This is a genomic window from Arthrobacter sp. K5 (assembly GCF_040448525.1).
GTDB lineage: Bacteria > Actinomycetota > Actinomycetes > Actinomycetales > Micrococcaceae > Arthrobacter > Arthrobacter globiformis.
Genome location: NZ_CP159279.1, coordinates 3,143,410 through 3,599,223, shown reverse-complemented (window position 1 = coordinate 3,599,223; position 455,814 = coordinate 3,143,410). Strand labels below are relative to the sequence as shown.

At 65.6% G+C, this 455,814-nt stretch carries 412 protein-coding genes, 8 pseudogenes and 3 riboswitches (2 of these 423 cut by a window edge); of the genes and pseudogenes, 171 read left to right on the top strand and 249 right to left on the bottom strand.

The features are described from left to right. The 5 genes from ABRP34_RS16340 to radA all read left to right on the top strand — a co-directional run. On the top strand, nt 1-649 hold the 3' end of the coding sequence (locus ABRP34_RS16340; protein ID WP_353711002.1) for an NAD-dependent succinate-semialdehyde dehydrogenase. It extends 872 nt beyond the left edge of the window; 649 of the gene's 1,521 nt are visible here — the last part of the coding sequence; the start codon falls outside the window, past its left edge; it ends in the stop codon at nt 647-649. A 65-nt stretch (nt 650-714) separates the two neighbouring features. Further along, nucleotides 715-2,118 (top strand): MFS transporter, encoded by a 1,404-nt coding sequence (locus ABRP34_RS16335; RefSeq protein WP_003799453.1) that lies wholly within the window; start codon nt 715-717, stop codon nt 2,116-2,118. Nucleotides 2,119-2,252: 134 nt separating this feature from the next. After that, nucleotides 2,253-3,662 (top strand): aldehyde dehydrogenase family protein, encoded by a 1,410-nt coding sequence (locus ABRP34_RS16330; RefSeq protein ID WP_353711001.1) that lies wholly within the window; start codon nt 2,253-2,255, stop codon nt 3,660-3,662. A gap of 193 nt (nt 3,663-3,855) precedes the next feature. After that, nucleotides 3,856-4,980, top strand: a complete 1,125-nt coding sequence (locus ABRP34_RS16325) for an FUSC family protein (protein WP_353711000.1) — start codon at nt 3,856-3,858, stop codon at nt 4,978-4,980. A 36-nt stretch (nt 4,981-5,016) separates the two neighbouring features. Continuing rightward, a complete protein-coding gene (radA, locus tag ABRP34_RS16320) occupies nt 5,017-6,396 on the top strand; it encodes a DNA repair protein RadA (RefSeq protein WP_353710999.1) in 1,380 nt (459 codons plus the stop codon). Between the two features lie 18 nt (nt 6,397-6,414). On the opposite strand, the gene ABRP34_RS16315 is transcribed toward radA, so the two are convergent. Both ABRP34_RS16315 and ABRP34_RS16310 read right to left on the bottom strand, forming a co-directional pair. After that, nucleotides 6,415-7,203, bottom strand: a complete 789-nt coding sequence (locus ABRP34_RS16315; RefSeq protein ID WP_353710998.1) for a YcnI family protein — start codon at nt 7,201-7,203, stop codon at nt 6,415-6,417. Between the two features lie 145 nt (nt 7,204-7,348). Beyond that, nucleotides 7,349-7,978: a hypothetical protein gene (locus ABRP34_RS16310; protein ID WP_353710997.1), complete on the bottom strand. Its 630-nt coding sequence runs from the start codon at nt 7,976-7,978 to the stop codon at nt 7,349-7,351. A gap of 217 nt (nt 7,979-8,195) precedes the next feature. On the opposite strand from ABRP34_RS16310, the gene ABRP34_RS16305 reads away from it, so the two are divergent. Beyond that, nucleotides 8,196-8,975 (top strand): YcnI family protein, encoded by a 780-nt coding sequence (locus ABRP34_RS16305; protein ID WP_353710996.1) that lies wholly within the window; start codon nt 8,196-8,198, stop codon nt 8,973-8,975. A 3-nt stretch (nt 8,976-8,978) separates the two neighbouring features. Here the strand turns inward: ABRP34_RS16305 and ABRP34_RS16300 are convergent, their stop codons facing one another. Together ABRP34_RS16300 and ABRP34_RS16295 are read right to left on the bottom strand one after the other, a co-directional pair. Further along, nucleotides 8,979-10,154: a beta-ketoacyl-[acyl-carrier-protein] synthase family protein gene (locus ABRP34_RS16300; RefSeq protein WP_353710995.1), complete on the bottom strand. Its 1,176-nt coding sequence runs from the start codon at nt 10,152-10,154 to the stop codon at nt 8,979-8,981. Nucleotides 10,155-10,290: 136 nt separating this feature from the next. Then, the gene (locus tag ABRP34_RS16295; protein ID WP_003799780.1) at nt 10,291-11,904 is read right to left on the bottom strand and encodes a peptide chain release factor 3; all 1,614 of its coding nucleotides are present in this window, start codon (nt 11,902-11,904) and stop codon (nt 10,291-10,293) included. A 328-nt stretch (nt 11,905-12,232) separates the two neighbouring features. On the opposite strand from ABRP34_RS16295, the gene disA reads away from it, so the two are divergent. Then, on the top strand, nt 12,233-13,309 hold the full coding sequence (gene disA, locus ABRP34_RS16290; RefSeq protein ID WP_003799779.1) for a DNA integrity scanning diadenylate cyclase DisA: 1,077 nt from the start codon (nt 12,233-12,235) through the stop codon (nt 13,307-13,309). A gap of 93 nt (nt 13,310-13,402) precedes the next feature. On the opposite strand, the gene ABRP34_RS16285 is transcribed toward disA, so the two are convergent. Then, entirely contained in the window at nt 13,403-14,149 is a 747-nt protein-coding gene (locus tag ABRP34_RS16285; protein ID WP_353710994.1) for a hypothetical protein, read from the bottom strand. 161 nt (nt 14,150-14,310) lie between these two features. Here ABRP34_RS16285 and ABRP34_RS16280 point away from each other — a divergent pair, with 161 nt between their 5' ends. The 3 genes from ABRP34_RS16280 to ABRP34_RS16270 all read left to right on the top strand — a co-directional run bounded on the left by ABRP34_RS16280 (nt 14,311) and on the right by ABRP34_RS16270 (nt 16,416). After that, nucleotides 14,311-14,757: a hypothetical protein gene (locus tag ABRP34_RS16280; protein WP_003799777.1), complete on the top strand. Its 447-nt coding sequence runs from the start codon at nt 14,311-14,313 to the stop codon at nt 14,755-14,757. Between the two features lie 165 nt (nt 14,758-14,922). Beyond that, nucleotides 14,923-15,759 carry an A/G-specific adenine glycosylase gene (locus tag ABRP34_RS16275; RefSeq protein ID WP_353713384.1) on the top strand — a complete coding sequence of 279 codons (837 nt, stop codon included), beginning with the start codon at nt 14,923-14,925 and terminating at the stop codon, nt 15,757-15,759. A gap of 180 nt (nt 15,760-15,939) precedes the next feature. Beyond that, complete coding sequence (locus ABRP34_RS16270; protein WP_306302335.1) at nt 15,940-16,416, top strand: hypothetical protein; 477 nt, start codon at nt 15,940-15,942, stop codon at nt 16,414-16,416. A gap of 16 nt (nt 16,417-16,432) precedes the next feature. On the opposite strand, the gene dhaM is transcribed toward ABRP34_RS16270, so the two are convergent. Genes dhaM through dhaK form a run of 3 tightly spaced genes read right to left on the bottom strand, consistent with a single transcriptional unit; the run spans nt 16,433 to nt 18,785 of the window. After that, entirely contained in the window at nt 16,433-17,158 is a 726-nt protein-coding gene (gene dhaM, locus ABRP34_RS16265) for a dihydroxyacetone kinase phosphoryl donor subunit DhaM (RefSeq protein WP_353710993.1), read from the bottom strand. Beyond that, on the bottom strand, nt 17,155-17,781 hold the full coding sequence (dhaL, locus tag ABRP34_RS16260; protein WP_003799771.1) for a dihydroxyacetone kinase subunit DhaL: 627 nt from the start codon (nt 17,779-17,781) through the stop codon (nt 17,155-17,157). Before dhaL ends, dhaM begins: the two co-directional genes overlap by 4 nt. 2 nt (nt 17,782-17,783) lie before the next feature. Next, entirely contained in the window at nt 17,784-18,785 is a 1,002-nt protein-coding gene (gene dhaK, locus ABRP34_RS16255) for a dihydroxyacetone kinase subunit DhaK (protein ID WP_003799768.1), read from the bottom strand. 328 nt (nt 18,786-19,113) lie between these two features. On the opposite strand from dhaK, the gene ABRP34_RS16250 reads away from it, so the two are divergent. Beyond that, nucleotides 19,114-20,490 (top strand): glycosyltransferase, encoded by a 1,377-nt coding sequence (locus ABRP34_RS16250; protein ID WP_353710992.1) that lies wholly within the window; start codon nt 19,114-19,116, stop codon nt 20,488-20,490. 2 nt (nt 20,491-20,492) lie between these two features. Continuing rightward, a complete protein-coding gene (locus ABRP34_RS16245) occupies nt 20,493-20,768 on the top strand; it encodes a hypothetical protein (RefSeq protein ID WP_353710991.1) in 276 nt (91 codons plus the stop codon). Here ABRP34_RS16245 and ABRP34_RS16240 read toward each other — a convergent pair. The 6 genes from ABRP34_RS16240 to lysS all read right to left on the bottom strand — a co-directional run bounded on the left by ABRP34_RS16240 (nt 20,755) and on the right by lysS (nt 28,706). After that, nucleotides 20,755-21,264, bottom strand: a complete 510-nt coding sequence (locus ABRP34_RS16240) for an amino-acid N-acetyltransferase (RefSeq protein WP_003799763.1) — start codon at nt 21,262-21,264, stop codon at nt 20,755-20,757. The two genes, ABRP34_RS16245 and ABRP34_RS16240, sit on opposite strands and share 14 nt — an antisense overlap. A 46-nt stretch (nt 21,265-21,310) precedes the next feature. Next, entirely contained in the window at nt 21,311-23,431 is a 2,121-nt protein-coding gene (locus ABRP34_RS16235) for a prolyl oligopeptidase family serine peptidase (protein WP_353710990.1), read from the bottom strand. A gap of 159 nt (nt 23,432-23,590) precedes the next feature. Beyond that, a complete protein-coding gene (locus tag ABRP34_RS16230) occupies nt 23,591-26,083 on the bottom strand; it encodes an ATP-dependent Clp protease ATP-binding subunit (RefSeq protein WP_003799759.1) in 2,493 nt (830 codons plus the stop codon). A gap of 431 nt (nt 26,084-26,514) precedes the next feature. After that, nucleotides 26,515-26,841, bottom strand: coding sequence for an Lsr2 family protein (locus ABRP34_RS16225; protein ID WP_003799757.1), 327 nt, complete (start codon nt 26,839-26,841; stop codon nt 26,515-26,517). 138 nt (nt 26,842-26,979) lie between these two features. Continuing rightward, entirely contained in the window at nt 26,980-27,165 is a 186-nt protein-coding gene (locus ABRP34_RS16220) for a hypothetical protein (protein WP_043418082.1), read from the bottom strand. Between the two features lie 2 nt (nt 27,166-27,167). After that, complete coding sequence (gene lysS / locus ABRP34_RS16215; protein ID WP_353710989.1) at nt 27,168-28,706, bottom strand: lysine--tRNA ligase; 1,539 nt, start codon at nt 28,704-28,706, stop codon at nt 27,168-27,170. 139 nt (nt 28,707-28,845) lie between these two features. Between lysS and ABRP34_RS16210 the strand changes: the two genes are divergently transcribed. Beyond that, nucleotides 28,846-29,799 (top strand): alpha/beta hydrolase, encoded by a 954-nt coding sequence (locus ABRP34_RS16210; RefSeq protein WP_353710988.1) that lies wholly within the window; start codon nt 28,846-28,848, stop codon nt 29,797-29,799. A 43-nt stretch (nt 29,800-29,842) separates the two neighbouring features. Next, a complete protein-coding gene (locus tag ABRP34_RS16205) occupies nt 29,843-30,679 on the top strand; it encodes an alpha/beta hydrolase (protein ID WP_307099107.1) in 837 nt (278 codons plus the stop codon). A gap of 127 nt (nt 30,680-30,806) precedes the next feature. Here the strand turns inward: ABRP34_RS16205 and ABRP34_RS16200 are convergent, their stop codons facing one another. From ABRP34_RS16200 to ftsH, 11 genes are all read right to left on the bottom strand, one after another. Then, nucleotides 30,807-32,321: an MDR family MFS transporter gene (locus tag ABRP34_RS16200; RefSeq protein WP_353710987.1), complete on the bottom strand. Its 1,515-nt coding sequence runs from the start codon at nt 32,319-32,321 to the stop codon at nt 30,807-30,809. A 134-nt stretch (nt 32,322-32,455) separates the two neighbouring features. Continuing rightward, nucleotides 32,456-33,385, bottom strand: coding sequence for a pantoate--beta-alanine ligase (locus ABRP34_RS16195; protein ID WP_353710986.1), 930 nt, complete (start codon nt 33,383-33,385; stop codon nt 32,456-32,458). 53 nt (nt 33,386-33,438) lie between these two features. Further along, on the bottom strand, nt 33,439-34,344 hold the full coding sequence (locus ABRP34_RS16190; protein WP_003799743.1) for a DUF2520 domain-containing protein: 906 nt from the start codon (nt 34,342-34,344) through the stop codon (nt 33,439-33,441). Next, a complete protein-coding gene (locus ABRP34_RS16185; protein WP_353710985.1) occupies nt 34,337-35,947 on the bottom strand; it encodes a PH domain-containing protein in 1,611 nt (536 codons plus the stop codon). Before ABRP34_RS16185 ends, ABRP34_RS16190 begins: the two co-directional genes overlap by 8 nt. After that, the gene (locus tag ABRP34_RS16180; RefSeq protein ID WP_353710984.1) at nt 35,944-36,456 is read right to left on the bottom strand and encodes a PH domain-containing protein; all 513 of its coding nucleotides are present in this window, start codon (nt 36,454-36,456) and stop codon (nt 35,944-35,946) included. The genes ABRP34_RS16185 and ABRP34_RS16180 overlap by 4 nt, the downstream gene beginning before the upstream one ends. After that, nucleotides 36,437-36,964, bottom strand: coding sequence for a DUF3180 domain-containing protein (locus ABRP34_RS16175; protein WP_353710983.1), 528 nt, complete (start codon nt 36,962-36,964; stop codon nt 36,437-36,439). Before ABRP34_RS16175 ends, ABRP34_RS16180 begins: the two co-directional genes overlap by 20 nt. Then, a complete protein-coding gene (gene folK / locus ABRP34_RS16170) occupies nt 36,961-37,557 on the bottom strand; it encodes a 2-amino-4-hydroxy-6-hydroxymethyldihydropteridine diphosphokinase (RefSeq protein WP_353710982.1) in 597 nt (198 codons plus the stop codon). Before folK ends, ABRP34_RS16175 begins: the two co-directional genes overlap by 4 nt. After that, nucleotides 37,554-37,913: a dihydroneopterin aldolase gene (gene folB, locus ABRP34_RS16165; RefSeq protein WP_003799734.1), complete on the bottom strand. Its 360-nt coding sequence runs from the start codon at nt 37,911-37,913 to the stop codon at nt 37,554-37,556. The genes folK and folB overlap by 4 nt, the downstream gene beginning before the upstream one ends. Nucleotides 37,914-37,937: 24 nt before the next feature. Continuing rightward, nucleotides 37,938-38,858, bottom strand: a complete 921-nt coding sequence (gene folP / locus ABRP34_RS16160) for a dihydropteroate synthase (RefSeq protein ID WP_353710981.1) — start codon at nt 38,856-38,858, stop codon at nt 37,938-37,940. 10 nt (nt 38,859-38,868) lie between these two features. Beyond that, nucleotides 38,869-39,507 (bottom strand): GTP cyclohydrolase I FolE, encoded by a 639-nt coding sequence (folE, locus tag ABRP34_RS16155; RefSeq protein ID WP_003799730.1) that lies wholly within the window; start codon nt 39,505-39,507, stop codon nt 38,869-38,871. A 10-nt stretch (nt 39,508-39,517) separates the two neighbouring features. After that, the gene (gene ftsH / locus ABRP34_RS16150; RefSeq protein ID WP_003799728.1) at nt 39,518-41,584 is read right to left on the bottom strand and encodes an ATP-dependent zinc metalloprotease FtsH; all 2,067 of its coding nucleotides are present in this window, start codon (nt 41,582-41,584) and stop codon (nt 39,518-39,520) included. A gap of 181 nt (nt 41,585-41,765) precedes the next feature. On the opposite strand from ftsH, the gene ABRP34_RS16145 reads away from it, so the two are divergent. Then, nucleotides 41,766-42,176 carry a hypothetical protein gene (locus ABRP34_RS16145; protein WP_353710980.1) on the top strand — a complete coding sequence of 137 codons (411 nt, stop codon included), beginning with the start codon at nt 41,766-41,768 and terminating at the stop codon, nt 42,174-42,176. Nucleotides 42,177-42,276: 100 nt separating this feature from the next. Here the strand turns inward: ABRP34_RS16145 and hpt are convergent, their stop codons facing one another. The 4 genes from hpt to dacB all read right to left on the bottom strand — a co-directional run bounded on the left by hpt (nt 42,277) and on the right by dacB (nt 46,723). Continuing rightward, entirely contained in the window at nt 42,277-42,828 is a 552-nt protein-coding gene (hpt, locus tag ABRP34_RS16140; RefSeq protein ID WP_353710979.1) for a hypoxanthine phosphoribosyltransferase, read from the bottom strand. Nucleotides 42,829-42,857: 29 nt separating this feature from the next. Continuing rightward, nucleotides 42,858-43,907 carry a tRNA lysidine(34) synthetase TilS gene (gene tilS / locus ABRP34_RS16135; RefSeq protein ID WP_353710978.1) on the bottom strand — a complete coding sequence of 350 codons (1,050 nt, stop codon included), beginning with the start codon at nt 43,905-43,907 and terminating at the stop codon, nt 42,858-42,860. Between the two features lie 144 nt (nt 43,908-44,051). Beyond that, the gene (locus ABRP34_RS16130) at nt 44,052-45,170 is read right to left on the bottom strand and encodes a zinc-dependent metalloprotease (RefSeq protein ID WP_003799718.1); all 1,119 of its coding nucleotides are present in this window, start codon (nt 45,168-45,170) and stop codon (nt 44,052-44,054) included. A gap of 92 nt (nt 45,171-45,262) precedes the next feature. Further along, entirely contained in the window at nt 45,263-46,723 is a 1,461-nt protein-coding gene (gene dacB, locus ABRP34_RS16125) for a D-alanyl-D-alanine carboxypeptidase/D-alanyl-D-alanine-endopeptidase (RefSeq protein ID WP_353713383.1), read from the bottom strand. Nucleotides 46,724-46,925: 202 nt separating this feature from the next. Here dacB and ABRP34_RS16120 point away from each other — a divergent pair, with 202 nt between their 5' ends. Further along, the gene (locus tag ABRP34_RS16120; RefSeq protein WP_003799714.1) at nt 46,926-47,414 is read left to right on the top strand and encodes an inorganic diphosphatase; all 489 of its coding nucleotides are present in this window, start codon (nt 46,926-46,928) and stop codon (nt 47,412-47,414) included. Nucleotides 47,415-47,610: 196 nt separating this feature from the next. Next, complete coding sequence (locus tag ABRP34_RS16115; protein WP_003799712.1) at nt 47,611-48,210, top strand: hypothetical protein; 600 nt, start codon at nt 47,611-47,613, stop codon at nt 48,208-48,210. A gap of 53 nt (nt 48,211-48,263) precedes the next feature. On the opposite strand, the gene ABRP34_RS16110 is transcribed toward ABRP34_RS16115, so the two are convergent. Both ABRP34_RS16110 and serS read right to left on the bottom strand, forming a co-directional pair. Continuing rightward, nucleotides 48,264-49,109: an HAD family hydrolase gene (locus ABRP34_RS16110; RefSeq protein WP_003799709.1), complete on the bottom strand. Its 846-nt coding sequence runs from the start codon at nt 49,107-49,109 to the stop codon at nt 48,264-48,266. Between the two features lie 124 nt (nt 49,110-49,233). Next, entirely contained in the window at nt 49,234-50,514 is a 1,281-nt protein-coding gene (gene serS, locus ABRP34_RS16105) for a serine--tRNA ligase (protein WP_353710977.1), read from the bottom strand. A 55-nt stretch (nt 50,515-50,569) separates the two neighbouring features. On the opposite strand from serS, the pseudogene ABRP34_RS16100 reads away from it, so the two are divergent. Continuing rightward, nucleotides 50,570-51,613 (top strand): annotated as a pseudogene (locus ABRP34_RS16100) (diacylglycerol kinase family protein); the annotation flags it as partial. A 22-nt stretch (nt 51,614-51,635) separates the two neighbouring features. Here ABRP34_RS16100 and ABRP34_RS16095 read toward each other — a convergent pair. The 3 genes from ABRP34_RS16095 to ABRP34_RS16085 form a co-directional block, all read right to left on the bottom strand. Further along, on the bottom strand, nt 51,636-51,851 hold the full coding sequence (locus tag ABRP34_RS16095; RefSeq protein ID WP_353710976.1) for a hypothetical protein: 216 nt from the start codon (nt 51,849-51,851) through the stop codon (nt 51,636-51,638). 92 nt (nt 51,852-51,943) lie between these two features. Beyond that, a complete protein-coding gene (pheA, locus tag ABRP34_RS16090) occupies nt 51,944-52,924 on the bottom strand; it encodes a prephenate dehydratase (RefSeq protein WP_353710975.1) in 981 nt (326 codons plus the stop codon). 47 nt (nt 52,925-52,971) lie between these two features. Beyond that, nucleotides 52,972-53,298 carry a rhodanese-like domain-containing protein gene (locus tag ABRP34_RS16085; protein ID WP_353710974.1) on the bottom strand — a complete coding sequence of 109 codons (327 nt, stop codon included), beginning with the start codon at nt 53,296-53,298 and terminating at the stop codon, nt 52,972-52,974. Nucleotides 53,299-53,437: 139 nt separating this feature from the next. On the opposite strand from ABRP34_RS16085, the gene ABRP34_RS16080 reads away from it, so the two are divergent. Beyond that, nucleotides 53,438-54,868 (top strand): amidase, encoded by a 1,431-nt coding sequence (locus ABRP34_RS16080; protein ID WP_353713382.1) that lies wholly within the window; start codon nt 53,438-53,440, stop codon nt 54,866-54,868. A 16-nt stretch (nt 54,869-54,884) separates the two neighbouring features. On the opposite strand, the gene ABRP34_RS16075 is transcribed toward ABRP34_RS16080, so the two are convergent. Together ABRP34_RS16075 and ABRP34_RS16070 are read right to left on the bottom strand one after the other, a co-directional pair. Continuing rightward, a complete protein-coding gene (locus tag ABRP34_RS16075) occupies nt 54,885-55,430 on the bottom strand; it encodes a DUF4190 domain-containing protein (protein ID WP_353710973.1) in 546 nt (181 codons plus the stop codon). Between the two features lie 104 nt (nt 55,431-55,534). Further along, nucleotides 55,535-56,350: an NERD domain-containing protein gene (locus tag ABRP34_RS16070; RefSeq protein ID WP_353710972.1), complete on the bottom strand. Its 816-nt coding sequence runs from the start codon at nt 56,348-56,350 to the stop codon at nt 55,535-55,537. Between the two features lie 404 nt (nt 56,351-56,754). Here ABRP34_RS16070 and pgm point away from each other — a divergent pair, with 404 nt between their 5' ends. Next, nucleotides 56,755-58,416: a phosphoglucomutase (alpha-D-glucose-1,6-bisphosphate-dependent) gene (pgm, locus tag ABRP34_RS16065; RefSeq protein WP_003799692.1), complete on the top strand. Its 1,662-nt coding sequence runs from the start codon at nt 56,755-56,757 to the stop codon at nt 58,414-58,416. A 263-nt stretch (nt 58,417-58,679) separates the two neighbouring features. On the opposite strand, the gene ABRP34_RS16060 is transcribed toward pgm, so the two are convergent. Beyond that, nucleotides 58,680-59,285, bottom strand: coding sequence for a malonic semialdehyde reductase (locus ABRP34_RS16060; RefSeq protein WP_353710971.1), 606 nt, complete (start codon nt 59,283-59,285; stop codon nt 58,680-58,682). A gap of 276 nt (nt 59,286-59,561) precedes the next feature. Here ABRP34_RS16060 and ABRP34_RS16055 point away from each other — a divergent pair, with 276 nt between their 5' ends. Beyond that, entirely contained in the window at nt 59,562-60,914 is a 1,353-nt protein-coding gene (locus tag ABRP34_RS16055) for a solute carrier family 23 protein (protein WP_353710970.1), read from the top strand. 106 nt (nt 60,915-61,020) lie between these two features. Here ABRP34_RS16055 and ABRP34_RS16050 read toward each other — a convergent pair whose 3' ends face one another. Together ABRP34_RS16050 and ABRP34_RS16045 are read right to left on the bottom strand one after the other, a co-directional pair. Beyond that, nucleotides 61,021-61,569 carry a hypothetical protein gene (locus tag ABRP34_RS16050; protein ID WP_353710969.1) on the bottom strand — a complete coding sequence of 183 codons (549 nt, stop codon included), beginning with the start codon at nt 61,567-61,569 and terminating at the stop codon, nt 61,021-61,023. A gap of 60 nt (nt 61,570-61,629) precedes the next feature. Continuing rightward, on the bottom strand, nt 61,630-62,529 hold the full coding sequence (locus ABRP34_RS16045) for an SDR family oxidoreductase (RefSeq protein WP_353710968.1): 900 nt from the start codon (nt 62,527-62,529) through the stop codon (nt 61,630-61,632). Nucleotides 62,530-62,707: 178 nt separating this feature from the next. Here ABRP34_RS16045 and ABRP34_RS16040 point away from each other — a divergent pair, with 178 nt between their 5' ends. Further along, a complete protein-coding gene (locus ABRP34_RS16040) occupies nt 62,708-63,205 on the top strand; it encodes a DUF6328 family protein (RefSeq protein ID WP_353710967.1) in 498 nt (165 codons plus the stop codon). Nucleotides 63,206-63,207: 2 nt separating this feature from the next. On the opposite strand, the gene ABRP34_RS16035 is transcribed toward ABRP34_RS16040, so the two are convergent. Both ABRP34_RS16035 and ABRP34_RS16030 read right to left on the bottom strand, forming a co-directional pair. After that, the gene (locus ABRP34_RS16035; protein ID WP_353710966.1) at nt 63,208-64,332 is read right to left on the bottom strand and encodes a glycerate kinase; all 1,125 of its coding nucleotides are present in this window, start codon (nt 64,330-64,332) and stop codon (nt 63,208-63,210) included. Nucleotides 64,333-64,436: 104 nt separating this feature from the next. Continuing rightward, the gene (locus ABRP34_RS16030) at nt 64,437-64,664 is read right to left on the bottom strand and encodes a DUF6480 family protein (RefSeq protein ID WP_003799677.1); all 228 of its coding nucleotides are present in this window, start codon (nt 64,662-64,664) and stop codon (nt 64,437-64,439) included. Nucleotides 64,665-64,836: 172 nt separating this feature from the next. On the opposite strand from ABRP34_RS16030, the gene ABRP34_RS16025 reads away from it, so the two are divergent. Then, complete coding sequence (locus tag ABRP34_RS16025) at nt 64,837-65,286, top strand: hypothetical protein (RefSeq protein ID WP_353710965.1); 450 nt, start codon at nt 64,837-64,839, stop codon at nt 65,284-65,286. Nucleotides 65,287-65,311: 25 nt separating this feature from the next. Here the strand turns inward: ABRP34_RS16025 and ABRP34_RS16020 are convergent, their stop codons facing one another. The 5 genes from ABRP34_RS16020 to ABRP34_RS16000 all read right to left on the bottom strand — a co-directional run bounded on the left by ABRP34_RS16020 (nt 65,312) and on the right by ABRP34_RS16000 (nt 70,263). Next, nucleotides 65,312-66,109 (bottom strand): glycerophosphodiester phosphodiesterase, encoded by a 798-nt coding sequence (locus ABRP34_RS16020; protein ID WP_353710964.1) that lies wholly within the window; start codon nt 66,107-66,109, stop codon nt 65,312-65,314. A gap of 23 nt (nt 66,110-66,132) precedes the next feature. Then, the gene (locus tag ABRP34_RS16015) at nt 66,133-66,375 is read right to left on the bottom strand and encodes a hypothetical protein (protein ID WP_353710963.1); all 243 of its coding nucleotides are present in this window, start codon (nt 66,373-66,375) and stop codon (nt 66,133-66,135) included. A gap of 107 nt (nt 66,376-66,482) precedes the next feature. After that, entirely contained in the window at nt 66,483-67,301 is an 819-nt protein-coding gene (locus ABRP34_RS16010; protein WP_353710962.1) for an HAD family hydrolase, read from the bottom strand. A 53-nt stretch (nt 67,302-67,354) separates the two neighbouring features. Beyond that, nucleotides 67,355-69,079 carry a HAMP domain-containing sensor histidine kinase gene (locus tag ABRP34_RS16005; protein WP_353710961.1) on the bottom strand — a complete coding sequence of 575 codons (1,725 nt, stop codon included), beginning with the start codon at nt 69,077-69,079 and terminating at the stop codon, nt 67,355-67,357. 95 nt (nt 69,080-69,174) lie between these two features. Continuing rightward, nucleotides 69,175-70,263, bottom strand: coding sequence for a LacI family DNA-binding transcriptional regulator (locus ABRP34_RS16000; protein ID WP_353710960.1), 1,089 nt, complete (start codon nt 70,261-70,263; stop codon nt 69,175-69,177). A gap of 309 nt (nt 70,264-70,572) precedes the next feature. Here ABRP34_RS16000 and ABRP34_RS15995 point away from each other — a divergent pair, with 309 nt between their 5' ends. From ABRP34_RS15995 to ABRP34_RS15965, 7 genes are read left to right on the top strand one after another with little or no spacing between them, the layout of a single operon-like run. After that, nucleotides 70,573-71,865 (top strand): extracellular solute-binding protein, encoded by a 1,293-nt coding sequence (locus ABRP34_RS15995; protein ID WP_353710959.1) that lies wholly within the window; start codon nt 70,573-70,575, stop codon nt 71,863-71,865. Nucleotides 71,866-71,869: 4 nt separating this feature from the next. Then, nucleotides 71,870-72,772 carry a sugar ABC transporter permease gene (locus tag ABRP34_RS15990; RefSeq protein WP_353710958.1) on the top strand — a complete coding sequence of 301 codons (903 nt, stop codon included), beginning with the start codon at nt 71,870-71,872 and terminating at the stop codon, nt 72,770-72,772. Continuing rightward, the gene (locus ABRP34_RS15985) at nt 72,772-73,674 is read left to right on the top strand and encodes a carbohydrate ABC transporter permease (RefSeq protein ID WP_353710957.1); all 903 of its coding nucleotides are present in this window, start codon (nt 72,772-72,774) and stop codon (nt 73,672-73,674) included. The genes ABRP34_RS15990 and ABRP34_RS15985 overlap by 1 nt, the downstream gene beginning before the upstream one ends. Before the next feature lie 30 nt (nt 73,675-73,704). Further along, nucleotides 73,705-74,913, top strand: a complete 1,209-nt coding sequence (locus tag ABRP34_RS15980) for a Gfo/Idh/MocA family oxidoreductase (protein ID WP_353710956.1) — start codon at nt 73,705-73,707, stop codon at nt 74,911-74,913. 28 nt (nt 74,914-74,941) lie between these two features. Next, nucleotides 74,942-75,946 (top strand): sugar phosphate isomerase/epimerase, encoded by a 1,005-nt coding sequence (locus tag ABRP34_RS15975; protein WP_353710955.1) that lies wholly within the window; start codon nt 74,942-74,944, stop codon nt 75,944-75,946. 34 nt (nt 75,947-75,980) lie between these two features. Then, a complete protein-coding gene (locus ABRP34_RS15970) occupies nt 75,981-76,679 on the top strand; it encodes a ThuA domain-containing protein (RefSeq protein ID WP_353710954.1) in 699 nt (232 codons plus the stop codon). After that, on the top strand, nt 76,664-77,776 hold the full coding sequence (locus tag ABRP34_RS15965; RefSeq protein WP_353710953.1) for a Gfo/Idh/MocA family oxidoreductase: 1,113 nt from the start codon (nt 76,664-76,666) through the stop codon (nt 77,774-77,776). Before ABRP34_RS15970 ends, ABRP34_RS15965 begins: the two co-directional genes overlap by 16 nt. Here ABRP34_RS15965 and ABRP34_RS15960 read toward each other — a convergent pair. The 3 genes from ABRP34_RS15960 to xylA form a co-directional block, all read right to left on the bottom strand. Then, on the bottom strand, nt 77,766-79,502 hold the full coding sequence (locus ABRP34_RS15960; RefSeq protein WP_353710952.1) for a DUF222 domain-containing protein: 1,737 nt from the start codon (nt 79,500-79,502) through the stop codon (nt 77,766-77,768). The genes ABRP34_RS15965 and ABRP34_RS15960 overlap by 11 nt on opposite strands. Nucleotides 79,503-79,886: 384 nt before the next feature. Then, the gene (gene xylB / locus ABRP34_RS15955) at nt 79,887-81,383 is read right to left on the bottom strand and encodes a xylulokinase (RefSeq protein WP_353710951.1); all 1,497 of its coding nucleotides are present in this window, start codon (nt 81,381-81,383) and stop codon (nt 79,887-79,889) included. A gap of 19 nt (nt 81,384-81,402) precedes the next feature. After that, the gene (gene xylA, locus ABRP34_RS15950; RefSeq protein WP_043418468.1) at nt 81,403-82,593 is read right to left on the bottom strand and encodes a xylose isomerase; all 1,191 of its coding nucleotides are present in this window, start codon (nt 82,591-82,593) and stop codon (nt 81,403-81,405) included. Between the two features lie 198 nt (nt 82,594-82,791). Here xylA and ABRP34_RS15945 point away from each other — a divergent pair, with 198 nt between their 5' ends. Then, nucleotides 82,792-84,078, top strand: a complete 1,287-nt coding sequence (locus tag ABRP34_RS15945; RefSeq protein ID WP_353710950.1) for an FAD-binding protein — start codon at nt 82,792-82,794, stop codon at nt 84,076-84,078. A gap of 10 nt (nt 84,079-84,088) precedes the next feature. Then, a complete protein-coding gene (locus ABRP34_RS15940) occupies nt 84,089-85,315 on the top strand; it encodes an ROK family protein (RefSeq protein WP_353710949.1) in 1,227 nt (408 codons plus the stop codon). 17 nt (nt 85,316-85,332) lie between these two features. Here ABRP34_RS15940 and ABRP34_RS15935 read toward each other — a convergent pair whose 3' ends face one another. The 5 genes from ABRP34_RS15935 to ABRP34_RS15915 form a co-directional block, all read right to left on the bottom strand. Continuing rightward, nucleotides 85,333-88,518, bottom strand: a complete 3,186-nt coding sequence (locus tag ABRP34_RS15935) for an Ig-like domain-containing protein (protein WP_353710948.1) — start codon at nt 88,516-88,518, stop codon at nt 85,333-85,335. Between the two features lie 46 nt (nt 88,519-88,564). Continuing rightward, a complete protein-coding gene (locus tag ABRP34_RS15930) occupies nt 88,565-90,604 on the bottom strand; it encodes a beta-galactosidase (protein ID WP_353710947.1) in 2,040 nt (679 codons plus the stop codon). Nucleotides 90,605-90,695: 91 nt separating this feature from the next. Continuing rightward, nucleotides 90,696-92,039 (bottom strand): sugar ABC transporter substrate-binding protein, encoded by a 1,344-nt coding sequence (locus tag ABRP34_RS15925; protein ID WP_353710946.1) that lies wholly within the window; start codon nt 92,037-92,039, stop codon nt 90,696-90,698. 38 nt (nt 92,040-92,077) lie between these two features. Beyond that, entirely contained in the window at nt 92,078-93,028 is a 951-nt protein-coding gene (locus tag ABRP34_RS15920) for a carbohydrate ABC transporter permease (RefSeq protein WP_353710945.1), read from the bottom strand. Between the two features lie 2 nt (nt 93,029-93,030). Next, a complete protein-coding gene (locus ABRP34_RS15915; protein ID WP_043418465.1) occupies nt 93,031-93,963 on the bottom strand; it encodes a sugar ABC transporter permease in 933 nt (310 codons plus the stop codon). Nucleotides 93,964-94,085: 122 nt separating this feature from the next. Here ABRP34_RS15915 and ABRP34_RS15910 point away from each other — a divergent pair, with 122 nt between their 5' ends. From ABRP34_RS15910 to ABRP34_RS15900, 3 genes are all read left to right on the top strand, one after another. Further along, complete coding sequence (locus ABRP34_RS15910) at nt 94,086-95,168, top strand: LacI family DNA-binding transcriptional regulator (protein WP_353710944.1); 1,083 nt, start codon at nt 94,086-94,088, stop codon at nt 95,166-95,168. Nucleotides 95,169-95,269: 101 nt separating this feature from the next. Continuing rightward, on the top strand, nt 95,270-95,731 hold the full coding sequence (locus ABRP34_RS15905) for a MarR family transcriptional regulator (RefSeq protein ID WP_003801067.1): 462 nt from the start codon (nt 95,270-95,272) through the stop codon (nt 95,729-95,731). Beyond that, on the top strand, nt 95,728-97,032 hold the full coding sequence (locus tag ABRP34_RS15900) for an MFS transporter (protein WP_353710943.1): 1,305 nt from the start codon (nt 95,728-95,730) through the stop codon (nt 97,030-97,032). Before ABRP34_RS15905 ends, ABRP34_RS15900 begins: the two co-directional genes overlap by 4 nt. On the opposite strand, the gene ABRP34_RS15895 is transcribed toward ABRP34_RS15900, so the two are convergent. Both ABRP34_RS15895 and ABRP34_RS15890 read right to left on the bottom strand, forming a co-directional pair. Next, nucleotides 96,998-97,534 (bottom strand): GNAT family N-acetyltransferase, encoded by a 537-nt coding sequence (locus tag ABRP34_RS15895; protein WP_353710942.1) that lies wholly within the window; start codon nt 97,532-97,534, stop codon nt 96,998-97,000. The two genes, ABRP34_RS15900 and ABRP34_RS15895, sit on opposite strands and share 35 nt — an antisense overlap. A 73-nt stretch (nt 97,535-97,607) precedes the next feature. Then, nucleotides 97,608-97,805: a hypothetical protein gene (locus tag ABRP34_RS15890; RefSeq protein WP_353710941.1), complete on the bottom strand. Its 198-nt coding sequence runs from the start codon at nt 97,803-97,805 to the stop codon at nt 97,608-97,610. Between the two features lie 157 nt (nt 97,806-97,962). Between ABRP34_RS15890 and ABRP34_RS15885 the strand changes: the two genes are divergently transcribed. Continuing rightward, on the top strand, nt 97,963-98,178 hold the full coding sequence (locus ABRP34_RS15885) for an AsnC family protein (protein WP_353710940.1): 216 nt from the start codon (nt 97,963-97,965) through the stop codon (nt 98,176-98,178). A gap of 61 nt (nt 98,179-98,239) precedes the next feature. On the opposite strand, the gene ABRP34_RS15880 is transcribed toward ABRP34_RS15885, so the two are convergent. From ABRP34_RS15880 to ABRP34_RS15870, 3 genes are all read right to left on the bottom strand, one after another. Then, nucleotides 98,240-100,495 carry an immunoglobulin-like domain-containing protein gene (locus ABRP34_RS15880; protein WP_353710939.1) on the bottom strand — a complete coding sequence of 752 codons (2,256 nt, stop codon included), beginning with the start codon at nt 100,493-100,495 and terminating at the stop codon, nt 98,240-98,242. Between the two features lie 52 nt (nt 100,496-100,547). Continuing rightward, entirely contained in the window at nt 100,548-103,625 is a 3,078-nt protein-coding gene (locus ABRP34_RS15875) for a beta-L-arabinofuranosidase domain-containing protein (RefSeq protein WP_353710938.1), read from the bottom strand. A 96-nt stretch (nt 103,626-103,721) separates the two neighbouring features. Continuing rightward, nucleotides 103,722-106,259: an alpha-L-arabinofuranosidase C-terminal domain-containing protein gene (locus ABRP34_RS15870; protein WP_353710937.1), complete on the bottom strand. Its 2,538-nt coding sequence runs from the start codon at nt 106,257-106,259 to the stop codon at nt 103,722-103,724. A gap of 281 nt (nt 106,260-106,540) precedes the next feature. Here ABRP34_RS15870 and ABRP34_RS15865 point away from each other — a divergent pair, with 281 nt between their 5' ends. From ABRP34_RS15865 to ABRP34_RS15840, 6 genes are all read left to right on the top strand, one after another. Beyond that, nucleotides 106,541-107,524, top strand: coding sequence for an ABC transporter substrate-binding protein (locus ABRP34_RS15865; RefSeq protein ID WP_003801082.1), 984 nt, complete (start codon nt 106,541-106,543; stop codon nt 107,522-107,524). A gap of 79 nt (nt 107,525-107,603) precedes the next feature. Further along, nucleotides 107,604-109,130 carry a sugar ABC transporter ATP-binding protein gene (locus ABRP34_RS15860; RefSeq protein WP_353710936.1) on the top strand — a complete coding sequence of 509 codons (1,527 nt, stop codon included), beginning with the start codon at nt 107,604-107,606 and terminating at the stop codon, nt 109,128-109,130. After that, nucleotides 109,127-110,170 (top strand): ABC transporter permease, encoded by a 1,044-nt coding sequence (locus tag ABRP34_RS15855; protein ID WP_003801085.1) that lies wholly within the window; start codon nt 109,127-109,129, stop codon nt 110,168-110,170. The genes ABRP34_RS15860 and ABRP34_RS15855 overlap by 4 nt, the downstream gene beginning before the upstream one ends. Further along, complete coding sequence (yjfF, locus tag ABRP34_RS15850; RefSeq protein ID WP_353710935.1) at nt 110,170-111,186, top strand: galactofuranose ABC transporter, permease protein YjfF; 1,017 nt, start codon at nt 110,170-110,172, stop codon at nt 111,184-111,186. The genes ABRP34_RS15855 and yjfF overlap by 1 nt, the downstream gene beginning before the upstream one ends. A 64-nt stretch (nt 111,187-111,250) precedes the next feature. Continuing rightward, nucleotides 111,251-112,705: a family 43 glycosylhydrolase gene (locus tag ABRP34_RS15845; RefSeq protein WP_353710934.1), complete on the top strand. Its 1,455-nt coding sequence runs from the start codon at nt 111,251-111,253 to the stop codon at nt 112,703-112,705. 254 nt (nt 112,706-112,959) lie between these two features. Beyond that, nucleotides 112,960-113,154, top strand: a complete 195-nt coding sequence (locus ABRP34_RS15840; protein WP_003801091.1) for a hypothetical protein — start codon at nt 112,960-112,962, stop codon at nt 113,152-113,154. A gap of 147 nt (nt 113,155-113,301) precedes the next feature. Here ABRP34_RS15840 and ABRP34_RS15835 read toward each other — a convergent pair whose 3' ends face one another. Both ABRP34_RS15835 and ABRP34_RS15830 read right to left on the bottom strand, forming a co-directional pair. Next, the gene (locus ABRP34_RS15835) at nt 113,302-114,237 is read right to left on the bottom strand and encodes a DMT family transporter (protein WP_353710933.1); all 936 of its coding nucleotides are present in this window, start codon (nt 114,235-114,237) and stop codon (nt 113,302-113,304) included. Beyond that, on the bottom strand, nt 114,234-114,827 hold the full coding sequence (locus tag ABRP34_RS15830) for a TetR/AcrR family transcriptional regulator (RefSeq protein WP_353710932.1): 594 nt from the start codon (nt 114,825-114,827) through the stop codon (nt 114,234-114,236). Before ABRP34_RS15830 ends, ABRP34_RS15835 begins: the two co-directional genes overlap by 4 nt. Before the next feature lie 363 nt (nt 114,828-115,190). Between ABRP34_RS15830 and chvE the strand changes: the two genes are divergently transcribed. The 4 genes from chvE (at nt 115,191) to ABRP34_RS15810 (ending at nt 119,497) form a co-directional block, all read left to right on the top strand. Continuing rightward, nucleotides 115,191-116,315, top strand: a complete 1,125-nt coding sequence (gene chvE, locus ABRP34_RS15825; RefSeq protein WP_003801098.1) for a multiple monosaccharide ABC transporter substrate-binding protein — start codon at nt 115,191-115,193, stop codon at nt 116,313-116,315. Nucleotides 116,316-116,400: 85 nt separating this feature from the next. Then, a complete protein-coding gene (mmsA, locus tag ABRP34_RS15820; RefSeq protein ID WP_353710931.1) occupies nt 116,401-117,930 on the top strand; it encodes a multiple monosaccharide ABC transporter ATP-binding protein in 1,530 nt (509 codons plus the stop codon). 6 nt (nt 117,931-117,936) lie between these two features. Next, nucleotides 117,937-119,253 carry a multiple monosaccharide ABC transporter permease gene (gene mmsB, locus ABRP34_RS15815; protein WP_353710930.1) on the top strand — a complete coding sequence of 439 codons (1,317 nt, stop codon included), beginning with the start codon at nt 117,937-117,939 and terminating at the stop codon, nt 119,251-119,253. Between the two features lie 34 nt (nt 119,254-119,287). Next, nucleotides 119,288-119,497, top strand: coding sequence for a hypothetical protein (locus ABRP34_RS15810; RefSeq protein ID WP_003805753.1), 210 nt, complete (start codon nt 119,288-119,290; stop codon nt 119,495-119,497). Between the two features lie 89 nt (nt 119,498-119,586). On the opposite strand, the gene ABRP34_RS15805 is transcribed toward ABRP34_RS15810, so the two are convergent. The 6 genes from ABRP34_RS15805 to ABRP34_RS15780 form a co-directional block, all read right to left on the bottom strand. After that, entirely contained in the window at nt 119,587-120,603 is a 1,017-nt protein-coding gene (locus ABRP34_RS15805) for a LacI family DNA-binding transcriptional regulator (RefSeq protein WP_353710929.1), read from the bottom strand. A 13-nt stretch (nt 120,604-120,616) separates the two neighbouring features. Continuing rightward, the gene (locus ABRP34_RS15800) at nt 120,617-121,531 is read right to left on the bottom strand and encodes an aldose 1-epimerase family protein (RefSeq protein ID WP_353710928.1); all 915 of its coding nucleotides are present in this window, start codon (nt 121,529-121,531) and stop codon (nt 120,617-120,619) included. After that, complete coding sequence (gene araA, locus ABRP34_RS15795) at nt 121,528-123,048, bottom strand: L-arabinose isomerase (protein WP_353710927.1); 1,521 nt, start codon at nt 123,046-123,048, stop codon at nt 121,528-121,530. Before araA ends, ABRP34_RS15800 begins: the two co-directional genes overlap by 4 nt. A 57-nt stretch (nt 123,049-123,105) precedes the next feature. Further along, complete coding sequence (locus tag ABRP34_RS15790; protein WP_353710926.1) at nt 123,106-123,816, bottom strand: L-ribulose-5-phosphate 4-epimerase; 711 nt, start codon at nt 123,814-123,816, stop codon at nt 123,106-123,108. Further along, nucleotides 123,813-125,567 carry a ribulokinase gene (araB, locus tag ABRP34_RS15785; RefSeq protein WP_353710925.1) on the bottom strand — a complete coding sequence of 585 codons (1,755 nt, stop codon included), beginning with the start codon at nt 125,565-125,567 and terminating at the stop codon, nt 123,813-123,815. Before araB ends, ABRP34_RS15790 begins: the two co-directional genes overlap by 4 nt. 106 nt (nt 125,568-125,673) lie before the next feature. Then, entirely contained in the window at nt 125,674-126,684 is a 1,011-nt protein-coding gene (locus tag ABRP34_RS15780; protein ID WP_003805767.1) for a LacI family DNA-binding transcriptional regulator, read from the bottom strand. A gap of 108 nt (nt 126,685-126,792) precedes the next feature. Here ABRP34_RS15780 and ABRP34_RS15775 point away from each other — a divergent pair, with 108 nt between their 5' ends. From ABRP34_RS15775 to ABRP34_RS15760, 4 genes are all read left to right on the top strand, one after another. After that, entirely contained in the window at nt 126,793-128,406 is a 1,614-nt protein-coding gene (locus ABRP34_RS15775; protein ID WP_353710924.1) for an FG-GAP-like repeat-containing protein, read from the top strand. Nucleotides 128,407-128,709: 303 nt separating this feature from the next. After that, nucleotides 128,710-130,932, top strand: coding sequence for a multicopper oxidase domain-containing protein (locus ABRP34_RS15770; protein WP_353710923.1), 2,223 nt, complete (start codon nt 128,710-128,712; stop codon nt 130,930-130,932). Next, nucleotides 130,929-132,116 (top strand): hypothetical protein, encoded by a 1,188-nt coding sequence (locus ABRP34_RS15765; RefSeq protein ID WP_353710922.1) that lies wholly within the window; start codon nt 130,929-130,931, stop codon nt 132,114-132,116. Before ABRP34_RS15770 ends, ABRP34_RS15765 begins: the two co-directional genes overlap by 4 nt. Nucleotides 132,117-132,317: 201 nt before the next feature. After that, complete coding sequence (locus ABRP34_RS15760; protein WP_353710921.1) at nt 132,318-133,607, top strand: ammonium transporter; 1,290 nt, start codon at nt 132,318-132,320, stop codon at nt 133,605-133,607. Here ABRP34_RS15760 and ABRP34_RS15755 read toward each other — a convergent pair. Both ABRP34_RS15755 and ABRP34_RS15750 read right to left on the bottom strand, forming a co-directional pair. Then, on the bottom strand, nt 133,556-134,080 hold the full coding sequence (locus tag ABRP34_RS15755; protein ID WP_175305030.1) for a GNAT family N-acetyltransferase: 525 nt from the start codon (nt 134,078-134,080) through the stop codon (nt 133,556-133,558). The two genes, ABRP34_RS15760 and ABRP34_RS15755, sit on opposite strands and share 52 nt — an antisense overlap. Nucleotides 134,081-134,110: 30 nt before the next feature. Continuing rightward, nucleotides 134,111-136,024: pseudogene (locus ABRP34_RS15750) on the bottom strand (FAD/NAD(P)-binding protein); the annotation flags it as partial. 258 nt (nt 136,025-136,282) lie between these two features. Here ABRP34_RS15750 and ABRP34_RS15745 point away from each other — a divergent pair. The 7 genes from ABRP34_RS15745 to ABRP34_RS15715 are packed head-to-tail and all read left to right on the top strand — an operon-like array spanning nt 136,283 to nt 143,792. Then, entirely contained in the window at nt 136,283-137,338 is a 1,056-nt protein-coding gene (locus ABRP34_RS15745; protein WP_353710920.1) for an amino acid ABC transporter permease, read from the top strand. 5 nt (nt 137,339-137,343) lie between these two features. After that, a complete protein-coding gene (locus ABRP34_RS15740; RefSeq protein ID WP_353710919.1) occupies nt 137,344-138,168 on the top strand; it encodes an amino acid ABC transporter ATP-binding protein in 825 nt (274 codons plus the stop codon). Between the two features lie 11 nt (nt 138,169-138,179). Continuing rightward, complete coding sequence (locus ABRP34_RS15735; protein WP_353710918.1) at nt 138,180-139,202, top strand: ABC transporter substrate-binding protein; 1,023 nt, start codon at nt 138,180-138,182, stop codon at nt 139,200-139,202. After that, nucleotides 139,199-140,365 carry an LLM class flavin-dependent oxidoreductase gene (locus ABRP34_RS15730; protein WP_353710917.1) on the top strand — a complete coding sequence of 389 codons (1,167 nt, stop codon included), beginning with the start codon at nt 139,199-139,201 and terminating at the stop codon, nt 140,363-140,365. Before ABRP34_RS15735 ends, ABRP34_RS15730 begins: the two co-directional genes overlap by 4 nt. After that, entirely contained in the window at nt 140,343-141,209 is an 867-nt protein-coding gene (locus ABRP34_RS15725; protein WP_353710916.1) for a DUF1684 domain-containing protein, read from the top strand. Before ABRP34_RS15730 ends, ABRP34_RS15725 begins: the two co-directional genes overlap by 23 nt. Next, nucleotides 141,206-142,357: an LLM class flavin-dependent oxidoreductase gene (locus tag ABRP34_RS15720; RefSeq protein WP_353710915.1), complete on the top strand. Its 1,152-nt coding sequence runs from the start codon at nt 141,206-141,208 to the stop codon at nt 142,355-142,357. Before ABRP34_RS15725 ends, ABRP34_RS15720 begins: the two co-directional genes overlap by 4 nt. Nucleotides 142,358-142,367: 10 nt before the next feature. Further along, nucleotides 142,368-143,792: an NtaA/DmoA family FMN-dependent monooxygenase gene (locus ABRP34_RS15715; protein ID WP_353710914.1), complete on the top strand. Its 1,425-nt coding sequence runs from the start codon at nt 142,368-142,370 to the stop codon at nt 143,790-143,792. Nucleotides 143,793-143,874: 82 nt separating this feature from the next. Here ABRP34_RS15715 and ABRP34_RS15710 read toward each other — a convergent pair whose 3' ends face one another. Beyond that, a complete protein-coding gene (locus ABRP34_RS15710) occupies nt 143,875-144,774 on the bottom strand; it encodes a LysR substrate-binding domain-containing protein (RefSeq protein WP_003805781.1) in 900 nt (299 codons plus the stop codon). 79 nt (nt 144,775-144,853) lie between these two features. On the opposite strand from ABRP34_RS15710, the gene ABRP34_RS15705 reads away from it, so the two are divergent. From ABRP34_RS15705 to ABRP34_RS15680, 6 genes are read left to right on the top strand one after another with little or no spacing between them, the layout of a single operon-like run. Continuing rightward, complete coding sequence (locus ABRP34_RS15705; RefSeq protein WP_353710913.1) at nt 144,854-145,522, top strand: RraA family protein; 669 nt, start codon at nt 144,854-144,856, stop codon at nt 145,520-145,522. Then, complete coding sequence (locus ABRP34_RS15700; protein ID WP_353710912.1) at nt 145,522-146,184, top strand: RraA family protein; 663 nt, start codon at nt 145,522-145,524, stop codon at nt 146,182-146,184. Before ABRP34_RS15705 ends, ABRP34_RS15700 begins: the two co-directional genes overlap by 1 nt. Further along, a complete protein-coding gene (locus tag ABRP34_RS15695; protein WP_353710911.1) occupies nt 146,181-146,789 on the top strand; it encodes an RraA family protein in 609 nt (202 codons plus the stop codon). The genes ABRP34_RS15700 and ABRP34_RS15695 overlap by 4 nt, the downstream gene beginning before the upstream one ends. After that, nucleotides 146,789-147,766: a pyridoxal phosphate-dependent aminotransferase gene (locus ABRP34_RS15690; protein ID WP_353710910.1), complete on the top strand. Its 978-nt coding sequence runs from the start codon at nt 146,789-146,791 to the stop codon at nt 147,764-147,766. The genes ABRP34_RS15695 and ABRP34_RS15690 overlap by 1 nt, the downstream gene beginning before the upstream one ends. Further along, nucleotides 147,669-147,950: an aminotransferase class I/II-fold pyridoxal phosphate-dependent enzyme gene (locus ABRP34_RS15685; RefSeq protein ID WP_353710909.1), complete on the top strand. Its 282-nt coding sequence runs from the start codon at nt 147,669-147,671 to the stop codon at nt 147,948-147,950. The genes ABRP34_RS15690 and ABRP34_RS15685 overlap by 98 nt, the downstream gene beginning before the upstream one ends. 10 nt (nt 147,951-147,960) lie before the next feature. Next, nucleotides 147,961-148,782, top strand: coding sequence for an alpha/beta hydrolase (locus tag ABRP34_RS15680; RefSeq protein ID WP_353710908.1), 822 nt, complete (start codon nt 147,961-147,963; stop codon nt 148,780-148,782). 1 nt (nt 148,783) lies between these two features. On the opposite strand, the gene ABRP34_RS15675 is transcribed toward ABRP34_RS15680, so the two are convergent. Continuing rightward, nucleotides 148,784-149,578 carry an alpha/beta hydrolase gene (locus tag ABRP34_RS15675; protein ID WP_353710907.1) on the bottom strand — a complete coding sequence of 265 codons (795 nt, stop codon included), beginning with the start codon at nt 149,576-149,578 and terminating at the stop codon, nt 148,784-148,786. Between the two features lie 109 nt (nt 149,579-149,687). On the opposite strand from ABRP34_RS15675, the gene ABRP34_RS15670 reads away from it, so the two are divergent. Then, entirely contained in the window at nt 149,688-150,479 is a 792-nt protein-coding gene (locus ABRP34_RS15670; protein ID WP_003805797.1) for an IclR family transcriptional regulator, read from the top strand. A gap of 77 nt (nt 150,480-150,556) precedes the next feature. Here the strand turns inward: ABRP34_RS15670 and ABRP34_RS15665 are convergent, their stop codons facing one another. The 8 genes from ABRP34_RS15665 to cycA form a co-directional block, all read right to left on the bottom strand. After that, entirely contained in the window at nt 150,557-151,543 is a 987-nt protein-coding gene (locus ABRP34_RS15665; protein ID WP_353710906.1) for a glycerate kinase, read from the bottom strand. Beyond that, nucleotides 151,540-152,529 (bottom strand): D-glycerate dehydrogenase, encoded by a 990-nt coding sequence (locus ABRP34_RS15660; RefSeq protein WP_353710905.1) that lies wholly within the window; start codon nt 152,527-152,529, stop codon nt 151,540-151,542. Before ABRP34_RS15660 ends, ABRP34_RS15665 begins: the two co-directional genes overlap by 4 nt. A 2-nt stretch (nt 152,530-152,531) precedes the next feature. Next, nucleotides 152,532-153,524, bottom strand: coding sequence for a hydroxymethylglutaryl-CoA lyase (locus ABRP34_RS15655; RefSeq protein WP_353710904.1), 993 nt, complete (start codon nt 153,522-153,524; stop codon nt 152,532-152,534). Beyond that, nucleotides 153,521-154,771, bottom strand: coding sequence for a CaiB/BaiF CoA-transferase family protein (locus tag ABRP34_RS15650; RefSeq protein WP_353710903.1), 1,251 nt, complete (start codon nt 154,769-154,771; stop codon nt 153,521-153,523). The genes ABRP34_RS15655 and ABRP34_RS15650 overlap by 4 nt, the downstream gene beginning before the upstream one ends. 55 nt (nt 154,772-154,826) lie before the next feature. After that, nucleotides 154,827-156,275: an SLC13 family permease gene (locus ABRP34_RS15645; RefSeq protein WP_353710902.1), complete on the bottom strand. Its 1,449-nt coding sequence runs from the start codon at nt 156,273-156,275 to the stop codon at nt 154,827-154,829. Between the two features lie 216 nt (nt 156,276-156,491). After that, a complete protein-coding gene (locus ABRP34_RS15640; protein ID WP_353710901.1) occupies nt 156,492-157,301 on the bottom strand; it encodes a methylenetetrahydrofolate reductase in 810 nt (269 codons plus the stop codon). Between the two features lie 31 nt (nt 157,302-157,332). Continuing rightward, on the bottom strand, nt 157,333-158,235 hold the full coding sequence (purU, locus tag ABRP34_RS15635) for a formyltetrahydrofolate deformylase (RefSeq protein ID WP_353710900.1): 903 nt from the start codon (nt 158,233-158,235) through the stop codon (nt 157,333-157,335). After that, nucleotides 158,232-159,722: a D-serine/D-alanine/glycine transporter gene (gene cycA / locus ABRP34_RS15630; protein WP_353710899.1), complete on the bottom strand. Its 1,491-nt coding sequence runs from the start codon at nt 159,720-159,722 to the stop codon at nt 158,232-158,234. The genes purU and cycA overlap by 4 nt, the downstream gene beginning before the upstream one ends. A gap of 148 nt (nt 159,723-159,870) precedes the next feature. Continuing rightward, nucleotides 159,871-159,968, bottom strand: a riboswitch (glycine riboswitch). A 260-nt stretch (nt 159,969-160,228) separates the two neighbouring features. After that, nucleotides 160,229-160,329: riboswitch (glycine riboswitch) on the top strand. Nucleotides 160,330-160,478: 149 nt separating this feature from the next. Here cycA and gcvP point away from each other — a divergent pair. The 6 genes from gcvP (at nt 160,479) to ABRP34_RS15600 (ending at nt 168,029) form a co-directional block, all read left to right on the top strand. Beyond that, nucleotides 160,479-163,322, top strand: coding sequence for an aminomethyl-transferring glycine dehydrogenase (gene gcvP / locus ABRP34_RS15625; protein WP_353710898.1), 2,844 nt, complete (start codon nt 160,479-160,481; stop codon nt 163,320-163,322). Nucleotides 163,323-163,331: 9 nt separating this feature from the next. Further along, complete coding sequence (gene gcvT, locus ABRP34_RS15620) at nt 163,332-164,465, top strand: glycine cleavage system aminomethyltransferase GcvT (RefSeq protein ID WP_353710897.1); 1,134 nt, start codon at nt 163,332-163,334, stop codon at nt 164,463-164,465. 43 nt (nt 164,466-164,508) lie between these two features. Continuing rightward, entirely contained in the window at nt 164,509-164,892 is a 384-nt protein-coding gene (gene gcvH, locus ABRP34_RS15615; RefSeq protein ID WP_003804323.1) for a glycine cleavage system protein GcvH, read from the top strand. Nucleotides 164,893-164,956: 64 nt separating this feature from the next. After that, complete coding sequence (locus tag ABRP34_RS15610; RefSeq protein ID WP_353710896.1) at nt 164,957-166,369, top strand: L-serine ammonia-lyase; 1,413 nt, start codon at nt 164,957-164,959, stop codon at nt 166,367-166,369. Nucleotides 166,370-166,409: 40 nt separating this feature from the next. Next, nucleotides 166,410-167,417 carry a lipoyl synthase gene (gene lipA, locus ABRP34_RS15605; RefSeq protein WP_353710895.1) on the top strand — a complete coding sequence of 336 codons (1,008 nt, stop codon included), beginning with the start codon at nt 166,410-166,412 and terminating at the stop codon, nt 167,415-167,417. A gap of 39 nt (nt 167,418-167,456) precedes the next feature. Then, nucleotides 167,457-168,029 carry an MOSC domain-containing protein gene (locus tag ABRP34_RS15600; protein WP_353710894.1) on the top strand — a complete coding sequence of 191 codons (573 nt, stop codon included), beginning with the start codon at nt 167,457-167,459 and terminating at the stop codon, nt 168,027-168,029. Nucleotides 168,030-168,063: 34 nt separating this feature from the next. On the opposite strand, the gene ABRP34_RS15595 is transcribed toward ABRP34_RS15600, so the two are convergent. From ABRP34_RS15595 to hisD, 3 genes are read right to left on the bottom strand one after another with little or no spacing between them, the layout of a single operon-like run. Continuing rightward, complete coding sequence (locus tag ABRP34_RS15595; RefSeq protein ID WP_353710893.1) at nt 168,064-169,029, bottom strand: 3-hydroxyacyl-CoA dehydrogenase family protein; 966 nt, start codon at nt 169,027-169,029, stop codon at nt 168,064-168,066. 32 nt (nt 169,030-169,061) lie between these two features. Next, on the bottom strand, nt 169,062-169,808 hold the full coding sequence (locus ABRP34_RS15590) for a glucose 1-dehydrogenase (RefSeq protein WP_353710892.1): 747 nt from the start codon (nt 169,806-169,808) through the stop codon (nt 169,062-169,064). A gap of 11 nt (nt 169,809-169,819) precedes the next feature. Then, nucleotides 169,820-171,166, bottom strand: a complete 1,347-nt coding sequence (gene hisD / locus ABRP34_RS15585; RefSeq protein ID WP_353710891.1) for a histidinol dehydrogenase — start codon at nt 171,164-171,166, stop codon at nt 169,820-169,822. Nucleotides 171,167-171,369: 203 nt separating this feature from the next. Between hisD and ABRP34_RS15580 the strand changes: the two genes are divergently transcribed. Further along, nucleotides 171,370-172,722: an MFS transporter gene (locus ABRP34_RS15580; RefSeq protein WP_353710890.1), complete on the top strand. Its 1,353-nt coding sequence runs from the start codon at nt 171,370-171,372 to the stop codon at nt 172,720-172,722. Between the two features lie 54 nt (nt 172,723-172,776). Then, the gene (locus ABRP34_RS15575) at nt 172,777-173,781 is read left to right on the top strand and encodes a LacI family DNA-binding transcriptional regulator (protein WP_353710889.1); all 1,005 of its coding nucleotides are present in this window, start codon (nt 172,777-172,779) and stop codon (nt 173,779-173,781) included. 197 nt (nt 173,782-173,978) lie between these two features. Here the strand turns inward: ABRP34_RS15575 and ABRP34_RS15570 are convergent. From ABRP34_RS15570 to ABRP34_RS15555, 4 genes and pseudogenes are all read right to left on the bottom strand, one after another. Next, a pseudogene (locus ABRP34_RS15570) lies at nt 173,979-174,113 on the bottom strand (N-acetyltransferase); the annotation flags it as partial. A 119-nt stretch (nt 174,114-174,232) separates the two neighbouring features. Further along, nucleotides 174,233-175,246, bottom strand: a complete 1,014-nt coding sequence (locus tag ABRP34_RS15565) for a pirin family protein (RefSeq protein WP_353710888.1) — start codon at nt 175,244-175,246, stop codon at nt 174,233-174,235. 4 nt (nt 175,247-175,250) lie between these two features. Beyond that, on the bottom strand, nt 175,251-175,481 hold the full coding sequence (locus ABRP34_RS15560; protein ID WP_353710887.1) for a hypothetical protein: 231 nt from the start codon (nt 175,479-175,481) through the stop codon (nt 175,251-175,253). 225 nt (nt 175,482-175,706) lie between these two features. Beyond that, nucleotides 175,707-176,723, bottom strand: coding sequence for an ABC transporter substrate-binding protein (locus ABRP34_RS15555; RefSeq protein WP_353710886.1), 1,017 nt, complete (start codon nt 176,721-176,723; stop codon nt 175,707-175,709). Between the two features lie 188 nt (nt 176,724-176,911). Between ABRP34_RS15555 and ABRP34_RS15550 the strand changes: the two genes are divergently transcribed. After that, nucleotides 176,912-177,532, top strand: coding sequence for a hypothetical protein (locus ABRP34_RS15550; RefSeq protein ID WP_353710885.1), 621 nt, complete (start codon nt 176,912-176,914; stop codon nt 177,530-177,532). A gap of 171 nt (nt 177,533-177,703) precedes the next feature. Further along, entirely contained in the window at nt 177,704-178,867 is a 1,164-nt protein-coding gene (locus ABRP34_RS15545) for an ABC transporter substrate-binding protein (RefSeq protein ID WP_353710884.1), read from the top strand. A gap of 66 nt (nt 178,868-178,933) precedes the next feature. Here ABRP34_RS15545 and ABRP34_RS15540 read toward each other — a convergent pair whose 3' ends face one another. After that, nucleotides 178,934-179,401, bottom strand: a complete 468-nt coding sequence (locus ABRP34_RS15540) for a hypothetical protein (protein WP_353710883.1) — start codon at nt 179,399-179,401, stop codon at nt 178,934-178,936. A 225-nt stretch (nt 179,402-179,626) separates the two neighbouring features. Continuing rightward, entirely contained in the window at nt 179,627-180,343 is a 717-nt protein-coding gene (locus ABRP34_RS15535; RefSeq protein ID WP_353710882.1) for a GntR family transcriptional regulator, read from the bottom strand. Nucleotides 180,344-180,471: 128 nt separating this feature from the next. Here ABRP34_RS15535 and ABRP34_RS15530 point away from each other — a divergent pair, with 128 nt between their 5' ends. Genes ABRP34_RS15530 through nagA form a run of 4 tightly spaced genes read left to right on the top strand, consistent with a single transcriptional unit; the run spans nt 180,472 to nt 185,106 of the window. Then, complete coding sequence (locus ABRP34_RS15530; protein WP_043419893.1) at nt 180,472-181,890, top strand: sugar porter family MFS transporter; 1,419 nt, start codon at nt 180,472-180,474, stop codon at nt 181,888-181,890. Then, the gene (locus ABRP34_RS15525) at nt 181,890-182,852 is read left to right on the top strand and encodes a BadF/BadG/BcrA/BcrD ATPase family protein (protein WP_353713381.1); all 963 of its coding nucleotides are present in this window, start codon (nt 181,890-181,892) and stop codon (nt 182,850-182,852) included. Before ABRP34_RS15530 ends, ABRP34_RS15525 begins: the two co-directional genes overlap by 1 nt. A gap of 47 nt (nt 182,853-182,899) precedes the next feature. Beyond that, nucleotides 182,900-183,970: an SIS domain-containing protein gene (locus ABRP34_RS15520; RefSeq protein ID WP_353710881.1), complete on the top strand. Its 1,071-nt coding sequence runs from the start codon at nt 182,900-182,902 to the stop codon at nt 183,968-183,970. Continuing rightward, nucleotides 183,967-185,106 (top strand): N-acetylglucosamine-6-phosphate deacetylase, encoded by a 1,140-nt coding sequence (gene nagA, locus ABRP34_RS15515; protein ID WP_353710880.1) that lies wholly within the window; start codon nt 183,967-183,969, stop codon nt 185,104-185,106. Before ABRP34_RS15520 ends, nagA begins: the two co-directional genes overlap by 4 nt. On the opposite strand, the gene ABRP34_RS15510 is transcribed toward nagA, so the two are convergent. The 4 genes from ABRP34_RS15510 to ABRP34_RS15495 all read right to left on the bottom strand — a co-directional run bounded on the left by ABRP34_RS15510 (nt 185,103) and on the right by ABRP34_RS15495 (nt 190,758). Continuing rightward, nucleotides 185,103-186,092 (bottom strand): NAD-dependent epimerase/dehydratase family protein, encoded by a 990-nt coding sequence (locus ABRP34_RS15510; RefSeq protein ID WP_353710879.1) that lies wholly within the window; start codon nt 186,090-186,092, stop codon nt 185,103-185,105. The two genes, nagA and ABRP34_RS15510, sit on opposite strands and share 4 nt — an antisense overlap. Then, nucleotides 186,089-188,785 carry an alpha/beta fold hydrolase gene (locus ABRP34_RS15505; RefSeq protein WP_353710878.1) on the bottom strand — a complete coding sequence of 899 codons (2,697 nt, stop codon included), beginning with the start codon at nt 188,783-188,785 and terminating at the stop codon, nt 186,089-186,091. Before ABRP34_RS15505 ends, ABRP34_RS15510 begins: the two co-directional genes overlap by 4 nt. After that, nucleotides 188,779-189,801 carry a 3-oxoacyl-ACP synthase III gene (locus ABRP34_RS15500; RefSeq protein WP_353710877.1) on the bottom strand — a complete coding sequence of 341 codons (1,023 nt, stop codon included), beginning with the start codon at nt 189,799-189,801 and terminating at the stop codon, nt 188,779-188,781. The genes ABRP34_RS15505 and ABRP34_RS15500 overlap by 7 nt, the downstream gene beginning before the upstream one ends. 273 nt (nt 189,802-190,074) lie before the next feature. Next, nucleotides 190,075-190,758: a TetR/AcrR family transcriptional regulator C-terminal domain-containing protein gene (locus ABRP34_RS15495; protein WP_353710876.1), complete on the bottom strand. Its 684-nt coding sequence runs from the start codon at nt 190,756-190,758 to the stop codon at nt 190,075-190,077. Between the two features lie 408 nt (nt 190,759-191,166). Between ABRP34_RS15495 and ABRP34_RS15490 the strand changes: the two genes are divergently transcribed. Together ABRP34_RS15490 and ABRP34_RS15485 are read left to right on the top strand one after the other, a co-directional pair. Then, on the top strand, nt 191,167-191,424 hold the full coding sequence (locus ABRP34_RS15490; protein ID WP_353710875.1) for a hypothetical protein: 258 nt from the start codon (nt 191,167-191,169) through the stop codon (nt 191,422-191,424). A 5-nt stretch (nt 191,425-191,429) separates the two neighbouring features. Further along, entirely contained in the window at nt 191,430-191,810 is a 381-nt protein-coding gene (locus tag ABRP34_RS15485; protein WP_003802947.1) for a hypothetical protein, read from the top strand. A 60-nt stretch (nt 191,811-191,870) separates the two neighbouring features. Here ABRP34_RS15485 and ABRP34_RS15480 read toward each other — a convergent pair whose 3' ends face one another. Together ABRP34_RS15480 and ABRP34_RS15475 are read right to left on the bottom strand one after the other, a co-directional pair. Next, on the bottom strand, nt 191,871-192,197 hold the full coding sequence (locus ABRP34_RS15480) for a hypothetical protein (protein WP_353710874.1): 327 nt from the start codon (nt 192,195-192,197) through the stop codon (nt 191,871-191,873). Nucleotides 192,198-192,263: 66 nt separating this feature from the next. Beyond that, complete coding sequence (locus ABRP34_RS15475) at nt 192,264-193,130, bottom strand: LysR family transcriptional regulator (protein WP_353710873.1); 867 nt, start codon at nt 193,128-193,130, stop codon at nt 192,264-192,266. Nucleotides 193,131-193,200: 70 nt separating this feature from the next. Between ABRP34_RS15475 and ABRP34_RS15470 the strand changes: the two genes are divergently transcribed. From ABRP34_RS15470 to ABRP34_RS15460, 3 genes are read left to right on the top strand one after another with little or no spacing between them, the layout of a single operon-like run. After that, nucleotides 193,201-194,124 (top strand): EamA family transporter, encoded by a 924-nt coding sequence (locus ABRP34_RS15470; protein ID WP_353710872.1) that lies wholly within the window; start codon nt 193,201-193,203, stop codon nt 194,122-194,124. Nucleotides 194,125-194,144: 20 nt separating this feature from the next. Beyond that, nucleotides 194,145-194,624 carry an NUDIX domain-containing protein gene (locus tag ABRP34_RS15465; RefSeq protein WP_353710871.1) on the top strand — a complete coding sequence of 160 codons (480 nt, stop codon included), beginning with the start codon at nt 194,145-194,147 and terminating at the stop codon, nt 194,622-194,624. A 37-nt stretch (nt 194,625-194,661) separates the two neighbouring features. Then, nucleotides 194,662-194,994, top strand: a complete 333-nt coding sequence (locus ABRP34_RS15460) for a hypothetical protein (protein ID WP_353710870.1) — start codon at nt 194,662-194,664, stop codon at nt 194,992-194,994. A 24-nt stretch (nt 194,995-195,018) separates the two neighbouring features. Here the strand turns inward: ABRP34_RS15460 and ABRP34_RS15455 are convergent, their stop codons facing one another. The 4 genes from ABRP34_RS15455 to ABRP34_RS15440 all read right to left on the bottom strand — a co-directional run bounded on the left by ABRP34_RS15455 (nt 195,019) and on the right by ABRP34_RS15440 (nt 200,438). Continuing rightward, nucleotides 195,019-195,918: an NAD(P)-dependent oxidoreductase gene (locus ABRP34_RS15455; protein WP_353710869.1), complete on the bottom strand. Its 900-nt coding sequence runs from the start codon at nt 195,916-195,918 to the stop codon at nt 195,019-195,021. A 37-nt stretch (nt 195,919-195,955) separates the two neighbouring features. Next, nucleotides 195,956-197,875, bottom strand: a complete 1,920-nt coding sequence (locus ABRP34_RS15450) for a TRAP transporter large permease subunit (RefSeq protein WP_353710868.1) — start codon at nt 197,873-197,875, stop codon at nt 195,956-195,958. 97 nt (nt 197,876-197,972) lie between these two features. Then, entirely contained in the window at nt 197,973-198,995 is a 1,023-nt protein-coding gene (locus ABRP34_RS15445) for a DctP family TRAP transporter solute-binding subunit (RefSeq protein WP_003802928.1), read from the bottom strand. A gap of 90 nt (nt 198,996-199,085) precedes the next feature. Further along, nucleotides 199,086-200,438: a Gfo/Idh/MocA family oxidoreductase gene (locus ABRP34_RS15440; RefSeq protein ID WP_353710867.1), complete on the bottom strand. Its 1,353-nt coding sequence runs from the start codon at nt 200,436-200,438 to the stop codon at nt 199,086-199,088. Between the two features lie 251 nt (nt 200,439-200,689). Here ABRP34_RS15440 and ABRP34_RS15435 point away from each other — a divergent pair, with 251 nt between their 5' ends. Both ABRP34_RS15435 and ABRP34_RS15430 read left to right on the top strand, forming a co-directional pair. After that, entirely contained in the window at nt 200,690-201,739 is a 1,050-nt protein-coding gene (locus ABRP34_RS15435) for a LacI family DNA-binding transcriptional regulator (RefSeq protein WP_353710866.1), read from the top strand. Between the two features lie 15 nt (nt 201,740-201,754). Continuing rightward, a complete protein-coding gene (locus ABRP34_RS15430; protein WP_353710865.1) occupies nt 201,755-202,066 on the top strand; it encodes a putative quinol monooxygenase in 312 nt (103 codons plus the stop codon). A 35-nt stretch (nt 202,067-202,101) separates the two neighbouring features. Here the strand turns inward: ABRP34_RS15430 and ABRP34_RS15425 are convergent, their stop codons facing one another. Then, a complete protein-coding gene (locus ABRP34_RS15425; protein ID WP_353710864.1) occupies nt 202,102-203,106 on the bottom strand; it encodes a LacI family DNA-binding transcriptional regulator in 1,005 nt (334 codons plus the stop codon). A gap of 142 nt (nt 203,107-203,248) precedes the next feature. Here ABRP34_RS15425 and ABRP34_RS15420 point away from each other — a divergent pair, with 142 nt between their 5' ends. The 3 genes from ABRP34_RS15420 to ABRP34_RS15410 all read left to right on the top strand — a co-directional run bounded on the left by ABRP34_RS15420 (nt 203,249) and on the right by ABRP34_RS15410 (nt 207,182). Further along, entirely contained in the window at nt 203,249-204,427 is a 1,179-nt protein-coding gene (locus ABRP34_RS15420; protein WP_353710863.1) for a Gfo/Idh/MocA family oxidoreductase, read from the top strand. Continuing rightward, entirely contained in the window at nt 204,424-205,440 is a 1,017-nt protein-coding gene (locus tag ABRP34_RS15415) for a sugar phosphate isomerase/epimerase (protein WP_353710862.1), read from the top strand. The genes ABRP34_RS15420 and ABRP34_RS15415 overlap by 4 nt, the downstream gene beginning before the upstream one ends. A gap of 122 nt (nt 205,441-205,562) precedes the next feature. Next, on the top strand, nt 205,563-207,182 hold the full coding sequence (locus ABRP34_RS15410) for an MFS transporter (protein WP_353710861.1): 1,620 nt from the start codon (nt 205,563-205,565) through the stop codon (nt 207,180-207,182). A gap of 198 nt (nt 207,183-207,380) precedes the next feature. Here ABRP34_RS15410 and ABRP34_RS15405 read toward each other — a convergent pair whose 3' ends face one another. The 6 genes from ABRP34_RS15405 to ABRP34_RS15380 all read right to left on the bottom strand — a co-directional run bounded on the left by ABRP34_RS15405 (nt 207,381) and on the right by ABRP34_RS15380 (nt 213,595). Then, nucleotides 207,381-208,376 carry a substrate-binding domain-containing protein gene (locus ABRP34_RS15405; RefSeq protein WP_003802902.1) on the bottom strand — a complete coding sequence of 332 codons (996 nt, stop codon included), beginning with the start codon at nt 208,374-208,376 and terminating at the stop codon, nt 207,381-207,383. A gap of 169 nt (nt 208,377-208,545) precedes the next feature. Next, nucleotides 208,546-209,076 carry a YbhB/YbcL family Raf kinase inhibitor-like protein gene (locus ABRP34_RS15400; protein ID WP_353710860.1) on the bottom strand — a complete coding sequence of 177 codons (531 nt, stop codon included), beginning with the start codon at nt 209,074-209,076 and terminating at the stop codon, nt 208,546-208,548. Nucleotides 209,077-209,085: 9 nt separating this feature from the next. Beyond that, nucleotides 209,086-210,063, bottom strand: a complete 978-nt coding sequence (locus ABRP34_RS15395) for a carbohydrate kinase (protein ID WP_353710859.1) — start codon at nt 210,061-210,063, stop codon at nt 209,086-209,088. A gap of 52 nt (nt 210,064-210,115) precedes the next feature. After that, nucleotides 210,116-211,297: an acyl-CoA desaturase gene (locus ABRP34_RS15390; protein WP_003802894.1), complete on the bottom strand. Its 1,182-nt coding sequence runs from the start codon at nt 211,295-211,297 to the stop codon at nt 210,116-210,118. A 14-nt stretch (nt 211,298-211,311) separates the two neighbouring features. Then, nucleotides 211,312-212,430: a ferredoxin reductase gene (locus tag ABRP34_RS15385; RefSeq protein ID WP_353710858.1), complete on the bottom strand. Its 1,119-nt coding sequence runs from the start codon at nt 212,428-212,430 to the stop codon at nt 211,312-211,314. A 343-nt stretch (nt 212,431-212,773) separates the two neighbouring features. Further along, entirely contained in the window at nt 212,774-213,595 is an 822-nt protein-coding gene (locus ABRP34_RS15380) for an alpha/beta hydrolase (RefSeq protein WP_003802890.1), read from the bottom strand. Nucleotides 213,596-213,800: 205 nt separating this feature from the next. Between ABRP34_RS15380 and ABRP34_RS15375 the strand changes: the two genes are divergently transcribed. The 3 genes from ABRP34_RS15375 (at nt 213,801) to ABRP34_RS15365 (ending at nt 217,548) form a co-directional block, all read left to right on the top strand. Next, on the top strand, nt 213,801-214,907 hold the full coding sequence (locus ABRP34_RS15375; protein WP_353710857.1) for a RelA/SpoT domain-containing protein: 1,107 nt from the start codon (nt 213,801-213,803) through the stop codon (nt 214,905-214,907). Nucleotides 214,908-214,913: 6 nt separating this feature from the next. Then, on the top strand, nt 214,914-216,416 hold the full coding sequence (locus ABRP34_RS15370) for a SulP family inorganic anion transporter (RefSeq protein ID WP_353710856.1): 1,503 nt from the start codon (nt 214,914-214,916) through the stop codon (nt 216,414-216,416). Between the two features lie 144 nt (nt 216,417-216,560). Next, a riboswitch (cyclic di-AMP (ydaO/yuaA leader) is annotated at nt 216,561-216,762 on the top strand. A gap of 3 nt (nt 216,763-216,765) precedes the next feature. Beyond that, a complete protein-coding gene (locus tag ABRP34_RS15365) occupies nt 216,766-217,548 on the top strand; it encodes an NlpC/P60 family protein (RefSeq protein ID WP_353710855.1) in 783 nt (260 codons plus the stop codon). Nucleotides 217,549-217,780: 232 nt separating this feature from the next. Here ABRP34_RS15365 and ABRP34_RS15360 read toward each other — a convergent pair whose 3' ends face one another. Next, the gene (locus ABRP34_RS15360; RefSeq protein WP_353710854.1) at nt 217,781-218,920 is read right to left on the bottom strand and encodes a GGDEF domain-containing protein; all 1,140 of its coding nucleotides are present in this window, start codon (nt 218,918-218,920) and stop codon (nt 217,781-217,783) included. A gap of 156 nt (nt 218,921-219,076) precedes the next feature. On the opposite strand from ABRP34_RS15360, the gene ABRP34_RS15355 reads away from it, so the two are divergent. Beyond that, nucleotides 219,077-220,096 (top strand): bile acid:sodium symporter family protein, encoded by a 1,020-nt coding sequence (locus ABRP34_RS15355; protein WP_353710853.1) that lies wholly within the window; start codon nt 219,077-219,079, stop codon nt 220,094-220,096. Here ABRP34_RS15355 and ABRP34_RS15350 read toward each other — a convergent pair. The 6 genes from ABRP34_RS15350 to ABRP34_RS15325 form a co-directional block, all read right to left on the bottom strand. Further along, the gene (locus tag ABRP34_RS15350) at nt 220,093-221,490 is read right to left on the bottom strand and encodes an LLM class flavin-dependent oxidoreductase (RefSeq protein WP_353710852.1); all 1,398 of its coding nucleotides are present in this window, start codon (nt 221,488-221,490) and stop codon (nt 220,093-220,095) included. The genes ABRP34_RS15355 and ABRP34_RS15350 overlap by 4 nt on opposite strands. 33 nt (nt 221,491-221,523) lie before the next feature. Continuing rightward, nucleotides 221,524-222,441 (bottom strand): ABC transporter permease, encoded by a 918-nt coding sequence (locus ABRP34_RS15345; protein WP_353710851.1) that lies wholly within the window; start codon nt 222,439-222,441, stop codon nt 221,524-221,526. Then, nucleotides 222,441-223,349: an ABC transporter ATP-binding protein gene (locus ABRP34_RS15340; RefSeq protein ID WP_353710850.1), complete on the bottom strand. Its 909-nt coding sequence runs from the start codon at nt 223,347-223,349 to the stop codon at nt 222,441-222,443. The genes ABRP34_RS15345 and ABRP34_RS15340 overlap by 1 nt, the downstream gene beginning before the upstream one ends. 360 nt (nt 223,350-223,709) lie before the next feature. After that, nucleotides 223,710-224,348, bottom strand: a complete 639-nt coding sequence (locus ABRP34_RS15335; protein ID WP_050934353.1) for a LacI family DNA-binding transcriptional regulator — start codon at nt 224,346-224,348, stop codon at nt 223,710-223,712. A gap of 58 nt (nt 224,349-224,406) precedes the next feature. Beyond that, the gene (locus ABRP34_RS15330; RefSeq protein WP_353710849.1) at nt 224,407-225,240 is read right to left on the bottom strand and encodes a hypothetical protein; all 834 of its coding nucleotides are present in this window, start codon (nt 225,238-225,240) and stop codon (nt 224,407-224,409) included. Between the two features lies 1 nt (nt 225,241). Beyond that, nucleotides 225,242-227,038 carry a multicopper oxidase domain-containing protein gene (locus tag ABRP34_RS15325; protein WP_353710848.1) on the bottom strand — a complete coding sequence of 599 codons (1,797 nt, stop codon included), beginning with the start codon at nt 227,036-227,038 and terminating at the stop codon, nt 225,242-225,244. 251 nt (nt 227,039-227,289) lie between these two features. Between ABRP34_RS15325 and ABRP34_RS15320 the strand changes: the two genes are divergently transcribed. After that, nucleotides 227,290-227,496 (top strand): hypothetical protein, encoded by a 207-nt coding sequence (locus ABRP34_RS15320; RefSeq protein WP_353710847.1) that lies wholly within the window; start codon nt 227,290-227,292, stop codon nt 227,494-227,496. Between the two features lie 57 nt (nt 227,497-227,553). Here the strand turns inward: ABRP34_RS15320 and ABRP34_RS15315 are convergent, their stop codons facing one another. Both ABRP34_RS15315 and ABRP34_RS15310 read right to left on the bottom strand, forming a co-directional pair. Beyond that, complete coding sequence (locus tag ABRP34_RS15315) at nt 227,554-229,005, bottom strand: APC family permease (RefSeq protein ID WP_353710846.1); 1,452 nt, start codon at nt 229,003-229,005, stop codon at nt 227,554-227,556. A 122-nt stretch (nt 229,006-229,127) separates the two neighbouring features. Beyond that, nucleotides 229,128-229,874, bottom strand: coding sequence for a LysR family transcriptional regulator substrate-binding protein (locus ABRP34_RS15310; RefSeq protein ID WP_353710845.1), 747 nt, complete (start codon nt 229,872-229,874; stop codon nt 229,128-229,130). A 90-nt stretch (nt 229,875-229,964) separates the two neighbouring features. On the opposite strand from ABRP34_RS15310, the gene ABRP34_RS15305 reads away from it, so the two are divergent. Both ABRP34_RS15305 and ABRP34_RS15300 read left to right on the top strand, forming a co-directional pair. Next, nucleotides 229,965-230,363: a DUF5997 family protein gene (locus tag ABRP34_RS15305; protein WP_003802859.1), complete on the top strand. Its 399-nt coding sequence runs from the start codon at nt 229,965-229,967 to the stop codon at nt 230,361-230,363. Nucleotides 230,364-230,677: 314 nt separating this feature from the next. After that, a complete protein-coding gene (locus ABRP34_RS15300; protein ID WP_353710844.1) occupies nt 230,678-232,966 on the top strand; it encodes a fibronectin type III domain-containing protein in 2,289 nt (762 codons plus the stop codon). A 96-nt stretch (nt 232,967-233,062) separates the two neighbouring features. On the opposite strand, the gene ABRP34_RS15295 is transcribed toward ABRP34_RS15300, so the two are convergent. Then, entirely contained in the window at nt 233,063-234,103 is a 1,041-nt protein-coding gene (locus ABRP34_RS15295; RefSeq protein ID WP_003802855.1) for a hemolysin family protein, read from the bottom strand. Continuing rightward, on the bottom strand, nt 234,096-235,457 hold the full coding sequence (locus ABRP34_RS15290) for a hemolysin family protein (protein WP_353710843.1): 1,362 nt from the start codon (nt 235,455-235,457) through the stop codon (nt 234,096-234,098). Before ABRP34_RS15290 ends, ABRP34_RS15295 begins: the two co-directional genes overlap by 8 nt. 252 nt (nt 235,458-235,709) lie before the next feature. On the opposite strand from ABRP34_RS15290, the gene ABRP34_RS15285 reads away from it, so the two are divergent. Next, nucleotides 235,710-236,381: a DNA alkylation repair protein gene (locus tag ABRP34_RS15285; protein WP_353710842.1), complete on the top strand. Its 672-nt coding sequence runs from the start codon at nt 235,710-235,712 to the stop codon at nt 236,379-236,381. Between the two features lie 297 nt (nt 236,382-236,678). After that, nucleotides 236,679-238,067 carry an APC family permease gene (locus ABRP34_RS15280; RefSeq protein ID WP_353710841.1) on the top strand — a complete coding sequence of 463 codons (1,389 nt, stop codon included), beginning with the start codon at nt 236,679-236,681 and terminating at the stop codon, nt 238,065-238,067. A 41-nt stretch (nt 238,068-238,108) separates the two neighbouring features. On the opposite strand, the gene ABRP34_RS15275 is transcribed toward ABRP34_RS15280, so the two are convergent. The 6 genes from ABRP34_RS15275 to glnT form a co-directional block, all read right to left on the bottom strand. After that, nucleotides 238,109-238,729, bottom strand: coding sequence for an XRE family transcriptional regulator (locus ABRP34_RS15275; RefSeq protein WP_003802847.1), 621 nt, complete (start codon nt 238,727-238,729; stop codon nt 238,109-238,111). Continuing rightward, complete coding sequence (locus tag ABRP34_RS15270) at nt 238,729-239,988, bottom strand: allantoate amidohydrolase (RefSeq protein WP_353713380.1); 1,260 nt, start codon at nt 239,986-239,988, stop codon at nt 238,729-238,731. The genes ABRP34_RS15275 and ABRP34_RS15270 overlap by 1 nt, the downstream gene beginning before the upstream one ends. Before the next feature lie 59 nt (nt 239,989-240,047). After that, nucleotides 240,048-241,412: an FMN-binding glutamate synthase family protein gene (locus tag ABRP34_RS15265; protein WP_353710840.1), complete on the bottom strand. Its 1,365-nt coding sequence runs from the start codon at nt 241,410-241,412 to the stop codon at nt 240,048-240,050. 12 nt (nt 241,413-241,424) lie between these two features. Then, nucleotides 241,425-242,156 carry a protein glxC gene (locus ABRP34_RS15260; RefSeq protein ID WP_353710839.1) on the bottom strand — a complete coding sequence of 244 codons (732 nt, stop codon included), beginning with the start codon at nt 242,154-242,156 and terminating at the stop codon, nt 241,425-241,427. Continuing rightward, nucleotides 242,144-243,052, bottom strand: coding sequence for a glutamine amidotransferase (locus tag ABRP34_RS15255; protein ID WP_353710838.1), 909 nt, complete (start codon nt 243,050-243,052; stop codon nt 242,144-242,146). The genes ABRP34_RS15260 and ABRP34_RS15255 overlap by 13 nt, the downstream gene beginning before the upstream one ends. A 64-nt stretch (nt 243,053-243,116) precedes the next feature. Continuing rightward, nucleotides 243,117-244,490, bottom strand: coding sequence for a type III glutamate--ammonia ligase (gene glnT, locus ABRP34_RS15250; protein WP_353710837.1), 1,374 nt, complete (start codon nt 244,488-244,490; stop codon nt 243,117-243,119). Nucleotides 244,491-244,767: 277 nt separating this feature from the next. Between glnT and ABRP34_RS15245 the strand changes: the two genes are divergently transcribed. Continuing rightward, complete coding sequence (locus ABRP34_RS15245) at nt 244,768-246,057, top strand: ammonium transporter (RefSeq protein ID WP_353710836.1); 1,290 nt, start codon at nt 244,768-244,770, stop codon at nt 246,055-246,057. 79 nt (nt 246,058-246,136) lie between these two features. Here the strand turns inward: ABRP34_RS15245 and ABRP34_RS15240 are convergent, their stop codons facing one another. Further along, nucleotides 246,137-246,919, bottom strand: a complete 783-nt coding sequence (locus ABRP34_RS15240; RefSeq protein WP_353710835.1) for a lytic transglycosylase domain-containing protein — start codon at nt 246,917-246,919, stop codon at nt 246,137-246,139. Nucleotides 246,920-247,083: 164 nt separating this feature from the next. Here ABRP34_RS15240 and ABRP34_RS15235 point away from each other — a divergent pair, with 164 nt between their 5' ends. The 11 genes from ABRP34_RS15235 to ABRP34_RS15185 all read left to right on the top strand — a co-directional run bounded on the left by ABRP34_RS15235 (nt 247,084) and on the right by ABRP34_RS15185 (nt 257,043). After that, nucleotides 247,084-248,319 (top strand): CaiB/BaiF CoA-transferase family protein, encoded by a 1,236-nt coding sequence (locus tag ABRP34_RS15235; RefSeq protein WP_353710834.1) that lies wholly within the window; start codon nt 247,084-247,086, stop codon nt 248,317-248,319. A 1-nt stretch (nt 248,320) separates the two neighbouring features. Next, nucleotides 248,321-249,196 (top strand): hydroxymethylglutaryl-CoA lyase, encoded by an 876-nt coding sequence (locus tag ABRP34_RS15230; protein ID WP_353710833.1) that lies wholly within the window; start codon nt 248,321-248,323, stop codon nt 249,194-249,196. Nucleotides 249,197-249,324: 128 nt separating this feature from the next. Next, complete coding sequence (locus ABRP34_RS15225; protein WP_353710832.1) at nt 249,325-250,704, top strand: 2-hydroxycarboxylate transporter family protein; 1,380 nt, start codon at nt 249,325-249,327, stop codon at nt 250,702-250,704. Nucleotides 250,705-250,813: 109 nt separating this feature from the next. Further along, nucleotides 250,814-251,350, top strand: coding sequence for a gamma carbonic anhydrase family protein (locus tag ABRP34_RS15220; protein WP_353710831.1), 537 nt, complete (start codon nt 250,814-250,816; stop codon nt 251,348-251,350). Nucleotides 251,351-251,383: 33 nt separating this feature from the next. Continuing rightward, on the top strand, nt 251,384-253,087 hold the full coding sequence (locus ABRP34_RS15215; protein WP_353710830.1) for a thiamine pyrophosphate-binding protein: 1,704 nt from the start codon (nt 251,384-251,386) through the stop codon (nt 253,085-253,087). Nucleotides 253,088-253,109: 22 nt separating this feature from the next. Beyond that, nucleotides 253,110-253,763, top strand: coding sequence for an IclR family transcriptional regulator (locus ABRP34_RS15210; protein WP_003802823.1), 654 nt, complete (start codon nt 253,110-253,112; stop codon nt 253,761-253,763). Between the two features lie 299 nt (nt 253,764-254,062). Beyond that, nucleotides 254,063-254,272: a hypothetical protein gene (locus tag ABRP34_RS15205; protein ID WP_353710829.1), complete on the top strand. Its 210-nt coding sequence runs from the start codon at nt 254,063-254,065 to the stop codon at nt 254,270-254,272. A gap of 109 nt (nt 254,273-254,381) precedes the next feature. Continuing rightward, nucleotides 254,382-254,684, top strand: a complete 303-nt coding sequence (locus tag ABRP34_RS15200) for a DUF4193 domain-containing protein (protein ID WP_003802821.1) — start codon at nt 254,382-254,384, stop codon at nt 254,682-254,684. Nucleotides 254,685-254,730: 46 nt separating this feature from the next. Next, nucleotides 254,731-255,819, top strand: a complete 1,089-nt coding sequence (locus ABRP34_RS15195) for an ionic transporter y4hA (RefSeq protein WP_353710828.1) — start codon at nt 254,731-254,733, stop codon at nt 255,817-255,819. A gap of 63 nt (nt 255,820-255,882) precedes the next feature. Continuing rightward, on the top strand, nt 255,883-256,377 hold the full coding sequence (locus ABRP34_RS15190; RefSeq protein ID WP_353710827.1) for a MarR family transcriptional regulator: 495 nt from the start codon (nt 255,883-255,885) through the stop codon (nt 256,375-256,377). Between the two features lie 75 nt (nt 256,378-256,452). Beyond that, a complete protein-coding gene (locus ABRP34_RS15185; RefSeq protein WP_353710826.1) occupies nt 256,453-257,043 on the top strand; it encodes a TetR/AcrR family transcriptional regulator in 591 nt (196 codons plus the stop codon). A gap of 227 nt (nt 257,044-257,270) precedes the next feature. Here ABRP34_RS15185 and ABRP34_RS15180 read toward each other — a convergent pair whose 3' ends face one another. The 6 genes from ABRP34_RS15180 to tkt form a co-directional block, all read right to left on the bottom strand. Further along, nucleotides 257,271-257,843, bottom strand: coding sequence for a ribose-5-phosphate isomerase (locus ABRP34_RS15180; protein WP_353710825.1), 573 nt, complete (start codon nt 257,841-257,843; stop codon nt 257,271-257,273). 34 nt (nt 257,844-257,877) lie between these two features. Continuing rightward, nucleotides 257,878-258,897: a class II fructose-bisphosphate aldolase gene (gene fbaA / locus ABRP34_RS15175; RefSeq protein ID WP_353710824.1), complete on the bottom strand. Its 1,020-nt coding sequence runs from the start codon at nt 258,895-258,897 to the stop codon at nt 257,878-257,880. Between the two features lie 39 nt (nt 258,898-258,936). Continuing rightward, nucleotides 258,937-259,410, bottom strand: a complete 474-nt coding sequence (locus tag ABRP34_RS15170) for a ribose-5-phosphate isomerase (RefSeq protein WP_353710823.1) — start codon at nt 259,408-259,410, stop codon at nt 258,937-258,939. A 10-nt stretch (nt 259,411-259,420) separates the two neighbouring features. Further along, nucleotides 259,421-260,140, bottom strand: a complete 720-nt coding sequence (gene rpe / locus ABRP34_RS15165; protein WP_353710822.1) for a ribulose-phosphate 3-epimerase — start codon at nt 260,138-260,140, stop codon at nt 259,421-259,423. Between the two features lie 91 nt (nt 260,141-260,231). After that, a complete protein-coding gene (gene tal, locus ABRP34_RS15160) occupies nt 260,232-261,353 on the bottom strand; it encodes a transaldolase (RefSeq protein ID WP_353710821.1) in 1,122 nt (373 codons plus the stop codon). A gap of 95 nt (nt 261,354-261,448) precedes the next feature. Continuing rightward, nucleotides 261,449-263,572: a transketolase gene (gene tkt, locus ABRP34_RS15155; RefSeq protein ID WP_353713379.1), complete on the bottom strand. Its 2,124-nt coding sequence runs from the start codon at nt 263,570-263,572 to the stop codon at nt 261,449-261,451. Between the two features lie 181 nt (nt 263,573-263,753). Between tkt and ABRP34_RS15150 the strand changes: the two genes are divergently transcribed. Continuing rightward, nucleotides 263,754-265,061 (top strand): LuxR C-terminal-related transcriptional regulator, encoded by a 1,308-nt coding sequence (locus tag ABRP34_RS15150; protein ID WP_353710820.1) that lies wholly within the window; start codon nt 263,754-263,756, stop codon nt 265,059-265,061. An 87-nt stretch (nt 265,062-265,148) separates the two neighbouring features. Here ABRP34_RS15150 and ABRP34_RS15145 read toward each other — a convergent pair whose 3' ends face one another. The 9 genes from ABRP34_RS15145 to ABRP34_RS15105 all read right to left on the bottom strand — a co-directional run bounded on the left by ABRP34_RS15145 (nt 265,149) and on the right by ABRP34_RS15105 (nt 275,235). After that, the gene (locus ABRP34_RS15145) at nt 265,149-265,811 is read right to left on the bottom strand and encodes a DUF5134 domain-containing protein (RefSeq protein WP_353710819.1); all 663 of its coding nucleotides are present in this window, start codon (nt 265,809-265,811) and stop codon (nt 265,149-265,151) included. 241 nt (nt 265,812-266,052) lie between these two features. After that, nucleotides 266,053-267,993, bottom strand: coding sequence for a primary-amine oxidase (locus tag ABRP34_RS15140; protein ID WP_353710806.1), 1,941 nt, complete (start codon nt 267,991-267,993; stop codon nt 266,053-266,055). A gap of 316 nt (nt 267,994-268,309) precedes the next feature. Further along, entirely contained in the window at nt 268,310-269,308 is a 999-nt protein-coding gene (locus ABRP34_RS15135) for a DUF3445 domain-containing protein (protein ID WP_353710818.1), read from the bottom strand. After that, nucleotides 269,305-270,282: a PDR/VanB family oxidoreductase gene (locus ABRP34_RS15130; RefSeq protein ID WP_353710817.1), complete on the bottom strand. Its 978-nt coding sequence runs from the start codon at nt 270,280-270,282 to the stop codon at nt 269,305-269,307. Before ABRP34_RS15130 ends, ABRP34_RS15135 begins: the two co-directional genes overlap by 4 nt. After that, the gene (locus ABRP34_RS15125) at nt 270,279-270,749 is read right to left on the bottom strand and encodes a dimethylamine monooxygenase subunit DmmA family protein (protein WP_353713378.1); all 471 of its coding nucleotides are present in this window, start codon (nt 270,747-270,749) and stop codon (nt 270,279-270,281) included. The genes ABRP34_RS15130 and ABRP34_RS15125 overlap by 4 nt, the downstream gene beginning before the upstream one ends. Before the next feature lie 25 nt (nt 270,750-270,774). Further along, nucleotides 270,775-271,155, bottom strand: a complete 381-nt coding sequence (locus tag ABRP34_RS15120; RefSeq protein ID WP_353710816.1) for a cupin domain-containing protein — start codon at nt 271,153-271,155, stop codon at nt 270,775-270,777. A gap of 585 nt (nt 271,156-271,740) precedes the next feature. Continuing rightward, nucleotides 271,741-273,225, bottom strand: a complete 1,485-nt coding sequence (locus tag ABRP34_RS15115; RefSeq protein ID WP_353710815.1) for an APC family permease — start codon at nt 273,223-273,225, stop codon at nt 271,741-271,743. Nucleotides 273,226-273,797: 572 nt separating this feature from the next. Then, on the bottom strand, nt 273,798-274,520 hold the full coding sequence (locus ABRP34_RS15110) for a cache domain-containing protein (protein ID WP_353710814.1): 723 nt from the start codon (nt 274,518-274,520) through the stop codon (nt 273,798-273,800). Further along, a complete protein-coding gene (locus ABRP34_RS15105; protein WP_245531530.1) occupies nt 274,504-275,235 on the bottom strand; it encodes a GntR family transcriptional regulator in 732 nt (243 codons plus the stop codon). Before ABRP34_RS15105 ends, ABRP34_RS15110 begins: the two co-directional genes overlap by 17 nt. Before the next feature lie 303 nt (nt 275,236-275,538). Here ABRP34_RS15105 and hxlB point away from each other — a divergent pair, with 303 nt between their 5' ends. From hxlB to ABRP34_RS15080, 5 genes are all read left to right on the top strand, one after another. After that, nucleotides 275,539-276,138: a 6-phospho-3-hexuloisomerase gene (hxlB, locus tag ABRP34_RS15100; protein WP_353710813.1), complete on the top strand. Its 600-nt coding sequence runs from the start codon at nt 275,539-275,541 to the stop codon at nt 276,136-276,138. A 104-nt stretch (nt 276,139-276,242) separates the two neighbouring features. Further along, on the top strand, nt 276,243-276,866 hold the full coding sequence (hxlA, locus tag ABRP34_RS15095) for a 3-hexulose-6-phosphate synthase (protein ID WP_003802977.1): 624 nt from the start codon (nt 276,243-276,245) through the stop codon (nt 276,864-276,866). 134 nt (nt 276,867-277,000) lie between these two features. Next, nucleotides 277,001-277,210, top strand: coding sequence for a hypothetical protein (locus ABRP34_RS15090; protein ID WP_003802974.1), 210 nt, complete (start codon nt 277,001-277,003; stop codon nt 277,208-277,210). 44 nt (nt 277,211-277,254) lie between these two features. Continuing rightward, on the top strand, nt 277,255-278,826 hold the full coding sequence (zwf, locus tag ABRP34_RS15085) for a glucose-6-phosphate dehydrogenase (protein WP_353710812.1): 1,572 nt from the start codon (nt 277,255-277,257) through the stop codon (nt 278,824-278,826). After that, nucleotides 278,823-279,797, top strand: coding sequence for a glucose-6-phosphate dehydrogenase assembly protein OpcA (locus ABRP34_RS15080; protein ID WP_353710811.1), 975 nt, complete (start codon nt 278,823-278,825; stop codon nt 279,795-279,797). Before zwf ends, ABRP34_RS15080 begins: the two co-directional genes overlap by 4 nt. A gap of 180 nt (nt 279,798-279,977) precedes the next feature. On the opposite strand, the gene ABRP34_RS15075 is transcribed toward ABRP34_RS15080, so the two are convergent. Together ABRP34_RS15075 and ABRP34_RS15070 are read right to left on the bottom strand one after the other, a co-directional pair. Then, complete coding sequence (locus tag ABRP34_RS15075) at nt 279,978-280,721, bottom strand: IclR family transcriptional regulator C-terminal domain-containing protein (protein WP_353710810.1); 744 nt, start codon at nt 280,719-280,721, stop codon at nt 279,978-279,980. Continuing rightward, entirely contained in the window at nt 280,718-282,085 is a 1,368-nt protein-coding gene (locus ABRP34_RS15070) for an APC family permease (protein WP_353710809.1), read from the bottom strand. Before ABRP34_RS15070 ends, ABRP34_RS15075 begins: the two co-directional genes overlap by 4 nt. 658 nt (nt 282,086-282,743) lie before the next feature. On the opposite strand from ABRP34_RS15070, the gene ABRP34_RS15065 reads away from it, so the two are divergent. The 9 genes from ABRP34_RS15065 (at nt 282,744) to ABRP34_RS15025 (ending at nt 295,471) form a co-directional block, all read left to right on the top strand. Continuing rightward, nucleotides 282,744-284,684, top strand: a complete 1,941-nt coding sequence (locus tag ABRP34_RS15065; RefSeq protein WP_353710808.1) for a primary-amine oxidase — start codon at nt 282,744-282,746, stop codon at nt 284,682-284,684. 201 nt (nt 284,685-284,885) lie between these two features. After that, a complete protein-coding gene (locus ABRP34_RS15060) occupies nt 284,886-286,373 on the top strand; it encodes an APC family permease (protein ID WP_353710807.1) in 1,488 nt (495 codons plus the stop codon). Between the two features lie 296 nt (nt 286,374-286,669). After that, nucleotides 286,670-287,851, top strand: a complete 1,182-nt coding sequence (locus tag ABRP34_RS15055; protein WP_003806084.1) for a cation:proton antiporter — start codon at nt 286,670-286,672, stop codon at nt 287,849-287,851. Nucleotides 287,852-288,300: 449 nt separating this feature from the next. Continuing rightward, entirely contained in the window at nt 288,301-290,241 is a 1,941-nt protein-coding gene (locus tag ABRP34_RS15050) for a primary-amine oxidase (protein WP_353710806.1), read from the top strand. A gap of 135 nt (nt 290,242-290,376) precedes the next feature. Then, a complete protein-coding gene (locus tag ABRP34_RS15045; protein ID WP_353710805.1) occupies nt 290,377-291,039 on the top strand; it encodes a DUF5134 domain-containing protein in 663 nt (220 codons plus the stop codon). A gap of 190 nt (nt 291,040-291,229) precedes the next feature. Continuing rightward, complete coding sequence (locus tag ABRP34_RS15040; protein ID WP_353713377.1) at nt 291,230-292,699, top strand: glyceraldehyde-3-phosphate dehydrogenase; 1,470 nt, start codon at nt 291,230-291,232, stop codon at nt 292,697-292,699. A gap of 7 nt (nt 292,700-292,706) precedes the next feature. Further along, entirely contained in the window at nt 292,707-293,732 is a 1,026-nt protein-coding gene (locus ABRP34_RS15035) for a 6-phosphofructokinase (protein WP_353710804.1), read from the top strand. A 310-nt stretch (nt 293,733-294,042) separates the two neighbouring features. Further along, nucleotides 294,043-294,636: a histidine phosphatase family protein gene (locus ABRP34_RS15030; protein WP_353713376.1), complete on the top strand. Its 594-nt coding sequence runs from the start codon at nt 294,043-294,045 to the stop codon at nt 294,634-294,636. Between the two features lie 124 nt (nt 294,637-294,760). Next, on the top strand, nt 294,761-295,471 hold the full coding sequence (locus ABRP34_RS15025) for a hypothetical protein (RefSeq protein ID WP_353710803.1): 711 nt from the start codon (nt 294,761-294,763) through the stop codon (nt 295,469-295,471). 97 nt (nt 295,472-295,568) lie between these two features. On the opposite strand, the gene ABRP34_RS15020 is transcribed toward ABRP34_RS15025, so the two are convergent. After that, on the bottom strand, nt 295,569-296,399 hold the full coding sequence (locus ABRP34_RS15020) for a PRC and DUF2382 domain-containing protein (RefSeq protein WP_353710802.1): 831 nt from the start codon (nt 296,397-296,399) through the stop codon (nt 295,569-295,571). A gap of 198 nt (nt 296,400-296,597) precedes the next feature. Here ABRP34_RS15020 and ABRP34_RS15015 point away from each other — a divergent pair, with 198 nt between their 5' ends. Then, a complete protein-coding gene (locus tag ABRP34_RS15015; RefSeq protein WP_353710801.1) occupies nt 296,598-298,757 on the top strand; it encodes a transglycosylase domain-containing protein in 2,160 nt (719 codons plus the stop codon). An 18-nt stretch (nt 298,758-298,775) separates the two neighbouring features. On the opposite strand, the gene ABRP34_RS15010 is transcribed toward ABRP34_RS15015, so the two are convergent. From ABRP34_RS15010 to ABRP34_RS14960, 11 genes are all read right to left on the bottom strand, one after another. Further along, nucleotides 298,776-299,507 (bottom strand): GAF and ANTAR domain-containing protein, encoded by a 732-nt coding sequence (locus ABRP34_RS15010; RefSeq protein ID WP_003800557.1) that lies wholly within the window; start codon nt 299,505-299,507, stop codon nt 298,776-298,778. A 32-nt stretch (nt 299,508-299,539) separates the two neighbouring features. After that, a complete protein-coding gene (locus ABRP34_RS15005; protein ID WP_353710800.1) occupies nt 299,540-300,331 on the bottom strand; it encodes a DeoR/GlpR family DNA-binding transcription regulator in 792 nt (263 codons plus the stop codon). A 66-nt stretch (nt 300,332-300,397) separates the two neighbouring features. Further along, nucleotides 300,398-301,078, bottom strand: a complete 681-nt coding sequence (locus tag ABRP34_RS15000) for an SDR family oxidoreductase (protein ID WP_353710799.1) — start codon at nt 301,076-301,078, stop codon at nt 300,398-300,400. Further along, nucleotides 301,075-302,322 carry an exo-alpha-sialidase gene (locus tag ABRP34_RS14995; protein WP_353710798.1) on the bottom strand — a complete coding sequence of 416 codons (1,248 nt, stop codon included), beginning with the start codon at nt 302,320-302,322 and terminating at the stop codon, nt 301,075-301,077. Before ABRP34_RS14995 ends, ABRP34_RS15000 begins: the two co-directional genes overlap by 4 nt. A gap of 3 nt (nt 302,323-302,325) precedes the next feature. After that, complete coding sequence (locus ABRP34_RS14990) at nt 302,326-303,102, bottom strand: aldolase/citrate lyase family protein (RefSeq protein WP_353710797.1); 777 nt, start codon at nt 303,100-303,102, stop codon at nt 302,326-302,328. Nucleotides 303,103-303,142: 40 nt separating this feature from the next. Then, nucleotides 303,143-304,132 (bottom strand): aldo/keto reductase, encoded by a 990-nt coding sequence (locus ABRP34_RS14985; protein WP_353710796.1) that lies wholly within the window; start codon nt 304,130-304,132, stop codon nt 303,143-303,145. A 72-nt stretch (nt 304,133-304,204) separates the two neighbouring features. Next, nucleotides 304,205-305,032 (bottom strand): ATP-binding cassette domain-containing protein, encoded by an 828-nt coding sequence (locus ABRP34_RS14980; protein ID WP_003800545.1) that lies wholly within the window; start codon nt 305,030-305,032, stop codon nt 304,205-304,207. Then, complete coding sequence (locus ABRP34_RS14975; protein ID WP_353710795.1) at nt 305,025-305,936, bottom strand: ABC transporter ATP-binding protein; 912 nt, start codon at nt 305,934-305,936, stop codon at nt 305,025-305,027. The genes ABRP34_RS14980 and ABRP34_RS14975 overlap by 8 nt, the downstream gene beginning before the upstream one ends. A 1-nt stretch (nt 305,937) precedes the next feature. After that, entirely contained in the window at nt 305,938-306,870 is a 933-nt protein-coding gene (locus ABRP34_RS14970) for an ABC transporter permease (protein ID WP_003800540.1), read from the bottom strand. Continuing rightward, nucleotides 306,867-307,802 carry an ABC transporter permease gene (locus ABRP34_RS14965; RefSeq protein WP_003800539.1) on the bottom strand — a complete coding sequence of 312 codons (936 nt, stop codon included), beginning with the start codon at nt 307,800-307,802 and terminating at the stop codon, nt 306,867-306,869. The genes ABRP34_RS14970 and ABRP34_RS14965 overlap by 4 nt, the downstream gene beginning before the upstream one ends. Before the next feature lie 3 nt (nt 307,803-307,805). Further along, nucleotides 307,806-309,380, bottom strand: coding sequence for an ABC transporter substrate-binding protein (locus ABRP34_RS14960; protein WP_353710794.1), 1,575 nt, complete (start codon nt 309,378-309,380; stop codon nt 307,806-307,808). Between the two features lie 162 nt (nt 309,381-309,542). Here ABRP34_RS14960 and pdxA point away from each other — a divergent pair, with 162 nt between their 5' ends. After that, complete coding sequence (gene pdxA, locus ABRP34_RS14955; protein ID WP_353710793.1) at nt 309,543-311,927, top strand: 4-hydroxythreonine-4-phosphate dehydrogenase PdxA; 2,385 nt, start codon at nt 309,543-309,545, stop codon at nt 311,925-311,927. A gap of 29 nt (nt 311,928-311,956) precedes the next feature. On the opposite strand, the gene ABRP34_RS14950 is transcribed toward pdxA, so the two are convergent. The 4 genes from ABRP34_RS14950 to ABRP34_RS14935 form a co-directional block, all read right to left on the bottom strand. After that, nucleotides 311,957-312,733, bottom strand: coding sequence for an SDR family NAD(P)-dependent oxidoreductase (locus ABRP34_RS14950; RefSeq protein ID WP_353710792.1), 777 nt, complete (start codon nt 312,731-312,733; stop codon nt 311,957-311,959). A 47-nt stretch (nt 312,734-312,780) separates the two neighbouring features. Continuing rightward, the gene (locus ABRP34_RS14945; protein WP_353710791.1) at nt 312,781-314,163 is read right to left on the bottom strand and encodes an MFS transporter; all 1,383 of its coding nucleotides are present in this window, start codon (nt 314,161-314,163) and stop codon (nt 312,781-312,783) included. 120 nt (nt 314,164-314,283) lie between these two features. Beyond that, on the bottom strand, nt 314,284-315,306 hold the full coding sequence (locus tag ABRP34_RS14940; protein WP_353710790.1) for a PHP domain-containing protein: 1,023 nt from the start codon (nt 315,304-315,306) through the stop codon (nt 314,284-314,286). A gap of 6 nt (nt 315,307-315,312) precedes the next feature. Further along, nucleotides 315,313-315,690 carry a VOC family protein gene (locus tag ABRP34_RS14935; protein WP_003800526.1) on the bottom strand — a complete coding sequence of 126 codons (378 nt, stop codon included), beginning with the start codon at nt 315,688-315,690 and terminating at the stop codon, nt 315,313-315,315. A 134-nt stretch (nt 315,691-315,824) separates the two neighbouring features. On the opposite strand from ABRP34_RS14935, the gene ABRP34_RS14930 reads away from it, so the two are divergent. The 7 genes from ABRP34_RS14930 (at nt 315,825) to ABRP34_RS14900 (ending at nt 321,226) form a co-directional block, all read left to right on the top strand. Further along, nucleotides 315,825-316,433, top strand: coding sequence for a hypothetical protein (locus ABRP34_RS14930; protein ID WP_353710789.1), 609 nt, complete (start codon nt 315,825-315,827; stop codon nt 316,431-316,433). 54 nt (nt 316,434-316,487) lie between these two features. Continuing rightward, nucleotides 316,488-316,955 (top strand): SRPBCC family protein, encoded by a 468-nt coding sequence (locus ABRP34_RS14925; RefSeq protein ID WP_353710788.1) that lies wholly within the window; start codon nt 316,488-316,490, stop codon nt 316,953-316,955. Between the two features lie 108 nt (nt 316,956-317,063). Next, nucleotides 317,064-317,270, top strand: a complete 207-nt coding sequence (locus tag ABRP34_RS14920) for a hypothetical protein (RefSeq protein WP_353710787.1) — start codon at nt 317,064-317,066, stop codon at nt 317,268-317,270. A 132-nt stretch (nt 317,271-317,402) separates the two neighbouring features. After that, the gene (locus ABRP34_RS14915; protein WP_353710786.1) at nt 317,403-318,017 is read left to right on the top strand and encodes a TetR/AcrR family transcriptional regulator; all 615 of its coding nucleotides are present in this window, start codon (nt 317,403-317,405) and stop codon (nt 318,015-318,017) included. A 125-nt stretch (nt 318,018-318,142) separates the two neighbouring features. Then, on the top strand, nt 318,143-319,066 hold the full coding sequence (locus ABRP34_RS14910; protein WP_353710785.1) for an AEC family transporter: 924 nt from the start codon (nt 318,143-318,145) through the stop codon (nt 319,064-319,066). Between the two features lie 129 nt (nt 319,067-319,195). Further along, nucleotides 319,196-320,362: a cytochrome P450 gene (locus ABRP34_RS14905; protein ID WP_353710784.1), complete on the top strand. Its 1,167-nt coding sequence runs from the start codon at nt 319,196-319,198 to the stop codon at nt 320,360-320,362. Between the two features lie 132 nt (nt 320,363-320,494). Continuing rightward, nucleotides 320,495-321,226 (top strand): hypothetical protein, encoded by a 732-nt coding sequence (locus ABRP34_RS14900; RefSeq protein WP_353710783.1) that lies wholly within the window; start codon nt 320,495-320,497, stop codon nt 321,224-321,226. Here ABRP34_RS14900 and ABRP34_RS14895 read toward each other — a convergent pair. The 4 genes from ABRP34_RS14895 to ABRP34_RS14880 form a co-directional block, all read right to left on the bottom strand. Further along, complete coding sequence (locus ABRP34_RS14895) at nt 321,211-322,437, bottom strand: fumarylacetoacetate hydrolase family protein (RefSeq protein WP_353710782.1); 1,227 nt, start codon at nt 322,435-322,437, stop codon at nt 321,211-321,213. The two genes, ABRP34_RS14900 and ABRP34_RS14895, sit on opposite strands and share 16 nt — an antisense overlap. Beyond that, nucleotides 322,434-323,966, bottom strand: coding sequence for an aldehyde dehydrogenase (NADP(+)) (locus ABRP34_RS14890; RefSeq protein WP_353710781.1), 1,533 nt, complete (start codon nt 323,964-323,966; stop codon nt 322,434-322,436). Before ABRP34_RS14890 ends, ABRP34_RS14895 begins: the two co-directional genes overlap by 4 nt. Continuing rightward, on the bottom strand, nt 323,963-325,309 hold the full coding sequence (locus tag ABRP34_RS14885) for an L-fuconate dehydratase (protein WP_353710780.1): 1,347 nt from the start codon (nt 325,307-325,309) through the stop codon (nt 323,963-323,965). Before ABRP34_RS14885 ends, ABRP34_RS14890 begins: the two co-directional genes overlap by 4 nt. A 182-nt stretch (nt 325,310-325,491) precedes the next feature. Further along, entirely contained in the window at nt 325,492-326,214 is a 723-nt protein-coding gene (locus tag ABRP34_RS14880; RefSeq protein WP_353710779.1) for a GntR family transcriptional regulator, read from the bottom strand. Between the two features lie 225 nt (nt 326,215-326,439). Between ABRP34_RS14880 and ABRP34_RS14875 the strand changes: the two genes are divergently transcribed. Beyond that, nucleotides 326,440-327,768, top strand: a complete 1,329-nt coding sequence (locus tag ABRP34_RS14875) for an MFS transporter (RefSeq protein ID WP_353710778.1) — start codon at nt 326,440-326,442, stop codon at nt 327,766-327,768. Nucleotides 327,769-327,827: 59 nt separating this feature from the next. On the opposite strand, the gene ABRP34_RS14870 is transcribed toward ABRP34_RS14875, so the two are convergent. Continuing rightward, entirely contained in the window at nt 327,828-328,310 is a 483-nt protein-coding gene (locus ABRP34_RS14870) for a pyridoxamine 5'-phosphate oxidase family protein (RefSeq protein WP_003800504.1), read from the bottom strand. 112 nt (nt 328,311-328,422) lie between these two features. Beyond that, complete coding sequence (locus ABRP34_RS14865) at nt 328,423-329,838, bottom strand: NAD(P)/FAD-dependent oxidoreductase (protein WP_353710777.1); 1,416 nt, start codon at nt 329,836-329,838, stop codon at nt 328,423-328,425. 145 nt (nt 329,839-329,983) lie between these two features. Between ABRP34_RS14865 and ABRP34_RS14860 the strand changes: the two genes are divergently transcribed. From ABRP34_RS14860 to ABRP34_RS14850, 3 genes are all read left to right on the top strand, one after another. Next, nucleotides 329,984-330,676 carry a TetR/AcrR family transcriptional regulator C-terminal domain-containing protein gene (locus tag ABRP34_RS14860; protein WP_043418223.1) on the top strand — a complete coding sequence of 231 codons (693 nt, stop codon included), beginning with the start codon at nt 329,984-329,986 and terminating at the stop codon, nt 330,674-330,676. Between the two features lie 71 nt (nt 330,677-330,747). Continuing rightward, on the top strand, nt 330,748-331,332 hold the full coding sequence (locus tag ABRP34_RS14855; protein WP_353710776.1) for a hypothetical protein: 585 nt from the start codon (nt 330,748-330,750) through the stop codon (nt 331,330-331,332). 89 nt (nt 331,333-331,421) lie between these two features. Next, the gene (locus ABRP34_RS14850) at nt 331,422-333,176 is read left to right on the top strand and encodes a hypothetical protein (RefSeq protein WP_353710775.1); all 1,755 of its coding nucleotides are present in this window, start codon (nt 331,422-331,424) and stop codon (nt 333,174-333,176) included. A gap of 5 nt (nt 333,177-333,181) precedes the next feature. On the opposite strand, the gene ABRP34_RS14845 is transcribed toward ABRP34_RS14850, so the two are convergent. The 6 genes from ABRP34_RS14845 to ABRP34_RS14820 form a co-directional block, all read right to left on the bottom strand. Then, a complete protein-coding gene (locus tag ABRP34_RS14845; RefSeq protein ID WP_003800499.1) occupies nt 333,182-335,389 on the bottom strand; it encodes an EAL domain-containing protein in 2,208 nt (735 codons plus the stop codon). A 306-nt stretch (nt 335,390-335,695) separates the two neighbouring features. Then, nucleotides 335,696-336,814 (bottom strand): FAD-binding oxidoreductase, encoded by a 1,119-nt coding sequence (locus ABRP34_RS14840; RefSeq protein WP_353710774.1) that lies wholly within the window; start codon nt 336,812-336,814, stop codon nt 335,696-335,698. A gap of 110 nt (nt 336,815-336,924) precedes the next feature. Further along, the gene (locus ABRP34_RS14835) at nt 336,925-337,968 is read right to left on the bottom strand and encodes a Gfo/Idh/MocA family oxidoreductase (protein ID WP_353710773.1); all 1,044 of its coding nucleotides are present in this window, start codon (nt 337,966-337,968) and stop codon (nt 336,925-336,927) included. Further along, nucleotides 337,968-338,774 (bottom strand): amino acid ABC transporter ATP-binding protein, encoded by an 807-nt coding sequence (locus tag ABRP34_RS14830; protein WP_353710772.1) that lies wholly within the window; start codon nt 338,772-338,774, stop codon nt 337,968-337,970. The genes ABRP34_RS14835 and ABRP34_RS14830 overlap by 1 nt, the downstream gene beginning before the upstream one ends. Continuing rightward, nucleotides 338,771-339,559: an amino acid ABC transporter permease gene (locus tag ABRP34_RS14825; RefSeq protein ID WP_003800495.1), complete on the bottom strand. Its 789-nt coding sequence runs from the start codon at nt 339,557-339,559 to the stop codon at nt 338,771-338,773. The genes ABRP34_RS14830 and ABRP34_RS14825 overlap by 4 nt, the downstream gene beginning before the upstream one ends. A gap of 116 nt (nt 339,560-339,675) precedes the next feature. Beyond that, nucleotides 339,676-340,542 (bottom strand): ABC transporter substrate-binding protein, encoded by an 867-nt coding sequence (locus ABRP34_RS14820; RefSeq protein ID WP_353710771.1) that lies wholly within the window; start codon nt 340,540-340,542, stop codon nt 339,676-339,678. A 177-nt stretch (nt 340,543-340,719) separates the two neighbouring features. Between ABRP34_RS14820 and ABRP34_RS14815 the strand changes: the two genes are divergently transcribed. Beyond that, the gene (locus tag ABRP34_RS14815; RefSeq protein ID WP_353710770.1) at nt 340,720-341,802 is read left to right on the top strand and encodes a LacI family DNA-binding transcriptional regulator; all 1,083 of its coding nucleotides are present in this window, start codon (nt 340,720-340,722) and stop codon (nt 341,800-341,802) included. 13 nt (nt 341,803-341,815) lie between these two features. Here ABRP34_RS14815 and treS read toward each other — a convergent pair whose 3' ends face one another. The 9 genes from treS to ABRP34_RS14770 all read right to left on the bottom strand — a co-directional run bounded on the left by treS (nt 341,816) and on the right by ABRP34_RS14770 (nt 352,769). Further along, nucleotides 341,816-344,059 carry a maltose alpha-D-glucosyltransferase gene (gene treS, locus ABRP34_RS14810; RefSeq protein WP_353713375.1) on the bottom strand — a complete coding sequence of 748 codons (2,244 nt, stop codon included), beginning with the start codon at nt 344,057-344,059 and terminating at the stop codon, nt 341,816-341,818. A 368-nt stretch (nt 344,060-344,427) separates the two neighbouring features. Beyond that, on the bottom strand, nt 344,428-344,751 hold the full coding sequence (locus ABRP34_RS14805; RefSeq protein WP_353710769.1) for a hypothetical protein: 324 nt from the start codon (nt 344,749-344,751) through the stop codon (nt 344,428-344,430). Nucleotides 344,752-344,787: 36 nt separating this feature from the next. Next, a complete protein-coding gene (locus ABRP34_RS14800; RefSeq protein ID WP_353710768.1) occupies nt 344,788-345,894 on the bottom strand; it encodes a LacI family DNA-binding transcriptional regulator in 1,107 nt (368 codons plus the stop codon). A gap of 8 nt (nt 345,895-345,902) precedes the next feature. Beyond that, nucleotides 345,903-347,381, bottom strand: a complete 1,479-nt coding sequence (locus ABRP34_RS14795; protein WP_353713374.1) for a mannitol dehydrogenase family protein — start codon at nt 347,379-347,381, stop codon at nt 345,903-345,905. A gap of 2 nt (nt 347,382-347,383) precedes the next feature. Further along, nucleotides 347,384-348,337, bottom strand: coding sequence for a carbohydrate kinase (locus ABRP34_RS14790; RefSeq protein ID WP_353710767.1), 954 nt, complete (start codon nt 348,335-348,337; stop codon nt 347,384-347,386). Between the two features lie 2 nt (nt 348,338-348,339). Then, nucleotides 348,340-349,344 carry an NAD(P)-dependent alcohol dehydrogenase gene (locus ABRP34_RS14785; protein ID WP_353713373.1) on the bottom strand — a complete coding sequence of 335 codons (1,005 nt, stop codon included), beginning with the start codon at nt 349,342-349,344 and terminating at the stop codon, nt 348,340-348,342. A 109-nt stretch (nt 349,345-349,453) separates the two neighbouring features. After that, a complete protein-coding gene (locus ABRP34_RS14780; RefSeq protein ID WP_353710766.1) occupies nt 349,454-350,389 on the bottom strand; it encodes a carbohydrate ABC transporter permease in 936 nt (311 codons plus the stop codon). Then, the gene (locus tag ABRP34_RS14775; RefSeq protein WP_353710765.1) at nt 350,386-351,354 is read right to left on the bottom strand and encodes a sugar ABC transporter permease; all 969 of its coding nucleotides are present in this window, start codon (nt 351,352-351,354) and stop codon (nt 350,386-350,388) included. Before ABRP34_RS14775 ends, ABRP34_RS14780 begins: the two co-directional genes overlap by 4 nt. Nucleotides 351,355-351,419: 65 nt before the next feature. Beyond that, nucleotides 351,420-352,769, bottom strand: a complete 1,350-nt coding sequence (locus tag ABRP34_RS14770) for a sugar ABC transporter substrate-binding protein (protein WP_353710764.1) — start codon at nt 352,767-352,769, stop codon at nt 351,420-351,422. 277 nt (nt 352,770-353,046) lie between these two features. Between ABRP34_RS14770 and ABRP34_RS14765 the strand changes: the two genes are divergently transcribed. Next, entirely contained in the window at nt 353,047-353,964 is a 918-nt protein-coding gene (locus tag ABRP34_RS14765) for an AraC family transcriptional regulator (protein ID WP_353710763.1), read from the top strand. A 69-nt stretch (nt 353,965-354,033) separates the two neighbouring features. On the opposite strand, the gene ABRP34_RS14760 is transcribed toward ABRP34_RS14765, so the two are convergent. From ABRP34_RS14760 to ABRP34_RS14740, 5 genes are all read right to left on the bottom strand, one after another. Next, the gene (locus ABRP34_RS14760; protein WP_353710762.1) at nt 354,034-354,309 is read right to left on the bottom strand and encodes a hypothetical protein; all 276 of its coding nucleotides are present in this window, start codon (nt 354,307-354,309) and stop codon (nt 354,034-354,036) included. A 291-nt stretch (nt 354,310-354,600) separates the two neighbouring features. Next, nucleotides 354,601-355,005: a universal stress protein gene (locus tag ABRP34_RS14755; protein WP_003800481.1), complete on the bottom strand. Its 405-nt coding sequence runs from the start codon at nt 355,003-355,005 to the stop codon at nt 354,601-354,603. Continuing rightward, nucleotides 355,002-356,534: a tripartite tricarboxylate transporter permease gene (locus tag ABRP34_RS14750; RefSeq protein ID WP_003800480.1), complete on the bottom strand. Its 1,533-nt coding sequence runs from the start codon at nt 356,532-356,534 to the stop codon at nt 355,002-355,004. The genes ABRP34_RS14755 and ABRP34_RS14750 overlap by 4 nt, the downstream gene beginning before the upstream one ends. 9 nt (nt 356,535-356,543) lie before the next feature. After that, entirely contained in the window at nt 356,544-357,131 is a 588-nt protein-coding gene (locus ABRP34_RS14745; protein ID WP_353710761.1) for a tripartite tricarboxylate transporter TctB family protein, read from the bottom strand. Between the two features lie 5 nt (nt 357,132-357,136). Continuing rightward, on the bottom strand, nt 357,137-358,138 hold the full coding sequence (locus ABRP34_RS14740; protein WP_003800478.1) for a tripartite tricarboxylate transporter substrate binding protein: 1,002 nt from the start codon (nt 358,136-358,138) through the stop codon (nt 357,137-357,139). A 146-nt stretch (nt 358,139-358,284) separates the two neighbouring features. On the opposite strand from ABRP34_RS14740, the gene ABRP34_RS14735 reads away from it, so the two are divergent. The 5 genes from ABRP34_RS14735 (at nt 358,285) to ABRP34_RS14715 (ending at nt 364,233) form a co-directional block, all read left to right on the top strand. Continuing rightward, nucleotides 358,285-359,169, top strand: a complete 885-nt coding sequence (locus tag ABRP34_RS14735; protein ID WP_003800477.1) for a LysR family transcriptional regulator — start codon at nt 358,285-358,287, stop codon at nt 359,167-359,169. Nucleotides 359,170-359,318: 149 nt separating this feature from the next. Next, complete coding sequence (kdgD, locus tag ABRP34_RS14730; protein ID WP_003800476.1) at nt 359,319-360,233, top strand: 5-dehydro-4-deoxyglucarate dehydratase; 915 nt, start codon at nt 359,319-359,321, stop codon at nt 360,231-360,233. Between the two features lie 45 nt (nt 360,234-360,278). Then, the gene (locus tag ABRP34_RS14725; protein ID WP_353710760.1) at nt 360,279-361,889 is read left to right on the top strand and encodes an aldehyde dehydrogenase (NADP(+)); all 1,611 of its coding nucleotides are present in this window, start codon (nt 360,279-360,281) and stop codon (nt 361,887-361,889) included. Then, nucleotides 361,886-363,214 (top strand): enolase C-terminal domain-like protein, encoded by a 1,329-nt coding sequence (locus ABRP34_RS14720; RefSeq protein ID WP_353710759.1) that lies wholly within the window; start codon nt 361,886-361,888, stop codon nt 363,212-363,214. The genes ABRP34_RS14725 and ABRP34_RS14720 overlap by 4 nt, the downstream gene beginning before the upstream one ends. Nucleotides 363,215-363,312: 98 nt before the next feature. Next, nucleotides 363,313-364,233 (top strand): AEC family transporter, encoded by a 921-nt coding sequence (locus tag ABRP34_RS14715; RefSeq protein WP_353710758.1) that lies wholly within the window; start codon nt 363,313-363,315, stop codon nt 364,231-364,233. Between the two features lie 40 nt (nt 364,234-364,273). Here the strand turns inward: ABRP34_RS14715 and ABRP34_RS14710 are convergent, their stop codons facing one another. Further along, nucleotides 364,274-364,945 (bottom strand): TetR/AcrR family transcriptional regulator, encoded by a 672-nt coding sequence (locus ABRP34_RS14710; protein WP_353710757.1) that lies wholly within the window; start codon nt 364,943-364,945, stop codon nt 364,274-364,276. 93 nt (nt 364,946-365,038) lie between these two features. On the opposite strand from ABRP34_RS14710, the gene ABRP34_RS14705 reads away from it, so the two are divergent. Further along, on the top strand, nt 365,039-366,052 hold the full coding sequence (locus ABRP34_RS14705; RefSeq protein ID WP_353710756.1) for an NAD(P)-dependent alcohol dehydrogenase: 1,014 nt from the start codon (nt 365,039-365,041) through the stop codon (nt 366,050-366,052). Between the two features lie 87 nt (nt 366,053-366,139). On the opposite strand, the pseudogene ABRP34_RS14700 reads toward ABRP34_RS14705, so the two are convergent. From ABRP34_RS14700 to ABRP34_RS14670, 7 genes and pseudogenes are all read right to left on the bottom strand, one after another. Beyond that, a pseudogene (locus ABRP34_RS14700) lies at nt 366,140-366,429 on the bottom strand (IS30 family transposase); the annotation flags it as partial. Nucleotides 366,430-366,486: 57 nt separating this feature from the next. Further along, a pseudogene (locus ABRP34_RS14695) lies at nt 366,487-366,564 on the bottom strand (hypothetical protein); the annotation flags it as partial. A gap of 249 nt (nt 366,565-366,813) precedes the next feature. Further along, on the bottom strand, nt 366,814-367,527 hold the full coding sequence (locus ABRP34_RS14690; RefSeq protein WP_353710755.1) for a YoaK family protein: 714 nt from the start codon (nt 367,525-367,527) through the stop codon (nt 366,814-366,816). A gap of 166 nt (nt 367,528-367,693) precedes the next feature. After that, on the bottom strand, nt 367,694-367,822 hold the full coding sequence (locus ABRP34_RS14685) for a hypothetical protein (protein WP_353710754.1): 129 nt from the start codon (nt 367,820-367,822) through the stop codon (nt 367,694-367,696). A gap of 89 nt (nt 367,823-367,911) precedes the next feature. Next, a complete protein-coding gene (locus ABRP34_RS14680) occupies nt 367,912-368,484 on the bottom strand; it encodes a flavin reductase family protein (protein WP_353710753.1) in 573 nt (190 codons plus the stop codon). 2 nt (nt 368,485-368,486) lie between these two features. Next, nucleotides 368,487-369,533: a methionine synthase gene (locus ABRP34_RS14675; RefSeq protein WP_353710752.1), complete on the bottom strand. Its 1,047-nt coding sequence runs from the start codon at nt 369,531-369,533 to the stop codon at nt 368,487-368,489. A 20-nt stretch (nt 369,534-369,553) separates the two neighbouring features. Next, the gene (locus ABRP34_RS14670) at nt 369,554-370,546 is read right to left on the bottom strand and encodes a DUF1852 domain-containing protein (RefSeq protein WP_353710751.1); all 993 of its coding nucleotides are present in this window, start codon (nt 370,544-370,546) and stop codon (nt 369,554-369,556) included. A 122-nt stretch (nt 370,547-370,668) separates the two neighbouring features. On the opposite strand from ABRP34_RS14670, the gene ABRP34_RS14665 reads away from it, so the two are divergent. Further along, nucleotides 370,669-371,610 (top strand): LysR family transcriptional regulator, encoded by a 942-nt coding sequence (locus ABRP34_RS14665; protein WP_353710750.1) that lies wholly within the window; start codon nt 370,669-370,671, stop codon nt 371,608-371,610. Between the two features lie 462 nt (nt 371,611-372,072). On the opposite strand, the gene ABRP34_RS14660 is transcribed toward ABRP34_RS14665, so the two are convergent. The 10 genes from ABRP34_RS14660 to ABRP34_RS14615 all read right to left on the bottom strand — a co-directional run bounded on the left by ABRP34_RS14660 (nt 372,073) and on the right by ABRP34_RS14615 (nt 380,171). After that, a complete protein-coding gene (locus tag ABRP34_RS14660) occupies nt 372,073-372,219 on the bottom strand; it encodes a hypothetical protein (RefSeq protein WP_353710749.1) in 147 nt (48 codons plus the stop codon). A gap of 269 nt (nt 372,220-372,488) precedes the next feature. Further along, entirely contained in the window at nt 372,489-373,667 is a 1,179-nt protein-coding gene (locus tag ABRP34_RS14655) for a Fis family transcriptional regulator (protein WP_353710748.1), read from the bottom strand. A gap of 290 nt (nt 373,668-373,957) precedes the next feature. Then, a complete protein-coding gene (locus ABRP34_RS14650; RefSeq protein WP_353710747.1) occupies nt 373,958-374,308 on the bottom strand; it encodes a helix-turn-helix transcriptional regulator in 351 nt (116 codons plus the stop codon). Beyond that, nucleotides 374,301-375,425: a tyrosine-type recombinase/integrase gene (locus ABRP34_RS14645; protein ID WP_353710746.1), complete on the bottom strand. Its 1,125-nt coding sequence runs from the start codon at nt 375,423-375,425 to the stop codon at nt 374,301-374,303. The genes ABRP34_RS14650 and ABRP34_RS14645 overlap by 8 nt, the downstream gene beginning before the upstream one ends. A gap of 750 nt (nt 375,426-376,175) precedes the next feature. Then, on the bottom strand, nt 376,176-376,550 hold the full coding sequence (locus tag ABRP34_RS14640) for a hypothetical protein (protein ID WP_353710745.1): 375 nt from the start codon (nt 376,548-376,550) through the stop codon (nt 376,176-376,178). A 32-nt stretch (nt 376,551-376,582) separates the two neighbouring features. Further along, entirely contained in the window at nt 376,583-376,900 is a 318-nt protein-coding gene (locus ABRP34_RS14635) for a hypothetical protein (protein WP_353710744.1), read from the bottom strand. Between the two features lie 66 nt (nt 376,901-376,966). Next, entirely contained in the window at nt 376,967-377,377 is a 411-nt protein-coding gene (locus ABRP34_RS14630; protein ID WP_353710743.1) for a hypothetical protein, read from the bottom strand. Next, a complete protein-coding gene (locus ABRP34_RS14625; protein WP_353710742.1) occupies nt 377,374-378,000 on the bottom strand; it encodes a DUF433 domain-containing protein in 627 nt (208 codons plus the stop codon). Before ABRP34_RS14625 ends, ABRP34_RS14630 begins: the two co-directional genes overlap by 4 nt. Nucleotides 378,001-378,481: 481 nt before the next feature. Further along, nucleotides 378,482-379,429 (bottom strand): hypothetical protein, encoded by a 948-nt coding sequence (locus tag ABRP34_RS14620; protein ID WP_353710741.1) that lies wholly within the window; start codon nt 379,427-379,429, stop codon nt 378,482-378,484. Nucleotides 379,430-379,610: 181 nt separating this feature from the next. Beyond that, a complete protein-coding gene (locus tag ABRP34_RS14615; protein WP_353710740.1) occupies nt 379,611-380,171 on the bottom strand; it encodes a GAF domain-containing protein in 561 nt (186 codons plus the stop codon). 220 nt (nt 380,172-380,391) lie between these two features. Between ABRP34_RS14615 and ABRP34_RS14610 the strand changes: the two genes are divergently transcribed. From ABRP34_RS14610 to ABRP34_RS14595, 4 genes and pseudogenes are all read left to right on the top strand, one after another. Further along, complete coding sequence (locus tag ABRP34_RS14610) at nt 380,392-381,234, top strand: GAF domain-containing protein (RefSeq protein WP_353710739.1); 843 nt, start codon at nt 380,392-380,394, stop codon at nt 381,232-381,234. Between the two features lie 92 nt (nt 381,235-381,326). Further along, nucleotides 381,327-381,698: pseudogene (locus ABRP34_RS14605) on the top strand (recombinase family protein); the annotation flags it as partial. Between the two features lie 372 nt (nt 381,699-382,070). Then, on the top strand, nt 382,071-382,640 hold the full coding sequence (locus tag ABRP34_RS14600) for a hypothetical protein (RefSeq protein ID WP_353710738.1): 570 nt from the start codon (nt 382,071-382,073) through the stop codon (nt 382,638-382,640). 207 nt (nt 382,641-382,847) lie between these two features. Next, nucleotides 382,848-383,606 carry a hypothetical protein gene (locus ABRP34_RS14595; RefSeq protein ID WP_353710737.1) on the top strand — a complete coding sequence of 253 codons (759 nt, stop codon included), beginning with the start codon at nt 382,848-382,850 and terminating at the stop codon, nt 383,604-383,606. A gap of 536 nt (nt 383,607-384,142) precedes the next feature. Here ABRP34_RS14595 and ABRP34_RS14590 read toward each other — a convergent pair. Both ABRP34_RS14590 and istA read right to left on the bottom strand, forming a co-directional pair. Next, entirely contained in the window at nt 384,143-384,889 is a 747-nt protein-coding gene (locus ABRP34_RS14590) for an ATP-binding protein (RefSeq protein ID WP_353710736.1), read from the bottom strand. Beyond that, a complete protein-coding gene (gene istA, locus ABRP34_RS14585) occupies nt 384,886-386,448 on the bottom strand; it encodes an IS21 family transposase (protein ID WP_353710735.1) in 1,563 nt (520 codons plus the stop codon). The genes ABRP34_RS14590 and istA overlap by 4 nt, the downstream gene beginning before the upstream one ends. Before the next feature lie 210 nt (nt 386,449-386,658). On the opposite strand from istA, the gene ABRP34_RS14580 reads away from it, so the two are divergent. Then, nucleotides 386,659-387,102 carry a GNAT family N-acetyltransferase gene (locus ABRP34_RS14580; protein ID WP_353710734.1) on the top strand — a complete coding sequence of 148 codons (444 nt, stop codon included), beginning with the start codon at nt 386,659-386,661 and terminating at the stop codon, nt 387,100-387,102. 506 nt (nt 387,103-387,608) lie between these two features. Here the strand turns inward: ABRP34_RS14580 and ABRP34_RS14575 are convergent. Beyond that, nucleotides 387,609-388,163: a TetR/AcrR family transcriptional regulator gene (locus tag ABRP34_RS14575; protein ID WP_353710733.1), complete on the bottom strand. Its 555-nt coding sequence runs from the start codon at nt 388,161-388,163 to the stop codon at nt 387,609-387,611. Between the two features lie 259 nt (nt 388,164-388,422). On the opposite strand from ABRP34_RS14575, the gene trxA reads away from it, so the two are divergent. From trxA to trxB, 6 genes are all read left to right on the top strand, one after another. After that, on the top strand, nt 388,423-388,761 hold the full coding sequence (trxA, locus tag ABRP34_RS14570) for a thioredoxin (protein ID WP_353710732.1): 339 nt from the start codon (nt 388,423-388,425) through the stop codon (nt 388,759-388,761). A gap of 78 nt (nt 388,762-388,839) precedes the next feature. Further along, the gene (locus tag ABRP34_RS14565) at nt 388,840-389,217 is read left to right on the top strand and encodes a carboxymuconolactone decarboxylase family protein (RefSeq protein WP_353710731.1); all 378 of its coding nucleotides are present in this window, start codon (nt 388,840-388,842) and stop codon (nt 389,215-389,217) included. 123 nt (nt 389,218-389,340) lie between these two features. Continuing rightward, on the top strand, nt 389,341-390,429 hold the full coding sequence (locus ABRP34_RS14560) for an alkene reductase (protein ID WP_353710730.1): 1,089 nt from the start codon (nt 389,341-389,343) through the stop codon (nt 390,427-390,429). Nucleotides 390,430-390,522: 93 nt separating this feature from the next. Continuing rightward, nucleotides 390,523-391,092, top strand: coding sequence for an OsmC family protein (locus ABRP34_RS14555; RefSeq protein ID WP_353710729.1), 570 nt, complete (start codon nt 390,523-390,525; stop codon nt 391,090-391,092). 49 nt (nt 391,093-391,141) lie between these two features. Beyond that, on the top strand, nt 391,142-391,510 hold the full coding sequence (locus tag ABRP34_RS14550; protein WP_353710728.1) for a thioredoxin family protein: 369 nt from the start codon (nt 391,142-391,144) through the stop codon (nt 391,508-391,510). 302 nt (nt 391,511-391,812) lie between these two features. Continuing rightward, the gene (gene trxB, locus ABRP34_RS14545; protein WP_353710727.1) at nt 391,813-392,796 is read left to right on the top strand and encodes a thioredoxin-disulfide reductase; all 984 of its coding nucleotides are present in this window, start codon (nt 391,813-391,815) and stop codon (nt 392,794-392,796) included. A gap of 350 nt (nt 392,797-393,146) precedes the next feature. Here trxB and ABRP34_RS14540 read toward each other — a convergent pair whose 3' ends face one another. The 21 genes and pseudogenes from ABRP34_RS14540 to ABRP34_RS14440 form a co-directional block, all read right to left on the bottom strand. Continuing rightward, nucleotides 393,147-393,749: an adenylate kinase gene (locus tag ABRP34_RS14540; protein ID WP_353710726.1), complete on the bottom strand. Its 603-nt coding sequence runs from the start codon at nt 393,747-393,749 to the stop codon at nt 393,147-393,149. A gap of 358 nt (nt 393,750-394,107) precedes the next feature. Then, the gene (aceB, locus tag ABRP34_RS14535) at nt 394,108-395,760 is read right to left on the bottom strand and encodes a malate synthase A (protein WP_353710725.1); all 1,653 of its coding nucleotides are present in this window, start codon (nt 395,758-395,760) and stop codon (nt 394,108-394,110) included. A 94-nt stretch (nt 395,761-395,854) separates the two neighbouring features. Beyond that, nucleotides 395,855-397,170 (bottom strand): annotated as a pseudogene (gene aceA / locus ABRP34_RS14530) (isocitrate lyase). Nucleotides 397,171-397,572: 402 nt separating this feature from the next. Continuing rightward, entirely contained in the window at nt 397,573-398,214 is a 642-nt protein-coding gene (locus ABRP34_RS14525) for a TSUP family transporter (RefSeq protein WP_353713372.1), read from the bottom strand. 109 nt (nt 398,215-398,323) lie between these two features. Further along, nucleotides 398,324-399,478, bottom strand: coding sequence for a thiolase family protein (locus ABRP34_RS14520; protein ID WP_353710724.1), 1,155 nt, complete (start codon nt 399,476-399,478; stop codon nt 398,324-398,326). Then, nucleotides 399,475-399,918, bottom strand: a complete 444-nt coding sequence (locus tag ABRP34_RS14515) for a MaoC family dehydratase (RefSeq protein WP_353710723.1) — start codon at nt 399,916-399,918, stop codon at nt 399,475-399,477. Before ABRP34_RS14515 ends, ABRP34_RS14520 begins: the two co-directional genes overlap by 4 nt. Then, nucleotides 399,848-401,119: an MFS transporter gene (locus tag ABRP34_RS14510; RefSeq protein ID WP_353710722.1), complete on the bottom strand. Its 1,272-nt coding sequence runs from the start codon at nt 401,117-401,119 to the stop codon at nt 399,848-399,850. Before ABRP34_RS14510 ends, ABRP34_RS14515 begins: the two co-directional genes overlap by 71 nt. A gap of 2 nt (nt 401,120-401,121) precedes the next feature. Then, nucleotides 401,122-402,495: an MFS transporter gene (locus ABRP34_RS14505; protein ID WP_353710721.1), complete on the bottom strand. Its 1,374-nt coding sequence runs from the start codon at nt 402,493-402,495 to the stop codon at nt 401,122-401,124. Between the two features lie 23 nt (nt 402,496-402,518). Continuing rightward, a complete protein-coding gene (locus tag ABRP34_RS14500) occupies nt 402,519-402,950 on the bottom strand; it encodes a Zn-ribbon domain-containing OB-fold protein (protein WP_353710720.1) in 432 nt (143 codons plus the stop codon). Continuing rightward, nucleotides 402,947-404,005 carry a thiolase family protein gene (locus ABRP34_RS14495; protein WP_353710719.1) on the bottom strand — a complete coding sequence of 353 codons (1,059 nt, stop codon included), beginning with the start codon at nt 404,003-404,005 and terminating at the stop codon, nt 402,947-402,949. Before ABRP34_RS14495 ends, ABRP34_RS14500 begins: the two co-directional genes overlap by 4 nt. 101 nt (nt 404,006-404,106) lie before the next feature. Then, nucleotides 404,107-404,280 carry a hypothetical protein gene (locus tag ABRP34_RS14490; RefSeq protein WP_353713371.1) on the bottom strand — a complete coding sequence of 58 codons (174 nt, stop codon included), beginning with the start codon at nt 404,278-404,280 and terminating at the stop codon, nt 404,107-404,109. Continuing rightward, a complete protein-coding gene (locus tag ABRP34_RS14485; protein WP_353710718.1) occupies nt 404,241-406,064 on the bottom strand; it encodes an AMP-binding protein in 1,824 nt (607 codons plus the stop codon). The genes ABRP34_RS14490 and ABRP34_RS14485 overlap by 40 nt, the downstream gene beginning before the upstream one ends. A 163-nt stretch (nt 406,065-406,227) precedes the next feature. Beyond that, nucleotides 406,228-407,472, bottom strand: a complete 1,245-nt coding sequence (locus tag ABRP34_RS14480) for a helix-turn-helix domain-containing protein (protein WP_353710717.1) — start codon at nt 407,470-407,472, stop codon at nt 406,228-406,230. Between the two features lie 61 nt (nt 407,473-407,533). Further along, nucleotides 407,534-407,791, bottom strand: a complete 258-nt coding sequence (locus ABRP34_RS14475) for a hypothetical protein (protein ID WP_353710716.1) — start codon at nt 407,789-407,791, stop codon at nt 407,534-407,536. A 134-nt stretch (nt 407,792-407,925) separates the two neighbouring features. Next, nucleotides 407,926-408,939 carry a D-cysteine desulfhydrase family protein gene (locus ABRP34_RS14470; RefSeq protein ID WP_353710715.1) on the bottom strand — a complete coding sequence of 338 codons (1,014 nt, stop codon included), beginning with the start codon at nt 408,937-408,939 and terminating at the stop codon, nt 407,926-407,928. Nucleotides 408,940-409,243: 304 nt separating this feature from the next. Continuing rightward, nucleotides 409,244-410,014 (bottom strand): IclR family transcriptional regulator, encoded by a 771-nt coding sequence (locus tag ABRP34_RS14465; RefSeq protein WP_353710714.1) that lies wholly within the window; start codon nt 410,012-410,014, stop codon nt 409,244-409,246. A gap of 128 nt (nt 410,015-410,142) precedes the next feature. Beyond that, nucleotides 410,143-411,360, bottom strand: coding sequence for a mandelate racemase/muconate lactonizing enzyme family protein (locus ABRP34_RS14460; protein WP_353710713.1), 1,218 nt, complete (start codon nt 411,358-411,360; stop codon nt 410,143-410,145). After that, entirely contained in the window at nt 411,347-412,348 is a 1,002-nt protein-coding gene (locus tag ABRP34_RS14455) for a C-terminal binding protein (protein WP_353713370.1), read from the bottom strand. The genes ABRP34_RS14460 and ABRP34_RS14455 overlap by 14 nt, the downstream gene beginning before the upstream one ends. A gap of 43 nt (nt 412,349-412,391) precedes the next feature. Beyond that, nucleotides 412,392-412,970, bottom strand: a complete 579-nt coding sequence (locus ABRP34_RS14450; RefSeq protein ID WP_353710712.1) for an OsmC family protein — start codon at nt 412,968-412,970, stop codon at nt 412,392-412,394. Nucleotides 412,971-413,046: 76 nt separating this feature from the next. Further along, nucleotides 413,047-414,393 (bottom strand): MFS transporter, encoded by a 1,347-nt coding sequence (locus ABRP34_RS14445; RefSeq protein ID WP_353710711.1) that lies wholly within the window; start codon nt 414,391-414,393, stop codon nt 413,047-413,049. An 870-nt stretch (nt 414,394-415,263) separates the two neighbouring features. Next, a complete protein-coding gene (locus tag ABRP34_RS14440) occupies nt 415,264-416,091 on the bottom strand; it encodes a DMT family transporter (RefSeq protein WP_353713369.1) in 828 nt (275 codons plus the stop codon). A gap of 162 nt (nt 416,092-416,253) precedes the next feature. On the opposite strand from ABRP34_RS14440, the gene ABRP34_RS14435 reads away from it, so the two are divergent. Then, nucleotides 416,254-416,808: an XRE family transcriptional regulator gene (locus ABRP34_RS14435; protein WP_353710710.1), complete on the top strand. Its 555-nt coding sequence runs from the start codon at nt 416,254-416,256 to the stop codon at nt 416,806-416,808. A gap of 415 nt (nt 416,809-417,223) precedes the next feature. After that, entirely contained in the window at nt 417,224-417,925 is a 702-nt protein-coding gene (locus ABRP34_RS14430) for a PAS domain-containing protein (RefSeq protein WP_353710709.1), read from the top strand. 45 nt (nt 417,926-417,970) lie between these two features. Here ABRP34_RS14430 and ABRP34_RS14425 read toward each other — a convergent pair whose 3' ends face one another. Together ABRP34_RS14425 and ABRP34_RS14420 are read right to left on the bottom strand one after the other, a co-directional pair. After that, nucleotides 417,971-419,212, bottom strand: coding sequence for a MalY/PatB family protein (locus ABRP34_RS14425; protein ID WP_353710708.1), 1,242 nt, complete (start codon nt 419,210-419,212; stop codon nt 417,971-417,973). Next, the gene (locus tag ABRP34_RS14420; protein WP_353710707.1) at nt 419,206-419,622 is read right to left on the bottom strand and encodes a RidA family protein; all 417 of its coding nucleotides are present in this window, start codon (nt 419,620-419,622) and stop codon (nt 419,206-419,208) included. Before ABRP34_RS14420 ends, ABRP34_RS14425 begins: the two co-directional genes overlap by 7 nt. Before the next feature lie 435 nt (nt 419,623-420,057). Here ABRP34_RS14420 and ABRP34_RS14415 point away from each other — a divergent pair, with 435 nt between their 5' ends. Both ABRP34_RS14415 and ABRP34_RS14410 read left to right on the top strand, forming a co-directional pair. Next, entirely contained in the window at nt 420,058-421,563 is a 1,506-nt protein-coding gene (locus ABRP34_RS14415; RefSeq protein ID WP_353710706.1) for an amino acid permease, read from the top strand. Nucleotides 421,564-421,891: 328 nt separating this feature from the next. After that, nucleotides 421,892-422,185 carry a hypothetical protein gene (locus tag ABRP34_RS14410; protein WP_353710705.1) on the top strand — a complete coding sequence of 98 codons (294 nt, stop codon included), beginning with the start codon at nt 421,892-421,894 and terminating at the stop codon, nt 422,183-422,185. A 293-nt stretch (nt 422,186-422,478) separates the two neighbouring features. On the opposite strand, the gene ABRP34_RS14405 is transcribed toward ABRP34_RS14410, so the two are convergent. From ABRP34_RS14405 to ABRP34_RS14385, 5 genes are all read right to left on the bottom strand, one after another. Further along, complete coding sequence (locus ABRP34_RS14405; RefSeq protein ID WP_353710704.1) at nt 422,479-422,811, bottom strand: carboxymuconolactone decarboxylase family protein; 333 nt, start codon at nt 422,809-422,811, stop codon at nt 422,479-422,481. A gap of 208 nt (nt 422,812-423,019) precedes the next feature. Continuing rightward, nucleotides 423,020-424,465: an MFS transporter gene (locus ABRP34_RS14400; RefSeq protein WP_353710703.1), complete on the bottom strand. Its 1,446-nt coding sequence runs from the start codon at nt 424,463-424,465 to the stop codon at nt 423,020-423,022. Between the two features lie 156 nt (nt 424,466-424,621). Continuing rightward, nucleotides 424,622-426,043: a mercury(II) reductase gene (merA, locus tag ABRP34_RS14395; RefSeq protein WP_353710702.1), complete on the bottom strand. Its 1,422-nt coding sequence runs from the start codon at nt 426,041-426,043 to the stop codon at nt 424,622-424,624. A gap of 32 nt (nt 426,044-426,075) precedes the next feature. After that, the gene (locus ABRP34_RS14390; RefSeq protein WP_353710701.1) at nt 426,076-426,504 is read right to left on the bottom strand and encodes a DUF6069 family protein; all 429 of its coding nucleotides are present in this window, start codon (nt 426,502-426,504) and stop codon (nt 426,076-426,078) included. Between the two features lie 3 nt (nt 426,505-426,507). Further along, nucleotides 426,508-427,380, bottom strand: a complete 873-nt coding sequence (locus ABRP34_RS14385) for an alpha/beta hydrolase (protein ID WP_353710700.1) — start codon at nt 427,378-427,380, stop codon at nt 426,508-426,510. 88 nt (nt 427,381-427,468) lie between these two features. On the opposite strand from ABRP34_RS14385, the gene ABRP34_RS14380 reads away from it, so the two are divergent. Beyond that, nucleotides 427,469-428,026 (top strand): ABATE domain-containing protein, encoded by a 558-nt coding sequence (locus tag ABRP34_RS14380; protein ID WP_353710699.1) that lies wholly within the window; start codon nt 427,469-427,471, stop codon nt 428,024-428,026. Between the two features lie 206 nt (nt 428,027-428,232). Here ABRP34_RS14380 and ABRP34_RS14375 read toward each other — a convergent pair whose 3' ends face one another. From ABRP34_RS14375 to ABRP34_RS14360, 4 genes are all read right to left on the bottom strand, one after another. After that, nucleotides 428,233-428,445, bottom strand: coding sequence for a YHS domain-containing protein (locus ABRP34_RS14375; protein ID WP_353713368.1), 213 nt, complete (start codon nt 428,443-428,445; stop codon nt 428,233-428,235). Between the two features lie 84 nt (nt 428,446-428,529). Further along, the gene (locus ABRP34_RS14370; RefSeq protein ID WP_353710698.1) at nt 428,530-430,842 is read right to left on the bottom strand and encodes a heavy metal translocating P-type ATPase; all 2,313 of its coding nucleotides are present in this window, start codon (nt 430,840-430,842) and stop codon (nt 428,530-428,532) included. Between the two features lie 65 nt (nt 430,843-430,907). Further along, complete coding sequence (locus ABRP34_RS14365; protein ID WP_353710697.1) at nt 430,908-431,891, bottom strand: heavy-metal-associated domain-containing protein; 984 nt, start codon at nt 431,889-431,891, stop codon at nt 430,908-430,910. Continuing rightward, nucleotides 431,888-432,100 (bottom strand): heavy metal-associated domain-containing protein, encoded by a 213-nt coding sequence (locus tag ABRP34_RS14360; RefSeq protein WP_353710696.1) that lies wholly within the window; start codon nt 432,098-432,100, stop codon nt 431,888-431,890. Before ABRP34_RS14360 ends, ABRP34_RS14365 begins: the two co-directional genes overlap by 4 nt. A 275-nt stretch (nt 432,101-432,375) precedes the next feature. Here ABRP34_RS14360 and ABRP34_RS14355 point away from each other — a divergent pair, with 275 nt between their 5' ends. From ABRP34_RS14355 to ABRP34_RS14340, 4 genes and pseudogenes are all read left to right on the top strand, one after another. Further along, nucleotides 432,376-432,912 carry a DUF4396 domain-containing protein gene (locus ABRP34_RS14355; RefSeq protein WP_353710695.1) on the top strand — a complete coding sequence of 179 codons (537 nt, stop codon included), beginning with the start codon at nt 432,376-432,378 and terminating at the stop codon, nt 432,910-432,912. A gap of 31 nt (nt 432,913-432,943) precedes the next feature. Beyond that, a complete protein-coding gene (locus tag ABRP34_RS14350; protein WP_353710694.1) occupies nt 432,944-433,123 on the top strand; it encodes a hypothetical protein in 180 nt (59 codons plus the stop codon). Nucleotides 433,124-433,260: 137 nt separating this feature from the next. Continuing rightward, a complete protein-coding gene (locus ABRP34_RS14345) occupies nt 433,261-433,602 on the top strand; it encodes a metal-sensitive transcriptional regulator (RefSeq protein WP_353710693.1) in 342 nt (113 codons plus the stop codon). 329 nt (nt 433,603-433,931) lie between these two features. Next, nucleotides 433,932-434,500, top strand: a pseudogene (locus tag ABRP34_RS14340) (recombinase family protein). A 213-nt stretch (nt 434,501-434,713) separates the two neighbouring features. Here ABRP34_RS14340 and aceB (ABRP34_RS14335) read toward each other — a convergent pair. The 4 genes from aceB (ABRP34_RS14335) to ABRP34_RS14320 form a co-directional block, all read right to left on the bottom strand. Next, nucleotides 434,714-436,354 (bottom strand): malate synthase A, encoded by a 1,641-nt coding sequence (gene aceB, locus ABRP34_RS14335; RefSeq protein ID WP_353710692.1) that lies wholly within the window; start codon nt 436,352-436,354, stop codon nt 434,714-434,716. Between the two features lie 92 nt (nt 436,355-436,446). After that, the gene (aceA, locus tag ABRP34_RS14330) at nt 436,447-437,763 is read right to left on the bottom strand and encodes an isocitrate lyase (protein WP_353710691.1); all 1,317 of its coding nucleotides are present in this window, start codon (nt 437,761-437,763) and stop codon (nt 436,447-436,449) included. 292 nt (nt 437,764-438,055) lie between these two features. Next, entirely contained in the window at nt 438,056-438,301 is a 246-nt protein-coding gene (locus tag ABRP34_RS14325; protein WP_353710690.1) for a hypothetical protein, read from the bottom strand. A 171-nt stretch (nt 438,302-438,472) separates the two neighbouring features. Continuing rightward, the gene (locus ABRP34_RS14320) at nt 438,473-439,660 is read right to left on the bottom strand and encodes an acetyl-CoA C-acetyltransferase (RefSeq protein WP_353710689.1); all 1,188 of its coding nucleotides are present in this window, start codon (nt 439,658-439,660) and stop codon (nt 438,473-438,475) included. A 257-nt stretch (nt 439,661-439,917) separates the two neighbouring features. On the opposite strand from ABRP34_RS14320, the gene ABRP34_RS14315 reads away from it, so the two are divergent. After that, nucleotides 439,918-440,217, top strand: coding sequence for a hypothetical protein (locus ABRP34_RS14315; protein ID WP_353710688.1), 300 nt, complete (start codon nt 439,918-439,920; stop codon nt 440,215-440,217). A 16-nt stretch (nt 440,218-440,233) separates the two neighbouring features. On the opposite strand, the gene ABRP34_RS14310 is transcribed toward ABRP34_RS14315, so the two are convergent. From ABRP34_RS14310 to ABRP34_RS14265, 10 genes are all read right to left on the bottom strand, one after another. Beyond that, a complete protein-coding gene (locus ABRP34_RS14310; RefSeq protein WP_353713367.1) occupies nt 440,234-440,329 on the bottom strand; it encodes a hypothetical protein in 96 nt (31 codons plus the stop codon). A gap of 164 nt (nt 440,330-440,493) precedes the next feature. Beyond that, the gene (locus tag ABRP34_RS14305; RefSeq protein ID WP_353710687.1) at nt 440,494-442,032 is read right to left on the bottom strand and encodes an APC family permease; all 1,539 of its coding nucleotides are present in this window, start codon (nt 442,030-442,032) and stop codon (nt 440,494-440,496) included. A 65-nt stretch (nt 442,033-442,097) separates the two neighbouring features. Beyond that, nucleotides 442,098-444,215, bottom strand: a complete 2,118-nt coding sequence (locus tag ABRP34_RS14300; RefSeq protein WP_353710686.1) for a 3-hydroxyacyl-CoA dehydrogenase NAD-binding domain-containing protein — start codon at nt 444,213-444,215, stop codon at nt 442,098-442,100. A 76-nt stretch (nt 444,216-444,291) separates the two neighbouring features. Continuing rightward, entirely contained in the window at nt 444,292-445,953 is a 1,662-nt protein-coding gene (locus tag ABRP34_RS14295; RefSeq protein WP_353710685.1) for an AMP-binding protein, read from the bottom strand. 240 nt (nt 445,954-446,193) lie between these two features. Continuing rightward, nucleotides 446,194-446,718, bottom strand: coding sequence for a hypothetical protein (locus tag ABRP34_RS14290; protein ID WP_353710684.1), 525 nt, complete (start codon nt 446,716-446,718; stop codon nt 446,194-446,196). A 2-nt stretch (nt 446,719-446,720) separates the two neighbouring features. After that, complete coding sequence (locus ABRP34_RS14285) at nt 446,721-448,715, bottom strand: primary-amine oxidase (protein WP_353710683.1); 1,995 nt, start codon at nt 448,713-448,715, stop codon at nt 446,721-446,723. 198 nt (nt 448,716-448,913) lie between these two features. Then, nucleotides 448,914-449,696: an enoyl-CoA hydratase/isomerase family protein gene (locus ABRP34_RS14280; protein WP_353710682.1), complete on the bottom strand. Its 783-nt coding sequence runs from the start codon at nt 449,694-449,696 to the stop codon at nt 448,914-448,916. Then, the gene (locus tag ABRP34_RS14275) at nt 449,686-449,862 is read right to left on the bottom strand and encodes a hypothetical protein (protein WP_353710681.1); all 177 of its coding nucleotides are present in this window, start codon (nt 449,860-449,862) and stop codon (nt 449,686-449,688) included. The genes ABRP34_RS14280 and ABRP34_RS14275 overlap by 11 nt, the downstream gene beginning before the upstream one ends. Before the next feature lie 78 nt (nt 449,863-449,940). Next, nucleotides 449,941-450,366, bottom strand: a complete 426-nt coding sequence (locus ABRP34_RS14270) for a DUF779 domain-containing protein (RefSeq protein ID WP_353710680.1) — start codon at nt 450,364-450,366, stop codon at nt 449,941-449,943. Nucleotides 450,367-450,500: 134 nt separating this feature from the next. Beyond that, a complete protein-coding gene (locus ABRP34_RS14265) occupies nt 450,501-452,024 on the bottom strand; it encodes an aldehyde dehydrogenase family protein (protein WP_353710679.1) in 1,524 nt (507 codons plus the stop codon). A gap of 578 nt (nt 452,025-452,602) precedes the next feature. Between ABRP34_RS14265 and ABRP34_RS14260 the strand changes: the two genes are divergently transcribed. From ABRP34_RS14260 to ABRP34_RS14245, 4 genes are all read left to right on the top strand, one after another. Further along, a complete protein-coding gene (locus ABRP34_RS14260) occupies nt 452,603-453,949 on the top strand; it encodes an APC family permease (protein ID WP_353710678.1) in 1,347 nt (448 codons plus the stop codon). After that, complete coding sequence (locus ABRP34_RS14255) at nt 453,946-454,695, top strand: IclR family transcriptional regulator C-terminal domain-containing protein (protein WP_353710677.1); 750 nt, start codon at nt 453,946-453,948, stop codon at nt 454,693-454,695. The genes ABRP34_RS14260 and ABRP34_RS14255 overlap by 4 nt, the downstream gene beginning before the upstream one ends. A 55-nt stretch (nt 454,696-454,750) precedes the next feature. Further along, nucleotides 454,751-454,834, top strand: a complete 84-nt coding sequence (locus ABRP34_RS14250) for a hypothetical protein (protein ID WP_353713366.1) — start codon at nt 454,751-454,753, stop codon at nt 454,832-454,834. Nucleotides 454,835-455,189: 355 nt separating this feature from the next. After that, nucleotides 455,190-455,814, top strand: partial view of an MFS transporter gene (locus tag ABRP34_RS14245; RefSeq protein ID WP_353710676.1) — the start only. Its footprint extends 656 nt past the window's final position; the window shows 625 of its 1,281 coding nt (coding positions 1-625); its start codon is at nt 455,190-455,192; its stop codon lies beyond the right edge, outside the window.

The following is a 455,814-nucleotide window of genomic DNA, read 5'->3' as shown; positions in this document are numbered from 1 at the left end:
CAAGGCCGTCGAAGGGGCCATGGCCGCCAAGATGCGGAACATGGGCGAGGCCTGCACCGCCGCCAACCGCTTCCTCGTCCACGAATCCGTCGCCCAGGAATTCACCGCCAAGTTCGCCGCCGCCATGGGCGCCCTGGCCACCGGACGCGGCACGGAACCCGGCACCCAGGTCGGCCCCCTGATCGACGCCGGCGCCCGCGACGACGTCCACACCCTGGTGCGTGCCGCCGTCGACGCCGGAGCCACCGCCGTCACCGGCGGAGCGCCGGTTGACGGTCCGGGGTACTTCTACCAGCCCACCGTCCTCGCCGACGTGCCCAACGACGCGGCGATCCTGGGCCAGGAAATCTTCGGACCCGTCGCCCCGGTCACCACCTTCAGCACCGAAGAAGACGCCATCCGGCTGGCCAACGCCTCCGAGTACGGCCTCGCGTCCTACCTCTACAGCCGCGACTTCAACCGCCTCCTGCGCGTGGCCGAACAGATCGAATTCGGCATGGTGGGCTTCAACGCCGGCGTCATCTCCAACGCCGCAGCACCCTTCGGCGGCGTCAAACAGTCCGGACTCGGCCGCGAAGGCGGCTCCGAAGGCATCGCCGAATACACCACCACCCAGTACATCGGCATCGCCGACCCCTACGCCAACTGACGCACTGACATATCCGCACAGCGCCGTCTCCACACAATGACGTGTCCACACAGCAAGGAAAAACATTGAGTACTGTCCAGCACGGGCAGCGCAGCTCGGCGAGGGATAACCGCCGGGTAGCGTTCGCCACCATCATCGGAACCACCATCGAGTGGTACGACTTCTTCATCTACGCCAATGCGGCAGGCCTTGTCTTCGCGAAGCTGTTCTTCGAACCCGCCGGGGCCGATATCGGGATCCTGATCTCCTTCGCCTCGGTGGGACTCAGCTTCCTGTTCCGTCCGCTGGGAGCCTTCCTGGCCGGACACTTCGGGGACCGGCTGGGCCGCCGGGCCATGCTCGTCATCACGCTGATCATGATGGGGGCGGCCACCACCCTCATCGGCGTGCTGCCGACCTTCGAGACCGCCGGTGTCGTGGCGCCCGTCCTGCTGCTGCTCCTGCGCATCCTGCAGGGCATTTCGGCCGGCGGCGAATGGGGCGGCGCCGTCCTCATGGCGGTGGAACATGCGCCCCGCGGCAAGCGCGGCCTGTTCGGGGCCTTCCCCCAGCTCGGCGTTCCGCTCGGCATGCTGCTGGCCTCCGGCGTCCTGGCACTGATGTCCGGCGTGGTCTCGCCGGGTGCAGCCTTTGTGCAGTGGGGCTGGCGCATTCCGTTTCTGCTCAGCTTCGTTCTGATCGTCGTCGGCTTCATGGTCCGACGCAGCGTGGAGGAAAGCCCGGTATTCGAGGAGATCGCCCAAAAGAAGCAGCAGACCCGCACCCCGGTTGTCGAACTGTTCAGGAAGCACTGGCTGCTGGTCATCATCGCGGCCCTGGTCTTCGCCGGCAACAACGCCGCAGGCTACATGACCACCGGCGGCTACATCCTCAGCTACGCCGCAAACCCCGCCGGACTGGCCATGGACCGCACGGAAGTGCTCCTCGCAGTCACCGGCTCCGCTGCCCTGTGGTTCATCTTCACGCTGGTCTCCGGCTACCTCGCAGACAGCATTGGCCGCAAGAAGACCTACCTCATCGGCTACGGCTGCCTCATCGTCACGGTGTTCCCGCTGTTCTGGCTGGTCAACACCGGAAACATCTGGGCGCTGTTCCTTGGCCTCGCACTGTTCACCGTTGGCCTCGGCCTGACCTACGGGCCGCAGGCAGCCCTCTACAGCGAACTGTTCCCCGCCTCCATCAGGTTCTCCGGCGTCGCGATCTCCTACGCGCTCGGCGCCATCATCGGCGGAGCTTTCGCCCCCATGATCGCCACCGCCCTGGTCCAGGCCACCGGCACAACAGCCTCCGTGTCCCTCTACCTGCTCATTGTGGCTCTCGTCTCAACGGCCGCCGTCCTGGTGATCCGGGAACGCAGGGGGATCGACCTGGGCATCAACAACCAGGCCGAGCAGGAGGTGGGTGCCACGATCTTCGACCGGCGCCGGGCGGATGCGGCTGACTCAGCCGCCGAGCCCGCCAACGTCTAACCGCCAGTCAGTTCGCCCCAAGTCAAGGGGTCTGCACCCAAAGACAAGCCAGCGGCCCGGCGGGCGGGCAACACTTAGGTATGCCCGCCCGCCGCCCGGCTGAGCGCACTTTCCTACTCGAAGTGGAGTACCCCTTGGAAACCTACGATGCCCTCCTCGCGTCCATCACCCCCGGCTCCGGCGAGACCCGGACTATCTTCGATCCGGCCACCGGCGGGGCGGTCGGCGAGGCGCCGGTCCACACCGTTGAAGACCTCGAGGCCGCGGTAACCGCCGCGGTCGCTGCCCAGCCGGCATGGGCCGCCCTGGGCCACGACGGCCGGTCCGCGGCGCTGCTCAAAGCCGCCGACGCCGTCGAACGCTCCGCCGAAGAACTCGCCCAACTCCTCTCCCGCGAGCAGGGCAAACCCCTCAACGGCCCCAACGCCCGCTTCGAAGTCGGCGCCTGCGCCGCCTGGCTCCGCGCCACCGCCACCACCGAACTCACCCCCGAAGTCGTCGTCGACGACGGCGAAACCTACGCCGAACTCCACTACAAGCCCATCGGCGTCGTCGGCGCCATCGGCCCCTGGAACTGGCCCATGATGATCACCATCTGGCAGATCGCCCCCGCCCTGCGCATGGGCAACACCGCCGTCGTCAAACCCTCCAAAATGACCCCCCTCTCCGTCCTGGCCCTGATCAAGGTCCTCAACGACGAACTCCCCGACGGCGTCCTGACCGCCATCGCCGGCGACCGCGAAGTCGGCGCCCGCCTCGCCGAACACCCCGCCATCGGCAAAATCATGTTCACCGGCTCCACCGCCGCCGGCCGCGCCATCATCAAATCCTCCGCCGACACCATCAAACGCCTCACCCTGGAACTGGGCGGCAACGACGCCGGCATCGTCCTGCCCGACGCCGACCCCGCCGCGATCGCCGAAGGCCTGTTCTGGGGCGCGTTCCTCAACACCGGCCAAACCTGCGCCGCCCTCAAACGCCTCTACGTCCACACCGACATCTACGACGCCGTCTGCGACGAACTCACCAAGGTCGCCGCCGCCATGCCCATGGGCAACGGCCTCGACGAAAACAACGTCCTCGGCCCCCTGCAAAACAAAGCCCAATACGACATCGTCGCCAACCTCGTCGAAGAAGCCCGCGCATCCGGCGCCCGGATCCTGCTCGGCGGCAACCCCGACACCGGCCAACCCGGCTACTTCTACCCCACCACCCTCGTCGCCGACATCGACAACACCAACCCCCTCGTCACCGAAGAACAGTTCGGCCCCGCCCTGCCCATCATCCGCTACAGCACCATCGACCAGGCCATCGAATACGCCAACGGACTCGACGTCGGACTCGGCGCCTCCGTCTGGTCCCCCAACCTCCCCGCAGCCCGCGAAGTCGCCAACCGCATCCAGGCCGGCACCGTCTGGATCAACAAACACGGCAACGTCGACCCCCGCATCCCCTTCGGCGGAGCCAAACAATCCGGCTACGGCCTCGAATTCGGCGTCGAAGGCCTCAAAGCCCTCGGCGTCCCCCAGATCATCAACGACTAACCCCACCCACCACAACAGCAAGGGCCGCCGCCACCCGCGACGGCGGCCCTTTCTCTTGGGATCATCGGGTCTGTTGGGATCGGGTCTCTTGGGATCGGGTCTCTTCGGATCATCGGGGCACCGGCTCCCGGGAGGCTTGTCACCGGGACGTTGGGTTCCCGGTTCGCGACGGCTCCGGCAATAGACTGAAGCCATGCCCCAGACCGGACTCTCCGCCAGCAGACGCTTCCTCCGCGGCCGGATCAGGACAGGGATGGTCCGGAGCCGGAATTCACTGGTCCCCGCGATCCAAATGACGTTCGGCGCCGTGGGAGCCTATGCCTTCGCCGAGTTCATCCTGGGCCATACCGGTCCGCTGTTCGCCGCCACGTCCGCCCTGATCGCCCTCGGTTTCTCCCGCGACCTGCGCATGCGGAGGGTGATGGAGGTGGGCCTGGGCTGCACCATCGGCATTGCCGTGGGCGACATGCTGCTCCACTGGCTCGGGGCCGGGATCTGGCAGGCCGCCGTCGTGCTTTTGGTCTCCATCCTGCTGGCCCGCTTCCTGGACAGCGGCAACATCTTCACCACGCAACTGGCACTGCAGTCGCTGCTGGTGGTGCTGCTGCCGGCGCCTGCCGGGGGCCCCTTCACCCGCAGCATCGATGCCGTGGTCGGCGGCGTGGTGGCACTGCTGGTCACCATTCTGGCGCCCAAGGATCCCCGCCGGGAACCGCGCAGGGACGTCCAGAAACTGCTCCATGAACTGGCCGAAGTGCTGCGGGAATGCGCCGCAGCACTGGTCGACAGCGATTCCACCCGGGCCTGGCATGCCCTGGTCCGGGGCAGGAACAGCCAGCCGCTGGTGGATGCCATGCGGCACACGCTGCGGGCATCCGGGGAGGTAGCCACGCTGGCGCCCGCCTACCGGCGGCACCGGAACGAACTGGACCGGCTGGAGCAGTCGCTCGAGTACATCGACCTTGCCCTGCGCAACAGCCGCGTCTTCGCACGCCGGCTCACCAGTTCCATCAACCACGCCGCGCTGTCCGACGAAGCCACCGAAAACATCGCCGAGGTGCTGCAGGAAACCGCGGCGGCCGTGGATGAGCTCTCGCTGGGCCTCGCTGAAGTGCAGGAGGGTGCCCGTGATGCCCACCTGCGCAGCGCCCGGCAGAACCTGAGCGATATCGCAGGGCGGCTGCACCCCAGGATGCTGAAAGTCCAGAAGCTCGAGGGCGAGACCGTGGTGATGCTGTTCCGGCCGCTCATGGTGGACCTGCTGGAAGCCACCGGCATCGATTCCCGCGAGGCACGCGACGTCCTGCCCCCGCTGTAGAACTTCATTGTCACAGGCCCCGGTTAGTGTGGAGCAATGGCTACAAAGACTTCCCGGGTTTCCAAGGCTCCGGGCTATAAGTGCGCGGAATGCGGCTGGACCACGGTCAAGTGGGTGGGCAGGTGCGGTGAGTGCCAGGCGTGGGGCACCGTTGAGGAAACCGGCGCCGCGGTGGCACGTACGACGGCGGCCACCACAGTTCTGGAGCCAGCCCGCCCCATTGCCGAGGTAGACGCCACGACCGCCGCCTACCTGCCCACCGGCGTGGATGAACTCGACCGCGTGCTCGGCGGCGGCGTCGTGCCCGGCGCCGTCATCCTGCTTGCAGGCGAGCCGGGCGTGGGAAAGTCCACGCTCCTGCTGGATGTCGCCGCCAAGTTTGCCAGGACCGGGCAAAGTGTCCTGTATGTGACCGGCGAGGAATCAGCGGCCCAGGTGAAACTGCGGGCGGAGCGCATCAGCGCGATCGCTGACACCCTGTACTTGTCCGCCGAGACCGACCTTGGCCAGGCGCTTGGCCAGGTGGAGAAGGTGGAGCCGAAGCTGCTGGTGGTGGACTCCGTGCAGACGCTCAGCAGCGCCGATGTGGAGGGCAGTTCCGGCGGCGTCTCCCAGGTCCGCGAGGTGGCTGCCTCGATCATTTCGGCGGCCAAGCGCCGGAACATGACCACGCTGCTGGTGGGGCATGTGACCAAGGACGGCTCCATCGCAGGGCCCCGACTGCTGGAGCACCTGGTGGACGTGGTGTGCCAGTTCGAGGGCGAGCGCCACTCCCGTCTCCGCCTGCTGCGGGCAGTCAAGAACCGCTACGGGCCCACCGACGACGTCGGCTGCTTCGACCTCACCGAGGACGGCATCCTTGGCCTTGCCGATCCCAGCGGGCTGTTCGTGACGCGCACCAAGGAGCCGGTATCCGGCACCTGCATCACCGTCACCATGGAGGGCCGCAGGCCGCTGCTGGCCGAGGTCCAGTCCCTGCTCGCCGACACCCAGAACTCACAGCCCCGCCGGGCAACCAGCGGCCTGGACAGTTCCCGGGTGGCCATGCTCCTGGCAGTGCTGCAGCAGCGTGCCGGGTGCCAGCTGCAGAAGGACGACTCCTACGTGGCCACGGTGGGCGGCGTGAAGCTCAGCGAGCCGGCCACCGACCTCGCGGTGGCGCTGGCAGTGGCGTCCGCGAAGCACAGGAAACCGCTGCCGCAGCGACTGATCGCCTTCGGCGAAGTGGGCCTGGCCGGCGAGGTGCGCCCCGTCCCGGGAATCAACCAGCGCATCCATGAGGCCCACCGGCTGGGCTTCACGCACGCAGTTGTTCCCTCCAGCCCCACAGGTCCCGGCCCGGTCCCGGCAGGCTTTTCCGTGAGGGAAGTGGGCCACCTGACGGAGGTCCTGGAACTGCTCATCACCAAGCCCTGAGCAGCTCCAGGACTTTGGCTACTTCTTGACAGCCCGCGTGCGGGCCAGTGCCGTGGCGCCCGCGGCAAGGCCCAGGAGACCCGCTACCAGCCCGATCCAGCCGGCGGCCTGGCTGCCGTTGGAAGCGGCGGCCTGCGTTGCCGGACCAGCCGGTGCGGCATCCGGCGCCGCCGTTGCGGACCCTTCAGCGGTCTCCGCTGCAGTGACGACGAATGAGGGTGCCGGGCGGTGCTCCTCTGCCTCGGCCGGTGCGGATGAAGCCGCGGCAGAGGAGTTCGCGGAGGACGTTGCGGACGCGTGCCCGTGATCCGCCTCGGCGGCGTCCGCCCAGTTGACGGTGGTTCCGTCGGTGTAGCCCTGCGCTGCGGGCAGCATCAGGGTGGTGCCCGCAGCCGGAAGCCGGCCGACGGACAGCGTGAACGTCTGGAATTCGTTCTGCCCGATCTGGTGGGCGGCATCCGCGGTCCAGATCACGCTGGTCGGCGCCTTAGTCACGGTTGCGCCCGCAACCTCCACGGGCTTGGGCAGGGTGGTGGCGACCACCTGCGCCTTCCAGCCGTCCATCGGCTTCACGGAGACCGAGGTGAGCGGGGTGTCGGTGGGGAGCTTCACCTCGAGCCGGTTGGTCTTGGCCGTCTCGGATTCGTTCGGAACGCTGAACGTCAGCTTGGTAAAGCCGCCCTCGGCGGTGGCGGAGGGATCCACCGTGACGTGCGCGGACGCAGCGGCGGCACCGGCGGCGAGGAGTCCGGCCGTGAGGGAGGCGGCTGCTGCGGTCTTGAGGGTACGGCGAACGGAGGTGTTCATGAGGGTAATGCCTTTCACGAAAAAAATCAGTCAGGGACCCATGCACCCTCAGGGCTGCACGGGCAGGTAGCTGCACGCCGCGTCGGACCCTGCCTGAAAAGCGGAGCCGTCCATCACGGAACGGCCCGTTCTGCCAGGAACCCGTCTAGGCGGCCGATGGCAGCGGCGGCCCGCGCCGGGTTGGCAGGCGCACGCCGGCGCGAGTCCGCGAAAGGACGGCCGGAACCGGGAAAGGCGCCGGGACGCGGGCGGGAAGAACAACTGCGGGCTCGTGCCGGCGGAAAAGGGGCTGCAGCCACGAGGCAAGTGTTGCCAGCACCCGTTCCCCGCGGGCCAGCAGGACTGCGGTGCACAGGGTGGCAACGGCGTGCGCAACGAACATGACGCCGTCGGACGCAGCGGAATGGGCGCTTTCGGCCACCGCGGGGCTCGGGAAGGCCGAATCCAAGGCTCCCCCTGCATGTCCGGCATGGCCGCCATGGCCTGGCAGCAGGGCAGCGGACTCCGGTTCGGCTGCACCCGCTCCGCCCAGCGCATCTAAGGCCCAGTGCAGCCAGAACTGGCCGGCACCCAGGAGGGCCACCAGGGCAGGGAAGGAGAGCCGGAACCGCGTCAGCGCGGCGACGGGAACCAGCGTCACGGCGAACAGTGCCGCCAGGATGGCCGCTGAGGGAAGCTGGCCGCCACCTGCAAGGTGCCCGCCGGTGGCGAACCCGATGACGAGGGAGCCGATCAGCCCGGTGCGGAAAAGCCGGAACGAGGCACGGGGCATCATCTGCGGTCCTTTCCGGAAGATCGACGGGCACAGCGGGGCGTCACGGTAATTCTACGGGCAGCCTCTGTGGTGCAACCCCGTGCCCAGCTTTCCGGCCCACCATTCCGGGCCGCCCAGCGGTACAACAGGCCGGGCCAGCGCCCAAGGTTTTCCCACGCTGCCGTGTTTACGGTCGGGATCTTAGAGCAGCAGTTCCGGGCCTGGGAGGGAGGCACCGATGGATCCTCGAGGTCCCCTGCGCCTCTTCCGCGCAGCCCTGGTCACTTCACTGGCGGTCTCCCTGGCCGTGGCCGGCCACGTGCTGGGTGGCGGCCAGCTCCCGGACACCGTGACACTTGCCGTGACGGCAGCGCTCCTGTTGGCTCCGGCCGCCTGGCTGGCACGGCGGCAGCTGTCGTTCGCTGCCCTGTTCGGCGTGCTCGGCGCCGGCCAGGTCACGCTGCCCACGGCGACGCCGTTCACCTCCGTTTCGGTCAAGCCCATCGACGGCTGGACGGCGAAGATCACCGAGGCAGCCCTGCCCGCTCCCGTCACCGTGGAAGGGGCCAAGGTCACCAGGGCCGCCGCCACGGTCACCTGGACCGCCGATACGGCCCACCAGCTCGGGCAGCACGAATACCAGACCTTCTCCATCTCGGTCGGCCGGCTTCCGGAGGCCGGGACCACCGTGGCGATGCCTGCTGCACAGACCTACTCCGACGGAACGGTGGTGAACTGGAACCAGCCCGAAACCGGCGGCCAGGCCGAGCCCGAGCTCCCGGTCCCCTCCTTCGTCACCACCGCGGCGGCCGACGAGCACTCCCATGCGGCACCGGCTGCATCGGCGGCCCCCGCAGCGGATACGGCAACTGGGGACACGGCCGCGGACACCGCGTCGGCGTCGTCGACCGCCCCGGTCGCGGCTCCTGACAACACCTTCGGCATCGTCGGCCTGGGCGCAGGTCTGCTCGGCCTGGCCGCCGGTTCGGCGGCGCTGGTGCGGACCAGGAAGGGGTAAGAGTTAGGCGCGGGTGACCACGAGCGCCGCGCTGTGCCCGCCGAACCCGAAGGCATTGACGAGTCCCGCCGTCGCGGTGCTGCCGCTGACGGTGCCGGTGATGACGTTGAGGTCCACCTCGGGGTCAAGGGCAGCCACGTTGTAGGTGCCGGGCAGGTCGCCGGTCCGGAGGGCCTGCAGCGTGGCGATGGCGGCCAGCGCACCCGCTCCGCCGAGCAGGTGTCCGGTGAGGGACTTCGTGGAGGTCACCGGGACCTGGCTACCGGCAATGGCCTTGATGGCCTGCGCCTCCAGCCGGTCTCCCACGGGCGTCGAGGTGGCGTGCGCATGCACGAACCCGATGTCAGTTCCATGGAGGCCTGCGGAGGCAAGGGCTTTCTCCATGACCCGCACCTGCATGTCCGGATCGGCGGCCACGATGTCGTTCGCGTCCGAGGTCACGGCAGCCCCGGCAATGCCGCCCAGCACTTCCGCGCCCCGGGCACGGGCGTGGTCCTCGCTTTCGAGCACCACGATCCCCGCTCCCTCGGACAGGACGAACCCGTCGCGGTCCCGGTCGAACGGCCGCGATGCCCGCTCCGGATCGCCGTTGCGGGTGGAGAGCGCCCGGATCTGGGAAAAACCGCTGATGATCAGGTCGTTGACGCAGGCATCAACGCCGCCGGCGATGACGACGTCGGCCGCCCCGGACCTGATCATTTCGGCACCCTGGGCAATCGCCTCGGCCCCGGACGCACACGCGCTGACGGGAGTGCGTGCCCCGCCCTTGGCACCGAGATCGATGGAAACCCATGCGGACGGCCCGTTCACCATGAGCCGGGTCAGGGTGTGCGGGGAAACCTTGCGCGGGCCGCCGTTATCCAGCTCCCTGACCTGCGCGAGCACGGTGTCCATGCCGCCGTAGGCCGAGCCGATCACGACGGCGAAGCGCTCCGGTTCGACGCTCGGCCTCCCGGCCTGCTCCCAGGCTTCGCGGGAGGCAACGAGCGCCAGCTGCCCGCAGCGGTCCATCCGCTTCAGCTCGCGGGTGCCCAGGAAAGCGCCAAGGTCGGCGGTGACCCGGCCGGCGATGCGCACCGGGAGGGCCTCAGCCCAGCCGTCCTCCAGTGCCGCGATGCCTGAGCGCCCGGCCAGCATCGCCTCCCAGGTCTCGGCCACGGTGGCCCCGAGCGGGTTCATGGAGCCCATTCCGGTCACGACGACACTGGATGATCCTGTTACAGGTGCCGCTGCAGACGGCTGGTTTGTGGACACGGCGATACCTTGCTTCGTTGGTTGGGAGACCGTTCGCGAGCCGGAGCCCCTCGTTGGCGCGCTATTTTGCGGGGTTGTGCGTCCCGATAGGAACCAGCGTGAGGTCGGGATGGTTCTTCTCGATGCGGCGCAGGGCCCAGACATCGTTGAAGAGGGCCAGGTATTCGCCGTCGGACCGCAGCAGCACCTCGGCACCGGGCACGTTGGCCAGCGCCGGCATGGCGTCCGCCGTCGAAATCCTGGCCATGGAATACGGTAGGCGTTCCAGGCGCATGGGCGCGCTGAAGTCGTGCGCCATGCGGTCCTCCACCACTTCGAACTGCATGGGTCCGACGGCGGCAAGCACCGGCGCCTGGTCACCGCGGACGTCGGAGCGCAGCACCTGGATGACGCCCTCGTGCTCGAGCTGCTCGATGCCGCGGCGGAACTGCTTGAAGCGGCTGGGGTCCTTGGAGCGGGCAACCTGGAAGTGCTCGGGAGCGAACAGCGGAATGGCCGGGAACTCCACGGCTTCCTCAAGGAACAGGCTGTCGCCCACGCGCAGCGAGGACGCGTTGACCAGGCCTACGACGTCTCCCGGGTAGGCCTCGTCGATGACCTCGCGTTCGCGGCCGAAGACCTGCTGCGCGTATTTGGTGGCGAACGACTTCCCGGTCCTGGTCTGGGTGACCACCATGCCGCGCTCGAACACGCCGGAGCAGACGCGGATAAAGGCCACGTGGTCGCGGTGGGCCTTGTTCATGCCTGCCTGGACCTTGAAGACGAAGCCGGAGAACGGGGACTCGACAGGACGCGGGGTGCCTTCGATGTCCGGCCGGGGCGCGGCCGGCGGGGCGAAGTCCACCAGGGCGTCCAGAAGTTCTTTGACACCGAAGTTCAGCGCCGCGGAGCTGAACAGGATGGGGGTGGCCTTGCCCGCGTGGAAGCTCTCGACGTCGAAGGCGAGGTTGGACTCGATGACCAGCCCCGCCTCGTCCACGGCGTCCGTCCAGTTGCTGCCCTGGCTTTCGGCCGCCTCTTCGGGGGTGAAGTATTCGGTGAGGGCGATGCTGGCGCCGGCGTTGTTCCGCTGGAAGCGCGCGAACCTGTCGTTGCGCAGGTCCCAGACGCCGCGGAAATCACCGGAGATGCCCACGGCCCAGGTCAGGGGCATGGGCTGCAGCCCGGTGCGTTCGGTGATCTCATCCATGAGGGCCAGTGCGTCCAGGCCGGGGCGGTCCCACTTGTTGATGACTGTGATGATGGGGAGGTTCCGCTGCTTGCAGACCTCGAAAAGCTTCATGGTCTGCGTCTCAAGGCCCTTGGCCGCGTCCACGAGCATCACGGCGCAGTCGACGGCGGCCAGCACCCGGTAGGTGTCCTCGGAGAAGTCTGCGTGGCCGGGGGTGTCCAGCAGGTTGATCACGGTGTCCCGGTAGGAGAACTGCAGGGCGGCCGAGCTGATGGAAATGCCGCGGTCCTTCTCCATCTGCATCCAGTCCGAGACCGTCTCCTTGCGGTTGGCCTTGCCGCTGGAAGCACCCGCGGTGCCGATCACCTTGGCGTGCAGGGCCAGGGCTTCGGTGAGGGTGGACTTGCCGGCGTCGGGGTGCGAGATAACGGCGAACGTCCGGCGCCGGGAGGCCTGCTTGTGGATCTCGTGCACTCGGGCGGGGCTCTGCACTTCTTGGGACACGGTGCTACTTTCACTGCGATCGCGGGGGATCAATGTTGGAAAAGGTGGCGGCGGAACCTGCCAGCCAAGGCTTCAAGTTTATCGCAGCGGCGGAATCCGCACCGAAGGCGGCCCCAAAGCGCCCCTCAACCAACCGCCGTCGGACGCACTCCGGATGCCTGTTCCGCAGTCCTCCGACGGGGCACTTTAAGGCTTGCCTGTGCGGTTGCTGGGGTAATGTACCTCTAGGATGGTGCATGCGGGAAACCGAGTACTTTTGATCCTGCCGGCGGACTAGGGAAAACCGGCAAACCTGCAGGCCCCGCCTGCACCTTTGAAGGGAATATCTATGGCTCGCAGCCCTGAAGAATCGCTCAAAGCGACTTTGGGGAGGGTGGCCCCGGGGACCGCGCTGCGGGACGGCCTGGAACGCATTCTCCGCGGACGAACCGGCGCGCTGATCGTGCTGGGCTCGGACCGGACCATCGACTCGATCTGTTCGGGCGGCTTCGACATCGGCATCGACTTCTCACCGACCCGGCTCCGCGAACTGGCCAAGATGGACGGCGCCATCATCTGCGACAGGGACGCCGGCAACATCCTCCGGGCGGCCGTCCAGCTCGTGCCGGACCCCAGCATCGAAACCCAGGAATCGGGCACCCGGCACCGGACCGCCGAACGCGTCGCCATCCAGACCGGCGTCCCGGTGATCTCGGTGAGCCAGTCCATGCAGATCATCGCCCTGTACGTCAACGGGCTTCGGCACGTGCTGGAGGGCTCCGAAAAGGTCCTGGCGCGCGCCAACCAGGCCCTGGCCACGCTTGAACGCTACCGTTCCCGCCTGGACCAGGTGACCAGCTCGCTCTCCGCCCTGGAGATCGAGGCCATGGTGACCGTGCGCGATGTCGCCGTGACCCTGCAGCGCCAGGAAATGGTGCGCCGGATTTCCGAGGAGATCTCGCAGTATGTCCTGGAGCTGGGCGAGGACGGCAGGCTCCTGTCACTCCAGCTTGACGAGCTCACCGTGGGCCGCGGCCCGGGCAGCGACATCATCATCCGCGACTATGCCGGGCCGAACGCCTCTCCCGAGGACATCGACGGTGCGGTCAGCGCGCTCCTCAACCTCGGCCCCACCGAACTCATCGACCTCAGCAAGATCGCGGGGATCATCGGCTTCGCCGGCGGCGTCGACACCCTGGACGCTGTGGTGCAGCCGCGGGGCTACCGGCTTCTTTCCGGGCTCAAGGCCGTGCCGAAAGCGGTTGCCGACAGGCTGGTGGACCACTTCGGCGGGCTGCAGTACCTCATGGCTGCCACCATCGACGACCTGATGACCGTGGACGGCATCGGCGACCAGCGCGCCCGCACGGTCCGGGAGGGCCTCAGCCGGATGGCCGAAGCCAGCCTGCTGGACCGCTTCCTCTAATCCCGGGCTTCCTTCTAACCCCCATCGGCTGCTCCACAAGTGCCCTTTTCGGCGAATAGGGCCGTTACGGAGCAACCGATGGGTCAGGCGGCGTCAGCTGAGCTGGAAGACCGTCGGCGGGCTGACCTTGGCGCCAAGCTTCGCGATGAACACGTAGTAGCCGCTGCCGGCAACCGTGCCGTCCGGGACATTCTCGCAGCCCTGCACGGAACGGTTGCGCGGCCACGGGAAGTTCGCGGTTTCGCTCTTGCCGGGCGCGATGGTCTTGACCAGGTCAGTGCTGGCAGCCTGGCAGTCGGCGGAGGAGAAGACACGGTCCGAGCCGCTGGTGACCAGGAAGTCCATCTGCGACGTTCCAATGTTCACCTTGCACGGCAGCTTTCCGCCGTTGGTGACCGTGAGGCTCAGCACTGGCTTTTCGTCCGCAGCGTAGGACGTCTTGTTCGTAGTTGCCTTGACCGTCACCAGCTTCTGGTCGCAGGTGGGCGAGGCGGACGGGGTTGCTGACGGGCTGGCCGACGCCGTGGACGCGGACTGGGCGGTGCCGTCGCCTTCCGTCGAAGGATCCGGTGTGGAGTCCTGGGCGGAGGAGGCCTGCTGGGCGCCGCCGAGGAGACTGGTGAGTGTGGCAACCCCGCCGGCGATCAGGCCCAGGACCAGCAGCAGCGCCACACCGGCAAAGAGCCGGCGGCGGCGGTACACGGCGGGGCTCGGCTTGCGCCCTGCGCGGGGTGCCGTGCTGTTCCGTGCCGTGCTGTTGCGTGCCGCGGATTTCTGCGCCGCCGATTTCGGCGGCCGGTTCCGGCCCGCGCCGGAGTTCGGAGTGTCTTGCCTGCCCATCCCTCTAGGCTAAGGAACGGCCGGCTTTCTGCGGCCCCACCACGCCGCCCCTGCCGCACCATGTCCAATTCGTGACTCAAATTCGGGTGACAACTGTCAGCACACTTACTAAAATTGAATCCCGGTTACCACTTACCGGGCCGAGTTGGAGAGGACCACTGATGGTAGATCACGTTTCTGGCGGTCACCTCGAGCGCGTCCTGCTGCCGCTGACGTTTGGCAAACATCAGAGCCAGGGGATTGAGTTCACGGTGCTTGCGGTTGAGATCTGGGACACCGGGATAGTGGTGAACCTGCATCTCGCATCAGTCAATGAAGACGAGCCGCAAACCCCCGCAATCGTTGTCCATGACCACTTTGGCACAGAGTACAGGCTGGATGAGGTGGCCACCGTCGGCTCCCGCCAGCTGCAGTTCTTTGCGCCCTCAATACCGGAAGGAACGCGCAGCCTGACCATCCGTTCCGGGGACCCGAACAGTGCCAGCTTCGTAGTGGCCCTTGCTGTTCCGGCACCCAACGGTCGCGGCGGCGAAACCCTGCACGGCCATGTGCGGCGGCTGCCGGCGCGGCGGGAGGGACTGCCTCCCGAGGAACAGGAGGCCAGCTGACGGCACGGGCCGGGAACCGCCGTCGGGGTTTTCAACTAGAGTGTTGGCATCAAAACCACAACCGATTACCCCGAATTAATTGACGTCCACTCCACGCTGGAGGACTGGTTCGAGGCCGAGGCCCGTGACTTGCCGTGGCGCGCGGCCGGCTGCCCGCCCTGGGGTGTGCTGGTCAGTGAGATCATGCTGCAGCAGACCCCCGTGGTGCGTGTGCTGCCGGTCTGGGAGGAATGGCTGCGTCGGTGGCCCGAGCCTGCTGCGCTCGCCCGGGAACCCGCGGGTGAGGCCGTTCGCGCGTGGGGCCGGCTGGGCTATCCGCGCCGCGCGCTCAGGCTGCACGGTGCCGCAGTCGCCATCGAACGCGACCACGGCGGCACTGTCCCGTCGGACTACGCGGAACTGCTCGGCCTGCCGGGTGTGGGCAGCTACACGGCGGCCGCCGTCGCCGCCTTTGCCTTTGGGCGCCGCGAGACAGTGGTGGATACGAACATCCGGCGCGTCCACGCGCGGCTCTTTTCGGGAGCGGCCCTGCCCGCCCCCGCCCTGACGGCGGCGGAGATGCGGCTTGCCGCGAAGCTGCTGCCCTCCGATGCCGCCAGCTCCGTCCGCTGGAACGCCTCGGTCATGGAGCTGGGGGCGCTGGTGTGCACGGCGCGGGCACCCAAGTGCCCTGCGTGCCCGGTGCGCGACCGGTGCGCGTGGCTCGCCGCCGGCGAGCCGCCGCCGGCGTACACGCCCAAGGGCCAGGCGTGGCACGGCACCGACCGTCAGGTCCGAGGCGGCGTGATGGCCGTCCTCCGGCTGGCAGGCGCGCCGGTCCCGGCTGAGATGTTCCAGCAGGCCCCGGCCGACCTCGGGTTCGAAGCCGCCGGCATCGGCGTGCCGCTGGCCGCCCTGCACCGGCTGAACTGCGCGCCGGAGCAGCTGGAACGGGCGTTGGCGGGCCTGCTGGAGGACGGCCTGGCCGAGCTGCATCAGGGCGGATACCGGTTGCCGGCCTGACAGGAACAGGCACGGCGTAGCCCCAACTCCGCGCCGGGGACTTTGGTCTCAAGGGATTTTGGTCTCAATTAGGCACCCAGCACCGGGAACGGAATAACAATGCGGGCGCCAGTTTCGCCCCGCCGGCTCCTCCGCCGACGGGCGGATCTACCCTGAACTATGGGCAAGGCAGGGGTACTTTTGGCCACAATCACGACCACGGCGCTCATCTCGGGCTGCCATGCTTTCGAGTCGGCATGCCCGGCCGTCGGCCAGGTGTCCGGGGTCGCCGTCACTGTGGCGGCCGGCTACTCCCAAGAAGTGAAAACGCTCCACCTCAAGGCCTGCCAGGACGGCAAGTGCAAAGAGGACACCGTTGACCTTGTGCCGGGCTCCGTCCCGGTGGATCTGGGCTGCGCCGATGATTCAAGGCCCGACGGCGCGTGTTCGGCAACGTCCAAGCCCGACGGCACCCAACGCGGGCTGCTTGAACTGGATACCCTGGGCGACTCCCCCATCGACGTCACCGCAAGCGGGTCTTACGCCAACGGCAAGCCGCTGCCCCCGCGCACGCTGCACTTCGAACCCAAGGCCAGCTATCCGTTTGGCGAACAGTGCGGACGGTTTGTCTCCGCTTCCGTGGTGCTGGATGCGGCGGGCCTCAGGCAGGACAGGTAACCCGGGCTGATCCGCATCAGGGTTCCCCGAATCCGTTCCTGACCAGCCCCGCCACGTACGCGACGGCACGCTCGGCGTCGGGTCCGGACGCTTCCACATGAAGCACCGAGCCCTTGCCGGCGGCGAGTGTCATCAGCCCCGTCATGGAGGCGCCATCCACTCCGTTCACCGTCACCTCCGCGTCCAGCGCCGACAGGCCGCCGGCTATCTTAGCGGCTGGCCGGGCGTGCATGCCTGCGAGGTTGACGAGCTCGAAGTCGCCGCTGGCATCCGGGGCGGCCGGTGCTGCGGGCTCTCCCGCCGCCGGGCCGTAGGCCGCCGGGCCGCCCGCGGCCACATGGTCCTCGGCTTTGGGACGGGACGCAGGATAGCCGTGCGTGGCCTCGGCGGCACGCCGGACAGCATGGACGCTGGCGCCGCCCTGGGCTGCCACCGCGGCCGCCACGAGGCCCTCCACAATGGGGGCGTCTGCGAGTAGCACCGGGGCGCCGCCCTCGGCGAACTCCATGGCGGACTCCGCCGTCATCACTGCTGACCCCAGATCGGCCAGCACCACAACGCCGTCGCCTCCGGCCGCGGTTTCCAGTGCTGCCATCACCTTGTCCATGCTGGTGCCGATCCGGCCGTCAGACGTTCCGCCGGCCGGAACCATCATCACGTCCGGTGCCATCTGGGCAGCGAGTTCCACGGCCCCGTCTGCAATCTTGTCACTGTGCGAAACCACCACGATCCGCACCGTCATGCGGCGGCTCCGGCTGCGGCGCGGAGAATGAGGGCACTCGAGGCCGCCCCGGGGTCACGGTGCCCCGCACTGCGCTCCCCGAGGTAGCTGGCCCGGCCCTTGCGCGCCACCAGGGGGTCCGTGGCCACGGCACCGGCCTCGGCAGCTTCCGCCGCGGCGATGAGGACTGCCAGGGTGTCGCCGTCTGCCGCGGCTGCCGCCGCCGCATCAGCGGCCGGCGTCCAGGCATCCACCATCGTCTTGTCGCCCGACTCCGCCTTGCCCCGGGCCACGATGCCGTCCCTCGCCGCCGCGAGTGCTGCCGCGAGCGCCGGGGCGTCGACATACGCGGCATCCCCAAGAGTGGTCGCGGCCCGCAGGAAGGCCGTGCCGTAGAGCGGGCCGGCAGCACCGCCGACCTTCGACATCAGCGCCATGGCCGTCAGCTTGAGCGCCGCACCGGGGGTCTCAGGAGGGCTTTCGGCCAGCTTGTCGAGGACCGCCTGGAAGCCGCGGTCCATGTTCTCGCCGTGGTCCGAATCCCCGATCGCCCTGTCCAGCTCGATGAGTTCCACCCTGTGTTCCGCCATTGCCTGGGCGGACAGCGTCAGCCATTTGACGGCCCAGGTCACGTCCAGCCCCACTGCTACACTCCCCAGCGCAGGGCAGGCGTGTGCACAGGTGCGTCCCAGAGGGCCGTCATCTCGTCGTCAAGCCGCAGCACGGAGACGGAGCAGCCCTGCATCTCAAGGGACGTGATGTAGTTCCCCACAAGGGAACGCTCCACCGCGATGCCGCGCTCCGCCAGGATCTGGGCGGCCCGGCGGTAGACAATGTACAGCTCACTCAGCGGCGTTCCGCCCATGCCGTTGACGAACAGGAGCACCTTCTCCCCCGACGCCGTTCCGAGGTCGCTGAGAATCGGTTCCAGCAGGCGGTTGGTGATGCCGTCGGCGTTTTCCATGGCGATCTTGTGCCGGCCCGGCTCGCCGTGGATACCGATGCCAATTTCAATTTCGTTGTCCTCAAGGTCAAAGCTCGGGGATCCGGCGTGTGGCACCGTGCAGGCCGAGAGCGCAACGCCCATGGTCCGCACGTTCTGGTTCACGCGGTCGCCGATGGCCGCCACCGCGTCGAGGTCGTCACCGCGCTCTGCTGCGGCACCGGCGATCTTCTCCACCAGCACCGTGCCGCCCACCCCCCTGCGCCCGGCCGTGTACAGCGAATCCTCCACTGCGACGTCGTCGTTGACGAGCACGGTACGGACTTCCACACCCTCCGCCTGGGCCATCTCCGCCGCAGTCTCAAAATTCAGCACGTCGCCGGTGTAGTTCTTGACGATGTGGACCACGCCGGCACCGGAGTTCACGGCGAGCGTGGCCGGAATGATCTGGTCGGGGGTCGGTGAGGTAAAGACGGCGCCGGGCACGGCGGCGTCGAGCATGCCACGCCCCACAAAGCCGGCGTGCAGCGGTTCATGCCCGCTGCCACCCCCGGATACCAGGCCCACTTTGCCTGCAACGGGGGCATCCTTGCGGGTGACGTACTTCGGGTCGGCGCTGACGGTCACGAGGTCGGCATGGGCAAGGCCGAATCCCTCCACGGATTCATCGACTACAGCGCGGGGGTCATTGATGAGCTTTTTCACGGCCGGCTCCTGGGCTCTCGGTGCTTCATTGACATCGGTCAGGATGTGCTTTGACCCTACTACCGGCACCGGCTGCGGGGAAGTTCGGAAATGGCGGAAGGGGCAGCCCCCAATGCTGCCCCTTCCGGTTCCCCGATAGTTTATCCAGCAAATTTATAAAATGAAAGGGGTAGCACGCAGCAATTTTGATCCGATCTTGATCGGTTCCCGCGGGAAACCCGAGACGGTCCTGCAACGATCGCTTCGGTCAGATCGACGACCACGTCAGCCCGCACACCGGATGGAGTGAACCATAAAACCGCCACGCACGCTGCAGAAGACCGCCGGTATGATGATCGCCCTGGCGGCTGCCGGCACAGCCGCGCTGCTGTGGCTGGCGGTGACGGCCACCCTGCCGCCGGCGGTGTCCGCCCCGAGCAAGGGCATGCTGCTGGGGATCTGGGGCGTGCTCTACGTCGCCGAAGCCCCGGCGCCGTGGCTGCTGACGACGTCGGTCGCCGTCGCCTTCCTGCTCATTGCCGGGATCGCGCTGGCCGACCGCCACATCTCCCTGAAGGCGCGCCGGTCAGCAAGCCCTGGACAGCCACTGGCGCCCCGGATCGTGATGGCGAAGACCAGGGGCGTTTACACCGGCCCGGTCACCCTCACCGTCCTCATCCCGGCGCACAATGAAGCAGCGTCGCTGCCTTCGACACTTGCGTCGCTTCTCGCCCAATCCCACCCGCCGCAGCGGATCATCGTCGTCGCGGACAACTGCACCGACGCGACAGTCGACGTCGCCCGTGCGGCCGGCGTCGAAGTATTGGAGACGGTATACAACAGCCAAAAGAAGGCCGGTGCCCTGAACCAGGCGCTGAAGCGGCTGCTCCCCGGGCAGGGCGACAACGATCTGGTCATGGTGATGGACGCCGATACCCTGCTCGACGACGGCTTCCTGGCCTGCGCCGTCGAATACTTCACCCGCGACAGGGCCCTCATGGCCGTCGGCGGGCTCTTCTACGGCGAACAGGGCCACGGGCTGCTTGGCCAGTTCCAGCGCAACGAATACATCAGGTACGCGCGGGACATGAAGCGCCGGCGGGGCCGGGTCTTCGTGCTCACGGGAACCGCCTCCGTATTCCGTCCGGCCGCGCTGCGGGCCGTGGCCGCGAACCGCGGCACTGCGCTGCCCGGCGTGGCAGGGGACGTCTACGACACCTGGGCACTCACCGAAGACAACGAGCTGACCATCGCCCTGAAGTCGCTTGGCGGCCTCATGGTCTCACCGTCTGAGTGCGCGGTGGTCACCGAACTCATGCCCACGTGGCGGACGCTCTGGGCCCAGCGCCTGCGGTGGCAGCGCGGTGCCCTGGAAAACCTCGGAGCATATGGCCTGACCCCGCCCACCGCACGGTACTGGGCCCAGCAGTTCGGCCTCGGTTACGGCGTCATCGCCTTGACTTCCTACCTGATGCTGATCCTCCTGACGGTGCTCGCGCTGGACACCTGGATCTGGTTCCCCTTCTGGCTGGGACTGGGGCTGCTCTTCTCCTTTGAGCGCGTGGTCACCGTCTGGCGCGGAGGCTGGCGGGCGCGACTCCTGGCGATGACCGTAGTCCCGGAGCTGATGTTCGACATGTTCCTCAACGTGGTCTACGTGAAGGGCATCATCGACATGTCAGTGGGCCGGGAGGCCAGCTGGAAGCACCTGGCAAAGGCGGGCTGAGCATGATCGCAGCAGCAGTACCAGCAGGCATCCTCGTGCCCGAGGCGCTGCTCTTCACCGACTGGTTCCGCTTCATGGCCGCCTTCGTGGCGGTGAACACGGTGATGTACGCGGCACTGGCCCTCGCCAAGGTCCTCCCGAAGCTGCAGTCGCCGGACTGGCGGCGCGGGCAACGGTCCGAACCCCGCGGCATCTACCCGGACGGGCAGGGCGAGCCGGGGCGGGCGGACGCGGAGTACAGCCGCGAGGAGGTCGGTGCAGGCTCTAGAGAGCCTTGATCATCCGGGTGTTGCCGAGCGTGTTGGGCTTCACGCGCGCGAGGTCCAGGAACTCCGCCACGCCTTCGTCGTGCGAGCGCAGCAGCTCGGAGTACACCTGTGGGTCCACTGCCGACTGGTCGGCCATCACCTCGAAGCCGTGCCGCTTGAAGAAGTCCACCTCGAAGGTCAGGCAAAACACCCGCGCGACGCCCAGCGCCTCTGCCTGTTTCAGGAGGCTCTCGACCAGGACGTGCCCCACGCCCTTGCCACGCCACGCATCCGAGGCCGCCAGCGTGCGGACTTCCGCGAGGTCCTCCCACATGACGTGCAGGGCGCCGCAGCCGATGACCTCACCGGCCGCCGACTCGGCGATAAGGAACTCCTGCAGACTCTCGTAATAGGCCACCGTCTCCTTGGCCATCAGTATTCGCTCTTCCGCCAGCGGCGCCACCAGCTTCTTGATGGCAGCGACATCGCTGGTCCGGGCAGGGCGAACGGTGAAGGAGTCAGTCACAGCCCCCATCTTACGGCGACAGCCACGGTCCTCTTCGGCCCGGAGGTCACAGGCCCAGGTCGGCCGGGAGTTCGATGTCCCTGCCGAGGACATTCCTGGCCAGGAAGTGTTCCACCACGCCGTACCAGACCTTGGCGTGCTGCGGCTGCAGGATCCAGTGGTTCTCGTCGGGGTAGAAAAGGAACCGGTGGCTCGTCTGTCCGTTGTCGTCGGAGGGGAGCTGGGACTTGGACAGCAGCTCGTACCAGAGCCGCAGGCCTTCCCCGATGGGCACGCGGTAGTCCTTGTCGCCATGGATGACCAGCATGGGCGTCCGGATCTTCTCGACGTGCAGGTGCGGGGAGTTCTCCAGCGCCATTTCCGCCGTCATCTCCTTGAGCCAGTACTGCGACGCGTCGGTGGTGGGCCCGAACTGGTCCAGCGCCCACAGGCTGGCATGGGTGACGATCGCCTTGAAGCGGTCGGTCTGCCCGGCTACCCAGTTGGCCATGTAGCCGCCGAAGGAGCCGCCCATCGCGGCCGTGCGGCTGCCGTCGATGTCCGGCCGCTGCACCACCGAATCAGTGATGGCCATGAGGTCCGTGTACGGCGCCTTGCCCCAGCCGCCCCAGCCCCGCTGGATGTATCCCTGCCCGTAGCCCGTGGACAACGCGGGATCCGGCAGCAGCACAGCGTAGCCCCGGGCCGTGAGCAGCCACGGGTTCCAGCGCCAGGTCCAGGCGTTCCAGGATCCCAGCGGACCACCGTGGATCCACAGCAGCAGCGGTGCGGGGCTCTCGGCGGAGGCCCCGGCCGGCAGGGCCAGGTAGGCAGGAACACGGGTGCCGTCGGCCGCCGTCGTCTCCACGCGCTCCAGCGACCCCTCCGTTTGCGGCCGTTCGGCCGGGGACGGCAGCCGCGTGACATCCCCGGCGGCGAGGTCGATCCGGACAGGCTCGGCGGGGAACTCATACGAGCTCCGCAGCGCGTAGGCGCTGCGTCCGTCGGGTGAAACGACGACGTCGGTGTAGGCGGCGGCGTCCGGCGTCACCCGGGTGACGCTCCCCCGGGCGGCACCTGCCGCAACGGTGATGGCGAAAACCGGCGACGCGCCGTCGTCGTCCGCGGTGACCAGGAGGGCGGAGCCGTCGGGTAGCCACGCCTCCGGGTGGGCCCACCTGTCCCATCCGTGCGCCAGGGGCTGCAGGTCCTCCCGGCCGGCTTCCCCGGACACGTCGAGCAGGTGAAGTTTGACCTGCGGGGCCTGCTGGGGCGTTGTGTCGCTTTCACTGACCACCGCCAGTGTGCTGCCGTCGGGGCTGACAGGTCCCGGGAAGTAGTTCATGCCCTCCTCGTCGAGGAGGACTCTGAGGGTGCCCGTGGCGACGTCCACGGCGGCAAGGACCGAGCGCAGGTCCGCCTTCGGCAATGGTTTCACCAGGCTCGTGTAGATGGTCTTGCCGTCCGGGCTGACCACAGAGATGGCCTCGCGGAGGCGGGACCCTGCCTGCGGGGTGAGGTTGCGCAGCGTGAGGGGCGCGGCGCTGTCCACGATGGCGGGCTTGCCGGGTTCCTGCTCGGGCCCCGGCTCCACGGCGAAGAGCCTCGGCTGGGCAGGACCGAGGTCCGCGTCCCAGTAGCGCACCGGATATTCGCTGTGCAGGATGGCCGCCACCTTGTTGTCCTTGCGGCTCTTGCGGCGTTCGGCGTCGTCCTCCTCGTCGCTGGATCCGGCAAGGACGGACGCGGTGACGAATGCCGCGTTCGCGTCCCTGGCCGCCATGACCTTGTCCACGCCGCCTGGCCTGGAAAGGACCATGCGGGCCTCCCCGCCGTCTGCGGGGAGCACCCAGAGCGCACTGACGGGATCACCGTCGGCCTCCTTGTCCGGATCCGGCCGGGCGGAGGTGAAGTAGACGTCGCCGTTGGCCGCGAACGCGGCGCCGGCTTCGCCCTTGGCACTGCGGGTGATCCTGCGGGCCTGCTTCTCGCCCGCCGGGTCCAGCTCCCACAGCGCCGTGCCGTATTCGGTCCCCTTGCTGTTGAGTGTGGCCACCGTGGTCACCAGCCGGCCGCCGTCGGGGCTGAGCGCCAGGCCACTGACGCGCGGGATCGCCAGGTAGTGGTCGAGGTCGTGGAAGGGCGTCGCCGGTTGCTCACGCAGGATCGCTGCATCTTCAGTTGACATGTGCTGATTCAACACCTCCTATGCCCTGGATCACAGCAGGGTTCACTATTAGTGAAACAGTGCTTTCAGAACTGCGCCGCCACGGACCGACGCAAGAGGCCCCGCCTGCCCCCTTTCGGGGACTGGCGGGGCCTCTTGGCGCTGGAGTGCGGCCGGCAGCTAGGCGCTCGGGGCGATTTCCGGGATGCGCGGCTTGGCGTTGCCGGCGAAGGTGAACTTCGCGTCGTCGCCTTCGCCGTCCACATCCACCACCACGATGTCGCCGGGGTGCAGCTCGCCGAAGAGGATCTTCTCGGAGAGCTGGTCCTCGATCTCGCGCTGGATGGTGCGGCGCAGCGGCCGGGCACCCATGGCGGGATCGTAGCCGCGGGTGGCCAGGAGAACCTTGGCTGCCTTGGTCAGCTCGATGCCCATGTCCTTGTCCTTGAGGCGCTTCTCCAGGCGCGTCACGAACAGGTCCACGATCTCGATGATCTCGTCCTGCGTCAGCTGCGGGAACACCACGACGTCGTCAACACGGTTGAGGAACTCGGGGCGGAAGTGCTGCTTGAGCTCCTCCGTGACCCGGGCGCGCATCCGGTTGTAGCCGGTCTGGGTGTCCGTGCCGGACTGGAAACCGGTGGCAACGCTCTTGGAGATGTCCCGGGTTCCGAGGTTCGTGGTCATGATGATCACGGTGTTCTTGAAGTCCACCACGCGGCCCTGGGAGTCGGTCAGGCGGCCGTCTTCCAGGATCTGCAGCAGCGAGTTGAAGAGGTCCGCGTGGGCCTTCTCCACTTCGTCGAACAGGACCACGGAGAACGGACGGCGGCGGACCTTCTCGGTCAGCTGCCCGCCCTCTTCGTAGCCGACGTAGCCCGGAGGGGCACCGAAGAGCCGGGACACCGTGTGCTTCTCGGAGTACTCGGACATGTCCAGCGTGATGAGGGCATCCTCTTCACCGAACAGGAACTCCGCGAGGGCCTTGGCGAGCTCGGTCTTGCCGACGCCGGTGGGGCCGGCGAAGATGAACGAGCCGCCCGGACGCTTCGGGTCCTTCAGGCCGGCACGGGTGCGGCGGATGGCCTGGGACAGGGCCTTGATGGCTTCGTCCTGGCCGACGACGCGCTTGTGCAGTTCGTCTTCCATCTTCAGCAGGCGCGAGGATTCTTCCTCGGTCAGCTTGAAGACCGGGATGCCCGTGGAGTTGGCGAGGACTTCGGCGATCAGGTCCTCGTCCACCTCGGAGATGTCGTCCATGCCGCCGGTCTTCCAGTGGCGTTCCTTCTCGGAGCGCTCCGTGATGAGCTTCTGCTCCTTGTCGCGCAGCGCGGCAGCACCCTCGAAGTCCTGCGCGTCAATCGCGGACTCCTTCTCCATCTTCAGCTCGGAGATTCGCTCATCCATCTCCTTGAGCTCCGGCGGAGCAGTCATGCGGCGGATCCGGAGCCGGGCACCGGCTTCGTCGATGAGGTCGATCGCCTTGTCCGGCAGGAACCGGTCCGAAATGTAGCGTTCGGAGAGGTTCGCGGCCGAGGCGAGGGCGCCGTCGGTAATGGTGACGCGGTGGTGCGCCTCGTAGCGGTCACGCAGGCCCTTGAGGATCTCGATCGCGTGCGCAACCGAGGGCTCCTTGACCTGGATGGGCTGGAAGCGGCGCTCAAGCGCGGCGTCCTTCTCGATGTGCTTGCGGTACTCGTCCAAAGTGGTGGCACCAATGGTCTGCAGCTCGCCCCGGGCCAGCATCGGCTTCAGGATCGAGGCCGCGTCGATGGCACCTTCGGCGGCACCGGCGCCCACGAGGGTGTGGATCTCGTCGATGAAGAGGATGATGTCGCCGCGGGTGCGGATTTCCTTGAGGACCTTCTTCAGCCGCTCTTCGAAGTCACCGCGGTAGCGGGAGCCGGCCACGAGGGAGCCAAGGTCCAGCGTGTACAGCTGCTTGTCCTTGATGGTCTCCGGCACGTCGCCGCGCACGATCGCCTGGGCCAGTCCCTCGACGACGGCGGTCTTGCCGACGCCGGGCTCACCGATCAGCACGGGGTTGTTCTTGGTGCGGCGGGAAAGGACCTGCATGACGCGTTCCATTTCCTGCTCGCGGCCGATCACAGGGTCCAGCTTGTTCTCACGGGCGGCCTGTGTCAGGTTCCGGCCGAACTGGTCCAGCACCACAGAGCCGGCGGGGGTACCCTCTGCCTGGCTCTGGCCGACGCCGGCGCCAGTGCTTTCTTTGCCCTGGTAGCCGGAGAGCAGCTGGATCACCTGCTGGCGGACCCGGTTGAGGTCGGCACCGAGCTTCACCAGCACCTGCGCCGCCACACCCTCACCCTCGCGGATGAGTCCCAGCAGGATGTGCTCCGTGCCGATGTAGTTGTGGCCGAGCTGCAGGGCTTCGCGCAGCGAAAGCTCCAGCACCTTCTTTGCACGCGGCGTGAAGGGGATGTGGCCGGAAGGCGCCTGCTGGCCCTGGCCGATGATCTCCTGCACCTGCTCGCGGACGCCGTCGAGCGAAATGCTCAAGGACTCAAGAGCTTTGGCGGCAACGCCCTCACCCTCGTGGATCAGACCCAAGAGGATGTGTTCGGTACCAATGTAATTGTGGTTCAGCATGCGTGCCTCTTCTTGGGCAAGCACAACTACGCGACGGGCACGGTCCGTAAATCGCTCAAACATTTCGCCACACTCCTAGCTACGACGTACTTTGATGCTACGTGGGGGAACCCTGACTTGGGGAGCTTGTTCGCCACAGGGGAAACCGGGGGTCTTGCACGGGTCCGCGCAGCCGGCCTAACGGCCCTGCCGGCGCGATGCCGGAGAAGGCCTGAATAGCATCCGGCTGGCACGCGGCGTGAATTTACCGTTTCGCTTGGCGGGGTGCCGGAAATCACCCGGCGCGGAATGTGCCAGCGGCAGCAGATTAGCTTGCACACCGTCGGATTCCCGTGCTCATCGGAATCGATTACCGCCTGGCTGCGGTTCTGATTAACGCCGGTTCTGATTAATGCGGACGGCAGCGGCCGGTTAAAGCGCAGCGCCCCCGTCAACCGGGGGCGCCGCACATTTGCTTCGAACTTTTTGCCCTGGCTGATTGTCAGGGCTCCAGGCTAGGAATTGGCCTTTTGGTAGGCTTCCTGGATTTCTGCCTGAATACGGCCGCGCGCGTTTACGGTGTAACCGTGGTCCCGCGCCCACTGGCGTATCTGGGCAGAGTCCTGACTGCGTCCTCCCGTTGCCTTGGCACGGGTCGGACGGCCGCCGGACGTTTTGCGGCCGGCTGAAACAAAGCGTTCCAGTGATGACCGCAGTTCTGAAGCGTTGGCCGAGGACAGGTCAATTTCATAACCGACGCCATCCAGGCCGAAGCGAACGGTTTCGTCCGCAGATCCCCCATCCAGATCGTCCACGAGGACGATATTGACTTTCTGTGCCATCAAAAATCTCTCTTTTGGAAAGGACGTGTAATCAGAAAAGCAGGATGTTTCCACCTGAAGTATCTCCCCCAATAAGGCAACGCGTCAAAACACGCAATGGTTCCTTGGGGAAAACCGCGGGGCGAAAAAAGTCACCTGCTATTTGTCTGATTTACTCGGCGGTTCTGCGGAATCGTCTCCGGCTGCCGCCTGCGCGTCGGCTTCGGCCTGCGCGCGTGCTTCGGCCTGGCGTTCTGCCTTGTCCGCGTTAAAGATCGACTTCATTGCAAACCAAAAGAGCAAGCCAACTACCAGCGAGGGCAGCAGTACGGCGACGTAGTCCATCATCAGTGGCCTTCGGGCTTGAGCAGGGGGAAGAGAATGGTTTCGCGGATGCCAGCGCCGGTGAAGAGCATGACCAGCCGGTCGATGCCCAGGCCGATGCCGCCCATGGGAGGCGCACCGTACTCCAGGGCGCGGAGGAAGTCCTCGTCCAGCTGCATTGCCTCGACGTCGCCGGCTGCCGCGTGCATGGACTGTTCGGTGAGGCGTTCGCGCTGGATGACCGGGTCAATGAGCTCGGAGAAGGCGGTGCCGCGCTCCATGCCGCCGATAATCAGGTCCCAGGCCTCGATCAGGCGGCCGTCCTCGCGGTGCGGGCGGGCCAGCGGCTGTGCGGACGGCGGGTAGTCGTAGACAAACGTGGGGTTCAGCAGGGTGGGTTCCACGATTTCGCCGAAGAGTTCCACCGCCAGCTTCTCGGCATCCCACTTGGGGTCCACCTTGACGTCGTGCTTCCCGGCCACGGCTCGCAGTTCCTCGAGTGTGGTGTCCGGGGTGATCTCCTGGCCCACTGCTTCGGAAAGCCCCGGGTATACGGCCACCCAGGCCCAGTCGCCGTCGAGGTTGATCTCCCCCGCCTCGGTCTGCAGCGTGCGTCCGGCCCCCACGGCGTCCGCGGCGTCCAGGATGATCTCCTTGATGCGCTCGGCCATGACGAACTGGTCCGCCCACGCCTCGTAGCACTCGAGCGTGGTGAACTCCGGGCTGTGGGTCGAGTCCACACCCTCGTTGCGGAACACGCGGCCCATGTCGTAGACGCGGTCGATGCCGCCCACCACGGCGCGCTTGAGGTACAGCTCGGTGGCGATGCGCAGCGTCATCTTCTGGTCGAACGCGTTCATGTGCGTTTCGAACGGACGGGCGAGGGCGCCGCCGTGGACCAGCTGGAGGATGGGCGTCTCCACCTCGACGTAGGCGTGGCGGAACAGGGTCTCGCGGATGGAGCGGGTGATGGCGGCGCGGGTGTAGACCATTTCGCGGGCCTCGTCGCGGACCATCAGGTCCACGTAGCGCTGGCGGACGCGGGTTTCCTCGTTGAGTTCGGCGTGCAGCACCGGCAGCGGGCGCAGCGCCTTGGAGGCCATGGACCAGGACTCGGCCATGACGGAGAGCTCACCGCGGCGGGACGAGATGACTTCGCCCTTGATGAAGACGTGGTCGCCCAGGTCAACCAGGGCCTTCCAGTCCGCGAGCGCCTCTTCGCCCACGTTCGCCAGGCTGAGCATGGCCTGCAGCCGGGTGCCCTTGCCGTCGGTGCCGCCTTCCTGCAATGTGGCGAAGCACAGCTTGCCCGTGTTCCGGACGAACACCACGCGGCCGGTGACGCCCACGACGTCGCCGGTGGTCTCGTCGGCCTGCAGGTGGGCGTACTTTTCGCGGATCTCGCTGAGCGAGTGCGTGCGCTCAACACCCACCGGGTACGCCTCCGACCCGCGTTCGATCAGCTTGGCGCGCTTGTCCATGCGGATGCGCATCTGTTCGCTGGCGTCGAGCGGTTCTGGGGCGTTCTTGGGGGCGGGGGTGTTTTGGGAAGTCACAGTCATCAAGTTTACCGGGACTTCCCGGATCGGAGTTCGGCCCCCCGCACCTTGGAGTTTTTGTCCAGATATTCGGACTTCCAAGGCCATTTGGGCGCGATATCAGTACAAAAACTCCGGAGGGGGTGGGGCATAGACTCGGGCTGTGGAGACCTGGACAGTTGAGACGGACGACGACGGCAGCCGGCTTGAGGTGCACTCCTTCAGGCCCGCCACACTCACCCGCGCCCACGGCGGCAGCATGGCCGGCACTTCTGCCGGCAGTGCCTCCGCGAAAGGTGACCCGGCCCCGGTGACGGCGCCCGGCGTCGTCGTTATCCACGGAACACTGGTGACCGACGCACTGTACCGGCCGTTCGCGCGCAACCTGAGCCTCCTGCTGAGCCGGCCGGTGCACTGTTACAACCGCCGCGGCCGCGCCGGTTCCGCGCCGCAGCCGGACGACTATTCCGTCACCACCGAGATCGGGGACCTCGCCGCCGTGATGAAGGCGACGGGGTCGGAGGATGTGGTGGCGCACAGCTTCGGCGGCTTCGTGGCCCTTCAGGCGGCGCGCAACATGCCGTTGCGCCGGCTCGTCACGTACGACGCCGCGGTGTCCCTTTCCGGCAACCTGGACCACCGCTGGCGGCCGGAACTGGAGCAGGCCGTGACGGAGGGGCAGCTTAACCATGCCTGGGCGCATTTGGTGCAGGGCCTGGCCACGGCCGGGCCGTTGTCGTACCTGCCCCTCGGCGCGCTGCGGATGCTGAGCATCATGTCGGCCCGGACCAACGTCGGAGCCGAAATGCGGGAGTTGCTGCCGACGGCCGTCAAGGAGATGCGGGCGGTGCTCGACGCCGACGCTGAGCTCGCGGATTACATGGAACTGACCACCCCCACGCTGATGCTCAGCGGCGGCTGGAGCCCGGGATACTTTGCCGACACCGGCCGGCAGCTGGCGTCGGCGGTGCCGGCCATCGACTTCGCGGTGGTTCCCGGCCAGCTGCACGAGGGGCCGATCCGGCCGGGCAAGCGCCTGGCCATCCGGATGGCGCGCTTCCTGAACGGCACTGACGGAACCGTCCGGCCACTGAGCAGGAAGCGCCGGCGCAGGTAGCCGCTGGCTGTCAGCAGGGGCCCGCCTCCGATAGGCTCGGAGCATGACTCGCGAGATCATCAGCACACCCGACGGCGGCAAGCTCGAGCTGTTCAGCACGGGCGCTGAGTTGGCCACGGCCGGTTCCGGCGTGGTTGTGGTTACGGCCTCCATGGTGACGGCGGCGGACTACACCCGCTTCGCGCAGAAACTCAGCGCCTCCCTCGGCCGGCCGGTGCACACATTCAACCGCCGCGGCCGGGGCGCCTCCTCCGAACAGGCCGGGGATTACACCCTGGACGTCGACATCCGCGACCTCGACACCGTCATGAAGCACACGGCCAGCACCGACGTCTTCGGCCACAGCTTCGGCGGCGCCGTGGCTATCCACGCGGCGCGGACCCTCCCGGTGGAACGGCTCGCCGTCTACGATCCCGCAGTCTCCGTCAACCACAGCGTCACGGCCGACTGGACCACCGAATACGAACGGGCGACGGCGGCCGGGGACGACGACCGTGCCCTCGCGGTCCTGCTCCGCGGGCTCGAGGCCGAGAGCGCCTTCTCCTCCCGCATGCCGCTGTCCATGATGACCCTCGCCAACAAGCTCACGGCGGGAACGTCGGTGGGCAAGCAGATGCGCGAAATGATGCGCACCGGCGTCCGGGAGATCAAGGCGATCATCGCGGCGGACATGCCGGCCGAACCGTTCCTGGCGCTGCCGCTCGAGACGCTCATCATCGTGGGCGAGAAGAGCCCGGCCTACTTCGGCGTGGCCTGCGGCCAGATCCACGACGTCCTCTCCGGTTCCAGCTACACCATCCTGCCGGGCTTCGGGCACGACGGCGCCAACCGCGCCCCGGACAAGCTCATCACCGAACTCAGCGAGTTCTTCGCCGGCTGAGCCCCCGCTGGTTGGGCCTGTCGAAACCACAGCGCGAACGAACACTTGAGCCCCACTTTCCGGGACTTTCCGGGGCTTAAGTGTACGTTCGCGCTTCGGTGGCGGGGCTTAAGTGTTCGTTCGCGCCCTAGTGGGCGGCGGGTGTGCCTTCGGCTCCTGCCGTCTTCCGCATCATGGTGGAAAGTACGACGGCGGCAACGGCTATGACGGTTGCCGTCAGGAATGCGGCATTCATGCCCGCAACGAGGCCGGAGCCCGCGGAAACGAAGGCGAAGATGGACACGAGCAGTGCCGTGCCCGCCGCGCCGGCCACCTGCTGCAGGGTGCTCATGATGGCCGAGCCGTGCGAGTACAGGTGCGGCGGCAACGGGTTCAGGCCGGTGGTGAAGGCCGGCGTGAAGAGCAGCGCGAGCCCGAAACTGAGCCCGACGTGCAAGGTGACGATCCACCAGACCGGAGTGCCGGCGTCGAGCATTGCGAACTGCCAGAGTGTCAGGACCATGAGCGAGGATCCGGTGACCGTCAGCGGCAGGGGGCCGACCTTGTCGAACAGGCGGCCGATCACCGGGCCGAGCAGGCCCATGGCGAGGCCCCCGGGCAGCAGGGCCAGGCCGGTCTCAAGCGACTGCAGCCCGCGGATCTCCTGCAGGTACAGCGGCAACAGGATCACGGCGCCGAACAGGGCCACCATGGACACCACCATCAGCAGCACGGACACCGTGAACATCCGGAAATTGAAGGCCCGCAGGTCCAGCAGCGGAGCCTCGGACCTCTGCAGCCGGAGCTGGCGGAACGTGAACGCGGAAAGGCCGGCCACACCAACAACCAGCGCCACCACGGCCAGCATGCTCGGGCCGCTGCTGCCGCCGTGGCCGCCGCCGATCTGGCTGAGGCCGTAGACGAGGCCGCCGAAGGCGGGGACGGTCAGGACCACGGAGAGGAAGTCGAGCCTGGACTTTTCGGTCTCGCCGACGTTGGTGAGGAACCTGGCACCAATTGCCAGGGCCGCCAGGGCAATGGGCAGGACAAAGATGAACATGAAGCGCCAGGAGAAGTGCTGCAGGATGAAACCGGAAACCGTGGGTCCCATGGCCGGTGCGACGGAAATGGCAATGCTGACATTGCCCATCACGGCGCCGCGGCGGGCCAGCGGGACCAGCGTGAGGATGGTGGTCATCAGCAGGGGAAGCATGATGGCGGTACCGCCGGCCTGGATGATCCGCGCCAGCAGGAGGATTTCATAGCCGGGCGCCGCGGCGGCGAGCGCCGTGCCGCCGGCGAACAGACCCATCGCCAGGAGGAAGACGGACCGGGTCGACAGCCGCTGGAGGATGAAGCCGGTGGTCGGAATCACCACGGCCATGGTCAGCATGAACCCGGTGGAGAGCCACTGGACGGTCGGGGCATCCACGCGCAGGTCCACCATGAGCCGCTGCAGGGCAACGTTCATGATGGTTTCGTTCAGGATCACCACGAAGGTGGCCACCAGCAGCGTGACGATCACCGTCACGGACTCGCGGGACATCTTGTCCGACGGCGGTGCTGCGGCCGGGGATGCCGGCGCACCGGCCGGCGTTACAACGGGAGCGGCCGGCTCCCGGGCAGGTTCGCCAGACGAGTTGGACGTGACGTTGGTAGACATGGCGAGGCCCTCAGGGAGTTGGAGTGGTGGCTGGCGGTCAGCGCCGCTGCAGACTCCAACAGTGTAGTGGCACCGCTCATTCCCCGCACAGGGCCCAAGCCACCCGGGATGCGGGTCACCCGGCGAGTTACTCGTTAGGAACTGAGCGGGACGTTGTCGATCAGCCGCACGGCGCCTACCTTCGCGGCTACCAGTGCCAGTCCTTCACCGCGGAAGGGTGTCTCGTGGCAGTTCTCGGCGAGCGGCTCCAGGGTGACGGGATCCACGACGTCGAGGTAGTCGAGCCGGACCAGTGGCTGGGACTCGATCAGTGCCCTGGCCGAGCCCACATCGAGGGGCTCGTTGGTGTTCGCCCGCTCCTCAATGAGGTGCAGCGCGCGGGACAGGACCAGCGCTGCCTCCCGTTCCTCGTCCGAGAGGAAGCGGTTCCGGCTGGACAGTGCCAGCCCGTCGGCGGCGCGGGCGGTTGGCACCGCCACGATCTCCACGGGAAAGTTCAGGTCCGCCACCATCCGGCGCACCAGGACCAGCTGCTGCGCATCCTTCTGGCCAAAATAGGCGCGGTAAGCCGGCAATCCGCCGCCGGCGCCGGCAACGAAGGCGCTGCCACCGGGGAGGCCCGTGCTGGGGATGCCCAGGTGCAGCAGCTTGGCCACCACGGTGAGCGCGCCGTCGAAGTGCCCGGGCCGGGAGGCGCCCTCCCACTTCTCCCCCAGCGGGCCGGAGGTGACCCGGACCATCGGCTGGCCGCCCGGGTACATCTCCTCGACCGATGGCGCGAAGACCAGGTCCACGCCCTGCTCCTCCAGCAGCGCCATGTCCGCCTCGAGGGTCCGTGGATACCGGTCCAGGTCCTGCGCCTCGCCGAACTGCAGCGGGTTCACAAAGATGGAGGCCACCACAACATCGTTCTGTTCGACGGCGGCCCGCGCCAGCCGCCCGTGGCCAGCGTGCAGGGCGCCCATGGTGGGCACGAGGCCCAACGACGAGCCGTTCTTTTGGGTCAGCAGCAGCCGGCTTTGTGCACGGAGGGAGTCCGCCGTCGTTACGAGTCGGATTGCCATGTCAGTGTCCTCCCTTGGCCCTGTGGCCGTTTTCACGCACGGCCGTCACGGCCCTATGCCGGGCCGTCGTCATCGGTGCCCTCGAGTGCGATACGAATATTGTCCGCCTGATCCGGCTTCAGCAAACCCCGCCCTTCAGCGCGCGTGGCGGTGGCCCGCGCCATGGCGAGGTACGCGGCGAGGACGTCCCCGCCTGTCCCGCCGTCGTGCTCGCGCAGCGCACGGGCGTGCGCCTCCACCGTGCCGGCGTCCCCCCGCGCCACCGGGCCGGTCAGCGCCGTCTCGCCGGAGGCAAGCGCGTTCTCCAGGGTTGCCCGAAGCAGCGGCCCGAGCATGCGGTCCGGGGCCTCGACGCCCACCTCGGCGAGCAGCTGCGACGCCTGCGCCACGAGCGTGACCAGGTGGTTCGAACCGTGGGCCAGGGCCGCGTGGTAGATCGTGCGGTCGCCCTCGGCGATGACCACCGGTTCGGCCCCCATTTCGACGACGAGGGCCTGGGCGATGGGGAGCATGGCGGCGTCCGCTGTGACACCGAACGTGCAGTCCAGCAGGCGGGTCAGGTCCAGGCTCATGCCGGTGAAGGTCATGGCCGGGTGCAGCGCCAGCGGCACGGCACCCGCTGCCCGGACGGGATGCAGCACGCCGACGCCGAACCTGCCTGACGTGTGCGCCACGAGCTGGCCGGGCTGCCAGGCGCCGAGCTTGGCGAGCCCTTCCACGAGTCCGCCGAGGGCATCATCGGGGACGGCCAGGAGCACCAGTTCCGCGCGTTCCACGATGTCCTGGATCTCCAGGACGGGAACGCCGGGCAGCAGGGTTTCGGCCCGCTCCCGGCTCGCGTCGGAGACGGCCGAAACCCCGACGACGGCGTGCTCGGCTGCGCGGAGCGCCGCACCGAGGACGGCGCCCACTTTGCCGGCACCGATGATTCCGACGCCGAGGCGTCCTGGCTTAGCCACGTTGCTGGCCTTCCTGTTGGGGTGCTGTCGGGGGTCGTTGATCGAGCTTGGGGCCACGCCAGCCGGGTTCCCTAGGAGAGCTTGCGAGCCTAGGGGGCTGCTGGGGAGTGAGATCAGGGGTTTCGGCGGGCTCAACCAGCGGAGTCGGGGCGGGCTCGGTCAGTGCGGGGGCCACCTGCGCCAGCCACTGTTCGCTTGTCTGGCGCCAGCGGGCGGCGCGGGCGCGGGCTGCCTGGGCGTCGAAGAGCGCCTGCGCCTCCCGGATGTCGGCCTGGATCACCCGGGACACCACCGGACCCGCGGTGGTGTGCAGCACGAGATCGGCCAGGCCAAACCGGCGGGCGAGGGGCCCCTGCTGCAGCGCAATCGACTGCGTCCTCTGGTGCGGCACCACCACAAGCTGCCGCCACCAGCGGCCCGACCGCATGAGCAGTGCGGTGTCCGTGGCCGCGAAGGCGTTGCGCCGCCAGCCCAGCGGCGCCAGCAGCCGCGCACGGCGCGGCGTGGTGACAAAACCGGCGTCGGAATCCAGCCCGTTCACCCCCTGGTGGAACACGCGCAGCGGATCGGCAGTTCCCGGATCGGGCAGCACCAGGGCCAGCATGTTCAGGACGTCGTCCATCTTTCCCACCGGCAGCAGCGTGGTGCGGGAGCCGCCCTCGCCGTTGTTCGCTCCGGCCCCGTACCCGGCGGCGTTGACCTGCATCCGGTACCAGCCGAAGAGGCGCCACAGCGGCGGCTGGGCCACCCTGAGCGCCTGGACCCGGCCCGGCGGCAGGGTCTGCGCCTGCGTGTCGAGCAGCCCGTACCGGAGCCGGATGCCGTCCGGGGAGATGGCCGCCGTGAAGTTGTAGCCCTTGCTGAACGAGTTCCAGTACGCGGCAATGAGGCCGAGGGCCGCGGGAATCAGGTACAGGAAAAAGGCCCTGTTTTCGGTGAGCGCGGACAGCATCACGGATGCCGCGGCGCCCAGGACCACAAAGACGCTCTGCTCGCTGAGCAGGAGCGAACCGACAAGACGCGGCGGCGGGACCTGCAGTACCAGCTGCTCCGGGGCCTCGGGGGCGGCTGCTTCGGGGTGCTCGGGATCCAGCCGGATTCCCGACGCGCGGGCAAGGATGGTGGCGCGCAGCTGCCGGGCGTCGTCGATGCGCAGGAATGCCAGCCGGACGGCGGATTCGCCGGCGTCGGCAACTTCGAACTTGAGTTCCGCGAGGCCGAAGATCCTGGCGAGCAGCGGCTGGACGATGTCGATGGCCTGGACGCGGTCCAGCCGTGCCTGCCGCTGCTGCTTGAACAGGAAGCCCGTGTTGACCCGGACGTAGCCCTCCGCCACCTGGTACCGGGTGAAGTACCAGGACAGGATGAAGCCCAGCACAGCCAGCACCAGCATCAATGCCCCGCCGCCCAGGAGCCACGGGGCGCGGCCGGCGATGCGGTCATCGATCAGCGGCTGGCCCTGGAGCATCCGTTCAAAGCTGTCACGCCCGAAGAAGTAGCCGATGGCCGCCAGCGCAACCCAGCCACGAACGAACGGTGTGGCCGGGTGCACTCGCAGCCACTCGCCGTCGGGCTTTCCGGAAGCGAGGCCGCCGGCGCTCACAGCCCGGCCAGCCTGGCTTCGCCGCGCGCTGAGAGCTGTTCCCTGAGCCGGGCGCCTTCCTCGGCGGGAAGCCCGGGAATGCCGGCGTTGGTTCCGGCGGACGCCGTGTGCAGCTTCAGGGTGCACAGCCCCAGCCCGCGTTCCACCGGGCCGGCGCTGATGTCCACGTACTGCATGCGGCCGTACGGCACCACCATGACGCGCTGGAAGAAGATGCCGCCGCGGATGAGGAGGTCATCGTCGCGCTCGGCATAGCCAATGGCGCGCACCTGCCGCGGGATCAGGACCAGGCGCCACAGTGCCAGCAGCAGCATGAAAGCCGGAATGCCGATGGCCAGCCACAGCGGCGGCCACCGCCACCAGCCGAGCCGGACGAACACCAGCGGAAGGCTCAGCACGGCCAGCATGACCAGGTTGCCGAGGGCCCACTCCACGAGCCGGACCGTGACGTACTTCGGGGACACGCGCAGCCAGGTGATCCCGGGAGGATCAATCGCCGCGGTAGGCATACTCGCCTTCTCCCTTGGCCTTGCCCCGGCCATGGCCCGGCAGGCCTTTGCTGGCGTCCGTCTCGCCGTCCTCCGGCGGAATCTTGCAGAAGCGTTCGACGACGAGCCCCACCACGATCATGGCCAGCCCGCCGCCGGCCATCCCGAGGGCGAGCCAGGTGACGTCCAGCCCGCTGCGGATGCTCCAGAACCGCAGCTGGTCCAGGAAGATGCCGGCGTGCCAGCCCAGCAGCATCGCGCCGGTGTAGGCGCAGGCCTGGGCGAGGACCAGCGTCCACGCCGCCAGGATGGGGTTCAGCATTTTCTTCTTCTTGCCGTTCCGCCAGCGGAGCACGCGGATGCCCAGCACCAGGGTCAGGGCCACAATCACGCCCATGGTGACCAGCGCCGTGGCCGGCAGGACCGGCGTGGCCATGCCGTAACGGACGGTCAGGACGGCAGCGGACCAGCCGGCGATGGCCAGGGCAATGCCCACGACTGCGAGCAGCAGAGGACTCACGGGCTTCACGGCTGTTCCACCGCCCCGCCATCGGGCACGCCGTCGAAGTCCCCGAAACCGTCGAACGGCTTCAGGTCCGGGAAGTCGGCAGCCCTGACGGCAAGCTCCCCCACCGGCTGCCCGTTAAGGGTGGCGGAGGGGTCCATCTGGGCCCAGGGGAAAAGCACGAAGGCCCGCACTGCCGCAAAGGGATGGGGCAGGGTGAGTACGGGATCGTCACTCTCTAGTTCACCGAAAACGATCACGTCGACGTCGAGCGTCCGCGGACCCCAGCGGACCTCACGCACGCGGTGGTGCTTGTTTTCCACCGACTGGCAGTGCCTGAGAAGCTCGAGCGGCTCCAGCGAGGTTTCAACCGAAATCACCATGTTGAGGAAGTCCGGCTGCCCGGCCGGGCCGCCGACGGCTTTGGTCTGCACTATCGGCGAGACGGCCAGGAGCCGCACCTCCGGGCGGTCCACAAGGTCCGCAACCGCCTCGGACAGCGTCTCGTTCCGCGCCCCAAGGTTGCTGCCCAGCGCCAGCACCGCCCGGGTGTAGGCGGTCCTGGCCGGTGCCGGCTGCTCCACCGGTTTCTCATGCAGTGCGGGGGCCGGAGTCATGTCCGCTCCCGGTAGACGCTGACGGCGACGTCGCCGAAGGGGACCTCGATGGGCGCCTTCGGCTTGTGCACCGTGATCTCCACGGCCTGGATCCTGAATTCCTTGAGCAGGCCCTCGGCCATGCGCACAGCCAATCCCTCAATCAGGTTCAGGGGCTCGCCGGTGATCCAGTCGGTGATCCGTCCGGCCACCTCGCCGTAGTGGGCGGTGTCGCGGACGTCGTCCGACTCCGCTGCCTGGCTGAAATCCAGGTGCAGCACGGCGTCCACAACAAACGGCTGGCCTTCGCGGCGCTCAAAATCGAACACCCCGTGGTAGCCGGTGGCGGTGACACCGGTCAGCGAGATCCTGTCCATGGCTGTTCTGCTAGGCCTTCCTGGTCAGCGGCCGTGGTCCGGGGCCGCCATGCGGGCGGCCACTTTGACGGCGTCAAGGCTGGGTCCGACGTCGTGCACGCGCACGGCCCAGGCGCCGCGGGCGGCGCTGATGGCGGTGATGGCGGCCGTGGCGGCGTCGCGCTCTTCCGGGAGCGCTGCCTTGCCGGCGACCGTCAGGAGCGTGCCAAGGAAGCGTTTGCGGGACGCGCCCACCAGAACTTTGTGGCCCATGGCATCGAGCCGGTCCAGGTTCCGCAGCAGTTCCCAGTTCTGCACGTCAGTCTTCGAGAACCCGATGCCCGGGTCCACGATGATCTGCTCGGGCAGGACGCCGGCCGCGTACAGCTTGTCGCGGACGCCGTTCAGTTCGGAGACGACGTCGTTCGCGACGTCGTCGTACTCCGTCAGGGAGGTCATGGTCTTGGCATCGCCGCGGCGGTGGGTCAGCACGTACGGCACCTTGGTCTTCGCCACGAGCTCGGCCATGCCGGGTTCGATGGTGAGGCCGGAGATGTCGTTGATGATCGCTGCGCCGGCATTTAGCGCGGCTTCGGCGGTGGAGACATGGGTGGTGTCGATGCTGACCAGCGCGCCGGCCTTCACGAGGGCTTCGATGACAGGCAACACCCGCCGCTGCTCTTCCTCCGGGCTGACCTCCTCGGCGCCGGGGCGGGTGGATTCGCCGCCGACGTCGATGATGTCGGCACCCGCGTAGAACATCCTCAGGCCGGCGGCGATGGCGGTGTCGGCCGTCGCGTGCTTGCCGCCATCGCTGAACGAATCGGGGGTGACGTTGAGGATGCCCATGACGAGCGTGCGGTCGGTGGGCAGGTCGTCGAACTTGGCTGCCGGCCGCGGTTTGCGCAGGATGGGCAGGGGTGATGTTGCGGGGCCGGTTCCAGGTGCTGCAGCTAGGGAATCCATAGTCTGTTTTTTACCTTCCGAGGATGAGGCTCATGGCTTCGGCGCGGGTGGCCGGGTCATGAAGTTGCCCGCGAACCGCGCTTGTGACGGTTTTGGCTCCGGGCTTGCGGATGCCGCGCATGGACATGCACATGTGTTCGCATTCCACCACCACGATGGCTCCGCGCGGCTTGAGGAAAGTGACCAGTGCTTCAACGATCTGCGTGGTGAGGCGCTCCTGCACCTGCGGGCGGCGGGCGTAGATGTCCACCAGGCGTGCCAGCTTGCTCAGGCCGGTCACCCTGCCGTCGTGCGAGGGGATGTACCCCACATGCGCGACACCGTGGAACGGCACCAGGTGGTGCTCGCAGGTGGAGTAGAACGGGATGTCCTTCACCAGCACGAGTTCCTCGTGGTCGAGGTCGAAGGTGGTGCCAAGCACGCTGCCCGGATCCTGGTGCAGGCCGGCAAACACCTCGGCATAGGCTTTGGCCACACGCTTGGGTGTGTCCTGCAGCCCGCCGCGGTCCGGGTCCTCGCCTATGGCCAGCAGGATTTCCCGCACAGCTGCTTCAATTCGGGGCCTGTCCACCTTGTGGTGGTGGCCCGATCCGCCCACCGCCGAATGGTCGGCGGTGGCGGTGAGGTCGTCGTCGTCGAAGTGAGTCACACCAAAGAGCTTAGCCGTGGTGGCCGTCTGGTCCGGCTTCCGTTACTCCGCCCTGGAAGGAGGCGTCCTCCGGAACACCCTGGGGATGCGGCGGAATTGCGTCCAGCGGTTCCTCGAGGCGGGCTTCCTTGGCTTCTTCCTGGGCTTCGCGTTCTGCACGCTCCTGCCGCGACTCCACCGGACCGGCCATCTGGACGGGACGGGTCTCCTTGGACAGCCAGATCTCGCGGAAATCCCGCTTGCGGATGTCGCGGAAGACGTCGGCTATTTCGGCCTGGTTCAGGGTTTCCCGTTCCAGCAGTTCCAGGGCCAGGCGGTCCAGGACGTCCCGGTTCTCGGTGAGGATGGCGTAGGCCTCGTCATGGGCCTGGTCGATCAGGCGGCGGACCTCCTCATCAACGATGTAGGCGATCTGGTCGGAGTAGTTCCGCTCATGGCTGGCGTCGCGGCCGAGGAACGGCTCGCCGCCGCCCTGGCCAAGGCGCACGGCGCCCACGCGTTCGCTCATGCCGTACTGGGTGACCATCTGGCGGGCCGTGGACGTGGCCTTTTCAATGTCGTTCGAGGCGCCGGTGGACGGATCGTGGAAGACGATTTCCTCGGCCACGCGGCCGCCCATGGCGTAGGCCATCTGGTCCAACAGTTCGTTACGGGTGACGGAGTACTTGTCGTTCTCCGGGACCACCATGGTGTAGCCCAGGGCGCGGCCGCGGGGCAGGATGGTGATTTTGGTGACCGGCGCGGAGTTCCGCAGCGCCGCGGCTACCAGGGCGTGGCCGCCCTCGTGGTACGCGGTGATCTTGCGCTCGTGCTCCTTCATGACGCGGCTGCGCTTCTGCGGGCCGGCCATGACACGGTCGATGGCCTCGTCCAGTGCGCGGTCATCGATGAGGTTGGCGTTGGAGCGGGCGGTCAGCAATGCGGCCTCGTTGAGCACGTTGGCCAGGTCTGCACCCGTGTAGCCGGGGGTCTTCTTGGCGACGGCCTTGAGGTCCACTCCCTGCGCGATCGGCTTGCCCTTGGCGTGGACCTGGAGGATCTGGTCGCGCCCGACGAGGTCCGGGGCTTCCACAGAGACCTGCCGGTCGAAGCGGCCGGGACGCAGCAGCGCCGGGTCCAGCACATCGGGCCGGTTGGTGGCGGCGATCAGGATGACGTTGGTCTTGACATCGAAGCCGTCCATTTCCACCAGGAGCTGGTTGAGGGTCTGCTCGCGCTCGTCGTTGCCGCCGCCGATGCCGGCACCGCGGTGGCGTCCGACGGCGTCGATCTCGTCAACGAAGATGATGGCGGGTGCGTTGGACTTGGCCTGCTCGAAGAGGTCACGGACGCGGGAGGCGCCGACGCCGACGAACATTTCCACGAAGTCCGAGCCCGAGATGGAGAAGAACGGCACGCCGGCCTCGCCTGCGACGGCGCGGGCCAGGAGGGTCTTGCCGGTGCCCGGAGGGCCGTAGAGCAGGACACCCTTGGGGATCTTGGCCCCGACGGCCTGGAACTTGGCAGGCTCTGCAAGGAATTCCTTGATTTCCTGCAGTTCCTCGACGGCCTCATCTGCGCCGGCGACGTCCGCGAAGGTCACCTGGGGCATGTCCTTGCTGACCATCTTGGCCTTGGACTTGCCGAACTGCATGACCTTGGAGCCGCCGCCCTGCATACGGGACAGGAGGAACCAGAACAGGACACCGAGCAGCAGCACCGGCACCAGCAGCGAGAAGAGTCCCGAGAGCCAGTTGCTCTCCACCGGCTGGTCCGTGTAGCCCTTGGAGGGGTTCGCAGCAGTCACGGCCTTGACGACGTCCGGGCCGCGGTCATTGACAAAGAAGAACTGGACGTTCTTGCCCTTGTCCTGGCCGTCGATGACGAGGTTGTCTTTCAGCACCAGGTCGACGCGGTTTTCGCCGTCGAAGATCTTGGCCTGTTCCACCTTGCCGCTCTGGGCGAGAAGCTCGAGGCCCGGCTGCGTGTCGATGCGCGTCGAGCCGCCCGGAGCCAACGTTGCAAAGGCCAGCAGAAGCATGCCGACCACAACAATGATCCAAATGCCCGGGCCCTTGAAGAAACTCTTAGCTTTCATCTGTTCGGGGGCTGGCCCCGTCCCTCCTGGTAGTGCTGCACGGCGCGAGGACTGCGCGCGTGTGGTGCTGCGTCGTTTCTAGCTATACACCGTCAGGACTAATTCACGCACGGTGTAATACAAAAGTTCCCTCAGGGCGTAGTGGCTGGTGGGAGCGCGAACGGGTCCCCGTTGGGCCCCCGTGCTCCCGCTGAAGGATGTCCTCATCCACGCGCTCCAATGCCTGCCCGAGCTGGAGTCCTTGGTGATGGTGGAATGTGCCTACAACCGCGGCGAGATCGACCTCGATTTCCTGCGTCGGCTGCTGCCCGGAGCCCGCAACGGCCGGGCGCGTGCGGTGCTCGACCTCGTGGAACGCGGGTCGGATTCACTGCTGGAAACGGTGGCCCGGGTACTGTTCCGGCGGCACGGTTTCGATGTGCGCACCCAGGTCTACCTGGCGGGAATCGGCTATGTGGATTTTCTGCTCAACGGATGCCTGATTGTGGAAATCGATGGCGTTGGCTTCCATCTGAACAAGCCCCAGTTCAAGAAGGACATCCGGCGGAACAACGTGGGGGCGCCGCCGTCGGGCTTTTCTGTACCTCTTTGAACGGCAATGCGCCGCCGTCGGGCCCGTGTTTCCAGGGTCCGACGGCGGCGCAGTCACCGAAAGCGGTGCAGAAATGCGGGGGCAGCTCCGGCAGGGGCGCCTACTCGTAGACGTGCGGGGCCAGGGTGCCCACGAAGTCCAGGTTGCGGTACTTCTCGGCGTAGTCCAGGCCGTAGCCCACCACGAACTCGTTCGGGATGTCATAGCCGACGTACTTGACGTCGATCTCCACCTTGGCGGCGGTCGGCTTGCGGAAGGCAGTGCAGATTTCCACCGAGGCGGTGCCGCGGGATTCGAGGTTGGTCTTGAGCCAGGACAGGGTGAGGCCGGAGTCGATGATGTCCTCGACGATGAGCACGTCCTTGCCCATCAGGTCTGTGTCGAGGTCCTTGAGGATTCGCACCACGCCCGAGGACTGCGTGCCGGAGCCATAGGAGGAGACTGCCATCCAGTCCATGGAGATGTGGCTGTGCAGTGCACGCGCAAGGTCAGCCATGACCATGACCGCACCCTTGAGCACGCCTACGATGAGGATTTCACGGCCTTCGTAGTCGTTGTCGATCTGCGCCGCGAGCTCGGTGATGCGCTGCTGGATCTGTTCCTTGGTGTAGAGAACGTGCTTGAGGTCTGCCTGGACGTCGGATGAATCCACCAATTGCTCCTGTGTAGATGCGGGTGCGACTATTTGCGGGACGGTTTATGAAGCCGGAATACAAGCTTCCCACAGCGGGCGGCCTCGCGGGGAACGCCTTCCGTCCCGCTCGGCCCCTGGGTACGCTCCCGGCCCTGCAGCTCGGCGAGCGAGAGGCGGTACACGCTTACCCCGCCGGGCAGTTCCACCGGACCGGCCGAGCCCTTCCGCCGCAGCAGTGTTTCCGCCGCCAAAAGGCGCTGGTAGCTGGGCTGTTGACCGCCGACGCCGGCAGCCGCCATAGCGATCACCCGGAACCTGATGGCCGGGGCAAGGTCAGTGAGGGCAGCCTCCGGGAGGCTGATGTCCGGGCCGTCGTGCTCTGCGAGCGACGCGTAAGTGCTGTTGGCCACGTCCGCCAGGTAATCGGCATCCAGCTGCAGGATGGCGGCGGTGCGAGCGAGGGACTCGGCAACGCCCGGGCCGAGTTTTTCCTCCAGCACCGGCATGACCTCCACCCTGGTCCGCGAACGTGCGAAGGCAGGATCAGAATTGCTGGGGTCGTGCCAGGGATCGAGGTCCTCTGCACGGCAGATCTCCAGGGTGTCCGCCCTGCGCAGGCCAAGGAATGGCCGGAGCAGCTTGCCCCGGGCAGGGCGCATCCCGGCCAGGGAACGCGTGCCTGAGCCGCGGGCCAGGCCGAGCAGCACCTGCTCCGCCTGGTCATCGAGTGTGTGCCCCAGGAGGATGGCGCCGGCTTCCCACTCCCCTGCCGCCGCCTCGAGTGCGGCATGGCGCGCATCGCGGGCTGCAGCTTCCGGACCGAAACCGGTGGAAGCGACATCGACAGTGCGGATCTGTACCGGGTCCAGTCCCAGGTCCCGGAGGGTCTCAGCGGTTCTCGCCGCAACATCAGCGGATCCGGGCTGCAGCTGGTGGTCCACAACCACCGCGCCTACGGTGACGGGACGGCCGTCCACGTGGCCGCGGCGCGCAAAGTAGGCGGCCACGGCTGCCAGGGCCAGGGAATCGGGGCCGCCGCTGCAGGCCACCAGGACGCGCCGGGGAAAGCCGGCTTCGGCCAGCGCATCCTGCAGCATTTTCCGTGCTGTGCCGAGGACCGGCGCCAAACGGCCAGGCCGCCGCCTTCCGCTGGGAACGGGCCCACTGGGAACGGGGCCGCCGGCAGCAGGCCCGCCGCGGACAGAGCCGCCTGGAGTGTTGGGGAGGTGCTGCACGAAAACCTAGAAACCCATCCTGTCGAGCCAGATCCTGGCGTTGTGGATTTCCTCTTCGGTGGGCAGGTTCGCCGGAGCCTCCCAGACGCGGTTGAAGCCGTCCATCCCGGCCACGTCCACCACGGCGCGGACAAACTTGGCGCCGTCGCTGTACTGCTTCATCTTGGCGTCCAGGCCCAGCAGGCTGCGGATGAACTTCTCAATGACACCCCTGTCCTTGCCGCGGGCGTTGAACCGCTGCCGGATGGTCTTCACTGAAGGGACGATGCTGGCGTCCACGGCGTCCATCACCACGTTGGCGTGGCCTTCGAGCAGGCTCATGACCGCGGTCAGGTGGGACAGTGAGGCCTTCTCCTCGGGATCCTGCAGGAGATCGAGGATGGCGCCGCGGCCGGGAGTGGAACCGGAGGCGGCGCGGTCCTTGAGCGAGCGCGCGGCCGCCGAGGCACGTTCCATCAGGGAGTCCACGTTGCCCAGAAGGTGCCCGCTGAGGTTGTCGATCTCGTTCAGCATGTGGTGCCGGAGCCACGGTGCCGCAGCGAACTGCACGCGGTGCGTCTGCTCGTGCAGGCACACCCAAAGCCGGAAATCCGTGGGGTCCACATTCAGCTCGCGTTCGACGGCGATGATGTTGGGCGCGACGAGCAGCAGGCGGCCGCCCGACGGCGCCTGCGATCCTTCAGCCAGCGCGGCAAAGGGATCATACTGGCCCAGGACCTTGCTGGAGAGGAACGCGAGCACGGCGCCGAGCTGGCTGCCGGTGATGGCGCCGCTGACCGTGGCGGCTCCAGGGCTGACGGTGCCGCGGCGGTTCTCCAGCATCTTTTCGATGGCGGGCTTGAGCATCACCGCGAAGCTCTGCGTGTTGGCCTTCGCCCACGAGGCACGGTCCACGACGAGGACGGAGGAGTCACGGAGATCCCGAGCAGCTTCCAGCCCGGTGATCTGGTGGACGTACGAAACGGAGGCATCTGCCAGCTCCCGCAGCTGGGAGACGGCGTCCCCGATCTCGGCGGCAGTCAGCGTCGGACCGGGCGGAGCCAGCCGTGCTGCTGCGGACGCGGCAAGGTCCCAGTTGATGAGGGCCTGGGCAGGGGCGGATGACTGGCTTGCAGTGGACTCCATACGCTCCATCAGAACATACGTGCCTTGCAGCGCGCCTTAAGTTCGCTGACCGGCGAACGGCAAGGGCACCGCACCGGAGCCATAAGACACGCCTAGCTGCAGCCGCAGCCGGCCAGCGCCGTGGCCGCTGTGTCCAGGGCCGGCTTGTTGCCCGCGGCTCCCGGCGTCAGGCCGTTGCCGATGAAGGAGAACACCAGGAGCCTGCCGTCGGCGTCCACCACGTACCCGCTCAGCGCGATGACCGTGTTCAGGGTTCCCGTTTTAGCCCGCACCAGGCCAGCGCCCTCGGCCGTGGACTCGTCGATGTACCTGTCGCCGAGCGTGCCCGTCAGCCCCGCCACGGGGAACCCCGCCAGTGCAGCCCTGAGCCGGGTGTCCTTGCCGTTGGTGATGGCGCGGACCACCTCGGAGAACTGGCGGGCGGAAACCTGGTTGGCCGGGGCCAGTCCGGACACATCCGCGGCGAACATTCCGTCCGTGGGGATTGCCAGCCCGGAGAGCTGCTCAAGAACGGCCGCCCTGGCCGACTCGTTCGTCCCCGGCTGGCCGCCCGCCACAGCTGTCATGCGGCCAAGGGTTTCGGCGAGGTAGTTGTCCGAGGTCTGGAGCATGAGGTCGACCTGCTGGCTGACCGTCGCAGACCGCACCTCGGCGAGGACCTTGGCGTCCGCCGCCGGCTTTCCGTCAAGACGTACGACGGCGGGTGCCACCGTGAGGCCAGCGGCGGCACCCGCCGCCTTGAGCCCGGCAGCGAACGCCTCGCCGGAGGCCATGGCGGAGTCCTGGGGCCGGGGAGCCGTGGTGTCTGCGGGATCAAACCGCGCCGAGTTCAGTGCCAGCGGAAACAGCGGGGCCATCTCGCCGGCCGCAACGTCGTCCGGGCTCCAGGCCGGGTTCAGTGCCGGACCGGTGAAAAGGGAATCATCCACAAGCACCTGGAGCTGCCCCTTGAAGCCGCCTTTCCGCAGTGACTCCACAGTCTGCTTGGCCAGCGTGGCAAGCCCGGCATGGCCAAGGACCTTGGACTCGGCGGAGTCACCGGCGCCGAGCAGGACGTCGCCGCCGCCCACCAGCACGACGGACCTGGTTGCAGCTCCCGGAGTTGCTCCCGGTGTTTCGGCCGCCGGCCCGGCGAGGACCCTGGTGCTGAACCGTTCCTCGGGGCCGATCCCCCGCAGCGCGGCCACGGCGGTGAGGAGCTTCATGTTGGAGGCCGGAATCCTGCTGGCGGCACCTTCGCGGTCATAGAGAACCTTGCCGGTGGCGGCGTCCTGGACCACGGCAGTGAAGGAGCCGCCGCCGTCGGTCTTGAGGACGGGGTCGAGCCGGGCCGCCACGTTGGCGGGAACCGGCACCGGTGCGGCGTTGCTGAGCGGATCGATGCCCTGCGGGACGGACAGGCGTTCCGGGACCAGTTGCCAGGAGGGGGTCTGGGCGGGTTCGGCCGTGGACCGGGCCGGGCCTGTCAGCGCAGGGGCAATGAGCATCCCGGCGGGAAGGGTCAGCGCCAGGAGAAGCACTGTGAGCAGGACCATGGGCCAGCTCCGGACCATGGTGGTAAGCCTGCCGCGGCCGCTCGCCGTACTCCTGGTGCCGCTCATGCTGCTGGTCCTCAAAGTCCTGAAATTACCCCATTAGTTCCTGAAACCTGGGCCTCTCGCTATATCCTCAATAGTAGTCGGCGGCACCGACAGTCCATTTTTGGTTGATCATCGCGTGTGCCGCGAACACCAAGCAATCGTCGAGGAGCATTCCATGAAGCATGACGTGACCATCGAGATCCCCAAGGGATCGCGCGTCAAGTACGAAGTCGACCATGAGACCGGCCGAGTCCGCCTGGACCGTGTCCTCTTCACTTCCATGCAGTACCCCACCCACTACGGCTTCTTCGAGAACACCCTCGGCGAAGACGGTGACCCGCTGGACGCCCTGGTGCTCCTGCAGGACTTCGATCTGCACCCGGGCGTCATCGTCGAAGCCCGCCCGATCGGTGTCTTCAACATGACCGACGACGGTGGCGGGGACGCCAAGGTCCTCTGCGTTCCGGCCGACCCGCGCTTCGACCACATCCAGGAAGTCAGCGACGTCAACGAATTCCTGATCAAGGAAATCGAGCACTTCTTCACCCGTTACAAGGACCTGGAGCCCGGCAAGTGGGTCAAGGCCGAAGGCTGGGCCGACCGCGCTGCCGCCGAAGCCGAACTTGAGGCTTCGATCAAGCGTTACGTGCCCGCAGCGCACTAATCCCCACCCACCGCCTCCCTGACAAGAGGCCCGACGGCGGCCGGTGCGGTTCCCCGTGAACCGCACCCGCCGCCGTCGTTCTTTAACGTGCGAATTGGCGGGCCGAAGTGTCCGTTCGCGCTCAGCGTGAGATCCGTAACGTGCCATCGGCTCCCAGCTTGCCTCAACGTGGGCACCGGGTAGTCTGATTTCCACAATGTTCACGCTGACTATCAATCAAACAGACAGCCGGCGCGACGGCGACCGGGTCCCGCACCTCCTCAAGGACCTACGGCATATCCCGGCGCGTCTGGACTTTGACCGCTCCGTTGAGGACGAGGTGCAGGGAATCGTGGATTGCCCGCACCAGGCGGTGGATGCCGCCCTGGTCGCGCTCCGCTGCGGGAGCTGGTATGTGGGGATCGGCGTGGGTCCGGTGAATGAGCCGCTGCCGAACCAGATCAAGGACGCCAGCGGGCACGGCCTCATCTACGCCCGCCGGGCCGTGGACCGCCTGCGCAACAGCAAGGAACGCATCCCGGTGGCCGTGGAGGGTCCCCTGCCGGACGTCGCGGCCGAGTCAGAGTCTGTGCTCCGTCTGCTGGGCCACATAGTCCGGGACAGGAGCGAGGCCGAGTGGCGCGTGCTTGACCTGATGACCCCCGGGGTGCGCGGCCAGCAAAAGATGGTGGCCGCCGAACTCGGCATTACTTCCCAGGCTGTCAGCAAGGCCGTGGCGAGGTCGCAGTGGAACGAGGAGCACGCAGCCCGGCCGGCGGCGGCCAGGCTGCTCGCACTGATTCTCGACGTGCGCTAGACCGCCCGTCACGGCGGGCCGGCAGCTAGGGGGCCGGCCGCTAACGGATGCGGCTACAGGAGGCCGCGCAGCACGTGGGCGGCGCCGTCGTCGTATACCGATTTGGTGACCTCGTCCGCGGCGGCGACCACCTCCTCCGGAGCCTGCCCCATGGCTACCCCGCGGCCCGCCCAGGCGAGCATCTCGATGTCGTTGCGGCCGTCGCCGATGGCAACCGTGGCGGCGGGATCAACGCCGAGGCGGCTGCGGAGGTTCTCCAGCGCACTGGCCTTGGTGACGCCGGCAGCGGCGATGTCCAGCCACGCGGTCCAGCCGACCGAATAGGTAACACCGGCAAGGCCGATGTGCTGGATGGCTTCGTTGAACTCCTCCGGTGTGTTCTCCGCGCTGAAGACCACGACGCGGACCGCTGTGGCCTCGAGCATGGTCTGGAAGTCCACGCCGATGGCCTCGACGCCGAAGCTCGCGTCCTGGAAGCGCTCGGTGGAGAGGAAGTTCCCGTCCGCGTCCTCCAGCGCGTACTTTGCTGCCGGCAGGCGCTTTCGGAGGGCGCGGAGCGCCGGACCCGGATCGAAGGTGGCCTTGTGGATGATGTCGTAGCCGTTGGGCAGTCCGGGGTCCAGGCGGAGGGTCACGCCGCCGTTGCAGCAGACGGCGTAACCGCGTTCCAGGCCGATCTGTTCGATGATGGGCAGCGTGGCGTTGAGCGAGCGGCCGGTGGCGATCATGACCTCATGCCCGGCCGCGACCACAGCCTGCGCGGCATCGCGGACCGGAGCGGACATGTGGCCGTCGTGGTCCACGAGGGTGCCGTCCACGTCCAGGGCGATCATGAGGTTCTGTTGTGCTTCTCGCCGGTCTTCGATGCCGGCGGCTGAGGATTCAGTCAGTGTAGTCATGCTTCCTAGTACAGCAGACGCCCCTGACACCAGCTAGGACGCAGAGCACAGCAGCGCGTTAACAGCGGGTAAATATTCACACGTTGTCCCCGGTGTGAGTATTTACCCGCTGGACGGAACCGGCTTAGAGAACCGGGAGAACCTGGAGGCCGCCGAGGTACTTCTGCAGGGCCGCAGGCACGTTGACCGAGCCGTCGGCGTTCTGGTGGTGCTCCAGCAGCGCCACGATCCAGCGCGTGGTTGCCAGCGTGCCGTTGAGCGTGGCCACAGCACGGGTGCCCTTGGGGCTGCCGTCCTCGGTGAACACGCGCTCACGGATGTTGAGGCGGCGCGCCTGGAACGTGGTGCAGTTGGACGTGGAGGTCAGCTCGCGGTAGGCGCCCTGTGTGGGGACCCACGCTTCGCAGTCGAACTTCCGGGCCGCGGACATGCCGAGGTCGCCGGCGGCGGTGTCGATCACGCGGTACGGAAGCTCGCACTTGGCCAGCATCTGCTCTTCCCAGGCCAGCAGGCGCTCATGCTCGGCTGCAGCCTCTTCCACCGTGGTGTAGATGAACATTTCCACCTTGTTGAACTGGTGGACGCGGATGATCCCGCGGGTGTCCTTGCCGTGCGAGCCGGCCTCGCGGCGGTAGCAGGAGCTCTGGCCCGCGAAACGGATCGGGCCTGCGGAGAGGTCCAGGATCTCGTCGGCGTGGTACCCGGCGAGCGGCACTTCAGAGGTGCCCACAAGGTAAAGGTCGTCTTCGGCGAGACGGTAGATCTCGGCGTCGTGCTTGACATCGAATCCGGTGCCCTGCATGGTCTCGGGGCGCACCAGGGTGGGGGTGATCATGGGAATGAAGCCGGCCTCGATGGCCTGCTCCATGGCCATCTGCAGCAGGGCCATTTCCAGCCGGGCGCCCACGCCGCGCAGGAAGTAGAAGCGGGCACCGGAGACCTTGGCGCCGCGCTCCATGTCGATCGCGCCGATCAGTTCGCCGATCTCAAGGTGGTCGCGGGGTTCGAAGTCAGGGAATTCGCGCGGCGTGCCGACGGTCTTGACAACAACGTAGTCGTCCTCGCCGCCGGCCGGAACGCCGTCTTCAATGAGGTTGGGGATGGTGCGCAGCAGTTCTTCCTGCTTGGCCTGGGCAGCGTCGGCCTCAGCCGAGGCTGCCTTCACCGCACCCGCCAGCTCGCGGACCTCGGCGAGCAGTGCCTGCTTTTCCTCGCCCTTGGCCTGCGCCACCTTCTTGCCGAACGCGTTCTGTTCGGCCCGGAGGTTTTCGAAGCTGATCAGTGCCGTGCGGCGCGCGGCGTCGGCGTCGATGATCGCGTCCACCAGGGTTTCGTCCGCACCGCGGGCGCGCTGGCTGGCGCGGAACTTGTCCGGATTTTCGCTGAGGTCTTTTACGTCGATCACCAGACAAGGGTATCGAATCTGCGGGACACTCCGGGCGGGATAGTGTTGGAGCACCATGAGCGACCTGCTTCTTTACGTCCTGATCGCTGTAGCCCTGGCCTTCGCCGTCTCCAGCTGGTGGGGCGTGCGCAGGCTGAAGGCCCTGCACGTCCGCAGCGCCGTGCGGGAAGTGGCCCATGAACACGGCCTGGAACGCCAGCGGGTCGCCGTCGTCCTCAACCCCATCAAGGCCAAGGCCGATGAAGCCCGCGCAACCATCCAGCGCGCCTGCCTGGCCGCCGGCTGGGAGGAGCCCCGCTTCTTCGAAACAACGCCGGAGGACCCCGGCCACTCGCAGGTCCGGTCGGCGCTGGAGTACGGGGCCGACGTCGTTCTTGTGGGTGGCGGTGACGGTACCGTGCGGGTGGCCGCCGAGGCCCTGGCCCACACCGGCGTGGCGATGGGCCTGATCCCGCTCGGCACCGGCAACCTGCTGGCCCGCAACGTGGACCTGGATGTTTACGACCTGCACGGAAGCATCCAGACCGCGCTCTTCGGCCACCAGCGGTTCATCGACACGGCGCGGATGAAAATCGAAAACTCCCGCACCGGCCACTCCTCAAGCCACTCGTTCCTCGTCATCGCCGGCATCGGCATGGACGCCGAGGTGGTGGGCGACACGAACGATGGCCTGAAGCGCGCTGTCGGCTGGCTTGCCTACACCGAGGCCGGCGTCCGCCACCTCCGCGGGCGCAGGAAGAAAGTCGCCATCTCGCTGGATGACCAGCCGGACCAGTCCAGGAAGATCCGCAGCATCCTGTTCGCCAACTGCGGCCTGGTTCCGGGCGGCATCGACTTCATCCCGCAGGCAATGATCGACGACGGGATGCTGGACGTGGTGGTCATGAGCCCCCGCAGCGCCGTGGGATGGCTGGCGATGTACGCCAAGATCCTGTTCAAGCACAAGCGGCACCTGCCCGTCATGAGCGTCTACCGCTCCGGGAAGGTGGTCATCAAGTGCCCCGAACCCATGCCCACCCAGCTCGACGGCGACACGTCGGGTGATGCCACAAAGGTGACTGTGCAGGTGGAGCCGAGATCGTTGCTGGTGCGGGTCAGGGAAACCCTGGGATGACTGCGCCCTAGGCTGACTGCGGTGTGCCGGCGTGCTTGGCAGACTCGGCAGCGGCCTTGGCGGCAGCCCGGGCTTCGGACTGTTCGCGGATCATGGCCTGCTCCTCTTCGAAGCGAAGGCGGTCCGCACGGTCGGCGTCGTCCCCGTCCCAGTCCTGGTTCTCCGCTGTGGGCTTGGGGTTGACGATCATTCCCTGGCCGTCGTTGTCATTCTTGTCCGACATGACCCGCTCCTTTCGTTGGGGTCATCCCTTTGTTGATCATGCAAGCATACGCACAGCAACAGGGGCAGGGAAGTGCCCGGCGGGGCATTTATCTACGCTGACGGCGAAGCTTCCACCGGTGTCTCCGGGCCCAGGGAGTCTCCGGCGAGTATCCCATTGACCCATGCATGCGCTGCCTGGAATGCCTCATCGGACGTGTGCTCCGGCACCACGGGAGCCTGCGCATCGGCACGGCCGTACGAACCAAGGAACCGCGTGGCGGGGCTGATGCGGTGCAGGCCGGCGAGGGCGTCGGCCACCCGTGCGTCGCCGACGTGGCCGTCGGCGTCGATGCTGAAGAAGTAGTGCCCCAGGTACTGCCCGGTGGGCCGGGACTCGATGCGGCTCAGATTCACGCCGCGGGTGGCGAACTGGTCCAGGATTTCCATCAGCGCGCCCGGCCGGTCCTCGGGAAGGGGCACCACGACCGTTGTCTTGTCCGCGCCGGTCCGGGCCGGCAGGATGCCTGGACGACTGACCAGTATGAACCGGGTCACGGCGCCGGGATTGTCACCGATGTTCTCGGCCAGCACATGCAGAGCCGGCTGCTCAGCGGCGACTATCGGCGCGCAGATCGCGGCGTCGTAGTGCACGTCGTCCTCCAGCAGGCCCATCGCAGCAGCAGCCGTGGAGGACCCCGGAATGTATTCTGCGCCGGGAATATGCTCGTCGACCCACAACCTGCACTGCGCCCAGGCGTGCCCGTGCGTGGAGATCCGGCGGATCTGGGAAAGCTCGACGCCCGCCCGTGCCACCAGCACGAAGCTGATGGGCACGAGAGCCTCGCGGATGATCCTCAGTTCCTGTCCCGTGGCAATGGAATCCAGGGTGGCCGTAACACCGCCCTCCACCGAGTTTTCGATGGGCACCATCGCCGCGTCGGCTGATCCGTCCCGCACCCTGTCCAGAGCGGCGTTGACGTTGGAGGAGGGGATGCGCAGGGATTCGGCCGCGTCCGGAACCTGCAGGAGCGCCGCCTCCGTAAACGTGCCCTCGGGGCCGAGGAAGGTGTAGGTGCGGCGGGCGGAGGGCATGGATATTCCTTTGCGTGTGTGGGAAGGGCAGGCAGGAGTTGCTGCTGCTACAGGACCACGGGCTTGCGGCCGTTGTCGGACACCAGCGGTTTGCCGGACTCGAGCCACTGGTCCATGCCGCCGGCTACGTTCACTGCGGAGTAGCCCTGGCCCACCAGCCACTGGGCTGCCCGGAAGGAACGCCCGCCGGTCCGGCAGATGACATACAGGTCCTCGTCCGGGTCCAGATCATCCAGGCGACCAGGCAACTGGTCCATGGGGATGTGCAGGGCACCTTCGGCGTGACCTGCCGCCCATTCGTAGTCCTCCCGCACGTCCAGGATGGTGGCGTCCGCGGGGACGTCCTTAACGGTGACGGTATCGAAGTCGCTCATGGGAGTCCTCTCCTTGGCCTCAAGCTCTCCGTTCCAGCGTATCGCCAGCGCAGCCCCCGCACCCTTCGGCCGGCACAGGTTACGCTGGTCCGAAGCCCGCGAGCCGCCGCAAAGGAGCACAGTGTCCGCCCCACCCCGCCTGGCCGACATCCACCGCCTGCCGGCCGTGCAGCTGAGGGCAGCGCTGCGTTCCGGGGAGGTCTCAGCCCGCGAAGTCACGGCGCATTTCCTCGCGCGGATCGAGGAATCGAACCCGAGGCTGGGTGCCTTTATCACCGTCACCGGGCCGAGGGCGATGGCCGAGGCCGCCGCAGCAGACGCCCTGTTCGCCCGGCGTCGTCCGGACCAGCCGCTGCCGCCGCTGCACGGGATGCCAGTGGCATTCAAGGACCTCACCGATGTTGCCGGCGTGGTAACCACCCACGGCAGCGCAGCACTGGACCGGCGGCCCGCACCGGCCGACGGCGCCCTCGCGGCAGCCGTCAGGGGCGCTGGTGCCATCTCCCTCGGCAAGACGCAGGTACCCGAATTCGGGCTGACGGCCTACAGCGAAAACCGCATCGCACCGCCGTCGCGTAATCCGTACGCCCTGAGCAGGAGTTCGGGCGGTTCCTCCGGCGGCAGCGCCGCTGCCGTGGCGGCAGGGCTGGTGCCGTTCGCGCCCGGGACCGACGGCGGCGGGTCGATCCGGATACCGGCGGCAGCGTGCGGCCTGCTGGGCCTGAAGCCCGGCAGGGGCGTGGTCCCGGCGGGTGAAAGCAGCGGGGATCCGGCCGGCCTGGTGGTGGCCGGACCGCTGGCGCGCTCCGCGGCCGACGCCGCGCTGCTGCTCGATGTCTTGGCCCCCACCGGCCCCGGAACGCCGGACGGAGCGGGCTACCTGGAAGCCGTCAGCCGCGCGCCTGCCTCGCTGCGGATCGGCGTCAGCCTGGACAGCCCGTGGGGCGGGATCTTCCCATTCACCCCGGATCCGGAGGCCCTGGACGCGCTGGACGCCGGCGTCCGGCTGCTCACCGGGGCGGGGCACCACGTCGCCGAGGCTGAGATCCGGTACGACAACCGATACCCCGACGCGTTCACCACCGCCTGGACAGCAGGCGTGGGCGCTGCCCGGATCGCGCCGCACCGCGAGGTCCTGCTGACGCCGCTGACGCGCACCTTCCGGCGGCGGGCGCAGCAGCGGAGCGCCGCCAAACTCAATGAATGCCTCGCGTTCCTGCGGCAATTTGAGCGCGACACGCTGGCACAGTATTCGGCCTGGGACCTGGTCCTGACGCCGGCGCTGGCCCAGACGCCGCGTCCGGTGGGCTGGTTCACCGGGTCGGGGCACGGGGACGGCAGGTGGCCGTCCCCGGAATGGGCAGGCGACGCCGACGGCGATTACCGGAGGCAGTGCGAGTTCGCACCATGGTCGTCCATGGTCAATGTGTGCGGCCTGCCGGCCATCAGCATTCCCGTGCACTGGACCGGCGGCAGCCCCGGGGCGGGGCTGCCGATGGGCATCCAGCTGATTGGGCGGCCCGGCTCAGAAGCACTGCTCCTGCAGGTGGCAGCCCAGCTGGGGTTCTAGGTTGGGGACCGGCCGCTCAGATGGTGCTGGACGTGCTGGCAACGCTCGCCAGGATGGTGAGTCCCACGATCGCGAGGACGGTCAGGACCAGGCCAAGGTACCCCATCACCAGGCCGGCGATGGCGAAGCCGCGGCCTGACGGTTCACGCCGCAGCGCCAGATGGCCCAGGATCACCGCGGCCAGCTGCGGCAGGATGAAGAATCCGAAGCCCAGGTAGACGGCAATGCCGCAGCAAAGGCTGGCAATGCTCAGGCCCTTCGGCTGGGGTGCTGCGCCGTAGTAGGAGGGCTGGCCGTACGGGCTGGAATAGGCCTGATTGTATTCCTGGCCGTACTGGTAGCCGTACTGCTGGCCATAGGGGCTGGCCGGCTGGCCGTACTGCTGGCTGGCGTCGCCGTACTGCCCGCCATACTGCTGGCCCGGGGTGTACTGCGGCGGGGTGTATTGCGGCGGATCGTACAGTGGCGGGGCCGGGATGTCCGGGCCCTGTTTGCCGTACGACGACTGGTGGTGGGTGTCCGGCGTCGGCTCGTCGCCGGATCCGGGACGCTGCTCTGTCATGGAAATCCCCTCATATGGTCCTCAACAGAACATTACCGCCGCCGCCACGGCAACGGATCGTGCACCGCAATGGATCGTGCACCGCAATGGCTCGGGAAGCCGGCTCACTTGGGGAGCAGCTCCCACAACAGCCACAGGGGCGGCGCCAGCAACGCCGCGAAGACGAGGCCCGCGACGAGCGACCTTCCCACAACGCGCAGCACGGGGCCCGGACGTTGGTCCCGGCCGTAAAGGTAGTTCGGTGGAAGGGGACGGCTGTGCACGGTGTACCTGTGGACCGGGCGCCGGAGCGCAGCCGGGGACGTTTCCGGCCGGGGGGTGTCCGCGCGTCGTGTATCGGGGCGGTGCTGGTTCCCGACGGTGCCGGCCTCCGGCACCTGCGGACGGGTGAGGAGCTGCCCAAGCTGCGCGTAGAGCAACAGCACCGAAGGGGCATCCAGCACGTCGGGCAGGTCGGTCACGGCGGCCGCGATGCAATCCATCCCCCGCACCTCGATGCCCGATCCGGTGGTGCCCTGCACTTCGGGCTGGGCCGTCAGGCAGATCAGCGAGCGGACCAGCCTCCGCCGCGGCGCCGGCAGGACAGCAGCCACCGCGGCTGCCTGCGCCAGCGCCGTCTCCACTGCCGGGAACCGGTCATGACCGTTCTGCCGCAGGGTGCCATCAACTACGTCGACATCGCCGGACCAGTTCTTGGCACTGACCACCACCACCCCGCCGGGTCCCACCAGGACATGCTCCAGCCGGGCCAGCGGGCGGCCGGGCCAATGCACATCGTGCAGGAGGAACCAGCCGTAAGGCCCCAGTTGGGCTAGCCTTTCGGCCACGAGATGGCTGCTTTGCTCCGCGCTGACGGAGCCAGCAGCAATCCGTTCAGAGGCGAGCCTCGTCCGTTCGAATGCTGCATCTCCAGACCCCATTGTTCACCTCTGCATTACTCGCGCGTCGTCCAAATGACCTGCCCAATTCAGCCGAACCAAATCACCCGGACGTAAATGGCCCTGCCCGAAAAGCCGGCCAAATTGCCGTCCGAAACCGGCCGAATTATCCGCCCCCGTGGGCACGGCTGGAATTCAGCCACAGGCTTCCTGGACGTTTCCGCTGGTCCGGACGCCCGGCGTCGTACTTCATACCGGACTGATTCCTGCCGTTTGAACGTAACAGCCCCCTCAGGGGTGGGTATATAAGTACTTTTCCGGCACTACTCAGTTTCTTATCCCGGATAAATGCAAGTAGCCCGGAAAATTGATGACATTCTGCGTCACAGGGGCCGGATTCCGGACACTCCGTGTTGCCCTCCGCCGTCGTCTGGCATGCTGGTGCCATGGCTAGCCGAGCGGGCACAGTTGCCCAACCCCAAGACCTTGTCGACCTGACCGCACTGCTCGACGCGTACTACGACGTCAAGCCTGACTTGGGGGATCCCGGCCAGCGCGTGGCTTTCGGAACTTCCGGGCACCGCGGATCAAGCCTGAAAGCGTCCTTCAATGAAGGGCATATCGTGGCGATCACGCAGGCGATCGTGGAATACCGCGCCGGACAGGGCATCACCGGCCCGCTGTTCCTGGCCAAGGACACCCACGGACTGAGCGAACCGGCGCAGAACTCCGCCCTTGAGGTGCTGGCGGCAAACGGCGTGAACGTCCTCATCGACGCGCGGCACGGCTACACCCCCACCCCGGCGCTGAGCCACGCCATCCTCACGTACAACAACAACGCCCCGGCCGGAGCCCCGCAGGCTGACGGCATTGTTGTCACCCCCAGCCACAACCCGCCGGCTGACGGCGGCTTCAAGTACAACCCTCCGCACGGCGGCCCTGCAGACACCGACGCGACGGGCTGGATCGCCAACCGCGCCAACGAACTGCTGGAGAACGGGCTCCGCGGCGTGAAGCGTATTCCGCTGGCCCAGGCCCTCGAGGCCGAAACCACCGGAAAGTTCGACTTCCTGAGCAGCTACGTGGACGATCTGCCCTCTGTCCTGAACCTGGACGCCATCCGGGACGCCGGGGTCCGGATCGGCGCCGACCCCATGGGCGGCGCGTCCGTCGACTACTGGGGCGAGATTGGCGAACGCCACCAGCTGAACCTAACGGTGGTCAACCCCACGGTGGACCCGCAGTGGGCCTTCATGACCCTGGACTGGGACGAGAAGATCCGGATGGACTGCTCTTCCCCGTCAGCCATGGCCTCGCTTATCAACCGGATGGCTGTTGGTGCGGACGGGTCCGCCGCCTACGACGTCGCCACCGGTAACGACGCCGACGCCGACCGGCACGGCATCGTTACCCCTGACGGTGGCCTGATGAACCCCAACCATTACCTTGCGGTTGCCATCGATTACCTGTACCGCAACCGCAGCGGCTGGAACCCGAACTCCGTCGTGGGCAAGACCCTCGTATCCTCCTCGATCATCGACCGCGTGGCGGGCGGCCTGGGCCGCAAGCTCGTGGAGGTGCCCGTGGGCTTCAAGTGGTTTGTCCCCGGCCTGCTCTCCGGCGAAGGCGCGTTCGGCGGAGAGGAATCAGCCGGCGCTTCCTTCAACAAGCGCGACGGCAGCGTCTGGACCACGGACAAGGATGGCATCCTGCTGGCACTGCTGGCTTCGGAGATCACTGCTGTCACCGGCAAGTCGCCGTCTCAACTCTACAAGGGCCTCACCGACCAGTTCGGCGCGCCTGTCTATGCACGCATCGACGCCGCCGCCACCCGGGACCAGAAGGCGGCGCTGGGCAAGCTGTCCCCGGAGGACGTCACTGCCACTGAACTGGCCGGCGAGACGATCACCGCGAAGCTGACCAAGGCGCCGGGCAACGGCGCCTCCATCGGCGGCCTGAAGGTGGTTACCGAGAACGCGTGGTTCGCGGCCCGCCCCTCCGGCACCGAGGACGTCTACAAGATCTACGCGGAGTCCTTCAAGGGCGCCGACCACCTCAAGCAGGTCCAGGCCGAAGCCAAGGCGCTGGTGGACGGGGTCATTTCGTAGGGCTCCACCGGCCCCGCAAGGAACCGGAAAGCGCCGGATGGCGTTGGCCATCCGGCGCTTTTCTGCTGCGGCCGCAGGCGCATAGTTGGGGCAGAACGGACCGGCCCAAGAAGTCCAAACAGGACTAACATTGGAATTGGCCCGGAGCATGCCTTGCAGTTCTGAACTGCAAAAATACTGTCCCGAATGCCTCCGGAATGTCCCCCATATTGCCGGAGGCATTCCGTGTCCGGGGCCAGGCAGTGGCGCAGTACGCGAAACGCTCAGACCGTGCGGACGACGTCCTCGTAAGCGAACTTGGGCTTCGCCTCACCCCAGGCCTCGGGACCCGGCTGGCCGATGTTCACCACCAGGAAGCTCTTCTGGTCGCCTGCCGGGAAGAACTCAGCGTCGATGGCAGCGAAGTCCGCACCGGTCATCGGGCCGGCGGCGAAGCCGAGCGAGCGGACGGCCAGGATGAAGTAGCCGGCCTGCAGGTGGGCGTTGTTGTTGCCCGTGGAGGTGGCCAGGTCCGGGGATGCGTCGTACATGGCTTTGGGGGCGTTGTAGCCGGGGAGGAAGTTGTCCCACTGCTCCTGCCAGGCGGTGTCGTAGCTGAGGATCGCCACCAGGGGTGCGGAGGCCGTCTTGGCCCGGTTGCCCGAGGACAGGGCGGCCACGAGCTTGCCGCGGGCCTCCTCCGAGCGCACATAGGTGACGCGCAGGGGCTGGGAGTTGAAGGCTGTGGGGCCGAACTTGGTCAGTTCGTAGATGGCGCGGGCCTGCTGCTCGCTGACTTCACCGGTAAACGCGTTGGCGGTGCGGGCCTCGGCAAAGATGGCATCCACGGCGGCGGAATCGATTACTGCTTCTTCGTGGGCGATGGTCATTCGCGCCCCTTTCACTAGGCCGACATCCCAGCGGGCGTCGGGCAGTCCTGTTGCTTGCGGTGGTTCAGTTGCTTTCCCCGGGTTCAACCGGATGCAGCGGCAGGCTCTTCCCGGAACAGCCAAATGGGCGGCGTGACGTTTGACACACCCAGGCGCCTGCTTGCTGGACACACTGCCGGCAGGATGCCCTCTCGTGCCCGCGTCCGGCGGGGTATTCTTGCTCCTGAAGATCCAGCCCGGCGAGCGGGCAAACTCCCTCTCCGAAAGGCCCCGCCAATGAGCATGCTCGGAACCAAATGGAAGCTGCACGGCAACGGCAAGGCAGTGCGTCCGGGCGAAGTTGTGGCTCCCGGCGAACGGCTCACGTGGCCGCTGACCATCGGCGTGGGAATGCAGCACGTCGTGGCCATGTTCGGCGCCACCTTCCTGGTGCCGATCATCACCGGCATGCCGCCGGCCACCACCCTCCTTTTCTCCGGCATCGGCACGCTCCTGTTCCTCGTGATCACCCAGGGCCGGGTTCCCAGCTACCTCGGGTCAAGCTTTGCGTTCATCGCCCCCATCACGGCGTCCCAGCAGCAGTTCGGCGTGCCCGGCGCGCTGGGCGGCGTGGTGCTGGCCGGAGCCGGCCTCGCCGTGATCGGCGCGATCGTGCAGAAGTTCGGCGCCGGCTGGATCAACCGGCTGATGCCGCCGATTGTCACCGGCGCCATCGTGGCCCTGATAGGGCTCAACCTGGCTCCGGCCGCGAAGAACAACTTCGATGCCGCCCCCGTGACAGCACTGATCACGCTGGTGACCATCATCGTGGTGAGCGTCCTGTTCCGCGGGATCTTTGGCCGCCTCAGCATCCTGGTGGGTGTGGTGGTGGGCTACCTTGTGGCCATGCTCCGGGGCGAGGTGGACTACTCCAAGATGGACGCCGCCCCGTGGGTGGGCCTCCCCCACTTCCAGACCCCGGAGTTCCACCTCGGCGTGGTGGGCCTGTTCGTTCCTGTGGTCCTGGTCCTGGTGGCGGAGAACATCGGCCATGTTAAGTCCGTGTCCGCCATGACCGGCCAGAACCTGGACGGGGTCTCCGGCCGTGCCCTGATGGCCGACGGCGCCGCCACGGTGCTCGCCGGCTTCGGCGGCGGCTCAGGCACCACCACCTATGCGGAAAACATCGGCGTCATGGCTGCCACCAAGGTCTACTCCACGGCTGCTTACTGGGTGGCCGGCATCTTCGCCATCCTGCTGAGCTTCTCACCGAAGTTCGGCGAACTGATCGCCACCGTTCCGCCGGGCGTGCTGGGCGGCGCGGCAACCATGCTGTACGGCATGATCGGCGTCCTCGGTGTGAAGATCTGGGTCCAGAACAAGGTCAACTTTTCGAACCCGGTCAACCTGACCACCGCCGCGGTCTCCCTCATCATCGGCATCGCGGACTACACCTGGACCGTCGGGGAACTGAAGTTCACGGGCATCGCGCTCGGGTCCGCTGCAGCCCTGGTGATCTACCACGGCATGAAGGCCATCGCGCGGGCGCGCGGCACCGCTGCCGAGCCCGAGACCGAGCAGCAGGGCCTGCCGCCCGCAGCCAAGGCGGCCATCAACGCCGCAGCGAAGAGGCAGCCCAAAAAGCGCTAGCATTTCTGCACCACTTTGTGGCTCCGGCCCAAACGGCAAGGCCGCGGCGCCCCTGTTCGAACGGGGTGCCGCGGCCTTGCCGGTTTCTCAAGCGGTGCAAAAATGCTTACCCGGCGTCGAACGTTTCGTCGTCGTCGTTGGGTGACTTCTCCTTCGGCAGGTCGTCCCCGCTACCGTCCGGAATGCCCGAGGCGTCCTGCCCGGGTTCCGAGGAGAACTGCCCGGCGCCGGATTCGTCAGCGTTGCCTTCGTCGATTTCGGCGTCCGCAGAGGGTACGGCCGTGTCCGCGTCTTCGGCGCCCGCCCCGGGTGAGGCGTCCGGATCGCGCGGCAGCGGTGATTCGCCGGGGGCCGGGTCAAAGCCCGCCACGCTGCTTTCGTTCTCGGCGTGCAGCTGCTCATCGGTTCCGCCGAAGCGCCCTGCGCCGGGTTCGCCGGAGCTGTCCTGGTCTTCCTCGGCGAAGTGGCTGAGGTTCGGCGTGCCGGTCTGGAAGGTCTCACCCTCGGGGCTGTTCTGGTTCAGGCCCGCGGCATCGAAGTCCTCCTCTTCCCGGGGCTGGGCAAACTGCTGGCCGCCGGCTTCCTGTTCCGCGGTGGGTGTGCCGTAGCCTCCCACTTCCTCTTCAGGGGCGGCGTGCTGGTTGTCCTGGCTCATCTGTTCCTCCTGCTTGGTGGGGAATTGCTTGGCTGGGAATTGTTGGGTATTCGGGAAAACTCACAGGCCTTTTCCGCCGGTCACGGGAACCACCGCCCCGGACATGTACGAACCGGCGTCGGAAGCCAGCAGAACGTAGGCGGGGGCGAGCTCGGCAGGCTGGCCGGCGCGCTGCAGCGGGGTGTCCTGACCGAACTTGGGCAGCTTGTCCGGCCATTCGGTGGCGGGGATGAGCGGCGTCCAGATGGGCCCGGGCGCCACGGCGTTCACGCGGATCCCCTTGGGTCCCAGTTCCTGGGCGAGGGCTTTGGTGAAGGCCACCTGGGCCGCTTTGGTCATGGCGTAGTCAATGAGCCCGGGAGAGGGATTGAATGCCTGGATGGAGGCCGTGGTGATGATCGAGGCACCGGCTTTCAGGTGCGGCACCGCTGCCCGGGCAGTCCACAGCAGGGAGTACAGGTTGGTCTTGAAGACGCGGTCGAACTCCTCCGTGGGCAGCGTTTCAAGGCTGTCGCGGTTCTTCTGGTAGGCGGCGTTGAGCACCACCACATCGAGCCGGCCGAACTCAGCAACAGCGTCCTGGACTATCGCCGTGCTGAAGTCCTCGTTCCTGCCGTCACCGGCGAGGAGCAGTGCCCGCCGGCCGGTCTTGCGGATCCATTCGGCGGTGTCCTGCGCGTCGGCCTCCTCTTCGGGAAGGTAGGAAATGGCGACGTCGGCCCCCTCGCGTGCGAAGGCGATGGCCACCGCCTTGCCGATGCCGGAGTCGCCGCCCGTGATGAGCGCCGCCTTGCCCTCCAGCGCCTCGCTTCCTTCGTAGCTCAGCTCGCCGTGGTCCGGTTGCGGGTCCATGGGTGCGGTCAGGCCCGGCTGCTTCTGTTCCTGCCTTGGAAAGGGCCCTGAATGGTACGTCCCCCGGGGATCACCGGGTTGGTCAGACTGCTTGGCTGGGTCGCTCATTTGTCCACCTGCTCACATTGTCGGGCTGCCGGTTGTTCGAACCTAACGCAGGTTTGCGGAGCAAGTCCACCACCTGGCGCAAAGCTAGTCAGTAAACTTAGCATTTGTTGAATTAGGGCAGACTTGAGCCTAGGTTTGAGGCAAACTCGCACGCCACGGGCACGACAGAGGAGGGCTAATGACCGATCCGGATGCCCCGGCCGGCAGCGGCCGGAACGAGACCCGCGAGGAGCAGCTGGACCGGAACTGGATGGAACTGATCCAAGAGCTGCGGGTCCTGCAGACCGGCGTCCAGATCCTTGCCGGTTTCCTGCTGACGTTGCCGTTCCAGCAGCGCTTTGAAACCCTCGATGACTACCAGGTCAATCTCTACCTCGTGAACGTGGCCCTTGCCGCGCTGACCACGGCGTTCATCCTCCTGCCGGTCAGCGTCCACCGCCGGCTGTTCCGGAAGCGGCTCAAGGCAACCCTCGTAGCCAGCGCGGACAACATCACCAAAATCGCCCTCGGCGGCGTGGCGGCCCTGAGTGTGGGAACCGCCGCGCTGGTGTTCGACGTTACGGCCGGCCGCAGGGTGGGCCTCATCGCCGGCGGCGTGCTGCTGGCCGTGCTGGCCATCCTCCTGGCCTATGTCCCCGTGCACCTGCACAGGAAGGCCAGGAAGGAAGAGCAGTAGCGTCAGGCCCCTTCCAGCACCTGGCGCGTGGCCCAGGCGAGGTATTTGCCGGCGTCGGAGATGGCGTCCTGCGGACTGGGTGCAACATCCAGCAGCTGCGCCGCAGCCACCACGCCATGTTCGGCCAGTTCCTCCGGCGTGACCAGGATGCGTCCCGCCACCGCGACCACGGGGATGCCCCGCTCCCGGGCGGCCTCCGCAAGCGCGATCGGGGCCTTGCCGGTGAGCGACTGCGAGTCCATGGAGCCCTCGCCGGTGATCACCAGGTCGGCGTCGGCAAGCTTCCCGGCCAGCCCGGTCAGCGCGGCAACCAGCGCGAATCCGCCTTCCAGGGTGGCCTGGGTGAAGGCCAGGAACGACGCCGGGAAGCCGCCGGCGGCGCCGGCGCCGGGGACGTTGATGTCCCGCCCCGTCGCCTCCCGGAGGAGGGATGCCCAGTTGCGCAGGCCGGCGTCGAGTTTTTCAATGGCGTCGTCGTCGGCGCCCTTCTGGCGGCCGAAGACATGCGCGGCGCCGGTGGTGCCGTAGAGCGGGCTCTGGACGTCGCAGGCAATCCGGAACTGGACCGCGGACAGCCGCGGGTCCAGGCCGGAGACATCGAGGGAAACGACGTCGGCCAGCGAGCCGCCGCCCAGCGGCACCACGTTCCCCGCGGCGTCGAGCGGCTTGAGGCCCAGCGCGCGGAGGGCACCGCTGCCGGCGTCGGTCATGGCCGAGCCGCCGACGCCCAGCACGATTTCCGTGGCCCCGGCGTCGAGGGCAGCGGCAATGAGCTGGCCGCAGCCGTAACTGTGCGCCCGCAGGGAGTTCTCCGGTGTGGGCTCCATGTGGGCCAGGCCGGAAGCCTGCGCGGTCTCGATGACTGCAGTGGTGGCGCCGGACTTGTCCTTCCGGAGGGCCCAAGCGGCGCCAATGGGGGCCAGGATGGGACCAACAACGGCGTTGATCCTTTCCTCGTAGCCGGCGGCGACGGCGGCTTCCAGGGTTCCCTCGCCGCCGTCGGCAATCGGAAACTGGGTGGTCACGGCGTCCGGGTAGACACGGAGTGCACCCTCGGCGATGGCGGCGGCGGCTTCGACGGCGGTGAGTGATCCCTTGAATTTGTCAGGGGCGATGAGGATACGCATGCCCCTATCCTGCCATCAGCGCCGGGGAATGGGCTTGCCCGGTCCGTCATGCGGTCAGCTTCAGGCTCCTGAGGCTGGTGGTGATGCCGGCGTCCAGCTGCTGCTTATTCGTCGTGCCCCTGGTCGCCGCTCATCTGGTCTTCGGCGGGCGGCGTCTCGCCGGGCGGCACTCCCCCGCCGGGCTCAAGTCCGGTGATGTTGCCGTCCAGGGGGTCGGGGTTGGGCGTGGCGGCCGGGTCCCCGCCTGCAGGTCCCTCTGCCTTGGCTTCGTCTGTCCTGGCGGCGTCCCGGTCCGGATTGGCCGGGTCATTTTCGGGATGGTAGGTGCTCATGGTCCTGCGGTCCTCCTTGGAACAAGCCGCCGGCGTGGCGACGGACTTCGGTGACGGACTCATGCTGCCGGGTCCGGCAGCACTGGACTAATTGTAAGCATGCTGATAATTCTGGAACAGTCAGATGCCACGCAGTCCGGCCCCCGCCGGAACGTATCGAAGGAGCAAACTGATGGGAATCGGCGACAGCATTGGCAAAGCAGCGGAAAACGCAATGGAGGACCTGGCGCAGACGTCCGATCCCACGGATGACGCTCACGTTCCTGAGCCCGGAGCATCCGACGAGGACATCCAAGTCCACTCCTCCATCAGCGAAGGTTCCAACGCCGGGGATGACGACCTCGGCCCGCAGCAAAGCGGCCGCACCACCTACACGCCGCAGGGCCCGGGCACCGAGGCGAGCGGTGGCCAGGGCACGGCGGACACGTCCGGCGACGAATCCGACAGGTCAACCGGAGTGCCGGCGTCCGGCGGCATCGGCGCGGCAAGCGCCACGGACGCCACGGAAGCAGCGCGCGGCGTGCCCGGCCCGGCAGGTCTTCCCGATCCGGATCCGGAGGAAATGCGGGCAGATCCTTCCGAAGGGGACCAGGACCCGGGCACCGGCCTGGGACGCGGTTAGGTCCTGAGCGCGCCTGGCCGGATACCTAGCCCCACTGCCCGCGTGACTGCAGGACTTCCTTCAGCAGGTCGGCGCGGTCGGAGACGATCCCGTCCACGCCGAGGTCGAGCAGCCGGTGCATCTCGGCGGGGTCGTTGATGGTCCAGGCGTGCACGTACAGCCCGAGCTCATGCGCCCGGCGCACAAATCCCGGGGTGATGACGGGGATGGCCCGGTAGCGGACGGGGACCTGCAGGGCATCGACGTCGCGCAGCGCCCGGCCCAGCACGGCGCGTACCGGTGACCTGAGCGCGCGAACGGACAGCAGCGGCCCCAGCACCAGGACGAGGGCGCTGGCCTGCGTCCCCGCCGACGACGCGGTCCTGCGGCTGAGCTGCTTCAGGACCGCGCGGCGCCGGCGGTCGGAGAAACTGGCTATCAGCACCCGGTCATGGACCTGGTGCCGCTCTATCGCGGCCACCACGCTGGGGACGGAGTGCCAGTCCTTGACCTCGAGATTGAAGCGCGTATTCGGAAATGCCGCCACAAGTTCGTCAAACGTGGGCACAGGCTCGGTCCCGCCGATCCGCACGCGCCGCACCTCGGCTGCCGTGAGACCACGGATCCGGCCGTGACCGTCTGTGACCCGGTCCAGGGTCAGATCGTGGAAGAGGAGCAGCTCGCCGTCGGACGTGGTGTGGAGATCCGTTTCGAGGTGGGAATAGCCAAGCTCGACGGCGGCGCGGAACGCCGCCAGCGAGTTTTCCAGGCCGCTACGCGAAAATCCGCGGTGGGCTAAGGCCACAGGCCCGGCAGTGGAGAAGTAAGGCAGGGTTCCCGTCATCCCCGAAGCTTAACGGAGCACCCTCAGGCGGGCAGGATCTCCACGCCGTCGCTGCAGTGCAGGAGCGTGCGGCCGCGGCCCCCGTCGAGATCCACCCACACCACGGTGCGGTCCGGAGTGACAGCCGAAACTAGGCCGCCGGTTTCAATCCCCGGTGCCAGCCGGACACTGACCCGGTCCCCCTCGCGCAGGGCCGACCAGTGCGGGGCGGGCTCCACGGGACGCAGCGGAGCCTCGGCCGCATTTTTGCTCTTTTTCCTGGCCACGATGTCCCCTATCGGTCACTCACCCAACAGGCCACACCCTACGGTCCGCACATGAACGCAGGTTGACCGCCAGCCGGGAGTTCGGTGACAGGCGGGCGACGGCCGGCTTACGGGAGCTGAAGCCCCAGCGCGGCGAGCTTTTCCTCAAGAATCTGGGCCACGCCGTCGTCGTCAAAATGCGGCGCCTGCTGGCCTGCCGCCCGGATCGCCTCCGGATGCCCGCTGGCCATGGCGTAGCCGTGGCCAGCCCAGCGGAGCATCTCAATGTCGTTGGGCATGTCGCCGAACGCCACAACGTCCGCGGCATCTATCCCCAGCGAGGCGGCGTATTCGGCCAGCGTGACGGCCTTGTTGATCCCGGGTACGGCGAGTTCCAGCATGGCGACGGTGGGCGCCGAGTGCGTCACCGACGCGAGGCTCCCGACGGCGGGACTTACCTCCGCGAGGAACTCGTCGGCCGTGCCTTCGCGGACGATGGCCAGGAACTTGACGACGGCGTCCTCCGCGGTGAGTGTCGAGTCCAGCGGGGCAGGGGTGAATTCGGACAGCAGTTCGCTTGAGCCGTTTTCGATGAAGCCCGGCTCGAGGTGGAAGCCGGTGAGGGTTTCGGCGGCGAAGAGGGCGGTGGGGCGCACCTTCTTGATGATCCGCCGGATTTCGAAGATGTCGTCGATGGCCATGGTCTGCGCCGAGACAACCTTGTCCGCTTCGAGGTCCCAGACCACGGCGCCGTTCGAACAAATCACGGTGCCGGTGTGGCCCAGCTGCTCCTCGAGCGGGTGCAGCCAGCGCGGCGGGCGGCCGGTGACGAAGACAAGTTCGACGCCGGCCCTCCGGCAGGCGTGGAAGGCACGGACGGTGCGGTCACTGATTTTTCCGTCGTGTCCAAGGATCGTTCCGTCTATGTCACTCGCTACCAACCGCATGCTGCCAGTTTACGTGGGCGGAGTGCATGGTCTCCGCGGCAGCCGACTCCGGCTCAGGAGACGGGCAAGTTCACCGTCACGGTAGTCCCCTTGCCGGGCTCGCTCCGCAGGCTGATGGAACCGCCGTGGCCCTCGACGATGGTCTTGCTGATCGGCAGTCCCAGTCCGGCGCCCGGAATGGCAGTCTCTCGTGAGCGGGCGGACCGGAAGAACTTGGTGAACGCCTGCTCCTGTTCCTGCCGGTCCATGCCGATGCCGGTGTCCGCGATGGAGCACACAACGTGGCTGTCCGCCCGGTGGGCACGCGCGATAACCCGTCCCCCGTCCGGCGAGAACTTGATCGCGTTGGACACCAGATTGCCGAACACCTGGCGGATCCGCCCCGGATCGACGCGGGCTGTCAGGGGCTCCTCGACCTCGAGGACCAGTTCCACAGCACTGCCAGTGGCATGGGCGCGCGCGGAAGCCACGGCGCCTGCCAGCAGGCCGGCAACGTCGGTTTCCTGCAGGTTCAGTTCCACGCGTTCCGAAGCGACGGCGATCAGATCGTTCACAAGGCCGAGCAGGTGAGTGGCATTGCGCTGCACGATCTTCAGCTCGTCTTCGATGTCTTCGTGACCGGGCTCGTCCAGGACCAGTTCGAGGTATCCCAGGATGGAGGTCAGCGGGGTGCGGAGCTCGTGCGACACTGTGGCGACGAAGTTGTCCTTGGCCGACAGGGCACGGATCAGCGCCGTGACCTCGGCGAAAGTGATCACGGCACCGGCATGATCGCCGTTCCCGGAACTCATGGTGCGGGCCGTGACCGAATAGGCGCGCATATCCTCGCCCTCGCCGGCAATGCTTTCACTGGCCTTGCTTTCACTGGCCTTGGTTTCACCGGCCCAGTACAGCGCGTCGGTGAACGTCTCGCCAGCGGCGGCGCGCGCTGTCGGAAAGCGCTCCGGTGCCACCGGAGTGATCCGGTCAGCTTCGAACAGCCGCGGCTGGCTTGCTGACGGGGCCAGTCCGGACAGCGCCGCGTCCGCCTGCAGGGCTTTGTTGGTCAGCACGTCCCGTCCGTTCTGGTCAACGACCCACACGCCAACATGGACAGTGGAAAGCACTGCGTCAAGGAGTTGCTGCCGGCGGATGCTCTCGGCGGCCGTGTCCGCGAGCGCTTCGTCCTTCCTGACCAGTGTCTCGCGCTGGCGGTAAAGCGTGCCCGCCACCACGTGGGCCGTCACTGCGATGGCGGCCATGACAAGCGGCAGGAAGATCGTCCGGATCATCGACCCCTGCGTGGGCGGGGTGCCCATGGCCGCCGCGGGCAGCACAGTGCTGAGGACGGTTGCGGCCACGGCGAGGACGACGCCGGCCCTGTTGCGGTCGACGGACAGCCAGACCACCGGAAAGACCAGCAGAAGGCTCAAGACGCTGAAGCTGGGACCGCCCGCCTCCCGCGTGAAACCGATGGCCACACAGTCCAGCGCCGGAATCAGCACCCATGTGCTGGCCGGAAGCCTGCCCCAGGGAGCGGCCACGCTCAGGACAAAAAGCGCGGTATGCGCCAGCAACGCGAGCCGGAAGCGTGGGTCGGCCAATGTCTCCGGGTGAAAGACTGGGGCCGCGGCAACCACCAGCAGCACCGTGACGGAAAGGGGCAACTGCCGGACTATGACGCGGCCGCGATCGCCAAGGCTGCCAAAGAGTGCGTCGACCTTATCCGCCACATCGGAGCGGGAGCCGCCGCCGGGCAGTTGTTCCGACTGGGCACGCGTTTCACTTACCTGGCTCATCAGTCTCTTCCCCCCGGAGCAGAATGAAGTACGTTCCTCCAGCTGCTTGAAGGCACTGGTCACAGCCTAACCGGCAGGAGGCGGCCGAGCCGAGGCTAGCCCGAGATAATCCCATCTTTACGAAGCCGGTTTTTCCGCGCCGCCCCCTCTTCCCGCGGCGGCGCCGTGGACTCCCTGACCACCAGTTGGGTGGCGAGTTCCACCCTTCGCGAATCCAGCACCTCGCCCCGCATCTGGCGCAGGACGAACCGCAGGGCAGTGGCACCCATCTCCTGCAGCGGCTGCGAAACCGACGTCAGCGGCGGCACCGACTCCTCAGCCTGGTAGGTGCCGTCGAAGCCGACCAGGCTCATGTCCTCAGGCACCCGGATCCCCTGCCGGCGCGCTTCGGCGAGCACACCCAAGGCAATGCTGTCGCTGCCGGCGAAGATGGCCGTGGGAGGCTGGTCCAGTCCAAGCAGGTGCTTCATGCCCTTGGCGCCGTGTTCCGACCGGAAATGACCCGACAGGACATACTCGTCCTCGACGCCCACGCCGGCGGACCGCATGGCCGCCATATAGCCGTGCAGACGCGCCTGGTTGCATTCGGCCGTATCCGGGCCGCCGAGGAAGGCAATCCGGCGGTGGCCAAGCTCCAGCAAGTGGGAGGTCGCGGCCTTTCCTCCCGCCCAGTTGCTTGCACCGACGCTGACCACGTCCCCCGGCGGCGGATTCAGGGGGTCAATGACCACCACGGGGATCTTCCGCCGGTGAAAGGCATCCAGCTGGGCATCCCCGAAGGCTGATGTCACGACGATCATGCCGCAGCGGCCCTCATCCACGATCCGCTGGGCGCGCTGCTCCGGGGTCAGGGTTGATGCGCCCTGCTTGCCGGTGACGTTCAGCAGGACTTCGATGTCCGAGACGGCTGCGGACTCCAGCACGCCGTTGAGCACCTCTACGGCATAGCCGGATTCCAGATTGTCGATGACCACCTCGACCATTTGACGGCCCGAGACGTTCCGGCGGTTCTGCAGGGGGGACTTGTAACCGGTCCGCGCCAGCGCGGTCAGCACTTTGGCACGTGTGTCCGCAGAGACGTCGTCCCTGCCGTTGATCACCTTGGAGACAGTGGGAGTGGAGACACCCGCCTCCCGCGCCACGGCCGCCAACGTCAGCTTGCCTTGAGATTCGATCCTGGACATCCGTTCCCTTTTCGAAAGATTTCGAGACCTCAGTCTGCAGGGTTCCTATGCTTTCGTCAACGCCCCATCACGCTTTGGTCGCAAAAGAAAGCCTTGACGCATCCCCGCACCGTCGTTATGTTTTATCTCACACCGCAAATTTTATCGAAATATTTCGAAGCAGCGGTGAACGTCTCAGCAAACAGTTCATGGGCAGTGCCGCCTGATTCCAGGCGGTCTCCCGTATAAGCAAAGCCGGGCTATCAGCGTCGAGCCCGATGGATGAATGGAAATGTTCAGATGACAACTCGAAAGTTGCGCTCGGTCGCGATGGCAATCTCAGCAGCCGCCCTCTCTGTGAGCCTGGCTGCCTGCGGCTCCAGCGGCCCGGCCGGATCCACCGCGGCAGGTGACGGTTCGGCCTCCATGTGGGGCCTGACGGGCGGAAACCAGCCTGTACTGCAGAAATCCGTCGAGGCCTGGAACAGCGCACACTCCGACCAGTCCATCAAACTGGATTTCTTCGCCAACGATGCCTACAAGACCAAGGTCCGCACCGCCGTCGGCGCCGGCGAAGGCCCCACCTTTATCTACGGCTGGGGCGGCGGTGTCCTGAAGTCCTATGTTGATGCGGGCCAGGTGGAGGACCTCTCCGCCTTCGTCAAGGAGAACCCCGAGGTGAAGGAGCGCTATCTTCCTTCCGTCCTGAAGAACGGCGAGATCGACGGCAAGACCTACGCCCTGCCGAACAACAATGTCCAGCCCGTGGTTCTGTACTACAACAAGGAAGTCTTCGACAAGGTCGGCGCCCAGCCACCCAAGACCTGGGACGAGCTGATGGCGCTCGTGCCGAAGTTCAAGGAGGCCGGCGTCGCCCCGTTCTCCCTGGGCGGCCAGTCCAAGTGGCCGGACCTGATGTGGCTGGAGTACCTCGTTGAGCGCATCGGCGGTCCCGAGGTCTTCGCGAACATCGCTGCAGACAAGCCCAACGCGTGGTCGGACCCCGCTGTGACCGAGGCGCTGACCAAGATCCAGCAGCTGGTGGACGCCGGCGGCTTCGTGAACGGCTTTTCCTCCATCGCCGCGGACAGCAACGCCGACCAGGCCCTGCTCTACACGGGCAAGGCGGCCATGGTCCTGCAGGGCGGCTGGATCTACCAGGGCATGAAGAAGGACGCAGGCAGCTTCGTCACCGGCGGCAAGCTCGGCTTCACCACCTTCCCCACCGTCGAAGGCGGCAAGGGCGACCCCGCCAACGTGGTGGGCAATCCTTCCAACTTCTGGTCAATCTCCGCCAAGGCCACCGACGAGCAGAAGAAGGCCGCCCTCAATTACGTCAAGCATGGCATGTTTACTGACGCCGACACCGATGCCCTCATTGCCTCCGGCGCCGTCCCGGTAGTCAACGGCATCGACAGCAAGCTCGAGGCTTCACCCGACAAGGACTTCCTCACCTTCGTCTACGGCCTGGCCAAGAGGGCACCCAGCTTCACACTCTCCTGGGACCAGGCGCTGAGCCCCGCGCAGGGCGACGCGATGCTGTCCAACCTTGACCAGATCTTCCTCAAGAAGATCACCCCGGAGCAGTTCGTCGCCACGATGAACGCCACGATCGGGAAGTAACAGCGTGACCATCACGAGTTCCGACCGCCGGCGGGTCCGCGACACGGGCCCGTCGGGGTGGCTGGCAGCGCCGGCCCTTGTCTTCTTCCTGGTGTTCGCCGTCGTCCCGCTGGCCGGCGTCGTTTTCCTCAGTTTCACCAGCTGGGACGGCCTGCGCGAGATCCGGTTTGAGGGTCTGGCCAGCTGGACCACGGTACTCACCGACGCCGTCACCGGCAACGCCCTGCTGGTGACCGCCAAGATCATGTTCTTCTCGTTCATCGTCCAGGCTCCGATCAGCCTGCTGCTCGGCGTCTTCACTGCAGGAAGCCAGAAGTACCGGGCAGCGCTCGCCGTCCTGTACTTCCTCCCGCTCCTGCTCTCCTCAGCCGCCGTCGCCATTGCCTTTAAGGCGCTGCTGGACCCGAACTTCGGCCTGGGTCCGGGCCTTCAGGTGCCGTTCCTGATCCAGGACTGGCTGGGTAACTCCGACCTCGTCCTGTTCGTGGTGGTCTTCGTCATCGCGTGGCAGTTCGTCCCGTTCCACACCCTCATCTACCAAGGCGGCGTGCGGCAGATCCCCACTTCGCTGTATGAGGCCGCGGAGATCGACGGCGCGGGGCGGGTCCGGCAGTTCCTGAACATCACCCTGCCCCAGCTGAAGTACACCGTCATCACCTCCTCCACGCTCATGGTGGTGGGCAGCCTGGCGTACTTTGACCTGATTTTCGTTCTCACCGGCGGCGGCCCGGGTTACAGCACCCGGCTGTTGCCGCTGCACATGTACCTGACCGGTTTCAAGGCCAACGACATGGGTGCGGCGAGCGCCCTGGGCGTGATCCTGGTCGTCATCGGACTGGGCCTGGCCCTGCTGCTGCAGCGCCTCGGCGGCAAGAACCGGAACGACAGCCAATTGGAAGGAGCCTGATGGCTTCCACAACGCAGCTCCCCGCGGCTCCGGAGGCACCTGTCCTTACCCACGCCGCACCGCGCCAGAACTCCAGGCGCGCCGGCCGCCGTCGGCCAAACCTGCCCGGCGGCTTCGGCGGCTGGCTCTGGCTCGCGGTGATCGTCCTGCCCATCTACTACGTGGTGATCACCAGCCTGAAGAACCAGGCCGGATTCTTTGCCACCAACCCCATGCTTCCGCCGGCCGAACCGACACTGGACAACTACAAGCTGGTGCTGGAAAACGACTTTGCCCGGTACTTCCTGAACAGCGTCGTGGTCACGCTGGGCACGGTCATTCCGGCGCTGTTCGTCTCGTTCATGGCTGCATACGCGATCGTCCGGGGCAAAGGCCGGTTCGTGAACTGGACCAACAACCTGTTCCTCCTGGGCCTGGCCATTCCGCTTCACGCCACCATCATCCCGATCTACTGGATGATCACCCGGGCCCACCTGTACGACACACTGCTGGCCCTGATCCTGCCGTCCATCGCCTTCGCCATTCCGGTGTCCGTCCTCATCCTGTCGAACTTCATGCGGGACGTACCCAACGAGCTGTTCGAGTCGATGCGGCTGGACGGCTGCTCGGACTGGGCCATGCTGTGGCGGCTGGCCCTGCCGATGACCAAGCCCGCGGTGATCACCGTGGGTATCTACAACGCCCTGCACGTCTGGAACGGCTTCCTGTTCCCGCTGATCCTCACCCAGAGCCCCGCCACGCGGGTGCTGCCGCTCTCGCTGTGGACGTTCCAGGGCGAATTCAGCGTCAACATCCCCGCGGTGCTCGCCTCGGTAGTGCTGGCCACGCTGCCACTGCTGGTGCTGTACATCGTGGCCCGACGCCAGCTGATCAGCGGCCTGACTGCCGGTTTCAGCAAGTAACTACACGGATTTCCCACGAAAGGACATTGGATGACAACCGCAAAGCCGCTGCGGGTCGGCATGGTGGGCTACGCCTTCATGGGGGCCGCCCATTCGCAGGCCTGGCGTACAGCGCCCCGGTTCTTCGACCTGCCCCTGCAGCCGCAACTCACCGCCGTCGCGGGCCGAAATGCCAGCGGCGTCAGGGCCGCCGCGGACAAGCTCGGCTGGGAGTCGGCCGAAACGGACTGGCGCCGGCTGATCGAACGCGACGACATCGATCTGATCGATATCTGCACGCCCGGCAACACCCACGCCGAGATCGCGGCCGCCGCCCTCGAGGCCGGCAAGCACGTGCTGTGCGAAAAACCGCTGGCCAACTCCGTTGAGGAGGCGGAGCGGATGACCCTTGTGGCAGAGGCGGCTGCGAAACGGGGTGTCTTTGCGATGTGCGGATTCAGCTACCGCCGCACGCCGGCGCTGGCACTTGCCAAGCGCATGGTGGACGAAGGCCGGCTGGGGACCATCCGCCATGTCCGCGCGCAGTACCTTCAGGACTGGCTGTCCGATGAGAACGCACCCATGACGTGGCGGCTGGACAAGAGCAAGTCCGGATCCGGATCTCTGGGGGACATCGGAGCGCACAGCATCGATGCGGCCCAGTGGATCACCGGGCAGAAGATCACCGGCGTTTCCGCGCTTCTGGAGACGTTCGTTCCCGAGCGGCCCCTGGCCGGGGACCTGGTGGGCCTCGGCGGTCACGGCGACGTCGGCCAGGACGCGCCCCGCGGGGCCGTCACCGTTGATGACGCCGCGATCTTCAGCGCCCGCTTTGAAGACACAAGGTTCGACGGCGGCGCTACCGCAGGGGGCGCCGTCGGCGTCTTCGAGGCGACCCGCTACGCACTGGGGCGGAAGAACGCGATGCGGCTGGAACTGAACGGCACCAAAGCTTCCCTCGCCTTCGACTTCGAGGACATGAATGCCCTCTCCTTCTACGATGCGGCCGAATCACCCGACGCTGGCTTCCGCCGGATCTTCGTCACCGAACCTGAGCATCCGTACGTCGGCAACTGGTGGCCCACCGGGCACGGCCTCGGGTACGAGCACGGCTTCACCCACCAGGTGGTGGACCTCGTTCACGCGCTTGCACAGGGCACGCAGCCGGAACCGTCCTTCGCGGACGCCCTGCAGGTCCAGCGCGTACTGGCCGCTGTGGAGGCCAGCGCAGCCAACTCCAGCCAATGGCAGAAAGTCTGAGACCCATGACTGCAGAACAGGAAACCCGATGACACGACCCATAACACTCTTCACCGGCCAGTGGGCCGACCTGCCTTTCGAGGAGGTAGCCCGCCTCGCCGGAGAGTGGGGCTTTGACGGCCTGGAGATCGCCTGCTGGGGCGACCACCTTGATCCGCGGCGCGCCGCAGAGGACGATTCCTATCTCCAGGGCCGGCTGGACATCCTGGAGAAGAACAACCTGCAAGTCTTCGCCATCGCCAACCACCTCACCGGGCAGGCTGTTTGCGATGACCCGATCGACGAGCGCCACCAGGGCATCCTGACGCCTGCAGTCTGGGGCGACGGCGATCCGGAGGGCGTCCGCACCAGGGCGGCGCAGTTCATGATGGACACCGCCCGGGCCGCGGCCAGGCTTGGCGTGAAGACCGTGACCGGGTTTACCGGCTCCTCCATCTGGAAGGCCGTGGCGATGTTTCCGCCCGCTTCGCAGGCCATGATCGACGCCGGGTACCGGGACTTCGCTGACCGGTGGAACCCTATCCTCGACGTGTTCGAGGAGGTCGGGGTCCGCTTTGCCCTTGAGGTGCATCCCTCCGAGATCGCCTACGACTACTGGACCACCAAGCGCACCCTGGAAGCCATCGGGCACCGGGCCGCCTTCGGGCTGAATTTCGACCCGTCCCACTTCATCTGGCAGGACCTGGACCCCGTGATGTTCCTGCAGGACTTCGCCGAGCACATCCTGCACGTGCATGTGAAGGAGTGCGTGCGCCAGCTTGACGGGCGCAACGGCCGGCTCGGCTCGCACCTGGCCTGGGCGGATCCGCACCGTGGTTGGGACTTCGTCACGGCGGGGCACGGGGATGTGCAGTGGAACAGGATCTTCCGCACCCTGAACGCCATCGGCTACGCCGGCCCCACCAGCATCGAATGGGAGGATGCCGGCATGGACCGGCTGACCGGTGCGCCGCAGGCACTCGCACTGGTCAAGAACCTCGCGGCCATTGCCCCGCCCGCCACGGCATTCGACGCCGCCTTCGCCACCCGCTGAACCACCGATACCTCTTAACCAAAGGAGCTTTGTCATGACCGGAAACAAGTCCGCCCTGGTGGTGCGCGGCGGCTGGGACGGCCACCAGCCCTTCGAAGCCACCGAGCTTTTCATCCCGTACCTGAAAAGCAACGGGTACGACGTACGGGTCGAGGAATCGCCCAAGGTCTACGCCGACGCCGCCTACATGGCGGGCGTGGACCTGATCATGCAGTGCATGACCATGACCACGATTGAAAGGGACGAGTTCGAGGGACTGCGGGCCGCCGTCGAGAACGGCACGGGCCTGGCCGGCTGGCACGGCGGGATCGCGGATTCCTACCGCAACAACTCCGACTACCTGCACCTGATCGGCGGCCAGTTCGCGTGCCACCCCGGAAAGCATCCGGACGAGCGCATCGGGGAGCAGTCCGACAACTACGTGCCGTACACGGTGAACATGCTCCCGGCCGCCGCCCACCACCCGATCACCGAAGGCATCTCCGACTTCGAACTTGTCACCGAGCAGTACTGGGTCCTGGCCGACGACTACATCGACGTCCTGGCCACCACCACCCAGAAGGTCCGCGAGTGGGACCCCTGGCACCGCGAGGTGACCTCACCGGCCGTCTGGACCCGCCAATGGGGCAAGGGCCGGATCTTCGTCACTACCCCCGGCCATCACGTCGACGTCCTCCAGGACAGCAACGTCCGCACCATCATCGAAAGGGGCCTGCTGTGGGCAAGCCGTTGAAAGTAGGAATTATTGGCTGCGGCGCCATCATCGCCCAGTACCTCACGAATTTCCGCCGGCTGGACCAGATCGAACTGGTGGCCGTGGCCGACCTGGACCCCGCACGCGCCCAGGCTGTTGCGGACGACTACGACGGCGTCCGCGCACTTTCCGTGGACAGCCTCCTCGCCGCGGACGACGTCGACCTCGTCCTGAACCTGACCATCCCCGCGGCCCACGCCCACGTTGCACTCAAGGCCATTGCCGCCGGAAAGGGCGTGTACGGGGAGAAGCCGCTCGCGGCGACCACCGCCGAGGCGCGGCAGGTGCTGGAGGCGGCACGCGAGGCGGGCGTCGTCGTCGGCTGCGCCCCCGACACGGTGCTCGGCACCGGGATCCAGACCGCCCGCAAGGCGATCGACGACGGCCAGATCGGCGCGCCGATCAGTGCCACAGCCACCATGGTGACGCCCGGTCACGAACGCTGGCATCCCAACCCGGACTTCTACTACCAGCCCGGCGGCGGACCGCTGCTGGACATGGGTCCGTACTATGTGAGCGCGCTGGTCACGCTGCTGGGCCCGGTGGTCTCCGTCGTCGGTGCCGCAAGCCACACCCGCAACGAGCGGACCATCGGCTCCGGGCCGCGCGCTGGTGAGGCGGTGCCGGTGGCGGTCGACTCGCATGTCACTGGGGTGCTGGTGCACGCTTCCGGTGCACTGTCCACGCTGCTCATGAGCTTCGACGCCGTAAAGTCCAAGTCGCCCAACATCGAAATCCACGGTGAACGCGGCTCCTTGGCGGTGCCCGACCCGAACCATTTCGACGGCGACGTCCAGGTCTTCCCGCTTGGCGCGGACGACTGGCAGACCCTGCCAGTCTCGGCGGGCTACGTCGACTCCGGACGCGGTTTCGGGATCGCCGACCTCGCCGCAACACCACAGGGCTCAGAGCCGCGCGCCGGCGGGCAGCTGGCCTACCACGTCCTCGACGTGATGGAGTCCATGCTGGCTTCGGCCCGGACGGGTTCCGCAGTTCAGATCAAGAGTACGGCGGCCCGTCCGGAGCCGGTGGAACTGACGGCGCTGGCCGCGCAGGTCGCCGAGGTCAGCTCGTAGGACCTGATTCCTCTCTTGGCCAGGTTCGGCGGCGGCGGTATTTCCGCCGCCGCTTCACCGTTTGTCGGATCAATGCTGACCGTACCGTGCGGGTTATTTCGGGCAGCCCGGTTCCGATTTGTCCGGATCCGGGCAGTGGCGTTCCCGGCAGTGGTGGTGCGGTGGAGTAGTAGGTGTGGCCGGTGGGGGTGGTGAGTTCGAGGGTGTGCAGTGGGCCGGGTCTGGGTTGGGCTTTCCAGCCGGGCAGTTCCTTGGTGTGGTTGCATGCTTCGCACAATCCCGCGCCGTTACTCAACGAGGTGGGGCCGTCGTTGTGCCAGGGGATGATGTGGTCGTGGTGGCGGATGGGGGCGTCGCAGTAGGGGGTGCGGCAGGTGTCGTCCCGGATTTGGATGAAGCGGCGCAGCGGTGCAGGGAACAGCCGCCGCGGCGAGTCCATGGCGACGAGGTCACCGGTCCCGGGGGCGGTGTAGAGCCGTCGGATCCAGGTTTTGAGCTCCTCGCTTTCTTCTCCCTGTTCCTGCGTTATCAGGTCCCGGGCCCAGGCGGCTGGGACAACGCCGTAGCCGGCGAGGCGGGCGGGTTCGCTGTCGGCTTGGAGGAGCGTGCGGTCGGTCATGATGAGGCTGATGTCGATGCCGGTGATGCCGCCTCGGGTGCCGGTGGTGCGCTCGACGAGGGTGTCGGCCATGGCCTGGTTCCGGGAGCGCGAGTCACCGGCGGACTTGAGGGTGTCCGCTTGCCGTGCCAGGGCCGCGTAGACCGCGATTCCCTCATGGGCGGGGAGCAGGGCTGTCAGGTAGGTCATGCAGTCCGGGGCCGGGCGCAGGCTCACGGACCGCTCTGACGCGGCGTGGCTGGCACGCTGGGTGACCGAGCGGGAGTCCCGCCGGATAGCGGCGGCCTTCACAGCGGCGATGACGGCCCGGGTCCCGGCGCCGGTGAAAGTCCCCGTATCCGCAGCCAGCTCCTCATCGACCGCTGACCGGTCTTCGACACTCAGGCAGGCTGTTTCTTTCACGAGGTGCGTGGCGCGTTCTTCGTTGAGCTGGCCGGTGTCCAGTGCGGCCAGCGTGTGGGGCATCTCGGTGACCAGCGCCTTGGCCATGCCAAGCAGCCGGCCGCCGCGGTGCGGGGACTCGCCGCGAGCCAGGGCGATCTGTTCGGCCGCGCCCAGGCTGTGTTCCTTGGGGCGTTTCTTGCCGAAGCCTTCGGCAGCGAGCGTCTTAGGGCCGTCCTGCGCAAGGCCTGCCCGCGTCCCGGGTTCGGCATGTTCCTGACGGTGCCGGATCTCGAAGGTCACGGCAAGCCTCGCCTGCTGCCCGGCAAGCATATTCTTGACGTTCTCGAAGGCGTGCGTCTGGTCGATCAGCCCGGCACTGCCGGCGTTCAAATCAGCCCGCAGAAGGGCGGTTGCCGCGGCGACCCTATCCGCCAAAGCCGGCCGCAGCGTACCGGGCCCGCGCCCATCAGTGCCGGTACCGGCGCTAGGAGCGGCGCCATCGGCGAACAGAACGTCGGCAAACAGGTCCTCGGGAAACGGGTCCTCCGGGAACTCATCGTCCGCAAGCAGGGCCTCGGGCAAAGGGTCCTCCGGAGGAACGCCGTCGGAGTCCACGAAGTTGGGGTCATCGTCATACGGAAACCCGTCAGGAACCGCGGCAGCCTGCAAAACGCCGCCGTGCGGCGCTCCTTCTGTCAGTGCCGAATTCCCGAAGCTTTCCATGAATACAGTCTGCCAAGGTGGTACGACAATAAAGGGCCGATCGGACGCAGGCTGAGGGCGTGATCCAAAAAACTTCTTGAACCCACCGGACAACGAAACTGGGTAGCACCTTAGGGCGTTCCCAGCGCTGAGAAGGCCCTGAAGTGCTACCCAGTTGGGTGCCGCCGACAGGCAGAGGCTCCCCCGGTTGAGCCTGTTGGTTTCGACAGGCTCAACCAGCGGCTCAGGTTTCGACAGGCTCAACCAGCGGCTCAGGTTTCGACAGGCTCAACCAGCGGCTCAGGTTTCGACAGGCTCAACCAGCGGCTCAGGTTTCGACAGGCTCAACCAGCGGCTCAGGTTTCGACAGGCTCAACCAGCGACGGACTCAACCAGCGGAGGACTTCAACTGGCGCCCTGCTCCGCTTTGCGCTGCTCCGCCCTGTATTGTTCCGCGATGGCAGGCCGGAAGTCCGGCTCGGGGTGGCCGTCCAGCGCCACGTTCCACGCCGGCCGCTCCCCCGTCAGTGCCCAGGCCGCCTGCACGGCAGCTCCCCGGGCCACGTATTCGCCAGGGCTCGGAACCAGCACGGGCAGGTCGAAAACCTGGGCCGCAATCCGCTGGACCGCAGGGTTCTGCACCGCGCCGCCGATCAGCAGAAGCCGCTCGGCCGGGTGGCCCAGGGCTCGGAGGGCATCCAGTCCTCCCGCCAGCCCGCACAGCATCCCTTCGACGGCGGCCCGTGCAAAGTTACTGCGCGTGGTCGAGGCGATGGTCAGCCCGGAGAAGCTGGCCGTCGCGTGCGGCAGGTTGGGCGTCCGCTCCCCCTCGAAATACGGGACCAGCACCACGCCGCCCGCACCCGGTTCAGCCTCCAGCGCCAGCCGGGACAGCTCGTCGTAGTCCACCCCCAGCAGCCCGGCCACCGACGTCAGCACCCGCGCTGCATTGAGGGTCACGGCAATCGGCAGGAACAGGCCACTCGCATCCGCGAAACCCGCCACCGTCCCGCTCGGATCACCGACCGGCTCATCGGAGATGGCGAAAACCGTCCCGCTGGTGCCCACGGACACGACGACGTCGCCCGGCCGGGCGTCCAGGCCCAGTGCCGCCGCGGCGTTGTCCCCGGCGCCCGCGCCTAGCAGCACGGAGTGCCCTGGCGGCAACGCCTCCCCGGCGACGGCAGGATGGACCTGGCCAGGCGACTCGCCCGGTGCCAGGACGCGTGGCAGGATGACCGCACCGGACCGTTCAGTGTGTGATTCGGTTCCGGCTTCGACGGCGCCGCGGCCGAAGGCCAGGCTGAACAACTCCAGGTCGTAGGTGCCGCTTGCCGGGTTCCAGTAGCCCGTGCCGCTGGCGTCGGAACGGTCCGTGGTGAGCTGCCCCAGGTCGGGCCCCAGCGGGCTGGCGCCTGCGGGGCCGTAGCCCCGCAGGCGCCAGGTCAGCCAGTCGTGCGGCAGGGCGACGGCGGCAACCCGGCCGGCGATTTCCGGCTCATGGTCCCGGACCCAGCGGACCTTAGTGACCGTGAAGGAGGCCACGGGCACCAGGCCTGTCCGTTGCGCAAAGTCCTCCGCGCCGACTTCTTCGGTGAGGGCCGCGGCGGCGCCTGCCGAGCGGGTGTCGTTCCAGAGCAGGGCCGGCCGCAGCACCGCACCGGCGGCATCCAGCAGCACCATGCCGTGCTGCTGGCCACCCACCGAAAGTGATTTGACCCCGGCGAGTCCCCCGGAGTCGTCGAACGCTTTGGACAGAGCCCACCACCAGTGGTCCGGGTGGACCTCGGTGCCGTCCGGGTGGCTGGCCCGGCCCTCCCGGACCAGAGCGCCCGTCTCAGCATCCAGCACCACGACCTTGCAGCTTTGGGTCGAGGAATCGACGCCGGCAACCAGTGACATAAGAGCAGCCGTCACAGTATCAGCGGGCGCCGAGCAGGTGCTCGATGAAGAGCTGCTGGAGCTTCACGAAGCCGAAGCCCTTGCCGCCGAAGTAGGCGTCGGCGTCGAAATCCTCGTAGGACGAGCGGTCGGCGAGGAGCTGTTCGTATCCTTCGCCCGGGTTCAGGGTGGGGACGTTGATCTCGGAAACCCGCGACGCCTCCAGGGCAGCCTGCACCTCGGGGTCCGAGCGGAAGGCCTTGGCGCGCTCCTTCAGGAGCAGGTATGTCTGCATGTTGGCGGCCGCCGAGTCCCAGACGCCGTTGATGTCCTCGGTGCGGCTGGGCTTGTAGTCGAAGTGGCGCGGCCCCTCGTAGGCCGGGCCGCCCTGGGGACCGCCGTTCTCCAGCAGGTCAACCAGGGAGAAAGCGTTCTGCAGGTCGCCGTGGCCGAACACCAGGTCCTGGTCGAACTTGATGCTGCGCTGGCCGTTGAGGTCGATGTGGAACAGCTTGCCCTGGTACAGCGCCTGGGCAATGCCGTGGGTGAAGTTCAGCCCGGCCATCTGCTCGTGGCCCGTTTCGGGGTTGATGCCCACAAGCTCCGGGCGTTCGAGGGTCTCAATGAACGCCAGGGCGTGGCCAAGCGTGGGCAGCAGGATGTCGCCGCGCGGTTCGTTGGGCTTGGGCTCGATCGCGAAGCGGATGTTGTAGCCCTTGTCCGTCACGTAGTCGCCCAGCAGGTTCACGGCCTCGCGGTAGCGCTCGAGGGCACCACGGATGTCCTTGGCGGCGTCGTACTCGCTGCCTTCGCGCCCGCCCCACATCACGAAGGTTTCGGCGCCCAGCTCGGCGGCGAGGTCGATGTTTTCCAGGACCTTGCGCAGGGCGAAGCGGCGAACACCCCGGTCGTTACTGGTGAAGCCGCCGTCCTTGAAGACCGGGTGGCTGAACAGGTTGGTGGTGACCATGGGCACCACCATGCCGGTGGCCTTCAGTGCACCGGTCAGGCGGTCGATCTCCCGCTGCCGGTCAGCCGCGGAGCAGCCGAACGGGAACAGGTCGTTGTCGTGGAAGGTGATGCCGTAGGCGCCCAGGTCACTGAGCCGGTTGATGGCCTCCACGGTGTCCAGCGGCGGGCGGGTTGCGGAGCCGAACTGGTCCTGCGCCTCCCAGCCGACGGTCCACAGGCCGAAGGAAAACTTGTCATCACGCGTGGGCTGAATCGCCATTGAGTGCTCCCGTTTGGTTTGGAGGGACCTGTCCCGCAGGCAGATCCGGAAAATGTTCCACAAACAAACATATTCGCTTTTGGCGGTCTGTCAACCATTTTTACAGAGCGAAATCCGGCGACATCAATGCCGTGGAGCCCTATCCTTCCCGCCTCAAGGGGTGTTATGTTCTCTAGGACACCAAACGAAGGGCAGGCAATGGTCAGCGAAGCAGGAACTGAGCTGCACACCGAGGAGTACAACTGGGCGGGCAACCTCAGGTACGCCGCGGCCGAGGTGCGGGAACCGCGGACCATGGCGGAGCTTCAGGACCTGGTGGCCGGCGCTTCCCGGCTTCGGGCGCTCGGCTCGCGGCACTCCTTCAACCGCATCGCCGACACCGCCGGAGCCCTGGTCTCGCTCGAACACCTCGCGCCCGCCATCGAGGTGGACTCAGAGAGCATGACAGTGACCGTGAGCGGCGGCACCCGGTACGGGACCCTGGCGGCCGAGCTGCAGCGGCAGGGCTATGCGCTGCACAACCTTGCTTCCCTCCCCCACATCTCGGTGGCCGGGGCCGTCGCCACCGCCACCCACGGATCAGGCGACCGAAACGGCAACCTGGCCACCGCCGTCGCCGGCCTTGAACTGGTCACCGCCGACGGCGGGATCCTCACCGCCCGCCGCGGCGAAACCCCGGACTTCAACGGGATGGTGGTGGGCCTTGGCGCCCTGGGCGTGGTCAGCAGCCTGACCCTGGACATCGAACCTGCCTTCCCGGTGGTGCAGACGGTCTTTGAGAACCTCTCGTGGGACCAGGTGCTGGAGAATTTCGACGACGTCACCTCCTCGGCGTACAGCGTCAGCCTGTTCACCGACTGGAGCGGGGACCGGATCGGCCAGGCCTGGCTCAAGGCCAGGACAGAGGAAGCAGGAGGAGCGGAGCGTCACAGTTTCTACGGCGGCAGCCCGGCCGCCGAAGCAAGGCATCCCATCGCCGGGGTTTCCGGGAGCACCTGCACGCAGCAGTTGGGAGTGCCCGGCCCCTGGTCGGACAGGCTGGCCCACTTCCGGATGGAATTCACTCCGAGCAAGGGCGACGAGCTGCAAAGCGAATACCTGGTCCCCCGCGAGCACGCCGCGGACGCCATCCAGACCATGCGCCGGCTGTCCCACCTGGTGACTCCGCTGCTGCTGGTCTCCGAAATCCGCACCATGGCCGCCGACAGCCTCTGGCTGAGCCCGAACTACGGAACCGACAGCATCGGCCTGCACCTCACCTGGCGGCAGGACCAGCCCGCCGTCGAGGCCGTGCTCCCGGCGGTCGAGGCCGCGCTGGCGCCGTTCGGCGCCCGTCCGCACTGGGGCAAGCTGTTCGACGCCGATGCCTCCCGCCTCGCGCCGCTTTACCCGCGCTTCGCCGACTTTAAGGCCCTCGCGGGGCGCCTCGATCCGGAGGGGAAGTTCCGCAACGGCTTCCTCGACACCAAGGTCTTCGGCAGCTGATATCGTTCCGATGATGTCTTCCCCTCGCCAACGGGCCGCCCCGGCCGCCCCTCCCAGCGAGCTGGACCCCTCCCGGCGGAACAACCTGGCGCTGATCACGTCGCTGGTCCACCATCACCGTGTCCTCAGCCGGGCCCAGCTGACGAAAAGGACCGGGCTCAACAGGTCAACGGTCGGCACCCTGATCGGCCAGCTGGCCGCGCTCGGGCTGGTCTATGAGACGGCGCCAACGGGCGAGGCCCAGGTGGGCCGTCCGAGCCCCGAGGTGCGTCCGAGCCCTTCCATTGCGGCGCTTGCTGTCTACCCGGAGATCGATGCGGTCACCATCGGGCTGGTCAACCTGGGCGGCATCGTGCAGAAGAAGATCCGATTCGCCACCGAACGGATTCCCAGCGCACGGGAGGCGGTCAACATCGCCGCTGCCGTCATCGAGGGAATGCGGACGGAGCTGGACCACTCGTACCGGATCACCGGCATCGGTGTGGCGGTGCCCGGCCTGGTAAACCCCGACGACGGGACGGTCCGCCATGCGCCGCACCTGGGTTGGCGGGACGAGCCTGTTGCCCGGATGCTGAGCGAGGCCACCGGCTACGCCTGCCAGGCCGCCAACGATGCCTCACTCGCGGCGGAGGCTGAACTGATCTTCGGGGCCGGCGCCGGGCGGGACAACCTCGTGTACCTCAACGGCGGGGCCAGCGGCATCGGCGGCGGGATCATTTCCAACGGCATGCTGCTCCGCGGCGCCTCCGGTTACGCCGGGGAACTGGGCCATACGTTCGTCCGGACCTCCGGCGAACAGTGCCACTGCGGCGCCACCGGCTGCCTGGAAACAGAGGTGTCCCAGGGACGGCTCTTCGAACTGCTCGGCGTCAGCGGCGGCGACACTTCCCAGCTGGAACAGGCCCTCCGGGCGTCAGGCAGCCCCGCCGTCGCAGAGGAAATATCCCGGCAGCTGGGATTCCTGGCCATCGCCCTGCGGAACGCCGTCAACACCTTCAACCCGGAAGTGATCATCCTCGACGGTTTCCTCGGGGTCCTCTACGCGCTTGCGCCGTCCGCCCTCGATGACCTGCTGCTGTCCCAGGCGTTGGACGGGCCGGCCGCCCAGGCCAAGGTGCACCCCGCGGCACTCGGCTCCAACCTCATGATGATCGGCGCAGCGGAACTTGGGTTCGCCCGGTTCCTGGCGGACCCCACAGGATTTGTGACAACCGGGCTGGGTTCCGCCGCGGAATAGCGGCGGAACCCAGCTTCCTACCGGCCGAAAGCGACCTCGTACGTCCGGGTCTGGCTTCCGTCTTCGCTTCGGACCGTGACGACGGCGGTTCCGGACTCCGACTGCGTAACGGTGACCACCGCGTACGGGTCAGCAGCCGTGGCCGTGACTTCCTGCCGCGCTCCCTGGACGTCGGTCCGGTAGGAGGTGACGTCCGGGTCGAAGCCGGCCAGCGGCTGGCCGTTGACGGAAATGCCGGCCGCGGCGGCGTCGGAGGACTGGCCCGGAGCCAGCGCCAGGACCTGCACTTCGCTGACCGTCATGTGGGTGTTCGGCCGTGCGGTGAGGACCACGCGGACGTCCTTGGTGTCCACGCTGGCTACCGGAACTGTGACCACCGGGGCGGGGCTGCCGCCGGGGACCTGGACCGGGGCGCCAGCGTTCTGCCACGCGCCGTCGGCAGCCTTTGTCTGCACCTGGAGGCTTTGGGCGTAGCTGTCGGTGGATCCGTCGCGGTAGAAGTGGACCTTCACGCCGGTCACCGTCTTCTGGCTGGCCAGCGCCACGGAGAGGGTGTCGGTGGTGTTCTTGGTGCCCGACTTCCAGTTGGACCAGGCCTTGTCCGTCAGGTTGCCGTTACCCAGCCCTGCGGTGCTGTAGCCCGGCTCGGTGAAGGTGGCGCTGAACGTGGCACCGGGGTCATCGGCCACGTTGTCGGCCGTTCCCGCCGTGACCTGGACGCGCACGGCGGCGGGCAGTGTCCGCCCGTCGGCGGCGTCGGCTGTGCCGGCAACCGTGGCAACGCCCGTTTCGGTGAACGGCCCGGCGGCATCCCAGACCACCGGCCGCTCCACTTTGCTTCCGCCGGCGGTCACCGCTGTCACGGTGGCAGGCATCGCAGGCGTGCCTCCGGCGTAGGTCTTGGCCCGCGCCGGAAGTGTAGCCACCAACGTGTCGACGGTGACCTTGGCCGTCACCGGATGCGCAGCGCCCAGCACGTCCGTCGCCGTCCCGCGCACGTCAACGGTTCCGGGCTTGCTCCACCGGCTCTCCGTCGGCAACGCCCAGGTCACCGGCAGTTCGCCGCGGGCACCGTCACGGTAGACGGGGACCACGGTGGCGGGCAGCTGCGGAGCGGTCCCTGGCACCGTAAAGGCCGCGACGTTCCGGAATCCCTGGACAGTTTCGTCGATGACCCGCCAGCGCTGGTTCTCGCCGGAGTTGGCGGTCCACAGGGTCACCGGGGATCCGTCCGCGGTGGCGTGCCCGCCCACCTCGAGGAGCCGTCCGGTGGCCGCGTTGACGAACGTGTAGGTGCCGTCGCCCGTGGTTGACATGGTCCACTGGGAGGCGTCAGCCGGGGCTGCCTCCGCCGGTACCAGCTGCGGGGCTCCGTCGACGACCGTGAGCTGCCGCCCGCCGTCGGGCGTTTCAAGGGCATAGCGGGCACGGCTGCTGTTCTCGCCGCTGAGGCGGCGGATTCTCCACTGCTGGTCGGCACCCGCACCGGAACGGATGACGGCGGCGCTGCCGGTTCCCTGGCTAAGGGACTTGCCGCTTTCCACGCCCTGGAGCCGGTAGACGTGGTCCGCCTGAACCAGGGCGGCCTCCTTGGCCACGCCGTGCACGCCGTTGACGAGGAACGTCGTGACGGATTCGGCCGGTACCGTGAGGACCGCCGTGCGGTCCTTTCCGACGGCGACCGGCTCGCCCTTAACCAGTGCGCCGGACGCGTCGCTGGTCACCGGCGTCACGGTGGCATTGCCCTGGACGGCTTCGAAGCCGGAAAGATCCAGGGCAACCTGGCGCTGCTGCTTGCCGTCGTTCACGTGCACCACGGTGGCTCCGGAGTCGGAGACGGCGGCCGCGCTGTTGGTGTCGTCCACCTTGACCAGGCGGTCGCCGGGCTTGATGTAGTGCGTGAAGTTCCGCGCGGTGTTGAACTTGGTGTTCGTGTAGATCGGGCAGCTTTCGAGGTTGTCCCCGGCCTCACAGTCGAAGGGCAGCTGGATCTCGCCCCAGTTGGAGCCGATGGCGCTTTCGCCGCCGGGCTTCATGTTGTTGTAGTCCTCGACGGGCTGCCAGAACACCCAGGCCTCGGGCTCGAGCTCGCGGAGGTCGTTGACCATGTGCTGGGCCAGGCCAAGGCCGGGCTGCATGCTTGTGAAGTTCTGCCCGTCCAACCAGGAACCGCCGGTTTCACTCATCCACAGGGGCTTGTCCTCTCCCTTGGCGATGTCCCGGACGGCTGTCCGCTGCCCGGTCCCGTAGGTGTGGACGTTGAGCTGCGCGACGTTTTCCTTGGCGTCGGCGGAATAGCTGTTCCAGTTGCTGGCGAACGTCGAGGGGTTGGTCTCGTCCATGGCGCTGATGACAGCGCCGGTGTCGGCACTGGCCAGTGCCTTGGCCAGGGACTGGACCACCTTCTGCTGCAGTTCGGGGCCCATGTGGGCGCCTTCCTGCCGGCCCCCGACGGGCTGGCCCGCCGAATTCAGGCTGGTTCCCCAGTACGGGGTGTTCGGTTCGTTCATGGGATCGATCGTGTCGATCTTGATGCCGTGCGCCTTTTCCAGCTCCTTGACGACGCCGACCAGGTAGGAGGAGAAGTCATCAACGCTCTCGGTCCGCAGCTGGTCCTGCGAGGAGTTGAAGCCGCCCGAAACGTAGCCGCTGACCGTCTGGAACCAGGGCGGGGAGTTGCTGAAGGCTTCCCAGTGCGTGATGTCGTTCTTGATCCGGTCCACCCACCAGCGCTGCGTCTGGTCGGCGTCGAGGTTCCAGTGGTCCGGATTTTCCGGATCCCACCAGTCTTTGTCCTGCCGGGTGGTGCCCTCGGGGGCCTTCCACCAGCCTTCAACGGCGCCGCCGGCGCGCAGGTAGTCCTTCACGTCGGGCGCGTTGCCGCCGCCGACGTTGTACCGGGCGATGTTGAGGTTCAGCCCTTCGTCGCCGAAGACCATGTCGGCAAGCTTGTTGCGGATTTCATCCGGATAGTCGCCGGTGGCGTTGGCGAACCACACCAGGCTGGTGCCCCATCCTTCGAAGGCATCGCCCTGGTAGGAGGGGTCCGGCCGCACGGTGACGGCGCCGGCCGGCACGGGTTCGTCGGCTGCCTTCGCCGGTGCCTGCGCGGCGGACGCGGGTCCGGCCACGAGCCCTGCGGAGAAGACCGCCGCGCTGACGGCGGCGGTCACGGCCCAGGGCCGTCTGGATCTGTTCGTCATTGAATTCCCTTCGGTGCGGTGATGCTGCTGTTCTCTGGGGACTGCTTTATTTGGGGCTTTTGAGGACGGCCACGCCGCGGGCGGCGAGCTTAGCGGTACCGTCGCCCGGCCCGGGGACCGCGAGCACGGCCCCGGGGACCGCCGAGATGTCCACGGCCTGGTCCGTTCGGTTGATCAGGAAAAGGAAGCGCCCGTCCTCCCCGGTGCGGACGGCGAGTTCGACGGCGCCACACAGCTCCGCGGGCAGTTCAGACTCGACGCCGGCCAGGCCGGCGAATTCCCGCAGGACAGGGACCAGGCCGGCTGATCCGAGCCGCGTCGCCACGTAGCCGGCGGATCCGCTGCCCACGCTGCGCCGGGTTACAGCCGGTTCGCCGGCGTGGTCACCGGAGGCGAACCGTCGCAGGATCTTGGTCTCGGCGGAGGTGGTGGCAACGGAGTCCGCCCACAGCGTGCCGGTTGAACCGTCGTCGAGCCTGGCTTCTTCCCCTGGTGCCAGCGGCCCGAACTCTTCCACCCGGATCCCCAGCAGATCGCTGAGGGCGCCGGGATATCCGCCCAGCCACACGTGGTCGTTCTGGTCCACGATGCCCGAGAAGTACGTGGTCACGAGGTGCCCGCCGGACTCGACGAAAGCGGTCAGTCGCGAGCGCAGTTCGGCCGGCACAACGTGCAGGACCGGTGCGATGACCAGCTGGTAGCCGTCAAGGGAGGCTGCCGCGGGGAGGACATCGGCGCGGATGCCGGTGGCCAGGAACGCCGAGTACCAGTCGAGTGCCTCCTGCCGGTAGCGGAGGCGGTCGCTCGGATGGGAGTCCAGTTCGCTGGCCCACCAGGAGTCCCAGTCGAAGAGGATCGCGGCCCGTGCCGGCTCGCGGCGGCTGCCGGTGACCGGCGAGAGTTCGCCCAGCGTGCGTCCCAGCGCGGTGACGTCGCGGAAGAGCCGGCTGTCGCTGCCGGCGTGCGACACCATCGCGGAGTGGTATTTCTCTGCCCCGGCGCGCGACTGCCGCCACTGGAAGAAGCAGACCGCGTCTGCGCCGTGGGCCACGTGGGTGAGCGAGTCCCGGGCGAGGGCACCGGGCTTCTTGGGCGTGTTCACGGGCTGCCAGTTCACGGCGCTGGTGGAGTGCTCCATGAGGAACCAGGGGTTGCCGCCGGCGATGTTGCCGGTCAGGTTCGCGGAGAAGGACAGTTCGTCGTGGTCCTGCGGTCCCGGGACCACGTAGTGGTCGTTGGAAACGAAGTCGACGTCGGCCGCCCAGGCGGAATAGTCCATTCCCTTCGTCTCCCCCATCACCATGAAGTTGGTGGTCACGGGGATGTCCGGGGTGATGCTGCTCAGGATCCGGCGCTCCGCGCGGAGATAGTCCCGCAGCGAGTCCGAGGAGAAGCGCTTGAAGTCCAGCTGCTGCGTGGGATTCGGGTAGGACGCTGCCTTGCGCGGCGGGAGGATGTGGTTCCAGTCCGCGTAGCGCTGGGACCAGAAGTCGGTCCCCCAGGCAGTGTTCAGCTCCTCAAGGGTGCCGTAGCGGTCCTGCAGCCAGCTGCGGAAAGCAGCCGCGGCGTCGTCGGAATAGTCGTAGATGTTGTGACAGCCGAGTTCGTTGGAAACGTGCCAGGCGCAGACGGCGGGGTGGTCCTTGTAGCGCTCCGCCATGGTGCGCACGAGCGTCAGTGCATGCTCGCGGAACACCGGCGACGTGGGCCGCCAGTGCTGCCGGCCGCCCGGCCAGAGGGTTTCGCCGTTCTGGGTGACCGGCAGGATTTCCGGGTGTTCGGCCGCGAGCCACGGCGGCGGGGAGGCGGTGGCGGTGGCGAGGTCCACGGCAATGCCGTTGGCGTGGAGCAGGCCGATGATGTCGTCGAGCCAGGAAAAGTCCCAGCTGTCCCGCGCGGGCTGGATGCGTGCCCACGAGAAGATGGCGAGGGAGACGATGTTGACCCCGGCCTCCCTCATGAGCCGCACATCCTCTGTCCAGACCTCGCGGGGCCACTGCTCGGGGTTGTAGTCGGCACCGAAGGCCAGCCTCTTGGTGTCCGGGGACGGCCAGCGCAGCCAGCGGTGGTGGGTGGTGTGGGTCATGAGTTCCTCTTTTTGGGCGCGTTTGGGTGGCCGCGGACGCGCCGGGCTGGCTGGCGCGTCCGCGGAGATGGTTTGGGTTGCCTGCGGGCTCTTATTCCTTGACGTTGAAGCCCTGCTCGGTGCCGTACTTGGCCGAGGCTTTCTGCCACGCGGCCAGGCCGTCCTTGAGCTTGGTGCCGGAGACATAGGCCTGGCCGGCGGTGTCGTTGAAGATGCTGTTGGCGTAGACCTGGAAGGGCAGGTAGGACCAGCCGGCGGGAACATTCTTCGCTGATTCGGCGAAGATCTCGTTTGCCTTCTGGCCGCCGAAGTACTTGAACTCGGTGTTCTGGAATTTCTCGGACGCGAGATCCTTTGACGTGGCGGGGAACGCGCCGCCGTCGATCCTGGCCTGGACGCCTTCTTCAACATTGGAGTACTTCAGGAAGCCGTACGCCAAGGCTGCCTGGCTGCTGGCGGCGGGGATGGCCAGCGAGCTGCCGCCGTTTTCCGCGCTGCTGCTGGCGCCCTTCTCCCACTGCGGCAAGGGGGCGACCCGCCATTTGCCGGCCCCGTCGGCTACGCCGGACACCAGGTTCCCGGGCATCCAGGCGCCGGTGGACAGGGTGGCGATGGTGCCGTTGCCGAGGCCCTTGTACCACTCGTCGCTCCAGGAACTGATGGGGGCAAGGAGGTCCTCGTCGATGAGCTTCTGCCAGGTCTCGGCGAACTTGGTGGACCCTTCGTCGGAGAAGTTCACGCCGACGTTGGTGCCGTCCACTTCGTAGGGCTTGCCGCCGGCCTGCCAGATCATGCTGGTGGTGAACCCGGCGTCACCGGTGTCGTTGGCGATGTAGGCCTTGGGGTCGGCCTTCTTCAGCGCACGGCCGGCCTCGAGGAACTCATCCCAGGTGGTGGGCACTGCGATGCCGTGCTTGTCGAAGAGTTGCTTGTTGTAGAAGAGGGCCATGGGGCCGGAGTCCATGGGGAGTCCGTAGACGCCGCCCTGCGCCTGCACCGAGGACCACGGACCGGCCGTGAAGGTGCCGTCGAGGCTGGCGGCGCCGAACTGGCCGAGGTCAGCCAGCGACTTGCTGAGCGCAAACTGCGGAAGTGCGTAGTACTCGATCTGCGCCACGTCGGGGACGCCTGAGCCGGCTGAGATCGCGTTCTGCAGTGCGGTGTACTGGTCGTTGCCGGTGCCTGAGTTGACCAGGTTGACGTCCACGTTGGGGTACTTGGCCTCGAAGCCCTCGGCGACCTTCTTCAGGGACTGGTCCCAGGCCCACACCGTCAGCTTGCCGCCTTTTTGGAGCGCGGCTTCGACGGCGTCGCTGTTGACCGTTTGCTGCGGCGCCGCGTTGCCGCCGCCTCCGCAGGCGGTGAGCCCCAGGGCGAGTGCGGCGGCGACGGCGGAAGTCTGCAGCAGGCCGCGGCGGGTCAGGGTCTTGATCATGTCTTCCTTCTAACTGCGTTGTTGGAGCGGGACGGGCGTTATTCTTTGACGCTTCCGGCGGAAAGGCCGGACTGCCAATAGCGCTGGAGCAGCAGGAACGCTGCGATCAGCGGCAGGATGGTGAGCAGGGAACCGGTGATGACCAGGTTGAAGATGGCTTCCCCGCCGGCGGTGCCGGCCTGCGCGTTCCACGCGTTCAGGCCCAGGGTAAGGGGGTACCAGTCGGGGTTCTTCAGCATGATCAGCGGCAGGAAGTAGTTGTTCCAGGTGGCCACCATGGTGAAAAGCAGCACGGTGACAATGCCCGGTGTCAGCAGCGGCAGGCAGACCTGGAAGAAGGTGCGTGCCTCGCTGGCGCCGTCGATCCGGGCGGACTCCATGATCTCGGTGGGGATGGCCTCGGCGGCGAACGTCCACATGAGGTACAGGCCGAAGGGCGAGATGAGCGAAGGGATGATCACGGCCCAGGGGGTGTTGGTGAGGCCCATCTGGCTGAACATCAGGAACGTGGGGACCGCGAGTGCCGTGCCCGGGATGGCCACCGCTCCGATGACGACGGCGAACACAGCCTTCCGGCCGGGGAAATCGAACTTGGCCAGCGCGTAGCCGCCGAGGACGGCGAGGAAAGTGGCACCGCCAGCGCCGAGCACGACGTACAGGACTGTGTTGGCGAACCAACGAAGGAAGATCCCGCCGTCGTAGGTTGCTGTCCGGGCGATGTTGTCCCAGAGGGCAAAATCACCGGCGAACCACAGGCCGAAGGAGTTGAGCAGGCCGTCCTGCGTTTTGGTGGCGTTGACCAGGAGCCAGAACAGCGGGGCCAGGCTGTAGAGCAGGACAAGGCCCATCAGGAGATTCAGTGCCAGGCTGCGGCGCGAGCGCCGGGAGCCGGCTGCGCGCGGGGTCCGCAGGCGCGGGGTGCGGAGTTTCAGCGGCGCCGACGTTCCTGCGCCGGCACTGCCGGGGCGGGCGGCTGTCTGAACGCTCATGGTCAGCGCTCCTTTCGCATGCCGCGGACCTGGACGGCGTAGGCAATGGCCATGGTGATCAGCCCCATGATGATCGCCACCGTGGCGGAGTAGTTGTACTGCTGCCCCGAGAACGACAGGGAGAAGGCGTACAGGTTGGGCGTGAAGTAGGTCGAGATGGTGTTGGGTGAGAGGCTCTTGAGGATGCTGGGCTCGTTGAAGAGCTGGAAACTGCCGATCACCGAGAAGATGGTGGCCACTACGATGGCGCCGCGGATGGCCGGCAGCTTGATCGCGGCGATGACCCTCAGCTGGCCGGCGCCGTCGATCTCGGCGGCCTCATACAGGGATTTGGGGATAACGGTCAGCGCCGAGTAGAAGATCAGCATGTTGTAGCCGATGAACTCCCACGTGACGATGTTTCCGATGGAGGCCAGCACCAGTTCGGAGGACAGCGGGCTGGGCAGGTTCAGACCGAAGGCCTGGTTGATGTTTCCCACCAGCCCGAAGCGGGTGCCGTACATGAAGCCCCACATGAGCGTTGCGACGACGGCGGGCACGGCATAGGGCAGGAAGATCGAGATCCGGAAGAACGACTTCCCGTAGAGCCTGCCGCTGTCCAGGGCGAGGGCCACAACCAGGGCGATCACCAGCATGACCGGCACCTGGACCGCCAGGAACAGCGAAACCCGTCCCAGTGCGGACCAGAACTGCGGGTCCCCCAACGCCCGGGCGTAGTTGTCCAGGCCCACGAACGCGGTGCCGCCGATGAGCTGGTTGCGGAAGACGCTCAGGTAGATGGAATACGCGATCGGGGCGAGGAAAACCAGGGCGAAAACGGCCATGAACGGGCCGATAAACCACCAGCCGGCCCACGAACGGCGGCTGGCGCGGCGGCTCGTGCGGCCTGCCGGCTCAGCCGCGCCGGCTGGCGGAGCGACTTGCGGGGACGTCATTGTCATGAAGGGTCCTCTGTAGGGCTTCGTCACCTGGCGGGTGACCGAGTATTTCTGTTTACGTAAACATTTTTGTGAGCTTTTGTGAATGTTTGCGCAAACATGATTGGTACGATGGTGACATGGAGCACGAATCCGGTCAACCCCCGGCCCGCAATTCGTCCCCTCTAAAGGAGGTGGCCGGCCCTGCGCCGCTGCGCAAACAGCAGGTCTCCATGGCCGACGTCGCCAAGCTCGCCGGAGTCTCCTCCCAAACGGTTTCCCGCGTGTCCAACGGGAGCCCGGACGTCATCGAAAGCACGCGGCGCCAAGTCATTGCGGCAATGAACGAGCTGGGGTACCGGCCCAACAGTGCCGCCAGGGCACTCAAACGGGGCAGCTTCCGGACCATCGGGGTGATCACGTTCTCGCTGTCCTCGCTGGGGAACATGCGCACACTGGAGGCCATCGCACTGCATGCAGCCCGGCAGGACTTCGCCATCACGCTGATCCCGGTCACGGCCCCCACCCAGGCCGGAATCCAGGGCGCATTCTCCCGGATGGGCGAACTCGCCGTTGACGCCGTGATCGCCATCATGGAAGTCCACCTCCTCGATGCAGCCACAGTGACGCTGCCCCCGGGAGTCAAGGTCGTCGTCGTCGATTCCGACGCCGGCGAGCAGTACAGCGTGGTGGACACCGACCAGGCCGACGGCGCCCAAAAAGCCGTCCAACACCTCCTGGACCTCGGCCACGACACCGTCTGGCACGTCGCCGGCCCCGAAGAGTCCTACGCCAGCGAACGCCGCGCCGCCGCCTGGCGCACCACCCTCACCGCCGCCGGCAAGCCCGTCCCGCCCGTGCTCCGCGGCGACTGGTCAGCCGACTCCGGCTACGCCGCCGGACTCCGCCTCGCCGACGAACCCGGCTGCACCGCCGTCTTCGCCGCCAACGACCACATGGCCCTCGGCCTGCTCCGCGCCTTCCGCGAAAAAGGCCTGTCCGTCCCCGGGGACATCAGCCTGGTCGGCTTCGACGACGTCCCCGAAGCCTCCTCCTACGCTCCCCCGCTCACCACCGTCCACCAGAACTTCGCCGACGTCGGCAACCGGTGCGTCGACAACGTCCTGCAGCAGATCCGCACCAACACCACCCAACCCGGCGTCACCCTCGTCCCCACCGACCTCGTGATCCGCCAAAGCACCGCGGCCCCGAAGGCAAGATAGCTCACATTCACCCCGCATTGGTTGCCGCCCGGAGGTGCTCGGTGGATAATGGTTAGACCAGCTAATTAGCGTTGCTAACTATCAGGAGGCGCACTTCCTCAATGCCTGCACCCGGAGCGGCACACCAAGAGACCCCCCAGTCAATCAGGCCGGACATCCTGGCGATCGACCTTCGGACGGCCGTGATGCGGACCTCCCGCCGGCTTCGCGTTGAGGCCACCGGCGACGTCATTACGCCGGGCCAGTACACGGTGCTGGCCCAGCTCCACAGCGACGGCCCGCGCACCCCCCGCGAACTTGCGGAGCGTGAACATGTGCAGGCACCGTCCATGACCCGGATTGTGAACGCCCTCGCAGAGCTGGGATTTGTGTCCCGGTCAGCGCACCCGGAGGACGGCCGCCAGATCCAGGTGGGCATCACGCCTGCCGGCGTGGACGTCCTGGAAGAGGCGCGGGGCCAGCGGACCGCCTGGCTGGCGCAACGGGTCGCCGGGCTGAGCCCGGCGGACAGGCTGACCCTGAGCCGGGCCGCGCACATCATGCAGGAGATGAGCGCCCGATGAGCGCCACCTTCCGGGCATTGCAGAACCCCAACTACCGACTGTGGGCCAGCGGGGCGCTTGTGTCCAACATCGGCACCTGGATGCAGAGGGTGGCCCAGGACTGGCTGGTGCTGACCGTCCTCACGGACCATTCCGGCACCGCCGTCGGCATCACCACGGCCCTGCAGTTCCTTCCCATGCTTCTGCTTGGCCCCTATGCAGGAGTCCTCGCAGACCGGCACCGGAAGCGCGTGATCCTGTTGTGGACGCAGTCGGCCATAGGCCTGTGCGGGCTGGTCGTTGGGCTCCTGGTGGTTACCGGCGCGGCGCAGCTGTGGCAGGTGTACGCAGCCGCCCTCTGCCTTGGGCTGGCCAGCGCCATTGACGGGCCCGCACGCCAGGCCTTCGTCTCCGAACTCGTAGGACAGGACGATATCGCCAACGCGGTGTCCCTCAACTCCGCCTCCTTCAACACTGCCCGCCTGACGGGGCCTGCGATCGCTGGAGTACTCATCGCCTGGGCCGGCACCGGACCCGTTTTCCTGCTCAACGCCGCCAGCTTCGCCGCCGTCCTGATCTCGCTGGCCCGGATCCGCACGGCGGGACTCGCCCCGGCCCCGCCGGCAGTCCGCAGCAAACACCAGGTCGCCGAGGGGCTGGGCTACGTGCGCCGGCGTCCGGACCTGGTGCTGATCCTCGTCCTGGTGGGCATCCTGGGGGCATTCGGCATGAATTTCCCCATCACCAACGCGCTGATGTCCACGGCGGAATTCGGAATGGGGCCCGGCGAATTCGGGCTCCTGGGCTCCATCATGGCGGTCGGGACACTGGCCGGAGCCCTGCTGGCCGCCCGCAGATCCGGCCCCCGGCTGCGCTTCCTGCTCGGCGGAGCCCTGGGCCTTGGTTTCTTCACGCTGGTAGGCAGCGTCTCGCCGTCGTTCTGGCTGTACGCCGCCGTTCTGGTTCCGGTGGGGCTCGCCTCAATGACGTTCCTGAACAGCTGCAATACGAGCATCCAGCTCTCCGTGGAGCCACAGTTCCGGGGCCGGGTACTTGCTCTTTACCTGGCAACCCTGCAGGGCGGAACTGCCCTGGGGGCCCCGCTCATGGGCTGGCTCGGCAGCACGTTCGGCGCCCGCTGGTCGGTGGCCGCCGGCGGTGCCGTCGTGCTGCTGACCGGATTGCTCGCAGTGATTGTGGTGGTCCGCAGCAGCCGGCTCACCATGCGGCAGCAGCTTCTGGCTTCCTTCCCGCGGAGGCGGGCGGTACATGGGGGCAGCGGTGTGGTTAGCCCTTCGCCGGGAGAGTCATCTCCAGGATGAAGTCGCTCTCCACCGAGTCGCCCAGGGTAAACGACTTCGTCCCCACATTGGTGAAACCCGACTTCTCGTAAAAGCGGATGGCTTTGGCGTTCTGGCTGTTGACCCCCAGCCAGACGCTTGCCGCACCCTGGCCCGCAGCCCAGTCCAAGGACGCCCGCATGAGCGCGGAGGCTGCGCCCCGTCCGTGGTGGTCCGGGCGCACATAGCATTTGCTCAGCTCGACGGACCGGCGTCCGTCAAGGGCGCGGAGCACGTCGGGGTCCGTTGACTGCCGGTCGACGAGCAGGGTATACCCGTCAAGCCGGCCGCCGCCCTGTTCAAGCACCAGGATGGCGATTTTGCTGTCCGCGAGGTACTCCGCGAATTTGTCCTCGCTGAGCGTCCGCTTGAGGTGGAGCCGGATGTCCTCGGTCGAGGAGCCGGGCGGGCAAGCGAGCGGGAACGTCGCCGCCGCCAAGTCAGCAAGGGCGGCAGCGTCTCCGGCAACAGCCTTCCGGATCATTGGAACTCCAAGGTGTGGGAGCGGGCAGAAATAACTAAAGGATTGTAGACCCGCCCCGCCGTTTGGCCGCAGGTCAGCGGCTGCCGGGCACCTTGGGCTCAACAGCCCATGCCAGGCGGTGAAGGGCACTGGCGGTCCTGCCCCTGAACGTGTGCCAGGCACCTGACCGGGGCGCCGACTCCTCGACGACAGTCGGGGCTTGCGGCAGGGCGCTGGTGGCCAGGTTGTCAGAGCCAGCCAGGAACAGGGCCATCATGCCGGTGCTTTCCATATTTTCTCCAGAACGGTTTCGCAAAAGGGGAACGGCGGCAATCGAATTATTCCCTATCGGTCAACCGGTTGACGAATCGACAGTGGCCCGCAACCGGCACGATGGGTGACGTCAACTTTCGTTGACCCCCTTCTGCCCGTCAACTAAAGTTGACGCCATGGAGGTAGGGCGTTTGAAAACTTTGGTGGGATCCATGGACGGCGACAATCCGGTGAATGGCCTGCAGGCCGTGGCCGAACTGCATCGGGAGATCGGACGGGCGGAAGCGGCCCTGGTGCGGCGGGCCAGGCTGGCGGGTTTGCCATGGGAGGCGATTGCGCAGGCCCTCGGCGTCAGTAAACAGGCTGTCCATAAGAAGTACGGCAGGAGATAAAACGTAAAGGACAGGGGGCTCCGCAGGCGGAACCCCCTGTCCTCTTGCGATCAGAGCAGAATCACAGCTGGCTGTGCAGGCGCTCCAGCTCCGTCTTGGTGACAGGCAGAACCGTGCCGTGGCGCGGTGCGCGGGGCAGCTCGTAGTTGGTGGAGAGCTTCCAGTTGGGGTTTTCCAGGCTGGTGCTTTCCAGCGGGATGTAGCCGCGGCCGCCGAATTCGTCGACGAACAGGTAGTACTTCTCCTCCGTGTTCGACTTGAAGACGGTGGGCCCTTCCACTCCGCCCGTTCCGGCGTTCTTGCCGATGCAGTTGCCCATCAGCGACCAGTTGCGGGGGTTCGTGGCGGGCAGGTCAACGGCCAGCAGGTCCTTGGACTTTTCCTGCATGATGTCCAGGCATCCGGAAACCTGTCCCTCGTCCTTGGTGAACCGGTAGAACGTGTCGCCCTCCTTGATGACGGTGGAGTCAATGACCGAGTTGCCCGGGTCATTCCACACCTTGGCCTCGGTGAAGGTCCGGAAGTCCCGGGTGGTGGAGTACATCATCTTGTTGTACGTGCCGCCGGCGTGGCTGGGATCGTTGTCTGCGTAGAGCTTGGAGGCCCAGTACACGACGTAGGCGCCGATCTTTTCGTCGTAGTGGGCTTCCGGAGCCCAGGTGTTCCCCGCGGTGTCCGGCGAGACTTTCACGTGCCGCTGCCCGGACCAGCTGACCAGGTCGGTCGACTCCCAGACCTCGATGTACTGGCTGCCCTGGCGCTGGGAGGAGTCCCAGCTGGTGCCGCTGCCGATGGAGAGGTCCGTGGCGATCATGTAGAACTTGTCGCCTTCCGGCGAACGGATGATGAACGGGTCGCGCAGCCCCTTGGTGCCGAGCCCGGACGTGAGGACCGGCTTTCCGCCGTTCAGCTCGTCCCACTTGAGCGCGTCGTTGCCGCGGCTTGCGGCCATGTAGATGTTCTCGCCGGCGAGGTCGTTGCCGGTGAAGTACGCGAAGGCGTAGCCTTCCTTGGCCTCGGCCTTGGGCAGCGGCAGCACAGTGACGCGGAACTTCTTCCTGGCCTTGGTCTTGCCAAGGGAAACCGTGGCGTGCAGGTTAAGCCTGGCCTGCTCGCTGCCGTAGGCCGGCCGCGTCACCTCGCCGGTGGCAGTGACCACGGACTCGTCGCTCGACGTCCACTCCACTTTCGTTCCGTACAGCCCCGCGGTAGGAAGGGTGATGTTCCCCCGGATCGCCTTGGCATCCCACACGTTCAGGGCCGCCGCGGCCTCGGTGACCTTCTGGTCGTCGCTGATATCTTCCCGCACCGTGACCGTGAACGTTTTCGACGCCGACGCCTCTCCTGAGGTGGCCGTGGCGGTCAGCGTCACGGTCCTGTCTCCGGTTCCGTTAGGCGGGCGGGTGACCGCGCCCTGAGCTGAGACCGTGGCCGGATCCGAGGAGGACCAGGTGTAAGCCGAGCCGTTCGGGCCGGTGGTGGGCAGCTTCAGGTTGGAGGTCACTGCGGAAGTATCCCCCAACGACAGGTCCTGCAGATCGAGGGCCACCCGCTGTTCCGGGGAAACGTATCCGAGTTCGCGGACCTCGGCTGCCGAGAGGGCGCGGTTGTAGATGCGGAAATCCCGGACCTGCCCCTTGAGGTACTTGTCACCGCTGTAGACCGACCGCCCAAGGTAGTTCGCCGTCGTCGTTCCTCCCCCAATGCTTCCCGGCGTGATGGTGACGCCGGTCTTGCGGGCAACCTCGGTGCCGTCCTCGTAGAGGACGGCGGTTCCGCCGCTGAGGGTGTAGGTGATGGTCTTCCAGGCGCTGCGCGCCAGGTCCCGGTTGGCACTGAGGGTCTGCTCGGTGGACCAGTTGCCGCTCGCGATGGAGGTCCGGTACGCGTTGCCGGTGGTGAACAGGTAGCCGCTGCCGGTGCCGTTGGTGGTGTTGCCCATTCCCCAGATGAAGTAGGGGGCGCCCTGGTCGGCCGCGATCTTCACGTCGGTGGAGACGGTGATGGAGTTGAGCCCGCGCATGACGTCGTTCGGGAGCCGGACATGGCCGTTTGTACCGCCGAGCTGCAGCCCTTCGCCGCCCAGCGCGGTGGCGTCACCGCTAATCACGCCGTTGCGTCCGTTGCCGGAGCTGTCCTCCGCAACGGTCCCGGCGGCTTCCGTCAGGTTGTATTTGAGGACCAGGCCGTCGTCGACGGCGGAGTGGGCCGGCGCCGCGGCGACCAGCCCGCCGAGCGCCAGGGCAGCCGAAGCGGCCAGCGCGGCCGCCGTTGTCATGGCCGGGCCCGTGCGGGCCCGTGAGTGGGTAGGGAGCATTGAGACACTTTCGTTCGTGCGGCCCGGAGGCCGCGATGGTTGGGTGGGTAAGTCAGGTCAGCCTGGCCACCAGCGCCTGGGCGCCGCTGACCAGCAGGTCCCGCAGGGATTGGTCGGCAATGTCCCGGGTGGTGCCGTCGATGTACTGCCCGAGGTAGTGCACGGCCTTGGCCGGGGTTTTCTGGGCGAGTGCTTTGCTGGCCGCTTTCAGCCTGGCACCGAGCATGTCGCCGGTTTCCGCCGTGATCCGGCCGGCCGCGAGCGCCGCCGCCGCAATCTGCTGCAGGTCGTCGATCTCGCTTTCGGGGCTGCCGAACGCGGCCCGCTGGGCTGCACCGTAGATCCGGTCGGCGTCCGCGCGGCTGAGCGAGCCTTCCGAGACCCACGCCGCCGTCACCTGGGCCACGCGCCGAAGCAGCTCCGGCTTGTTGGCGAAGGGGGCTGACTGCCAGACGTCGTCGAGGAGCGTGGTCTTGGTGGCCCGCGCCGGGTTGGCCACGCCGGAGTCCACGCCGCCGAACACGACTGAGGCCTCGGTGCGCCGGAAGTACGAGTGGCAGGCATCCTCGGTTCCCTCGAGGAAGGGTGCCAGTTCGACGCCGGCAACGGTGAAGTGCAGGGGCTTGCCTGCGATCGGCTGAAGAGCCGCGGCAAGGTCGCCGTTGAGTTTGGCCGTCCCGTAAAGGCTGAACGGTAGAAGATCCGTGCGGGCGTCGCATGCCACGAGGTGCACCGGCCCGTACATGAGGGTCTGCACGGAAGGGTCATCCAGGGCCCGCTCGGCGCGGAGGGTGAACGGCATCTCGACGTCCACAGTGTCCCCGTCCTTCCAGGCCCTGGCGATGCTGAGGTAGGTGCCCGGCGTCGCTGCCGCCTCCGTTACTGCACCATTGACCCGGACGGTGAAGCCGGCGGTGGCCCACGCCGGGACCCGCAGCCGGAGCTCGAACTGCCCGGAGCCCGAAACCTGCAGGGTGGTGCGCTGTTCGAAGGGGTAGGAGGTCTGCTGGGTGACCGTGACGTTCTTCGCAGCCCACCGGAGCGTAGACGGCATGTAGAGGTTGACGTAGAGCGCGCTTCCGTCACCGGCGGTGAAGTAGACCGAATCCTGGTACTTCGTGGCCGACTCGAGGCCGGTGCCCTCGCAGCACGTGGTGCCCTGCTTGGGCGTGAAGTCGCGGACGGCGCCCGGCTGCAGGCCGATGAAGTAGGTGGCCAGCGGCAGCTCCGCACTTTCCTTGTCCTGCTTGGACCCGAGGACCTGGTTGAAAAGTGCCCGCTCGTAATAGTCCATGTACGCGGGGTTCTGCTCCCTGAAGAACAGCTCGCGGGACAGCTTGAGCATGTTGTAGGCGCAGCAGGATTCGGCGTCGGTCGCGTTCAGGGTGGCCGCGATCCGGTCCCGCTCCTTCCAGAACTCGCCCTGGCTGGTGCCGCCGATGCTGAACATGCGGGTGGGCACCACCATGGTCCAGAAGTTGCGGGCCGCGGCCAGGTAGCGCTCCTCGCCCGTGGCGTTGTACATCAGCACCAGCCCGGTGAAGATCGGGATGTGCTGGTTGGCATGGAGCCCGGCGAGGATGTCCCTGTTCTGGGCGCACGCATCAATGAGGGAGTCGAGGTCGAAGTACTTGGCGAGCTCCAGGTGCTCCGGCTTGCCCGAGTGCCCGTAGGTCTCCAGGATGGCTTCCACGACGCCGCCGTATTCGCCGCTGGAGAAGATTCCCCACATGCGCTGGCGTACGGCCGGCGTGAGTTTGCTCAACCGCGAGTGCATCCAGTCGCAGAGTCCGGTAGCCAGGTCCAGCGCCTTTGGTTCCGCGGTAGCGGTGTAGGCGTCGAGGAGACCCTTCAGGATCTTGTGCGCGGTGTAATAGGGAGCCCAGACACGGAAGTAGTCCGGCGTGGTCCTGCTCTCCAGCTCGATGAACTGGGTCTCCGGGTACGCGGCCAGGAATCCGGGGTGGCTGGGCACGCCCCAGGTGCGCCGGAGCGCTGCATGCCGGCCCTTACCGGAGGCATCGGCCAGCACGTTTCCGCCGGTTTCGCTGCAGGCGAGGGAGACGACGTTGCCGTTCCCCGCCGAAGTGCCCGACGCGCGGGCTGCCGCCAGCTCGCCGATCTGCCCTGCGGTCAGTGCGGAGGACCAGATGTTCACGTCCTGGTAGGCGCCGGCGAAGTTGGGATCATTGTACTGCGACCGGCCGAGCCACACCTTGGCGAGGCTTCCCAGGAGGGCCGGGGTCAGAGTCAGGGCAGCATTCCTGCCGGCCTGCTTTCCGTTGACGTACAGCGTTCCGGCCTGGCCGTCCAAGGTGACCGCAACGTGGCTCCACTCGTTGACCGGCAGCGGGGCAGCGCCCACGATCGTCTGTTCACCCCCGGCAAAGTTCCGGGTGATGGCGAACCGCGGCAGCCCGGCGCCGTCGCGCTGGGCGAGGAAGGCGTACGTTTTGGTGTCGTTGCCGAAGTCGAAGATGCGTGCCCAGTTCGCCGCCGCCGTCGGGCGCACCCACGCGGCGAAGGTCATGGCCGCCAGCCCGTCAAGGGAGCCCGCGGGGAGCTGGCCGTACATGTAGGAACCGCGGGCAATATCGACGGCGGTCCCGGGCAGGCGTCCGGCAACGGTCTGGATGGCGGGCTCCTGGGCGAGCGCCTGCCGGCATTCGTGCAGGGACGCCACCAGGTTCCGCAGCTTGGTTCCGAAGACCTCCTCCCCCGTGCCCGCATACGCCTGGGCAAGCATGGACATGTGGTGCCCAGTGAAGTGGCCGCGCAGGTTGCCGTTCGCCTCGCCGTCGAGCCCTTCCCAGCCTCCCGCCGGCAGCGGAACCACGCCGTCGAGCGGCCGGAGGCCGGCATTGGCGCGGAAGACGTTGACGTAGCGCCGCTCGTCGTACCCGCGGGCGAAGTTCAGGATCAGCTCACGTTTCCGTGCGAACACCCCTGGCCCCAGGCTGACGTCGGACAGTTTGAAGGGACGGACAGCCGCCGCCGCGGCGGCGAGTGCATTGGTCATCGGGCCCTCCGCGGCCGTCGCGGCTGCGGAGGCAAGCGATGGCAGCCAGGGCAGGGCGGCCGCGGCCGCCCCCAGCCGAAGGATGTTTCGTCTGGACACGTGATTCGTCATTGGATCTCCTGGGTGAATGTTCCGGGTAAAGGGGAAGGCCCGGCTGTGCGATCCAGCCGGGCCTTCCCGGTCAAAGCCGTGGCTTTGGTGTGCTGCCTACCTGCGGGCTGCGGCGAGCCGGATGAAGGTCACCGACTTGGGCTCGAACTCATAGGTGAACGCCGCCCCGGCTCCGTTGAAGGTGCTCGACGCCGGGGCCAGGTTTTGCCCGTCAGCGGTCTGGGTCAGGGTGGTTACAGCGGCCGTGGTGCTGATGTTGGCTGCCCCCGTCACCTTGATGTCCACCGGCGTCTTGTCGGCCTTCGTGTTGACCACCTTCACGATGGTGTCCCCGGACTTGGTGTCCTTGGTGACGACGGAGTAGACGGGATCGGCCTGCGTGTCGTCCACCGTTCCCCACAGGACTCCGTCCAGGTAGAGCTTGGCCGTGCGCCCGGTAACCTCGATCCGGATGTCGTATTCATGTCCGGTCTGGATCACGGTGTTCTTTTCGATGACGTTCGTCTTGCCGCCGTTGACGGCCTTTTCGACGACGGACTTGGAGTTGTTCCAGCCGCCCAGGTTCCACCAGAAGTAGTTTCCGGTGTCCTTGACGCCGAAGGAGACGAGGAAGCCTTCGGAACCGGCCAGCTTGGTTGCCTTGGTGCTGAGCGTGTAGTTGCTCCAGTCGGCGCTGCCGGCGGTCACCATCGTGTTCTGGGCGGTGGTGCTGGACTGGACGTAGCCGCCGTCCTGGATGGACCAGGATCCGGTACCGTTGCCGGTCCAGGCCGCGGCGGTTCCGGAGAAGTCGTCGCTGAACAGGGTTGCGCCGTCCTGGCCGGTGACCTTCACGTCGTCGTAGCGGGCGGAAGTGGCCCACGTGGACAGGCCGACCTTGCCGGAAATCGGCACCACGGTAGAGGCCGGGTTGTCCTGCGTGCTCGGCACCACCTGGTTGCCGACGTTGTTCATGAACAGCTTCTGCACCTCGTAGTTGGGGGTGGTGCGCACGGAAGTTCCGTTGAAGAACATCATGTCCGGGCTCCACTGCGTGTTCGCTTCGTTCGCGATCAGCGGCGCATAGGACGCCATCTTCACCACGTCCGCATTCCGCTCGAGGCCGGTCATGTAGGAGGCTTCGGCCAATGCGTTCTCAGGCTTGTTTCCGCGGGAGGCGTACTCGCCGAGGAAGACCTTGTAGCTGTTGCGGTCGTAGGAGTCGTAGCGGTGGTTGTTGTTCAGGAACCAGGAGGGGTCGTTGTAGTAGTGCTCGTCCACGAGGTCCACGCCGGTGTCGGCATTGAATTTGGCGAGGTCGTCGAATTCGGGACCCTGGCTGAACGGGCCGGTGTTTCCGATGATCTTGATCTCGGGGTGGGCCTTGCGGACGGCGTTGTAGAACTGGGTGAAGTACTGCTTGAACTCCGGCTTGTACTCCTCGTTGCCCAGGGAAATGCGGTCGAGGTTGTACGGTGCCGGGTGGCCGTAGGCGATGCGCTTGGCGCCCCACTCGGTGCTGGCGTCGCCGTTGGCGAACTCGATCAGGTCCAGGGTGTCCTGGATGTAGCGGTTAAGCGTGGCCTGGTCCGGGGCCTGGTTGTTGTCGCCGCAGCCGGTCACGCCCACCGGCACCACAGGCACGGGGGCGGCGCCCATGTCCTCGGCCCACTGGAAGTACTCCATGTAGCCCAGGCCGTAGGTCTGGTTGTAGCCCCAGAAGTTCCGGTTCGCCGGACGCTGTTCCACCGGGCCGATGGTGTCTTTCCACTGGTAGGTGCGGGCCCGTGTGTAGTTGGGGGCCGAGTAGGTGTCATAGCTTCCGGTGTTGACGATGCAGCCGCCGGGGAAGCGCAGGAATCCCGGGTGCAGGTCGTTGATCTTCTCGGCAAGGTCCTTGCGGAGTCCGTTTTCCCTGCCGTTCCAGGTGTCCTTGGGGAACAGCGAAACCATGTCGATCCGGACGGTGCCAGTTCCCTGGACAAGGGTGGCGAGCCGGCCGGCGTCCGTGGAGGACTTGGGCGACAGCGTCACCTCGTATTTGGCCCAGCTGTCACCCTTGATCTTGACCGTGGCGATGTCCAGCCGGGTACCTTCCGGGGTTTCCAGCGTGACGGCGACGGTGGACCCCGCAGGGTTGGACGTGCGCGCCCACACCGAGTAGTTGTACTTTTTGTGCGCCTCGAGCTTTTGCCCGGCGTTCCAGCCGCTGTTGCGCACGCCCACTCCGGCGCCGGTTCCCGCGCCCGCGCTGGTGGCTTCGATCTGCAGGTAGTTCCGGTTGTTTTCGTTCAGCCGGTTGTTGTCATTGACGACAGTGACTGTTCCGGCACTGCCCCGTTTCAGGGTTTCCCAGGCGGTCAGCGGGCTGTAGGTGCGGTTGTCGGCGGAGTTGAACTCAAACGACCGGTTCTGGACGAGCTCCGCGTAGATGCCGCCGTCGGCGCCCTGGTTGATGTCCTCGTAGAAGGCTCCATACATGGTGGAATCGATCGACGGCCCGGAACCGGCGGCGTCGATGCTGATGGTCCGGTTCTGGGCGGACTCCGCATTGGCGCCGATGGCCGGCGTCAGTGACAGCAGAGCGGCCGTCAGGGACCCGGCAAGCACCAGGGTGCACGTCCGTTTGGCGGGACTTGGTGGTTTGGATGGCATGGAAGGGAAGGCCTTTCTCCATTGAACGGTTCGCCGGCAACCAGTGTTAACGCTAACAAAACGCCGACCGGAGTTGAGTATTCGACATCTTTCGCATCTTGTAAAGAGGATTCACAAAAATCAGCAGCCTCTGCATACGGGTGCGGAATTGTGACCCGAACTACTTGACGGCCCTGATTGTTAGCGTTCACAATGATCCACGAGCGCATCAGCTCACTTGCAGCAACGGCGGTGTTTGAAGTCTCCCGCCTGCAATGTAACTACGCTTCCGGGAGGATGTTGTGTTTAAGAAATCCCTGCTTGCGGTGGCCGCCGCATCAATGCTTACCCTCACTGCGTGCGGCGGGACCGCTGGTGCCGGCAGTGCTGCCGGCACCTCCGGCGGTGACAAGATCACCATGGGCTTCGCCCAAGTTGGCGCCGAGAGCGGCTGGCGGACGGCCAACACCAAGTCAGTCCAGGATTCGGCGAAGAAGGCCGGAGTCGACCTGAAGTTCTCCGACGCCCAGCAGAAGCAGGAGAACCAGATCAAGGCCATCCGCTCCTACATCCAGCAGAAGGTCGATGTCATCGCGTTCTCTCCCGTGGTGGAGTCCGGCTGGGACACGGTGCTGAAGGAAGCCAAGAACGCCAAGATTCCGGTGATCCTGACGGACCGCGCGGTGGACTCCTCGGACAAGACGCTCTACAAGACCTTCCTCGGCTCCGACTTTGTGGAGGAAGGCAAGAAGGCCGGGGACTGGCTCGTCAAGGAGTCCAAGTCATCAACCGACACCGTCAACATCGTCGAAATCCAGGGCACCACCGGATCCGCACCTGCGAACGACCGGAAGGAAGGCTTCGCGGAAGCCATCAAGGCTGACCCGAAGCTGAAGATCGTCGCCTCGCAGAGCGGCGACTTCACCCGCAGCGGCGGCAAGCAGGTCATGGAGGCCTTCCTCAAGAACAACGCTGACATCGACGTCGTGTTCGCCCACAACGACGACGAGGGCCTCGGCGCCATCGAAGCAATCGAAGCCGCCGGCAAGGTTCCCGGCAAGGACATCAAGATCATCACCATCGACGCCGTGAAGGACGGCATGACGGCGCTGAGCAACGGCAAGATCAACTACATCGTCGAGTGCAGCCCCATGCTCGGCGACCAGCTCATGGATCTCGCGAAGAAGGTCATTGCCGGTGAGACCGTGCCCGAGCGCGTCGTCACCGAGGAGACGACCTTCACGCAGGAGCAGGCCAAGCAGGTTCTTGCCAGCCGCCCGTACTGAGCCGCGGCGCCCCTGAACGTCCGTGCGGCGGCGGATCACCGCCGCCGCACGGCACACCAAACACAGGAAAGACACGAGGATGAACGAAATCGTTCCGGTCGTCGAGATGACCGACATAGCTATTGGATTCCCAGGGGTTAAGGCGCTCGACGGCGTCGATTTCCGCCTCTTCCAGGGTGAGGTCCACGCCCTGATGGGCGAGAACGGAGCCGGGAAGTCCACGCTGATCAAGGCCCTGACCGGCGTGTACACCATTGATTCCGGTGCCATCACGGTCCTCGGCGAACCGCAGCGGTTTTCGACACCGGGCGAATCCCAGGCCGCGGGCATCAGCACCGTCTACCAGGAAGTCAACCTCTGCCCCAACCTCACCGTTGAGGAAAACGTCCTGCTGGGCCGCGAGCCCCGCCGTCGGGGTTCCATCGACTGGAAGGGCGTGCGGTCCCGGACCCGGGAGGTCCTGGCCGAACTGCAGCTGGACCACATCGATCCCGGATCCCTGCTATCCACCCATTCCATCGCCGTCCAGCAGCTGATCGCCATCGCCCGTTCGGTGGAGATCAACGCCAAGGTCCTGATCCTGGACGAGCCGACGTCGAGCCTGGACGCCGACGAGGTCAACCAGTTGTTCCGCGTCATCAGGGACCTCCGCGACCGCGGCGTCGCCATCCTCTTCGTTTCTCATTTCCTGGAGCAGGTCTACGAGATCTCCGACCGCATGACCGTCCTGCGCAACGGAAAACTCGTGGGTGAGTACCTGACCCGTGACCTCTCCCGCATGAGCCTCATCTCCAAGATGATCGGCAAGGACATGGAGGCCCTCGCCGAACTGGACCAGGCCCCTGCCCGGACCCGCGCCGGCAGCGGCGCCGGCGCCACGCCCTTCATCGAAGCCCAGGGCCTCGGCCGGAAGGGGTCCGTATCCAACGTGGACCTGGCCATTTATCCGGGTGAAGTGGTGGGCCTGGCCGGCCTGCTCGGTGCCGGCCGGACCGAGATCGCCCGGCTCTTTTTCGGAGCGGACAAGGCCGACGAAGGCTCCATCAAGGTCAAGGGCGCGAGCCAGAAGATCCGTTCGCCGCGGGCGGCCATCGACAAGCGCATCGGATTCTGCTCCGAGGACCGTAAGGAGGAAGGCCTCATCGGGGACCTCACCGTGCGCGACAACCTGGTGCTGGCCATGCAGGCCAGCAAGGGCTGGGCGCGCCGCATCCCCCGCCGCGTCCAGGACGAGCTGGTGGCCGAGTACATCGAAGCCCTCGACATCCGGCCGGCCAACCCCGACGCGCTTATCCGCAACCTCAGCGGCGGAAACCAGCAGAAGGTGCTCCTGGCCCGCTGGCTGGTGACCCACCCCGAACTCCTGATCCTCGACGAGCCCACCCGCGGCATCGACATCGGAGCCAAGACCCAGATCCAGAAACTCGTCAACAAACTCGCCGCCGACGGGATGTCCATCCTCTTCATCTCCTCCGAACTTGAGGAGGTGCTGCGCGTGAGCGACCGCGTCGCGGTCATCAAGGACAGGGCAATGGTCGCCGAAATCAACAACGACGGCGTCTCCGTGGAAGACGTCATGACGGTCATCGCCGGAGGTGCCCAGTGAAATCACTCCTCAAACACCGCCTTGCCTGGCCGGTGATAGCCCTGGCAGCGCTGCTGCTGCTGAACCAGATCTTCCGCCCCGACTTCCTGGGCCTTCGGATGCAGGACGGGCACCTCTACGGCAGCCTGATCGACATCATGCGCAACGGCGCACCCACTATCCTCATCGCCCTCGGCATGACCCTGGTCATCGCCACCCGCGGCATCGACCTCTCAGTCGGCGCAGTGGTGGCGATCGCCGGCGCCGCCTCGTGCGCCTACATCGCCGCCTCCCCCGACCCCGGGTCCCCGGTGACGGCCGCCACGGCGGTCCTCATCGCCGTCGTCGCCGGCCTCGCCCTCGGCGTCTGGAACGGCTTCCTGGTCTCCACCATCGGCGTGCAGCCGATCATCGCCACCCTGGTCCTCATGACAGCCGGCCGCGGAGTCGCCCAGCTCATCACCGGCGGCCAGATCATCTCCGTGTCCAACGACCACTACAAATCGATCGGTGCCGGGTACCTGTTCACCCTGCCGATCTCCATCCTCATTACCGCGGCCGTCTTCGCCCTGGCTGCCGTCCTCACCCGGCGCACCGCACTGGGAACCCTGATCGAGGCCGTCGGCATCAACCCCGTCGCCAGCCGCCTGGCCGGACTCCGGGCACGGAACATCATCTGGATCGTCTACATCTTCAGCGCAGTCTGCGCCGCGATTGCCGGCCTGATGATTAGCTCCAACGTCACGGCGGCCGACGCCAACAATGCCGGGCTCTACATCGAAATGGACGCTATCCTGGCCGTCGTCATCGGCGGCACCTCACTGGCAGGCGGGCGCTACACCCTGGTGGGAACCGTCGTCGGGGCCTTCATCATCCAGACACTGACCACCACCGTCTACACGCTCGGGATCCCGCCGGAGGTGACCCTGGTGTTCAAGGCGCTCGTGGTCATCACCGTTTGCCTCCTGCAGGCGCCCAAGGCGCGGAACCTGCTCAACAGGCTCAAGGCAGCACCGAAGCCCGCCGCCAAGGAAGCCGCAAAGGAAAAGGTCGCCATCTAATGTCCCCGCTGTCCACGCTCACGCCCCTGACCCTCAAGAAGCCGTCGCCGGCGCGCAGCCGCCTGCGCGGTGGTGCCCGCTACGCGCCGGCCCTGGCCACGGTGGGCCTGTTCCTCGCCATGTTCGCCGTGGGGGCGGGGATGTACCCCAGCTTCCTCTCCGGCCAGGTCTTCCTGAACCTCTTCATCGACAACACCTTCCTCATCGTGCTGGCCGTCGGCATGACCTTCGTGATCCTGACCGGCGGCATCGACCTTTCCGTCGGGGCCGTCGTCGCGCTGTCCATGATGGTGAGCGCCACGCTCCTGCAGCAGGGCTGGAACGCAGGGGCCGTCATCGTCCTTGTGCTCCTCATCGGCGGCGGGCTCGGGCTCCTGATGGGGCTGATCATCCAGTACTTCGACATCCAGCCGTTCATCGTGACCCTGGCCGGCATGTTCCTCGCCCGCGGCCTCTGCTACGTCATCAGCCTGGACTCCATTCCGGTCACCGAAGGATTCTTCACCGGCATGGCGCAGGCACAGATCCCGCTGTCCGGGGACCTCTTCGTCTCACCCGGCGTCCTCCTGGCCCTCGGAATCGTGGCCATCGCCTTCTTCGTCCTGCACCACACCCGCTTCGGCCGAACCGTCTACGCCATCGGCGGCAACGAACACTCGGCCATGCTGATGGGCCTGCCCGTGAAGAGCACCAAGATCCTGGTCTACGCCCTCAGCGGCCTCTGCTCAGCCGTTGCCGGCATCCTGTTCTCGTTCTACAGCCTCTCCGGCTACAGCCTGGCGGCCCAGGGCATGGAGCTCGACGCCATCGCGGCGGTGGTCATCGGAGGCACCCTGCTGACCGGCGGCACCGGCTACGTGCTCGGATCCGTCGTCGGGGTTCTGGTGCTGGGGATCGTCCAGACCTTCATCGCGTACGACGGCACCCTCAGCTCCTGGTGGACCAAGATCGTCATCGGCGGCCTGCTCCTCGTCTTCATCCTGCTGCAGCGGCTCTTCGCCCGGAAGGCCGGCTGACTTTTTACCTGTCCCGCTTTGCCCGTTCCTCCCTCCTTCCCGCACGTCGAAAGGACTTTTCAGCATGAATGATTCCGTCAACCGCCAGTTCTCCCGCCGGTCCTTCCTGGGCACCGGATCCGCGGCCGCAGCAGCCTTCGCCGTCGCGGGCGCCGGCGGCGGGGCCCTGGTGGCGGCGCCCGCCGCTGCCGCCGCCGTTGATCCGACTCAGGTGATCAACCCGGTGGTGCCGCAGCGGGCGGACCCGTGGCTCATGAAGCACACGGACGGCAAGTACTACTTCACCGGTTCCGTGCCCGAGTACAACCGCATCATCGTCCGCTCCTCCCACACCATCGCGGGGCTTGGCACCGCTGCGGAAGCGGTGGTGTGGACACGGCCCGCCTCCGGAACCATGGGCGGCCACATCTGGGCTCCGGAGCTGCACCACTTCGACGGCCAGTGGCACATCTACTTCGCCGCCGGGGACAGCAGCGATGTCTTCCGGGTGCGAATCTACGTGATTTCCACAAGCGACGCCGATCCGACCACTGCCGTATGGGGACCGCCGGTTCGCGTGTACACGCATGCCGACACCTTCTCCCTGGATGCCACCACGTTCGAGCACGAGGGCACGCGCTACCTGCTGTGGGCACAAAGCGACACCGGCGTGAACTCCAGCCTGTACATCGCGTCCATGTCGTCGCCGTCAACGCTCTCCAGCACCCCCGTGCGCATCGCTGTTCCGACGCTGGACTGGGAGACCCGGGGCTACAAGGTCAATGAAGGCGCCGCGGTCATCAAGAGGAACGGCCGCATCTTTGTCACCTTCTCCGCCAGCGCCACGGACGCCAACTACTGCATGGGCCTGCTGACGGCGGATGCCGGCGCCGACCTGCTCAACGCATCCTCATGGACGAAGACCCCCGTCCCCGTCTTCGTCACCACCGAGGGCGCCAAACAGTACGGTCCCGGGCACAACTCGTTCACTGTGGACGAGGCCGGAAACGACGTGCTGGTGTACCACGCCCGGTCCTACCGCGCTATCGTCGGCGACCCGCTGTACGACCCCAACCGGCACGCCCGGGTGCAGCGGCTGTACTGGAACGCGGACGGCACGCCGAACTTCGGCGTACCGGTGGGTGACGGCGAACTGCCCGTCCGGCTCGAGCCCGCCTCGGGTCCGGGCACATTCCTGGCGCACGACGGCGCCACCGTCACGGCCGCTTCATCCCCTGCACTGGGGTCATCCCAGTTCCGCATCGCGCCCGGCTACGCCAAGAAGAACTCTGTGGTCATCGAGCCCGTGCTGACGAAGGGCCGCTATCTCCGGGTGCAGGGAACATCGGTGAGCATCGCGACCACGGAGGGATCGTCGTCGGCCTTCCTTCGGCGGGGCGGTCTGTCGGATGCCGCCGGCGCCTCCTTCGAGTCCGTCGACATCCCGGGCGCCTACCTTGTCCTCCGGCAGGGTGCCCTGGCGCTGGCGAAGGTGGGCAAAGACGAGCGGCCGGCGGCCACGTTCTACCTGCGCTCCTAGTCCTTTCCGAATCCTGAGACTCCCGCGCGCCGGGCGCGTGGGTGACTGCGAATCACTGGTGATGTGGTGGTTGTGCATATGGCAGGGCCAGCGGTCTCACCGCCGGCCCTGCTGTTTTTAACAGGCCCCACCCGAAAGGGTAGTCAGAACCGTCAGAAAACGGCGTTACCCCTGCCCGTTCGTTTCGGAATCATGGATTTCAGGCAGAAGCCATCAGCATCAGCTGGTGCAGCTACTAATCGAAAGGAAAGATCATGACGCGGGAAGAAGCTTACGCAAGGTGCCCCCCGGACTCCTATGTCGAGTTCTACGGCGGCCGGTGGCTCATCGTTCCGTTCGCGCCGGTAGAGCAGCCGCAGTTCTTCGTTTGCTCGCCGGAGAGTGTGGGCGTCTTTAGCGCCAGGCGCGGGTTCGAAATAGCCGGCTTCGATCGCCAAAGGGCAGCCTGAAATTCCCAAAGGGTAGCAGCACGCATCGAAAGGTATTCCTGCATTCACCGGAATGCCTTTTCATCCCTAAGTACAACCCTGTCGAATAACTTTCGTAGAACTCGACGTACGAGTCCGAGGTGCACTCGCAAACGTGTTCGTAGAATGCTACGCCTTCGGCGGCGTCCGGGCGGGCTGGCGTGGAGTCAGGACAAACAGGCTCGCCAGCACCATGACGACGCCGAGCCATCCCAGCGAAGGTAGCCGCTCCCCCACCACCACAACCGCCAGCACGGCGGCGACAACGGTCTCCATGAGGGAAAGGCCCGTTGCGGTGCTCGCGCGGACGCGCGCCAGTCCCCAGCCGAACAAGACGTAGCCGGCGAACATCGGCACAAGCGCCATGTAGGCGCCCACGGTGAAATTGCCCCAGGACTCAAGGAGCGGCCCGCCGGTCACGGCGAGCACTGGCATCAGGAGCACTCCGCCCAGCCCGAACACAGCACCCATGGCGGCGCGGGATGACACTCCCCCGCTGATCAGGCGGTGGGCAGCCCACGAGTACAAAGCGTAGGTGACGCCCGCTACGAGCCCCAGAACGATTCCTGCCGGCGCGGCCCAGGGTTCAGCAACGGCGCCCGGGCGTTCCGCACCGCCACCGGCAAAGCACAGCAGTCCGGCGCCCGCCACCCCGATCAGCGCGCCGAGCATCCAGCGGCGGGTCAGCACTTTCCGCTCCGCAAAACGCTCGATGATGGCCGATGCCAGAGGGGCTGAGCCGATCGAGACCACCGTTCCGAGCGCCACGCCGGCCAGGTGCATGGAGCTGTAGAAGGCAAGAGGGTACACGGCCACCGCCGCGGCACCCAGGGAAACCAACAGCCACCGGCCGCGGAGGCTGCCCCAGTGACTGGCAATCGGCTGCACCGCGTATAGCGCCTGCAGCAATCCGCCCACACCCATTGCCACGGCGCCGATAGCCAGCGGACTCACCGACGGTGCGAACGTGGCGACGGTACCGGTGGTGCCCCAAAGCACCGACGCGCCCACAACAAAAACCGCACCCAGGAGGGGCCCGCTGAATCGGCCACGCACCGCTTTCATAGCTCCGCCAGCATCCGGGCCGCGATTATCCGGGCCTCGTGCAGGCAGCGGTCTCCGCCTTCAAGGCCGGCCCTCGCCATTGAACCCTCGAGCAGGAACGCCAGGTGCCGGGCAACCCTGCCTGCCGCTTCATCCTGATGCGGCAGCAGCTCCGCCAGGTGCCTGAGCAGGAGGCCCTCGACCTCTTCCTTGTGCTGCCGTACGGCCTGCCGCCCCGGAGCCCCCGCAGGAAGTTCCGCGGCAGCGTTGAGCAGGCCGCACCCCCTGAAACCGTGTTCGTAGGCAAAGTTCGCGTGGTCGATGTAGGCGTCGAACACCGCCAGGACACGCTCCTGGGCGCCGGCCGCCGACGCTACCCGATCCCGGTACAGGGCGAGCCATTCCTCATGCCGGTCGGCGAGGTAGGCCGCCACCAGGTCCGCCTTGGACGCGAAGTTGTTGTAGAGGCTTTTCTTGGCCACCCCGGCCGCCGTCGTGATGGCGTCGATGCCCGTGGCCGCAACGCCGTCGGCATAGAAGAGCCGCGCCGCAGCCTCCAGGAGCGATGCGCGGGCAGGCCGCTTTACTCCTCGGCCTTCAGGTGCAGTCACTGTTAAAACCTCCTGCAGCAGATAGTGAGTAGGTAGGCCAGTCTACCTACTCTCTGCATGCGGGTAAAACCTCCGCAACCCCGGGAGACGCACGTCGAAACAGCGCCAGGCACTGCCGTCATTGTCATCAATCTGTGTCTTGCTTCACAGCCGCGGCGGGGATAATATAGTCCTTGATTGTTAGCGCTAACAGTAATGTTGGGGCAGCCGGAGTCTCCGCTCCGGTGATAACAGCCTCCGTTGCCGGTCCTGCGGAACGGCCTCGGTACGCCGGACACAAGTGGCCGGCTCTGGCGGAAAGTACATACGCTTTCCGCTCAAGCACCGATTCGTGGCCCGACCAGGCCACGGAAGGAGAATAACGTGAGAATCAAGAAACTCCTGGGCGCCGTCGCCGTCGTCCTGGCTGTTACGGTGGGGGCCACCGGCTGCGGCAGCCGTCCCGGCGCCGCCACCAACTCCAGCAGCGCCGACGCTGCCGGTGCCCTGGTGGGAATCTCCATGCCGACACAGACGTCGGAACGCTGGATCGCGGACGGCAAGAACGTCTCCGAATCCCTGACCAAGCTCGGCTACAAAACGGACCTGCAGTACGCCAACGACGACATTCCCACCCAGGTCTCGCAGATCGAGAACATGCTGACCAAGGGCGCCAAGTCCCTGATCATCGCCGCCATCGACGGCACTACGCTGACAGATGTCCTGGCCAAGGCCAAGGAACAGAACGTCAAGGTCATCGCCTACGACCGGCTGATCAACGGCACCCCGAACGTGGACTACTACACCACCTTCGACAACTATGAGGTGGGCGTCCAGCAGGCCACCTCGCTGCTGACCGGGCTGGGCCTGGTGGACGCCTCCGGCAAGAAGGTCGAGGGCAAGGGCCCGTTCAACGTGGAACTCTTCGCGGGCAGCCCCGACGACAACAACGCCAACTTCTTCTGGACCGGTGCCATGGACACCCTGAAGCCGTACCTGGACGCCGGCACCCTCAAGGTGCCCAGCGGCCAGACCAAGTTCGAGCAGGCCGCCATCCTGCGCTGGCAGGCGGCCACCGCCCAGAAGCGGATGGAAGACATCCTCACCGCCGCTTACGGTTCAGGCAAGAAGCTCGACGGCGTGCTGTCGCCCTATGACGGCCTCTCCATCGGCATCATCTCGGCCCTGACCAGCACCGGCGGCTACTCCAAGGGCGCCCTGCCGGTCGTGACCGGCCAGGACGCAGAAAAGGGCTCGGTGAAGTCCATCGTTGCCGGCGAGCAGTACTCCACGATCTTCAAGGACACCCGCAAGCTCGGCGAGCAGGCCGTGAAGATGGTGGACGCCGTCCTGAAGGGCCAGCAGCCCGAGACCAATGACACCGAGACCTACAACAACAAGGTCAAGGTGGTCCCGGCCTTCCTGCTGAAGTCCGTGATCGTCACCAAGGACAATTACAAGCAGGAACTCATCGACTCCGGTTACTACACCGACGCCGACATCAAGTAGCAGCATTGCGGGGGTGCCTGCAGGCGCGGGCACCCCCTCCCCCTCAACAGATCAGCTCATCGAACAGATCAGCGGGAAATAACCAATGAACGTACCCATTCTTCAGATGCGCGGGATCACCAAGACCTTCCCCGGCGTCAAGGCACTCCAGGATGTCACGCTGGATGTGAACCGCGGCGAGGTCCACGCGATCTGCGGCGAAAACGGGGCAGGCAAGTCCACCCTGATGAAGGTGCTCTCCGGCGTCTACGCCCACAACACCTTCGAGGGGGACATCCTCTTCGAGAACGAACGCTGCGACTTCGCGTCCATCGGCGACAGCGAGAAGCGCGGCATCGTGATCATCCACCAGGAGCTGGCCCTGAGCCCGTACCTGTCCATCGCGGAAAACATCTTCCTGGGCAACGAAATGGCTTCCCGCGGCTGGGTCGACTGGCGCAAGACGAACCTGGAAGCGGCCAAGCTGCTGGCCCGGGTTGGCCTGGACGAAAACCCGGTCACTCCCATCCAGCACATCAGCGTGGGCAAGCAGCAGCTCGTCGAAATCGCCAAGGCGCTGTCCAAGGAGGTGAAGCTGCTGATCCTGGACGAGCCCACCGCGGCCCTGAACGACGAGGACTCGGACCACCTGCTGGACCTGATCCTGCACCTGAAAGGCCAAGGCGTCACCAGCATCATCATCAGCCACAAACTCAACGAAATCCGCAAGGTCGCGGACGCCGTCACCATCATCCGCGACGGCAAGTCCATCGAAACCCTGCGCGTGGACCAGGGCCAGATCACCCAGGAACGCATCATCCGCGGCATGGTGGGCCGTGACCTGGACAGCCTCTACCCCGAGCGGGAACCGCAGATCGGCGAAGAAGTCCTGCGCATCGAGGACTGGACGGTACAGCACCCGCAGGACCACAGCCGCACCGTGGTGCACAACGCCAGCCTGAACGTCCGCAAGGGCGAAGTAGTGGGGCTCGCGGGCCTCATGGGAGCCGGCCGCACGGAACTGGCCATGAGTGTCTTCGGCCGCACCTACGGCCGCACCATCTCCGGAAAGGTGTTCAAGTACGGCAAGGAAATCAACACTTCCACCGTCCCTGAGGCCATCCGCCACGGCATCGCCTACGCCACCGAGGACCGCAAGCACTACGGTCTGAACCTCATCGAGGACATCAAGCGGAACATCTCCATGGCCGCCCTGCCCAAGATCGCCAAGCGCGGCTGGGTGGACAAGAACAAGGAAACCACGGTGGCCAACAGCTACCGGAAGAGCATGAACATCAAGGCCCCGTCCGTCGCCGCCATCACCGGGAAGCTCTCCGGCGGCAACCAGCAAAAGGTGGTCCTCAGCAAATGGATGTTCTCCGACCCCGACGTGCTGATCCTGGACGAGCCCACCCGGGGCATCGACGTCGGCGCCAAGTTCGAGATCTACACGATCATCGCCGAGCTTGCCGCCCAGGGTAAGGCCGTCATCGTGATCTCCTCCGAGCTCCCCGAGCTCCTGGGCATCTGCGACCGAATCTACACCCTTTCCGCCGGCCACGTCACGGGTGAAGTCCCGATCGCCGAGGCCTCCCAGGAAACCCTTATGCACTACATGACCCAAGAGAAGGAATAACGAGCCATGTCCGCCCTACGAGAATCCCTCGGCTTCCTGGCAAGCCGCCTCCGCCAGGTAGGCATCTTCGTCGCCCTGATCCTGATCGTCCTGCTGTTCCAGGTCCTCACCGACGGGATCCTGCTCGAGCCGCAGAACGTCACCAACCTCGTCGTCCAGAACAGCTACATCCTCATTCTGGCCATCGGCATGGTCATGGTCATCATCGCCGGCCACATCGACCTCTCCGTCGGTTCCATCGCCGGCTTCATCGGAGCCGTCGCCGGCGTCATGATCGTGCACTGGGGCTGGGCCTGGTGGGCAGCGATCCCGGCCTGCCTCCTCGTCGGTGCTCTGGTCGGCGCGTGGCAAGGGTACTGGATCGCCTACGTCGGCATCCCGGCCTTCATCGTCACCCTGGCCGGCATGCTCATCTTCCGCGGCCTGACCCTGATCACCCTCAAGAACCAGCAGATCACCCCGTTCCCGGACGAGCTCCGTGCCCTCGGCGGCGGCTTCCTGCCGGACATCTCGGGCGGCACCTCCGTGCTCGAATGGCTCACCGTAATCCTCGGCGTCGGCGGCACTGCGGCCCTGCTGTTCCAGTCCATCAAGGAACGCCGTGTCCGCCGCAGGTTCAACCTGGAAAACGAGCCCATGGCCTGGTTCGCCGTGAAGACCGCGTTCATCGCCCTGCTGATGCTCATCATCACGTTCCTGCTCGCCAGCTACCGCGGCACCCCGATCGTGCTGCTCGTCCTCGCGGCCCTGGTTATCGCCTACTCCGCGCTGATGAACAACAGCATCTTCGGCCGGCACACCTACGCCATCGGCGGGAACCTGCACGCCGCCGAACTCTCCGGCATCAAGACCAAGGCCGTAACCTTCCGGCTCTTCGTGAACATGGGCGTCCTCGCGGCACTGGCCGGCCTCATCTTCACGGCCCGGCTGAACTCCGCCCAGCCCGCAGGCGGCACCGGCTTCGAACTGGATTCCATCGCCGCCGCCTTCATTGGCGGAGCAGCGGTCCAGGGCGGCATCGGAACCGTGGCCGGAGCCATGATCGGCGGCCTGATCATGGGCGTGCTCAACAACGGAATGTCGATCCTCGGCCTCGGCACCGACTACCAGCAGCTGATCAAGGGCCTGGTGCTCCTGCTCGCCGTCGGCTTCGACATCTTCAACAAGAACCGTGCCGGCGGCGGATCCTCCATCGCCAAGCGCTTCAAGCTCAGGACCACCCCACCCGCCACCGAAAGCAAGGCACCGGCCGTGGCACCCAAGTCAGCCAAGGCCCCGGCCGAGCCGGTGGCAGCCGGCAGCCGCGACTCCGGCGACGCATAAGCACCGGGCCCGCAGCCAGCAGAAAGGACACGCCATGACAGCCCTCCTCGATTCCATCGACATCCACGTCACGAGCCGGCACGCCCTGGACGAGCACCTCGAAGCAGCAGTCAGAGACCTGCAGGAACTGGCGATGCTCACGGGCACTCACGGCATCCTGGTCACGCGCCACAGGCCGGGAAACTACACGGCCGCGCTTTCCGATCAGGTCCCGTTCGGCATGACGCGCGAAGTGATTCACTGACGCGCTTCGCGCCGACCAAGCAACACAGCAAAGCCCCCCGCGGTTTATAACCGCGGGGGGCTTTGCTGGTTAAGAGAGCGAGTGGTGCTCTATTGGGCCGGCGGTGCCGTGGAGCCCCGCACCACGAGCTTGGGGTTGAGGACCGAGGCCGCCGCCGAAGGGCCGTTGGCCATGTCGGACAGGAGCATCCGGATGCACCGCGCACCGAGCTCCTTGAAACCCTGGTTCACCGTGGTCAGCGGCGGGACGAAATAGCCGGCCTCCGGCTGGTCGTCGAAGCCCACCACGCTGATGTCCTCCGGCACGCGCAGGCCGGCCTCGCTGAACGCCCGCAGTGCCCCCAGGGCCATCTGGTCGTTCGCCGCGAACAGGGCGGTGACGTTGCCGGCAGCCGCCAGTTCGAGTCCCGCGCGGTAGCCGCTTTCGGCGCTCCAGTCGCCCTGGACCAGCACGCCTTCCGGCAGCCCGGCCTGTTCAAGGGAGCGCCGCCAGCCCTCGGTCCGGGCCGCGGCGTCAATCCAGTCCTGCGGGCCCGAAACGTGGGCAATTGACGTGTGGCCGAGGTTCACCAGGTGCTGCACGGCGAGGGCCGCGCCAACGCGCTGGTTCACGGCAGCGACCGTCAGGTGTTCATCCGCGCCGAAGCCCACGGCAACCAGCGGGACGGACAGTGCGATGGCGTGCAGCGATGTCAGCATCGTCTCGTGCGGGACGATCACCACGATCCCGTCGACGGACTGCAGCAGGAAGTGTTCGAGGGCATCGTGGATTCCGGAGGGCGTCACCTCGCTGAGGCTGGCCATGCTCACGGCATAGCCCTCGTTCCGGGCCGCCTGCTGGACGCCCAGCAGCGTGTTGGCAGGGCCGTAGTGTGCCGTGCCGGCGCCCAGGACCCCGATGGCCTGCGAACGCCGGGTGACCAGGCTGCGGGCTGCGGTGTTGCGGCGGTATCCCAGCTCGGCGATCGCGCGTTCCACGCGCTTGCGGGTCCGGGCGCTGACGTTCGGGTGCGTGTTCAGCACGCGCGAGACGGTCTGGTGGGACACGCCCGCGAGGCGCGCCACGTCCTCCATGACGGGAGGACGTGGCGTGGTGTTTGCGCTCACTGCGTCGAATTGGTCATCTGGCGAAGATGCTCCAGGAGGCCTCGTGGGTGGCGCCCGGCTCGAGCCGGATCAGGTCCACGCCGCTGTTGAAGGCATCGGGCGGGCAGGTCATGGGTTCCACGGCGAGGCCCAGCCGGTTTGGGGCCGGGGGCTGCTTGTCGGCGGTGTGGATCTGGAGCCACTGGCAGGTGCGGTCCCAGGCCATTCCGACGCCGGTTCCGCCCGGATCCCGGACCAGCACGCGGGCCTGCCCGCCGCCGTCGAACGCTATGTCCGTGAAGGCGTGGTCGATCTCCGTGGCGCCGATGACGCGCGGCGCGCGGAAGTCGAACTCATGGCCTTCCACGCTGCGCGTTTCCTTCGGCAGCAGCCTGTCCGGGGTGACCTCGAGGAATTCCCCGGCGGGGATTTCGAGGGTCCATTCATCGAGGGGCGACGGACCGGCGACCAGGTAGGGGTGGGGGCAGACCCCGTAGGGCGCGGCGGTACCGCCGACGTTCACCGCCGTGACCTGGCTGGACAGGCCCTCCCCGGACAGCCGGTATTCGACGACGATCCGCACAGTGTGCGGGTAGCCCGGCGTCGGGCCGGCGGTGCAGGAAAGCGTCACTGAGGACCCGTTCTGCGATTCAAGGTCCCAGTCCAGGGGGAACACCAGTCCATGCAGGGCGCAGCCGCGGTCGGGTTCGTTGACCGGCACCTCGAACTCGGCGCCGTCAAACGTGTACCTGCCGTCGGCGATCCGGTTGGGCCAGGGCGCCGCGACGATGCCGCGGTAGTCGGGGATGGGCCCGCCCGCCGGGAACGGAACGATGAGGTCCCGTCCCCGGTGGCGCAGCTCGCGCAGGGCACCCGCCCGTGCCGTGATGACGGCGGTGTACTCCCCCGCCCGGATGTTGAATTCGGCCCCAGCCCCGTATTCGGTCACAGCCTGCCGGCCAGCCTGTAGTAGGCGGCGTTCCACGCCAGTTCCTTCTTGAACTGCTTGAGGGTGGTGCCTTCGTCGATGGTGAGCAGCTCGGTCTGGGCGATTTCGGCGAAGTCCTCGAACACGTCCACGCCCACCTGGGTGGAAAGAACCGTGTGGTGCGCGGCCCCGGCGGTGAGCCAGGCGGCCGCGGACGTGGCGAAGTCGGGCTTCGGTTCCCACAGGGCGCGTGCGACCGGCAGGTTGGGCAGCGGCTCGTCGAGGTCGACGACGTCGACGGCGTTCGCCACGAGGCGGAAGCGGTCGCGCATGTCGGACAGGGCGACCACGACGCCGGGGCCGGCGTCGGTGTCGAAGACCATGCGGACCGGGTCCTCCTTGCCGCCGATGCCCAGCGGGTGGATTTCGACGCGCGGCTTGGTGGCAGTCAGGGAGGGGCAGACCTCCAGCATGTGGGCGCCGAGGATCCTCTCCTGGCCGGGCACCAGGTGGTAGGTGTAGTCCTCCATGAGGGAGGCGCCACCGGGCAGTCCGGCGCCCATCACTTTGGCCGCACGGATCAGGATGGCCGTCTTCCAGTCACCCTCGGCGCCGAAACCGTAACCGTCGGCCATGAGCCGCTGGACGGCCATGCCCGGCAGCTGCCGCAGCTCGCCGAGGTCCTCGAAGGAGGTGGTGAAGGCGGCGGAGCCGTTGGCTTCGAGGAAACTGCGCAGCCCGAGCTCGATGCGGGCGCTGTAGCGGAGGGACTCATGGCGGGCTCCGCCGGAGCGCAGCTCCGGCGCCACGTCGTAAAGCCGCTCGTACTCGGCCACCAGGGTGTCGACGTCGGACTCCGCGGCGCCGTGCACGGCGTCGGCGAGTTCGTTGACGGACCAGGTGTTGACCGAGACACCGAAGCGCAGCTCCGCCTCGGTCTTGTCGCCTTCGGTGACGGCGACGTTGCGCATGTTGTCCCCGAACCGGGTCAGCTTCAGGTTCCGGACGGCGGCCCAGCCGGCGGAGGCGCGCTGCCAGACACCCACCTGGCGGGCCACCTCCGGGTTGGACACGTGGCCCACGACGGTCTTGCGCGGAACGCCCAGACGGGACTGGATGTAGCCGAACTCGCGGTCGCCGTGCGCGGCCTGGTTCAGGTTCATGAAGTCAAAGTCGATGTCCGCCCAGGGCAGTTCCACGTTGGCCTGGGTGTGCAGGTGCAGCAGGGGCTTGCGGAGCAGGTCCAGGCCCTGGATCCACATTTTGGCCGGGGAGAACGTGTGCATCCACGCCGTCACGCCGATCACCGAATCGTCCGAGTTGGCTTCCAGCGCGGTGCGGCGGATCGCATCCGAGTCCGTCAGCACGGGCTTCCAGACGAGCTTGACCGGAACCTCCGAGGACTCATTCAGGGCGGCGGCGATCTCCTGCGACTGGGCCGCCACCTGCTTCAGCACGTCCTCGCCGTACAGGTGCTGGCTGCCGGTGAGGAACCAGACCTCGTAGTGCTCGAGCGAGGTGTTGTTGGCGCTGGACATTGGTGTCTCCTTTGAAAGTCTTGGGTGTGCGGGGCCGCGGCGGCGGCGGGGGCGGACCTAGCGTCCGTATACGTTCTGGTAGCGGTCGTAGAGCGACTCGATCTGCCCCTGGTCGATGGGCAGCGGTTCGCCGAGCTGGCGGGAGACGTGGACCGTGCGGGCCACTTCCTCGCACATCACGGCGGCCTTGACCGCCGAGCGGGCGTCTTTGCCGATGGTGAACGGGCCGTGGTTCTGCATCAGCACCGCCGGGGAGTTGGAGTTCTTGAGCGTCTCCACGATGCCTTGGCCGATCGAATCGTCGCCGATCAGGGCGAACGGACCCACCGGGATGGGCCCGCCGAATTCATCGCCCATCATGGTCAGCACACACGGGATCTCCTCGCCCCGCGCGGCCCAGGCCGTGGCGTAGGTGGAGTGGGTGTGGACCACGCCGCCGACGTCGGGCATGTTCCGGTAGACGTAGGCGTGCGCGGCCGTATCCGACGACGGGGTGAGGGCCGGGTTGCCCCACTCAAGAATCGTGCCGTCCCCGCCGGTGGAGGTACCGCTGACCGGGGTGCCGTAAAGGTCGGTGACCACCATCAGTTCGGGGGTCAGGTCGTCATAGGAGACGCCTGAGGGCTTGATGACCATGAGGTCGTAGCCGGGGATCCGGCCGGACACGTTGCCGGCGGTCCAGACCACCAGGCCGTACCGGGTCAGCTCGGCGTGCAGGTCGCAGACCTCGCGGCGGATGCGGGCAATGGTTTCCAGCAGGGCGCTCATGCCGAAACCTCCTCGGCGTTGAAGGACTCGGTAAGCAGGGACTGGACGTTAGCCGGCTGGGCAGCGCTGCGCTGGATGGCCTTGAGCCGGTGCATGACGTCGTTGGTTCCCCTGCCGAAGTAGTCGTGCAGGGTCCGGTACTCGCGGAACAGTTCGTTGTACGCTGCGACGTTTTCCGGGATGGGGGTGTAGACGGCCCCGGGTGCGGCGCCCATCGCTTCGGATGCGGCACGGACATCGGCGTACTTGCCGGCGGCAACGGCCGCGTGGATGGCCGAACCCAGGGCCGGTCCCTGCGTGGAGCCGATGGTGGAGAGCTGCAGGCCAGTCACGTCCGAGTAGATCTGCATCAGGAGCCGGTTTTTCAGCAGGCCCCCGGCCACGATGAATTCCTTCACCGGCACGCCGGAATCCCGGAAGGCCTCCACGATGGTGCGGGTACCGAAGGCCGTGGCCTCCAGCAGCGCCCGGTAGATGTCCTCCGGCCGGGTGGCCAGGGTCTGGCCGACCACCACGCCGGAGAGCTCGTGGTCCACCAGCACGGAGCGGTTGCCCGAATGCCAGTCCAGGGCAATCAGGCCGTGCTGGCCGATCGCCTGCCCGGCGGCGAGGCCCGTCAGGTATTCATGGATGCCCTGCCCTGCCGCAGCCGCGGCCTGGTGGTATTCCGGAGGGACCCCGTACTTGGTGAACCAGCCGAAGATGTCACCCACGCCGGACTGGCCGGCCTCGTAGCCCCAGAGCCCGTCGACAATGCCGCCGTCCACCACGCCGCACATGCCGGGTACCTCATGGAGTTCGGCACCGTTCATGACGTGGCAGGTGGATGTGCCCATGATGGCCACGAGCTGGCCGGGTTCCACGGCCTTCGCTGCGGGGGCGGTGACGTGGGCGTCCACGTTGCCGACGGCGACGGCGATGCCCTCCGGGAGCCCGGTCCAGGCGGCGGCCTCGGCGGTCAGGTAGCCGGCGGCGTCGCCCAGGCGGCCGATGGTGTGGTCCAGTTTGGCGCTGACGAAGTCCTTGAACTGCGGGTTCAGGGCGGCGAGGAAGTCATCGGACGGGTAGTGGCCATCCTGGTAAATGCCCTTGTAGCCGGCAGTGCAGGCGTTGCGGACGTAGTTGCCGCAGAGCTGCCAGACGATCCAGTCGGCGGCTTCCACCCAGTGGTCCATTTCGGCGTAGGCTTCAGGGTCCTCCTCCAGCAGCTGCAGCCCCTTGGCGAATTCCCATTCGGACGAGATCAGTCCGCCGTACCGCGGCAGCCAGGATTCTCCCAGCTCGGCGGCGAGAGCGTTGATGCGGTCCGCCTGGCCCTGCGCGGCATGGTGGCGCCACAGCTTCACATAGGCGTGCGGACGGTTCGCGTAGCCGGGCAGTTCGTTCAGCGGGGTGCCGTCCGCTTTGACAGGCACCATCGTGCAGGCCGTGAAGTCCGTGGCAATTCCGACGACGGCAGCCGGGTCGATCCCGGCGTCCGCGATCGCGGCGGGAACAGCGTGCCGGAGCACGTCCCGGTAATCGTTGGGCACCTGCAGCGCCCATTCACCGGGAAGCCGGGCGGCTGTTCCATCAGCCGCGCCTGCCACATCCGCCGGAAGCGCTTCCGTGACTACCGCATGGGGGTAGTCGAACACGCCACTGCCGAGTTCCTTGCCGTCCCGGACCCGCACAACCACGGCCCGGCCGGACAGGGTGCCATAGTCCACCCCGATGACATAGTTTTCGCTGCCGTCTGCTGTGACGTCCATGAATCCTCCAGATAAAGGCCCGCTGCTTGTCGGGCTGAAACTATTGTGAGCGCTAACAACTTACTGCGTCAAGTGCCGTGGATCACCGGTTCCAGGATCTAGGCCCTCAGGCCGGGGCGGACGTGCTCCGGCGGACGACCAGCTCGGGCGCCACCACGGTGGTGCTCACGGTGTCGCCGTTCGCGATGGCGCTCAGCATCAGGTCCATGCAGCGCCTGCCCAGCTCCTCGAAGTCCTGGCGCACGGTGGTGAGCGGCGGCGTGAAGTAGCCCGACTCCGGCTGGTCGTCGAAGCCCACCACGGAGACATCCTCGGGGACCCGGACGCCGGCTTCGTTGAAGGCGCGGAGCAGGCCCAGGGACATCTGGTCGTTACCTACGAACAGCGCGGTGGCAGTCCGTTCGGCGGCCAGCTTCCGGCCGATCTCGTAGCCGCTGCCCGCGCTCCAGTCCCCCTCGACCACCAGGCTGTCATCCAGCCCGGCCGAGCGCAGTGCCGCGCTCCAGCCCGCGGCGCGTTCCGCCGCATCAATCCAGTCCTGCGGACCGGCAACGTGGCCAATCCGGCGGTGGCCCTGCTCGATCAAATGCCCGACGGCGAGCTCAGCCCCCCGCTTCTGGTCAACCATGGCGCCGCTCACTCCCTCACTGCCGAGGGAGCCCACGGCCACCACCGGCACGCCGGGCTTCAGCTCGGCCAGGGCAAGCAGCGTCTCCGAATGCGGCACGATCACCACGATGCCGTCCACGGACTGGTCCAGGAAGTGCCTGATGGCATCGAAAATCGCCTCCCGGCTCACCGACCTCAGCGCCGCGATGCTCACGAAATAGCCGGCGTCGCGCGCGGCCTGCTCCACGCCCAGCAGCGTGTTCGCGGGGCCGTACTGGGACAGCTCGCTGCCCAACACACCGATGGTCTGCGACTTCCGCGTGACCAGGCTCCGCGCCGCGGTGTTGCGCCGGTAGCCCAGCTCGGCAATGGCGGCCTCGACGCGCTCGCGCGTGGCCTTGCTGACGTTGGGATGGTTGTTGATCACCCGGGACACAGTCTGGTGTGAGACTCCCGCGCGCTCCGCCACATCCTCAAGCCGGGGTAGCCGGGCATTGCTTTTTGCCATGGGGTAATTGTGCGTGACCCATAGCCTTCAGCACGAATAGGCGCGGCGCCCCCGGCACGAATGGCCGCGGCCGGACGTAAACTGATGGCAACAAAAGGAGCGCTGGCGATGGACGGAAAAGTTCATCATTCTGGGGCCGGACCTTCCGCACGGCACATGCTGACGGGCTTGCTGCTCCTGTTCGCCCTCCTCCTTGGCTACCTGCCCGGCGCCACCACCGCTCGCGCCGTATCGCTCAACGGCCACGACATCTCCTGGCCCCAATGCCCGACGGCGGTGGGCGGCTTTGGCCTGCCGCTTCCGCCGGCGTCGTCCCAGTTCGTGGTCATCGGTCTGACGAAGGGGCTGCCCTTCACCGAGAACCCGTGCCTGGCCAGCCAGGTCGCCTGGGCGTCCGGCAACCGCAAGCCGGCGCAGGCCTACACCATGGCGGCCTTCCCCACGGCCGCCCAGCTCACCACCTACCGGTCCCAGGGACCGTGGTCCGCCGCCACCCGGGCGGGACAGCTCTCCAACGTCGGCTATGCGGAAGCACGTTTTGCGGTTGCCAGCCTGGCGCGGGTCGGGTTTGCGCCACGCGTGGTGTGGATTGACGTCGAGCCCCGCCCCGCCCAGCCGTGGCCCACCGCGGGCGCCGCGCAGCAGCGTGAAAACCGGTACATCGTCGAGGGCCTCATGCGCGGGCTGCGCGATGCCGGCTATTCCTACGGCCTGTACTCGTTTGCTTCGGGCTGGGCCAGCATCACCGGTTCCTGGCGGCTGTCCGGCGTTCCTGTGTGGGCCACCGCCGGCCGGCTGGATTTCCCCGGCGAAGCCCTCAATCTCTGCCGTTCCCCCAGCTTCTCCGGTGGCCGCGTGTACCTTTCCCAGTGGTACGACGACGTCCGGGATTACGATCTGACCTGCGACCCCTACGCCTTCACTCCCCTGCCTGTTCCGGCGTCCACGCTGTCCCGGTCCACTGCTGACTTCAACGGTGACTGGAACACGGACATCCTGGCCCGGGTGACGGCGACGGCCGAGCTGCGGCTGTACCCGGGGAACGGCCGCGGGGGCCGGCTGCCCGGCGTGCGCATCGGCACCGGCTGGAACGGGTTCAGCGCCCTTGAAACACCAGGAGACTTCAACGGTGACGGCCCGCAGGACGTCTTTGCCAGGGAAGCCGCCACCGGGTACCTGTGGATGTACCGCGGCAACGGCACCGGCGGGTTCCTGCCCCGGATCCGGCTGGGCACTGGCTGGAACAGCTTCAGCGCGATCATCGGCCCGGGTGATTTCAACGGCGACCAGCGTGTGGACATCCTCGCCCGCGAGACTTCCACCGGCTTCCTCTGGCTGTACCGCGGCAACGGCGCCGGCGCGTTCCTGCCGCGGATCCGCGTGGGCTCCGGCTGGAACAGCTTCAATGCCCTGGTGGGTCCGGGCGTCATGAACGGCGACGGCGCCGCCGACATCCTCGCGCGGGAAACAGCCACCGGTGTCCTGTGGCTCTACCGCGGCAGCGGCACCGGCGGCTGGCTCCCCCGCGTCCGGGTGGGCGCCGGCTGGAACTCCATGACCGCCGTCGTAAGCCCCGGCGACTTCAATGGCGACCGCAACCCGGACCTGCTGGCACGCGATGCGGCCGGGGTCCTCTGGCTCTATCCCGGGCTGGGCACGGGGCAGTTCGCCTCCCGCATCCGTATCAGCGCGGGCTGGAACGGGCTCGCGCCGCTGTTCTAAGCATCACGGTTCCAGCAGGACGGTTCCAAGCAGCACGGCTCCGGCCAGCGCGGCTTCAGCGCGTGCTCTCCGCCCTATGACGGCCACCCCCTTATACCCATCTCATTGAGGGGTATGCACCGCACCCGCCCAATGTTTTCCCAAGCCCCGGCCCGCACTGTAGTTGCGCGGGGCAACGACAAGCGCAGCCAGCTTCCGCAAGGCCAGGATTCGCGGTGCAGAAACCGCGGGGGAAGACCCTGGGAAAGCTCGAACACGGGGCCAGCAGGCCATACTTTTTTGCCCCGAAGGAGGCGCGTACCCATGTCAGATGAAACTGCAACCACAAACGAAGTGCCGACAAACACAGTGTCCCGCCGCAATATCTTGCGGCTCAGCGCGGCCGGGGGCGCCGGCGCCGCCCTCGTCGCCGCCCAGGGCTGGGCTGGACCGCTGCTCGCGCAGAAAGGACTCCTTTCGCCCGACGGGGCGTTCGCCGCTTCGTCCACCGCCCTCGGTGATCTGCTGTTCTACATCGAAAAATTTCCCACCAGCCCGCTGATCCTGACGCCGTTCAAGGACCAGCTGCCCGTCCCCAAGCCCCTTGCCCCTACGCCGGCCGTGGGCGACGAATTCATCAAGGGCTATACCGAGTGGAACGATCCGCCCGGCCCTGGCGAGGGCCAGCAGAGTTCCTTCAAGAATGAACGGCACCAGATCTGGCCAAACCAGATCGGTTCGTCCGACCCGCTGGTGTACAAGATCGATCTGCTGCTTCGGCAGCACGCGTTCACGACTTCCCAGGTGCTGCCCATCGACGCCAACGGCCGCCCCACGATCTCCTTTGACGAAAAGCGCAAGACGTACCCTGCCGGCACCAAGCGGACCCTTCCCCTCAGCACGATCTACGGTTTCAACGGGACCTTCCCCGGTCCAATGATCAACGCCGAGTACGGCAAGCCCGTGCTGGTCCGGTTCGAGAACCATCTGGATGAGAACCCGCTGAACCTGGACCGCCAGGACTTCGGCTCGCCCGACTGGTCCTTCCTGACCCACTTGCACAACGGCCACACCGCTCCGGAGAGCGACGGCAACCCGCACTACACCATGGTGAGCGGACCTAAATACGAGGGGTATTTGCCGCAGACCTTCTGCGACAACCTGTACCTGAACTGGCCGGCCGGCAATGACGACCGGGAAAAGCAGAGCTTCTTCTGGTTCCACGACCACCGGATGGACCACACGGGGTCCAACGTTTACAAGGGCATGGTGGGCCTGTACCCCATCTATGACCCGAAGAACGGCATGGACATGGGCGATGAGCGCCAGGGCCTGCGGCTCCCGGGTGTCCGCAAGGACAACCCGGACGGGTCCTTCGACGTCGACTACGATATCCCGCTGGCCTTCTACGACTGCCGCCTAGATGACGGTGTCACGACGCACCAGGACATCCACGACATACAGAAGGAGTTCCCGGACTCCAAAAACCCCGCCAAGCACCCCGAATGGTGGGGCAAGACGTTCTACAAGCATTTCCCCAACCACGGGTTCGTGGGCGACATCTTCACCGTGAACGGCACCGCCAACCCGGTGTTGGAGGTGAAGCGGCGCAAGTACCGCTTCCGCTTCCTGGACGCGTCCATTGCCAGGATCTACGAGTTCAAGCTGATGAGTTCGACAAAAGGTCCCAAGACAGCCGTGTCCCTGGGCTACACGGGCGACGAGCTGGAGGGCCAGTACCGCATCCCGGACGCCCAGCAGTGCATGCAGTTCACCCAGATCGCGTCCGACGGCGGGCTGCTGCCATTCCCGATCAAGCGCGATTCCTTCGAGCTGTGGCCGGCCAAGCGCCGCGAGGTGGTTGTCGACTTCAGCCGGTACCAGGACGGCACGCCCACCACCAAGGGCGACGTCATCTACCTGACCAACGTGATGAAGATGCCCAACGGCCGGATGTGGACCAACTCGTCCCGGTTCTCGCCCGACCCCGCCTACAAAGTCCCGGTACTGAAGTTCGTCATCGGCGACGACGCTCCCGACGACAGCCAGATCCCCGTGAAAATGCGCGACCTTCCGCCGTTGCCCGCCAACTGGCAGACCATGCTGGACAACCGGCTGATCTTCGAGGTGGAGCGCGGTTCCGGCGGGGGCGAAACCGAATGGCTCATCAACGGCAAGCCCTTCATCCCTAATACGGTGGCCACCAGCCTCAAGAACCGCGCAGGACGGTCACCGCTCGCCCAGCAGAAGAAGGGCAGCTACAACCTTTGGGAAATCCGCAACGGCGGCGGCGGCTGGGTCCACCCCTTCCACCTGCACATGGAGGAACACCGGACGGTCATGCGCAACTGCCGGGACGTGACGCGCGGCGGCGACAAGGGCCATCCCGACGATGTGTCACGTGAGGATCTGGTGGCCCTGGATCCCGGCGAGTCGGTGATCATCTACCGCGGGTTCCGGGACTTCGTGGGACCGTATGTGGCGCACTGCCACAACCTGGCGCACGAGGACCACGCCATGATGTTCGGCTGGGAAATCACGCCATGACTGCGGTACCCGCGGGCACCGCCAGCTGGAGCGGCAGCGGGACCGGCGCCCTGGCGCCGGCCCGCCCCGCGGTCCCGTGGCTCACGGTCATCCCGCTGGCGGCGATGATGGCCTACGCCGACGGCTTCTGGATGGTGTCGCTCAGGGGCGCCGTGGGTGCCATCGAGCGCACCCAGGAGCCCTTTGCGAGCTGGCTCCGGGAGTCAACCGTGCTGCTCCCGGTGTTTGTCGTGGCTGTGATCGCGGCCGTGACCCTGGCGCTGCGGTGGTTCGGCCCGGTGCTGGCGGGCAGGAAGGCCTTCCTCGCGACAGCCCTGCTGGTTGCAGCGGCCGGAACCCTGGCCGGGACGGTCACGCTGGCCGTCAGTGAAGCCTGGGACTATGCCCTGCAGCACGACCTCATGGGCACCCTGCACCATGCGTCTTCCATCCAGTCGGCGGAGCAGCTCGACCAGGCGTCGCTGGGGTTGCAGCTAGCCGCCTTTGGCTATGGCGTCTGCCTGCTCGTGGTCACCAACCTCGTGGTAACCGGGTGGACGGTGGCCATCCGGGGCGGGCGACTGGACGTCAGCCGGCAGCAGAAGGCGACGCCCGGGCGCACCATGCGCCGGGTGCGGGCACGCCGTGCCCGGACAGGCGCCACGGACCTCAGCGCCATGGACCTCAGACAGATGCTGGCGGCGGTGGCACTGTTCGGCTGCGCCGCCATCCACCTCGCAGTCATACCGGACCACATGGATCATTGGCCGGTCGCCAGCGCTTTCTTCCTTGCACTGGCGATGGCGGAGATAGCCTGCGGTGTCCTGCTGCTGGGACGGGCGGGGCTTAGCGTCGTTGTTGCCGTCGCGGCCGCCGCCGTGGTTCCGCTGGCACTCTGGGTCTGGTCTCGCACGTCCGGACTGCCGTTCGGCCCCAACTCCAACGTGCCCGAGCCTGTGGGCCTGGCCGATGTGGCCGCGGGCCTCCTCGAGCTGGGCACCCTGGTGATCGCCGTCGTCCTGCTCCGCGCCAGGCGCGGGGGTACCGTCCGGCGGGCAGGTCGGACGGCGACGTCGGCCCACCTCCGCGCACTGGCCGTGGTGGGGGCAATCGCCGTTGGCTTCCTGGGCGTGGCCGGAGCGGTACCCGGCTGGTTGGGTGAACTGCCGAGCTCAGGGGACATCACCCACAGCAGCACGCATTAGGAGCACTCTTCAACTCAATTCCCGACGACGGCGGTCCCCGGTGTGGGGCCGCCGTCGCTGTTGCGGCAAACAGTCCCGGTAACAAGAAATTTACATTCCTGAAACCCACCGCAGCTGGCGGTGCCCTATGTTTTGGGGACAAACGGCATTCGTCCGGGTCTCAGCAAAATGCCACCACCGATTTCTTGAGTGGAGTTCGAAATGAACGCTGGAGATGTTGCCTGGATCCTCGCAAGTTCTGCACTGGTATGCATGATGATTCCCGCCCTAGCCCTCTTCTACGGAGGCATGGTGGGGTCGCGCCGGATCCTGAACATGATGATGATGTGCTTCGGCGGGGCCAGCCTCGTAGCCGTGCTGTGGGCACTCTTTGGATACTCGATGGCCTTTGGCAACTCAGTGAACGGCCTGGGCCTGATCGGGAACATCACGCAGTATGCAGGCCTCGAGCCGATGCTGACAGACAACCCCGATGCCTCCCTGCCCGCGGCGCTGTTCACGGCCTTCCAGCTGTTCTTCGCCTGCGTCACCACCGCGCTCGTTGCCGGCGCGGCCGCCGGGCGGATGAAGTTTGGCGCCTGGATGGTGTTCGCCGGGATATGGGCCACGCTGGTCTACTTCCCCATCGCGCACTGGGTGTTCGCGTTCAATTCGGCGGACGGCTCGGTGACCGGCGGGTGGATTGCCAACGGCATCAAGGCCATCGACTTCGCCGGCGGAACAGCCGTGCATATGAACGCCGGTGCCGCCGCGCTCGCCCTGGCGCTGGTCCTGGGCCGCAGCTCCGGCTGGCCCAAGATGGAGCATTCCAAGCCCCACAGCCGTCCCCTGGTGCTGGTGGGCGCCGGCCTGCTGTGGGTCGGCTGGTTCGGCTTCAACGCCGGCTCCGCGCTGACCGCCGGCCATTCGGCGTCGGTGGTGTTCCTCAACACAGCCGTGGCGGCCGCCGCTGGCCTGCTCGCCTGGGCTCTCGTGGAACGGATCCGGCACGGCGCCACCACCAGCCTGGGCGCAGCCTCGGGGCTGGTTTCCGCGCTCGTGGCCATCACCCCGGCCTGCGGTGCGGTCAGCCCGCTCGGTGCCGTGGCCATCGGCGCCATCGCCGGTGCTGTCTGCTCGCTGGCGATCGAATGGAAGTTCCGCCTCGGCTTCGATGACTCACTCGACGTGGTGGGCGTGCACCTCGTGGGCGGCATCATCGGCACGCTCCTGATTGGCATCTTCGCCACGGACAGCGCGCCCAACGGCGTCAGCGGCCTGCTGTACGGCGGCGGTCTGACGCAGTTGGGCATCCAGTCGCTCGCCACCGTTGCCGTGCTGGTCTACTCCTTCGGCCTGACCTGGGTGATCGCCAAGGTGGTGGACATGGCCATGGGCCTGCGCATCCACGAAGAGGACGAACTGCGCGGCATCGACATCGCCGCCCACTCCGAGTTCGCCTACCTGACGGACGAAGATCCCGTGAACCTGGGCTCCGCGCCCCGGTCCTGAGCCGGTCCCCCGGCAAGGACAGCCAGGTCCTTCGTGAACGCCAGCGGACCTATGGTTTCGGGGTCGGCGGCGAGGTCGAACTGCGCCGTGTACCCGGTGTTCAGGTACAGGTGCTTGGCCTCCGGCTGGCGCGGGCCCGTGGTGAGGTACACGCTGCGGTACCCGCGCTCCGCGGCCAGCCGCTCCAGTTCCGCCAGCACCCGCCGCGCCAGGCCCCGCCGCCGGTGCGCCGAGTGCGTCCAGATCCGCTTGAACTCGGCGGTTTCCGCGTCGTAGCGGCGGTAAGCCCCGCCGGCCACGGACTCGCCGTTCTCCTGGATGATCAGCAGGGCGCCACCCGGTGCTTCGAATTCCTCGGCCGGATACCTGTTCAGTTCTTCCGCCGCCGCGCCCCGGCCGAACAGGTCGCCGTAGCGGGTGTCATACTCGACGGCGAGCTCGTCCAGGAGCGGGCGGACCCGGGGATCGTGCATGGGCAGTTCGAGGACGGTAAGAGCTGGAATAGACACGGCAGTAAGGATCCTTCTGGCCAGGGCGTCGTTCTCCCGGAACGGCGCCGCGTTGGTGCCGGGACGGGCAAACGCGCCCGCTCCCCAGCCGGAGGTCCCCGGGCCGATGCCGAACAGGCGGCTCCGGGTGTCACCGCTGCGGCCCACGATCCGGTGGCCCGAGGTGACGAGGAGGCGTCCGGTGGAGTGGGCGCCGTCCGACGTGAGCAGGTGCTGCTCCGCTCCCAGGCCCGCGCCGTGCAGCGAACGGAGCAGCGGGTTGGCGGAACGGGCCACGGCGGGACCGGGCAGCCGCGCCTCGATGAAGGCCTTCGCCCGCACGCTCACTGGTGACTGCGCCGACGTCGCCACGAACTCGCCGGTGGCGTCGTCGGCGGCCACCGACAGTCCCGGTCCCAGGAAGTGCAGCAGCCCGGCGCGGTGGGCGGCCAGCATCTCACGCAGCCGGCGGGGCGGCGGACCGGAATCCACGAAGCTGAAGAACCCGTGCCACCAGCCGTGCACTTCCTCCTGCGAGCGCGCGTTCAGCCGTTCGGGCGGGACAATCCTGCCCAGTTCCATGTACACCCTCAGCAGTGCCATGAACAGTGCCAACGTTTCCGGGTGGTCCGGTCCCGTCCGCAGTTCGAGGTCACGCTCGATGTAGGCGGCCACCGCCTCCTGTACGTCATCGTGGCCGGAAAAGATCTGCCCGCCGAACGGCCGGTCCAGCCGTTCGAGGTCCAGGTGCAGCCCGGCGTCCGGCACTGCCGCGGCAACGAGCTCATGCCGCGCGCTGCTGTACCAGTCCAGGGCGGCAAACCGCACGGCAAACTCGTCCCAGCCGAGCGCAACGCGTTCCGGGCTGCCGGTGAACAGCTCCCGGTAGTAGCCGTAGCCGGCGTCCTTCGCGATCAGGGGCCAGAGGTGGGCGCGGAAATCCAGTTCAGCGTGCTCCGCCAGGAGCGCGCCGACGGCGTCGGCGGTGAAGAAGCGGGGCGCGCCCGCCGGCTCGCCGCGCAGTGCCACGGAGATTTTGGAGTGGAACGGCACACCGCGGCGCGACCCGGCCCAGAGCCTGGGTTCGGCCCCGGACGGAAGGTAGCGCAGCCCGCCGTCGGACGTCTCTTCAAAGCGCCCGCCGCGGCCTTCGGTGAGCAGCACCAGCAGGTCCACGAAGGCCAGTCCCATGCCGGAGACGATGACGTCCTGTCCGGGGGCGATGGGGGAATAGTCGACGTCGGTGGTGTAGCTGGGTGCTGCATGGAACCCGCCGTGCCGGGCCGCGAAATCGGTCCAGGCGGCGGAGCGGGGGTCCGGCTCCGCGTCGGTGTGCCCCAGGGCGGTAACCACGACGTCGGCGTGCAGCGTGCCGCCGCCGGCCAGCCGCACGCTGTACCCCCCGTCGTCGGACTTCCGGTCCACGTAATTGCCACCGTCGCGCGGTTCGACGCTGAGCGCGGTGTCGCGGTGGACGGTGACGCGGACGTCGCTGCCCAGGGCCCGGACGGCGCGGCGGAAGAACCACTCAAGGTACTTGCCCTGCAACTGCCGCGTGGCAAAGGAGCTGTCTGTCAGCGAGCGCAGCTGTTCCTGCAGGTGCGGCGGCATGGCGGGCACGTCGGTGATGGAACCGTCCCGGACTCCGGCAGCCCACGCGGCCAGTCCTGGCCCGTCGATGGGGGGCCCGTCGCACAGCACCGAGGAGTCGGTGAACATCGTGACGTCCGCCGCGGTGGAATTCATCATGAGGCCGGGCTCCTGGTCGAAGCGCCAGATCCTGCCGGAACCGGGTTCGTGCGGCTCCACGATGTGGATCTGCACCGGGCCGTCCGTGAGCCCGGGCCTGTTGGCCGCGAGCCGTTCGAGGATGCCGGCCGTGCGCGGGCCACCGCCGATGAAGACTACGGATGGGTGCTGCGCTGGCATCGGAACTCCTAGTGAGAAAGGGCCGCTTAGAAAGGGGTTGGGCCCTCAATCTAGGGTCTGGACAAACCCCCGGTCGAGGGCCCTGTCACGCCCGTTCACCCCGCGTAACGGCGGGTAAATCAGCGCAAGAATTCGTCTCATGACGCCCCGCTAAGCCGCGTGAACGATTGCAACGGAGCGCTTTGCCGGACCTCCCGGGCGCACCTAGATTTGCAGCCAACTACCCCGAATGACCGACCGGAAGAAGCGAGATGGCGCATGAGTTCAGCAGCAACCAGGACGTCACAATCCACACCTGAGGCACAGTCCACACGCGACGCACCGGCCGCCGCCGACGCACCGGCTGCCGGGACACCGTCTCCAGCGGAGCCGGTCCGTCCCGCAGGGCTGCGTGCCGCCGTCGACTACGCCGACTACCGGCTGGTCCCCGCCCGCCGCCCGTGGCGCTGGGTGGGCACCGTGCTGGTGGCACTCGGGGTGGCTGCCGTGGCGTGGTCCCTGGCAACGAACCCGCGTTGGGAATGGGGCGTGGTGGCCCAGTGGTTCACCGCCAAGTCCGTGGTGAACGGCCTGGTGGAGACCCTCAAGCTCACGGCAATCTCCGGGGTCCTCGGCTTCATCCTGGGCTTCATCCTCGCCCTAATGCGGCTGTCCGCCTCGCCGCTGCTGGTTTCCGTGTCCTGGACGTTCTCGTGGATCTTCCGGTCCACGCCGCTGCTGGTCCAGATGCTCCTCTGGTACAACCTGGGCTACCTCTACGAGAAGATCAGCCTCGGCATCCCGTTCACGGACATCCGGTTCTTCGAGGCGCAGACCACCACCTTGATCAGCCAGTTCGCGGCCGCCGTGCTCGGCCTGACGCTGAACCAGGCCGCCTACTCTGCCGAGATCATCCGCGGCGGCATTCTGTCCGTGGACCAGGGCCAGCTCGAGGCGGCAGCCGCCCTGGGCATCCCCGCCTGGCGCAGGTCCACCCGGATCGTGCTGCCGCAGGCCATGCGCGCCATCCTGCCCACGGCCTTCAACGAGATCATCGGACTGGTCAAGGGCACCTCGATCGTCTACGTCCTGGCCTACTCGGAGCTCTTCTACACCGTCCAGGTCATCTACAACCGCACCCAGCAGGTCCTGCCGCTGCTGCTCGTGGCCACGCTCTGGTACGTGGTGATCACCTCCGTGCTCAGCGTGTTCCAGTACTACATCGAACGCCACTACTCCAAGGGCGCCGTGCGCACCCTGCCCCTCACGCCGCTGCAGAAGGCCCGGAAGTTCTTGGCCACCCACGCCCCGGTCAACACCGCCGGAAGGAAATGATACGGATGAGCACAACACTTGAAGCCCCCGCCGCCACGCGCGGGCTAGTGGAAATCACCAAGGTCCGGAAGACCTTTGGCCCCACCGAAGTCCTGAAGGGCATTTCCCTGACGGTGGAGCCCGGCGGGGTGGCCGTCATCGTCGGCCCCTCGGGTTCCGGGAAGTCCACCCTGCTGCGGACCATCAACCACCTGGAAAAGGTGGATGCCGGGTTCATCGCCATCGACGGCGAGCTGGTGGGCTACCGGGTCAAAGGGAACAAGCTGCACGAGCTTCCCGAGAGGGACATCCTGAAGCAGCGCACCGAAATCGGCATGGTGTTCCAGAACTTCAACCTGTTCCCGCACCTCACGGCGCTGGAGAATGTGACCGAGGCACCCGTCGTCGCCCCGCGCCCCGGAAAACCCCGACGGTCCCGGGCCGAGGCCCGCGAGCGCGGCCTGGAACTCCTGGACCGGGTCGGCCTGCGGGACCGCGCCGATGCTTACCCCCGCCAGCTCTCCGGCGGCCAGCAGCAGCGCGTCGCCATTGCCCGGGCCCTGGCACTGGACCCGAAGATCCTGCTCTTCGACGAGCCCACCTCCGCCCTTGACCCCGAGCTGGTCAACGAGGTGCTGGACGTGATCCGCGAGCTGGCCAAATCGGGCACCACCCTGATCATCGTCACCCACGAGATGGGCTTTGCCCGCGACGTGGCCGACACCGTGGTGTTCATGGACCAGGGCCAGATCGTTGAACAGGGCAAACCCCAGGACATTTTCACCAACCCGCAGGAAGAACGCACCAGGAGCTTCTTCTCCAAGGTGATCGAGCCTGCCTTCAATATCTAAGGAGAAACCGCATGTCTCGCTTCTCCCGGCGGCAACTGCCCGCCGTCGTTCTTCTCGGTACGCTGCTGAGCACCGGGGCCCTGTCCGCCTGCTCCGATCCCGGCGCCGCCGCCTCCGGCGGTTCAGCCCGCGCCGCATCGGGTGCGGCGACGACGGCGGCCCGCAACGGCGTCGTCTACAACACGTCACCGGACCAGCAGCGGATCCGCGCCGAAAAGGACGCCGCGCTGGCCGCGAAGGTACCGGCGCTGATCGGCAAGGACGGCAAGCTCACGGTGGCCACCACTGCCGCCTCCATCCCGCTGTCCTTCCATGCCACGGACGACAAGACGCCCATCGGCTCCGAGCTGGACATCGCCCAGCTGGTGGCAGACAAGCTGGGCCTGGAGCTCGACGTCCAGGTCACCTCCTGGGAGAACTGGCCGCTGAAAACCCAGTCCGGCGACTTCGAGGCCGTGTTTTCCAACGTGGGCATCAACAAGGACCGGGTGAAGCTGTTCGACTTCGCCAGCTACCGGGCGGCGTACATGGGCTTCGAGGCGAAGAAGTCCTCGTCCTACAACATCGAGGGCGCCGACGACATCTCCGGCCTGAAGGTTTCCGTGGGCTCGGGCACCAACCAGGAGAAGATCCTGCTGGCCTGGAACAAGGAGCTTGAGGCCAAGGGCAAGGAGCCCGCCAGCCTGCAGTACTACTCCTCCGACGCCGACACCATCCTGGCGCTGTCCTCCGGCCGGACCGACCTGAACATCGCGCCCTACCCCTCGACGGTCTACCGGGAAAACACCCGCGACGACCTCAAGATCGTCGGCAAGGTCAACGCCGGCTGGCCGTCCGAGACCCTGGTGGCCGCCACCACGCTTAAAGGCAACGGCCTGGCACCGGTGATCACCGAGGCACTGAACTCCGCCATCAAGGACGGCTCCTACGCCGGGGTGCTGGACCGCTGGGGGCTGTCCGAGGAGGCCCTGCCGGAATCCAAGACCGTGACCGAGGCCAACTTCGCGGGCACACAGGCGGGTGCTGCGAAATGAAGTTCCAGGTCCTGGACATCATTCCGCACCTGAAGAACCCGGTCACCGGGGAGATCGTCTCCACCGCCGACCGGCTGAACCAGGTGGTGCAGACCGCACGGCGCGCCGAGGAGCTCGGCTATGACAGCTTCTCCGTCGGTGAGCGGCACGCCGGGGAGTTCATCTCGTCCTCCCCCACCACGGTGCTTGCCGCCATCGCCGCCGTCACCTCCCGGATCCGGCTGCAGAGCGGGGTCACCGTCCTGTCCGTCCTGGATCCGGTGCGCGTGGCCGAGGACTACGCCACGATCGACCAGCTCAGCCGCCGACGGCTGGAACTGGTGATCGGCAAGGGCAACGAGGTGCTGCAGTACCCGCTCTTCGGCCTGGACCTGGCGGACCAGTGGGGCCTGCTGGAGGAGAAGTACGCCCTGCTGCGCCGGCTCTGGCGCGAGGAGGACGTCACGTGGTCCGGCCGCTTCCGTCCGGCGCTGCCCGACAAAACCACCACCACGCCCCGCCCCTACGCCGGTTCTCCGCGGATTTGGCACGGGTCTGCTACAACGCTGACGTCGGCGGCGCTGGCCGCGCGCTGGGGCGACCCGCTGTTCACCGCGAACGCCATCCAGCCGCGGGAAAACTACAAGGTGCTCATCGACCACTACGTGGCGGAGTACGAGCGGCACGGCCACGATCCGCGGCACCGCTACGTGGGTTCAGGCAGCGGGGCCGGCGGTGTCTTCATTGCCGACACCACGCAGGAGGCAAAGCGCCAGTACGGTCCGGTGTACGAGGGCCTCGCGGCTGCACGCAATGTTCCCGGCAACAACTCGCCGTTCCGGGACATCGACCACGCGGTGGCGGAGGGCCCGGCACTCGTCGGAGGCCCGGAACAGGTGATCGACAAGATCCTCAGCTACCACGAGCTGTACGGGCACAGCCTGCAGTCCATCTCGCCGCCCACCACCCTGCCTTTCGAGCAGCAGCTGGACATCCTGGAGCGGTTCGCGCTCGAGGTGGTCCCGGCCGTGCGCGCATCAGCCCCCACCACCCTCTGGGAGTCCGCGGATCCCTTTGGCGGCCGTCCCGGTTTTGCGGGAGCCACCCAACCGGACGCCGCCTCCGCCGTCACCACCGACCACGACAACCACAGGAGCGACATTGCCTACGTCTACGCACACTGAACCGGATCTCGACAGGCCCGATCAACAGGATGCGGCCGCCTTCGCCGCCGCATGGGAGCAGTGGCACGCCGCGCACGAGCGCCGCCGCGCTGACCCCCACGGCTTCCTCGCCGTCACCCACCTGCACTGGCTGGGTGCGGAACCCTCCCGGCTCGAGGGCGTTCCGGGCATCTGGAGCGTGCAGGACGACGCCGTCACCGTAGTTTTGGAGGCCGGCGAAAGCTTGCTGCGGGACGGCCGGGAGCTGACAGCCGACGGCGTCACCGCCGTCGTCTTCGATCCCATCGCCGAGCGTGAGGGCATCATCCTCACTGCGGGTCCCGCCGTCGTCGAACTCGCCAAGCGCGGCGGGGAATACATCGTCCGGCCGCGGCACCCGGAAAACCCGCTGCTCAACGAGTACCGCGGCACGCCGGCCTACGCGCCGGACCAGCGCTTCGCCGTCGAGGGCGTGTACGTGCCGTTCGAGTCGCCCCGGCCCACCACAGTAGGGGCCGCGGTCGAGGGCATCGTGCACGTGTACGAGGCACCCGGCCAGATCCGGTTCGAGCTGGACGGCCGGAACCTCACCCTCACGGCTTTCAACGGCCACGCGCCGGGCACCCTGTCCGTGCTGTTCACGGACGCGACGTCCGGCAAGACCACGTACGCGGCGAACCGCTCGCTCACGGTGGGCGCACCGGACGCGGACGGCCGCGTGACCCTGGACTTCAACCGCGCCGTGAACCTTCCGTGCGCGTACACCGACCTCGCCACCTGCCCGCTGCCGCCGGCCGAAAACCGCCTGCCGGTGGCCATCGAAGCGGGCGAACAGATCCCCCACGAAAGGCAGGCCGGACAGTGAGCACTGCAGCCACCCCCTCTACTGGTTTCCTCGCGCTCGAACTGGACGGCGACGGCGGGCACCCCGCCGCCTGGCGCAAGGCCCGGCACACCCCCGCCGAGCTGCTGGACGGAACGCGGGTCCGCGCCACCGTGCTGGCCGCCGAATCGGCCGGGTTCCACGTGGCCACGTTCGCGGACGGACCGCTGACGCCTGCGGCCGATTCGGCGGACGGCCGCGATATCCCTGGCCGGCTGAACGCCCTCCAGCGCGCGGCATTTGCCGGCCCGGTCACCGCTTCCATCGTGCTGGTCCCCGAGGTGGACACCGTCTACACGGAGCCGTTCCACATCTCAACGCAGCTGGCCAGCCTGGACTACGTGTCCGGCGGCCGCGCCGGCTGGCTGGTGGCTGCCTCGGACCAGGCGGCTGACGCTGCCGCCGTCGGACGTTCTTTAGTCCCTGCTGACGGGCTGGGCCGGGAGGCCGCCGATTCGATCGAGGTCGGCCGCCGGCTCTGGGATTCCTGGGAGGACGACGCCGTGATCCGCGACGTCGCCACCGGCCGGTACATCGACGCCGACAAGCTGCACTACGTCGATTTTGAAAGCGGCGCCGGCTACTCGGTCAAAGGGCCGTCCATCATCCCCCGTCCCCTGCAGGGCCAGCTGCCGGTCCTCGCACCGGCCGGCCTGCTGGGCGCCGACCGGCTGTCCGCCGGGGCGGCGGACGCCGTGCTCGTCTCAGCGCCCACGTCCGGGCTGCTTGCCGGCGAGATCGCCGAGGCCCGCGCTGCCGCTCCCGCCGCGGCCGTCATCGCCGAGCTCGACGTCGTCCTTGACGCACGCGGGCAAAGCGCCGCCGGGCGCCTCGCCGAGCTGGATGCGCATACTCCCTGGCAGAGCAGCCGCGCCCGTTTCATTGGCACCGCAGCGGAGCTCACTGAACTGCTGGCCTCTGTTTTGGAGACTGCCGACGGCGTGCGCCTCCACCCCGCGGTCCTGGACGTGGACCTGGAGGAGCTGGCCCAGCTGGTGCTTCCTGCACTCCGGCGCCGCGGCGTGCTGGCACCGCAGCAGCCCGGTGCCACCTTCCGGGACCTGCTGGGCCTGCCGCGGCCCACCAGCCGGTATGCCGCCGTATCCGCGCCCGCCGCGGCCGAGAACTAGGGAGAAACCCATGACAGACACACACATCGGCAACGGCTTCGTGCCCTCCGGCAAGCTCCAGCTCGGCATCTTCTTCCAGGGCGTGAACTCGGGTACGGTCTGGAAGTCGCCGGAATCCGGATCACAGACCGACTTCGAGTCCTTCCGCCGCATCGCCCAGACCGCCGAGCGGGGCCTGTTCGCCGCGTTCTTCCTCGGTGAGGGGCTGCGGCTCCGCGAGCACCTCGGCCGCCCGCACGCGCTGGATGTCGTGGGCCGGCCTGACGCGCAGACCATGCTGGCCGCCCTGGCTGCCGTGACCACCCGCATCGGCCTGGTGGCCACGCAGAACACCACGTACAACGACCCCGCTGATCTGGCACACCGGCTGTCCAGCCTGGACCTGCTCTCCGGCGGCCGTGCGGCCTGGAACGTGGTCACCACGGACAACGCCTGGACCGGCGCGAACTTCCGCCGGGGCGGCTACCTGGACCACGCCGACCGGTACGTCCACGCCGAAGCGTTCGTCACCACGGCCAAGCGGATCTGGGACTCTTGGGAGGACGGCGCCATCGCCGAAACGCCCGCCGCCCCCGCCTGGGCCGCACCCGGTTCATCCCGGCCGGTGCACCACCAGGGCAAGCACTACACGGTGGACTATGTGCCCCGGCTGCCGCGCAGCGCCCAGTACCGGCCGGTGCTGTTCCAGGCGGGCGACTCGCCGGAGGGACGCGACTTCGCTGCCCGGCAGGCCGACGTCATCTTCTCCGCCCACCCGAGGCTCGACGATGCCCTCGACTTCCGCCGCGACATCGTCGAGCGCACGGTCAGGGCCGGCCGCGGCGCGAACGACGTCAAGATCATGCCCGCGAGCGAATTCATCCTCGCCGCCACCCCGCAGGAAGCACTCGAGAAGAAGGACTGGGTGCGGAGCCTGCAGATCGGCCCCGAGCAGGCCATCGCGTATCTCGAACAGTTCTGGGGCCGCGAGCTTCAGGGCTTCGATCCCGACGGGCCGCTGCCGGACATCGACCCCGTGGTGGAGGAGACCTCCGAGACCCGCGGCAGCGGTTTCCACGGCGCCAAGGCCAAGCAGCTGGCGGACCAGTGGCGCGCCGAAGCAAAGGACAAGGGCCTCAGCATCCGGCAGTTCGTCTCCGCCCGGACCAGCCGCGGGGACTCCAGCTTCACGGGTTCCTACACCGAGGTGGCGGACCGCCTGGCGGAGTATGCCCGCACCGGCGCCGTGGACGGCTTCAACATCTCGCCGTGGCTGATCCCCACCGGCCTGGACGACATCGTCAACCACCTCGTCCCGGCGCTGCAGGAACGTGGCGTCTATCCGACGGAGTACGCCGGAGCCACGCTGCGGGAGAACCTCGGCCTGGCGACGCCAGTCCGGCAGGACACCGACACGGTCCGGCTCCAGCTGACCGTCGGGGAGCAGCTCCTTTAACCCGGTCGGTTGCTCCGTAGGTGCCCTTTTCACCCTCCGAAAGGGCACCGACGGAGCAACCGATGAGAGTTTTGTGATTGCGTCAGCCCTCCGGACGGAAGCACTCGATGAAGTGTTCCACCAGTTGCTCACCCCCGCCGGCGCGGCTGACCACGGACAGCTCAACAAGATCCACCCGTCTGCGCAGTTCCCGCCAGACAATGCTGCTGCCCGGATGCTGCCTGGCTGAGCTCTCCGGCACCAGGGTCACGCCCAGCCCGCACTCGACCATCGCGAGCTGAGAATGGATGGAGTTGGCATAGTGGTGAGCCTCGGGGCTGAACCCTGCCTGGCGGCACGCCGCCACGAGCTCGTCGTGATAGTCGGGCGAGATGTGCCGCGGCAGCCACACCCACGGGTCGTCCCGGAAGTCAGCCAGGCTGACGGGTTCCGGGCCGGATTTCCCGCCACCGGCCAGCCGGTGGTCCTTCGGCATGGCCACCACGAAGTGATCCCGGCGGAGCGGCAGCGATTTCAGCTGCCGCCCGGTGACCGACTGCCGGATCACCGCCACATCCAATTCGCGGCGCATCAACGCATCCCGGCCGTGGTGGGAGTCGATCTCCGAAACCTGCAGGTCCACCTGCGGCCGTGACTCCCGGAACCGGCGCAGAACATCAGGCAGCAATTCGCTGAACGCCGAGGTGACGGCACCCAGCCGGAGCGTCCCGGACCTGCCGGAGCTCGCCAGCTCAGCAACTTCCCGGGCACGCTCAGAGGCGCCCACCAGGATCCGGCACTGCTCGAGGAACACATGACCGGCTTCCGTGAGCAGCACGCTGCGGCTGGAGCGGTTGAGCAGTGTGGCGCCCAGCTGGCGCTCCAGCTGGAGTATGGCCTGGCTCAATGGCGGCTGCGACATCTTAAGCCGGTCCGCGGCACGGCCGAAGTGGAGCTCCTCGGCCACGGCAATGAAGTACCGGGCCTGGCGTACCTCCACCATCAGATCAAGTCGCCCTTCGTCTCACAGCGAGTCAAAACTAGACCTTCACTATATCAACGGGATGGCCTGTACTGGATGCATGACTTCCCAAAACACCCAGCTCCTCAGCGGTTACGCGGAGCTTGATTCCGCCGCCGTCTCCGACGCGCTCGATGCCCTCGGCCTGCCGACCGGGCAGACCGGCTTTCTGCCGGTCTGGGGCCATCCCAAGATCGTCGGCTTCGCTGTGACCGTCCAGCTCGAGCCGTATGTGCCCGGCCCTTCCGGCGCCCACATCGGCTCCGCCGCGGTCGCCGCCGCGTCCGATGAGAACGTCATCGTGGTGAACAACGAAGGGCGCACCGACGTCTCCTGCTGGGGCGGGCTCCTGAGCCTGGGCGCATCCCTGAACGGCGTCCGCGGCGTAGTAGCCGACGGCGCCTGCCGCGATGTCAACGAAGCCCGCGAAATGAGCTTTCCTGTCTTCGCCAAGGGACGCATCCCGGCCACCGCCCGGGGCCGGCTGCAGCAGCGCTCCACCGGCGAACCGGTCCAGCTCGGCAGCGTCACCGTTACCCCCGGCGATGTCGTGTTCGCCGACGAGACCGGCGTCGTCGTCGTGCCCCGCGCCTACGCCGAAGAAGTGCTGGAAAAGGCCCAGGCCGTGGCCGAGCGGGAGCGCGGCATCGCCGCGGACCTGCGCGCCGGCGTCGCACTCCATGAAGCCATGCGTGACGCGCGCCTGGCCGGAACCACCGAAGGACACTGATGAACACCACCACCTCAGACATCGCCGCACGCCTCAAGGCGATCCCCACCGCGTCCATTTCAGATGCCATGGATTCCCTCGGCATCCACGGCACCCTGCACGGCCTCGCTCCGCTGACCTACGACTTCCGCATCGGCGGGCCGGCCTTCACCGTCCAGTACGAACCCGCAGGCTCCGAACGCGGCAGCGTCGGCGACTTCCTGGACGACGTCCCGCCGGGCGCCGTCGTGCTCATCGACAACCACGCCCGCACCGACGTCACCGTCTGGGGCGGCATCATGACCGAAATCGCGGCCGCCCGCGGCCTCGGCGGCACTGTCATCAACGGCGTCTGCCGCGACCTGAACGCTGCCCTCCGGCAGAACTATCCGCTGTTCAGCCGCGGCCGGTTCATGCGCACCAGCAAGGACCGCGTGCGGCTCGTCGCCGTCAACGCCCCGGTGACCATCAACGACGTCGAAATCTCCCCGCTGGACATCATCTGCGGAGATGCCGACGGCGCCCTGGCGGTTCCGGCGTCACGTGCCGAAGAGATCGCTGAGATCGCCGTACGCATCGAAGGCGTCGAGGCCAGGATCGTCGAGGCCGTCAAGGCAGGATCCACCCTGGTCCAGGCCCGCGCAGACCTCGGCTACCACGACCTCCAGTGGAGGAAAGCATGAGCGCCGCAGCCGGCGGACACTCCGCGGCCACACTGTACGAAGCCGCCAAGCTGCCCTGCGCCTGCGATCCGGGCCTCCGCGCCGCCTGGGCCGGGGCAAAAGTCGCCGGGCCCGCGTTCACCGTCCGGGGCATCGGCGGCGATAACCTTGCTCTCCACAACGCCGTCCTGGCCGCACCGGCCGGCAGCGTGCTGGTCGTGGACCTGCAGGGCGCGGCCTACGGCCACTGGGGTGAAGTGCTCGCAGTCGCCGCGCAGCACCGTGGAATTCTTGGGCTGGTAGTCGACGGCGGCGTCCGCGACTCCGAGGAAATGGCCGCCATGAACTTTCCCGTCTTCTCCCGGCACGTCACCGTCGTCGGGACCGTCAAGGACTACCCGGGCGACATGCGCTCCCCCGTCCGCGTGGGCGGCGTCGTGGTCCACACCGGCGACCTGGTCGTCGGTGACGCGGACGGAGTCGTCGTCCTGCCCCAGGACTCCGCAGCCGTCATCATCAGCCGCGCCGACCAGCGCGTCGCCGACGAGCAACGGATCATCGCCGACATCAGGGCCGGCAAAACCACGCTCGAACTGTACGGCCTGAAGACTGAGGGGAGCTGGTGATGTCCGCCAGCCATGCCGTGGAACGCATCATCAGCAGCAGCCGTCGGCCCAAGACCCTCGGTGCCGGCAAACCCGGCGCCATTTCCCTGGCCATGGGCGAACCGGACGCCGGCACCCCTACAGCCATCGTCGAAGCAGCCGTGAACGCCTTGACCTCGGGCCGGACCCGGTACGCACCGATGGCCGGCTCCCCCGAACTGCAGCACGCCCTCGCCAGGTACACAACCGCCAAATACGGCCGGCCCACAATGTCCGAGGAGATCGTGCTCACCCATGGCGGCAGCGCCGGGCTCGCAGCAACCATGCTTGCCCTGGTCAACCCGGGGGACAGGATCCTGATCCCCGAACCGACCTACTCCCTCTATGCCGACCATGCAGCCATGATCGGCGCAGAGGTCATCTGGGTACCGAACCTCGCCGGCGGCTCCCTGGACCTGGACACCCTCCAGCACCAGGCGGCGGACGCCCGGATGATTATCCTCTGCAATCCCGGAAACCCCACCGGCCGGGTCTACCCCGACAGTGACCTGCACCGGCTCGAGCAGCTCCTCCAGGACAACCCCGAACTGCTGCTGCTGGCCGATGAAGCCTATGCGGACATCACCTTTGACGGCGGTGCCTTCACCTCAGCCATGACGCTGGCAAACGTCCGGGACCAGGTGATCTGCTGCAGCACGTTCTCCAAGACCTACGCCATGACCGGCTGGCGGCTGGGGCATGTGGTGGCCCCCGCGGAACTGGCCAGCCGGATCAACACCATTCACCGCACCCTCAACGGTCCGCTGAGCACGTTCATCCAGGACGCGGCATTCACTGCCCCAGATTCCCGACGCCGACCTTCAGGCCGCTGCGCTGTCCTACCAACAGCGGCGGGACATCGTGGTCGAGTTCCTTACCGGGCTGCCCGGCGTCGAAATGCTCACGCCCCAGGGCGCGTTCTACGCCTTCCCCAGGATCACCTCATCCCTGACCTCTGACGAGATGGCCGAGCGTTTTGCCGAGGCCGGCGTCCTGGTCCGGTCCGGCAGCGAGTTCGGGCCCTCCGGCGAGGGCCACATCCGCATCTCCTTCGCCACCGACGTCGACAGCCTCAAAGAAGGGCTCGTGCGTTTCGCGTCGACAGTCCGGGACATGACGCGCGCGGACGCGCGAACCAACTGAAAGGAATACCTTGACCATCCACGCAGGCCTGACCCGGCACTGGCTGCCGCTGAGCATCGACGGGACCGGGGTGCGCCTGTCCTGCATCAGCCGCGAAGGCACCGGGCTCCCGATCGTGTTCCTGCACGGCTTCGGCTCCACCAAGGAGGATTACGCCGACGTTGCACTGCAGCCTGCCTTCGCCGGCCGGCCCGTCTTCGCCTATGACGCGCCGGGCTGCGGTGAGTCAGAATGCGCCGACCTGGACAGGATCTCCATCCCCTTCCTGGTCAAAACGGCCCTGGCGGCACTCGCCGAGCAGGGCATCGACCGGTTCGACCTGGTGGGTCACTCGATGGGCGGACTGACCTCCCTGATGCTCGCCCATCAACACCCGGAACGCGTGGCAAGCTTCACCGACATCGAGGGAAACGTCGCACCGGAGGACTGCTTCCTGAGCCGCCAGATTTTCCTGCACCCGCATGAGGACCCGGAGCAGTTCCTGGAAGACTTCATCGCCCGGAACTGGGCTGCGCCGTTCTACTCGAGCCCGCTGTATGCCACGAGTGTCCGCTACAAGGTACGCGCCCGGGCCGTCCGGGGAATCTTTGAATCCATGGTGGACCTCTCAGACAACGCAGACCTGATGGAGAAGTTCCTCTCCCTGCCGTTCCCGCGGATGTTCATGTACGGCGAGCAGAACAACACTCTGAGTTACCTGCCGCACCTGGCCGCCAACGGCGTGGAGCTGGCCGAAATCCCCAACAGCGGACACTTCCCCATGTACTCCAACGCCCCGGAAATGTGGCGCAGGATTGCCGCCTTCCAGGCACGGGCGGAACACTCCGCCTAGCTCAGTGCGCGGCTCCCGCGGGGACCGCCAGTGACAGGAAGTCCTCGATCCACGTCTGGACCCGGGCCTCGTCCAGATGAAGTCCGTGCCGGCCGCTGTCGACCTGGATCAGCTGCGAGTTTGGACTCCGCTCCGCCATCATGACGGCGTTGGCAACAGGCGCGAGGGCATCTTCGCTGCCGTGGATGATCAGGGTCGGGGCCTGGATTGAGGCAAGAACATCCCAGGCGTCGTGCAGCCGGCTTGCCCTGAAGTGCCGGCTTTTCACGGCGGCCGATGCCTGGACCCGGAAAAACGCGGCAACGGCCGCCGGGTTTGCGCGGGTCCAGTCAGGACTGAAAAACAAGGGTGCCATCTGCGCGGGGTCTCCGCTGATGAGGGCGGCGGTCGCGGAAGGGTCGCGTCCTACTCCCCCGGCGTCGCCAGCGCTCGTCGCCGCCAGGACGAGCGAAACCACCCGGGAAGGGAAGTCCACGGCCAACCACTGGGCGACCCGGCCGCCCATCGAGTGCCCGTAGACGTGCGCCTTGCCGACGCCGGCCGCGTCGAGAACCGCAACCGCGTCCGCAGCAAAGGCCCGCGTGCCGTAGTTTTGCGCACAGCCTTCGGTGCTGGTGCCGATGCCGCGGTGGTCGAAGCGGATGGCCCGGAACGACCGGGCCAGGCCGGGCACCACCGGATTCCAGCCGGCCATTCCTGTGGCCTGGCCCGCCACCAGCAGCAGCGGTTCGCCCTGGCCTTCCTCAGCCCAGGCAAGCTCGGCCCCGTCGGGAGCGACGGCCCTTTTCAACGTCACCCGTTCAATTTACCTGCAGAGGGCCGGACTGCAGACTGGGCGAAGAATGGGCTGTGGGGTTGGCCAGCGAAATTGGACCGTGGTGAAGCCACGGTCTAGCGTGAGTCCTATGTCGGCAGCCGATGCTTCAGCCAAATCCAGCAGCAACCCCCTGCTCGTCCTGGGGAAGATCACGTCGATCCTGGATGCCTTCTCGCTCTCCCGGCCGGTGCTCTCGCTGAGCGACATTCGGGAGTACACCGGGATGCCCACTTCCACCGTCCAGCGGCTGGTCACCAACCTCACCTCCCAGGGCTTCCTGGACCGGGAGGAGGATGCCTACCGCATCGGCATGCGGATGGCATACTGGGCGGCTCCGGCCACGCGGGGCATGGAAGTCATCGACGTTCTCAGCCCCCTGTTGAAGACCCTGCGGGACACCACTGGCGAGACGGCCTGCTTCTTCAAGGCCGAGCAGCATTACCGGGTGTGTGTCGCCATGGCTGAGACCCGCCACGCACTGCGCCGGGAGATGCATCTTGGCAAGGTGCTTCCGCTCTACGCCGGCTCCGCGGGCCGGGTCCTGCTGGCGTGGGATCCCGAGCTCATGGACGCCGTCCTCAAGGATCCGCTGGAGCCGATCACCGAGTCCACGATTACCAGTTCCGAAGACCTGGAAAGCGTGGTGAAGCAGACCCGGACGGACGGCTTTGCGATCACGGTGGCTGAGCGCGAACACGGGGCTTCGGGGCTTTCCGCACCGGTTTTCGACTCCGCGGCCGGACTGGTGGGCGCGGTGACCATCAGCGGACCTACCCTGCGCATGCCCCTGGAGACCTGTGAGGCCTGGGTGGAGCCGCTGCTTGCGACCGCCGAGCACATGACCAGGCTGATCGGCGGTCGGTTTCCGGGCGAGGCGTAGGGCTGCGGCTCGCGCCCCGCGGAAAACCGCGCCCGGAAACCCCGCCGGGAGACCCCGCTGCCAGGCAAACCGCAGCGCTACAGGCGCGCCGCCGAGTACCAGGCCAGCGACTTCCCCGCCGCGTACATCGCCGCGGCGTCGGAGGCCACGAGTATCTCGCTGAAGTTCCGGGCGTACCCGCCGAGGTCCGCCGCGACGGACCCCACCACGGCCACCACGGGGATGGTCCGCCCCGATCTGCGAACCCTTTCCAGGATGGCCGAGATGATCTTGCCTTCCCCGGTCTGCGAATCGAGCCGCCCCTCACCCACCACGATGGCGTCCGCGGCAGCCAGGTGCCCGTCGAACTGCGCGGCATCCAGGACGGCGTCGGCCCCTGACACCAGCTCGGCGCCGAAGTGGGCCCACAATCCGCCGGACAGGCCGCCCGCCGCGCCGGTGCGCGGCACGCCAACGGGGTTGCGGGGATACGACTCCGCGAGTTGCCTGAGCCGCTGTTCCAGCAGTCCGATCTCGGCAGGGCCGGCGCCCTTCTGCGGCCCGAAAATCCGCGGCGCCTCCAGGAAAGTCGACGTGACATCGGAGAGCACAGTGAGCCGGGCACCCCGGAGGCCGCCGCCGTCATTGATCGCCTGGACGGCACCGGCACCCCCGTCGGTGGTGGCGGAGCCGCCCGCTGCCACCATGACGTGCGTGGCGCCGGCGTCCACCGCGGCGGAAACCATCATGCCCGTGCCGTAGGTGCTGGCCGACACCGCATCACGCGGTCCGCTGCTCGGCACCGTCAGGCCGCTGGCCTGCGCAAGCTCGACGACGGCGGTTCCGTCCGCTGCCAGCCCGATGGCCGCCGCGAGCGGCTCACCCCAGGGGTTCTGCGCGACGACGGAAACAGCCGACGCCTGCAGGCTGCTGCACAGCGCGTCGAACGTTCCCTCCCCGCCGTCGGCGACGGGCAGTTCCGTCGCCGTCCCGCCTGCGTCACGGATGCCGGCGGCGATGGCCGCGGCCACGTCCGCTGCCGCGTACGTCCCCTTGAAGCTGTCCGGGGCAACCAGGACGGTCATGTGCCGGTGAGGGTGTTGACGGCGTGCGGCGGGGTGCGTCCCTCGGCGATCGCGACGGCGTTCAGCGCGCTGAGGCGGGCCATCTCGCTGCGGACCGGGACGGTGGCACTGCCCACGTGCGGCAGCAGCACGGTGTTGGGCAGCTCGGCGAGTCCGGGTGCGAGCCGCGGCTCGTCCTCGAACACGTCCAACCCGGCACCGGCGATGACCCGGTCCCGGAGCGCCTCGACCAGGGCGGCTTCGTCCACCACCGGGCCGCGGGCGGTGTTGATCAGAATGGCATCGGGCTTCATCCGCTCGAGCACCGCCCGGTCCACCAGGTGCCTGGTCTGCTCATTGAGCGGGACGTGCAGGGACAAGAAGTCGCTGCGTTCCACCAGCTCATCCCAGGAAACCTGCCGCACCTTCCCCGCGAATTCGCCCAGCTCCTCGTCACTGACCGGCCGGTGCCCGGGAGGCCGCGGCGCGAAGAGGATTTCCATCCCGAAGCCCAGGGCGCGGCGGGCGGTGGCGCGGGCGATCCGTCCGAACCCGGCCAGGCCCAGCACCGCGCCCGAAACGTCCCGGCCCAGCAGCAGCTCGGGTTCCCAGCCGTGGAATTCTCCATCGCGGACCAGCCGGTCCGCTTCCACCACGCGGCGGGCGGTGCCGAGGATGAGCAGCATGGCGATGTCCGCCGTCGCATCCGTCAGCACCCCGGGGGTGTTGCCCACCAGGATGCCGTGGCGGGTGGCGGCGTCCACGTCGATGTTGTTGTAGCCGACCGCGAAGTTGGACACACCCTTCACCCGCGCGCTGCCCAACAACGGGGCGTCGACGACGTCGCGCAGCTGGGTGAGGACGACGTCGTACTCTCCCGAGGCGCACAGCGCCGCCAGCGTTTCATAGTCGGGAGGCGACGGCAGCACGGTGACCGTCCCGGCATCGGAAAGTAGCTGCAGCCCGGGGTCCGGGATGGCGGTGGTGACCAGGAAGCTGCTGCCCACGCCTACTCACCTCCCGTCGCGCAGGATGTCGCGGAAGCGGGACTGTCCGACGGGATCACCCAGCCGAACGCCGGGGCTTTGGACCGGGCACCCTGTGCCGCCTTGGAGCGGTTGGGTTCGCCCAGTTCGGCGAGCAGCTTCTCGGACAGGACAACGAGGTCCGCGAAAGTTCCCGGAGTCACCCAGCCGGGCCGGGTGGCGAACAGGATGTCTTCACTGGAGGTGTTGCCGCTGGCCCCCGGAGCGAAGGGGCAGCCGCCAAGTCCGCCAAGCGCGCCGTCCACCATGGCGGCTCCTGCCTGGATCGCGGCGAGGGTGTTGGCCACGCCCAGGCCCCAGGTGTCGTGCCCGTGGTAGACGATCCGGCGCGCCGGGGATTCCGCCCGGACCCGCTGGATGAGACCCGACACCTGGGCGGGGATGGCCTGGCCCAGCGTGTCGCAGAGGACGATGTCCGTGGTTCCCTCAGCACGGGGGTCGTTGGCGATCGCCAGGACCCGCTCCTCAGGCACGGTTCCCTCGAACGGGCAGGTGAAGGACGTGGCGATGCAGAGCTGGATCTGCCCGTTGACCGCCTGCGCGTACTCCACGGCCTGGGGCAGGGCAGCGAGGCTTTCGTCAGTGGTGCGGCCGATGTTCGCCTTGTTGTGCGAGTCCGACGCCGAGAGGCAGTACTGGAAGTTGCGGGCACCGGCGGCCGCGGCCTTGGCTACGTGGCCGGGGGTGGCCACCCAGATCCAGCATCGCTCCAGCTCTTCGGGCGTGAGGTTCTGGACCACCTCCAGCGTGTTGGCCATGGTGGGGACCAGGTCCGGACGAGCCATGGAGCCCAGCTCGATGGCCGGGACGCCGAGGCGGAGCAATTCCCGGACCGTCTCCAGCTTCCGTTCGGTGGACAGGACTTTCCCGGTGAGCTGCAGCCCGTCCCGCAGCGTGACATCGCGCAGGATGGCGCCGGACAGGGTCGAGGCGAGGGTGTTTCCGTGCTGGTTCATGCCTGGAGTGCCTCCTCGCGGCCCGATGCCGCGCTGATCTCTGCCGGGTCCATGCCGAGGAGCCCGGCGAGGATTTCTGCCGTGTTTTCGCCCAGGTCCGGGCCGAGGTTCCGGATGGGGAGCGATTCGCCGCCGATCACCGGAACAATGCCCGGGAATCCGACGCCGGGCAGGATCTCCTCGCCGGTGGAGACGTCGAATTTCTGGACCATGTTGCGGGCAGCGTACTGGCTGTCGGTGCTGATGTCCGCCGCTGTGTAGATGGGGCCCGCCGGGACGCCGGCAGCGTCCAGGGCTGTCAGGGCGTCGGCGGCATCCAGTTCCGCGGTCCAGGCACCGATGGCGTGGTCCAGTTCCTCGCGCCGGGACCACCGGCCGGCGTTGCTCTGCAGCGCAGGGTCCTCTGCCAGGTCGGGGCGGCCGATGGTCTGCATGTACCGCTGGTAGATGGAGTCCCCGTTGCCGGCGACCACGATGCTGGCGCCGTCCCTGCAGATGTAGGCATTTGAAGGCGCAATCCCCTCCATTCGGCCACCCACACGCTGCCGGTCAACTCCGTACGCCTGGTAGTCGGGGATCAGGGATTCCATCATGGAGAACATGGCCTCGTTGAGCGCCACGTCGATGATCCGCTCGGTGAGCGGCACAGCGCCGGCCGTGTCCCGCCGTCGTGCTTCCCTTTGGTACAGGCTCATCATGGACCCGAAGGCGGCATAGAGTCCGGCGATCGAGTCCCCGATCGAAACGCCCACCCGGACAGGTGCGCGGTCCGGGTCGCCGACTAGGTTCCGGAACCCCCCGTACGCTTCGGCGACGGCGGCGAAGCCCGGACGCTGGGACAGCGGGCCTGTCTGCCCGAAGGCTGAGATCCGCGTGATGATGAGGTCCGGGTTGGCCTGATTGAGGACCTCCGGCCCGAGGCCCCACTTCTCCAGCGTGCCCGGACGGAAGTTTTCCAGCAGGATGTCCGACTTGGCGGCGAGCTTCAGCACCGCCTGCTTTCCGGCCTCGGTCCGCAGGTCCAGCACCACGGACTTCTTGTTGCGGTTGATGGTCCGGTACAGCATGGAGGTGTCGCCCTTGTGCAGGCGCCAGTTGCGCAGCTCGTCACCGGTTCCCGGCCGCTCCACCTTGATGACCTCGGCGCCGAAGTCTGCAAGGAGCCTTCCAGCCGTCGGTGCGGCGATGTAGTTTCCGAGTTCCAGGACGCGGATGCCTTCCAGGGGCGCGATGCGTGGTGGTGTCATGGTGTCTTCTTCTTTCGTTGGCGTAGACCGGGAACGCACAGGGTCTCGGGTTCGATTAGAACAGCAGGCTCATGGGCAGGATCAGCAGGATGGCGACGACGGAGGCCACCGAAACCCCGACGGTCACCGATTTCAGTGCACCCCGCACGCTTTGGCCGAGGAGAGACTGCAGGAGCCAGAAGGTGTTGCTGGTGACGTGGACCATGAACAGTGATCCGGCGCCGGCCGACAGCGCCAGCAGCACGGGGTCCAGTCCGATGACGGGTGCGATCGGGGCCAGCAGGCCTGCGGCGGTGATGGCGGAGAGCGTGACGGAGCCGACGGCGATGTGCAGCACGGCGGCGATGGCCCAGACCACCAAGAGCGGGGCAACGGTGCTTGCGGAGAAGAAGCCGCCGAGGATGTGGCCGAGGCCTGCTGCTGCGACGGTTGCGGCGAGTGAGCCGCCCACGCCGGTCAGGATCAGGATCTGGCCGCTTTCCTTGAAGCCGACGGCGATGGCCTCCTCGACGCGCTTCTGCCCGATGGCGGAGCGGGTGACGAGGCAGGTGCCGATCAGGCCGATCAGCAGGGCGATGACCGGTTCGCCCAGGAGCTGCAGCCAGGGCAGGTCGATCTTCAGGATCTGCAGGATGGCTCCCGCGCCGATGAGGAGCAGCGAGGTCAGGAGGGGTGCAAACAGGACGATCAGCGGGAACTGCTTGGGTTCGCGTTCGGCGACGGCGACGCTACCGGTGACCTGGGCGGCGGTTCCGTTGGTTCCGGGCCCGCTGGCGGCGGTGCCGGCGGCAACGGGGCGGCCAGCACCGCCGTCGTACTCTTCCTCTTCACCCTCACGGTCCTCCTCGGCGACGAAGGTGTGGTCCTCATCCTTGGCTTCGTTCCAGAAGCCGCGGCGGAAGAGGAACGTCATGATGGCGATGGCGATGATGATGGTGGGGATGACCAGCAGCAGGCCGAAGAGCAGCATTTTGCCGAGCGGCACGTTCAGGAGGCCTGCCAGGGCAAGGGACGCGACGCCGGGAACCGTGAAGACGATGCCGCATTCAAGGGCGATGGCCATGGCGGTGGCCATGCGTGCCGTGCCGAGTTTGCCGATTTTGGGTGCCAGCTTGCGGGCGAGCGGGGCGGAGATGACGAGCAGGACGTCCAGGAAGATGGACTGAAGCACCGTTCCGATGGCCAGGCCCATGGTGTACGGCAGGCGCTTGGGCCCGAACGTGTTCAGCAGATGCTCCACGAGGCGCCGGATGGCCCCGCTCTGGTTGAGGATGGAGCCCATGAGGACGCCGAAGGCGATGAGCAGGCCGACGTCCACCATGATGTCGCCGAATCCGGCGGTGATGGTTTTGACGGTCTTTTCGACGCCGAGGCCGACGGCGAGGCCGAGGTACACAGAGCTGACCACCAGGGCGATAACCGGGTTGACTCTGAAACGGACAATCAGCAGCACGGCGGCGAGAACCGCGACGGCTGTGTTGATCAGGACAGCGATGTCTTGCATGTGGGGGAATCCGATCGTTGGGCCTTCCGCACTGAAGGCTTGGGAGCAGGGGCCGGTCGTGAGGAGCGACACATTCGCTGTTCCCATATTATGGGTTTCAGCTCACAATGCAAGATGTGTCGGGCAAGGAAAAAGCGCGAACGTACAGTTGTGGCCCCATTTCCCGGCGGAAAAGGGGCCGCAACTGTACGTTCGCGCTATGGGTACGGATTTAGCTCAGGAAGCCTTCGCGCCTTCCCCTGCCGTCCAGTTGGTGGCCGGCTGGGTTTCCACGTTGTTGAACGTGTAGAGGTGGATGCCCGCAAGAGCAGGTTCCATGGCGGCCAGTTCGGAAACCAGGGACCGGGATGAATAGCTGCCGGCGTTCAGGAGCCTGCGGGCGAGGGGCCCCTTGCGGCTCAGGAACTTCAGCGAGGGCCCTACCCCGATCTTGGCTGCCAGCGAAACGAGCTTGGCCCGCGGTACGGCCCCGGCCACGCCCGCCCAGACGGGAAGGTCAACACCTTCGCGGCGCAGCAGTTCGGCGTACCAGCCGATCCTGGGTGCCGAGAAGCACATCTGCGTCACCACGTTCGAGGCCAGATGCTGTTTCTCCAGCAGTGCGTCGAGCATCGTCAGCTCGTTGTGTTTCGGGTGGCCTTCCGGGTAGCCGGCGACGCCGATGGCCATGGCCCCGCCGGTCAGGTCGGCAATGTCCTCCATGAGCCGGCTGCTGGTGCCGTAGGGACCGGCGGCCTCCGGAGCGTCGCCCCCGATCGCGAAAACTTCAGTGATCCCCGCAGCCTCGCAGTCGCGGAGCATGCCCGCCAGCTGGACCCGGCTTTCGATGCTTCGTGCGGCGAGATGGGGAATCACCTTGTAGCCAAGCTGGGCAAGCTGAACCGAGGCCCGCACCGTGGCCCCAACCCCATGGTGCGGCAGGCACGTCACGGTCAGCGTTGATCCGGCCGGAACGTGGGCCTGGACTTTGGGAATGATGCTGTCCGTCGGGATGATCTCCAGGCGCAAGGGCATTTGGTTCGTCATGAGCAACTCCAGGTCTGGTTGGATGGGCTTGTCAGCGGAGGATGACCGTGCGGTTTCCCGACAGGATGATTCTTCCTTCGGCATGCCAGCGCACGGCATTCGTCAGGGCCTTGCATTCCGCATCCTTGCCCACGGACACCAGGTCCGCGGGGGTGTACGTGTGGTCGACCTCAATCACCTGCTGCGCAATGATCGGCCCCTCGTCAAGCTCTGAGTTCACGTAATGGGCCGTGGCGCCGACTGTCTTCACTCCGCGCTCATGCGCCTGGTGGTACGGTTTCGCGCCCTTGAAGCTGGGCAGGAACGAATGGTGGATGTTGATGGCCTTGCCGGTGAGCCGGGCGGTGGCGGAGTCGCTGAGGACCTGCATGTAACGGGCCAGAACCACCAGCTCAACCTCATACGCGTCCACCAGTTCCAGGAGCCCGGCCTCCGCTTCTGCCTTGGACTCCGGGGTTACGGGGACGTGGTGGAACGGGACCCCGTGCCAGGCCGCGAGCCCTTCGAGGTCCGGGTGGTTGGACACCACCGCCGCTATCTCGACCGGCAGTTCGCCGCTGCGGGCGCGGACCAGCAGGTCGTTGAGGCAGTGACCATACTTGGACACCATCACCAGGATCCGCTGCTTGCGGTCATGGCGCTCGAGGCGCCAGTCCATGGTCCATTGTCCGGCCAGCGGCGCGAAGCGGTCCCGGAGCTGTTCGACGGCGGCGGCGTCACCCGTCGAGGCGAAGTGGACCCTCATGAAGAAGTGCCCCGCGTTCCGGTCGCCGAACTGTTTGAGGTCAACGATGTAGCACTCCTGCTTGAGCAGGAAGTCCGCCACCGACTGGACGATTCCCAGGGAATCGGGGCAATGGAAGGTCAGCACAAACTCCCCGCCGGCTCCGGGCGCCTGATCCGCCAATGAGGGCTTTTCCTCTGTCCTGATCATCCCTTGACGCTTTCCTTCTCCTCGAGACGCCGGCCCGCATGGTCGCGGGCGGCGGTCTCCTCGGACTGCAGTTCATCCTGGAAGGCTGCATAGCGGGCCAGGTGCGCGGGCCGGCGGCGCAGAACCAGCCAGGCCGCACCGAGCAGGACGAACCAGACGGGTGTGACCAGCAGCGCGGTCAGGGTGTCGGGCTGGGTGGTCAGGGTCCACAGCACGAAGGCGAAGAAGGCGAAGACCACCCACACCATGGGGATGCCGCCGGGCATCTTGAACCTGGAGGCGGTGTGCAGGTGCGGGCGACGGCGTCGGAAGGCGATGTAGCTGGCGAGGATGATCGACCAGACGAAGACGAAGCAGACAGCCGAAACGGTGGTGACCATGTCGAACGCCTTGCCGATGTCCTGGCCCGCGTACATGAGCACCACTCCGGAGAGCAGCAGCACACAGGACAGGAACAGGGCGTTATTGGGTACCTTGCGGCGGGACAGGCTGCCGAAGACGGCCGGCGCGTCGCCTTCCTGCGCCAGGCCGTAGACCATGCGGGAGGTGGAGTAGATGCCGGAGTTGGCCGAGGACATGGCCGAGGTCAGCACCACGAGGTTAACCACCGTGGCGGCGGCCCCGAGTCCGGCCAGCGAGAACATCGCAATGAACGGGCTGTGGCCGGCGGCGAACTGGGTCCACGGCGTGACGGACATCAGGATGATGAGGGCGCCCACGTAGAAAAGCAGCACGCGCACCGGGATGGAGTTGATGGCTTTGGGAAGGTTCTTTTCCGGGTTCTTGGCCTCCGCAGCCGTGGTGCCCACCAGTTCAATGCCCACAAAGGCGAACACGGCGATCTGGAAACCGGCCACAAATCCCATGAACTCGTTGGGGAAGAAGCCGCCATGGCTCCACAGGTTCGTAAAGGTGGCGGGCCCGGCGTCGGACTGGAAACCGGTGAAGATCATGAACAGGCCCACGACGATCAGCGCGGCGATGGCGATGATCTTGATCAGCGCGAACCAGAATTCGGTTTCACCGAATGCCTTGACTGTGGTGAGGTTCAGCAGCAGCAGGATGGCAACGGTGGCCAGGCCCGGGATCCAGAGGGGCAGTCCCGGCCAGAGTTCCTTCGAGTAGCCGGCGATGGCGATGACGTCCGCGATTCCGGTAATCACCCAGCAGAACCAGTAGGTCCATCCCGTGAAGAACCCCGCCCACGGGCCCAGCAGGTCGGCGGCGAAATCGCTGAAGGACTTGTAGTTCAGGTTGCTCAGCAGCAGCTCGCCCATGGCCCGCATGACGAAAAACAGCATGAAGCCGATGATCATGTATACGAAGATCACGGACGGCCCGGCCGCGGAAATGGTCTTGCCGGAGCCCATGAACAGGCCCGTGCCAATGGCGCCGCCGATGGCGATGAGCTGGATGTGCCGGTTGCTCAGCTGCCGCTCCAGGCGGGGAGCCTCACCGGCCGTGGAGGCAGGAGGATGAATCGTCATTAGGAACTCCATCGTTCAAGTGGCCCTGAATGGCCACACTGATTCGGTTCCTCCCCGCTCTGTATGGGACCTGAGAGATTCCGCGGACATGGTCTTCCGCTTGCACCGTCGGTGAGACAGGACGCGCCTGCCTACTTTCCAGAGTTGCCTCGCCGCGGCGGTACGTGGGCCTGAGAGTTTCCTGGGGAGGGTTTGCTCCTACGGCGCCTGCTGAACGTACCGGCAGGGCTCTCCCGCCGCAGATCGTAAGCATTTTCAATTATGTCGAGAAAAAATGTATGCATACCGGCAGCGGCCGCCTTGCCGGCACGTGCCGGTCAGCGCAGCCCGCCGGCCACCGGTTCAGTGTGGTCTCGGTCACGAAGAATTGTCAAACGGCGGTTGGCCCGGCCGCCTTGCCGGGCCGCAGAGGGAAACGTGGGGACACCCACGGATGGCTCCGATTTGGTCTGGGCCGGATTGTCCGGTATCTTATGATCCGAATCACCCACATCTTCATAGCCTTTCGAACCGTGGCGGGAGAGTCCTCCCAGTCATTCACCGGGCAGGCGCCGTAGGAGCAAATCCTCCCCAGGAATCTCTCAGGCCCCCGTACCGCCGCGGCTAGGCAACTCTGGAAAGCAGCCAAACCTTGTTTGGCTCACCGACGGTGCAAGCGGAGAACCACGTCCGCGGAATCTCTCAGGTCCAATACAGAGCGGGGAGGAACCCAAACCATGCCGTGCCACACGTGGCAGGCCAAACCTGGAGTTCCTCATGACGATTCAATCGCTTCCATCAACCTTTGCCGACCGGCATATCGGCGCCCGCCGCCAGGCCGATATCGACACCATGCTCAAGAACATCGGCTATGACTCGGTCGATGGCCTCGTTGATACCGCCGTCCCGGCGTCCATCCGCCAAGAGAACCCCCTGCTGCTCACCGCTGCGCTGAGCGAAGTTGAGGTCTTGGCCGAGCTTCGCCGCCTGGCCGCCAAAAACAAGACCGCCGTCCAGATGATCGGCCAGGGCTACTACGACACCGTGACGCCCCCGGTGATCCGCCGCAACGTCCTCGAAGCCCCCGCCTGGTACACCGCATACACCCCGTACCAGCCGGAGATCTCGCAGGGCCGGCTGGAAGCGCTGCTGAACTTCCAGACCATGGTGCAGGACCTGACTGCGCTGCCGGTCGCCAACGCTTCCCTGCTGGATGAGGCCACCGCCGTGGCGGAGGCCGTGCTGCTGATGCGCCGGGCCAACAAGAAGAACGACGGCAAGACCGTTCTGGATGCCGACTGCCTTCCCCAGACCATCGCCATCGTGCAGGGCCGGGCCGAAGCACTCGGCTTCGAGATTGAAATTGCGGACCTGTCCCAGGGACTTCCCGACGGCGACATCAACGGCGTCGTCCTCCAGCAGCCCGGCGTTTCGGGCCGCGTGTGGGACCAGTCCGGCGTTATCGCCGCCGCCAAGGAGCGCGGCGCGCTGGTCACGGTGGCCGCTGACCTGCTTGCCCTGACACTCATCACGCCTCCGGGCGAGCAGGGTGCGGACATCGCCGTCGGAACCGCCCAGCGCTTCGGGGTGCCGCTGTTCTTCGGCGGCCCCCACGCTGCCTACATGGCGGTGCGCACCGGCATGGAGCGCACGCTTCCGGGCCGCATCGTTGGCGTCTCCAAGGACAACGCCGGCGCCTCCGCCTACCGCCTGGCGCTGCAGACCCGCGAGCAGCACATCCGCCGCGAGAAGGCCACGTCCAACATCTGCACGGCGCAGGCGCTGCTGGCCATCGTGTCGTCCTTCTACGCCGTCTACCACGGCCCCGACGGCCTGAAGGCAATCGCCGAGACCGTTCACAACAACGCCCGCGTCCTCGCCACCGCGCTCAGGGCGGCAGGCCGCGAACTCGTCAGCGATTCCTTCTTCGATACCCTCACCGTCCGCGTGCCGGGCAAAGCCACCAAGGTCATCACGGCGGCAGAGGCCCGCGGCATCAACCTGCGCCTCATCGACGCGGACACCGTGGGCGTCTCCATTGATGAAACGACGACGGCGGCAACACTTTCCGCTGTAGCCGTCGCCTTCGGCGCCGGACCGGTAGGGGACGCAGCGGGCTTTGAACTTCCCGAGGCAGTGCTGCGCACCTCCGACTACCTGCAGCACCCGGTGTTCAACACGCACCGCTCGGAAACCCAGCTGCTGCGCTACATCCGCAAGCTCTCCGACCGCGACCTGGCGCTGGACCGCACCATGATCCCGCTGGGCTCCTGCACCATGAAGCTCAACGCCACCACCGAGATGGAAGCCATCTCCTGGCCGGAGTTCGCCTCGATCCACCCGTTCGCCCCGGATTCCCAGACCGCAGGCTGGCGGGAACTGATTGATGGCCTGGAGGCGGACCTCGCCGAGATCACCGGCTACGACCAGGTCTCCATCCAGCCGAACGCCGGCTCGCAGGGCGAGCTCGCCGGGCTGCTGGCCATCCGCGGCTACCACCTGTCCCGCGGCGACGACCAGCGCAACGTCTGCCTGATCCCTGCCTCGGCACACGGCACCAACGCCGCCTCGGCTGTGCTGGCCGGCATGAAAGTCGTCGTGGTGGCCACCGCCGCCGACGGCACGATCGACCACGCCGACCTGTACGCCAAGATCGAGCAGCACCGGGATGTTCTCTCCTGCATCATGATCACCTACCCGTCCACGCATGGCGTGTACGACGCCGACGTCCGCGAGGTCTGCGACGCCATCCATGCGGCCGGCGGCCAGGTCTACGTGGACGGGGCCAACCTGAACGCGCTCGTCGGGCTCGCGCAGCCGGGCAAGTTCGGCGGCGACGTCTCGCACCTGAACCTGCACAAAACCTTCTGCATCCCGCACGGCGGCGGCGGACCCGGCGTCGGCCCGGTCGCGGCCAAGGCGCACCTGGCACCGTTCATGCCGGGCGATGCGAACAAGGCCGCCCATGAAGCGGGACACGGCGTCGCCATTTCAGCGTCGCGGTTCGGTTCGGCGGGTGTGCTGCCCATTTCCTGGGCCTACGTGAAGCTGATGGGCGGGGCCGGCCTGACCGAGGCCACCAAGTCTGCGCTGCTCGCGGCGAACTATGTCGCGTCCCGGCTGAACGAGTTCTTCCCGGTCCTCTACACAGGAGAGAGCGGGCTGGTGGCGCACGAGTGCATCCTGGACCTCCGCGAGCTCACGGCCCGGACCGGCGTCACCGCCGAGGACGTGGCCAAGCGCCTGATGGACTTTGGCTTCCATGCGCCCACCCTGGCGTTCCCGGTGGCGGGCACGCTGATGGTGGAACCCACCGAGTCGGAGGACCTGGCCGAGATCGACCGGTTCATCGACGCGATGATCACCATCCACGCCGAAATCGAGCAGGTTGCCAGCGGCGACTTCACCGTGGAGAACTCCCCGCTGCGCAACGCGCCCCACACGGCAGCCGCCGTCGTCAGTTCCTCCTGGGACCGTTCCTACCCGCGTGAGCAGGCCGCGTTCCCTGTGCCCTCGCTCAGGCAGGACAAGTACTTCCCGCCGGTGGGCCGCATCGACGGCGCGGCCGGCGACCGCAACCTGGTCTGCTCCTGCCCGCCTCTCGAAGACTTCGAAAACTAAGGACTGACAATGACCGAGAATTACACGGCGCTCTACGACCAGCACAAGAAGGCCGGCGCATCCTTCACCGACTTCGGCGGCTGGCAGATGCCCCTCAAGTACACCTCCGAGCTCGCCGAGCACCACGCCGTGCGCAACGCGGCCGGCCTGTTCGACCTCTCCCACATGGGCGAAGTCTGGGTCACCGGCCCGGACGCCGGCGCCTTCCTGGACTACGCCCTGGCCGGCAAGCTGTCCGCGATCGCCGTTGGCAAGGCCAAGTACTCGCTGATTTGCGACGCCGACGGCGGCATCATCGACGACCTGATCTCCTACCGCCGCGATGATCACAAGTACCTGGTGGTCCCCAACGCCGGCAACGCCACGGTGGTAGCCGCGGCTCTGGCCGAACGTGCCGCCAACTTCGACGTCGTAGTGGAGGACGCCTCCGCCGAGACCTCGCTCATCGCCGTCCAGGGTCCCGCCGCGGAGGCGATCCTGCTGGCCCTGGTCCCCGCCGAGCAGCACACGCTGGTCACGGAACTGAAGTACTACGCCGCCGTCGAGGTAGGGCTCACCGTCAACGGCACTGTACAGACCCTGCTGCTGGCCCGCACCGGCTACACCGGCGAGGACGGCTTCGAGATCTACGTCCCGAACGCGGATGCCGCCGGACTGTGGGAGGCGCTGCTGGATGCGGGTGCCGCCCATGGGCTCATTCCGGCAGGTTTGGCCTGCCGCGACTCGCTGCGCCTGGAAGCCGGGATGCCGCTCTACGGCAACGAGCTCTCGCGCCACGTCAATGCCTACGCCGCGGGACTGGGCCCGGTGGTGTCACTGGCCAAGGAAAGCGACTTCGTGGGCAAGGAGGCGCTGGCCGCAATCAAGGCAGCCGGCGTCGGTTCCACCATCGGCCAAAAGCTCGTGGGCCTCAAAGGCCTGGGCCGCCGCGCCGCCCGCGGCCACTATCCGGTGCTCAAGGACGGCATGCTGATCGGCGAGGTCACCTCCGGCCAACCCTCCCCCACCCTCGGCTACCCGGTGGCGATGGCGTACGTCGACGTCGAGCATTCCGAGGTAGGCACGGTCCTGGACGTCGACCTGCGCGGCAAGGCAGAGCGGTTCGAAGTGGTGGCACTGCCGTTCTACAAGCGCGCGCACTAGGCCCGGCAGCACCAACAGACTTTCAAACGTAAAGGAAAATCACATGAGCAAAGTTGTTTCTGAACTGAAGTACTCCGCCGAGCACGAGTGGGTTGCTGCTGACGGGGGCGGGCCGGTGGGGATCGGGATCTCTGCCGTCGCGGCCGACGCCCTGGGCGACATCGTCTACGTGGACCTCCCCGAGGTCGGTTCCACCGTCACGGCAGGCGAAACCTGCGGCGAGGTGGAGTCCACCAAGTCCGTCTCCGACCTGTACGCGCCGGTCACGGGTGAAGTGACCGAGATCAACGACGGTGTCGTCGCCGACCCGGCCCTGATCAACAGCGACCCCTACGGCGCCGGTTGGCTGTTCAAGGTGGCCGTCACCGAGGAGGGCCCCCTGATGTCGGCTGAGGAATACGCCACAGCAAACGGCGGCGAACTGTAACTTCCCCCAGCAAGTCCACCTCCCCAGCCCGAACCGACCACAACTATCCAGTTAGGAACCGACCATGGCTGTTGGCGTCTTCGACCTGTTTTCCATTGGGATTGGCCCTTCGTCCTCGCACACCGTTGGACCCATGCGGGCCGCGGCGGTGTTTGCCGAGGAGCTGAAGGCGTCCGGCAAGCTGGCGGACGTGGCGTCGCTGCGCGTGGACCTGTACGGGTCGCTCGCGGCGACGGGGCACGGCCATGGAACCATGACGGCGATCCTGCTGGGGCTGGAGGGCTTCCATCCGGAGCTGATCCTGCCCGATGAGGTCGAGGAACGGCTGGCGTCGATCGCCGAGACCGGGACCCTGCAGCTGGCCGGGTCCGTCGCCCTGCCCTACGGCGTGGCGGACATGGTCCTGCGGCCGCTGACCGTGCTGCCGCGGCACACCAACGGCATGACCTTCACGGTCTCGGACGCCGCCGGGAACGTGCTCCACGCGGCGACGTTCTTCTCCGTGGGCGGCGGGTTCATTGTCCGCGAGGGCGAGGAGGACGCGGCCCAGCAGGAGCTCGATGAGTCCAAGAAGGAGCTGCCGCTGCCGTTCCGGACCGCCGCCGAACTGCTGGAGCACTGCGGCGCCCAGGGCCTGTCCATCGGCGAGGTCATGCTGGTCAACGAGCGCGCCTCCCGGTCCGAGGAGGACATCCGGGACGGCCTGCTGCACATCTACTCGGTGATGGAGGGCTGCGTGGCGACCAGCCTCAAGCGTGAGGGGCTGCTGCCCGGCGGGCTGAAGGTCCGCCGTCGTGCCCCGGACTGGCACGAGCGGCTCCTGAAGGAAAGCCGGGACCACGATCCCGGCTACCGGGACCCGAAGTACTGGCAGGAGTGGGTGAACCTGATCGCCCTGGCGGTCAACGAGGAGAACGCCTCGGGCGGGCGGGTGGTGACTGCCCCGACGAACGGCGCCGCGGGCATCATCCCGGCGGTGCTCTACTACGCGCTGCATTTCGCGCCGGGCATGGATCAGGCGACCCGGGAGGACCGCGACGACGTGGTGGTGAAGTTCCTGCTCGCCGCCGGCGCAGTGGGGGTGCTGTACAAGGAGCAGGCGTCCATTTCCGGGGCGGAGGTGGGCTGCCAGGGCGAGGTGGGATCGGCGTCGTCGATGGCGGCCGCCGGCCTGGCAGAGGTCATGGGCGGCACACCCGCGCAGGTGGAAAACGCCGCGGAGATCGCGATGGAACACAACCTGGGCCTGACCTGCGACCCGATCGGCGGGCTGGTCCAGGTGCCCTGCATCGAACGCAACGCCATCGCCGCAGCCAAGGCGATCAACGCGGCGAAGATGGCGTTGTGGGGCGATGGCTCGCACCGGGTCTCGCTGGATGAGGTCATCGTGACCATGCGCGAGACCGGCAAGGACATGAGCTCCAAATACAAGGAAACCGCGATGGGCGGCCTGGCGGTCAACGTCGTGGCCTGCTGACTTAGCACTCCTACTGATTTAGCAACAGGGAAAGAGAACAATGACACTGGCACCAGAAGGCCGGAAAATGCTGCGGATCGAGCAGCGCAATGCGGCCACCCCGGTGGAACGCAAACCGGACTGGATCAAGGCCAAGGTCCAGATGGGCCCGGAGTTCGTCGGCCTGAAGAACCTGGTGAAGAAGGAAGGCCTGCACACCGTCTGCGAAGAGGCCGGCTGCCCCAACATCTTCGAATGCTGGGAAGACAAGGAAGCCACCTTCCTGATCGGCGGCTCCGAATGCACCCGCCGCTGCGACTTCTGCCAGATCGACACCGGCAAACCCTCCCCCGTGGACCGGTTCGAACCCACCAAGGTCGCCCGGTCCGTGCAGTCGATGCAGCTGCGCTACGCCACCGTCACCGGCGTCGCCCGCGACGACCTCGAAGACGAAGGCGTCTGGCTCTACGCCGAAACGGTCCGCAAGATCCACGAACTAAACCCCGGCACCGGCGTCGAACTCCTCATCCCGGACTTCTCCGGCAAACCCGAACACATCGCCGCGATCTGCGACTCCAAACCCGAGGTCTTCGCCCACAACGTCGAAACCGTGCCACGGATCTTCAAACGCATCCGGCCCGCGTTCCGCTACGAACGCTCCCTGGACGTCATCACCCAGGGCCGGAACCTGGGCATGGTCACCAAGTCCAACCTCATCCTGGGCATGGGCGAAACCCGCGACGAGATCTCCGAAGCCCTGAAGGACCTGCACCAGGCCGGCTGCGACCTGATCACCATCACCCAGTACCTGCGCCCCTCCGAACGCCACCTCCCGGTGGACCGCTGGGTCAAGCCGCAGGAATTCGTCGACCTCGCCACCGAGGCCGAAGAGATCGGCTTCCTCGGCGTCATGTCCGGCCCCCTGGTCCGTTCCTCCTACCGGGCCGGCCGGCTCTGGGCCACCGCGATGCGCAAAAAGGGCTGGGAAATCCCCGCCGAACTCGCCCACATCGAATCCTCCGGATCCACCCGCCAGGAAGCCAGCTCCCTGCTCGCAGCACACCAGTAACACACCCAACCGGCCTGGTCACGGGTATAGCGTTATTGCATGACCGAAACGTACCGGTACGACGTGGACGTGCTGCATCTGCTCGTTTCGCCGGCGCACGCCTACTTCGGCCGCGCGCGGGACGGCGCCGCCGACGTGCCCACAGCGGATGCCGACCGGGTGGAGATCGTGGCCGGCAAAGGCATCGTCGGGGACCGGTTCTTCGGCAAGGCTGCGCACATGGACGCGGCGGTCACCCTGTTCGCCGTCGAGGCCCTCGAAGCCATGGCTGCTGAACTCGGCGCCGGTCCCTTCGACCCGCTGCTGACCCGGCGCAACGTGATCGTCAGGGGCGCGCACCTGGCGCCGCTCCTCGGCCAGGAGTTCACGCTGGAATCCCGAGGGGACGCAGTGCGGTTCAAAGGCGGACGGCCCGCCCACCCGTGCGCATGGATGGACCGGATGCTCGCGTCCGGAGCGCACGCCGCCATGCGGGGGCGCGGGGGCATGCGCTGCCGGGTGCTTTCCGACGGCGTGCTGCACCGCGGGCCTGCCGTGCTGGTCAGCCCGGTGCCGCTTGAGCCCGGACAGGCCGGCGTTCCGAGTGTGCTGCGGCCGGGCCGGCTGCCGTAAGGTCAGCCTGCCGCGGCTACAGCCCTGCCGTGGGCTACAGTCCCGGGGCCTGTCCGAGCTCGGCCCGGAGCTGCGAGAGCCGGGCATAGGCAGTGTCGCGGTAGGCGACAAGGCTCTCCCTGCCGGCTGGGTCGATGTCCAGGAACCCGCGGCCGGTTTTCAGCCCGAGGTTGCCTTCCTCCACCGTGGCAGTCAGCGCCGTGGGCGGGGTAAACCGTTCGCCGTAGGCCTTTTCGAGGGTCCGGTAGGAGGATTCGTACACGTCCAGCCCGGCCATGTCGCCGATGGCAAAAGGCCCGAAGAGGGCGAGCCGGAACCCGAACGTGTTGCTGACCACCGCATCAATCTGGGACGGGGCCGCCACGCCTTCTTCAACGATCCGGGCCGCTTCCTTGTACAGCGCGAACTGCAGCCTGTTGGCAACGAATCCCGGAGTGTCCGCCACCCGCGCCGGCGTCTTGCCCAGGGCCAGGATGAGTTCTTCAGCGAGATTCATGACCTGGGGCGAGGTCTGCGGTCCCGGAATGAGTTCGATGCCGGGAATGAAGGGAGCCGGATTCATCCAGTGCACACCGAGGAAACGCCCGGGACCGGTGACGGACGCTGCCAGTTCCCCGATAGGAATGGCCGAGGTGTTAGAGGCGATGACCGCCCCTGCCGGCGCGGCAGAGGAGATGCGGCGGAGGATGTCCGCCTTGATGACCGGGTCCTCCGGGACTGCCTCGGCGACGTAGTCCGCCGTCGAAACAGCATCCTCGATGCTCCCGGCAGCGGCAAGGTTGGCTGCAATGGTTTCGGCTGCGCCGGCAGCCAGCAGCCCCCTGGCCTCGAAGTCCCGGGCCTGGTCCACGAGGCGGACGCGGGCGCGCTCGGCGATTTCGCCGTCGACGTCACCCAGGGCCACTTTGTACCCGTGCAAGGCCAGGACCTGCGCTATGCCGCCGCCCATGTAGCCCACACCAACCACTGCCGTGGCCGCGATGGTCTGCGTGATTTCCATGTTGCTGCTCCTAAGTAGAGGCCAGGTGTGGGTCAGCGGATCGTGTAGCCGCCGTCGACAGCCAGTGTGTGGCCGGTGATGAGCGACGCCGCGTCGCTGAGCAGGAACGCCACCCCGCCCGCGATGTCTTCGGGTTCCCCGAAGCGGCCAGCCGGGATCCGGGACAGCAGTTCTTCCGCCCAGTCCGGCCTGCTGAGGGTGGACGCGGTCAGCTCCGTCCTGACGAACGTCGGGGCGATAGCGTTTACCCGGATTCCCGCGGCGGCCCACTCCAGGGCCAGGATCTTGGTGAGGTGGATCATCCCCGCCTTGCTGGTGCCGTACGCCGCCCGCTCCTCGATTCCCACGATCCCCGCCTGGGACGCGATGTTGACGATGGCGCCGGCAGATCCGGAGTCGATCCAGCGCCGCGCCACCGCGGTGGTCAGGAAGAAGGCGCCCTTGAGGTTGGTGTCGAAGACACTGTCCCAGTCTTCCCCGGTGAGCTCCACGGCAGGCTTGGGCACATTGACGCCGGCATTGTTGACCAGCAGGTCAATGCCGCCACTGGCCTGCTGGAGGGATTCGACGAACCCTGCGATGGCTGCGGTGTCGGTGACGTCCACCACCAGGGGCGGGGTTCCGTACCGCTCGCTGATCTGCTTGGCGCTTTCGGCGTCGCGGCTGGTGCCGTAGACGGTGGCGCCGCACTCGGCGAGGCCATCAGCGATGGCCTTGCCGAGCCCCCGGCCCGCCCCGGTCACCAGTGCTTTCTTGCCGTCCAGGCGGAAATTCAGCACGTATGGCCCTCTTAGCTGTCGAAGGTGTGGTCCGACCAGGGCAGGGACGTGCCGCGGTACTTCGCCGCGCGCACGTCTCCGGACCGGGCGTGGCCCTCAAACCGCTCTACCCTGGACGCCCGGCCGCAGAGCTCGCCGAAGAAGGCGCTGGATTCGGTGTTGGTCACTTCCTGGTACGTGACGGTGCGAAGGTACTTTCCGACCCAGAGGCCGCCGGTGTACCGGGCCGCGCCCCGGGTGGGCAGCACGTGGTTGGTGCCGATCACCTTGTCGCCGTAGGAGACGCAGGTGCCCTCCCCGAGGAACAGGGCGCCGTAGTCGTGCATCTTGTCGAGTGCTTCGCGGGGGTTCTGAGTCAGGATCTGGACGTGCTCGTAGGCGTATTCATCGGCCAGGGCGTAGGCGTCGTCCAGGGTTTCCACCACGTGCACGGCACCCCAGTCGCGCCAGGCTGCCGCGGCATAGTCGCGCGTGGGCATGTCCACGAGGATGGTGTCGATGTGCTCGATGACCTTGCGGCCCAGGTCCTCGCTGGTGGTGATCAGGACGGCCGGAGAGTCTGGTCCGTGCTCGGCCTGGGAGAGAAGGTCGACGGCGACAATGAACGGGTCGGCGTGCTCGTCGGCCACGACCAGGACTTCGGTCGGTCCGGCGAAGAGGTCGATGCCGACCTCGCCGAAGAGCTGGCGCTTGGCCTCGGCAACGAAGGCGTTGCCCGGCCCGGCCAGCATATTCACCGGCTTGATGGTCTCGGTGCCGATGGCCAGCGCGGCCACGGCCTGGATGCCGCCCAGCAGGTAGATCTCATCGGCGCCGGCCAGGTGCATTGCAGCCACGGTAGCGTCCGGAACCTCGCCCTGGATGAGGGGGGTGCATGCCGCCACGCGCTCGACGCCGGCCACCTTGGCGGTGACGATGGTCATGTGCGCGCTGGCGAGGAGCGGGTACTTCCCGCCGGGGATGTACGCTCCGGCAGCCTGGATGGGAACGTTCTTCTGCCCCAGGAAAACGCCGGGGAGGGTCTCGATCTCAAAGTCGGACAGCGACTCAAGCTGCTTCTGCGCCATCACGCGGACCTGCTTCTGGACGAATTTGATGTCCTCGATGACCTGCTCCGGAACCCGGGCCATGATCTCGTCGAGCTGTTCCTGGCTCAGCAGGAAGGATTCGGGGGCGTGCTTGTCGAACTTGGCGGAGTACTCGCGGACGGCTTCATCGCCGCGCTCACGGATGGCCGCAATGACGGATTCCACGGTGGCACGGACCTCCGGGGTGCTCCCCCGGGCCACGCTGTTGCGGGCCGGCTCCTTCAGCAAGGTGGAGTCCACACCGGTGGTAAGTGCTGTTGTAACGGTCATCAGGGTACCTTTCCATCTTCATTGATGGGCGACCTTTGGAGCGCCCGGGCCAGACCCGCAGGACTGGATGATTGACGAGTGTATACGTATACATTTTAGGTCGCAAGGGCTTGATTCCTATTTTTGAATACGTATACACTCTGGTCACGAGGCAGCCGGTGTGGCTGCGCTCACTGTCCGGACGAAGACAAAGGAGTCTCTGAATGAGCACCCCCGTGACAACAGCAGCACCGCCGGCCATAGATCCGAAGATGCGCCGCAAGGCCCTGGTTTCCTCGGTGCTTGGCAGCTGTATCGAGTGGTATGACTTTTACGTCTACGGCGTTGCTGCCGCCATTATCCTCAACACCCAGTTCTTCCCGCAGGTCAGCCCGTTCGCCGGCATCCTGCTCTCGTTCAGCACCTATGCCATCGGCTTTGCCGCCCGCCCCTTGGGCGGAGTGATCTTTGCCCACTTCGGCGACCGCATCGGCCGCAAGAAGATGCTCATGATGACCCTTGGCCTGATGGGCGCCGGCACCTTCCTTATCGGCTGCCTGCCGAACTTCGCCACCATCGGAATCGCGGCGCCCATCCTCCTGGTCCTGCTCCGGATCATCCAGGGCATCGGCGTCGGCGGCGAGTGGGGCGGGGCTGCCCTCATGGCCACCGAATACGCCCCGGCCAAGCGCCGCGGATTCTTCGGCTCCTGGCCGCAGATCGGCGTTCCGGCCGGCACGCTGCTGGCCAACGGGGCGTTCTTCATCATGGGCGGTCTGATCTCCCCGCAGGACTTCATGGCGTGGGGCTGGCGCATCCCGTTCCTGGTTTCCATCCTGCTGGTGGTGCTGTCCTTCTACATCCGCCGCAACGTGGACGAGTCCCCCGCCTTCGAGGAAATCAAGCGCAAGGGCGAGATCGAGAAGCTACCGGTGGTCAAGGTCATCAAGACCCGCCCGCTGACCATCCTCAAGGTCATCATGATGCGGTTCGCGGAGAACGCCAACTACTACATCTACACCACGTTCCTGCTTGCCTACGGCCCGGCAATCCTGCTGGAAAAGAACAGCATTCTGCTGGCCACCATGATCATGGCCGGGCTGGGCATCTTCTCGATTCCCTTCTGGGGCTGGGTTTCGGACCGCTGGGGCCGCCGTTACACCGTGATCGCCGGCGCAGGAACCATGCTCCTGATGGCCTTCCCGTTCTTCTGGGCCGTGCAGACGGGTGACTTCCTCATGGTGCTGCTGGTCCTCATCCTGACCTGCAACGTCGGGCGCGACCTCTGCTACTCGGTGGAACCGGCCTACTTCACCGAACTCTTCGAGCCCAGGCTCCGCTACTCCGGAGCGTCGGTTGGCCCGCAGGTCGCCGCGGTCTTCGCCGGCGGCTTCGCACCGCTGATCGCCACGGCGCTGATCGGCCCGGACTTCGACCGGTACTGGCTGGTTGCCCTGTACATGATCGTCACCTCGGTTATCACCATCGTCGGCGCGCTCTGGTCCCCTGAGACTGCTCCCCGGGTGCGCCTGCGGCGCGGCCTGAGCGCCGAGCACGACCCCACAACCGGCCGGTAGGCTGGCATCAACACGCCGGCGTGAGCCGCGCCAGGAAACAAGGAGAACGCACCGATGGTCACAAGCCGTGATGTGGCAGAGCTCGCCGGCGTCTCGCAGGCCACGGTCTCCCGGGTAATGTCTTCCTCCGCGAAACTGTCTCCTGCAACCCGTGCGCGGGTACAGGCGGCCATGGAGACACTGGGGTATGTGCCGCATGCCGGTGCACAGGCCATGAAGACCAGGCGGACCAACACCATCGGCGTCGTGGTCGCCGACCTGACCAATCCGTTCTATCCGGAGGTTCTCGATGAACTCAGCCGGGAACTGGACACGGCGGGCTTTCGGGTGGTCATTTGGAACGCGGGAGGCGGTAGCCACCACGACGCGCTGAAGGCCATCCGGGAACACGCCGTCGACGGGGTCATCTTCACGACGGCGACGGAGGATTCCGTCGAGCTGCAGGCGGCCATTGAGAAGAAAAGCCCCATCGTGCTGATCAACCGCGTGGTGGAGGGCCTCGACTGCGACCAGGTCTCCAGCAGCAACACCGAAGGGGGCGCCGCCGTCGCCGATTACCTCCTGGATAACGGCAGGACCCGGGTGGCCTTCATCGGCGGTGCTGAAAACGCGAGCACGTCACGTGAGCGCGCCCAGGGCTTCCTAGGCAGGATGGCCGAGCTGGGGCACGCCGTGCCGGAGCATTTCCGTTTCCAGGGCGGGTTCTCCCACGACGTCAGCGCGCAGGTCATGAACCGGCTGCTCGCCCGCGCCGACCGGCCCCAGGCCGTCTTCTGCGCCAACGACCTGATGGCCTTCGGCGCCCTCGATGCCCTGCGCGCCAACCGGGTCCCGGGGCAGGAGTGCTGGGTGATCGGTTACGACGACGTCGACATGGCGGCCTGGGATTCATTCAGCCTCACCACGGTGCGCCAGCCCAGCCGGGAGATGGCCCGCGTGGGAGCCCGGATGCTGCTGGACCGCATCCACACGCCCGGGCAGCCGCCGCGGAGGGTGGACTTTCCCTGCGACCTGATCGTCCGCGGCAGCACCGGACTTGCCGAAGCGGCAGCGCGGTGAAGGCCGGGGGTCCGTAGCTGCGCCCTCGGCCGGGCCGGCTACCGTAGCGGCTGCCACAACGCAGCGAACGCTGCTGTCCGTTACCGCTGCGCGTTCTCGAGGGCGGCGAGGTGCTCGGGGTGCACAGGTGTCGCGCGCTGCTGGTAGTCCGGGTGCTTGCGCAGCCAGAGCTTGACGTACGGGCAGACGGGCACGACGGCGATGCCGGCGTCCAGCGTATCGTCCAGGGCATCCTGGACCAGGCGAGCGGCCAGACCCTGCCCGGCGTAGTCCTCGCTGACGGTCGTGTGGTAAAAAATCCGCTCCGGCCCCTGTCCCCCGTCATACGGCAGGTAATGCGCCTTGCCGATGACGGTGTCGCCGTCGGAGCTCGTAGCGGCGGCGCTGCGGTGCGTTCTGGACGGTCAGGGTTGTTTGCTGTTCCAAGAGTCCTCCTGGGTCGGATGGTCGGTTAACCGCGGGGCCGAAGCCGGGCGTTGGGCAAAGCTGGGGCGGGAAGCGGCGCCGGATACCCTTCCGGGAACGGCCCGAAGCGGGGGAACGGGGCACCGTCCGGGTAGGTATTGCCGGCGGGAGCGTCGGCCGGCTCGGCGCCGATCTCCGCCTGCCAGGCTGCGCGGTAGGCGACCACTTCCTCGTGGGTGCGCCCCACAAAGTTCCACCACATCACTATCTGTTCTCCAAGAGGCTCTCCGCCGAGGATCAGCACCCGGGCCGGCGTCTGCCCGGCCTCCAGCGCGACCCTGCTCCGCCCGGGGCGCAGATAGTGCAGGTGGTCCACCGCCATAGGCGTGCCATCGATGGAAACCTCGCCGGTGTCGAGCAGGATTCCATGCTCAAAGGACGGGTCCAGGTCCAGCTCGAGCCGTCCGCCGGCATGCAGGACGGCCTCGGCGCCGAGCAGCGGCGGCGTGTAGGTGGTGACGGGCGAGGACGACCCCGCCAGGGAACCGAGGAAGACACGCAGCTCGCTGCCTTCTCCCTGCACGGGTTCCGGGGCATAGTGCTGGAAGGTCGGGGCCATGTTCCTGGTTTCCTCCGGCATCGCGTACCAGAGCTGGGCGCCGTGAAGGACGCCTGTGTCCGGGGTGGAGAACTCCTGGTGCGAGATCCCGCGCCCGGCAACCATGAGGTTGACCTCTCCGGGGCGGACGATTGCCTCGTACCCGGCCGAATCGCGGTGGGCGACGCTGCCGGTGAACAGCCAGCTCACCGTCGCCAGGCCCGTGTGGGGATGACGCGGGACCTTCATACCCCCGGATTCCGGGACGAGGTCAGGGCCGTAGTGGTCCAGGAAACACCAGGCGCCGATGAGGCTGCGCTGCTTCTGGGGAAGGGTCCGCCGCACCGGCATGGCGCGGGGCCCGCCCAGAGGAACCATCCGGGGTGCCAGGATTTCCACCGCTTCCGCGTGGTCCCCCTCGGTGCACACGATCTCCTCGGGGAAGGTCTCCAGGTTGCTCATGCCATCACCCCGCAGACGCGCTGTGGACAGGGACCCGGTCCTCGGGGACGTTCCCCGCAGCCGGCCGCGGCCGGACGGGGTGGCCACTGAGGATGGAGACCCGGACATTGAGCAGATCCACAACAGTCCTGCCCAGCCCGGCTGCTTCCGCGGAGCCGGCAACCTTCAGGGCCACCCCGTTCAGGGCCTTCCAGCTGCCGGGATCGGACTTGTCCAGGAAAAACGGGTTGAGCATGGCACTCCTTAGTACGGCGTCGCACCGACGGCCGGCGCAGCATCACGGCTCCGCCGTCCACAGACTCGGAGCCGGCGGAACCAGGATCATCCTTTCAACAATGCAGCTTCCAGAGCAACGGCGCTGCCAGTTGCGGACCGGAACCGGCCTGAAAACTGATCGGCTGCTCCGTAACTGCCGTTTTCGGGGATCAAAAGGGCAGTTACGGAGCAACCGGCGTCGAAACTAGCTCTTCGGGAGCCCTGCCGGGTTGAGTTCTGACTTGGCCACAGCCTCGGATGACAGGCCCCAGCGGTCCAGGATCTTGCCATAGGTGCCGTCCTCGATCAGGTGGTTCAGCCCTGCCTGCGCAACTGCGGCGAAGCCGTTGCCCTTCTTGGTGGTGGCGGCAATGCTCGCCTTCAACGGCCACCCTCCGTCCACCAGGCCCACCAGCTTGGTCTTCTGGTCGGTCGCGGCCTTGTAGGCGGCGGTGGCGTTCGGCCCGAAGGTCAGGTCCGCGCGACCGGACTGCAGGGCCAGGTTCGAAGCGGAGTCGTCGTCGTAGTACTGGAACTCGACCGGCTTCAGTCCCTTGGCCTTGTTCTCCTCGTCCCAGCGCAGCAGGATGGATTCCTGGTTGGTGCCCGAGCCAACAATGACGCGCTTGCCCGCAACGTCCGCGGCGGATTCGACCTTGGTGATGCCGCTGTCGCTCTTGGCATAGAAGCCGAGCTTGTCGTCCCGGTAGCTGGCGAAGTCGAACTTGAGCTTGCGCTCCTCCGTCACGGTGACGTTGGAGAGGACAGCCTCGTACTTGCCCGATTCGACGCCGAGGGGCCAGTCCGCCCAGGCGGTGGGAACGATCTCGGCCTCCAGTCCCAGCGTCTGGGCGAGTGCGACGGCGATGTCCACTTCGTTGCCCACCGGCGTTTTGTTGTCCGTGGCGTAAACCGCCAGCGGCGGTGCGAACGGGCTGACGGCAACCGTCAGCTTCCCGTCCTTCTTGATGGCTTCCGGAACCTGCGCCGCAGCGGCCTCGTCCACGGTGACGGTAAAGCGGTCCTGCTCGGGCGTCAGGTTGAACGTCTTGGCCGCCGACGTGACGGCGGTGGCGGGCGCCTTCGAGGACGCCGCACCGCCGGCAGCCGCAGCCCCGGGGTCGGAGCAGGCGGAGAGCGCCAGCAGGCTGATGGCGGCGAGGGCCAGGCCCACCCCCGGCTTGAGTGCGCCCGCGCGGGATTTGAGAGACTGACGGACCATGATTGCCCCCTGGAAGTAGCGGAATGGAAAAGTGAACGCGAAGGTTGTGGCAGCAACTATCCGGTAGCCCAAAACGGCGGTCAAAGCGCGGAGAAACCGGAAGATACGCGGCGTAACCGCGATTAATACGGCGTTCGACGGCGTCATTGGGCCTGCCGCTCACCCCGGAACCGCGCCTAGCATCGAGTATGAGCGATCAATTCACCACCGAACGTGACGGCTACGGCAGGCTTCTGGCAGACCGTGAAGTGTGGCGGCAGGCAAGTACACTCGCTGCAGCCGGAGAGCTGACCGCGCGGTGGCTTGAGGGCACCAGCGAGTACCAGCCCGGAACCCTCGCCCCGCGCTTCGACGACGAGACCCTGCCCATCGCCGGCCAGCTGGCTGAGCTCAACCGCAGCGGACTGTTCACCAAGGAATCCCAGCCCGGCCTCGGCCCCGACGCCGGCCACGCCCAGCGTGAATACGTCACCGGCTTCTGCTCCGCCGAGTCGGCGGCCCTCCTGCTGCGGCTGTCCGCCGGGACGGAACTCATTGCCATCGCCCACGCCCCGGGGGAGGTCAGCCAGGCGTCCGTTCCGGTCACACTGCACGACGGCGAAGTGGTGACCGTCCTGGGAAGTAGCGAAAATCCGGTCGAATCAGAGCAGATCCAGGACTGGGCGCGCGAAAGCAACGAATCGCTCGCCCTGCTGCTGGCCGACTCCTGGTACGTCGAACTGCTCGACCCGGTCTGGGGCCGGCAACAGCACCTCCTGCCTGCCGTGCTGGAAACCTTGACGTCCGCCCAGGACGGGCTACACGCCTGATTTTTGACGTTCCGCGACTCCCGGTGAAGCCATAAGACCGCCAGGATGAACCATTGCGACGCCGGGTGAACGCCTGCGTCGGCTGCCATTGTGGCCGCCCGAGGGGCCTCCGTAATCTCAATCCAACGCTCAGCGCTATCCCCTCCGCTCCATCATCCAGAAGGAAACATCATGACTTCTCCGAACGATTTCCCGGGCTCCACCCGGATCGCCGCAGGCCAGCCTGCCGGCCGGAAACGCCCCAGCGGGCTCAAGATCGGCATTGCCGCCGGCATCCTTGCCGTTCTGGGAGCAGGCGTCGCCGTCGCCACCACGGCCGCCAACAACGCCGCCCCGGAGTCCGCCAACGCGGCCGCCGCCACCAGCCCCGCCACCGAGCTGAAGCTGGGCTACTTCGGGAACATCACCCACGCCACCGCGCTGGTTGGCGTCCAGAAGGGCTTCATCGCCAAGGAGCTGGGCGACACCAAGCTGAGCACACAGGTGTTCAACGCCGGCCCGGCGGCGATCGAGGCGCTGAACGCCGGCGCGATCGACGCCACGTACATCGGCCCGAACCCGGCCATCAACTCGTTCGTCAAGAGCAAGGGCGAGTCCATCAGCATCATCGCCGGGGCGGCCTCCGGCGGGGCGCAGCTGGTGGTCAAGCCGGAGATCAAGACCGCGGCCGACCTCAAGGGCAAGACCCTGGCCTCCCCGCAGCTGGGCGGCACTCAGGACGTGGCACTGCGCGCCTGGCTGGGCAAGCAGGGCTACAAGACCAACACCGACGGCGGCGGGGACGTTGCGATCAACCCCACCGAGAACGCCCAGACCCTGAAGCTGTTCCAGAATGGCAAGCTCGACGGCGCGTGGTTGCCTGAGCCGTGGGCCTCCCGTCTGGTGCTCCAGGCCGGAGCGAAGGTCCTGGTGGATGAGAAGGACCTGTGGGACGGGTCGCTGACGGGCAAGCCCGGCGAGTTCCCCACCACCATCCTGATCGTGAACAAGAAGTTCGCCGCGGAGCACCCGCAGACGGTGGAGGCCCTGCTCAAGGGCCACGTCGAGGCCGTGAAGTGGCTCAACGACACTCCGGCCGCCGAGAAGGCCGCCGTCGTCAACGCCGCCCTCAAACAGGACGCCGGCAAGGCACTGGCCCAAAATGTCATTGACCGTTCGCTGAAGAACATCGTGTTTACGGTGGACCCGCTGGCCGGGGCGTTCAAGAAGCTGCTGCAGGACGGCGTGGACGCCGGCACCACCAAGCAGGCCGACATCAACGGCATCTTCGACCTGGCGAAGCTGAATGAAGTCACCGGTGAAAAGACCTCTGCCGCAGGGCTGGGCAAGGAATAACGGCGAAGATATACAAAAAGGATCCGCAGGAACATTCCCGCCGGATCCTTTTGGTTTGGGCCGCGTTTACGGGACCGCGGAATAGTCCGAAGAGTACTCCGGCACTGCGGAATACTCAGGCACTGCGTACGGGTCCTCTGCGTTTTTCAGGGCGTAGTGAAAGGTCTTGCCGTCCGGGCCCTCCTGGCTTCCGACATATTCGGCGGCAACCCATTCGCCGCCGGCCACGGCTCCGGCCCAGGCGTGGGCCTCCTCCCAGTGGACGGCGGAGGCCATCCGGCCGGGCTGCAGGCTCATGGACACGGCGACGCGCACCGAGGGGGCGCCGTCGGAGGAACGGGGGCAGGTGAAGCCGACGATGTCAACGGACACTCCCGGGGTGGCAAGGCACGGCCGGCGGGCCATGGTGGTGGCCGCCGCATCCAGGCCTCCGGAACCGATGTCCTGCCGCGCCAGTGCGTGCACCTGGCTGCGGAAGGTGTTCAGTTCCGCCCCGCATTGCGTCCGGATTCTGTGAACCAAAGCTGTGATCATGTCCCCCTCGATTCAGGGAGGGCGTTATGCCGCCCCGTCGTGATTATGGACTTACACAACCACCCGGTAACTTGCTTCACAATGCCCGGCGACACCCGCCGTCGCGCAACGAAACAGTGCTTCATCTTCCGCAGTTGGGCGTAACAAACGGGTGTGCCGACGGCACGGTTCCGGGTGTGCCGGCAGCACGTTTGCGGGCGTTCCGCCCAAGGGCCAGCACCGTCCCTAAACGTGCATCCGCGCCACGAAGCGGAACCGGTCGCCCCGGAACACCGATTCGGTCCACTCCACGGGCCGCCCGTCGGGGGTGAAGCCGAGCCGGTGGACCAGCAGCATGGGGGCGCCCATTTCGACGTCGAGGAGCTGCACCTCCGCCGGTCCGGCCAGCTTGGTCTCCACGGTGTCCTCCACCTCGACGATCCGGATTCCGTAGTCCTCGCGCAGCGCAGCATACAAGGAGCCGCGCTCGGCCACGGTCCGCGCCAGGTCCGGGAGCGGCCCGGCAAGGAACGCAATCTCGTGCGCAAGAGGCTCGCCGTCCACCAGCCTGATCCGCTCCACCCGGTGGATGTCCGTCCCCGGCTCCACCGCCAGGCGCCGCGCCGTGGCCGGATCCGCGGGAAGCACGCTTACATCCACGATCCGGGCCGCAGCAGTGAGGCCCTGGCTCGCGGCGTCGTCGGAAAAGGACGTCAGCTGGCGGACGTGCGTCACCTTGGGCGGCGCCACAAAAGTCCCGCGCCCCTGCGTCCGGTCGAGGCGGCCCTCGGCCACCAGCTCACCGATCGCCTGCCGGACGGTGGTACGGGAGGTTCCGTACTGCTCCGCGAGCGCGCGTTCGGTGGGGATCAGGGTTCCGGGCACCGCGTCCTCGATGAGGGTGAGGATCTGCTCCTTGAGTACGTAGTACTTGGGCAGGACAGCGGCCGCGGAGGTTTCCATAAATCTGATGGTACCTATTGACACGAAAATTGGTCTAGGCCAAAATAATGGAAATTGGTTTACACCAATTCCGGTTCGTACCGGTTCCCGGACCCCCAATCCCCCATCCCACTTCCAAGGACCCAAAGATGTCGTTCCTGCAAGACCTGCGCCAGACGCCCCGCCTCGGCCTTCTGGTCGGCGGCACCGCCGCCACCATTGGCATAATCTACGGCTACGATCTGTCGAATATCGCCGGCGCCCTGCTGTTCATCACCAAGGAGTTCCAGCTCTCCACCAGCCAACAGGAGCTGGTGACCACCGCCGTCGTCATCGGTGAAGTCCTGGGCGCCGTCCTCGGCGGCTGGCTCGCCAATAAACTGGGCCGCAAGGCCTGCATGGTGGGCGTCGCCGGAGCGTATGCCGCCTTTGCGGTGCTCAGCGCCCTCGCGGCTGACGTGCCCATGCTGCTCGTGGCCCGCCTGCTCCTGGGCCTGACCATCGGCATCTCCGTGGTGGTGGTGCCCGTCTTCGTGGCCGAGTCAGCGCCACCCAAGGTACGCGGCGCCCTGCTCGTGGCGTACCAGGTGGCCACGGTCATCGGCATCATCATCGGCTACCTGGCCGCTTACGTACTGTCGGCCTCCGAAAACTGGCGGCTGATGCTGGGCCTCGCCGCCGTTCCGGCCCTCGCGGTCCTCGCCGTCACCCTCCGCCTGCCCGACACCGCCCGCTGGTACATGATGCGCGGACGCACCGAAGACGCCCGCCGCACGCTCAGCTCGATCGAGCCGGATGCCGACGTCGACGCCGAGCTGGCGGACATGCGCCGCGCCATCAGCGAAGAGCGGGGCGGGGGCCTGCGCGAGATGCTCCGCTCGCCGTACCTGAAGGCGACTGTGTTCGTCGTCGGGCTCGGCTTCTTTATCCAGATCACCGGCATCAACGCCGTGGTCTACTACAGCCCGCGGATCTTCGAGGCGATGGGCTTCACCGGCAACGCCGCTCTGCTCCTGCTGCCCGCACTGGTCCAGGCGGCTGCCCTGGTTGCCGTCTTCGTGTCGCTGTCCCTCGTGGACCGGGTGGGCCGGCGTCCGATCCTGCTCGGCGGCATCGGCATGATGATTGTCGCCAACATCATCCTCGTCGCCGTCTTCATGGTGGGCCGCGACTTCGGTGGAATCCTGACCGTGGTCGGCTTCCTCGGGGTCCTGCTGTTCACTGTGGGCTTCACGTTCGGTTTCGGCGCGCTGGTCTGGGTCTACGCCGGGGAGTCGTTCCCCGCCCGGCTGCGTTCCCTGGGCGCCAGCGCCATGCTGACCTCGGACCTCGTGGCCAACGTAATCGTCGCGGCGTTCTTCCTGACCATGCTCCAGCGGCTCGGCGGTGCCGGCACGTTCGCAGTGTTCGGGGCGCTGGCCGTCGCCGGCTTCGTCTTCGTCCACCGCCTCGCCCCCGAGACCAAGGGCCGGAACCTCGAGGAAATCCGCCACTACTGGGAAAACGGTGCCCGCTGGCCCGAGGCCACCGGCACCACCGGCAGCAGCACCAAGCCGGCGGCCAAGTGATGCGGCCCCTCCCCGGCCCGGACCGTGTCCTCGGTTTAGACATTGGCGGCTCCAAGACCCACGCCATCCTGGCGGACGTTGAGCGGTCCGCTGAGTGCGGACGGTTCACTGAATGTACGGTGGGCAGCGCGAACATCGCCTCCGTCGGTCCGGACGAAGCCGCCGCGGCGGTGGATGACCTCGCTGCCCGGCTGGGCGTCGCCGATCCTGCAGGCCACGGAATCGGTGCCGTGTTTGCCGGTGCTGCGGGGGCGGACACCCCGGCAGCCCGGGAACAGCTGGCCGGCCTGCTCTCCCGTCGGTTCCCCGGTTCCCGGATCCACGTGGACCACGACACCCGCATCATCCTTGCGGCCGGCGGCCTCACGGCAGGCACCGTCCTCATCTCCGGCACCGGTTCCGCCGCGTGGGCGAAGGCCGTCGACGGCCGCGAAGCCCGGGCCGGCGGCTGGGGCTATCTGCTCGGCGACGAGGGCAGCGGCTACGCCGTGGCCCGCAGCGGGGTCCGCAACGCCCTGCGGGAATCCGACGACGGACTGGCCGCCGGGCCGTTGACCGTCCACCTCCTGGCGCAGACCGGACTCACAGAACCCGGCGACCTGCTGGACCTGTTCTACCGCCGGCCGGAGCGCCGGTACTGGGCCGGGCTGGCCGGCACCGTGTTCGACCTCGCCGCCTCGGACGCCGCGAGCGCAGCCATCGCCGAGGACGCCGCGCAGCACCTCGCAGTCCTGGCCCTGACGGTGAACCGGCGGCTGGGCACCATTCCTGAAGGAGCACCGGTCCTGCTGGCGGGCGGAATGCTGGTCAACCAGCCGTCGCTGGCCGGCAGGGTGCGTGAGCTGCTGGCAGTCAGCGGCCTCACCGACGTCCGCGTGCTGGACCGCGCACCCGCTTGGGGCGCCGTGGAGCTGGCCGGCCAGCTTGCGGGCGCACCGCCAGCCGCCAAGATCCCCGCCTGATCCGTCCCCTTTTATCCCTGCCCACTGATCCCAACCCAAGGAGACCCATGACCTCGCAAAACACGCTCGCCCCTGCCGCCGCAACCCCGCTTCCCGGTTCCCTGATGGCCGCTGAAATCCTGGAACAGCCGGAGGCACTCGCCCGCCAGCTTGAACAGGGGCGTCCCGCCATCACCCGTCTGGCCGCCACCCTCCGGGACGCGGACATCAGGTACGTCCTGCTGGCCGCGCGCGGCACCAGCGACCATGCGGCCCTGTACGCGAAGTACCTCATCGAGACGGTGCTGGGACTGCCGGCCGGGCTGGCGTCGCCGTCGAGCCTTACCGTCTATGGCGCGGAACCGAAGATGGACGGCGTGCTGTGGCTGGCGGTCAGCCAGTCCGGCGGCTCCCCGGACCTGGTGGACTCCACCGCCGCTGCTGCCCGGGGCGGCGCCCTCACCGTAGCCGTCACGAACGCGCCCTCATCTCCGCTGGCCGCTGCCGCCCGGCACCACCTGGACATTCTGGCCGGGCCGGAGCGTGCCGTGGCCGCAACCAAGAGCTACACGTCGCAGCTGCTGGCGCTGTGGCAGCTGATCGACGCCTGGGCCGGAGGAAACGGGGCGGAAGCCGCGGGCCTGCCGCGTCTCGCCGCCGATGTGCTGGCCCGGCCGGAGATACTGGAGGTTGCAGACCGCTACCGCTTCGTAAACCACATCATCACCACGGGACGCGGCTTTTCCTACCCCACCGCACGGGAGGCGGCGCTGAAACTGATGGAAACGTCCTACCTGGCCGCGCACGCCTTCTCCGGCGCCGACCTGCTGCACGGGCCCTTCGCCATGATCGACGCCGACCGGCCAGTCATCGCCGTCGCCTCGCCCGGCGCCGGCGGCCGTGCCCTGCACCCCGTGCTGGACCGCCTCGCCGAACGGGGAGCAGATGTCTGCCTGGTGGGTGATGCCGGGGCCGCCCGCCCGCTGAACCACGTGGTGCCGCTGCCGGCCGTCCACGAACAGCTCTCGCCGATCCTGGAGATCATGCCCCTGCAGCGGCTGGCCCACGCGATGGCGGCCGCGCGCCACCGGGACCCGGACGCTCCCCGCGGCCTTCGCAAGATCACGGAAACCTGGTGAGTCCCACGCTCATTTCCGCGTCACGGGTCATCCTGCCTGATGCCGTGCTGGAGCCCGGCTGGGTGGAGACCGACGGCGGCCGGATCACCGCGGCGGGTCCCGGGCTGCCCGCCCGGGAGCCCGACGCGCACTTTCCGGACGCCATCCTCGCGCCGGGCTTCGTGGACGCCCACATCCACGGCGGCGGCGGCTTCAGCTTCAACGACTCCGATCCCGCTGCCGCCGGGGTCCGGATCGCCGGCGTGCACCGCTCGCACGGCACCACCACGCTGATGGCCAGCCTGGTCACCGCCCCGCTCACGCAGCTCGAGAAGGCGGTGGCCGCGCTGGCGGCCCTGGTGGAGCGGGGGGTGCTGGCCGGCATTCATCTCGAGGGCCCGTGGCTCAGCCCCGACCACCGGGGCGCCCACGCGGCGGAACTTCTGCTCGCGCCGGAAGCGTCGGCCATCGACCGGCTGATGCTGGCCGGGCGGGGCACCGTGCGGATGGTCACGATCGCGCCTGAACTGGAAGGCGGGCTGGCCGCCATCCGGCAGATCACGGGCTACGGCGCTGTCGCGGCCATCGGCCACACCGGGGCTGGATACGACGTGGCCCGCGAGGCGATTGCCGCAGGAGCCACCGCCGGGACGCACGTGTTCAACGCGATGCGGCCGCTGCACCACCGGGAACCCGGGCCGGCTTTGGCGTTGCTGGAGGACCCCGCCGTTTTCGCGGAGGTCATTGCCGACGGCGTCCACCTCCACCCGTCGCTGGTCCGCTTCATTGCCGCCAGCCCGGCCCGCGCTGTCTTCGTCACCGACGCCATGGCCGCGGCCTGCGCGCAGGAAGGCACATACCAGCTCGGCGGGCTGGACGTCCGGGTGTCCGACGGCGAGGCGCGCCTCGTCAGCGACGGCACCATCGCCGGCAGCATCCTCACGCTGGACGCCGCGGTACGGCACGCAGTCCACGACGCCGGCATCCCGCTCGCTGACGCCGTCCGGGCGGCCAGCCAGAACCCGGCGGACATGCTGGGGCTCTCCGACGTCGGCCGGATTGAGGCCGGACGCAAGGCGGACCTGGTGGTGCTCAGCCCCGAACTCGAGGTGGCCGCCGTGATGAAGGCAGGCCGCTGGTTGACCGCGTCGACTTAGTGTCGTGGCGCCGCTGACCCGCAACTGTAGTGCTCAGCCAGCCTTGCCAGTCCCTCGTCAAGCGAGACAGCGGGCGTCCAGTTGAGGAGTTCACGGGTCTGGCGCTGATCGAACCAGTGGGCGGTGGAGAGCTGCTCAGCCAGGAACCTGGTCATCGGCGGCTCCTCTTTCCGTCCTGCCCAGGTCCAGAGCTTTTCCACCACCGCTCCCGCCGCCCGCGCCACCCCACCTGGCACAGTCCACGACGGCGCAGGCACGCCCCCTGCAGCACATATGCCCGCCAGCAGCTCACCGACCGGGCGGGGCTCGCCGTTGCTGACGACCACGGCGCGGCCATGGACGTGTTCCATGCGGTGCAGCGCGGCAACCATGGCCGAGGCGGCATTGTCCACGTAGGTGGTGTCGATCAGGGCCGCACCCGCGTCGAGCAGCGGCAGACGGCTGCGGCTGGCGCGTGCCAGGACCCGTTCCACCAGTTGGGTGTCGCCGGGGCCCCAGACGATGTGGGGCCGCACCGCTGCGACGCGGCATTCCGGAGCATCCGCCGCCAGTGCCAGCAGCTCCGCCTCGGCCTTGGTGCGGGAGTAGTCGCCGTGCGCATGCTGCGGGTCAGCCGGTTCCGCGCCCGCCCCAACGATGGCGGCGCCGGAGTTGGCGACGGACGGGGAGGAGACGAACACCACGTCCCGCACCCCGGCCGCACGGGCGGAATGGAGCAGACGGCGGGTTCCTTCGACGTTCACCTCGTCGAACTCCACGGCACGGCCCGTAAAAGAGACTTTGGCGGCCAGGTGGATGATTCCGTCAGACCCTTCGACTGCTCGCCTGAGCGCTGCATCGTCCGTCAGGGACCCGCAGAAGTCTGCTGCGCCGTCGATTCCTGAGGGACGGCGCTGGAACGTGGCCACGGCATGGCCCTGGCGGACCAGCAGCCGGGCCACTTCCCGCCCGAGCAGCCCGCTTGCGCCGGTGACGAGGACCCTCATGGCTCTCCCGGACGGCCGCCGGCCAGCACCCGTGAAGCCCAGCGGGACAGGCGGGTCCTGTCGATCTTGGCGTTGTGCCGGATGTCGGTGGGCAGAGCGGGGACTGCGAGCACGGCGGAGACATTCACGCCAGCCTCACGGGCCGCCCTGCGGACGCGCCCGGAGAGTTCCGGCGCAGCAGGGCCGGCTTTCCGGGCGGGAGGTACGGTCTCGATGACGGCGACGACGGCCTGCGTCCCCGCCGGCCCAACCCCGGCGATGGCGGCCAGCCGGACGCAGTCCAGGCGTTCGATGGCCTGTTCGGCGCCCACGGGCGTCACCGCGGCCCCGGGCGCCGTCACGACATGGTCGAGACGTCCTTCCACCCAGAGCCGGCCGGCGGCGTCGAAGTGCCCCACATCGCCGGTACGGTGCCATCCGGGCAGACTGGTGCTTGCCCGCTGGGTCAGCCAGAGCCGGTCATAAGCTTCCTTGACGTGCGCGGCGCTGACCAGAATCTCGCCCGTCACGCCAGCCTCCGTCACGAGGTGGGACCCGGGTGCAGTGCCATCGGCAGCCAGTGGGACAACGGCCACGCGGGCGCCGTGCACAGGCCTCCCCACGCACACGCCGTTGCCTGCTCCCGCCACGGTGCCGGCAACCGTTTCGGCATCGGCGGCCTGGATTTGTTCGAGGCTGATGTCGGTGACCGGCAGCGCCTCAGTCATCCCGTACGGGGTATGCAGCGAGGCCCGGGGCATCAGCCGCTGCACCTCCGCCAGGAGCGGTTCCGGGACAGGTGCGCCGGCAGAAAGAAGCAACTCGATGCTTTCCAGGGCTTTATGCCCTGCGCCACCCACGGCATCCCGGGTGGCAAGGACGTTGCGCAACGCCGCCGGCGAGGCGAAGACCACGGTTGCCTCTATGGCCGCGGCGGCGTCCGCCAGCGCGCGGGCCGTCAAGGTGCGGGGCGCAGTAACGTCCATGGCCGGCGTCACCGAAACCGTTCCGAGCGCCGGCCCCAGCAAGGCGAACGGGGCAAAGCCCGCCACGAGCCGGGCACCGGGACGGATCCCGAAAGTTTCGGCCACTGTATCCCGCATCGCGGCAAGCTGCCGGTGCGTATAGAGCACACCTTTGGCAGGGCCGGTGGAGCCGGATGTGAAGAGTACGGCGGCTGGGGCGGCTGGGTCCACGGTGTGCGTTGGCCGCCGTGCACCGCGTCCGGCACCGCGCCCGGCCAAGGCGGCGAGGGAGGTTTCGACACCCACGATGCGGCGGCGGGCGGCCGGAAGGTCCTGCACGCTGATTCGCCGTCCCGGCCAGCCGAGCACCGAGGCCGCCGCCAGCGCCTTGTCGATTCCGATGAGGAAATCGGCGGTGGCACCCTTCACGGCGCGGCTCAGGCCGCTGGTACCCAGTCCGGCGTCGGCCACAACCACCACGGCGCCCAGCCTCAGGCAGGCGTAGAGGGCTACGGTCAGGTCCACACCGGGCGGAACCATCAGGCTCACCCGGCTGCCGCTCCGCACTCCGGCTTCCCGCAGCCCCGCGGCGAGGTCCAGGATGTTTCCGTCCAGCTGCTGCCAGCTGAGCGAGCGGCTGACTCTGCCGTCCGGCCCCATTTCCGCAACGGCGGTAGCTCCCTTCGCAGGCCCGGCCGCCAGTTCGCCGAGCAGCTCCCAAAGGGGCCGGAATCCCGCGCGCCCCCGTTCCTCCGCACCCTTCAGCCCCTGGCCACGGGTCGCTGCGGCTTCGGCTGCCGGGGAACCGGCTCCACTGGTACCGCGGTGCCCGGCAAGCCATTGGAAGACAGGCGCGGCAATGTTTCGGTCTTCAGCCACGAGATGTCCGGCACCTTCGAAGCGGTGAACGTCCGCGTGCGGAAGCCGGCTGATGAGGTCCTTGAGGTACCGGTCGGAAAAGATGGGATCCCGGGGACCCCAGAGCATCAGGGCCGGAACCTTGAGCCCGCGAAGCCCTTCCGCGACGCGGCTAAGCGCCGGGAAGCTGGGATGGGAAGCGTCTGCGGGAATGTCCGCAACAAAATTCCCCACCCCGGCCCGGCGGCGGGCTCCGCGGTAGGGGACCATGTAGGCCTTTCGGATGTCGGCGGGCAGCGGCGGGTTGGCCAGCGAGTGTGTCACCCGCAGAAAGGTGTCCGACGTCGTCGTGCCCCACCGGTGCACGGCGGGGTGCAGGGCAAGCCGGAGGGCCGGCGGGATTGCCGCACCGGAGGGCTGGTGGACGGCTGTGTTGGTCAGAACCACCCCGGAGACGTGCTGCGGGTGCGCCAAGGCCCAGCCGAGGCTGATCACGCCGCCCCAGTCGTGACCGACCGTGACGACCGGCCCGTCCAGGCCCAGCGCGTCGGTAAGGTCGCCGAGGTCGTTGATTCGGTCCGCCAGGCGCCGGAACCTGCCGGTGCGCTCGGAGAAGCCCATATCCAGCTGGTCCACCGCCACCACGCGCCACGGATGTGCGGGATCGGACCCGGCGGCCAGCAAGGTCCGCCACAGGTAGGACCACGTCGGGTTGCCGTGGACGCACAGCAGGGTGCCGGCGGGAGCCAGGCCACGGCGGGAGAGCTCGGCGCCGTTGTCGAGCAGGTGCCAGCGGCGCACGGTTCCGGGCTCATCCGCGGCAGAGGTGGACGCCACCGCGATTTCGCGCGACCATGCGGGGTCGACGCCGTGCCAGCCGGCGGTTACCAAACGATTTCCACCATGGCGGTGTTGAGACCGGAACCGACGCCCATGCACAGCACGCGGTCCCCGGTTCCGAGGGTCTGGGCTTCAGCAGCGAGGGTCATGGGGAGGGAGGCCGGGCCCACATTGCCCCAGTGCGGGAACGTGATCGGCACCCTGTCCGGGTCCAGGTCGATGGCGCCGATGATGGCCTGGGTATAAGCAGTGCTCACCTGGTGCGTGATGTAACGGTCCATCGACGCCCAGTCCCATTCCGGCTGGGCCTCATTCCAGGCGTCGACCACGAGCCGCAGGCCGCCGTCGAGCAGGCCCTTGGTGTCGGTGGCCATCCCGTCGATGCCGCCCACGCACAGTTCATGGTGCTCCGTGCCGGCGCGCATCACGCCGCCGAGGATCCGGTGCGCTCCTGGGTGCTGGTCTGCCGGGCCAAGGACGGCCGCAGCGGCTCCGGAGCCGAGGGTAAGGGTGGCAAATTCGCGGTTGAAGTCCTCGCGGGTGGTCTCGGGCCGCTGCAACCGGGCCAGGGTCGCCTCCTGCGTTGCCTGGGCATCCTCACCGTTGACGATCATCGCGTACCTGATCTGGCCGGAGTCGATCATGTTGGCCGCCAGCGTCATGCCGTTGACGAATCCGAGGCAGGCGTTGGCCAGATCGAAGTTCATGGCCGACGACGGCAGGCTCAGTCCGTGGTGGATCTTCACCGCCACGGACGGTTCGAGGTTGCGCCGCGTGACCGAAGTATTGATCAGCAGGCCGATGTCGGACGCTTCGACGCCGGCCTCCGCCAGGGCCTTGGCGCCCGCTTCAACCGCGGCATCATCGAACGAGGTCCCCGCGGCCCACCAGCGGCGGTGCGTGATGCCGGCGACGCGCTCAAGCAGCCGCGGCGGGAACTTCAGCCGCTGCAGGGTCGAAGCCAACCTGCGGTCGAAATCCGTGGAACTCACGATCCTCGGAGCCTCGACACTGCTCACCGAAAGCAGCGCGGTGTTGCTGTGCCTGAAGGTTGCATTTCCTGCCAAGTCAAGCCCCTGTTCGTTCCCGTCCTGCATTCATGCGGTGACTGTACCCATAAATGCAAGCCCAAAAGCTTAACTATGCCGATACGGGTCCGGACCCCTTCATATTTCTCGCCCGTGGCTGCGCAGTAAATCCTCGCCGCGGCTGCGATGCATCCACGAATGGGGAACGCGGAGACATTGCAACCCAAAATATCGTCAGTAGGCTTAGTTTTCAAATCATCCCGCCGCCGTGACTACACATGCCGCCCGGGGATTGCCCCGGATTTGTTCACCTCAGGGGTTGTTGCGCGGAGTCAGCCTGGCTGCGAGGCCGGAGAGCAGAATGTCCAGGCCCTGGTCCAGTTCGGCCGCCCCGTCGTAGTCAGCCAGAACCGGAGCCAACGCGCGGAGCCGGGGAAACTCCCGAGCGGGAAGACGGTGCAGTCCAAGACGGAGCAACGCCTCATTCTCTTCCGGATCGACGATGAATTCCTGCAACTCATTGAGGATGTGCCCGTACAGGAACCCGTAATAGGCCCTGTACACATGGAGCGCATCGCCGGGCCCGAATCCGGCGTCGATCAGCAGGGACAGGATCTGCTCCAGAGGGCGCAGCGTGCCCAGCGGACGCAGGCCCAGGGGAGTGGAGAGTGGGCGCGTCACCAGCAGCGGCACAACATTGGGGTGCCGGAGCGCCAGGAGCCGCAGGTCATGGGCTATCCGCCGCAACTGCGTCTGCCAGTCCCGATCGTCACCGATGATCGCCAGTTCGTTCAGGACCAGCTCGGTCACGCCGTCCAGCAGCGCGGCCCGGTTGGCAGCATACCGGTACAGGCTCATTGGATCCCGGCCGAGCTCCTGCCCCAGCCGGCGCATTGTCAGGGCGTCCAGCCCTTCGGCGTCCAGCAGCTTCAACGCCGCAGTGAGCACAAGGTCACGGCTGAGGCGGCTCTTCGTGCCCGCAGTCGTGGCGGTCAACGGCTTATCCACGGGCGACACGGCTCCTTTGGGCGGTCCAGGGGACCCACCTCCTCTGTGGTCAGCGCGGTTGCTTATTAGGTAGTCTACGCGTAAAGTCTACAGCGTAGAGAAGTTGTTATCGCCGGTTTCAGAAGCGGGACCCTGGTGGCATGACCGTTCCGGTCGCTCACACCACCCAGGAGTACCCATGTCAGCTCACACGCAGTCCAGCCAAGCAGGTAACCGGAGCCACGCTCACTCCTAAACCGAGCTATGGGGCCGTGTAAAGCGGCCTCCCCCCGCCCGGCGCTCCTCGAGAGCGCCGGCCGCCGGACCCCCGCTTCGCCGCTCCCGTGCAGGGCCCCGAGGCGTAACCCGCTGCAGCCCGACGGCGGCACCCAGGCACCCAGCGGAAAAGAGCCATCCATGGCACATTCGCAATATGACCAGTTCCTCCAAGAAGCCACCACCGCCGATGACCACTCGGACTCACCGCTGGGCCGGGACCGCCTCTACGGCCTTTACACCAGTTGGTGTTTCCTCCGCCAAGAGGCGCCGCGGCCCGAAAGCACCTTCTGGGCGGCCATGAAGAAAAAACACATCCACCCCGGGCGGAACGGCCTGCGCATGAAGGGCCCAGCCGCCGCGGACTACATCCTGGCCAGCTGCCCGGGCCTGGTTTAGTCGACGTGGACACGTCCGTCAGCACATACCTTCCCGGGGATGCGCACCAGCCCCGGGGCAACCGGCCCTGGTGCGCAGGATGCGACACCGACCACCACCTCGTCGTCGACTCCATTGCCGTCATGGACCCCCAGAGGGAAACGCTTGCCGCCGCCTTCAGCTGCGCCAAATGCGGCGGCTCCCGCGTTCTGGCCACCACCGAACGCTTCGTCCTGCCATTCAGATTCCCGAGAAAAGAACCTATGATGACTACCCCCTGCAGCCTCTCCCCCGCCATTCCCGAGCGCCAAAGCATCCACGAATTCGACCTATCACCGGCGGGACTCGCAGACGCACCGGCAAACGAACAGGACTCCGACAGTCTCGTCCACCCCGGTAACAGCTGACCGACGCAGCGGTGACCAGCTCGACCAGTGGTGGCTAGACCGATCGGCAGCGCGCGCCCGTCAGTCGTCCGGACTCTGGCTCAGGACCTGGAAGTTGGCGCCGATATTCACTTCCACCTCGGACCCGTCGCTCTTCCGGATCTCCACCTCATACGAAGAACCCGCGCTGTCGCCCCGCTCGACTTCGGTCACCTGCCCTGACCCGACTTTGGCCATTGCGGCGTCGATTGCTTTGTCTCGGTCGGTCTGGTTCAGCTGCTGTTCCGTGCCGCCATTTGTCCTCGAGTCATCGTCGAAGGGGTTCACGGAAGCCGCTGCAACCGAGGCGCCTCCCAGAGCCGCCGCGGCGACGGCTGCTCCAATAAGCCACGCTGTTTTCTTGCCCACGACAGACTCCTTCCGCATCCTTTTTCCAGTGTCCTCCTGCTCAGGGGGCGGGACAAGGCGCCTCAGTCAGCCGGCGCCGCCGTCGTCATAGGCCTGCCGCGCGAGGCGGGCAAAGTCGGAGATGAGCACGGACGGATCGTCTTTCCAGTACGCGAGGAACACGGAAATGGGCGGGGCGTCCCGGACAACCTTGTAGGCCACGCCGGGCCTCGGGTACTGCGCCGTAGTTGCCTCCGAGGACATCCCCATCGCCTGCCCGGTGGAGATCAGTGTCAGCCAGTCGTCCACTCCCTGGACGGGGCGGAGGGATGCCGGCTGCGCTTCCGGGCTCCACAGGTCCACCGTGGTTGTTCCGGTCCGGCTGTCGACGGCGATCGTCCGCCCGGCAAAGTCAGCCAGGCGCAGGAAACGCCGCCGGGCCAGCGGATCCGTGGCGGCCACCGCGGCGTAGCGCCTTTCCGTTCCAATCAGCACCTCGGCGAAGCGGGGGTCGTTGAGCTGTTTGCGGACGACGGCGACATCAACAGTACCGTTGGCCAGTCCGGCGGCCGGCGACCCGGATTGCACCCAGACCAGCGGGACAGCGGGGTTCGATTCCTCCCAGCGCCGCTGCACGGCCAGTGTCCGGCTGCCCACCGCGGACCAGGCGTATCCCACCCTGAGTTCCCCGGCGCCACCCCGCGCTGCCTCTTCCAGCAGGCGGGCTTCGTCCAGGACCCGCCGGGCGTGCTCGATGATGCGGTGGCCGGTCGCCGTGGGCGTGACCCTGCGCGTCGTCCGCTGGAAAACCCGCACGCCGAGGGCCCGCTCCAGCGCCGCGACCGATCGCGAGACGCTGGCCTGCGACGTGCCCAGGGCGATGGCCGCGTCGGTGAACGTCTGCGCCTCGGCAACGGCCACGAGGGCCCGCAGATGGCGCAGTTCCAGATTCATACGGCAATCGTATAGAACCGGCAGCCGGAACATTTATAGGTTCGCCGCTCTGCGCCCACACTTGCTGTCTATGGAGACTTTCGCAGAGCCCGGCACCGGCCGCGTCCGCAGTCAGTCAGCACCAGCCCAGGGACGGATCCTGGGCGGCGTCCTGACCATGACCGGCAGTGGAATCAGCAACCAAATCGGCGCCGGCATCGGCGCACACGCATTTTCGGCAGTCGGCCCCGCCGGCGTGGTGGCCGTGCGGCAACTCGTCGCTGCCGCCGTACTCCTGCCTGTGGCCCGGCCTCCCCTGCACCGGTTCACCTGGCGCCAGTGGTGGCCGACGATCCTCCTGGGCGCTGCCATCGCCCTGATGAACATTTGCCTGTACGTCGCCATCCAGCGGATCGGCCTGGGCCTGGCCGTGACGCTGGAGTTCCTCGGCCCGCTGGCCATTGCCCTGATGCGCTCGAGGACCTGGCTGGACATCCTGTGTGCGGCCTGCGCCGGCTGCGGCGTCTATGTCCTGGTGCTGCCCGGTCCCAGCAGCGACTTCGCCGGCATCGGCATCGCCATGGCCGCGGCCGCATGCTGGGCCGCCTACATTGTCCTGAACAGGGTTGCCGGGCAGCGGCTGCCGGGCCTTCAGGCCCCGGCGGCCGCCACGGCTGTTTCCCTTGTCTTCTACCTGCCGGTGGCCACCTATCTGGTGGCCCAGGGCTCCCTGTCCGGTCCGGCGCTGGGCTACTCGGTCGTCGCCGGCGTGCTGTGCTCGGTCATCCCCTACGCCGCGGACCTCATCGCGCTGCGGCACATCCAGCCCGGCTTCTTCGGCGTATACATGAGCATCAACCCGCTGCTGGCCGCCCTCTCGGGGACCATCGTGCTGGGCCAGTTCCTCGTCCTGCACGAGTGGCTGGGCATGGCCGTCATCGTTGCCACCAACGTGGCGGCCGTTCTGCTGGCCGGACGCTGCCGGCGCCGGTCCGTCCCGGCATCCCCGGGGTAGCCTTGGGGCAGGAGGGCAACATGGCTGTCAGGAGTGCAGGCCTTCTGCTGCATCGGCAGAACAGCGCGGCGGAAGTGGAAGTGTGGATCGCCCACATGGGCGGCCCCTTCTGGGAGCGCAAGGATGAGCGGGCCTGGTCGATACCCAAGGGCGAGTACCTTGAGGATGAGGATCCGCTCGCGGCGGCGCAGCGTGAGTTCGCCGAGGAAATGGGCGTCCCGGCCCCGTCCGCGGACTACGTGCTGCTCGGCACGTTCCGGCAGCCCTCGGGAAAGCTCATCACGGCATTCACGGCCGAGTCCGCCTTCAAGCCCGAGAAAATCCTGAGCAACACGTTTCCGCTGGAGTGGCCCAAGGGCTCAGGGACGGTCCAGCACTTCCCCGAGATCGACCGGGCCGAGTGGATCGGCGAATCCGAGGCCCGCATCAAACTGGTCAAGGGCCAACTGCCAATCCTCGACGCGCTTATCCAGCATCTCCGGGGCACCGAGGTTGAATGACACGATGCGTGCGGCGTTCATACACGAGGCCACTGTAATGATGGAAGCCGACGGCGACCTGCGCGCCTTGGGTGCCGCGGTCACCCTTGAGCTGTGCGGAAGCTGGGACCACCCGCCGTGCTGCCCGCTGGCGCCGCACCACACCCGGCCGGACAGGGACGGGGACGGGAACACGGTCGCGCTGCGGATCATCTTCGCCACGGAACCGGCGAACGAGGCCCTGGTCCGCAGCCGCATCGACAGCGCCCTCCGCCAGGAAACCCTGACCGGCCCGGATGGCCGCACCAGCCACTGGAAATTCCTTGGCGCCGGCCCCGGCGAGCTCGACCCCGCCGAGGCCGAGCACGCCCGGCGGCTCACCGGCTCCTGACGTGGCGCCGGGCGGCCCCCGCACCTAGCTGGTTTGCCCCAGGACCGTCCGGTAGATCCCGGTGTGGTCGAGGTCGCCGTCGCCGGCCTCCACCATCACCTCGAAGGCAGCGCGGACGCTGGCAGAGAGAGGCAGCTTCAACCCGGTGTCCTTGGCGATCTCGGCGATGAAGTTCAGGTCCTTCAGCTGGTTTTTCGCAGAACCGCCACCTTCGAACTCCCCGTCGATCCAGCGCTGGCCCTTCTGCCTGAGCACCTCCGAATTCGCCAGTCCCCCGGCAAGGATCGACTGCACCTTTCCGGGGTCGAGCCCTGTGGCCGTGGCCACGGCCATGGCCTCAGCCAGGGCCGTGACGGTGGCAGAGACGACGATCTGGTTGCAGGCCTTGACCGTGGACCCGGCCCCCGCTTCCCCGAACCAGACGACGGTGGAACTGTAGAGCTCAAAGAGCGGCACGAGGCTCCGCACAGTGTCGCGCGGTCCTCCGGCCATGGTGCTCAGCCGGCCTTCCTCCGCCCCGATGGTCCCTCCGCTCAGGGGCGCGTCCACTACCGTCACCCCGTACCGGTTCCGGCTGTCCTCGGCAAACCGGGCCACGGCCACCGGAGACACTGTTCCGTGAATGACCAGGACCGGTTCCCCGATGCCGGCCGCCTTCCACCCGGCCAGGAGTCCGTCCTCGCCGGGCAGCAGGTCGGCGACCTGCGGCAGGTCCGGCAGGACGGTGAGGACCACGCCGGCCGCAGCCTCCGCCGGCGTCGCGGCCACCCGGCCCCCGCCGATGGCCCTGGCCTTTTCCGCGGTGCGGTTCCAGAGTGTGAGGGGGACCCCGGCGGCCAGGATGTTCCTGGCGATGGGCGCACCCATCGGGCCGGTGCCCAGCAGAGCCACCGACGCTGGAACCCCGGACTTCTGATCCTGCATGCCTGTCACTGCTTTGTCTGTCACTGTGCTCACGCTGCTAGAAGGGAATCAGGCCGGCCATGGCCGGCAGGAAGGTGCTGAACCAGGGAACGGCGGCAAGCACCAGCAGCCCGATGAACACTGCGATGAGGTACGGCCAGAAATGCTTGAGGCTCTTTTCCACGGTTTCGTGTCCCGTCGCACAGGCCACATAGAAGCCGACGCCGGCCGGCGGCGCGAACGAACCGATGCCCATGGCGATGATCAGGACCATGGCGTACTGCACCGGGTTGACGCCGAAATCAGTGGCGATCGGCAGGAGCAGGGGCGCGAAGATCAGCACGGCCGGCAGGCCCTCCAGCAGCTGACCCATGATGATCAGCAGCACGATGGTGAAGAGCATGAAGAGCACGGGCGAGTCGCCCAGGCCCGACATGAGGTCGTGGATCTGCTGGGACACACCGGCGAGCGCGAGGGTCTGGGCGAGCGGTGAGGCTGCCGCGATGATGAACAGGACCATGCCCGCTGTCGTGGTTGTTTCCCGCAGGGTATCGCCCAGCAGCCGCCTGCTGCCGCGCCGGTAGGCGGCGGCCAGCACGAAGGCGTAGGCGACGGCGACCGAGGACACCTCGGTGGGGGTGGCGAAGCCGCTCAGGATGCCCACCACCATGCCCACCGGGAGCAGCAGTGTGGGGATGGCGAAGAAGGTGGCGGAGCCGCGGGCGCGCCAGGTGGCCTTCGGGCTGGACACGCCGCCCTGCTTGCGGGCTCGGAAGAAGACGAGCCCCATGACCACGAGGGCCAGGAACGCGGCGGGAACGAAGCCAGCAAGGAACAGCGTGGTGGTGGAGATGGTGGTGATGGAGCCGAGGATGAGCAGGACGATGCTCGGCGGGATGGTTTCACCCATGATGGCGGAGGCAGACAGCACCGCGACCACCTCGCCGCGGGGGTACTTGCGTTCCTCGAGCATGCCGCGCATCGTGGTGCCCACGGCCGCGACGTCCGCAACCTTGGAGCCGGAGATGCCGGAGAAGATGTACATGGTCACAACGACCACCTGGAGCAGGCCGCCCCGCAGGTGCCCGATGAGCGCGTCCACGAGCTTGGCGAGCGGCAGCGTCAGGCCGGCGGAGTTCATGACGGTTCCGGCGAGGATGAAGAACGGGATGGCCAGCAGCACGAAGCCCTTCGCACCAGATGCCATGCCGATCGGGATGGCACTGACCTCCGAGATGCCGCCCAGGTAGAGGTAGATGCCCGAGGCGAGTGCGAGCACGAACGCGATGGGCAGGCCGAGGAACAGCAGGGCGAACAGGCCAACGAGAACCACGCCGAGCACGACGTTCGGCGAGGCGTAGTAGAAGAGCGGCTGGGCGAAGAGGACGGCCGCGGCCAGAACCGCCGTGATGCCGGTAGCCGCCAGGACCGCGCGGCGCGGCTGCCGCCAAAGCTTCAGGACCGCGAACCAGGCGATGAGCACCATGCCCAGCGCGAACGGCAGCGAGACCCAGAAAACCGGCAGCTGGAGGATCGGCGTCTTTTCCTCAAGCTGCTGGACCAGGGTGGGAATGAACAGCGCGAGCGAGCCGGCGCTCATGACGAAGACAAGGCAGTCCACGAGGGCCGCCAGGTACGGCTTCCAGCTCACCGGCAGGCGCATCACCAGTGCCTGGACTGACATGTGGGCACCCTTGGGGTAGGCGATGGCACCACCGATGAAGGCGATGGTGAGCAGTGCAATCTCGGAGACTTCCTGCGTCCACAGCACGGAATCCCCGGTGACAACCCGGACCATGATGTTCAGCAGGATAACCACGAGCTCGGCAAGGATGGCCGCGCCGACGGTCCATTCCAGGGCCTTGTCCAGCCAGACGGCTCCGCTCCAGCGCGGTGCGACGTGCCCGTGGTGGAGGATCTCTTCCGCATCGGACGGAAGGACCTCTTCGAGTTCCTTCGGGGCGAGTGTATGTTCCATGTTTTTCCAGACTGTCATCGTTGAGAGCGGGATGGTGAGTGCGGGATGTGGGCGGAGGGCCGGGGCGGCGGACTGCGCTCCGGCCCTCGAAAGGGGATTACTGGGCTGCGGCGATCGCCTGGTCGAAGAATTCCTTGCCGATCAGCTTCGAGAAGTCCGGGTACAGGCTCTTGGAGACGGCTTTGAACTGTTCGAGTCCGGCGGCGGTGGGCTCGTTGGCCTTCATGCCCTTGGCGGTGAGTTCGGCCAGCTGCTTCTCCGACTGCTCGGCGTCGTATTCGGTCTTGAACGTGGCGGTCTCAGCCGAGGCATCCGTCAGGATCTTCTTCTGGTCCTCGTTCAGCGAGTCCCACTTCTTCGAGGACAGGGCCAGGACCCAGGCATCGTTGATGTGGTGCGTCAGTGAGACGTACTTCTGGACTTCCGAGAACTTGTTGGTCCACGGCACCTCAATCGGGTTTTCCTGGCCGTCAATCGTTCCGGTCTGCAGGCCGGTGAAGACCTCGGAGAAGGCCATGGTGGTGGGGCTCGCGCCCAGCTTGCCGAAGAAGTCCGTCCACAGCGGGTTGCCGGGGACCCGGATCTTCAGGCCCTTCAGGTCCGACGGCTGCTCGATGGGACGTTCGGAGTTGGTAATCTGCCGTCCGGTCCGGGTGAGGAAGGACAGCGCGACGGTGTTCTTCTCCTTGAGCTTTTCCTTCAGGACGTCCCCGGGTTTGCCGGCCAGGAACGCGGCTTCTTCCTTGGTGTCGTCGAAGAGGTAGGGGATGCTGATGGCGTTCATTTCGGGCACCACAGACGCATATACCGACGTCGACAGGATCAGTGCGTCCAGCGAGCCGCCCTGCAGCCTCGTGACAGCGGCGTTCTGGTCCCCGCTGAAGCTCGTTCCGTTCGGTACCACCGTGACAACCACGGACCCGTTGGACGTCTTCTTCACCTGGTCGGCGAAGTGCTGGGCGGAGACGCCCACCGAGGAGGTCAGCGGGTCCGGGATGGACAGCTGGATCTTGGCAACGGGCGAGCCGCCGCCGGGCGCCCCTGGTGCGCAGCCGGCGAGGACGGAGGCGGCGACGGTGCATGCCAGCACTCCGGTGAGGGCGCGGGTCTTCGATTTCATGTGATGCCTTTCTTCATTGGAAGGAGTCTTGTTCCCGGGCACGGGAAGCTTGGGGTTCGCAGCGCGCCCGGGAAACGGGATTCGTGTGAATTAAGTGGTCAGCGCGGCTTCGGTGACGAGCGCCTCGGTTTCGCGGCGCAGCTCGAGGGCCTGGGAAAGCGACTCGTCCATGATGACGTCTTCCCAGCGGACGGTGGCACCCTTGGCGATGTCGGTGCGCAGCTCGACGTGGTGCGCCAGGGCTACCGGCAGGGCGCCGATTTCCACGGAGTGCTTGGCCGAGACGAGCTTGCCCCAGACGGTGAAGCCGCCCTCGCCGTCGAGGAATTCGCCGGCCTTCAGGTCCTTCTTGGCGGTGGCAACGACGTCGCCGAAGAAGCCGACGGGCGAGCCGGTGGCGATGCCGCGGAGGGCTGCGTTGGCGATGGACATGTTCAGTTCGAGGCCCACGTAGTGGTACGGGCGGTACAGGGCCGCGTACTGGCCGGTGGGGTCCGGGTGCCAGGGGTATTCGTTGAAGCAGCCGGAGACGTAGCCGTTCGTTGCCTTGACCACAACGAAGACGCCCTCCTGGGTGTTGTGGCTGATCCAACTGCCGTCACGGTTGACGCTGGACATGACGTCCACACTTCCCTCGTGCGCCAGGGCACCCCCGACGTCGGCCGGGCGGCAGATGGTGGCGATCTCTTCCACGTCACCCGGGGTGAAGGTCAGTCCGGAGTCCGACGGCGTGAGGCCTGCGCCGTTGGCGACGGCGGCCATCTCGATGGATGCCTTGGTGCCGTCCCGGAAGGAGGTGTGCATGTAGGGGTTCAACTGGCCGGAGTCGGTGAGCTCCTTGGAGAACTCCCAGTTTTCCCACACGTTGTCCGGGTTCATCTCGTGGTAGTGCTCAAGGTACTTGGCGCCCTTGCCCGCGCAGACCACGTCGAAGCCGCTGGTCCGGGCCCAATCCACAAGTTCCATAATGAGGGCGGGCTGGTCACCGTACGCCATGGAATAGACGACGCCGGCCTCCTCCGCGCGCTTGGCCAGCGCCGGCCCGGCCAGTGCGTCCGCCTCGACCGTGACCATGATGATGTGCTTCTTGGTTTCGATCGCCCGCAGCGCGTGCTTCACACCGACGATCGGATTGCCGGTGGCCTCAACGATGACGTCGATGTCGACATCGAACAGCTCGTCAGCGTTTGCCACGATGGTGGTGGAGCGGTTCTCCAGCGCGGTGGCGATGTCCGGGGCGATCTGGTGCTGGGGCCAGCCGACCAGCTCGAACGCGCCTTCCGCCCGCTTCACATTGATGTCAGCGATGGCTACAACATGGATGCCCGGGATGTTGTTCGCCTGGGCGAGGTACATGGTGCCATAGCGGCCGGCGCCGATGAGACCGACGCGGATCGGGCGGCCCTGGTTCTCGCGGTCGCTAAGAAGCTTGTGAAGGTTCATGGGGATCTCTCTGTTTGATGTCTGACCGAAGAGAGATGGCCGTCCACCTTGGTGGTGGAGCAACCTCTTCGTCGCATTGTTTGTGATCTGGGTTAGCAGACGTTGTGATCTGGGTTAGCAGATGTTGTGATCTGGGTTAGCAGATGTTGTGATCTGGGTTACCGAAGTGGAACCGGTTCCACTTTTGTACCAGTCAGTGTTAAGCTGTGTCAACAGATGTCGGTGAACCCCACCGGCCGCAAGGAGGAGCATTGAAGAAGGCGCCCACTATCCGCGATGTGGCGGCAGCGGCGGGGGTCTCGGTGTCCGTGGTGTCGCGGGTACTGAATCCGGACTCCGGCCCCGTGGCGCCGGCCAAGCGCGAACAGGTGCTCAGCGTCATCAGCGACCTCGGATACCGTCCCCGCGCTGCGGCTCGGGAACTCAGTGCCGGCCACGCACTTACCGTCGGCCTGGTGGTCACGGACCTTGCCAACCCGTTCTTCGCCCAGCTGGCGGACCGCGTGGTCTGGGAGGCCCGCAGCCACGGCGTGCAGGTGGTCGTCATGACCACCCAGGAGGACCCGCACCTTGAGGCGGAATCCCTCGATACGCTCCTGGACCGTTCTGTGGGCGGCGTCATTGCCACACCAACAGGCGGAAACATCGAGAAATGGGACCGCCTGCGGGACCTCGGAGTCAACGTGGTTTTTGTTGACCGCGCCATTGCGGAGCTTGGCGACGTCGATGTCGTCAGCATCGAAAACTCCGATTCGGCCCGGCGCGCTACCGACCACCTCATCGCGCTCGGCCACGAGCGGATCGGCCTGGTCACCGGACCCGCCAGCACTTCCACCGGGCGTTCGCGGATCGGCGGCTACCGGGCCGCCCTCGAAAGCGCTTCAATAAACATCGATCCCATACTGGTCCGGGACGTTCCCTTCCGCGGAGACGGCGGGGGCGACGCCGTCGGATCGCTTCTGGCACTCCCGGAGCCCCCCACGGGACTGATCGTCGCCAACACCGCGCAGGTGCAAAGCTCAGTCCGGCGCCTCGTCCAGATGGGCGTCCGGATCCCCGACGACCTCTCGGTGATCGTCTTTGACGACAATCCATGGACGGAACTGACCAGTCCGCCGCTCAGCGTGATCCGGCAGCCGATCGGCATGCTGGCCGTGCATTCCCTCGAGCTCGTCCTCGGACGGATGCAGGGCCGGCTCCCTGCGGGCGCCAGGACCATCGAGGTCAAGGCCGACTTCGTGCCGCGTAGCAGCTGCGCGGCCCCTGCCCGCTCCGCCACCAGCAAGTCCGCAACCAGATAAGGAAAAGGAAAACCCATGACCGTAGTTGTCACCGCCGTGTTCACGCCCAAGGAAGGTGCCTTCGATGACGTCGTCTCCGCGCTCTCCCCCGCCATCGCGGAGGTGCACGAGGAGCCGGGCTGCATTCTGTACGCCATCCACGAAGCCCCGAACGGCCAGGTCGTCATGATCGAAAAGTGGGAAAGCGCCGAACTCCTCGATGCCCACGGTGCCGGCGACGCCGTCAAGCGCCTGAACGCCTCGCTCGAGGGGCTCCTGGCGGAACCGGTGGAGGTTACCCGGCTGGCCGCCATCCCGGCGGGCACCAGCGCGCAGGGCGCGCTCTAACCACACGAACGACGGCGGTCCCTCGCCTGGGCATTTCAGGCAGGGGGCGCCGTCGAGCCCCGGACCACCAGCTCCGGGTCCACGAGCTTCGTCTGGACGGGCAGGTCCGGATCCTTCATGCGCTCCAGCAGGGCCTTTGCAGCTCCTGCACCCACCTCGCCGTTGCGGCCGTCGATGGTGGTCAGGCGCAGCAGGTTCGCCGAGGCGAGCGGTGAATTGTCGTAGCCGATCAGGGACAGATCCTCCGGAACCCGCCGTCCCCGGTCCCGCGCCGCCGCGGCCACCCCCATCGCCATCACGTCATTGGCGGCAAAAATCGCGGTAAGCGCCGGGTTGCGGTCCAGCAGCTTCAGGGCGCCCTCGTAGCCGTCCGGCTCCATCGTCAGGCCGTGGCCCTGCGCGACGTCCGGAGAAAGCCCGTGTTCGCGCATCACGGCCTCAAACCCCTGCGCCCGAAGACGGGCGGCGCCGCCCCCGCCGGTCACATGCCCGATCTTCCTGTGCCCCAGGCCAATCAGGTGCTCGGTGGCCAGGCGGCCGCCCGCCTCGTCATCATTGGCCACAATGTCCGCCCCCGGGACAACGAGGTCACGGTTGCCCGCCACCACCGCGGGAACGTCAACTGCGGCGAACATCTCCTCCGTGGGCTCAGTGGCGATCACAATGCCGTCCACCCGCAAAGACATGAGACCGTCCACCGGCGTCCGGTCCAGGTGGGCATTGAAGGACGGGTCGGCGACGGCAACCCGGAAGCCGAGAGGGGCGAGTTCATCGTGCAGCCCGCCCAGCAGGCCGACGAACCAGAGGTTCCGGTAGTCATCCAGTACGACGCCGATGGTCCGGGACCGGTTTCCGGCAAGGGTCGCCGCCGCCCGGCTGGGGCGGTAGTTCAGCCGTACGATGGCTTCCTCAACGGCGGCGCGTCGCGCAGCTGACACGCCGGGCGCACCGCGCAGGACCAACGAGACCAGGGATTTCGATACCCCGGCCGCGGAGGCAACGTCATAAATGTTGGGGCGCTTGCCGGTCTCCTGGGTCACTCTGCAATTGTCACCCATCGGTGGACCATTGGGATATTGACAGGACAAAGTCACAGCCCTATCGTATTTATGGAGCGCTCCATTTTGCGTCACACGTCACAGCGGCTGAGTCCCGCAAAGCCCGTTTCAAAGGAGAAAACCAATGCCCAAAGATCTCGGCGTAGCCGTCATCGGGGCGGGCATGGCCGGCAAGGCTCACGCTGCCGCCTTCCGCACCGCGTCCGCCCTCTACAACCCCGTCCTGCCACCCATCCGGCTGGTCTCCATCGGAGATGTGAACCCGGAGTTCGGCTCCCTCGCCGCCCGGCGCTTCGGTTACGAGCGCAACGACACCTCTTGGCAGGCCATCGCTGAAGCCGATGACATCGACGTCGTCAGTGTTGTCATCGCCAACTCACTCCACCGGGAAGTGGTGGAGGGCCTCCTCGCCGCCGGCAAGCACGTGCTGTGCGAGAAGCCGCTGAGCGACACCCTGGAAGACGCGCGGGCCATGGCCGACGCAGCCCGCAACGCTTCCTCGATCGCCCGCATCGGGTTCACCTTCCGCCGCACCCCGGGCATCGCCTACATCCGCGACCTCATCCGGAACGGAACGCTGGGCAAGGTGCTGCACTTCAGCGGCCGCTACTGGACTGACTACGGCTTCAGCCCGGAGGCCCCCATGAGCTGGCGCTACAAGGGCGGCCCCGGCTCAGGTGCGCTGGCCGACGTCGGAAGCCACCTGGCCTATGTCTCCGAATTCCTCTGCGGCGACATCAAATCCATCAGCGGCGGCCGCCTCAGCACGGCCATTGACAAGCGGCCCCTGCCGCTGGGCGCCGTCATGGGGCACGACCACGCCGCCGTCAGCGACACCTTCGAGGCCGTGGAGAACGACGACTATGCAGCCTTCTCCGCCGAGTTCGAAAACGGCTCGGGCAGCTTCGAGGTGTCCCGCGTTGCCGCCGGGCACGCGAACAGCCTCAACTTCGAGGTCTTCTGCGAGAACGGCTCGGCCAAATTCGACCAGCGCCGCCCGGCGGAGATCCAACTGTTCCTCAACGACGGCTCCGGCCACGAAAACGGCTACCGCCAGGTCATCCTTGGCCCGGGCCACCCGTACATCGCCGGCGGCCTGGCCATGGACGCCCCCGAGGTCGGCTTCGGCCAGAACGACGCTTTCGCCTACCAGTCCCGCGCGTTCCTCGAAGAGGTCGCCGGCCTCAGCGAAGCGGAATCCCTGCCGCGCTGCGCCACCTTCGACGAAGGGGTCCGCAACATGGAACTGCTCGCCGCGGTCACCGAATCAGCCCTGAACGACGGAAAGAAGATCACGCTATGAAGCTCGGCGTCTACAACGCGATCCTGCATGACCGCCCGCTGCCCGAAGCGCTGAAGGTCGTCGCCGACCTGGGCCTGACTGGCATCGAAATCAACTCCGGCGGGTTCCTCCCGGCGGTGCACGTCCCCACCTTCGACGAGATCCTCGAGAGTGACGCCGCCCGCGATGACTACCTGGCGGTCTTCGAAGGCACCGGGGTCTCCATCGCGGGACTGAACTGCAACGGCAACCCGCTGCACCCCAACCCCGCGATCGGTGACAAGCACGCCGAGGACGTCCGCCGCTCCGTCCGACTGGCCCACCGGCTCGGACAAAACCGTGTGGTCACCATGTCCGGCCTGCCCGGCGGGGAACCCGGTGCCACAGTGCCGAACTGGATCGTCAACGCCTGGAACTCCGCCGCACTGGACGTCCTGGACTACCAGTGGGGCGTCGCCGCCAAGTTCTGGAAGGAAACCGACAGGCTCGCCGCCGACCTCGACGTCAAGGTCGCCCTGGAACTGCACCCGCAGAACCTCGTCTTCAACCCCGCCGACGTGTACAGGCTCGTCGAACTGACCGGCGCCACCCACGTCGGCGTGGAACTCGACGCCTCCCACCTGTTCTGGCAGCAGATGGACCCGGTCGCAGTCGTCCGCGAACTCGGCCCGCTGGTGTTCCACGCAGCGGCCAAGGATGTGCGAGTCAACAAGGACACCGCTGCGGTCTACGGCGTCCTGGACAACCGCTTCCGCCGCCTGTCCCCGGAAGAGAACCGGACCAACCTCGGCGGCGACGAGTGGGCCAACGAATGGCCCAAGCCCGCCGCCTGGGACTTCGTCGCCCTCGGCAAGGGCCACGACACCGCGTACTGGACCGAGTTCCTGCGCGCCCTCCACGACGTGGACCCCGACATGCTCGTCAACATCGAACACGAAGACGTCGAACTGGGCCGCATCGAGGGCCTGGAAGTGGCTTCGAAGGTTCTCAAGGAAGCAGACGCAGCCCTGGCCGCCTCGCTGGTCAGCCCCTAGCCGCAAGACCCGCGATACGGGCACACACAGGAAGCCTGCCGGCAGTCAGCCGGCAGGCTTCCTGTGATGCAGGTACAACGCGCCGGACGCTCCGTGGGCGGGGAGAAAAGCGCCGCGGGCAGATGCTTGGCGTCCTTCAGGTTGGCTGGTTCATCGGTGCAGCCCTGGCATCCCTCGTCGGCTTCGTCATCTTCGAAGCATTCGGTGCCGGCTCCTGGCGCTGGATCCTGCTCACCGCCGCCGTACTGGGCACCGTCGTCATGCTCATGCGACTGGGGACACCGGAGTCCCCGCGCTGGCTGCTGCACAACGGACGCAAGGCCGACGCCAAGCTGGCACTTCGTGCCGCCCTCTCGGACCAGCTGAACGTCGACCACGTGGTCTTTGAAACGGCTGATGACGCTGCAGTGGGCAAGAAGAAGGTGGATCTCCGAGTGCTGCTGCGCCGGCCCTACCTCAAGCGCATCATCTTCTGCAGCTCCTTCTACGCCCTGCAGGTTGGTCCCCTGTTCGCCATCTTCACCTTTGGCCCCACGATCCTGTCGGCGTTCGGCATGGGTGAGGGCAACCTCTCCAACCTCGGTTCCGTGATTATCGATATGGTCTTCCTGGCCGGCTGCATCCCGGCACTTAAACTGATCGAGTCCTGGGGCCGCCGGCCGCTCATCATCTGGTGCTTCGTCCTGATGGCCCTCCCCCTCTTCGTCCTGGGTCTCTTCCCGTCGGCTCCCGCTGCCATCATTGTGGGCTGCTTCGTGGCCTACGCACTGTTCTCCGGCGGGCCCAGCATCCTTGAGTGGGCGTACCCCAGCGAGATTTTCCCGACCCACGTCCGTGCCAGCGCCGTGGGCATCACCACCGCCGTGAGCCGCATCGGCGCGGCCCTCGGAACGTTCGCGCTGCCGTTCGGCCTCGCCTACTGGGGCATCGGTCCCACCATGCTTGTCGCGGCAGTCCTGACCGCCGTCGGATTCTTCGTCTGCCTGTTCATGGCCGAGGAAACCAAAGGCATGACAGCACAGGTCCGGACCCATGGCCAGGACGTCTCCGGCCGCGCCGAGCAGGTGGCCCTGCAGTTCGAGAGCGCCATCGGCATGGGGCTGCTCAACCCGGGCGAGCGGCTTCCGCCGGAATCGGTGATGGCCGAGCACCTCGGCGTCTCGCCCCTCACCCCGCCAGTCGCTGGCGGCACTGCGAAGCAAGGGACTTCTAGGCACCCGCCGCGGGCGGCGGCGGCGGAAGCTACGTGGCGGGGGTGCTCCCGGTGCGGGAGGCGGAGATCGCCCAGCGGGTGCGCCGGCACAAGAGCGACGACCTGCGCGACCTCATCGACCTCGCCGCCGCGACGGCGGGCTCGGCAGCCCGCCTGGCGTCCAAACGCTCCGACGAGCAGGACGTACGGCGCCCCCGGAAGCTCGCCCAGCGCCTTTCTGCAAGCACGGAGCCGCACAGGCTTCGCCAGGCGGATGCCGGACCAAGCTGGAGTCCCTCCGGCCGGTCGTCGAGGACATCGTCACGGGGCAGGCGGGCCTGGTGGACAGCGCCGGGGTGTCCGTCACCCCGGGCTTGTTCGCCGACGCCGGCGCGTGGCACCAGTGGTGGAGCCTGGTGGGCGGGAAGCTGGTGTTCATCCCGCACCATCTGAATCCCGCGTCGATCGATTACTACGACTACACGGAGATGACCTGGTACGAGCGGCCCCTCGCGTCCGGCCAGCCCGAACTCATTGGCCCGTACATTGACTTCGGCGGTGCCGACATGAAGATCGTCACGGCGTCGCGGCCGGCGCTGCAGGACACGCGCGCCGTGGCCGTGGCCGGTGGCGGACCTCACCTCTCCCCCGTGGCACCTCGTCGCGGACCGCTGATTGGCCGACGCCGCTGGCTGAGGTTTCGACAAGCTCAACCAGCGGCGGTTTCGACCAGCTCAACCAGCGGCGGCTAGCGGATGCCCTGGTCGGCGAACTTCACGACGTCTGCCGCGTTGGACTTGTCGACGATGGTGGGCCCGGTGAGCACGGGCTGCCCGCCGCCGAGCTTGAAGCCGCCCCGCTTGACCTGCCACAGGGCGTCCACGGACCCGTAGCCCTGGAGCCAGGGCTGCTGGTCGACAGTAAACAGCACGGTGCCGTCGGCGATCTTCTGGGCGAGGTCCTTGTTCAGGTCAAAGGATGCGACCTTTGCCGAGCTGCCCGCGGTGGCCACGGACTTCAGGAGGGTCAGCGTGATCGGGGCACCCAGTCCAACGATGACGTCTGCGTCCTTGGCTGCCTGCAGCTTGGCGGTTGCCGTAGATTCGACGGACGTCATGTCGGCGCCGTTCACGTACAGGATCTCGGTTCCCGGAACCTTGGACTTCACGCCGGCGCAGCGGGCTTCCAGCCCCACGTGCCCCTGCGCCTGGATCACGCAGATGGGGTGCTTGAAGTTCTCGGCCGCCAGTTTCTCGCCCACCGCCTGGCCGGCGAGTTGCTCGTTGGAACCGAAGTGCGTAAACGCCCCGAGCTGCTTGGAGACGTCCTCACCGGCATTCAGGCTCACGATGGGGATGCCGGCGTCAGAGGCTTTCTTGAGGGAATCCTTCAGCGCGCCGGGCGTGGCCAGCGTGACGGCGATTCCGTCCACCTTCTGGTCAACGGCCTGCTGGATCAGCTGCGCCTGCCGGCCGGCTTCGGGGTCGTTCGTGTAGAGGAGCTCCACGTTGTCCTTGGCCGCGGCCTCCTCGGCGCCCTTCCGGACGGTGTCCCAGAAGGTGTCCCCGGCCGGAGCGTGAGTAATCAGCGCAATCTTCATGCGCGGAGTGGAGACGGCCTGGCCCCCGCCACCTCCGCTGTTGGCTTCCGGCGCTCTTCCGCCCTGGCTCGAACATGCCGTCAAAGCCAGCATCGGGATTGCAACCGCGGCGACCGCTGCGCGGCGCCAAAAAAACTTCTTCACTGGTGATCTCCTTCGATCGCGTCCAGATGATTAGGGGAACACACCGCTGCATCTTTCCGGCCGGATAAGAGGGATGTGACCGAGCGCTTGGAGCGCTCCATAAATTGAGGATAGGAGCACGAGTTTGTCCTGTCAATAGTTCTATTCGGCGGAGCCCGCCGCGGGCGCCCTAACGCTGGTAAACACCCGTGAGGGTGGCCGTGCCCAGCAGGTGACGGGCAAGTTCGGAACCCAGCCCCGCAGGCTTCGCCCCTGCGCCGCCCGGCAGCTCCTCGACGTCCAGTGCGTAGACGGTGACGACGTAACGGTGCTGGCCGTGCCCCGGCGGCGGGGCCGCCCCCACGTAACCGCGGAAGCCGGCGTCGTTCTTCAGCTGCGTCGCGCCGGGCGGGAGCTGCGGGCCGCCCTCGGCCCCGGCGCCCTCCGCCAGGGAGGTGGTGTCTGCGGGGATGTTGAGGACCGCCCAATGCCAGAACCCGCCGGCGCCCGGCGCGTCCGGATCGAACACGGTCACGGTGTAGCTCCTGGTCCCGTCCGGAGCCCCGCTCCAGCTCAGCTGCGGGGACTCGTCCGCGCCGCCGGCATGCATCCTGCCGCTGCGCTGCGGCGGCGGCAGGATCCCGCCATCCTCGAAGGACCGGCTGGTGAGCCCGAACACGGGAACATCCGGCAGGTGTGAAAACGGACCCGGCGCTGTCATGGCTGCTCCTCAGGTGGTGGGAACTTCGGATTCTTCGGCTGCTGCTTCGGCGCCTGCTTCGACCCGGTTCAGCTCCGCCCGGGTGGGCGGATTCGCACCGGCACGGGAGACTGTCACGGCCGCGGCGCGGGTGGCGTGGGCCAGGAGCGCCGTGAGCCCCCCGACCGGGAGTGCCCGCAGGTCCGCCCGGTTCTGGGCGCCGTTCAGGCCCCGGTCCACCACGCCGGACAGCAGCGCGGCCATGAAGGAATCCCCTGCGCCCACGGTGTCCGCCACCTCCACGCGGGGCGCGGCAAACTCGGCCTCGCCCGCGGCGGTAATCCCCCAGGGCCCGGCCGCGCCGCGCGTCACCACCACCATGGCCGGCCCTTCCGCCCCGCCAAGCGTCAGCCAGCGGCGCGCGGACTCCAGCGGGTCCACTCCGGGATACAGCCAGGCGAGGTCCTCGTCGGAGGCCTTGACGATGTCGGAGAGGGTCACGAACTTTTCCGCCTGCCGGCGGGCGTAATCGGCGTCCGTGATGATGCTGGGGCGGCAGTTGGGGTCAAAACTGATGGTCGACGCCGGGTGGGCATATTCGACGGCGGCCAGCACCTCCGCGGCGCCGGGCGCCAGCATGGTGGCAATGGAGCCTGTGTGCAGCAGCGTGTTGGCCTGCAGCATGAAGGGCAGCCGTTCCCGCAGTCCGGGGAGCTCCCAGGCGAGGTCGAACGTGTAGGTGGCGGCGCCGTCGTCGTCCACCAGCGCGGTGGCCACACTGGTGGGCAGCCCGTCCGGGCCCTGCGGGAGCATGACGGAACTCGCCCTCAGGTGGGCGGCCACCGACTCCCCGTACGCGTCCCGGCCGTACCGGCCGACGAACTGCACGGGGTGCCCCAGGCGGGCCAGCCCGACGGCGACGTTGAGCGGGCTGCCGCCCACATGGGCTTCGATTCCGGAGCTGCGCTGGACCACGTCAACGAGGCCCTCGCCGATAACAGTGAGCATGGTCATACTCTGCCAGAGAACGCCGCCCGGCGCTCGGGGTTCCTGCAGTCTGCTAGGCCTTCTTCCCCGGCAGCGCGAGCTTGAAGACCTTCGCCCACGAGGATCCCACCTGCTTCAGCAGCGGCCCGGTGGTGTACGGCAGGCCGTAGCGCCGGCAGATTTCCTGCACCTTCGGCGCCACCTCCCCGTACCTGTTGGACGGCAGGTCCGGGAACAGGTGGTGCTCGATCTGGTGGGACAGGTTTCCGGTCATGATGTGCATGAACTTGGAGCCGGAAATGTTGGCTGAGCCGATCATCTGCCGGACGTACCAGTCGCCGCGGGTCTCGCCCTCCACCATTTCCTCCGTGAACGTGTCCGTCCCCTCGGGGAAGTGGCCACAGAAGATCACAGCGTGGGCCCAGACGTTTCGCACGGCGTTGGCGGTGAGCGTGCCGTAGAGGGCCTGCTTTCCCGAGCCGGTCAGCATGGCCACGGCCGGGGTGGCAGCGTAGTCCTTGGTGAACTGCTTGAGAGCCTTGACGCCGAGGGCCTTGAGGTCCCGGACCATGGCCTCCTTGCTCTTCTTGCCCTCCTTGTAGTCGACGATTTCCAGGTCGTAGACCGCGATGCCCCATTCGAAAATGGGGGCGAGGATGGCGTTGTACAGCGGGTTGCCCAGGGCGCGCGGGGTCCAGGGCTGGTCCTCGTCCATGCGCAGCAGGTTGTATCCGACGTCGTTGTCCTTGCCCACCACGTTTGTCCAGCGGTGGTGCAGGTCGTTATGGGTGTGCTGCCAGGACCGCGCCGGGGTGACGAAGTCCCATTCCCACGTGGTGGAGTGGATGTCCGGATCGCGCATCCAGTCCCACTGGCCGTGGAGGATGTTGTGGCCGATCTCCATGTTTTCCAGGATCTTGGCGAGGCTGAGCAGGCTGGTGCCGGTGACCCAAGCGGCCTTGTTGCGGCCCATCAGCAGCGCCGCCCTGCCGGCGATCTCCAGCCCGCGCTGGATCTTGATCACCCGGCGGATGTAGGCAGCGTCGGAGGCGCCGCGCTTGGCCAGGATCTCGTCCTTGATGGCGTCCAGTTCCCGGCCGAGCTCTGCCACCTGCTCGTCGGACAGGTGCGCTGCGGCGGGCGGGCGCACGGCCGGCCGGCCGGAGGCGGCCAGGGCCCCCGGCCGCGGTTTCGTGACCGGCTTGTCGGTGGCGGTCTTCGTGGTCGCGTCTGTGCGATCGGATATTGCAGTCATGCTTGTGTTGCTCCTCAGATGTCGAGGTTAACGGGCCCGGCAGCTGCCGAAACGCACGTCTGGATTAGTTGGCCCGGTTCACCGTGGACTTCACCGGTGCGCAGGTCCCGGACCTGCCCTGCACGCAGGGGCAGCAGGCAGCTGTGGCAGATGCCCATGCGGCAGCCGCTGGGCATGAGGACGCCGGCGTCTTCGCCGACGTCGAGAAGGGGGGTGTCGCCGTCGGCCTCCACCTCCCGGTCGGAGGCCTCAAAGGTGACCAGGCCGCCGTCGTGCCCAACACCGCCCAGCAGGCTGGTGTTGAAGCGTTCGATGATGAGGTTGACGGGGTCGGCCGCGAACGGGCCGGTGGCCCCGTCCGCACGGGTCGATTTGGGGTCCTTGGGATAGGCGGCCGCTTCGGCGGCCCACAGTGCTTCGGCGTCGTCGAGGAACCCCTCCGGGCCGCAGGCGTACGCAGCACGGCGGCGCCAGTCCGGGCACAGCGCATCCAGTCCGGCGGCCGTGCCGAAGTCCATCCGGCCGCGCTCCCCCGTATACCAGTGCGTGACCCGGAAGTTGGGAAACTGGTCGGCGAGCTCGGAAAGTTCTTCGCGGAAAATGCTGTCCTCCGGCCGCCGGGCGGAGTGGATCAGCACCACATCGGCGTCGGGGCGGTGCGGCACGAGCGTGCGGACCATGGACATCACGGGGGTGATGCCGCTGCCGGCGGTGAGCATCAGGAGCGGCCGCGGATGTTCGGGGAGGACGAAGTCGCCCTGCGGGGGCGCCAGGAACAGGACGTCCCCGGGCCGGGTGTTGCGGACCAGGACGCCGGACACGGCACCCATGTCACTCACGGTAATGGCCGGATCCTCGCCTGCCGGGGCGCTCAGCGAGTAGGAGCGCCAGTGCCGGACGCCGTCGAGCTCCACGCCAATCCGGGCCCACTGGCCGGCCTTGTGGGCCTTCCAGCCGCGGCCGGGCCGGAAGTGGATGGTGGCCGAATCAGCCGTTTCAGGAACGACTTTGGTGACCACGCCGCGCAGCTGCCGGGCGGAAAACACCGGGTCAAAGAGCGCGAGAATATCCTCCGGGGCCAGGGGAGTTGTCAGCACGGACGCGGCGCGCGCCAGCTTTCGAAGCCGGATCACGCCGACCACCGCATGATGGGTTCACCCATGTGTATCTCCTAGTGAAACCCGGGACCGTAATATACAAAAGTACCTCAATCCCCACCTACTAGATTCCTCCAAGCCGGCGCCGGTAGCAACCGGCGTCCACTTTCGCGCTCTACCCGCCGGCCCGGCCTTACTCATCGGCAGGGCATGGGGCGGCCGAAGCTGGCGGGTGGCGCGCTGTTCCTGACAAGGCAATGTCCCTCCGTTGTGGCGTCTGCGGCATTCGTGGTTGATGACAAGCATACTTACTGTCGGCGCGCATATGCCGGCTCAGCCCATATCAATGCAACGAACGGACGTCGGAGGAGTTCCCGCGCTAGAGCTGCAGCAGCTCCTGCACCAGGTCGCGGCACTTCCGGTAGGACGGTGCCTTCGGGTCGATCAGCGAGAAGTGGTCGCCGGGGACCTTGACCACCTGGACCGGGGCGCCGGCCGCGCGGGCCGCAGTGGCGTAGGCCTCGGACTGGCTCACCGGCACGGTGTCATCGTCGAGCCCGTGGACGGCGTAGACCGGGATGCTCAGCGGCACGGCACTCATCGGGTCGGCGTACTTATGGCGCTTGGGGTACCGTTCGGCGGAGCCGCCCAGGAGGTTGCTGACGGCGCCGTTGCTGAGGTCGGCCCACTCGGCCTGCGCGAGGTTCAGCAACCCGGACTGGCTGACCACTCCGGTCAGGTGGACGGCCTCACCGTTGAGGTTCCGGGCGACCTGCCGGTCGGCGTCGGCCGCACCGAGTTCGGCAAGCCGGTCCCGCCCTGCCGCCCAGACGGCCAGGTGCCCGCCGGCCGAGTGCCCCAGCGCCACCACCCGGTTCAGGTCGAGGCCGTGCTCGCCGGCCACCTCGCGGAGTTTGTCGATCCCGGCGAGGACGTCCTCGAACGTCCGCGGCCAGCCGCCGCCGTTGCCCGCCCGCCGGTACTCCAGGTTCCAGGCCACGATGCCGTGCGCTGCGAGGTCCTTCGCCAGCGGCTCGCCCAGCTCCGCGCCGTATTGCGAGCGCCAGTAGCCGCCGTGGATCACCACAACGATGCCGCGCGGGGATGGCGGCTTGCCGTTGCGTGCGGCAGGTGCCTCCGGCAGGAAGAGCTCGCCCCACTGGCTGGGGTGGTCACCATAGTGGTACTTCTGCCGCTTCACTGCATCCTCCTAGGATCCTTCAAACGGGGCGCCGGGCCCCTCCTTGCCGCCTCCCGCACGCCCGGGATCCGGGATTGCAGGGCACGACGGCGCACAACAGCCATATGCCGAGCCTACAGGGAGGCCGCTTCCATGGGGCGGAAGGGGCTGCAGTGGCGGGGGTGTCACCGGCACCGCTGTCGCACCGTATTGATAGTTTGGAACCATGGCAAGCAACTGGGATCGCCTGGACGTCACTCAGCGCGACTCCGTGCAGGAAAGCGTGGAACTCTATGAGCGCGTCCGGCCTGCCCTGAAGCTTGTCACCAGGGAAGTCCTGCAGATACTGCGGACCATGCTCAAGGACACCGAGGTCACGCCGCTGTTCGTCACCGGCCGGACCAAGTCCGTGGATTCCTTCCGGGAGAAGATCGCCCGGACCGAGGAGCCGCTGGAACCCGGCGGCCCGCGGCTCCTGAAGTTCCCGGACCCGTTCCGGACCCTCAACGACATGGTCGGCGTCCGTGTAATTACCAAGCTCCCGGCGGAGAACGCCCTGGTGGCCAACCTGATCAAGCGCCAGAGGCACCTGTTCGACTGCCGCGGGGACCGTGAAAAGGACATCGGCTCGATCGAGTCCGGAACGTACGGTTACTCCAGCCGGCACCTGATCCTGCGCACCATCCAGAACGACGTAGTGAAGAACTACCAGCAGGTGTTCAACCCGGAGGTCCAGCCCAACGGCAGCTACTTCTTCGAATGCCAAATACGAACCGTCTTCGCGCATGCCTGGAGCGAGATCGAGCACGACATCCGGTTCAAGGCCGAGGACCCGCGGGCCTGGACGCCGCACTTCGACCGGCAGTTCACGGCCACCGCCGCCATGCTGGAGACCGTGGAGACCGCCTTCGCCGACCTGCATGAACGCTACGAGGAGGTCCGAAGCTACTGGGACCTGGACGGTGAGGGCGCGGCACAGCTCACCCCCAACCGCATCCGCGACGTCTGGCGCACCCTGCTCCCGCACGTGGACCGTAAAGTAGATGACGACTGGGGATGGGCGGCCGAACTCCTGGCGGCCCACGGACTCAAACAGACCGTCCAGCTGGCCGGACTGCTCAGCGCCAACCGGATCACCGAGGTCCGCCGGGCCCTGGACCACCGCTACTCCCCCGGACCGGACCGCCTGCTGGATGACCTCCTGCTGTGGCAGTACGGCACCAAACACATCGACCTCACCGCTGAGGCGCCCGACGCCGTTCCCCACCCGCGGCGCGACAGCCTCCTGCGGCGGCTGAAGCAGATCGAGCGCTACCGCCAGACCAAGAAATAGAGTTTCATGAAGCCCGAACAGCTCCAGTCCGTCCGGGCCACGCTCCGTTCCCCGCGGCGCCTCAAGACCGAGGCCCTCGCCGGACTGGTGGTGGCCCTCGCCCTCATTCCTGAAGCCATCGCGTTCTCTGTGATCGCCGGCGTGGACCCCCGGATCGGACTGTTCGCCTCCTTCACCATGGCGGTCACCATTTCTTTCGTGGGCGGCCGGCCCGCCATGATCTCGGCCGCAACAGGCGCCGTCGCCCTGGTGATCGCGCCGCTGATGCGCAGCCACGGACTGGACCACCTGATCGCCGCGGTAATCCTTGCCGGGGTCTTCCAGATCCTGCTCGCCGTCCTGGGCGTCACCCGGCTCATGCGCTTCATCCCGCGCTCGGTGATGGTGGGCTTCGTGAACGCGCTGGCCATCCTCGTGTTCATGGCCCAGCTGCCGGAACTGCTCGGCGTTCCGTGGCCCGTCTACCCGCTGGTGGCCGCCGGCCTGCTGATCGTGGTCGGCCTCCGCCGCATTACGACGGCGGTGCCGTCACCGCTGGTGGCTATCGTCCTCCTGACGGCCCTCGCCGTGATGGCCGGGATCGACGTCCCCACCGTCCAGGACAAGGGCCAGCTGCCGGAAAGCCTGCCCACACTCTTCATCCCGAATGTGCCCCTGACGTGGGAAACCTTCCAGACCATCGCACCGTTCTCGCTGTCCATGGCGCTCGTGGGGCTCCTGGAATCCCTGATGACAGCCAAACTGGTGGACGACATCACCGATACCCGCTCCAACAAGACCCGCGAATCCTGGGGACAGGGCGTAGCCAACATCGTCACAGGCTTCCTGGGCGGCATGGGCGGCTGCGCCGTGATCGGGCAGACGATGATCAACGTCAAAGGCTCCGGCGCCCGGAGCCGGGTGTCCACGTTCCTCGCGGGCGTCTTCCTGCTGGTACTGGTGGTGACCCTGGGTGACATCGTGGGCCTCATCCCCATGGCGGCGCTGGTGGCGGTGATGATCTTCGTCTCGGCCATCACGTTCGACTGGCACTCTGTTGCACCGGCAACGCTTAGGCGGATGCCCAAATCAGAAACCGCGGTCATGCTGATCACTGTCGGCACGGTGGTGGTCACGCACAACCTGGCGATCGGCGTCGGGGTGGGGGTGCTGGCAGCGATGGCGATGTTCGCCCGCCGGGTGGCCCATTTCGCCACCGTGGAGCGGACGGAAGTGGAGCTCAACGGCCGGACGGTGGCCACCTACACCGTGGACGGCGAACTGTTCTTCGCCTCCTCCAACGACCTCTACACCCAGTTCAACTACGCCCGCGACGCCGAGCCGGACATCGGGGGCGTGGTGATCGACCTGCACGCCTCGCACCTGTGGGATGCCTCCACCATCGCCGTGCTGGACGCCGTCACGGAGAAATACCGCAGGCACGGCCGCGAGGTGGAACTGATCGGCCTCAACTCGGCCAGCCTCCAGATGCGGGAGCGGCTCGCCGGCAAGCTCCGCGCCGCAGAGTGAGGTTCACCACACAAATCGGACCTCGATCCCTTACCTGACGCGGGCCGCGGCGGAATAAGCGACACACCCCCGTTACCCTAATGTGACATTTGGCGAAGCCTCCCGTACCGTGAAAAACGTGCCTTTTTCACCGATGAGGCACTCCCGCGCTGATTGCCTAACTCTGCCGCAGCCCGAGGAACCAACCGAAGACCCATGTCCGGCAGAGACGGGGAAACCACTTTTCGGCCTGCTTGAAGCGGGCCTTGGGGTGAAGCCGCACAGTTCCTGACCACGTTCAGGACCGCGGCCGGGTGCCTCCCATCCGAATCCGACAGCTCACCTCGCAGGCATCGGGAGAGGCTTCTTCATGTCGTTCCGCTTTATTTCTGGCCGCCGTGCTGCGGCCGCCCACTCCAATCCGTTCACCCGCATTGCCTCCGCAAATTCCGGTCTCGGCCGCCAGGCAGCCGTGATCCTCGCGGCCTCCGGCCTGGCGTTCACGGGAACCGTTGCGGCCAACGCCGGCGGCGCCGCCCCGGCCCAGCCGGCGCAGGCTCCGGCCGCCGCCCCCGAGGCCGCCAGCCAGGTGCAGGCTCCCCTGAACGCTGCTTCCAGCGTCAAGATCGAGTTTGAACGCACCGCGGTCAAGTCGGCCCCGGCTCCCGTGGTGGCAGCACCCGTCGTCGAAAAGCCGGTAGCGAAGAAGGCCGCGGCACCCGCCGCCGCCCCGGTTGCCGCGCCCGCCAAGGCTGCAGCTGCGCCGGCCGCCGCACCGAAGGTCACCGTCAAGGCCGCGGCTCCCGCGCCGAAGGCCCCCGTCCAGGCTGCGGCAGGCGTCAACGCAACCATGCTGGCTTCGGCCTACGCCCAGATCGGCATCACACAGGACTGCACCGCCATGGTGGAGAAGGCCCTCGGTGCCGCCGGCATCCGCGTGGGTGACCTCGCCCCGATGCAGTTCCTGAGCCACGGCAAGGTGGTCTCCACCCCGCAGCCCGGCGACATGGTGGTCCAGTCCGGCCACGTGGCCATCTACGCCGGCGCCGGCAAGGTCATCAGCGGCGGCATGAACGGCATCAACGCCACCATGGCCCACCCGCTGTCCTGGCTCACTGCCACCGGCCCCGTCACGTTCGTTCGCGCGGCCTAGCAAAAGCTGAAAAACCGCCGTGTTCCGCTGCCTTGGGGGCGGCGGAACACGGCCACCCCAAGGTGCTCCCACCTTTCTACAAGGATCGTGGAACACACTGGCTATGCCTGATGAAAGACCGCAGTCTCCAGCTGCGAGTCAGGATCGCCGGGTCCGGATTGTCCCCCATGCATTCCGGATCCGGTGCCTGCTTTAAGAGGCAGCAGGGTCTTAAAAAGGCAACAGCTCCGCCTCAGCCCCTGACCGTGCGGTTCCGCCCCTGTGATTTGGCTTCATAGAGGGCGACGTCGGCGGCCGCGATCACCTCGTCGAGGTCCGCGGTTGTCGCATTGTAGGTGGAAATGCCGTAGCTGACGGTCGGCATCCGCAGCAGTTCCGGTATGTGCTGCTCTGCCAGCCTCCTGCTGATTTCGCCCGCGATGATTTCCGCGCTCTTGGGGCCTGCACCCGGAAGCAGGAGGATAAACTCCTCGCCGCCGTAGCGCCCGGCGACGTCCGTGGACCGGGCCGACGCGCTGCACGCGTTGGCAAACGCCTGCAGCGCAAGGTCGCCCGCCGCGTGGCCGAAGGTGTCGTTGACCGACTTGAAGTGGTCCAGGTCCGCGAGGATCAGCGAGCCGCCGCTGTTGGCTGCCTTGCTGCGTTCCAGTTCCTGGGCGGCCGCTTCCAGGAAAGCGCCTCGGTTAAGCAGGCCGGTCAGCCCGTCCTGCGTGGCGACCGTTCGGAGCGCCCGCGTCTGCTGCTCGGTGCTCAGCCCCGCCATGCTGAAGGAAACCACCACCAGCAGCACCATGGTGACCATGGTGGTCACCGCGGACCCGAAGTAGGTGGAAAAAACAGGACCGCTTGGCCCTTCGATAAGGAACACCACCAGACGGCAAAAGTAGAAGACGGCCACCCCGCCCGCTGCGATGGCCATGGGAATCCTCACCCGGGAGTACCCGGGTTCAAGCCGCCACAGCTCGTGCGAGGCCAGGCCGATCAGTGTGGCCATGGATGCCAGGAAGACTGCACCGCCTGCCCAGGTATTGGATCCCGGGCTGTCGATGCCGGCCGCGGCGCCGGCGATGACCGGCAGCGCGGTGGACAGCCACAGATTGTGCTTCAGGTTCCGGAGGGAACGCGCCCCGGCCCAGACCCCTGCCGCGCCGGACACCAGCAGGAAATTACCCAGCGGATTGGCCCAGACCTGCTGCGGCGTGCCGTTGAGGAGGAATGACGCGGAACCGGAGAGGAACAGGAGCAGGGCGGCGCACCACCAGGCGCTGTAGGGCGAGCGGGTGCTGCGGAAGGTCGAAAAATAGAACAGCAGCGCCAGAACCAAGGCCATCGCCGCGAAAGCAACCCGCAGTGTTGCCGTGTCTAGGATCATTCTGTCCCCTTGAATCCCGATCCGGTGCAATCCAGTATCGCACCGGGAGCGCCCGGGGTCCCGGTGTGCCGCGGAGAATTTCCCGGGGACGACACATTTGTCAGACATCAGTTCACGAACTGGGCCGTAGTGCCCCTCCGGTGCCAGCATTATTGAATGCTTGAGGCAACAAAAGACCCCGTACCCGCTTCCTCGGCCACGGAGGCCGGCGCCGCACCCCTGAATCCGGCCCTCGCCGCGGAGGCCAGGATCGCCCGCGTCGCGGTGACCGTCTTCCCCCTCCTGGTGCTCGCAGCCGGCGTTGCCGGGTTCCTGCTTCCCGGCGCCTTCAAACCCCTTGGCCCGGCGGTCCCTTACCTGCTGGGAATCATCATGTTCTGCATGGGCCTGACACTGACGCCGCCCGACTTCGCCGCGGTCGCGCGCAGGCCGTGGGCCGTGGTGCTGGGCATCGTGGCCCATTACGTGATCATGCCCGGGGCCGGCTGGGCAATCGCCACCCTCCTCCATCTGGAACCCGCACTCGCCGTGGGCCTGATCCTCGTGGGCTGCGCGCCGTCCGGCACCGCCTCCAACGTGATGGCGTTCCTGGCCAAGGGCGATGTGGCCCTGTCCGTGGCGGTCGCCAGCGTATCAACTCTCATCGCCCCGGTGGTCACGCCCGTCCTGGTGCTGTTCCTGGCCGGTTCCTTCCTGACCATCGACGCCGGCGGCATGGTGCTGGACATCGTCAAGACCGTGCTGCTGCCGGTCATCGCGGGCTTGCTGGCCCGGCTATTCCTCAAGAAGCTCGTCGCGAAGGCGCTGCCGGCGCTCCCCTGGGCATCCGCCGTCGTTATTTCCCTGATCGTGGCGGTTGTGGTAGCGGGAAGCGCCAGCAAGATCCTTGCTGCCGGCGGCATTGTGTTCCTGGCCGTGGTGCTGCACAACGGCTTCGGCCTGGGGCTCGGCTACCTGGCCGGCAAGCTCGGCCGCCTGGACGCCAAGGCGCGCAGGGCACTCGCGTTCGAGGTCGGCATGCAGAACTCCGGCCTGGCGGCAACGCTGGCCACCGCCCACTTCACCCCGCTGGCGGCCCTGCCCTCCGCCGTCTTCTCGCTTTGGCACAACATCTCCGGTGCCATCGTCGCTGCCTGGCTGGCCCGGAAGCCCCTGCCGGAGCAGCGGGAAGCCTAGACAGCAGCGGGCACGGCCCGCTCCGTTTCAGCCGCCTCGGCGGAGTCGGCCGGGGCAATTCCGTTCTCGGGCCGCGGCAGTCCGTAGTGCTCACGCAGGGTGCGCCCCGAGTACTGCTGGCGGAACAGTCCGCGGGACCGGAGGATCGGAATGACGTGGTCCACGAAGGTGTCCAGGCCCGAGGGCAGCACGGGCGGCATGATGTTGAAGCCGTCGGCTGCGCCCTTCTCAAACCACTCCTGAATGGCGTCCGCCACCTGCTCGGGCGTTCCGGAGAAAGTGCGGTGCCCGCGGCCGCCGCCCAGCCTGCCGATGAGCTGGCGGACGGTGAGCCGTTCGCGCCGGGCGAGCTCCACGATGAGCGTGTACCGGCTCTTGGCTCCCTCGATCGCATCCTCCGAGGGGAGGTCTTCGGGCAGCTGCGCATCGAGCGGAAGGGATTCCGGCGAGACCCGCAGCACGCCGGCCAGCTGCTTTCGCGCGTGCTCGGGGTGGATGAGCTCGTCGAGCTGCTTCTCCAGCCGCCGTGCCTCGTGCTCGGTGGAACCGATGACCGGGACGATGCCCGGCAGGATCTTGATATGTTCCGGGTTGCGGCCGACGGCGGCCGTCTTCCGCTTCAGGTCCGCATAGAAGCGCTGCGCCTCGGCCAGAGTCTGCTGCGCGGTGAACACGGCCTCGGCGTAGCGGGCGGCGAAGTCCTTGCCGTCTTCGGACGAGCCGGCCTGCACGATGACAGGGTGCCCCTGGGGTGAGCGCGGCACGTCCAGGGGACCCTGGATTCGGAAGTAGCGGCCGGTGTGGTTGATGGGGTGGACGCGCGAGCTGTCGGCCCAGACCCCGGCGGCCTTATCCCCCACCGCGGCGTCGTCGTCCCAGCTGTCCCAGAGCTTCCTGGCGGCGTCGAGGAACTCGGCGGCGCGCTCATAGCGGCGCCAGTGCGCAGGCTGGTCCTCCAGGGAGAAGTTCCGCGCGGCGGCCTCGCCCGCGGTCGTCACCACGTTCCAGCCGGCCCGGCCGCCGCTGATGTGGTCGAGCGAGGCGAACCTGCGGGCCAGGTTGTAGGGGTCGTTGTAGGTGGTGGAGGCCGTGGCGATCAGCCCGATCCGCTTGGTCACGGCGGCGATGGCGCTGAGCAGGACCGTCGGTTCGAGGGTCCCGTAGGGGCGCTGGCGCACGTCGCCGTGCAGTACGGGCGAGTCGGCGAAGAAGATCGAGTCGAAGGCGCCGCGTTCGGCGGTGCGGGCGAGCTGCTGGAAGTGTGCCACCTGTGTTCCGGCGAAGCTGTCGCTTTCGGGAAGACGCCAGGAGGCCTCGTGGTGTCCGGTGCTCATAAGGAAGGCGTTCAGGTGGAGTTGGCGTGCGCCGGCGTTGGCGGGGGTACGTTCAGGCATGATCTGGTTCCTTGTGGGTATCGGGAGGGCGGGCTAGGCGGTGCGGGATCCGACGGCGGTCCGCCAGCGGGAGAAGTGGCGTTCGACGCCGACCAGCAGGTAGTTGACCAGCAGGCCGAGCAGGGACGCGGTCAGGATGCCCGCGTACATGTCCGGGATGAGGAAGCTCATCTGGGAATTGACGATCAAGTAGCCCAAGCCGGCCTTGGCACCGACCATCTCGGCGGCGATCAGGACGAGGATGGAGGATGTGCCGGCCATCCGGATGCCTGTGAAGATGGTGGGCACGGCGGAGGGAAGAATCACCTTCTGGAACAGCTGGAAATTGGACAGCCCCAGTGAGCGGGCGGCCCGTATCAGCAGCGGGTCAACGGTCCGGACGCCGGCAATGGTGTTCAGCAGCACCGGGAAGAACGCCGCGTAGGCCACAATGCTGATCTTGGACGTCTCCCCGATGCCCAGCAGCAGCGTGAACACCGGGAGCAGCGCAAGTGCGGCCGTGTTCCTGAAGACTTCCAGCAGCGGGTTGAGGAAGCGGTCAAGGGCCCCGTACCAGGCCACGAGCAGGCCGAGGGCCACAGCGGAGACAACGGCGATGCCGAATCCGCTCGCAGAGCGGCTCAGGCTGGCGGCGAGGTGGTTCTGCAGCTGGCCGTTTGCGATGAGCGTGCCCAGTGCCTCGAGCACCACGTGCAGGGGCGGAAGGAACACCCGCGTCGAGGCCGGGGCGAGGTAGGTGGGTCCCAGTTCCCAGAGCAGCAGGAACAGGATGATGGCCCCGGCACCCCACACGGCGTTGCCTCCCTGCCGGGCATACAGGCGCAGCCTGGCCGCAGGTGTCTTGCCGGACCCCGGGCGCAGCGCCGGATTCCACTCCTTCGCTGCGTCCCCGGCAGCCGCCGCGGGACCGGGCCGCGTTTCCGTTTCCTTGGTCAGTGTTGGCGTGCTCATCAGGCTGCCTTTCCGGTGGTGATCGTCCTGGTTTCGTCCGGCGCTGTTCCGTCGGGCTGGATCTTTGCGTGCCCGGCGGCCTGGGCACGGCGTACCTCGTCATGCAGCAGCGACCACACCTTGTGGCGGTGTTCCACGAAGGCCGGGTTAGAGCGGACGTCCTCATCGCCGGAGCGGTCCCCGAGGTCGATGTCGACGATTTCCTTCAGCCGCCCCGGCCGGGAGCTGAGCACGGCCACGCGCTGGCCGAGGTAGACGGCCTCGTCGATGCCGTGGGTGATGAAAATGATGGTCTTGCCCGTGGTGGCCCAGATGCGGAGCAGTTCGGTCTGGAGCTGCTCGCGCGTTTGTGCATCCAGCGCGGCGAAGGGTTCGTCCATCAGCAGGATGTCCGGTTCGTAGGCCAGGCTGCGGGCGATGGCCACGCGCTGTTTCATGCCGCCGGACAGTTCATGCGGGTAACGGTCTTCAAATCCGCCGAGACCCACAAGCTCGAGGTATTCGCGTGCCTTCTCGGCCCGCTCCTTGCGGGTGTAGCGCTTCCCGTCGCTGCCCGCGCCTTCCAGCCCAAAGGACACGTTGGCAGCAGCCGTGCGCCAGGGGAACAGCGCATACTGCTGGAAAACGACGGCGCGGTCCCGGCCCGGTCCTGCCACTTCCCGGCCGTCCACCAGCACCTTGCCGCTGTCCGGCTTGGTGAGGCCGGCCAGGAGGTCCAGGAGGGTGGTCTTCCCGGAGCCGCTGGGGCCCACCAGGGTGATGAATTCGCCTGCGGAGACGTCAAGGGAGATGCCGTCCAGCGCGGTCAGGACCGCCCCGTCCGGGTTGTCCTTGCTGGGCCGCACCGTGAATCTCTTGGTGATGTTTTGAAGGCTGATTTTCGGTATCGGCCCGGTTCCGGAGGTCATGGTGTGCTTCCCTTCAGCAGGTCGTTCAAGGCGTTTGGTGTCCACCATGAGAGCAGAGAAGGACCACCGTCTGAAGGGCGCGGTCACGAGGGGAAACGGGGCGTAATCTGCCGGCCGGGGCCGCGGATTGCGGCTCCGGGACGCGCGGGGACATCAAAATCAACAATGCGTAATGGCGTGCGTCTTCCGGGGACACCGGATGACGCGCGGCGACAAAAACCGGCCACGAACGCGGCTGATGTTGCGGCCGGCTACGGTCCATGACGGACCGGCACCGCCGGCGACCTGCACCGAAAGCGGACGGCGCGAAGGTCCGATTGTTACGCGGCTGCCGGCACGCGGTTCCGGAGCAGCCGGTTGCTAGAGGACGGGAATCTGTTCGGCAAATGCGCCGGCGGCGGACAGCACGTCGTTCAGCAGCAACGGGAGCGCGCCGCCGCCGAACAGGGCATATCCGCTGAGGCGCTTCCAGGAGGCCGAGTTTTCTGCGGCGCTGGCCGCGTATCCCGCCATCCGTTCCATGAGCAGCGCGACCGCCTGTTCTGCATGCACCGATTCGGAGATGACCACCTGCGCGATGCCGCGCCTGGCCAGCTCGGCGATGGCGTGGTCCTCTTCCTCACTGGTGGGAGTGACGCCCATGATGACGCCGTCGGCACCGCCGGCCAGCATGAAGTGCCGCCATGACTGGCCGAGCAGGATGACCGGCTGGTAGCCGTGCCGCGGAAGTATCGCGGCGGCGGCCGTGGCCAGCGCCCGGTCCGGCGGCCATTCCAGGTCTTCAATGGCGATGGCCACCAGATCTGTCCTGCCGCGCCGCATTCCCCGAGCCGCCTGGTTGGGCACGTAGCCAAGATCGCCGGCGGCGGCCATGACACGTTCCTGCGTGGACGGACTGACCCTGGTGGTGCCTCCGCTCCTGCCGGACAGCACGTAGGACACCGTCGTCAGTGAGACCCCGGCCCGTTCGGCAACGTCCCGGATGGTGGGGCTGGACATGCTCCTCACTGTTTTCTCCTATCATTTCTGCGCACAGTTTCTGGTTTGGACTGGTGCATCACTCCGTGTGCGGATGTATTGCCTGGCCTTCGAGCTGCTCCGCGTCCCACGCCGGTTCGGCGGCCATGTCCACGCCGGTTCCGGACACAGACCGTGGGCCGACGTTCACCTCGGCGGCGGGAATGTGTGCCTGCCGGCTGATGCCCTCGCGGACGCTCTCGACCGTTTCGTCGCCGAGCAGCGGGCCCGTGTAGCTGATACTGAGCTGGCCGTCCTGTGCCACGGTGTTGTAGTTCCCGAGCGCGTCGGAGACGATGCCTTCCCTGTCCACCGCGGCCGATACTGCGGCGGGGTTGGCAGTGGCAATGCTGAAGCGCAGGTCATGCACCAGGACCGGGAGCACGTAGAAGTTCTTCACCCCCAGTTTTCCGGTGTCCTCCTCGGTGACTGCACGCACGATGATGCGTCCGTCGTCGGGAGTTGCTGTTGGCGGGAGGGCCACGATGACCTCGGGGACCATCTGCTGCAGCACCGCGGGTTCGAGCACATCAGGTGAGATGGCGGACAGGGCCGTGCCCCGTGCGGCGGCGGCCGCGTCCAGCCGCTTGCGGATACTGGCGATGTCGGCATCCAGTGCGGTGTGCACGGCAACCACTACCCTGCGCCGGACCATGAGGCCGTCGTAGCTGACGGTGGGCCGCCCGTTGCCCAGGTCCTGGCCTTCTTCGGCCTGCGCGAGGACCCGGTCCGCGGCGTCCGCGGTGGTGGCGGGGCTGCTCGCGGGCGGGGTGGGAGCCGGGTTGGCCGCCGGGCTGGCCTGGACACCGCCGGTGCAGCCGGCCAGGGAGAAGGCCAGCAGCACCGCCGGTGCGATCAGCAGCGTCCGTTTCATCTCACGTCCCCGCCGGGTAGGCCAGCTTGTATTTCGAGGCGTAATACCCCTCGGGCCGCGTTTCCAGCACAGGCTTGTCAGCATTGATGGGGTCGTTGTTCCGCAGGTCGCCCACGGCGAACTGCACCATCATGTCGTGGTCCTCGTGCACGAGGTTATGGCAGTGCACCATATACCGGCCGCCGACGTGCTTGCCGGTATCAAACTGCATGAGGACCGTGACGGATTCGTTTTCCCCCGCGTAGAAGACGTCCTTCGGCCCGCCTTCCCAGGCGAACGGCTTGCCGCCGTTGGTGTTGCGCCCGATGATTTTGCCGTCGATCAGGTGGATATGGACCGGATGGAACCAGCCGCCGGACTCGTTGACGATGGTCCACTGCTCCACCTGGTTGCGCTGCGGGTTGGCGAAGCACCGGGTGAAGTTGGATTTTTCCACGGTGTCCCAGGTTTCACCGTTGATGGTCCACTCCCCGCTCTGCCGCTGGACCCGGAGTATCCTCTTGGCCACGGCCATGTCCGGGGTCAGTGCCATGGTGTCCAGCCCGCCGAGTGCCTTGGTGGGGTGCGGGCCGGCATCCAGCGTGGTGGGGATGGCCGCGATGGTGCGGGACCCGGGCTGCGCGGGGGAATCTGCCACCACCTGGAACTTCATGACCTTGCCGGTATTGGCGAAGTTCACGTTGTTCTTGTTGCTCAGGTTCCGCAGCTCCACCGACTGCCCTGGCTTGTACTTCCGGAAGTCGATCAGCACCTCGTAGCGTTCGGCCGTGCCCTGCCGCCAGGAGGACACCGCCTGCACCTTGGGGGTCATCCCGGCGTCGGTGCCCACCACATGGAAGGGGTCACCGTTGGACAGGGCGAAGCGGTAGGAGCGGGTGATCGAACCCACCAGGAAGCGGAACCGGTAGATGCGCGGCTTGACCTTCATGGTGGGCCACGGCACGCCGTTTACCATGATGATGTCGCCCCACAGGCCGGCGTGGCCGTTGTCGTTGTAGCCGAGGGACCCGTCGGCGTTCAGCATCACGTCGGAGACGAGGATGGGCACGTCGAACTCGCCCTGCGGCAGCTGCGCCCGTTCACGCGCGCTGGTGATGGAGTAGATGGAGGCGAGCCCCGAGTACACGCCCTGCGCTGTCAGCATGTGGTTGTGGTCGTGGTACCAGAGCGTCCGCGCTGCCTGCCAGTTTGGATAGTGGTAGTTCTTCACCCTGCCCGGCGCAGTGCGATCGTTGGCGTACCCGTCGTACTGGGGCAGCGACGCCGATCCGTGCAGGTGGGTGACGGTGTTGAACGTGTTCGGGTAGAGGAGGCCGGTGGCGGGCAGGCGGTTGCTGATCCTCAGCTCGCTCCGGGTGCCCTGCTGCACCCGGATAGTGGGGCCGGGAAAAACGCCGTTGTACCCGGCCAGGGTGGTGCTCAGCCCGCGTGCGATCTGGGCCCTGCCCAGTTTTTGGTTCAGCGCGTACTTCGCAAACGGCGTGCCGTCGCGGTCCCTGCCCGTGGCATAGGGAAGCAGTTCCGGCGGCCGCCGGAAGACGGTGGTGAACGGAACGGGCATGTTCGCGGGGGCAAGCTTGCTTGGAGAGATGACCGTTTCTTCATCGTCGTCCGCGCCCCGGCGTCCGGGGACACCCGCGATGGCCGGCCCTCCGGTTGATGCTGTGACGGCGACGGCGCCGCCCAACAGGCTTAGTTTCAACACGTCCCTCCGTGTTGTTGCCATGACATCCTCCCAGCTGGTTGCGATGGCCTCGGCGGCAGCATTGGCGCCGGGCCACATATGAGACACAGTCATGGTGCTCCGCGCGACTCCAGAAAACCTTGGAAACAGGCGCCTGCGGGGGCCTGTCCCACCTGAATAGGTGGGAGTGCCGCCGTCGGGAACGCCGCGGGAGCGGCCCCACCTTCAAACTGGCTGCCGCGGTATACCGCGAGGGCGGGACCCCCTAGGTTTGGCCACCGCATTCGCGGCATAGCCGACGGGTTCCCGGCTAATCACAACGGCCGGGCGGCACACTGCACCCAGGAGCAAAGGAGGGTGGTCCCATGCAGGAGGAAGGCCTTCGGCGCCAGATCATGGGCGTCATTAGCCACGTCCTCACTGACGAGGCAACGGACATGAACGTACGGATGGCGCTGCTCCGGCACCTCGGCGAGAATCCCGGAAGTCCGGAACAGGCCCTGCTGGCACACCTGCGCGACTGCCGGGGCGCCGGGACGACTCAGGGATCAGGGCCGGCGCCTCCGCCCTGAGCCTGTGGCCCCCTCAACGGTGGACGGGGACTCTTTTAAGGGCATCGGTTGGGTGGGCTATACCTCGTCCGCGCCGGTTCCCGCGGTGCGGTTGGTTCGTCGGTTGATCAGCCAGGTGATGAACCACAGCACGACGCCGATCGCCATCAGTCCGCCGGCGATCTGGTACTGGATGACGTTTCGACCCACCCACGGGCCGGCGAGGAAGGCACACAGCAGCGCGGCCACAAGCGGCAGCTGCCCCGGGGAAGTGAAGAACACCTCGCGGTTGGGGTCACGCTTCCGACGAAGAATAAGGCAGGCCACGTTCACCACCGTGAAGACGCACAGCAGCAGGAATGCGGTGGTGCCGGAGAGGTTGGCCACGATGTTGCTCTCCGGATCGCTGGTGACGTACCAGATCAGGCCCAGCGCCAGGGCGGTGGAGAACACTATCCCCGCCCACGGGGTACGGCGAACCGGCAGAACTTTTCCAAGCGCCGGGGGCAGGACGCGCTGGCGAGCCATCCCGTAGATCAGGCGGCTGGCCATCAGCATGTTGATCAGCGCAGTGTTGGCGACAGCGAACACCGCCAGGAACGGGAAGATCCTGTCGATCGGGAAGTCAGGTGAGCCCTTGTGCACCACTTCCAGGAGCGCGGCGCCTTCGGCCTCCCGGATGTTTTCCAGCTCGGTGGGTGAGAGAACGCTGACCACGGATACGGCAACCAGCATGTAGAGGATCACCGCTATGCCGAGACCGGTCAGCATGGTCCGGGGGAAGATCTTCTCCGGGTGCTGGGTCTCCTCCACCATGTTCACGGAATCTTCGAAACCGACCATCGCGAAGAAGGCGATTGAGGTGGCCGCGGTGACCGCCAGGAAGAGTCCTTTGTCCTGGTAGTCGTTGAAGACGAAGATCTCCCCCGCATTTCCGGCGCCCTGGGTCATGACAAAGAAGCCGACGCCGATCACAATGCACAGGGCGGTCATCTCCACCAAAGTCAGCACCACGTTGAATTTCACGCTCTCCCCCACGCCGCGAAGGTTGATCACCGCCAGCAGCAGCATGAACCCCATCGCCACCGCTGTGATCACGCCCTGTCCGGGCAGTCCCATCCAGCCGTTAATTTCCAGGCCACCGAAGAAATTCTGGGCGAGCACGTTCGCGGAGGTCGACGCGCTGGTGATGCCGGAGCAGACGACGGCGAACGCCACCAGGAAGGTGACGAAGTGGATCCCGAACGCCTTATGCGTGTACAGGGCTGCACCTGCCGCCTGAGGGTACTGCGTGACCAGCTCGAGGTAGGAGAACGCAGTGAGGGTTGCGACGACGAATGCCAGCAGGAACGGCAGCCACACGATGCCGCCCACCGTGCCGGCCATGGTCCCGGTGACCGCATACACGCCCGCGCCGAGGATGTCGCCGACGATGAAGAGAAGCAGGAGCTTTGGTCCGAGGACCCGTTTCAGCTCCGGTGCGTCACCTTCGGGGGTGGCGTCGAACACGTCATGGGACGTCGTGCTCATGGTGACCTCCACAGCGGCGCCGGTTCTGTTGGAACCGTTTCTGTTGGAACCGCGGCCAGGGTTCCGGCCTCGGCGTGACCTACTTCACTGTGGACCTGCGCGCGTCACTTTGGCAACACCAGTTACCGCTTGCCCTTCTTCCGCGAACCGCGGCCCTTCCCCTTGTCCGGGTTGGGTGCGTAGCGCTGGGCGACCTTTGGCTTCTTGCCGCCGGCACCAGCGCCGCCGCGGCGGTCCGGCTTAGGCGCCTTCTTCGGCTTCTCCTGCTGCGCGGACGGCTGCCGTGAGCTCTGTGCCGTGCGGCCGCGGACAATGCCGATGAACTCTTCAATGACCTCGTCCGTGGCATCGATGGGCCAGGCGAGCGCGATCTGGGTTCCCGGCGCGCCTGTGAGGCGGCGGGCCACAGTGTCCTTGGTGTTGAAATGCCGGGCGACGGACATGGGAAGTATCAGCAGGCCCGCGCCTGTTGCCACCACCTGCAGGGCCATTTCCGGCCCGCCCAGTTCATCGGCGTCGAGAAAGGTTTCTTCCGCCAGGTCCTCAAGCGCCACGTCCTCGAACACGGTGATTTCATGGCCCTTGGGCGCCACCACCACGGGCTGTTCCTCGTACAGCGGGATGACGTTCAGGCCTTCGCGCTCCACCGGAAGGCGGACAAAGCTGAGGTGCGCCGAACCGTCACGCAGCACCGAAAGCTGCGTGCCGCCGTCGGACATGAACGAACGCAGGGGAACGTGTGGCATCCGTTCCTCCCAGCGCCGGATCCACTTGCCCGGCGTGACGCCTGCGACGTAGGCAAAGCGGAGCTCGCGGGGCGGGGACTCCGGCGAGGCCGGGTCCAGGGTGGGTTCATCTTCAGCGGGCACACCTTCACAGTACTGCCACCGGCACAGCGCGGGGCGCGTTGGCCACGGGCCGTGGTCAGGGAAACAGGCCCAGGCGGATACCCTTAATGCATGACCTCTGCTAACTCCCAGTCCATGAAGCCGGCCACCGTTGCCAAGAAGCTTGGCATCTACCTGCCTGCGACGCCCCAGGAGTTCCAGGATTCAACCATCACCCGCGCAGAGTTCGCGGAGCTGCAGTCCAACCCGCCGGAGTGGCTGGCCGAACTGCGCCGCAACGGCCCGCACCCCCGCCCGGTGGTGGCGCAGAAGCTCAACATCTCCATCAGCGGCCTTGCCCGCGGCGGCGTTGAAGAGGCGCTGACGACGGCGGAGATCACCGCGCTGCTGCAGGCTCCCCCTGCCTGGCTGGTTGCCGAGCGGGCTACCCACGCCGCCGTCCGCGCCGAAGCCCAGCGGGTCAAGGAAGAGTCCGCCAAGAAGGCGGCTAAGAAGGCCCGCCAAGGCTAAGGCTGCCCGGTTTCCGGGCATTCCCTTGGGGAAACCCGGGGTTCTGATCCCCCCGCAGAGGGGGAAGTGGGGGTTCCCGTCCCCGTGGGGGGTTCACGTCCCGCGAACGGCTGAACGCCGGGAATGCCCGCACTGACGTGGGCAAATCACTGCGTTCGCTCCTGGGCCCCTCCATGTGGGGGGACCAAAAGGTACGGCCAAGTCGGTGCCGCGGGGCGTTTTTCCAAGCCAAAACGCCCAGCGTTTCCCCAAGGGGCCTTCTTGATTCTGTGATTGTGCGTGAAGGTCGCGCACCTCGGATCGATGAGGTCATCATGAAATCAGCACAAAGCGAGCCGGGAGCGCACACTTCTCGCCTTCCCGGTATCCGAAGGGCCGGAATCTTCGCAACAGTCTCGGCCGTCGTCTGTTCAACATCCATGTTCGCCATTCCAGCCGCCAGCGCTGCCGTCCCTACGTTTCCGGACAACATTGTTGTCTTCCCCGATCGCGACTTCGTCTCCATTGAGGGGTATGAGGGGCACGCCGGTGAGACTGCCACCCTCGAGGTCAAGCGCGCCGGCAAGGTCATCGGCTCGGCAGAAGCAGTGGTCGACGCCGGCGGCGTCGCCTTTGAGGTCAACCACCCCGGCGGCGTCTGCTGGGGTGCCGGCACCGGTCTTGCTGTCACGCCCGATATCCGTCCCGGTGACATCGTCTCCATGAAGTTCGGCACAACCGCCGCCGGTGAAACCACCGTGCAGGACACCTACGTGACGGGCGATGCCGAGCTCAGCGGCAGCACCATCACCGTCAAGGGACACATCGGAGCCAGCGTCAATCCCGCCCAGCTGGAACAGCGCATCATTGAGCCGGCGCTGAAGGACACCAGCATCGGCCGCCGCGACATCCGTGCCATCCCCGGCCCCCTCACTCCGTCGGATAAGGGCGGCTACTCCTCCGGGCTGGAAGTCACGGGCGATACGTTCACCGCCACCTATGTCTTCGATGACGCTGCCAACGCCGAAATCGCTGCGAACGCCGGGCTTGGCGAACGCGCCATGGCCTGGGAGTTCGAAGACGCAGACGCCAACCGGCAGGGCCTGACCATCGCCGAGTACGGCGAGCCCGGCGGCCCCGGCATGGGTGGCTGCCCCAACGGCCCCCTGCAGTCCGGACCCCCCGCCCCCTCCGGCATCACGGCTGCCAAGGTCTCCGGCGGACTGAAGCTGAACTGGACCCCGGCCGAAGCCATCCCCGGCACCCCTGCAATCACCGGCTACCGCGCCGTCGCAGTCGGCAAGACCGTGACCGGCAGCGAGCAGGTGGAGATCGGCAAGCGCATCTCAGGCCAGGCAGCCACCGGCACCACGATCACCGGTCTCTCCGCCAATGAGGATTACGACGTCTACGTGGTCGGTGTCAGCAGCGTCGGCGAGACGTTCCCGGCAGCACACGCAATCCCGGTCACGGACGCCACGGCTCCAACGGTGTCTGCCACCCCCAACGGCGGCAGCACGGCTGTGGCCCAGACGGTCACCCTGACAGCCAGCGAGACGGGCAGCGACATCTACTACACAATCGACGGCTCCGATCCCGTCCTGTCGGGCGGCGTGCTTGCACCCGACGCGATCCACTACACCGGACCGATGGAGATCGCATCCACGACCACCCTGAAGTTTGCGGCCTTCGACCCCTCGGGCAACGTCTCCGCCATCAGCGAGGTCCTCTTCACCGTCACCAATGACCCGGTACCCGCGGCTCCGACGTTTACCGGCACACCTGTGGTGGGCCAGGGCACGGCAAACCTGTCCTGGACCGCACCCAACCCGGGCGCCACGGGACTGACCATCACGGGTTACACCGTCCAGGCCTACACCTCTGACGGCACGGCGTTCGGTCCGGCCAAGACAACGGCCGGGAACGTCACGTCCTTGGTCTACGACGGACTCAGCGGCGACACGGCCTACCAGTTCACGGTCCGGGCTTCCAACACCAACGGCATGGGCCCGGAATCGGAGAAGACCGCGGCCGTCACCGTCCAGGGCGCCCTCGTTGCCGTCGCCGGACCGGACCAGAACGTTGTCCGCCGTACTACGGCCACCACCGTCACGCTTGACGGCACCGGCTCCACCACCACGGGCGCCACCTACCAGTGGGAGCAGGTCCTGAGCAGCGCAACCGACCCCAACAAGGTGTCGCTGACCGGAGCCACCACGCTCAAGCCGACGTTCAGCCTTCCGGTCTTCCGGACGCCGATGACCAACAGCCCGCTGACATTCCGGCTGACGGTGACCGCGGGCGGCCAGACACGGACAGATGAGGTCAAGGTAGTCCCCGTTCCGGACCGCGTGACCATCAGCAGCGCCCAGTGGAAGACCGGCGACTTCCGGGTCAACGGCACCGGATCCGTGGTCGGCGCCACCATCACCTTCCGCGTCGGCGGCGCGACCGGCAGGATCCTGGGCCAGGCAGCCGTCACCGCAGCCGTGGCGCCGGAAACGGGTGGCGTCTACACCCTTCGGCTCCGCAATGCCGCCGCAGGCACCACCAACCCCGGCACCGTTTGGATTGAGTCGACGGTAGGCGGCATGGCAGGACCCCTGACGGTAATCAACAAGTAGTTTCCATCAGACACACCGAGTCCGGTGCCTGGCGGCGATCAGCCGCCAGGCACCGGACTTCGTTGTGTCCGTCGGCTCAGCCACGGTTTGCCGGCCCTAGCTGCTGGTGACGTCCTGTACCTCGCCCACCAGTTCCTCGATGATGTCCTCGAGGAACAGCACCCCCGTGGTGTTCCCGCGCGTGTCGAACACCCGGGCCACGTGGGCGCCGGTGCGGCGCATGGTCGCGAGGGCATCCTCCAGTTCGCTGCCGCGGAAGGTCGAGGCCAGTCGGCGGATCCGTTTCTCCGGCACCGGCCGGGTGAACTTTTCCGGTGTGGTGAGGTCCATAACGTCCTTCAGGTGAAGGTAACCGGAGGGGTCGCCGTCGTCGTCGGTCACGATGTACCGGGAGTACCCGTGCTCGGCAACGGCCCGCTGGATGTCTGCCGGAGTCGATGACGCCGGCAGGAGCACCATCTCCGTGATGGGAACCTCGACGTCGGCCACGGTCTTCTCCGTAAACTCGAAGGCTGCGGTGAGGGCACCGGTGTTGTCGGTCAGGACGCCTTCCCTCGTGGATTGCTCGACGATGTTCGCCACCTCGTCCAGGGTGTAGGCGCTGGTGGCCTCATCCTTGGGCTCCACCCGGAACAGGCGGAGGATGGAGTTGGCGATGCCGTTCAGCGTCCAGATGACCGGCTTGAACACGCGCGCCACCATCACCAGCGGCGGGGCCAGGATGAGCGCGGCGCGGGTGGGCACCGAGAACGAGATGTTCTTGGGGACCATCTCGCCGAGGACCACATGCAGGAAGGTCACCAGCAGCAGCGCCGCCACGAAGGCGATGATTCCGATCGTTTCAGCGGACAGGGACGTCAGGCCCAAGGGGATCTCCAGCAGGTGGTGGATCGCCGGTTCGGAGACGTTCAGGATCACCAGCGAACAGACGGTGATGCCCAGCTGGCTGGTGGCCAGCATGAGCGTGGCGTGTTCCATGGCCCAGAGCGTGGTTTTCGCGGCCTTGCTGCCCGCCTCCGCCTTGGGCTCGATCTGTGAACGGCGGGCGGAGATGACGGCGAACTCGGCGCCGACGAAGAAGCCGTTGACCACCAGCAGGACGGCGAGCCAGATGATGCCCGGAAGGTACTCACTCATGGGTCAGCTCCTGGGTCAGGCTGTCAATGATCCGGTCGTGGGCACTTTTGGGTGGCCCCGCCGATTCCTCCGGCGTGAATTTGAGGCGCTCGACGTGCGTGCCGGCCACCCGCTCCACGCGGAGGGTGCCGCCGTCGATGGCCGCCTCGTCGCCAAGTTCAGGGATGCGGTCCAGCTGGTCCGTGACGAAACCGGCCACGGTGTCGTAGTCCTCACCGTCGGGGACGGCGATGCCTGTCCGGTCCAGAAGCTCGTCCGGGCGCAGCGACGCGTCGAACGTGATGGACCGCCCGGTCCGGACCACGCCCACACGGGCGCGGTCGTGCTCATCTTCCAGTTCGCCGACGATCTCCTCCACCAGGTCCTCCAGGGTGACGATACCGGCAGTTCCGCCGTGCTCGTCGGAGACGATGGCCACCTGGAGGCCCTGCTTGCGCAGCAGCACCAGGAGGGAGTCGACCCCCATGGATTCAGGAACCATAAGCGGTTCGATCATCAGGTCGGCAGCGAGGACACCGGGGCGTTCCTCAAGGGCCACAGCGAAGGCCTGCTTGACGTGGAGCACGCCGAGCACGTCGTCGCGGTCACGGCCAATGACGGGAAACCGCGAATAGCCGGTGGAGCTGGCCAGCGCGATGATCTGTTCGGCCGTGTCATCGGTGTTCACCGCCGTCATCCGCACGCGCGGCGTCAGAACATCCGCTGCGCTGTGCTCGGAGAAACGCAGCGTGCGGTGCAGCAGGGCCGCGTGGTCCAGGTCAAGGACGCCTTCCAGCGCCGAGCGGCGGACCAGCGAGCTCAGTTCCTCGGCGCTGCGGGCACCTGAGAGTTCCTCCTTGGGCTCGATGCCGAAGGACCTGATGACCGCGTTCGCGGTGTTGTTGAACAGGAGGATGACAGGCTTGAACACCGCGGTAAAGAGGGCCTGGAACGGTATCACCATCTTGGCAGTAGCCAGGGGCTGCGCCAGCGCGAAGTTCTTGGGAACCAGTTCGCCGATCACCATGGAGAAGACGGTGGCGATGAAAATCGCGACGACGGCACCCACCCCGGGCACGAGGCCTTCTGGGAACCCGGCCGCCGTCAGCGGCCCACTCAGCAGCATGCTGATGGCAGGTTCAAAGGTGTAGCCGGTCAGGAGGGTGGTAAGGGTGATGCCCAGCTGCGCACCGGAAAGGTGCGTCGAGGTGATCTTCAGGGCTTTGATGGTGGGGGCAAGGCGTTTCTCACCCCGGGCCTGGCGAGCTTCGAGGTCGTTTCGGTCAAGGTTGACCAGGGCAAACTCGGATGCGACGAAGAATCCGGTGCCGACTGTCAGGATCAGGCCGATCCCGATCATGATCCATTCGTTCATTGGAGGCGCCCCTCTCCCGTAGTAACCGGCTTGCCGGTCAAATGGGTGAGGGGCCAGGGCATATGTGAAGGAGGGTCGTCCATAGTGCCTTCAACTATATCGGGTGTTTCTTTGTCACTCCGTGGCTTCGCTTAGGCTTCGGCTGGAACGCCTAGCGAGTAGACAGCCATCAGTGCGGCTGACACGGCCCAGACGACAGCAGCCCGCCACCGTACAATACGAGCGGACGGCAGCCAGGGAGCAGGAGCAGCAATGGCGGAGACAACAATTGACGGTTTACTGGCCGAACTGGCCGCGCTTGAGGATCCGAAGATGCGCGCGGCGAACCAGAAACGCGGCGATGACCACGGCGTGAACCTGTCCGCATTGCGTGCGGTCGCGAAGCGGCTGAAGACCCAGCACAACCTCGCCCGTGAGTTGTGGGCCACGAATGACGCCGCGGCCCGCTTACTGTCACTGCTGATCTGCCGGCCGAAGGCATTCGAGCTGCAGGAACTGGACGTCATGCTGCGGCAGGCCCGCGCCCCCAAGGTACATGACTGGCTCGTGAACTATGTGGTGAAGAAGAGCCCGCACGCTGAACAACTGCGCGTCACCTGGACTGACGACCCGGACCCGGTAGTCGCGAGCGCCGGCTGGGCCCTGACCACGGAGCGGGTCGCGAAAAAGCCGGAGGGCCTCGACCTGTCCGGGCTCCTGGACACGATCGAAGCCGAAATGAAAGGCGCCGCCGAGCGCCTGCAGTGGGCCATGAACCATACCCTGGCGCAGATCGGCATTGAACACGCGGACCACCGGACCCGGGCCATCGACATCGGCGAACAGCTGGAAGTGCTGAAGGACTACCCCACCCCGCCGAACTGCACATCCCCCTTCGCACCCATCTGGATCAAAGAGATGGTGGGCCGCCGGGGCGAAGCCTGACCCCGCCGCTCTTCGCCTGCGGCCGTTTGCAGCCCGCCCGGCCGTCCGGCAGGTCCCGGCACGTAACCTGCCCGCATCACTTGACCGTGATTCCCGTCACTGATTTACTAAATGAACTTCATTCATTTATATCCGGCTTCGCGGACCGGAACTCGGGTGAGCCCCGATGTCCCGGGCGGGAATGTGGCACTGACGGCGTTGCCACCGCCCCTGCACCCGCGGTGTCCATGAGCTGGCTTTGGCTTGCGCTCATGCCCTTCCCGCCGGCCGCGGCGGCCTCAACGCTTAGGAATCCCCATGAGCTCAGCCCCTCACACACAGACCCCCACAGGCGGAGGCCGGCCAGGCAGCGGGCCCGGGAGATCAGGCAACGGCTGGCGCCGGGTGCTCGGCGTCCCCTCCCTGGTCCTGCTTGGCCTGGTCTACATGGTGCCCCTGACCATCTTCAGCACCTACGGCATCGTCGTCGAGCTGACGGGCGGGCGGCTCTCCGCCGCCTATGCCGCTGCCCTGGTGGTCATGCTCTTCACCGCCCGGTCCTATGGCCGGATGGCGCAGGCGTTCCCGGTCGCAGGGTCTGCCTACACTTACGCCACCCGGTCATTCGGCCCGGGACTGGGCTTCATGTCCGGCTGGTCCTTGCTGCTGGACTATCTGCTCCTGCCAATGATCAATTACCTGCTCATTGGCATTTACCTGAACGCCGCCTTCCCGGCCGTCCCCGCATGGGTGTTTATGGTCGTATCCATCATGGTCGTGACCGCGCTGAACATCCTCGGAATCACAGCGGTGGCCAGGGCAAACTTCGTGGTGGTGGGCCTCCAGGCCCTCTTCATCATCCTGTTCGTGGGACTCGCCTGGGCCTCCGTCTCGCGATCCGGCAAACTTGATCTTCTTGCCCCGTTCACCGGTGTCGACGGCGCCGAAGGCTTCTCGCCCATCCTGGCCGGGTCCGCGATCCTATGCCTGTCCTATTTGGGATTTGACGCTGTCTCCACCTTCGCCGAGGAGGCAAAGAACCCACGGACGAGCATCCCGCGGGCCATCATGCTGACCACCGTCCTGGCCGGGCTGATCTTCCTTGGGCTGGCCTACATCAGCCACCTGCTGCTTCCGGTGGGCACCTTCGCCGATCCGGACTCCGCGGCCATCGAAGTGGTGGGGGCGGCAGGCGGCAACCTTTTGGTCGCATTTTTCACGGCCGCCTACATTGCCGGAAGCCTCGGATCCGCGCTGACCTCGCAGGCCTCCGTTTCCCGGATCATCCACTCGATGGGTCGCGGCCGGGTCCTGCCCGCAGCCTTCGGACGCCTCCATCCCCGCCTGGGCACACCGGTGGTTCCGATCATCGTCACCTCGGGAGTATCCCTGCTGGCCTTGGTCCTCGACCTGACGACCGTGTCGTCACTGATCAGCTTCGGCGCCCTGGTCGCCTTCTCGGTGGTCAACCTGTCCGTCATCAAGCACTACTTCATCGACCGGAGGAACCGGGGAACCGGGAGCCTGCTGCACAACCTCCTGCTGCCGGGCATCGGCTTCCTGCTGACACTGTGGCTCTGGACCAGCCTCAGCGGACTGTCATTCTCGCTGGGTCTTTCCTGGGCAGCACTGGGCCTCGCCTACCTCGCGTACCTCACCCGCGGCTTCCGCCGGCCAACGCCCCATCTGCAGCTTGAGGAGGCCTGACCGGCAGGGCCCGCACGGGCGCCCGAGGAACACTCGGAAAACTACTTCGCCGCGATGGCCAGGAACCGGATGGGCAGGTCCAGAAGCTCCAACGGACCGTGCGGGCCCTCGCCGTCCAGGAGCAGGGAATCGCCGGGCTCCATGGTGTATTCATATGCGCCGTGGCCGTAGACCATCCTGCCGGCCAGCATGTAGATGAACTCAGTGCCGGGGTGCTGGAACAGCGGGAACACGTCTGAAGCATCGGTCAGTGTCACCAGCGTCGGCTCGATGGCGTCGGTCCGTCCCTTCAGGGTCCCCAGCACCCGGTATTCGTGCCCGTGCTGGGTTCCGCTGCGCACCGTCAGGCTGCCCTGGCCGTTCTTAGTGAAGGTAGCGTCCCGGTCCGTGTCCGCGCCCCGGAACAGGGCGGTGACCGGAATTTTGAGCCCGTCCGCCAGGCGCTGCAGCGTGGTGAGGGAGCAGGACGTGCTGGCGGTTTCAATCTTGGAGATCATCGCCTTGGACATGCCGGTCCGTGAAGCCAGTTCCGAGGCGGAGAGCCCGTTCGCCGTCCGGTAGTGGCGGACCTGACCGGCAATGATCCGTTCCAGCTTGCCGGCCACGCCGTCCTCGGTGTTCTCCGCGGCCATGTCCCTCGCTTCGCCAGCCTGATCCGTCATCAAGCCATCATAGGCGGAGCCTGCAGGTCGGATCCGAGTGCTCTGGCCGCTCCCAGCAGGCCCGAAAGGACATCCGCCAGCGCCGCCGCACCCGCTTCGGCATCGGCATCCTCTACGAGCTCCTCAGGCGAGTGCGAGATGCCGGTCGGGTTCCGCACAAACAGCATGGCCGTGGGAATGTGGCTGGCGAGCACTCCGGCGTCGTGGCCGGCCCCGGTGTCCAGTACCGGTGACTTCGGAAGCATCGCCTGCAGCTGGTCCCGCAGGCCTGCGTCGAAGTGCACGGTGGGGCTGAGGGATTCGGCGCCGAACGTCACGGTGCAGTTTTCCTCCGCCGCCATCACCTGCGCGTTCAGATGGATGGATTCCACCAGGGCAGCGGTGACCTCATCACGCGGATGGCGGACATCGATCCACATGTCGACGCGGGAGGCGATGACGTTGGTCCCGCCGGGGACGGGCTGGAGCCGGCCCACGGTGGCCCGCGCATCCCGGTACTTCGCAGCGGTGTCCCGGATGCCAATCATGATCTTGGCCGCGGCAATCATGGGATCCCTGCGGTCCTTCATGAGGGTGGTTCCGGCGTGGTTGCCCTGGCCGTGCACAGACAGTTTCCACCGGCCGTGGCCCAGGATCGATGAGCCGATGGCCACCGGCTGGCCGAGATCGGCCAGCCCCCTCCCCTGCTCCACGTGCAGCTCCACAAACACGCCCAGCCGGCCGAGGTTTTTGTGGTCAGCACCGATGAGCCGGGGGTCCTGTCCGTTCTTGGCCGCCACGTCGGCGTACGTATTGCCGTCCGCGTCCTTCAGGTTACGGGCCTTGTTCGGGTCCAGCGCGCCGGTGAGCAGCCGTGACCCCAGGCAGGCGACTCCGAAGCGGGAGCCCTCCTCTTCCGGGAATACGGCAATGGCCAGCGGCCGGCGGGGACGGAACCCGCGGGTTTTCAGGAGGTCGACGGCGACGAGTGCGGAGGCAACGCCGAGCGGCCCGTCGTACTCGCCGCCGCCGGGCACCGAGTCCAGGTGGCTGCCTGTGACGACGGCGTCCCGGCGGGTTCCGGTTGCCGTATCCCACCACGCCCAGATGATGCCGTTCCCGTCGGTGTGGACATCCAGCCCGCGCCGTTCGGCCTGCTCCGTGAACCAGCTCCGGAGCTCTGATTCAGCCGAGGAGAAAACCGGCCTGGAGTAGCCGCCGCGGCGGGCGTCAGCGCCGACGTCGGAAATGTCCCGCATGAGACCTGCCACGGTGTCCATCGCGGTGGCGGCACCGGCCCGCCCGGCGCCACCCACCGCGTACTCGGAGGATTCCGGCATCACTTCGCTCCGGGGATCCAGCTGGTGCCGGCCAGGGGAACGCGGGCCATGGCGGAGGCTTCGATGGTGAGGGCCACCAGGTCCTCCGGCTCGAGGTTGCGCAGGTGCGACTTCCCGCAGGCCCGGGCGATGGTCTGGGCCTCCATGGTCAGGACGCGCAGGTAGTTGGCCAGCCGCCGCCCGCCCGTGATCGGGTCAAGCCGGGAGGAGAGGTCCGGGTCCTGAGTGGTGATACCGGCGGGATCCCTGCCGTCCTGGAAGTCGTCGTAGAAGCCCGCGGCCGATCCCATGGCCGCGTATTCGGCGGCGTACCGGGGGTCGTTGTCGCCCAGCGCAATGAGCGCTGCCGTGCCGATGGCCACCGCGTCGGCACCGAGGGCCATGACCTTGGCGACGTCGGCCCCGGTGCGGATGCCGCCGGAGACGATGAGCTGGACCTTGCGGTGCAGGCCAAGTTCCTGCAGCGCTTGGACAGCCTGCGGAATGGCCGCCAGCGTGGGGATGCCGACGTTTTCGATGAACACCTGCTGGGTCGCGGCCGTGCCGCCCTGCATGCCGTCCACGACGACGACGTCGGCTCCGGCCTTCACGGCCAGTGCGGTGTCGTAGTAGGGCCGGGACGCGCCGATCTTGACGTAGATGGGCGTCTTCCAGTCGGTGATCTCGCGAAGTTCGCCGATCTTGATTTCCAGGTCGTCCGGTCCGGTCCAGTCCGGGTGGCGGCTGGCCGAGCGCTGGTCGATGCCCACCGGCAGAGTACGCATTCCGGCCACGCGCTCGGTGATTTTCTGGCCCAGCAGCATCCCGCCGCCGCCGGGCTTGGCACCCTGGCCGAGCACGATCTCGATCGCGTCGGCCTTGCGCAGGTCGTCCGGGTTCATGCCGTACCGGGAGGGCAGGTACTGGTAGACGAGGTGCTTGGACTGGCCGCGCTCCTCGGGGGTCATGCCGCCGTCGCCCGTTGTTGTGGAGGTGCCCACCTCGCTGGCGCCGCGGCCCAGGGCCTCCTTGGCGTTGGCGGACAGGGCGCCGAAGCTCATCCCGGCGATGGTCACCGGCGTCTGAAGGTGCAGCGGCCTGGAGGCGTAGCGGTCACCGAGGACGACGTCGGTATCGCACCTTTCGCGGTAGCCCTCCAGCGGGTAGCGGGACATGGAGGCGCCGAGAAACAACAGGTCATCGAAGTGCGGGACCTTGCGCTTGGCTCCCCAGCCGCGGATGTCGTAGACGCCCGTGGCGGCGGCGCGCTGGATGTCGGCGATGGTGGCGCGGTCGAACGTGGCAGATTCGCGCAGGCCCAGTTCTTCGACCTGCCGTGCAGCTGAGGCGGCCGGGGCGCCGGGGGTCAGGGAGGTGATGGTCATGGCGTTGTCCTTCTAGTAAGACGTCGAGTTGTGGACGCTGAAGTGGTAGAGGTTCCGCGCCGAGCCGTAGCGCTTGAAGTCCGCGGGGTTGTCGGTGCGGCCGGCAGCGGCGAGCAGCCCGGCGAGCTCCTCCAGGTGCTCGGCCCGCATCGGCTTCTCAACGCAGTCCGCGCCCAGCGAAGCGACGGTTCCCTTGACGTAGATCCGTGCCTCGTAAATGGAGTCGCCCAGCGCGTCGCCGGCGTCGCCGCAGACCACGAGCCGGCCGGCCTGTGCCATGAAGGCGGACATGTGGCCGATGTTGCCGCCCACCACAATGTCCACGCCCTTCATGGAGATCCCGCAGCGGGCTCCGGCGTTGCCGTCGATCACCACGAGTCCGCCGTGGCCGGTGGCCGCGGCCGACTGGGAGGCGTCCCCTTTTACATGGACCTTGCCGGACATGATGTTCTCGGCGAGCCCGACGCCGGCATTGCCTTTGACGGTCACCTCGCCTTTCTGATGCATCCCGGCAGCGTAGTAGCCGGCGTGGCCGTTGATGGTGACAGTCACCCTGGCGTTGATGCCGACGGCGAGGCTGTGCTTGCCGCCCGGGTTTTCGACGGTCCATGACTGGCCGTCAGTGGCGTTATGGAGGGCCTGGTTCAGGTCGCGGACCGGGCTGTCGGCCAGGTCCGTGCGGGTGGAAACCTCAGCGGTGACCGTGGCGTATTCCTGTGTCTGGGTTTCGATCAGAGTGACCATGTGTAGACCTTTCCGGGTTCCGGTTCAAAGATGCGGGCTGTTTCGATGCCGGGCAGGGATGCCAGGGCACGGTATTCGGAGGCCATGGCCACGTAGTCGTCCGTTTCGGCGATGATGGCGGGCTTGCAGGCGATGGGGTCGCGGACCACTGCCATGCTGTCGGCAGTGGTGACGACGAGCGTGTAGAAGCCGTCGAAGACCTTGCCGAGATTGGTCAGGGCCTCCTCCAGGGTGTCGCCCTGCTTCAGGCGGGAGGCGATGTAGCGGGCGCCGACTTCGGTGTCATTGTCGGAGTCGAACACCACCCCTTCGCGCAGCAGGTCCCGCCGGATCGTGGCGTGGTTGGAGAACGAGCCGTTGTGGACCAGGCACAGGTCGTCGGCCACGGAGAACGGGTGGGAACCGCCGGCGGTGACCGCCGACTCCGTGGCCATCCGGGTGTGGGACAGGCCCTGGCTGCCGGACATGGCGCCCAGCCCGTGCTCGGCGGCGATGTCCATCGGATGGCCCACGCTCTTCATCACGGCCACGTGTTCACCGCGGCCGATGATGGTGGAGTCCGGGAGGGTTTCGCGCACCGCCTTTGCGAGCAGCTCGGTATCGACGGCGGAGCTCACGAAGGTGGTGTCGCCCACCACCCTCACTGCCGTTCCGGCGGAGGCGGGCAGCAGGTTGTCCAGTGCGGCAGCGATCCCGGCGGCAGGCAGGCCCTGTTCCCTGCCCAACAGACTCAGTGTGGAGGTGTTGGCGGAAACGAGACCCGGGGTGTCGTAGACGGCGAGGCCGGCGGAGTCCGGGCCGCGGTCCACGATCTGGCACATCATCGAGGACAGGAGGCTGCCCATCCGGGGGTGCAGCAGGGGGTTGCGCAGCTGCAGCGCGGCGATTCCGCACATTTCAGGATCCTTTGCTAGGTGGGGGGTGGTTCTTGGTTTGGGCCGGTTCGTGATTGCAGCCGGGTCAGATCGAGGTCAGGTAAGTACGGATCTCCCAGTCACTCACCTGGTTGTGCCAGGTCAGGAACTCCTCTTCCTTGGCGTTGGCGTAGTACTGGCCGATCGCCTCGTTCCCGCTGAGGCTGGCGAGGATGACCGGGTCCCGGCGCAGGGCCTCCACGGCGTGGAGCAGTGTTGCCGGCAGCAAGTGCGCATCGGGCCGCGCTTCGCCCGGACCGGAGGGTGCCCCCGGGTCGGTGCCGTTCGTGACGCCGTCCAGTCCGGCTTCGATGGCCGTGGCGATAGCGAGGTACGGGTTGGCCGAGCCGTCGCCGGAGCGGAGTTCGATCCGCTTTTCGTCCGGGACCCGGATCATGTGGGTGCGGTCGTTGCCTCCGAACGAGGCCTTCCGCGGTGACCAGGTGGCTCCGGAGGAGCTGGTGGTGGCCCCCGAACGCTTGTACGAGTTCACAGTCGGGGCGAGGAATGCTTGGAGGGCCGGTGCGTGGTTCAGGATGCCGCCGATGAAGGAGTAGGCGAGCTCCGAGAGCCCGAGTCCCCTGCCGCCGTCGTCCCCGGGGAACAGCGCCTCCGCGCCGGACCACAGGGACAGGTGGAAGTGCAGGCCCGTGCCGGTGCGGTCGGTAAAAGGCTTGGGCATGAAGGTCGCGGTCATTCCGCGCTGTTCGGCGAGGATGTTCAGGATGTAGCGCAGCGAGACCACGCGGTCGGCAGTGGTCAGGGCGTCGGCGTAGTTGAAGTTCTGTTCGAACTGGCCGGCGGCGTCCTCGTGGTCGCTGGCGTAGTTGCCCCAGCCCAGGCTGTTCATGGCTGTGGAGATCGATGTGAGGTGCTCATACATGCGGGTGACGCCGCGAGCGTCATAGCAGGGACGCGGCGAGTCGTCGCGGGCATCGGCGGTGCTGAGGCTGCCGTCGGCGTTCTTGTTGACGAGGAAGTATTCCACTTCGGCACCGATCTTTGCCTGCATCCCCTTCTCCGCCAGGCGGGCGAGGGTGTTCTTGAGGATGACGCGCGGCGCGTAGGGCCAGGGCTTGCCGTCGACGTGGGGATCACAGTGGATCAGCGCAAGGCCTTCCTTGATGAACGGCACAGGGGTGAAGGACGCAAGGTCGGGAACAGCAATAAGGTCTGAATCCTGCGGCTTCTGGCCAATGAGGCCCGCAGCGTAACCGGCGAATCCCATGGCGCCGGCCTCGAGCTCGTCGGCGGCTTCAACGGGCACCAGCTTGGCGCACGGCTTGCCGGTCATGTCCACGAAGGTGGCCAGCAGGAAGCGGACATCGTGGGCCTTGGCGATGTCCGCCAGGGAGATCCGTCCGGGTTCCAGCGAAACGGGGGACTCCGTTGCTACTTCAGGTGTTGCGATACTGGTCATCGGAACTGTCCTGTTCGATTGGGTGTTACCTGCGGTGAAACGTTGTTGAACCACAGTAGCCAAAGTGATGTTACAAAACAGGGCTCCGATTGTTAAATCCGCAAGACGCCCGGAAGTGCCGATTGCAACGCGAAATTAACCCGCGCGAAACCCATGCATGTTCACTGTGGTGAATCATGGTTTCACGTCACTACTCAGTCGGTTCACCGCTTTCCCACTTGGGAGCACCCACTTGTAACGGCCGCGCAGGCCGCTTCCGTCCCTGATTGGAGTCCCCATGAATTCTGGAGATGTTGCCTGGATTCTCGCCGCGAGTGCCCTGGTCTGCATGATGATCCCCGCGCTTGCCCTGTTCTACGGGGGCATGGTCGGGTCCCGCCGGATCCTGAACATGATGATGATGTGCTTCGGCGGCGTCAGCGTCGTCGCCGTCCTCTGGGCGGTATTCGGCTACTCGATGGTCTTTGGAAATTCCCTCGGCGGAGCCGGCCTCCTCGGCGACGCCACCGAGTACTTCGGTCTTGGCCAGCTACTGGCCGAGGACCCCGACGCCGCCATACCGCCGGCCCTTTTCGCCGCCTTCCAGCTGTTCTTCGCCGGAATAACTACGGCCATCATCGCCGGAGCCGCGGCCGGCCGGATGAAGTTCGGTGCCTGGATGACCTTCGCCGCGCTGTGGGCAACACTGGTCTACTTTCCGGTTGCGCACTGGGTATTCGCTTTCAGCTCGGCGGACGGTTCCGTCGCCGGCGGCTGGATCGTCAACAACCTCAAGGCCATCGACTTCGCCGGCGGAACGGCCGTGCACATGAACGCCGGAATAGCAGCCCTCGCCCTCGCCCTGGTCCTGGGACGCAGTGCGGGCTGGCCCAAGAGCGAGCACGTCAGGCCGCACAGCCGCCCGCTGGTGCTGGTCGGAGCAGGGCTGCTGTGGGCCGGCTGGTTCGGCTTCAACGCCGGCTCCGCCCTCACCGCCGGGCACTCGGCGTCGGTGGTTTTCCTGAACACCGCCGTTGCCGGCGCCGCCGGCCTGCTCGCCTGGGCCCTGGTGGAACGCATCAGGCTCGGCAGCGCCAGCAGCATGGGCGCCGCTTCCGGACTGATTTCGGCCCTCGTGGCCATCACCCCGGCGTGCGGCGCCGTGAGCCCCCTCGGCGCACTGGCCATCGGCGTCATCGCCGGCGCCGTCTGCTCCCTAGCCATCGAACTGAAATTCCGGCTCGGATTCGACGACTCGCTCGATGTCGTGGGCGTGCATCTCATCGGCGGCATCATCGGAACCCTGCTGATCGGACTCTTCGCCACGGACGCTGCCCCGAACAAGACCAACGGGCTCTTCTACGGCGGAGGATTTGGCCTGCTCGGCATCCAGACGGTCGCCACTGTCGCCACCCTGGCCTACTCCTTTGCGGTCACCTGGGTCATTGCCAAGGTCATCGACATCACCGTGGGCCTCCGCATCGACGAAGCGGCCGAGCTCCGCGGCATCGACATCGCGGCCCACTCCGAATCCGCCTACCTGATGGATGAGGAGCCAGTGGAACTGGGATCCCCGCACCGCGTCTGAAGGGAACCGGGACTGAAAGAACCCGGCGTGAAAAAGAACCCCATCTGAACTGAACAGGATCTGCGTTGGCAGGCCGGGCCTACTTGATAGGCCCGGCCTGTTCTGCGTATTCAACGGCCACCTCGCCCACCTGGCTCAGGTAAGCCTCGGACTGGTTGTAGGACCAGATGGCGTCGCTCCACCCCTGCGCCGTGGTGAGATCGCGGCCGCCGGCGCACAGGTAGCCGGCCGCACTGAGTGCGGCGTCGTCGATGTTGTGCGGATCGGCCGCCCCATCGCCGTTCGCGTCCCGCCCTGCCAGTTTCCACGTGGAGGGGATGAACTGCATGGGCCCGACGGCGCGGTCCCAGAGGGCGTCGCCGTCCATCGCACCGCCGTCGGTGTCGGCAATGGCAGCGAATCCGTCGCCGTTGAGGCCAGGCCCGACGATCGGACCACTCACCTCCCCCGACGCCATGAGGCGGCCTCCCCCGAGGGCACCGTGCGCGGATTCCACGAACCCGACGGCGGCCACCGTGTTCCAGCCGATCCTGCACGCCGGCTCTGCGGCATTCGCCATGCCGGCCGCGGCGACGTACGCCCGCAGGGCCCGGGCGGGGATATCCGTCCGGGCGGCGGTGCGGGCCAGCCAGCCCGGGTCGACGGTCCTGGTGATGTTCACGGCATGGGCACTGCCACTTGCCAGCGGCACGAACTTTCCGGCCGCCTGCGGCGGGGCCGGCCGGGCCGCGCGCATCCCCGCACCGGAGTTCCCCGCGCCGGGCACGCCCGAATTGGTCGCGCCGAGGAGCCAGAACGCGCATGCGGTGATGGCGCAGAACGCGAAAAGGCTGAGAACCGCGAGGCGTTTCAGTCGGAGCACGGAACAGCCTAACCCGGCGGCGGCGCGCAATTGCCCGCCCGGCATACAAAGGCGTCACAACCCTGTTGCGCAGGTCACACGGCCCTGCTATTGTTTCTCCGCCTAATGACAAGCTCATCCCACAGAGTGGGAAACTCGGCGCCAACCGCGCAGGCAGGAATGACATGACTGACGAACTACACATCGAGGGCAACGCCCTCCCGCTCCGCGGCATTCGAGTGCTCGAGCTGGGCAGCTTCATCGCCGCCCCGTTCGCCGCCCGCCTCTTTGGCGACTTCGGAGCAGAGGTTATCAAGATCGAAAAGCCGCAGGGCGGCGACGAACTGCGTGACTGGCGCAAGACCCGCGGCACCACCTCCATGCTGTTCCGCACCATCGGCCGCAACAAGAAGTCCGTGGCCCTGGACCTCCGCTCCGAGGCAGGACGCGAGGCAGTCAAGAAGATCGCTGCCCAGTGCGACGTGGTCATCGAAAACTTCCGTCCGGGCACGCTGGAGAAGTGGGGCCTCGGCCCGGACGTGCTGCAGGAGCTCAACCCCGAAGTCGTGATGGTAAGGATCTCCGGCTACGGCCAGACCGGCCCGTACAAGAACCGCGCAGGCTTCGGCAGCTCGGCTGAATCCTTCGCCGGCCTGCGCTACATCACCGGCGAACCCGACCGTCCCGCCGGGCGCGCGGCAGCCAGCGTCGGCGACACCGTCGCCGGCCTCTACGGCGTCATCGGCGCCCTGATGCTCATGCTGCAGAAGGCCCGCGGACTGGCGACGGGAGCTTCCCAGGTTGTCGACGTTGCGCTTTATGAAGGGGTCTTCAGCCTGCTCGAATCGCTGGTCCCGGACTATGACGCCTACGGCATGGTCCGGCAGCGCACCGGCGGTGCGCTGCCCGGGGTCGTTCCTACCGGCTCCTACCTCTGCGGCGACGGCCTCGAGGTGGTCATCGGCGGCAACTCAAACTCCGTCTTCGTCCGGCTCATGCGCGCCATCGGCCGCGAGGACCTCGCCGAGGACGCCAGCCTCCTCACCACGGAGGCACGCGGCGCCCGCGAGGAGGAGCTCAACGGTGCCATCTCCGCGTGGACCGGTAGCATGCCCCTCACTGAGGTCCTCGACAAGCTGGACGCCGCCGGTGTTCCCGCCGGTCCTGTGTATGACGCCCCGAGCATCGCCGTCGACCGCCACTACCTGGCCCGGGACATGATCCAGACCCATGAAGTGGTCATCGAGGACGAGCCCGAGCTGATCCGCTTCCCCGGCGTAGTGCCGAAGATCCCGGGCCATGAAGGGCGCGTCCGCTGGGTGGGCCCGGAACTGGGCCAGCACACTGCCGAGGTCCTGCAGGACCTTGCCGGAATGGACGCCGACGGCATCGCCAGCCTCGGACTGCAGGAGGTGCGCTGACATGAGGGTGGAAGTCACGGACGTCTTCCTGCGGGACGGACTCCAGGACGAGCCCGTCATCGTTTCCACGGCGCACAAGCTGGAGATCGCCGAGGCACTCGTCGACGCCGGGCTGAAGCGCATCGAGGTGTCCTCTTTCGTGAACCCGAAGCGGGTGCCGCAGATGGCCGATGCCGCCGACGTCCTCATGTCCCTGCCGGCAGTTCCCGGGGTCGTCTACACCAGCCTGGCGCTCAACGGCCGGGGCATCCAGCGCGCTGTCGACGCCGGCGCCACCGACATCCAGGTGGTCACCTCGGCAAGCCAGGCGCACAGCAACGCCAACGCCGGCCAGGCCATCGAGGACGCCCTGGCCAGCCTCGGCGCGGCCGTGGCCGAGTTGCCGGACGTCCGGTTCTTCGCCGGCATCTCCACCGCGTTCACCTGCCCCTTCGAGGGGGCCATCGACGCCTCCTACCTGCTGCGCGTGGTGCGTGCCTTCAAGGGCATGGGCATCACCGACATCGGGCTCGCGGACACGCTCGGCACCACCCCCACCGCGCGGGTGATGGCCAGCCTGCATCACGTCCGCGAGGCCGAACCGGACCTCACGTATTACCTCCACCTGCACAACGCGCACAGCCAGGCGCTGGCCACCGCGAGCGCAGCGGTGGAGTCCGGCGTCGTCCGTTTCGATGCAGCCCTCGGCGGTTACGGCGGCTGCCCGTTCGCCCCCGGGGCGCACGGCAACATCGCAACCGAGGAACTTGTCCGCCACCTGCACGACGCCGGGCACCAGACCGGCATCAACGAGGACCGCCTGGCCGAGGCCGTCCGCCTCGCCCGCGACGTAGTGGCGCATTCACCGGCAGCCGGGGCACTCGACCCGGCGCGCTGACCGCTTTCCCGTTTCAACTTCCCGTCCACGGGCCGCCGACAGCGGTCTTCCCTCCAAACGTTTTGGGGACAATGATGTCTACAAATTCACGTACCACGGACCTCACCAACGAACCTACGGACCAGCCAATGAGCGAGACCGGCCCCGGCCCCGCCGGCGGCATTGAGCATCCGGAGGCCCGCACCGCGGGCCCGCGGCCGGGCACGCACTATCGCGGCCGGCTGGGACCTAAAATCGCCAGCCTTCCCGCCCCGCTCTACCTGGTCCTTGCGGGGCTGGTCCTGGCCGCGGCAATCACCGGCAACCTCCCGGACACCATGGTCGCCGGCTTCGCAACCACCATCCTGCTCGGCGGACTCTTCATCTGGATCGGCAACCTGTTCCCGGTGGTCCGCGACTTCGGGCTGCCCACCATCCTGTGCACCTTCGCGCCCGCCACCTTGGCCTTCCTCGGCGTGATGCCGGAGAACATGGTCACAGTGGTGCAGAACTTCATCGACGGGCATGGCTTCCTGGACTTCTTCGTCGTCGGCATCATCGCCGGCTCCATCCTTGGCATGCCCCGCACCCTCCTGCTGAAGGCCGGCCCGCGATTCGCGGTACCTGTCGTGGGCTGCCTCCTGGCCACATTCGTCCTGGTGGGGCTCATCGCGGCCCTCACCGGGTTCGGATTCATCGAAGGCATCCTCTTCGTCGCCGCACCTATCATGGCCGGCGGCCTGGGCGTCGGGGCCCTGCCCATGTCTGAGATGTACGCCTCGGCCACCGGCGGCGACTCCGCCACCTTCATGGGCGACCTGATGTCCGCCGTCGTGATGGCCAACGTGGTCTGCATCCTCATCGCCGGCATCTACAACGGCCTGGGCAAGCGCAAGAAGCAGCTGTTCGTTGGCTTCAACGGCCACGGGCAGCTGCTGCGGATCAAGGGCCGCGCGGACGAACTCACGTTGCCGCCCAAACGTGACACCTCCTCCTTCATCGCCCTGGGCAAGGGCCTGCTCATCGCCGGCAGCCTCTTCGTCTTCGGCAATCTCGCCGCTGCCCTCATCCCCGGACTGCACCCCTACGCCTGGACCATCATCGCGGCGGCGGCCGTCAAAATCTTCGGCCTGCTCCCCCAGGATGTGGAGGACTCCACCGCGGACTGGGGCGACCTGATCGGCGCCATCCTGGTACCGGCCCTGCTCGTGGGTGTCAGCCTGACCTACATCGACATCACCGATGTGCTCGCCTCATTGAGCAACCCGCTGTTCATCGTCCTGACCGTCTGCACCGTCGTCATCGCGACCCTGACCTCCGGTGTCCTCGGCTGGCTCGTGAAGTTCAACTTCGTCGAGGCATCCATCACGCCCGGCCTTGTCATGGCGGACACCGGCGGCAGCGGCGACGTGTCAGTGCTGAGCGCCGCGAACCGCATGCACCTCATGCCCTTCGCGGCCCTCACCAACCGGCTCGGCGGAGCGCTGGTGCTCTTCGTAACGTCGCTGATCGTGCCGTTTCTTACCTAGCGCCGTTCCATAGCCAGCCCTTAATTACGACGGCGGTGCCCGGCAACTGCTGCGGGGCACCGCCCGTCCAAGTCAGCACCGCCCTTCCAACTCACCACTAGGACCAAACATGAGCTTGAACATCCTGGCCGTCGACGGCCGTTCTCCCCAGATCAGCGGCGACGCGTGGGTGGCGCCCTCCGCCACCGTCGTCGGGTCCGCCGCCATCGGGTCAGGGACCGGGATCTTCTACGGCGCCGTCATTCGTGCGGACATGGAGCAAATCAGCGTCGGCGAGGGAAGCAACGTCCAGGACGCCGCCGTCGTCCACGCCGATCCCGGCCACCCGGCACGGGTGGGCAACCACGTCAGCGTGGGGCACGGCGCGGTGCTGCATGGCTGCACGGTGGGCGACGGTGCGCTCATCGGCATGAACGCCACGGTCCTCAACGGCGCGATCATCGGCGCTGGCTCCCTGGTGGCCGCCAACGCGCTGGTTCTGGAGGGCACCCAAGTGCCGCCCGGCTCGCTCGTGGCTGGGGTGCCGGCCAAGGTGCGCCGCCCTCTCACGCCGGAGGAAATTGAGCATTGCCGGCAAAACGCCCTGACGTACGCCGCACTCACTCTGAGGCACCGGGACGCCACCACCGTCGCGCTGCCGGCCTGACCAGTTTCCACCCCACGAACGCAAGGACCGCCAATGACCACCACTCCCGCCATCTCCCGACCCGCCAGTCCAGGTCCCGCGGGGCAGGCCCTCCCCGATGAGGGCCACGTCTCCGCGGCCGTCGCTGATGTCCTGGCGGAGCGCGCAGGACACCTGTTCGGGCTGATGGGCAACGGCAACGCCCATCTCATCAGCAGGCTCACCCGCCGGGGTTTTCCCTTCACCTCGGCCCGCCACGAGGCCGCGACCGTCGCCATGGCCGACGCGTACCACCGGGCCACGGGAGGCGTCGCGGCCGCCACCACCACCTACGGCGCCGGCTTCACCAACGCCTACACCACTCTTGCCGAAGCCCGGCTGGCCCGCATCCCGCTGGTGTTCGTCGTAGGAGACGCCCCTGCCGGCGGCCGCCGGCCGTTCGACATCGACCAGGCCAAGGCAGCCGAAGCAGTCGGCGTCACCACGCTGGTGGCCGGCCCGGACAACGCCACCGCAGTCACCCACCGGGCCTTCGACCTCGCCCTGCAGACCGTCCAGCCAGTAGTGCTCGCAATTCCCTACGACCTCGCCACCGCTCCCCTGTCTGCCCGTATGCCGCTGGAGCCGCTACCCGCCAAGCCCGCATGGCCCGCGGCGCCTGACGAGCTGGACCGGGTGGCGGAGTTGCTCGGCTTGGCGCAGCGGCCGCTCATCCTGGCCGGGCGCGGCGCACTCCTGGCTGGCGCGACCGCGCCGCTGCGGGAAGTGGGCCACCAGCTCGGTGCCCTCTTCATGACCTCGGTGATGGCTGCCAATGCGTTCAGCAGCGACTGGGACCTCGGCATCGCCGGCGGCTTCACGCGCAGCCACCGCCTCAACGTCGCACGCCAGGCTGACCTCGTCCTGGTGGTCGGGGCCAGCCTGAACACCTTCCAGACCCGCTACGGAACCCTGTTCCCGGCAGACACCAGGATCATCCGCATCGACAACGAACCCGACGCCGGGCAAAACTCCGGCGCCGAGTACGTCCGGGCCGACATCCTTCCGTTCGTTGAGGGCCTGCTGGAACGCGTACCGGCTGCTGCATCGCCAACCTGGCGGGACCTTGTTCCCGAGGTTTCGGGAGCGGATTTCCGCTCATCCAGCCCGGTTGAGGACCCCGTCGAGTTCGGGCCGGACGGCCGGCTCAACCCGCGCGCCGTCGTCGCTGCCCTGGACCGGATCCTGCCCGCCGAACGCTCGGTGGTGATGGACGGCGGGCACTTCATCGGCTGGGCGCCGATGTACCTTTCCGTCCCGGACCCGCACGCCATGGTCCTGGTGGGGACCGCCTTCCAGTCCATCGGGCTGGGCTTCGGCTCCGCCGCCGGGGTTTCGGCCGCGCGCCCGGAACGCACCACCGTCCTGGTCAGCGGCGACGGCGGCGGGCTCATGGGGCTGTCCGACTTCGAGACGTTCCTGCGGGCCACCCGCAGGGGTGTGGTGGTGGTCCTGAACGACTCGGCGTACGGTGCGGAGCTGCACCAGTACGCCGCAAAGGGGCTGCACAACCAGGCGATGCTGATCGACGAAGTGGACTTCGCCGCCGTCGGACGCGCCCTGGGCGCCGACGGGGCCAAGGCGCGCACGCTTTCCGACCTGGGGCTGCTCGAGGACTGGCTCGCGACGCACGATGACGGCGTGTTCGTGCTGGACGTGGCGATTTCCCAGAAGGTGATTGCCGAGTTCATGGCGGAGTCACTGGCCGCCAAGGGCTGAGCCGGCGTCATAAGCTGGCCACATGCCGCCTACTGAACAGAACGGAAGCAACCGCACGCTGGAGCGGGCCGCCGCGATCCTCGACGCGGTGGGCCGGTCGGCCGTGTCAGCCAGTGAGCTGTCCCGGCGGACCGGCCTGTCGCTGTCCACAGCGCACCGCCTGGCCCTGCAGATGGTGGACTACGGCTTCCTCCGCCGCACCGAGGGCGGCACCTTCCGGCTCGGGCAGCGGTTCGTCCGTTCGGCCCTGGAGAACGTTGCCCTGCCCGTGCTCCATGAGCTCCGCGACCGCACCGGCGAGACCGCGCAGCTCTGGGTCCGGCGCGGGGACGAACGCGTCTGCCTCATCAGCGCGGACAGCCGACACGAACTCCGTGCCACCCTGCCGCCCGGCTCGCGCCTCCCCCTGCCCGCCGGCTCCAGCGGCCGGCTCCTGGCCGCCGACGACGAGGTTCTGGCCGAGCTGGCTTCGGCGGGCTGGATTGAATCGGTGGGGTCCCGCACCCCCGGCCTCGGGTCCATCAGTGCGCCGGTACAGACGGACGAGGGAATCATCGCCGCCGTCTGCCTCGCCATGCCCCTGGCCCGGGTCACCGGTTCCCCCGGCCAGGACCACGGTGCCGTCGTGGTGGAGGCGGCGCGGCGGATCGAGGAAGCGGTGCGCGAAGGGCGCTAGGGTTCGGCTGGGGCCCTCTCGCGGCCGCTCCGCGCCGCTCCGGGCCAAAAACGTTGACAAAGCGCCGGTCCCCCGGTTCTACTTTTATGCAGGCACCGAATATGACGCACGCGAACCGTACGCGTGGACCGGCTCACACCAGAGCCCGTGGGGGGCGGTGCACCAGCGGCCTACAGGCCACACATAGGGGCATCCGGTAGACGCTGCATACGCAGACATCCCGGAGCGCCCTGCCGCCGAATCGCGAGCGGCCCGAAACTCTGAACAGCTCAAACGCTTCAACTCCCCAAAGGACACCCATGCCCAGCACCACGAAGACCATTGACATCCAGGTAAATGACCGCAAGATCCTCGACGAGAGGCTGGATGCCGCCGTCAGGTGCCTTCAGGAGGCGGCCATGCTCACCGGGACACACGGGATCATGGTCACGCGCAACAGGCCCGGGGACTACACCGCCACGCTTTCCGATCAGGTGCCATTCGGCATGACCCGCGAAATTTTCCTCTAAACTTTGGGGACCTTAACCCGTCCCCGGTATCCGGGAATACCTGGCGGCGCCCGCTCGTTGAGTCCTGCGAATGCGCGCCGTCCGGCGCACAGCCGAAGGAGTAAAAACCATGGCAACTGACTACGACGCCCCTCGCGTGGCCCAAGAGGACCAGCCGGCCAACGAGTCCCTGGAGGCCATCCAGTCCCGCCAGGGCGGATCCCAGACTGCCCTGCTTGATGTGGAAGAAGCCGACACCGCCGAAGGCATCGACCTTCCCGGTGCCGACCTGTCGCACGAAGAGCTGCTGATCCAGGTTGTTCCGGTGCAGGAAGATGAGTTCACCTGCATGTCCTGCTTCCTGGTCCACCACCGCAGCCAGCTCGCGCGCGAAAAGGACGGCAAGAAGTACTGCTCGGAGTGTGAAGGCTAGCACCAGAGGGCTAGCTCTGAAGGGCCAGCACTGAGAAGATAGCGCTGTGCTGGCCCGGCTCCGATCGTCCTGGACCGCCGTCGTTCCCGTCGTCGGCCTGATCATGCTGGCCGTGACCTGGGGAGTTTCCCCCGGCCCGGTGCTGGCCACCGGCATCGCGGTAGTCCTGGTTGGCGTAGTGCTGGCGGCTGTGCATCACGCCGAAGTCGTAGCCGAGCGCGTCGGCGAGCCCTTCGGATCGCTTGTGCTGGCGGTCGCCGTCACCGTCATCGAGGTGGCCCTGATCGTCACCCTGATCGCCTCCGGCGGCGAAGGGAGCCACTCGCTGGCACGGGACACAGTCTTCGCCGCCGTCATGATCACGGCCAACGGCATCGTGGGGGTTGCCCTGCTGGTGGGCGCCCGAAAGTATGGCATTCCCCGGTTCAATCCGGAGGGAGCCGGGGCGGCGCTGGCCGTGGTCACCACCCTCGCCACGCTGACGCTCGTCCTGCCCACCTTCACATCGGCGCGGCCCGGACCCGAGTTTTCGCCCCTGCAGCTGGGTTTCGCGGCCGTGGCCTCCCTGGCGCTGTACGGCGTGTTCGTGCTGACCCAGACCGTGCGCCACCGCCACTTTTTCCTTCCCGTCGTGGCCGCCGACGACGGCGACGACGGCCTCCATGGCCCCACCCCCACCAACCGGGCCACCTACACAAGCCTTGCGCTGCTGTGCGCGGCACTGGTCGCCGTCGTCGGACTGGCCAAAACCGTATCCCCGGTCATAGAAGCGGGCGTGAGCCGCGCCGGGATCCCGGAGTCCTTCGTGGGAGTGGTCATCGCACTCCTGGTCCTGCTGCCGGAGGGTCTCGCGGCCACCCGGGCCGCATCGCGGAACCGGATCCAGATCAGCCTCAACCTGGCCTACGGCTCAGCCATCGCCAGCATTGGCCTGACGATTCCCGCCATCGCCGTGGCCAGCATCTGGCTGCAGGGACCGCTGACGCTGGGGCTCGGCGGTACGCAGATAGTCCTGTTCCTGCTGACGGTCATCGTGGGAACACTCACCGTCGTCCCCGGCCGCGCCACCCGCCTGCAGGGGGCCATCCACCTGGTGCTGTTCGCCGCATTCCTCTTCCTCGCCATGTTCCCGTAACTTCCGCCGGGACTCCGAGCGGCGGTCAGCCGCCTCCACCGGCCACTTCGATATCATGGCTTCATGACTTCCCCTCCAGGGAGCGACGATGACCTCCTGCTCGAGCGGCAGCTCTGCTTCGCCCTCGCTGTCGCCTCGCGCACCGTCATCGGCGCCTACCGGCCCGTGCTGCAGGAGCTCAACCTCACTCACCCGCAGTACCTGGTGATGCTGGCACTGTGGGAGAAGAGCCCGCGTTCAGTCAAGGAAATCAGCGATGCCCTCCTCCTGGTCCCGGCCACCCTTTCCCCGTTGCTCAAGAGGCTCGAGGCCCTGGGATATGTCACCCGCCGGCGCGTTCCCGGAGCTGAACGCTCCCTTGCTGTCGGACTGACCCCAGAAGGGACCGCGCTCCGCGACCAGGCGATGGGCGTGCCCGGCACCATGCTGGCCAAGCTCGGCCTCACCCGCGCCCAGGCGGAGGACATCCACGTTGCCATGACGCAGCTCATCGAATCCGCCCAGGTCGATCACACCCTGCAGTCTGACCCCAGACTGGAAGACGAAGCCACGGCCTAACCGGGAGACGAAGAACGCCGGGAGCTGGCCCCATTCCCGTCGGAATATTGCATGCCAGAGGTAGAATTTGCAGGCATGAGGCCAGTCAGAGACAACCTTGAAGATCCTGATGACGTCCGCACCCGTATTGTGGTCACCGCCTACCAATTGTTCTCCCACCGCGGAATCCGTGACGTCGGCGTCGACGAGCTGATCCGCGCCTCGGGAGTTGCCAAGTCGACGTTCTACCGGCATTTCCCGTCGAAGGACGACGTGGCGTTGGCCTTTTTGAAGCGCCGGGACGAGCTGTGGATGATGGGATCGGTGGTCCCGGAAGCCAAGAGCAGGGCAGACAACCCCGAAGACCAGCTGCTGGCCATCTTCGATGTGTACGACCAGTGGTTCCAGGAGGATGACTTCGAAGCCTGTTCCTTCGTGAAGGTGCTGCTGGAAATGGGGGCCACGCATCCGCTGGGGCGGGCCAGCATTGAGTATCTGGCCCGAATCCGCCAGCAGGTACGGCTTTTGGCGGACGAAGCGGGCCTGGAGGACTCCGAGGCGTTCGCCCTCTCCTGGCACATCCTCATGAAGGGCTCGATCATCGCCGCCGCCGAAGGTGACAGACTCTCGGCCCGCCGCGCCCGGCGGATGGCCAGCGGACTGATCGCCACGCACCGCCCGGCATAGTTCCTCCGGAGTTCTTGTACAGATAAGGGGTTCTACAGCCCCATGAACTGGCGATATCTGTAGAAAGATTCCGTGGAATTAGAGCCCGACGGCGGTAAGCGCCGGGTCGAAGAGCTCCGTCGTCGAAATCACCGGCGGGGATTACGTGCGGTGAGGGCGAAGCGCATTGACGACTGGGGCCTGCTCAGCGGGGCCAGCGTGGAGATTCGCGCGCAAGGCGGGACGTTTCATACGCTGACGCTGATGCGCGCCAGGGCGTCCCTTCGGCTGATCTCGCATGCCAGCGGGGTGAGGCAGGTTTCGTAGTCCGCGATCTGCGCTATACGGCGTTTGTGCCGGGAGTCATGGGTGAAGGGCTCCTGGAGGAAAAGGGCCGCGAATTTGAGGCATTCTTCCGGTGTGTGTTCGCGGGCGCCGAGGGCGATGACGTTCGCGTCGTTGTGCTGCCGGGCCAACCGCGCAGTTGACTCGTTCCAGACCAAAGCGGCGCGGATGCCCCTGACCTTGTTCGCCGCGATCTGTTCACCGTTGCCGGAGCCGCCGATGACGATGCCGAGGCTTGGCCGGTTGTCGTTGATGTCGCGGGCGACGCCCTCGGCGGCGCCGATGCAGAAAGCCGGATAGTCGTCCTCGGCGTCGTACGCCGTCGGCCCGTGGTCCACCACCTCATACCCCAGGCTGGTTAGTTCCTGTTGCAGCGAACGGCTCAATTCAAGACCCGCATGGTCGGTGCCTATATGGACCCGGGACGCAGCCCCGGCTCCGCGACGCACAGTGGCTGATGATGGTTCAGTGCTCATGTGATCACTTTCAACGTGTAGTGGTGGTAATTGGCTAGAGGGTCTTGCCGGCGGAGCCGAGCTGCTGGGTTGCTTCCACAATCCGTGCGGCGAGGCCGGCCTCGGCGGAGGCGCCCCAGACGCGGGGGTCGTAGGTCTTCTTGTTGCCCACCTCGCCGTCGACCTTCAGGACACCGTCGTAGTTCTTGAACATGTGGTCCGCCACCGGACGCGTGTACGCGTACTGGGTGTCCGTGTCGATGTTCATCTTGATCGTGCCGTACGAGACGGCGTCCGCGATCTCCTGGTCCGAGGAGCCGGAGCCGCCGTGGAACACCAGGTCGAACGGGCTGTCCTTGCCGATCTTCGCCCCGACCTGGGCCTGGATGTCCTTCAGAATCTCCGGACGCAGCTTCACCCCGCCCGGCTTGTACACGCCATGCACATTGCCGAACGTCAGCGCCGTGATGTAGCGGCCGTTCTCCCCCGAACCCAGCGCCTCCACCGTGGCCAGCGCGTCCTCGACCGTGGTGTACAGCTTCTCGTTGATCTCGTTCTCGACGCCGTCCTCCTCGCCGCCGACCGTGCCGATCTCGACCTCCAGGATCATCTTCGCGGAAGCGGTCCGGTCCAGCAGCTCACGGGCGATCCGCAGGTTTTCCTGCAGCGTCTCCGCCGAACCGTCCCACATGTGCGAGTTGAAGATCGGGTTCCGGCCGGCCTTCACCTCGGCCTCGGACGCGGCCAGCAACGGCAGCACGAAACCATCCAGCTTGTCCTTGGGGCAGTGGTCCGTGTGCAACGCGATGTTCACGTTGTAGTTCTTGGCCACCTCACGGGCAAACGCCGCGAAGCCCAGCGACCCGGCAACCATGTCCTTCGTCGAAGCACCGGACCAGTACGCCGCACCACCGGTGGAAACCTGCACAATGCCATCAGACTCCGCCTCCGCGAAACCACGCAACGCCGCGTTCAGCGTCTGCGAAGACGTCACGTTCACGGCCGGGAACGCGAAGCCGCCCTTCTTGGCACGGTCGATCATGTCGGCATAGATCTCTGGGGTTGCAATGGGCATGCTGACTCCTTGCTCCGGATGTCTGGGTGAAGCGCCGAATTATTCGGCAACCTCGCCAGTGGTCTCATATGTGGCGATCTTGCCGATGCGGCGTTCGTGGCGTTCGGCATTGGTGAATGGTTCGGCCAGGAATGCCTTGATCAGTTCGGTGGCCTCTTCAACGGTGTGCTGGCGCCCGCCAACTGCGACGACGTTGGCGTTGTTGTGCTGGCGGGCCAGCTTGGCCGTGTCCAGGTTCCAAGCCAGCGCAGCACGCACGCCCTTGACCTTGTTCGCGGAGATCTGCTCCCCGTTGCCTGAGCCGCCCAGCACGATCCCGAGGGCGTCCACGCCCGCGGCCTGGTCGGTGACGACGGCGGTGGCGGCGTTGATGCAAAAGGCCGGGTAGTCGTCCTCGGCGTCGTAGGTGGCCGGCCCGTGGTCAACCATCTCGTAGCCGCTGGCTGACAGTGCCGTGATGAGGTGGGAGCTCAGCTCCATGCCGGCGTGGTCGGTTGCGATGTGAACGCGCATGAGTGGTCCTTCAGGCTTGTTGGAGTACGACGTTGTTGGGGCGCGATACTGCTGGGCCGAAGGCGAGTTGGCCCTTTGCCCGCAGCGACTCAATAGCGTCCTCAGGTGAGGGCTTGCCGTACACGGCCGACCCGGCGACGAAGACATTGGCGCCGGCCTCGGCGGCGCGGACGATGGTTTCTTCCGTGATGCCGCCGTCGACCTGAATGGCGACGTCAACGCCGGAGCCGTCAACCGCGGCGCGGGCGCGGCGGATCTTGGGCAGCATGACGTCCAGGAATGCCTGGCCGCCAAAGCCCGGTTCGACCGTCATGATCAGCAGCATGTCCAGTTCGGGGAGCATGTCCAGGTATGGTTCCACCGGCGTGGCCGGGCGCAGTGCCATGCCCGCCCTGGACCCGCGTGCGCGAAGTTCGCGGGCGAGCTTGATGGGGGCGTCGGACGCCTCGACGTGGAAGGTCACCGAGCTCAGGCCGGCGTCGGCGAACTGGGGCGCCCAGCGGTCGGCTTTGGAAATCATCAGGTGCGCGTCCAGCGGCACGGGGCTGACCTTCTGGATCCGCTCGACGACGGGCAGGCCAATGGTCAGGTTCGGCACGAAGTGGTTGTCCATGACATCCACGTGCACGGCGTCGGCGTTGCTGATGCGGGCCAACTCGGCTTCGAGGTTGACGAAGTCGGCCGAGAGGATGCTGGGGTTGATACAGCAATTCAGGGGTGAAATGGACATGATGTCTGCCTTTCGGTGATCTGGGGACCCGGCTGCGTGGAGACCCTAGGGGTCTCCACACGGCCGGGACGGACGGCGGATAGCTTGGTGGCTAGGATGCCTTCCGTGCGGTGGTGAGGGCGCCGTTGACGTCGGCCAGCAGTTCCTTCCAGCTGGCAACAAACTTGTCCAGGCCTTCGGATTCCAGGAGGGAGACGACGTTGTTGTAGGAGATGCCGAGGTTCTCGAGGGCGTTGAGGACGGTGTTCGCCTCCCGGTAAGTGCCGGTGATGGTGTCGCCGGTGACCACGCCATGGTCGAAGGTGGCGTCCAGGGTCTTCTCCGGCATGGTGTTCACGATGCCGGCGGCAACGAGTTCGGTGACGTAAAGGGTGTCCGGGTAGGCCGGGTCCTTCACACCGGTGGAAGCCCATAGCGGGCGCTGGGGGCGCGCACCAGCCTCGGCCAGGACTGCCCAGCGTTCGGTGGAGAAGAGCTCTTCGTAGACCTGGTACGCGAGGCGGGCGTTGGCAACGCCGGCCTTGCCCTTGAGGGCCTTGGCTGCGTCGGTGCCGATCGCATCCAGGCGCTTGTCGATTTCGGTGTCCACGCGCGAAACGAAGAATGACGCGACGGAGTGGATCTTGGAAAGGTCGTGGCCGTTATCCAGGGCCTGCTTCAGGCCGGCCTGGAAGGCGTTGATGACTGCCCGGTAGCGTTCGAGGGAGAAGATCAGGGTCACGTTGACGCTGATGCCCTCGGCCAGCACGGCAGTAATGGCTTCCAGACCCTCAATCGTGGCCGGGATCTTGATCAGGACGTTGTCCTTGTCGACCTTTTTGTAGAGATTCTTGGCTTCGGCGATGGTGCCGGCGGTGTCCCAGGCAAGGCGGGGGTCGACTTCAATGGAGACACGGCCGTCGACGCCGTTGGTGGCGGCGGCGATCGGGGCGAAGAGGTCGCAGGCGTCGGCGACGTCCGCCGTCGTGATCTCGAAAATCGTCTCCTCGACGCCGGCGCCCTGCGCTGCGAGTTCGGCGATCTTTGCGTCGTAGTCGGTACCGGAGGTGATCGCGGCTTGGAAGATGGACGGGTTGGTGGTCACGCCGACGACGTTCTTTTGGTCGATGAGCTTCTGCAGGCTGCCGCTGTCGAGCCGCTCCCGGGAGAGGTCGTCCAGCCAGATGGACAAACCGGCGTCGGAAAGCTGTGCGGTGGGTGTTGCGTTGGTCATGGCTTCTGCTTCTTCCTTCGAAAATGATGACAGTTTGCAGTGCCGCGGGACGCCCGGGCGCCGTCCCGCGGCACCGGCCGCAGCGCAGGTGGGAATTAGTTGCCCGCGGCGGCGAGGGAGTCCTTGGCGGCGGCAGCGACTGCTTCCGCGGTGATGCCGAACTCCTGGAACAGGCGCTTGTAGTCGGCGGATGCGCCGTAGTGCTCGAGGCTGACGGAACGGCCCGCGTCGCCGACAAATTCCTTCCAGCCCAGGGCAAGACCTGCCTCGACGGAGACGCGGGCCTTGACCGCTGCGGGCAGGACTGCCTCGCGGTAGGCGGCGTCCTGCTTGTTGAACCACTCAACACACGGCATGGACACGACGCGGGCTGCGATGCCTTCGGCCTGCAGGGCTTCGCGGGCCTGGACGGCCAGCTGGACTTCCGAGCCGGTGGCGATCAGGATGACCTGCGCGTCCACGGTCTTGCCGTCCTTGGACGCCTCGGCCAGCACGTAGCCGCCCTTGGCCACACCGGCCGGGGAAGCGAAGGTGTCACCCTCGGCGGCGCCCCCGCCGCGGGCGAACGTCGGGACGTTCTGGCGGGTCAGGACGATGCCGGCCGGGTTCTCGTGGTTCTCCAGCATGGTCTTCCACGCGACGCCAACTTCGTTGGCGTCGGCCGGGCGGACGACGTCCAGGCCGACGATCGCACGGAGGGTGGCGAGCTGTTCCACCGGCTGGTGGGTGGGGCCGTCCTCGCCGAGGCCGATGGAGTCGTGCGACCAGACATAGATGGACGGGACGCCCATCAGGGCGCCGAGCCGGATGGCCGGCTTCTGGTAGTCGCTGAAGATCAGGAACGTGCCGGAGAACGCGCGGGTCTTGCCGTGCAGGCTGATGCCGTTCACGATCGAGGCTGCGGCGTGCTCGCGGATACCGAAGTGCAGGACGCGGCCGTACGGGTTGCCCTTCCACGCTTCCGTGGAGCGGGAAGCCGGGATGAACGACGGCGAGCCCTCGATCGTGGTGTTGTTGGACTCCGCGAGGTCTGCCGAGCCGCCCCAGAGTTCCGGCATGACCGGGCCGATGGAGTTCAGGACCTTGCCGGACGCGGCGCGGGTGGAGACGTCCTTGCCTGCTTCGAAGACCGGCAGGGCGGCCTCGAGTCCGGCCGGCAGCCGGCGGGCCTCCACGCGCTCCAGCAGGGCAGCGGCTTCCGGGTTGGCGGACTGCCACGCGGAGAAGGACTCTTCCCATTCCTTGCGGGCGGCCGCGCCGCGGTCCACGACCTGGCGGGCGTGGGCCAGCACGTCCTCGTCCACCTCAAAGGACTTGGCGGGGTCGAAGCCCAGCACTTCCTTCAGGGCTGCCACTTCATCGGCGCCGAGGGCTGAACCGTGGATCTTGCCGGTGTTCTGCTTCTTCGGGGCCGGGTAGCCGATGATGGTGCGCAGCGAGATGATGGACGGCTTGGAGGTCTCAGCCTTCGCGGCCAGCAGCGCAGAGTAGAGCTCCTGGACGTCTTCGACGTATTCGCCCGTCTCGGTCCAGTCCACGCGCTGGGTGTGCCAGCCGTAGGCTTCGTAACGCTTGAGGACGTCCTCGGTGAAGGCGACGTCGGTGTCATCCTCGATGGAGATGTGGTTCTCGTCGTAGATGACCACGAGGTTGCCGAGCTCCTGGTGCCCGGCCAGGGACGAAGCCTCAGAGGTCACGCCTTCCTGGATGTCGCCGTCGGAAGCGATGACCCAGATGGTGTGGTCGAACGGGCTCTCGCCGGCGGGAGCATCGGCGTCGAACAGGCCGCGCTGGCGGCGCTGGGAGTACGCGAAGCCGACCGAGGAGGCCAGGCCCTGGCCCAGCGGACCGGTGGTGATTTCCACGCCCGGGGTGTGCCTGTATTCCGGGTGGCCGGGGGTCAGCGCGTCCCACGTGCGCAGCGCCTGAAGGTCCTTCAGTTCCAGTCCGTATCCGGAGAAGAACAGCTGGCTGTACAGCGTCAGGGAGGAGTGCCCCGGTGACAGGATGAAGCGGTCACGGCCGATCCATTCCGGATCGCGGGGGTCGTGGCGCATCAGCTTCTGGAACAGCAGGTAAGCGGCCGGAGCCAGGCTCATCGCGGTGCCGGGGTGGCCGTTGCCGACCTTCTCCACGGCGTCGGCGGCCAAAACCCGGAGTGTGTCCACTGCCCGCTGGTCCTGGGACGTCCAGTCGAGTGTTGTGGTGCTGTCTGCGATAAGCGTCGCGGTTGCTGTCGGATTCACAATTAATCCCCTTTAATTCGGTTCGTCGGCCTGCAGCGGCCGAACGGATGCTTTCCGGTTGAAACCCATACTCCCGAAACAAATGGGTAGGGGTAACACTGTTTTCTGACGGTTTTTACTACACTTTCGGACTGGGTGGCCGTAAACTGTTCGGATGAGCGCAGCAACCGACCAGCCCACCAAGGCGTCCACCATGCCCGTTTCAGACCTGCCGTGGCCGCTGCTGCATTCCGTGGCAGCAGTCGCCGATGCCCCCCCGACCCAAATAGCGGAGCGGCTACGTGATGCCCTGCTTCCCTACCTGGGCAGCAGCGCACTGGTGATCTTCACCGAAGACTGCACGGGGCGCCCGCAGAAGAAGGCGGGTGCGGAAGAAATCATCTCCCGGGTTTCCATCGCCGAACTTGATACGCTTCGCGCTACCCTTTCGGATGAGACCCCCTGGTTCGGGGAGGCCGAGCTTGCCGGCCGGCCCCGGGCAGCACTGGCCCTGAAGCACGCCTCCAGCCAGGCCCTCCTCGTCATCACCGATCCCCAGCCCGCCGATACAGGCAATAACGCCGAGCCGGAACTGGTGAGGTATCTCTGGAACCTTGCTGCCAAGCGGATCCAGGAGAAAGTGGCCGATGCGCCGCCGTCGTACCTGCTGGAATCCCGGGCGGCCTCGGCTGAACGCATCCGTGTGACGGCGGAACTGACCGACCTGCACTCCACCACCCTGGAGACCCTCCTGGCAGCCCTGCGCTCGTCCCAGCTGGACAATGCAGTAGCCCGCACAACTGTCACTGACCTCACCGCCAAGGCCCTGGTCAAGCTCCGCACCCTCAGCGACCGTACGACGGACCTGGTTGAAGAGCCGGTCGCCAAAGCCTTCGAACGCCTGCGGGAGGACCTGCGGCCGCTCACGGGCTACAGCGGCATTGAGGCCGAGTTCATCGAACCGCCGCTGAATGGACGGGCACTTCCCGGCGAAGTTGCCCACGCGGCAAGGGCAGTCGTCCGCGGACTTGTGCTGGCCATGATGGAACAACCCGAGGTCAGCCGAATCCGGACACAGTGGGACTGCGACGGCGAAAACCTGCTGATCAACGTACGCGACGACGGCCGCGGTGCACTTGCCGCCGACGCGCCGAGCATCAGCCGCCTGGACCGCCGGGTCCAGGCGCTCACCGGCCAGCTGCGGATGGACGTCATGCCGGGCTGGGGTGCGGACGTCTTCGTCTCGCTCCCCCTCGACCTGCCGACGCGCCCCGCCGGGGATGTCGCCGGATGGAACCTTGCCGCCCGGGAACTCGAAGTACTCCAGCACCTCGCCGCCGGAAACCGCAACCGCACCATCGCCTCCGCGATGGGCATCAGCGAGAACACGGTCAAGTTCCATGTGCGGAACCTGTTCAAGAAGCTCGAAGTCGGCTCCCGCACCGAGGCCATCGCCCTGGCACACAACCACGGGCTCCGGTGACGGCGTAGGAATCCGGCCGCACCGAAAGCACTCGAAACGGCGGCACCCGAAAGGGTGCCGCCGTCGTCGTATCTGGCTCTGCTGAGCCTATGTGGTCATGGTGGCGAACATGAGGGCCATGGTGGTGGCGCCGAGGGCTTCGAGGGCGTGTTCGGTGCGGGTGGAGTGTGTGGTGGTGTGGTGGTGGGTGGTTGTGGTGCGGCGGGTGAGGAGGGTGAGGAAGGTCAGGGCTGCGGTGGCGAAGAGCAGTGTGAGCAGGATGCCGGGTGGGTGGTCCAGTGGTGTTGGCGCTGTTGTGGTGGTGTGGGGTGTGGTGGTCATGGCGTGGTGGGCGGCGGGCGTGGGGGTGTGGTTTGCCGGGCCGGTGCCGTGTCCGGTTCCGGTTGCGGTGGTGGTGGCGGGGTGGGTCATCATGGCGATCATGAGGGCTGCGGCGGCCATGGTGAGGGCGTGGTAGGCGCATTTGATTCTGCCCTGGGTGCCGGCGCAGAGGAGTTTGAATTCGGGCCGGGCGACGGCCTGGATGATGAACCAGAGGGCTGCGGCGGCGAGGAGGCCGATCTGGGCGAGGATGGTGGTGGGTGCGAGGTTCCAGAGCATGGCGGCCATGAGGGTGTTCATGAGGGCGTGGAGGGTGTTGTTGACCCGGTCGGTGAGGTGGTGTGACCGTGTGGCCTGCCAGAGGTGGTAGCTTCCGCCGGCGAGCAGGACGGCGGTGAGGGTCCAGGTAAGTGCGGGGATGTTGAACACGTTCGATCACGCTTTCACTACTGGGATCGGGTCAGGAGAACGGGCATTGCCGGTGTGGACCGGAAATGGGTTCGGTCCCCGACGCGGGTGTGCTGACAGCATCGGGGACCGAGGTTTTGGGGTTGGATGCAGGTGGTCCCCGGTGCTGCCGTGGGGCGGCGCCGGGGACCACCTGTTTCAGGGCTGGTTGGAGTCCAGCTCTTGGTTCTTGTCCGGTTCTGGTTGTTGGAACCCTGGCTGTTTAGTGGCCGTTGCTGGTGGAGCAGTGGCCGCCGTTGGTGGTGCGGGTTTCGGTGGGGAGGTTCAGGGTGGGGTTTTGGTTGAAGAAGCCGTGGGGTTCGAGCATGAAGCCGATGTTCTGGCGGGGCATCACGGGCCAGTCTTCGAGGCGGACGACGTGGTGCATGCCGAAGGTGTACCAGACCACGAGGTCCTGATCGACGATGTTCCGGTCTTTCTGGGTCCAGATGTGCAGGCCGTCATCGGCGCCGGTGGCCTGGTTCGGGTACTCGCCGGCGGCGAAGCGTTCGGTCCGGTCGTAGGCGGTGACCCAGAGGTTGTTCCGGGCGAACTGGGCGCGTTTGGAGACGTAGGACTCGTCCCCGGCGGCGAGCTGGATGCCGTTGGTGGGGATCAGCCGGTAGGCGACGGGTTCGTCCACGATGTTCTTCTTCTCGTGGTTGGCGATCTTCCAGAACCGGTGCTTGGCGCCGTCGGTCTTGCGGATCGCGGCCTGTTCGGTTTCCAGGAGCCGGTCCACTGCCTTGAACGCGGTGTGGGTGGGGTTGTGCTCGGGGTATTCCATGTCCACTTCGTAGACGGCGTTGTTCGGGCCATCGACCTCGAAGTCCATCCGGACGTTGAACATGTGCTGGTGGATCGGGGCGTAGAGCCCGTCGTTGTTCAGGGACTGGCCGTACGGGCTCTTCGCACCGGGCTGCTGCCCGGCGGTGGAGAGGATGCCGGTGGCCTTGACCAGGAACTCGATGGACCCATCGAGGAACAGGTGCCAGTAGAACGCGTACTCGTAGTTCGCGACCGTGGCGATGAAGGAGATCACGAGCTTGCGGCTGCGGCGGGTCTCGGCGGTGCCCTCACGGAAGTCGAAGTGCTTCCACAGGATCGAGTCGTCTTCCTCGTGCATGCAGATCGCGTTCTCGATCGTCCACGGGTTGCCGTGGCTGTCCACGCTGTGCCCGTCGAAGTACTGGATCTCGCCCAGGCAGTCACAGCCCAGGGTCAGGGAGTTGGCCATGTTCCCGATGTTGTACTCACCGGAATCGAACGCGTTCTTCTTCGCCTGCACCGGGGCGGTGTCACCGTACGGGACGACCATTTCCGAGAGCGAGGCACGGTTGATCACCGGACGCTCCACACCCTGGTCACGGAACTTCAGCTGGTGCAGGACCAGGCCCTCACGCGGGGTGAACCCGACCCGGAAGGACCAGTCAGCCCACTGGACATGGTTACCGGTCACCTGGAACGAGGCGCCCTCGGGCTGGGTGATCTCGATCGGCTTCAAATCCGTGCGGGCCGGGCCAACGTACTTGGGCAGGTAATTGCCCCGGGCGGACGGGACCGGGATCGCCTGGTCATCCTCGAGCCTGACGACCTCACCGGAGGACAGGTCATAGAACACAATGAAGTTCTCGATCGGGTGCGCGTACGGGCTGTCATCGGGCTCGTCCCGGACGAAGACCAGGGCACGCATCAGACGCCGGCCCTCGGCGTCCTCACCGAAATACCCCACCGACCACGGCTCGAAGCAGACCAGGTCCAGGTCCGTCAGGCCCCGCTTCGCCAAAGCCTCGATAACCTTCGGATCCTTCCGGCACGCCTCCTCACACTCGGCGAACTCATCGAGCATGAACGGCGGCTGGACATTGGCAGCGAGCTGGACCCACGAATCCACCGTCCCGGTCTCCAGATTCACGACCGCCTCGTACGACCGCGCCGCGGCCCGGTCCACCAGAACAGCGTCCGCCTCACGGCCCACCTGCACACCATTGCGCAGGTCCTCCTTGGCCGGCTCACGCAACTCAACGCTGATAAAACGGAACGACTCCGCCGCCGCCGGCCCCTCCTTCAAAACCGCCACCGCACGGGAAATCTCCTCCCGCGACAACGGATCCAACGGATGCGCCACCCCAACAGCGGCTGAAGTTTCAATGTCGAGAGTCATGCTTATCTCCTAGATAAATCCTGGTTCAGGATGAGGTTGCTTAGGTGGTGTTGCTTTTGGGGGGCAATGTCCCCGGATTCTCAGAACTGTTCGTCTTCGTCAGAACTGTTCATCGGTGGTGCAACTAAGACTGTGCTGAGGGCCCCTCCGAGCCCTTAGGATCCGGGAGGGACCACCTGCCGGTGTGATGCCGGCCACGTGCATTCCGTTCGTGTAGAAAAAGCTACGCCATGTTAATCATCTAGTCCAGCCTTTTTTATGGATTACTTCCATAAGACTGTAGTTAATAGCAATGGTTGGGGGTTGAGCCGGCGTTTTAGCCGGCCAGCAGCCAGTCGGACGCAGCCTTGCGGTAGCGGATGATGCCTTTGTACTCGGCCATGTCGTCCGGGAGTTCGGCCAGGACGTGGCCGAACTTTTGGCGCCAGGTCGGGACCTTGGCGATGTCCCTGAGGGGCAGGAGGTAGCTGCGGATCAGGAACAGCAGGACCCCGGTGTGGGGGAGCCGGACCAGGTGCTGGACTTCCACGCGAAGGTGGAGCTTGTCCGGCATATCAGGGTCAGTGGCGATGGTTCCGCGGTCCGGTCCCCATTCGGGGTAGGTTTCGGTGGAGGTGTCCAGCCGGTTGCCGACGGTCATGGTCCAGTTGGTGCGACGGAACTGTTCGCCCGGCTGCAGCCGCATGAGGAATTGTTCGGCACGGCTGATGATGTTTTCTTCCTTGACCCGCGGTACGGGGCCGTGGATTTCGAGGAAGCTCATCCCGACGTCGAAATTGAAGGACCAGTCCGCGGCGAAGGTGACCAGGCCGGCGTCGAGCCACATCGTGTTGTCCCGAATGTCGAGGAGAACGATGTCGTCCTGGATCTGAGTGCCAAGGAACCTCAGGGGGCCCATGGGCAGCGAATCGTCGTCGCCCACGGTGAACTGCACGTCGAGGTCCTGCAGTTTGTTCTGCCAGCGGCATGCATTCCCCTCGCGGTGGAAGGACATGATGTCCGGGTATTCCGCGGCCATGGCGGGAAGCAGGGTGGCGATCGTGTCCCAGACGGCGGGCCGCATGTGGGGCAGGACGGCCATGCGCGAGGGGTCGCGGGCCAGGATCGCCTCGCGGTCGGCCAGTTCCTTATGGTAGAACTCGTCGATGTCGATGAGCCCGGCCCCCCAGGCGCCGGCGTCTGTCGGCACGTTTTTGTTGGCCGGTTCGACGTTGGCGCTATAGCGGTACTGGTCACCGAGAAACGGGAAAGGAAAGTGCCTGATGCGTTCCGGGAGGGTGGCGGTGTCAGTGTCTTTGTCGAGAGTGATGCTCAAAGGTCCAACTCCAATTCTGGGTCTTCGCTGCGTGAAACACAGCACATCATTGTGGTGTTCTCGGCCTTTTCCTGGTCGGTCAGATAGAGGTCCCGGTGCTGCGGGTTTCCCCGGAGGACCGGCAGGACACATTCTCCGCAGATGCCTTTACGGCACATGTTGGGGATGGTTTTCCCTGCCTTTTCGAGCGTTTCCAGAAGCGACACGCCGGACGGCACGTCCAGCTTGAGGCCGCTGCGGACCAGGTTAACGGTGAACGGCTCGCCGTCGTCCAGTTCGGCCGCACCGAAGGCTTCCGAATGCAGCCTCGCCGGTGGCCATCCCAGCTCCCGTGCCTGATCCAGAACCGCATCCATGAAGGCAACCGGGCCGCAGACGTAGAGGTGGGTTCCCAGGCTCTGGGTCATGAGCTGTTCGGCGAGGACCTTCTGGAAACTGTTGCGGTCGCTGCATTCGGTCAGGGCAGGTCCCAGCAGGTCCCGGGCCTCTTCCACGTGGGCTCCGGCCCCGGGCCGGTACACGTAGATCAGGGAGGAGGTCGTGCCCCGGTCCGCTGCCGCACGGGCGTGCGAGAGGACCGGCGTGATGCCGATGCCGGCGGCGATCAGCAGGTGGTGGGTGGCTGTTGAGGCCGGGGCGAAAGCACTGCGGGGCCGCGAAACGTACACGCGGTCACCTACGCCGAGTTGGTGCATTGCCACCGATCCACCCGCTCCGTCCTCGACCCGGAGGACGGAGATGGTGTATTCGGTCGGGCCGTTGCCCGAGCCGGTGAGCGAATACGCGTTGACGCCGCTGCCGTACTGGACCACCAGGTGGCTGCCCGGGACATAGGACGGAAGCCGTGCCCCGGACGGATCAGCCAACGTGATGCTGACAATCGATTCCGTCTGGGGACTGATGTTGGTCACCTCCAGCTGGAGGCCACCTTCCACCGCCGGGTGGGCAGTGATCGGGAGCGCCGTGATAGTCATGATGCCTCCTCGGCGTGGGCCGAGTACCCTAGGTACGCGCCCATTCGGCGGGAAAAATGATCTGTGGTGGCCAGGCTGGTGGCACATCCCCGGCATTGGACCTCGGAGCCGGCCGGCCGAACGGTTGTGGTGGTCGCGTGGCAGTGCGGGCAGTAAATTACCCGGGGAGCGGTCTCGTCACTGAGAAGGGTGAGCTCCTCCTGCTGCAGTCCGCATTCCGCGGCGGCGGCCGCGGCTGCGCGGATGTCCGCCGGTGGCCCGGCGAGCACGAGGCGAACTCCAACGTGCGAACGTCCAAGTACGGACCTCAGCTCCGAGAGGGCTTCGGGGTTTGCAGCTTTGAAACGGAGATCATGCCTGGGCTGGACACCGGTGTGTTGACCCGCGGTGTCACCTGTGGCGCCAAAGGACGCACAGATGACACCGCGGAAACCAGGTTCCAGGCCTGTGCCTGCTGCCGGCGGCATGGACGCGGAACACATGGTCGGATCCTTACGGTGCGAAGGAACGCTCGCCGGTGAAAAACCCCAGACCGTACTCCGGGGTCTCAAACTTAACCGTGGTGCCCTTCGGGAAGAACAGCACGTCGCGCTCCTTCGCGTGCGTGACTTCGCCCGTCGCCTGGTCGGTGAGGATGAACTCGCCCTTGATGACGACCTTCATCTCGTCATAGGTGTACGTGTACACCAGGGGTTCGGAAGCCTTCAGCTCGAAGAAGCCGGCGCTCATGACCGACCCTTCAGGGTTATGCAGGGAGTCACCGATTGCGGCGACAGTGCCGGGCTCGTTCATCGGCGGCAGGCCGACATCTCCGCCTACTACCTTGTGGATGGATCCGGCCTTGGTCAAAGTTCCTGTGAGGATGGTTTCCATGGGTCTCTCCTGGGTTAATGGTTTGTCAGGACTGTTCGTCTTTGGGTGCAAATAAAGTTGCGCTGAAGGTCATCTCAAGCCGGGCTAAGCTCCGGGAGGGGACCTGCAAAACCCGACATCCTCTGCTTCCAGAGGGGCCAGCGGAGCTCTTCACCGAGGTCTGCTGGTGTGATGCCGGTCACGCTTTTTCGTCCCACAAGCAAACCTACTCCTCCTAATTCATCTAGTCCAGACTTTTTTTGGAATATTCACGCAAAGAGACATTTTTGTCTCCTGGACCGTAACGCTTGCCTTGATCTTTCCGGGTGCCACCTCCAGAAGATTGCTTGGTTTGGCGGCGAGCAGTCCGTGCGCAACCGCTGCCGCCGGGCAAGTTGCTTCTCGTCCCGCGAGGCACGCGATGGGACCAAAAAAGTTCGATGTGAGGATATTCGCGTGGTAGCGGTTGATGACGATGCAGCGTCCCCGAGGAAACGCAGGGAAGGCAGGACCGTTTTTCAACGGTCCTGCCTTCCTGTCTTTATGGGGTCACACTACTGCGCGGACGAGCTGACCCGCGTTGGGCAGCCGGAACTGCCGGCTGCGTCACATGGGATCTGGGACCCGTTCCCTATCGGCCGCATCATGATCTGACGAGCGGTCAGTTGCTGCCTTCTGGTTGGAGCGGCGCGATTCGTGCTGGGAATAGAACCAAATGGGGATGTAGAGCGCCAGTACGATGAAGCCGACCCACGTCGGGGTCCAGCCGATCTCCAAGCTGTTGAGGTAAACCACGCCTATCAGGCACAGGGGCAGATTGAACAGGCCGAAGAGCATGGCGACGTGTTTCCAGCCCTTGGGCGCCTTGAAGGGCCTTGCCAGGCCAGCAAAGGCGGGGTGCTTTCTGGCTCTCACGTAGGCGAACAGGCTGATGCCGTTGGCGCAGGTGTAGCCGATCGCCGATGCCGCGACAATCGCAGCGGGGTTTCCCATCGAAATCAGCACCAGGTTGAAGGCTCCGATGACCAGCATGGCAACAGCCGGAGTGCCGTGGCGGTTCGTTCTGCCGAGGGCCCGGGGGAGGTTGCCTTCGGTCGCCATGGAGTGCATTGCGCGGGACGAGCCCAGATAGGCCGTTTGGATGATCAGTATCATCGCCGCGATCAGCATGATGATGGTGATCATGGAGCCGGCTTGGCCAAAGACTGCCTGGGCGACCGGAATCAAGGGCGATACGGGTTCGTCCAGTACGCCGTCAACACCGAGCACGCCGATCACTGCAGCTTGCACCAGTACGAACGAGAAGAAGCAAATGATGCCGCAGGCAAACAACGCCTTGGAGACATCTTTGGGCGGGTTTTTGTATTCCGGGCCGTAGATGGCTGCCGTTTCCCAAGCGCAGGCACTCCACTGAGCGATGGCAAAAATGCCCAGGAGAATCAGGATGTGGTGCATGTCCCACGACCAGTCGGCCGGGATCCAGCTGCCCGTGATGTTGGTCATCTCTACGTGTCCGGTAGCAAAAGGCGCCACGGTCAGGACAACCAGCGGTATCAGGGAAAACGCAGCGAGGATGTAACCCAGCTTGGCGCCATCCTTGAGGCCGAACCAGTTGACCACGAACAGTCCGCCGAAAATCACCACCCCGGATATCAGTGAGAGCTGGTACTCGGTAAACGTTTCGCCCAGCACCGGAAAAAGCCCATGCAGGTAACCGCCCACCAGGATGGAAAAAATCGCCAGTACGGGGGTCCAGGCGAACCAGTAGCTCCAGGCGCTGAAGCCGCCGATCAACTTGCTCTTGTCGTACTTTCCCTTGTAGTTCTCGGTGCGAAAAATATGCTGCGCGAAACCCGGCAGGCCAGAGGCCTTGGGAAAGGTCGTAGCCATCTCAGCGTATGCAGCGTTCTGAAAGAAGCCCTGAACGACCGACAGTCCCCAGATAAGAATTGCTGCGGCGGACAGGTACATCGGAAGGTAGCCCAGGGAGGGCAGAATCAGCAGGGGTACGCCCAGCGCAATGGCCAGACCCTGCTTCCAGTCGATAGACCTCTCCAGGTCATCGCCCCCATCCAAACGATTTTCACTCATAACAATCTCCCTTGAACAACTAAGCGTTGTCAGATTTTTGTCTACGTCCTGTGTCAAATCGCAGGACGGATGAGGAAGCACTTCCCCGATTACGACACCTTCGTCCCGGTTCCGCCGCTAGTTCAGGCCTGGCTCGTCAATGAACCTGCCTGAGAGCGAAGCCGCTATCGGTGATTCCTCTCCAGCCCCGGTGGCTCGGCCATGAGCGCCGGATCTTCGAGCTGAAGGCTTCCGAGCCTGCGGTGTGGACGTGCACGCCTGGGCTCTCCTGTGAAACAGATCACTTCGAAGATTACTCCTTAAAGCTGCAATGCAATAGCTTTTAATCGCGGGAATCTTGCGCTTCGTTGAAGCGCCCGCCGGGACTTGAGTCCGGGCAGTGCGTCCATCGCACACGCGGGTGTGATGGCGCTGGAAGGTCACACAGCGTTGGATGGCCGCCCGGTTATGGGCTGTTTGCCTTGCGAGTGCCAGGCCGCTCACGCGGGACGCTAAAGCTATACCGGCAAAGGTTTTATGTCACAGCAGCGGGGTGGCTGGACCGCCGTCCCCCAAGACGGCCGCCTACAGCGTCACGAGGCATGACGCGTTGATGTGTAAATCAAGGAGAGCCCCAGGTGTGGAACATCCAAGGCCATTCGGTGCTGCTCCGGAGACCCGGATTTGATCCGCTCGCCGACCAGGTACATCCCGGAGTTGCCGAGAATGACGCGGTTACTGGCGTTGACGAGGGCGGCATCGCCCGGGATACCGCGCAAGTGCGGCATGATGAGGGGTTCCAGGTCCTTGATCCGAATGTCGCATCCGGCAACCCCCGTGAAGGTTCCATGAACGGAAAACGGTGCGGTGAACGTCAGGATGTATTCCTCGAAGCCGAGATAGTCGATGTACGGGCCCCAGAGAGTCTGTTCACCTGTGGAAGCGGCGGTCGAGAAAAACGGCAGCTTCTCATAGTCGTAATACCGGTTGCTGCCCGGAGTCAGATCAAAATCCAGCCTTCCGACGGAACCGGATCCCTTGCGGGACCACCAGTCCAAGGTCCGGCCGCCCTCCTCAACGGATGCATGGGCGAAGAACGTTCCGGCACCTACGGCAAAAGTGTTCTTCGCAAGGAACTCGCGTGAGAGTTTGTCCAGGCCGGCCAAGGCAGCTTTATCGACCTTGGGCCTGCCGACGAGATTTCGTTCAAGCAGCGAGGCGACGTTTCTGGAAAGGTCCTCGATCTCCGCGGAGACGCCGTTGGTCCACGAAGTGAGGGCATTGGCAGCATGTACGACTTCAGTGTCGGGCTTCATTGGGTTCCTGGATTGATTGGCTGTAACCGAGGGTCAGTTTCGTGTCTATGAGGTGAAAAATATTTCGCCTGATGTGCTCAAGTGCCAGTTTTTGGGCCCTCTCGGGTTGGTCCTGGGCCACTGCCCGGACCAGCTCCAAGTGTTCTGCGGTTGCCGTTTCAGGGTCAAGTGGTACGCCGAGCGGAGCCCACAACTGTTGGACTGACTCTTCCTGAAGCCGGATTTCGGCGTTGGCCAGCCTCGGTGACTGCGCCGATACTGCTAACTCGATGTGGAAGCGGCTGTCAGCAGATGCACGGACCTCGGGGGTCCGGGCCAGAACCAATGCCCGCGCAAGTTCTTGGAGACGCTCGAAGTCATGAGCTTCCGCGCGTTCACATGCCAGGCGAATGGTGGTGGCGGCTATGGCCGAATGTTCGTCTCCGAGGTCGCGTATTTCAGAAATAGACGTCGAGAGAAACCAGTCCCGGATGGCGTCGGTCTGGCTCTGAGGCTGCTTGACGACAAAGGATCCCCCGCTCCGACCTCTGCGGGTCTCAACGATGCCCCGCTCGCGCAGTTCCCCCAAGGCTTCGCGAAGGGTGGCGCCGCCGACGCCGAACATCTCCGAGAGTGCCGCTTCAGGTGGCAGTCGTTCACCGACCTTGAGCAGCCCGAGCGAGATGGCCGTGGAGATTCTGTCGACAATCGCATCGGCCCGCTCGATTTCGGGCAATGACCGATATATCTGCGACTCGAAGGGTGTCGGCGAGGCCAAAAGTCTGCGCTCCGAAGATGGGCTATGGGTTGGGCTAATACTACAGTCCGGGAGTACTTAAAGGCCTTTGATCTCCCGCAAGAGGCTTTGGTGTCACTTCCGTTGCTGAACGCCCGTTTCGAACCGGACCAATCCTTAAGGGTAGTCAAAACCGTCAGAAAACAGTGTTACCCCTGCCCGCTTGCTTCGGAATCATGGATATCAACCAGAAAGCATCCACTCGGCTGCTACAGGCCGATGGCCGAATCGAAGGGAAAAACCGTGAATCCGACAGCAACCGCGACGACTGCGGTGTACAGCACCACAGATGACATTGTCCGCAATCTGTCCCTCGTAAGGGACGAGATCGCGGATACGGCGGCCAAGATCGACGAGCAGCAGGTGGCCAGCCTGGCACGCCACATCAGCCTGACGGGCCGCGTGTTCGTCGCCGGAGCGGGCCGCAGCGGCCTCGTCCTGCGCATGGCTGCCATGAGGCTGATGCACCTGGGCCTGAACGTCCACGTCGCCGGCGACACCACCACACCCGCCATCAGCTCCGGCGACCTGCTCCTGGTCGCCTCCGGATCGGGAACGACCTCCGGAGTGGTCAAGGCAGCGGAAACAGCAGCGAAGGCCGGCGCGCGGATTGCCGCGTTCACCACCAACCCGGATTCGCCGCTCGCCGGACTCGCCGATGCAGTGGTGATCATTCCTGCCGCCCAGAAGACCGACCACGGCTCCAGCGTTTCCCGCCAGTACGCCGGGTCCCTCTTCGAACAGGTACTTTTCGTTGCCACCGAGGCCATCTTCCAGTCGCTCTGGGACAACGACGCCCAGCCGGCGGAGGAGCTGTGGCTGCGCCACGCCAACCTCGAGTAACCGCCAACCCCGAGTAACCGCCAACCCCGGGTAACCGAGGCCGTCAGTTCCTCACCCAACGTTTTTCCACACCCAATTGCAGTCCTACAGAAAGAAACAACATCATGAAGCTCCAGGTTGCCATCGACCTCCTGACCACCGAAGCTGCTCTCGAACTGGCCGGCAAGGTTGCCGAGTACGTCGACATCATCGAACTGGGCACGCCGCTGATCAAGGCCGAAGGCCTTTCCGTCATCACCGCCGTGAAGGAAGCCCACCCGGACAAGATCGTTTTCGCTGACCTGAAGACGATGGACGCCGGCGAGCTCGAAGCCGACATCGCCTTCAAGGCCGGCGCTGACCTGGTCACCGTGCTCGGCGCCGCTGACGACTCCACCATCGCCGGTGCGGTCAAGGCAGCCCAGGCCCACAACAAGGGCGTCGTCGTTGACCTCATCGGCATCGAGGACAAGGTCACCCGGGCCAAGGAAGTCCGCGCCCTGGGTGCGAAGTTCGTTGAGATGCACGCCGGCCTGGACGAGCAGGCCAAGCCCGGCTTCGACCTGAACGGTCTGCTCCGCGCCGGTGCCGAAGCCCGCGTTCCGTTCTCCGTGGCAGGCGGCGTGAAGCTCGCCACCATCGGTGACGTGCAGAAGGCCGGCGCCGATGTCGCCGTCGCCGGCGGTGCCATCTACGGTGCAGCCGACCCCGCCGTGGCCGCGAAGGAACTCCGCGCAGCCATCGTCTAGGTCGCTAATTGTCGGTGGCGTCCCGCACCCTTACGGCGCGGGACGCCACCGACGGAGTTAAGACACAGCACACCCCGAGGATGAGGGGTTGGCATATTGGGGGACCCTGATCCCTGGGAAGGAAGCTGTTCATCATGTCTAGTCAGGCCGCCGAGTACGTGGAAGTCCTCATTAATGACCCTGTTCGGCTTTACGAGTTGCTCGACGATGCAGAGGCATTGCTCCGCCGGGCGCCCCAACAGTTTGCCGGCATCCTGGTCACCCGCCATGATCCTGGCCGGTACACGCTCACGCTCAGCGACACCGTTCCCTTCGGGGAGACTCGCGAGCTAGTTCTCTCGTGACCGTCGGTCGACACGCACTGCATGTCGAAAGTTAGAAGGCAACAATGTCTGTTACTTACCCTGATTCGAATGTGAGGTCCGGGCAGAACCCGCTGCGGGATCCGCGCGACCGCCGGCTGTCCCGGGTGGCCGGACCATCGTCCCTGGTGCTCTTCGGTGTCACCGGCGACTTGGCACGCAAGAAACTCTTGCCCGCCGTCTATGACCTCGCAAGCCGGGGACTCCTGCCGCCGAGCTTTGCACTGGTGGGCTTCGGCAGGCAGAACCGGACGAATGAGGATCTCAAGGCCGCGATCAAGGAGTCCGTGAAAGCATATTCCCGGACGCCATTTTCTGAGGCGGTATGGGACCAGCTTTCCGAGGGCATTCGTTTCGTTCAGGGCGAGTTCGACGACGACGCCGCCTTTGGGCGGATTTCCGCCACTCTGGCCGAACTGGACGAGCAGCGCGGTACGCGGGGAAACCACGCGTTCTACCTGTCGATCCCGCCGAAGGCCTTCGAACTGGTCTGCCGGCAGCTCTCGAAGCACGGCCTGGCGCAGGCCGAGGGCGAGAAGTGGCGGCGGGTGGTTATTGAGAAGCCGTTCGGGCACGACCTCGAATCGGCCCGGCAGCTGAACGACATCGTGGAGTCGGTGTTCCCGGCCGATTCCGTGTTCCGCATCGACCATTACCTGGGCAAGGAGACGGTCCAGAACATCCTGGCGCTGCGTTTCGTCAACCAGCTCTTCGAGCCGTTGTGGAACGCCAATTACGTGGACCACGTGCAGATCACCATGGCCGAGGACATTGGCACCGGCGGCCGGGCAGGGTATTACGACGGCGTGGGCGCGGCCCGCGACGTGATCCAGAACCACCTGCTGCAGCTGCTCGCCCTGACCGCCATGGAGGAGCCCATCTCCTTCAACGCCAATGACCTGCGCGCGGAGAAGGAAAAGGTCCTGGCCGCCGTTCAGCTCCCGGAAGACCTGTCCACGCATTCGGCCCGTGGCCAATTCACCGGCGGCTGGCAGGGCGGGGAGCAGGTCCAGGGCTACTTGGAAGAGGACGGCATCCCCGCCGACTCGACCACCGAAACCTACGCCGCGATCCGGGTGGACATCAACACCCGGCGCTGGAACGGGGTGCCGTTCTACCTGCGCGCCGGCAAACGGCTCGGCCGCCGCGTGACGGAGATCGCGGTGGTGTTCAAGCGGGCACCGAACCTGCTGTTCGGTAACCAGGGGAACGGGAGCCACAGCGACGACGATTTCGGCCAGAACGCCGTGGTGATCCGGGTCCAGCCCGACGAAGGCGCCACGATCCGGTTCGGGTCCAAAGTCCCCGGCACCCAGATGGAAGTCCGGGACGTGACCATGGACTTCGGCTACGGGCACGCGTTCACCGAGTCCAGCCCCGAAGCCTACGAGCGGCTGATCCTGGACGTGCTTCTCGGCGAGCCGCCGCTGTTCCCCCGCCACCGAGAGGTGGAACTGTCCTGGAAGATCCTGGACCCGTTCGAGGAGTACTGGGCCTCCCTGCCCGACCGGCCCGAGCCGTACGCGCCAGGCAGCTGGGGCCCAGCCTCGGCGGATGAGCTGCTTACCCGCGACGGACGCACCTGGAGAAGGCCATGATTGTAGATCTCCCCAACACCACCACCTCTGCTGTTGCCAAGAAGGTCCAATCCCTGCGCGCGCAGGGCGGCGTGATCGCCCTCGGCCGGGTCCTCACCCTGGTGGTCATCACAAAGTCAGGACTGGAAGAGGAAGCGATCGAGGCGGCCAACGAGGCCAGCCGCGAGCACCCCTGCCGGATCATCGTGCTGGCTGCCGGTTCTCCGGAGGAACCCACCCACCTGGACGCCCAGATCCGGGTCGGCGGGGACGCGGGCGCGTCCGAGGTCATCGTGCTGCGCGGCTTCGGTGAACTCGCCGAGGAAAGCGAGTCCCTCGTTGCCGCACTGTTGCTGCCCGACGCCCCGATCGTGGCCTGGTGGTCTAACGGGGCACCGGCGAATGCCAGCCAAACCTCGATCGGCAGGATTGCGCACCGCCGGATCACGGACTCGGCCAACGAGGCGGACCCCCTGTGGGCGCTGGAGAATATCCGGAACACCTACAGGGCAGGCGATACCGACCTGGCCTGGACGCGGCTAACGAACTGGCGGATTAAGCTCGCTGCAGTTCTGGATCAGGCCGACGCCACGCCGATTACCGCCGTCACCGTCGAGGGCGCCTCGGACTCGCCCAGCACCATCCTGCTCGCAGCGTGGCTCACGCAGGCCCTGGACGTGCCGGTCAACATCCTTGCGGACGCGCCCGGCACCGGAATCCGGGGCGTCCAACTGATCAAGACGTCCGGCAGCATCCGGCTGTTCCGGCCTGGACACACCGTCGCCGAACTCACCCAGCCCGGGCAGCCCGCGCAACGGATCTCGCTGCCGCGGCGCAGCCTCCGCGACTGCCTCGCCGAAGAACTGCGCCGCCTCGACCCCGACGAAGTCTTCGGTGAAACGGTTCGCAATCTGGCTATTTCCAAGATGCATCAGGTCAGCCTTCAGGAGCAGGGCATCCCGGACCTGGAGGCATTCGGGGTGCCAGCATGAGCCTCACAATCCAACCCGGAGGACCAGGTGCTCTGGGAACAGGTCTACCCCGGCACCACGCCCGATAAGGCCATCGCGGACGGGGACGAGTTCCGGTTCGCCGGGGCGGTGTAAGAAGAAAGACAAGATCGCCACACGCAAGGCGCGTCAGGACTGCCTGACGCGCCTATGTGACGTTAATCAGAACAGGAAAGGTGCCAGCCGTGAGGCCAGTTCACGGGCGGCTTCTGCGTGCTCGCGGGTTGCCGTGAACCGCTCTGCCGGGCTGGACAGGCACAGGGCTGCGCCGGCCACGCCGTTGGGCAGCCTTACGGGAAATGCGAGACTGGCGGATCCTTGTTCCAATTCGTTGATTTCCGATGCCTCGCCTTTGAGCCTAATTTCGGCGAGTTGTTCTTCCAGTTGACCACTGTCTGTGATGGTGTGCTGTGTCAGCTTCACCAACGGTCCTGTAGGGAATGGGGATGCCGAATCCCCAAGTTCAGCAAGCATCAGTTTTCCTGCTGCAGAGGCGTGCGGATACCGGAGCATTTCGAAAACAGAGTGGAGCGGATAATCCGGGTCCTCATCGGCGACTCTGAGGGAAGCGCTGCGGAACATCAAGAGATGCACGGCGAAACGGTTCCCGCCCCGAAATTCCTCTATGAGGGCGCGGGCTGCGGTGGGAACGGTTGGGGGAGTCGCAGCCGTAATGAGCCCCGAGATCGCCTGACCTAGTGCAAATCCGCGGAGGTCGGACGTGCGGGCCAGATATTCGTCCGCGACGAGCGAATTCAGGATCCGATACGCGGTCGCCTGGGGCATCTGCAGGGCATCGGTGACCTCTTTAGCCGTTGTCCCGGTGCCGAACCGTGCCACGATTTCCAGGATCCTGAGCGGGTTTGACGTTGTGCTGGGTCCGGAGTGTGTGGGCCTGTAGGTCATGGGGTGGGCCTGCCATGAAAGAGGTCCAATTCCCGGGTTTCGTCATAGATGCCGACGGCCGCCAGACGCCTTGGTAATCGGAAGTGTAGGAACGTCGCATACATGGTGCTAGCCAGGAGGACGCCCGCGTAGATAACGGTCTCAAGGCTGCCTGTGCGGATAGATGCCGCTGCGGCTGTCCAAAAGACGGCTCCGAGGGCGAGAGTGGTTACGGCTCCCAGTATCCAGCTGGCGTAGGTACTCTCCCCGATCCGGCGCAGGAAGAAGGGCAGGGACGCGCTAGCAAGGATATAGGACCCCAGATATCCGTAGGCGCCCAGCGTGAGGAGGTTCACGAGCCCCCGTTCCGGACTGGCAGTTGAAGTCACGACTGCAATGGGCACGATGGCAACTACGGGCATTATGACCATGATGGCCATCGAAGGGGTTCGAAAGACGGGATGGGTCCTGCCGGCTATTTTCGGTGCAACCCCTTCCCGGCCCATACAGAAAAATATCCGGGCAAGGGCGTTAACAGAGGCGATCGCGCACGCAAACCACGATGCGGCGATGCCAAGGTCAAGGATTGCAGCGGAGACAGGTGAAGACTGGGAAAAGAGGTCAGACAACGGCGTAGAGCTCGCTGCGATGCTTAACGGTGCCTCCTTGAGCGCTGCATCTTGGGCGGTCACGGCGAGAAGGCAAAGCACACCCATGAGGATGGGGGTCCAGGTGATGGCGCGGGGGACGGTGACGAAGGGTCTGTGCGCCTCCCCTCCCAGCGTGGTCGGGCTTTCGAAACCGACAAAGGCACTAACGGCCACGACGATGCCGATCGGTAGCGCGTCAAAATTTCCGTTCCAAGCAAACACGCTACCGAGACTGAGCTTCGACGGGTTGACGGCGAAGTAGATGATCATCAGGGTGGCGAGGACTCCGATCGAGATGGACTCCATCAACACCATGAACCACGCCGATATGCGGATCCCCCTGACCATGAGGAGGCAAGCGGTAGCCGCGGAGGCAAGTATGACCAGCACTGTGAACACCTTGGAGTCTGCAGCGGGGACCCCAAGGTTGGAGAACAGTTGGCCGACGTAGACGCCAACAAGCAGCAGTGCGGCCATGGCCACGAGGCCGTAACCGAAAATGGCTGACCATCCGGCGGTGATCGCCGTCCGCTGCCCAAGTCCCTTGGCGGTGTAACTGTAGAGGCCGCTGACGGCTGCCATGCGCTGTGCCATTGGTCTTAGGCAGAAGGCAACCAGGACCATGACGGCCATGGCCACGCCGAATGTCACCAGGAGGTTCGGTCCGTTGGATCCAAAGACAAGACCCGGGAAGACAAGAGCCGGAATGACGGACATGGCACCTGCAGGCGCCACGCCGGCAACCGCCTGCGCGAAGACCGGCAAGAAGGAAAGTTTCCGGCGGCGCAGACCCTCCACCGGTGAACGGGGAGTGATAAAGCGATCACCGCGTGCAGACACTGGGTACCAACTCTCCCTTCGGGTGGGGCGCGCTCGCCTTACTCCGAGGGCGGCGCAAGTCATCGAGCCAAGGTGCAGAACATTAGCATTTCGGAGGCCGTCAGCGATAGGTATGCCCGTGTTTCCGAATGTTTCCAACATGTTAACTGGAGTGGGAATTTATGCGCCGGAATTTCTCAAGTAAATGTTTATGAAAGCCTCGCCTAAACGAATTCCGTGGCATAGCTTTGCTTCTTGTAAGGAATGCAAGTGACCGGGATCACATCGCCAGGTTCGTCGCAGAGCCCGGCTGACTCTCTGGAACAGAGGACGTTCACTTGCACCGGTGATGAACAGTTCGGACAACGCCGAACAGTTCTGAGAATTTAGGGACCTTTCGTATCCATTAGCCCCACGGCCACACCAGCTACCGGGGCCGGGCACGAGATACAGGCCGGGCGTGTTTGGGTCAACAACCACCGTGACTACCCTCGGCTACTTCAAGCCCCGTTTCCGGAGCGCTTCACCTCCGCGCCGTATGCATCCCCCATTCCGATTTATCTAGGAGATAAGCATGACTCTCGACATTGAAACTTCAGCCGCTGTTGGGGTGGCGCATCCGTTGGATCCGTTGTCGCGGGAGGAGATTTCCCGTGCGGTGGCGGTTTTGAAGGAGGGGCCGGCGGCGGCGGAGTCGTTCCGTTTTATCAGCGTTGAGTTGCGTGAGCCGGCCAAGGAGGACCTGCGCAATGGTGTGCAGGTGGGCCGTGAGGCGGACGCTGTTCTGGTGGACCGGGCCGCGGCGCGGTCGTACGAGGCGGTCGTGAATCTGGAGACCGGGACGGTGGATTCGTGGGTCCAGCTCGCTGCCAATGTCCAGCCGCCGTTCATGCTCGATGAGTTCGCCGAGTGTGAGGAGGCGTGCCGGAAGGATCCGAAGGTTATCGAGGCTTTGGCGAAGCGGGGCCTGACGGACCTGGACCTGGTCTGCTTCGAGCCGTGGTCGGTGGGGTATTTCGGTGAGGACGCCGAGGGCCGGCGTCTGATGCGTGCCCTGGTCTTCGTCCGGGACGAGCCCGATGACAGCCCGTACGCGCACCCGATCGAGAACTTCATTGTGTTCTATGACCTGTCCTCCGGTGAGGTCGTCAGGCTCGAGGATGACCAGGCGATCCCGGTCCCGTCCGCCCGGGGCAATTACCTGCCCAAGTACGTTGGCCCGGCCCGCACGGATTTGAAGCCGATCGAGATCACCCAGCCCGAGGGCGCCTCGTTCCAGGTGACCGGTAACCATGTCCAGTGGGCTGACTGGTCCTTCCGGGTCGGGTTCACCCCGCGTGAGGGCCTGGTCCTGCACCAGCTGAAGTTCCGTGACCAGGGTGTGGAGCGTCCGGTGATCAACCGTGCCTCGCTCTCGGAAATGGTCGTCCCGTACGGTGACACCGCCCCGGTGCAGGCGAAGAAGAACGCGTTCGATTCCGGTGAGTACAACATCGGGAACATGGCCAACTCCCTGACCCTGGGCTGTGACTGCCTGGGCGAGATCCAGTACTTCGACGGGCACAGCGTGGACAGCCACGGCAACCCGTGGACGATCGAGAACGCGATCTGCATGCACGAGGAAGACGACTCGATCCTGTGGAAGCACTTCGACTTCCGTGAGGGCACCGCCGAGACCCGCCGCAGCCGCAAGCTCGTGATCTCCTTCATCGCCACGGTCGCGAACTACGAGTACGCGTTCTACTGGCACCTCTTCCTCGATGGGTCCATCGAGTTCCTGGTCAAGGCCACCGGCATCCTCTCCACCGCCGGGCAGCAGCCCGGCGCGAAGAGCCCGTACGGCCAGTCCCTGAACAACGACGGGCTCTACGCCCCGATCCACCAGCACATGTTCAACGTCCGGATGGACTTCGAAGTCGATGGCCCGAACAACGCCGTCTACGAAGTGGACATGGAATACCCCGAGCACAACCCCACCCACACCGCGTTCAAGGCAGTGGACCGGCTCCTGGAAACCGAACAGGCCGCGATCCGCAAGACCGACGGCGCCAAGCACCGGTTCTGGAAGATCGCCAACCACGAGAAGAAGAACATCGTGGACGAACCCGTCGCCTACCGCCTGATCCCCACCAACGGCATCCAGCTCGCCGCCGGGGACGAGTCCTACGTCTCCAAACGCGCCCAGTTCGCCCGGAACAACCTCTGGGTCACCGCCTACGACCGGACCGAACGCTTCGCCGCCGGCGAGTACCCGAACCAGGCCACCGGCGCCGATGACGGCCTGCACATCTGGACCCAGAAAGACCGGAACATCGTCGATCAGGACCTCGTGGTCTGGTACACCTTCGGCATGCACCACGTCGTCCGCCTCGAAGACTGGCCCGTGATGCCCCGCCAGAACATCGGCTTCATGCTCGAACCCCGCGGCTTCTTCAACCAAAACCCCACCCTGAACCTCCCCACCGAAACCCGCACCACCAACGGCGGCCACTGCTCCACCAGCAACGGCCACTAGTCCAAAGTCGAGATCGCGGGAGCCCACTCGTCTATTCGCCAGCGGCGCTCCCGCGCTCCCGCCACTGGGGCGGACTAATCCTCCGCACCCACCTACGTGCTCGGATATTTGCCGTCCGCGGGTCCGTCGAGGACGTGCCGCAGGCCACGGGAATCGATGCAGCGTAGGACACAAAACGATCAGTTCATCAAAGGAGATGTTATGAGTGAAAATCGTTCGGATGGCGTCGATCATCTGAAAAGGTCGATCGACTGGAAGCAGGGTATGGCCATCGCCCTGGGCGTGCCGCTGCTGATTCTGCCATCCTTGGGTTACCTGCCGATGTACGTGTCTGCCGCAGCAATCCTCGTCTGGGGGTTATCGGTCCTTCAGGGTTTCCTGCAGAATGCCGCGTATGCGGAAATGGCCACCACCTTTCCCAAGGCCTCCGGTTTGCCGGGTTTTGCGCAGCTTGTGTTTCGCAGCGAGAACTACAAGGGCAAGTATGACAAGGGCAAACTGATCGGCGGCTTCACGGCCTGGAGTTACTGGTTTGGCTGGAACCCGATTCTGGCGATCTTCGCCATCCTGGTCGGCGGTTACCTGCACGGGCTGTTCCCAGTACTGGGGGAGACCTTCAGCGAATATCAGCTCGCACTGATTGCAGGGGTGGTGATCTTCGGCGGGCTGTTCGTGGTGAACTGGTTCGGCCTCAAGGATGGCGCTATGTTGGGTTACATCCTGGCGGCCGTCTCCCTGATACCCCTGGTCATCCTTGCTGTAGCGCCTTTTGCCACCGGACACGTTGAAATGGCCAACATCACCGGCAGCTGGTGGCCGACCGACTGGGCCTGGGATATGCACCACATCCTGATGCTGTTTGGCATCTTTGGAATCGCTCAGTGGAGTGCCTGTGCCTGGGAAACGGCCGCCATCTACGGACCTGAATACAAGAATCCCGGGAAAGACGTCCCCAAGGCGCTGCTTGCCTGCGGTCTCATATGCCTGGTCCTGTATGTACTGCTGCAAACGGCGGTGATCGGTGTACTTGGGGTTGAGGGTGTGCAGGCCGAAGCGGTGTCGCCCCTGATTCCTGTCGCCCAGGCTACCTTCGGCGAGGCCGGTTCGATCATTACGATCATCATGCTGGTCGCCGCCATGATCTTGATCATCCAAACGGCATACCTGGGTTCGTCACGGGCCATGCACTCCATGTCGGCCGAAGGCAACCTTCCCAAATTCATCGGCAAGACGAACCGGCAAGGAACCCCCTTTGTTGCCATGTTGATCATCGGCGCCTTCAACCTGGTGCTGATTTCCATGGGAAATGCCGCCGCAATTCTTGCAGCCTCCGCCATTGGTTACACCCTTGCCAACGGCATCAGCCTGTTTGCCTATGTCAAAGCCAGTAAGCACCCGGCCTTCGCCAACCTGGAGCGGCCTTTCAAGGCACCGAAGGGCTGGAAGCATGTAGCCCTGACCTTCGGCCTGTTCAACGTGCCGCTGTGCGTGGTCGGCGTTGTCTACCTGAACAGCCTGGAGATCGGCTGGACCTCAACCTGGGTCGGCTTCCTCGTACTGGCGCTTTACCTACCCATCTGGCTGTACTCCCAGCATGAGTCGCGCCGCGCGGGCAGCAAAGCAGCGGTGGCCGACGTTCCGGACTACCGTGCCGCAGATACCGAAAAGGTTCTGGATCCGACTCCGTGACGTACATGGCTCCTCAGCCGCCGGTACCTTTCGCAGCATTTCAGTCAGCCTGATTCCCATGGCGATCGAGGTACTGGAGCTGGAGAACGAGCAGCCCTAAAGACGCGGTCCCCGGCGCGACTCGACAGTCGCGCCGGGGACCGAACCCAGTTAAGCAAAAGTTGTTCGTGCTTCAGAGAGGAAGCCACCATGCCCAACGCTTTCAGCATTCTGTCAGTTGCCCTTGGCGCCAAGCCCGCAGGCAGGTGGTGCGGAGTCTCCCCTGTGGCGATAATTCTGCAGCGGGGGTAGACGCCATGGACACGCTAGCCCTGAGCCTCATTGAACTGGGGGCCGTGGTGTTCTGCCTCGGCCTCCTGGCCAAGCTTGCCGGACAAATCGGGGTCTCACCCATCCCGCTCTACCTTTTGGGTGGACTCGCCTTTGGCACGGGCGGAATCATCGAGCTTGCAGGCATGAAGGAATTCGCGCACCTCGCCGGGGAGATCGGCGTCATCCTGCTCCTGCTGATGCTTGGTCTGGAATACACGGCGTCCGAGCTTTTCACCGGGCTGCGGAGGTCATGGCAGGGCGGCATCCTTGACCTGGTTCTGAACTTCCTGCCGGGGGCAGGACTCGCCCTTTTCCTTGATTGGGGACCTGTGGGTGCCATGGTGATGGGCGGTGTCACCTATATTTCCTCGTCTGGCATCGCCGCGAAGGTGATCAGTGACTTGGGCTGGCTGGGCAACCGCGAAACCCGTGTGGTGATCTCCATCCTGGTGTTTGAGGACCTGACCATGGCCGTGTATCTTCCCGTCCTCACTACAGTAATTGCCGGCGTCAGTTTCCTCGCAGGGCTCACAACGGTGGGCATCGCGCTGACTGTAGTGAGCGTTGTTCTCGTGGTTGCATTGCGTCACGGACACCACGTCTCCAAGGCCGTTCACAGCGAGAATTCAGAGGTATTCCTCCTGAAGGTCCTGGGGGCGGCGCTGCTGGTAGCCGGCATGGCATCAGCCATGCAGGTGTCAGCGGCAGTGGGCGCCTTCTTGCTCGGCATCGCAATCTCCGGTGGCACATCGCGCAATGCCAAGCTCGTCCTGGCGCCACTACGGGATCTTTTTGCCGCGATCTTCTTCGTCGCATTCGGGCTGAACACCGATCCTGCCTCCATCCCGCCCGTGCTTGGCTGGGCACTCGTGCTCGCCCTGATTACCGCAGCCAGCAAGATGGCCACCGGCATCTGGGCTGCAAAGCGTGCGGGTATTGCCCGCACTGGCCGCCTTCGGGCCGGAACGGCGCTCATAGCCCGCGGGGAATTCTCGATCGTTATCGCCGGGTTGGCACTCGCATCCGGCGCGGTAAGCCAGGAACTGGCGGCCATGGCCACTGCCTATGTGCTGGTCATGGCTGTTGTGGGGCCGTTGGCCGCGCGCTACGCCGAACCATTACTCGAAATGGTGCTGCCGTCCAAGGACGTGGTTACGAGAGCATAAGTAGAGCTGGAGAAAGACCAGCCTGACGCGGTCCCCGATGTTGCCTCAAGCAGCATCGGGGACCGCGTCTTTTAAGGCCAGAAGATCCTTGGGGCGGAGGGGCAGGACGTCAGCGGTCCGGGCCAGCGGCGACAGGACTCGATGTATTTCCGAATGTTTCCAACATGTTAACTGGGGTGGGAATTTATGTGCCGGAATTTCTCAAGTAAATCTTGATAAATAACTTTCATAAACGAATTCCCTGACGTAGTTTTGCTTGTGGAAGGAGCGCGGGTGACCGGTATCACACCTAGTCATCTGCGCCGGAGATGAACAGATCTGACAAGGATGAACAGTTCTGGGAATCGAAGGAACCCTTTTCTGCCTATCGCCCGCCAACGGCAACATCATCAGGCTTTCCACGCCATAGGCATCCTCATTTTGTTCAAGGATTTATCTAGGAGATAAGCATGACTCTCGACATTGAAACTTCAGCCGCTGTTGGGGTGGCGCATCCGTTGGATCCGTTGTCGCGGGAGGAGATTTCCCGTGCGGTGGCGGTTTTGAAGGAGGGGCCGGCGGCGGCGGAGTCGTTCCGTTTTATCAGCGTTGAGTTGCGTGAGCCGGCCAAGGAGGACCTGCGCAATGGTGTGCAGGTGGGCCGTGAGGCGGACGCTGTTCTGGTGGACCGGGCCGCGGCGCGGTCGTACGAGGCGGTCGTGAATCTGGAGACCGGGACGGTGGATTCGTGGGTCCAGCTCGCTGCCAATGTCCAGCCGCCGTTCATGCTCGATGAGTTCGCCGAGTGTGAGGAGGCGTGCCGGAAGGATCCGAAGGTTATCGAGGCTTTGGCGAAGCGGGGCCTGACGGACCTGGACCTGGTCTGCTTCGAGCCGTGGTCGGTGGGGTATTTCGGTGAGGACGCCGAGGGCCGGCGTCTGATGCGTGCCCTGGTCTTCGTCCGGGACGAGCCCGATGACAGCCCGTACGCGCACCCGATCGAGAACTTCATTGTGTTCTATGACCTGTCCTCCGGTGAGGTCGTCAGGCTCGAGGATGACCAGGCGATCCCGGTCCCGTCCGCCCGGGGCAATTACCTGCCCAAGTACGTTGGCCCGGCCCGCACGGATTTGAAGCCGATCGAGATCACCCAGCCCGAGGGCGCCTCGTTCCAGGTGACCGGTAACCATGTCCAGTGGGCTGACTGGTCCTTCCGGGTCGGGTTCACCCCGCGTGAGGGCCTGGTCCTGCACCAGCTGAAGTTCCGTGACCAGGGTGTGGAGCGTCCGGTGATCAACCGTGCCTCGCTCTCGGAAATGGTCGTCCCGTACGGTGACACCGCCCCGGTGCAGGCGAAGAAGAACGCGTTCGATTCCGGTGAGTACAACATCGGGAACATGGCCAACTCCCTGACCCTGGGCTGTGACTGCCTGGGCGAGATCCAGTACTTCGACGGGCACAGCGTGGACAGCCACGGCAACCCGTGGACGATCGAGAACGCGATCTGCATGCACGAGGAAGACGACTCGATCCTGTGGAAGCACTTCGACTTCCGTGAGGGCACCGCCGAGACCCGCCGCAGCCGCAAGCTCGTGATCTCCTTCATCGCCACGGTCGCGAACTACGAGTACGCGTTCTACTGGCACCTGTTCCTCGATGGGTCCATCGAGTTCCTGGTCAAGGCCACCGGCATCCTCTCCACCGCCGGGCAGCAGCCCGGTGCGAAGAGCCCGTACGGCCAGTCCCTGAACAACGACGGGCTCTACGCCCCGATCCACCAGCACATGTTCAACGTCCGGATGGACTTCGAGGTCGATGGCCCGAACAACGCCGTCTACGAAGTGGACATGGAATACCCCGAGCACAACCCCACCCACACCGCGTTCAAGGCAGTGGACCGGCTCCTGGAAACCGAACAGGCCGCGATCCGCAAGACCGACGGCGCCAAGCACCGGTTCTGGAAGATCGCCAACCACGAGAAGAAGAACATCGTGGACGAACCCGTCGCCTACCGGCTGATCCCCACCAACGGCATCCAGCTCGCCGCCGGGGACGAGTCCTACGTCTCCAAACGCGCCCAGTTCGCCCGGAACAACCTCTGGGTCACCGCCTACGACCGGACCGAACGCTTCGCCGCCGGCGAGTACCCGAACCAGGCCACCGGCGCCGATGACGGCCTGCACATCTGGACCCAGAAAGACCGGAACATCGTCGATCAGGACCTCGTGGTCTGGTACACCTTCGGCATGCACCACGTCGTCCGCCTCGAAGACTGGCCCGTGATGCCCCGCCAGAACATCGGCTTCATGCTCGAACCCCACGGCTTCTTCAACCAAAACCCCACCCTGAACCTCCCCACCGAAACCCGCACCACCAACGGCGGCCACTGCTCCACCAGCAACGGCCACTAAACAGCCAGGCCCTCCATGAAGTAGAGCTGAAAAAAGACCAGCACCAACAACCCGGTCCCCGATGCTGCCCGCGGGCAGCATCGGGGACCGGCCCGTTTTCCTGACCCGATCCCAGTAGTGAAAGCGTGATCGAACGTGTTCAACATCCCCGCACTTACCTGGACCCTCACCGCCGTCCTGCTCGCCGGCGGAAGCTACCACCTCTGGCAGGCCACACGGTCACACCACCTCACCGACCGGGTCAACAACACCCTCCACGCCCTCATGAACACCCTCATGGCCGCCATGCTCTGGAACCTCGCACCCACCACCATCCTCGCCCAGATCGGCCTCCTCGCCGCCGCAGCCCTCTGGTTCATCATCCAGGCCGTCGCCCGGCCCGAATTCAAACTCCTCTGCGCCGGCACCCAGGGCAGAATCAAATGCGCCTACCACGCCCTCACCATGGCCGCCGCAGCCCTCATGATCGCCATGATGACCCACCCCGCCACCACCACCGCAACCGGAACCGGACACGGCACCGGCCCGGCAAACCACACCCCCACGCCCGCCGCCCACCACGCCATGACCACCACACCCCACACCACCACAACAGCGCCAACACCACTGGACCACCCACCCGGCATCCTGCTCACACTGCTCTTCGCCACCGCAGCCCTGACCTTCCTCACCCTCCTCACCCGCCGCACCACAACCACCCACCACCACACCACCACACACTCCACCCGCACCGAACACGCCCTCGAAGCCCTCGGCGCCACCACCATGGCCCTCATGTTCGCCACCATGACCGCCTAACACCCGGACACCCACCCAAAAGGATCGTTAAAACCATCCCGAATTAGCGTATCCCCTACCCGAAAATGGCAGGACGATGGATGCCAAGCCCCTCTCTGGACCACCTCAGGAGCTAGAGCTAAACCAGACCCCACCCTCTTGGAAAGGCAGTCCGATGCTAGAAACCCCAGATTCGAGTCTTGCTACTTGGATGGGCCGGGAGGCCCTCGCCGAAGCTATGATTCCGGTGATCGGCCGGCTGTACCGGGAGAACAACGTGGTGACCAGCATCCATGGCCGGTCCCTGGTCAATAAGTCCACCATGAGCATCCTGAAGGCGCACCGCTTCGCGCGCCGGATCAGCAAGGACGAGCTGCCCCTTGAGGAGACGGCGCCGCTGCTAAACACGCTGGCGCAGCTGGAGCTGGGTGCCGCTGCCATCGACATCGCCCGCCTGAACCAGAAGTTCAAGTCCGACGGCGGCCACCGGAGTTTGGAGGAATTCCTCCGTGCCGAACTGGCTGAGGTAGTGGGCAAGCGCGGCGCGGACAGCCGCGCCAGCACCGACGTCGTACTCTACGGCTTCGGCCGCATCGGCCGCTTGGTGGCCCGCCTGCTCATCGAAAAGGCGGGCGGCGGCCACGGCCTGCGCCTGCGCGCCATCGTGGTCCGGCGCGGCTCCGACAACGACCTGGCCAAGCGGGCAAGCCTGCTGCGCCGCGACTCTGTTCACGGCTCCTTCGAAGGAACCATCCGTGTGGACACCGACGCCAACACCATCACGGCCAACGGTGTCCGGATCCAGGTCATCTACTCGGACAATCCGGCCACCATCGACTACACCGCCTATGGCATCAATAATGCCCTCGTGGTGGACAACACCGGCCGCTGGCGCGACGCCGAGGACCTGTCCCAGCACCTGCTGAGCAAGGGTGCGGCCCGTGTGCTCCTGACCGCGCCGGGCAAGGGTGACCTGAAGAACATCGTGCACGGCATCAACCACCGCGACATCACGGACGCGGACCGGATCGTGACGGCGGCTTCCTGCACCACCAATGCCATCACCCCGGTCCTGCAGACCCTGAACGACAAGTACGGCGTGGTCCACGGCCACGTGGAGACCGTTCACTCGTTCACGAACGACCAGAACCTGATCGACAACTTCCACAAGGGCGACCGCCGCGGACGCTCCGCCGCCCTGAACATGGTGATCACCGAAACCGGCGCCGCCAAGGCCGTGGCCAAAGCTCTCCCGGAGCTGCAGGGCAAGCTCACCGGCAGCTCCATCCGGGTCCCTACCCCGGATGTGTCCATGGCCATCCTGAACCTGAGCCTGGAACGCGGCACCACCAAGGACGAGGTCAACAACTACCTCCGTGAGATGGCGCTGCACTCGGACTTGCACCAACAGATCGACTACATCGACTCCCCCGAGGTGGTCTCCACCGACTTCGTCGGTTCCCGCCACGCCGGCATCGTGGATGGCCTCGCCACCATCTCCAACGACAAGAACCTTGTGCTCTATGTCTGGTACGACAACGAGTTCGGCTACAGCTGCCAGGTGGTCCGCGTCATGGAGGAAATGGCCGGCGTGAACCGGCCATCATTCCCCGCGGCGGATGTCGTTGAGGAGGCCATGTCGGTGCTTGCCGCCATGGAATCGGCTTCCCCCACGATTTGAGCCGACCATGAAAATTGGAATACTCACCAGCGGTGGCGACTGCCCCGGCCTGAATGCGGTTATCCGCGGCGCCGTCCTCAAGGGCATCGCTGTCCACGGCCACGAGTTCGTGGGGTTCCGCGACGGCTGGCGCGGAGTGGTGGAGGGTGACGTCATCGAGCTCCCCCGAACCATGGTCCGCGGTATTGCCAAGCAGGGCGGCACCATCCTGGGCACGTCCCGGACCAACCCGTTCGAGAACGGCGGCGGCCCCGACGTCATCAAAGCCCACATGGACCGGCTGGGCATCGACGCCATCATCGCGATCGGCGGTGAAGGAACCCTCGCGGCCGCCAAGCGCCTGACGGATGCAGGGCTGAAGATCGTGGGTGTTCCCAAGACCGTGGACAACGACCTCGACGCCACCGATTACACCTTTGGGTTCGATACCGCGGTCCAGATCGCCACGGAGGCCATCGACCGGCTGCGGACCACCGGCGAGTCCCATCGCCGGTGCATGATCGCCGAAGTGATGGGCCGGCACGTCGGGTGGATCGCGCTGCACTCCGGCATGGCTGCTGGCGCCCACGCCATCCTCATCCCGGAACAGAAGGTCAGCATCGAGCAGATCGCCCAGTGGGTGAAGGAAGCCCATGCCCGCGGGCGCGCACCGCTCGTGGTCGTGGCCGAAGGCTTTGTGCCGGAGCACATGGAGAGCCCGCACTCCGAGCGCGGCCTTGACACCTTTGGCCGTCCGCGCCTGGGCGGCATCGCCGACCAGCTGGCACCGGAACTGGAAGCCCGGACCGGCATTGAAACCCGCGCCACCATCCTGGGCCATATCCAGCGCGGGGGCGTGCCGTCAGCCTTTGACCGCGTTCTTGCCACCCGGCTGGGCATGGCTGCCATCCACTTGGTGGTGGAGGGCCTGTGGGGCACCATGGTGGCCCAGAGGGGAACGGACATTGAACATGTGGTCTTCCAGGATGCTCTGGGCCGGCTGAAGACGGTTCCGCAGAAGCGATACGACGAAGCTGCGGTCCTGTTCGGCTGAACTGCCCGGGCGCTGGGGCACCGGGACGGGTATTGCTTTGCCTTGTCTGCCAGCCCCATGCGTCCCAGAAGCTCCATGACTCCGCCGTCCCGCCCGAAAACTGGGCGGATATCTGCGCGGCATGGAAGCGCTCATGGCCGGTGACGGCCGTGCGCGGTCGGAACTGCTGAAGACCATGTACAGCACGGAAGCCCTCCGGGCCATGGAAAGGTTCAAGGCGCTGCTAGCCGCACTGCCACCAGTACTCGGTCCTCGTCCAGGTCATCGCCCAAGCACTCCGCGAAGAAGGGGAATGACGCTCTCGGGCACAATGGAAGGCATGACCCTTACGACTTTCGCCCTCATCCGCCATGGCCAGACAGACTGGAACGCGCAGCGCCGGCTGCAGGGATCCAGCGACATTCCGCTGAACGACGTCGGCCGCGGCCAGGCGCGCGACGCCGTCGGCGTGCTGTCCGGACAGGGCTGGGACGCGATCGTATCCTCGCCGCTGAGCCGCGCGGCCGAAACCGCTGACCTGATCGCCGCCGGCCTGGGGCTCACAGTGGCCCGGCACGTGCCGGAGCTTACGGAGCGCAGCTTCGGACCCGCCGAGGGCCTGCAGGCCGGCCCGGAACTGGAAGCACTGCGCATTCCCGGCGGCTTCCGTGGCGCCGAAAGCGACGACGAAGCGGCCTGCCGGGGCCTGGCCGCCTTGGAGGCACTGGCCGAGGAGTTCAGCGGCCGCCGCGTTTTGGTTGTCGCGCATGGAACGCTCCTCCGCCTGACCCTCAGCCGTGCCATCGGCAGCACCCTAAAGAGCATCGACAATGCCGTGCTGAACCTGGCCCACCACCACGCCGTCGACGGTTGGCAGCTCGAATACTTCAACGGCGAACGGGTCGTGGAGGCCGCCCACAGCTGACGGATGTCGCTGCTGCCTCTGTCCCCGGCGGCCCGACAGGTCTACCTTTTTCCTATGGGCCGGGCAAGCAACAGGTGCGCCGGGCCGGATCAGGGTTTCTACTCAACGAGGAGTGGGACGGGACATGAAGGCACGAACCATAATCTTGGGGATCATCGTCGTGTTGCTGGTGGCTGGCGGGGCATTTTTTTACCTCAATAATTTGAGAACCAGGGCTGCTGACTACAATCCGCAGATCACGCCGGCTGATTTCACGACGAAGATAACCAATAAGTACTTCGCGCTTCCCGTCGGCAAGAAAATGACCTACGGGGCCGGCGGCGACAGGATCGAAATCGAGATCCTCAAGGAGACATTGGTCATCGAGGGCGTCGAAACCGTCATCTACCTGGACAAGGAATTCAAGAACGGGCAGCTCGTCGAGGAAACCAGGGACTACCTGGCACAGCACAAGAACGGCGATGTCTGGTACTTCGGCGAGGACGTGAACAACTTCAAGGACGGGAAGCTGCAGGATCACTCCGGCAGCTTTATCCACGGCCAGGACGGGGCGAAGGCCGGCATCTGGATGAAGGCCGAACAGCGCGTGGGCGACACCTATCGGCAGGAGTACTACCTGGGCCATGCCGAGGACATGCGGGACACCATCGCCATTGGCCAGACCGTCATGACGAAGATGGGCACCTACAGGGACTGCGTCAAGGTGGACGACTGGACACCGCTGGAGTTCAACTCGCGCGAGCACAAGTATTACTGCCCGCAGGTACGCTCGATGGTTCTGGTTGAGGAAGCCGGCGGCAAACGCGTAGAACTCACGAACATCGACCTGCCGTAGGCAGGCATGGGCCGCCCCCGGGACCAGCCCCGGCGGCGCGTGAAGGGGCGCGGGAAGGCCAGGGCCGGAACGCGGCCCCGGCCTTCACCAGTTCCTGCTACCGGCGTGTTTCGTCGATGCCGTCGGTGTCGATGCGTTCCTTCCGGACTTCTTCATCCACGGTCACCTCGTCCGTCACCGTTTCCTTATCGAGATGGACCCGCTCAGCCGGGACTGTTTGCTTCTCGACGACGGGACGCTCCTCATGGAGGGTCACCTCGTGTTCCTCTTCGCTGATGTCAGGCCCGGACAAAGCCGCACCCCGGTTCGCGTCCGTGATGGGCTCGCGCTCGATCCGGACCTCTTCGCGCTGCACCGGGACAGTCTTGGTGACGTTCTCGGTGGTGACGTACTTGCGAAGCCTGGCCCGCCCGGCTGCATGCCTTTCCGTGCCGATGTTCAGCCGCTCCTCGGACCGGGTCATCGCGTCATCGGTGGTGGGACCGGACGTGTCGCGTCCAACCGTTCCGGGGGCGTCGGCTGTTCCGGTCCGGGTGTCGCTGTACGCGGCATTGGCTGTATCGGCGTGTCCTGCATCTGCGCGGGTGCCCGTTCCCGTGTACTTCTGGTTCCCATCCAGGCCGTAGTGACCGAAGAGGCGGTCCTCTTCCGAGGGTTCGAGGTGGCCGTCCGTTTCTACCCTGGGCGCGTCTTTGACCTGGTCCTTGGTGTAGGGAACCACAATGTCGCCGCCCTGAACTCGGGCGCCCTGCAGCGGGACAAAGGATTCGGACGTCCCGAATAGGCCGGTCTTGACCGTCACCCAGGTCGGCTGGCCATCGTTGTCGTCGGCGTAGACCTGGCCGATGGACCCGATCTTGTTCCCGTCCTCGGAAAGGACGTTTCCGTTGCGCTGTAGCAGATCATCAATGTTTTCCGTGGTGAGCATGGCGTCTCCTTGGATCTCAGATGTTTTGGGGTTGGCAACGCCTCCCTGCAGGACGCCTCACCCAAATACACTAAGCATGCTTAGCATGCTGGTGGCAAGCATACTTATTAATTAGAGCGGGGGTCGCCGTCGTCTGGCCCGGCCGTCACGTGAAGCGTATTCTGAAGACACGCTTTTATTGGGGTGTGAACCGCAGTGATGGTACGCAAAAGCTTGGCATCGCGATCGCATTCGGCCTTCGCAAGGCTGCTCGGGTTCGTGGTGCTTAGTTGCGTCTGTGGAGCCTTGGTTGCTGCCTACTTCGTTCCGCAGATTGCCGCTGCCGGCGCCGCGATGAGCGGCTCGCTCAACTTCTATAACGGGCTCCCGTCCGACCTGACGGTGCGGCCCCCGGCGCAAACCACAAGGATCCTGACTTCGGACGGAAAGCTGATCGCCTCGTTCTACGAGGAAAACCGGGTCCGGGTTCCGCTGAAGCAGATGTCGCCATACATCAAGGACGCCGTGGTAGCTATCGAGGACAGCCGGTTCTATGAGCACAGCGGCGTCGACCCGGTGGGCGTCCTCAGGGCGCTGGTGAGCAACGTCTCCGGCGGGGACCGGCAAGGTGCGTCGACACTAACCCAGCAGTACGTCACCAACGTGGCCAATGAAGCCAAAATTACCTCCGGCCGCGAGGATGAGGTGGTCCTCAGCGGGGAGAAGACCTTTGGCGACAAAGTCCGCGAAATGAAGCTCGCCATTGAGCTGGAGAAGAAATTCACCAAGGACCAGATCCTCGAGGGCTACCTCAACATCGTGTTCTTCAGTCGCAGCGCCTACGGCATCGAGGCTGCCGCGCAGCGTTTCTACAGCGTCCCGGCGAGCAAGCTGTCCCTCCCGCAGGCCGCGATGCTGGCGGGGCTCGTCAACAGTCCCAGCCTCTACGACCCCGTGACGAACCCGGAGAACTCGCTCAAGCGGCGCAACCTGGTCCTGGACGCCATGCTGGCGCAACGCAAGATCACCAAGAAACAGCACGACACGGCCGCCGCCACCGGCGTTGGCCTGAAAATCCGTAACTCGAGGCAGGGCTGCGCCGCAGCCACCATCGCCCCCTATTTTTGCGACTACGTGTCCCATCTGATCCTCAACAACCGGGCTTACGGCGCGGACACGGAAGCCCGGGAGCAGAAGCTGTTCCGGGGCGGGCTCACCATTACCACCACCCTGGACAGCCGTCTGCAGGCGGCCGCCCAGGCCCAGGTGAACTCCACGGCCGGGGCCAATCCGGGCAAGTGGGGTGCTTCGCTGCTGACGCTCCAGCCGGGCACCGGCAAGATCCTCTCGATGGCGCAGAACACGGTGTTCCTCCCGCAGCCGGGTAAGTTCGATACCCAGCTGAACTTCAATGTGGATGCCAAGGACGCCAACGGCAACGACCTCAACGGTGCGGGCGGGTTCCAGCCCGGATCCACCATGAAGCCGTTCACGTTCGCCGAGTGGCTGCACCAGGGACGGAAGATCACCGAGGAGGTGGACGCCTCACGGCGGGAGTACCCGCTGGGTTTCCGCTGGCGGGATTCATGCGCCAAGGTGGTTGGCGGCTACAGCAGCAAGCAGCGCGCCGCCGGCCTGGAAGCTGCGGATGACCTGCAGAACGCGTCGGCGGGCTACTACCGCAGGATGCCCGCGAACTACGGGCTGTACAACTCCATCAACACGGCCACCTTCGCCGAGGTCGCACAGCTGGACATCTGCGGCATCCAAAAGATGGTGGACACCCTGGGCCTGCACAGCGGTCTGGACGGGTCCGGGATCAACATGCACCAGCTGGGCAACATACTCGGCGGAACCGCCGTGTCACCGCTCAACCTGGCCACCGCCTTCGCCACCTTCGCCGCCGACGGCCGCTACTGCGCACCGATCGCGATCCAGCGCATCACCGACTTCACCGGACGGGTGCTGGCCAGCCAGCAGCCGGCGTGCCGGACCGCCGTGGAGCCGAACATTGCCCGCGGTGTGAACTCGGTGCTGCAGGACGTGCTCAAGAAGGGTTCAGGGGTCTACATCGATCCCAAAGTCCAGAGCAAGGTCCCCGTGGCGGCCAAGACCGGCACCAACAACAGCAACGGCGCCACGTGGGTACTGGGCTACACCAGCGGCATCGCCACGGCCTCCTTCTTCGGGGACGCCCTGAACGGCCAGAAACGGCCCGGCAGGAACATCACCATCAACGGCAAGCACTACGACCGGATCGACGGCTACATGATCGCCGGGCCGCAGTGGGCCAACTACATGCTGAAGGTAGCCAAGATGTATCCGGCCAAGCCGTTCCCCAAACCCCCGGCCTCCATGATCGGCAAAGGGGCGAAGTAGCCCGGCGGTGGCCGAAGGCTACTCGAAATGTGTCTCGACAGCTGATCCCGTAAGCCTGCCCAGAAGTTCCATGGCGACGTCGCGCAGCTTCTGGTTCCGGTTGCTCGAAACTTTGGTCAGGATCTCCATGGCTTCCTTTTGCGAGCACCTGTTCTGCGCCATGATGACGCCGCAGGCAACGTCTATCGCGGTCCGGCTCTGCATGGCGGCCTCAAGGTTCTGCGCCCGGGCCTGGGCGGCCCCGATCCGAACCGACAGGTGCAGCGTCCGGCTGGCCAGGTCGCCGAACTCGACCGCCCTGTCGAAGAGCTCGGACGTGAACAGGCCGGGTGTGGGACCGAAAAAATTCAGCGCCGCACTGGCTCCGTCCCCAATGTCCAACGGCACACCGAGGCTGCTGTAGACACCGTGCTCGGCCAGCTGCTTCTGGTATTCCGGCCAGCGGTCATCCGTTCGGACATCGTTGAGCAATTCGGGAGCCATGGTGAAAAGCGCCCGGATGCACGGCCCGTCGCCGACGCGCTGCTCGATGTGGTCCAGCTCTACTGCGCGTGGGCTGCTGCCCGCAACGGTTGAAGTTTGCCTGCGCCGCTTCAAGGTGATGGCGCATTCAACGGCCGTTCCCGCCATACCGGTGAGGGTGGACGCAGCAAATCCGGCCAAACCCTCAAGGAAACCGTCAACATTGTCGGCCCCGATCAGGATGTCCTGCAGCTGCAGAACGGCCGAATCTTCGTTCGCTTCAGTCATTCCACAATGCTAGACGCTCCCCGGGTGCGGTCCTAGGCAGAAGCCTGTTGCCCGGCCGGTACCTGAACCAGCTGCACCTGCACGCCGGCCTCGCTGAACAGCGCCACCTGGCCCGGGTCAGCGCCGGAGTCCGTCACCAGGGTCCATGGCAGGGCGAGCTTCGCCCAGGCATGGAACGGGCGTTTTCCCAGCTTCCTGGAGTCGGCCAGGACATAGACCGCGTCGCCGCGCCGGGCCATGAGTTCCTTCAGCCTGGTCTGCGCGTGGTCCGCCTCGCAGAGCCCATCGTCGGCAGTGACGGCGTCGGCGCCCAGAAACACGCGGTCAAAGCTCATGCGTTCCAGGGCCGCCTCGGCAAGGGGACCCACGAACGTCTGGCTCACGCCGCGCAGCCGGCCGCCGAGGCAGTCCACCTGAATCCCCGGCGAGTCAGCGAGCTCCTGCAGCGTGTTGATTCCGGGCGTCGTGACGGACAGGTTTTCCCTCCCGCGCAGTGCGTGCGCCAGTGCACCGACGGTGGAGCCGCCGTCGAGCAGGATGTTCTCGCCGTCCTTCACCTCCGCGGCAGCCCAGGCCGCGATGGCGTGCTTTTGCTCGTACGCCTCGCCGGTCCGCTGCCGCAGGGACGGTTCAGGGTGCGCGCCCAGCGCTACGGCCCCGCCGTAGGTCCGCGTCAGCTTCCCCTCCTCGTTCAGGTGGGCCAGGTCGCGCCGGATGGTGGAAGCGGTCACCCGGAAATGCCGCGACAGTTCCTCCACAGACGCCAGCCCAGTGGTAACGGCGAGGTGGTAGATCTCTTCGCGCCTGGCTTTGGCGGTGGTCATCTGTGGCTCTCCTTTGCTGTCACCATCGTAGGGGTCGGGCGGCTGGGCGGCTTACAGCGCGGCACCTCACAGGGAGGCGCCGCCGCAGATCACGTAGTTCTGACCCGTGATGGACTTTCCGTGCGGCCCCAGCAGGAAACCGGCGAGCGCCGCAACGTCCTCCGGATCCACGAGCCGGCCGAGGGCCGGAAGCTTCGGCGGTGTGGCCGCCCGCCCGGGGTCAGCCAGCATGGGCGTGTCCGTGGGCCCCGGCGACAGCACATTGACCGTGATGCCGCGCGGGGCAAGTTCCTGCGCCCACGTCCTGCCCATGCCCATCAGCGCCGCCTTCGTGGCAGCGTACTGGCTCTTGCCGGCCGCGCCCGTGGAGGTCCGGCTGCCGATCAGCAGCACCCGGCCGCCGTCGGGCATCCGCGGCACTACCTCGTTGGCCAGCGCACTGGCAGCCCCGACGTGCACGGCGAACATGCCGGCGAGCGCCTCCGGGTCCAGCTCGCCCAGCAGCGCGGTGCGCTGGTATCCGGCGGCGTGCACCAGCGCGTCCGCAGGGTCAATCCTCGCCGCGGTCTCCGCCACCGACGCCGGGTCGGACAGGTCAGCGTGCAGCCACCGGAACCCCGGCCCCAGCGAGCCCTCGCTGCGGCTCAGCCCGGTGACGGCCCAGCCGTCGGCCAGCAGCCGTTCGGCGATCGCCTTGCCGATCCCGGAGCTGCAGCCCGTGACAATCGCGTGGCGGGTGCCGGTCACCGCTCGTCGCCGCCCGGTGTCGTGCTGCCCTCGTACGCCCACTGCGGGTCCACACGGACGTACTTGATGGCCTGCCGGAAGTAGGTGTACGCGATGTTCAGCGCACCGTCCGGGCCCTGGTGGACCGACGGGTAGGAATACTCCCGGTTCAGGCCATCGCGGGAGTTGTTGGAAAGGCAGTAGCCGTCCCCCACGTCGAGGTTGCGCCGGATGGGCCAGCTGCGGCCCGAATCCTCCGAGATGGCCAGCGTCATGGGCGAGCGCGGCGTCCCCCAGAAGGCGCGCCGCCCGCCGTCGTCCGTCCCGGCGCCGGCAGCCGGATCCGGTTCCGTGAGCTGGCCCTGTTCGGCGGCCAGGCCGTCGTCGTCAATTTCGTCGTACAGCGAGAGCCGCCGCTCGGTGTTCTCCTCCGCGCGGCTGTGGTTGTAGACCAGCGCCAGGCGGCCGTCGGCGAGCGCCGCGAACTGGATTGAGGAGTTGTTGTTGGGCAGCTCGGTGGGAACGGGCTCGCTCCACGTGGTGCCGTCATCGGTGGAGCGGGATTCGTAGATCGAGTCGGCCCAGCGGCTGCGGAACAGTGCCAGCAGCGAGCCGTCGGCCACAGGCTGGATGTTCATGTGGACGCAGCCCAGGCTGCCCGGCAGGATGTGCTCGCTCCAGGTGGCCCCGCCGTCGTCGGAAATCATCACGGCGCTGTCGTCGCTGTTGCCCACCCACTTCTCCCCCGGCGTGGTGATGCAGCGGAAAATCGGGATGATCAGGCGGCCGGACGGCAGCAGCACCGGCAACTGCCGGACAAAAACGCCGCCCGTTTCGTTGGCGGGGAACAGCGTTTCCACCGGCCCCCAGGTGCGGCCGCTGTCCGTTGAAGTACGACGGCGGACCTCCGCCGTGTCCTGGTTGCCCGCCTTCTGCGCGGTGTACAGGAGCCAGAGCGCCCCATTCGGCGCCGCGAACAGGATCGGGTTTTGCTCCGACCGGGTGGGGTCGTCCGACAGCTGCTGCGCCGGTGACCACTGGTCGCTGCCCGGCTCCAGGGTGGAGAACCAGATGGAGATGTCCGGCACGCCTTCCTGGGTGCCGCCGAACCATACGCAGCCGAGACGGCCGTCCGGCAGGGTCAGCAGGTTGGCGGCGTGGCTCTGCACGGTGGGCGCCGGCAGGTACGCGAAGTCTGCGCCGTCCGCCCGCTTCACGGCGCCGTCGGGCGTGATGGTGTTGTAGCCGGCGTTGGTTGTCCGCATTCCTCAGCCCTCCGACTTGGCGGCGGCCAGGTGCGCCTTGGCGGCCAGCTCCAAGTGGGTCAGGTCCGACGCGACGGTGGTGAACGTGTAGCCCTGGCGCAGCCGCTGGGCGGCGATCTCCCCGGCGGCGGTGTGGATTCCGGCGGCGATGCCTGCCGAGGCGGCCGCGTCGGCGATGGTATCCAGTGCCGCGTTGAACTCGGCCTCGATGGCGGGATCGCCCGGGAAGGCGCCGCCGACGGCGATGGCCAGGTCCGAGGGCCCCACGTAGATGCCGTCCAGGCCGGGCGTCGCGCAGATCTCCTTCACGTTGGCCAGCCCCTCGGGCGTCTCGATCATGGCAAAGACCAGGGTGGCGGCGTTGGCTTCAGCGGGCACCGGGCCGATCCGCAGGGCCGAGCGCATGGGTCCGTAGGACCGCCCGCCCAGCGGCGGGTACTTCGCGGCGGCGACGGCGGCCGCGGCGTCCGCGGCATTGTTGACGAGCGGGACGATCACGCCGACGGCGCCGGCGTCGAGCGCCTTGCCGATCGCGGTGAAGTCGTTGGCCTCCACCCGCACCAAGCCGACGGCGGTGTGCCCGGCGTCGATGGCCATCAGGCCGTTCAGCACGCCGGAGTAGCCGAGCAGCCCGTGCTGAGCGTCCAGGGCCACGTAGTCATAGCCGAGCCGGCCGATGCGTTCCGTTGCCACGGGCGCGTCCAGCACTGCCCAGTAGCCGACGGCCTGCTCACGGGCGCGGACCTTGCGGGCGAATTCGGTAGCGAGTTCAGATGTCATGTGGTGTCTTCTGCCTTCAGTTCGGGAATTCAGCGGGTAATCAGCGGTTGTAGGCTGGCATGGGCCCGCGGAGCCCGGAGCCGACGGCGTCGCACGCGGCGCTGACGTCCTCGGGCAGCGGGCCCTTGGCCACGGCGGCGATGTTGGAACGCAGCTGCTCCACCTTGGAACCGCCCAGCAGCATCGAGCCGACGCCGGTCCGGTAGGCGAGCCAGCGCAGGGACAGCTCGGCGAGGGTGATGCCTGCCCCTTCGGCGATGCCGGCCAGGGCGCTGACGGCGTCGAACAGCTGCTTGTCCCAGTAGCGCTGGGTGTACATGGCGGCCAGCTTGGAATCACCGAAGCGCCCCTCCGAGGGCTTGGCCTCGAAGCTGTGCTTGCCGGTGAGCAGGCCGCCGCCCAGCGGGTTGTAGACCATGGTGTGGACGTTGTGGGTGGCGGCGAACTCGAGGTATTCCTCCTCCACCCGCCGGGCCACCAGGTTGTAGAGCTGCTGCGCCACCACGGGGGCAGGCGCACCCACCTCGCGGGCAACGTGGATCACGTCGGCGATCTGCCAGGCCGCGAAGTTGGAGACACCCAGCGCCCCGATCTTCCCCTCTGCCGCCAGGTCCGCCACGGTGCGCAGGGTGTCCTGCAGCGGGGTGGCACGGTCCGGCTGGTGCAGGTAGAACAGGTCGATGCTTTCCACGCCGAGCCGGCGCAGGCTGCCCTCCAGGCTGTTGCGCAGCCCTTGCGGGGACAGCGGTGAGTGCTGGCCGTGGTCCGCGTGCGGCATTCCGGCCTTGGAGGCGAGGATGACCTCGTCGCGGCGCCCCTTGAGGAGGCGGGCGAGCATCTCCTCCGTCACGCCGCCCACATACGCGTTGGCGGTGTCGATGGTGGTGATGCCGGCGTCGAGCGCTTCCTCCACCATGCGTCCGGCGGTGGCTTCATCGGCGGTGTCGCCGAACGTCATGGTGCCCAGGACCAGCCGTGAGATGGGAAGCTTCAGTACTTCCACCGGGGTTCCTTCTGGCTGCTTGCTCATGCGTTGATTCTCCGTGGGTTGCAGTATCGGTCGTGGTCAGGGGTTCAGGTTCCAGAGGTTCGGGCAGCCGGTTCAGGCGCCTTTCAGCGCCAGCGACCGGACCACGTGACGGGGCTTGAGGCCGCGCATGGTGGACGGGTCCAAGGCGGCCCGGCGGAGCTTGCGGGTGTAGTCCTCCCTGGGCGCGGTCAGCACCTGCGCCGTCGTTCCGTGCTCCACGAGCTTGCCCCGCTGCATGACCATGACGCTATCGCTGATCTCCTGCACCACGCCAAGGTTGTGCGAGATGAACACGTAAGTGATGCCGGTTTCGTCCTGGATGGACTTCAGCAGCCGCAGCACCTGGGCCTGGACGGACACATCCAGCGCGCTCGTGGCTTCGTCGCAGACCAGCAGTTCCGGCTTGGAGGCGAGCGCCCTGGCAATGCCAATGCGCTGCCGCTGGCCGCCGGAGAACTCCGCGGGGTGGCGGTCCAGGGACTTGGCCGGCAAGCCCACCTGGTCGATCAGCTTCGCGGCTTCCTTGTGCCGTTCGGCCTTGGACCGGACGCCCTGCAGCTTCAGCGGTTCGGCCACGATCTCCTGCGCGGTGAGGTGCGGGTCCAGGGAGCCGTACGGATCCTGGAACACCATCTGGAACTTCGACCGGAGCGGCCGCAGCTTGGCTTCGCTCATGGCTGCGATGTCCGTTCCGTCCAGTTCGATCCGGCCGCTGGCCGGCGTCACCAGCCGCATCAGCGCCTTGGCAATGGTCGACTTTCCGCAGCCGGATTCACCGACGACGGCGATCGTCTTGCCTTTGTCCACGGAGAAGGAGACGTCATCCACGGCGCGGAACGTTCCGCCTGGCACGTGGTAGTCCACCACGAGGTTCTCGACGGAGAGAAACGGCTTAGTCATGGCTGGCTCCGGTGTTGGTCAGGGCGGCCGCTGCCGCTGCGTCGGGTTGCGTGTTGCCGGCAGGGGTTTCGTCCCACGGCCCCAGGACCGGCACGGCGGCCAGCAGGTTGCGCGTGTACTCGGTGGCCGGATGCTCCACGACCTGCTGGACATCGCCGGACTCCACGAAGGAGCCGTCCTTCATCACATGGATGCGGTCCGAGATGAGCCGGGCCACGCCGAGGTCGTGCGTGATCATCAGGATGCCGATGCCGCGCTGCTCCTGCAGTTCCAGCAGAAGGTCGAGGATGCCGGCCTGGACCGTGACGTCCAGCGCAGAGGTGGGTTCGTCGGCCACCAGGAGCTGGGGTTCGCTGGCCAGGGCGATCGCGATCAGCACGCGCTGGAGCATGCCGCCGGAGAGCTGGTGCGGGTACTTCTTCAGCTGCACTTCCGGGGTGGGAATGTGCACCTGTTCCAGCAGCCGGATGGCGCGGGCCCGGACAGCGTCCTTGTCCTTGGAGGCGGCACCGGCGATCCGGATGGCCTCGGAGAGCTGGCTGCCGATGGAATGCACGGGGCTCAGTGCGGTCATCGGGTCCTGCGGGATGAGCGCGAGGGTGCGGCCGCGGACCTTGTCGATGGCCTTGGGCTCGGCTACCACGTCCACGCCGTCGATGAGCACGGTGCCGGAAAGCGCCGCCAGATCGTCCGGGAGCAGGCGCAGGATGCCCATCGCCGTCGTCGATTTGCCCGAACCGGACTCACCGATGATGGTGACCGTCTCACCGCGGTGGATGCTGAAGTTCACGGAATCCACGGCCCGGATGATGCCGGCGTCGGTGATCAGCTCCACCTGGAAGTCGCGGACCTCGAGCAGGGCCGGCTCCTTGTAGTCCTTCGTGGCGGCGGGTTGTGCGGTCATGTCAGGCACCCTTCTTCTTGCGGCGGGGACGGTCGCGGAGGCCGTCGCCCAGCAGGTTCACGCCCACCACCATCAGCACGATTACCAGACCGGGCAGGGTGACCATCCACCAGGAGGTGGTGATGTAGTCCTGGCCGTCCGAAATGATGCGTCCCCAAGTGGCGAACGGACGCTGCGGGCCGGCGCCGAGGAAGCTCAAGGCGCTTTCCAGGAGGACGGCTTGGGCCAGGAGCAGCAGCACAACAAGGGTGGCCTGCTTGATGACGTTCGGGATGATGTGCTGGATGAGGATCTGGATGCGGTGCAGGCCCAGGATCCGGGCCGCCGAGACGTAGGGCTTTTCGCGTTCCACGAGCACCATGGACCGCGTCAGCCGGGCCACTTCGGGCCATTGGGCTATGGCGATCACGAAGGTGATGACCGGGATCGAGGGGCCGAACAGCGCCACCACCAGGAGCAGCATCATGAGGAGCGGCAGGGACATCTGGGCTTCGAGGACGCGGGAAACCACCGTATCCACCCAGCCGCCGAAGTAGCCGGCGGCGGCACCGAGGATGATGCCGATGGCGCCGGAGACCACCACGGCAAGGATGCCGATGGTCAGGGAGACCTGGCCGCCGTGCAGGACGCGGGAGAGCAGGTCGCGGCCCAACTGGTCGGTGCCGAACAGATGGCCGTCCATGAGCGGAGCGAGCCGCCGGGCGGAGAGGTCCTGGTGGTTGGCGTCCGGCAGCGGAAGCACCTGGGCCAGCAGGATGGGAATGATGACGACCAGCGTGCAGACGGCGCCGATGCGCAGTTTCCACTTGGCGGCGTTGCGGCGCCGGGTGGCCCCCGCCTTCGCGACGAGTGCCTTGGTGACGGCGCTCGGGGACGGCGCCCGGGATGGTTGCGCGGCCGAAGCCGCCGGCGTTGCGGTGTCGCTGATGCTCATGCTGCTGCCGCCTTTCCAAGACGAACACGGGGATCGAGAAGCGGGTAAGCGAGGTCGATGACGAGCTGGACGGCTACGGCCAGCAGGGACGTCAGCAGGACGGTCGCCTGGATGAGGGGATAGTCGCGGGTTTCGAGGGCCCGGACAATGAGGGAGCCGACGCCGGGCCAGGCGAACACGACTTCCACCACCACCACGCCGTTCAGCATGGCCGCGAAGCGCGTGCCCAGGGCGGTGAAGACCGGAATGGCGGAGTTGCCCATGGCATAGCGCCAGGTCAGCGCCGGACCGCCCACTCCCCTGGACCGCGCGACGGTCAGGTAAGGGGCCGCGAAGTTGGCGGTCATCTCACGCCGCACCATCCGTGAGATCAGTGCGATCTGCAGGATGGCGATGGTGACCGTGGGGAGGACCAGTCCGCCCCAGGTGGCGAAGCCCGAGGCCGGGAACAGCGGGATCAGGACGGCGAAACCGGTCAGGAGCATGATGCCGGTCCAGAAGTCCGGCATGGACTGCCCGGCGATGGTGAGGACGTTGACGCCGAGTTCCCGGTTGGTGTCCGGGCGGCGGGCCATCCACACCCCCAGCGGGATGGCGACCACGGCGGTGAGGAGGATGGCCGCGGTGGCGAGGGTGAGCGTGTACGGCATCCGCTCGGACACCACCTGCATGGCCGGCGCCTGGAACGAGTAGGACGTGCCGAGGTTCCCGGTGAACAGCTGCTGCAGGAAGATCCAGTACTGCTCCAGCACGGGACGGTCCAGGCCGAACTGTTCGCGGACCCTGGCCAGCTGCTCGGTGGTGGCCAGCGGTCCGGCGTAGGACACGGCCGGATCACCCGGAGCGAGGCGGATCAGGATGAAGACCGTGGAGACCGTCAGGAACACGGTCAGCAGGCCTTGGCCCAGCCGCTTGAGGATGTAGTTGGTCATGACTCAGGCCTCCAGCCGGACGTCAACAAGGGGGTAGGAGTTGGTGGGCGCCAGGGCCAGGCCCGACACGCGCTTCTGGTGGGCCAGCACCGACTTGGGAACGAATGCCCAGGCGCACGGCCAGGTGTCCCAGATGGCCTTCTGCGCGGTGGCGAGCAGCTGCTCCCGGAGTACCGGATCCACTTCGGAGGACGCGGCCTGGATCTTTGCCTGTACGTCCGGAACCACGTAGCCCTGGTAGGTGTCGCGGGTTTTTTCCTTCTCCGCGGTTCCGGCGTACATGCCCTGCATCATGGTGATGGCCAGTCCGGTGGGGCTGCTGAAGCCGTTGCCCAGCAGGTCCCAGTCGCCCTGCTTGCCCTGGCGCCAGGCCAGGATGTTGCCGCCGGGCTCGAACTGCTGCAGCTGGGTCTTCACGCCGATGTTGCCGAACATCTCCACCAGCGCCTCCATCACGGAGGTGTCGGAGGCAAACTCGCCGGTTTCCCAGATGATCTTCAGGTTGAGGTCCGTGACGCCGAGGCTCTTCAGCGTGGCCTTTGCCTTCTCGGGGTCGTAGGTGTAGTTGCCGGTCTTGGCGAAGCCGGTGAGGCTGGACGGGACCACGCCTTCAGCCTCGCTGACAGAGTCGACCAGGACGTCCTTGACCAGCGCCTCGCCGTCGACCGCCCAGCTGAGGGCCTGGCGGACACGGACGTCGGAGAGCGGGTGGCTGGACGGCTTGCGGAAGTTGTAGAAGATCTGGTTCAGCCGGAGGCTGGACGCCTCGGCCAGGACGACGCCCGGAAGTCCGGCCAGCTGTTCGCGCGAGTCAGGCGTGATGGAGTCGATGACGTCCACCTCGCCGCTGCGCAGCGCGATGACGCGGCTGGATTCCTCCGGCAGGAACCGGACCTCGACGTTGTCCACCTTGGGGGCGGGACCCCAGTAGTTCTCGTTGCGCCTGAGGCTGTAGGTGCCGGCGCCGCGGTTGAACTTGGTCACCACGTACGGGCCGGTGCCCACGCCTTCCTGCAGCTCCTCCGGTTTGTTCTTGGCTGCCGGGCTGATCAGGATCATGCTCATCAGGGAATCGAGGATGGGGATGGGGTTCTTGGACTCCATCCGGAACGTCCTGTCATCCACCGGTACCACTGTGGGGAATTCCGGGAAGAACCCGGCGACGAAGGAGCCCTGCACCTGCTGGTACATCTTCAGCGCCGTGGCGATGTCCTCGATGGCCACCGGGGTGCCGTCCGAATACCGGACGCCGTCGCGCAGACGCACCGTCCACACGGTGGGCGAGGTCATCTCAAAGCGGTCCGCCAGGACCAGGATCGGCTTGGTTTCGGGGCCGATTGCGGTCAGTCCCTGCCGCACGGCACGCTGCACGGTGACGGCGGCGTCGAACTGGTTGAGCTTGTTGTCCAGGCTGACGAGGGACCTGTTGAGGGCCAGCGTCAGGGTGCTGGGTCCCGGCAGGCCCGTGGGGCCGGCACACCCGGCCATGGAGCCTGTGCCCAGGAGAAATCCGGCGGCCGCGCCAAACTGCAGGAGGCGGCGCCGTGAGATCTCACTTCCTTGAGGAAGAACGGTCATCGTTGACCTCTCGGTTGAATGGGACGGCTGGCGGCCGGATGGCCTGCGCCGTGTTACATGCATCACTCTGCCACCTCTGCGCGAAATGCGCAATCGCTCTAGCGCAATTCGCGCAGACATGCCATCATGGTGCTACCGATCCATAGAAGAAGGGAGGACGACGTGACTGCAGTCCTCATCCAGGCCGATGACTTTTCCGGCGCAGCAGAAGTGGGGCAATGCTTTGCAGCCCAAGGGCTGGACACACGGCTCCTCCTGTCCGCTCCGGCGGCAGACACGACTGCCGAAGGCGCAGGCACAGCCGCAGACGCCGGCAGCCGTCCGGACGTTGTGGTTGTCGACACCCACTCACGCGCAGTGTCCCCGGAGTCGGCAGCCGGGGCTGCGGCGGCCGTTTTCGGCAGCCCCGCCGCAGACGGCGCAGGTGTCCTGTTCAAGAAGATCGACTCGCTGTGGCGGGGCAATGTTGGCCCGGAGCTCGCGGCACTTTCGGCCCTGGGCCATCACATTGTGGTGGCCGGAGCCCTCCCCCAGCTGAACCGGACAGTCGTGGGCGGCCGGCCCTTTGCCGACGGCGTCCGGCTGGACCGCACTGAACTGTGGCGGGCAGAGGCAGCCGCCCCGCCCGCGGAGATCGCGGAGCTGCTGGGTCCTGGCTCTGCAGTTCAGCTTGCGGAGCTGTCCGCGGTGCGGTCGGGCGGCCTCGCCGCCGTCCTTGGCGAGGCACTGTCTGCCGGGGCAATGTCTGAGACATCATCCAGTGCCGCTCCCGCCACCGTGATTGTCGACGGCGAGACTCCGGCCGACTTGGAGGCCGTCACGGATGCGCTGCTGGACCTGGAGTTCAGGGCCGGCGGGCGGCGCATCGTGTTGGCCGGAACCGGCGGAATGGCCCTGCTGCTGGCAGCGAAGCTGGGCAGCAGCTCTGCGCGAAACGCGCGACAGCAGGTGTCGCCCGGCCTGACGACGGCGGGCGGACCCCGGACGGTGCTGGCCGCCGTCGGCTCCGCCTCGGAGAAGGCGGCGGCGCAGCTGCGGAATCTGGAGGCCGGCGGCTTCACCACCCTGCGGCTCGCTCCCGGCGAACTGCAGCGGCCGGAGGATTCCGGCCCGAGGCTCGCGGAAGCCCGGCAGCTCCTGGCGGCGGGCGAGCCGGCAGCCCTGACTGTCACCGCCGGCGTCGTCAATCCCGACGAGTCCGGCAGGATCGTACAGAACCTGGCGCGGCTGGCTGCCAGCGCGGCGGCTGGTCCTGCGACAGCTGCAGACCTGATCCTCACCGGCGGGGAAACGGCCCGCGAGGTACTCGACGCCCTCGGCGTCCGCTCGCTGACCCCGCTGGCGTCCGTACAGCACGGCGCCGTGGTCAGCCTTTCCGACGACGGGCGGCTGGTGGGCACCAAGCCCGGCAGCTTCGGCGACGATAACGCCCTCGTCCAGCTCTACTCCGCCATCAAAGACCTCCGGTCTTCCAACAGCACCTCCCACCCCTCCCTCACACCTGGAGCTCCAATGACATCAGCAGTGAACGCAACCGAACAGCAGGACACCCGGCCTTTCATCGCCGTGACCATGGGCGACGGCGCCGGCGTGGGCCCCGAGGTGACCGTGGGTGCCCTTCTCGACGGGAACGCCTACCGCGACTGCCGCCCCGTGGTCGTCGGCGACGTCCACCGGCTGCAGCTGGGCGCCAAGGCGCTGGGCGTCGAAGCCAACATCGTCGAGGTGGAGACGGTGGGTGAGTCGGTCTTCGAGGCCGGCCGGATCAACGTGATCGACCCGAAGCTGCTTTCTGCCGACCTGCCGTGGGGCCAGGAGTCCGCCGAGGCCGGCAACGCCGCCTACCACTACATCCGGATCGCCTGCGAGCTGGGCATGGGCGGCCAGGTCCAGGGCATCTGCACGGCGCCCCTGAACAAGGCCGCGCTGCACAAGGCCGGGCACATCTACCCCGGCCACACCGAATTGCTGGCGCACTTCATGGGCGTCGAGGAAGTGTCCATGATGCTGTCCACGCCCAAGGTGAAGGTCATCCACGTCACCACGCACATCGGCCTCATCGACGCCATCAACAAAATCGAGCCCGGCCTGGTGGAGCGGACCGTGCGCCGCGGCCACAGCGCCATGCAGCGCGCCGGCATCGCCAACCCGAAGATCGGAGTGTGCGCCATCAACCCGCACGCCGGCGAAAACGGCCTCTTCGGCTACGGTGAGGAGGCCGAGAAGATCACCCCGGCCATCGAGAAGCTCCAGGCCGACGGCATCGACGCGCGCGGCCCGCTCCCCGCGGACACGGCGTTCTTCCTGGCCGGCCGCGGCGACTACGACCTCATCGTGGCGATGTACCACGACCAGGGCCACGGACCGATCAAGGTCCTCGGCATCGAAGCCGGCGTCAACATCACCGTTGGCCTGCCCGTCATCCGCACCTCCGTGGACCACGGCACCGCCTTCGACATCGCAGGCAAGGGCATCGTGGACGTCCGCAGCATGATCGAGGCGCTGCGCCAGGCGGCGGAGATGTCGCCCAGCCCCGCGGCAGCCTGAACAGCGCCCGCGGCAAGCCAGGCAGCCAGTCAGGAAATCTGCAGGCCGCCGTTGATGTCGTACGTCGCGGCGGTGATGTAGCCCGCGTCCTCCCCCATCAGGAACACCATGAGGGCGGCGATATCGCGGACCGTGCCCACCCGGCCCACAAGGATGTCCCTGGACATGTCCGCCTTGCGTTCGTCGGTCAGGGTGCCGCCCATGATGTCCGTGTCCACGGGGCCGGGGGCGATGCAGTTGACGGTGATGTTGTGCTGGCCCATTTCGCGCGCGAGCGCCCGGGTGAAGCCGATGATGGCTGCCTTGGAGGCGCTGTACGCCACCTTGGAGTAAGTGCCGCCGCCGCGCTGCGCGGAGATGGAGGAGACGCTGACCACCCGGCCGAGCCTGCGCTCGATCATGCCGCGGAGCACGCGCTGGGTGACCAGGAACGTGCCGGTCATGTTGATCCGGAATACCCGCTCCCAGGCCTCGAGCGTCTCGTCCATGAACTCGGTGGGCGAGCTGATGCCGGCGAGGTTCGCCAGCCCCACGATGGGCGGCATGTTGGCCTCCACCTCGTCGATGGCGGCGTTCACGGTGGCCTGGTCGGAGACGTCGGCTCCCACGCCCCTGGCCAGGACGCCGTACACGGAGGAGATGTCCTCCGCTGCGCGCCGTGCCGCGTCGCCGTCGATATCGAGGATGGCCACGGACCAGCCCTCGCTGGCGAGCATTTCCGCCGTCGCCCGGCCAATGCCCCGTGCGGAAGCGGCCCCGGTCAGCACCGCGGTGCGTTCAGCCGGGAACGTGTCGTGGTGCGTCATGTCGGTGATCCCCTTGCCTGATGTCGTCCAGTAGTAGTCGGTGTCGTCTAGTGTTTGGTGTCGTCGAACTCGTCGGCCGCCACCGCTTCTTCGCCCACAGCCGCGTGTGTGCCCGGCTTCACGTGTCCCTCGGGACGCTTGCGGGCGTACAGGTAGGTGGCGACGGCGGTGACCGCGAGGCAGGCAGACAGGAACATCAGGCCGGACCGGTTGTCGCCGGTGGCGTCATTGAGCAGGCCCACGATGTACGGCGCCACGAAGCCGCCGAGGTTGCCGAGCGAATTGACCATCGCGAGGCCGGCCGCGGCGGCGGCTCCCACCAGCGCGGTGGACGGCATTGCCAGGAACGGGGCGATGGCGGAGTAGATGCCCATGGCCGCGAGGGTCAGGGCGATCAGGGCCAGGATGGCGTTGACCTGCACCAGGCTGCCGGCGGCCACCAGGCCGACGGCGGCCATCACCATGCTGATGCTGGCGTGCAGCACGCGGTTGCCGGTACGGTCGGACCGCCTGCCCCAGAAGTAAACGAACACCGCGGCGATCGTGTACGGGATGGCGACGATGAAGCCCACCTCGGTGGTGTTGAACTTGCCCAGGGCGGCGACGATGGTGGGCATCCACAGGCCCAGGCCGTAGATGCCGCAGACCAGGCCGAAATACAGCGCCGAGTAGGCGACGGTCCGGGAATCCTTCAGGCCGGCCAGGAAGTGGTGCGGCTGGCCCTTTTGCTTGTGGGCGAGTTCCTCGTCCATGGTCCGGGTGAGCCATTCCCGTTCGTCCGCGGCGAGCCAGTGCGCGTGGCTTGGCCGGTCCGTCATGAGGACCGGCGTGAGCAGGCCGAGGAGGATGGCCGGGACACCTTCGATGATGTACAGCCACTGCCACCCGTGCAGGCCGGCGATGCCTTCCATCTGGAGCAGGAGGCCGGACACCGGGGCACCGAGCGCGTTGGAGACGGGCTGGGCGAGGATGAAGATGCCCAGCACCAGCACCCGCTGCGGGGCGGGGAACCACAGGGTCAGGTAGAAGAGGATCGCTGGGAAGAAGCCGGCCTCCGCCGCGCCGAGCAGGAATCGGATGACGTAGAAGGTGGTCTCCCCGTTCACCAGCGCCATGGCCGTGGCGAAGATGCCCCACGAGATCAGGATGCGGGCGATCCACTTGCGGGCGCCGAACTTGTACATGCCGGCGTTGCTGGGGATTTCCAGAAGGGCATAGCCGATGAAGAACATGCCAGCGCCGAGTCCGTAGGCCGCGGCACTGAGGCCGATGTCCTCACTCATGGTCAGCTTGGCGAAGCCGACGTTGTTCCGGTCCAGGTATGCCACGAAGTAAAGCAGCACAATGAGCGGCATGAGGCGGCCGCGCACCTTTCTAAGGGTCCGTTGGCCCAGTTCGTCCAGATGGTTCGCCGGATTCATAGCGGTCATGGTGCACCTCGCAAGGAAGACGGATCCGCCCGGGTTCCGCGACGGAACAATTAAGGTGTACCACTCCGTCCATGCATAGTCATTATGCTTACTGAATTCTTGAGCAGCGATCCGCGCCGGCTAAGTCCTGCTGTTCAGCCATTCCCGGAGCCGGTCCAGCGGCCACGTGGTGATGATCCGCTCGGCCGGGACGCCGTTGCGTGCGGCCCGCTCGGCGCCGTACTGCAGGAAGTCGAGCTGGCCCGGAGCGTGGGCGTCGCTGTCGATGCTGAACAGGCAGCCGGCCTCGAGTGCCAGCTGCATCAGGTTGTCTGGGGGGTCCTGCCGTTCGGGCCGAGAGTTGATTTCGACGGCGACATTGGCTTCCGCGCACGCCGCAAAGACCCGCTCGGCATCGAATTCGGACTCGGGACGGGTCCCGCGTGACCCCTGCAGCAGGCGGCCGGTGCAGTGGCCCAGGACATTGGTGTGAGGATCCCGGATGCCGCCGAGCATCCGCTCCGTCATGGTGCGCCGGTCCGAGCGGAGCTTGGAGTGGACGCTGGCCACCACCACGTCAAGCCGGTCCAGCATCTCCGGCGTCTGGTCCAGCTCGCCGTTTTCCAGGATGTCCACCTCGATGCCGGAGAGCAGCCGGAAGCTCCCGTCGGCGTCGCTGTTCAGCCCGGCCACCACGTCCAGCTGCTCGCTGAGCCGCTCGGCAGTCAGCCCGTTGGCGATCTTGAGGTTTGGTGAGTGGTCCGTCAGGGCCAGGTATTCCCGTCCCAGGTGCCGGGCGGCGTCGGCCATCAGCACCGGCGGGGAACCGCCGTCGGACCAGTCACTGTGGCTGTGCAGGTCGCCGCGGAGCAGCGGGCGCAGCCCGTCTCCCCCCGCGGCCAGCGGCTTGGCGCCGCCCTGGCGCAGCTTCTCCAGATAATCGGGCACGTCGCCGTCCACAGCCTGCCGGATGACGTTGAAGGTGGTGTCCCCGATCCCCTTCGTCCGCTTGAGCCTGCCGTCGCGGGCGCGCTCCGCCACCTCGTCCGGTGCCAGTCCGCTAATCACGCCGGCCGCTTTCCGAAATGCCTGGACCTTGAATGTCGGCGCGGCAGAGCGCTCGAGCCAGAAGGCAATCTCGTTGAGGGCGTCAGCGGCGTCCATGCAGTACTAGTCCTGGTGCAGCTGAATATAGTTGCCGCAGCCGTCGTCGAACACCGCGGAGATCCCCGACGGATCCTCGGCGGGCTCGCCCCGGAACTGGACCCCGGCGGCGGACAGGCGCTCATACTCCGCTTTGACGTCCGGTGTGCCAAAGACGATGGCGGGGATCCCGGCGTCGTACAGTCCCTTGCTGTAGGTGGAGGCGATGGGGTTGTCGCTGGGCTCCAGCAGCAGGCCCACGGTGCCGCCCGCTCCGGGGTCCTTGACGATAAAGAGGTTGTGCTCGGGCATGGCCATGAGCGTGTCGAAGCCGAGGGTCTCCGTGTAGAAGGAGTGCGCCGCGGCAGGGTCCTGGACGTGGATGCTGCACATTTTGAGTCGCATGGCGCCTACGCTACGCCGCACGGCCGCCGCTGCAAACCGCCCGGCCGGTACCCATTGACCCGGACTTGCGCAGGGGCTGCAATTTAAGTGCGGCCCGATTTGCCGGGCAGCGCCCGTCCTTGGGAGGTGCAGTGGTGCCCGCAGTTTCCGAAGCCGCCCCCTTGGGGCTGCTGCAACTGGTCCTCTGGAGCGCAGTGCAGGCGACCGCAGTCGCCTGCACGGTTTTCATCGTGCGCCACCATTTAAGGACGTCCGACGGCGACAGTCCCGACCTGCTGTTCTGGGACCTTTTCGGCGGCGCGGTGGTGATTGCCCCGGCACTGCTCATCCCCGCGGTTACCTCGCCGCCGGCGGGCCTGGCCCTGGCCGCCGTAGCAGCGGTGAGCGGCATTGCCGCCTACCGCGGCAGCCCTGCAGTGCTGTCCTGGTATGAAACCCGGCGCCGCAGGCGGGTGGACGGCCCGCTGTGCCGTGCGGCCGCCGCCGTGCATGAAGAGATCGTCGGACGCTGGGCGCGCTACGAACTCGACCCCGCGCTGGCTATCAGCTACCCGGACCTGGCGGACGTCCGGCGGCCTGAAACCGCTGATTTTGTGAAGGCCCTGCGGGAGGCCGAGATGCTGAAGACCGCAGGGGACCCCGGGTATCCGCATGCCGTGGCTCGCCTCGGCCAAGCGCTCGACCGCGCGGAAACCGCCGCCGGAGTTCCGGCGGGCGTGCGGCGGGCGGGACAAAACGCCTGATCAGGCTCGGTCTGGCTCACTGAGGCCCGCGGAGGCCGCCCGTAGGATGGGGCCATGTCAACCTACTCAGTCACGCGCAGCACAGTCATTCCTGCCCCCGCCAAGGATGTGTTTCCGCTGGTCAACAGCTTCCGCGAGTGGCCCAAATGGTCGCCATGGGAGACCGTGGACCCGGACATGCAGCGGACATACTCCGGCGCTGAATCCGGCGTCGGCGCCAAGTACGCCTGGAGCGGCAACCGCAAAGCCGGCGCCGGCAACATGGAGATCGTCGAGTCGCAGGAACCTGATGTCATTCGGATCCGGCTGGAGTTCACCAAGCCGTTCGCCGCTGTGAACCCCACTACCTTCACGTTCGTTCCGGAGGGCGGCGGCACACGCGTCACCTGGACCATGACCGGCGAGCACAAGGGCATCGGCAAGGTCTTTGCACTGTTCATGAACATGGACAAGATGGTGGGCGGCGACTTCGAGAAGGGCCTGTCGTCGCTGGCGTCCGTCGTCGGGAGCGGCAAGGCTTAGCCCCCCTTCTTCTGTCGCGGGCTCCTGGCGGCACTTGTTCGGCGAGCCGTTTTCCGGGAAGGTAATAAGCACCCTTAGCAGTTCCGGACATCGCAAAGGAGAACCACCATGCAGATCGACAAGGCCCAGATCCTCGACTTCCTCAGGTCCCAAGGCGACAACGACAAGGCCGCGCAGGCCGAGACGCAACTGCCGGACCAGGTGGACACCGACCAGCACGCCGGGCTGCTCTCCCAGTTCGGCATCAACCCGGCGGACCTGCTGGGCAAGCTTCCCGGCGGTTTGGGCGACAAGCTCGGGGGCCTCGGGCTGTAGCGGCCCCAAGGTTACGGAAAGGGCGGGTTCCCCATGGGGAGCCCGTCTTTCTGTGTGCGCGGACGCTGGATTATCGTCTAGACAGTGCACTGACCGACGTACGGCCATCAAACCCATGGAGGGGCAGGACGAATGAAGCCAGCAGCCGCACCGCGGCAGCGTCGCCTTCGGCAGGATTCGATCCGCAACCAGCAGGAACTCGTGGTGGCTGTCGGCGAACTTCTCCGTGAGGATCCGGACTCGGCGACCATGCCGGCCGTGGCTGAACGCGCGGGCCTCTCCCTGGCCACGGCCTACCGGTACTTTCCTACGCTCGATGAGCTTCACCGCAAGTTCATGCTGAGCGTCATCGACGAGCTTTACGAGTCAACGAAGGGCCTGAAAAGCAATGGCATGGCCCTCTTCAACGACACAATGGCGCAATGGCTCAAGGTAGTAGCCGAATACGGCCCGGCCATGGTTCTTGTCCGCTCCCGCGAAGGGTTCCTGACAAGGCTGCAGGCGGGCGAACCCCACGCCCGCGCCCTGGAACGGGTCTGGGCGCCACCTGTCCGGCAGCTGCTCGATGAAGCCAGCGTTGACCCGGACCAGCTTCCTTACGCGCTTTCCCTGTTCAACGCCCTGTTCAATTCCAGGGAGATCATGGACTTCCGCGCGGTGGCAAGCATGCCTGACGAGCAACTCGTGCAGCGGTGCAGTCGCCTTTACTGGAGCGCCCTTCAGGGATTGCGCAGCGCCGAAGACTGACCCTGCGGCCCCGGGCCGCGAAGCCTTTCCGAACACGACCCGGCACTAAATAACATTGTAGTCTTAGATAAGCCCCGACCGTCCGGCGTCGCAAGGGCGGGAAACAGACGATTGAGGACAGCGCCTTGGATGGAGTCTTAAAGGGATTCTTTGTGGTGGGCATGGTCCTGCTCGTCGGCTACATTTTGGCCAGGACAAACGCGCTTGGACCGCACGGGACGAAGGTGCTGTCCACCCTGACGTTCATGGTCGGGCTGCCAAGCCTGATGTTCTCCACCATCGCGTCCCGGCACATTTCCGAAGTCCTCAGCCAGACTGGCCTCATCTCCGTCGTCACGGCGCTGTGCGTCATGGCGCTGTTCGCGTTGAGCGGGGCCATCGGCCGGTGGGGCGTCCGGCGCACCACCATCGGCGCGCTGGCCACGGGAATCGTCAATTCCACCAACCTCGGCGTTCCGCTGTCCCTGTACATTCTCGGCAGCGCCACGTTCGTCACCCCCATCATGCTGTTCCAGCTGGCGCTCGTGACCCCGGTGGCGCTGACCATTCTGGACCTGACCGACCCTGAGGGGAAAAGGGCCTCTGTGTGGAGCATTCTGTCCACTCCCCTGCGCAACCCCGTCACGGTGGCGGCAGTTCTCGGCGTCATCGTCAGCGCGGCCGGAATTGAACTTCCGGCCCTGGTGCTGGATCCCCTGAAGCTGGTCGCCCAGCTGACGGTTCCGCTGATGCTGATCATCTTCGGCATGTCGCTGCACGGCCTGTCACCGCGCCAGGGCACGGCGGACCGCGTCCCCACCCTGTTCGCCGTCGTCCTTAAATCGGCCGTCCAGCCGGCACTCGCCTGGCTGCTTGCCGTGTTTGTGTTCCGCCTCGATACCTTCAGTACCTTCGTTGTCACGGCCTGCGCCATCCTTCCCACCGGCCAGAACGTGGTCCTCTATGCCGTCCGGTACGGCGTGGGCCAGAACCTGGCGCAATCCACGGCGGTCATTACATCGGCCCTGGCAGTCCCGCTGCTTCTGGGCGCGGCCTGGATGTTTGGCTGAGTCCTGCCACGCTACTGACGGCGGGCGCCTTCCCGGAATAAACTCGGCTCCTACGGGCCTGTTGGCCCCACCGCCTGGACGCCCCCGGTTAATGCCGGAAGGGCGCCGGGCCGAGCAGAGAGGCGGGCCATGGACTTCGTGCGCAGCGACGGGGCTTCGCTGGACCCGTTCCCGCATTATGACAGGATGCGGGAATCCGCTCCGGTGTTCCACGACGAGCAATCCGGAAGCTGGCATGTCTTCCGGTACGACGACGTCCAGCGGGTACTTTCTGAACACGGGACGTTCTCTTCGAAGATGGGAGGAGACGATCCGTCCGAGACCGGCCAGCTGTTCGCGGCAAGCCTGATCACCGCCGATCCGCCGCGGCACCGGCAATTGCGTTCCCTGGTGACGCAGGCCTTTACGCCGAGGGCAGTGGAGGCCCTTGCGCCCCGTATTTCGGCGCTGACGGACGAGCTGCTGGACGGGATTGCCTCCAAAGGATCGGCCGACCTCATCGACGAGCTGGCCTACCCGCTGCCGGTGATCGTGATCGCGGAGCTCATGGGAGTCCCGGCCGCGGACCGCGACCGGTTCAAGCACTGGTCCGATGTGATCGTGAGCCAGACGCAGGCAGGCCCCCGGACCGCCGACCACAGCTCCACCAACCGGGAGATGACCGACTACTTCCTGGCCCTCATCGAACACCGCCGGCGCCAGCCCGGAAACGATCTGATCAGCAACCTGCTGATGGCCGAGATCGAAGGCCAGAGGCTGAGCGTGGCCGAGCTCCTGGGCTTCTGCAGCCTGCTCCTCGTGGCAGGAAATGAAACCACCACCAACCTGATCGGCAACGCCGTCCTCAGTTTCACCGAAGCGCCGGGAACGATGGAGCGGCTCCGCGCCGAGCCGGCCCTGCTCCCCCAGGCCATCGAAGAGGTGCTGCGCTACCGCTCCCCCGTCCAGTCGATGTACCGCGTGACAGCTGCTGACACCGCGGTGGGCGACGTCCAGATCCCGGCCGGCGCCCCGCTGGTGGCCTGGATCGGTTCGGCCAACCGGGATGAGCGCCAATTCCGCGATCCTGGACAATTCGACATCGGCCGGACGCCAAACCGGCACCTCGCCTTCGGTCACGGCATCCACTTCTGCCTCGGTGCCCCGCTGGCCAGGCTCGAAGCCAGGATCGCACTGCAAGCCGTTCTGGACCGGTTCCCCGGACTGGCCCTCACGCCGGGAGCCCACCTGGAACGGATGGACAGCACCATCGTTTACGGAGTCAAGGAGCTGCCCGTCAGCTGGACAGCCCCTTGACCGGGCAGGGATTCGAACGGATGCTGGTTCCTTCTTTGTTGACCGCCCCGAGGAAGGCCGATGATGTCCGCTACTCGATCAGTTCTGTCCAGTGTCCGGTGGCTTCCGGCGCTGGCCGTCAGCATAGTGCTGATGTTTCAGGCCGTCCCGGCCGAGGCCGCCGCCGCGGGAGTCGGCAATGATGTTTCCTGGCCCCAGTGCGGCAGGGCGCTGCCGAAGGGTCCGGCTTTCGGGATCGTGGGGGTTAACAACGGCCTCGCGAACACGACGAACCCGTGCCTGGCCACCCAGCTGACATGGGCGGCGTCCTCGTCGGGCACCACGGCCCAGCCCAAGGTGCAGCTGTACGTCAACACCGCCAACCCTGGTCTTGCCGGCAGCTGGTGGCCCACCAGCAACACGTATGCCGGCACTAACGTCTTCAACCCCTACGGCGACTGTAAGGCGAACGACGTCGGTCCGGCCTGCTCCTACATGTACGGCTGGGCCAAGGCCTACGACGATGCGTACATCCGCGGCATCAGCAACCCTTCCGCCTACACCTGGTGGCTGGACGTGGAAACCGGAAACTCCTGGTCCGGCGACAAGGTGGCCAACCGGGCAGACCTGGAGGGCATGGTCGCCTTCTTCAGCAGCATCAATGCGAAGACCGGCATCTACTCCACCGCCACGCAGTGGTCCCAGATCGCCGGCACCGTGCCCGCAGCCAGCCCGCTGTTCACGCTTCCCAGCTGGCTGGCCGGGGCACGGACCCTGGCCGCGGCCACCCGCAACTGCTCCAATGCCGCTCTGACCGGCGGCGGCAGTGTCGCACTCACCCAGTACGTCTCCGGCGGCTACGACTACGACTACTCCTGCATCTGAGCTAGCTCCACCTGCCGCTGCTCCGCGAGGTAGCCGAACAGCTGCCGCAGGCCGAAGGTCCACTCCGGGAGCTCCTCTGCCGTGCCCACACGGTTGATGAGGGCACCGAGGTGCCGGCTCCGGATGGTCACAACGTCCCCGCGCTTGTGTGTGAACCCCTGCCCCGGCTCGTCGCGGTCCTGGGTCGGTGCGAAAAGCGTGCCGGTGAACAGTGCGAAGCCGTCCGGATACTGGTGGTGCCTGCCGCGGGTGGCCGCCACGAGCTCCTCGAAGGGCCTGCTGATCCTCGCCAGCGTGTTCCGCCCCTCCAGCAGGTAGCCGTCCAGGCCTTCGACGCGCAGCAGGATCTCCTCCTCACGGAGGGTGTCCACCGTGAAGCTGCCGTCGAAGAGCCTGATCAGTGGTCCGAGGGCACTGGACGCGTTGTTGTCCTTGGCTTTGCCCAGCAGCAGGGCGCTGCGGCCCTCAACGTCGCGCAGGTTGACGTCGTTGCCCAGAGTGGCGCCCACCACCTCGCCGCGGGAGGTCACGATCAGCACCAGTTCCGGCTCCGGGTTGTTCCAGGAGGAGAACCGCGGAATCCCGATGCCCGCGCCCAGGCCCACCGAGGACAGCACCGGCGCCTTCGTGAACACCTCCGGGTCCGGCCCGATGCCCACCTCGAGATACTGCGACCAGAGCCCCTCGGCAATCAGGACGCGCTTGGCCTCGGCCGCCTCCGGGGACCCCGGCCGGACCGTGGCGATGCTTCCGCCGAGCGCCTTCCCGACAAGCTCGCGCATCTCGGCCGCCCGAGCGGCGTCGCCGGCGCACCTTTCCTCGATCACCCGTTCGATCATGCTGTCCACAAACGTCACGCCGCAGGCCTTGATGACCTGCAGGTCAACCGGGGCGAGCAGGTACGGGCGTGCTGCGTCACCGGCCAGCGAGGCGGCGACGACGTCGGCCGTCGCCCACCGCTGTACCCCCAGTGCCGGGTCAAGGAGCGCCGCACGGACTGCCGCGGCTGGATCAGGCAGTTCGAGCAGTTCCGAGACGGTTCCGGCCAGTCGCGTCAGGTCGACGGCGGAGTCCCCGCTGAGAGCCACTACCCGGGGACCGCCGGTGGCGGGGTCCCAGATCCGGCCAACCAGCAGCGCCTGGCCAGCGTCATCCGGAAGGACAGAGGTTGCCGGAGGAACGGAACTCCCGGGAATCGGCGGCGCGGTCACGGTCTGCCCCCGACCGTCGCCCCGGAACCGGCAGCGGATGGCCTGCGCCAGACTCCGTCCACGCGCTGCGGCACTCGCCACGGGTTGCTGTCCCGCAGCGGCTCCGGCAGGCGGGCGGCGGGGAACGCCTGGTACGCCACCGGCCGCAGGAAGCGCCGGATCGCGGCCGTCCCCACGGAGGTGGTGGCCGACGTAGCGGCCGGATACGGGCCGCCGTGGTTCTGCGCGTAACTGACGGTGACCCCGGTGGGCCAGCCGTTCCACAACACCCGGCCGCTGATGTCGGCGAGCCGGGCGGCGAGCCCGGCGACGTCGTCGTCCTCTTCCGCCTGCAGCGTCGTGGTGAGCTGCCCCTCGAGCAGGTCGGCGAGGCCCGGAAGCTCGGCCTGGTCCGCGTATTCGACCACCAGGCTGGCCGGGCCGAACATCTCCTGCCGCAGGATGCCGGGATCTGCGCGCACCGCATCGGCCGTGGTGCGCAGGACGGTGGGTGCCGGTGCTGCCGCGAAGTCCCCCTCGAGCAGCACGTCCACTCCGTGGCTGCCGCTGAGCCGGCGGACCGCGTCAGCGTAGCCGCCATGCAGCCGTTCGCTCAGCAACTGCGCCGGCGTGAAATCCGCAAGGGCACCTGCCAGGACACGGCCGGCCGCCCCGGTCCCTGCGGCAGACCCGCCGGCCGGAACGAACAGCAGCCCCGGCTTGGTGCAGAACTGGCCCATGCCGAGCGTGAAGGAGCCCGCATAGCCGGTGAGGATCTCCTCGCGGCGGGCCGCCCAGGCGTTCGGCGTGACAAAGACGGCGTTGATGCCACCGAGCTCCCCGAAGAACGGGATGGGTTCGGGCCGCGCGGCGGCGCGGTCCAGCAGCGCCCGGCCGCCCGTCGTCGAACCTGTGAAGCCGACGGCTTTCACCAGCGGATGGTCCACGAGTGCCTCCGCTGCCCGCCGTCCGGAAACCAGGGAGAACAGGCCCGACGGCGCCCCGGCAGCTTCCAGTGCGGAGGTCACCGTTTCGGCGGTACGGACCGCAAGTTCGCGGTGGCCGTCGTGGGCCTTGTGCACCACGCTGCAGCCGGCGGCGAGCGCCGACGCGCTGTCGCCGCCCATCACGCTGAACGCGAAGGGGAAGTTGGATGCACCGAAGACGCCCACGACGCCGAGCGGAACGTTGTAGCGCCGCAGATCCGGACGTGGACCCATGCCCCAGTGCGGGTCGGCGTGGTCGATCGTGGCGTCGAAGTGCTCGCCCTGCAGGATCTCGGCCGCGAAGAGCCGGAGCTGGAAGACCGTGCGCTTGAGCTCCGCCTCGAGCCGGGGAACGCCCAGGTGGGTTTCGCGGGCGGCAATCTCCACCAGCGTTTCGGCGGCCTGCTCCAGCCCGCCGGCCACGGCCTCCAGCCAGCCGGCACGGGTGGTGGGATCCGCGGTCCTGCCGTTTTCAAAGGCCGACTGCGCGGCCTCGACGGCCGTGTTCAGCTCCTCGGCAGTGGTGGCTCCTGCAGCGATGACGGCAGCGCCGGCGCCGGTCATCGGGCGGCCCCGGCGGGAGCGAGGCTTGCGCCTGTCACGGCAGCGCGGCTGCCCACTTCCTGCCAGCCGGAGCCTGCGGGGAACTCCCAGCGGGAGCGGGACGCGCTCAGCATCTCGGCGCCCGTCCCGGGAAGAACCGGCGCGGCGTAGCGCCCGCCGACGATCCGGACCGGCTCGGCGAAATGCTCGTGCAAGTGGTCGACGTACTCGATCATGCGGCCCTCCTGGCTGCCGCTGACCACTGCATAGTCGAAGAAGGAGAAGTGCTGGACCAGTTCGCACAGGCCCACACCGCCCGCGTGCGGGCAGACCGGGACGCCGAACTTGGCCGCGAGCAGGAGGTTGGCGATGTTCTCGTTGACGCCGCCCACGCGGGTGGAGTCGAGCTGCAGGACATCGATCGCCCCCGCCTGCAAAAGCTGCTTGAACACGATGCGGCTGGCCACGGCCTCACCGGTGGCCACCCGGACGGGCGCAACGCCCTTTCGAATGTCGGCGTGGCCCAGGATGTCATCAGTGCTGGTGGGCTCTTCAATCCAGTAGGGGTTGAATTCAGCGAGCTCGTTGACCCAGTCGATTGCCTCGGAAACCTCCCAGCGCTGGTTGGCATCAATCGCGATGGGCAGGTCGCCCACAGCCTCGCGGGCAAGGGCCATGCGGCGGCGGTCGCCCTTGAGGTCGCCGCCCACTTTGAGCTTGATCATCGAGAAGCCCTCGGCGGCGGCCTCCTTGCTCAGCCGCACCAGCTTCTCGTCGCTGTAGCCGAGCCAGCCGGGCGAGGTGGTGTAGGCCGGGAACCCGTCCGCCTTGACTGCAGCAATCCGGGCGGCCTTGCCGTCCTGGCCGGCACGCAGGATCTCCAGCGCTTCCTCGGGGCTGAGGGCGTCGCGGATATGGGTGAAGTCGACGACGCTCACCAGCTCTTCCGGGCTCATTTCGCTGAGCAGGAGCCACAAGGGCTTGTTCTCGCGCCGGGCCCGGATGTCCCAGAGGGCACTGACCAGGGCACCGCAGGCCATCTGCGTCACGCCCTTCTCGGGGCCCAGCCAGCGCAGCTGGGAGTCGTGGACCAGGCGCTTGGACGCGCCGCCGAGGTCATAGATCAGTCCGTCGATGTCCCGGCCGACGAGGAGGCGCGCGTAGGCGTCGATGGCGGCGGTGAGGATGTCGTTGCCGCGGCCGCAGCTGAAGACGAAGCCGTGGCCTTCGTCGCCTGCGTCGGTGCGGATGACGACGTAGGCAGCGGAGTAATCGGGGTCAACGTTGACCGCGTCGGAGCCGTCAAGCTCCAGGGACGTGGGGAACCGGACGTCCTGCGTGCTGATGGAGGTGATGGAAGGCATGGAGGCTTCTTTCAGGTCGGGGCGGACTGGGCGATTCCTATATGAATTTTGATAATCATATAGGAATCGTGATCCAGATCAAGCCTTTCCGGCGCCGGGATCCCGAGCTTGCCCTGGTCCGGGCACGAAAAAACCCCGGCCGCAATGGCCGGGGCTTGCCCGTCGAAGCGGTTCCGGTCCGACTATTTGATGATCCGCTTCCCGGGCGGGCCAACCTCTTCCAGCGGGGCCAGCTCGCCCTCGAAGGCCTGGGCGAATCTGTCGAAGGAGTTGCGGATGTGCCGGGTCATGGCCGCCTCCGCCCCCTCCGGATCACATGCCTCAATGGCATCCGTGACGGCAGCATGCTCCGCGACGGTGATGGCGCCATCCACGTCGGCCGGATAGAGCCGGAAGGTATGGAGGTGGCAGTGGGTCTGCGCGAACGCATGCCGGACCACGGGATTCCCCGAGGCGGCCAGGATGGTGTCGTGGAAGCGGGTGTCGTGCGCCACGAGGTCCTGGCGCAGGTCCCTGGTGACCTTCATGGTCCTCCTGAAACCGGCGAGCTCCTTCCCCAGGGCGGCCGCCGGGTTGGCCAGCCGGTCGACCGCGGCGGCCCGGGCAGCCCAGGGCTCCACGAGCAGCCGGAACTCAAACAGCGAGCGCAGCTCAGCCAGGCCCAGCAGCGGCGTGGTGCTGTACCCGCGGCCGGGGCTGTAGACCACCAGGTTGTCGCCCTCGAGTCGCTGGAGCACCTCGCGCACGGGCGTCTGGGACACGCCGAGGCTGCGCGAGACCGCGTCGATGTTGATGCGCGCGCCCGGGGCCATCTCACCCTCGAGAATGGCCGCACGCATGGACGCGTACACGTCGCTGACGGCAGCCTTTCCGCGGGAAGTATCGGACGATTGACGTGGTGGCACGCGGTTACCTCTTGATTCTGGTCTGACGGGAGTCGCTGGGGGAATCATAAGCCACGCGCCCCGACGCCTCTGGGCAAACTTTTTTCGACTGCCCCTTGATCCGCGCCGCCTGATCTATATGATTAACCAGATTCCTATATGATTTTGGCGTCGATCCCTTCGGCGTCTTCCCCTACCGCCGGTGCCCACAGCACCCGAAGCCATGTTCACGTCGAAGGAGACCGCATGACTGCGCTCGGAAGCAAGACCGCCGCCACACCATCCGCCACGCCACCCCGCCTGATGACCCGAAAGCGCTGGGTCATCATCTGGCTCGCCTTTATCGGTCTCAGCATCAACTACCTCGACCGCTCGAGCCTCAGCGTGGCCCTGCCGTTCATGGGCAAGGACTTTGAGCTCACCGCCACCCAGCAGGGGCTCATCTTCGCCGCCTTCTTCTGGGCCTACGACTTCTGCCAGCTCGCCGCCGGCTGGTACGTGGACAAGGTGGGCCCCCGCCGGTCGTTCTCCCTGGCGGCGGTCTGGTGGTCCGCCTTCACCATGGTCACGGCCGCCGCGTCCAGCTTTTGGTCGCTGTTCGCGGCCAGGTTCCTGCTGGGCGTCGGCGAGAGCCCGGCACCCAGCACGGCCGCCAAGGTGGTGGCCACCTGGTTCCCGGTCCGTGAGCGCGCCTTCGCCACCAGCATCTGGGACTCCGGTTCGCGGGTCGGCGCCGTCATCGCACTGCCCATCGTCACCCTGATCGTTGCCCTTACCTCCTGGCACGCGGTGTTCATCATCATCGGCGTGGCCGGCATCATCTGGGCGGCCGTCTGGTGGAAGTACTACCGCAGCCCCGAAGAGCACCAGGGCGCCAACACCGCCGAGGTGGACTACATCCGCGAAGGCGGCGCCCGCGGCGAAGCCAGCGATGATGCCGGCGCCGCCAAGCTCCCGTGGCGCTCACTCTTCAAGTACCGCACAGTGCTCAGCATGATGTTCGGCTTCTTCTGCCTGAACAGCGCCATCTACTTCTTCATCACGTTCTTCCCCAGCTACCTCGTGAAGGAACGCGGCTTCGACCTCCTGAAGCTTGGCTTCTTTGGCGCCATCCCGGGCATCTGTGCCGTGCTGTTCGGCTGGCTCGGCGGCTACCTGGCCGACCGCGCCGTCCGGGCGGGGGCATCCGTGACCAAGGTCCGCAAGACCGCCATCGCCGGCGGCCTGGCCGGCGGCTCGGTCATCATGTTCGCCGCGCTGGTGCCCGAAGCCTGGATGGCCCTCGCCCTCCTGTCCGTGGCCTACTCCAGCCTGACGGTTGCCGCCACCGGCATCTGGTCGCTGCCGGCCGACGTCGCCCCCAGCTCCCGCCACGTGGGTTCCATCGGCGGCCTGCAGAACTTCGCCTCAAACCTGGCCGGCATCTTTACCCCGATCCTGATTGGCGTGCTGGTGGACCAGACGGGATCGTTCGTCGCGCCGCTCGCGGTAATCGGCGCAGTGTCGCTGGTCGGTGCCGCCAACTACCTGTTCATCATGGGCAAGATCGAACCCCTGAAGGTCAAGGAAGCCTAGACACAGCAGTAAACACACAGCAGCGCGGGGTCGAAGTGACCCCGCTCTGCTGTGTGCCGTTACAGTTCGACGGTCCCGCTCTCGCCCACGCTCATGCGGCTGTGCGTGACCTTCGACTTGACCCATTGCAGGACAGTCGCCGCGGTGCCGCCCGGGCTGGTCCAGTACTCGGCGGAGTCGGAGTCCACGCGCAGCAGGACCACCCCGGGGGTGTCCGGCCCGTCCGGGAACCAGGCCTCAACCGCCTGGTTCCAGAGCTCGTGGATCTTGGCACGGTCCCGCACCACCTCGGCGGTCCCGGCCACGGACACCCACTCGGTGCGCTTGCCGAAGGACACGTTGACCCGGGGGTCCGCCGCGATGTGGGCCACCTGGGAGGTTCCCTCCCCGGTGAAGAACCACATGTCGCCGTCGTCCTTAACGTCCTGGACCGCCAATGGGCGGCTGACCAGGGCGCCTTCCTCGTTGATGGTGGTGAACATTCCGATGTGGGAGTCGTTGATGATGTCCGTGACCTTGCTGATGCTTTCCGTGCCTGCCATGCTGCCACCTCGTTCTGCTCGTTTGCGTTCTCTTCGATGCGTTCAGCTGAACCGGGTCAATGCCCTGACAACCACCTTATTGGTAAGCGTGCTTACTTTCCAGCCGGCCGGGTCAGCCGACGGCAGCCGCTGCGTCCGCCAGTTCAGGGTGGCCAGTCGCTGCGGAAGCCTCCGCAATGCGGGCTGCGGTGGCCTGGCCCATGCGGACGGCCCCGTCGACGTGCTGGTACCCTTCGGCGGCGAGGTCGGAGGAGCACCAGTAGATGGGACCGACGGCAGCGTGCTGGTCCTTGCCGTACCGGTGCAGCCCGCCAAGGTCGTAGCTGGCGGCGTAAGCCCCGCGCGTCCACTCCTCGGAACCCCAGTCGGATTCGTAGTACACCTCTGGCTCGAGGGCCCTGTCGCCCAGGAAGCCGGCGATCGATTCCAGGATGGCCCGGCGGCGGTCGTCGGCACTCAGCTCGAAGACGGCGTCGGCCTTTTCATCCGAGATGAAGCCCACGAGTGTTCCACGGGTGTCGCCGTGGTTGGTGTTGTCGTAGACCTCCTGGACCAGCGAGCCCGCACCGAATCCGGTACCGGAGAGCCCGTCCTCGCGCCAGAACGGCGTGCTGTAGACGGCGTGCACCTTGATGACCAGGCCCAGCGACTGGTGCTGGTGCATCTGGTGCTGGCGGCGCGGCAGGGGCGGGTTGAAGGAGACGCGGGAGTACAGGTTGGGCGGCACGGCCATGATCACGAAGCGCGCGTTCACCGTGGCCCGGTCCGAGACGGCGGTAACCCGGTGGCCAACATCACCGTCAGCCTCCCAATGGATGGTCCGCACCGGGCTGTTAAGGACGACGTCGGCACCCAGTTCCGCTGCCTGCAGCAGGGAAACCTGCTGCATCCCACCGATAACCCGCTTGTCCAGGATGAAGTCCTCATCCGTCAGGTGGGTGAAGGAACCGGCGGAGGCGGCCATCAGGACGGCCTGCAGGGCGGAGAAGGCGTGCGCCGGCTTGGTAAGCATGCCGCCGGCGATGAAGAGACCGATGTTGTTGCAGGCCTCCTCGTCCGGGGAGTTCTGGCGCAGCCAGTGGTGGAAGGAGATGGTGTCCAGTTCCCTTGCCTTGGGATGCGCCCAGGGCTCGGTGGGTCCGACCTCGGCCGCCAGTTCGTCCAGCAGCGCGATGAGCTTGTCCATTTCGGCGGCCGTGGTGGCGCTGACCGGGAACATGTCGCCGGTGTAGCGGACCGGGGCGCCGTCGGCCCCGATGTAGACGGACTCCCCTTCGCGGTAGCGGGAGTACGTTTCCAGCCCGAGTTCGTCCAGCAGGGCCAGCAGCGCGGTCTGGTCCGGCGATACCCACTGGCCGCCGATCTCGAGCATGGCACCGTCAACGGTGTCGGTCCACGTCCGGCCGCCCACGCGGTCACGGGCTTCCAGCACGGCGACGGTCAGGCCCGCCTTTTTCAGTTGGCGGGCAGCGGTAAGGCCGGAGGGGCCGGCGCCTACGATCACTACGTCGCGGTCAAGATTCAGCATGATGTCCTTTCTCTGTGGCCGCGTGAGTGATGCGAACCACTAAATGAATGCCATTCATTTATAAGAACTATAGGGCCTTTGGCAGAGGAGCGGAAGAGGCTGATGGAATAATGCGAAAGGACGTTCACCCGCAGAAAGGTCAGCCATGCCGGCATCACCAGCCGTAGCAACCGCCGGTTCAGCGACAGCTGGGCAGGGCACCCGGCGCCGCGCCGGGCGCCCCGTGGGAGGCGTGCTGGACAAGGGCGGCATCACAGAAGGCGCGCTGGGGCTCATCGAGAAGAAGGGCTACGACGGCCTGACCATGGCCGCACTGGCCCGCTCACTGAACGTGGCGCCGTCGGCCCTTTACAACCACGTGAAATCCAAGCGGGACGTGCTCCTGCTGGTGGAGGACCACTTGGCATCACTTGTGGATGTTTCGGCCTTCGGTGCCGGCCCGTGGGAGGACGCCGTGCGGAAATGGGCCTGGAGCTACCGTGACGTCTTCTCCCGCCACACCCCGCTGATACCGGTCATTGCCGTGCTGCCCGTGACCGATGCGCCACAGACCCTGGCCATGTATGAAACGGTCAGCTCCGGCTTTCGCGACGCCGGGTTTCCGGAGGAGCGGATCGTCTCTTCCATCGTCGCGCTGGAGTCCTTCATCTTCGGCTCGGCCTACGACGTCACGGCGCCGGCGGACATCTTCGATCCCGGAACCATGGCGGAGGCGACGCCCAGCTTCACGGGCGCGGTCCGCAGCCTGGCCGAGCAGGGCCACGAGCGGCCCGCCGATGTCGCCTTCAGCCTTGGCCTGGAAGCACTGATCAGCGGGCTGGGCGGCCTGCGGGGCTGATCCCATTCCTCCCGCCGCCCAAGGCGACTAAGATTCCCAAACACGCAAGCTGCGAGCCCAAGGACGGCGCCATGACCGTAATCGATCCGGAGTCGCTGATCTTTGAGTACAGGCTCCGGTACCGCGGCACGCCGGGGCTTGAGCATGACCCTGCGGACTATCCGCTGCGCTGGGAAGTTGCGGTGAGTTGCCCATTTCCCGCCCCCGGCGGCGACGAGGAACGGCAACTTGGCAGCGCCGTCGTCCAGGTTGTTCCCAAAGCCGGCATGATCAACCTCTTCCTCACTACCGGCACGGCTGACCCGGAAATGGCCAAAGCCGTTGAAATGCTCACCACGGACCGCCCGGACCTCATCAGGGAGTACCTGCAGGACGGCGGAGACCTGATGATCGTCTCCTCGTTCGAGATCTTCCCCGAGTACCGTGGCGGCAGGACGGGCTACTCGGTGCTCAACGCCATCGTGGAAACCGTGGGCCGGTCTGTGAACCTGGTGGTGGTCCATGCCGTGCCGGCGGACGGCGCGGGGGTCCCGCCGGCGGACTCAGCAGAGCATGAGGAGGCCAAATCGGCGTTGCGGGCCTACTGGAAGGACTTCGGGTTTGAGGACGCCACCGGCGACTACCTGGTGTTCTTCCACAAGAACATCCTGGTCTGACACCACACAGGCGGCGGCGCACTATATGCTCGTGTCCGGATGGCGGCCGCGGGGGGATGCGGGCGTCGCCATAGGCAAAGGTCTCCGCCGTGTCTGTTCTGAAAGTCCTGATCGCTGCCCTTCTCGCGCTGGCCCTTCCGGCCGCAGCGGTGGCCACGGCCCCGCCCGCCAGCGCGTCGGCGCAGGTTTACAACCCCTGCGCGCGGCTCAGCGCCGGACAGACCAAGTTTTCCGGCTTCGGGGCGAACAGGGTCACGTTCGCCACGGCCACCACCCGCAACACCGGCCTGCTCACCATCACCGGCTGCGTCCGTTCGGGAAACCGCTATATCCAGGAGTGGCAGGACTGGGGCTACGGCGGGCAGTACGGGTTTGCGGCGCAGAACCGGGAATGGGAGGACACTTACCGGTCCCCCACTGGCTCGTTCAGTTTCACGGAGGCCCTGGGGCGCAGCAATCCCGGCACGGCCCTGAAGTACTACAAGATCAACGGCCGGTCCCGCTGGGGCGGTGAATGGAACCGGAACTACAACCAGTACTTTGAAGGCGCCGGCGGCGAAGCCGATGAGAACCTTTGGACCTTCATGAACCAGGGCTATTACGAGCAGGCCGCCGTCATCAACTACAACCGGCCGCCGGACTCAAAGACCGTCCTTGGCGCCTCGTACGCCATTTTCTTCCATGCCGGCCGCGCCCCCAGCGCCGGCTGCATCTCCACGAGCCTGACCACGGTCACCCGTCTGCTCCGGACCAGCCGGCCAGGAGACCGCATCATTATGGGGGCGGTGGATGACGTGTTCACGCCATACTCGAGCAACCCGTTCGGTGCCATCACCGCCAAGTACGCCCGCACCGGGGGACCCGCCAGCTGGCTGGGCAACCCCGCCTCCCGCGAGGTGACAGGGCTGCGGAGCGGCGGGGCGTACCAGGCGTTCCGGGGCGGGTCGATCTATTGGTCGGCGGCGGGCGGTGCGCGTACGATCGGCGGCGCGATCCGCAGCAAATGGGCTGCCGCCGGCGCGCAGAACGGCAGGCTTGGCTACCCCGCGTCGGATGAGGGACGCGGCCTTACGAACGGCGGTGCCTACCAGAGCTTCCTGGGCGGCCGGATCCACTGGTCGCGGGCGACGGGGGCGCACATCACCCGTGGCGGAATCCTCGCCGCTTGGGCCGCATCAGGCTACGAACGCGGCGTGCTCGGCTACCCCACGTCCGATGAGACCGGCGGCCTGAAAGACGGCGGCAGCTACCAGACGTTCCAGGGCGGGATCATCCACTGGTCCCCCGCCACAGGCGCCCGCATCACTCGGGGCGCCATCCGCACAGCCTGGGCCGGGGCCGGTTCGGAACACGGCACCCTCGGCTACCCCACAGGCAATGAGTACGCTTTCAGTGGCGGCGCGGCGCAGGACTTCCAGGGCGGGACCATCACGTGGACTGCCCAGTCGGGGGCGCGGATTGTTGCCGGGGCCATCGGCGCGAAGTTCAAGGCCGCCCGCACGCTTGGGCATGCCATCACCAATGAATTGTCCACCGGGGTCGGCGGACGCTACCAGGGCTTCCGGACAGGCTACATCATCTGGCACAGCGCCACGGGCGCGCACATCTCCACGCCGGCACTGCGTGCGGCATGGATCGCCGCCGGCGGCGGAACCGGTCCATTGGGCTTCCCGACCGGGGACGCCGCGGGCTCCCTCCAGGAGTACCAGCACGGTCGGATCGCCATCGCCGCGGACGGAACCGTGACCGTCACGCTGGACCCACCGCCGTCGTCCGCCCCAACCGCCGCGGCTCCAGCCCCGACCACCGTCCCGACAGCCACTCCCACACCAGCCGGCGGCTAAGCGCGTCACGCCGAGGGCAGCCCGCTGTCCAGGCGGGACGCGGTGAACCAGTCGTTCAGCTCGGCGGCCGGTACAGGCCGAAGGATGTGGAATCCCTGTGCCTGGTCGCAGCCGTAACGGCCCAGCTGGTCCAGGGCATCTCCGTCCTCTACCCCTTCGGCCACAACCGTCAGGCCAAGGCTGTGCGCAAGGTTGATGGTCGAGGACACCAAGGCCGCGCCCCGCGGGTCCCCGATCATAGAAACGATGAAGGAGCGGTCAAGCTTCAGCTCGTTGATGGGCAGGTCCCGAAGGTAGGCCAGCGAACTGTAGCCCGTGCCGAAATCATCGATCGCTACCCGGATACCCCGGGCCTGCAGCCCGGACAGGATGTCCCTGGCACGGACACGGTCCGGCATCATGAAATCCTCGGTGATCTCGACCATCAGCGCAGACTCCGCCAGGCCCCGCTCCTGGATCATGGCTGCAATCCGGTCCGGCAGCTCTGCATCGATGAGTGAGCTGGCAGAGAGATTGGCAGCCACGGTCATCGACCTGCCCTGCGAATGCCAGATGACCGCCTGGTCCAGCGCCAGGGTAAGCACCCGGTCGTTCAGGGCGTTCATGAGCCCGCCCTCCTCGGCAAGGAGAAGAAACGAGCCGGGGGCCAGCAGCCCGTGCCGGGGGTGGTTCCAGCGGACCAGGGCCTCCACGCCCTTCGCCTCACCCGTGATCACGTCCACCTTGGGCTGGTAATGCAGCAGGAGCTCATCCTCGGCCAGGGCTGCGCGAAGTTCCTGGAGCATCCTCAGCCGCTCCTCCCCGGGGCTGTGGTCCTCACTGGCGTACACGTGCCGGCCGCTGCGCGAGTTTTTGGCACGGTACATGGCCGTGTCCGCCTTGCGGAGCAGCGTCTTCAGGTCCGTCCCCTGCTCCGGGAACAGGGCGATGCCGACGCTGACACCGACCTGGAGGGCGATCCCCCTCAGGGTCAGGGGCTCACTCAAGGCGGCCCGCAGCCGGTCCGCGAGCCGGAGTGCCTCGTGCTCGCCGGCATCAAGAAGGATAATGGCGAACTCGTCCCCGCCCAGCCGGGCTATCAGGTCACCGGGCCCCAGGCACCGGCGGAGCCGTTCGCTGATCTGGATCAGCAGCCGGTCCCCCACGTCATGGCCCAGGCTGTCGTTGATTTCCTTGAACCTGTCCGCATCCAGGAGCAGGAAGGCGCACGGTGCATCCTGCTGCGCCTCGAGCACCCCGGGAGCGTCGGCGTAGAGCGCCCGCCGGTTCGGCAGCCCCGTCAGTTCATCGGTCCTCGACTGCCGGCGCACCTCGGCGAGCGTGACCAGCTGGCGGAAGGCCATCTGGGTGCGGATGCCGGCTGAGATCAGGGTGGCTGCGGCCAGCCCGACGGCGAGTTCCGGCACCGGGGTTCCGGTGCCCACGATCAGGACGCCCAGGCCGGCGGCGGTGGCAACCATCGGAACCGCCGGCGTCCACGCCCCTTCGCTGGCACCCTCGGCGGCGGCCCCCTGCCTGGTAAAGTCATCCGCCCAGGCGGCGATGAGGCACATGCCCGCTGTCCAGCCGGCATCCAGGGGTGTGCCCAGATAGTATGTGTCGTTCGCCAGCCGGAAGGCGTACGCAACATCGGCCGCGGCGAACACCATAAGCCCCAGCATCAGGATCACCCCGCTGCGGCCGGTGGCGAGACCCGGCACGGCTGCCATTCCGGCGGTCACGGCCAGGACCACGAGATCCAGCAGGGGGTAGGCGACCGCAACGGACGTGGCGAACGAGGGAAACCCGCCGGCAGCCGACAGCAGCGGGCTGAGCAGGACCACCAGGACAGAGGCCGCACCGAAAGAGCCGACGACGGCGTCCAGCAGCACCGAACGTGCCAGCCGCTGCCGCAGCGCGAGCAGATAGACGAACAACCCGCTGAGAACCAGCGGATAGAACAGCAGGTAGCCAATATCCGCGGGCGACGGGAAGGGCAGCGAACTGGCCCCTGCCAGCGAGGAGACGTAGATGGTGCTCCCCGCCGCAAACGCACTCAAGGCCATCGCCACGAGGGCGAGTGCCCGGCGGTTCTTGGCGCGATAGGCCGCCAGCCAGGCCACGGCAGCGGGCGCCCACGATGCCGGCATCCCCAGCCAAAGGTCCACGAGCGGATTGAACCCCTCGCCGTGCACCATCAGCCCCGCCAGGTACAGGCCAAGGAGCACCCACATGAGCCACCGGAGCCAGGGCCGCGGCCCCGTCCGCCCGCCAGACCGAAACGCTCTTCGAATCACGCCTGTTTCCATCCGCCCCCCAGCATCAGATGCGCCCAGCAACTCCTTTGCCCCCTGGATCAATTCGGGGCCGCCGGAGGCGTGACTGAAGTATTCAGCGTTGCTGTCAACCCGAGGGGTACACGGCAACCGCATGTGACTCGTATCGTACGTCACATGCCGGGCCGATCCGATAGCCATCTCATGAAAGAAGCCCCGCACCGCCCGTGTTCAGCGGCGGTGCGGGGCTTCCGTCTCTTCAGGTTAGGAGAACCGGCCGGGACGGAACGTGGCCAGCATGGGGTGGCTGTCTCCCGTCAGGATCTCGCCGGCGAGGAGTTCGCCGACCACCAGCCCGAGCGTGGCACCGGAGTGGGTGAAGGCCACGAAGCAGCCGGGCACCTGGCCCAGCTCGCCCAGCACCGGCTCGCCGTCGCCGGGGATCGGCTTGTAGCCGATCTTCCAGCTGCCGGGCTTGAGCTCAGGGTTGCCGGCAATGAGCTTGCTGGCTTCGTCGGCGAGTTCCTGCACCACATCCTCGGGGATGCTGAACGAACCGTCCGCATGCTCCGTGATGTGTTCCTCGTACCAGTCGTGGTCCAGGGCGAACGTGCTGCCCGGATTGGGGCGCACGGCGGCCCGCGGTGTGTTCATCACGGCCCTGACGCTGTGCTCCACCGGCTTGGTCAGCACCAGCATGGACACCGGGGAACCGTTGGGGATGTCCACGCCCAACGGAGCGACGACGGCGGGTGTCGCCGCCCCGCACGCCACCAGCACCGCGTCGGCGTCGTACGTCTCCCCCGCCGCCGTCTCGACGCCCACCGCCCGGCCGCCGTCGACCACCACGGCGGACTTGCCGGCGTTCAGCACCAGCCTGCCGCCGCGCTCGTGGAATTCCTCCATCAGGAAGTCCACCAGGTCCGGCAGGCTGACCCAGCCCTCACCGGGGTTGAAGATGGCGTTTTCCGGAACGGCCCCCGCATCGATGCCGGGCGTGAACGCGGCAATGTGCTCCGGGGCCAGCAGCTTCGAGTCGTAGCCGACGGACTTCTCGAAGGCGTGGCGCGCCTCGGTGGTCTCCCGCTGCCCTTCGGCGTTCCACATCAGCCCGCCGCCGAACTGCAGCCACTCCCGGCCGGGGTCGGCGGCGAAGAGCGTGCGGTACCGGTCCACACCGGCGAGCCGGAGCTGGTGGTAGGGAGTGGACCTTTCGCCTGCGGAGTTGAGCCAGGAGAGCGAACGTCCGGTGGCTTCGCTGGCCAGGCCCCGTTCGGTCAGCAGCGTCACGGATGCTCCTTCGCGGAGCAGGTGGACAGCGGTGGAGACGCCCAGGATGCCGCCGCCGATGATGGCGACGTGCTTGGTGGCGGTGGAGGACATGAGTTCTCCCTTTCTGCGGATTTTGGACACGGTTGATGGGGACGCGGCTTTGGATTCGCTGCGTCCGGGAAGATAGGGCGGCGGGTTGCCGCACGAGTGGGGACCGGGCGTCAGGCCAGCGCGTGGATGCTTTCGATGACCTTGAGGACTTCGAGCGGCCCGGCCGGATCGACGGGCAGCGGGCCTTGCCCACGCAGGGCCGTGGCCAGCTGCACATAGAACTGGGGATAGGCGCCGCGCTCTGCGCGAACGGGAATGGCGGCTCCATCCACCCCAAGAAGCCCCCAGGACTCCTGGGGATCAACGCCATAGGCGGGATCCGACGGTGTCATGCCGGCCGCGAGCGCGGGTTCCTGGCCGTCCAGGCCCCACTTGGTGTAGCCCGAATCGGAGCCCAGGACGTGGAAGCGCGGACCCACCTGGGCTGCTATGCCGTTCATCCATAGCCTGCTGCGGACCCCGGACCTGTGAAGCAGGGAGACGAACGCCTCAGTGTCTGCGGCCTCCGGATCCGATCCCCGGTTGGCCGTCTCCCCGTAGCTCTTCTCGACCGGCCCGAACAGCCGGACAGCCTGGTCGATCAGGTGCGCGCCGAGGTCGTGGAGGATCCCGCCGCCCTGGGCAAGGGAAACGGTGTCGCGCCAGTTCCCGAAGCCCTCCGGCCGCCACCATTCGAACCGGGATTCGAACGTGCGCACCTCGCCCAGGGCGGACTCCCGAAGCAGCTTCTGCAACGTCAGGAAGTCGGCGTCCCACCGGCGGTTCTGGAACACCGTGAGCTGCACACCGGCGTCGGACGCCAAGGCGATCAGCTCCTCCCCCTGGGCTGACGTCGGCACGAAGGGCTTGTCCACCACCACGTGCAGGCCGTGCGCAATGGCTGCGGCCGCCAGGTCGAAGTGCGTGTGCGGCGGCGTGCCCAGGATGACGAGGTCCAGGTTCGCGGCCTCTGCGAACATCGCTTCCGGCGTGGAAACGATGCGTGCCTGCGGGTAGAGCCTGGCCGCTTCCGCGGCCCGCGCCGGGTCCGCCGTCACGATCACGTTCAGCGAATAGTGCGGATCCGCTGCGACCAGCGGCGCGTGGAAGACCTTGCCGGAGATCCCAAAGCCGACGACGGCGGTCCGGATGGGCGCCTCTGTTGGGTTGCCCATCACAGCACCTCCGAGAGGAAGCGCTGCAGCCGTTCGCTGCGCGGGTTGTCGAAGAGTTCGGCCGGTGTGCCAACCTCCACCACTTCGCCCTCGTCCATGAAGACCACCTGGTCCGCGACCTTGCGGGCGAAGCCCATCTCGTGCGTGACCACCAGCATGGTCATGCCGCGCCGGCCGAGTCCTGCCATCAGGTTCAGGACGCCTTTGACCAGTTCCGGGTCCAGGGCGCTGGTGGCTTCGTCGAACAGCATCACCTCCGGTTCCATGGCCAGCGCTCGGGCGATCGCCACGCGCTGCTGCTGGCCCCCGGAGAGGTCTCGGGGGCGGTGGTCGGCCCGCTCGGCCAGGCCCACTTCCGCCAGCCGGCGGCGCGCACGGTCCATGGCCTCGGCCTTGGGCATGCCCTTGACGCTCCAGAGGGCAAGTGCCACGTTCTCGAGTGCGGTGTGGTCAGGGAAGAGGTTGAAGTGCTGGAACACCATGCCGATCCGGCGGCGCAGGGTGTCCGGCTTGACCTGCAGGGCGCTTTCACCGGCCAGCAGCACGTCGCCGCTCTTGGGTTCGTGCAGCCGGTTGACGCCCCGCAGCAGCGTGGACTTGCCCGAGCCCGAGGGCCCGATGATGCAGGTGGTGGTGCCCGGGGCTACCGTGAGGCTGACGTTCCGAAGGACCTCGATGTCCCCGTAGGCCATGGTCAGATTCCGCAGTTCCAGGCTGGAGCCGTGGAACGTCTCGATGTCCTGGGCTTTGTGGGCGGGTATCTTGTTTGGGGTCGTTTTGCTGGCGCTGGCGCTAGTGAGGTTCATGTGTTGCTCCCGGTGGTGAGTGGCGAGGCCGCGTCGAGTTCCGTGACTTCCTTCAGGCCGCTCGTGGGCGGAGTGGGCCGGCGGCGTCCAGTGCGGAACCTGTTGTCGAAGTAATTGACCAGGTGCGTCAGAGGCACCGTGATCACCAGGTAGAAGATGCCGGCCATCACCAGGGGCGAGAGGTTTCCGGACAGCACGGCGGCATCCTGACCCACCCGGAAGAGTTCGCGTTCGCTGACCAGCAGGCCCAGGAAGTAGACCAGCGAGGAGTCCTTGACGATGGCAATGAACTGGTTCACCAGGGCCGGCAGGACGCGGCGGACGCCCTGCGGGACCACCACCAGGGCCATGGATTTCGCGTAGCTCATGCCCAGGGCGCGGCACGCTTCGCCCTGGCCCTTGTCCACACTGAGGATGCCGGCGCGGAAGATTTCGCCGATGTAGGCGCTGGCGATGAGGCTCAGCGCGATAATTCCCAGCGGGTACGGTGAGGGCCCGAAGACTGACTGGCTGAAGCGCGCGAAGCCCTGGCCGATCAGGAGGATCGTGAGGATGGCCGGCAGGCCGCGGAAGAGGTCTGTGTAGATCCGGGCCGGGATGCGCAGCCACCGGGACCGCGAGATGCCCATGACCGCCACCACCATGCCCAGCACCACGCCAAGGATGGTGGCGGCGACGGAGATGATCAGTGTGTTGAGAAGGCCAACCCCGAGAAGTTGGGGCAGCACCTCAAGCATTGCTTCGAAGTCGAAGAAGGTGCGGCCGATGATGTTGAGCCAGTCCATTGATTGCTCTCAGACGTTAGTTGTTTTTTATTCGAGTGCCGGACGGGTGTCCCTGTGCCGGGCGGCCGGCGTGCGGGCCGCCCGGCGGGAACGGCACTGGGCCGTCCGGCTGCCGCTTACTTGCTTGCGGTCGGGGCCGGGGTGGCGGTCTGCTCGGCCTTGGGCAGGTACTGCTCAGGCATCGGGGAGCCCGGGAACCACTTCTGGTAGAGCTTCTTCCACGTGCCGTCTTCCATCGCCTCGGCCAGACCCTTGTTCAGGGCTTCCTTGAAGGCGGGCTTGTCCTTGGCGATGGCGAAGCCCGCAGGGGCGTCAAAGGAGGGGATGTCAGCCGCACTGATCAGGCCGTACTGCTCCTGGTACGCCTTGGCAGCTTCGTAGTCAAGGAAGTGGGCGTCCACGGAGCCGCTGTTGACGGCGGCGATCGCGGTGTTGTTGTCCGGGAAGCGCACCAGGCTGGCGGAGGTGAAGTTCTTGACCGCGTAGGCCTCCTGGAGCGTTCCCTGGACCACGCCCAGCCGCTTTCCGTTGAGGCCGTCCACGTCCTTGATGCCCGAGGCCTTGGTGGTGATGACCGTCAGGTAGCCGGCAAGGTAGCCGTTGGAGAAGTCGACGGTTTCCTTGCGCTTGTCGGTGATGCCGATGGCGGCCACACCGACGTCGAACTGGCCGTTGGCCACGGCGGCGAGCAGCCCGGAGAAGTCCTGACCGGTGAAGACTACTTTGTCTACGCCGGCGCGGTGGGCCACGTCCTTGAACAGTTCGACGTCGAAGCCGGTGAAGTTACCCTGCGCGTCCGTGAAGGTGTACGGCTTTGAGTCGCCCAGGCTGGCCACCCGGATGGTGCCCGGCTCGATCAGTCCGTACGGGTTCTCGGCCGGGCTGGAGGTGGCGGAGGATGACCCGCCGCAGCCGGACAGGGCGAGGATGGCCGCCAGGGCTGCCGCAGCCACTGCTGCCGGGCGGAAGTTCAGTTTGATCACAGCGTTGTCCAATCGTGGGAGGGAAAGCGGTGCTGTCAGGGCCGCCGAAGGATTTGGTCGATGAAGCTCTTGCTGAGTCCGGTCTCAGTCCCTACGATTGAGACCGGACTCACATCGATTGCTAGAAATGTAGCGGAACTCACAGGCCGCGTCAACAGCCCCCTCGGAAAGGTGAACATGAGCAGTGACGGAGCAAGGCGCCGGGACGTTACAGTTGCCGACGTCGCAAAAGCTGCCCAGGTGTCCAAGGCCCAGGCGGCACGCGCCTTGGGCAACTACGGGGCCGTCAGCGACGACGTCCGCGAGCGGGTTCTCGCCGCGGCGGAAGAGCTGGAGTACCGGCCCAACGAGCTGGCGCGCAGCATGAACACGGGGAAATCGCACACCATCGGCGTTGTGGTGGGCGACATCGAAAACCCGCATTTCGGGCTGGCCACCAGGGGGATCACGGACACGGCCAAGAAGAGCGGGTTCAACGTCATCCTGATCAACACGGACGAGAACACCGCTGCCGAAATGGACGCCGTCCGCGTACTGCTCGACAAGCGGGTGGACGGCCTGATCGTCGCGCCGGCCTCATCGGTGGAGACGGAACATTTGCGGCGGGTCCACGAATCGGGCCGGCCGCTGGTGCTGCTGGACCGCTCGGCCGACCGCCTCGCGGTGGAGACCGTCGCCGTCGACATGGCCGCCATCTCTTACGAATCGACCCGGTACCTCCTGGACGCCGGGCACCGCAGGGTCGCCTTCATCTCGACACTGCGGACCGACGCCGGGTATTCCGTGGAGATGCGGCTGGATTCGTCGCAGATCTCGGACCGCATTGAGGGGATGCGCCGGGCATTTGCAGACGCGGGGTGCGAGTTCCCTGAGGACCTTGTGCGGCTCAACGCCGGCGATGCCGGCTCTATCCGGAGCCTCACGCGGGAGGTGCTGCTGGGCGCTGACCCGGCCACCGCCGTCGTGGCTTCCGACGGCCTGATTGCCCTCAGCGTGGTGGAAGCCATCCAGGAGATGGGACTCCGAATTCCCGACGACGTGTCGTTCCTGATGTACGACGACTTCGCCTGGACCCGCCTGACCACGCCACCCCTGACGGTGGTGGCGCAGCCCGTCTACGAAATGGGCGCGGCGGCGGCGAGCGCCCTGATCAGGCAGATCGAGGGCCGCCCGCCGGTGGCGCCGGCACCGGAGTTCCAGGCCGCGCTGGTGCGGCGCGGCTCGGTGGGCCCGGTGCCGGTGGCGGTGCCGGCACCGTAGGTGCCGGGCCCGCTCACTCGGCGTCGCCGTCGTCCTCCTTAGCGCCCTCCTTCAGGAGCAGCGCCGTGCCCTGGTAGGCACCCAGTTCCAGGAAGAAGCTGTGCAGGTCGTCGACCTGCCCAACGGCCTCGCCGCTGAAGAGGTCATGGACGCTGCTGCCGGGAACCAGGTGCGTGGACTGGATGCTGCCCGCGATGTCCTGGCCGGAGAAGTTGAGCACAGTGGCCTGCAGGTCCCCGCTGCCCAGCCTGTTGACCATGACCAGCAGCCCGCGGTGCGAAACGTCCGGCACGTCCAGCAGGGTGCTGGTGGCGATCCCGCTCTGTTCCCGCACGGCAAGGATCTTCTGCAGGCGCCGGGCGTAGGATGACGGGTCCTTGAGCTGGTCTGGCAACGGGCCGTAGAGGCTGCGGGCACGGGGCATGCCGGCGGAGGAGGCCTCCGCCTCGGGGCTGGTGCCCATGATGTCGTGGGCGCCGCGGTTGATCCAGCGGGTATCTCCCTGCGCGGTGAGTTCCCGCACCTTGTGGCGGTCCAGGGCGGCGACGCCGGTGAGGTCCCAGCCGGACAGGGCAAAGACACCCGGCTGCAGGGCGTTGTACATGGACAGCAGGATGTGGACATCCAGGACCTGGGCCTGCTGTTCGTCGGAGAGGTTCTCCGGGTCCTGGATGCCCAGGGCGGCCATGATGAAGCTGGCCGTGGTGCAGGCGATGCCGTTGGTGGTGAACAGGGCGTTGTACGGAGTGTCCGGCCCCGTCAGCCGTTCCCGCAGGGTCTGCTGGACGTGCTCGGCGACTTCGGCACCGGTAAGTTCCTGGCCGTTGAGTTCGAACACGTCATCCTTGTGGCCGGCGGCGAAATGGACCAGCTCGTAGGTCAGTTCGTCGTGGTTCTGAAGGGCGTGGACCAGTGATGCCTGGTCGACGCCGATTTCCATGGCGAGCCGCAGTGTCAGGCGCAGGAATTCGGTGTCGGCCGTCACCAGGGCGTAATGGTATGCCGGCCTGGTCACGAAGTCGTAGGAAAGATCCGGACCGGCCTCCGAGGTGGCCTTGATGTCGTCGATGGTGAGGTTGAGTTCCTGGAACGAGAACCCGCCCACCTTGCGGATCATGGATCCGATCAGCTGGTTTGCGGCCTCGGACAGCGGATGCCCCTCGGACCAGCCCGGCTGCTCCTCGGCGCTTTTCTCAACACCCAGGAACCCGTTCGCGTCCAGCCGCAGGGCGCCGGTTCCGAGGTCGAGCAGTGAGTGCAGGGCGTCCCCGACCACCAGGCGCATCCCGGCAAAGGTGGGGTCCAGCCAGTTGATGGACGGCTGTCCGGCCTTGAAGTAGTGCAGATAGACCCAGCGCCGGGTTTTCCCGGCCGTGTCCACGATGGGCCGCGTGGCGCTCCAGTTGGTCTCCTTCACGCCCGGCTCGTAAAAGATCACCCGCTGCAGCCGGCCGATGATGTACCCGGCCTTCTGCAGTGCCTGCTCGGCGTCGGGGCTGATGTTTACCGAATCTTCGCCGTCAGGAACATCCGGCAGCAGGTGCCAGTCCTCTTCCGGGATGTCGATCATGTGATAGATGCCGGGGTAGTCCCGGAAGTTCATCTCGGCCAGACGGAAGTCAGCACCCTTGCCCGTGTGGCCGGGAACGATGTCATCGATCACGGTGCCGTCATGGTCGGCGGCGACCTCGCACATCTTGCGGAATTCGTCCTCGGTGCCAAACACCGGGTCGATCGCCATGCTAATGCGGTCGAAGTGCCCGTCCACGCTCGGCGTCTGGGACCACCCCCGAATGCCGCCGGCGAGCTTGACGGGACCGGTGTGCAGGCCCCGGATCCCGATCTCCCGGAAGGCGTCCCACAGTTCAGGATCACCCAGGGCGGAGAGGAAGGACTGGCCCGGGCGGGTGATGAAGGACAGCGGGTAGGCGGTGAACCAGACGGGCGCGCGTTCCACGGCGGCCCGGGGGTTCGGATGGGCATAGGAGTTCTGCCACATGCTGGCCTGACCGGAGAGCTGCCGCGCCATCACGTTCGCGTCCCCAAGCATCGCCTGGTTCCGCAGCCACTCGACATAAGCGGCGTTGCGCCCGTCGAACTCGAGGGAGGGCCGGTCGGCAAAGAACTGTCGACGGCGTGCGATCGGCCTCAGCGCCTTGGGACGTGCCGGATAGAACTGCTCGTCATAGGTGATGTCAGCCGCTTCGGTTGCTTCGGGCGCTTCCGGTGCTTCGGTCGCTGAGTCAGCCGGGGGCACTTCGGCTGCTGAGGCTTCCGTTGCTTCCGGCGCTTCGGCCGCTTCCGCGGCCGCCGTATGAGCCGGGGCCGCATCGAGCCCGTCAGGCTCGGCGGCCAAATCGTCGGCTACTGAAACGCTCTTGTTGAAGCTTGCTTCCCGCACAGATTGCTCCTTTATCGGTGGTTCCTGCGTGGCACCTCCCGGGGTGTTCTTCAGTCTTCCCGTACCCCGGCGCCTTGAGAGTATTCACATTTGTCCGCTTAGCCCACCGTATGTCGACGGCCGCCGGAATATCGACTATTTGCGTCAGCGGTTCTTTCAGCGGTGAAGGAACCCGTACGGAACCCAACTCTCAAAAGGCGGCAGGGCGAGCAGTCCCGCCCGGACTACGTGCTGAGGTCCCAGTGGGCCCGGATAGCCTCGGCGATTGGGCCGGAGGTGACGTCCACCCGGAAAGCAACGGGTGCGGTCCCGGTCTCTTCGACTATCGAGTCACGGTACACGCGGCCGCAAGAGGGACAGAGGGTGTAGAGGTCCTCATCCGCAGGCCATTCCGCCAGCTCCGCGGGAACGGAGGTGTTTCCTCCGGCGTAAACGGGGACGCCTTGTGAATTGGCCTGTATCAATCCGGCCTGGCTGACGGTGTTGCCGCACACGCAGGTGATGGTGGTGACGTCATGACCGATCACATTGGCGGTTTCAGTGTCCACGATGAACTCTCCGGTGCTGGAAGCGACCTTCTGGTATTAGCTTATGCCTGCCGAAACGGACGGTCGCCTGCTGGCAGACCGCGGACGGATTTCCCCGCTGCCACGCTCTTTGAGTGTTGCCGGAATGAGGTGGGTTGCGGGTTCCCCGGAGAAACCGTTCATCCGTGCGAACAACCTTTCTGCCGCGATCCGCCCGATTCGTTCCGCATCCTGGGCGATCACTGTAATTCCAGGGTCGACCAGGTCAGCATAGGGAAAGTCGTCAAAACCGACGACGGCGATTGAGTTGTTCATGCCGTTCTCGCGTAACGCTTTGATCGCCCCGGCGGTTCCTGCCGAACCGGCGGTGAAAATCGCTGTGGGCCGGGGACCGCTCCGGATGAGCCGGGCAATCTCGTGTCGAGCACCTTCAGTGTCCCGTAAGTTCTGGAGAACGGGTATGTCGCGGGCTGTGATGCCCGCTTGGCCGAGTTTCGCCATGAATCCGCGGTACCGTTCCCCGGCGGCGACATCACCTGCGCTTGCGGGGACGGCGCCGCAGTACGCGATCCGGCGGTGGCCGAGTCTGAGGAGATGGTCCGCTGCCTGCCCCGCGCCGGCAGCGTTGTCCGTGGCCACCGCATCTGCAGGCACTCCCGCGGGCAGCGCGCCCAGGAAGACGAGCGACGTGCCCTGGGCCGCTTCCAGGGCACGGAAGGAATGCCGTCCGCTGGCTGGTCCCAGGATGATCCCGTCGACACGGCGACCCAGGAAGTTGTTGATGATTTGCAGCTCCCTTTCGGGGTCGCAACCATGACTGGCCGAAATGACGGCAGTCTTCCGGTCCCATGCCTCTTCCTCTATTGCCCGGAGAACCGCAGCCGAGAACGGATCGGCCAGGTTTTCCACCAGAAACCCGAGCGTCAGTGTCCTGCCGTTTGCCCTCTTGAGGTTCGCGGCATCCAGATTGGGCTGGTAGTGCAACCGCTCTATCGCCTGGCGGACGCGTTCAATGGTCGCCGCGGAGACGTTCGGTTCCCCGTTCACAACGCGGGACACCGTCTTGGTTCCCACACCGGCCAGTGCGGCGACATGGCGCATGGTGGGACGCGATGGCCCTGAACGGGCCGGGCCGGCGGTGCCTGGCATTTTCGGTCTGGACATTCGGTCTTCTAGGAGCGGGCCGCGAGGGATTGCAGGGCTGCCGCGGCCCCGTCGGAATGGAGCTCATCGAGAACCCGCGCGTACGCGTCCACGAAGCGCCCGTTGTCGGCAAGGTCGCCGAAGACCTCCCGGTTGGCGATGAACGCCAGCGGTTCCCTGAGCTGCCGTGCGGCGGCGGCCATCAGGGGTTCTTTGAGCCGGTCGACGACGTCGATGGGGTTTCCTTGCTCGTCCGTGCCTTCGGCGTAGCGGGCCCAGCTGGCGACGATTGCCGCGGAGCGGTGGATCTCTCCGCCGTTGTCCAGGTTGAGGCGGATGACCGGCAGCAGCCATTTGGGGATCCGGTCGGAGCTTTCGGCGCACAGCCGGGCGAGAGTGTCCCTGACGTGCTGGTTGGAGAACCGCTCAATCAGGGTTCGCTTGTAAGATCCGAGATCGATGCCGGGCACGGGCTGGAGCGTGGGCGTGGCTTCCCTGTCCATGTAGTCAAGCAGGAACTGCGCGATCAGCGGGTCCTGGGCGGCTTCGTGGGCGTAACGGTAGCCGGCAAGGTAGCCGAAATAGCACATGCCCTGATGGCTGGCATTCAGCAGCCGCAGCTTCATCAGTTCGTACGGTTCGACGTCGTCCACCAGCTGGACACCGGCGTCGTCGAACGGAGGGCGGCCGAGGCTGAAGTGGTCTTCGAGAACCCACTGCTCGAACGGCTCGCACACCACCGGCCACGCGTCCCCGACGCCGAATTCCCCGGCAATGGCGGCCCGGTCGTCATCGGTGGTGACCGGGGTGATCCGGTCCACCATGCTGTTGGGAAAGGGGACGCTGTCCGCGATCCAGCCGCCCAACCCCGGGTCTTTGAGGCTCGCAAACGCTGTGAACATCTTGCGCGCGACGTCCCCGTTGCCCTGGATGTTGTCGCAGGACATCACGGTGAAGGGAGCCAGCCCGCGTTCCCGCCGCCTCGCGAGTGCTTCCGTGACGAGGCCGAATGTCGTCTTCGGCGCGGCTCCTGGCTGGAGGTCGTGGATCACGTCGGGGTTTTCCGCGTTGAAGTCACCCGTGACATGGTGGAAGTTGTAGCCGCCCTCAGTGACGGTGAGCGAGACGATGCGGATCTGTTCCGAAGCCATTTTTTCGATGACCGGCTCGGGGTCGTCAGGGGCGAAGAGGTACTCGATGATCGATCCGATGACCCGTGCCTCCCGGCTTCCGTCAGGATTTTTCACCACCAGGGTGTAAAGGCAGTCCTGGCTGTCCATGACCTGCTTCATGCGGGCGTCCCCGGGCAGGACCCCGACCCCGCAGATGGCCCAGTCGTGAGCTAGTCCGGCATTCATCAGCCGGTCCAGGTACATGGCCTGATGGGCGCGATGGAATCCGCCGACGCCGAAGTGGACGATGCCGGCGGTGAGCTTCGTCCGGTCGTAGGACGGTACGGCCACCGGTGCAGCCATCCCGGGCAGGGAACTGTTGCTCAGTGTTTGCATGGTCACGCCTTCTGGGCGGAAATGGAGCCGGTCAGGGGACCCAGCTCTGCCGACGTCGGCGGGTTCGCCCCTTGGCGGGAACAGGTGATCGCCGCGGCCCGGTTCGCATAGGCGGCCAGGGCGTGCAGGTCATCCGGGGACAGGTTACGCAGGTGTGGCCTGCCGGCCGCCCCCAGCATGTCCATCTGGGCGAGTCCGGAGATCAGTCCGGCCATGAAGGAGTCTCCTGCCCCAACGGTGTCAGCCACCGTGATGGGCTCCCCCGGGGTCTCCACGCGTCCCTGCCCTGTCATGAGCACCGGGCCGTTGGCGCCGCGGGTCAACGCCAGCAGCGACGGGCCAAGGTCCAGCCACGCCGCCATCGACTCCTCCAGCGTCCTGTGTGGGTAAAGCCACAGCAGGTCCTCGTCACTGGCCTTGACGATGTCACTGGCGGCCACAAAGTCCTCGGCCTGTTCCCGTGCCGCGGCCACGTCCGGGCTGATGGCCGGACGGCAGTTGGGGTCAAAGCTGATGGTGGCGTGCGGGCGTGCCGCGTCGACCAGTCCCCGTACCGACTTGTTGCCCGGGGGCAGTGCAGTCGCAATGGACCCGGTGTGGACATGGAGCGAACTCTCCGCGGCTGCCAGGGCAGGTATGGATGCTCCGTTGATGTCCCAGCCTATGGAGAACGTATATTGCGCCGCACCGGCGGCGTCCAGGGAGGCCAGGGCGGTTGAGGTCGGTTCGGAGCCGCCGACGATGCTCCGGACGCCGTTGCTGTCCAGATGGTCAGCAATCATGCGCCCGTAACGGTCCTCGGCGAAGTGCGTGACGAGTGTGGTGCGGAGGTCCAGGCGGGCGCAGCCGACGGCAACGTTGAGCGGGCTGCCGCCCGGGTGCATCTCGGGGTCGCTGTTACCCCGCCGCTGGTCATCGATGATGTCAACCAGCGATTCGCCGATGACGGTGATCATGGTCAGCGGCCCGGGTAGACGACGGCCTTGAGCTGGCCCGGCTGTTTGCCGGCTTTGAGTGCTTCCTCGGACTCAACGAGGGAGAACTTGCCGGTGACCAGGACATCCAGGTCCACTTTGCCGTCGGCGATGAGCTGGATCGCCAGAGGCCAGGTGTTGGTGTAGCGGAAGACTCCGGAGAGCCAGATCTCCCGGTTCTGGATGTATGAGACGGGGAGTTCGACGTCGTCCGCCCCCAGCCCGACGAGGATGACCCTCCCGGCCGGTCCCACGGCCTTGATCCCGGAACGGACCGCCTGCGGTGCGCCGGAAGCGTCAATGAAGGCATCGACGTCGAGCCCTTCCACAGTGTCCGTCTTCGCGTTCAGCGCCTGGGTGGCGCCGTGCTCCAGGGCGAAGGCCAGGCGGTCGTCGGCGATGTCGCTGATGTAGATTTCCGTGGCACCGAAGGCGCGGGCGGCCTGGGCGGCGATGATGCCGATCGGGCCGGCGCCGGCGATCAGTACCCGGCTGCCGGGCCGGATTTCGGCGCGTTCGCAGGCCCACAGCCCCACCGACAGCGGCTCGATAAGGGCGGCGGCCTCGTCGCTGACGCTGTCCGGGATGTCGTAGGCGAAGTCGGATTGGATGGTGACGTATTCCGCGAAGGCGCCGTCGATCGGCGGGGTGGCGTAGAACTCGATGTCGGGGCACAGGTTGTAGCGTCCGGCCTTGCACTGCTTGCACGTGCGGCAGGGACGCTGGGGTTCGACGGCGACGCGGTTGCCGATGCGGTCAGGGTCGACGCCGCTTCCGACGGCGGCGATCCGGCCGGAGAGCTCGTGGCCAAGGATAAGCGGGTGGTCCACCACGTAGTCCCCGATCCGCCCGTGTTCGTAGTAGTGGACGTCGCTGCCGCAGACGCCGACGGCGGCGACCTGCACCAGGACCTGATCGGGCTCCAGGCCGGGGACGGGAAGGGTTTCCAGTGCCATGTCGCCCTGGCGCTTCAGGATGGAGGCGCGCATGGAGGTTGGCAGTTCCGGCTGTCCGAGAACCGGTGAGTGTGCGGTTGATGTTGTCACAGGAGTGTTCCTTTGGGATCAGAAGTGGGAACGGGCGGCCGCTGCGGGGGCGTTACTTCACGGCGCCGAGGGAGAGGCCCTGGACGAGTTTGTCCTGGGCGGCGAAGCCAGCGAACAGCACCGGCAGCGAGATGACGACGGCAGCGGCGCAGACCTTGGCGAGGAACAGTCCCTGGCTGGAGACGAAGCCGGTCAGGAAGACGGGGGCGGTTCCGGCGACGACGCCGGTCAGAACCCGGGCCAGGAGGAGTTCGTTCCAGCTGAAGATGAAGCAGATCAGGGCGGTGGCGGCGATGCCGGGCATGGCCACCGGAGCGACGATCCTGCGCAGTGTCAGGAGCAGGCCCGCGCCGTCGATCTGGGCGGCCTCGAGCATTTCCTCGGGCACTTCGGCGAGGAAGGAGCGCATCATCCAGACGGCGATGGGCAGGTTCATGGAGGTGTACATCAGGATCAGGAACCAGATGTTGTCCAGGGCGCCGGTGGTCTTCGCGAACAGGTACAGCGGCAGGATCGCAGCGACCACGGGCATCATCTTCGTGGAGAGGAAGAAGAACATGACGTCCGTCCACTTCTTCACCGGTTTGATCGACAATGCGTAGGCCGCCGGGATGGCCAGAACCAGAACCAGGACGGTGGACAGGATCGAGGCGGTGGCGGAGTTGATCAGCGGCGGCCACGGGCTGACCCCGGAGCTGGCGCCGAAGAACTCCTTGTACGCGTCCAGGGTCAGGTTCGCGGCAACGGAGGGCGGGTTTGTGGCGGCGTCCGTTTCAGAGTGAAATGAGGTCAGGATCATCCACAGGACGGGCGTGGCGAACAGCAGGGCCAGCAACCAGGCGGCCACACCGGCGGCGGTGTTGTTTCGCGTCGGGTCCATCCGGGACTTGCCGCGGCCGAACTTCCCGAAACCGCGCCGGGATCCGGTGTTCAGCGCCGTGGGCCCGGGGCTGCTGTTTTGGGGTGCGGCAGGGGTGAGGGTGCTCATCGTGCTGCCTCCTTCTTGAAGAGCGAGAAAACGGTGCGGAGGGCGAAGGTCGCCACGATGATGGTGCCGATGACCACTACGACGCCGGCGGCCGAGGCCAGGCCGTATTCGTTGGCGAAGTAGAACGTCTGGTAGATCGCGTAGGGCAGGTTCGCGGTGCCCAACCCGCCGGAGGTGAGGGTAAAGACGGCGTCGAAGTTCTGCACAATGTAGATCGCGCCCAGCAGTCCGCCCAGTTCCAGGTACTGGCGCAGGTGCGGCAGTGTCAGGTGCGTGAAAATCGCCCACGGGGTGGCGCCGTCCATCTGCGCGGCTTCGACCGTGTCCATGGGGCGAGACTGCAGCCCGGCGAGCAGGATGAGCATCATGAACGGCGTCCACTGCCAGACCAGGGACACGATCACGGCCATCAGGGGCGCCTGGGACAGGAGGTCCGGCTGGGGCGGGGTGTCGCTGCCAAACAGGGACCAGATCCAGGTCAGGATCCCGTTGATCAGTCCGTAGGTCGGGTTAAGGAGGGCGTGCTTCCAGATCAGGGCGGCCGCGACGGGCACAACGAGGAACGGGGCGATCAGCAGGGTCCGGGCCAGTCCCCGGCCGATGAACTTTTTATCCAGCAGCAGCGCCAGTCCGAGACCAATGACAAGGCTGGCCAGGACCACCGCGACCGTCAAAAGGATGGTGGTGAAAATTGCCCGGCGCAGGTCGGCGTTGGTGAGGACCTGGATGTAGTTGTTCAGGCCGGCGAAACCGGTCTGGTCCGGGCGAAGGCTGTTCCAGTTCAGGAACGAGATGATCAGCGTCACCACGAACGGAAGCTGGGTGACGATGATGAGGAAGATCAGGGCCGGCAGCAGCGGCGCACGCCGAGCCCAGGCCAGGGCGCGTTCGCGGGACCTGGCGCTTTTGGAAGGTTTGGTTGCGCTGTGGCCAGGCCGGCCGATGCGCGCTGTTGCGGTTGTCATGATGTTCTCCTGCGGTTCTGTGGCCCGCCCCATTGGAGGGGCCACAGAACCGATTGGTGGGTTTATTACTTCTTGTACTTGTCGCCGATTTTTTGTGCGGCGTCCTGGCCCTTGGCCAGCGCGTCCTCCACGGAACCCTGGCCTGCAATGGCCGAACTGACACCTTGGGAGACCGTGGTGCCAAGGTCGGCGAACTCGGGAATGCCGACGAACTGGATGCCGACAACGGGGCGCTCCTGCACGCCGGGGTTCTTCGGATCGGCGTTCTCGATGGCGGAGCGTTCGGCCTTGAAGAACGGTGCCGCCTTCTGGAATTCGGCGTTCTCATAGGTGGAGATGCGCTTGCCGGAGGGGACCTTCGCCCAGCCCAGCTTGGAAGCCACGAGTTCCTCGTACTTCTTGGAGCTGGCCCAGGCGATGAACTTGCCCGCAGCATCCTGCTTCTTCGAGGCTGCCTGGACACCCCAGGACCAGGTCCAGAGCCAGCCCGAAGACTTCGTGTTCTTCACAGGCGCCTGGGCGTAGCCGATCTTGCCCTTCACCGGCGAGTTCGCGGCCTCCAGCGCGCCGGCAGCGGACGTCGCGTCGTACCACATGGCCACCTTGCTCTGGCTCATGTTGTTCAGGCACTCCGTGAACCCTGCCTGCGCAGCCCCGGCCTCACCGTGCTTCTTCACCAGGTCCACATAGAACTCGGTCGCTTCCTTGAATTCGGGGGCGTTGACCTTCGCGTTCCAGTCCTTATCGAACCAGGTGCCGCCGAAGGTGTTCACCACCGTGGTCAGCGGCGCAAAAACCTGGCCCCAGCCCGGCTGGCCGCGGAGGCAGATGCCCTTCATGCCCGCAGCCGCTCCGTCGGCCTTTGCGGCCAAATCAGCGACCTGGTCCCAAGTGGGGTTCTCCGGCATGGTCAGGCCCTTGGCCTCGAAAATGTCCTTGCGGTACATCAGGAAGGAGGACTCACCGTAGAACGGCTCGCCGTACAGCTTCCCGTCCTTGCCAGTCAGGGAAGCCGTGTAAGCGGGCAGAATGTCTGCCTGGTTGAATTCGGCGTCCTTGGCTACATTGTCCAGGGGTGCGAGCCACTTGTTCTCGGAGTAGAACGGAATCTCGTAGTTCGAGAGGGAAGCGACATCGTACTGGCCGGCCTGGCTGGAGAATTCCTGGCTGATCTTCGCCCGGACGTCATTCTCCGGCAGGATCGTGTAATTGACCTTGATGCCGGTTTCCTTGGTGAAGTTATCTGCGGTCAGCTTCTGCAAGTCTTCCATTTGCGGGTTGTTCACCATCAGCACGTTGATGCTGTTCTGGTCTCCCGCTGCAGAGCCCCCGCCCGCTCCGGAACATGCGGAGGCGGCGAGAGCGATACACAGAGCGCCGGCGGAAAGCACGGCAGCGCGCATTTTTGAGCGCATTGAGGACTCCTTTGTTCTTCAAGGGGGTGCGCAGCCACTGCACCCCGACTGCTGTGTCGAAGTACCGGACTGGAGCGGGCATTTGATCGGGGGATCCGATGTGCCGCGCTGGTGTTCCTCAACTTTAGGTCTGTGGGATACCGCACAACTAGCGTCCTGGTTGCTGAATTCTGATACAAATTTTCCATGGGATGGTCTGCGTTGGCGGTAATCTAGGCGAAGGCACTGATCTGCGGTGTCCATATTTCATAAACATCCCACGACACGGAGACCCGCAATGACCGCCCCTACCGACGGCGCAACGGCCAGGCTCGCAGAGCGGCTGCTGGGCATGCGTGCCAACCGGGAGGTCATCCCGCCGGACCCCAGCCACTCGGTCCGGTGGCACGAGCACGACTACCCCAGTCCGTTGGCGCGCTGGAACTACCACCCCGAATATGAGATCCACCTGATCCGCAAAGGCACGGGAAAGTTCATCGTCGGCGACCACATCGGCACCTTTGAGGCGGGACACGTCTCGCTGGTCGGGTCGGGGTTGCCGCACGACTGGGTCAGCGACCTGGAGCCCGGAGAGGTGCTCGAACGGCGCGACGCCGTGATCCAGTTCGACGGGAAGTGGATTCAACAGGCCGCTGTGACCGTTCCTGAGATGGAGGAGGTCAAGCCCCTGCTGGATCAGTCCGCGCGCGGGATCGAGTTCCTGGGCCGCTCGGCCCGGGCCGCCGCCGCATCCATCGAAGCCATGGGCGAAACCGAAGGGCTGGAACGGCTGCACCACCTCCTGGAACTTTTCACGATTCTGGTGCGGGCCCCGCAGGAGGAACGGCGTTACTTGGCCGAGGAATGGTTCCGGCCGCAACTGGACGGCCAGGCCGCGGCCGTCGTCGATATCGTCCTGGAGTATGTCTTCAGCAACCATGCCGGCAACATCAAGATGTCCGAAGCGGCAGCGTTGGTCGGCATGAGCGAACCAACATTCTCAAAATACTTCAAACGCTCCACGGGCCAGAACTTCAGCGACCTGGTCCGAAAACTCCGTCTCGCCCACGCGCGGCGCCTGCTGGAGCACAGCGACAGCGCCATCTCCGACATCTGCTATGAAGTCGGCTTTTCCAACCTGTCCAATTTCAACCGGCATTTCCTCAACGACACCGGCGAAACGCCTCGTCGGTACCGGCAGCGGACGCAAAACTGACACTCAGCGCATATGGGCGGCACGAAAAAGCCCCGGACCCAAAAAGGTCCGGGGCTGCGCAGGATTCTGTTACCGCTCGATGCTGACGGTGAGATCCAGGTGGATGTCCGTGTCGGCGGCAAGGCGGTCCTGGAGGTAGCGGGCGAGACCCGCGTCTGTGGCGGTGTGAACGCCCTGCGGGATCGCTCCGCGGAGGAGAGCCTTGGTGTTGGTGGACTTGAGCACATCCAACGGCGCCCAGCCACGGTGGACGGACGTGAGGCGTTCCAGGTCGGTGCGGAAGGAGCGCCGGTGGTCGTCGCGGACCGTGGCGCACATGGTGAACGGGATGAAGGCAGTAGGCAAAAATGTCCTTTCACGAGGCGGCCGGTGGTCGGCAGCCCGTTTAGCACAAGGTCCCTGCGGTGCCCGCTATTCCTGTGAAGCAGGTTAAGAGTCCGACGTCACGGCCTGCGAGCGACGGCGCCTCCGCCCGGGGATGCCTTCCGGAAGACCGTGAGCCCGTCGTTCTGGTGGATCATGGTGCGGCCCTTGCCGTCCTTCTGGTTGATCCAGAAAACGTGCGGGATATGGCTGAGGCGGGCCGGAATCCCGTTCGGGTGCCGGCCCGCCTCTTACCAAGTGGTGCTGCGGGAACTAAAACTGGCCGCCGTCGGCCTTCACGGCCAGAACGGGACGGTCTGCCTGCATGAGGATGCGCTGGGCGTGGCTGCCGAGAATGAACTTGCCCACCTGCGTGCGGTGCCGCAGCCCGATGACGATCAGGGAGGCGTTTTCCTCCCGCGCGACGTCGAGGAACTCATCGGCCAGGTCATGCTGGTACGGCGGCTGAATCACCCTGGCCGTCACGCCGGCGTCCGCTGCCTGCCGGGAAGCGTTGGCCAGGACGTCGTCCGGTGCCACGGACTTGTCCACCAGGGCGCCTTCCCGGGCGGAGTTGACGATCACCAGATCCTGGTTGCGGAGGCGGGCCTCCGCGATGCCCGCCGCGAGGGCGGCCTCCCCCGCCGGGGTGGGGACGAATCCGACGATGATGCTCATACCTTCTCCTTAATTTCTGTGGCGGCGGTGTCCGCGGGGATTGTGGCCTTGCGCTTGGCCAGCCCGGAGCGGATGCCCGGGAGCGCGGCCACAAGAACGAACACGATGAGGAGCGTGGCGGAGATAGGCCGGCTGAAGAAGCCCAGCGGGTCGCCGCCAAAGACCAGCAGGGCGCGGCGGAGGGAGCTCTCCAGCAGGGAGCCCAGCACGAATGCCAGTACCAGCGGACCTGGTTCGAAGCCGAATTTCTTCATCAGGTAGCCCACGATCCCGAAGACCACCACGAGCGTCACGTCGAACATGCTGTTGTTGATCGTGTAGGCGCCGAGCAGGGTGATCAGCGCCGTGATCGGCGCCAGGATGGCGGCCCGCACGCGGAGGATCTTAACGAAGATCCCCACCAGCGGCAGGCTCATGATCAGCAGCAGGATGTTGCCGATGTACATGGAGTTCACCACGCCCCAGAACAGTCCCGGGTCCTGCTCCACGAGTTGCGGGCCGGGGGTGACGCCCTGGATCAGCAGTGCGCCGAACATCAGCGCCATGGTGGCGTTGGCCGGGATGCCGAGGGTCAGCAGCGGAATGAACGAGGACGTCGCCGCGGCGTTGTTGGCGGTTTCCGGCCCGGCCACGCCTTCCGGCGCACCCTTGCCGAAGCGCTCCGGCTGCTTGGCCCGCTTCTTCTCCATGGCATAGGAGGCCATCGAGGCGATGGTGGCGCCGCCGCCGGGCAGGATGCCCAGGAAGAATCCGAGGACGGAGCCGCGGCCGATGGCGCCGGATGCCTGCTTCAGATCGCCCCGCGAGGGCCAGACATTTGCGACGGCGGAGGGCGCCTTGGCGGCGCGGTGGCGCTCCTCGAGGTTGTAGAGGATCTCGCCGAGGCCGAAGATGCCCATGGCGATCGGCACGAAGTCGATGCCGTCGGCAAGCTCCAGGCTGCCGAAGGTGAACCGGTTTTCACCGGTGAAGATGTCCCGGCCAACCGTTGCCAGCAGCAGGCCGAGGGCTGCCGCGATGAGGGCCTTGGTCTTTGAGCCGCTGCTGATGGTGGCCACCAGCAGGATGCCCAGCAACGCCAGCGCGGTGTACTCGGCAGGCCCGAAGTCCAGGGCGAAGCTTGCCACGATCGGGGCCAGGAAGGTCAGGCCGATGATGGCCGCGGTTCCGCCGACGAACGAGCCGATGGATGCCAGTCCGAGGGCCGTGCCGGCCCGCCCCTGCTTGGCCATCTGGTAGCCGTCGAACACGGTCACCACGGAGGAGGCCTCGCCGGGCAGCCGCAGCAGCACCGAAGTGATAGTGCCGCCGTATTGGGCGCCGTAGAAGATGCCGGCCAGCATGATGATGGCGGTGACGGGCTCAACGTTGTAGGTGAGCGGGAGCAGGATGGCGATGGTTGCCGCGGGCCCCAGACCGGGCAATACACCGATCAGCATGCCGATAACGACGCCGATCAGGCAGTACAGGAGGTTCATTGGCTCCAGGACGACTGCAAATCCGTTGATCACGGGATTCAGGAAATCCACGGTGGTCTCCTAGAAGAGGTGGGGGATGGAAGTGTTGAGCGCCGTCACGAAGATGCCGTAGAAAGCTGCCACGACGACGGCGCTGACCACGAGCGTGGAGCGCCAGGTTTCGCCGCCGAGGTAGCGCATCCAGATGATGCACAGCACCAGGGCCGGGAGTTCGAAGCCGGCAATCGGCATGAGGGCCACCATGGCGGCCAGAGTGACCATGCCGGTCAGCGGGGCCACGGACATGCGGGTGAACTTCTCCGCGTCCCGGTTGCGCCGGCCCATGATCAGCTGGAACAGCCCGAGGACCACCATCACGCAGCTGATCATGAAAGGCCACAGGCCAGGCTGCGGGGCGGACGGTGTGCCCAGGCCCATCGCAACCGACAGGACCACGGCCCCCACGCCGACGCCGATGACCACCAGGGAGGACCCCACGTTGGCCAGCGCGCCCGCGGCAGGCGGCTTTTCTTCCTCCCACTGGGCCGCCAGCTGCTCGGGAGTCAGATCGTCGGGCTCGGCGTCGGGAAGATCAGTGGTGCCGTTCCCGGCGGAGGAAACAGCGTTGGAGCTGTTCCCGCCGCCGGATAACGGTGATGCTGCCTGCACTGGAATCACTTGTTCCCGGCAAGGCTGATGCTGTACTTCTCCACCAGGGCCTTGTACTTGGCTGCGTAGTCCTTCCACTGAGTGACTACTTCCGCACCGGAGATTTCCTTCGGGGTCAGCATGTTCTTCTTGTTGAACTCCTTGTACGCGTCCGACTTCAGGGTGTCCTGGATAGCGGCCAGGAGCTTGTCCTTGACCTCCTGCGGGGTTCCCTTGGGAGCGGCGACGGCGCGGTACTGGGCCACCGGAACGTCATAGCCGGATTCCTTGGCGGTGGGCGTGTCCGGCAGGAAGGAGTTGCGCTCCTCCGAGAAGACGAGCAGCGGGGACACCTTGCCGGCCTCGATCTGCGGCATGGCCTCGCCAAGCTGGATGGTGGCCAGTTCCACCTGGTTGCCCAGGACGGCGGTCAGTGCGGGCTTGCCGCTGTCGAAGGGAACGTCGGTGCCCTTCACGTTGGCCTGCTTGAAGAGAACGGTCTGGGCAAGCTGGCTGCCGGTTCCGACGCCGGTGGTGCCGTAGGTGACGTTGCGGCCGGCCGAGGTCACGTCCTTGATGGACTTGAAGCCGGACTTTTCGCTGGCAACCAGCACGTAGTCGTCCTGGGACAGGCCGGTGATGATGTCAAAGTCATCGATGTTGACGGCCTCGTCCTGCGTCACGGCCAGCGGCGTGATGGTGATCAGGGAAGCGTTGATGAGCAGCAGGTTCTGGCCGTCCGCCGGCTTTCCTGCCACCTCCTTGCTGGCCAGTGCGCCGTTTGCGCCCGGCTTGTTGACTACGGGCATCGGTGCGCCGAGGGTCTTGGCTGCGCCTTCGGAGATGGCACGGGCGATGAGGTCGGTGCTGCCGCCCGGTGCCTGGCCGACGGTGAGGTTGACCGGGCCATTGGGGTACTTGGATGAATCGCTGCCGCCGCCGGAAACGTTGCCGCACGCGGTCAGGGCCAACAGGGTGATGGCCGATGCCGCACCAAGAATGGCGCGGCGGTTGGGGAAGTGCATCATTGAAACTCCTCGTTAGCACTGCGGGCTGCCTCAGCCCGTAGATGGTGTGAACCGGGTCACTGCCCGGCTCGCTAGATCGAGTGTAGGGACGCGCTATGATGCCTGTCTAAGCCCAAATATGCATCAAGTAATACCGGGAGAGCATCATGTTTACCTTGGACCAACTGACCGGGTTCATCGCCGTGGCCGAGGAACTCCACTTTGGCCGGGCCGCCGAACGGCTCAACATGACCCAGCCTCCACTCAGCCGCCAGATCCAGAAACTGGAGAAGTCCGTGGGGGCTGAACTCCTCGAGCGGGATAACCGCCGGGTCGAGCTGACCGCAGCAGGACGCGCTTTCCTTGACGAGGCCCGCCGGCTTATGGCGCTGGCCAACAGGGCCCCTGTGACCGCACGGCGCATCGCCTCCGGCCGGCAGGGCCATCTCCGCATCGGCTTCACCGCCGCGAGCGGCTTCAGCATCCTCGGACCCCTGCTGGAGGAGATTGGCGCGATCGTGCCCGATGTGGACATCGACCTCCAGGAGTTGGTCACCGGCGAGCAGATCCAGGGCCTGCTCACCGGCGAACTGGACCTCGGCCTGGCCCGGCCGCCTTTTGATACGGAGGTATTCGACTCCCACCTGCTCTACCGCGAGTCAATGGTGCTGGCCGTTCCCGCATCGCATCCCCTCACCGGCCTCAAACGGGACATCGAGAACGAGGACCTCAAGGACGAGCCGCTCATCATGCACTCCCCCACGCAGGCCAGGTACTTCTACGACCTCGTGGTCCGCCTGCACGCGGTCCGGCACGAAAACGTGGTGCACACCGTGAGCCAGATCCTCACCATGGTCTCGCTCGTGGCTGCCAAGCGCGGTGTGGCCTTCGTACCGCATTCGGCCACCGCGCTGGGGATCCGCGGCGTTTCGTTCCTGCCGCTGGCCAGCAGGGAAGAAGAACCGGTGGAACTGCACGCCATCTGGAACCGGGATGCCAAAAACCCCGCGCTGGCACGCCTGCTGCGCGACCTGGAGTTCGCGGCGAACTGAATGCCTTTGGCTGCGCGGACTCAATGCACCGAGGGTATCAATGGATACAAAAATGCACTTGGACAGGCATGGACGGGCCTCCCTAGTCTGAAAAGGAACCACACCACCCCAGCCCCCGCCGCCCGCGGCGCCAACTCCAAGGACATTCCGTGGCAAAGTACTCACCCCAGGAACTCGCAAGCATCCTCAAGGAAGGCCTGCTCTCCTTCCCCGTGACCTCCTTCGATGCAGAGCTGCAGTTCGACGAGGAGAACTACCGCAAGCACCTGGCGTGGCAGGCCAGCTACCCCGTTGCCGGGCTCTTCGCCGCCGGCGGCACGGGTGAGGGCTTCTCCCTCACCCCGGCCGAGTCGGCCCGCGTGGTCCGCGCCGCCGTCGAGGAAGTCGGCAGCACCGTTCCCGTCCTGGCCTCCGCCGGCGGCTCCACCGCCCAGGCCGTCGAAAACGCCAAGGCCGCCGAGGCCGCCGGTGCCGAGGGCATCCTGCTCCTGCCGCCGTACCTGACCGAAGCCGACCAGGGCGGCCTGATCGAGCACGTCAGCGCCATCTGCAGCGCCACGTCGCTGGGTGTCATCATCTACAACCGCGCCAACGCCATCTACAAGGACACCACGGTGGCCACCCTGGCCGACCGGCACGAGAACCTGATCGGCTTCAAGGACGGCGTGGGCGACCTCGAGCACGATGCCCGCGTCTACGCCAAGCTCGGCGACCGACTCTTCTACCTCGGCGGCCTCCCCACGGCAGAGACCTTCGCCCTGCCGCTCCTGCAGCTGGGCATGAGCACCTACTCCAGCGCCATGTACAACTTCGTTCCGCAGTTCGCGCTCGACTTCTACCAGGACGTCCGCAACAACGACCGCGTGGCCGTGAACCAGAAGCTCAACGACTTCGTCATTCCATACCTGGACATCCGTGACCGCGTGAAGGGCTACGCTGTCTCCATCGTCAAGGGTGGCCTCGACGCGATCGGCCGCTCCGCCGGCGGCGTCCGCCCCCCGCTGCAGAACCTGGCACCGCAGGACCTGGCCGACCTCAAGGCGCTCATCGCCAAGGTCTCCTAGTTGCCGGCCGCTTAGCCAAACCACCTATACCCAGGAGGAACCACCGTGACCCTCACCGGACACTCCCTGATCGCCGGACAGACCGTTGCCGGCGAAGGCAAGACCACTTTCGCCTTCAATCCGGCCACCAACGAACAGCTCGAACCGGCCTACACGCTGCTCACCGAGGAGCAGCTCAAGGCCGCCACGGCCGCTGCGAAGGAGGCCTTCGCATCCTTCAGCACGCTGGACCCCGAAACCCACGCAGCATTCCTGGACGCCATCGCGGACAACATCGAAGCCATCGGCGACGAACTGATCGTCCGCGCCGGCCAGGAGACCGGCCTGCCGGCCGCCCGGCTGCAGGGCGAACGGGCCCGCACCACCGGGCAGCTGCGGCTCTTCGCCAACGTCGTCCGCCAGGGCGACTTCCGCGGGGTACGGATCGATCCGGCACTGCCGGAGCGGACGCCCCTGCCGCGCGCCGACATCCGCCAGCGCCAGATCCCGCTGGGTCCTGTCGCCGTCTTTGGCGCCAGCAACTTCCCGCTGGCCTTCTCGACGGCGGGCGGGGACACCGCCTCGGCCCTCGCCGCCGGCTGCCCCGTCGTGTTCAAGGCCCACAACGCCCACCCCGGCACCAGCGAACTGGTGGGCCAGGCCATCGCCAAGGCAGTTGCTGACCTCGGCCTGCACCCGGGCGTCTTCTCCCTGATCTACGGCCCGGGCAGCAGCATCGGCCAGGCCCTCGTCGCCGACCCTGCCATCAAGGCCGTCGGCTTCACCGGCTCCCAGAGCGCCGGCATCGCCCTGATGCGCACCGCGGCCGCGCGCCCGGAACCCATCCCGGTCTACGCCGAGATGTCCTCCCTGAACCCGGTGTTCGTCTTCCCCGGCGCCCTGAACGGCTCCGCCGAACAGATTGACGCCCTGGCACAGCAGTACATCACCGCCGTCACCGGCAGCTCCGGCCAGCTCTGCACCTCCCCCGGCCTGCTGTTCGCCCCCGCCGGTGAGGCAGGCGACAAACTGGCTGCCGCCGTCGGCCGCGCTGTTTCCGCCTGCGCCGGACAGACCATGCTCACCGCGGGCATCGCCGGCTCCTGGAACTCCGGGACCGAGGCGCTCGGCGCCGCCGGGAACGTGACCATCGTCGGCACCGGAACCCCGGGCCCCACCGAGAACGCCCCCGCGCCGGCCATCTACGGCACGGACATCAGCAACTTCATCAGCAACGAGGTGCTGCACGCGGAAATCTTCGGCGCGGCGTCCCTGGTGATCCGCTACTCCTCCGCCGAGGAACTCATCGAGGCCACGAACCGGATCGAGGGGCAGCTCACCGCTTCCCTGCAGCTCACCGAACAGGACTACCCGACGGCGGCACAACTGATCCCCGCCCTGGAGCAGAAGGTGGGACGCATCATCGTCAACGGCTGGCCCACCGGCGTCGAAGTCGGCCACGCCATGGTCCACGGCGGCCCCTTCCCCGCCACCTCCGACACCCGCACCACCTCCGTGGGTACGCTGGCCATCAACCGGTTCCTCCGGCCCGTCGCCTACCAGAACCTGCCCCAGGAACTCCTGCCCGCACCGCTGAAGGACACCAACCCCTGGCACCTCAACCGCCGGATCGACGGCACCGTCATCGCCGCAGAGAAAGAGGAGGTCAACGCATGACCGCCCAGCCGACAATTGCCCGCGTGGAAGTGGTCCCGGTTGCGGGCTACGACAGCATGCTGATGAACCTCAGCGGCGCCCACGGGCCGTTCTTCACCCGGAACGTGGTCATCGTGACCGACTCCGAGGGCAGGACCGGCCTCGGCGAGGTCCCGGGCGGCGAGAAGATCCGAACCACCATTGAGGAAGCAGGCGCGCTGATCGCCGGCAAGCCGGTGGCCCGCTACCGCTCCCTGCTGCGCGAGATCGCCGCCGAGTTCGCCGACCGCGACGCCGGCGGCCGCGGCCTGCAGACCTTCGACCTGCGCACCACCGTCCACGCTGTCACCGCCGTCGAATCCGCGCTGCTGGACCTGCACGGCCAGTTCCTGGGCGTCCCGGTGGCCGAACTGCTGGGCGACGGGCAGCAGCGCACGTCCGTGCCCATGCTCGGATACCTGTTCTTCATCGGTGACCACAAGCGGACGGAACTGCCGTACCTCGTGGAGGACGCGCCGTCGGACCGCTGGGAAGAGCTGCGCCGCCAGGAGGCCATGACCCCCGAGGCCGTGGTGGCGCTGGCCGAGGCCGCGCAGGAGCGCTACGGCTTCAGCGACTTCAAGCTCAAGGGCGGCGTGCTGTCCGGCGACGACGAGGTGGACGTGGTCACTGCGCTGGCCAGGCGCTTCCCGGACGCCCGCGTCACGCTGGACCCGAACGGCGGCTGGCTGCTCGAGGAGGCCATCCGCCTCGGCAAGCGGATGCAGGGCGTTGTGGCTTACGCCGAGGACCCCTGTGGCGCGGAAGGCCGCTTCTCCGGACGCGAGGTCATGGCCGAGTTCCGCCGGGCCACCGGCCTGAAGACGGCCACCAACATGATCGCCACGGACTGGCGCGAAATGGCGCACGCCATCCGCAGCAACGCCGTCGATATTCCGCTGGCGGACCCGCACTTCTGGACCATGCACGGCTCGGTCCGGGTGGCGCAGCTGTGCAACGAGTTCGGCCTGACCTGGGGCTCGCACTCGAACAACCACTTCGACATCTCGCTGGCCATGTTCACGCACACCGGCGCAGCAGCCCCCGGCGAGATCACCGCGCTGGACACGCACTGGATCTGGCAGGACGGGCAGGGCCTCACCAAGAACCCGCTGCAGATCAAGGGCGGCGCCATCGAGGTTCCTGCTGCGCCCGGCCTCGGTATTGAGCTGGACCGTGACGCCTTGGACAAGGCGCACCGGCTGTACCTGGAGCACGGGCTGGATGCCCGTGACGACAGCATCGGCATGCAGTACTACATCGACGGCTGGTCCTTCGATCCGAAGCGGCCCTGCCTGGTCCGGTAGTACTGGAGTTACAGATCTTCCGCACGGCCAAGACTCCTCGCGCAACTTCGCGCGACGGGGCCGGCCGTGCGGAATACACATGAATAGAAGGGTCAAGAGTGGGCGGCGTTGTCTCCGGAATTCTCATCGTTTCGGCAGTCATCGCCGTCGGTTACCTCGCTGCCAGGTTCCGCATTCTGGGGCCCGAGGTGCAGGGTGCGCTGACCCGCACAGCCTTCTACGTCACCAACCCCGCCCTGCTGTATACCGTGGTGGCCGGCTCGGATATCCGGGCGGCACTCGGAACCGATGCCCCGCTGGCGCTGCTTTCGGCAGCGGCGGTGGGGCTTCTTTATTGGCTGCTGAGCTTCCTGTTCTTCCGGCGCCCCGCCGCGGAGACCGCCGTCGGCGCGATGGCCAGCAGCTACGCCAACGCCAACAACATCGGCATTCCGGTCTCGCTGTACGCCGTCGGCACCGCCCAGCACGTGGCGCCGGTACTCCTGGTGCAGCTCCTGGTCATGGCGCCGTTCTACCTCACGCTGCTGGGGATTTTCGCCGGCGCCCGGATTTCGTGGAAGAAAGTGCTGCTCCAGCCGCTGTCCAACCCGATGATCATCGCCTCCGCGCTCGGCGTAGCTGTGGCCGTGACCGGCTGGAACGCTCCGGACCTGCTGCAGAAGCCCATCGACATGCTGGCCGGCGGGGCCGTCCCCATGGTGCTTCTCGCCTTTGGCCTGTCGCTGGCCGGCCGCGCACCGCTGCAGAAAGACGACGGCCGGACCGAGACCCTGGTGGCAACGTTCCTGAAGATCGCCGGCATGCCACTCATTGTGTGGCTGCTGGGCCGGTTTGTCTTCGGACTGGAGGGGCAGCACCTGCTGGCCAGCGTGATCATGGCGGCCCTCCCTACCGCCCAGAACGTCTTCCTCTTCGCCTCCCCCTACGGCCGGGGCATGAGCGTGGCCCGAGACGCGATCCTCTGCACCACCATCCTGTGCGTGGGAACGCTGGTGGTTGTGGCGTGGGCTGTGGGGTAGGTCAGTTGGTCTTCCGCGCGGCGGGTCGGAGCAACAGCAGCTAGCCAGCCGGTGCCGGCTCCAATGCGTCGAGGATCAATTCCAGCCCGTAGGCGAATTCGTTGGCGTAGTCGTAGCCGGGCTGCATGACGACTTGGGTGGCGATCTCGACCATGTGGGGGTATTCGCCGGTCGCGAAGCGTTCCATGATGGGACCGGCCACCTCCGCCATCGGCTCATCGCCTGCTATGGGCAGTGCGGCTTCCTGGAGGGCGAACCCGTAGATGTAACTGTCCAGGAGCGAGTAGGCCCGGGCCGTCTGCTGCACGGTAAAGCCCGCGGCACGCAGTGTCCCCAGGGTTGCCTCGTGGTGCTTGAGGGTCGCCGGGCCGGGAGCTTTGCGGGATTCCAGCAGCCCGACCGCCCATGGATGCCGGCGCAGCACTCCGCGCGCCGAGTGGGCCCGCCGTCGCATCTGTTCCTTCCACTCACGCCCAGCTTCCGGTGTGTCGATCTCGGTGAAGACGAGGTCCACGAGGCCGTCTAGGATCTGGTCCTTGTTGGCCACGTAGTAGTAGAGCGTCATCGGCTTGGTGCCCATCCTCTGGGCGAGGGAACGAATCGACAGGGCAGCGATGCCGTCCCTGTCCGCCAACTCCAAGGCCTCCCGCAGCACCTTCTCGCGGCTGAGCCCCGGCCGGCCCCTGCCGCCCGCGCCGGCGTCCTTCATCATTTTGGTCCTCCCGGCCCTTCCAGTTCCGTACATTGTACGATACTTTTCTCGTACAGCGTACGAAAGCTGACTGGACATGCAGAAGGGATCGTTATGAATACGCAGGGGCGCGCTCAACGGCAGGGCACCGGGACCGAGGCGGACATGCGCGCCATCGTCAGGGAGGCCTATGGGGGGCCGGAGGTGCTGCGCCTGGCGCGGGTGCCCCGCCCCGTTGTCAAAGGCGACGACGTGCTCGTTCGTGTCAGGGCGGCCGGCGTCGACCGCGGAGCCTGGCATATGATGACCGGCCTGCCATACCTGGGTCGCCTCGCATTCGGCGTCCGGAAACCGAAGGACCCGGTTCTGGGCCTGGATCTGGCAGGAACCGTGGAAGCGGTGGGCCCCGACGTCACGCGATTCGCCGTTGGCGACGCGGTGTACGGCAGCGGCCGGGGTTCCTACGCGGAATACGCCGTTGCAGCCGAGGCCAAGCTGGCCGCGAAGCCCCAGGCCCTCTCCTTCGAGCAGGCCGCGGCGGTGCCGGTCTCTGCGGTCACTGCGCTCCAGGGCCTGCGCGCCGGGAAGATCAGGGAGGGGCAGAAAGTGCTGGTCACCGGCGCGTCCGGCGGCGTCGGCAGCTACGCGGTCCAGCTCGCCAAGGCCTACGGTGCGCAGGTCACCGGCGTCTGCAGTACCGGCAAGGTCGGGTTTGTCCGTGGCCTCGGCGCGGACCACGTCATCGACTACACCCGTGAGGACTTCGCAGCCGCCAGCCCGTACGACCTCATCCTGGACATCGCCGGAAACCCGCCGATCTCGCGCCTGCGCCGCGCCCTGACCCCTACAGGAACGGCCGTCATCACCGGCGGCGAGGGCGGCGGGAAACTGACCGGGGGCCTGCACCGCCAGCTGGGCGCCCTGGCACTGTCACCCTTCATCGGCCAGCGGCTGACCACGTTCCTGGGCGTGGTCCGCGCCGGCGAACTTCAGGACCTTGCCCCGCTCATCGAGGCCGGCAAAATAACCCCGGCTCTCGACCGGACCTTCACGTTAGCTGAGGCTCAGGACGCGCTCCGCCTCCTGGAAGACGGCCACGTGTCCGGCAAGGTGGTGCTCACCATCTGACAGGCACAGTTCGCAGACGAAATGAAGCTTTCGTCTCGGGCGGGCCAACCGCCCGGGTAAGGTCTCGCGGCAGGAGGTTGGTTTCTTCTACTTCCGTGGGTTGAAAGCCGATAATCGTGATTTCGTAAAGCTGCTCCGTGGGCTTTGGCTACCTTTATGGTTCGGTAGGTGGTGAGGCCCGTCTGACGAGGTGCTCCATGGAGGTCTGCATCCGAGGATTTTGCGTGGTCGCTGGTTGAGTTCGGTGGCGACAACACTGAGGTGTTCGCGCTATGAACGCCGAGGTCTGTTCCTCTAGGAAAGTACTGGCGGAGCATGCCATTGGTGTTCTCGTTTGATCCGCGTTGCCACGGGCTTGCGGGGTCGCAGAAGTACACGAAGGTCCCACGCGTGACTTCGCGGTACACCAGCCCTGCATCCTCCAGCACGTTAAGGGCGCGCCGCGCTCTCATGCGGCCAATGCCGAATTCCAGGCAAAGCTCACGTTCCGGCGGCAGCGGGGACTGAGGCATGAGATCACCGGAATTGATGTAGATTCGCCAACACCCAAGACCGCCTTGCTTCGGTGTTGAGTCCGGTCTTAACCAGTCCAAAAGGCCGCTTTGGATGCGTCGGATCAGAACGGGACCTGACCGAAGAACAGCGCTTTTTGACAACAAGCGCTCGGCGCCAGGCCGCCTGGACTCATGTCGGGGAAGCTGTGATCGATTCCCCGATCGTCCGCGCTCCGTGGTGCGGTATAGCCGGTGGGATGTACCACATCAATGCCAGCGGCGACTCCCCAGGACCGTCACAGCGGCGGCGATGGCGATGCCGAGGCCGATCGGGACGCTGAGATGGATCTGGAGCAGGAGTACTCCGATGGCGGCCCCGGCGAACATAGCGAGGACAGCGCCCAGCCGTCGGTTGAGTAACCGCGGCCGTTGCTTGCCCACAAGTGACTCTCCGGCGAGGGAAGTCATGGTGGAAGTAATGACCACTGTGGTCATGTCTCGTACGCCCAAATGCCGCGCAATCAGGGCCTGGGAGCCCATGTGCATGGCGATAACGGCGGCAACAATGACACCAATGGACTGCCGGCCGACGTCTTCCACGATGAGAGAGATGGCGGCGGTTCCCGTCAACGCGATACAACCCGCTGTGAGAAGGAGCGTGACCCTGCGGTTCCAGCCTTTCGGGCTTGACTGGAGCGTAAATCCGGCAACCGCCGCGCCGAGGAGAAAGGCGCCAAGTGCTACGAGTGGGCCCAGAGTTGGCAGGTTCGCCGCCCCGGCCAACGCCATCGCAAGAATCACCACGTTGCCGGTCATGTTTCCGGTGAAGATGTGATCAAGTCCAAGGTAGCCGACCGCGTCAACCACACCTGTAACGAGCGTGAGGGCCATCATGAGGATCAGTCGGAACTTTTCCGGAGACGCATTTTCTTGCGGGGTAGAGGCGGTTTTGGTACCTGGGCTGGCTACGGCTGATGTCATGGTTTAAGGGATCCTTCATCGTGAGGGGTGGTCTCTATGACCACCCCTCGGACATGCTTGTTGGTGGCTTTAGATGGACTGGCTGGCAACTACGGCGATGCCGTCGCTCCCGGGATCTGCGCCGGCGGCTAGGGCGCCATCGTAGCGTCGACGTGCAATCATGGAATCACCGACAAGGTCGTCCTGGGCCCTTGCCGTTCAGGATCGTGAACGTTGTCTCGTCCAACTGGACAAGGGTGTCATCGCCAATCAGGCCCTCGGCAAGGATGTGGTCGTTGGCCGTCTGTGCGTCCATGCCGCCAACCACGAAGGGCGGACGGCGGGAGTTATGCTTCCGCCGTCGTGAGCCCTCCGGCTTCCTGCCTCGCATTGTTGGCGCGGCGCTCAGCCTTCAAGCTTGGAATGCTCGCCCAGACGGTGCCATGAACGGTTGTGGTAGACCAGAGCGTCGCCGGGTTTGCCCGCTTGGGCGTCACGCATCACGCGGGACTCCAGGGCGTGAACGGCGATGATTGTGGAGGTCCCGACCTCCATGCGATTGATGACGGCGCACCGCACCCAGGCGCGGACATCGTCATACACCGCTTCGCCGGTTGCAAGGGCCGACCAGCGGTGCGTCTGGTCAAAGCGGTCGGCGCCGGGGGTCGCTCCAAACTTCGCCAAATCGACGTCGTGCGCGTCCAGCAGGTGCACGACGACGGTTTCGGCGCGCGAAAGCATCTCGGACGCAGAGGACAGTGCCGAGACCGAGAAAATCAGCAACGGAGGTTCCGCACTCACTGACACGACCGACGATACCGTCAGTGCCACCGGTCCTTCGCCGGCATCCGCTGTGATGACGGCGACACCTCCTGGGTGGCCACGGAACAGTGCCTTGAATTCGTCGGCCGAGAGGGAGGACGGGAAGCTTTGCTTCGGAGCCTCGAGCCAAGTGTCTGGGGGGTAGGCGTGAAACATCGTTATGACACCGTGGGGGCGGAGCGGGCGAGTTCCTCGCGAATGATGTTCGTCCCTGCGCTGAGAGCACTCAGCTTGGCCAGTGCGACGTCCCGGGGGAAGGGTGCCATGCCGCAGTTGGAGCTGGCGATGAGCTTGTCCGCATCGACGAACTGCAGGGCCTTGCGGAGGGTGTTGGCGACGTCCTCCGGGGTCTCGATGGTCTCGCTTGCGACGTCGATTGCCCCGAGCATGACTTTCTTGCCGCGGAGGAGCTCGATGAGGTCCATGGGCACGTGGGAGTTCTGGGATTCCAGCGAGATGATGTCGATGCTGGAGCTCTGAAGCAGCGGGAACGTTTCCTCGTACTGCCGCCACTGCGAGCCGAGCGTCGCCTTCCAGTCAGTATTCGCCTTGATCCCGTAGCCGTAGCAGATATGCACGGCGGTCTCCGCACGCAGTCCTTCTGCCGCTCTCTCAAGCGCAGCCACGCCCCAGTCCTTGACCTCGTCGAGGAAGACATTGAACGCGGGCTCGTCGAACTGGATGATATCCACGCCGGCCGCCTCCAGTTCTTTCGCCTCCTGGTTCAGGATCGTGGCGAACTCCCAGGCCAGCTTCTCGCGGCTCTTGTAGTGGTCATCGTAGAGCGTGTCCACCATGGTCATTGGGCCGGGAAGAGTCCATTTGATCGGCCGGTCGGTGGTTGCGCGAAGGAACTTTGCGTCTTCGACGAATACCGGCTTCTCGCGGCGCACCGCTCCGACGACGGTCGGCACGCTGGCGTCGTAGCGATCGCGGATGCGCACGGTCTTGCGCTGTTCAAAGTCGACCCCGCTGAGATGCTCGATGAAGGTCGTGACGAAGTGCTGGCGGGTTTGCTCGCCGTCGCTGACGATGTCGATGCCGCGTCGGCTCTGCTCGTGGATGGCAATGCGCAGCGCATCCTGCTTGGCCTCGAGCAGCGCATCTCCCTCCAGCTTCCACGGGGACCAAAGAGTCTCCGGCTGTGCGAGCCACGATGGTTTCGGCAGGCTTCCGACAACGGTGGTGGGCAATAGTGTGTTCATGATTGACGATTCTCCGTGGGTCAGTTGACGAGAGCGGGGTATTTGGCGGTCCACTGGTCCAACAGGTCCTTGTGGGGCGTGATGAAGTGCTCCTCCGTGTACTTCGCCTGCGTGATCGCGAGCTGACTGCGCTCGACGCGGTCGTAAGCGATCTGGGTCCGCGAGTAATCCTGCTCTCCCAGGCTCGGCTGGTAGACGGCGGCGGCGGCGGAGTTCGCGTTGTAAATCTCCGGGCGGTAGATCTTCTGGAACGTCTCCATGGTGCTGATCGTGCCGATGAGCTGCAGGTTGGAGTAGTCGTTGAGCAGGTCGCCGCGGAAATAGAAGGCGAGCGGCGCAACGCTGCCGCGTGGCATGAAGAAACGAACCTGCAGCCCCATCTTTGCGAAATACGCGTCCGTCAGCGAGAACTCGTCCTGCTGGTACTCGACGCCCAGGACCGGGTGACGGTTCTCGGTTCGCCGGTACGTCTTGCTCGTGGAGACGCTGATGCACACCACTGGCGGCTGCGGGAAGCGTTCCTGGCATGCCGGGGAATCGAGGAATTGCTGGAACAGTTTGCCGTGAAGATCGCCGAAGTCCTCGGGAACGGTGGGCTTGCCTGACTCCGCTGCTGCCGCTGGCAGTACGACGCTGAAGTCGAAGTCACGGACGTAGGAGGAGAAGTTGTTCCCCACGATCCCTATGTGGCGGACCCCGTTCAGCTGGTCGACGATCTGGATGTCGAGAACCTCGAACAGCGGGAACTGCTGATCCGTACCTTCCGCAGTGAACTCTATCTGCACGGAGACGATCTCAAGCTCAAGCGTATAGCGGTCCCGGTCCGGGTTGTCCCAGTCTGCGAGATCGTTGAAGCGGCGCCGCACCATGGTCAGGGCGTTGCGGAGGTTCTCCTGGCGGTGCTCGCCCCGTGCGAGGTTGGCGAAATTCGTCGTGATCCGGGAGCCTTCCGACGGGGAGTAGTCCTCGTCGAAGCGGGTCGTGGTGATGCTGAAGGTGAAGTCGTCTGCCATGCGCTGCCAATCCGTTGATGATGGGCCGGAGACGGCCTTTCAGAAGGGGATGTACCCATGTTGCAACCTTCCAGGGATATCGAGTAACTAGGCGTTGCTATGCATTCATATAGGCTTTCCCTATGCCACAGCTTTCGAGCGGACTAACCCTGCAGCAGCTCCGCTACTTCATAGAAGTTGCAGCTGAGGGGTCGATCTCGGCGGCTGCCGATCTTCTCTACGTGGCGCAGCCGACAATGTCCGCAGCGATGAAGGACCTTGAGGCCCGCGTGGGCCGTGCGCTCCTGGTTCGCTCCGCCCGCGGGGTCACCCTCACCGCCGACGGGGCAGAGTTCCTCGGCTATGCGAGGCAGGTCGTCGAGCAGTTCGCTCTCCTCGAGCAGCGCTACCTTGGTAGGCCACCGACGCGACGTCTGCTCGGGGTGTCAACGCAGCACTACTCGTTCGCGGTGGACGCCTTCGTCCGGATGGTCAAGACCACTGAGGTGGCCGAATACGAGTTCTCGCTCCGTGAGTCCCGCACCTGGGACATCATCGAGGATGTCCGGACGCTCCGCAGCGAGATAGGCATCCTCTACCGGAACGATTTCAACCGGAAGATCATCGACAAGCTGCTCCGGGAATCCGGGCTCGCGTTCACTCCGCTTTTCCTCGCCGATCCGCACATTTTCATTTCCCGGAACAACCCGCTCGCCTCAAAAGAGCGTGCGACTCTCGCCGATCTCGCCGGCTTGCCGCGGCTAACCTTCGATCAAGGTGCGAACAACTCTTTTTACTTCGCCGAGGAGATTCTCTCCACCATGTCCAGTAAGCAGGAGATCCGGGTCTCTGACCGTGCGACGATCTTCAACCTCATGATCGGGCTCCACGGCTACACGATCTCGACGGGCATCATCAGCGGGCAGCTCGACCCGGAGATCGTCGCCATCCCGCTCGACGTTGACGAACGCATCGAGATCGGCTGGATCGGTCACGCCGCGATTCCGCTTACCCACCAAGCGCAGCGCTACCTCAGGGAATTGCGGGCCGTCGTCGCTGAGTTCGGCCTAGCGCTACTCGACTGACTGCAGTTGAGCGGGCGGGTCTTTACCCTTTCGGTGATTGGACGTGTTTGTTGCAGCCGAGCGGGTTGCTGGTGCCGTATATGCCCGTCGCCGTCGTTGGCATGACCGGGGCGGACGCCAGCGAGGAAACCGGCCTGTTCCAGGTAGTGGCGATCCAGCCAGGGACATCCAGGCTGGGTTTGTAAGGCCGCGGTGCCGTCCTGGCCGCCACCTGTGGAGGCCATTGAGCCGCAAACCGATGGTGGCGACGTACCGGCTCGCGGGCGGGAGAAGGTTAAGTGGCTCACGCATTTGGGGGTGTAGTCAGGACCTGACTCCGCCGGCTTCGAGTAGTGACGGGCCATGTAGTTGGCAAGCTTCTGGAAGCCGAGGGCAGAGCCGCGGAGGAGTTCGAGCCTGGGCGCTCGAACCCAGCATAAGAATGGCCGCAGCCATTGTTCCCAAACGTTTGACCGATGAAGCTCAGGAAAACGCCATTGAGAGGGCATGACCTTGCGGATGGCCCAAACCCTGGCCGAGTTCGGTCCCGGATTTGCTTTCGTCGGTCGGCAGTACCCGTTGGATGTCGATGGCGACGAGTTCTGCATTGATCAGAGACTCCTCAACCACATTTGCCGCCAGCCTGAGTGCTTGAAAATTGGACGTAGCGATCAGAGATGCTGACCAAAGATCACCCCAGACAGCGACCCACCCGGTGACGTCTTCGATCGAAATGTTCAGCTACAAAACGCTTTGACTCTGGTCACGAGACGGCAGTTCTCGTAGCTACTTCTACTCTTGTGATTTAACTGGCATGCACGGGTATTCGTGGGCCGGGAGTAGGTGTCGCTCTGCAGTGGGTTGGTCCGATTAGCGGAGTGTCTCTGAACTGATCAGTCTCATCTGCTTGTAACAGCGCCGCGCACGGCTGAGATGTACTGGGCGTAGGCGGCTGCTGAGTCGGTAGCGTGGCGTTCGATGGTTGTAGGGGAGTAGCCGAGGGTGTCGGCGATGATGGCCACGGGTGCAAGTTTGGTGAGCTCGTGGAGAGTTCCGAGTCGCGCGGCTCGGGTGCTGAATAGCTTGCTGAGGCGTGTTGTGAGGTGTCCTGGGTGGATGTGCCGGCCGGGTGAGGTTCCGCGGAATACCCAGTTGGTGTTCGGGTGCGAGGCGGTTAGGTTGTGGCCGGGGTTTGCGGCGAGTTCCCGCCAGGGCGCATCTAAGGGCTCAGGCAGTGCGATCTGGATCGTTCCCAGCTGGATGGTGACCAGTTCTTCGGTGACGGTCACGTCATCCCAGGTTAGGCGCGCTATGTTTTCGGCCTGTTGCCCGAAGACAAGAACGAGGATCGCGGCGGCCTGATCTCGTCCTTCAATTTGTCCACCGGCCTGGAACACGCGGTTGAGTGCTTCATCCTGTCCTGACTTGTCGAGTTTGGGGCTCGTTCCACGACGATGCGGGATGATAGCCAGTCCTGCAGGAGCGGCCTTGGCCTTGATGGCCCATTTCAGAAAATGTTCAGCAATCCGCCTGGTGGTAGGTCCTTCTGCCTGCCATAGGTCGAGACGAGCCTGGGTCAGCCCGGCAAGGCTGGTGCCGTGGCCGGTGAGCCAGTTGAGCAGATCGATGGCGACTGTCACTTGCTGCTTGGCACGCAGGAAAGTGCCGCGGGTGACTTCGTCCATCTGGTTCATCCGGCGTAGGTGATGCCAGCGGATGTAGCGGCGGATGATGTCACGGTCCTCAGGGTTGCTGACCCGGTCTAAGGCCTGTGCTGACCAGTTCTCGTAACGCGTGCGGAGTTCATCGCGGCGGGGCAGCACCCCGTGTTCGGTGAGGAGGCCGCGGACGTATTCGCGGGTCCGCGAGTCGGGCAATCCATCGAAGCTTTCATGCGTGATTTCTGGCGTGACGGCGAGGTTTCGAAGGAAAGCGGTGACGTGCTTTTGCTGGATCCAGGTGATGCCGCTGTTGGCGCGTTTCATCGACTTCAATGCTGCAGCAAGCGGAATCAATTCGGGCGCCATGACTCCCCGCGACGGGTCCGTGAGCAGGCCATCAACAACGGTGGCCAACACACAGCTCCAGCAACGGCCGCCGCTGTGGAGTTCGTCTTCTGCTCCGCAGCTCTCGCAGTCGACGTTGAGTCGGATGCCTGAGCATCGACGGCAGGCAGGTTGGTCATCGATAATTCCGGGCAGGACGCCTTCGTGGCCGCAGGCGCAGGTGCCACGAGTGCGTTTGGCTTGCTGGTAGCAGTAGCCGCAGACTCCGCCATCGGGCCATCGAGCGACGGTTTGGTGGTGCTGGCCGCAGCGGCCGCAGGGGACCGGCCAGCGGATGGGGTCCTCTGCTTTGCGTGGCCTACTCACCCGTCTTCGGGAGCAACGAGTCGGACGCGTCGTGCGACCGGGTTGCCTGGTTGGATGCCGAGGTCTTCGCTGCGCTTGGGGGCGTTGGCTGTCGCTGCGGCGCGCATTTCCACGAATGGTTCGAACAAGTCGTTGGGTGTGCAGTCCAGGATGTCGCAGAGCGCGGCGAATGTCCTGGCCGGAATGCGCTCCGGCGTGGAGGTGACCAGCCTGTAAACCTGACTCTCGGAGAGATTGATGCCACGGGATTTCAGGAGCGGCATCAATTCGGTGGTCTTCCACAGGTTCTGTTTTGCCATCAAGGCTCGCAGGTTCCAGCGGTAGCCAATCCGGCGCTGTTCAGGCATCTGGGTCCTCCAAGTTCGCGATGCGACGTGCAATCATCTGCTGCACGGTTTTCTGCTTGAAGTCCGACGATACCGAGGTGTAGAGCCCGGTGGTCGAGGCGTAGGAGTGGCCAACCTGAGTCTGCACGAAGGCCGCGTCGTAACCGGCTTCGATCAGGTGGGTCACGTAGGAATGCCTGAGGCAATGCAGGCCCAGCTCTTGGGGCAGGCCGACGGCATCCCGTGCAGCGGCGAACGCATCCCCGAACGAGCCCAGGGACATCCGGGCGCCACGCTCACTCGGCCAAAGCGCCGAGGACCTTTCTGCGGTCGGGAACTGCTGCCGCAATCCACCGGATGTCCATGTCTTGAGCTGGTCCACGACCCAGTCGAACTCCGGCACGGTCAACACGGTGCGCCGTCTGGGTCCTGAGCCCGCGGTGCCCTTGGCAAACCGAACCTGGACTGCCCCGAACCGGCCGTAGTCGCTGACGTGAGGGTTCGGGCCGAAGTCCTCCAGGTCCAGCATGGTCATTTCACGCCGGCGAAGCCCGTAGGCATAACAGACCTTGAACGCCACCGAGTCACGGAACAGGGGCAGCCAGCGCTTACTGCCGGCGGCGTATTCCCGGTCGACGAGGTCATCGATGTAGTCGAATAACCGCTGCAGCTCCGCCTTGGTGAACGAGCGCTTCTTCGCCGGGACGGCATCATCGGTGGTGTGCCGTGGCATGTTCCACTCGAAGCAGATCTGGCTTGGAATATCACCGAAAGTCCGTTCGCAGAACTCGCCCCACCCATAGCCCGGATGGGTCAGGTAGGAGCAGAACATCGCCACAGCGTTGCTGTACGAACGCAAGGTCTTCAGGCTGATCGGCTTCTCGCCAGAACGCAGATCGCCCAGGAAGTCTTCGATGTCGGCCGGGCCCCATTGCCACGGAAATTCACCCGTGAAGCCCTGAAAACGCTCCAGCAACTGGCAACGCTTCTTGATGGTCTCGGTCGTGAGGCCGCGCGCCAACATCTGCGCCCGCCAGCCATCGAGCATGGCAGTAAAAACCCGTTCATCAGCCCGGAACAGCCCAATGTCCGGATCGACCAGCATCCGCGGGACGAAACCCGGAATGGCACCGCTCATTGCAACCCCTAAACCATGGAAACATGCATTAGATGCAGGAAACCTATAGCGGCAAGGGATCCGCGGGCAAATTCAGCCGTGTCGACAGAACGGTTAGGTCCGTCGGAAAGCCTGCCTGACCTGCGGAAACACCCCGCTTCCTCCAAGCACGGGAGTACTCGCAGCTACTTCTACTCCCGTGGTTTGAATGCCGATAACCGGTGTTACGTCAAGTAAGTAGGCTGATGGTTGCATACGCATGCTAATTCTACTCTACTCCCCTCACTGCCGTGGTGGCCGACGGAGCCATTTGCAGCGGCACTAACGTCGGCGTTCTTTGGCTTCATTGGGGCGGCCACGATGACCTTGGCTTTGACTCCGTCGCACCTCGTGCGACGGAGTCAAATAACGGGACCGAGTTAGTCATCTACTTCGCCCTCAGAAACGGCGAGCGACGGGTCCCTGCCACTAAGGAACGCCGTCACCTTGATCGTCTCCGCTACCATCAGCTCGACCTGGTCGTCCCCGGCCCTCACCGCAGGATCCGAGTCATCACTCCCCCAGCCGGACGGAACGCCGGACGGTGGGCGTCCGCCCCTCCCTGAGCACAAGTCAGGCCGAAGGGTTACTCCATACGACGTTACCCCCCCAGGGCCGTCAACCGGCGTTTCAGCTCGAAGCCAAACATGATCAAAGCCCAGATGTCGTATGAACCGAAAATGGCACCATCAATATCCCCGCCGGGGCCAAGAATTCGCTGAAGAATAGACGTTATCTCTTGAGATTCGCTTTCAGCCGAGATGCGCTGTTCCAGTCTGGAAGCAAGGTCTGCCAAATACGGATTTGCCCGGCATTCTCGAAGACGTTCATCAGTGCAGCGAGTATGACGCTGTGGGCCGATCGTTTTGTGTACGGCGCGAGGACGGACACCCACTCCCGACGGATGCTCCAATAACCGTGCTTCCTAGAGTCGTATGGCTGCGGCTGTCCCGCCACCTTCACCGAAACCCATATATTGACTTGGCGCAGCTGGGGCTCCTCCGCGAAGACATAGTTGACCACCTCCCAGAAGTCCACTAAGTAGACGACTTGGTCATAAGGCTCGAGCCGGTGCGGCAGGTCGTCGGCTGCCGTGGTGCTGCCCAACGTGTCGCTTAGCTGCCTGATTGCTATCGGCCTCATGCCCATAGCGAATCGGAATTCGCCGCCCCCTCTACCCTGATATCTAGCTTGGTGACGGTGGCCGCCGTTCTTCCGGGGTTTTCGATGACGATCTTGGACAGCTCGACGCCCGTTGGGTCGTAGTTTAGAAGATCTAAGCCCCAAGTTCCTTTGTCATTGGAGATAAGAGCACGCGCAGGGTTCAACAACGCAGCATTCATCTCCACTACAACCTGCCCTGCGGACCTCCTGAAAAGGACGACGGTAACCACGATATTCACGACAGTAAGAAGCAATGCGGCCAATGCCATGACGAATGAGAGGGAGGGGTCCATGTAATCGCCTAGTCTTCCACTGCCCCAGGCGCTCGAGTTGATTCAGCGTCCATCTCCCTGGTCCTGCTAGACAGGCTCAATATCTGGCCCCCGCTTGGCTCTATGGGCAGCGGGCTTCAGCCTGTATATATGTGGCAGCTCAGCGTCGCTTTCAAAAAAGTACGGTAGCCCTGAAATCACCATGCCGGCAACTGCGCCCAGTCCATGCAACCCTGGCTCGTTTAACTGGGGAACGCCAATCCAATGAAGGCCAGCAGACCGCAGGCCCGAACGCTCATCAGAATTGCTTAGCTGGTTAGCGTCTTGGGTGATTATGGCATCGAAGTCCCGCTCTGATAGGGATTCGAAGAGCTCTACATCCTCTACGCCTGTCAGAGTTTCTTGCCCAGGGTGCCGGAAAACGTGCTTTCGGAAAAGCTTTGTGAGCGGCTCAACTAGAGCGCGATAAGGCAGATTTTCGTCGATGTAGATTTTCAACGGGTTTGCCGCCGCTGTTGGACCGAAAAATCAAAGTCGGCGGCGTCCAGCGCGGCCTCGGCCGAGACTTCCGGGTAATAGTATTGCGTCTCTTCGGGCTGTACAGAGCCATCACTGAGAAGAAGTGCGACCGTGTCGTACCTCAGTCGAGTCCCTGCGATGGTCGGCCATCCCCCCATGCGCTTTTCGCGTACTTCTATGTTTTGACGGGGACGGCGGAAGTCCACAACATCTTGGCCTTGAAGATTGGTGAAAGGGGCGAAGACGTCCGCCATGGACAGGAGAACCGTCTGACCTCGCCTCTTTACGAGGTCAACCATGTCCTTGCCTTCATCGTCCACCAAGAAGACCGTTTTTGAGTCCGTCACCAGTTGATAGCTGGACGGATGGTCAGTGAGGTCGTAGTCCTGCAGAGTACTCAGGGCCGTGCGGATTCTCTGAAGCGGAAGCTCCCGACGAAGACGAACAAACGTCCGGAGGGCGACGATATCGCGGAATGAATATAGAGCCTTTGGCTTTGAGGCTACTTCTGGTGCCAGGAGCGCTGGCGCGGATCGCCAGTGGCTCAGCTGCGACATGGAGGCACCAGTAAGAACTGACGCCAACTCGGACGGGAACGTCATTGAAGCCACCAGCCTTTCATGTGAGTGCTTCCCGGACATTCCGGCGCGACGGATGAAGCCCCCGTTACTCCGATCTAATGTAACAGCCGGTGCCGATAAAATTACGACGGCATTCCTATACAAGTCTTGGGAAAGCATAAGACTCTAAGTCCGCGTGTATTGGAAGGCCCGAGCTTTCCATCGTGAGCCCGCAGAACACGAGCATCCGGGGTGAAGAAGGTAACGACATCAACGGTTGCGGGCATCGTCTCCAAGAAGGCGCAGTCGAAACCTGGGAAGCTGAGGACGTTCTAGCCCTGTGGCGCTACTGCCGGAAAGTAGGGCGCCACAAGGCGGCCTTCTCTGTCGGCCCCGTAGGAACTACAGGTCGACGAAATCCCCAATATCGGCTCTTTAAGACAGGCGGGGAAGTGCCTCCGGAAGCGGCCGTTTTCCAGCATCTTGTGATGGCGTTTACCCAAGGGTTGGGGCTGCGCGGCGTTTAGCCGCCAGCCCCGGAACTGAAAATCGCGTTCGAAATGCCGTTACCGACTATGCCGAGGACAACCGCGGCGACCGCCGAACCGATGAAGCCCAGTAGCGCCTTCCCGCGAGAGCGTCCCCCGGAATGGACGACTTCAAAGGCAGGCACGTATTTCTTCGTCCAGTCCACAGCCGCCCCGGCACCAAAAAACGAAATCACGAGGAACGCCACGTAGACGATCGAGATCAACGGTTCGTCAAACTTACCCGACGCGGTCGTCCGTCGGGCGATCTCGTCGAAGATGAAGTACACCAAGGACCCGATGGCGACCAGGTACAACGGAAACAGAACGTAGGCGGACCTCAGTATCCTCCACGCTGGGACGTGGCGGTTCGCCTCAGCTTCGATTTCGGATGCAGCCGACAACGCCCAGGTTGCATCCTTTGAAGACACCCTGACGTAAAGCCCGCTATCGCGTCCGGCTCTTGCAGTAATCGTGTAACCGAGGAGATAGCCCGAAGGGGCAGTAATCTCCAACTCTTGGATGTGCCGCCCATCCAGGTACTCGCTCAGTTCATCGGCAGTTCCGGTGACCTTGCGGCGATCATCATCCTTCACGGTGAGGGACAGATCAATAAGCCCGATCCGCCGCGCCTTAGCCTCCGCAGTCTCTATGGCAGCGAGCCGGCTTTCAAGCTCCGCCTTTACCTTCGCGATCTCCTCGTCGTAGTGGGCCGGCTGGCCCTTCTCTGCCGCCATCTTGGCTTTAATCTCGAGGGCCTTCAAGCGGTCGCTTGGGTATTGCGCCATGTTCCGAGGATGCTCGGTCTCTCGTTCAACGTGCGCGGGGACTAGTGGCTCCACTGCCTTTTCCATGAGCCGGAGGAGGCGCCTGAAATCGGCATCGGTGCCGACCCAGATCGGCCATTGTTTGGTTTTCGTAACGCTCTCGTCGAGTGATGGCATAGGAAAAAGCTTATCTAGGCGTTCCGACATTGAACGTTTGCGGTGGCGGCGGCAATAGCTGAAGTAGTTTCGGCAACGTGACCGAGTTTCAGTGGGCAACTTCGGGCGCCAGCCGAGTGGGAGCACTTCCAAGGCAACCTCCCCAATCCACCAGGCCGCCGGCTTACCTTCGCAGCAGTAACTACCTCGGCGTTTTCCCGCGGCGGTAAACTTCGGCGAGTTGGTCCGCGCCCGCGATCCGGATAGCCAAACGCAGGATGCGGCTTGCCATGTCAGCAAACGCTTCCGCGTCAGCGATGGCGTCGCGGGTGAACGCTCCAGTGACAGGAGCGAGGAAGTTCAGGACTGCGCCGGCCTGATCGCCCAGCGTGAGCGGGACCCCCATCGCGCTGCGGCACCCCGCCTGGAGAAGACTCTCGCTGTAGCGGGGCCAGCAGGGGTCGGCGGAGGCGTCGCTCAAGACGACGGAGTGCCCCACTTTGAGCGCCTCCACGCAAGGTCCTTCCCCCAGTGCCTGTTCAATCCTGTCCAACAGCACGGCATCGTCGCTGCTGCCGGCAATGGTGGCACTGCGCCTGCGTCGGCGAAGGGTCACCGCGCACTCGATTCGCTCCCCCGTGGACCTGCTCAGCGCGCGTGCGGCGAACCCTGCCACGCCGTCCAAGACTCCTTTCAGGTCCTCGGACCCGGCGATCATATCGTGCAGCCGGTCGAAGTCTCCGTGCTGGCCGTGCTCCATCATCCCCCAAATCTAGAAGCACCACCCCGGCTAGACAACAAGTCGCCCGGGCCCCAGTGCCTGCATTCCTCCCATCCAGCGCCCGGGCATGGAGCGAGGGGAACCAACCATGATCAGCACTGAGGACCGGCACGCCCGCGCCGGCAGCGTGCCGGCCTGTCGCAGGCTGAGGCACTCGCCCTTCCTATCAGGGTGCGGTAACGTAGAAGTAGTAAGTAAGCTGATGAAATTGGTTTTGAAGTCTATGCCGGAGCTTAGCCTCCGATCGGAGTTACCCCCCGTGGAAGACTGGACACAGCGGAATCAAATTCTCGCCGCCCTGACCCGCCTCGATCTACGGGCCGGGGACCTCTGGCCGGCGTACTTTGGGCAGGGCGGAAACTGTTCCGAGGTGGAGATCGATGCGTACCTGAATGGCGCGCTGAGCCTGCCGGCCATGGATCAGGACCTCCTTGCATGCGCCGTCAACGATGTGTCAGAAGCTGCCGGTGGGCCAGCGCTCGTTCCCTCTTCTTGGGATTCGGCTACGCCGGTGACGCCAGGACTTCCTGGTCATCCTGCAGCGGACCTGGGGGCCGCAGGGCGATTCCTTCTTCCCCCAGAGGGCGCCGAGGCCGAGCGCCTGTCAGCGCTGCTGAAGACAGGGCTGCTGGACAGCAGCCCTGAGCAACGATTTGACCGGATAGTCCGTGACGTTCGCAAGTTCTTTAGTGTCAGCATCACCGCGGTTTCCCTGATCGCCGATGACAGGCAGTTCACCAAGTCGATCGTGGGAGCCGCGGCGCACGACGTACCCAGGGATGTGGCCTTCTGCAATGAGACGGTCAGAACCAATGCCCTTTTGGTTGTTCCGGACGCGCGAGCGGATGGCAGGTTCTCCGCCAATCCCTTTGTTCTGGGCGAACCCCACATCCGCTTCTACGCTGGGTTCCCCTTGCACGGACGCCTTGGCTGGAACATCGGAGCCCTCGACGTGATCGACCAGAAGCCGCGAGATTTCAGCACCCAGGACCAGCGGAAGCTGCGCGGGTTCGCCCGCAGAATCCAACAGGAGATCGACGCCTGAACAGTGCAACTTAGCATCGCCCTCGGCCTACGCGCCGACGGCCTCGCGCACCCGACGTTCATGTCAGCACGGTGGACCAGAACGAGAAACGCCAACTCGAGGGCAACCTCGATGACCTGCGTGAAGAGGTCCAGACTCTCACCCGTAAGGGCGTGCGCGTGGAGTTCGTCAAGGAACACCTGCTCTTCACAGGGGAGGACTCCCCCATGGCCAGCCAATCTCATGCTCTCTGTCATGGGAGCCTTCGCCGAGTTCGAACGCTCCCTGATCAGGGAACGGCAGCGGAGGCGTTGCTCTGGCCAAGCAGCGCGGGGCCTACCACGGGCGGAAGAAGACCCTCGCCCCGGAAACCGGCCGCCTAACTGGTCCAGCGGGCCGCCAGCGGCGTCCCTAAATCCGTCCTTGCCGGCGACTACGGGGTCCGAATAATCTCACCGCGTCTGAGCATGGGCTTTCCCGCTTAATGGTCAGACTTGAGCCTCTGGCAGCCTGCGCCCTGAAGCTGGGGCACTGATACTGCGACGGCACCCAACCTACCCGTTGGCGCCCGCGCCTTTGGGTGACGAAATCTCCATTATCGGATTTCAAGGCACGGGAGTAGGAGTCCTCTCGCACATCACAGGAGTCGCGTGCGCCTGCAGGTCGGGATGCCTCTAGCGTGAACGCTCCGAGGGGACTTGTGGGCAGGGCACGCCAGTGCGGATCCAACAGATTCAACAGAAGACCACGGCACGTCACTTGCTGGGGCTAAGCATTGCTCATGTCGGGAGTAACAGTTCAGTGACCGTCGGTGCGTGCTTCTTTGGAAAAACGCAGCTTGACGGACGATAGCCATCATGGATTTGTCTTGGTTGCCATTAATCGCGTCAATACTGGGCACAACGAGTGTCTCAGCCGTAGTAACGGCGCTACTCGTTCCACGGACAGAAGCTCGGAAGCTGCACAAAGAGATCGAAGATCTCAAAAGTACACTGCAGGGTGCTGCGCCGGAATCGACTGTTGAACTACAGCAGGCCCTGGAAGCGACCGGCTTCCGCTTAGCCTCCCTGAGTCTCGTGCGTTACAAGACCATCGTTGGCCTGATCGCGGGCGGTATAGGGGTACTTATTCTGGCTATAGCAGGAGGAGCCATGGCGACCGTTGCCGGAGCGGCGACCGGCGTTCAGGATCATATTTCTGCGTCTTTCCGCATGGACCCGTTTGGCTCTTGGGCCATAGCCGCTGGGGTCCTGCTCTGGGCGATAGCGGTAGGGATTGGTTTCGGTTTCTTCCGAGCCATGTTGCTCAAATCAGCACGCACTAAATACGTGAAGGTCCATCTCGACCGAATTAGGTCCGGGCAGGCCCCTGCGCCCGTGCGTGAAGCAGATTTTAAGGGAGCGAACTGGCTGTTCGATATTGGGTAGATGACAGATCGGTTTTCGGTCCGCCAAGTGAAGAAAGCCGATGCTTCATTCCGTTCCGCGCAGGCGTTGTCTCCGCCTCGGCGAAGAACCAAAAGTGCCTCCCCAGAGTCCTTTCATGTACTCTCACCCAGTGACAAAAAGTCTGCCATCCGTGGCAGGGTGCACCAACGCATGATGAGTTGGAGAAAGTCTGGACAAGGAGCGCCTGTGAAGCGGACTGATGATCAATACGAGGACATCGAACCCGAGACCGAGCCCTTGTCAGAACAGTTCGGCACGGGCGAAGGAGGAAAGATTTTCCTCGCCGCCGTCGGTGCAGCGCTTGGGGCGGCAGCCCCAGAAATGAGCGTTCCAATCGCGACCGGGGTGGCAGCACTTGATGGGTTGCGCGAAAAAGTCCACAAGCAGCAAAAGCGACGCCACGGCACGGTTCTCCACGCGGCCTCCGAGAAGACAAGAACCAGCCCCGAAGACGTGGTCCGTCGAATCACCGAAAATGATACATATGCGCTTTTAGCTGCGGAAGCCCTCGACGCCGCCGGCCGCACCAGGCTCGACAGCAAGGTTGCTAGTTTGGGGCGCTCTCTCGGGACGCTGCTACGAGATGACGCGCTCGTAGATAAGGAAAGCATCTGGATCAGAATTCTTTCTGTCATCGAGTCACCCCATGTTCGAGTTCTGAAGTATTTCGTCACCGGCAAGAAGTTGGGAAAAGGCCTAACTCACTGGACGCCCGGGACAGAGGTATCTGTGCGGACTGTCAGTGAAGGCCTCGGGCTGGAGGACGCAGTGCTCCCTTTGGTCCAGGACCTATTGCGCTGCGGGTTGCTAATGGTCCCCGGAGGCATCGATGGCGGCAACGCAGAAAGTGTGTACACCCCCGACGCTCTAAATGAGGTGCTGATGGCTACACAGCTTGGGGCGGAACTCTTCGAGCGGCTGGAGCTTGCAGCCGAGGAATCTTGAATGAGGTGGCCACTTGGCATCCCCTCCCCTCCTCAGCATGCGGGAGCGGTGCCAGATCTAACTACGTCGGGGGACTTTGCCTGAACCGACAGGTTAACGAAATCTCGGTTATCGGCGTTAAACAACGAGGTAGAAGTAGCTGCGAGAACTCCCGGCCCTTCACGTATTGGACGTTTTCGCAGGTGTGAGCGGGTGTGTCCTTGCGCCCGAATCGAGTGAGGTTGTTCCGATTTGCCCGCGTTGAGCGCGGAAGCTATTGGTTTCCTGCATCTAATGCATGTTTCCCTGGTGCCTAGGGCATTTTTCCGAGCCGCCAAAGCTGTAAAAATCACGTAACGTCGGTACACGTTGGCTTCGTTCTCCTATCAAGGGGCGCTCCCTGACGAGAGTCTCGTTGCACCCGGCAAAGCTGGGAGTGCAATCTGAGTATTTGAAGGTTTGGAAGCCACGCGATATTGCCTTTGGGGGCCATTGATATTGCCGGTGGGGGCCAGTGTCCGTGGTTGTGGGGGCCGCCGGCTCCCACCGGCGTTTTCTCATTGCGTCATGGTGGCGTGTTCACGCATGTTGTGGTTGCCGGTATCGACCCAGATCGTGTTGTGCACGATGCGGTCCATGATCGCATCGGCGTGGACCCCGGAGCCGAGCCGCTGATGCCAGTCCTTTTTGGCGTATTGCGTGGAGAACACGGTCGAAGCTGTGTCGTACCTGCGCTCGAGCAGCTCCAGCAGCATGCTGCGCATGCCCTCGTTGGGGTGGTCGAGAAGCCATTCGTCGATCACCAGCAGGGTGAAGGCCGCGTACTTCTTTAGGAACTTCGTGGCGCCCAGAGGCTTGTCCTTCGCCAGCGCCCAGGGCTCTTCCAGATCGGGCATGCGGACGTAGTGGGCCCGGATGCGGTGCTGGCAGGCCTGTTTGGCCAGAGCGCACCCCAGGTAGGACTTCCCGGATCCGGTGAATCCCTGAAAGACGACGTTCTGCTGCCGTTCGATGAACGAGCACGTGCCGAGCTGGGCGATCAGGTTCCGGTCCAGGCCGCGTTCGTCGATGAGGTCGAGCCGGCGCAGGTCTGCGCCTGGGTAGCGTAGTCCGGCCCGCCGGATCAGTCCCTCGACCTTGGCATGGTTGAACCCGGAATGTGCTTCGTCGACGATCAGTCGGAGCCGTTCCTCGAAGGCCATTCCAAGCACGAGCGTCTCGTCCTGGGCTTCGAGCGCCTCCAGCATCGGGGCGGCGCCCATTTCACGGAGCTTGCGCTTGGTTTCGGTATCGATTCGGCTCATTTGGCACCGCCTGCGTAGTACTCGGCGCCGCGCACGTAGCCGCCGTGTTCGACTGGTTCATCCCATGGTGGCCTGAGACCGGCGGCTTTGTCCTGCTCCGTGGCCAGGATCGGATGCAGATGCGCAAACCGCGGGGACCTCACGTGGCCTGCCAACGCCAGCCGGCAGGCCGCCTCGACCCGTTCGGCCGAGTAGCGCCGGGAAAGCCGCAACACTGCCAGTGCCGCGTCCAGGCCCTGCTCGTCGACCGGGACGGACTCGAAGATCCGGTTGACCACCGTAACAGCTGCCGGGCCGATCCGTCCGGCCCACTCCCGCACCCTGAAAGGGTCCCACTGCCGGTACTGCTCGCCGGCGGGCAGGTCCGCATCGTTGGTGCGGTACTCGTTGGCCGCGCTCTCGGGCAGCAGCAGGTGGCTGGTTAGCCGTTCGGTGCCCCGGTAAGCCTGAAGCACCTGATCCGTGATCCGCAGGTCAACCGTGGTGCCAATATTGGCAAAGGGCACCGAGTAGTAGTTCCTCGCCCAGACAACGTGCCCGTTCCGGCCCACCCGGCGCCCGTAGACCCACCTGCTGATCTCGTAGGCGGCTGCCGGCAATCCTGTCAGTAGCGGCTGCTCTTCGGCTGCGAACACGCTGGCCCTGGACCCTGGCCGCTTCTGGAACGGCTCCGCGTTATACGCAGCTACCCGGTCGATGATGGCGGCCCGAAGCTCCGGTAACGAGGTAAATTGTCGCTGGCGCAGCCCGGCAATGATCCAGGTAGCCACGTGGGCGACCGTGTTTTCCACGCTGGCCTTGTCCTTCGGCGCTCTGACACGTCCGGGCAGGACCGCCGCTGAATAGTGCGCCGCCATCTCGCGGTAAGCGTCATTGAGCACGACTTCGCCCTCACGGGGATGCTTGATGACGCCGGTCTTCAGGTTGTCCGGCACGATCCGTGGCACCGAACCGGTGAAAGCTTCGAACATGGCCACGTGGGCCCGCAGCCAGCTGTCCTGCTTCATGTCCAGAGTGGGCTCGACGAACGCGTACCGGCTGAAAGGCAGGCATGCCACAAACAAGTAAACGGTCCGGGGCTTGCCCGTGACCGGGTCGGTCAGTTGCATCGTCGGCCCTGACCAGTCGACCTCGACCGTCTGCGCTGCCTTGTGCCCGACCCGGGATGCCACACCCGTGACCAATACATGCCGCTGGTAGGTCCTGCAGAACCGGTCATAACCCATCATCGGCTCACCGGAAGCAGCGCATGAGTCGGCGTACTCGCCATGCAGCAGCTTCAGCGTCACCCCGACCCGGGCCATCTCCCGGTGCACCTGGTCCCAATCCGGCTGCGCGAACACGCTTTGATGCTCACCGCGCCCGGGAAACAGCCGGGCATAGACCTCGCCCTCCGAGCTGTCGGCGATATCGTCCCACACTACACCGGCCGCGTCGGCAGCCTCCAGCACCGCCGTGATGCTCTTTCGGGACATTCCCTGCGATGCCGCGATCGCTCGCCCGGACAGGCCCTCGGCCCGCAACTGCAGCACGAGCTTCGCTCTGATCTTCCGTACCATTACTGATTACTCCTTCCGCCGTGCGCCCTATACACACGACGGAAGGAGCCTAAATCGGGGTGGCCCCCAAGCACGCCACTACCGACGCCCAAGACGGCTACGGCGCGCTCTGCCCGCTGGCCCCCAAACACACGACGGATGGACCCCAACAGCGCGAATATTCATGCAATCGCCCACACGGCGGATACAAATTCAGGAGCATAATTTCGGATGACGTGCAATGACACCCTGCATGCGGAAGTAGTAAGTTTCGATGACCCACGGGCCGCTCACCTGCGGGATGCCTTGAGCACCGAACTCCTGGCTCGTTATGCCACGGACGAGTTCCCTCACCTTTCGCCGGCCGCCCGGTCAGCCCTGGCTGTACCGCCCGAGGAATTCATTGCCACCGTCCTGGTGCTCACTGAAGACGGAACAGCTATGGGCCACGCGGCGCTCAGACGCCTCGGTGGTGAATTTGAGGTCAAGCGCGTCATCGTTCTGCCAGAGGCCCGGGGAAAGGGCGCTGCGTCGATACTGATGTCTGCTCTGAGAAGCTGGCAATCAAAGGGGCGCCAAGCGGCTTATCCTCCAGACTGGGAACAAGCAGCCAGAAGCCGTGGCTCTATACCGGAAACTCGGGTACACGCCGATTCCTGTCTACTCGCCCTATGACACCGCGATCCCGTTCTCGGGCTGCTTCGCAAAGTCACTCACCCTGAACTAGTTCGCGCAGAAAGTCAGCCCTTCCGGGCAGAAGCAGGTGGCTCACACATGATCTTTGACCACCAACCGCGGGGTGAGGTTGTTGGCCTGGTTCAGCTCGCTCTATTGCCGGCCGAGCGCCCCATCCATTCTTTGATGCTCTGCTTTCGAACACTTCGTTCGGGAGTCCGCGCGGCTTCGGCTGAGGTGAATTTCGCGAACCCACGTTCGGTGATATTCCGATACCGGTAAGGTGCCCGCGCAGCTACTCCCGGCCCACAAATACCCGCGCATGCCAGTTCGCCGTGCTGTTCTTTGATTAGAGAAAAGTGCAGCTATTGCACGAAGCGGATACGTGAGCTCACGGGCCATTGACTTCAAATCCGTCACGGACTTAGCAACGATCCCAGGTAGCTCCGACGGCTGAAAGCCCGCATTCCCCGGCAGGGTGTTGGGCGACAAGTGCCTTGGCTACGTTACGGCCTCGGTACCACCTGTGAAGCGAGGGTTGCGGCGGAGATGAGTTCCTCCCGTGGGGCCCCGGAGGCCGCTTCAACGCTCAGACCATAAACCGCGGCCATAACGTAGCGCGCCAGGGCCGAGCAGTCGGTACCGGCTGGCAAATCGCCCTCTGCGAGAGCCTTTTCGAACCGATCCAGCACAGTTTGCCGCATCTGCTCGCGTGCGGCGGTGAGGAGATCGACGATTTCATGGTGCGGCTCTCCGGAAGCAAGCCCAGCTTGGACTGTCATGCAGCCGAAGGGCCGACCCGGGGCAGTGAACACTTCCGCTCTTCCCGTCAGGAGGTGCAGCACCGCCTCGTGCGCAGTGGGCTGCGCCATCGCTTCCTTCAGTTGGACGCTGCGTTCGCACATGTACCGGTCCAGGGTCTTCTCGAACAGGTCCCGCTTACTGCCAAATGCGGCGTAAAGGCTCGGCGGGTTGATGCCCAGGGCCTTTGTCAGATCAGCGACGGATGTGCCTTCGTATCCCTGGCGCCAAAACAACTCCATGGCCGTCTGCAAGGCCACCTGATCATCAAATCCGCGCCTCCGGCCTCCCGGCATGTCATGCCCTCCTGGTCTCAGCAAACTCTGTCATTTGCTTTTTCTGTAGTAACCACTACAGTATAACTCAGAAGTTCTTTAGTGATCACTACAGAAACCTTGGTAGATCCAGTCTCCGGAGCTCGTCCGCCCAGCGACGCATGACCTAATCCCCAGAGCGGCTGATGCCAAACCTGGGCCAAAACCCCACATGCCCTAACCAACAAAAATGAAAGAGGAGCCCATGTCTGCACGATCAACAACCACTTCCGCATTCCAAGCCGATGTCCTCCAGAACGACCTGCCGGTCCTGGTGGATTTCTGGGCGCCGTGGTGCCCGCCGTGCCGTGCCGTCGGGCCCGTACTCGATGAGCTGGCCCAGGAGCAGGCCGGGAAAGTCGAGGTCGTCAAAGTGAACGTCGACGAGAATCCAGAGCTCGCGCAGCAGTATGGCGTCACCTCAATTCCCGCTTTCCGGGTGTTCAACAACGGTGACGTCGTCGGTTCGTTCCTTGGTGCCATGCCAAAGGAAGCATTCGAAGACCGGCTTGCCCCCTACCTGGGCGCAGCAGCCCGCAACTGATGCCTCTGCAGCCCCGGTAGCCAAGACCGGGGCTGCACCTTCCACCCGCAATGCACCTCCTGCACGAAGGAAAAAACTATGGGCTACCACGAGCACACAGACCACCGTTACCTCCGCAACCTCAGGAACGCTGCCCCTGACGCTGTGAAATCGTTCCTGGCATTCGATCAGGAAGTGCTGAACGGCGCCGGCAAGGTCATCTCGCGCAAGAACACCGAACTCATGGCCGTCGCCGTGGCCCTCACCACACAGTGTGCGTACTGCATTGAAGCGCACGTCAAGGCCGCCAAGGCCGAAGGTGCCACCGAAGAGGAACTTGCAGAAACCGTCATGATCGCTTCATTACTGCGGGCGGGCGGCAGTTTCGCCCATGGCTTCATGGCAATGAAGTTCTTCGAAGGTGCACCGGATGCCGCGGCAGCAGCACACACGCACGCTGCGGCTGGAGTTTCCTAGGCTCCGCCGAATACCGACGGTTCAGGCACAAGGGTGCGAAGGCCTGGGGGCATAACTGGTGCCCCCAGGTCGGCCATCTAGTGACTACCACACTCCACCGCCCGCTTTTGAAAGGCAAAATACATGCTGTTTTCCCCTATGACCCTCGGCGAGCTTGAGCTGCCCAACCGGTTGGTGATGGCCCCATTGACCCGCACGCGCTCCGGAGACGAAGGTATCCCCGGCCCGCTGATGGCTGAACACTACCGCCAGCGGGCTTCCCTGGGCCTGATCGTGAGCGAGGCCACCTACCCGGGCCTCGCGGGACGCTCGTGGCCTGGCCAGCCCGGACTCCACACCACAGACCAGATTTCCGGCTGGAAAAAAGTCACCGACGCAGTTCATGCCGAGGGCGGCCGGATCTTCGCCCAGATCATGCACGGCGGCCGTGTCACACATGAGGACATCACGGGCGGCCACCGCATCGTAGCCCCCAGTGCCCTCGCCATGGCAGGTGAAGCCCGGACGCCGGAGGGCAAGAAGCCGTACCCGGTCCCGCATGCCCTCACCATCGAGGAGCTGCCGGCGGTGATCCAGGAGACCGTCACGGCCTCACTGAACGCCATCGAAGCCGGCTTCGACGGCGTCGAAGTGCACGCCGGCAACGGGTTCCTCCTGCACGAATTCCTGTCTCCCAGCACCAATGTCCGCACCGACAGCTACGGCGGCACGCCGGAGAACCATGCCCGTTTCGTCATCGAGACCGTCGAGGCAGTAGCAGCTGCGGTAGGGGCCCAGCGCGTCGGTATCCGTATTTCCCCCGAAAATGAACAGCACGACATGGACGAAGCCAACAACGCCACCGCGCGCGCCACCTACCAGGTGCTCGCGGACAGCATCTCTCCGCTCCAGCTCGCGTATCTGAGCATGCTCCACCACGACCCGTCAGGTGACTTTGTCCAGGACCTCCGTGCCCGTTTTGCGGGGCCCTTCCTGGTCAACAGCGGCTTCGGCATCGTCACCACCCGCGACGAGGCAGTCTCCCTTGTCGCTGACGGGCACGCAGATGCCGTAGTCGTTGGCCGGCCCGCCATCGCCAACCCCGATCTCGTGCGCCGCTGGAAGGACGGTCTTCCACTCACTGAACCGGATCCATCCACGTTCTACGGGGCAGGCGCCACAGGGGCAAAGGGCTACACCGACTACCCCTTCTACCAGGAATCTTTCTCCTAAGAAGGCGTTCCTCGAGAGGCTGCTGACCGGCAAGGCGCCTCAGCTGTGGAAGGCCTGATGGTCCGCATCAACATACAAATGAAAGGAAACACCATGACCGAAATGAATACCCTGCGCACAGAGGCTTTTGCCGACCTCGCGGCCATTGAAGCGACAGTGGCAGCCGTCACCGAGCAGCGTGAGCTTGGCAAGGTCAGCTTCAGTATGCTCAGCGAGTCTGCCGGGGGGCTGACCGCCGAGACCATCACCGGACCCCTGACCCAGGCAGGCATCGCCGACGAATCGCGCCGCGGTAAGTTCACGCTGCACAGCGATGAGCCGGTCTCCCTGCTTGGTACCGACACTGCCGTCAGTCCTGCTGAATACATCCTCAAAGCCCTGGCTGGCTGCTACATCGTCACGCTGGCTTCCCTGGCGGCAGCCAGGAACATCCCGCTTAAGCACGTCGCACTGACCCTGGGCTTCGACATCGATCTCAGCGGCTTCCTCGGAATCGACGACAGCGTCCGCAAGGGTGCCCAGCAGATCACTGTGGACGTCCAAATCGACAGCCCCGGCACGTCCCGCAAGGACCTGGAAGACCTGATCGGCGCACTTGAAGCGAGCTCACCGATCCGCGACACTCTGGCCAACCCCGTCCCCGTCATTACCCGCCTCGGCTAACACCGACCGCGCCCGACCAGGGCCTACATTTTTCAATGGAAGGAACATCATGGCGACGACCAACATCACTGGAGAACAATTCACCGCCGCGATCGAGGGCAACGACATTGTTCTCGTGGATTTTTGGGCAGCTTGGTGCGGACCCTGCCGCCAATTCGGCCCGATCTTCGAGAAAGTCTCGGAAAAGTATGACGACGTCGCTTTCGTGAAGGTAGATACAGAGGCCGAACGGGAACTCTCCGGAGCCTTGGGAATCACTTCAATTCCCACCATCATGGGCTTCCGCGAGAACGTCCTGGTGTTCTCCCATTCAGGCGTTCTCAGCGAACCCCAACTGGGCAACATCGTCGAGGCCATCGCCGCGCTCGACATGGCCGAAGTCCACGCCAAACTCGCTGCTTCACCGGCCCAGCTCTGACCGCATTTCAGACTTGGTTAAAGCCTGAGTGGCTGGGTCGCCCTGCGCCTCAGCCACTCACGGCGACGGCTATCAGAGAACTTTCGATCGGTCTTCACCACAGAGGTGCGATGGCGGGTCCACGGGCCCCGTTCAAGGGCTGCCGACGAAGGCAAAGCAAGGAAAAGTGCATGGCGGAGGCCTCAACATGTCCTCGCTAATTGGATACCAGCTGGGGACATCGAGTGTGAAAGTCCCGGACCCGCAGCGTTACACGAATGACAGCCCCTCCTGGCGCTGTATGCAGAAAAGGAGAACAAATTTTGAGGCAAATCTTAATCATCGGCTCGGGCCCTGCGGGCTATACCGCGGCCGTCTACGCAGCACGCGCCAATATGCGCCCGCTCCTCATCGCATCGTCCGTAGAGGCCGGCGGCGATCTGATGAACACCACTGAGGTGGAGAACTTCCCCGGATTTCCCGAAGGGATCATGGGTCCGGATCTGATGGCAAAGATGCAGGCCCAAGCGGAAAGATTCGGCACCGACGTCCTCTATGAGGACGTCACAAGCGTTGACTTGGCCGGCCCGGTGAAGAGCGTCACCCTCGGGTCAGGTGCGGTCCACGAAGCACTGAGTATTGTCTTTGCCACGGGTTCCGCCTACCGGAAACTCGGATTGGCTGATGAGGACCGTCTGTCGGGTCGAGGAGTTTCGTGGTGCGCCACGTGCGATGGCTTCTTTTTCCGCGATCGAACTATTGCTGTCGTCGGCGGCGGGGACTCAGCCCTTGAGGAGGCAATGTTCCTCACCCGCTTCGCTGAGAAGGTCTACCTGGTTCACAGGCGTGGCAGCCTGCGGGCATCCAAGATCATGCAGGACCGCGCTTTCGCTAACGACAAGATCGAATTTGTCTGGAACTCCGAAGTCGTGTCCATCAACGGCGAGGATCAAGTGGAAAGCGTCACAGTCCGTGATACCGGTACCGGCGGGCAACAAAATCTGGCGGTGCGGGGCCTGTTTATTGCGGTCGGGAACGACCCCCGAGTCCATTTGATCCACGGGCAACTTGATCTGACGCCCGAGGGCACGATCGCCGTTGAAGACCGCAGCTCCCGGACAGCCCTTCCTGGGGTCTTCGCTGCCGGTGACGTCACTGACCCGACCTACCGCCAGGCAGTCACCGCGGCCGCATCGGGGGCTGTAGCCGCCCTTGACGCAGAGCACTACCTGGCCACGCTTTCGCCGGACCTATTGGGCAGCGCCGCAGGGGACTCCTCCCGCAGCCTCGCAACAACAACTGCCTAACGGGTCCTGGGCCGCCGCACCTGTAGAACCGATTGCCTTGGAGTATCGCGTCGTGCGGCCTTTAAATCGTGGATCTTCACCAGGCTTGCTGAAGACTGCGTCCGTCAAAGGCCAAGGTCTAGCCAACACGGGATGAGCAGGTGCCCTCGAATGCGTCTGGCACCCGAAGAATGCTGGCCACCTCCGTCCTGAGGCGCTGCGGTTTGGGATTCAAGCTGAATTACAAGGCAGAGGACCCGCTTTGCTCGCCAGCCCGTCCAGCAACCTGACTGGCCCAGCCCGGTTTCCAAACAGCTACTGGCGTGTGCCAGGAACTGCCCCCAAGAAGCGAGTGGTCCCCGAAGCTACGATCAACTCTTGGTTTTTATCTGTCCTGAAGCGGAAAGGAATTCCTCCATTGCACCCAACACCCGTCCCGTGACTTCTCGAGGCCCTCCAATTCCGTTGATCTGGAGTAGTATATTGCGCTCAGCGTATGTCGAAATTATAGGCCGAGTTTGTTCCTCGTAAAGTCTGATCCGACGCCGGATAACCGACTCATTGTCGTCGCTGCGGTTCGACTGTTTTCCTCTCTCCACTAGACGCTGGACAAGTTCTTCGGCGTTGACCTGAAGTTCGATTGCCATGTTAAGACTGCAACCAGACTTGGCAAGGAACTCGTCAAATGTGTCTACTTGCTCCATGGTGCGTGGGTATCCATCAAGTAAGAAACCCTGCCGAGAGTCTGTTCTGCCCAGGCGCTCCATCACCATTTCGTTGCTGATTTCATCCGGGACGAAGTCCCCTTTATCCACATGCTTCTTTGCTTTGCGACCTAAAGCCGTTTTGGCGCCTATGTTGGAGCGGAATATTTCTCCCGTTGATATTGGCACTATTCCTAGGCGCTGTGATAGCTGTTCGGCCTGCGTGCCTTTCCCAGAACCGGGAGGACCAATTATAAGCATTCTTGACATGGCGGTCTTTCTATTGGTTTACATCTTATGCGCGAAAATATTAAAAATCACCTTTTAATGCGGTAATCATTGAGTTTCCTGAACCGCCGACCCTATGGGAACAGTAGAACTTGCCTCGGAACCGACCCATGAATGAAATGAGTCGCTGTGACAAACGCCGGGTACGAGATCGCGGCGAACTGTTTGGGGTTCAGAGTAGGGCCTGGCTTTGCTGTCCTGTGTACCGCTCTCTTTGAGCGGTACACAGAACAGGGCCGGTGATGGTGCATGTAAAGCACACATAACCGTGTCGCGGCTGGCCCTGCCCCCGAATTTCGGGGTTCCTGTTGCGTTGGATGCGAGGCTGGCCAACGTTCTATTACGCCAAGTCGACCAGGTCCGGGCCCGGCACTTCATGCGCATCAGTGAGGTAGCGGGCGTAAGCGGGGAGGGTCAGGAAGGACGGGAAGTCGTGGCCCAGGGTGACTTCTTCGAAGATGTCGCGGGCGTCTTCGAAGCGGTCGCCGTCAATACGCTTCAGGGCGCCAAACTCCTTGTCGACCAGCTCGTTAACCCATTCATGGCTGACAATCCGGCCGTGGTCGGTGATGGCTTGGGCCGAGATCCACTGCCACAGCTGGGAGCGGGAGATCTCGGCGGTGGCGACGTCTTCCATGAGGTTGTGGATGGCGACTGCGCCGTTGCCGCGCAGCCAGGATTCGATGTAGCGGATGCCCACTTCGATGTTGTTCCGGATGCCCTGTTCGGTGATGGTGCCGTGTGTCGCGGCCACGTTGATGAGGGCCCGGTCGTCCGGGGTGACGTCTTCACGCAGCCGGTCCAGCTGGTTGGGCTTCTGGCCGAGGACACTGTCGAACACCTCGCGGCAGACGGGCACCAGGTCCGGGTGCGCCACCCAGGAGCCGTCGAAGCCGTCGTTGGCTTCGCGGGTTTTGTCCGCGCGGACCTTCTCGAAGGCGTTGGCGTTGGCGGCCTCGTCCTTGCGGTTGGGAACGGCGGCGGCCATGCCCCCGATGGCCATGGCGCCGCGCTTGTGGCAGGCCCGGACCAGCTGTTCGGTGTAGGCGCGCATGAAGGGGGCGGTCATGGTCACCTGGGCGCGGTCCGGGAGGACGAAGCGGGGGCCGCGGGTGCGGAAGTTCTTGATGAGGGAGAAGATGTAGTCCCAGCGGCCGGCGTTCAGACCTGCGGCGTGGTCCCGCAGTTCGTAGAGGATCTCCTCCATTTCGAAGGCGGCGGTGATGGTTTCGATGAGCACGGTGGCGCGGATGGTGCCTTGCGGGATGCCGAGCAGGTCCTGGGCCAGGATGAAGATGTCGTTCCAGAGCCGGGCTTCGAGGTGGTTTTCGATCTTCGGCAGGTAGAAGTACGGGCCCTTGCCCTGGGCGAGGAGGTGGCGGGCGTTGTGGAAGAAGTACAGGCCGAAGTCCACGATGCCGCCGGCGATGGGTTCGCCGTTGATCAGCATGTGCTTCTCCGGCAGGTGCCAGCCGCGGGGCCGGACCACGATGGTGGGCAGTTCCTCGGCGGCCTTGAGCTTGTATTCCTTGCCCTCGGGTGAGGTGAAATCGATCCGGCGCTCCAGCGCGTCCGTGAGGTTGAGCTGGCCCTGGATGACGTTGCGCCACGACGGAGTGGAGGAGTCTTCCATGTCCGCCAGCCATACCTTGGCACCGGAGTTCAGGGCGTTGATGGTCATTTTGCGGTCGACCGGCCCGGTGATTTCCACCCGCCGGTCTTCCAGACCGGGCGCCGGGGGAGCCACCCGCCACGACGGGTCGTTGCGTATGTGCTCGGTTTCACGCAGGAACCGGGGATCGGCGCCTGCGGCGATTTCGGCATGCCGGGTCCGGCGGGCCCGCAGCAGCTCCTGCCGCCGGTCGGCTGTGGCCCGGTGCAGTTTCGCGACGAAGTCCAGCGCATCCGGAGTCAGCACCTCGTTCTGTCGGCACACAGGCTGGGCGCTCAACGTAATGCCGTTGATGGTGAAGCTGTCGGTGAAGGTGTTCATGTCAATTGCTCCTTGCGCAATGCCCAACTGGGTAGCAGTAGGTGTCGTTCTGAGCCGCCAAAACGACACTTAGTGCTATTTACCTGGGAAAGATTTAGTGGAACTGGCCCTCTTCGGTCGATCCGACCAGGGCGAGGGTGGATGCGTTCGGGTTGAGCGCGGTGGAGATGTCGTCGAAGTAGCCGGTGCCGACTTCGCGCTGGTGCTTGGTTGCGGTGTAGCCGCGGGATTCGGAGGCGAATTCCTTTTCCTGGAGTTCGACGTAGGCGCTCATGCCTTCGCGGGCGTAGCCGTGGGCGAGGTCGAACATCGAGTAGTTCAGGGCGTGGAAGCCGGCCAGGGTGATGAACTGGAACGTGAAGCCCATGGCGCCGAGTTCGCGCTGGAACTTGGCGATGGTGGCGTCGTCCAGGTGCTTGCGCCAGTTGAACGACGGTGAGCAGTTGTAGGAGAGCATCTGGTCCGGGAACTCGGCCTTGACGGCTTCGGCGAACTTGCGGGCCAGCTCCAGGTCCGGGGTGCCGGTTTCCATCCAGATGAGGTCCGAGTACGGGGCGTAGGCCTTGGCGCGGGCGATGCAGGGTCCGATGCCGTTGCGGACCTTGTAGAAGCCCTCGGGGTGCGTTCGCCGGTGATGAATTCCTGGTCGCGCTCGTCGACGTCGGAGGTGATCAGGGTGGCTGCTTCGGCGTCGGTGCGGGCGATGACGACGGACGGGGTGCCGGCGACGTCGGCGGCCAGGCGGGCCGCGTTCAGGGTCCTCACGTGCTGCTGGGTGGGGATCAGGACCTTGCCGCCGAGGTGGCCGCACTTCTTCTCCGAGGCGAGCTGGTCCTCCCAGTGCACGCCGGCGGCGCCGGCCTGGATCATGGACTTCATCAGCTCATAGGCGTTCAGCGGACCGCCGAAGCCGGCCTCGGCGTCGGCGACGATCGGCACCAGCCAGTCCTCAACGGTCTGGATGCCCTCGGAGAACTCGATCTGGTCCGCGCGGAGGAGGGCGTTGTTGATGCGCCGGACCACCGTGGGAACCGAATTCGCCGGGTACAGCGACTGGTCCGGGTAGGTGTGGCCGGAGTTGTTGGCGTCCGCGGCAACCTGCCAACCGGAAAGATAGATGGCGCGCAGACCCGCCTTGACCTGCTGCACGGCCTGATTGCCGGTCAGGGCGCCCAGGGCGTTGGTGTACTTGCCTTCCTTGTGCTCCTCGGTCAGCTGCTTCCACAGTTTCTCGGAACCGCGGTGGGCCAGCGTGTGTTCTTCGGAGACCCGGCCGCGGAGGCGGACGACATCCGAAGCCTTGTAGTCACGGGTCACACCTTCCCAGCGCGGGTTGGCAGCCCACTCGAGCTCCAGTGCGGCGGCCTGCTGCTCGGGCGTCTGCTGGTTGGGCTCAAATGCTGCAGTCATCGTTGATCTCCTTGATTGAGCTCCGGATTCGGAGGCAGGGGTGGCGTTCGGCAGCCTCTGGCACCTAGCCACTGCTTAAAACATAAAGTGATTCGATTCACGCGTCGTCAGGACGAAACGAAGACTTTGCTGAGAAACGTTGCATTTAACGCAACGGGGCTTTTGTCGCAACACGGGGGCACGCACTTCTAGCTGCCTTGGACATTCCTCGATGGAGGAGCAGGAATAAATACATGGAAAAAATCAAACTGATTGCTGCAGGAGCAGTGGTGTCCGTTTGCAGTGTCCTGCATTTCATGTCGACCGAAGTAGGGCTCACAGACCAGCAGAGTGTGCTTCACGGTGTTCCAGGCTAAAATTCCAAGCTTCATGGCGTGTCTGTTCGATTGTTGAATTCCACTGCTACCACCCCATAAGGCCCTTAGCGATAGCTCCGAGCGCACTGGCCCAGGCGACGGTTAGAGTAATCGCTGTGGCTGTCTTGGACGTGATGCGGCTGCGGACAAAGGCTCCGGTGCAGACACCGAGCAATAGCACGGGACTCAGGATGGCGGATTGGAGCAACAGAGAACTCGACCATCCCCATGCTAAAAGTGAGGCCACGTTGAAAAATACGAAGACGACCTGTGAGGACGCGACAAATCTCTGGTTGGTCCAGCGGCATGTGATGGCGTAGGCGGTCAGCAGAGGAGCCGAAAGCCCGCACAAACCGTGAATGAAGCCCGCAACTAATCCCGTTCCTAAGGGCAATGACACCCGCCCGTTCAGCTTCTCTACGTGACTCATTGCCGGACCGGCCAAGAGCAGTGACGCCAGTAATGTGCCGACCACCATGAGAAGAGCAGACAAATTGAGCGCATGTGCCAGGAGCGCCCCCAGTGGAATGCTGCCCAGTGCTGGGAGAGCCAGGAGTGCAGTGGTCCGAAGGTCCACTGCACGCCATGTCTGTACGAGAGCTGCTACCGAAACCATTAGTCCTAACAGCAGTCCCAGTCGCATTCCATCGGTGGGGCCCAGAAGCAGGATCAGGACCGGCATCGCCACGAGCGCGAAACCGATCCCACCTACACGATGAACCGCGGACGCAACCAGGACTGCAGCTGCAGTCAGCACTGAACCACGGCAGTTGGAGTGAGGTCAGCTTGGGCAGGCATCACATCAGTTTGAGGAGAATGGCCTGGCCTTGGCCTCCTCCCCCGCAGATTGCTGCCACACCTAAGTCCACTTCGCGGTCCATCATTTCTCTGGCCAGTGTTTGTATTAGGCGGAATCCTGAGGCCCCCAGGGGGTGGCCCAATGCGATGGCGCCGCCGTTGACGTTTACTCGTTCCATGCCGATGTCCAGTTCCCGGACGGATGCCAGGACCACGCCGGCGAAGGCCTCATTGATTTCCCAGAGACCGATATCGGCGGCGTTGAGCTTGTTCCTCTTTAATAGCTTTTTTGCGGCTTCTGCCGGCTTGAGATGGAGCGAGAAGTCAGGGCCAGCTATCGTCGCTGAGTCTACAATTTCCACCATGGCCGTGTGGCCGCGGTCTCGGGCGAGCCCTAGGTTCATGATGATTCCTGCGGCGCCTGCATCGGACATTTGGGACGCGTTCCCGGCTGTGATGCTCCCTCTCTCGGAGAATGCACTCTTTAGCTGCCCGAGCCTGTCCAGGGTAGTGCCCGGGCGGATCCCCTCGTCGTCCACAAGTCCTTGGAAGGGGACAATTTCCTTTTTGAAGCGGCCATCCTGGGCCGCTCGGGCGGCGCGGAGATGGCTTTGAAGTGCGAAGGCATCTTGGTCGGCACGGGAAATTCCCAGCTCAGTGTTCGACTCATCCGAAAGGGGTCCCATGCCTCGATCGGAAAGGGCGCACCAGAGGCCGTCTTTAGAAAGTAGATCGATGACCTGGCGGTCACCGAAGACCCCCGCTTGCCGGATTTGGATTCCATGGAGGGCACGGCTCATGGAGTCGAATCCGCCGACAAGTGCCGTGTCCAGCTCTCCCGACCGGATCAGAGTCGCGGACAGGCTGGCAGCGGTCATGCTCGCCAAGCAGACATTGTTGAGGGTGGTGGCCGGTACCGTCGGCGGGACGCCTCCCCTCACTGCTGCGCTACGGGCAGGGTTCTGTCCGTTTCCGGCTTGGACGACATTGCCGAGGAAAATGTGGTCCGGGACGAGTCCATTCAAGGGCTCCAATGCCCCTTCCACCGCGGCGGCCCCCAGGTCGATGGCGGAGGCGGTCCGTAAGGCGCCGTTGAATTTCCCTACGGCGGTCCGCGCGGCCGAGACGAGGACGGGGATGCGGGGTGACGTCACGACTCGTCCTCCCCCATGCCCAGATCCATTGTGTAGCAGACGGCGGTGCCTTCAAGTACTACAGTTCCGTCATCGCGCACAACGGACGTCCGAAGCTTCGTGATCGGCTTGTCGGCACGCGCTTCGGTGACTTCGACGTGTCCGGTGATCACGTCTCCTGGCCGGACGGGTGCCTTGAAGTCCCAGTTCACGTTCAAAAAGACGGTGCCCGGTCCGGGTAGTTCCTCCGCCACGACGGCGTTCAGGATGGCGCTGGTCACTCCGCCTTGGACAACTATTTCGCCGAATCTCGAGGCCTTCGCTGCCGCGGTGTCGTAATGCAGGGGGTTATGGTCGCCGCTTATTTGCGTAAACAGCACAATGTCGCTGTCAGTAATCGTTCGCGACAATTGGGCAGTCTGTCCGACCTTGGGTTGGGAGCGGGTCTGAATGGGGGTCATGATTGACCTTTCTTGTAGGGGGTTCGGTTCTTGCCAGCCTGCGCATTGCCATGACGCCGATCAGCGGGCCGGGAAGCAGTAGAACGAAGGCGTACTGCCATCCGACGATCGCCGCGAACAGTGGGACGAGCTGGATGGTGACTACTGTCAGGAGGAATCCGATGGCGGTCTGGGTGGTGAGCGCTGTTCCGATGTATCGCGGATCGATGTTTTCGCTCAGCGATGTTGAGAAGACACCGGAATCGGCGATGACTGCGGCTCCCCAAACGAGGAGAAAAATCAGCATGGGGATGCCTTCGGCCCAAAACATCAGGGGAGACAGGAGGCAGCAGCTACCACTCACTGCCAGGGCCATTGCGGCTGCCTTGGGCCGTCCCCAGCGATCCGCGGCCCATCCTCCGAACAGGGCGCCGGCTACCCCGCCGACTCCCATCGTAAGGAACATTGTTAGCCCTGTTTGGAGAGTGCTGTCCTTGCCTCCCTGGCTGGCGAGCAGGTACATCGGGAGCCAGGTCCAGAGTGCGTAGAGCTCCCACATGTGCCCGAAGTAGCCGATGTTCGCCAGCTTAGGGCGTTGTTCTTTGAACATGGCCAGGGCATAGCGGCGGTTTGGCCTGGCACTGGCTGTCTCGGCGTAGGGTCCCGGCCGAATAGCAACGACCGCAGTCAGGGCACCGGTGGCGGCAAGCGCTGCGGCGGAAGCCATGACGTTCCGCCATGGAAGATCGCCCATGCTGCTGATCAGGTGCGGTACGGCGGATCCCAGAGTTAAGGCTCCTATGAGGATTCCGAAGGCCTTTCCCCGTAGTGCAGGGGCAGACCATGACGCCATTAGCTTCATACCGACGGGATAAACGCCTGCCAGGAAGACGCCGGTCAGGAACCGGATCGCGATGGCCGGAAGCAGACTGTCCACGAAGGCTGCCAAAGCGGCGGTGGTAAGGGCGGCCCCGGCGGCGCAGGTGCCCAGCAGCACTTGCGGCCGGAATCTGTCAGCAAGGCTCAGTACCGTTGACGCGACCGCGCCGGCAACAAAGCCGACCTGCACCGACGCGGTCAGCCATACGCCGGCCGCGGCGCTGATGCCCCATTCGCGCTGCAGGGTAGGGACCACTGCGGAAGCAGAGAACCAGACAGCGAGGCCGAGGATCTGCACAAGGGCGATCAAGGCCTGCTGCCGGTTCGCCCGCTCAAAGTGCATGGTCAGTCGCGTCCTGCAGTTGCTGGAACCTGGATTTCATTCGCCTTCGCCTGCTGAACCGCAAGGGGGCCCCCTTTGCGTCGGTTTCCGCGGTGGGTCTCCGGGGAGAGCCATGTCGCCACGATAGTGATGATGCTCATTCCAATCATGTAGAGAGCCACCAACCACGGCTGATTGTCAGAAATGCTGAGGAGGAATACGGCAAGAACCGGGGACACAGCACCAGCGATGGTGGATGCTATCTGGTACCCGAGGGACGCACCTGTGTACCTGACATTCGGTTCGAACATTTCGGCCATGTACGCGGCTTGCGGGCCGTACATCAGGTCGTGGAAGACCAGTCCAGCCACGATGGCCAGCCAGATGAGGATGGCGCTGCCGGTGCCCATCAGCATGAAGAAGGGGAAGGCAAAGAGCGCAGATAGAACCGCGCCGATCATGTACACACGGCGTCGGCCGTACTGATCGGACAGCCAGCCAGAAATGAGGAGGGTGAAGCTGCTCACGACTGAACCAATAAGCACGCCGATTAGGGCCACCGACTGCGGAAGTCCCAACGCTGTACTTGCGTAGGTCAGCGCGAAGACCGTGATGATGTAGAAGATGGCGTTTTGGGACATCTTGATACCCACCGCCAGTGCCACTGCCCGCCACTGGGTCCGGAGGACATGGAGGACCGGGAACTTCGCTACCTCGCCCTTGTCCTTGACGTCTTGGAAAGTCGGCGTTTCCTCCATTTTCAACCTGATCACCAGGCCGACGACGATTAGCAGGGCGGATCCGACGAAACCGATGCGCCAGCCCCATGCGAGGAAGGCTTCTGGAGACAGCATCAGGCTGGAGGCCATGAAGACACCGTTTGCCAGCAGGAGCCCGACCGGAACCCCTGCCTGAGGCCATGCTCCGAAGAAGCCACGCTTTTCGGGAGGCGCATTCTCAACCGCCACGAGGACTGCTCCGCCCCATTCTCCGCCGACTCCGAAGCCCTGGATCATTCTCAGCAGCAGGAGAAGGATGGGCGCCCATACTCCAATGGAGGCGTACGTCGGGAGAAACCCGATCAGCGTTGTCGCGAGTCCCATGACGAGCAACGAGGAGACTAGCATGGCTTTGCGGCCGATCTTGTCCCCGAAGTGGCCCATGATGACACCACCCAGGGGGCGGGCGATAAATCCCGCTGAAAACGTAAGCAGCGCCATCATTGTTCCTGCCATGGCTGAATATGACGGGAAAAACAGTTGATTGAAGACAAGGGCCGCGGCAGTGCCGTACAGATAAAAGTCGTACCACTCGATTGTCGTTCCCACGAAGCTTGCGATGCGCGCACGGCGGCGGGTAACTGCTTGTTCGAGCGTTTCAGTGCTTTCTGTTGACATGGTGATCCGATCCTCGTTGATCGTTAGTGGATGGGGGTGAACTGAAGCAGGGTTTGGTTATCCGTCTCATCCCTGCCGGGAAGAAGCCTGACTGCCTGCCCGCAATAGACGGTGTCGGGTGGGCAGGCGACGATGTTCGTCATGAGGCGTGGACCCTCGTCCAGTTCGACCAGGGCCAAGACGTAAGGCACGTGCGGCCCCCAGGCAGGATGACCGGGAATGGCGACCACGGTATAGGTCCAGACGGTTCCGGTCCCTGCGGCCTGTTGCCAATCGAGATCGTGGGACCAGCACCTTACGCAGAGGCTTCGAGGGTAATGCTGAAGATGTCCGCAATCCCTGCAACATTGCAGCAGCAGCTCGCCCTCGGATGCCCGCTGCCAGTAGGGAGAACTTCGGGAAGTGAATACAAATCCCGGCTTGGGAATCAGGCGTGTGTCAGTGGGAGTCTTCATGTATTGGCACCTCCCAGAACAAGGGCGACTTCTTCACTCATCGTTGCTCCGTTTCCGGTGACGAGGGCAATGTCCGGGTCAGTAATCTGGCGTTCCCCTGCTTCTGCTCGGAGTTGGCGGACGGCCTCCACGATGTGTCCCATGCCGCCGGCAAGATCAGCCTGACCGCTTGCGAGCTGACCACCGTGGGGGTTGATGGGAAGCTTGCTGTTGATGGAGAAGTCATGCGCCTCCAGCCAGGCTCCACTTTCGCCCTTGGCGCAGAACCCCGCGTCCTCCACGGTGATGGCAACGACGATCGAGTAGCAGTCATAGATGGAAAGGAAGTCGATATCCGCCGGCCCTATTCCGGCCATGGAGTAGGCGTCACTGATGGCCGGAGCCAAAGGAGACGTGGTCAATCCGGGTGCCTGACTGAGCGCGCGGTGGGTCACTCGTTCTCCCGCCCCGAGCACGTAGACGGGCGCTTTCTCCATGTCTTTGGCCCGGTCAGAGGAGGTGACGATGACGGCTGCTCCGCCGCCGCAAGGCATGACTATCTCAAGAAGCCGCAGTGGTGACATGACCATCGGTGAATTCAGGACGTCATCAGTGGCGATGGGTTTGCCATGAAATACTGCAGCCGGGTTGAGCATTGCGTTGGCCCGCTGTTTGACTGGGACCTGGGCCAGTTGTTGCGGTGTGGTGCCGAACTCGGCCATGTGGCGCTGGGCGATCATGGCGTATGCCTGGTTGGCGCCGCTGGCTCCATAGGGTACGTCGAATTCCCGGATCGGGTTGCGATTAGGTGACCGGGTAACACTCCCAGGGTCACGCGTATTGCCTAGGACGCAAAGGACGGTTTCGCACATGCCGGCGGAAATCGCCGCAGCCGCGCGCCACACCATTCCCGCCCCAGTGGCGCCACCGAGGTCAACTATGTCGGCGAAACGGGGTTGCAGGCCCAGATACTCCGCCACGGTCGCAGGAACGTGCTGCGGTGTTTCCCCAACTTGGGGACCGACTATGAGGCCGTCAATATCCGAAGGGGCCAGGCCGGAATCCTTGAGGGCCATTCTGGACACCCGAGCGATCATCTCCAGCGTTGTAACGCCGGGCGTTGATCTAGTGGGAGGAATCTCGGCAACCCCTACCACGGCACACCGCTGACGAAGCGTCACCGACTGCCTCCTATGGCCGACAGGGAGGCCGGGTCCTCAAGTGAGGAGGTATCCCCCGGCGTTTCCCCCAGATACACGGACCGGATAACGCGTCGAAGGATTTTCCCGCTCCGCGTCCTGGGCAGCGTGTCTACAACATGGACGAGTTTTGGCTTGAGCGGTTTGCCCAGGTCTCTGGAGACGACGTCGGAGATGATCTGAGCAAGTTCGCGCGTGTTCTCCGTCCGGGGGCCACCCTCGCAAAAATGACTAAGGCTTCACCTTTGATGGGGTCCGGGACGCTGATGGCAGCGGACTCCATCACAGAGGGAACACTGTTAACAACAGACTCAACCTCGGCCGGTCCAAGGCGTTTGCCTGCGATTTTGAGGGTGTCGTCACTGCGGCCCCGCACGAACCAGACTTTTTCGTTGTTTACCTCAACCCAGTCACCGTGGAACCAGGTGGCGGCCCATCGATTCCAGTACGTCGAGTAGTACCGTTCAGGTGCTCCCCAGAAAGTGATCGGCATACCCGGTGAGGGACGACGCAGTGCGAGCTCACCGATGCCGGTTCCCACGCTGTTCCCGTCAGGGTCCACGACATCCGCGCCCATTCCGGGCAAAGGGCCTGCGAAGCCGCAGGGGTGGATGGGCTGGGCGGTGAAGTTGGTCAAAATGGCGCCCGAAACCTCAGTGCCGCCGCTGTAGTTTATAACCGGAAGTTGACCCTGGGCCACGCGCTCGAACAACCACTCATAAGCGTCAGGAGTCCACGCCTCGCCACTCGACGCCAGCACACGCAGGCTTCCGAGGTCGATATTGGCTGCATCCGTATCCTGGGTCATGAGAGAGCGGATCAAAGTGGGCGATACCCCGAGCATCGTGACGTTAAGATTCCGGACCACCTCCCAGATTCGACCCGCGGAAGGAAAGTCAGGGCTGCCACTGTAGAGTGCCACGGAACTACCGGCAATAAGGCCTCCCAGAACAGTTATGGGACTCATAATCCAGCCTGGATCTGTCACCCACATGGCCACGTCTCCGCGTCCAACATCGAAACTGAAGGCGACATCACTGGCCGCTTTCACAGCAAAGCCGGCGTGGCTCAGGACAATCCCCTTAGGAGCACCTGTTGTACCCGACGTGAAGGCTATGAGAAGGGGATGATCTGCCGGGCAGGTGGCTGCTTCCAGCGGAGCTGCCGGAGCTTCGGCTCCCAACGCCTCCCACGCTACTTCCCCAGGCAGAGCAGGGTCGCTATTTCCTGGTGCAAGGGTGACGACGACTGTAGTGTGAAGTGACTCGACGCCTTGTAGAGCCGCTGCTGCTTCTTGGCGCAAGGCCACGACCCGCCCGCGGCGGTCGAAGCCATTGGCAACAATGTGGGCCTTCGCTCCGGCAATCCTAAGACGGTCAGCAACAGCAGTTGCCCCGAAACCGGAAAAGATCGGCACGGAAATAGCCCCGATTTTCGCGCAGGCGAGTTGAGCCACCGCCGCTTCCTTGACCATTGGCAACTGAATTCCGACGGTGTCCCCGAACTTCACACCTGAAGTCAGCAGTCCCCTGCTGACCCGGTCTACCTCGGCAGCAAGTTCGTCAAACGTCCACTTTCCGCTTTCACCGTTTTCGACTTCCCAGGCGAGTGCGGTTTCATTTCCACGGCCGGCCCTCACCCACCGGTGTACGGCGTTGTCCGCGGCGTTGAATTTGCCGTTTACGAACCATTTCGTCGCATGAGGCTTGTCCAGCTGATCGAGTGTGGCGGTAGGGGTTTCCTGCCAGTCCAGCTCCAGCCACTCCGAAACGGTTCCCCAAAACCAGGACGGCTTTTCATATGCTTTGGCACCCAGCTCGCTTATTGTGGCGCAGTCTGCAGCGGCAGCGAATTTCAAAATTCTGCTGCGCCCGATTTCGGTGGGACCCGGCTGCCACACCAATCCTTGGGTAGGGCTTGCGGATGTGATGGTCACAACTTCTCCTGACGCTCTTCATTGTGTTTCAGGTCACGACTGATGGTCTGATAACCGTAGGAGTGCTGACCCGTTAGTGTCCCTACGGGGAAACGCCAAGTTTGATGGTGTTTTTTGCGCTTAACGCAGTGCCCCCGCGTACCAGGCAAGCTGGTGCAAGCATTCAATGAACGTCTAGTTGATCCTCGGTGTCCTGCAGTCTGAGGGACAGGGCGAGGAGTGTGAGATCTTCCGCGTTGAAAGGGTCGTGCCCGGTTATTTCTTGGATCTTTTGGAGCCTGTATTTCACGGTATTGGGCTGAACGTTGAGGGCATCCGCGGCTTGAACCAGCTTGAAATCCGCCCTAACATACGCCCGGAGCGTGGCGAGCAGTGAGGTGTGTCGAGCTGCGTCATGATTGCGAAGGGGGGTCACTGTTTCTTCGGCAAGGTCGTTGCGAAATGCGCTGGTCCTCACCAGATGATCAAGGAGCGTGTCGCTGTACAGGTATGCGCGTGGTTCCGACTTGTCTAGGGGCGCCGATGCGATCGCGTTCTGGGCTTCTACGTAGCCGCGGGCCACTCCGGCGAGACCGTCGTGGGGCCTGCCAGCACCCAGGACGAAATTGGGCAAGGCCGCAGCCAAATCATTTAGCCGTGCACGAAACCTATCCCCGGTCGGTGCGCGGAGGTCCTGGATCGCTACTATCTCCTCGTTGCGCACACCAACCAGCGCCAACCGGAACGGGGGTTCTGAGAGCCGGGCCGTCACGATGTCGAGGGAACCACGAAGGAATTCCGAAGCAGCCGCGGAACCGGCTGCCCACCGCAGTAGCAGGACCTGATAGCGGCCCGTCATCTCCAACCGGTGCAGCTTCGCGTGCCGTGAGATTCTCGGCACGTTTCCATCAACCAGTGCTTCCAGCAAATCCCGTCGACCCATTTCGCGGTCATGAATCAGTCCCGCCGCCTCACTAAGGTACGACTGGGCTACAGCGGTCGACACGAGGTCAACGTGCTTCATGATCATGCCGGCGAAAGTCAGCGCAGATTCAGGATTTTCGTGCGTTTGTGGGGCCGCCAAAACTTCTTCCCACACGGTGTGCCCCCACAGCCGATAAGCATGAAGAAGCGCTTGAATCGGTACCCCTTGTCGAAAGCGCCGAATGGCACTTTCCCTGAATGGGAGCAGTTGGTCGCTGGTCAGCTCCTCACTGGATTCGATGCAGTGGAGCATCACCTCAAGGTTTCGGCGCGCGGTGGGTGCCACGTCCTGCTCGATGAATCCCTCCGGCAAAGAGCGGTATTCAACGATGTCTTCCCGGTAGCGCCGGGCCAACAACTCTCCGATATCATCAGCGCGTTGTTTCAAGTACTCCACAAGGGTTGACTTCTCGTCAGCCAGACCAGGCCAATTCTGACCCTTCATGACGTCACGTCCTCCTGTTGGGTTCGACCGACTATCGCAGAAGTTTGGATGCCAGCCAGCTTCAATGTGCCCGAGTCGAGGTCTCCGGTTGATGCTCTGTGCGGCCGGGCTGGTAGTAGAACAAGCTGGTCCACAGACTGTAGCCTTGAGCCTTTTCGATGAACTCCCTGGAGTGGACTCCGTCGGCGGCAAGCCAAATACCTGAATCGTCGGTCATCACGGCATCGACTAAGCCAGCGCGGTACAGGCACCGGCCCAGCCGGACTTCAACCATCGCGCCTTGAACCAATCGCCATTCAGTGCAGGGTTGCAAGCTCATGAATACATCTTTCGTTGGTGGATTCCGCATCCTTAGTGAACAGGCGACCGTGCAAAGCCGGGGCGACCCGGGCTGTCCTGTCCTGCCTTGTTCCGACCTTGCCGTGAGTCGCCGCTCCTTTCGGCTAAAACTCCCTACCGTTCCTCCCTGCCGGCTACGCTCGCGCGATAACCAAACAGACCAGGTTGGCCTCCTGTGTGGAGGAACAGGATGTCACTGACGCAGCCAAACCCATGTTCCTTTTTCCGGATCCCGGCAACCAGACCTGCCATGGCCTTGCCGGTGTATACCGGGTCCAGAAGTATTCCCTCGGTTCGGGCCAAGAGGTGCACGACGTCCAACATGTCATCAGTGGGTAATCCGTAGCCGGGGCCGATGAACCGGTCATCCACTGTGACGTCGTCCATCGTTGGGCTGTTTGCTTGATCGGCACCCAGCAGGGCGGAGGTGTCCAGGGCTAGCCGGTGGACTGCTTCACGCTGGGGATGTTCCGGGAAGGCCACGCTGAAGCCGACCACCGGGGTCGTATCACCCGAAAACCGGAATCCGCTCAGAAGCCCTGCCTGGGTACCTCCGCTGCCGGTACCCAATGCCACTGCGTCGAATCTAATTCCCGTGGCCATTATCTCTTCTGCGCACTGGACGTATCCGAGTCCAGCCTTGGCGGTGGAACCGCCAAGGGGAATAGCGTACGGAGTTTCGCCGCGCTCACGGACAGACTCCACTGCGAGTTGGAGCTCCTCGGCGAGCGTTAGCTCCGAACCGACGAACTTGATCTCTGCACCGAACATGCGGTCAAGAAGCACGTTGCCCGAGTTGCGGTAGTCCGCATCGGAGAGTGCTCCTGGCCCGAGTACAAGGACGCATTTAAGGCCAACCCGGGCTGCGGCCGCGGCAGTCTGTCTTGCATGGTTTGACTGCATTGCCCCGCACGTCACCAAGGTGGTTGCTCCAAGGCGCTGTGCCTGGCCGATGAGGTATTCGAGCTTGCGGACCTTGTTGCCTCCCAGCGCGAGACCGCTTTGATCATCCCTCTTAATCCAGATACGTATGGGACCCCCAAGAGCCTCCGAGAACCGGTCGAGCGGGTGCAAGGGCGTTGGGAAGTAGCCCAGCCTGGTCCTTACCTCGAGTGCTTCAGCAACCACGGTTTTGATCCATTCTTTGCGTTTATTCTAGAGCGCGGGTTTTCCCGCCTTAGGGCTTGATGCCAGTGATAGGAATCAGCCCTGTGGCCACCAGCCGTGCTGAAATGCGGAAGGGGCAGAGGGTTTTGGGTGCCACTAGTGACCAGGAGTCTTGCCTCGGCCCCTGCCACAACCTCGCAGGCCGCGGAGAATTGTTTATCCTGGGCTGCGTCCCACGCCAACGAGGACCTTGCACGATCGCTTGTTCGTCCGCTTCGATGAGGCAACAGTTTCAGCGAGCGTTCGCTTCCCGTCGCGGACCGGTTCAGCCGTTGACGCTGAGGCGGCGCATGCTGCTGTTGCTGAAGCGGGGATCAAGTTCGATCAGGGCTTCCGAGAAGGCGGCAGCCTCCTGCTGCAACCACTCGACGATTTGGGATCGCCGGGGCTCGGTCATGCGCGGTTCTATTGCGGCAACGCTGAGCGACGCTACAGGGTCTCCGTCTGCTCCCAAGACGGGAACCCCAAGACCGGCAGAGTCCGGGATCAGGAGCCCGGGGAAATACGCATATCCGTTGGCCCGGGCTTCATCGACCATTTGACGCACCACGGTGGATTCAAGGCCAAGATTTCCACCGGGGTGATCGGCATCGTCCCGGATGATTCGTTCGATGTCGTCGTCACCGAGCCATGCCAGCAGGGCAAGGCTCCCGGCGCAGGTTCCGAGCCGGAGCCGGTCGCCGACGCGCGGGTTGAGAGTGCGGATGGGGAAAGACCCTACGGCCTGGTCAATGCAGAGGGCCTTGTTGCCGGCACGCACCGAAAGGTAGACAGTGTCTCCGGTCAGTTCAGCGAGGCGGAGCAGGTGTGGTTCAGCTACGTCAAGTAGTCCGTGCCTGTCTGCTGCGGCGCTTCCGTAACCAACCAGGGGCAGGCCCAGGAAGAACGTCCCTGACTCGTCGTCCTGCTCGACCCAGCCAATTTTGGAGAGCGTTGCCAGCAGCCGGTGAACTGTGGTCTTGGAGAGTTTGGTCTCAGCGGCTATGTCGACCAGGCGGCTGCCGCTGCGGCCCGCGGCGGAGATCGCCTGGATCACAGCGGCAGCGCGCTCTACACTACGGATGCTGTCCGTGGCCCCAGCTAGCGCAGGCCCCTGCTCTTCGGGCGTCGTCATGGAATCAGAGTATCCGGTATTGACATGCGAAGATCCGGGCGCTGTCATGGCTACCGCTTTATCCCGAGATACGCAGTTCGTTTTACAGCCGGTCGCGAGAGGATCGCCTCTTCAATGGGTTCTGTCCCCCACCCTGGGCGGCCGGGCACCTGGAGCCGGTCCCCTCGCAGGACCGGTGCGTGGGTGAAGAGTTCATCGTCGAATTCAAGGCGGTCCACATCGTGTTCCATAATCCGCAGGTTCGGTGCCGCTGCTGCGAAATTAGCGGACATCATGGTCGAGAGGTGGCTGTAGAAGTTATGCGGGGCAACGTTGACGTCGAAAGCTTCGGCGGTGTTTGCAATCTTCATTGCCTGCCAAGCGCCGTTCCAAATGACATCGACAATGCCGACGTCCAGGGATTGCCGCTTGAAGTACGGCAGGAACTCGCGGACGCCAAACAGGGTTTCGCACGAGGCGATGGGGACGCCGCTCTGTTCCCGGATGTGAGCCAGGGCATCGGGGTTGTACAGGTCGAGCTCAGCCCAGAAAAGGTTGACGTCCTTCAGTGCACGCAACAGGCGGAGGTATCCCTCGGTTCGAGCGTTGAAGTTCATGTCCAGGAGGATCTCAACCTCGTCCCCCACTCCTTCTCGAAGCGCCTCGACATGGGCCACGACGTCCTTGATGAGCTTGAGGTCGATGTTGAGTCCTGGCTCGTAGGGGTTACCGAAGCCGGCGCCCCAAGACTTAGGGCCATTGGGACCATAGGAGAACATGTTGGTCTTGACCGCTCCGAAACCGCGATCACGTGCTTCGCGCCCGGCCTCAGTAACGCCCGCCAGGTCCGAAATGCGCGATCCATAGTGATCGGGGTGGCTGATGCGCCAGCTGGCGCAGTGGGACCAGTAAACCTGGATTTCATCCCGGTGCTTGCCGCCGAGCAATTGGTGGACAGGAATACCAAGGATCTTCGCTTTGGCGTCGAGCATGGCGTTTTCGATCGCGCCGAATGCTTCTGCCGGCAGCCCGGATGGTGCGGGCCGCGCCGTTGCTGCGACCTGCATATAGGTGCGCTCGTGGTTGAAGATATCGGCGCCCACAAACAGCGGGGCGTAGAGCTCAATGACGTTAGTGAGGCCTCGTGGGCCGAAGTCTTCGTCAAATTCTGACCAGCCGACGACGCCGTCCTCGGTCGTGAGTTTGACGAAGTGGTAATTTCGCCAGCCTGCATCGCAGGACAGTGTTTCGATGCTCTTAATTCGGACAGTCACTTCATCGTGGTTCATCTTGCCTCCATCGGAAAGAGTTGGTCTGCGGAGTGTTTACCGGGTGGGCGACCTGCTGGCCTTTCAACAGGCGGGCTATGTCGGCAAAGGCTGTGGTGCTGACCTCTTGAAGGGAGTCAGCTGAAAGATACGCGATATGCGGCGTCAGGGTGATAGCTGGCTGGGACCGCAGGGGACTGGTCTCGTGAAGCGGTTCCTGCGCAAAGACATCCAGGGCTGCGCCGGCCAGGTGCCCGGAACCGACTGCCTCGGCCAGGGCGGCTTCGTCGATAATGCCGCCCCGGGATACGTTGACGAGGAAGCTACCTTTCTTGAAACGGCCCAGTGCGTCCTTGTCGATGAGGTTTCTTGTCTGGTCGGTCAGTGGGACGTGCAGCGACACTATGTCCGATGTGGAGATGAGCTCATCGAAGTCCATCGATTCCGCACCGACTGCCCATATTTGCTCAGGATTTGTGCGCGGGCTATTGGCGCGAGTGGAGAACCCGATCGGGGCAGCCATCTCCGCCAGCCGTTTCCCGGAGCGCCCGAATCCGATGATTCCGAGGGTCAGTTCGGACGGGCGCCGGATGGTCCTGCCAATCTCCTGACCATTCCATCCGTGCGCCCGCACATCCGCCTCGAAGTCCTTGAGCCGGCGTATGCCGTTCAGGATGAGTGCGAGGGCATGGGTTGCGACATCTGTGTAGTTGCCGTCCGGCACATTGGTCACCTGTACCCCCAACTCCGTTGCGGCAGTGATGTCGATTGAATCGACACCGACTCCGGGCCGGGCGATTACCTTGAGGTGCGGCAAGGCTTCCAGGACGGTCCGCGTGATGGGCTCGGTCATGACGACGAGCCCATCCGCGTCCCTGCAGTTCGTGATGATTTCGGCCTCCGTCGCACAGGGCCGTACCTCGACTGAAACACCGAGTTCTTCGAAACCCTTCATCGTTGCCTGGTCGACAGCGATTGGGGAGCCATCAATTTTGTATACCCGGTGCATCACGAACGCTTCCTATCCTGCGGTTTGTCGATCTGGGGTCGGACTACGCCAGCGTCGTGACCACATCAACGGGGCGGATCAGGGTGTCCCGGATCGGGGACCGCTGCTGCACCGTCTCGACCAAGTCCTCAAGTTCCTCGCGGGTTGCGGTCGGAGCGTCGAGTTCCACCGTGACGCGGATCTGGCTGGCACCGGGGTTCTCTTCAGGGGCAATGCCTAGGAAGGAGGCAAGGTCGAAGTCAGCCTCGAGCTGCAGCTTGTAGCTTTTCAGTTCGATGTTCCTGGCAGCGGCATTGGCCGTGAGGGTGACGGTGTAGCAGCCTGCGAGGGCCTGCAGGACATATTCGGCGGGTGATACCGCGGTGTCCGTTCCGAGGAGGCTGGCCGGCTCGTCGCTGCGCATCTCGAACTTACCTGCCCGAGAGGCATCCTTCTGGCCTGCCTGGGTGAGTGCGCCGGTGGCGGACCGAAGCTTGAAGCCGTCTTCCCATTCGCCCTCTACCGAAAAGGTGACTTCACCGAGGGTCCGCTCGCCCCGCACCGCCTCGATGGTGGCCGTGAGCTGGTCCAGGTCGACGCCATTGACGATGCCGCGCTCTGTGTTGGTCTCTGTTACAGACATTGATGATCTCCTGTTTGTTCTGGCAAGTGCTTGGTCAATGTAACCATAGTTCCGTTGGGCGGAACAGGGTTCCGTTTTATTTTATAGCAACCGGGGCATGAGCGAGTTCTTCTGCCGCTACTTTCGCGTTCTTGATGATCCTGGCCCGCGCAACGAGGACAAGGGCGCCTGACAGTAGCGTGAAGGCGCTGGCGACGAGCATTCCGGGCTGAAGGCTTCCGGTCATGTCCTTGAAGTATCCGGAGATGTAGGGGGCGAAGAATCCGGCGAGGTTGCCGATGGAGTTGATCAGGCCGATACCCGCGGCCGCGGCTGTGCCGGTCAGGAATGTGGGGGGAATCTGCCAGAAAACTGGAATCGAGCAGAAGACTCCCACAGCCGTGACGCAGATGCCGATCATACTCAGCAGGGGTGAGCCAAGGACCAGCGATATGGCGAGGGCGGTCCCGCCCAGGAAGCAAGTGATGGCGACATGGATGAAGCGTGACTGCGTCTTGTCCGAATGCCGGGACCAGGGCAGCATGACGGCGGTCGCGACGGCATAGGGAATGGCCGAAATCAGGCCGATCTGGGTGAGGTCGAACTTCACGCCGTACGTTGCCTGGAAGCCGGAAACAATCTGCGGGAGAAAGAACCCTACCGCGTAGACGCCGTATGCGATTCCGAAGTAGATGAATCCCAGCATGAAGACGCGGGGGCTGAAAGCCTTGCGGATCGAATGCCCGTCGTGGGCTGCGTCAACTGCCGCGTCTTCGGCCGCAATGGTGGCTTCCAGCCGTACGGCGTCAGCCCTGTCGAGCCATTTGGCCTTGGTGGGGCGGTCAACAAGGATGAAGTAGCCGATGACTCCCGCGAGCACTGTAATCACGCCCTCGATGAGGAACATAAAACGCCAGCCGACAAGTCCGAAGATGCCGTCGCCGTACTGCATCATCATGGTCGAAATTGGCGATCCCAGCAGGAATGAGATCGGAGCCGCGATGTAGACGAAGGCAACGATGCGTGCCCGCTGCCCGCGGGGGAACCACATGCCAAGGAAGTAGATGATCCCGGGGAAAAACCCTGCCTCCGCAACGCCGAGCAGGAAGCGCAAAATGTAAAAGCTGATTGGTCCTTGCACGAAGGCCATCGCGCCAGCGATGGCGCCCCAAGTCACCACGATCCGGGTGATCCAGATGCGGGCACCGAACCTATCAAGCATGAACTGGCTGGGTACTTCAAAGAGGAAGTACCCAATGAAAAATACGCCTGCGCCCAGCCCATATGCAGTGGCGCTCAGGCCCAGGTCAACGTTCATGGTCAGAGCGGCGAAGCCTACGTTGACGCGGTCTACGTAGCTGAGGAAATACAGAATCATCAGCATGGGAAGCAGGCGCAAAGCGACCTTCTTCAGAACTGGTTTGTCGATGTCGGCGATAGTCATCGAGGTGCCTCCTACAACGTCAATGTTGTTTGTGAATGTGACAGTTTCGGTTTCCACCCCAAGTGGAATGTTTGTAGTGCCGCCGGCATCAGCGCGCGGTGACTCAAGCTCTTCAGTCAATTGGACTGGGGACAAGGCCCGATCCGAACGGAGTCGTTTGCCTTACGCCTTTAGTGAACCAGCTCACGTAGCGCCACGTCAAGAAAAAGTTTCGCTAGACGGGTTTCTGTTCTACGTAGCGGAACACAAGCGGAGTGACGGGCCCAGCACTCCTATTGAAGGCCGCCCCTGGCTGGAGGGGGCGTAGTGCCAGATTGACGCCCGGAAGTGATGCGCGCAGCCGAGAGCGCAGTTATGCGAATAAACCCAGTAGCAATAGGTCCGAGGAGTTGTCCATGGCTGGAACACGGTCAAAGTCAGGACCGGCGATGCGCGCCGTCGCCGCTGCCGCTGGCGTCTCGCAGGCTACGGTTTCCTTGGCGCTGAACTCGGATTCCGGGTCATGGTTCGCGGAGGAGACGCAAGCGGGTCCGGGAACCCGTGGCCCGCCCTGGCCTACCCTTCTATCGCCCACGCCAAGACCGATCGTGAAAGCGTGGCCGGAATGATTGGGTCTATCGGCGATCCTTTGCGACCATTCCTTTTGTCGGTGGCATCATCGAGGCGCGCAGCAGCGGGCATGGAAGACGGGCTCCTTCTGCTGACCGTGAATACCCACGGTGACAAGGAGCTTGAGGCCGGCCGCCCCGGGAGATGTTCCGTAGTTCCAGCGAGCATTTCGTTGGCTCAACGAGGAGCACGGCTCCGGTCGAGGTGGTCGCGCCCTGTACGGGTAAGTGACAGCAGTATGAGTCGTGGCAGGGGCAGGTGTTAGTCCGTTTGCTCGAGGTGGAGGAGAACGGGGGTTGGATTGTCCACCCCCAGTGCAGGCTCACCTGAAGTATTGGAGTCGCCACGCTTGCGGGGTTTGAGTTCGCTGACGAGGGCGCCGACGGCAATGAACACGGCCCCGACGATCGCGACCGGGGGCAGCCGGTCCCCGGCGACCCGGCCGATGATCGCAGCCCATACAGGCTCGGCGGCGTAGATGATCGTTGCCCGCGTAGGCGAGATGGATTTCTGGGCCCAGTTCATCGTGAGCTGGATGAGGCAGCTCGCAGCCCCCAGGACGACAGAGGCCGCCACCCACACCCAGGAGAATGCGGGCAGCTCCTCACCGACGACGGGCATGGCCAGAAAGCCCAGTAGTCCCGCGACAAGCAACTGGACCACGGTCACCCGGCCCAGATGCACCTTGCCCGCGAACCAGCCGATAAGGATGATTTCCGCTGCAATCGGAATGGTGCTCAGGACGGTTGCGATCTCCCCCGAGCCGAAGGTGAAGCCGACGCTGCCCGGGTCGGCGAGCAGCACGAGACCTACGAAGGCAAGCCCCACACCGATCCATGTAGGAAGGCGCGGCGGCTTTTTGAACACCATCCACTGCAGGATTGGAACAAGGGGAACGTAGAGGGCTGTGATGAATGCGGAGGTGCTGCTGTTGATCGTTTGGAGTCCGACGGTTTGCAGTCCGTAGCCGAGGAAGATCATCACGCCGATGGCTGAACCTGCCGCAAGGTCTTTCCAGGCAAGGCCATGGAGGACGCGCGCGAAAACGAGAGCACTGATGATGCCAGCGGTCACGAACCGCATGCCCACAAAGAACCACGGTCCGCTGTACTGGACAGCGATGTGAACTACGAGGAACGTCGCCCCCACATGGCTGTGATGAGGACGAGTGCGAATTCATGCCTGGAGAGCAGGCGCCATCGCGGACGAGTGTGCAACATGCTGCACACTCTATGGTGCAGAATAGTGCACATGCAAACAGAGGGAACTAACGGTGTCCTGGAGCACGTCAGTGCGAACGTGCGTCGCTATCGTTTGGCGGCTCAGCTCAGCCAAGTCGCTCTGGCGGACCGCGCAGGCATCAGCCGCCGTACTGTCGTCAAGCTCGAGGCAGGTGAGGCAAACATCAGCCTGACAGGCCTCGATCACCTCGCCGATGCGTTGGGTGTCACATTCGTCGATCTCGTTGCCGCACCAGCCGCACCTCATACCGATATCAACGAAGTTGCATGGCGAGGAGACCGGCAAGACAGCGTCGCGGTGCTGCTGGCATCCGTTCCCGCCGCCAAGGACGCCCAATTGTGGGCGTGGACCCTCGAAACGGGCGATCGCTACGACGCGCAGCCGGATCCGGTGGGATGGTCGGAGATGCTCTTCGTCTCCGAGGGCTCCATCCGCGTCGAACACGAGCACGGCGACACCGAGCTCCGCACGGGTGACCACCTTGCCTTTCCGACCTCACAGCAGTACGCCTACGTCAACGTCGGCGACACTCGGGCACGCTTCGTGCGAGTCGTCGTCAGCTAACGCACCAGCCCTACATTTTTCCGGACGAGCATTGATCAGTCGTTGAGATCGGCGATGTTTGCCCGCGATTACCCCGATCTGCTTAGTGGCGAAAAATCGCACTTCGAGGGGTGTCTCCGAAGGCGGTCATCATGACTCAGCGCAGGGAAGTTCGTGCCTTCGAAATGCTAATCGGGTCGAGGACAGGCGGACGAGGAAACGGGAACCCGGCCTATGCCTGTCTCTGAAACGCCATCACCCCTGGCCGCACATACGGAAAGTCACGAAGCCCTCGTTGATGTCGCCCCGTCTTTTTGAACAAAGTGTTAAAATTCTAGGACTGAGTGCAGTGGATTCAACAGCTTTGCAACGGAGGACTAGCATGGGCAGTCAGATGAGGGACACGATGGCGCCGGCTCCAGAAGGTCTCCAAGGAATGGACGCTGAATCAATCAACTGCGTCCTAGAGCTTCTAGTGGAGCCTCTCCAGGCTTCTGTTCCCCAGCCGACGGAGGTTGTACTGCACGATTTGCAGCGAATCCCGGACACGGTCCGGGCCATTGCCGGGGTAGTTACCGGTCGGCGCATCGGCGATCCGCCCACAGACAAACTTCTGGAACGAGTTGCTGCCGGGGACCTCAGCCACGAGATTGGATATCGGTCGCAGTTACCCGACGGGCGGATACTTCAGAGCACCACGATCATCTACTCCGACCGGGACGGTCGTGCCGCAGCAGCACTGTGCCTGAACACAGATGTGTCAGCCTGGGTCACGTTGCGTGCAGCAATGGATCGTTTTGTCTTGGGCCACGAGGCGGCACCCGCGCAGACGCAGGCTTCGCTGGCGGCGCACCGGTCGGCCCCATCGTCGGGACCGGTGAACGGAAGTGAATACTTTCCACATAGTGTTGAAGAGCTGAGCGGCCGCCTTGTTGATGCGGCGATTTCAACTGTTGGGGTGCTGCCCGAGAAGATGCGGAAGGAACATAAGGTCCAGGTAGTGGCTGAACTTGACCGGCGAGGCTTCTTCTTGATCAAGCAGGCCGCGGAGACAGTTGCCGCGGCGCTGGGAGTCACCAGGTTCACGATTTACAACTATCTCAATGAAGTGAACGGATCGACCGAACAAAGCGATTAAGCAAAGCAGGCCCGGGGCTCCTTCCCGGGCCTGCTTCCTTTGGTTTTAGGGACGGACTCGCCCCATTCGTTCGACAGCTTCAGTCAGGATCGTCTGGGAGGTCGCGAAGTTCAAGCGGACGTGGCCCTCACCGCCACTGCCGAATACGTGCCCTGAGCTCAACGCCACCCTGGCTTTGTCCAGGAACAGCTGCGCTGGTCCGGCCAAATCACTGACCACAGCTAGCCCACCGGGGCTCTGGGGCGTTTGTACTCCGAGGTGTCGGCAGTCCAGCCAGGCCAGGTAGGTACCTTCGGGTTCTTTATAGCCAACGTCCGGCAAATGTTCTGCAAGCAAATGCCTTAGCAGGGTTCGGTTCGAGTCCAGGCCCTGAATCAACGCTTTGAGCCACTCCTGCCCGTGCTTAAGCGCCGCTGTGTGAGCGATAAGCCCCAGATGGCTTGGTCCATGGCTGACTTCTTCGGGCATACGGGCGAGGTCTGCAGCAGCGTCGGGGCCGGCCACAGCCAGTGCGGCTTTCAGCCCGGCCAGGTTCCATGCCTTCGAAGCCGACATCACGGCAAAGGCGTTCTCGGAGCCGGGGACACTCAGGAACGGGATGAACGTGGAGCCAGGCAGGACGAGCGGGGCATGGATCTCGTCCGAAACGACCCTCACTCCATACTTGCTGGCTAGTTCAGCCACCGCTGTCAGCTCACGGAGCGTGTGAACGGTGCCGGTGGGGTTGTGGGGGTTACTCAGCAGGTAGGCCGCCCTGCGTCCCTCGTGCCTGATACGGCTAAAGGTTTCCTCAAGGGCATCCAGGTCAATCCGCAGGTCTTCGCCCAGGGGTGCTTCCAAAACCTGCCGGTTGTCGTGCGTAACGAAGGCGTAGAAGGGTGCATAGACCGGGGAGTTGACGACAACTGCGTCACCAGGACTGGTGACCAGTCGCAGAACTTCCACGACGCCCATCATCACGTCAGGAACAATCGCGGTCCTGTTGACATCCAACCCACTCCATGACCAATGCGCGGCCGCGAAAGCAGCAAAGGCTTCGGCATAGGCTGTGCCGACCGGATAACCTGTGTCACCTGCGTCGATGGCACGATGGAGCGCCTCGGCGACGGGGGGCGCCAGTCTGACGTCCATCTCCGCAACCCACAGCGGCAGCACGTCATCCGGGTGAGTCCGCCACTTCATGCTGGTGCGCTGACGAAGCTCGTTCAGGCTGAGCTCCTCCAGAGGGTTGGGAAGCTGGCTGGCGTCGTCGGCATGCATGCCATTCATTCTCTCTGTGATCAGCATTGGACTGCCAACTCAATTTCCACGCACGCCCCCAACGGAAGAGATGCCACACCCAGCGCCAAACGCGCATGCCGGCCCCGCTCCCCCAAAACGTCCAGAATCAGTTGGGATGCCGCATCCACAACTGCAGGCGCGTTATTGAACCCTGCTCCGGCAGCGACATACCCGCCTAGCCGTGCGACACCCTTCACCGCATCCAGCGAACCCAACGTCTCACGGATCACGTTGAGGCAGTTGGTGGCGGCCAAGGTCGCCGCCTCCCTGGCCTGTCCCACGGTCACTTCCGTCCCCACCTTGCCGGGATACAGCAGCCCGGCCTCGTTGACAGGAAGCTGACCCGATACAAACAGCAGGTCACCGACGCGCACGGCGCGGGCGTAAAGAGGAGGGGCAGTTACTGGCGTAGTCATAGTAGGCCTTCCATAAATTCAAGAATCGGAGCAGACGCACCCAGTGCTGCTGCGTATTCGCAGCCGAAGCTCGATTAGACATCTGTGGGTGGTGGTCGGAATCATAATTACACAAAATGTGTAGATATGGAAGCGGCAGGGCTTCAGTAGCGTCGCGCAACCGGTGTGTTTGCGACACCGACTTGAAGTTTTTACAACTAAGTGTTGATTCTGTTGTGACTTGGGGCATATCCTCAACTCTGAATTGAAAGTATGTAGGTGCCCTCGCGCCTCGACCTTCAATCCGGATCCTTGCTTCTTGGCCTTCCAGTGCTCTTGCACGCGCGGTTAGGGATGCAGGAAAACCCTTCGACATCTCCACGGCAGATGCTCCCATCCAGACAACCTCCTACGGTTGACGGGCATGGTGACATCACCGGCCAATGAAAGGTCCCCATGTCCGTTCCTTTGCCTGACCTTGACCTGCCACCTGAGCGGGAAAACACCCGTGAAACCCGCTCTGTTCACGCTGAAGACGCCGGCTATCAGAAGAGCCTGAAGCCGCGCCAAATCCAGATGATCGCCATCGGCGGCGCTATCGGGACCGGCCTGTTCTTGGGCGCTGGCGGCCGCCTTGCGGCTGCAGGACCGTCGTTGATCCTGGCGTACGCCCTTTGTGGATTCTTCGCTTTCCTCATCCTTCGTGCTCTTGGTGAACTGGTACTTCACCGACCGACATCTGGCTCGTTCGTCTCCTACGCCCGGGAATTCTTCGGTGAGAAGGCCGCGTTTGTATCCGGTTGGTTCTACTGGCTTGTCTGGGCCACAACTACGGTGGCTGACACCACCGCCGCTGCCCTCTACATGAACTTCTTCGGCAACTACGTGCCGTGGATCGGAGCAGTTCCGCAGTGGGCCTGGGCACTTATTTCGCTCGTGCTGGTGCTCGGCCTGAACCTGATCTCGGTCAAGGTATTCGGCGAGATGGAATTCTGGTTCGCGTTCGTGAAGGTGGCGGCGCTTGTTATCTTCCTCGTTGTAGGCACCTACTTCGTTGTCTTCGGGACTCCCACGGGGTCACCTGTCGGTATCCAGTTGATCCTGGATACCGGCGGACTTTTTCCCACCGGTGTGCTGCCCATGATTGTCCTTATGCAGGGTGTCATCTTTGCCTACGCCTCCATCGAGCTGGTCGGCACAGCCGCCGGCGAAACGAAGAACCCCGAGAAGATCATCCCCAAGGCCATCAACTCCGTGGTCTTCCGCATCGCCGTCTTTTACGTCGGCTCCGTCATCCTGCTTTCCCTCCTGCTGCCCTACACCTCCTACCAAAAAGGCGTCAGCCCCTTCGTGACGTTCTTCGGCTCCATCGGCATCCAGGGCGTGGACATCATCATGAACCTCGTGGTCCTCACCGCCGCCCTGTCCTCTCTCAACGCCGGCCTCTACTCCACCGGCAGGATCCTGCGCTCCATGTCGGTCAACGGCTCAGCCCCCAAATTCGCCTCCCGTATGAATAAAGCCGGCGTCCCCTACGGCGGCATCGCCATCACCGCGGTGGTCTCGCTCCTGGGCGTCCCGCTGAACTACTTGCTTCCGGGCGAGGCCTTTGAAATCGTCCTCAGCGTCGCGGCGGTCGGCATCATCACCACCTGGGCCACCATTCTTCTTTGCCAGATCCAGCTCAAACGTTGGGCCGACAAGGGTTGGCTCAAGCGCCCCTCCTTCCGCATGTTCGGCGCCCCCTACACCGGCTACCTCTCCCTCCTCTTCCTGGGCGTGGTTCTCATCATGATCTTTATCGACACTCCCGCGACGCTCCTCGTCACCATCGTGGCCGTGGCCCTCATGGTGGTCGGATGGTTTGCCTGCAGAGACCGCATCAGGACCATTGCAGAGACACGGGAGGGCTTCACCGGCGCCGCTTCAGCCATACCCAGCCCGGACCGCGAGAAGCCATAACCTCTCCCCCGCGCCGGCCGGCGGCATGCCCCTCCCAGCCCAGTGTCGTGTGATGGGGCGAAAGCCCACGACTAGCAAACTCAAACGCCGGGTTTCGGCCCATGACGATGGGGCCGAAACCCGGCGTCCAACAAACTTCGCCTTAAACAACCCCTTAGATGCAGGTAGACGAAGTTTGCCTACCCGCCCAGAGGAGTAGTTGCAAACCCACACGTCTAGAAGAGGCGTCGCAAAGGATCCGAGTTCGAGCTTCGTCCCCTACATAGGCGCGCAGGTTTCTTGCCGGCAACGAGTCCAGCTGCATCATTTGCCATCACCAAGGACAAACATGAAGCTCGAAAATCACAACCAGTGGAGCGCCCTCATTGGCGCACGCGTGGAAATCCGCCACAACGGCGTCGCCATCAGGAACGGCGCTGTCGATGACGCAACGGACGATTCCTCCGTTCTCTGGATTGCAGCCGAGGGCGTCCAGCCGCGAACCATGTACGAGGCAGCCCTGGGCTACCAAGCCTGGGTCAAACCCCAGGAGCTAGACGGGACCAGCTGCTTCCGATACCGGATGACAACTGCTCATCTCTATCCGTTCAACCAGGCAGCCGCCCTCAGCAACGCTCGGTGAGCTCGTTCATGGACGTCCCGCCCTTAGCTCCTGGACACCGGGTGGATTTTAGATCGTGTCGATCACGGCATCTTGGGGACCCGGAGCCATTAAGTACGGATAACAGACGCACATGTGAGTGTTCTTCCAATTAGGGCACACCTGAATCTGACACCGGCCGTTTGCTTGACGGAATATCCGTTATTGGCTCTTAAAATAGGCGGGCGAGCGGGCTGTCAAAGGGGTTCTGCAGCTTCGGTATGCGGGTCCAGACGATGACCGACCGGTTCTCGCGTGTCGCGCCTTGCTTGGCGTTACTCAGTCCTTTCGGCCATGCTTCTCATCGCTTTCCACCCGTGGGTCACTCCACCGCCGGCGCGCAGCGCTGTAGCAACCATGACAGCCTCCGCAATGTCGGCTTTGGAGGCTCCTGCGGTGGCGGCACGCTTGGTGTGATCCTCGATGCAGAAGTGGCATTGCGTGGTGACCGCGACACCAACGGCGATAAGTTCCCGGACAAGGGGGTCAAGGCCGCCGGTCTTCTTGCCGAAAACCGCCTTGTCGAACGCAAAGAACGCGGAGACCATCTCTGGCGCGCTCTCCTTCAGATCGTTCATGTACTGGGCATCTGCCTGGTGATCATGCATTATTTAGCCTTTCGTTGCGCGGCGTTACTGCTATTGCTGGTGTTACTGAGGGTGACCATGACGAGACGATGAGTTCGGCGGCGGCAAGGATAAAGACTCGGCTGCTTTCGGGACACGGAGTCAGGATGGGGAAGGATGCTGCCGCCGCGATTGGCTTGGGCTCGAAGGACCAACGTGCCCGCCCTGATGGGGGCGGGCCTCCCTGCGGCTAGTGGCTCGGCTGCTTGACCACAGCCACAGCGGACTTGCCATCGGCTTGTGCCGTTGGTTTAGACGGCAAGGTGGTGGCTGCCAATAGCCCGGCAGCTGCGAGCATGCCGGTGGCGACGGTGAGTGCACTGCCGTACCCGGCGATCAACTGAGCGCCCGCTGTTGCGCCGGGTTCGGACGTCCCGGTGACGGTTGCGGCGATGCCAGCCAGAACCGCCAATCCCAGAGCCACCCCGATCTGTTGCGCGGAGTTGAGCAGTGCGGAGGCAATGCCGGCCTCGTTGGCTGCCGTGTTGTAGACCGCGGCCTGGGTTAGGGCAATGACACCGAGGCCGAACCCGAGGGCGAGGAAGAACATAGCCGGGGCAAGGTGCAGCCAGTAGCTCGTGTCTACCTGGATGAAGGAGAACCAGAAGGCCGCCGCCGCGCTGAGCAAAGCGCCCCCTGCTGCGATAACGCGCGGAGCCACCTTGTTGAGCAGTTTGGGAGCGCCGCCGGCTCCGACGACTATCCCGGCAGCGAAAGGAAGCCAGCTCAGCCCGGTCTGCAAGGGGCTGTAGTGCTGTACCTGCTGGAGGTAAAGGGTGATCACATAGAAGGTGCCCATGGGCCCAACGGCCAGCAACAGCATAGACGCGTAGGCACCGGCGCGGCCGCGGTCCCTGAACAATCTCAGCGGAACCAGCGGCGTGCTGCTGCGTGCTTGAGTGGCGATGAATGCTGCAAGCAGTACCAGTGCGGCGCCGAGGAGCCCAATCCCGATCAGGTCGGTGAAACCATCTTCGCCAAAGCGGGTAATGGCATACACCAGGGCCACCATGCCGCCGGTTCCCAGCACTGCGCCCCTGACGTCAAGGCTGCCCGGGTGGCGCTCTGCTTCAACAAGCGTGCGGCTACCGAGAAGCACCAGGATGCCGATAGGGATGTTGATGAAGAACACCCAACGCCAGCCCAGGGTGTCGGTCAACACGCCCCCGAGGAGCAGGCCGACCACGATTCCGAGGCCGGACATCGCGCCGTACAGCCCGAGGGCGGCGTCCCGTGTCTTGCGCTCGGCAAAGGTTGTGGCGATCAAGGCCAGGGCATTCGGCGCGACCAGCGCCGCCCCCAGCCCCTGGACGGCCCGGGCGCCAATGAGCGCCCCACTGTTCAGGCCGAGACCGCCGACCAGTGACCCAAGCACAAAGATAACGAGGCCCGCCTGCAGGGCACGCCGGCGCCCATACAGGTCGCCGATCCGACCGCCCAGGAGCAGCAGGGCGCCGAACGCGAGGATGTAGGCGTTCACTATCCAGGGCAAATGCACGGCATCGATCCCGAGTTCCTGCTGGATGCTCGGCAACGCGATATTCACGATCGAGTCGTCCAGCACCAGCATCAGCTGCGCGGTGGCTATCACCAGCAGGGGTATCAATCCGCTCCGCTGTCCCGCCTTTTCAGTCACGACAATTTCCTCTTCTCCCTGGCAGGATCACAGCCCGCACTTCAAAGTTCAAGCAACATACCCCCACGGGGTATGCTCTGCAACTATACCCGGAGGGGGTATATGAGTTCAAGCAAGCCCTTGAAGTTGGATCGCCCAGCGGCGGTCTCGTTTGCGTCAGTTGTGTATAGCGGCGGGCATTTGGGCTGCGATCCTGAGGGATTCGGCCATGGTGAGGAACGGGGCCCAGGTAGTTGCGAGCTGTTGGGTGGTGAGGCCGGCAGACAGGGCATAGGTTGCGGCAGTGATGACCTCTCCTGCTTCCTCGCCGACCATATGGACGCCCAGGAGCCGGCCGGTGTCCGGGTCTGAGATCAGCTTGAGCAGGCCGGAGGTCTTGCGGTTGATTAGTGCCCGGGGCACGAAGTTGAGCGGGAGTTCGCGTGTCTCGAATGGGCTGCCGGCGGCGTCGGCTTGGGCGGGGGTCAGTCCCACCGATGCCACGGCCGGGGAGGTAAAGGTAACGCGGGGCAGCACGGTGTAGTCGAGTGCCTGGGGAGCGTCCCCGAAGGCGTTGGAGACGGCGGCGGCGCCCTGTGTTGCTGCAACATAGACGAACTGGGGGTGTCCCGTAACGTCGCCGGCGGCCCAGATGCGGGGGTGGGAAGTGCGCAGATGCGCGTCCACAGGCACTTCCCCGCGCACGCCGACGGCGAGCCCGACAGAGTCCAGGTTCAGCCCATCGGTGATGGGGCGTCGTCCTGTGGCGATGAGCAGCCGTTCAGCCGGGACGCGGATGGTGGTGGCGTTGACCTCGACCGTGGCGAGGACACCGTCGCCGTCCGGCTGGACCTGTGTCAGGTTAGCCGCTGTAAGTATCTCGATATCTTCCGCCTCGAGGGCCTCCTGAAGTGCCGCAGAAATCGCGGGGTCCTCGAAGGGGGCGATCCTGTCGGCCACTTCGATGACGGTGACCTTGGCGCCCAGTCTGGAAAATAGCTGTGCCTGCTCCAGTCCGATCGCGTTGGCCCCGACCACTACGAGCGATGCGGGCAGTTGATGCAGTGACATTGACGTCACGGAGGTCAAGTAATCGATTGTGTCGAGCCCTGGAATGGGCGGGACGAACGGTTGGGCGCCGGTGGCGATAAGGACATGATTGGCAGCGATCTTTTCCGCGTTGCCGTCCTCATCGGTGATGCTCAGGGAAACGCCGGTTTCGTCGGCTTTAATGAACGATGCGGTGCCCCGGCGCAATGTGATGCCGGCCTGTGCTGTCGCGTGGACGTGGTCGCGTTCTCGCAGCTTGGAGATGAATGCGTCCTTGTCGCTGATCAGTGATGCCATGTCCACCGGGCCGGCGGAGGAGGTGATGCCGGGGAATCTGTTGCTGTCGGCTCCTGCTCGGGCCGCTGCAGCTGCCAGGAGGTGTTTGGAGGGTACGCAGCCCACGTTGAGGCAGGTGCCGCCGGGATGGCCGCGCTCGATCATAACGACGGATTTTCCGCGGCGGCGGGCTTCCGTGGCTGCGGCCTTCGCGGCGGAGCCGGCGCCGATGACTGCCAGGTCGTACATGTGGTTTGTGGTGGGGGTGTTCATGGAAGTCTCCTATGCGTTGGTATCGGACTGGTTCAGGACGGCAGCGGCAGGAGCCGCCTGTAGACCGGGACGGCGATCGCTGCGGGCGCTACGTGCATGAGGACTGCAGCGAGGACGCCGGCCGCCCCGCCCTGCTCGAGCAGGAACACGTCCGGAATGCAGGAGGCAAGGACGACCACCGGCACGAGCCAGCTGAGCAGTTTCCGCGGATTTTTCGAAACCGCACGCGTGATGGCCCAACCCACCGTGCCCATCAGCACTCCGAGTACCGTCAGGAGGGTGTACGAGGGCGGGTTAAGGGGCTGGAAGTTGTTGGGCACGCCGGCGATGGGTGCCAGCAACGCGATCATCGCGTTGGCCCCGACGCCGGCCAGGGCTGCGGCGCTAAGGCCCAAGGCGACGGACCAGCGGTTCCGCCGGATGGTCGGCTGGACGGGCGGTGTATCAATGACGGGATGCATGCTTCAGCTCCAGGACCGGTCGAGGAAACCGTCGATGAGCTGAGCGATCTCCGCCACATGCGTCTCGAGGGCGAAGTGGCCGGTGTCGAAAAGATGAAGCTCGGCACCGGGCAGGTCGCGGAGGTAGGCCCGGGCGCCCGGCTCAATGAAGAAGGGGTCGTTCCGCCCCCAGACAATGAGGGTTGGCGGAGCGTACCGGCGCAGCCATTCCTGCCAGCGGCCATAGCTTGCGATGTTCGTGTGGTAGTCGAACAGCAGGGCGAGCTGGGCGTCCTTCCGGCCCGGGAGCTCCAGGAAGTGCTGGTCGAGCGTCCATCCGTCCGGGGCGATCATGCCAGGGTCGGCAACCCCGGTTTCGTACTGGCTGCGGGTTCCGTTCAGGGTAAGGAGGTCCTGGAGTGTCTGCACGGCGGCGGAGTCTTCGGGGTCCAGAGTGAGGAGCCCGCGGGCCGCCTCTGACAGGCCTTCCTCGTAGGCGTTGCCGTTCTGTACCACAAGCCCGGCGATCCACTCCTGATGCCGCTCCGCGATGCGGAACCCGACGGGTGCGCCAAAGTCGAAGACATACATCGCGAACCGGGACAGCCCCAGATGCTGCACGAAGCCTTCGATGATTCCCGAGAGGCTGTCGAAGGAATAGAGGAAACCTTCCGGGACCTCGGTATGGCCGAATCCAGGCAGATCGGGTGCGATCACCCGGTAGCGCGAGCCCAGTGCGTCAATCAGACGGAGGAACTGGTGGGATCCCGAGGGGAAACCATGCAGGAGCAGCAAGACGGGTGCATCCGCTTGGGCTGGGCGTGATTCACGGAAGAACACCCGGACACCGTCCACTTCAACATGGCGGCAGGCGACGGGGGGAAAGAGGGAAGACAAAGGCTAACTCCTTATGGGGTCTTTTATGCATTAGTTGCGCAACGGGAACGAGTCTAACCCCTAAACCGGCGTCGGGTAGCATTAGACTATGAGTGCCCTTGCCCCGCTGGTTGGAGAGCCGTTGGCTCTGGACCTGGTCAATACCCGTTACGCGCACGGTGATTTTCTCGTCACGCCTGAGGATCTGAGCGCCTGGCTTGCTTTACAGGCCGATCGCTGCCCCGAAGGCCTCTCCGGGAACATTGGCCCTGCAGAGCTGGCCGTTGTGCGGTGTGTCCGGGACCGATCAGCGCGGGCCATCGAGTGTGCCCGGAGGGAAACCCCGCTCGGCCACGATGACCTGGACGCCATCAATCAGATGCTGCGGGGGTCTCCCTGCATCCTCGAGCTTGTTGATGGCCCCGACGGGCCCACTGCCAACCGGCGACGCCTGGGCTCCGCAGCGGAGCGCCTGGCTGCATGGCTGGCCGAAGGCGTCGTCGAACTCCTCACGGACCCGGCGGTTGCCCGGATCCGCCAGTGTGAGGCCGAAGACTGCGTCCTGCTCTTCCTTCCATCCAACCCGCGTCGCCGCTGGTGCTCGCGCACGCGCTGCGGAAATCGGATGCGGGTTGCCCGCCACTATCAACGGCGGAAGGCGGGATAAAGCAGCGCCGGCGCGGCGGGGGCCACCCCCGAACCTGTGCAAGTGACCCTCACTTGGGGTCAGTTGCTCGAGGCGGTCGTGCTGACGTGGCGAACACCTAATGGTCATGAGCCGGGGACGTGCTAGTCAGGTCCGCAGGGCTGAAAGTGTGGCAGGGGCGGGAATCAGGTAATTCCGCCCCTGCCTCTCCTGATGCCTGTCCCGGTTCAGCCGGCCTTGGCGTATCTGGCGGGGTCGGCGTCGAAGGCCGGTCCGCATCCGGGGCAGCAGAGCCAGTAGCGGTTGCCTTGGTAGTCGCGGTAGAGGCCCCTTGCTTCGGCGACGGCCTTGACCACGGGCGTGCCGGGCATGACCGGGCATTCGGCGATGGAGTCATCAGTGTGCGCTGGCCTGACAGTCAGGGTCAGGTCCTGGGGCATGGTGTTCTTGGTGGTGTTGCCGTCGCAGCAGCTTCCGGTGTTGTCTCCCATGGATGGTGTCCTTTCGGTAGGGGTGGGATGGATTCAGGCGTCGAGCGGCTGGTGCGCCCGGGGGCTGGTGGTTGCCCGTGGGAGTCTGGCCGCTTCGCTGGTGAAGGTGCGCAGGCGGAGGCTGTTGCTGACGACGAAGACGCTGGAGAACGCCATCGCAGCTCCGGCGAGCATCGGGTTGAGCAGGCCGAGAGCAGCCAGCGGAACCGCGGCTACGTTGTAGGCGAAGGCCCAGAACAGGTTGGTTTTGATGGTGCCCAGGGTCTTGCGGGCCAGCCGGATGGCGTCGGCGGCGGCGCGGAGGTCCCCGCGGACCAGGGTCAGGTCGGCGGCTTCGATGGCAGCGTCCGTGCCGGTGCCCATGGCGAGGCCCAGGTCGGCCTGGGCCAGGGCTGCGGCGTCGTTAACGCCGTCGCCGACCATGGCAACGACCTTGCCGTCCTTTTGGAGCCGGGTGATGACGTCGACCTTGTCCTGGGGCAGGACTTCGGCGATGACGTGTTCGATGCCGACCTTCGCGGCGACCTGTTCGGCCACCGCCCGGTTGTCACCGGTCAGCAGGACGGGGGTCAGGCCGAGGGACCGGAACCGGGTGATGGCTTCGGCGCTGGTGTCCTTGATGGCATCGGCGACGGTGAGCACGCCGCTGACTTCGCCGTCCCATGCCACGATGACGGCGGTCTCCCCTGCGGCTTCCGCCTCGGCCTTGGCTCGGGCCAGGTCTGCCGGCATGGCCAGGGCCCAGTCCGTCAGCAGCGTCTCGCGTCCCACGATGACCAGGTGCCCTTCAACGTTGCCCTGCACGCCGCGTCCTTCGTGATTGGTGAAGGATTCCGGGGTTGGCAGAGCGCCGACGCGTTCGGTGGCGCCGCGGGCAATGGCCTGGGCGATGGGGTGCTCGGAGGCGTCCTCCAGTGCACCGGCGACGCGGAGCAGCTCATCCCTGTCGGTGCCGTGTGCGGTGTGCACACCCAGCAGCGTCATTTTGCCGGTGGTGACGGTGCCGGTCTTGTCCAGCACGATGGTGTCGACCTTGCGGGTGGATTCGAGCACTTCAGGGCCCTTGATGAGGATGCCGAGCTGCGCGCCGCGTCCCGTTCCGACCAGCAGCGCGGTCGGGGTGGCCAGGCCCAGGGCGCAGGGGCAGGCGATGATGAGCACGGCCACGGCCGCGGTGAACGCCGCCGTTACCGGGAACCCGGCGCCGAGCCAGGCGCCGAGCGTGGCCACGGCGATGGCGATGACGACGGGCACGAACACCCCGGAGACCTTGTCGGCCAGGCGCTGGACCTCAGCTTTGCCGGACTGGGCGTTTTCCACGAGCCGAGCCATCTGCGCCAGCTGCGTGTCGGATCCGATCCGGGTGGCGCGAACCACCAGCCTGCCACCGGCGTTCACCGTCGCCCCGGTCACCGCGTCGCCTTCACCGATCTCCACCGGTACGGACTCACCGGTGAGCATGGACTCATCCACGGCGCTGCGGCCGCTGACGACGACGCCGTCGGTGGCGATCTTCTCCCCCGGGCGGACCACAAACTCGTCCCCGACGGTGAGCTGGTCCGTAGGGATGCGGGTCTCGGCCCCGTCCCGCAGGACGGCTACGTCCTTGGCACCCAGTTCCAGCAGGGCGCGCAGCGCAGCACCGGCCTGGCGCTTGGAGCGCTTCTCGAAGTACCGGCCGGCCAGGATGAACATGATGACACCGGCGGCCACCTCAAGGTAGATGTTCGCTGCACCATTGGTGGGCGTCACGGTCAGTTCGAAGGGGTGTGTCATGCCCGGGGTTCCGGCGGTGCCGAAGAACAGGGCATAGAGCGACCACAGGAACGCCGCGGTCGTTCCCATGGAGACCAGGGTGTCCATGGTGGCGGTGCCGTGCCGCAGGTTAGTGAACGCTGCCTTGTGGAACGGCCAGCCTGCCCAGACGATCACCGGGGCTGCCAGGGCGAGGGACAGCCACTGCCAGTAGGTGAACTGCAGGGCAGGGATCATCGCCAGCACGATCACCGGGACTGCCAGCAGGACGCTACCGATCAGCCGGTGCTTCAGGGCCAGCAGTTCCGTGTCGGGCCGGTCGGCTCCTGCCATCTCCTGTTCCTGCCTCGTGGCGGGCAGGGTCGCGGTGTAGCCGGCCTTCTCGACCTCCGCGACAAGTGCCTGCGCGTCGTACCCGGGCGGGACGTTGATGCGTGCCTTCTCAGTGGCGTAGTTCACGGTGGCGGTGACGCCCTCGAGCTTGTTGAGCTTTTTCTCGATCCGGTTAGCGCACGAGGCGCAGGTCATGCCCCCGATCTCGAGTTCGATGCCGGTGCCCAGCACCTGATAGGGGGCCGAGAATTCAGACATGGAGTGCTTCTTTCTGCCGCTGCCGGCCCGGTCAGAGCGGCCGGGCGAGTCGGTGGTGGTTGGGTTCAGTGACCGCTGTGACTGTGATCGGCGCTGCCGGGGGTCCCGGTGCTGCCGTTCGGTGGGTTGTGGGCGGATCCGGTGGTGTCGAGGACGAATCGGGCGCTGTGGACCTGCCCGTCGACCTGGAAATCGAAGTAGAGGTAGTAGCGCCCCGGGGTGGGGGCCGTTGCGGCGAATTGGACCTCGGGCCCTGAAACTTCACCCTCGACCGGTCCGGCCCCTTCGGGGTGAACGTGCAGGTAGGCAAGGTCCCCGGAACGCAACGCCACCAGGTGGCCGTAGGCGCCCAGATAGGGTTCGAGGTTAGTGACGGGCTTGCCGTCGCGGGCAACGTTCACCGTCAATGCCGAGGCCGCCCCGGCGGACAGGTCACCGTTCAGGGAAACCCGGAAACCATCAACGTCGTCGGTGGCCGTTGGGGCCGGGGCGGCCGGCTCAAACATCCCGGCCACATCCACCGTGCGGGTCAACGTCAGGCTCTTCCCGGCGCCTGCGGGCATGCCGTCGGCGTAGATCCGGTAGGTGCCCGCGGCTTCCCACTGCCACGGCAGGGACCAGCGGCCGCCTTGGTCCATGACAGGGTGGACGTGCCGGTACCGGGTACCGTCGGAGCGCACCACGATCAGGTGAAGATCCTTTCCGTGCTCGGTCTCGAATTCGGTGACCGGCGCCCCGTCAGGACCGGCGATCGCGAACGAGAGGCGCCCGGCCTGCCCCACCGCACCCGGTGCTGAAACCTCCTGAAGCAGGTAACCGTCCTGCTCCACCGCCACACCCGGGACCATTGACCCGGCCGCTCCGGTGGCAGTCGGGGCGGCAGATGCTTTATGTCCGCCATTGTGCTGGTCCACTTCATGTCCTTCCGCTGTCTGTGTCCATGCCGCTACCGTCTCTTCCGGAACGGCGACCCCCGCCGCGGTGAAGGCGCCGGTAAACACCACCGCCAACCCCGCGGCATACACTCCCAGGCGTCCGGCAGCGTTCATCCTGCCTGCACCGCCCGGTACCCTGCCGCTTCGACGGCGGCGATGACCGCGCCCTGCTCCAAGGGCTTGTTGCTGGTGACTGCCAACTTGCCCGTCCGATGGCTTACCTCGATCGCTTCGACCCCGGGAATCTCCTGAACCTCTTCCCGGACCGAAAGCTCGCAATGCCCGCAGGTCATCCCCGTCACTTCGAATTCAGTGATAGTCATGCCCAGATCCCTTCCTCGTGCATACCCCCATGGGGTATGGGACTTCAGACTATAGATATACCCCCTATGGGTATGCATGTCAAAATACTCGTCGTGGGGACGCCGTGCTGAAAGACGCAGGGATCGACAAGGTTCCTCAAAGGGCGCTTCCCCTGGGGGGCTCAGCACAAGCAGCAAACTCCCACGGAGATGGCGGGAATCCTCAGCCTTCAAAAGGCTTGTATTGCTGCCTTCCCTTGAATACCCTTAGGGGGTATTCCTACGAAAGGCAGAGCATGAACTCCCGCAACCGTATGGCTGCCAGCGCTACCCTGCATTGCCTTACGGGCTGTGCTATCGGCGAGATTGCGGGACTCATGATCGGCACGGCCCTGGGCCTCTCCAACGGCATCACCATCGTCTTGGCGATCATGCTCGCTTTCCTCTTCGGTTACACCCTCTCGACGCTGCCGCTCATCCAAGCCGGGCTCGGCTTCAGCGCCGCCCTCAGCGTCGTATTCGCAGCCGACACGATCTCCATCGCTGTGATGGAGATCGTGGACAACGCCGTGATGGCCATCATCCCCGGTGCCATGGATGCCGGGTTGGTCAATCCAATCTTCTGGATTGGCATGATCGTTGCCCTCAGCGCAGCTTTCATAGCGGCATTCCCGGTCAACCGCTACCTGATCGACAAGGGCAAGGGACACGCGCTGACCCACCAGTACCACGAAGGCCACCAGGGCCACGGCGGCGACCAGGGCCACCATGGCCCGGCAGGTGCCAGTGGTGCCGGGCCGGACGTCGGCGACCATCACGGCCATCACCACTGAGAACTCGTACTAGGATCCACCGGAGGATTCCATGAACACCAATATTCTGGCCGCCGGCTTGATCGGTTTCCTTCTGGGCGGACTCGTAGTATCGATCGCGGCCCAGCTTGAGGGCAACGGCGCTGAAGCGCCCTCTCATTCCTCCAGCAGCCAGCAGATGATCGATACTGAATACGGGATCGCAAGCCCGGGGAACAATGTGTTGCCATGAGCAGAACGATCCGCTGGGACAGCAGCCTGCCCGCTCCGCTGCGCCGTTGACCTCACAGCCCAAGTCCTCAAGTACGGATACCCCTGCCGCACACCGGGACCGCCCTCGGCGTAAAACGACATACCACAAGGAACGACATGACAATCTCCACCACCGAAACCGTCAACACCCCGGACCCCGAAGCCGCGGGCGAGTCAACCCATGGCTACATCACTGACAAAGACCGGTACCTGGCCCGGGTGAAACGGATCGAGGGACAGGCACGGGGCATTCACCGGATGATTGAGGAAGAGCAGTACTGCATCGACATCCTCACCCAGATCTCAGCTCTAACCGCCGCGCTGCGCGGCGTCGCCCTGGGACTGCTCGATGACCACATGAAGCACTGCGTCCTCGATGCCGCCCAACTCGGTGGAGATGCCGCGGAAGCAAAGTTCAAGGAAGCCTCCGACGCCATTGCCCGCTTCGTCCGTTCCTAACCCTAACGAGCCGTGAGAAGCACTTGTGGTGACATCCAATGAAGCTCTCCTCCAGAGGTGCATTACCGCAAAGGTGACGATTGGCTCACCCGTACCAACTAACCCAACGCAGGTGCCTTCTGACACTCTTAGTGCAGACGACCTCGGAACCTGACCAGCCCGTCCCGATACACGCAAACTTCACGACACCGGGAACAGGAGCAGTGCGGCGGACCCTCACATCCGGTTGAACTACACCCCAACCTGACGTTTTGAGCCCGAATGTCTTGACGTTCTTCTGGGAAGGCTCTAGAACTCAAGCTGACAGGTTGACGGGTTTGGAGGCATCGGTGGCTGGACAACGAATCAGGTATGTGCGCGTAAGCACCCTTGACCAGAACGAGAAACGCCAACTTGAAGGCCAGGTCCTTGCACCGGGTGTTCACCGACAAGGCCTCCGGCAGGGACACGAGCAGACCGGAGCTCACCGAGCTGCTGCGCTTCGCCCGTGACGGGGACACCGTGGTGGTGCACAGCATGGACCGGCTGGCCCGCAACCTCGATGACCTGCGTTCACTGGTCCAGACTCTAACCCGTAGGGGCGTGCGGGTGGAGTTCGTCAAAGAGAGTCTGGTCTTCACCGGGGAGGACTCCCCCATGGCCAACCTGATGCTCTCGGTAATGGGGGCCTTCGCCGAGTTCGAACGCTCCCTGATCAGGGAGCGGCAGCGGGAAGGCATCGCCCTGGCCCGGCAGCGCGGAGCATATAAAGGGCGGAAGAAGACCCTAACACCGGAACGGGCGGCCGAACTGGTGCAGCGTGCCGCCAACGGAATCCCCAAAGCCCGTCCTCGCCAGCGACTACGGCATCAGCAGGGAAACGGTCTACCAGTACCTACGCCAAGCCAAGCTATCCTGATCCCTCCCCCGCCGTCCCAGCCGCTTCGCCGAAGTTGAACCCGTCAGCTTGTACATACGAACGCTCCGCGTCCCGCTTTCGCAAGCGGGACGCGGAGCGAAACGCCGAGCTAGTCCCCCGGTCTCGGCGCACTACTCGAGTCGCGGTCAGCCCATATTCTCGGCTTTCGAGTCTCCTGTTGCGATCGATCGCTATGGTCTGACCGACGCTTTACTAGGCCATCGAGAGCTCATCTACCGATGCCCTTTCTCGGGTCTCCGTGAGGTAGCGGGCGTAGGCGGGGAGGGTGAGGAAGGACGGGAAGTCGTGAGCCAGTGTGACTTCCTCGAAGATGTCCCGGGCGTCTTCGAAGCGGTCGCCGTCGAAGCGTTCCAGCCGGGCGAATTCCTCGTCCAGGAGCTGCTCCACCCAGTGGTGGCTGACGATTTCGCCCTGGTCGGTGATGGAGCGGGCGTAGATCCACTGCCACACTTGTGAACGGGAGATTTCCGCGGTGGCGGCATCTTCCATCAGGCTGTGGATCGTCACCGCGCCGTTGCCCCGGAGCCAGGATTCGAGGTAGCGGATGCCCACTTCGATGTTGTTCCGGATGCCTTGTTCGGTGATGGTCCCTTCAGTGGCGTCCACGTTGATCAGGGCTTGGTCATCGGGGATGACGTCCTCGCGGAGCCTGTCCAGCTGGTTCGGTTTTTCGCCGAGGATGCTGTCGAACACCTCGCGGCAGACCGGTACCAGGTCCGGGTGGGCCACCCAAGAGCCGTCGAAACCGTCGTTGGCCTCCCGTAGCTTGTCGGCACGGGTCTTCAGCAAGGCCTCAGCGTTTATCGCTGGATCCCTCCTGCTAGGAACGTAAGCGGCAGGGCCTCCGATGGCCATGGCGCCGCGCTTGTGGCAGGCGCGGACGAGCTGTTCGGTGTAGGCGCGCATGAACGGGGCGGTCATGGTCACCTGGCCGCGGTCCGGCAGGACGAAGCGCGGGCCGCGGGTGCGGAAGTTCTTGATCAGGGAGAAGATGTAGTCCCAGCGTCCGGCGTTCAGACCTGCGGCGTGGTCGCGCAGTTCGTAGAGGATTTCCTCCATTTCGAAGGCTGCGGTGATGGTTTCGATCAGTACGGTGGCGCGGATGGTGCCCTGCGGGATGCCGAGCAGGTCCTGGGCCAGGATGAAGATGTCGTTCCAGAGCCGGGCTTCGAGGTGGTTCTCGATCTTCGGCAGGTAGAAGTACGGGCCCTTGCCCTGGGCGAGGAGGCGGCGGGCGTTGTGGAAGAAGTACAGGCCGAAGTCCACGATGCCGCCGGCGATCGGGGTGCCGTCGATGAGCATGTGCTTTTCGGGCAGGTGCCAGCCGCGGGGACGGACCACGATGCTGGGCAGGTCACCGGCCGGGCGGAGCTTGTATTCCTTGCCTTCCGGGCTGGTGAAGTCGATCCTGCGCTCCAGGGCATCCGTGAGGTTCAGCTGGCCTTTTATGACGTTCCGCCAGGTGGGGGTGGAGGAGTCCTCCATGTCAGCGAGCCACACCTTGGCGCCGGAGTTCAGGGCGTTGATGGTCATCTTCTTGTCCACCGGCCCGGTGATTTCCACGCGGCGGTCCTCCAACCCGGGTGCCGGGGGAGCGACCCGCCACGACGGATCGTTGCGGATCTCCTCGGTCTCGCGGAGGAACCGCGGATCCTGCCCGGAAGCGATCTCAGCCCGCCGTGCCCGGCGGGCCTGCAGCAGCTCCTGCCGGCGCGCCGCCGTCGACCGGTGCAGCTTCCCGACGAACTCCAAAGCGTCCGGAGTGAGCACCTCGTTCTGCCGGCAGATCGGCTGTGCAGTCAGGGTAATGCCATTGATAGTGAAGCTGTTCATTTCTGTCTCCTGGTGCAGGGACCAACTGGGTAGCAGTAAGTGTCGTTTTGAGCTTTCAAAACGACACTTACTGCTACTTACGTGGGGGAAAATTAGTGGAATTGGCCTTCTTCGGTCGATCCGACCAGGGCGAGGGTGGATGCGTTCGGGTTGAGCGCAGTGGAGATGTCGTCGAAGTAGCCGGTGCCGACTTCGCGCTGGTGCTTGGTTGCGGTGTAGCCGCGGGATTCGGAGGCGAATTCCTTTTCCTGGAGTTCGACGTAGGCGCTCATGCCTTCGCGGGCGTAGCCGTGGGCGAGGTCGAACATCGAGTAGTTCAGGGCGTGGAAGCCGGCCAGGGTGATGAACTGGAACGTGAAGCCCATGGCGCCGAGTTCGCGCTGGAACTTGGCGATGGTGGCGTCGTCCAGGTGCTTGCGCCAGTTGAACGACGGTGAGCAGTTGTAGGAGAGCATCTGGTCCGGGAACTCGGCCTTGACGGCTTCGGCGAACTTGCGGGCCAGCTCCAGGTCCGGGGTGCCGGTTTCCATCCAGATGAGGTCCGAGTACGGGGCGTAGGCCTTGGCGCGGGCGATGCAGGGTCCGATGCCGTTGCGGACCTTGTAGAAGCCCTCGGGGGTGCGTTCGCCGGTGATGAATTCCTGGTCGCGCTCGTCGACGTCGGAGGTGATCAGGGTGGCTGCTTCGGCGTCGGTGCGGGCGATGACGACGGACGGGGTGCCGGCGACGTCGGCGGCCAGGCGGGCCGCGTTCAGGGTCCTCACGTGCTGCTGGGTGGGGATCAGGACCTTGCCGCCGAGGTGGCCGCACTTCTTCTCCGAGGCGAGCTGGTCCTCCCAGTGCACGCCGGCGGCGCCGGCCTGGATCATGGACTTCATCAGCTCATAGGCGTTCAGCGGACCGCCGAAGCCGGCCTCGGCGTCGGCGACGATCGGCACCAGCCAGTCCTCAACGGTCTGGATGCCCTCGGAGAACTCGATCTGGTCCGCGCGGAGGAGGGCGTTGTTGATGCGCCGGACCACCGTGGGAACCGAATTCGCCGGGTACAGCGACTGGTCCGGGTAGGTGTGGCCGGAGTTGTTGGCGTCCGCGGCAACCTGCCAACCGGAAAGATAGATGGCGCGCAGACCCGCCTTGACCTGCTGCACGGCCTGATTGCCGGTCAGGGCGCCCAGGGCGTTGGTGTACTTGCCTTCCTTGTGCTCCTCGGTCAGCTGCTTCCACAGTTTCTCGGAACCGCGGTGGGCCAGCGTGTGTTCTTCGGAGACCCGGCCGCGGAGGCGGACGACATCCGAAGCCTTGTAGTCACGGGTCACACCTTCCCAGCGCGGGTTGGCAGCCCACTCGAGCTCCAGTGCGGCGGCCTGCTGCTCGGGCGTCTGCTGGTTGGGCTCAAATGCTGCAGTCATCGTTGATCTCCTTGATTGAGCTCCGGGATCGGTGGGCGGGAACCGCACCATTGCGGTTCCCGCCGGTTTCTCCGGTGCGGTGTTTCTTTCCGTAAGTACTACTTTTCGGCACTTCCAACAGGGTTGGTAGTGAAAAACTGTGAAAGAAGTGCAGTTCTTCCCGAATTCTTTAGAAATATCGCTTACAAGCTGGAGCAGGGAAGTCTCACGGCTGGGGGGGGTGCGCACCTCGGCCAGCGACATGGGCGACTTGGTGTCAGCTCCTCCGGTTGATCCTGGTCCCGGTTGCCTTTCAGACTGCTGCGGGCTCGGATTCCTGACGCACAGGATGCGGTACGCGGGTAATCTGAAGTTCGCTCATGTCCATCAGCCGCCGTTCGCCCAACGCCGGTTCCCGGATCCAGAACAGGCCCAAGGCGGGTGAGCGATCGGTGATGATCCCTGTATGAAGCAAATGGCCGCCCTGCCAGGCATTTATCTGGTCGCCCACGGAAAGATCGGCGCACTCATGGACGATAAGGTCTGGATCGAAAATCATGTTGCTGCTCCTTTTGCTATTGGTTTGTCCTGTCCTTAGCTTGAGATACGGCCAGCACGGCCAAAACGAGAGCGACACCACTCTCGCTGGGGCGAGTCGCAGGTCCTCTAAGGGTTCAGGCATGGAAACTCCTTTAGGGTGAGCGCCGTCGTGGGGACGTTGAATTGGTTCTCAGCGGGATAGCAGCAGCGCCTCGCCCTGGCCGCCGCCGCCGCACAGTGCCACGGCCGCTTTGCCGGTCCCGCGGCGCATGAGCTCATGTACGGCCGAGACGACCACCCGTGCGCCGGAGGCCCCAATGGGATGGCCGAGGGCGATCGCACCCCCGTTGACGTTAACGCGGTCCATGCCGAGGCCCAGCTGTGCCGCCGATTGCAGAGCCACGGAGGCGAACGCCTCGTTGATCTCCACGAAGTCCAGGTCCTCTGCTGTCCAGCCTGCCGTCTGGAGTGCTTTGCCGATGGCGCGGGCCGGTTTGTCCGGCAGCGAGGTGTCCGGTCCTGCGGTCTGTCCCGGGGAACCGACCGTGGCAAGGATTTCGAGGTCTTGGGCCTCCGCGTAGCTGCGGGTGGTCAGGACGACGGCGGCAGCGCCGTCGTTCAGTGGGGAGGCATTGCCGGCGGTGACCGTACCGGTCGGGGAAAACGCCGGCCGGAGCCTGGCGAGGGACTCCGCCGTGCTATCGGGACGCACACCCTCGTCGGTTCCTACGAGGTCGACGTCCCCGCGGCGCCGCGGCACTTTGACCGGGACGATCTCGGCGTCGAAGAGTCCGCCAGCCTGGGCCGCTGCGGCACGCCTGTGGGAGTCGGCGGCGGCTTTGTCCTGCTGGGCACGAAGGATGCCCAGGGCATCATTGGCCCGGTCGGTGGCGAGTCCCATCGCCTCATGGTCGAAGGCATCGGTGAGTCCGTCGTGGGCGGCGGAGTCAATCAGCACTGCGTCGCCGTAGAGGTGCCCGGCCCGGGAACCCGCCAGCATGTGCGGGGCGTTGCTCATGGATTCCTGTCCCCCTGCAACCGCCACCGCGGCCTCTCCCAGCCGCAGCAGCCGGCTCGCCTCGATGATGGCGCTCAGCCCGGACAGACACACCTTGTTCACGGTGGCTGCGTGGGCGCTCAACGGGATGCCCCCGACGACGGCAGCCTGCCGGGCAGGATTTTGTCCGGACCCGGCCTGAAGCACCTGTCCCATTATGACCGCCTCGACGGCGCCAGGTTCGATACCTGCCCTATCCACCGCTGCGGCGACAGCTGCACCCCCGAGCTCGACAGCGGACAACGGAGCGAGCTGGCCCATCAGCCTGCCCTGCGGTGTGCGGGCGGCCCCGACGATGACAACATCTGTACTGCGGTTCATTTTTCTCCTTGAACGGGTATCGGGCGAGAAGTTTGGGTCCCGGTAGCTGTGGCGGCCATGATCGCGGGCTAGCAGTACAGCTAGCGGGCGGAGGGAAAAGGGGTGTGCGCATTCCCGGATGTAATACGGAGCCAACGAGGTGCATTGCTGCGCTAGCCACGGCGGAGCCAGTGTGGCGAGGTACCGGCAGCTACGAGTGGATGCGCCTATTCTTGATGGCAGCAACGGTGTGCATCGCGGGGACAAAGGAGCCCCTAATGCTGGAAAACAATCTTTCCGAAAGTTTGCCCATCGAGCATCTTCGGGAATCCGTGCCGGGCGGATTCCAGTGGCATGATGCTGTCAATTGCAGGCATTTTTATGCCTTCTTCTTGGACTGTTCTCCTGGACGGAATGGATTGGATTGCACGGTGGCGGCCGACGGCTGCTTCGGGATCAGAGGACCTGATGTGGGAGGTGAGGGTGTGGTTGACCAGACGGGTTCATTGTCCTTGTCCACCAGCACGGCGCGGTCCCTCTGCGAAGTCATTGGAACCGATGAGGCCAAGCCACAATAGAGCGCGTCGCCTTAATCTATCCGATGGCCGGTAAGCCCCCCAGGGGCATCCCGAGGGACCTGGGGAGGCATGACAGGAAGAAGCTGGCTTCGACATCGGGGATGGATCCAATGCCTGTTTCCGGTATCGCCGTACTGGCTGTCTCCGTGGCCAGCCTGAATTTCCCCAGGGACCGAGAGGCCGAGCCCTCCCCCTAGACACAGACCGTTGTTCAGGGGCGCTGCTGGGCGAGTTCAGCAGCGCCCGTCCATATCCGCATCCCCCGTGCGTGAGCTTCTACAGTTCATCGAATACTCGACCCATGTCGGCCCAGGCCTGAGCGCGGGCACGCTTGGTCCAGGCGGCCAACGCCCAACCGGCCAGAACGATCGCGACTAAGACCCATGGGATGACACGAAGGACCATCGGAATGTCTCCGCCGGGCTCAGCCGGAACGAACGAGAAGTAGAGACCGCCGAGTATCGCAACCATAGCGAATATCCCAGCTCCTACTCCGGCAAGGATAAACTTCCGCATACGATTTCGCACTCCGTGAATGATCCCGGCGATACTGAGCATCAGGTACACGAACATCACCACGGGGGTTCCAAAGTTGAGTAGAAGCGTGAAGACGAAGATGCCTCCCGTGACATGATTATCTGTTCCAGCAAGCTCGACTTGCGCGTCCTTTGCAACGAAAAGCACAGATCCGGCGACCAGAAGGATCCAGATCACTATAGCCAGGATCATGGAGTTCCACGGGGTGTTCCAATGCGGGTGCAGTCGTCCAAGTCGCTTCGGCAACACGCCCTCGCGCCCCATGGCGAACAGGACTCGAGACGATGCAGTGTGGAATCCCAAAGCGCAGAACAGGCTTGACCCACCAGCGGCAGCGAGCACCAGTGCGGAGGTGAGCGTGTTCGGAGCCACTGCGGCGAGACCGGTCGCCGAAGCAGGCCAGTCAATCTTGGCCTGTTCCACTCCGAAGCCAATCGCAGTCGCGTAGCTGATGATTACGTAGAAGATGCCGGCGATCAGGATGGAACCGATAATTGCGCGGGGAATGTTGCGCTTCGAATCACGCGTCTCCTCAGAGAGGGACGCACTCGACTCCGAACCCACGAAAGACAGCATCGCGAAGCTCATGCCGAAGAAGACACCTATCCACGGGGTTCCTGCGGCGGGCGGCCAGAAGGCTGTCGGGTCCCAGCTTGTACCGGCTGCTGCAATCGGTGTCTCACCATCGACAAGGCTGACCGCAGGCGAACCAATAGCGATAACAATGAAAGCGACCACGAGCATGGCTGACATGCTCAGCACAAGGAAGATGAGCTGGTTCCTCGTTGAGACAGCAACGTTGAAGAAGTTGAGGAGGGTGATGATGACGATACCGAGCAAGGTGAACCAGTACCACTGCACTGCACCACCAAAGAGTACTTCGACGAGCTGAGACATGAAGAAGCCGAAGCCGCCCAACACGCCTGCGCCGAAGAGAAGGTATGCGCTCACATATGCCCAACCTCCGACAAATCCAGTTTTACGACTAGCGCCCTTGCTCAGATAGGTGTACATCGATCCGGCTGAGGAGAGGGTTCCTGCGAACAAGGCGACAACGGACCCCACGCACAACATACCCAGCGCCCCCAGCAAGAAGGAGAGCGGCGTTGCTCCCCCGGCTTGCGTGGCGGCCAAGTAGGTCAGAAATGCGCCTGACATTGCCGGTGCAATTACCGACAAGCTTTGAGCAAGAACATCCTTGAGTCCGAGTTTCCTGCGAAACTCCTGGACAACCTGTCCTTCTGTCTGGACAGCCTGTTCTTCTGTACTGTGGTTCATTTTTCTCCTTGAGCGAGTGACGGGCGAGACCTGGGTCTCGGTAGCTGGATGGCCAGGGTCGCTGGCTATCGGGCGGAGGGAAGCGGTACGCGCAGCTCCTGATGGAATGCGGTGCCGGTTTCCCTGTCCAGCAAGGGGGTCAGTCCCCCGGTATGGAGGGGGTAGTTGGCGCCGAGGATCATGCACAGGTCAATCTGTTCCGGCCCGGCAACCACACCCTCATCCAACATTTCCGTTACTTCTTCGGCCAGCGCGGTGAGGATCCGGGCACGGACGGTCCCGGCATCTGCTGCGACGGGTGACGCGAGTAGTGAGGTCGCCTCAGTTGAGATGCGGCCGTTGTTGTCCAAGTAACCGGGCAGTCCTGCGGATACAAGCCTCTTCAGGCTGGTACTTGCGCTGAACCGCTGCGGGTAGGCCTGGTGCATGGTCTCGCAGATGTGCAGCTGAACGGCCGGGCCGATGAACTGCAGCAGCTGCAGCGGCGTCATGGGCAGGCCCAGCGGGTCGAGGGCATGGTCCACGGTCTCGGGATCGTTCCCGTCATCAAGCAGGGAGAGGACCTCGCTGAAGAGCCGGGTCAGTATCCGGTTGACCACGAAACCTGCCGTGTCCGTGACGAGCACAGCCGCCTTGTGCAGCCGTCGGGCCAGTTCGAATGCCGTCGCGAGCGTGGTCTCGTCCGTTTGCGGGGTGGTGATGATTTCCACTAAGGGCAGCACGGCCACGGGGTTGAAGAAGTGGAAGCCGATCAGCCGACCGGGACGGGCGAGGTCCGCGCCCATGGCCTCGATGGACAGCGAGGACGTATTGGTCAGCAACAGGGCGTCCGGTCGGAGCAGCGGTTCCAGTTCGGTGAAGACAGCCCGCTTAACGTCCAGCTCCTCAAAGACGGCCTCGATGACCACGTCGCAGTCGGCGAACGCTGCCTTGTCGGTGCCGCACGTCACCAGGGTGCGGATAGCCTCGGCCCCGGCCTGGTCCAGGCGCCCGCGGCCCACGAGCTTATCCAGCTGAGCCACTATCCAGCCCAGTGCCGTGTCGATGCGCTCCTGCGACAAGTCCGTGATCCGCACCGGCACGCGCAGCTGCTGCGCAAAGACAAGGGCGAGCTGGCTGGCCATCAGCCCTGCCCCGATGACGCCGACGGCGCGCACCGGCAGCGGTTCGGCAGCGGGACGGCCCTCAGGTTTTTTCGCCAGCGACTGTGTCAGGTGGAAGGCATAGATGCTGGCGCGGGCCTCGTCCGAGAGCAGCAGTTCGCCGAAGGCCCGGGTTTCCGCCGTCGGGTTGGCAGCCTGCCCGGCGGGGTCCCCGGCAGCTCTGGCGATGAGTTCCAGTGCGCGGTAGGGCGCCGGAGCAGCACCGTGCAGACGGGCATCGAACTGGGTCCGGATGTCCTCCAGCGCCGCAAGCACCCCAGCGGAGAGGACTCCAGACTTCGAATCGCCGGCGGTGTCGGACTGCAGCGAGGCCGAAACCGCGGCCGTGGCCCTGCCGGCGAGGATACCGGCCGCGAAATCCAGGGAGGCGGCCAGGAACCCGTCCTCTGGAAGAACAGCATCAACCAGGCCAAGGTCAGCGGCAGTCTGCGCCGATAGGTTCTTCCCAGCAAGCGAATCCGTAATCACCAGACGGGCCGTGACCGCAGGGCCCACAAGAGCTACCGTGCGCGGGATGCCGCCCCAGCCCGGGATCAGGCCCAGCCGCACCTCGGGAAAGCCCAGCACCCGGACCGAGTCCGCAACGGTACGGTGGCCCGCATGCAGAGCCAACTCCAGCCCTCCGCCCAGCGCAAGACCGTTAATGAAAGCAAAGGTAGGCACGGGAAGCGCCTCCAGCAAGCCGAAGGCCTCAAGCCCCCGGCGTGCGACGTCCTCGGCCTGTTCGGCCGTGGCCGCCTCCGCCATCTTTTTCAGGTCCGCGCCGGCGCAGAACACAGGGCCAGTGCCGGTCACCGCCACTGCATCCACCTCGAACAGGTCCAGGCGGCGCACCGCTGTCGTAAAATTGCTCAGGGAGGCCGGTCCCATCGTGACCGGCCGGCGACCGGCATTCTCCAGCGTCAGAATGGCAAAGCGGTAACCGGCGTGACCAAGGTAGTCAGTCCGGACATTCGTCAGAGACTCCACGGAGGTCGGGGCCTGGTCCCCGGCTCCTGTCCGGTGAGTGTTGTCGCCCATGCTGCTGTGATCCTTCCATTTCGTGTGGTGGTGCTCATGTGCGGGTGCGTCCGGGACATCGGTTTGGTGGCTGTTCCTACTGGCTGGCACGCTGTTTCCGGAGGATGTACCGCTGGATTTTCCCTGACGGCGTTTTCGGCAGATCCTCAACGAAATGGATCCGCCGTGGAAAGGCGTGCGCCGCGTACTGGGTTTTAACCAGGTTCTGAAGTTCGGAGACGAGCTGTTCGGTGCCTGTGACGCCTTTTTTGAGGACGATAAAGGCTTCGAGGACTTCTCCCCGGAGTTCGTCCGGAGCCCCGATGACACAGCTCTCGAGGACTGCCGGGTGGGTTGACAGGACGCTTTCAACATCGAACGGTCCAATGCGGTATCCAGCCATGATGATGAGGTCGTCATCTCGGGATGAGAAATAGTAGTAGCCATCGGCGTCGGTCTTTCCGGCATCCCCGGTGAGGTACCAACGCCCATCCTCGGTGAAGTGCTCGGCTGTTTTTTCGGGGGCGTCCTGGTATCCGGTAAACCACATCATGGGGCTTTCGGGGACGCTCACGGCAACCCGCCCCATCTCATCGACAGCGGCTAATTCGTCAGAACCGTCTTTTAGTACAGCGCAGGTCCAGCCCGGTAGGGGATGTCCCATCGAGCCTGGACGCACGTCCTTGCGCACGTCATCGTGCCAGGCGTTGACGATTATCATGCCGTGCTCGGTCTGTCCGTAGTGGTCCCGGACCGGCACACCGAAGACTTCTTCGGCCCAGGCAACCACTTCAGGTGTCAGCGGCTCCCCACATGAGGATGCCCTGCGCAGCCTCAGGTTCTTTGGCATTGTCTCGGACTTGGCACGCATCGTACGGTAAACGGTGGGGGCGGCAGTGAAATTGGTTACCTTGAACAAGTCGAGCACAGCAAAACTGAGCTCCGGGGAGAACGATGCGTGCAGCAGCAGGGTGCGGCGGCCCGCGGCGAGGGGGCCGAGGATCCCGAAATACAGGCCGTAAGCCCAACCCGGGTCCGAGGCGTTCCAGAACACATCATCTTCGCGTACATCCAGGCCGAGTTCGATGTATTGACGGAAGCCCGCCAGCGCGCGGACCGGAACCAGCACGCCTTTGGGCGTGCCGGTGGTCCCGGACGTAAAGAGCATCACCAGGGTGCCATCGCCTCCAACAGCTTCGGCGGGGATACCCGGCTGCTGTGCGTTCAACAGAGGAGCCAGGGCAAGGTCTTTCGCCGTTGCTTGGTCCCCAGCAACCATGATCGTGGCTGTGGTGTTTTTGATCTTTTCGCGCTGGTCCGCGTCGGTGATGACGACCTTGGCGCCCGATGCTACGAGCCGCAACTCAATCGCCGGCCACGCGAAGGCCGTGAACAGAGGTACATGGACTGCCCCTCGCCGCCAGATCGCCAGGAGCATGACGACGAGGTCGGCGGATTTGCCCATTAAAGTTGCCACCGTGTCGCCCGGCCCGACTCCCAGTTCCGCCAGGGCGGCAGCTCCCCGTTCCGAGCGTTCGCGGAGTTGGCCGTAGGTGATGTGCTCACTGGACAGGTCGGCTTCGATGATGGAAAAGGCCGTGGCATTGGGGTCATGTGCGTCGCAGAGCAGCTCGGCGGCGCAGGCGTCGGATGCGGCGTAGCGGCCAAGAACGGCCTCTGCGGTGGGGACGGGTGCGGGCATTTCAAACTCTCCTACGGGTAAATGATGGCCGGCCGGCATGAAGACTAGGTGCTCCATGCCCTGTACCGGATAGCAGTGGCAACATGGTTCGGGCAGGTCGCCTTGGCCCATGCCGGGGTGCTGGTTGTTGTTAGAGCACGATGCTTACGGACATGCCTTGGATGTATAGGCCGATCGCGCCTTCATCGAGTTCCTTGCCCCAGGCTGAGTGCTTGTCCGGCCGAACAGCTGTTAAGGGATATAGATTGTGAGACGTGGTAGGGATCTCTTCCGTCGCTGCAACCGCAGCTCCGGGTGCTAGAAAGCTATGACGGCCATGATGAGGACCGAAAGTCCCATGGCCGCCGACTCGATACGGTCAAGCGGCCGTCTGGTCTGGGCTCTGCACGCTTGCCAAAGGCTGGCGAAGGCATAAGCGGCGGCCCCGGCTCCAAGAAGGATTCCCAGCGGGTTTGTGGAGCCGTGCGTGCTGTGTCCCGTGTGCGGCAAGGAAGTGTGGACGGCTTCCATGCAGATGAGCAGCGCGGCCATCAATATGGCGCCGATGTTTCGGTGGACGGCCATGTCACCGCACTCAGGGGTGGAAGTAACGTTGCGCATGAGATGGTGTTGCACACCCGAGGCCATCGCCACAGTAAGCATGGCAAGAGACCATCCCAGGGCAGGAAGGAGGTTGAACCCGGCGACCGCCTCAATCATCGCGATGAGCATGACAACCGAACTGGTGACAGCGAGAACTTTCCCCCGGCCTTTGGCCGCGGCGGCGCAGCTTGCGCCGACCGCGGCCAGTCCGACGGTCCCCAGGTGCAGGGCTTCAACCATGGCTAGCTATGGCACCCGTGGGCCTCGCCGGCCGAGGGGTTGGTGCAGTGCCCCGCGGCCTGGTTCGGCGGGACGTTCAATGCCGGGTTCTTACCAAAGAAGCCATAGGGCTTGAGGGTGAACTTGGCATAGTCGGTAGGCATGACCGGCCAGTCCTCGGGGCGCGGGAAGTGGGTGGGTCCGAAGGTGTGCCACAGCACGATGTCTTCGCCGTCCACGGACTTGTCCTCAGCGGTGAAGGCCGGCAAACCACCGCCGCCGGTGCTCTGGTGGACGAAGTCTCCGGCAGCGTAACGCTCGGCCGGGTCGTACTGGGTAACCCACAGGTGCTTGGTAGCGAATGCCGCCCGGGCGGCAAGCGAGGATGACGGGTCCGCCATCAGGGTGGGCTGGTCGCCGGGATAAAGGACGTATCCGGTGGGCTGGCCCAGCCGGTTTGTCTTTTCAGTGTTCACGATATGCCAGGCGCGGCCTACTGATCCCTTGGCTTCACGGGCCGCTGTTTGTTCTGTGGCCAGCCGGGTTACCGACTTGGTGAAGGCCTCCCCCCGGTCGTTGGTGTCGCTGAACGGCAAGCGCACGGCGTCGACTTCATCGACGGCGTTTTTTACGCCGTCCACCATCATGTCCAGTCGGGCGCTGAAGAGATGCTGGTGATAGGGCGCTCCCAGTCCGGGGGCGACCTCGGAAGTGAACGGGGCGTCGGCCTCGGCGTAACCGGAGGTGAAGAGGATGCCGGTGAGCTTGGCTTCCAGTTCGATGGTCCCGTCGAGATAGAGGTACCAGTAGAACCCGTAGTCGTAGTTACCTACGGTGGTGAAGCTGCTGATCACCAGACGGCGGGAGCGCCGTACCTCGCTGGAGTTGGTGAACATATCGCTATGCTTCCAGAGGGTTCCGAAGTCCTCTTCGTGCATGCAGATGCCGTTTTTGATGGTGAACGGCGTTCCTAGTTCGTCGCTGAGGACAGCGTCGAAGTACTTGATTTCGCCCACGCAGTCGCAGCCCAGTTCAAGGGAGTTGGTGAAGCGGCCGAAGAGGTACTCGCCAAGGTCAAAGTAGTTTTGCCAGAACCGGATGGGGGAAGGGTCCCCGTACGGCACGACCATCTCCGCGATCGAGCCCCGATACATGACCGGCCGTTCCTCGCCCCCGTCAGTGAAGGACAGATTGCGCAGGATCAAGCCTTCGCGGGCATCGAAGCCGATGTCGAATTTCCAGTTGGCCCAGGTGACCGACCGCTCTTCAACAGTGAAGCTGGGGCCTTCGGGCTGGGTAATTTCTATGGGCTTGAGCGTGCTTAGCGGTTCGCCCTGCACGGCGGGGTCATCAAAGTTGCCGGACTCGGCCGGAACCGGCACGGCCCCGGTATCGATGAGGCGGGTGATTTTGCGGCCGATGGTGTCAACATAAGCGCAGAGCCCTTCCAGCGGGTGTGCCCATGGATGGTCTTCGGGATAGTCCTGGCGGAAGGCCAGCACTCGCACGATGCGACGCCCTGCTTCCTCCTCGAAGCCGTAGGAACCGGCGGACAACGGAATGCATACGACCTTCTGCGGCTCCGTTCCCCGGTCAGCGAGGGACTGCACCCAGCGCGGGTCTTCGGCGCAGATTCCGGCAATGGCATCGAACTCCTCCAGCAGGATGGGGGTTTGGCCCTCGGCTGGGTCGATGTCTACGGAGGTCAACACTCGGGCCTGGTCCAGGGAAACGATGTTGTCCGTCGAAGCACCGGTGGCCATGTCCAGCAGCATTACCCGGGCCCGGCGGTCCGGTAGGGGTCCGGCACCTTCTTTGTAGGCAAGGACTTCCCGTTTGTGGGGTTCCTCCAGCCCCACATAGGCAAAGCGGGTGGTGAGTGTGAAGGTAGGTTCGGCCGAAATGATCTCCCGAATCTTGACGAACTCCTCGGCTGTCAGATCCGACAGTGGTGCTAACGGAGACTGGGCAGGATGACCTGGATGATGAGCGGAACTTTCAACAACGGGGATGGTCATGGAAGTCCTTCTTTCTGGTTGTGGTGATGCTGACGAGGAAATTGCTTCGATTTGGACGGTGAGGCCAGTGCGTCCTTCCGCCTGCGCTTTAGGCCTGACTGGACGAGCCCGGCGATCAGGGCGGGGCGCCGCCCGCGATCCGGCGAGTTTCCGAGAGCGCGGTTTCCGTGGGACTTGCTATCGGGCTGGATGTGATATTCATGCCTGTGATGCGGTTTTGCTGCGGCCCGCGAAGGAGATGATGCGGTTCCTGGTGTTTTCGTGGGAGATGATGGTTGAGATGGTCGCTACTTCGTCCTCCAGATGTTTGCTGTAGGCGGCGACAGCGGCCGTGGTTAGCAGGCGTTTGGTCGGCCCCAGCGTCTGGGCGGCAGATCCCGCGAGCTGGAGGGCCAGGTCTTCGGCCCGGAGTTGAAGGTCGGATTCGTCCACCACTTCATTGACCAGCCCCCACTGGAGCGCTTCGGGTGCCGTAACCACGCGGCCCGACAGGCAGATTTCGGCCGCCCGGCGCGGACCTACCGCTTGGGGGAGTAGATATGAGACGCCGCAGTCAGGCGTCAGCCCCACCTTGGCATAGGCACTTTGGAAGGACGCGTTTGAGGAGGCCAGGACGAGATCGGAGTTAAGAACTAGGGCGAGTCCTGCCCCCGCGGCTGCCCCATGAACGGCTGCGATCGTAATAAGCCGGGACCGGGCCAAGGCGAGCAGCCCTTCGCTCATCTTTCCGGCCAGAATGCGCAGGAATTCGGCAGGGTCCTCGGCCTCGGCCATGGCCGCCACGTCGCCGCCGGCGCAGAAGAACTTACCGGCACCTTGGAGAACGATCACGTGCACGTCTGGGTTGTTGTTTGCGAGGTCTACTGCCGCGCAGAACTCCTCGGCGAGGCCTATGCTCAGCGCGTTGGCAGCAGCGGGTCGGTCCAGCGTGATCCAGGCAACTCCGCCGTTGCGCTGGAACTGGAGGTTTTCAAATGTCATCGGGCTTTGCTTCCTTGGATGGTTCGCGATGTTCAAAGGCTGACAAGTCGGAATGTTCGGCAGCATCGTGTCCTTGGTGCAGGACGGGCAAGACTTCGTCCCGGTAAAGCAGGTTCAAAGGATGGGCTGTCCTGATGAAGGTCTGGGCTTCACTAGTGAGGGTCATGTCATTCCCCGTGCTCAATTCCGAATTGATGGTCCGTTGGGTTGGGAGCGCGGCTGCCTGTGCAGCTGGCAGTGCTGTCTAAGCGGGCCAGTTCATGAGTGTGGAGCGGACGAGGAAGCGCACTCCGTCGGGTGATTCCAGTGAAAACCCGCTCCCTCTGCCCTGCACCACGTCCACCGTCAGATGGGTATGGCTCCAGTAAGCGAATTGCTCTCGGGACATCCAAAAATCCACTGGCTGGTGTTCAGCGCCTGCGTTCTCCGCATCATCGGAGGCAATGTCGAATCGTCCTAGCAGGACGTCGGCCGCTCCGGTTTGAAATTCCCCTGCGGGATAGCACATGGGCGCCGATCCATCGCAGCAGCCACCGGATTGGTGGAACATCAGCGCTCCATGCCTCGCCCACAGTTTTCTCAGTAACTCCACTGCGTCCGCCGTCAGCGCCACCCTGGAGAAATCCTCTCCAGGAAGTGTCACCGCAGCGTCAAGGCGAGTTGTTGTCACGAGGAACTCCTCAAGTAGAGCCGTTCAGACACGTCTCTGCAGCGTTGGGGGCGTTCGACGTTCGAAAGGGGGTAGAGGTTGGTGCGACAAGACGACCAAAAACTGTCAGACCTGCCCCACCACCCCGGAACGGGCTAGAAGAAGCCGAGTTTGTTTTCGTTGTAGCTGACCAGGAGGTTCTTGGTCTGCTGGTAGTGGTCCAGCATCATGGCGTGGTTCTCGCGCCCGATGCCGGAGGACTTGTAGCCGCCGAACGCGGCGCCGGCCGGGTAGGCGTGGTAGTTGTTGACCCAGACACGGCCGGCCTGGATCTCGCGGCCTGCCCGGTACGCGACGTTGCCGTTGCGGGACCAGACGCCGGCGCCAAGTCCGTAGAGAGTGTCGTTTGCGATCTCAATGGCGTCGTTGTAGTCGCTGAACTTTGCGACGGAGACGACAGGTCCGAAGATTTCCTCCTGGAAGATCCGCATCTTGTTGTGGCCTTCAAAGACCGTGGGCTGGACGTAGTAGCCGCCGGCCAGATCGCCCGGGAGCTGGGCGCGGGTGCCGCCGGTGAGGACCTTGGCGCCCTCCTGCTTTCCGATGTCGATGTAGGAGAGGATTTTTTCGAGCTGGTCGTTGGAGGCCTGGGCTCCGAGCTGGGTTGCGGTGTCCAGCGGGTTGCCTTGGATGATTGTCTCCACCCGGGCTACGGCGTCGGCCATGAAGGACTCGTAGATATCCTCCTGGACGAGTGCGCGCGACGGAGCGGTGCACACCTCGCCCTGGTTTAAGGCAAAGAGGGTGAAGCCTTCGAGCGCCTTGTCGTAAAAGGCGTCGCTGGAATCGGCGACGTCGTTGAAGAAGAGGTTGGGGCTCTTACCGCCGAGTTCGAGCGTGACCGGGATCAGGTTCTGACTGGCGTACTGGCTGATCAGACGCCCCGTGGTGGTCTCGCCCGTGAACGCGATCTTGCGGATCCGCGGGCTGGACGCCAGCGGCTTGCCGGCTTCAACACCAAAGCCGTTGACGACGTTGACCACGCCAGCGGGCAGGATGTCGGCCAGCAACTCCATCAGCACCAGGATCGATGCCGGAGTCTGCTCGGCCGGCTTGAGGACCACGGCGTTACCAGCAGCCAAAGCCGGGGCGAGCTTCCAGACGGCCATCAGTATCGGGAAGTTCCACGGAACGATTAGTCCCACGACCCCGAGCGGCTCGTGGTAGTGGTAGGCGGTGGTGTTGTCGTCGAGCTGCGACAGCCGGCCCTCCTGCGCCCGAATTGCGGAGGCGAAGTAGCGGAAATGATCTGCTACCAACGGGATGTCCGCCGCGAGCGACTCGCGCACCGGCTTGCCGTTATCCCAGGTCTCGGCCACGGCCAGCAGCTCCAAGTTCTGCTCGATCCGGTCAGCCACCTTGTTCAGTACCGCAGCGCGCTCGGCCGCCGATGCTTTACCCCAGGCGGGCGCGGCTTTATGCGCGGCATCCAGGGCCAGATCGATGTCCTCGGCCGTGCTCCTGGCTACCTCACAGAAGGCCTTACCGGTGACGGGGGTGATGTTCTCGAAGTACTGGCCCTTGACCGGAGCCACCCATTCGCCGCCGATCCAGTTCTCGTAGCGGTCCTTGAACGTAACCTTCGAACCAACGGTACCGGGCTGTGCGTAAACAGTCATTGTTATTCTCCTGAGTTTCTGAAATTCCTCATCCTCGAGGAACTTGGGCGGTTATTCGTGCAGACATAGCCATTCCTTGAAATGAGGCCTAAGGCGGACTATTTCAATGGCGATCGTCCGGAATAACTCGTATTCAGGTGGATCCACCACCTCGCCATGGGATGTGATGCGCGTCTCCCGGTGTCGGCTGTAACCACGGTAAGCCATCTGCAAGTCGTAAATCGAGCCTTTTTACACAAACTCCTTTGGGAATTTTCCGGCAAATTGTCCCATGCCAGTTAACATGCCCGAAACATTCGCGAAACATCGCGGAAACGTCCCGGGTTGGTCTGAGAACATGTCGATTTCCTCTAGTTACCCCAATGCCTCAGAGTGTTATGGTCGATTAATCGCGGGCCATGTCTTACCGCCGCAGTGACGGGATGGGCAGCCCTTTGCATTGAGAGTCAGAAGCCTTGTCTGTTCGTCGAAACCGCGTGATATCCAGCCATTCACCCGTCGCCGGGCTCAGTCGCCGGAACCTCCCATTTATCCCCGTCTTCGCCCAAGCGGTGGCTGCCGTTGCTCCGGCCGGCGCAATGTCGGTTGTTCCTGCTCTGGTGTTCGGCACCACGGGCACCAACCTCGTCTTGTCCTTCATAGTGGCCATGGCAGTGATGTTGCTGGTCTCGTCCTGTCTGCGCCCGATGGCGCAAAGAATGGCCGCCGTCAGTGGTCTTTACAGCTACACAGCAAAGGGACTCGGCCCCCGAGCAGCCATCACTGCAGGGTGGTCAGCGATCTTCGGCTATGGCCTGATTTCTATGGCGGGCCTGCTGGCCGTCGGGACATACGGGGCCAACATTATGGAGAGGCTGTGGGGTTCCGCCGGCGACGGGACTTTGGTCATAACGCTGATCATCCTCGCCGCCGCCGCACTGGCGGGCTTTTTCATGATCCGCGGCATCCATATATCAGCAAAGGTAACCCTCCTGGTGGAGTGCGTTTCGATCCTGCTGCTGGCCTCGTTGCTCACGGCATACTTTGTACTGGCTCGGCCTCACGTGGATCTCGCTTCGCTCAATCCAGTGAACGGGAATTTCCATTCGCTCTCGCTAGGGGTGGTGGTGGCGGTGAGCGCTTTTGTTGGCTTCGAAAGCTCAACGACTTTGGGAGGAGAGGCGCAGCGGCCCTTTATCAACATCCCGCGCACGATCCGGTGGACTCCGATAGTCACCGGGGCGCTCTACCTACTTGCGGTAACGGGACAGGACATCGCCCTCAAGGATGCACCAGGTTTTATCGCCTCCAGCCAGACACCTCTATCTGACATGTTCTACTTCAAGACTTCAGCCCTAATGGCGGTCATGCTGGATGTCGGAATAGCCGGATCCTTTTTTGCATGTGTGGTTGCCTCCACAAACGCACTGGCCAGAACTCTTTTCTGTATGGGGAGGGAGGGGGTTGCACCAGCAATAATTGGGCACACTCATCAAACGTTTAGAACGCCATGGGCAGCTATTCTGACGGCCATGCCCGTCATTACCGGCGTTCCCATCGTGATGGTCCTGTATGGCGTATCACCCGAAAAGGGACTCACCGACCTCTTCACCCTGGGCGCCTACGGCTATCTTGGTGCCTACGTTCTGGCCAGCGCATCCCTGCCCTTTTTCCTCAGGCGGATCGGGGAAGGAACGTGGGCGTCTTGGGCCTCGGGAGGGATAACTGTTGGCGCCGTGACTTTCGTGGTCTGGAACGCGGTCACGCTCTCAGCTTATGAAGGCAATGTCCAGCCTGCCATCTACGGCGCCCTTGTCACGCTCAGTGTCCTCAATGCCGAGTTGCTCCGGTGGCGCTTCCCCGCTCGCCTGAATGCGGTGGGAATATACGATGAACCAAGAGAATCCGACATCCACTCCTCCGCGAAATCCGGGCGGATACCGTGAATCTCGGAAGATCAGAGCGATTGCAGTCGAGTGCAACAGTAAACTCGCTGCGAATTCTTGAAACAATTGCCCGCTTGGGCCCCGGTACAACCGCTAAAGATATTACTGATACCTTATCGATGCCACCAACAACCGCTTATCGTCTGCTCAATGCGCTCGTTGGTGACGAGTACCTGGTACGTACCCCAGACTTGCGCGGCTTCACTTTAGGTCACGCAATCACCGGATTCATATCAGCAACTACTGTGCTGCCATCAATTCCAACCGCAGCGCGCAATATTCTCGAAGAATTTCGAGGCCACACCCGTTTTGCCGTGCATCTTGTTACGTTTCAAATCGCATCTATAAAAATTGCTGATTCTGATCCTGACCATCCGCCACGCTCGGAAGCTGAGATGGTGCGGTATCTCCACGCGTCAGCGGCCGGCAAACTGTTTCTTTCTACACTTGAAAATCTCTCCGCTGTTCTTCCTAGGAATTCTCTCAAGAAGCTAACACCCAAAACGATCACTGACGTTAAATCCCTGCAAAGCGATCTTGAGCAAATCAACAAGCGAGGCTACGCAATACAGATCAATGAACTGGAGGAGGGTTCTTGCTGTCTTGCAGTTCCCATAGCCATACCAGGTTCACCACCGGGAGGCGCATTATGCCTTGGCGGTACATCGGAACGGCTAGGTGCCATCAGGGCGCATGGAACATCAGCACAGCAGACGGCCGCACGGCTGGCTCCTCTCCTATTCTGACGTCGGGATGCTGGCGATACCGTAGCCGATTGGTACTCCCGTCGCGGCTCCTCTGATGCTCTTACCGGTGAAGGCAGCCGGATCGCGGCGGCGCCGACCTCATCTTTTTGCGAAACGACGCAGCCCTCAAAGCTTCTAGGATCCTTAGCGCCGCAGTAATCATTCCCGTCCACAGCGATTCGTGAGGCGCATTTCGGGCTGACCGCGGTAAAGATACGCAAACTTTTCGGGGCGGCGGCAGCCGTGACCGGCCGCCGGCCTTGGTACTAGGAGAAACCGCAACGGCGCACCGACCGGAGTTTCTGCCGGGCTGAATGTCTTGCAGCTCGAGTATGGCCCTGAGTCTCCGCTCAACCCGGAGCTCAGGGACAACGGTAGTAACGATCCGATAAACAGACCGAGTACTCGGTCTGTTATGGTTATCGTGGTAGTCATCACATCCGGCATCGCTGCCAGATGTTCCCCCCTCCAATCCACAGAAAGCGATGAGACCCATGGTTGTGTCTGATCCGGCTGCAGGAGCGACGTTGCCGTCGCTCACCGCCTTTGCTCCCAAAGAAAAAGCCAAAGCAAGCGTGATCGCCACGATGGTGCTGGCCCGGCTCGGACTTCTGACTGCCCTTTCCGTGCCAATCGTGGCCGGAATGACGCTCAAAGTGCAGTCCTTGGTGTCGCCGGCGGACGTTGCCCCTACACTCGGTTTCGTCATCTCCATGGGCGCCTTCGCCGCCCTCCTCTTCGATCCCGTCTTTGGCCGGCTGAGCGACCGGACCATTGGCCGTTTTGGCCGCCGTCGCCCATGGCTGGTCGCTGGAGCTGTCGGACTCCTGGTAAGCCTGGCCGTGATCGCCGTGGCACCAAATGTCGTGGTTCTGGCCATCGGTTGGTTCTTCGCACAGGCCCTTGGCAATGCAGCTGTCGCTGCCCATACGGCCTCCCTGGCAGACCAAATACCTCAGTGGCAGCGCGGCAAAGTCAGCGGCATGATTGGCATCGCCTCCCAGGCCGCGGGCCTCGGGGCGGCGTACTCGGCAAGTCTTCTCGGACAGAACATGCTCCTTCTCTTCCTGGTTCCCGGGATCCTGGGGCTGATCCTGGTCATGGTCTTTGCATTCGTGC

What these genes read in the sequence shown, in the direction of transcription:
- ABRP34_RS16315 (WP_353710998.1), bottom strand. Translation starts at nt 7,203, where the DNA reads ATGAACACCTCCGTTCGCCGTACCCTCAAGACCGCAGCAGCCGCCTCC.
- ABRP34_RS15935 (WP_353710948.1), bottom strand. Translation starts at nt 88,518, where the DNA reads ATGACGAACAGATCCAGACGGCCCTGGGCCGTGACCGCCGCCGTCAGC.
- ABRP34_RS15930 (WP_353710947.1), bottom strand. Translation starts at nt 90,604, where the DNA reads ATGACCCACACCACCCACCACCGCTGGCTGCGCTGGCCGTCCCCGGAC.
- ABRP34_RS16305 (WP_353710996.1), top strand. Translation starts at nt 8,196, where the DNA reads ATGGATCCTCGAGGTCCCCTGCGCCTCTTCCGCGCAGCCCTGGTCACT.
- ABRP34_RS14650 (WP_353710747.1), bottom strand. Translation starts at nt 374,308, where the DNA reads ATGCCTGAACAGCGCCGGATTGGCTACCGCTGGAACCTGCGAGCCTTG.
- ABRP34_RS15440 (WP_353710867.1), bottom strand. Translation starts at nt 200,438, where the DNA reads ATGAACCTTCACAAGCTTCTTAGCGACCGCGAGAACCAGGGCCGCCCG.
- gcvT (WP_353710897.1), top strand. Translation starts at nt 163,332, where the DNA reads ATGACCGAGAATTACACGGCGCTCTACGACCAGCACAAGAAGGCCGGC.
- ABRP34_RS15970 (WP_353710954.1), top strand. Translation starts at nt 75,981, where the DNA reads ATGACCGGAAACAAGTCCGCCCTGGTGGTGCGCGGCGGCTGGGACGGC.
- ABRP34_RS15450 (WP_353710868.1), bottom strand. Translation starts at nt 197,875, where the DNA reads ATGGAACATACACTCGCCCCGAAGGAACTCGAAGAGGTCCTTCCGTCC.
- ABRP34_RS14450 (WP_353710712.1), bottom strand. Translation starts at nt 412,970, where the DNA reads ATGTCTGTAACAGAGACCAACACAGAGCGCGGCATCGTCAATGGCGTC.
- ABRP34_RS16020 (WP_353710964.1), bottom strand. Translation starts at nt 66,109, where the DNA reads ATGACGGGAACCCTGCCTTACTTCTCCACTGCCGGGCCTGTGGCCTTA.
- ABRP34_RS15355 (WP_353710853.1), top strand. Translation starts at nt 219,077, where the DNA reads ATGCTTGAGGCAACAAAAGACCCCGTACCCGCTTCCTCGGCCACGGAG.
- ABRP34_RS14950 (WP_353710792.1), bottom strand. Translation starts at nt 312,733, where the DNA reads ATGACGCACCACGACACGTTCCCGGCTGAACGCACCGCGGTGCTGACC.
- folP (WP_353710981.1), bottom strand. Translation starts at nt 38,858, where the DNA reads ATGGATTCCCTAGCTGCAGCACCTGGAACCGGCCCCGCAACATCACCC.
- ABRP34_RS16035 (WP_353710966.1), bottom strand. Translation starts at nt 64,332, where the DNA reads ATGCGTATCCTCATCGCCCCTGACAAATTCAAGGGATCACTCACCGCC.
- ABRP34_RS15470 (WP_353710872.1), top strand. Translation starts at nt 193,201, where the DNA reads ATGGAGACTTTCGCAGAGCCCGGCACCGGCCGCGTCCGCAGTCAGTCA.
- ABRP34_RS14890 (WP_353710781.1), bottom strand. Translation starts at nt 323,966, where the DNA reads ATGACCGGCGCCGGCGCTGCCGTCATCGCTGCAGGAGCCACCACTGCC.
- ABRP34_RS14390 (WP_353710701.1), bottom strand. Translation starts at nt 426,504, where the DNA reads ATGCATCCCGTCATTGATACACCGCCCGTCCAGCCGACCATCCGGCGG.
- ABRP34_RS15690 (WP_353710910.1), top strand. Translation starts at nt 146,789, where the DNA reads ATGTCCGCCAGCCATGCCGTGGAACGCATCATCAGCAGCAGCCGTCGG.
- ABRP34_RS14510 (WP_353710722.1), bottom strand. Translation starts at nt 401,119, where the DNA reads ATGCACTTTGAGCGGGCGAACCGGCAGCAGGCCTTGATCGCCCTTGTG.
- ABRP34_RS15845 (WP_353710934.1), top strand. Translation starts at nt 111,251, where the DNA reads ATGAATGATTCCGTCAACCGCCAGTTCTCCCGCCGGTCCTTCCTGGGC.
- ABRP34_RS14970 (WP_003800540.1), bottom strand. Translation starts at nt 306,870, where the DNA reads ATGAGCATCAGCGACACCGCAACGCCGGCGGCTTCGGCCGCGCAACCA.
- lysS (WP_353710989.1), bottom strand. Translation starts at nt 28,706, where the DNA reads ATGACTGTGACTTCCCAAAACACCCCCGCCCCCAAGAACGCCCCAGAA.
- ABRP34_RS14590 (WP_353710736.1), bottom strand. Translation starts at nt 384,889, where the DNA reads ATGAGCCGAATCGATACCGAAACCAAGCGCAAGCTCCGTGAAATGGGC.
- ABRP34_RS14420 (WP_353710707.1), bottom strand. Translation starts at nt 419,622, where the DNA reads ATGACTACGCCAGTAACTGCCCCTCCTCTTTACGCCCGCGCCGTGCGC.
- ABRP34_RS14295 (WP_353710685.1), bottom strand. Translation starts at nt 445,953, where the DNA reads ATGGAGCACCTAGTCTTCATGCCGGCCGGCCATCATTTACCCGTAGGA.
- ABRP34_RS15735 (WP_353710918.1), top strand. Translation starts at nt 138,180, where the DNA reads ATGTCTCGCTTCTCCCGGCGGCAACTGCCCGCCGTCGTTCTTCTCGGT.
- ABRP34_RS14345 (WP_353710693.1), top strand. Translation starts at nt 433,261, where the DNA reads ATGACAATCTCCACCACCGAAACCGTCAACACCCCGGACCCCGAAGCC.
- ABRP34_RS15835 (WP_353710933.1), bottom strand. Translation starts at nt 114,237, where the DNA reads ATGAAAGCGGTGCGTGGCCGATTCAGCGGGCCCCTCCTGGGTGCGGTT.
- ABRP34_RS14265 (WP_353710679.1), bottom strand. Translation starts at nt 452,024, where the DNA reads ATGACTGTTTACGCACAGCCCGGTACCGTTGGTTCGAAGGTTACGTTC.
- ABRP34_RS15610 (WP_353710896.1), top strand. Translation starts at nt 164,957, where the DNA reads ATGGCTGTTGGCGTCTTCGACCTGTTTTCCATTGGGATTGGCCCTTCG.
- ABRP34_RS14785 (WP_353713373.1), bottom strand. Translation starts at nt 349,344, where the DNA reads ATGCGCGCCTCCATCCTGAAGCGCCAGGGCGACATGGCACTGGAAACC.
- disA (WP_003799779.1), top strand. Translation starts at nt 12,233, where the DNA reads ATGGCTCGCAGCCCTGAAGAATCGCTCAAAGCGACTTTGGGGAGGGTG.
- ABRP34_RS15180 (WP_353710825.1), bottom strand. Translation starts at nt 257,843, where the DNA reads ATGAGCACTGAACCATCATCAGCCACTGTGCGTCGCGGAGCCGGGGCT.
- ABRP34_RS15345 (WP_353710851.1), bottom strand. Translation starts at nt 222,441, where the DNA reads ATGAGCACGCCAACACTGACCAAGGAAACGGAAACGCGGCCCGGTCCC.
- ABRP34_RS15220 (WP_353710831.1), top strand. Translation starts at nt 250,814, where the DNA reads ATGAGCTTGAACATCCTGGCCGTCGACGGCCGTTCTCCCCAGATCAGC.
- ABRP34_RS15910 (WP_353710944.1), top strand. Translation starts at nt 94,086, where the DNA reads ATGGAGCACGAATCCGGTCAACCCCCGGCCCGCAATTCGTCCCCTCTA.
- ABRP34_RS15730 (WP_353710917.1), top strand. Translation starts at nt 139,199, where the DNA reads ATGAAGTTCCAGGTCCTGGACATCATTCCGCACCTGAAGAACCCGGTC.
- ABRP34_RS15905 (WP_003801067.1), top strand. Translation starts at nt 95,270, where the DNA reads ATGCCTGCACCCGGAGCGGCACACCAAGAGACCCCCCAGTCAATCAGG.
- ABRP34_RS15215 (WP_353710830.1), top strand. Translation starts at nt 251,384, where the DNA reads ATGACCACCACTCCCGCCATCTCCCGACCCGCCAGTCCAGGTCCCGCG.
- ABRP34_RS15535 (WP_353710882.1), bottom strand. Translation starts at nt 180,343, where the DNA reads ATGGAAACCTCCGCGGCCGCTGTCCTGCCCAAGTACTACGTACTCAAG.
- ABRP34_RS16025 (WP_353710965.1), top strand. Translation starts at nt 64,837, where the DNA reads ATGGGAATCGGCGACAGCATTGGCAAAGCAGCGGAAAACGCAATGGAG.
- ABRP34_RS14985 (WP_353710796.1), bottom strand. Translation starts at nt 304,132, where the DNA reads ATGAGCAAGCAGCCAGAAGGAACCCCGGTGGAAGTACTGAAGCTTCCC.
- ABRP34_RS16010 (WP_353710962.1), bottom strand. Translation starts at nt 67,301, where the DNA reads ATGCGGTTGGTAGCGAGTGACATAGACGGAACGATCCTTGGACACGAC.
- ABRP34_RS15365 (WP_353710855.1), top strand. Translation starts at nt 216,766, where the DNA reads ATGTCGTTCCGCTTTATTTCTGGCCGCCGTGCTGCGGCCGCCCACTCC.
- ABRP34_RS14320 (WP_353710689.1), bottom strand. Translation starts at nt 439,660, where the DNA reads ATGAACCGCAGTACAGATGTTGTCATCGTCGGGGCCGCCCGCACACCG.
- ABRP34_RS15295 (WP_003802855.1), bottom strand. Translation starts at nt 234,103, where the DNA reads ATGAGTGAGTACCTTCCGGGCATCATCTGGCTCGCCGTCCTGCTGGTG.
- ABRP34_RS16060 (WP_353710971.1), bottom strand. Translation starts at nt 59,285, where the DNA reads ATGACCATCGCCCACGAAGAAGCAGTAATCGATTCCGCCGCCGTGGAT.
- ABRP34_RS15490 (WP_353710875.1), top strand. Translation starts at nt 191,167, where the DNA reads ATGGCACATTCGCAATATGACCAGTTCCTCCAAGAAGCCACCACCGCC.
- ABRP34_RS14625 (WP_353710742.1), bottom strand. Translation starts at nt 378,000, where the DNA reads ATGACGTTCCCGTCCGAGTTGGCGTCAGTTCTTACTGGTGCCTCCATG.
- ABRP34_RS14905 (WP_353710784.1), top strand. Translation starts at nt 319,196, where the DNA reads ATGGACTTCGTGCGCAGCGACGGGGCTTCGCTGGACCCGTTCCCGCAT.
- xylB (WP_353710951.1), bottom strand. Translation starts at nt 81,383, where the DNA reads ATGTCACTGGTTGCCGGCGTCGATTCCTCGACCCAAAGCTGCAAGGTC.
- ABRP34_RS15280 (WP_353710841.1), top strand. Translation starts at nt 236,679, where the DNA reads ATGAGCTCAGCCCCTCACACACAGACCCCCACAGGCGGAGGCCGGCCA.
- ABRP34_RS15995 (WP_353710959.1), top strand. Translation starts at nt 70,573, where the DNA reads ATGGCAATCTCAGCAGCCGCCCTCTCTGTGAGCCTGGCTGCCTGCGGC.
- merA (WP_353710702.1), bottom strand. Translation starts at nt 426,043, where the DNA reads ATGAACACCCCCACCACAAACCACATGTACGACCTGGCAGTCATCGGC.
- dacB (WP_353713383.1), bottom strand. Translation starts at nt 46,723, where the DNA reads ATGGTCCGGAGCTGGCCCATGGTCCTGCTCACAGTGCTTCTCCTGGCG.
- ABRP34_RS15525 (WP_353713381.1), top strand. Translation starts at nt 181,890, where the DNA reads ATGCGGCCCCTCCCCGGCCCGGACCGTGTCCTCGGTTTAGACATTGGC.
- ABRP34_RS14670 (WP_353710751.1), bottom strand. Translation starts at nt 370,546, where the DNA reads ATGGCAGACGACTTCACCTTCAGCATCACCACGACCCGCTTCGACGAG.
- fbaA (WP_353710824.1), bottom strand. Translation starts at nt 258,897, where the DNA reads ATGCCCATTGCAACCCCAGAGATCTATGCCGACATGATCGACCGTGCC.
- ABRP34_RS16055 (WP_353710970.1), top strand. Translation starts at nt 59,562, where the DNA reads ATGAGCATGCTCGGAACCAAATGGAAGCTGCACGGCAACGGCAAGGCA.
- dhaM (WP_353710993.1), bottom strand. Translation starts at nt 17,158, where the DNA reads ATGACGGTGCGGATCGTGGTGGTTTCGCACAGTGACAAGATTGCAGAC.
- ABRP34_RS15560 (WP_353710887.1), bottom strand. Translation starts at nt 175,481, where the DNA reads ATGCTCAACCCGTTTTTCCTGGACAAGTCCGATCCCGGCAGCTGGAAG.
- ABRP34_RS14425 (WP_353710708.1), bottom strand. Translation starts at nt 419,212, where the DNA reads ATGCTGATCACAGAGAGAATGAATGGCATGCATGCCGACGACGCCAGC.
- ABRP34_RS15600 (WP_353710894.1), top strand. Translation starts at nt 167,457, where the DNA reads ATGACCGAAACGTACCGGTACGACGTGGACGTGCTGCATCTGCTCGTT.
- gcvH (WP_003804323.1), top strand. Translation starts at nt 164,509, where the DNA reads ATGAGCAAAGTTGTTTCTGAACTGAAGTACTCCGCCGAGCACGAGTGG.
- ABRP34_RS15555 (WP_353710886.1), bottom strand. Translation starts at nt 176,723, where the DNA reads ATGGTCCGTCAGTCTCTCAAATCCCGCGCGGGCGCACTCAAGCCGGGG.
- ABRP34_RS16200 (WP_353710987.1), bottom strand. Translation starts at nt 32,321, where the DNA reads ATGTCTACCAACGTCACGTCCAACTCGTCTGGCGAACCTGCCCGGGAG.
- ABRP34_RS15205 (WP_353710829.1), top strand. Translation starts at nt 254,063, where the DNA reads ATGCCCAGCACCACGAAGACCATTGACATCCAGGTAAATGACCGCAAG.
- ABRP34_RS15255 (WP_353710838.1), bottom strand. Translation starts at nt 243,052, where the DNA reads ATGTGCGGAATCGCCGCGCTGCAGCTGCGCAACCCCCTGCTGCACCCC.
- aceB (WP_353710692.1), bottom strand. Translation starts at nt 436,354, where the DNA reads ATGAACAGCTTCACTATCAATGGCATTACCCTGACTGCACAGCCGATC.
- istA (WP_353710735.1), bottom strand. Translation starts at nt 386,448, where the DNA reads ATGGTACGGAAGATCAGAGCGAAGCTCGTGCTGCAGTTGCGGGCCGAG.
- ABRP34_RS14315 (WP_353710688.1), top strand. Translation starts at nt 439,918, where the DNA reads ATGCTGGAAAACAATCTTTCCGAAAGTTTGCCCATCGAGCATCTTCGG.
- ABRP34_RS14555 (WP_353710729.1), top strand. Translation starts at nt 390,523, where the DNA reads ATGACCGAAATGAATACCCTGCGCACAGAGGCTTTTGCCGACCTCGCG.
- ABRP34_RS14405 (WP_353710704.1), bottom strand. Translation starts at nt 422,811, where the DNA reads ATGCATGATCACCAGGCAGATGCCCAGTACATGAACGATCTGAAGGAG.
- ABRP34_RS14675 (WP_353710752.1), bottom strand. Translation starts at nt 369,533, where the DNA reads ATGAACACACTATTGCCCACCACCGTTGTCGGAAGCCTGCCGAAACCA.
- ABRP34_RS15235 (WP_353710834.1), top strand. Translation starts at nt 247,084, where the DNA reads ATGACTGACGAACTACACATCGAGGGCAACGCCCTCCCGCTCCGCGGC.
- mmsB (WP_353710930.1), top strand. Translation starts at nt 117,937, where the DNA reads ATGTCCGCCCTACGAGAATCCCTCGGCTTCCTGGCAAGCCGCCTCCGC.
- ABRP34_RS15060 (WP_353710807.1), top strand. Translation starts at nt 284,886, where the DNA reads ATGAGTGAAAATCGTTCGGATGGCGTCGATCATCTGAAAAGGTCGATC.
- ABRP34_RS14460 (WP_353710713.1), bottom strand. Translation starts at nt 411,360, where the DNA reads ATGAACCACGATGAAGTGACTGTCCGAATTAAGAGCATCGAAACACTG.
- ABRP34_RS16040 (WP_353710967.1), top strand. Translation starts at nt 62,708, where the DNA reads ATGACCGATCCGGATGCCCCGGCCGGCAGCGGCCGGAACGAGACCCGC.
- ABRP34_RS15810 (WP_003805753.1), top strand. Translation starts at nt 119,288, where the DNA reads ATGACAGCCCTCCTCGATTCCATCGACATCCACGTCACGAGCCGGCAC.
- ABRP34_RS14615 (WP_353710740.1), bottom strand. Translation starts at nt 380,171, where the DNA reads ATGATGGAGCACGGCCAGCACGGAGACTTCGACCGGCTGCACGATATG.
- ABRP34_RS14410 (WP_353710705.1), top strand. Translation starts at nt 421,892, where the DNA reads ATGAAGCTCGAAAATCACAACCAGTGGAGCGCCCTCATTGGCGCACGC.
- ABRP34_RS14415 (WP_353710706.1), top strand. Translation starts at nt 420,058, where the DNA reads ATGTCCGTTCCTTTGCCTGACCTTGACCTGCCACCTGAGCGGGAAAAC.
- ABRP34_RS15975 (WP_353710955.1), top strand. Translation starts at nt 74,942, where the DNA reads ATGACACGACCCATAACACTCTTCACCGGCCAGTGGGCCGACCTGCCT.
- ABRP34_RS14755 (WP_003800481.1), bottom strand. Translation starts at nt 355,005, where the DNA reads ATGAGCATCATCGTCGGATTCGTCCCCACCCCGGCGGGGGAGGCCGCC.
- ABRP34_RS15040 (WP_353713377.1), top strand. Translation starts at nt 291,230, where the DNA reads ATGGGCCGGGAGGCCCTCGCCGAAGCTATGATTCCGGTGATCGGCCGG.
- ABRP34_RS16195 (WP_353710986.1), bottom strand. Translation starts at nt 33,385, where the DNA reads ATGGCAATCCGACTCGTAACGACGGCGGACTCCCTCCGTGCACAAAGC.
- ABRP34_RS15245 (WP_353710836.1), top strand. Translation starts at nt 244,768, where the DNA reads ATGAATTCTGGAGATGTTGCCTGGATTCTCGCCGCGAGTGCCCTGGTC.
- ABRP34_RS15920 (WP_353710945.1), bottom strand. Translation starts at nt 93,028, where the DNA reads ATGAGCGTTCAGACAGCCGCCCGCCCCGGCAGTGCCGGCGCAGGAACG.
- ABRP34_RS15230 (WP_353710833.1), top strand. Translation starts at nt 248,321, where the DNA reads ATGAGGGTGGAAGTCACGGACGTCTTCCTGCGGGACGGACTCCAGGAC.
- ftsH (WP_003799728.1), bottom strand. Translation starts at nt 41,584, where the DNA reads ATGAAAGCTAAGAGTTTCTTCAAGGGCCCGGGCATTTGGATCATTGTT.
- hisD (WP_353710891.1), bottom strand. Translation starts at nt 171,166, where the DNA reads ATGACCGTTACAACAGCACTTACCACCGGTGTGGACTCCACCTTGCTG.
- mmsA (WP_353710931.1), top strand. Translation starts at nt 116,401, where the DNA reads ATGAACGTACCCATTCTTCAGATGCGCGGGATCACCAAGACCTTCCCC.
- pheA (WP_353710975.1), bottom strand. Translation starts at nt 52,924, where the DNA reads ATGCCCTCCGCCCGCCGCACCTACACCTTCCTCGGCCCCGAGGGCACG.
- ABRP34_RS15360 (WP_353710854.1), bottom strand. Translation starts at nt 218,920, where the DNA reads ATGATCCTAGACACGGCAACACTGCGGGTTGCTTTCGCGGCGATGGCC.
- ABRP34_RS15065 (WP_353710808.1), top strand. Translation starts at nt 282,744, where the DNA reads ATGACTCTCGACATTGAAACTTCAGCCGCTGTTGGGGTGGCGCATCCG.
- ABRP34_RS14550 (WP_353710728.1), top strand. Translation starts at nt 391,142, where the DNA reads ATGGCGACGACCAACATCACTGGAGAACAATTCACCGCCGCGATCGAG.
- ABRP34_RS15645 (WP_353710902.1), bottom strand. Translation starts at nt 156,275, where the DNA reads ATGCAAGACATCGCTGTCCTGATCAACACAGCCGTCGCGGTTCTCGCC.
- ABRP34_RS14845 (WP_003800499.1), bottom strand. Translation starts at nt 335,389, where the DNA reads ATGTGGGTGCTCCTTGGCCTGTACCTGGCGGGGCTGATGGTGCACGGC.
- ABRP34_RS16005 (WP_353710961.1), bottom strand. Translation starts at nt 69,079, where the DNA reads ATGAGCCAGGTAAGTGAAACGCGTGCCCAGTCGGAACAACTGCCCGGC.
- araB (WP_353710925.1), bottom strand. Translation starts at nt 125,567, where the DNA reads ATGGACGTCACAGCAGACGGCAGCGAAAACTATGTCATCGGGGTGGAC.
- ABRP34_RS15885 (WP_353710940.1), top strand. Translation starts at nt 97,963, where the DNA reads ATGGAGGTAGGGCGTTTGAAAACTTTGGTGGGATCCATGGACGGCGAC.
- ABRP34_RS16070 (WP_353710972.1), bottom strand. Translation starts at nt 56,350, where the DNA reads ATGGGGTCTGGAGATGCAGCATTCGAACGGACGAGGCTCGCCTCTGAA.
- ABRP34_RS15550 (WP_353710885.1), top strand. Translation starts at nt 176,912, where the DNA reads ATGAGCGATCAATTCACCACCGAACGTGACGGCTACGGCAGGCTTCTG.
- ABRP34_RS16325 (WP_353711000.1), top strand. Translation starts at nt 3,856, where the DNA reads ATGCCCCAGACCGGACTCTCCGCCAGCAGACGCTTCCTCCGCGGCCGG.
- ABRP34_RS15150 (WP_353710820.1), top strand. Translation starts at nt 263,754, where the DNA reads ATGAGCGCAGCAACCGACCAGCCCACCAAGGCGTCCACCATGCCCGTT.
- folK (WP_353710982.1), bottom strand. Translation starts at nt 37,557, where the DNA reads ATGACTCCGGCCCCCGCACTGCATGAGAAACCGGTGGAGCAGCCGGCA.
- ABRP34_RS15290 (WP_353710843.1), bottom strand. Translation starts at nt 235,457, where the DNA reads ATGAACGAATGGATCATGATCGGGATCGGCCTGATCCTGACAGTCGGC.
- ABRP34_RS16280 (WP_003799777.1), top strand. Translation starts at nt 14,311, where the DNA reads ATGGTAGATCACGTTTCTGGCGGTCACCTCGAGCGCGTCCTGCTGCCG.
- ABRP34_RS15005 (WP_353710800.1), bottom strand. Translation starts at nt 300,331, where the DNA reads ATGACCACCGCCAAAGCCAGGCGCGAAGAGATCTACCACCTCGCCGTT.
- gcvP (WP_353710898.1), top strand. Translation starts at nt 160,479, where the DNA reads ATGACGATTCAATCGCTTCCATCAACCTTTGCCGACCGGCATATCGGC.
- ABRP34_RS14800 (WP_353710768.1), bottom strand. Translation starts at nt 345,894, where the DNA reads ATGTCCAGACCGAAAATGCCAGGCACCGCCGGCCCGGCCCGTTCAGGG.
- ABRP34_RS14835 (WP_353710773.1), bottom strand. Translation starts at nt 337,968, where the DNA reads ATGGGCAACCCAACAGAGGCGCCCATCCGGACCGCCGTCGTCGGCTTT.
- tal (WP_353710821.1), bottom strand. Translation starts at nt 261,353, where the DNA reads ATGACCAACGCAACACCCACCGCACAGCTTTCCGACGCCGGTTTGTCC.
- ABRP34_RS15020 (WP_353710802.1), bottom strand. Translation starts at nt 296,399, where the DNA reads ATGCTCACCACGGAAAACATTGATGATCTGCTACAGCGCAACGGAAAC.
- ABRP34_RS14720 (WP_353710759.1), top strand. Translation starts at nt 361,886, where the DNA reads ATGACCGCCCAGCCGACAATTGCCCGCGTGGAAGTGGTCCCGGTTGCG.
- ABRP34_RS15410 (WP_353710861.1), top strand. Translation starts at nt 205,563, where the DNA reads ATGCTTGGCGTCCTTCAGGTTGGCTGGTTCATCGGTGCAGCCCTGGCA.
- ABRP34_RS15375 (WP_353710857.1), top strand. Translation starts at nt 213,801, where the DNA reads ATGGCAAGCAACTGGGATCGCCTGGACGTCACTCAGCGCGACTCCGTG.
- ABRP34_RS14350 (WP_353710694.1), top strand. Translation starts at nt 432,944, where the DNA reads ATGAACACCAATATTCTGGCCGCCGGCTTGATCGGTTTCCTTCTGGGC.
- ABRP34_RS15390 (WP_003802894.1), bottom strand. Translation starts at nt 211,297, where the DNA reads ATGACTGCAATATCCGATCGCACAGACGCGACCACGAAGACCGCCACC.
- ABRP34_RS14685 (WP_353710754.1), bottom strand. Translation starts at nt 367,822, where the DNA reads ATGGACGCACAGACGGCCAACGACCACATCCTTGCCGAGGGCCTGATT.
- ABRP34_RS16085 (WP_353710974.1), bottom strand. Translation starts at nt 53,298, where the DNA reads ATGAGCGACTTCGATACCGTCACCGTTAAGGACGTCCCCGCGGACGCC.
- ABRP34_RS16310 (WP_353710997.1), bottom strand. Translation starts at nt 7,978, where the DNA reads ATGATGCCCCGTGCCTCGTTCCGGCTTTTCCGCACCGGGCTGATCGGC.
- ABRP34_RS14645 (WP_353710746.1), bottom strand. Translation starts at nt 375,425, where the DNA reads ATGAGCGGTGCCATTCCGGGTTTCGTCCCGCGGATGCTGGTCGATCCG.
- ABRP34_RS15340 (WP_353710850.1), bottom strand. Translation starts at nt 223,349, where the DNA reads ATGACCTCCGGAACCGGGCCGATACCGAAAATCAGCCTTCAAAACATC.
- ABRP34_RS15050 (WP_353710806.1), top strand. Translation starts at nt 288,301, where the DNA reads ATGACTCTCGACATTGAAACTTCAGCCGCTGTTGGGGTGGCGCATCCG.
- ABRP34_RS15265 (WP_353710840.1), bottom strand. Translation starts at nt 241,412, where the DNA reads ATGACCATCACCTCCCTGACCCCCGGCGCCCCGGCCGCCTCAGCTGCA.
- xylA (WP_043418468.1), bottom strand. Translation starts at nt 82,593, where the DNA reads ATGGCGATTCAGCCCACGCGTGATGACAAGTTTTCCTTCGGCCTGTGG.
- ABRP34_RS14735 (WP_003800477.1), top strand. Translation starts at nt 358,285, where the DNA reads ATGTTTACCTTGGACCAACTGACCGGGTTCATCGCCGTGGCCGAGGAA.
- ABRP34_RS14665 (WP_353710750.1), top strand. Translation starts at nt 370,669, where the DNA reads ATGCCACAGCTTTCGAGCGGACTAACCCTGCAGCAGCTCCGCTACTTC.
- ABRP34_RS15460 (WP_353710870.1), top strand. Translation starts at nt 194,662, where the DNA reads ATGATGGAAGCCGACGGCGACCTGCGCGCCTTGGGTGCCGCGGTCACC.
- ABRP34_RS14935 (WP_003800526.1), bottom strand. Translation starts at nt 315,690, where the DNA reads ATGCGACTCAAAATGTGCAGCATCCACGTCCAGGACCCTGCCGCGGCG.
- ABRP34_RS14900 (WP_353710783.1), top strand. Translation starts at nt 320,495, where the DNA reads ATGTTTCAGGCCGTCCCGGCCGAGGCCGCCGCCGCGGGAGTCGGCAAT.
- ABRP34_RS15260 (WP_353710839.1), bottom strand. Translation starts at nt 242,156, where the DNA reads ATGGTCACTCTGATCGAAACCCAGACACAGGAATACGCCACGGTCACC.
- ABRP34_RS14855 (WP_353710776.1), top strand. Translation starts at nt 330,748, where the DNA reads ATGACCGTAATCGATCCGGAGTCGCTGATCTTTGAGTACAGGCTCCGG.
- ABRP34_RS15415 (WP_353710862.1), top strand. Translation starts at nt 204,424, where the DNA reads ATGAAGCTCGGCGTCTACAACGCGATCCTGCATGACCGCCCGCTGCCC.
- ABRP34_RS15225 (WP_353710832.1), top strand. Translation starts at nt 249,325, where the DNA reads ATGAGCGAGACCGGCCCCGGCCCCGCCGGCGGCATTGAGCATCCGGAG.
- ABRP34_RS14770 (WP_353710764.1), bottom strand. Translation starts at nt 352,769, where the DNA reads ATGCGCTCAAAAATGCGCGCTGCCGTGCTTTCCGCCGGCGCTCTGTGT.
- ABRP34_RS15840 (WP_003801091.1), top strand. Translation starts at nt 112,960, where the DNA reads ATGACGCGGGAAGAAGCTTACGCAAGGTGCCCCCCGGACTCCTATGTC.
- ABRP34_RS14710 (WP_353710757.1), bottom strand. Translation starts at nt 364,945, where the DNA reads ATGATGAAGGACGCCGGCGCGGGCGGCAGGGGCCGGCCGGGGCTCAGC.
- ABRP34_RS15705 (WP_353710913.1), top strand. Translation starts at nt 144,854, where the DNA reads ATGACTTCCCAAAACACCCAGCTCCTCAGCGGTTACGCGGAGCTTGAT.
- ABRP34_RS14680 (WP_353710753.1), bottom strand. Translation starts at nt 368,484, where the DNA reads ATGTTTCACGCCTACCCCCCAGACACTTGGCTCGAGGCTCCGAAGCAA.
- ABRP34_RS15445 (WP_003802928.1), bottom strand. Translation starts at nt 198,995, where the DNA reads ATGAAATCGAAGACCCGCGCCCTCACCGGAGTGCTGGCATGCACCGTC.
- ABRP34_RS15120 (WP_353710816.1), bottom strand. Translation starts at nt 271,155, where the DNA reads ATGGAAACCATCCTCACAGGAACTTTGACCAAGGCCGGATCCATCCAC.
- ABRP34_RS15115 (WP_353710815.1), bottom strand. Translation starts at nt 273,225, where the DNA reads ATGAGTGAAAATCGTTTGGATGGGGGCGATGACCTGGAGAGGTCTATC.
- ABRP34_RS15335 (WP_050934353.1), bottom strand. Translation starts at nt 224,348, where the DNA reads ATGTCCAGCCCCACCATCCGGGACGTTGCCGAACGGGCCGGGGTCTCA.
- ABRP34_RS14480 (WP_353710717.1), bottom strand. Translation starts at nt 407,472, where the DNA reads ATGAAGGGTCAGAATTGGCCTGGTCTGGCTGACGAGAAGTCAACCCTT.
- ABRP34_RS16000 (WP_353710960.1), bottom strand. Translation starts at nt 70,263, where the DNA reads ATGTCCAGGATCGAATCTCAAGGCAAGCTGACGTTGGCGGCCGTGGCG.
- ABRP34_RS14870 (WP_003800504.1), bottom strand. Translation starts at nt 328,310, where the DNA reads ATGGCAGGCACGGAAAGCATCAGCAAGGTCACGGACATCATCAACGAC.
- ABRP34_RS14975 (WP_353710795.1), bottom strand. Translation starts at nt 305,936, where the DNA reads ATGACCGCACAACCCGCCGCCACGAAGGACTACAAGGAGCCGGCCCTG.
- aceB (WP_353710725.1), bottom strand. Translation starts at nt 395,760, where the DNA reads ATGAACACCTTCACCGACAGCTTCACCATCAACGGCATTACGTTGAGC.
- ABRP34_RS16050 (WP_353710969.1), bottom strand. Translation starts at nt 61,569, where the DNA reads ATGAGCCAGGACAACCAGCACGCCGCCCCTGAAGAGGAAGTGGGAGGC.
- tilS (WP_353710978.1), bottom strand. Translation starts at nt 43,907, where the DNA reads ATGCTGCAGGATGCGCTGGCCGAAGCCGGCTTTCCCCGGCGCGTCCTG.
- ABRP34_RS14865 (WP_353710777.1), bottom strand. Translation starts at nt 329,838, where the DNA reads ATGCTGAATCTTGACCGCGACGTAGTGATCGTAGGCGCCGGCCCCTCC.
- aceA (WP_353710691.1), bottom strand. Translation starts at nt 437,763, where the DNA reads ATGACTGCAGCATTTGAGCCCAACCAGCAGACGCCCGAGCAGCAGGCC.
- ABRP34_RS16045 (WP_353710968.1), bottom strand. Translation starts at nt 62,529, where the DNA reads ATGAGCGACCCAGCCAAGCAGTCTGACCAACCCGGTGATCCCCGGGGG.
- ABRP34_RS14250 (WP_353713366.1), top strand. Translation starts at nt 454,751, where the DNA reads ATGCTCTTACCGGTGAAGGCAGCCGGATCGCGGCGGCGCCGACCTCAT.
- ABRP34_RS16120 (WP_003799714.1), top strand. Translation starts at nt 46,926, where the DNA reads ATGAAGCATGACGTGACCATCGAGATCCCCAAGGGATCGCGCGTCAAG.
- ABRP34_RS16285 (WP_353710994.1), bottom strand. Translation starts at nt 14,149, where the DNA reads ATGGGCAGGCAAGACACTCCGAACTCCGGCGCGGGCCGGAACCGGCCG.
- ABRP34_RS15030 (WP_353713376.1), top strand. Translation starts at nt 294,043, where the DNA reads ATGGAAGGCATGACCCTTACGACTTTCGCCCTCATCCGCCATGGCCAG.
- ABRP34_RS16230 (WP_003799759.1), bottom strand. Translation starts at nt 26,083, where the DNA reads ATGTTTGAGCGATTTACGGACCGTGCCCGTCGCGTAGTTGTGCTTGCC.
- ABRP34_RS15575 (WP_353710889.1), top strand. Translation starts at nt 172,777, where the DNA reads ATGGTCACAAGCCGTGATGTGGCAGAGCTCGCCGGCGTCTCGCAGGCC.
- ABRP34_RS15140 (WP_353710806.1), bottom strand. Translation starts at nt 267,993, where the DNA reads ATGACTCTCGACATTGAAACTTCAGCCGCTGTTGGGGTGGCGCATCCG.
- ABRP34_RS14860 (WP_043418223.1), top strand. Translation starts at nt 329,984, where the DNA reads ATGCCGGCATCACCAGCCGTAGCAACCGCCGGTTCAGCGACAGCTGGG.
- ABRP34_RS16250 (WP_353710992.1), top strand. Translation starts at nt 19,114, where the DNA reads ATGATGATCGCCCTGGCGGCTGCCGGCACAGCCGCGCTGCTGTGGCTG.
- pgm (WP_003799692.1), top strand. Translation starts at nt 56,755, where the DNA reads ATGGCTAGCCGAGCGGGCACAGTTGCCCAACCCCAAGACCTTGTCGAC.
- ABRP34_RS15350 (WP_353710852.1), bottom strand. Translation starts at nt 221,490, where the DNA reads ATGCCTGAACGTACCCCCGCCAACGCCGGCGCACGCCAACTCCACCTG.
- ABRP34_RS16180 (WP_353710984.1), bottom strand. Translation starts at nt 36,456, where the DNA reads ATGCCTACCGCGGCGATTGATCCTCCCGGGATCACCTGGCTGCGCGTG.
- ABRP34_RS14925 (WP_353710788.1), top strand. Translation starts at nt 316,488, where the DNA reads ATGTCAACCTACTCAGTCACGCGCAGCACAGTCATTCCTGCCCCCGCC.
- ABRP34_RS15305 (WP_003802859.1), top strand. Translation starts at nt 229,965, where the DNA reads ATGACCTCTGCTAACTCCCAGTCCATGAAGCCGGCCACCGTTGCCAAG.
- ABRP34_RS14560 (WP_353710730.1), top strand. Translation starts at nt 389,341, where the DNA reads ATGCTGTTTTCCCCTATGACCCTCGGCGAGCTTGAGCTGCCCAACCGG.
- ABRP34_RS15315 (WP_353710846.1), bottom strand. Translation starts at nt 229,005, where the DNA reads ATGAGCACGACGTCCCATGACGTGTTCGACGCCACCCCCGAAGGTGAC.
- ABRP34_RS15915 (WP_043418465.1), bottom strand. Translation starts at nt 93,963, where the DNA reads ATGACGTCCCCGCAAGTCGCTCCGCCAGCCGGCGCGGCTGAGCCGGCA.
- ABRP34_RS15655 (WP_353710904.1), bottom strand. Translation starts at nt 153,524, where the DNA reads ATGAACCAGCACGGAAACACCCTCGCCTCGACCCTGTCCGGCGCCATC.
- ABRP34_RS15710 (WP_003805781.1), bottom strand. Translation starts at nt 144,774, where the DNA reads ATGGTGGAGGTACGCCAGGCCCGGTACTTCATTGCCGTGGCCGAGGAG.
- ABRP34_RS15665 (WP_353710906.1), bottom strand. Translation starts at nt 151,543, where the DNA reads ATGACCGTCCTGGTTGCCCCGGACAGCTTCAAGGGGACGTACGCGGCA.
- ABRP34_RS14705 (WP_353710756.1), top strand. Translation starts at nt 365,039, where the DNA reads ATGAATACGCAGGGGCGCGCTCAACGGCAGGGCACCGGGACCGAGGCG.
- ABRP34_RS14915 (WP_353710786.1), top strand. Translation starts at nt 317,403, where the DNA reads ATGAAGCCAGCAGCCGCACCGCGGCAGCGTCGCCTTCGGCAGGATTCG.
- ABRP34_RS14500 (WP_353710720.1), bottom strand. Translation starts at nt 402,950, where the DNA reads ATGAAGACTCCCACTGACACACGCCTGATTCCCAAGCCGGGATTTGTA.
- ABRP34_RS15695 (WP_353710911.1), top strand. Translation starts at nt 146,181, where the DNA reads ATGAGCGCCGCAGCCGGCGGACACTCCGCGGCCACACTGTACGAAGCC.
- ABRP34_RS15465 (WP_353710871.1), top strand. Translation starts at nt 194,145, where the DNA reads ATGGCTGTCAGGAGTGCAGGCCTTCTGCTGCATCGGCAGAACAGCGCG.
- ABRP34_RS14790 (WP_353710767.1), bottom strand. Translation starts at nt 348,337, where the DNA reads ATGATCACCGTCATCGGCGAATCGCTGGTTGACATCATCGATGACCAG.
- ABRP34_RS16110 (WP_003799709.1), bottom strand. Translation starts at nt 49,109, where the DNA reads ATGACTACACTGACTGAATCCTCAGCCGCCGGCATCGAAGACCGGCGA.
- ABRP34_RS15025 (WP_353710803.1), top strand. Translation starts at nt 294,761, where the DNA reads ATGAAGGCACGAACCATAATCTTGGGGATCATCGTCGTGTTGCTGGTG.
- ABRP34_RS15715 (WP_353710914.1), top strand. Translation starts at nt 142,368, where the DNA reads ATGACAGACACACACATCGGCAACGGCTTCGTGCCCTCCGGCAAGCTC.
- ABRP34_RS15185 (WP_353710826.1), top strand. Translation starts at nt 256,453, where the DNA reads ATGAGGCCAGTCAGAGACAACCTTGAAGATCCTGATGACGTCCGCACC.
- ABRP34_RS15455 (WP_353710869.1), bottom strand. Translation starts at nt 195,918, where the DNA reads ATGCAGGATCAGAAGTCCGGGGTTCCAGCGTCGGTGGCTCTGCTGGGC.
- ABRP34_RS15010 (WP_003800557.1), bottom strand. Translation starts at nt 299,507, where the DNA reads ATGACTGAAGCGAACGAAGATTCGGCCGTTCTGCAGCTGCAGGACATC.
- ABRP34_RS15325 (WP_353710848.1), bottom strand. Translation starts at nt 227,038, where the DNA reads ATGACTGTGTCTCATATGTGGCCCGGCGCCAATGCTGCCGCCGAGGCC.
- ABRP34_RS15520 (WP_353710881.1), top strand. Translation starts at nt 182,900, where the DNA reads ATGACCTCGCAAAACACGCTCGCCCCTGCCGCCGCAACCCCGCTTCCC.
- purU (WP_353710900.1), bottom strand. Translation starts at nt 158,235, where the DNA reads ATGATCAGGACAGAGGAAAAGCCCTCATTGGCGGATCAGGCGCCCGGA.
- ABRP34_RS15945 (WP_353710950.1), top strand. Translation starts at nt 82,792, where the DNA reads ATGGTCAGCGAAGCAGGAACTGAGCTGCACACCGAGGAGTACAACTGG.
- ABRP34_RS14795 (WP_353713374.1), bottom strand. Translation starts at nt 347,381, where the DNA reads ATGCAAACACTGAGCAACAGTTCCCTGCCCGGGATGGCTGCACCGGTG.
- ABRP34_RS14840 (WP_353710774.1), bottom strand. Translation starts at nt 336,814, where the DNA reads ATGTCCTCCACCGCCACCAAGCACGTCGCCATCATCGGCGGCGGCATC.
- ABRP34_RS14815 (WP_353710770.1), top strand. Translation starts at nt 340,720, where the DNA reads ATGAGCAGTGACGGAGCAAGGCGCCGGGACGTTACAGTTGCCGACGTC.
- ABRP34_RS15940 (WP_353710949.1), top strand. Translation starts at nt 84,089, where the DNA reads ATGATGTCTTCCCCTCGCCAACGGGCCGCCCCGGCCGCCCCTCCCAGC.
- ABRP34_RS14475 (WP_353710716.1), bottom strand. Translation starts at nt 407,791, where the DNA reads ATGAGCTTGCAACCCTGCACTGAATGGCGATTGGTTCAAGGCGCGATG.
- ABRP34_RS14875 (WP_353710778.1), top strand. Translation starts at nt 326,440, where the DNA reads ATGACTGCGCTCGGAAGCAAGACCGCCGCCACACCATCCGCCACGCCA.
- ABRP34_RS14990 (WP_353710797.1), bottom strand. Translation starts at nt 303,102, where the DNA reads ATGACATCTGAACTCGCTACCGAATTCGCCCGCAAGGTCCGCGCCCGT.
- ABRP34_RS15110 (WP_353710814.1), bottom strand. Translation starts at nt 274,520, where the DNA reads ATGAAGCCCGACACTGAAGTCGTACATGCTGCCAATGCCCTCACTTCG.
- ABRP34_RS15400 (WP_353710860.1), bottom strand. Translation starts at nt 209,076, where the DNA reads ATGACAGCGCCGGGTCCGTTTTCACACCTGCCGGATGTTCCCGTGTTC.
- ABRP34_RS14980 (WP_003800545.1), bottom strand. Translation starts at nt 305,032, where the DNA reads ATGACTAAGCCGTTTCTCTCCGTCGAGAACCTCGTGGTGGACTACCAC.
- ABRP34_RS16300 (WP_353710995.1), bottom strand. Translation starts at nt 10,154, where the DNA reads ATGAACCCGCTCGGGGCCACCGTGGCCGAGACCTGGGAGGCGATGCTG.
- ABRP34_RS15275 (WP_003802847.1), bottom strand. Translation starts at nt 238,729, where the DNA reads ATGACGGATCAGGCTGGCGAAGCGAGGGACATGGCCGCGGAGAACACC.
- ABRP34_RS15895 (WP_353710942.1), bottom strand. Translation starts at nt 97,534, where the DNA reads ATGATCCGGAAGGCTGTTGCCGGAGACGCTGCCGCCCTTGCTGACTTG.
- ABRP34_RS15430 (WP_353710865.1), top strand. Translation starts at nt 201,755, where the DNA reads ATGACCGTAGTTGTCACCGCCGTGTTCACGCCCAAGGAAGGTGCCTTC.
- ABRP34_RS14290 (WP_353710684.1), bottom strand. Translation starts at nt 446,718, where the DNA reads ATGGTTGAAGCCCTGCACCTGGGGACCGTCGGACTGGCCGCGGTCGGC.
- hxlA (WP_003802977.1), top strand. Translation starts at nt 276,243, where the DNA reads ATGAAGCTCCAGGTTGCCATCGACCTCCTGACCACCGAAGCTGCTCTC.
- ABRP34_RS15475 (WP_353710873.1), bottom strand. Translation starts at nt 193,130, where the DNA reads ATGAATCTGGAACTGCGCCATCTGCGGGCCCTCGTGGCCGTTGCCGAG.
- ABRP34_RS15770 (WP_353710923.1), top strand. Translation starts at nt 128,710, where the DNA reads ATGTCAGATGAAACTGCAACCACAAACGAAGTGCCGACAAACACAGTG.
- ABRP34_RS15640 (WP_353710901.1), bottom strand. Translation starts at nt 157,301, where the DNA reads ATGACGAACCAAATGCCCTTGCGCCTGGAGATCATCCCGACGGACAGC.
- ABRP34_RS14285 (WP_353710683.1), bottom strand. Translation starts at nt 448,715, where the DNA reads ATGACCATCCCCGTTGTTGAAAGTTCCGCTCATCATCCAGGTCATCCT.
- ABRP34_RS14360 (WP_353710696.1), bottom strand. Translation starts at nt 432,100, where the DNA reads ATGACTATCACTGAATTCGAAGTGACGGGGATGACCTGCGGGCATTGC.
- ABRP34_RS15650 (WP_353710903.1), bottom strand. Translation starts at nt 154,771, where the DNA reads ATGACACCACCACGCATCGCGCCCCTGGAAGGCATCCGCGTCCTGGAA.
- ABRP34_RS14540 (WP_353710726.1), bottom strand. Translation starts at nt 393,749, where the DNA reads ATGTCAAGAATGCTTATAATTGGTCCTCCCGGTTCTGGGAAAGGCACG.
- ABRP34_RS14505 (WP_353710721.1), bottom strand. Translation starts at nt 402,495, where the DNA reads ATGTCAACAGAAAGCACTGAAACGCTCGAACAAGCAGTTACCCGCCGC.
- ABRP34_RS16235 (WP_353710990.1), bottom strand. Translation starts at nt 23,431, where the DNA reads ATGTCAACTGAAGATGCAGCGATCCTGCGTGAGCAACCGGCGACGCCC.
- ABRP34_RS14600 (WP_353710738.1), top strand. Translation starts at nt 382,071, where the DNA reads ATGGATTTGTCTTGGTTGCCATTAATCGCGTCAATACTGGGCACAACG.
- ABRP34_RS14960 (WP_353710794.1), bottom strand. Translation starts at nt 309,380, where the DNA reads ATGACCGTTCTTCCTCAAGGAAGTGAGATCTCACGGCGCCGCCTCCTG.
- ABRP34_RS15370 (WP_353710856.1), top strand. Translation starts at nt 214,914, where the DNA reads ATGAAGCCCGAACAGCTCCAGTCCGTCCGGGCCACGCTCCGTTCCCCG.
- ABRP34_RS16095 (WP_353710976.1), bottom strand. Translation starts at nt 51,851, where the DNA reads ATGTCGGACAAGAATGACAACGACGGCCAGGGAATGATCGTCAACCCC.
- ABRP34_RS15790 (WP_353710926.1), bottom strand. Translation starts at nt 123,816, where the DNA reads ATGAGCGCCCTGCTGGAAACCATTGCCCGCATCCGCCGCGAGGTCTGC.
- ABRP34_RS14690 (WP_353710755.1), bottom strand. Translation starts at nt 367,527, where the DNA reads ATGACATCAGCCGTAGCCAGCCCAGGTACCAAAACCGCCTCTACCCCG.
- ABRP34_RS15530 (WP_043419893.1), top strand. Translation starts at nt 180,472, where the DNA reads ATGTCGTTCCTGCAAGACCTGCGCCAGACGCCCCGCCTCGGCCTTCTG.
- ABRP34_RS14995 (WP_353710798.1), bottom strand. Translation starts at nt 302,322, where the DNA reads ATGCGGACAACCAACGCCGGCTACAACACCATCACGCCCGACGGCGCC.
- ABRP34_RS14275 (WP_353710681.1), bottom strand. Translation starts at nt 449,862, where the DNA reads ATGACCCTCACTAGTGAAGCCCAGACCTTCATCAGGACAGCCCATCCT.
- ABRP34_RS15510 (WP_353710879.1), bottom strand. Translation starts at nt 186,092, where the DNA reads ATGAGGGTCCTCGTCACCGGCGCAAGCGGGCTGCTCGGGCGGGAAGTG.
- ABRP34_RS15190 (WP_353710827.1), top strand. Translation starts at nt 255,883, where the DNA reads ATGACTTCCCCTCCAGGGAGCGACGATGACCTCCTGCTCGAGCGGCAG.
- ABRP34_RS15540 (WP_353710883.1), bottom strand. Translation starts at nt 179,401, where the DNA reads ATGATCACAGCTTTGGTTCACAGAATCCGGACGCAATGCGGGGCGGAA.
- ABRP34_RS15545 (WP_353710884.1), top strand. Translation starts at nt 177,704, where the DNA reads ATGACTTCTCCGAACGATTTCCCGGGCTCCACCCGGATCGCCGCAGGC.
- ABRP34_RS15320 (WP_353710847.1), top strand. Translation starts at nt 227,290, where the DNA reads ATGCAGGAGGAAGGCCTTCGGCGCCAGATCATGGGCGTCATTAGCCAC.
- cycA (WP_353710899.1), bottom strand. Translation starts at nt 159,722, where the DNA reads ATGACGATTCATCCTCCTGCCTCCACGGCCGGTGAGGCTCCCCGCCTG.
- ABRP34_RS15395 (WP_353710859.1), bottom strand. Translation starts at nt 210,063, where the DNA reads ATGCTCACTGTTATCGGCGAGGGCCTCGTTGACGTGGTCCAGCGCAGC.
- folB (WP_003799734.1), bottom strand. Translation starts at nt 37,913, where the DNA reads ATGGACAGGATCTCGCTGACCGGTGTCACCGCCACCGGCTACCACGGG.
- ABRP34_RS14355 (WP_353710695.1), top strand. Translation starts at nt 432,376, where the DNA reads ATGAACTCCCGCAACCGTATGGCTGCCAGCGCTACCCTGCATTGCCTT.
- yjfF (WP_353710935.1), top strand. Translation starts at nt 110,170, where the DNA reads ATGTCCCCGCTGTCCACGCTCACGCCCCTGACCCTCAAGAAGCCGTCG.
- ABRP34_RS15420 (WP_353710863.1), top strand. Translation starts at nt 203,249, where the DNA reads ATGCCCAAAGATCTCGGCGTAGCCGTCATCGGGGCGGGCATGGCCGGC.
- ABRP34_RS15055 (WP_003806084.1), top strand. Translation starts at nt 286,670, where the DNA reads ATGGACACGCTAGCCCTGAGCCTCATTGAACTGGGGGCCGTGGTGTTC.
- ABRP34_RS14280 (WP_353710682.1), bottom strand. Translation starts at nt 449,696, where the DNA reads ATGACATTTGAAAACCTCCAGTTCCAGCGCAACGGCGGAGTTGCCTGG.
- ABRP34_RS16030 (WP_003799677.1), bottom strand. Translation starts at nt 64,664, where the DNA reads ATGAGCACCTACCATCCCGAAAATGACCCGGCCAATCCGGACCGGGAC.
- ABRP34_RS14455 (WP_353713370.1), bottom strand. Translation starts at nt 412,348, where the DNA reads ATGCACCGGGTATACAAAATTGATGGCTCCCCAATCGCTGTCGACCAG.
- ABRP34_RS14885 (WP_353710780.1), bottom strand. Translation starts at nt 325,309, where the DNA reads ATGCCTTCCATCACCTCCATCAGCACGCAGGACGTCCGGTTCCCCACG.
- ABRP34_RS14325 (WP_353710690.1), bottom strand. Translation starts at nt 438,301, where the DNA reads ATGATTTTCGATCCAGACCTTATCGTCCATGAGTGCGCCGATCTTTCC.
- ABRP34_RS14765 (WP_353710763.1), top strand. Translation starts at nt 353,047, where the DNA reads ATGACCGCCCCTACCGACGGCGCAACGGCCAGGCTCGCAGAGCGGCTG.
- ABRP34_RS16075 (WP_353710973.1), bottom strand. Translation starts at nt 55,430, where the DNA reads ATGACAGAGCAGCGTCCCGGATCCGGCGACGAGCCGACGCCGGACACC.
- ABRP34_RS14565 (WP_353710731.1), top strand. Translation starts at nt 388,840, where the DNA reads ATGGGCTACCACGAGCACACAGACCACCGTTACCTCCGCAACCTCAGG.
- ABRP34_RS14740 (WP_003800478.1), bottom strand. Translation starts at nt 358,138, where the DNA reads ATGATGCACTTCCCCAACCGCCGCGCCATTCTTGGTGCGGCATCGGCC.
- ABRP34_RS14445 (WP_353710711.1), bottom strand. Translation starts at nt 414,393, where the DNA reads ATGACTATCGCCGACATCGACAAACCAGTTCTGAAGAAGGTCGCTTTG.
- ABRP34_RS15125 (WP_353713378.1), bottom strand. Translation starts at nt 270,749, where the DNA reads ATGCCGCCGGCAGCAGGCACAGGCCTGGAACCTGGTTTCCGCGGTGTC.
- rpe (WP_353710822.1), bottom strand. Translation starts at nt 260,140, where the DNA reads ATGTCCATTTCACCCCTGAATTGCTGTATCAACCCCAGCATCCTCTCG.
- ABRP34_RS14830 (WP_353710772.1), bottom strand. Translation starts at nt 338,774, where the DNA reads ATGAACCTCACTAGCGCCAGCGCCAGCAAAACGACCCCAAACAAGATA.
- ABRP34_RS14380 (WP_353710699.1), top strand. Translation starts at nt 427,469, where the DNA reads ATGAGTGCCCTTGCCCCGCTGGTTGGAGAGCCGTTGGCTCTGGACCTG.
- ABRP34_RS15565 (WP_353710888.1), bottom strand. Translation starts at nt 175,246, where the DNA reads ATGAGCAACCTGGAGACCTTCCCCGAGGAGATCGTGTGCACCGAGGGG.
- ABRP34_RS15870 (WP_353710937.1), bottom strand. Translation starts at nt 106,259, where the DNA reads ATGCCATCCAAACCACCAAGTCCCGCCAAACGGACGTGCACCCTGGTG.
- radA (WP_353710999.1), top strand. Translation starts at nt 5,017, where the DNA reads ATGGCTACAAAGACTTCCCGGGTTTCCAAGGCTCCGGGCTATAAGTGC.
- ABRP34_RS14305 (WP_353710687.1), bottom strand. Translation starts at nt 442,032, where the DNA reads ATGAACCACAGTACAGAAGAACAGGCTGTCCAGACAGAAGGACAGGTT.
- ABRP34_RS14430 (WP_353710709.1), top strand. Translation starts at nt 417,224, where the DNA reads ATGGACGCTGAATCAATCAACTGCGTCCTAGAGCTTCTAGTGGAGCCT.
- ABRP34_RS14260 (WP_353710678.1), top strand. Translation starts at nt 452,603, where the DNA reads ATGTCGGTTGTTCCTGCTCTGGTGTTCGGCACCACGGGCACCAACCTC.
- glnT (WP_353710837.1), bottom strand. Translation starts at nt 244,490, where the DNA reads ATGACCAGTATCGCAACACCTGAAGTAGCAACGGAGTCCCCCGTTTCG.
- ABRP34_RS14825 (WP_003800495.1), bottom strand. Translation starts at nt 339,559, where the DNA reads ATGGACTGGCTCAACATCATCGGCCGCACCTTCTTCGACTTCGAAGCA.
- ABRP34_RS15860 (WP_353710936.1), top strand. Translation starts at nt 107,604, where the DNA reads ATGAACGAAATCGTTCCGGTCGTCGAGATGACCGACATAGCTATTGGA.
- ABRP34_RS15980 (WP_353710956.1), top strand. Translation starts at nt 73,705, where the DNA reads ATGACAACCGCAAAGCCGCTGCGGGTCGGCATGGTGGGCTACGCCTTC.
- ABRP34_RS15760 (WP_353710921.1), top strand. Translation starts at nt 132,318, where the DNA reads ATGAACGCTGGAGATGTTGCCTGGATCCTCGCAAGTTCTGCACTGGTA.
- ABRP34_RS16205 (WP_307099107.1), top strand. Translation starts at nt 29,843, where the DNA reads ATGACTCGCGAGATCATCAGCACACCCGACGGCGGCAAGCTCGAGCTG.
- ABRP34_RS15210 (WP_003802823.1), top strand. Translation starts at nt 253,110, where the DNA reads ATGCCGCCTACTGAACAGAACGGAAGCAACCGCACGCTGGAGCGGGCC.
- ABRP34_RS15755 (WP_175305030.1), bottom strand. Translation starts at nt 134,080, where the DNA reads ATGCACGATCCCCGGGTCCGCCCGCTCCTGGACGAGCTCGCCGTCGAG.
- ABRP34_RS14365 (WP_353710697.1), bottom strand. Translation starts at nt 431,891, where the DNA reads ATGAACGCTGCCGGACGCCTGGGAGTGTATGCCGCGGGGTTGGCGGTG.
- ABRP34_RS14495 (WP_353710719.1), bottom strand. Translation starts at nt 404,005, where the DNA reads ATGGCCCTCAAGGATTCCGGCCTGGCCCCTTCGGATATTGACGGCCTC.
- araA (WP_353710927.1), bottom strand. Translation starts at nt 123,048, where the DNA reads ATGTCCAGCGCCAACAACACCTCGCTCGAGCACTACGAGGTCTGGTTC.
- ABRP34_RS15285 (WP_353710842.1), top strand. Translation starts at nt 235,710, where the DNA reads ATGGCGGAGACAACAATTGACGGTTTACTGGCCGAACTGGCCGCGCTT.
- ABRP34_RS15985 (WP_353710957.1), top strand. Translation starts at nt 72,772, where the DNA reads ATGGCTTCCACAACGCAGCTCCCCGCGGCTCCGGAGGCACCTGTCCTT.
- ABRP34_RS14515 (WP_353710723.1), bottom strand. Translation starts at nt 399,918, where the DNA reads ATGACCCCCATTCAGACCCGCTCCCAACCCAAGGTCGGACAGACTGCC.
- ABRP34_RS15745 (WP_353710920.1), top strand. Translation starts at nt 136,283, where the DNA reads ATGAGTTCAGCAGCAACCAGGACGTCACAATCCACACCTGAGGCACAG.
- ABRP34_RS14435 (WP_353710710.1), top strand. Translation starts at nt 416,254, where the DNA reads ATGCAAACAGAGGGAACTAACGGTGTCCTGGAGCACGTCAGTGCGAAC.
- ABRP34_RS14920 (WP_353710787.1), top strand. Translation starts at nt 317,064, where the DNA reads ATGCAGATCGACAAGGCCCAGATCCTCGACTTCCTCAGGTCCCAAGGC.
- trxA (WP_353710732.1), top strand. Translation starts at nt 388,423, where the DNA reads ATGTCTGCACGATCAACAACCACTTCCGCATTCCAAGCCGATGTCCTC.
- ABRP34_RS16225 (WP_003799757.1), bottom strand. Translation starts at nt 26,841, where the DNA reads ATGGCACAGAAAGTCAATATCGTCCTCGTGGACGATCTGGATGGGGGA.
- ABRP34_RS16245 (WP_353710991.1), top strand. Translation starts at nt 20,493, where the DNA reads ATGATCGCAGCAGCAGTACCAGCAGGCATCCTCGTGCCCGAGGCGCTG.
- ABRP34_RS15580 (WP_353710890.1), top strand. Translation starts at nt 171,370, where the DNA reads ATGAGCACCCCCGTGACAACAGCAGCACCGCCGGCCATAGATCCGAAG.
- ABRP34_RS14580 (WP_353710734.1), top strand. Translation starts at nt 386,659, where the DNA reads ATGACGTGCAATGACACCCTGCATGCGGAAGTAGTAAGTTTCGATGAC.
- zwf (WP_353710812.1), top strand. Translation starts at nt 277,255, where the DNA reads ATGTCTGTTACTTACCCTGATTCGAATGTGAGGTCCGGGCAGAACCCG.
- ABRP34_RS14635 (WP_353710744.1), bottom strand. Translation starts at nt 376,900, where the DNA reads ATGGACCCCTCCCTCTCATTCGTCATGGCATTGGCCGCATTGCTTCTT.
- ABRP34_RS15670 (WP_003805797.1), top strand. Translation starts at nt 149,688, where the DNA reads ATGTCGGCAGCCGATGCTTCAGCCAAATCCAGCAGCAACCCCCTGCTC.
- ABRP34_RS16130 (WP_003799718.1), bottom strand. Translation starts at nt 45,170, where the DNA reads ATGGAGTCCACTGCAAGCCAGTCATCCGCCCCTGCCCAGGCCCTCATC.
- ABRP34_RS15015 (WP_353710801.1), top strand. Translation starts at nt 296,598, where the DNA reads ATGGTACGCAAAAGCTTGGCATCGCGATCGCATTCGGCCTTCGCAAGG.
- ABRP34_RS14940 (WP_353710790.1), bottom strand. Translation starts at nt 315,306, where the DNA reads ATGGACGCCGCTGACGCCCTCAACGAGATTGCCTTCTGGCTCGAGCGC.
- ABRP34_RS16220 (WP_043418082.1), bottom strand. Translation starts at nt 27,165, where the DNA reads ATGGACTACGTCGCCGTACTGCTGCCCTCGCTGGTAGTTGGCTTGCTC.
- ABRP34_RS15080 (WP_353710811.1), top strand. Translation starts at nt 278,823, where the DNA reads ATGATTGTAGATCTCCCCAACACCACCACCTCTGCTGTTGCCAAGAAG.
- ABRP34_RS15875 (WP_353710938.1), bottom strand. Translation starts at nt 103,625, where the DNA reads ATGACGAATCACGTGTCCAGACGAAACATCCTTCGGCTGGGGGCGGCC.
- ABRP34_RS15700 (WP_353710912.1), top strand. Translation starts at nt 145,522, where the DNA reads ATGAACACCACCACCTCAGACATCGCCGCACGCCTCAAGGCGATCCCC.
- ABRP34_RS14965 (WP_003800539.1), bottom strand. Translation starts at nt 307,802, where the DNA reads ATGACCAACTACATCCTCAAGCGGCTGGGCCAAGGCCTGCTGACCGTG.
- ABRP34_RS14370 (WP_353710698.1), bottom strand. Translation starts at nt 430,842, where the DNA reads ATGTCTGAATTCTCGGCCCCCTATCAGGTGCTGGGCACCGGCATCGAA.
- ABRP34_RS15595 (WP_353710893.1), bottom strand. Translation starts at nt 169,029, where the DNA reads ATGGAAATCACGCAGACCATCGCGGCCACGGCAGTGGTTGGTGTGGGC.
- ABRP34_RS15170 (WP_353710823.1), bottom strand. Translation starts at nt 259,410, where the DNA reads ATGCGCGTTCACATCGCAACCGACCACGCCGGCATGGAGCTGAGCTCC.
- ABRP34_RS16115 (WP_003799712.1), top strand. Translation starts at nt 47,611, where the DNA reads ATGTTCACGCTGACTATCAATCAAACAGACAGCCGGCGCGACGGCGAC.
- ABRP34_RS14610 (WP_353710739.1), top strand. Translation starts at nt 380,392, where the DNA reads ATGAAATTGGTTTTGAAGTCTATGCCGGAGCTTAGCCTCCGATCGGAG.
- ABRP34_RS15075 (WP_353710810.1), bottom strand. Translation starts at nt 280,721, where the DNA reads ATGACCTACAGGCCCACACACTCCGGACCCAGCACAACGTCAAACCCG.
- ABRP34_RS14620 (WP_353710741.1), bottom strand. Translation starts at nt 379,429, where the DNA reads ATGCCATCACTCGACGAGAGCGTTACGAAAACCAAACAATGGCCGATC.
- ABRP34_RS15270 (WP_353713380.1), bottom strand. Translation starts at nt 239,988, where the DNA reads ATGGACACCGTGGCAGGTCTCATGCGGGACATTTCCGACGTCGGCGCT.
- ABRP34_RS15900 (WP_353710943.1), top strand. Translation starts at nt 95,728, where the DNA reads ATGAGCGCCACCTTCCGGGCATTGCAGAACCCCAACTACCGACTGTGG.
- ABRP34_RS15035 (WP_353710804.1), top strand. Translation starts at nt 292,707, where the DNA reads ATGAAAATTGGAATACTCACCAGCGGTGGCGACTGCCCCGGCCTGAAT.
- ABRP34_RS14375 (WP_353713368.1), bottom strand. Translation starts at nt 428,445, where the DNA reads ATGCCCCAGGACCTGACCCTGACTGTCAGGCCAGCGCACACTGATGAC.
- ABRP34_RS15200 (WP_003802821.1), top strand. Translation starts at nt 254,382, where the DNA reads ATGGCAACTGACTACGACGCCCCTCGCGTGGCCCAAGAGGACCAGCCG.
- ABRP34_RS14775 (WP_353710765.1), bottom strand. Translation starts at nt 351,354, where the DNA reads ATGACAACCGCAACAGCGCGCATCGGCCGGCCTGGCCACAGCGCAACC.
- ABRP34_RS15880 (WP_353710939.1), bottom strand. Translation starts at nt 100,495, where the DNA reads ATGCTCCCTACCCACTCACGGGCCCGCACGGGCCCGGCCATGACAACG.
- ABRP34_RS15890 (WP_353710941.1), bottom strand. Translation starts at nt 97,805, where the DNA reads ATGGAAAGCACCGGCATGATGGCCCTGTTCCTGGCTGGCTCTGACAAC.
- ABRP34_RS15130 (WP_353710817.1), bottom strand. Translation starts at nt 270,282, where the DNA reads ATGACTATCACGGCGCTCCCGATCACTGCCCACCCGGCGGTGGAAGGT.
- ABRP34_RS15740 (WP_353710919.1), top strand. Translation starts at nt 137,344, where the DNA reads ATGAGCACAACACTTGAAGCCCCCGCCGCCACGCGCGGGCTAGTGGAA.
- ABRP34_RS14780 (WP_353710766.1), bottom strand. Translation starts at nt 350,389, where the DNA reads ATGAGCACCCTCACCCCTGCCGCACCCCAAAACAGCAGCCCCGGGCCC.
- ABRP34_RS15300 (WP_353710844.1), top strand. Translation starts at nt 230,678, where the DNA reads ATGAAATCAGCACAAAGCGAGCCGGGAGCGCACACTTCTCGCCTTCCC.
- ABRP34_RS14300 (WP_353710686.1), bottom strand. Translation starts at nt 444,215, where the DNA reads ATGGGCGACAACACTCACCGGACAGGAGCCGGGGACCAGGCCCCGACC.
- ABRP34_RS15330 (WP_353710849.1), bottom strand. Translation starts at nt 225,240, where the DNA reads ATGAAACGGACGCTGCTGATCGCACCGGCGGTGCTGCTGGCCTTCTCC.
- ABRP34_RS15775 (WP_353710924.1), top strand. Translation starts at nt 126,793, where the DNA reads ATGGACGGAAAAGTTCATCATTCTGGGGCCGGACCTTCCGCACGGCAC.
- ABRP34_RS15960 (WP_353710952.1), bottom strand. Translation starts at nt 79,502, where the DNA reads ATGGAAAGCTTCGGGAATTCGGCACTGACAGAAGGAGCGCCGCACGGC.
- ABRP34_RS14945 (WP_353710791.1), bottom strand. Translation starts at nt 314,163, where the DNA reads ATGACCGCTATGAATCCGGCGAACCATCTGGACGAACTGGGCCAACGG.
- ABRP34_RS15925 (WP_353710946.1), bottom strand. Translation starts at nt 92,039, where the DNA reads ATGATCAAGACCCTGACCCGCCGCGGCCTGCTGCAGACTTCCGCCGTC.
- lipA (WP_353710895.1), top strand. Translation starts at nt 166,410, where the DNA reads ATGACACTGGCACCAGAAGGCCGGAAAATGCTGCGGATCGAGCAGCGC.
- ABRP34_RS15090 (WP_003802974.1), top strand. Translation starts at nt 277,001, where the DNA reads ATGTCTAGTCAGGCCGCCGAGTACGTGGAAGTCCTCATTAATGACCCT.
- ABRP34_RS15765 (WP_353710922.1), top strand. Translation starts at nt 130,929, where the DNA reads ATGACTGCGGTACCCGCGGGCACCGCCAGCTGGAGCGGCAGCGGGACC.
- ABRP34_RS15780 (WP_003805767.1), bottom strand. Translation starts at nt 126,684, where the DNA reads ATGGCAAAAAGCAATGCCCGGCTACCCCGGCTTGAGGATGTGGCGGAG.